Source organism: Enterobacter sp. CPE_E890 (assembly GCF_046521475.1).
Lineage (GTDB): Bacteria > Pseudomonadota > Gammaproteobacteria > Enterobacterales > Enterobacteriaceae > Enterobacter > Enterobacter adelaidei.
In genome coordinates, this window is sequence record NZ_JBKFZW010000001.1 from 3,790,331 (window position 1) to 4,251,703 (window position 461,373).

Annotated in this window: 446 protein-coding genes, 13 tRNA genes, 2 other RNA genes and 6 pseudogenes (2 of these 467 only partly in view); 175 read left to right on the top strand and 292 right to left on the bottom strand. The window is 53.1% G+C overall.

Annotated elements, in window-relative coordinates; genetic code table 11:
- Both recN and bamE read left to right on the top strand, forming a co-directional pair.
- On the top strand, positions 1–983 hold the 3' portion of the coding sequence (recN, locus tag ACLHV9_RS18670; protein ID WP_108090948.1) for a DNA repair protein RecN. 679 nt of this gene lie to the left of the window's left edge; only the last 983 of its 1,662 coding nucleotides appear in the window; its start codon lies beyond the left edge, outside the window; its stop codon occupies positions 981–983.
- Positions 984–1,121: 138 nt separating this feature from the next.
- A complete protein-coding gene (bamE, locus tag ACLHV9_RS18675) occupies positions 1,122–1,460 on the top strand; it encodes an outer membrane protein assembly factor BamE (protein ID WP_014884883.1) in 339 nt (112 codons plus the stop codon).
- A 111-nt stretch (positions 1,461–1,571) separates the two neighbouring features.
- Here bamE and ACLHV9_RS18680 read toward each other — a convergent pair whose 3' ends face one another.
- Positions 1,572–1,859, bottom strand: a complete 288-nt coding sequence (locus tag ACLHV9_RS18680; protein WP_108090949.1) for an RnfH family protein — start codon at positions 1,857–1,859, stop codon at positions 1,572–1,574.
- On the bottom strand, positions 1,849–2,286 hold the full coding sequence (locus ACLHV9_RS18685) for a type II toxin-antitoxin system RatA family toxin (protein ID WP_195757727.1): 438 nt from the start codon (positions 2,284–2,286) through the stop codon (positions 1,849–1,851). Before ACLHV9_RS18685 ends, ACLHV9_RS18680 begins: the two co-directional genes overlap by 11 nt.
- Before the next feature lie 156 nt (positions 2,287–2,442).
- On the opposite strand from ACLHV9_RS18685, the gene smpB reads away from it, so the two are divergent.
- From smpB to ACLHV9_RS18705, 4 genes are all read left to right on the top strand, one after another.
- Positions 2,443–2,925 carry an SsrA-binding protein SmpB gene (gene smpB / locus ACLHV9_RS18690; RefSeq protein ID WP_008502505.1) on the top strand — a complete coding sequence of 161 codons (483 nt, stop codon included), beginning with the start codon at positions 2,443–2,445 and terminating at the stop codon, positions 2,923–2,925.
- An 89-nt stretch (positions 2,926–3,014) separates the two neighbouring features.
- Positions 3,015–3,378, top strand: a transfer-messenger RNA (tmRNA) gene (gene ssrA, locus ACLHV9_RS18695).
- A 271-nt stretch (positions 3,379–3,649) separates the two neighbouring features.
- Positions 3,650–3,916, top strand: coding sequence for a DinI family protein (locus ACLHV9_RS18700; RefSeq protein ID WP_407220940.1), 267 nt, complete (start codon positions 3,650–3,652; stop codon positions 3,914–3,916).
- 226 nt (positions 3,917–4,142) lie between these two features.
- Positions 4,143–5,168: an acyltransferase family protein gene (locus ACLHV9_RS18705; RefSeq protein WP_407220941.1), complete on the top strand. Its 1,026-nt coding sequence runs from the start codon at positions 4,143–4,145 to the stop codon at positions 5,166–5,168.
- An 11-nt stretch (positions 5,169–5,179) separates the two neighbouring features.
- On the opposite strand, the gene ACLHV9_RS18710 is transcribed toward ACLHV9_RS18705, so the two are convergent.
- The 43 genes from ACLHV9_RS18710 to ACLHV9_RS18920 all read right to left on the bottom strand — a co-directional run bounded on the left by ACLHV9_RS18710 (position 5,180) and on the right by ACLHV9_RS18920 (position 35,334).
- Positions 5,180–5,623 (bottom strand): tail fiber assembly protein, encoded by a 444-nt coding sequence (locus ACLHV9_RS18710; protein WP_407220942.1) that lies wholly within the window; start codon positions 5,621–5,623, stop codon positions 5,180–5,182.
- Between the two features lies 1 nt (position 5,624).
- A complete protein-coding gene (locus tag ACLHV9_RS18715; protein ID WP_407220943.1) occupies positions 5,625–6,362 on the bottom strand; it encodes a gp53-like domain-containing protein in 738 nt (245 codons plus the stop codon).
- The gene (locus ACLHV9_RS18720) at positions 6,362–7,042 is read right to left on the bottom strand and encodes a DUF2612 domain-containing protein (RefSeq protein ID WP_407220944.1); all 681 of its coding nucleotides are present in this window, start codon (positions 7,040–7,042) and stop codon (positions 6,362–6,364) included. Before ACLHV9_RS18720 ends, ACLHV9_RS18715 begins: the two co-directional genes overlap by 1 nt.
- Positions 7,039–8,238, bottom strand: a complete 1,200-nt coding sequence (locus tag ACLHV9_RS18725; protein WP_407220945.1) for a baseplate J/gp47 family protein — start codon at positions 8,236–8,238, stop codon at positions 7,039–7,041. The genes ACLHV9_RS18720 and ACLHV9_RS18725 overlap by 4 nt, the downstream gene beginning before the upstream one ends.
- Positions 8,239–8,592, bottom strand: a complete 354-nt coding sequence (locus ACLHV9_RS18730; protein WP_023325694.1) for a hypothetical protein — start codon at positions 8,590–8,592, stop codon at positions 8,239–8,241.
- Complete coding sequence (locus ACLHV9_RS18735) at positions 8,592–9,347, bottom strand: Gp138 family membrane-puncturing spike protein (protein ID WP_407220946.1); 756 nt, start codon at positions 9,345–9,347, stop codon at positions 8,592–8,594. Before ACLHV9_RS18735 ends, ACLHV9_RS18730 begins: the two co-directional genes overlap by 1 nt.
- Before the next feature lie 63 nt (positions 9,348–9,410).
- The gene (locus ACLHV9_RS18740; protein ID WP_407220947.1) at positions 9,411–9,758 is read right to left on the bottom strand and encodes a hypothetical protein; all 348 of its coding nucleotides are present in this window, start codon (positions 9,756–9,758) and stop codon (positions 9,411–9,413) included.
- Entirely contained in the window at positions 9,755–10,822 is a 1,068-nt protein-coding gene (locus ACLHV9_RS18745; RefSeq protein ID WP_407220948.1) for a hypothetical protein, read from the bottom strand. Before ACLHV9_RS18745 ends, ACLHV9_RS18740 begins: the two co-directional genes overlap by 4 nt.
- A 2-nt stretch (positions 10,823–10,824) precedes the next feature.
- Positions 10,825–11,127: a phage baseplate plug protein gene (locus ACLHV9_RS18750; protein WP_407220949.1), complete on the bottom strand. Its 303-nt coding sequence runs from the start codon at positions 11,125–11,127 to the stop codon at positions 10,825–10,827.
- Complete coding sequence (locus tag ACLHV9_RS18755; RefSeq protein ID WP_016247449.1) at positions 11,127–11,714, bottom strand: phage baseplate protein; 588 nt, start codon at positions 11,712–11,714, stop codon at positions 11,127–11,129. Before ACLHV9_RS18755 ends, ACLHV9_RS18750 begins: the two co-directional genes overlap by 1 nt.
- Positions 11,714–13,696, bottom strand: a complete 1,983-nt coding sequence (locus ACLHV9_RS18760; RefSeq protein ID WP_407220950.1) for a lytic transglycosylase — start codon at positions 13,694–13,696, stop codon at positions 11,714–11,716. Before ACLHV9_RS18760 ends, ACLHV9_RS18755 begins: the two co-directional genes overlap by 1 nt.
- Positions 13,686–13,850 carry a DUF6889 family protein gene (locus ACLHV9_RS18765; protein ID WP_023229521.1) on the bottom strand — a complete coding sequence of 55 codons (165 nt, stop codon included), beginning with the start codon at positions 13,848–13,850 and terminating at the stop codon, positions 13,686–13,688. Before ACLHV9_RS18765 ends, ACLHV9_RS18760 begins: the two co-directional genes overlap by 11 nt.
- Before the next feature lie 23 nt (positions 13,851–13,873).
- Complete coding sequence (locus tag ACLHV9_RS18770; protein ID WP_407220951.1) at positions 13,874–14,326, bottom strand: phage tail assembly chaperone; 453 nt, start codon at positions 14,324–14,326, stop codon at positions 13,874–13,876.
- 3 nt (positions 14,327–14,329) lie between these two features.
- On the bottom strand, positions 14,330–14,770 hold the full coding sequence (locus tag ACLHV9_RS18775; protein WP_114675971.1) for a DUF3277 family protein: 441 nt from the start codon (positions 14,768–14,770) through the stop codon (positions 14,330–14,332).
- Between the two features lie 11 nt (positions 14,771–14,781).
- A complete protein-coding gene (locus ACLHV9_RS18780; RefSeq protein ID WP_016247453.1) occupies positions 14,782–15,927 on the bottom strand; it encodes a DUF3383 family protein in 1,146 nt (381 codons plus the stop codon).
- A gap of 3 nt (positions 15,928–15,930) precedes the next feature.
- Complete coding sequence (locus tag ACLHV9_RS18785; protein ID WP_047364200.1) at positions 15,931–16,476, bottom strand: hypothetical protein; 546 nt, start codon at positions 16,474–16,476, stop codon at positions 15,931–15,933.
- On the bottom strand, positions 16,469–16,873 hold the full coding sequence (locus ACLHV9_RS18790; protein ID WP_032625723.1) for a hypothetical protein: 405 nt from the start codon (positions 16,871–16,873) through the stop codon (positions 16,469–16,471). The genes ACLHV9_RS18785 and ACLHV9_RS18790 overlap by 8 nt, the downstream gene beginning before the upstream one ends.
- Entirely contained in the window at positions 16,873–17,379 is a 507-nt protein-coding gene (locus tag ACLHV9_RS18795; protein WP_407220952.1) for a hypothetical protein, read from the bottom strand. Before ACLHV9_RS18795 ends, ACLHV9_RS18790 begins: the two co-directional genes overlap by 1 nt.
- Positions 17,379–17,795 carry a DUF4054 domain-containing protein gene (locus tag ACLHV9_RS18800; protein WP_407220953.1) on the bottom strand — a complete coding sequence of 139 codons (417 nt, stop codon included), beginning with the start codon at positions 17,793–17,795 and terminating at the stop codon, positions 17,379–17,381. Before ACLHV9_RS18800 ends, ACLHV9_RS18795 begins: the two co-directional genes overlap by 1 nt.
- Positions 17,764–18,045: an STY1053 family phage-associated protein gene (locus tag ACLHV9_RS18805; protein WP_407220954.1), complete on the bottom strand. Its 282-nt coding sequence runs from the start codon at positions 18,043–18,045 to the stop codon at positions 17,764–17,766. The genes ACLHV9_RS18800 and ACLHV9_RS18805 overlap by 32 nt, the downstream gene beginning before the upstream one ends.
- Positions 18,046–18,087: 42 nt before the next feature.
- Positions 18,088–19,029, bottom strand: a complete 942-nt coding sequence (locus ACLHV9_RS18810) for a DUF2184 domain-containing protein (RefSeq protein WP_058690847.1) — start codon at positions 19,027–19,029, stop codon at positions 18,088–18,090.
- Positions 19,030–19,042: 13 nt separating this feature from the next.
- Positions 19,043–19,537, bottom strand: coding sequence for a hypothetical protein (locus ACLHV9_RS18815; protein ID WP_199557761.1), 495 nt, complete (start codon positions 19,535–19,537; stop codon positions 19,043–19,045).
- 3 nt (positions 19,538–19,540) lie between these two features.
- A complete protein-coding gene (locus ACLHV9_RS18820) occupies positions 19,541–20,743 on the bottom strand; it encodes a DUF2213 domain-containing protein (RefSeq protein ID WP_284961540.1) in 1,203 nt (400 codons plus the stop codon).
- Between the two features lie 261 nt (positions 20,744–21,004).
- Positions 21,005–21,538: a phage minor head protein gene (locus ACLHV9_RS18825; protein ID WP_228861693.1), complete on the bottom strand. Its 534-nt coding sequence runs from the start codon at positions 21,536–21,538 to the stop codon at positions 21,005–21,007.
- A gap of 70 nt (positions 21,539–21,608) precedes the next feature.
- A complete protein-coding gene (locus ACLHV9_RS18830; RefSeq protein WP_407220955.1) occupies positions 21,609–23,060 on the bottom strand; it encodes a DUF1073 domain-containing protein in 1,452 nt (483 codons plus the stop codon).
- Between the two features lie 5 nt (positions 23,061–23,065).
- On the bottom strand, positions 23,066–24,682 hold the full coding sequence (locus ACLHV9_RS18835; protein ID WP_407220956.1) for a TerL protein: 1,617 nt from the start codon (positions 24,680–24,682) through the stop codon (positions 23,066–23,068).
- Between the two features lie 198 nt (positions 24,683–24,880).
- Complete coding sequence (locus tag ACLHV9_RS18840; protein ID WP_407220957.1) at positions 24,881–25,483, bottom strand: hypothetical protein; 603 nt, start codon at positions 25,481–25,483, stop codon at positions 24,881–24,883.
- 246 nt (positions 25,484–25,729) lie between these two features.
- Entirely contained in the window at positions 25,730–26,734 is a 1,005-nt protein-coding gene (locus ACLHV9_RS18845) for a tyrosine-type recombinase/integrase (protein WP_407220958.1), read from the bottom strand.
- Between the two features lie 76 nt (positions 26,735–26,810).
- Positions 26,811–27,356, bottom strand: coding sequence for a hypothetical protein (locus tag ACLHV9_RS18850; protein WP_407220959.1), 546 nt, complete (start codon positions 27,354–27,356; stop codon positions 26,811–26,813).
- On the bottom strand, positions 27,353–27,793 hold the full coding sequence (locus tag ACLHV9_RS18855; protein ID WP_407220960.1) for a lysozyme: 441 nt from the start codon (positions 27,791–27,793) through the stop codon (positions 27,353–27,355). The genes ACLHV9_RS18850 and ACLHV9_RS18855 overlap by 4 nt, the downstream gene beginning before the upstream one ends.
- Positions 27,793–28,068: a phage holin family protein gene (locus ACLHV9_RS18860; protein WP_063931087.1), complete on the bottom strand. Its 276-nt coding sequence runs from the start codon at positions 28,066–28,068 to the stop codon at positions 27,793–27,795. The genes ACLHV9_RS18855 and ACLHV9_RS18860 overlap by 1 nt, the downstream gene beginning before the upstream one ends.
- The gene (locus tag ACLHV9_RS18865) at positions 28,065–28,463 is read right to left on the bottom strand and encodes a putative holin (protein WP_032666047.1); all 399 of its coding nucleotides are present in this window, start codon (positions 28,461–28,463) and stop codon (positions 28,065–28,067) included. The genes ACLHV9_RS18860 and ACLHV9_RS18865 overlap by 4 nt, the downstream gene beginning before the upstream one ends.
- Positions 28,464–28,795: 332 nt before the next feature.
- A tRNA-Gly gene (locus ACLHV9_RS18870) sits at positions 28,796–28,870 on the bottom strand.
- Between the two features lie 3 nt (positions 28,871–28,873).
- Positions 28,874–28,949: transfer RNA gene (locus tag ACLHV9_RS18875), tRNA-Thr, on the bottom strand.
- 77 nt (positions 28,950–29,026) lie between these two features.
- Positions 29,027–29,103: transfer RNA gene (locus ACLHV9_RS18880), tRNA-Ile, on the bottom strand.
- An 89-nt stretch (positions 29,104–29,192) separates the two neighbouring features.
- Positions 29,193–29,687, bottom strand: coding sequence for a hypothetical protein (locus ACLHV9_RS18885; RefSeq protein WP_407220961.1), 495 nt, complete (start codon positions 29,685–29,687; stop codon positions 29,193–29,195).
- An 86-nt stretch (positions 29,688–29,773) separates the two neighbouring features.
- Positions 29,774–29,968: a hypothetical protein gene (locus tag ACLHV9_RS18890; protein ID WP_102790075.1), complete on the bottom strand. Its 195-nt coding sequence runs from the start codon at positions 29,966–29,968 to the stop codon at positions 29,774–29,776.
- Positions 29,969–30,141: 173 nt separating this feature from the next.
- Positions 30,142–30,945, bottom strand: a complete 804-nt coding sequence (locus ACLHV9_RS18895; RefSeq protein WP_270008768.1) for an antitermination protein — start codon at positions 30,943–30,945, stop codon at positions 30,142–30,144.
- Positions 30,942–31,802, bottom strand: coding sequence for a helix-turn-helix domain-containing protein (locus ACLHV9_RS18900; protein WP_407220962.1), 861 nt, complete (start codon positions 31,800–31,802; stop codon positions 30,942–30,944). The genes ACLHV9_RS18895 and ACLHV9_RS18900 overlap by 4 nt, the downstream gene beginning before the upstream one ends.
- Positions 31,802–32,770 carry a toprim domain-containing protein gene (locus tag ACLHV9_RS18905; RefSeq protein WP_023325720.1) on the bottom strand — a complete coding sequence of 323 codons (969 nt, stop codon included), beginning with the start codon at positions 32,768–32,770 and terminating at the stop codon, positions 31,802–31,804. The genes ACLHV9_RS18900 and ACLHV9_RS18905 overlap by 1 nt, the downstream gene beginning before the upstream one ends.
- On the bottom strand, positions 32,767–34,383 hold the full coding sequence (locus tag ACLHV9_RS18910; protein WP_407220963.1) for a DEAD/DEAH box helicase family protein: 1,617 nt from the start codon (positions 34,381–34,383) through the stop codon (positions 32,767–32,769). The genes ACLHV9_RS18905 and ACLHV9_RS18910 overlap by 4 nt, the downstream gene beginning before the upstream one ends.
- A gap of 410 nt (positions 34,384–34,793) precedes the next feature.
- Complete coding sequence (locus ACLHV9_RS18915; RefSeq protein WP_407220964.1) at positions 34,794–35,102, bottom strand: hypothetical protein; 309 nt, start codon at positions 35,100–35,102, stop codon at positions 34,794–34,796.
- A gap of 1 nt (position 35,103) precedes the next feature.
- Positions 35,104–35,334: a transcriptional regulator gene (locus ACLHV9_RS18920; protein ID WP_032635279.1), complete on the bottom strand. Its 231-nt coding sequence runs from the start codon at positions 35,332–35,334 to the stop codon at positions 35,104–35,106.
- Positions 35,335–35,467: 133 nt separating this feature from the next.
- Here ACLHV9_RS18920 and ACLHV9_RS18925 point away from each other — a divergent pair, with 133 nt between their 5' ends.
- The 12 genes from ACLHV9_RS18925 (at position 35,468) to ACLHV9_RS18980 (ending at position 41,879) form a co-directional block, all read left to right on the top strand.
- Positions 35,468–36,175: a helix-turn-helix transcriptional regulator gene (locus tag ACLHV9_RS18925; RefSeq protein WP_343582737.1), complete on the top strand. Its 708-nt coding sequence runs from the start codon at positions 35,468–35,470 to the stop codon at positions 36,173–36,175.
- Positions 36,176–36,330: 155 nt separating this feature from the next.
- On the top strand, positions 36,331–36,651 hold the full coding sequence (locus tag ACLHV9_RS18930; protein ID WP_336222631.1) for a hypothetical protein: 321 nt from the start codon (positions 36,331–36,333) through the stop codon (positions 36,649–36,651).
- A complete protein-coding gene (locus ACLHV9_RS18935; protein ID WP_343582745.1) occupies positions 36,641–36,835 on the top strand; it encodes a hypothetical protein in 195 nt (64 codons plus the stop codon). The genes ACLHV9_RS18930 and ACLHV9_RS18935 overlap by 11 nt, the downstream gene beginning before the upstream one ends.
- 172 nt (positions 36,836–37,007) lie before the next feature.
- A complete protein-coding gene (locus tag ACLHV9_RS18940; RefSeq protein ID WP_347795192.1) occupies positions 37,008–37,232 on the top strand; it encodes a hypothetical protein in 225 nt (74 codons plus the stop codon).
- Positions 37,233–37,598 (top strand): hypothetical protein, encoded by a 366-nt coding sequence (locus ACLHV9_RS18945; protein ID WP_407220965.1) that lies wholly within the window; start codon positions 37,233–37,235, stop codon positions 37,596–37,598.
- Entirely contained in the window at positions 37,591–37,803 is a 213-nt protein-coding gene (locus ACLHV9_RS18950) for a hypothetical protein (RefSeq protein ID WP_407200477.1), read from the top strand. Before ACLHV9_RS18945 ends, ACLHV9_RS18950 begins: the two co-directional genes overlap by 8 nt.
- Positions 37,775–37,996 carry a hypothetical protein gene (locus tag ACLHV9_RS18955; RefSeq protein WP_023325729.1) on the top strand — a complete coding sequence of 74 codons (222 nt, stop codon included), beginning with the start codon at positions 37,775–37,777 and terminating at the stop codon, positions 37,994–37,996. The genes ACLHV9_RS18950 and ACLHV9_RS18955 overlap by 29 nt, the downstream gene beginning before the upstream one ends.
- Positions 37,997–38,096: 100 nt before the next feature.
- A complete protein-coding gene (locus ACLHV9_RS18960; RefSeq protein ID WP_407220966.1) occupies positions 38,097–38,408 on the top strand; it encodes a hypothetical protein in 312 nt (103 codons plus the stop codon).
- Positions 38,398–38,607, top strand: a complete 210-nt coding sequence (locus tag ACLHV9_RS18965) for a hypothetical protein (protein WP_000050710.1) — start codon at positions 38,398–38,400, stop codon at positions 38,605–38,607. The genes ACLHV9_RS18960 and ACLHV9_RS18965 overlap by 11 nt, the downstream gene beginning before the upstream one ends.
- On the top strand, positions 38,562–39,734 hold the full coding sequence (locus ACLHV9_RS18970; RefSeq protein ID WP_032625797.1) for an Arm DNA-binding domain-containing protein: 1,173 nt from the start codon (positions 38,562–38,564) through the stop codon (positions 39,732–39,734). The genes ACLHV9_RS18965 and ACLHV9_RS18970 overlap by 46 nt, the downstream gene beginning before the upstream one ends.
- Before the next feature lie 324 nt (positions 39,735–40,058).
- Positions 40,059–41,288, top strand: a complete 1,230-nt coding sequence (locus ACLHV9_RS18975) for an integrase domain-containing protein (protein WP_176691087.1) — start codon at positions 40,059–40,061, stop codon at positions 41,286–41,288.
- 177 nt (positions 41,289–41,465) lie between these two features.
- Positions 41,466–41,879 carry a hypothetical protein gene (locus tag ACLHV9_RS18980; RefSeq protein WP_048271962.1) on the top strand — a complete coding sequence of 138 codons (414 nt, stop codon included), beginning with the start codon at positions 41,466–41,468 and terminating at the stop codon, positions 41,877–41,879.
- Here the strand turns inward: ACLHV9_RS18980 and ACLHV9_RS18985 are convergent.
- Positions 41,874–42,122 carry a hypothetical protein gene (locus ACLHV9_RS18985; RefSeq protein ID WP_048271963.1) on the bottom strand — a complete coding sequence of 83 codons (249 nt, stop codon included), beginning with the start codon at positions 42,120–42,122 and terminating at the stop codon, positions 41,874–41,876. The two genes, ACLHV9_RS18980 and ACLHV9_RS18985, sit on opposite strands and share 6 nt — an antisense overlap.
- 190 nt (positions 42,123–42,312) lie before the next feature.
- Here ACLHV9_RS18985 and ACLHV9_RS18990 point away from each other — a divergent pair, with 190 nt between their 5' ends.
- Together ACLHV9_RS18990 and ACLHV9_RS18995 are read left to right on the top strand one after the other, a co-directional pair.
- Positions 42,313–42,678, top strand: coding sequence for a DNA methyltransferase (locus ACLHV9_RS18990; RefSeq protein ID WP_410397560.1), 366 nt, complete (start codon positions 42,313–42,315; stop codon positions 42,676–42,678).
- 38 nt (positions 42,679–42,716) lie between these two features.
- On the top strand, positions 42,717–43,451 hold the full coding sequence (locus ACLHV9_RS18995; RefSeq protein ID WP_410397561.1) for a hypothetical protein: 735 nt from the start codon (positions 42,717–42,719) through the stop codon (positions 43,449–43,451).
- Positions 43,452–43,468: 17 nt separating this feature from the next.
- Here the strand turns inward: ACLHV9_RS18995 and ACLHV9_RS19000 are convergent, their stop codons facing one another.
- The 4 genes from ACLHV9_RS19000 to ACLHV9_RS19015 form a co-directional block, all read right to left on the bottom strand.
- Entirely contained in the window at positions 43,469–44,422 is a 954-nt protein-coding gene (locus tag ACLHV9_RS19000) for a hypothetical protein (protein ID WP_032410495.1), read from the bottom strand.
- Positions 44,419–45,543 (bottom strand): DUF3696 domain-containing protein, encoded by a 1,125-nt coding sequence (locus ACLHV9_RS19005; RefSeq protein WP_048271965.1) that lies wholly within the window; start codon positions 45,541–45,543, stop codon positions 44,419–44,421. Before ACLHV9_RS19005 ends, ACLHV9_RS19000 begins: the two co-directional genes overlap by 4 nt.
- Positions 45,536–46,579 carry a DUF262 domain-containing protein gene (locus tag ACLHV9_RS19010; protein WP_053065904.1) on the bottom strand — a complete coding sequence of 348 codons (1,044 nt, stop codon included), beginning with the start codon at positions 46,577–46,579 and terminating at the stop codon, positions 45,536–45,538. The genes ACLHV9_RS19005 and ACLHV9_RS19010 overlap by 8 nt, the downstream gene beginning before the upstream one ends.
- 562 nt (positions 46,580–47,141) lie before the next feature.
- The gene (locus tag ACLHV9_RS19015; protein WP_410397562.1) at positions 47,142–47,834 is read right to left on the bottom strand and encodes a hypothetical protein; all 693 of its coding nucleotides are present in this window, start codon (positions 47,832–47,834) and stop codon (positions 47,142–47,144) included.
- Between the two features lie 53 nt (positions 47,835–47,887).
- Between ACLHV9_RS19015 and ACLHV9_RS19020 the strand changes: the two genes are divergently transcribed.
- Entirely contained in the window at positions 47,888–48,868 is a 981-nt protein-coding gene (locus ACLHV9_RS19020; protein ID WP_407220155.1) for an IS5-like element ISKpn26 family transposase, read from the top strand.
- A complete protein-coding gene (locus tag ACLHV9_RS19025; protein WP_407220972.1) occupies positions 48,850–49,047 on the top strand; it encodes a hypothetical protein in 198 nt (65 codons plus the stop codon). Before ACLHV9_RS19020 ends, ACLHV9_RS19025 begins: the two co-directional genes overlap by 19 nt.
- On the opposite strand, the gene ACLHV9_RS19030 is transcribed toward ACLHV9_RS19025, so the two are convergent.
- Positions 48,969–49,565, bottom strand: a complete 597-nt coding sequence (locus ACLHV9_RS19030; RefSeq protein ID WP_407220973.1) for a hypothetical protein — start codon at positions 49,563–49,565, stop codon at positions 48,969–48,971. The two genes, ACLHV9_RS19025 and ACLHV9_RS19030, sit on opposite strands and share 79 nt — an antisense overlap.
- Positions 49,566–50,373: 808 nt before the next feature.
- Between ACLHV9_RS19030 and ACLHV9_RS19035 the strand changes: the two genes are divergently transcribed.
- The 5 genes from ACLHV9_RS19035 to ACLHV9_RS19055 all read left to right on the top strand — a co-directional run bounded on the left by ACLHV9_RS19035 (position 50,374) and on the right by ACLHV9_RS19055 (position 53,989).
- Complete coding sequence (locus ACLHV9_RS19035; protein WP_048272234.1) at positions 50,374–50,772, top strand: hypothetical protein; 399 nt, start codon at positions 50,374–50,376, stop codon at positions 50,770–50,772.
- 130 nt (positions 50,773–50,902) lie between these two features.
- Positions 50,903–52,023, top strand: a protein-coding gene (locus ACLHV9_RS19040) for an IS3 family transposase (protein WP_134708787.1) whose coding sequence is annotated in 2 segments (ribosomal slippage) — positions 50,903–51,161 and positions 51,161–52,023 — 1,122 coding nt in all. Because the reading frame shifts where the segments join, the coding sequence is not laid out codon by codon here.
- A gap of 552 nt (positions 52,024–52,575) precedes the next feature.
- Positions 52,576–52,932 (top strand): hypothetical protein, encoded by a 357-nt coding sequence (locus ACLHV9_RS19045; protein WP_008502540.1) that lies wholly within the window; start codon positions 52,576–52,578, stop codon positions 52,930–52,932.
- 87 nt (positions 52,933–53,019) lie between these two features.
- Positions 53,020–53,370: a cupin domain-containing protein gene (locus ACLHV9_RS19050; RefSeq protein ID WP_407220974.1), complete on the top strand. Its 351-nt coding sequence runs from the start codon at positions 53,020–53,022 to the stop codon at positions 53,368–53,370.
- A 61-nt stretch (positions 53,371–53,431) separates the two neighbouring features.
- The gene (locus ACLHV9_RS19055; protein ID WP_407220975.1) at positions 53,432–53,989 is read left to right on the top strand and encodes a YceI family protein; all 558 of its coding nucleotides are present in this window, start codon (positions 53,432–53,434) and stop codon (positions 53,987–53,989) included.
- Here the strand turns inward: ACLHV9_RS19055 and ACLHV9_RS19060 are convergent.
- From ACLHV9_RS19060 to ACLHV9_RS19070, 3 genes are read right to left on the bottom strand one after another with little or no spacing between them, the layout of a single operon-like run.
- Positions 53,981–54,772, bottom strand: a complete 792-nt coding sequence (locus ACLHV9_RS19060; RefSeq protein WP_407220976.1) for an anti-sigma factor family protein — start codon at positions 54,770–54,772, stop codon at positions 53,981–53,983. The two genes, ACLHV9_RS19055 and ACLHV9_RS19060, sit on opposite strands and share 9 nt — an antisense overlap.
- Positions 54,769–55,299 (bottom strand): sigma-70 family RNA polymerase sigma factor, encoded by a 531-nt coding sequence (locus ACLHV9_RS19065; RefSeq protein ID WP_407220977.1) that lies wholly within the window; start codon positions 55,297–55,299, stop codon positions 54,769–54,771. Before ACLHV9_RS19065 ends, ACLHV9_RS19060 begins: the two co-directional genes overlap by 4 nt.
- A gap of 7 nt (positions 55,300–55,306) precedes the next feature.
- Complete coding sequence (locus ACLHV9_RS19070) at positions 55,307–55,834, bottom strand: tetratricopeptide repeat protein (protein ID WP_028016767.1); 528 nt, start codon at positions 55,832–55,834, stop codon at positions 55,307–55,309.
- Between the two features lie 757 nt (positions 55,835–56,591).
- Here ACLHV9_RS19070 and ACLHV9_RS19075 point away from each other — a divergent pair.
- The 7 genes from ACLHV9_RS19075 (at position 56,592) to nudI (ending at position 72,948) form a co-directional block, all read left to right on the top strand.
- A complete protein-coding gene (locus tag ACLHV9_RS19075; protein ID WP_407220978.1) occupies positions 56,592–66,713 on the top strand; it encodes a BapA/Bap/LapF family large adhesin in 10,122 nt (3,373 codons plus the stop codon).
- Between the two features lie 80 nt (positions 66,714–66,793).
- Positions 66,794–68,197 carry a TolC family outer membrane protein gene (locus tag ACLHV9_RS19080; RefSeq protein ID WP_049006077.1) on the top strand — a complete coding sequence of 468 codons (1,404 nt, stop codon included), beginning with the start codon at positions 66,794–66,796 and terminating at the stop codon, positions 68,195–68,197.
- Positions 68,194–70,386, top strand: a complete 2,193-nt coding sequence (locus ACLHV9_RS19085; RefSeq protein WP_407220979.1) for a type I secretion system permease/ATPase — start codon at positions 68,194–68,196, stop codon at positions 70,384–70,386. The genes ACLHV9_RS19080 and ACLHV9_RS19085 overlap by 4 nt, the downstream gene beginning before the upstream one ends.
- 10 nt (positions 70,387–70,396) lie before the next feature.
- Entirely contained in the window at positions 70,397–71,566 is a 1,170-nt protein-coding gene (locus tag ACLHV9_RS19090) for an HlyD family efflux transporter periplasmic adaptor subunit (protein WP_108091060.1), read from the top strand.
- 253 nt (positions 71,567–71,819) lie between these two features.
- The gene (locus tag ACLHV9_RS19095) at positions 71,820–72,119 is read left to right on the top strand and encodes a type II toxin-antitoxin system RelE/ParE family toxin (RefSeq protein ID WP_028016772.1); all 300 of its coding nucleotides are present in this window, start codon (positions 71,820–71,822) and stop codon (positions 72,117–72,119) included.
- 10 nt (positions 72,120–72,129) lie between these two features.
- A complete protein-coding gene (locus ACLHV9_RS19100; protein WP_407220980.1) occupies positions 72,130–72,477 on the top strand; it encodes a HigA family addiction module antitoxin in 348 nt (115 codons plus the stop codon).
- 45 nt (positions 72,478–72,522) lie between these two features.
- Complete coding sequence (nudI, locus tag ACLHV9_RS19105) at positions 72,523–72,948, top strand: nucleoside triphosphatase NudI (protein ID WP_407220981.1); 426 nt, start codon at positions 72,523–72,525, stop codon at positions 72,946–72,948.
- 2 nt (positions 72,949–72,950) lie between these two features.
- On the opposite strand, the gene ACLHV9_RS19110 is transcribed toward nudI, so the two are convergent.
- The 3 genes from ACLHV9_RS19110 to ACLHV9_RS19120 all read right to left on the bottom strand — a co-directional run bounded on the left by ACLHV9_RS19110 (position 72,951) and on the right by ACLHV9_RS19120 (position 75,635).
- Positions 72,951–73,460: a DUF6622 family protein gene (locus ACLHV9_RS19110; protein WP_407220982.1), complete on the bottom strand. Its 510-nt coding sequence runs from the start codon at positions 73,458–73,460 to the stop codon at positions 72,951–72,953.
- An 85-nt stretch (positions 73,461–73,545) separates the two neighbouring features.
- Entirely contained in the window at positions 73,546–74,727 is a 1,182-nt protein-coding gene (locus ACLHV9_RS19115) for a PLP-dependent aminotransferase family protein (protein WP_407220983.1), read from the bottom strand.
- 20 nt (positions 74,728–74,747) lie between these two features.
- Positions 74,748–75,635 carry a LysR family transcriptional regulator gene (locus ACLHV9_RS19120; RefSeq protein ID WP_049008722.1) on the bottom strand — a complete coding sequence of 296 codons (888 nt, stop codon included), beginning with the start codon at positions 75,633–75,635 and terminating at the stop codon, positions 74,748–74,750.
- A gap of 98 nt (positions 75,636–75,733) precedes the next feature.
- Between ACLHV9_RS19120 and ACLHV9_RS19125 the strand changes: the two genes are divergently transcribed.
- Positions 75,734–76,336, top strand: a complete 603-nt coding sequence (locus tag ACLHV9_RS19125) for a short chain dehydrogenase (RefSeq protein WP_049008726.1) — start codon at positions 75,734–75,736, stop codon at positions 76,334–76,336.
- Here the strand turns inward: ACLHV9_RS19125 and ACLHV9_RS19130 are convergent.
- The 7 genes from ACLHV9_RS19130 to ACLHV9_RS19160 all read right to left on the bottom strand — a co-directional run bounded on the left by ACLHV9_RS19130 (position 76,330) and on the right by ACLHV9_RS19160 (position 84,755).
- Positions 76,330–77,064 carry a class I SAM-dependent methyltransferase gene (locus ACLHV9_RS19130; RefSeq protein WP_407220984.1) on the bottom strand — a complete coding sequence of 245 codons (735 nt, stop codon included), beginning with the start codon at positions 77,062–77,064 and terminating at the stop codon, positions 76,330–76,332. The two genes, ACLHV9_RS19125 and ACLHV9_RS19130, sit on opposite strands and share 7 nt — an antisense overlap.
- A 126-nt stretch (positions 77,065–77,190) precedes the next feature.
- Positions 77,191–78,570: an amidohydrolase family protein gene (locus tag ACLHV9_RS19135; protein WP_407220985.1), complete on the bottom strand. Its 1,380-nt coding sequence runs from the start codon at positions 78,568–78,570 to the stop codon at positions 77,191–77,193.
- 1 nt (position 78,571) lies between these two features.
- On the bottom strand, positions 78,572–79,528 hold the full coding sequence (locus ACLHV9_RS19140) for a carbamate kinase family protein (RefSeq protein WP_407220986.1): 957 nt from the start codon (positions 79,526–79,528) through the stop codon (positions 78,572–78,574).
- Complete coding sequence (locus tag ACLHV9_RS19145) at positions 79,525–81,075, bottom strand: hypothetical protein (protein ID WP_028016782.1); 1,551 nt, start codon at positions 81,073–81,075, stop codon at positions 79,525–79,527. The genes ACLHV9_RS19140 and ACLHV9_RS19145 overlap by 4 nt, the downstream gene beginning before the upstream one ends.
- An 11-nt stretch (positions 81,076–81,086) precedes the next feature.
- The gene (locus tag ACLHV9_RS19150; protein ID WP_176691089.1) at positions 81,087–82,502 is read right to left on the bottom strand and encodes a DUF1116 domain-containing protein; all 1,416 of its coding nucleotides are present in this window, start codon (positions 82,500–82,502) and stop codon (positions 81,087–81,089) included.
- Positions 82,502–84,043: an acyl-CoA synthetase FdrA gene (fdrA, locus tag ACLHV9_RS19155; RefSeq protein WP_407220987.1), complete on the bottom strand. Its 1,542-nt coding sequence runs from the start codon at positions 84,041–84,043 to the stop codon at positions 82,502–82,504. The genes ACLHV9_RS19150 and fdrA overlap by 1 nt, the downstream gene beginning before the upstream one ends.
- Positions 84,044–84,149: 106 nt before the next feature.
- Entirely contained in the window at positions 84,150–84,755 is a 606-nt protein-coding gene (locus ACLHV9_RS19160) for an ankyrin repeat domain-containing protein (protein WP_028016785.1), read from the bottom strand.
- Positions 84,756–85,076: 321 nt separating this feature from the next.
- Here ACLHV9_RS19160 and ACLHV9_RS19165 point away from each other — a divergent pair, with 321 nt between their 5' ends.
- The 4 genes from ACLHV9_RS19165 to ACLHV9_RS19180 all read left to right on the top strand — a co-directional run bounded on the left by ACLHV9_RS19165 (position 85,077) and on the right by ACLHV9_RS19180 (position 87,142).
- Positions 85,077–86,015, top strand: coding sequence for a LysR substrate-binding domain-containing protein (locus tag ACLHV9_RS19165; RefSeq protein WP_114978685.1), 939 nt, complete (start codon positions 85,077–85,079; stop codon positions 86,013–86,015).
- Positions 86,016–86,052: 37 nt separating this feature from the next.
- Entirely contained in the window at positions 86,053–86,352 is a 300-nt protein-coding gene (locus tag ACLHV9_RS19170; protein WP_108091004.1) for an ArsR/SmtB family transcription factor, read from the top strand.
- Between the two features lie 9 nt (positions 86,353–86,361).
- Positions 86,362–86,883 (top strand): rhodanese family protein, encoded by a 522-nt coding sequence (locus ACLHV9_RS19175; protein WP_028016788.1) that lies wholly within the window; start codon positions 86,362–86,364, stop codon positions 86,881–86,883.
- A 79-nt stretch (positions 86,884–86,962) separates the two neighbouring features.
- Positions 86,963–87,142 (top strand): hypothetical protein, encoded by a 180-nt coding sequence (locus ACLHV9_RS19180; RefSeq protein WP_028016789.1) that lies wholly within the window; start codon positions 86,963–86,965, stop codon positions 87,140–87,142.
- A gap of 38 nt (positions 87,143–87,180) precedes the next feature.
- Here ACLHV9_RS19180 and stpA read toward each other — a convergent pair whose 3' ends face one another.
- Positions 87,181–87,585 carry a DNA-binding protein StpA gene (gene stpA, locus ACLHV9_RS19185; RefSeq protein ID WP_028016790.1) on the bottom strand — a complete coding sequence of 135 codons (405 nt, stop codon included), beginning with the start codon at positions 87,583–87,585 and terminating at the stop codon, positions 87,181–87,183.
- 471 nt (positions 87,586–88,056) lie between these two features.
- Between stpA and alaE the strand changes: the two genes are divergently transcribed.
- A complete protein-coding gene (gene alaE / locus ACLHV9_RS19190) occupies positions 88,057–88,506 on the top strand; it encodes an L-alanine exporter AlaE (protein ID WP_407220988.1) in 450 nt (149 codons plus the stop codon).
- A 32-nt stretch (positions 88,507–88,538) separates the two neighbouring features.
- On the opposite strand, the gene ACLHV9_RS19195 is transcribed toward alaE, so the two are convergent.
- From ACLHV9_RS19195 to ACLHV9_RS19205, 3 genes are all read right to left on the bottom strand, one after another.
- Complete coding sequence (locus tag ACLHV9_RS19195) at positions 88,539–88,883, bottom strand: DUF2002 family protein (RefSeq protein ID WP_006811693.1); 345 nt, start codon at positions 88,881–88,883, stop codon at positions 88,539–88,541.
- A gap of 103 nt (positions 88,884–88,986) precedes the next feature.
- Positions 88,987–89,217 (bottom strand): hypothetical protein, encoded by a 231-nt coding sequence (locus ACLHV9_RS19200; RefSeq protein ID WP_407220989.1) that lies wholly within the window; start codon positions 89,215–89,217, stop codon positions 88,987–88,989.
- Positions 89,199–90,179 carry an IS5-like element ISKpn26 family transposase gene (locus ACLHV9_RS19205; RefSeq protein WP_407220155.1) on the bottom strand — a complete coding sequence of 327 codons (981 nt, stop codon included), beginning with the start codon at positions 90,177–90,179 and terminating at the stop codon, positions 89,199–89,201. Before ACLHV9_RS19205 ends, ACLHV9_RS19200 begins: the two co-directional genes overlap by 19 nt.
- A 34-nt stretch (positions 90,180–90,213) precedes the next feature.
- Here ACLHV9_RS19205 and ACLHV9_RS19210 point away from each other — a divergent pair, with 34 nt between their 5' ends.
- The 13 genes from ACLHV9_RS19210 (at position 90,214) to leuA (ending at position 104,869) form a co-directional block, all read left to right on the top strand.
- The gene (locus tag ACLHV9_RS19210) at positions 90,214–90,570 is read left to right on the top strand and encodes a DUF883 domain-containing protein (protein ID WP_407221192.1); all 357 of its coding nucleotides are present in this window, start codon (positions 90,214–90,216) and stop codon (positions 90,568–90,570) included.
- A 190-nt stretch (positions 90,571–90,760) separates the two neighbouring features.
- Complete coding sequence (gene nrdH, locus ACLHV9_RS19215; protein ID WP_028016793.1) at positions 90,761–91,000, top strand: glutaredoxin-like protein NrdH; 240 nt, start codon at positions 90,761–90,763, stop codon at positions 90,998–91,000.
- Positions 90,997–91,407 (top strand): class Ib ribonucleoside-diphosphate reductase assembly flavoprotein NrdI, encoded by a 411-nt coding sequence (nrdI, locus tag ACLHV9_RS19220; RefSeq protein WP_028016794.1) that lies wholly within the window; start codon positions 90,997–90,999, stop codon positions 91,405–91,407. The genes nrdH and nrdI overlap by 4 nt, the downstream gene beginning before the upstream one ends.
- Positions 91,380–93,524, top strand: a complete 2,145-nt coding sequence (gene nrdE, locus ACLHV9_RS19225; RefSeq protein ID WP_108091007.1) for a class 1b ribonucleoside-diphosphate reductase subunit alpha — start codon at positions 91,380–91,382, stop codon at positions 93,522–93,524. The genes nrdI and nrdE overlap by 28 nt, the downstream gene beginning before the upstream one ends.
- 9 nt (positions 93,525–93,533) lie before the next feature.
- Positions 93,534–94,490 carry a class 1b ribonucleoside-diphosphate reductase subunit beta gene (gene nrdF, locus ACLHV9_RS19230; RefSeq protein WP_108091008.1) on the top strand — a complete coding sequence of 319 codons (957 nt, stop codon included), beginning with the start codon at positions 93,534–93,536 and terminating at the stop codon, positions 94,488–94,490.
- A 330-nt stretch (positions 94,491–94,820) separates the two neighbouring features.
- Positions 94,821–96,023, top strand: coding sequence for a glycine betaine/L-proline ABC transporter ATP-binding protein ProV (gene proV / locus ACLHV9_RS19235; protein ID WP_028016797.1), 1,203 nt, complete (start codon positions 94,821–94,823; stop codon positions 96,021–96,023).
- Positions 96,016–97,080, top strand: a complete 1,065-nt coding sequence (gene proW / locus ACLHV9_RS19240; protein ID WP_028016798.1) for a glycine betaine/L-proline ABC transporter permease ProW — start codon at positions 96,016–96,018, stop codon at positions 97,078–97,080. Before proV ends, proW begins: the two co-directional genes overlap by 8 nt.
- 9 nt (positions 97,081–97,089) lie before the next feature.
- The gene (gene proX / locus ACLHV9_RS19245) at positions 97,090–98,085 is read left to right on the top strand and encodes a glycine betaine/L-proline ABC transporter substrate-binding protein ProX (protein ID WP_028016799.1); all 996 of its coding nucleotides are present in this window, start codon (positions 97,090–97,092) and stop codon (positions 98,083–98,085) included.
- Between the two features lie 137 nt (positions 98,086–98,222).
- Positions 98,223–99,407 (top strand): MFS transporter, encoded by a 1,185-nt coding sequence (locus ACLHV9_RS19250; protein ID WP_028016800.1) that lies wholly within the window; start codon positions 98,223–98,225, stop codon positions 99,405–99,407.
- Positions 99,408–99,721: 314 nt separating this feature from the next.
- Positions 99,722–100,252: a transcriptional repressor MprA gene (mprA, locus tag ACLHV9_RS19255; RefSeq protein ID WP_028016801.1), complete on the top strand. Its 531-nt coding sequence runs from the start codon at positions 99,722–99,724 to the stop codon at positions 100,250–100,252.
- Positions 100,253–100,380: 128 nt separating this feature from the next.
- Positions 100,381–101,553, top strand: coding sequence for a multidrug efflux MFS transporter periplasmic adaptor subunit EmrA (gene emrA, locus ACLHV9_RS19260; RefSeq protein WP_028016802.1), 1,173 nt, complete (start codon positions 100,381–100,383; stop codon positions 101,551–101,553).
- Between the two features lie 16 nt (positions 101,554–101,569).
- Positions 101,570–103,117, top strand: coding sequence for a multidrug efflux MFS transporter permease subunit EmrB (gene emrB, locus ACLHV9_RS19265; protein ID WP_028016803.1), 1,548 nt, complete (start codon positions 101,570–101,572; stop codon positions 103,115–103,117).
- 96 nt (positions 103,118–103,213) lie between these two features.
- Positions 103,214–104,869 (top strand): 2-isopropylmalate synthase, encoded by a 1,656-nt coding sequence (gene leuA / locus ACLHV9_RS19270; RefSeq protein ID WP_108091009.1) that lies wholly within the window; start codon positions 103,214–103,216, stop codon positions 104,867–104,869.
- Here leuA and ACLHV9_RS19275 read toward each other — a convergent pair.
- The 19 genes and pseudogenes from ACLHV9_RS19275 to mltB all read right to left on the bottom strand — a co-directional run bounded on the left by ACLHV9_RS19275 (position 104,856) and on the right by mltB (position 119,376).
- Positions 104,856–105,620, bottom strand: coding sequence for an AraC family transcriptional regulator (locus ACLHV9_RS19275; protein ID WP_108091010.1), 765 nt, complete (start codon positions 105,618–105,620; stop codon positions 104,856–104,858). The genes leuA and ACLHV9_RS19275 overlap by 14 nt on opposite strands.
- A 55-nt stretch (positions 105,621–105,675) precedes the next feature.
- Positions 105,676–106,191, bottom strand: coding sequence for an S-ribosylhomocysteine lyase (gene luxS / locus ACLHV9_RS19280; RefSeq protein WP_008499539.1), 516 nt, complete (start codon positions 106,189–106,191; stop codon positions 105,676–105,678).
- A gap of 153 nt (positions 106,192–106,344) precedes the next feature.
- Positions 106,345–107,889, bottom strand: a complete 1,545-nt coding sequence (gene gshA / locus ACLHV9_RS19285; protein ID WP_108091011.1) for a glutamate--cysteine ligase — start codon at positions 107,887–107,889, stop codon at positions 106,345–106,347.
- Between the two features lie 83 nt (positions 107,890–107,972).
- Positions 107,973–108,401, bottom strand: a complete 429-nt coding sequence (locus ACLHV9_RS19290) for a YqaA family protein (RefSeq protein WP_008499541.1) — start codon at positions 108,399–108,401, stop codon at positions 107,973–107,975.
- Positions 108,398–108,964, bottom strand: a complete 567-nt coding sequence (gene yqaB, locus ACLHV9_RS19295) for a fructose-1-phosphate/6-phosphogluconate phosphatase (RefSeq protein ID WP_108091012.1) — start codon at positions 108,962–108,964, stop codon at positions 108,398–108,400. The genes ACLHV9_RS19290 and yqaB overlap by 4 nt, the downstream gene beginning before the upstream one ends.
- A 249-nt stretch (positions 108,965–109,213) precedes the next feature.
- A tRNA-Arg gene (locus ACLHV9_RS19300) sits at positions 109,214–109,290 on the bottom strand.
- A gap of 29 nt (positions 109,291–109,319) precedes the next feature.
- Positions 109,320–109,396 (bottom strand) — tRNA-Arg (locus ACLHV9_RS19305).
- A 29-nt stretch (positions 109,397–109,425) separates the two neighbouring features.
- Positions 109,426–109,502, bottom strand: a tRNA-Arg gene (locus ACLHV9_RS19310).
- Between the two features lie 64 nt (positions 109,503–109,566).
- Positions 109,567–109,643, bottom strand: a tRNA-Arg gene (locus ACLHV9_RS19315).
- Positions 109,644–109,647: 4 nt separating this feature from the next.
- A tRNA-Ser gene (locus ACLHV9_RS19320) sits at positions 109,648–109,740 on the bottom strand.
- A 342-nt stretch (positions 109,741–110,082) separates the two neighbouring features.
- Positions 110,083–110,268 carry a carbon storage regulator CsrA gene (gene csrA / locus ACLHV9_RS19325; protein WP_000906486.1) on the bottom strand — a complete coding sequence of 62 codons (186 nt, stop codon included), beginning with the start codon at positions 110,266–110,268 and terminating at the stop codon, positions 110,083–110,085.
- 241 nt (positions 110,269–110,509) lie between these two features.
- Complete coding sequence (gene alaS, locus ACLHV9_RS19330) at positions 110,510–113,137, bottom strand: alanine--tRNA ligase (protein ID WP_108091013.1); 2,628 nt, start codon at positions 113,135–113,137, stop codon at positions 110,510–110,512.
- Between the two features lie 131 nt (positions 113,138–113,268).
- Positions 113,269–113,769: a recombination regulator RecX gene (gene recX, locus ACLHV9_RS19335; RefSeq protein ID WP_028016809.1), complete on the bottom strand. Its 501-nt coding sequence runs from the start codon at positions 113,767–113,769 to the stop codon at positions 113,269–113,271.
- Between the two features lie 67 nt (positions 113,770–113,836).
- A pseudogene (recA, locus tag ACLHV9_RS19340) lies at positions 113,837–114,894 on the bottom strand (recombinase RecA).
- A gap of 89 nt (positions 114,895–114,983) precedes the next feature.
- Entirely contained in the window at positions 114,984–115,481 is a 498-nt protein-coding gene (gene pncC, locus ACLHV9_RS19345; RefSeq protein WP_108091014.1) for a nicotinamide-nucleotide amidase, read from the bottom strand.
- Positions 115,482–115,612: 131 nt separating this feature from the next.
- A complete protein-coding gene (locus ACLHV9_RS19350) occupies positions 115,613–116,491 on the bottom strand; it encodes a metal ABC transporter substrate-binding protein (RefSeq protein WP_049006087.1) in 879 nt (292 codons plus the stop codon).
- A gap of 14 nt (positions 116,492–116,505) precedes the next feature.
- On the bottom strand, positions 116,506–117,366 hold the full coding sequence (locus tag ACLHV9_RS19355) for a metal ABC transporter permease (protein WP_028016813.1): 861 nt from the start codon (positions 117,364–117,366) through the stop codon (positions 116,506–116,508).
- On the bottom strand, positions 117,363–118,016 hold the full coding sequence (locus ACLHV9_RS19360; RefSeq protein WP_108091015.1) for a metal ABC transporter ATP-binding protein: 654 nt from the start codon (positions 118,014–118,016) through the stop codon (positions 117,363–117,365). Before ACLHV9_RS19360 ends, ACLHV9_RS19355 begins: the two co-directional genes overlap by 4 nt.
- A gap of 259 nt (positions 118,017–118,275) precedes the next feature.
- A complete protein-coding gene (gene mltB / locus ACLHV9_RS19365; RefSeq protein ID WP_176691090.1) occupies positions 118,276–119,376 on the bottom strand; it encodes a lytic murein transglycosylase B in 1,101 nt (366 codons plus the stop codon).
- Between the two features lie 252 nt (positions 119,377–119,628).
- Between mltB and srlA the strand changes: the two genes are divergently transcribed.
- The 9 genes from srlA (at position 119,629) to ACLHV9_RS19410 (ending at position 128,443) form a co-directional block, all read left to right on the top strand.
- On the top strand, positions 119,629–120,192 hold the full coding sequence (gene srlA / locus ACLHV9_RS19370) for a PTS glucitol/sorbitol transporter subunit IIC (RefSeq protein ID WP_028016816.1): 564 nt from the start codon (positions 119,629–119,631) through the stop codon (positions 120,190–120,192).
- Complete coding sequence (locus ACLHV9_RS19375) at positions 120,189–121,148, top strand: PTS glucitol/sorbitol transporter subunit IIB (protein WP_028016817.1); 960 nt, start codon at positions 120,189–120,191, stop codon at positions 121,146–121,148. The genes srlA and ACLHV9_RS19375 overlap by 4 nt, the downstream gene beginning before the upstream one ends.
- Before the next feature lie 12 nt (positions 121,149–121,160).
- Positions 121,161–121,523, top strand: coding sequence for a PTS glucitol/sorbitol transporter subunit IIA (gene srlB, locus ACLHV9_RS19380; RefSeq protein WP_049006091.1), 363 nt, complete (start codon positions 121,161–121,163; stop codon positions 121,521–121,523).
- A 14-nt stretch (positions 121,524–121,537) separates the two neighbouring features.
- The gene (gene srlD / locus ACLHV9_RS19385) at positions 121,538–122,317 is read left to right on the top strand and encodes a sorbitol-6-phosphate dehydrogenase (RefSeq protein ID WP_023294411.1); all 780 of its coding nucleotides are present in this window, start codon (positions 121,538–121,540) and stop codon (positions 122,315–122,317) included.
- Positions 122,318–122,384: 67 nt separating this feature from the next.
- Complete coding sequence (gene gutM, locus ACLHV9_RS19390) at positions 122,385–122,744, top strand: transcriptional regulator GutM (protein WP_049006093.1); 360 nt, start codon at positions 122,385–122,387, stop codon at positions 122,742–122,744.
- A 63-nt stretch (positions 122,745–122,807) separates the two neighbouring features.
- Positions 122,808–123,581, top strand: coding sequence for a DNA-binding transcriptional repressor (locus tag ACLHV9_RS19395; protein ID WP_028016820.1), 774 nt, complete (start codon positions 122,808–122,810; stop codon positions 123,579–123,581).
- Positions 123,574–124,539, top strand: coding sequence for an arabinose-5-phosphate isomerase GutQ (gutQ, locus tag ACLHV9_RS19400; RefSeq protein ID WP_108091017.1), 966 nt, complete (start codon positions 123,574–123,576; stop codon positions 124,537–124,539). The genes ACLHV9_RS19395 and gutQ overlap by 8 nt, the downstream gene beginning before the upstream one ends.
- 617 nt (positions 124,540–125,156) lie before the next feature.
- Positions 125,157–126,647 carry an N-acetylglucosamine-specific PTS transporter subunit IIBC gene (nagE, locus tag ACLHV9_RS19405; protein WP_108091018.1) on the top strand — a complete coding sequence of 497 codons (1,491 nt, stop codon included), beginning with the start codon at positions 125,157–125,159 and terminating at the stop codon, positions 126,645–126,647.
- Positions 126,648–126,778: 131 nt separating this feature from the next.
- The gene (locus ACLHV9_RS19410) at positions 126,779–128,443 is read left to right on the top strand and encodes an SgrR family transcriptional regulator (RefSeq protein WP_407220991.1); all 1,665 of its coding nucleotides are present in this window, start codon (positions 126,779–126,781) and stop codon (positions 128,441–128,443) included.
- Here ACLHV9_RS19410 and ACLHV9_RS19415 read toward each other — a convergent pair.
- The 4 genes from ACLHV9_RS19415 to ACLHV9_RS19430 form a co-directional block, all read right to left on the bottom strand.
- Positions 128,416–129,438 (bottom strand): HoxN/HupN/NixA family nickel/cobalt transporter, encoded by a 1,023-nt coding sequence (locus tag ACLHV9_RS19415; protein WP_108091020.1) that lies wholly within the window; start codon positions 129,436–129,438, stop codon positions 128,416–128,418. The two genes, ACLHV9_RS19410 and ACLHV9_RS19415, sit on opposite strands and share 28 nt — an antisense overlap.
- A 1-nt stretch (position 129,439) precedes the next feature.
- Positions 129,440–131,656 carry a carbamoyltransferase HypF gene (gene hypF / locus ACLHV9_RS19420; RefSeq protein ID WP_108091021.1) on the bottom strand — a complete coding sequence of 739 codons (2,217 nt, stop codon included), beginning with the start codon at positions 131,654–131,656 and terminating at the stop codon, positions 129,440–129,442.
- A 6-nt stretch (positions 131,657–131,662) separates the two neighbouring features.
- Positions 131,663–132,208 (bottom strand): electron transport protein HydN, encoded by a 546-nt coding sequence (gene hydN / locus ACLHV9_RS19425; RefSeq protein WP_028016826.1) that lies wholly within the window; start codon positions 132,206–132,208, stop codon positions 131,663–131,665.
- Between the two features lie 134 nt (positions 132,209–132,342).
- Positions 132,343–133,356, bottom strand: coding sequence for a LacI family DNA-binding transcriptional regulator (locus ACLHV9_RS19430; protein WP_028016827.1), 1,014 nt, complete (start codon positions 133,354–133,356; stop codon positions 132,343–132,345).
- Between the two features lie 214 nt (positions 133,357–133,570).
- Here ACLHV9_RS19430 and ascF point away from each other — a divergent pair, with 214 nt between their 5' ends.
- Entirely contained in the window at positions 133,571–135,022 is a 1,452-nt protein-coding gene (gene ascF / locus ACLHV9_RS19435) for a PTS cellobiose/arbutin/salicin transporter subunit IIBC (RefSeq protein ID WP_028016828.1), read from the top strand.
- 18 nt (positions 135,023–135,040) lie between these two features.
- Positions 135,041–136,465 carry a 6-phospho-beta-glucosidase gene (locus ACLHV9_RS19440; RefSeq protein ID WP_028016829.1) on the top strand — a complete coding sequence of 475 codons (1,425 nt, stop codon included), beginning with the start codon at positions 135,041–135,043 and terminating at the stop codon, positions 136,463–136,465.
- A gap of 81 nt (positions 136,466–136,546) precedes the next feature.
- On the opposite strand, the gene hycI is transcribed toward ACLHV9_RS19440, so the two are convergent.
- From hycI to hycA, 9 genes are all read right to left on the bottom strand, one after another.
- A complete protein-coding gene (gene hycI, locus ACLHV9_RS19445; RefSeq protein ID WP_028016830.1) occupies positions 136,547–137,002 on the bottom strand; it encodes a hydrogenase maturation peptidase HycI in 456 nt (151 codons plus the stop codon).
- Positions 136,995–137,405, bottom strand: a complete 411-nt coding sequence (locus ACLHV9_RS19450) for a formate hydrogenlyase maturation HycH family protein (RefSeq protein WP_049006110.1) — start codon at positions 137,403–137,405, stop codon at positions 136,995–136,997. Before ACLHV9_RS19450 ends, hycI begins: the two co-directional genes overlap by 8 nt.
- A complete protein-coding gene (locus ACLHV9_RS19455) occupies positions 137,402–138,169 on the bottom strand; it encodes an NADH-quinone oxidoreductase subunit B family protein (RefSeq protein WP_028016832.1) in 768 nt (255 codons plus the stop codon). The genes ACLHV9_RS19450 and ACLHV9_RS19455 overlap by 4 nt, the downstream gene beginning before the upstream one ends.
- Positions 138,169–138,711 (bottom strand): formate hydrogenlyase complex iron-sulfur subunit, encoded by a 543-nt coding sequence (locus ACLHV9_RS19460; protein ID WP_049006115.1) that lies wholly within the window; start codon positions 138,709–138,711, stop codon positions 138,169–138,171. The genes ACLHV9_RS19455 and ACLHV9_RS19460 overlap by 1 nt, the downstream gene beginning before the upstream one ends.
- A 9-nt stretch (positions 138,712–138,720) precedes the next feature.
- Entirely contained in the window at positions 138,721–140,430 is a 1,710-nt protein-coding gene (gene hycE / locus ACLHV9_RS19465; protein WP_028016834.1) for a formate hydrogenlyase subunit HycE, read from the bottom strand.
- A gap of 15 nt (positions 140,431–140,445) precedes the next feature.
- Positions 140,446–141,369 (bottom strand): respiratory chain complex I subunit 1 family protein, encoded by a 924-nt coding sequence (locus tag ACLHV9_RS19470; RefSeq protein ID WP_407220992.1) that lies wholly within the window; start codon positions 141,367–141,369, stop codon positions 140,446–140,448.
- 1 nt (position 141,370) lies between these two features.
- Positions 141,371–143,185, bottom strand: a complete 1,815-nt coding sequence (gene hycC / locus ACLHV9_RS19475) for a formate hydrogenlyase subunit 3 (protein WP_407220993.1) — start codon at positions 143,183–143,185, stop codon at positions 141,371–141,373.
- Entirely contained in the window at positions 143,182–143,790 is a 609-nt protein-coding gene (locus ACLHV9_RS19480) for a 4Fe-4S dicluster domain-containing protein (protein WP_028016837.1), read from the bottom strand. The genes hycC and ACLHV9_RS19480 overlap by 4 nt, the downstream gene beginning before the upstream one ends.
- Positions 143,791–143,860: 70 nt before the next feature.
- The gene (gene hycA / locus ACLHV9_RS19485) at positions 143,861–144,325 is read right to left on the bottom strand and encodes a formate hydrogenlyase regulator HycA (RefSeq protein ID WP_028016838.1); all 465 of its coding nucleotides are present in this window, start codon (positions 144,323–144,325) and stop codon (positions 143,861–143,863) included.
- A gap of 210 nt (positions 144,326–144,535) precedes the next feature.
- Here hycA and hypA point away from each other — a divergent pair, with 210 nt between their 5' ends.
- The 10 genes from hypA (at position 144,536) to ACLHV9_RS19535 (ending at position 154,464) form a co-directional block, all read left to right on the top strand.
- Positions 144,536–144,886, top strand: a complete 351-nt coding sequence (hypA, locus tag ACLHV9_RS19490; RefSeq protein ID WP_128347337.1) for a hydrogenase maturation nickel metallochaperone HypA — start codon at positions 144,536–144,538, stop codon at positions 144,884–144,886.
- A 3-nt stretch (positions 144,887–144,889) separates the two neighbouring features.
- Entirely contained in the window at positions 144,890–145,753 is an 864-nt protein-coding gene (hypB, locus tag ACLHV9_RS19495) for a hydrogenase nickel incorporation protein HypB (protein ID WP_208594094.1), read from the top strand.
- Positions 145,744–146,016: a HypC/HybG/HupF family hydrogenase formation chaperone gene (locus ACLHV9_RS19500; RefSeq protein ID WP_028016841.1), complete on the top strand. Its 273-nt coding sequence runs from the start codon at positions 145,744–145,746 to the stop codon at positions 146,014–146,016. Before hypB ends, ACLHV9_RS19500 begins: the two co-directional genes overlap by 10 nt.
- Before the next feature lie 3 nt (positions 146,017–146,019).
- Positions 146,020–147,141 carry a hydrogenase formation protein HypD gene (hypD, locus tag ACLHV9_RS19505; RefSeq protein ID WP_407220994.1) on the top strand — a complete coding sequence of 374 codons (1,122 nt, stop codon included), beginning with the start codon at positions 146,020–146,022 and terminating at the stop codon, positions 147,139–147,141.
- Positions 147,138–148,148, top strand: a complete 1,011-nt coding sequence (gene hypE, locus ACLHV9_RS19510; RefSeq protein WP_208594092.1) for a hydrogenase expression/formation protein HypE — start codon at positions 147,138–147,140, stop codon at positions 148,146–148,148. The genes hypD and hypE overlap by 4 nt, the downstream gene beginning before the upstream one ends.
- A 55-nt stretch (positions 148,149–148,203) precedes the next feature.
- Positions 148,204–150,276: a formate hydrogenlyase transcriptional activator FlhA gene (gene flhA, locus ACLHV9_RS19515; protein ID WP_028016844.1), complete on the top strand. Its 2,073-nt coding sequence runs from the start codon at positions 148,204–148,206 to the stop codon at positions 150,274–150,276.
- Between the two features lie 154 nt (positions 150,277–150,430).
- Positions 150,431–151,429 (top strand): ABC transporter substrate-binding protein, encoded by a 999-nt coding sequence (locus ACLHV9_RS19520; RefSeq protein ID WP_028016845.1) that lies wholly within the window; start codon positions 150,431–150,433, stop codon positions 151,427–151,429.
- Positions 151,429–152,466, top strand: a complete 1,038-nt coding sequence (locus tag ACLHV9_RS19525) for a FecCD family ABC transporter permease (RefSeq protein WP_049006131.1) — start codon at positions 151,429–151,431, stop codon at positions 152,464–152,466. The genes ACLHV9_RS19520 and ACLHV9_RS19525 overlap by 1 nt, the downstream gene beginning before the upstream one ends.
- Positions 152,466–153,227, top strand: a complete 762-nt coding sequence (locus tag ACLHV9_RS19530; protein WP_028016847.1) for an ABC transporter ATP-binding protein — start codon at positions 152,466–152,468, stop codon at positions 153,225–153,227. The genes ACLHV9_RS19525 and ACLHV9_RS19530 overlap by 1 nt, the downstream gene beginning before the upstream one ends.
- 16 nt (positions 153,228–153,243) lie before the next feature.
- The gene (locus ACLHV9_RS19535; protein ID WP_028016848.1) at positions 153,244–154,464 is read left to right on the top strand and encodes an MDR family MFS transporter; all 1,221 of its coding nucleotides are present in this window, start codon (positions 153,244–153,246) and stop codon (positions 154,462–154,464) included.
- 5 nt (positions 154,465–154,469) lie between these two features.
- Here the strand turns inward: ACLHV9_RS19535 and ACLHV9_RS19540 are convergent, their stop codons facing one another.
- Positions 154,470–154,814 (bottom strand): nitrous oxide-stimulated promoter family protein, encoded by a 345-nt coding sequence (locus ACLHV9_RS19540; protein ID WP_108091032.1) that lies wholly within the window; start codon positions 154,812–154,814, stop codon positions 154,470–154,472.
- A 175-nt stretch (positions 154,815–154,989) separates the two neighbouring features.
- On the opposite strand from ACLHV9_RS19540, the gene ACLHV9_RS19545 reads away from it, so the two are divergent.
- The 9 genes and pseudogenes from ACLHV9_RS19545 to ACLHV9_RS19585 all read left to right on the top strand — a co-directional run bounded on the left by ACLHV9_RS19545 (position 154,990) and on the right by ACLHV9_RS19585 (position 166,685).
- Entirely contained in the window at positions 154,990–155,220 is a 231-nt protein-coding gene (locus ACLHV9_RS19545) for a SymE family type I addiction module toxin (RefSeq protein WP_028016850.1), read from the top strand.
- 324 nt (positions 155,221–155,544) lie between these two features.
- Positions 155,545–156,003, top strand: a pseudogene (locus tag ACLHV9_RS19550) (Fic/DOC family protein); the annotation flags it as partial.
- Positions 156,004–156,072: 69 nt separating this feature from the next.
- A protein-coding gene (locus tag ACLHV9_RS19555; protein WP_407220995.1) for an IS3 family transposase occupies positions 156,073–157,193 on the top strand; the annotation gives its coding sequence in 2 pieces (ribosomal slippage) (positions 156,073–156,331 and positions 156,331–157,193; 1,122 coding nt in all).
- A gap of 1,176 nt (positions 157,194–158,369) precedes the next feature.
- Positions 158,370–159,101, top strand: coding sequence for a fimbrial protein (locus tag ACLHV9_RS19560; protein WP_250365909.1), 732 nt, complete (start codon positions 158,370–158,372; stop codon positions 159,099–159,101).
- A gap of 40 nt (positions 159,102–159,141) precedes the next feature.
- Entirely contained in the window at positions 159,142–159,642 is a 501-nt protein-coding gene (locus ACLHV9_RS19565; protein WP_250365910.1) for a CS1 type fimbrial major subunit, read from the top strand.
- A 53-nt stretch (positions 159,643–159,695) separates the two neighbouring features.
- Positions 159,696–162,410 (top strand): TcfC E-set like domain-containing protein, encoded by a 2,715-nt coding sequence (locus ACLHV9_RS19570; protein WP_257247491.1) that lies wholly within the window; start codon positions 159,696–159,698, stop codon positions 162,408–162,410.
- Complete coding sequence (locus ACLHV9_RS19575) at positions 162,407–163,663, top strand: CfaE/CblD family pilus tip adhesin (protein WP_257247492.1); 1,257 nt, start codon at positions 162,407–162,409, stop codon at positions 163,661–163,663. Before ACLHV9_RS19570 ends, ACLHV9_RS19575 begins: the two co-directional genes overlap by 4 nt.
- 401 nt (positions 163,664–164,064) lie before the next feature.
- Positions 164,065–164,472 carry a DUF1090 domain-containing protein gene (locus ACLHV9_RS19580; protein ID WP_257247493.1) on the top strand — a complete coding sequence of 136 codons (408 nt, stop codon included), beginning with the start codon at positions 164,065–164,067 and terminating at the stop codon, positions 164,470–164,472.
- A gap of 83 nt (positions 164,473–164,555) precedes the next feature.
- Positions 164,556–166,685 carry a fimbria/pilus outer membrane usher protein gene (locus ACLHV9_RS19585; protein ID WP_250365914.1) on the top strand — a complete coding sequence of 710 codons (2,130 nt, stop codon included), beginning with the start codon at positions 164,556–164,558 and terminating at the stop codon, positions 166,683–166,685.
- A 28-nt stretch (positions 166,686–166,713) separates the two neighbouring features.
- Here ACLHV9_RS19585 and ACLHV9_RS19590 read toward each other — a convergent pair whose 3' ends face one another.
- From ACLHV9_RS19590 to ACLHV9_RS19620, 7 genes and pseudogenes are all read right to left on the bottom strand, one after another.
- Positions 166,714–167,598 carry an N-acetylmuramoyl-L-alanine amidase gene (locus tag ACLHV9_RS19590; RefSeq protein WP_374760266.1) on the bottom strand — a complete coding sequence of 295 codons (885 nt, stop codon included), beginning with the start codon at positions 167,596–167,598 and terminating at the stop codon, positions 166,714–166,716.
- 122 nt (positions 167,599–167,720) lie between these two features.
- Positions 167,721–171,566: an inverse autotransporter beta domain-containing protein gene (locus ACLHV9_RS19595; RefSeq protein WP_407220996.1), complete on the bottom strand. Its 3,846-nt coding sequence runs from the start codon at positions 171,564–171,566 to the stop codon at positions 167,721–167,723.
- Positions 171,567–171,709: 143 nt separating this feature from the next.
- A complete protein-coding gene (locus ACLHV9_RS19600; RefSeq protein WP_257247495.1) occupies positions 171,710–172,138 on the bottom strand; it encodes a DUF1090 domain-containing protein in 429 nt (142 codons plus the stop codon).
- 49 nt (positions 172,139–172,187) lie between these two features.
- Positions 172,188–172,715 (bottom strand): helix-turn-helix transcriptional regulator, encoded by a 528-nt coding sequence (locus ACLHV9_RS19605; RefSeq protein ID WP_407220997.1) that lies wholly within the window; start codon positions 172,713–172,715, stop codon positions 172,188–172,190.
- 214 nt (positions 172,716–172,929) lie between these two features.
- Positions 172,930–173,493: a hypothetical protein gene (locus tag ACLHV9_RS19610; protein WP_407220998.1), complete on the bottom strand. Its 564-nt coding sequence runs from the start codon at positions 173,491–173,493 to the stop codon at positions 172,930–172,932.
- Positions 173,494–173,584: 91 nt separating this feature from the next.
- A complete protein-coding gene (locus tag ACLHV9_RS19615; protein WP_407221193.1) occupies positions 173,585–178,426 on the bottom strand; it encodes a YadA-like family protein in 4,842 nt (1,613 codons plus the stop codon).
- Between the two features lie 162 nt (positions 178,427–178,588).
- A pseudogene (locus ACLHV9_RS19620) lies at positions 178,589–178,717 on the bottom strand (ESPR domain-containing protein); the annotation flags it as partial.
- Between the two features lie 312 nt (positions 178,718–179,029).
- Between ACLHV9_RS19620 and ACLHV9_RS19625 the strand changes: the two are divergent.
- Entirely contained in the window at positions 179,030–179,947 is a 918-nt protein-coding gene (locus tag ACLHV9_RS19625; RefSeq protein WP_257247500.1) for a LysR substrate-binding domain-containing protein, read from the top strand.
- Between the two features lie 663 nt (positions 179,948–180,610).
- Here ACLHV9_RS19625 and ACLHV9_RS19630 read toward each other — a convergent pair.
- Positions 180,611–181,129, bottom strand: coding sequence for a hypothetical protein (locus ACLHV9_RS19630; RefSeq protein WP_250365922.1), 519 nt, complete (start codon positions 181,127–181,129; stop codon positions 180,611–180,613).
- Between the two features lie 51 nt (positions 181,130–181,180).
- A complete protein-coding gene (locus ACLHV9_RS19635; RefSeq protein WP_257247501.1) occupies positions 181,181–182,464 on the bottom strand; it encodes a tyrosine-type recombinase/integrase in 1,284 nt (427 codons plus the stop codon).
- Between the two features lie 233 nt (positions 182,465–182,697).
- On the opposite strand from ACLHV9_RS19635, the gene mutS reads away from it, so the two are divergent.
- Positions 182,698–185,265 (top strand): DNA mismatch repair protein MutS, encoded by a 2,568-nt coding sequence (mutS, locus tag ACLHV9_RS19640; protein ID WP_407220999.1) that lies wholly within the window; start codon positions 182,698–182,700, stop codon positions 185,263–185,265.
- Positions 185,266–185,345: 80 nt separating this feature from the next.
- Here mutS and ACLHV9_RS19645 read toward each other — a convergent pair whose 3' ends face one another.
- The 3 genes from ACLHV9_RS19645 to ACLHV9_RS19655 are packed head-to-tail and all read right to left on the bottom strand — an operon-like array spanning position 185,346 to position 187,597.
- The gene (locus tag ACLHV9_RS19645) at positions 185,346–185,567 is read right to left on the bottom strand and encodes a non-oxidative hydroxyarylic acid decarboxylases subunit D (protein WP_028016852.1); all 222 of its coding nucleotides are present in this window, start codon (positions 185,565–185,567) and stop codon (positions 185,346–185,348) included.
- A 10-nt stretch (positions 185,568–185,577) separates the two neighbouring features.
- Positions 185,578–187,005, bottom strand: coding sequence for a non-oxidative hydroxyarylic acid decarboxylases subunit C (locus tag ACLHV9_RS19650; RefSeq protein ID WP_023308982.1), 1,428 nt, complete (start codon positions 187,003–187,005; stop codon positions 185,578–185,580).
- A complete protein-coding gene (locus ACLHV9_RS19655) occupies positions 186,995–187,597 on the bottom strand; it encodes a non-oxidative hydroxyarylic acid decarboxylases subunit B (protein WP_108091035.1) in 603 nt (200 codons plus the stop codon). The genes ACLHV9_RS19650 and ACLHV9_RS19655 overlap by 11 nt, the downstream gene beginning before the upstream one ends.
- 172 nt (positions 187,598–187,769) lie before the next feature.
- Here ACLHV9_RS19655 and ACLHV9_RS19660 point away from each other — a divergent pair, with 172 nt between their 5' ends.
- The gene (locus tag ACLHV9_RS19660) at positions 187,770–188,177 is read left to right on the top strand and encodes a MarR family winged helix-turn-helix transcriptional regulator (protein WP_049007385.1); all 408 of its coding nucleotides are present in this window, start codon (positions 187,770–187,772) and stop codon (positions 188,175–188,177) included.
- Here ACLHV9_RS19660 and ACLHV9_RS19665 read toward each other — a convergent pair.
- Entirely contained in the window at positions 188,174–189,061 is an 888-nt protein-coding gene (locus tag ACLHV9_RS19665; protein WP_108091036.1) for a LysR family transcriptional regulator, read from the bottom strand. The genes ACLHV9_RS19660 and ACLHV9_RS19665 overlap by 4 nt on opposite strands.
- A gap of 108 nt (positions 189,062–189,169) precedes the next feature.
- On the opposite strand from ACLHV9_RS19665, the gene ACLHV9_RS19670 reads away from it, so the two are divergent.
- Together ACLHV9_RS19670 and ACLHV9_RS19675 are read left to right on the top strand one after the other, a co-directional pair.
- Positions 189,170–190,378, top strand: a complete 1,209-nt coding sequence (locus ACLHV9_RS19670) for an MFS transporter (RefSeq protein WP_108091037.1) — start codon at positions 189,170–189,172, stop codon at positions 190,376–190,378.
- Entirely contained in the window at positions 190,375–190,752 is a 378-nt protein-coding gene (locus ACLHV9_RS19675; protein ID WP_407221000.1) for a DUF4440 domain-containing protein, read from the top strand. Before ACLHV9_RS19670 ends, ACLHV9_RS19675 begins: the two co-directional genes overlap by 4 nt.
- Before the next feature lie 53 nt (positions 190,753–190,805).
- Here ACLHV9_RS19675 and rpoS read toward each other — a convergent pair whose 3' ends face one another.
- The 13 genes from rpoS to cysG all read right to left on the bottom strand — a co-directional run bounded on the left by rpoS (position 190,806) and on the right by cysG (position 201,884).
- The gene (rpoS, locus tag ACLHV9_RS19680) at positions 190,806–191,798 is read right to left on the bottom strand and encodes an RNA polymerase sigma factor RpoS (RefSeq protein ID WP_008499600.1); all 993 of its coding nucleotides are present in this window, start codon (positions 191,796–191,798) and stop codon (positions 190,806–190,808) included.
- A 59-nt stretch (positions 191,799–191,857) separates the two neighbouring features.
- Complete coding sequence (gene nlpD / locus ACLHV9_RS19685) at positions 191,858–192,982, bottom strand: murein hydrolase activator NlpD (protein WP_028016859.1); 1,125 nt, start codon at positions 192,980–192,982, stop codon at positions 191,858–191,860.
- Positions 192,983–193,098: 116 nt separating this feature from the next.
- Entirely contained in the window at positions 193,099–193,725 is a 627-nt protein-coding gene (locus ACLHV9_RS19690) for a protein-L-isoaspartate(D-aspartate) O-methyltransferase (protein ID WP_023333224.1), read from the bottom strand.
- Positions 193,719–194,480: a 5'/3'-nucleotidase SurE gene (gene surE / locus ACLHV9_RS19695; protein WP_028016860.1), complete on the bottom strand. Its 762-nt coding sequence runs from the start codon at positions 194,478–194,480 to the stop codon at positions 193,719–193,721. Before surE ends, ACLHV9_RS19690 begins: the two co-directional genes overlap by 7 nt.
- Positions 194,461–195,510 (bottom strand): tRNA pseudouridine(13) synthase TruD, encoded by a 1,050-nt coding sequence (truD, locus tag ACLHV9_RS19700; protein ID WP_028016861.1) that lies wholly within the window; start codon positions 195,508–195,510, stop codon positions 194,461–194,463. Before truD ends, surE begins: the two co-directional genes overlap by 20 nt.
- Positions 195,507–195,986, bottom strand: coding sequence for a 2-C-methyl-D-erythritol 2,4-cyclodiphosphate synthase (gene ispF, locus ACLHV9_RS19705; RefSeq protein ID WP_028016862.1), 480 nt, complete (start codon positions 195,984–195,986; stop codon positions 195,507–195,509). The genes truD and ispF overlap by 4 nt, the downstream gene beginning before the upstream one ends.
- Positions 195,986–196,696, bottom strand: a complete 711-nt coding sequence (gene ispD / locus ACLHV9_RS19710) for a 2-C-methyl-D-erythritol 4-phosphate cytidylyltransferase (protein WP_128347324.1) — start codon at positions 196,694–196,696, stop codon at positions 195,986–195,988. Before ispD ends, ispF begins: the two co-directional genes overlap by 1 nt.
- A 19-nt stretch (positions 196,697–196,715) precedes the next feature.
- On the bottom strand, positions 196,716–197,027 hold the full coding sequence (ftsB, locus tag ACLHV9_RS19715; protein ID WP_008499609.1) for a cell division protein FtsB: 312 nt from the start codon (positions 197,025–197,027) through the stop codon (positions 196,716–196,718).
- Between the two features lie 165 nt (positions 197,028–197,192).
- Positions 197,193–197,519, bottom strand: a complete 327-nt coding sequence (locus ACLHV9_RS19720) for a DUF3561 family protein (protein ID WP_028016864.1) — start codon at positions 197,517–197,519, stop codon at positions 197,193–197,195.
- Positions 197,520–197,577: 58 nt separating this feature from the next.
- Positions 197,578–198,183 carry an adenylyl-sulfate kinase gene (cysC, locus tag ACLHV9_RS19725; RefSeq protein WP_407221001.1) on the bottom strand — a complete coding sequence of 202 codons (606 nt, stop codon included), beginning with the start codon at positions 198,181–198,183 and terminating at the stop codon, positions 197,578–197,580.
- Positions 198,183–199,607: a sulfate adenylyltransferase subunit CysN gene (cysN, locus tag ACLHV9_RS19730; RefSeq protein WP_049007379.1), complete on the bottom strand. Its 1,425-nt coding sequence runs from the start codon at positions 199,605–199,607 to the stop codon at positions 198,183–198,185. The genes cysC and cysN overlap by 1 nt, the downstream gene beginning before the upstream one ends.
- A gap of 9 nt (positions 199,608–199,616) precedes the next feature.
- On the bottom strand, positions 199,617–200,525 hold the full coding sequence (cysD, locus tag ACLHV9_RS19735; protein WP_006811770.1) for a sulfate adenylyltransferase subunit CysD: 909 nt from the start codon (positions 200,523–200,525) through the stop codon (positions 199,617–199,619).
- A 9-nt stretch (positions 200,526–200,534) separates the two neighbouring features.
- Complete coding sequence (gene cysG, locus ACLHV9_RS19740; RefSeq protein WP_407221194.1) at positions 200,535–201,884, bottom strand: siroheme synthase CysG; 1,350 nt, start codon at positions 201,882–201,884, stop codon at positions 200,535–200,537.
- Positions 201,885–202,130: 246 nt separating this feature from the next.
- Here cysG and ACLHV9_RS19745 point away from each other — a divergent pair, with 246 nt between their 5' ends.
- The gene (locus tag ACLHV9_RS19745; RefSeq protein WP_028016869.1) at positions 202,131–203,174 is read left to right on the top strand and encodes an aminopeptidase; all 1,044 of its coding nucleotides are present in this window, start codon (positions 202,131–202,133) and stop codon (positions 203,172–203,174) included.
- A 56-nt stretch (positions 203,175–203,230) separates the two neighbouring features.
- Here the strand turns inward: ACLHV9_RS19745 and cysH are convergent, their stop codons facing one another.
- Genes cysH through cysJ form a run of 3 tightly spaced genes read right to left on the bottom strand, consistent with a single transcriptional unit; the run spans position 203,231 to position 207,498 of the window.
- Positions 203,231–203,965, bottom strand: coding sequence for a phosphoadenosine phosphosulfate reductase (cysH, locus tag ACLHV9_RS19750; RefSeq protein ID WP_049007376.1), 735 nt, complete (start codon positions 203,963–203,965; stop codon positions 203,231–203,233).
- 15 nt (positions 203,966–203,980) lie between these two features.
- Positions 203,981–205,693, bottom strand: coding sequence for an assimilatory sulfite reductase (NADPH) hemoprotein subunit (gene cysI, locus ACLHV9_RS19755; RefSeq protein WP_049007375.1), 1,713 nt, complete (start codon positions 205,691–205,693; stop codon positions 203,981–203,983).
- Complete coding sequence (gene cysJ / locus ACLHV9_RS19760) at positions 205,693–207,498, bottom strand: NADPH-dependent assimilatory sulfite reductase flavoprotein subunit (RefSeq protein WP_108091044.1); 1,806 nt, start codon at positions 207,496–207,498, stop codon at positions 205,693–205,695. The genes cysI and cysJ overlap by 1 nt, the downstream gene beginning before the upstream one ends.
- Before the next feature lie 306 nt (positions 207,499–207,804).
- On the opposite strand from cysJ, the gene queD reads away from it, so the two are divergent.
- Positions 207,805–208,167: a 6-carboxytetrahydropterin synthase QueD gene (gene queD / locus ACLHV9_RS19765; RefSeq protein ID WP_010434567.1), complete on the top strand. Its 363-nt coding sequence runs from the start codon at positions 207,805–207,807 to the stop codon at positions 208,165–208,167.
- Between the two features lie 28 nt (positions 208,168–208,195).
- Here the strand turns inward: queD and queE are convergent, their stop codons facing one another.
- From queE to ACLHV9_RS19780, 3 genes are read right to left on the bottom strand one after another with little or no spacing between them, the layout of a single operon-like run.
- Entirely contained in the window at positions 208,196–208,867 is a 672-nt protein-coding gene (queE, locus tag ACLHV9_RS19770; protein ID WP_028016873.1) for a 7-carboxy-7-deazaguanine synthase QueE, read from the bottom strand.
- A gap of 54 nt (positions 208,868–208,921) precedes the next feature.
- A complete protein-coding gene (locus ACLHV9_RS19775) occupies positions 208,922–209,629 on the bottom strand; it encodes an N-acetylmannosamine-6-phosphate 2-epimerase (protein WP_108091045.1) in 708 nt (235 codons plus the stop codon).
- Positions 209,629–211,188, bottom strand: a complete 1,560-nt coding sequence (locus ACLHV9_RS19780; protein WP_128347319.1) for a maltose/glucose-specific PTS transporter subunit IIC — start codon at positions 211,186–211,188, stop codon at positions 209,629–209,631. Before ACLHV9_RS19780 ends, ACLHV9_RS19775 begins: the two co-directional genes overlap by 1 nt.
- A 165-nt stretch (positions 211,189–211,353) precedes the next feature.
- On the opposite strand from ACLHV9_RS19780, the gene ACLHV9_RS19785 reads away from it, so the two are divergent.
- Both ACLHV9_RS19785 and ACLHV9_RS19790 read left to right on the top strand, forming a co-directional pair.
- Complete coding sequence (locus ACLHV9_RS19785; RefSeq protein ID WP_108091047.1) at positions 211,354–212,178, top strand: MurR/RpiR family transcriptional regulator; 825 nt, start codon at positions 211,354–211,356, stop codon at positions 212,176–212,178.
- A gap of 347 nt (positions 212,179–212,525) precedes the next feature.
- On the top strand, positions 212,526–213,635 hold the full coding sequence (locus tag ACLHV9_RS19790) for an SDR family oxidoreductase (RefSeq protein ID WP_028016877.1): 1,110 nt from the start codon (positions 212,526–212,528) through the stop codon (positions 213,633–213,635).
- Positions 213,636–213,690: 55 nt separating this feature from the next.
- Here the strand turns inward: ACLHV9_RS19790 and eno are convergent, their stop codons facing one another.
- The 5 genes from eno to rlmD form a co-directional block, all read right to left on the bottom strand.
- Positions 213,691–214,986 (bottom strand): phosphopyruvate hydratase, encoded by a 1,296-nt coding sequence (gene eno, locus ACLHV9_RS19795; RefSeq protein ID WP_028016878.1) that lies wholly within the window; start codon positions 214,984–214,986, stop codon positions 213,691–213,693.
- Between the two features lie 82 nt (positions 214,987–215,068).
- Positions 215,069–216,706 (bottom strand): glutamine hydrolyzing CTP synthase, encoded by a 1,638-nt coding sequence (gene pyrG, locus ACLHV9_RS19800; protein WP_028016879.1) that lies wholly within the window; start codon positions 216,704–216,706, stop codon positions 215,069–215,071.
- 223 nt (positions 216,707–216,929) lie between these two features.
- Positions 216,930–217,721 carry a nucleoside triphosphate pyrophosphohydrolase gene (mazG, locus tag ACLHV9_RS19805; protein WP_108091048.1) on the bottom strand — a complete coding sequence of 264 codons (792 nt, stop codon included), beginning with the start codon at positions 217,719–217,721 and terminating at the stop codon, positions 216,930–216,932.
- Positions 217,722–217,788: 67 nt separating this feature from the next.
- Positions 217,789–220,020: a GTP diphosphokinase gene (relA, locus tag ACLHV9_RS19810; RefSeq protein ID WP_028016881.1), complete on the bottom strand. Its 2,232-nt coding sequence runs from the start codon at positions 220,018–220,020 to the stop codon at positions 217,789–217,791.
- A gap of 51 nt (positions 220,021–220,071) precedes the next feature.
- Positions 220,072–221,370, bottom strand: a complete 1,299-nt coding sequence (gene rlmD, locus ACLHV9_RS19815) for a 23S rRNA (uracil(1939)-C(5))-methyltransferase RlmD (protein WP_108091049.1) — start codon at positions 221,368–221,370, stop codon at positions 220,072–220,074.
- A 57-nt stretch (positions 221,371–221,427) separates the two neighbouring features.
- Between rlmD and barA the strand changes: the two genes are divergently transcribed.
- Positions 221,428–224,187, top strand: a complete 2,760-nt coding sequence (gene barA / locus ACLHV9_RS19820; RefSeq protein ID WP_407221002.1) for a two-component sensor histidine kinase BarA — start codon at positions 221,428–221,430, stop codon at positions 224,185–224,187.
- Between the two features lie 43 nt (positions 224,188–224,230).
- On the opposite strand, the gene ACLHV9_RS19825 is transcribed toward barA, so the two are convergent.
- The 8 genes from ACLHV9_RS19825 to syd form a co-directional block, all read right to left on the bottom strand.
- Complete coding sequence (locus tag ACLHV9_RS19825; RefSeq protein ID WP_028016884.1) at positions 224,231–225,370, bottom strand: glycerate kinase; 1,140 nt, start codon at positions 225,368–225,370, stop codon at positions 224,231–224,233.
- A 77-nt stretch (positions 225,371–225,447) separates the two neighbouring features.
- Positions 225,448–226,785 (bottom strand): glucarate dehydratase, encoded by a 1,338-nt coding sequence (gudD, locus tag ACLHV9_RS19830; protein ID WP_410376039.1) that lies wholly within the window; start codon positions 226,783–226,785, stop codon positions 225,448–225,450.
- A 15-nt stretch (positions 226,786–226,800) separates the two neighbouring features.
- Entirely contained in the window at positions 226,801–228,141 is a 1,341-nt protein-coding gene (locus ACLHV9_RS19835; RefSeq protein WP_134708027.1) for an enolase C-terminal domain-like protein, read from the bottom strand.
- On the bottom strand, positions 228,141–229,496 hold the full coding sequence (gene gudP, locus ACLHV9_RS19840; RefSeq protein WP_028016887.1) for a galactarate/glucarate/glycerate transporter GudP: 1,356 nt from the start codon (positions 229,494–229,496) through the stop codon (positions 228,141–228,143). Before gudP ends, ACLHV9_RS19835 begins: the two co-directional genes overlap by 1 nt.
- A gap of 295 nt (positions 229,497–229,791) precedes the next feature.
- On the bottom strand, positions 229,792–230,241 hold the full coding sequence (locus ACLHV9_RS19845) for a flavodoxin (protein WP_028016888.1): 450 nt from the start codon (positions 230,239–230,241) through the stop codon (positions 229,792–229,794).
- Between the two features lie 24 nt (positions 230,242–230,265).
- Complete coding sequence (truC, locus tag ACLHV9_RS19850) at positions 230,266–231,042, bottom strand: tRNA pseudouridine(65) synthase TruC (protein ID WP_108091051.1); 777 nt, start codon at positions 231,040–231,042, stop codon at positions 230,266–230,268.
- Entirely contained in the window at positions 231,039–231,368 is a 330-nt protein-coding gene (locus tag ACLHV9_RS19855; protein WP_028016890.1) for a YqcC family protein, read from the bottom strand. The genes truC and ACLHV9_RS19855 overlap by 4 nt, the downstream gene beginning before the upstream one ends.
- A gap of 630 nt (positions 231,369–231,998) precedes the next feature.
- A complete protein-coding gene (syd, locus tag ACLHV9_RS19860) occupies positions 231,999–232,544 on the bottom strand; it encodes a SecY-interacting protein (protein WP_108091052.1) in 546 nt (181 codons plus the stop codon).
- Between the two features lie 69 nt (positions 232,545–232,613).
- Here syd and queF point away from each other — a divergent pair, with 69 nt between their 5' ends.
- From queF to xni, 5 genes are all read left to right on the top strand, one after another.
- The gene (queF, locus tag ACLHV9_RS19865; protein ID WP_108091053.1) at positions 232,614–233,456 is read left to right on the top strand and encodes an NADPH-dependent 7-cyano-7-deazaguanine reductase QueF; all 843 of its coding nucleotides are present in this window, start codon (positions 232,614–232,616) and stop codon (positions 233,454–233,456) included.
- Positions 233,457–233,572: 116 nt separating this feature from the next.
- Complete coding sequence (gene ppnN / locus ACLHV9_RS19870; RefSeq protein WP_108091054.1) at positions 233,573–234,937, top strand: nucleotide 5'-monophosphate nucleosidase PpnN; 1,365 nt, start codon at positions 233,573–233,575, stop codon at positions 234,935–234,937.
- Positions 234,938–235,451: 514 nt separating this feature from the next.
- Positions 235,452–236,741, top strand: coding sequence for an HAAAP family serine/threonine permease (locus ACLHV9_RS19875; protein WP_028016894.1), 1,290 nt, complete (start codon positions 235,452–235,454; stop codon positions 236,739–236,741).
- A gap of 63 nt (positions 236,742–236,804) precedes the next feature.
- A complete protein-coding gene (locus ACLHV9_RS19880; protein WP_108091055.1) occupies positions 236,805–238,172 on the top strand; it encodes an L-serine ammonia-lyase in 1,368 nt (455 codons plus the stop codon).
- 112 nt (positions 238,173–238,284) lie between these two features.
- The gene (gene xni / locus ACLHV9_RS19885) at positions 238,285–239,040 is read left to right on the top strand and encodes a flap endonuclease Xni (protein WP_108091056.1); all 756 of its coding nucleotides are present in this window, start codon (positions 238,285–238,287) and stop codon (positions 239,038–239,040) included.
- 60 nt (positions 239,041–239,100) lie between these two features.
- Here xni and rlmM read toward each other — a convergent pair whose 3' ends face one another.
- From rlmM to ACLHV9_RS19905, 4 genes are all read right to left on the bottom strand, one after another.
- Positions 239,101–240,201 carry a 23S rRNA (cytidine(2498)-2'-O)-methyltransferase RlmM gene (rlmM, locus tag ACLHV9_RS19890; protein ID WP_049005912.1) on the bottom strand — a complete coding sequence of 367 codons (1,101 nt, stop codon included), beginning with the start codon at positions 240,199–240,201 and terminating at the stop codon, positions 239,101–239,103.
- Entirely contained in the window at positions 240,194–240,589 is a 396-nt protein-coding gene (locus ACLHV9_RS19895) for a DUF423 domain-containing protein (protein ID WP_028014272.1), read from the bottom strand. The genes rlmM and ACLHV9_RS19895 overlap by 8 nt, the downstream gene beginning before the upstream one ends.
- A 39-nt stretch (positions 240,590–240,628) precedes the next feature.
- Positions 240,629–241,546, bottom strand: a complete 918-nt coding sequence (gene gcvA / locus ACLHV9_RS19900; protein ID WP_028016898.1) for a glycine cleavage system transcriptional regulator GcvA — start codon at positions 241,544–241,546, stop codon at positions 240,629–240,631.
- 347 nt (positions 241,547–241,893) lie between these two features.
- A complete protein-coding gene (locus ACLHV9_RS19905) occupies positions 241,894–242,121 on the bottom strand; it encodes a YgdI/YgdR family lipoprotein (RefSeq protein ID WP_028016899.1) in 228 nt (75 codons plus the stop codon).
- 192 nt (positions 242,122–242,313) lie between these two features.
- Here ACLHV9_RS19905 and csdA point away from each other — a divergent pair, with 192 nt between their 5' ends.
- A complete protein-coding gene (csdA, locus tag ACLHV9_RS19910) occupies positions 242,314–243,519 on the top strand; it encodes a cysteine desulfurase CsdA (RefSeq protein ID WP_407221003.1) in 1,206 nt (401 codons plus the stop codon).
- Positions 243,519–243,965: a cysteine desulfurase sulfur acceptor subunit CsdE gene (gene csdE, locus ACLHV9_RS19915; protein ID WP_108091058.1), complete on the top strand. Its 447-nt coding sequence runs from the start codon at positions 243,519–243,521 to the stop codon at positions 243,963–243,965. The genes csdA and csdE overlap by 1 nt, the downstream gene beginning before the upstream one ends.
- On the opposite strand, the gene tcdA is transcribed toward csdE, so the two are convergent.
- Both tcdA and mltA read right to left on the bottom strand, forming a co-directional pair.
- On the bottom strand, positions 243,956–244,762 hold the full coding sequence (gene tcdA, locus ACLHV9_RS19920) for a tRNA cyclic N6-threonylcarbamoyladenosine(37) synthase TcdA (RefSeq protein ID WP_049005906.1): 807 nt from the start codon (positions 244,760–244,762) through the stop codon (positions 243,956–243,958). The genes csdE and tcdA overlap by 10 nt on opposite strands.
- Before the next feature lie 76 nt (positions 244,763–244,838).
- A complete protein-coding gene (gene mltA, locus ACLHV9_RS19925) occupies positions 244,839–245,936 on the bottom strand; it encodes a murein transglycosylase A (protein ID WP_028016903.1) in 1,098 nt (365 codons plus the stop codon).
- 208 nt (positions 245,937–246,144) lie between these two features.
- On the opposite strand from mltA, the gene ACLHV9_RS19930 reads away from it, so the two are divergent.
- The 3 genes from ACLHV9_RS19930 (at position 246,145) to ACLHV9_RS19940 (ending at position 246,463) form a co-directional block, all read left to right on the top strand.
- Positions 246,145–246,221 (top strand) — tRNA-Met (locus ACLHV9_RS19930).
- 44 nt (positions 246,222–246,265) lie between these two features.
- Positions 246,266–246,342, top strand: a tRNA-Met gene (locus ACLHV9_RS19935).
- 44 nt (positions 246,343–246,386) lie between these two features.
- Positions 246,387–246,463, top strand: a tRNA-Met gene (locus ACLHV9_RS19940).
- 89 nt (positions 246,464–246,552) lie between these two features.
- Here ACLHV9_RS19940 and amiC read toward each other — a convergent pair.
- Positions 246,553–247,806 carry an N-acetylmuramoyl-L-alanine amidase AmiC gene (gene amiC / locus ACLHV9_RS19945; RefSeq protein WP_028016904.1) on the bottom strand — a complete coding sequence of 418 codons (1,254 nt, stop codon included), beginning with the start codon at positions 247,804–247,806 and terminating at the stop codon, positions 246,553–246,555.
- A 227-nt stretch (positions 247,807–248,033) separates the two neighbouring features.
- Here amiC and argA point away from each other — a divergent pair, with 227 nt between their 5' ends.
- Positions 248,034–249,365 (top strand): amino-acid N-acetyltransferase, encoded by a 1,332-nt coding sequence (gene argA, locus ACLHV9_RS19950; RefSeq protein ID WP_028016905.1) that lies wholly within the window; start codon positions 248,034–248,036, stop codon positions 249,363–249,365.
- A gap of 34 nt (positions 249,366–249,399) precedes the next feature.
- On the opposite strand, the gene recD is transcribed toward argA, so the two are convergent.
- The 16 genes and pseudogenes from recD to rppH form a co-directional block, all read right to left on the bottom strand.
- A complete protein-coding gene (recD, locus tag ACLHV9_RS19955) occupies positions 249,400–251,220 on the bottom strand; it encodes an exodeoxyribonuclease V subunit alpha (RefSeq protein WP_407221004.1) in 1,821 nt (606 codons plus the stop codon).
- Entirely contained in the window at positions 251,217–254,759 is a 3,543-nt protein-coding gene (recB, locus tag ACLHV9_RS19960; protein WP_407221005.1) for an exodeoxyribonuclease V subunit beta, read from the bottom strand. Before recB ends, recD begins: the two co-directional genes overlap by 4 nt.
- Positions 254,756–257,638 (bottom strand): pitrilysin, encoded by a 2,883-nt coding sequence (gene ptrA, locus ACLHV9_RS19965; protein ID WP_407221006.1) that lies wholly within the window; start codon positions 257,636–257,638, stop codon positions 254,756–254,758. Before ptrA ends, recB begins: the two co-directional genes overlap by 4 nt.
- A gap of 139 nt (positions 257,639–257,777) precedes the next feature.
- A complete protein-coding gene (recC, locus tag ACLHV9_RS19970; protein ID WP_108090386.1) occupies positions 257,778–261,152 on the bottom strand; it encodes an exodeoxyribonuclease V subunit gamma in 3,375 nt (1,124 codons plus the stop codon).
- Between the two features lie 12 nt (positions 261,153–261,164).
- Entirely contained in the window at positions 261,165–261,488 is a 324-nt protein-coding gene (locus ACLHV9_RS19975; protein WP_128347306.1) for a prepilin-type N-terminal cleavage/methylation domain-containing protein, read from the bottom strand.
- The gene (locus tag ACLHV9_RS19980; RefSeq protein WP_108090388.1) at positions 261,473–261,874 is read right to left on the bottom strand and encodes a DUF2509 family protein; all 402 of its coding nucleotides are present in this window, start codon (positions 261,872–261,874) and stop codon (positions 261,473–261,475) included. Before ACLHV9_RS19980 ends, ACLHV9_RS19975 begins: the two co-directional genes overlap by 16 nt.
- Entirely contained in the window at positions 261,871–262,431 is a 561-nt protein-coding gene (locus ACLHV9_RS19985) for a prepilin peptidase-dependent protein (protein ID WP_108090389.1), read from the bottom strand. Before ACLHV9_RS19985 ends, ACLHV9_RS19980 begins: the two co-directional genes overlap by 4 nt.
- A pseudogene (locus ACLHV9_RS19990) lies at positions 262,422–262,787 on the bottom strand (prepilin peptidase-dependent protein); the annotation flags it as partial. The pseudogene ACLHV9_RS19990 and the gene ACLHV9_RS19985, both read right to left, overlap by 10 nt.
- A 39-nt stretch (positions 262,788–262,826) precedes the next feature.
- Positions 262,827–264,365 carry an IS66 family transposase gene (gene tnpC, locus ACLHV9_RS19995; RefSeq protein WP_003843773.1) on the bottom strand — a complete coding sequence of 513 codons (1,539 nt, stop codon included), beginning with the start codon at positions 264,363–264,365 and terminating at the stop codon, positions 262,827–262,829.
- 49 nt (positions 264,366–264,414) lie between these two features.
- Positions 264,415–264,762, bottom strand: coding sequence for an IS66 family insertion sequence element accessory protein TnpB (gene tnpB, locus ACLHV9_RS20000; RefSeq protein WP_003843771.1), 348 nt, complete (start codon positions 264,760–264,762; stop codon positions 264,415–264,417).
- Positions 264,759–265,139, bottom strand: a complete 381-nt coding sequence (gene tnpA / locus ACLHV9_RS20005) for an IS66-like element accessory protein TnpA (protein ID WP_032939119.1) — start codon at positions 265,137–265,139, stop codon at positions 264,759–264,761. The genes tnpB and tnpA overlap by 4 nt, the downstream gene beginning before the upstream one ends.
- Positions 265,140–265,231: 92 nt before the next feature.
- Positions 265,232–265,336 (bottom strand): annotated as a pseudogene (locus ACLHV9_RS20010) (prepilin-type N-terminal cleavage/methylation domain-containing protein); the annotation flags it as partial.
- 184 nt (positions 265,337–265,520) lie between these two features.
- Entirely contained in the window at positions 265,521–266,315 is a 795-nt protein-coding gene (gene thyA, locus ACLHV9_RS20015; protein WP_108090391.1) for a thymidylate synthase, read from the bottom strand.
- A gap of 6 nt (positions 266,316–266,321) precedes the next feature.
- On the bottom strand, positions 266,322–267,197 hold the full coding sequence (lgt, locus tag ACLHV9_RS20020; RefSeq protein ID WP_023309046.1) for a prolipoprotein diacylglyceryl transferase: 876 nt from the start codon (positions 267,195–267,197) through the stop codon (positions 266,322–266,324).
- Between the two features lie 194 nt (positions 267,198–267,391).
- Positions 267,392–269,638 (bottom strand): phosphoenolpyruvate--protein phosphotransferase, encoded by a 2,247-nt coding sequence (gene ptsP, locus ACLHV9_RS20025; RefSeq protein WP_028016914.1) that lies wholly within the window; start codon positions 269,636–269,638, stop codon positions 267,392–267,394.
- A 12-nt stretch (positions 269,639–269,650) separates the two neighbouring features.
- Entirely contained in the window at positions 269,651–270,181 is a 531-nt protein-coding gene (gene rppH / locus ACLHV9_RS20030) for an RNA pyrophosphohydrolase (protein WP_013098553.1), read from the bottom strand.
- Between the two features lie 683 nt (positions 270,182–270,864).
- On the opposite strand from rppH, the gene mutH reads away from it, so the two are divergent.
- The 3 genes from mutH to ACLHV9_RS20045 all read left to right on the top strand — a co-directional run bounded on the left by mutH (position 270,865) and on the right by ACLHV9_RS20045 (position 273,077).
- Positions 270,865–271,557, top strand: a complete 693-nt coding sequence (mutH, locus tag ACLHV9_RS20035; RefSeq protein WP_028016915.1) for a DNA mismatch repair endonuclease MutH — start codon at positions 270,865–270,867, stop codon at positions 271,555–271,557.
- A gap of 128 nt (positions 271,558–271,685) precedes the next feature.
- On the top strand, positions 271,686–271,904 hold the full coding sequence (locus tag ACLHV9_RS20040; RefSeq protein WP_028016916.1) for a YgdI/YgdR family lipoprotein: 219 nt from the start codon (positions 271,686–271,688) through the stop codon (positions 271,902–271,904).
- Between the two features lie 132 nt (positions 271,905–272,036).
- Positions 272,037–273,077, top strand: a complete 1,041-nt coding sequence (locus ACLHV9_RS20045) for an NADP(H)-dependent aldo-keto reductase (protein WP_108090393.1) — start codon at positions 272,037–272,039, stop codon at positions 273,075–273,077.
- A gap of 47 nt (positions 273,078–273,124) precedes the next feature.
- On the opposite strand, the gene lplT is transcribed toward ACLHV9_RS20045, so the two are convergent.
- Positions 273,125–274,318 (bottom strand): lysophospholipid transporter LplT, encoded by a 1,194-nt coding sequence (gene lplT / locus ACLHV9_RS20050; protein ID WP_028016918.1) that lies wholly within the window; start codon positions 274,316–274,318, stop codon positions 273,125–273,127.
- Positions 274,311–276,470, bottom strand: a complete 2,160-nt coding sequence (gene aas / locus ACLHV9_RS20055; RefSeq protein ID WP_407221007.1) for a bifunctional acyl-ACP--phospholipid O-acyltransferase/long-chain-fatty-acid--ACP ligase — start codon at positions 276,468–276,470, stop codon at positions 274,311–274,313. The genes lplT and aas overlap by 8 nt, the downstream gene beginning before the upstream one ends.
- 426 nt (positions 276,471–276,896) lie before the next feature.
- Here aas and galR point away from each other — a divergent pair, with 426 nt between their 5' ends.
- Positions 276,897–277,913 carry an HTH-type transcriptional regulator GalR gene (gene galR, locus ACLHV9_RS20060; protein WP_407221008.1) on the top strand — a complete coding sequence of 339 codons (1,017 nt, stop codon included), beginning with the start codon at positions 276,897–276,899 and terminating at the stop codon, positions 277,911–277,913.
- On the opposite strand, the gene ACLHV9_RS20065 is transcribed toward galR, so the two are convergent.
- Complete coding sequence (locus tag ACLHV9_RS20065; RefSeq protein WP_028016921.1) at positions 277,874–278,359, bottom strand: GNAT family N-acetyltransferase; 486 nt, start codon at positions 278,357–278,359, stop codon at positions 277,874–277,876. The two genes, galR and ACLHV9_RS20065, sit on opposite strands and share 40 nt — an antisense overlap.
- Before the next feature lie 232 nt (positions 278,360–278,591).
- On the opposite strand from ACLHV9_RS20065, the gene ACLHV9_RS20070 reads away from it, so the two are divergent.
- On the top strand, positions 278,592–279,629 hold the full coding sequence (locus ACLHV9_RS20070; protein ID WP_049006174.1) for a LacI family DNA-binding transcriptional regulator: 1,038 nt from the start codon (positions 278,592–278,594) through the stop codon (positions 279,627–279,629).
- Here the strand turns inward: ACLHV9_RS20070 and lysA are convergent.
- Positions 279,599–280,861, bottom strand: coding sequence for a diaminopimelate decarboxylase (gene lysA / locus ACLHV9_RS20075; RefSeq protein ID WP_407221009.1), 1,263 nt, complete (start codon positions 280,859–280,861; stop codon positions 279,599–279,601). The two genes, ACLHV9_RS20070 and lysA, sit on opposite strands and share 31 nt — an antisense overlap.
- A 122-nt stretch (positions 280,862–280,983) precedes the next feature.
- On the opposite strand from lysA, the gene ACLHV9_RS20080 reads away from it, so the two are divergent.
- On the top strand, positions 280,984–281,916 hold the full coding sequence (locus ACLHV9_RS20080) for a LysR family transcriptional regulator (RefSeq protein ID WP_407221010.1): 933 nt from the start codon (positions 280,984–280,986) through the stop codon (positions 281,914–281,916).
- A 20-nt stretch (positions 281,917–281,936) separates the two neighbouring features.
- On the opposite strand, the gene ACLHV9_RS20085 is transcribed toward ACLHV9_RS20080, so the two are convergent.
- Positions 281,937–282,485 carry a flavodoxin family protein gene (locus tag ACLHV9_RS20085; RefSeq protein WP_028016925.1) on the bottom strand — a complete coding sequence of 183 codons (549 nt, stop codon included), beginning with the start codon at positions 282,483–282,485 and terminating at the stop codon, positions 281,937–281,939.
- A 189-nt stretch (positions 282,486–282,674) separates the two neighbouring features.
- Between ACLHV9_RS20085 and ACLHV9_RS20090 the strand changes: the two genes are divergently transcribed.
- Complete coding sequence (locus ACLHV9_RS20090; protein WP_080282775.1) at positions 282,675–283,073, top strand: winged helix-turn-helix transcriptional regulator; 399 nt, start codon at positions 282,675–282,677, stop codon at positions 283,071–283,073.
- A gap of 27 nt (positions 283,074–283,100) precedes the next feature.
- Here the strand turns inward: ACLHV9_RS20090 and ACLHV9_RS20095 are convergent, their stop codons facing one another.
- The 7 genes from ACLHV9_RS20095 to ACLHV9_RS20125 all read right to left on the bottom strand — a co-directional run bounded on the left by ACLHV9_RS20095 (position 283,101) and on the right by ACLHV9_RS20125 (position 290,982).
- Positions 283,101–283,793, bottom strand: coding sequence for an aspartate/glutamate racemase (locus ACLHV9_RS20095; protein ID WP_407221011.1), 693 nt, complete (start codon positions 283,791–283,793; stop codon positions 283,101–283,103).
- An 89-nt stretch (positions 283,794–283,882) separates the two neighbouring features.
- Entirely contained in the window at positions 283,883–284,998 is a 1,116-nt protein-coding gene (gene wzz(fepE) / locus ACLHV9_RS20100) for an LPS O-antigen length regulator Wzz(fepE) (protein WP_407221012.1), read from the bottom strand.
- 219 nt (positions 284,999–285,217) lie between these two features.
- Positions 285,218–286,633 carry a sugar porter family MFS transporter gene (locus tag ACLHV9_RS20105; RefSeq protein WP_407221013.1) on the bottom strand — a complete coding sequence of 472 codons (1,416 nt, stop codon included), beginning with the start codon at positions 286,631–286,633 and terminating at the stop codon, positions 285,218–285,220.
- Between the two features lie 312 nt (positions 286,634–286,945).
- Positions 286,946–287,707, bottom strand: a complete 762-nt coding sequence (gene kduD / locus ACLHV9_RS20110) for a 2-dehydro-3-deoxy-D-gluconate 5-dehydrogenase KduD (protein ID WP_028016930.1) — start codon at positions 287,705–287,707, stop codon at positions 286,946–286,948.
- 63 nt (positions 287,708–287,770) lie between these two features.
- Complete coding sequence (gene kduI, locus ACLHV9_RS20115) at positions 287,771–288,607, bottom strand: 5-dehydro-4-deoxy-D-glucuronate isomerase (protein ID WP_208594057.1); 837 nt, start codon at positions 288,605–288,607, stop codon at positions 287,771–287,773.
- Positions 288,608–288,843: 236 nt separating this feature from the next.
- A complete protein-coding gene (locus ACLHV9_RS20120) occupies positions 288,844–290,022 on the bottom strand; it encodes an acetyl-CoA C-acetyltransferase (protein WP_028016932.1) in 1,179 nt (392 codons plus the stop codon).
- Between the two features lie 93 nt (positions 290,023–290,115).
- Entirely contained in the window at positions 290,116–290,982 is an 867-nt protein-coding gene (locus ACLHV9_RS20125) for a LysR family transcriptional regulator (protein WP_407221014.1), read from the bottom strand.
- A gap of 105 nt (positions 290,983–291,087) precedes the next feature.
- Between ACLHV9_RS20125 and ACLHV9_RS20130 the strand changes: the two genes are divergently transcribed.
- Both ACLHV9_RS20130 and ACLHV9_RS20135 read left to right on the top strand, forming a co-directional pair.
- On the top strand, positions 291,088–291,549 hold the full coding sequence (locus tag ACLHV9_RS20130; protein ID WP_028016934.1) for a multidrug/biocide efflux PACE transporter: 462 nt from the start codon (positions 291,088–291,090) through the stop codon (positions 291,547–291,549).
- A 119-nt stretch (positions 291,550–291,668) separates the two neighbouring features.
- Positions 291,669–292,898, top strand: coding sequence for an amino acid permease (locus tag ACLHV9_RS20135; RefSeq protein ID WP_407221015.1), 1,230 nt, complete (start codon positions 291,669–291,671; stop codon positions 292,896–292,898).
- Positions 292,899–292,934: 36 nt separating this feature from the next.
- On the opposite strand, the gene ACLHV9_RS20140 is transcribed toward ACLHV9_RS20135, so the two are convergent.
- Positions 292,935–293,405: an Lrp/AsnC family transcriptional regulator gene (locus ACLHV9_RS20140; protein WP_407221016.1), complete on the bottom strand. Its 471-nt coding sequence runs from the start codon at positions 293,403–293,405 to the stop codon at positions 292,935–292,937.
- 115 nt (positions 293,406–293,520) lie between these two features.
- On the opposite strand from ACLHV9_RS20140, the gene ACLHV9_RS20145 reads away from it, so the two are divergent.
- The gene (locus ACLHV9_RS20145; protein WP_028016937.1) at positions 293,521–294,132 is read left to right on the top strand and encodes a LysE family translocator; all 612 of its coding nucleotides are present in this window, start codon (positions 293,521–293,523) and stop codon (positions 294,130–294,132) included.
- Between the two features lie 26 nt (positions 294,133–294,158).
- Here ACLHV9_RS20145 and ACLHV9_RS20150 read toward each other — a convergent pair whose 3' ends face one another.
- Entirely contained in the window at positions 294,159–294,431 is a 273-nt protein-coding gene (locus ACLHV9_RS20150) for a GNAT family N-acetyltransferase (RefSeq protein WP_028016938.1), read from the bottom strand.
- Positions 294,432–294,441: 10 nt separating this feature from the next.
- Positions 294,442–294,672, bottom strand: a complete 231-nt coding sequence (yjdI, locus tag ACLHV9_RS20155) for a 4Fe-4S mono-cluster protein YjdI (RefSeq protein WP_008499689.1) — start codon at positions 294,670–294,672, stop codon at positions 294,442–294,444.
- A gap of 178 nt (positions 294,673–294,850) precedes the next feature.
- Between yjdI and ACLHV9_RS20160 the strand changes: the two genes are divergently transcribed.
- The 6 genes from ACLHV9_RS20160 to ACLHV9_RS20185 all read left to right on the top strand — a co-directional run bounded on the left by ACLHV9_RS20160 (position 294,851) and on the right by ACLHV9_RS20185 (position 301,869).
- Positions 294,851–296,491: a sensor histidine kinase gene (locus ACLHV9_RS20160; protein ID WP_108090404.1), complete on the top strand. Its 1,641-nt coding sequence runs from the start codon at positions 294,851–294,853 to the stop codon at positions 296,489–296,491.
- Positions 296,475–297,170: a response regulator gene (locus ACLHV9_RS20165; RefSeq protein WP_108090751.1), complete on the top strand. Its 696-nt coding sequence runs from the start codon at positions 296,475–296,477 to the stop codon at positions 297,168–297,170. Before ACLHV9_RS20160 ends, ACLHV9_RS20165 begins: the two co-directional genes overlap by 17 nt.
- A gap of 168 nt (positions 297,171–297,338) precedes the next feature.
- Positions 297,339–298,427 carry an ABC transporter substrate-binding protein gene (locus tag ACLHV9_RS20170; protein WP_108090405.1) on the top strand — a complete coding sequence of 363 codons (1,089 nt, stop codon included), beginning with the start codon at positions 297,339–297,341 and terminating at the stop codon, positions 298,425–298,427.
- Positions 298,428–298,507: 80 nt separating this feature from the next.
- Complete coding sequence (locus ACLHV9_RS20175) at positions 298,508–300,277, top strand: ABC transporter permease (protein ID WP_028016942.1); 1,770 nt, start codon at positions 298,508–298,510, stop codon at positions 300,275–300,277.
- Positions 300,270–301,340 (top strand): ABC transporter ATP-binding protein, encoded by a 1,071-nt coding sequence (locus ACLHV9_RS20180; RefSeq protein ID WP_407221017.1) that lies wholly within the window; start codon positions 300,270–300,272, stop codon positions 301,338–301,340. The genes ACLHV9_RS20175 and ACLHV9_RS20180 overlap by 8 nt, the downstream gene beginning before the upstream one ends.
- Before the next feature lie 22 nt (positions 301,341–301,362).
- Positions 301,363–301,869: a recombinase family protein gene (locus tag ACLHV9_RS20185; protein ID WP_410375987.1), complete on the top strand. Its 507-nt coding sequence runs from the start codon at positions 301,363–301,365 to the stop codon at positions 301,867–301,869.
- A gap of 185 nt (positions 301,870–302,054) precedes the next feature.
- Here the strand turns inward: ACLHV9_RS20185 and ACLHV9_RS20190 are convergent, their stop codons facing one another.
- Entirely contained in the window at positions 302,055–302,594 is a 540-nt protein-coding gene (locus tag ACLHV9_RS20190; protein WP_108090407.1) for a GNAT family N-acetyltransferase, read from the bottom strand.
- A 251-nt stretch (positions 302,595–302,845) separates the two neighbouring features.
- Here ACLHV9_RS20190 and ACLHV9_RS20195 point away from each other — a divergent pair, with 251 nt between their 5' ends.
- The 9 genes from ACLHV9_RS20195 (at position 302,846) to ACLHV9_RS20235 (ending at position 310,782) form a co-directional block, all read left to right on the top strand.
- Positions 302,846–303,976 carry a PAAR domain-containing protein gene (locus ACLHV9_RS20195; RefSeq protein WP_108090408.1) on the top strand — a complete coding sequence of 377 codons (1,131 nt, stop codon included), beginning with the start codon at positions 302,846–302,848 and terminating at the stop codon, positions 303,974–303,976.
- Between the two features lie 849 nt (positions 303,977–304,825).
- Positions 304,826–306,004, top strand: coding sequence for a tyrosine-type recombinase/integrase (locus tag ACLHV9_RS20200; RefSeq protein ID WP_124752825.1), 1,179 nt, complete (start codon positions 304,826–304,828; stop codon positions 306,002–306,004).
- A gap of 1,174 nt (positions 306,005–307,178) precedes the next feature.
- Positions 307,179–307,553, top strand: coding sequence for a hypothetical protein (locus tag ACLHV9_RS20205; protein WP_124752827.1), 375 nt, complete (start codon positions 307,179–307,181; stop codon positions 307,551–307,553).
- Positions 307,546–308,010, top strand: coding sequence for a hypothetical protein (locus tag ACLHV9_RS20210; RefSeq protein WP_124752829.1), 465 nt, complete (start codon positions 307,546–307,548; stop codon positions 308,008–308,010). Before ACLHV9_RS20205 ends, ACLHV9_RS20210 begins: the two co-directional genes overlap by 8 nt.
- A gap of 10 nt (positions 308,011–308,020) precedes the next feature.
- Positions 308,021–308,455, top strand: a complete 435-nt coding sequence (locus ACLHV9_RS20215; RefSeq protein ID WP_124752831.1) for a hypothetical protein — start codon at positions 308,021–308,023, stop codon at positions 308,453–308,455.
- The gene (locus ACLHV9_RS20220; RefSeq protein WP_124752833.1) at positions 308,452–308,661 is read left to right on the top strand and encodes a hypothetical protein; all 210 of its coding nucleotides are present in this window, start codon (positions 308,452–308,454) and stop codon (positions 308,659–308,661) included. The genes ACLHV9_RS20215 and ACLHV9_RS20220 overlap by 4 nt, the downstream gene beginning before the upstream one ends.
- Positions 308,661–308,813, top strand: coding sequence for a hypothetical protein (locus ACLHV9_RS20225; protein WP_162750120.1), 153 nt, complete (start codon positions 308,661–308,663; stop codon positions 308,811–308,813). Before ACLHV9_RS20220 ends, ACLHV9_RS20225 begins: the two co-directional genes overlap by 1 nt.
- A complete protein-coding gene (locus ACLHV9_RS20230) occupies positions 308,779–310,002 on the top strand; it encodes a primase-helicase family protein (RefSeq protein ID WP_124752835.1) in 1,224 nt (407 codons plus the stop codon). Before ACLHV9_RS20225 ends, ACLHV9_RS20230 begins: the two co-directional genes overlap by 35 nt.
- 393 nt (positions 310,003–310,395) lie before the next feature.
- Positions 310,396–310,782, top strand: coding sequence for a hypothetical protein (locus ACLHV9_RS20235; protein WP_124752837.1), 387 nt, complete (start codon positions 310,396–310,398; stop codon positions 310,780–310,782).
- Positions 310,783–310,786: 4 nt separating this feature from the next.
- Here the strand turns inward: ACLHV9_RS20235 and ACLHV9_RS20240 are convergent, their stop codons facing one another.
- Positions 310,787–311,248, bottom strand: a complete 462-nt coding sequence (locus ACLHV9_RS20240; protein WP_124752900.1) for a helix-turn-helix domain-containing protein — start codon at positions 311,246–311,248, stop codon at positions 310,787–310,789.
- A 108-nt stretch (positions 311,249–311,356) separates the two neighbouring features.
- Between ACLHV9_RS20240 and ACLHV9_RS20245 the strand changes: the two genes are divergently transcribed.
- From ACLHV9_RS20245 to ACLHV9_RS20260, 4 genes are all read left to right on the top strand, one after another.
- The gene (locus ACLHV9_RS20245) at positions 311,357–311,671 is read left to right on the top strand and encodes a hypothetical protein (protein ID WP_124752839.1); all 315 of its coding nucleotides are present in this window, start codon (positions 311,357–311,359) and stop codon (positions 311,669–311,671) included.
- A 176-nt stretch (positions 311,672–311,847) separates the two neighbouring features.
- A complete protein-coding gene (locus tag ACLHV9_RS20250; protein ID WP_015386386.1) occupies positions 311,848–312,459 on the top strand; it encodes a recombinase family protein in 612 nt (203 codons plus the stop codon).
- A gap of 189 nt (positions 312,460–312,648) precedes the next feature.
- The gene (locus ACLHV9_RS20255; protein ID WP_015386385.1) at positions 312,649–312,846 is read left to right on the top strand and encodes a hypothetical protein; all 198 of its coding nucleotides are present in this window, start codon (positions 312,649–312,651) and stop codon (positions 312,844–312,846) included.
- A 137-nt stretch (positions 312,847–312,983) separates the two neighbouring features.
- Entirely contained in the window at positions 312,984–314,084 is a 1,101-nt protein-coding gene (locus ACLHV9_RS20260; protein ID WP_015386384.1) for a RelA/SpoT domain-containing protein, read from the top strand.
- Between the two features lie 25 nt (positions 314,085–314,109).
- Here ACLHV9_RS20260 and ACLHV9_RS20265 read toward each other — a convergent pair whose 3' ends face one another.
- Both ACLHV9_RS20265 and ACLHV9_RS20270 read right to left on the bottom strand, forming a co-directional pair.
- Positions 314,110–314,370 carry a hypothetical protein gene (locus ACLHV9_RS20265; protein WP_208584405.1) on the bottom strand — a complete coding sequence of 87 codons (261 nt, stop codon included), beginning with the start codon at positions 314,368–314,370 and terminating at the stop codon, positions 314,110–314,112.
- Positions 314,371–314,383: 13 nt separating this feature from the next.
- The gene (locus ACLHV9_RS20270) at positions 314,384–314,710 is read right to left on the bottom strand and encodes a hypothetical protein (protein WP_015386382.1); all 327 of its coding nucleotides are present in this window, start codon (positions 314,708–314,710) and stop codon (positions 314,384–314,386) included.
- A 764-nt stretch (positions 314,711–315,474) separates the two neighbouring features.
- Between ACLHV9_RS20270 and ACLHV9_RS20275 the strand changes: the two genes are divergently transcribed.
- Entirely contained in the window at positions 315,475–315,834 is a 360-nt protein-coding gene (locus ACLHV9_RS20275; RefSeq protein ID WP_049015942.1) for a hypothetical protein, read from the top strand.
- A 155-nt stretch (positions 315,835–315,989) separates the two neighbouring features.
- Here ACLHV9_RS20275 and ACLHV9_RS20280 read toward each other — a convergent pair whose 3' ends face one another.
- From ACLHV9_RS20280 to actS, 16 genes are all read right to left on the bottom strand, one after another.
- Positions 315,990–316,367 (bottom strand): hypothetical protein, encoded by a 378-nt coding sequence (locus tag ACLHV9_RS20280; RefSeq protein ID WP_407221019.1) that lies wholly within the window; start codon positions 316,365–316,367, stop codon positions 315,990–315,992.
- A 395-nt stretch (positions 316,368–316,762) separates the two neighbouring features.
- Positions 316,763–317,074 (bottom strand): PerC family transcriptional regulator, encoded by a 312-nt coding sequence (locus tag ACLHV9_RS20285; protein ID WP_407221020.1) that lies wholly within the window; start codon positions 317,072–317,074, stop codon positions 316,763–316,765.
- An 11-nt stretch (positions 317,075–317,085) separates the two neighbouring features.
- On the bottom strand, positions 317,086–317,547 hold the full coding sequence (locus ACLHV9_RS20290; protein ID WP_407221021.1) for a single-stranded DNA-binding protein: 462 nt from the start codon (positions 317,545–317,547) through the stop codon (positions 317,086–317,088).
- 381 nt (positions 317,548–317,928) lie between these two features.
- Entirely contained in the window at positions 317,929–320,361 is a 2,433-nt protein-coding gene (locus tag ACLHV9_RS20295; RefSeq protein ID WP_129939954.1) for a primase-helicase zinc-binding domain-containing protein, read from the bottom strand.
- 12 nt (positions 320,362–320,373) lie between these two features.
- Positions 320,374–321,000, bottom strand: coding sequence for a hypothetical protein (locus ACLHV9_RS20300; protein WP_407221023.1), 627 nt, complete (start codon positions 320,998–321,000; stop codon positions 320,374–320,376).
- Complete coding sequence (locus tag ACLHV9_RS20305) at positions 320,997–321,197, bottom strand: hypothetical protein (protein ID WP_106108011.1); 201 nt, start codon at positions 321,195–321,197, stop codon at positions 320,997–320,999. The genes ACLHV9_RS20300 and ACLHV9_RS20305 overlap by 4 nt, the downstream gene beginning before the upstream one ends.
- The gene (locus ACLHV9_RS20310; RefSeq protein ID WP_407221024.1) at positions 321,194–321,985 is read right to left on the bottom strand and encodes an ash family protein; all 792 of its coding nucleotides are present in this window, start codon (positions 321,983–321,985) and stop codon (positions 321,194–321,196) included. Before ACLHV9_RS20310 ends, ACLHV9_RS20305 begins: the two co-directional genes overlap by 4 nt.
- Positions 321,982–322,491 carry a hypothetical protein gene (locus tag ACLHV9_RS20315; protein ID WP_407221025.1) on the bottom strand — a complete coding sequence of 170 codons (510 nt, stop codon included), beginning with the start codon at positions 322,489–322,491 and terminating at the stop codon, positions 321,982–321,984. The genes ACLHV9_RS20310 and ACLHV9_RS20315 overlap by 4 nt, the downstream gene beginning before the upstream one ends.
- The gene (locus ACLHV9_RS20320; RefSeq protein WP_407221026.1) at positions 322,488–322,667 is read right to left on the bottom strand and encodes a DUF4222 domain-containing protein; all 180 of its coding nucleotides are present in this window, start codon (positions 322,665–322,667) and stop codon (positions 322,488–322,490) included. Before ACLHV9_RS20320 ends, ACLHV9_RS20315 begins: the two co-directional genes overlap by 4 nt.
- Positions 322,667–323,254, bottom strand: coding sequence for a Bro-N domain-containing protein (locus tag ACLHV9_RS20325; protein ID WP_407221027.1), 588 nt, complete (start codon positions 323,252–323,254; stop codon positions 322,667–322,669). Before ACLHV9_RS20325 ends, ACLHV9_RS20320 begins: the two co-directional genes overlap by 1 nt.
- 13 nt (positions 323,255–323,267) lie before the next feature.
- A complete protein-coding gene (locus tag ACLHV9_RS20330) occupies positions 323,268–323,453 on the bottom strand; it encodes a hypothetical protein (protein ID WP_182966054.1) in 186 nt (61 codons plus the stop codon).
- Complete coding sequence (locus ACLHV9_RS20335; protein WP_048241341.1) at positions 323,453–323,650, bottom strand: helix-turn-helix transcriptional regulator; 198 nt, start codon at positions 323,648–323,650, stop codon at positions 323,453–323,455. The genes ACLHV9_RS20330 and ACLHV9_RS20335 overlap by 1 nt, the downstream gene beginning before the upstream one ends.
- A gap of 215 nt (positions 323,651–323,865) precedes the next feature.
- Positions 323,866–324,585: a hypothetical protein gene (locus ACLHV9_RS20340; RefSeq protein ID WP_407221028.1), complete on the bottom strand. Its 720-nt coding sequence runs from the start codon at positions 324,583–324,585 to the stop codon at positions 323,866–323,868.
- A gap of 143 nt (positions 324,586–324,728) precedes the next feature.
- Positions 324,729–325,943 (bottom strand): tyrosine-type recombinase/integrase, encoded by a 1,215-nt coding sequence (locus ACLHV9_RS20345; RefSeq protein WP_407221029.1) that lies wholly within the window; start codon positions 325,941–325,943, stop codon positions 324,729–324,731.
- A 164-nt stretch (positions 325,944–326,107) separates the two neighbouring features.
- Positions 326,108–326,181 (bottom strand) — tRNA-Gly (locus tag ACLHV9_RS20350).
- A gap of 80 nt (positions 326,182–326,261) precedes the next feature.
- Positions 326,262–327,005: an amidase activator ActS gene (actS, locus tag ACLHV9_RS20355; RefSeq protein WP_108090410.1), complete on the bottom strand. Its 744-nt coding sequence runs from the start codon at positions 327,003–327,005 to the stop codon at positions 326,262–326,264.
- Positions 327,006–327,167: 162 nt separating this feature from the next.
- On the opposite strand from actS, the gene idi reads away from it, so the two are divergent.
- Positions 327,168–327,710 (top strand): isopentenyl-diphosphate Delta-isomerase, encoded by a 543-nt coding sequence (gene idi, locus ACLHV9_RS20360; RefSeq protein ID WP_108090411.1) that lies wholly within the window; start codon positions 327,168–327,170, stop codon positions 327,708–327,710.
- A gap of 38 nt (positions 327,711–327,748) precedes the next feature.
- On the opposite strand, the gene lysS is transcribed toward idi, so the two are convergent.
- The 5 genes from lysS to xerD all read right to left on the bottom strand — a co-directional run bounded on the left by lysS (position 327,749) and on the right by xerD (position 333,842).
- On the bottom strand, positions 327,749–329,266 hold the full coding sequence (gene lysS, locus ACLHV9_RS20365) for a lysine--tRNA ligase (protein ID WP_108090412.1): 1,518 nt from the start codon (positions 329,264–329,266) through the stop codon (positions 327,749–327,751).
- A gap of 9 nt (positions 329,267–329,275) precedes the next feature.
- Positions 329,276–330,374 (bottom strand): peptide chain release factor 2 gene (prfB, locus tag ACLHV9_RS20370; protein WP_096151315.1). Its coding sequence is split into 2 segments (ribosomal slippage): positions 329,276–330,298 and positions 330,300–330,374, totalling 1,098 coding nucleotides; the frame shifts between segments, so codons are not numbered across the junction.
- A gap of 90 nt (positions 330,375–330,464) precedes the next feature.
- The gene (gene recJ, locus ACLHV9_RS20375) at positions 330,465–332,198 is read right to left on the bottom strand and encodes a single-stranded-DNA-specific exonuclease RecJ (RefSeq protein ID WP_407221030.1); all 1,734 of its coding nucleotides are present in this window, start codon (positions 332,196–332,198) and stop codon (positions 330,465–330,467) included.
- Positions 332,199–332,203: 5 nt separating this feature from the next.
- Complete coding sequence (gene dsbC / locus ACLHV9_RS20380) at positions 332,204–332,917, bottom strand: bifunctional protein-disulfide isomerase/oxidoreductase DsbC (RefSeq protein ID WP_028016948.1); 714 nt, start codon at positions 332,915–332,917, stop codon at positions 332,204–332,206.
- A 28-nt stretch (positions 332,918–332,945) separates the two neighbouring features.
- Complete coding sequence (gene xerD, locus ACLHV9_RS20385) at positions 332,946–333,842, bottom strand: site-specific tyrosine recombinase XerD (RefSeq protein WP_108090414.1); 897 nt, start codon at positions 333,840–333,842, stop codon at positions 332,946–332,948.
- A 101-nt stretch (positions 333,843–333,943) separates the two neighbouring features.
- Between xerD and fldB the strand changes: the two genes are divergently transcribed.
- The gene (gene fldB, locus ACLHV9_RS20390) at positions 333,944–334,465 is read left to right on the top strand and encodes a flavodoxin FldB (protein ID WP_028016950.1); all 522 of its coding nucleotides are present in this window, start codon (positions 333,944–333,946) and stop codon (positions 334,463–334,465) included.
- 6 nt (positions 334,466–334,471) lie between these two features.
- Here the strand turns inward: fldB and ACLHV9_RS20395 are convergent, their stop codons facing one another.
- Together ACLHV9_RS20395 and sdhE are read right to left on the bottom strand one after the other, a co-directional pair.
- Entirely contained in the window at positions 334,472–334,882 is a 411-nt protein-coding gene (locus tag ACLHV9_RS20395) for a protein YgfX (RefSeq protein ID WP_028016951.1), read from the bottom strand.
- Positions 334,863–335,129 carry an FAD assembly factor SdhE gene (gene sdhE / locus ACLHV9_RS20400; RefSeq protein WP_010435322.1) on the bottom strand — a complete coding sequence of 89 codons (267 nt, stop codon included), beginning with the start codon at positions 335,127–335,129 and terminating at the stop codon, positions 334,863–334,865. The genes ACLHV9_RS20395 and sdhE overlap by 20 nt, the downstream gene beginning before the upstream one ends.
- Positions 335,130–335,423: 294 nt before the next feature.
- Between sdhE and ygfZ the strand changes: the two genes are divergently transcribed.
- On the top strand, positions 335,424–336,404 hold the full coding sequence (gene ygfZ, locus ACLHV9_RS20405; protein WP_108090415.1) for a tRNA-modifying protein YgfZ: 981 nt from the start codon (positions 335,424–335,426) through the stop codon (positions 336,402–336,404).
- A gap of 83 nt (positions 336,405–336,487) precedes the next feature.
- On the opposite strand, the gene trhA is transcribed toward ygfZ, so the two are convergent.
- Positions 336,488–337,147 carry a PAQR family membrane homeostasis protein TrhA gene (gene trhA, locus ACLHV9_RS20410; RefSeq protein ID WP_108090416.1) on the bottom strand — a complete coding sequence of 220 codons (660 nt, stop codon included), beginning with the start codon at positions 337,145–337,147 and terminating at the stop codon, positions 336,488–336,490.
- A gap of 266 nt (positions 337,148–337,413) precedes the next feature.
- Here trhA and ACLHV9_RS20415 point away from each other — a divergent pair, with 266 nt between their 5' ends.
- Positions 337,414–338,145, top strand: coding sequence for a MurR/RpiR family transcriptional regulator (locus ACLHV9_RS20415; RefSeq protein ID WP_028016954.1), 732 nt, complete (start codon positions 337,414–337,416; stop codon positions 338,143–338,145).
- Positions 338,146–338,261: 116 nt separating this feature from the next.
- Positions 338,262–339,695: a 6-phospho-beta-glucosidase BglA gene (gene bglA, locus ACLHV9_RS20420; RefSeq protein ID WP_028016955.1), complete on the top strand. Its 1,434-nt coding sequence runs from the start codon at positions 338,262–338,264 to the stop codon at positions 339,693–339,695.
- Between the two features lie 32 nt (positions 339,696–339,727).
- Here bglA and ACLHV9_RS20425 read toward each other — a convergent pair whose 3' ends face one another.
- The 8 genes from ACLHV9_RS20425 to ACLHV9_RS20460 all read right to left on the bottom strand — a co-directional run bounded on the left by ACLHV9_RS20425 (position 339,728) and on the right by ACLHV9_RS20460 (position 349,758).
- Positions 339,728–340,471, bottom strand: a complete 744-nt coding sequence (locus ACLHV9_RS20425; RefSeq protein ID WP_407221031.1) for an SDR family oxidoreductase — start codon at positions 340,469–340,471, stop codon at positions 339,728–339,730.
- 70 nt (positions 340,472–340,541) lie between these two features.
- Positions 340,542–343,415 carry an aminomethyl-transferring glycine dehydrogenase gene (gene gcvP / locus ACLHV9_RS20430; RefSeq protein WP_028016957.1) on the bottom strand — a complete coding sequence of 958 codons (2,874 nt, stop codon included), beginning with the start codon at positions 343,413–343,415 and terminating at the stop codon, positions 340,542–340,544.
- Between the two features lie 124 nt (positions 343,416–343,539).
- Positions 343,540–343,929, bottom strand: a complete 390-nt coding sequence (gene gcvH / locus ACLHV9_RS20435; RefSeq protein WP_049004940.1) for a glycine cleavage system protein GcvH — start codon at positions 343,927–343,929, stop codon at positions 343,540–343,542.
- 23 nt (positions 343,930–343,952) lie between these two features.
- On the bottom strand, positions 343,953–345,047 hold the full coding sequence (gene gcvT, locus ACLHV9_RS20440) for a glycine cleavage system aminomethyltransferase GcvT (RefSeq protein WP_108090418.1): 1,095 nt from the start codon (positions 345,045–345,047) through the stop codon (positions 343,953–343,955).
- A gap of 397 nt (positions 345,048–345,444) precedes the next feature.
- Positions 345,445–346,647, bottom strand: a complete 1,203-nt coding sequence (ubiI, locus tag ACLHV9_RS20445) for an FAD-dependent 2-octaprenylphenol hydroxylase (RefSeq protein ID WP_028016960.1) — start codon at positions 346,645–346,647, stop codon at positions 345,445–345,447.
- A gap of 12 nt (positions 346,648–346,659) precedes the next feature.
- The gene (gene ubiH / locus ACLHV9_RS20450) at positions 346,660–347,838 is read right to left on the bottom strand and encodes a 2-octaprenyl-6-methoxyphenyl hydroxylase (RefSeq protein ID WP_128347287.1); all 1,179 of its coding nucleotides are present in this window, start codon (positions 347,836–347,838) and stop codon (positions 346,660–346,662) included.
- Positions 347,835–349,148, bottom strand: a complete 1,314-nt coding sequence (gene pepP / locus ACLHV9_RS20455) for a Xaa-Pro aminopeptidase (RefSeq protein ID WP_108090752.1) — start codon at positions 349,146–349,148, stop codon at positions 347,835–347,837. Before pepP ends, ubiH begins: the two co-directional genes overlap by 4 nt.
- Positions 349,149–349,179: 31 nt before the next feature.
- Positions 349,180–349,758 carry a YecA family protein gene (locus ACLHV9_RS20460; RefSeq protein WP_028016963.1) on the bottom strand — a complete coding sequence of 193 codons (579 nt, stop codon included), beginning with the start codon at positions 349,756–349,758 and terminating at the stop codon, positions 349,180–349,182.
- A gap of 168 nt (positions 349,759–349,926) precedes the next feature.
- On the opposite strand from ACLHV9_RS20460, the gene zapA reads away from it, so the two are divergent.
- The 3 genes from zapA (at position 349,927) to ACLHV9_RS20475 (ending at position 351,102) form a co-directional block, all read left to right on the top strand.
- Entirely contained in the window at positions 349,927–350,256 is a 330-nt protein-coding gene (gene zapA, locus ACLHV9_RS20465) for a cell division protein ZapA (protein WP_006811891.1), read from the top strand.
- 41 nt (positions 350,257–350,297) lie between these two features.
- Positions 350,298–350,481: non-coding RNA, 6S RNA (ssrS, locus tag ACLHV9_RS20470), on the top strand.
- A 24-nt stretch (positions 350,482–350,505) separates the two neighbouring features.
- Positions 350,506–351,102: a 5-formyltetrahydrofolate cyclo-ligase gene (locus ACLHV9_RS20475; RefSeq protein ID WP_028016964.1), complete on the top strand. Its 597-nt coding sequence runs from the start codon at positions 350,506–350,508 to the stop codon at positions 351,100–351,102.
- 41 nt (positions 351,103–351,143) lie between these two features.
- Here ACLHV9_RS20475 and serA read toward each other — a convergent pair whose 3' ends face one another.
- A complete protein-coding gene (gene serA / locus ACLHV9_RS20480) occupies positions 351,144–352,376 on the bottom strand; it encodes a phosphoglycerate dehydrogenase (protein ID WP_028016965.1) in 1,233 nt (410 codons plus the stop codon).
- 267 nt (positions 352,377–352,643) lie between these two features.
- Positions 352,644–353,303 carry a ribose-5-phosphate isomerase RpiA gene (gene rpiA / locus ACLHV9_RS20485; RefSeq protein ID WP_003860091.1) on the bottom strand — a complete coding sequence of 220 codons (660 nt, stop codon included), beginning with the start codon at positions 353,301–353,303 and terminating at the stop codon, positions 352,644–352,646.
- A gap of 127 nt (positions 353,304–353,430) precedes the next feature.
- On the opposite strand from rpiA, the gene argP reads away from it, so the two are divergent.
- Positions 353,431–354,324, top strand: coding sequence for a DNA-binding transcriptional regulator ArgP (argP, locus tag ACLHV9_RS20490; RefSeq protein ID WP_008499727.1), 894 nt, complete (start codon positions 353,431–353,433; stop codon positions 354,322–354,324).
- Positions 354,325–354,366: 42 nt separating this feature from the next.
- On the opposite strand, the gene ACLHV9_RS20495 is transcribed toward argP, so the two are convergent.
- From ACLHV9_RS20495 to tkt, 7 genes are all read right to left on the bottom strand, one after another.
- Complete coding sequence (locus ACLHV9_RS20495) at positions 354,367–355,098, bottom strand: oxidative stress defense protein (RefSeq protein WP_028016967.1); 732 nt, start codon at positions 355,096–355,098, stop codon at positions 354,367–354,369.
- Positions 355,099–355,191: 93 nt separating this feature from the next.
- Positions 355,192–355,827, bottom strand: coding sequence for an arginine exporter ArgO (gene argO, locus ACLHV9_RS20500; protein ID WP_021242063.1), 636 nt, complete (start codon positions 355,825–355,827; stop codon positions 355,192–355,194).
- A gap of 145 nt (positions 355,828–355,972) precedes the next feature.
- Positions 355,973–356,827 (bottom strand): small-conductance mechanosensitive channel MscS, encoded by an 855-nt coding sequence (locus ACLHV9_RS20505; protein ID WP_028016968.1) that lies wholly within the window; start codon positions 356,825–356,827, stop codon positions 355,973–355,975.
- Positions 356,828–357,014: 187 nt separating this feature from the next.
- Positions 357,015–358,094 (bottom strand): class II fructose-bisphosphate aldolase, encoded by a 1,080-nt coding sequence (gene fbaA, locus ACLHV9_RS20510; protein ID WP_028016969.1) that lies wholly within the window; start codon positions 358,092–358,094, stop codon positions 357,015–357,017.
- Between the two features lie 92 nt (positions 358,095–358,186).
- Positions 358,187–359,350, bottom strand: a complete 1,164-nt coding sequence (pgk, locus tag ACLHV9_RS20515; protein ID WP_028016970.1) for a phosphoglycerate kinase — start codon at positions 359,348–359,350, stop codon at positions 358,187–358,189.
- Positions 359,351–359,399: 49 nt separating this feature from the next.
- Complete coding sequence (epd, locus tag ACLHV9_RS20520; RefSeq protein ID WP_028016971.1) at positions 359,400–360,419, bottom strand: erythrose-4-phosphate dehydrogenase; 1,020 nt, start codon at positions 360,417–360,419, stop codon at positions 359,400–359,402.
- Between the two features lie 325 nt (positions 360,420–360,744).
- Positions 360,745–362,736 carry a transketolase gene (gene tkt / locus ACLHV9_RS20525; RefSeq protein WP_049004948.1) on the bottom strand — a complete coding sequence of 664 codons (1,992 nt, stop codon included), beginning with the start codon at positions 362,734–362,736 and terminating at the stop codon, positions 360,745–360,747.
- A 272-nt stretch (positions 362,737–363,008) separates the two neighbouring features.
- Between tkt and ACLHV9_RS20530 the strand changes: the two genes are divergently transcribed.
- The gene (locus ACLHV9_RS20530; protein WP_021242066.1) at positions 363,009–363,767 is read left to right on the top strand and encodes a M48 family metallopeptidase; all 759 of its coding nucleotides are present in this window, start codon (positions 363,009–363,011) and stop codon (positions 363,765–363,767) included.
- Between the two features lie 86 nt (positions 363,768–363,853).
- Here ACLHV9_RS20530 and speB read toward each other — a convergent pair whose 3' ends face one another.
- The 3 genes from speB to yqgB all read right to left on the bottom strand — a co-directional run bounded on the left by speB (position 363,854) and on the right by yqgB (position 367,102).
- Complete coding sequence (gene speB / locus ACLHV9_RS20535) at positions 363,854–364,774, bottom strand: agmatinase (protein WP_025757725.1); 921 nt, start codon at positions 364,772–364,774, stop codon at positions 363,854–363,856.
- Positions 364,775–364,985: 211 nt separating this feature from the next.
- Positions 364,986–366,962: a biosynthetic arginine decarboxylase gene (gene speA / locus ACLHV9_RS20540; RefSeq protein ID WP_028016973.1), complete on the bottom strand. Its 1,977-nt coding sequence runs from the start codon at positions 366,960–366,962 to the stop codon at positions 364,986–364,988.
- Between the two features lie 8 nt (positions 366,963–366,970).
- Positions 366,971–367,102, bottom strand: a complete 132-nt coding sequence (yqgB, locus tag ACLHV9_RS20545) for an acid stress response protein YqgB (protein ID WP_127312443.1) — start codon at positions 367,100–367,102, stop codon at positions 366,971–366,973.
- 662 nt (positions 367,103–367,764) lie between these two features.
- On the opposite strand from yqgB, the gene metK reads away from it, so the two are divergent.
- The 8 genes from metK (at position 367,765) to ruvX (ending at position 374,835) form a co-directional block, all read left to right on the top strand.
- Complete coding sequence (gene metK / locus ACLHV9_RS20550) at positions 367,765–368,919, top strand: methionine adenosyltransferase (protein WP_028016974.1); 1,155 nt, start codon at positions 367,765–367,767, stop codon at positions 368,917–368,919.
- A gap of 344 nt (positions 368,920–369,263) precedes the next feature.
- Positions 369,264–370,661 (top strand): galactose/proton symporter, encoded by a 1,398-nt coding sequence (gene galP, locus ACLHV9_RS20555; protein WP_028018377.1) that lies wholly within the window; start codon positions 369,264–369,266, stop codon positions 370,659–370,661.
- 59 nt (positions 370,662–370,720) lie between these two features.
- Positions 370,721–371,218, top strand: coding sequence for a SprT family zinc-dependent metalloprotease (locus tag ACLHV9_RS20560; RefSeq protein ID WP_028014364.1), 498 nt, complete (start codon positions 370,721–370,723; stop codon positions 371,216–371,218).
- A gap of 94 nt (positions 371,219–371,312) precedes the next feature.
- Positions 371,313–372,020: a deoxyribonuclease I gene (endA, locus tag ACLHV9_RS20565; protein ID WP_407221032.1), complete on the top strand. Its 708-nt coding sequence runs from the start codon at positions 371,313–371,315 to the stop codon at positions 372,018–372,020.
- Positions 372,021–372,072: 52 nt separating this feature from the next.
- A complete protein-coding gene (gene rsmE / locus ACLHV9_RS20570; protein WP_134707921.1) occupies positions 372,073–372,804 on the top strand; it encodes a 16S rRNA (uracil(1498)-N(3))-methyltransferase in 732 nt (243 codons plus the stop codon).
- A gap of 19 nt (positions 372,805–372,823) precedes the next feature.
- Positions 372,824–373,771, top strand: coding sequence for a glutathione synthase (gshB, locus tag ACLHV9_RS20575; RefSeq protein ID WP_028018380.1), 948 nt, complete (start codon positions 372,824–372,826; stop codon positions 373,769–373,771).
- An 87-nt stretch (positions 373,772–373,858) separates the two neighbouring features.
- Positions 373,859–374,419 carry a YqgE/AlgH family protein gene (locus ACLHV9_RS20580; protein WP_028018381.1) on the top strand — a complete coding sequence of 187 codons (561 nt, stop codon included), beginning with the start codon at positions 373,859–373,861 and terminating at the stop codon, positions 374,417–374,419.
- Positions 374,419–374,835, top strand: a complete 417-nt coding sequence (ruvX, locus tag ACLHV9_RS20585) for a Holliday junction resolvase RuvX (protein ID WP_006811925.1) — start codon at positions 374,419–374,421, stop codon at positions 374,833–374,835. The genes ACLHV9_RS20580 and ruvX overlap by 1 nt, the downstream gene beginning before the upstream one ends.
- Here ruvX and ACLHV9_RS20590 read toward each other — a convergent pair.
- A complete protein-coding gene (locus ACLHV9_RS20590; protein ID WP_128347280.1) occupies positions 374,829–375,827 on the bottom strand; it encodes a type IV pilus twitching motility protein PilT in 999 nt (332 codons plus the stop codon). The two genes, ruvX and ACLHV9_RS20590, sit on opposite strands and share 7 nt — an antisense overlap.
- A gap of 17 nt (positions 375,828–375,844) precedes the next feature.
- Here ACLHV9_RS20590 and ACLHV9_RS20595 point away from each other — a divergent pair, with 17 nt between their 5' ends.
- From ACLHV9_RS20595 to ACLHV9_RS20620, 6 genes are all read left to right on the top strand, one after another.
- Positions 375,845–376,546 (top strand): YggS family pyridoxal phosphate-dependent enzyme, encoded by a 702-nt coding sequence (locus ACLHV9_RS20595; protein WP_128347279.1) that lies wholly within the window; start codon positions 375,845–375,847, stop codon positions 376,544–376,546.
- 21 nt (positions 376,547–376,567) lie between these two features.
- Positions 376,568–377,134 carry a YggT family protein gene (locus ACLHV9_RS20600; RefSeq protein ID WP_028018384.1) on the top strand — a complete coding sequence of 189 codons (567 nt, stop codon included), beginning with the start codon at positions 376,568–376,570 and terminating at the stop codon, positions 377,132–377,134.
- Positions 377,131–377,427 (top strand): DUF167 family protein YggU, encoded by a 297-nt coding sequence (yggU, locus tag ACLHV9_RS20605; protein WP_014885193.1) that lies wholly within the window; start codon positions 377,131–377,133, stop codon positions 377,425–377,427. The genes ACLHV9_RS20600 and yggU overlap by 4 nt, the downstream gene beginning before the upstream one ends.
- A gap of 3 nt (positions 377,428–377,430) precedes the next feature.
- Entirely contained in the window at positions 377,431–378,024 is a 594-nt protein-coding gene (locus ACLHV9_RS20610; RefSeq protein ID WP_028018386.1) for an XTP/dITP diphosphatase, read from the top strand.
- Positions 378,017–379,159 carry a radical SAM family heme chaperone HemW gene (gene hemW / locus ACLHV9_RS20615; protein ID WP_407221033.1) on the top strand — a complete coding sequence of 381 codons (1,143 nt, stop codon included), beginning with the start codon at positions 378,017–378,019 and terminating at the stop codon, positions 379,157–379,159. Before ACLHV9_RS20610 ends, hemW begins: the two co-directional genes overlap by 8 nt.
- Positions 379,160–379,222: 63 nt before the next feature.
- Positions 379,223–379,561, top strand: coding sequence for an endonuclease domain-containing protein (locus ACLHV9_RS20620; protein WP_028018388.1), 339 nt, complete (start codon positions 379,223–379,225; stop codon positions 379,559–379,561).
- Positions 379,562–379,626: 65 nt separating this feature from the next.
- Here ACLHV9_RS20620 and ACLHV9_RS20625 read toward each other — a convergent pair whose 3' ends face one another.
- From ACLHV9_RS20625 to trmB, 4 genes are all read right to left on the bottom strand, one after another.
- The gene (locus tag ACLHV9_RS20625) at positions 379,627–380,589 is read right to left on the bottom strand and encodes an IS110 family transposase (RefSeq protein ID WP_407220067.1); all 963 of its coding nucleotides are present in this window, start codon (positions 380,587–380,589) and stop codon (positions 379,627–379,629) included.
- A gap of 254 nt (positions 380,590–380,843) precedes the next feature.
- On the bottom strand, positions 380,844–381,560 hold the full coding sequence (locus ACLHV9_RS20630) for a DUF2884 domain-containing protein (RefSeq protein WP_028018389.1): 717 nt from the start codon (positions 381,558–381,560) through the stop codon (positions 380,844–380,846).
- Positions 381,561–381,616: 56 nt separating this feature from the next.
- Complete coding sequence (locus tag ACLHV9_RS20635; RefSeq protein ID WP_014885198.1) at positions 381,617–381,943, bottom strand: YggL family protein; 327 nt, start codon at positions 381,941–381,943, stop codon at positions 381,617–381,619.
- A complete protein-coding gene (gene trmB / locus ACLHV9_RS20640) occupies positions 381,943–382,662 on the bottom strand; it encodes a tRNA (guanosine(46)-N7)-methyltransferase TrmB (protein WP_049004955.1) in 720 nt (239 codons plus the stop codon). The genes ACLHV9_RS20635 and trmB overlap by 1 nt, the downstream gene beginning before the upstream one ends.
- Before the next feature lie 144 nt (positions 382,663–382,806).
- Between trmB and mutY the strand changes: the two genes are divergently transcribed.
- The 4 genes from mutY (at position 382,807) to ACLHV9_RS20660 (ending at position 386,764) form a co-directional block, all read left to right on the top strand.
- Complete coding sequence (mutY, locus tag ACLHV9_RS20645) at positions 382,807–383,859, top strand: A/G-specific adenine glycosylase (protein ID WP_407221034.1); 1,053 nt, start codon at positions 382,807–382,809, stop codon at positions 383,857–383,859.
- 25 nt (positions 383,860–383,884) lie between these two features.
- Positions 383,885–384,157: an oxidative damage protection protein gene (locus tag ACLHV9_RS20650; RefSeq protein ID WP_023309138.1), complete on the top strand. Its 273-nt coding sequence runs from the start codon at positions 383,885–383,887 to the stop codon at positions 384,155–384,157.
- A gap of 56 nt (positions 384,158–384,213) precedes the next feature.
- Positions 384,214–385,290, top strand: a complete 1,077-nt coding sequence (mltC, locus tag ACLHV9_RS20655) for a membrane-bound lytic murein transglycosylase MltC (protein ID WP_028018392.1) — start codon at positions 384,214–384,216, stop codon at positions 385,288–385,290.
- 217 nt (positions 385,291–385,507) lie between these two features.
- The gene (locus tag ACLHV9_RS20660; protein WP_028018393.1) at positions 385,508–386,764 is read left to right on the top strand and encodes a nucleoside permease; all 1,257 of its coding nucleotides are present in this window, start codon (positions 385,508–385,510) and stop codon (positions 386,762–386,764) included.
- Between the two features lie 79 nt (positions 386,765–386,843).
- On the opposite strand, the gene citG is transcribed toward ACLHV9_RS20660, so the two are convergent.
- From citG to ACLHV9_RS20700, 8 genes are read right to left on the bottom strand one after another with little or no spacing between them, the layout of a single operon-like run.
- A complete protein-coding gene (gene citG / locus ACLHV9_RS20665) occupies positions 386,844–387,647 on the bottom strand; it encodes a triphosphoribosyl-dephospho-CoA synthase CitG (protein WP_407221035.1) in 804 nt (267 codons plus the stop codon).
- Positions 387,625–388,164 carry a citrate lyase holo-[acyl-carrier protein] synthase gene (gene citX / locus ACLHV9_RS20670; protein WP_028018395.1) on the bottom strand — a complete coding sequence of 180 codons (540 nt, stop codon included), beginning with the start codon at positions 388,162–388,164 and terminating at the stop codon, positions 387,625–387,627. Before citX ends, citG begins: the two co-directional genes overlap by 23 nt.
- Before the next feature lie 2 nt (positions 388,165–388,166).
- Positions 388,167–389,684 (bottom strand): citrate lyase subunit alpha, encoded by a 1,518-nt coding sequence (citF, locus tag ACLHV9_RS20675; protein WP_028018396.1) that lies wholly within the window; start codon positions 389,682–389,684, stop codon positions 388,167–388,169.
- 10 nt (positions 389,685–389,694) lie between these two features.
- A complete protein-coding gene (citE, locus tag ACLHV9_RS20680; RefSeq protein WP_407221036.1) occupies positions 389,695–390,570 on the bottom strand; it encodes a citrate (pro-3S)-lyase subunit beta in 876 nt (291 codons plus the stop codon).
- Entirely contained in the window at positions 390,567–390,860 is a 294-nt protein-coding gene (gene citD / locus ACLHV9_RS20685; RefSeq protein WP_025760234.1) for a citrate lyase acyl carrier protein, read from the bottom strand. Before citD ends, citE begins: the two co-directional genes overlap by 4 nt.
- 16 nt (positions 390,861–390,876) lie before the next feature.
- On the bottom strand, positions 390,877–391,899 hold the full coding sequence (citC, locus tag ACLHV9_RS20690; RefSeq protein ID WP_028018398.1) for a [citrate (pro-3S)-lyase] ligase: 1,023 nt from the start codon (positions 391,897–391,899) through the stop codon (positions 390,877–390,879).
- Positions 391,900–391,912: 13 nt separating this feature from the next.
- Complete coding sequence (locus ACLHV9_RS20695; protein WP_014071717.1) at positions 391,913–392,776, bottom strand: fumarylacetoacetate hydrolase family protein; 864 nt, start codon at positions 392,774–392,776, stop codon at positions 391,913–391,915.
- Between the two features lie 17 nt (positions 392,777–392,793).
- Positions 392,794–394,155: a 2-hydroxycarboxylate transporter family protein gene (locus ACLHV9_RS20700; RefSeq protein ID WP_407221037.1), complete on the bottom strand. Its 1,362-nt coding sequence runs from the start codon at positions 394,153–394,155 to the stop codon at positions 392,794–392,796.
- A gap of 345 nt (positions 394,156–394,500) precedes the next feature.
- Between ACLHV9_RS20700 and ACLHV9_RS20705 the strand changes: the two genes are divergently transcribed.
- Complete coding sequence (locus tag ACLHV9_RS20705) at positions 394,501–396,138, top strand: sensor histidine kinase (protein WP_108090426.1); 1,638 nt, start codon at positions 394,501–394,503, stop codon at positions 396,136–396,138.
- Positions 396,128–396,820 (top strand): response regulator, encoded by a 693-nt coding sequence (locus tag ACLHV9_RS20710; RefSeq protein WP_108090427.1) that lies wholly within the window; start codon positions 396,128–396,130, stop codon positions 396,818–396,820. Before ACLHV9_RS20705 ends, ACLHV9_RS20710 begins: the two co-directional genes overlap by 11 nt.
- Before the next feature lie 54 nt (positions 396,821–396,874).
- On the opposite strand, the gene ACLHV9_RS20715 is transcribed toward ACLHV9_RS20710, so the two are convergent.
- On the bottom strand, positions 396,875–399,010 hold the full coding sequence (locus ACLHV9_RS20715) for an ornithine decarboxylase (protein ID WP_108090428.1): 2,136 nt from the start codon (positions 399,008–399,010) through the stop codon (positions 396,875–396,877).
- Positions 399,011–399,191: 181 nt separating this feature from the next.
- On the opposite strand from ACLHV9_RS20715, the gene ACLHV9_RS20720 reads away from it, so the two are divergent.
- Positions 399,192–399,908, top strand: coding sequence for a DUF554 domain-containing protein (locus ACLHV9_RS20720; protein WP_108090429.1), 717 nt, complete (start codon positions 399,192–399,194; stop codon positions 399,906–399,908).
- A gap of 95 nt (positions 399,909–400,003) precedes the next feature.
- A tRNA-Phe gene (locus ACLHV9_RS20725) sits at positions 400,004–400,079 on the top strand.
- Between the two features lie 213 nt (positions 400,080–400,292).
- Here ACLHV9_RS20725 and ACLHV9_RS20730 read toward each other — a convergent pair.
- The 19 genes from ACLHV9_RS20730 to ACLHV9_RS20820 all read right to left on the bottom strand — a co-directional run bounded on the left by ACLHV9_RS20730 (position 400,293) and on the right by ACLHV9_RS20820 (position 422,217).
- Positions 400,293–401,648 (bottom strand): VasL domain-containing protein, encoded by a 1,356-nt coding sequence (locus ACLHV9_RS20730; protein WP_108090430.1) that lies wholly within the window; start codon positions 401,646–401,648, stop codon positions 400,293–400,295.
- Positions 401,649–401,685: 37 nt separating this feature from the next.
- The gene (locus ACLHV9_RS20735) at positions 401,686–402,135 is read right to left on the bottom strand and encodes a hypothetical protein (RefSeq protein ID WP_371128455.1); all 450 of its coding nucleotides are present in this window, start codon (positions 402,133–402,135) and stop codon (positions 401,686–401,688) included.
- 40 nt (positions 402,136–402,175) lie between these two features.
- Entirely contained in the window at positions 402,176–402,640 is a 465-nt protein-coding gene (tssE, locus tag ACLHV9_RS20740) for a type VI secretion system baseplate subunit TssE (protein WP_371128456.1), read from the bottom strand.
- 264 nt (positions 402,641–402,904) lie between these two features.
- Positions 402,905–403,612 carry a hypothetical protein gene (locus ACLHV9_RS20745; RefSeq protein ID WP_407221038.1) on the bottom strand — a complete coding sequence of 236 codons (708 nt, stop codon included), beginning with the start codon at positions 403,610–403,612 and terminating at the stop codon, positions 402,905–402,907.
- A 2-nt stretch (positions 403,613–403,614) separates the two neighbouring features.
- Positions 403,615–404,241, bottom strand: coding sequence for a Tox-REase-5 domain-containing protein (locus tag ACLHV9_RS20750; protein WP_108090434.1), 627 nt, complete (start codon positions 404,239–404,241; stop codon positions 403,615–403,617).
- 181 nt (positions 404,242–404,422) lie between these two features.
- Complete coding sequence (locus tag ACLHV9_RS20755) at positions 404,423–405,142, bottom strand: Imm52 family immunity protein (RefSeq protein ID WP_407221039.1); 720 nt, start codon at positions 405,140–405,142, stop codon at positions 404,423–404,425.
- Complete coding sequence (locus tag ACLHV9_RS20760) at positions 405,139–405,633, bottom strand: Tox-REase-5 domain-containing protein (protein WP_256125021.1); 495 nt, start codon at positions 405,631–405,633, stop codon at positions 405,139–405,141. The genes ACLHV9_RS20755 and ACLHV9_RS20760 overlap by 4 nt, the downstream gene beginning before the upstream one ends.
- A gap of 26 nt (positions 405,634–405,659) precedes the next feature.
- Entirely contained in the window at positions 405,660–406,745 is a 1,086-nt protein-coding gene (locus ACLHV9_RS20765; RefSeq protein WP_108090437.1) for an Imm72 family immunity protein, read from the bottom strand.
- 5 nt (positions 406,746–406,750) lie between these two features.
- On the bottom strand, positions 406,751–408,292 hold the full coding sequence (locus ACLHV9_RS20770; RefSeq protein ID WP_407221040.1) for a hypothetical protein: 1,542 nt from the start codon (positions 408,290–408,292) through the stop codon (positions 406,751–406,753).
- A complete protein-coding gene (locus ACLHV9_RS20775) occupies positions 408,289–410,841 on the bottom strand; it encodes a type VI secretion system Vgr family protein (RefSeq protein ID WP_176691081.1) in 2,553 nt (850 codons plus the stop codon). Before ACLHV9_RS20775 ends, ACLHV9_RS20770 begins: the two co-directional genes overlap by 4 nt.
- A gap of 11 nt (positions 410,842–410,852) precedes the next feature.
- Positions 410,853–411,377: a type VI secretion system lipoprotein TssJ gene (tssJ, locus tag ACLHV9_RS20780; RefSeq protein WP_108090440.1), complete on the bottom strand. Its 525-nt coding sequence runs from the start codon at positions 411,375–411,377 to the stop codon at positions 410,853–410,855.
- A gap of 31 nt (positions 411,378–411,408) precedes the next feature.
- A complete protein-coding gene (tssG, locus tag ACLHV9_RS20785) occupies positions 411,409–412,491 on the bottom strand; it encodes a type VI secretion system baseplate subunit TssG (protein ID WP_407221041.1) in 1,083 nt (360 codons plus the stop codon).
- Entirely contained in the window at positions 412,455–414,224 is a 1,770-nt protein-coding gene (tssF, locus tag ACLHV9_RS20790) for a type VI secretion system baseplate subunit TssF (protein ID WP_407221042.1), read from the bottom strand. The genes tssG and tssF overlap by 37 nt, the downstream gene beginning before the upstream one ends.
- A gap of 58 nt (positions 414,225–414,282) precedes the next feature.
- On the bottom strand, positions 414,283–415,893 hold the full coding sequence (gene tssA / locus ACLHV9_RS20795) for a type VI secretion system protein TssA (RefSeq protein ID WP_407221043.1): 1,611 nt from the start codon (positions 415,891–415,893) through the stop codon (positions 414,283–414,285).
- 1 nt (position 415,894) lies between these two features.
- Positions 415,895–419,275, bottom strand: a complete 3,381-nt coding sequence (locus tag ACLHV9_RS20800; RefSeq protein WP_108090444.1) for an ImcF-related family protein — start codon at positions 419,273–419,275, stop codon at positions 415,895–415,897.
- Positions 419,272–420,471, bottom strand: coding sequence for a hypothetical protein (locus ACLHV9_RS20805; protein WP_108090445.1), 1,200 nt, complete (start codon positions 420,469–420,471; stop codon positions 419,272–419,274). Before ACLHV9_RS20805 ends, ACLHV9_RS20800 begins: the two co-directional genes overlap by 4 nt.
- A gap of 2 nt (positions 420,472–420,473) precedes the next feature.
- Positions 420,474–420,737, bottom strand: coding sequence for a PAAR domain-containing protein (locus ACLHV9_RS20810; RefSeq protein ID WP_032667052.1), 264 nt, complete (start codon positions 420,735–420,737; stop codon positions 420,474–420,476).
- A 183-nt stretch (positions 420,738–420,920) separates the two neighbouring features.
- A complete protein-coding gene (locus ACLHV9_RS20815) occupies positions 420,921–421,598 on the bottom strand; it encodes a hypothetical protein (protein ID WP_108090446.1) in 678 nt (225 codons plus the stop codon).
- Between the two features lie 277 nt (positions 421,599–421,875).
- Positions 421,876–422,217 (bottom strand): hypothetical protein, encoded by a 342-nt coding sequence (locus ACLHV9_RS20820; protein WP_407221044.1) that lies wholly within the window; start codon positions 422,215–422,217, stop codon positions 421,876–421,878.
- Between ACLHV9_RS20820 and ACLHV9_RS20825 the strand changes: the two genes are divergently transcribed.
- Both ACLHV9_RS20825 and ACLHV9_RS20830 read left to right on the top strand, forming a co-directional pair.
- Positions 422,216–423,196: an IS5-like element ISKpn26 family transposase gene (locus ACLHV9_RS20825; RefSeq protein ID WP_407220155.1), complete on the top strand. Its 981-nt coding sequence runs from the start codon at positions 422,216–422,218 to the stop codon at positions 423,194–423,196. The genes ACLHV9_RS20820 and ACLHV9_RS20825 overlap by 2 nt on opposite strands.
- On the top strand, positions 423,178–423,411 hold the full coding sequence (locus ACLHV9_RS20830) for a hypothetical protein (protein ID WP_407221045.1): 234 nt from the start codon (positions 423,178–423,180) through the stop codon (positions 423,409–423,411). Before ACLHV9_RS20825 ends, ACLHV9_RS20830 begins: the two co-directional genes overlap by 19 nt.
- A 589-nt stretch (positions 423,412–424,000) precedes the next feature.
- Here ACLHV9_RS20830 and ACLHV9_RS20835 read toward each other — a convergent pair.
- The 18 genes from ACLHV9_RS20835 to ACLHV9_RS20920 form a co-directional block, all read right to left on the bottom strand.
- On the bottom strand, positions 424,001–424,834 hold the full coding sequence (locus ACLHV9_RS20835) for a hypothetical protein (RefSeq protein WP_108090448.1): 834 nt from the start codon (positions 424,832–424,834) through the stop codon (positions 424,001–424,003).
- A 15-nt stretch (positions 424,835–424,849) separates the two neighbouring features.
- Positions 424,850–427,927 carry a glycoside hydrolase family protein gene (locus tag ACLHV9_RS20840; protein ID WP_407221046.1) on the bottom strand — a complete coding sequence of 1,026 codons (3,078 nt, stop codon included), beginning with the start codon at positions 427,925–427,927 and terminating at the stop codon, positions 424,850–424,852.
- Between the two features lie 15 nt (positions 427,928–427,942).
- Positions 427,943–430,300 carry a type VI secretion system Vgr family protein gene (locus ACLHV9_RS20845; RefSeq protein ID WP_028019680.1) on the bottom strand — a complete coding sequence of 786 codons (2,358 nt, stop codon included), beginning with the start codon at positions 430,298–430,300 and terminating at the stop codon, positions 427,943–427,945.
- A 5-nt stretch (positions 430,301–430,305) separates the two neighbouring features.
- On the bottom strand, positions 430,306–432,966 hold the full coding sequence (gene tssH / locus ACLHV9_RS20850) for a type VI secretion system ATPase TssH (protein WP_108090450.1): 2,661 nt from the start codon (positions 432,964–432,966) through the stop codon (positions 430,306–430,308).
- Positions 432,967–433,137: 171 nt separating this feature from the next.
- Entirely contained in the window at positions 433,138–433,629 is a 492-nt protein-coding gene (gene hcp, locus ACLHV9_RS20855) for a type VI secretion system effector Hcp (RefSeq protein WP_108090451.1), read from the bottom strand.
- Between the two features lie 13 nt (positions 433,630–433,642).
- Complete coding sequence (locus ACLHV9_RS20860; protein WP_108090452.1) at positions 433,643–435,310, bottom strand: OmpA family protein; 1,668 nt, start codon at positions 435,308–435,310, stop codon at positions 433,643–433,645.
- A complete protein-coding gene (tssL, locus tag ACLHV9_RS20865) occupies positions 435,310–436,029 on the bottom strand; it encodes a type VI secretion system protein TssL, short form (RefSeq protein ID WP_108090453.1) in 720 nt (239 codons plus the stop codon). The genes ACLHV9_RS20860 and tssL overlap by 1 nt, the downstream gene beginning before the upstream one ends.
- Positions 436,026–437,375, bottom strand: a complete 1,350-nt coding sequence (tssK, locus tag ACLHV9_RS20870) for a type VI secretion system baseplate subunit TssK (protein WP_108090454.1) — start codon at positions 437,373–437,375, stop codon at positions 436,026–436,028. The genes tssL and tssK overlap by 4 nt, the downstream gene beginning before the upstream one ends.
- A gap of 18 nt (positions 437,376–437,393) precedes the next feature.
- The gene (tssC, locus tag ACLHV9_RS20875) at positions 437,394–438,941 is read right to left on the bottom strand and encodes a type VI secretion system contractile sheath large subunit (RefSeq protein ID WP_028019674.1); all 1,548 of its coding nucleotides are present in this window, start codon (positions 438,939–438,941) and stop codon (positions 437,394–437,396) included.
- 33 nt (positions 438,942–438,974) lie between these two features.
- The gene (tssB, locus tag ACLHV9_RS20880) at positions 438,975–439,475 is read right to left on the bottom strand and encodes a type VI secretion system contractile sheath small subunit (protein ID WP_028019673.1); all 501 of its coding nucleotides are present in this window, start codon (positions 439,473–439,475) and stop codon (positions 438,975–438,977) included.
- A 661-nt stretch (positions 439,476–440,136) separates the two neighbouring features.
- Entirely contained in the window at positions 440,137–440,766 is a 630-nt protein-coding gene (locus ACLHV9_RS20885; protein WP_049005029.1) for an NrsF family protein, read from the bottom strand.
- Positions 440,753–441,310, bottom strand: coding sequence for a sigma-70 family RNA polymerase sigma factor (locus tag ACLHV9_RS20890; RefSeq protein WP_108090456.1), 558 nt, complete (start codon positions 441,308–441,310; stop codon positions 440,753–440,755). The genes ACLHV9_RS20885 and ACLHV9_RS20890 overlap by 14 nt, the downstream gene beginning before the upstream one ends.
- Before the next feature lie 20 nt (positions 441,311–441,330).
- Positions 441,331–442,563: a protein-disulfide reductase DsbD family protein gene (locus tag ACLHV9_RS20895; protein ID WP_407221047.1), complete on the bottom strand. Its 1,233-nt coding sequence runs from the start codon at positions 442,561–442,563 to the stop codon at positions 441,331–441,333.
- A gap of 20 nt (positions 442,564–442,583) precedes the next feature.
- On the bottom strand, positions 442,584–443,135 hold the full coding sequence (locus ACLHV9_RS20900; protein ID WP_108090458.1) for a peroxiredoxin: 552 nt from the start codon (positions 443,133–443,135) through the stop codon (positions 442,584–442,586).
- A 129-nt stretch (positions 443,136–443,264) separates the two neighbouring features.
- Positions 443,265–445,127: a bifunctional glutathionylspermidine amidase/synthase gene (gene gss / locus ACLHV9_RS20905; protein ID WP_028019668.1), complete on the bottom strand. Its 1,863-nt coding sequence runs from the start codon at positions 445,125–445,127 to the stop codon at positions 443,265–443,267.
- 112 nt (positions 445,128–445,239) lie between these two features.
- The gene (locus ACLHV9_RS20910; protein WP_108090459.1) at positions 445,240–446,217 is read right to left on the bottom strand and encodes an ABC transporter ATP-binding protein; all 978 of its coding nucleotides are present in this window, start codon (positions 446,215–446,217) and stop codon (positions 445,240–445,242) included.
- On the bottom strand, positions 446,214–447,191 hold the full coding sequence (locus ACLHV9_RS20915) for an ABC transporter ATP-binding protein (RefSeq protein ID WP_049005035.1): 978 nt from the start codon (positions 447,189–447,191) through the stop codon (positions 446,214–446,216). The genes ACLHV9_RS20910 and ACLHV9_RS20915 overlap by 4 nt, the downstream gene beginning before the upstream one ends.
- Entirely contained in the window at positions 447,184–447,396 is a 213-nt protein-coding gene (locus ACLHV9_RS20920) for an ABC transporter permease subunit (RefSeq protein WP_232104789.1), read from the bottom strand. Before ACLHV9_RS20920 ends, ACLHV9_RS20915 begins: the two co-directional genes overlap by 8 nt.
- Between ACLHV9_RS20920 and ACLHV9_RS20925 the strand changes: the two are divergent.
- Both ACLHV9_RS20925 and ACLHV9_RS20930 read left to right on the top strand, forming a co-directional pair.
- Positions 447,394–447,474: pseudogene (locus tag ACLHV9_RS20925) on the top strand (hypothetical protein); the annotation flags it as partial. The gene ACLHV9_RS20920 and the pseudogene ACLHV9_RS20925 sit on opposite strands and share 3 nt — an antisense overlap.
- A complete protein-coding gene (locus ACLHV9_RS20930; protein ID WP_001254932.1) occupies positions 447,471–448,622 on the top strand; it encodes an IS30-like element IS30 family transposase in 1,152 nt (383 codons plus the stop codon). The pseudogene ACLHV9_RS20925 and the gene ACLHV9_RS20930, both read left to right, overlap by 4 nt.
- On the opposite strand, the gene ACLHV9_RS20935 is transcribed toward ACLHV9_RS20930, so the two are convergent.
- From ACLHV9_RS20935 to ACLHV9_RS20945, 3 genes are read right to left on the bottom strand one after another with little or no spacing between them, the layout of a single operon-like run.
- On the bottom strand, positions 448,542–449,252 hold the full coding sequence (locus ACLHV9_RS20935) for an ABC transporter permease (RefSeq protein ID WP_410375935.1): 711 nt from the start codon (positions 449,250–449,252) through the stop codon (positions 448,542–448,544). The two genes, ACLHV9_RS20930 and ACLHV9_RS20935, sit on opposite strands and share 81 nt — an antisense overlap.
- Before the next feature lie 5 nt (positions 449,253–449,257).
- Positions 449,258–450,211: an ABC transporter permease gene (locus ACLHV9_RS20940; RefSeq protein WP_028019664.1), complete on the bottom strand. Its 954-nt coding sequence runs from the start codon at positions 450,209–450,211 to the stop codon at positions 449,258–449,260.
- A gap of 45 nt (positions 450,212–450,256) precedes the next feature.
- Entirely contained in the window at positions 450,257–451,846 is a 1,590-nt protein-coding gene (locus ACLHV9_RS20945; RefSeq protein ID WP_108090460.1) for an ABC transporter substrate-binding protein, read from the bottom strand.
- Between the two features lie 245 nt (positions 451,847–452,091).
- On the opposite strand from ACLHV9_RS20945, the gene yghU reads away from it, so the two are divergent.
- Both yghU and ACLHV9_RS20955 read left to right on the top strand, forming a co-directional pair.
- A complete protein-coding gene (yghU, locus tag ACLHV9_RS20950) occupies positions 452,092–452,958 on the top strand; it encodes a glutathione-dependent disulfide-bond oxidoreductase (protein ID WP_108090461.1) in 867 nt (288 codons plus the stop codon).
- A 160-nt stretch (positions 452,959–453,118) separates the two neighbouring features.
- Positions 453,119–453,451, top strand: coding sequence for a YMGG-like glycine zipper-containing protein (locus tag ACLHV9_RS20955; RefSeq protein WP_028019661.1), 333 nt, complete (start codon positions 453,119–453,121; stop codon positions 453,449–453,451).
- A gap of 73 nt (positions 453,452–453,524) precedes the next feature.
- On the opposite strand, the gene ACLHV9_RS20960 is transcribed toward ACLHV9_RS20955, so the two are convergent.
- The 3 genes from ACLHV9_RS20960 to ACLHV9_RS20970 are packed head-to-tail and all read right to left on the bottom strand — an operon-like array spanning position 453,525 to position 456,393.
- Entirely contained in the window at positions 453,525–454,427 is a 903-nt protein-coding gene (locus tag ACLHV9_RS20960; RefSeq protein WP_028019660.1) for an alpha/beta hydrolase, read from the bottom strand.
- Positions 454,417–455,313 carry an alpha/beta fold hydrolase gene (locus tag ACLHV9_RS20965; RefSeq protein WP_407221049.1) on the bottom strand — a complete coding sequence of 299 codons (897 nt, stop codon included), beginning with the start codon at positions 455,311–455,313 and terminating at the stop codon, positions 454,417–454,419. Before ACLHV9_RS20965 ends, ACLHV9_RS20960 begins: the two co-directional genes overlap by 11 nt.
- 24 nt (positions 455,314–455,337) lie before the next feature.
- Positions 455,338–456,393: a sugar phosphate isomerase/epimerase family protein gene (locus ACLHV9_RS20970; protein ID WP_028019658.1), complete on the bottom strand. Its 1,056-nt coding sequence runs from the start codon at positions 456,391–456,393 to the stop codon at positions 455,338–455,340.
- Positions 456,394–456,534: 141 nt separating this feature from the next.
- Between ACLHV9_RS20970 and ACLHV9_RS20975 the strand changes: the two genes are divergently transcribed.
- On the top strand, positions 456,535–457,125 hold the full coding sequence (locus ACLHV9_RS20975) for a TetR/AcrR family transcriptional regulator (RefSeq protein ID WP_023333391.1): 591 nt from the start codon (positions 456,535–456,537) through the stop codon (positions 457,123–457,125).
- 10 nt (positions 457,126–457,135) lie between these two features.
- Here the strand turns inward: ACLHV9_RS20975 and ACLHV9_RS20980 are convergent, their stop codons facing one another.
- Entirely contained in the window at positions 457,136–457,414 is a 279-nt protein-coding gene (locus tag ACLHV9_RS20980) for a hypothetical protein (RefSeq protein WP_108090463.1), read from the bottom strand.
- A gap of 303 nt (positions 457,415–457,717) precedes the next feature.
- Between ACLHV9_RS20980 and ACLHV9_RS20985 the strand changes: the two genes are divergently transcribed.
- A protein-coding gene (locus ACLHV9_RS20985; RefSeq protein ID WP_407197283.1) for an IS1 family transposase occupies positions 457,718–458,414 on the top strand; the annotation gives its coding sequence in 2 pieces (ribosomal slippage) (positions 457,718–457,971 and positions 457,970–458,414; 699 coding nt in all).
- 162 nt (positions 458,415–458,576) lie between these two features.
- On the opposite strand, the gene ACLHV9_RS20990 is transcribed toward ACLHV9_RS20985, so the two are convergent.
- Positions 458,577–458,831: a hypothetical protein gene (locus ACLHV9_RS20990; RefSeq protein WP_050482967.1), complete on the bottom strand. Its 255-nt coding sequence runs from the start codon at positions 458,829–458,831 to the stop codon at positions 458,577–458,579.
- A 128-nt stretch (positions 458,832–458,959) separates the two neighbouring features.
- Complete coding sequence (locus ACLHV9_RS20995) at positions 458,960–460,507, bottom strand: methyl-accepting chemotaxis protein (RefSeq protein WP_407221050.1); 1,548 nt, start codon at positions 460,505–460,507, stop codon at positions 458,960–458,962.
- Between the two features lie 229 nt (positions 460,508–460,736).
- Between ACLHV9_RS20995 and ACLHV9_RS21000 the strand changes: the two genes are divergently transcribed.
- Positions 460,737–461,373: the 5' portion of an aldo/keto reductase gene (locus tag ACLHV9_RS21000; protein ID WP_028019654.1), read on the top strand. 404 nt of this gene lie beyond the right edge of the window; 637 of the gene's 1,041 nt are visible here — the first part of the coding sequence; its start codon is at positions 460,737–460,739; the stop codon falls past the right edge of the window.

The following is a 461,373-nucleotide window of genomic DNA, read 5'->3' on the forward strand; positions in this document are numbered from 1 at the left end:
GTCAGAACGCCCTCAACATGCTTGCGGATGGCGAAGACGTGAACCTGCAAAGCCAGCTGTATAACGTTCGTCAACTGGTCACCGAACTGGCAGGCATGGACAGCAAACTTTCTGGCGTACTGGATATGCTGGAAGAGGCCGCGATTCAGATCTCAGAAGCCGGTGATGAATTGCGCCACTACTGTGAACGTCTGGATCTCGACCCGAACCGTCTGTTTGAGCTGGAACAACGCATTTCACGTCAGATCTCACTGGCCCGTAAGCACCACGTTACGCCGGAAGATCTGCCAATTTACTATCAGTCTCTGCTGGAAGAACAGCAGCTGCTTGACGATCAGGCTGACTCGCAGGAAACCCTCTCTCTGGCGGTGAACCTGCATCATGAACAGGCGCTGGCAACAGCGAAACAACTGCATGAGATTCGAGTGCATTATGCCCAGGAGTTAAGTCAGCACATCACCGACAGTATGCACACGCTGGCGATGCCGCACGGCGTATTTACGATCGATGTCCGCTTTGAAGAGAATGTGCTGACGGCAGAAGGTGCGGATCGTATTGAGTTCCGCGTCACCACTAACCCCGGTCAGCCGCTGCAGGCCATCTCCAAAGTGGCGTCCGGCGGTGAGTTGTCGCGTATCGCACTGGCGATTCAGGTGATTACAGCGCGTAAAATGGAAACCCCGGCGCTGATTTTCGATGAAGTGGATGTTGGGATCAGCGGTCCAACGGCGGCGGTAGTCGGTAAGCTGCTGCGTCAGTTAGGTGAATCAACACAAGTCATGTGTGTTACCCACCTTCCGCAGGTGGCTGGCTGTGGTCACCATCACTTTATCGTCAGCAAAGAAACCGACGGTGAAATGACAGAAACGCACATGAAACCGCTCGATAAACGTGCGCGTCTGCAGGAGCTGGCTCGTCTGCTTGGCGGCAGTGAAGTCACGCGTAATACGCTCGCAAACGCGAAAGAACTGCTAGCGGCATAAACTTTTTCGGGATCTCAGGGTCATAGAGAACAACAAAAACGCCGCCAGACCGGTTTCAAAGTGGGGCAAGGTCTATTATCATCGGCATATTACATATGAGCCGCGTTCTGCTCGGGCCCGAAAAGGAATCAAATCACTATGCGTTGTAAAATGCTGACCGCTGCCGCAGCGGTTCTTCTGATGTTGACCGCAGGCTGTTCCACTCTGGAAAAAGTGGTTTACCGTCCTGACATCAACCAGGGGAACTACCTTACCCCTAACGATGTGTCCAAAATCCGTGTGGGGATGACACAACAGCAGGTCGCTTATGCACTGGGAACCCCGATGATGTCCGATCCGTTCGGCACAAACACCTGGTTCTATGTATTCCGTCAGCAACCGGGCCACGAAGATGTGACCCAGCAAACCCTGACGCTGACCTTCAGCAGCGCTGGTGTGTTGACCAACATCGACAACAAGCCTGCCCTGACCAAATAATCAGGCGTCAGAAATGCAAAAAGGTGCTCAATGAGCACCTTTTTTGTTTCTGAATTCTTGCACAGAGACGTAGCGCTCCGGTACGCGTCAGCGCCACCGGGGAAGAAAGCGCTACTTAGCCGCTTTCTCCGCACGCTGACGACGCAGCTCTTTCGGGTCAGCAATCAACGGACGATAAATCTCCACCCGGTCACCTTCTTTCAGCACATCACCCAGCTTAACCGGGCGGCTGTAAATCCCGACTTTATTCTTCGCCAGGTCAATATCACTGCGAAGCTCAAGAATGCCGGAAGCGCGGATAGCCATCTCAACAGTCGCGCCCTCTTCCAGCGTTACACGTTGCAGATACTGCTTCTCCGGCAGCGCGTACACCACTTCCACAGCAATCTTATGCGACACTGTAAACCTCTTTGGCGCGGGTGGTGAACGCCTGAACCATATTAGAAGCCAGCTCTTTAAAGATACGACCAAACGCCAGCTCAATCAGTTTATTCGTAAACTCAAAGTCCAGATGGAACTCGATGCGACAGGCGTCAGCGCTCAGGGGCGTAAACTTCCAGCCTCCCATCAGCGTTTTAAACGGACCATCCACCAGATGCATCAAAATACTCTGATTACTCGTCAGCGTATTACGCGTGGTGAACGTCTTGCTGATCCCCGCTTTGGAGACATCCACCGCTGCGGTCATCTGCGTTGGACCAGACTCCAGAACACGGCTCCCGGTACATCCAGGAATAAACGCTGGATAAGACTGAACATCGTTCACTAACTGATACATTTGTTCCGCGCTGTAAGGCACAAGCGCAGTACGGCTAATCTGAGGCATAGCATTTCCCATGGTCACACAACGGACAAATAATAACATTTATCACCTGTTAAAAAAACGCTAAGCCTCATCTCGTGCTAAGATAGCGCGTTAGACCTCACAGGACGCAATGAGGTGACTTTTTGAAATCAGATTACCGACGGCTTTACGACACTTATGACGAAGAAAAAAGCACATAAACCAGGCTCGGCGACCATTGCGCTCAACAAGCGTGCTCGCCATGAGTATTTCATTGAAGAAGAATTCGAAGCTGGCCTTGCCTTGCAGGGCTGGGAAGTAAAATCGCTGCGCGCCGGGAAAGCCAACATCGGCGATAGCTACGTGATCCTGAAAGATGGTGAAGCCTTCCTGTTCGGGGCGAACTTTACGCCGCTAACTGTCGCCTCTTCGCACTATGTTTGTGACCCAACACGCACACGTAAACTGCTGCTGAACAAGCGCGAGCTGGAATCCCTCTATGGTCGCATCAACCGTGAAGGGTTCACCGTGGTTGCTCTGTCGCTGTACTGGAAAAATGCCTGGTGCAAAGTGAAAGTTGGCGTTGCGAAGGGTAAAAAACAACACGATAAACGGACTGACCTGAAAGAGCGCGAATGGCAGCTCGACAAAGCGCGCATCATGAAAAATGCAGGGCGTTGATTCTGCACACTTATTGTACTATTCAATAAGTTAGCGTTCCGGGCTGGTATCCAGCAAGTGAAATCTGGTATACTGAGTTCAACACTATTGGGGCTGATTCTGGATTCGACGGGATTTGCGAAACCCAAGGTGCATGCCGAGGGGCGGTTTGCCTCGTTAAAAGCCGCAAAAAAATAGTCGCAAACGACGAAAACTACGCTTTAGCAGCTTAATAACCTGCTCTGAGCCCTCTCTCCCTAGCTTCCGCTCTTAAGACGGGGATCAAAGAGAGGTCAAACCCAAAAGAGATCGCGTGGAAGCCCTGCCTGGGGTTGAAGCGTTAAAACTAATCAGGCTAGTTCGTTAGTGGCGTGTCTGTCCGCAGCTGGCGTGCGAATGTAAAGACAAACTAAGCATGTAGTACCGAGGATGTAGAAATTTCGGACGCGGGTTCAACTCCCGCCAGCTCCACCACTTTTGATAGGACTGCAACCGGACAGCAGCAATAAAAACAGCCACTTACGGACTCTGACCAGACAGAGCGCAGACCGAGAAAAGACAAAAAAATGCGCGTGAAATGCACGTGCACTTTAAAAAAACCCCAGATTTCACGGTCTGGGGTTTTTCTATTTGTAACTAAGGGTAACAAAAACACTTCCATTCCTCGCGCTGCGTTCGCCTTGACACTGTTTATTTTTACAATAAAAATACTGTATGCAACCACAGTGGTTTTCCGGAGGCTTTTATGTTCGTTGAACTGGTTTATGACAAGCGAAATGTAGAGAGACTTGAAGGGGCCAGAGAAATCATTCTGGCCGAGCTGACGAAGCGAGTGCACCAGATCTTCCCTGATGCCGAAGTGAGGGTGAAGCCGATGCAGGCGAACGGCTTGAATAGCGATGCCAGCAAAAGCGATCGGGAAAAGCTGAACCGCATACTGGAGGATATGTTCGAAGAGGCCGATATGTGGCTGGTATCTGAGTTCCCGACAGTTCGCCAGGTTGGACTTTAAAATTGTGCAGGCTGCCAGCCTAAACATTCACTGGCAGCCTACATCATGTCTAACCACTGCCTACGGGGAATTTTCGATAGAGTGTCGAAACGCCTACGTAGTAAATGATTGCCACGCACTGGCACGCTTCCCCGGCCTTCCTCACAACCTTTCGATTCTGAAACTCTATACCTAAAATACAATTAAAGTTAGAATGCTTTCTAACATCGTGAAGTGAGATTATCAGATGAATTCATCAAAAAACAAAATGGATGGCATCACCATATTGCGATTCTTTGCTGCATTTTATGTATTTATTTTTCATATCAATATGCGAGCCCCAGTTGACTTTGGTTCTCATTTAAATAAAACCATTTCAAACGGGGCAATAGGAATGAGCATATTCTTTATGCTTTCTGGATTTGTCCTTACATACAATTATTATGATTCTCAGTTGCTTGATTACTTTAAAAAAAGAATAGCAAGAATTTACCCAGCTTATTTATGCTGCGGAATTATATCATTCCCATTTCTTTTTACTGATAATTTAACCTCAGGGCAAATTATATCATGCTTAGTCCTATATTTAGTATGTATGCAGGCATGGATATACCAATCATTCAGCCTGTGGAATTTTGGTGGAACTTGGTCAGTATCAGTTGAGATGTTTTTTTATTCTTTATTCCCTTATATACTAAAGATAATAAATAAAGACAACTTGATTTTCATAACAGTTTTTGCATACGGTTTTTCTGCTGTGCTGGTTCCAATTTCTCTGATTATTGGTGGGCCAACCGTGGGTTCCGTTTACTACGCCACTCCGATTTTTAGGCTTCCTGAATTTATTGTCGGAATATGTGTAGCCATGTACTTCATCAATGGAAAAAGAATAAATAACATTATTTTTTATATTTCTGTGGTTATGTTTTTTTATGCAACCACACTATCCGACGTTAACATGGATACAAACTACTTAATAATACCCACGCTTGCGTTAATTATATGTTATTTGGGCAACCTAGAAATAACCAAAAACCCATTAACATCTTGCCTTATTTATTTGGGTGACATCAGCTATTCATTTTATTTGATGCAACTGCCATTGCTAATGTATCTGGACAGAAATCCAGATACATTCTTAAGAACTCACGGTATTGCTAGTTGGATCCTTGTCTTTTTGTTAAATCTTGCAATGGCTATGTTGTGTTGGCATTTCATAGAGAAAAATTCGACATTGAGGTCCTTATTTTTAAGAAAGGAAGCACGAGCCTAAATTAGGCTCTGTCACAATTTTTCTGGTGAAATGGGCCAAATGATTTCTGGTGCTGTAGAAATATCTACAGCATACATCGCATCAAGATAATCCAGCCAAATACTATATCTTTTCAATTCTTCATCTTTTAGACGCCCAAGCGCCGCTTTACCCGGCCATTGTTTACCATTTATGTATTCATTAGTTTGATCAATCAGTGATTGTTTTTTTGAAACCGCCGTAGCTATTTGCTCTTCATGAGTGGGCGGAGGTATTTCTCCCCATGATGGCAATCCATCACCGCTCGATACTCTTATTTTTCCTGCTGGCGGGGAAACTGAATACTGATTGAATATCTCATCGCTAATCCCAAGCGCATCGGAGGGCCATGAACCAGCCTGTTCATATCGCTTGCGAAGGTCTGCTGGGTAAAAGCTATTCATTTTTGGACTGTAATAATAGTTGTAATTCATCATATCAAAACCCCTCAGCCATCCAACGTAATGATCTGTTATTGAAGAAAACTGAACCACCTGTGCTCAAAATATAGACTGTCATTCTATTATTTTCAGGAACGATGGATAGCTCAAATGGTGTTTGGTTCGGCACACCATCCTCAAGTATAGCAAAACCATCAACACAACCATTCGGAAATGCAATTGGGAAATTGATTACAAGGGAGTTTCCAGTACCCTCAGGTGCCTTGACTTTCCCACCCTGTTTAATCAGCAATCCCGGCCCTTTTGAAACAAATGAATTTATTGTTCCATTAAATGAAAACCCTAGATTGTTCTGCACTGCACCTGCATCCGGGCTACCAATAACTGTGCGGCCAATATCCGTTAGACCAGTCAGGGCCATGGTGTCATTGCCATTGAAATATGGCAATTTATTAGCTGAACCCGTTAGTGACGCCAGTGCCGTCAGCGTGGCATCAAGCGCCTGGAAATCCTTACCGAACGCGGTGGTCATTTTGGTAATGAACCCGTTTAAATCACCATCATCAAGAACATCCAGCCCGCTTTTGTTGGCGGTGTACTGCGCCAGCGCTGCCGCGATAAAAGCTGCCTGCCGAATAGCTTTGTTGACCTGCGCGCTGGATGCTTTGCCTGTTGTAAATCCAGAAAGTAGAGCAGGCAGAGCTTCCCAGTCAGCCTGGGACATTACATTTGCGCCAGCTCCGGTAGCAAACGGTTTAAAGTCATTTTTAGCCATTACAGTAATTTCCCCCATGCGCCATCATCAAATCCGGCGATATATTCGTTGTCCATATCGAAGCCAAAGAATTTTGAGCCTTCTGACGGTGTTTCTACCGAAGGCGTTTCAACGTCACCGGCCCATACACCAGCAGCTTTAACGGTGAGATAGCCCTGTTTGATAGCGGCGATTAGTTCGAGAGACACATCAGAAATATCAGTCTCAGGAAAAACCCAGACCGAGATCGTCATGTCCTGGTTGTCGACGATTTGCATCTTCAGGCCAGAGCCTGCAGTTGCAGCGTCAAGGATGGGAGGCAGCGAATCATTGCGGCCGTCCCAGTTATTGATGGCGATTTTTGCTTTAAGCACGATGCGGTATGTTGCATCGCTCAGCGTTGTATAGCCTGAATCGGGGTCATACGGGCCTTGCCATACCCCCTGGTCATATCCGAGCCCGTCAGTGTCCCAGCTGAAATAAACGCCGCTTATCGGCTGGCTGACGATGCGACTGCGACCAATCCAGAGGCCGAGCGTATCGAGCTGTACGCCGACAGCGGTATCAATATCGAAAGCGCTTACCAGTCCCCGGGTGGCGGTAGTGATATCAATCAGTGGCCGCGTGCTCAGGTCGACGTGATCAAAAAATTTCGGCTTCGTGGCGTGATAGTTGGTGATTAAGTCCGTGTACTTGCTCATGACGTCACCGTTAGAACAATGTTTTCAGGCTTACATGACGCGGATTCGTTGTAGGCGATGATGATGTTTGCCGCCGCTACGCTACCGACTGATTTGCCAATCAGCAGCTCCTGTATGTCGTAGTAGCGCGCATTGCCGCCACTCACTACACCGAGGTTCGCCGGAGAATAAATCCTGCTCAGCAGCACATCGTCGCCGATCGTCAGCCCGTTGATGTAATCTGCGACGGCCTGCTGAATCTGCACGCCAATTTGCGACGTGTAGCCCGTGAAGGCTTTCAGAGTGATATGCCCATAAATCGGTACATCAGTAGACCGCGAAAAGCTGATCACGTGTGGGTTGCCGTAGGTGTCCGGTACCGTGACAGAAGTTGTCCCGTAAGTTGCCGTTCCCTGCCCTTTGCTTCCCCGGATTGTCTGGGCTATTTCGGTAACATCCCCTCCATCGACGATGGCGGAAATAGAATGAGGTGGCAGCCCGTTGCTGTCGGTTGCACCAGTATCATTCTCGTAGAGCTTGTGACGCGTCACTCCTGCAACATTGGCGATCGCACCGTCGACACCTTCAAACGGTGTGAGTGACGGCAGAGCGACGCTTTGCCCCTGCCTGATGCGCAGTTCTGCGTCGGTTTCAGCCGGTGCGCCTACGGTGGCCGCCGCCGGGTTGGTTACCGATGCCCAGCCACGGGTCGGCGTGTTGATAGTGGTAATCGTCCCGGCCAGCGCCGCAACCGCTCCGCTGTTTGAACAGGTAGCAGTTACCGTCACGGTACCGTCGACACCGATGGTCACCGAGGCAGGAAGCCGCCAGATCACGTTATTCGTGTCTTTCACGGTACCGTTTGTAATAGATGTCCCGGCGGTACCGGTCAGAAGCAGATCCACGGTAGAGTTCGTCGCCCCCCGGCGCGTAATACCGTTAATTTTTACGTTACTGGTCAGCGCGGCACCGTAACCTGTTGCAGGTGAGAAGCAGTTATAAACGGAGATGGCCGTGTTGTTGGCATCGTGAATAGCCAGCGCCACCAGCGCCACCATCTGGCCGTCTTTGCTGTCTGGCTCCAGATAAGCGTCGCTGCCATAAATCTGCTGAAAATAGCTCGTCAGGGTATCGAGTATCGTCTGGTAATCAGGCGCACTGATCCCCTCAGCGGTTACCGTTGCCGATAAGCCGAGTGTGTCCAAATTGAGGGTCATTTATGCCTCGCTGGTTACTGTCGTTGTTCCGTAGATAGTGTCGATTTCAGCGAAGAACTGGACGCGGCGCGTCGTAGTGTTCACTGTCGTGTTGAAAGAGAGGATGGATTTAACGCCCCGCGTTTCGAGGATGCGCTTACGGATCGCCAGGTTGTAGGTTTCTGGCTTCTGCTTACCGAGTACGGACTGAATCCACGGTGTCCCCTCGGTGGTGTCGAGAAACCATTGCCCATACCACAATTCGAATCGCGTTTTTACCGCCTGCGCCACTGCCTCCGGAGAGTTAATCAGCCAGGTATCATCGCCGCTGCCAAAGGTGTAATCACCGTCGGCATCTTCACGTCTGTATCGCATCAGTTAGGCGCTCCTGTATTACCGCCACCGGTCTGTACACCGCCGTGCGTATGCGTCATCAGGCTCTTACCACCAGCTTTTACATCGTTAGTCACCGTGACAGGGCCGAGCATCGTCGCGGTACCGCCTCCTTCGCCCATGCCCTGAGAGAGATTCCCGTTTATTGTCACGTTGCCGTTTAGCGTGATGGTGGGTGATGTGATCGTGGTTCCTCCTTCTGCTGTCGCCGTCAGCGCGCCGGGGGTTTTAACCGTGATGTTATGGCCTGCGGCCACTTCCACAAATGCAGCGCCATCATCAGTACGTAGCTGCGCGCCACTGGTGCTTATTCCGCTTATTTTCTGCGCCTGAGACTGCGGCCCGACGATACAGAACGCATCCGATAAATCATGCACCCGGTCGTCGACAGGCTCCTGTACCCCGCCGTTCTGCCACCAGAAATCGATGCAGCGATCGGAGAAAATCACCAGGCATTCATCACCGGCTTTAACCGGGAACGTCAGCGTGCATCCCCCGCCGCGCGGAAATACCACCGGCACATCCACCAGCAGCGGGTAATTTTTGGTAATGCGGTTCCCGTCGTTATCCGTTTCAACCGAACGGATAGCAGGCTGCACAACCGCCGTAACCGCGTCAGGGTCGAATGACTGAACGATGCCAGGCAAAGCGACGCGGATCTGGTTTTTTGTGGTTTCCCGCTCAGATTTGAATGTTTCGGCAAGATCGCCGCTACGGGTCTGGTCAGATACGGCCATTTGGTATGCTCCAGAAAGCAAAAAACCCGCCGGGTGGCGGGTCTGTATGACTTGGCTTAAGATTTAGTCGGCTACTTTTTTACACGGGAAAGATCCGATGATTTTCGGTGCGTCCATGCTGTTCTGTAGCAGCTGGACGTTCAGGAAAGCCTTTCCGTTACGCTTCACAAACTCAAAGCCGTAATTGTTGCCATCGCGAGAAGGCATCAGCCCCATGTCAGTTTTAACGTTGTCCCAGTCATCTTTCTTACCAAGAAACTTAATCTTCTGAGAAGTTACCTGTTCGCCGTTGATTTTCGTCCAACCGTTATCAGCTGCATGAAGTCGATATCCACCGCATTGCAAATCAGCGAAAGCCGCTGAGCAGGAGAACAGTAATGAAATTGTCAGAACTAACTTCATACGCTTCATGAATAAATCCTTTGCTGCGCTGAGGACGAGAGTAAATCCGCCGCGCCACGCGCTTCGCACATCATATCCATGTACCACGCCTGGCCCCTTGTGTCGCCAGTGTACATAATCCCGCGCACAATATAAACGCCATCCGTTGCGATGCTGGCAGGCTGCGTCGTGGTGCCGCTGAGCGTGATATTTCCGTCCGTGTTCTGGTCGGTGATCTGCCCACCAGCCATCGCGATATCGTTGTTCGACAGCGCGGTGCGATACACGGAAGCCTGATCCAGCTGAATAAGCCCGTTAACCCGGATATTCGGGTTAATCAGCGCGCGGACGTTTACGCCGTTGCCGATGGTCTGCTGCGGCATGCCGATAAGCCCGGTGGCGCTGTTGAGCACAATCGCGTCGTGAACATACTCGTTATTCGCCACCATCTGGCGCTGACCGTCCACGAATTGCCATGTTGCCCCACATTGTCCGGCCACGTTATCCATAAGATGCCGTGTCATGCCGAACAGCACCCGGCCCCGGGGGAACACAGTAGCAGGCATTTCAGGCGTCAGGCCTTCGGTCGCGCCTTTGGCCTCGAAGTCTTTCATCAGCGCGCGGTTCACGTCTGCGACCGTGTAACCGGCTGCCAGCGTCTGTGAGGTTATACTGGTGGCAAAAGCCAGATCCGTATCGGCTGCCTGAATCAGGACGTAGGAATCAATGGGGCTGTCTTTTCCTGTGACCGAGTAGCGAATTTCGCCGCTGAAAATCAGCCCGTAGTTACGGCCGTCACTCTGGCCCACGTCCGCCGCGTCGACTTCCCGCACGGTCCCGACGTCGCTGGCCGATACCTCCGGCGCGATACCATCGTAACCGGCAATCAGCCGCACTTTCGAAAACTCCTGCCCGGTGATGCGGTTCACCGTATCTGCCGAGAGGTTGTAGATTTTGAATGTTCCCACCCGCGACGCGCTGCTGATGTTGAACCAGTCGATCGTAAAGGTCACTTTAAAATCGCTGAGCTCAATACCCTGCCCGTTCTCGTCCACGAGCTGCAGCTCGAAATGTCTCATCCAGTTCTGTGACATGTTTACTCCGTTGATACCAGTAAATGACTGCGGCCGCCCAGGTCGGTTTTCGTCGGATAATCCTGTGTGCTGTCGTCACAGACCACCACCAGCTTAAAACCGAGCCCCATATAGGCGTACTGCTCCAGCAGATCAGCGCCGGTGACGAGAGGAATACCGGAGATTACCGGCTCCCCTCTGTCGTTCTGCAGGTCCATAATCCAGTACAGATCGCGCCATATGATGCTAATCCGCCAGGTGTTCCCCGCCAGGATGATGCTGAATTGCTGGTTATCCGCTGTCAGCGGGATTTCCTGAATTGCCATTAGCCGAGCCCCAGTAATGACGCCGCGTTACCCGTGATGCTTTTCAGCAGCGAGGTATTTGGCGGCTTTGTGGTTTTGTTGCCGGTATTCAATACCGCCGACGTACTGGCCCCGTCCTTCATGTTGGTTTTATCCGCGACAGTGATCTGCTGCGTCTGAGAGATAAGAACCTCCCTCAGGGTGAGGACGGCAGACAGGACGTTTTCGGTTGTCTTGTCTGTCGTCACTTCCAGCGCGCGGATCAGCATGTTGCTGTACAGCCGCTTGCCGGTCACCACATCGAAAGGAATACGGCTCGCCTGCAGGTCGAGTATCTCCTGATACGTCTGCTGGGGACTCAGGCCGAGCAAGCTGGTGGCCGTCAGGTTACTGGCAAAATCCAGCAACGATCCGCCACCAGCGAAACCGACCTCCATCACCACTTCAGACGGTTTTTTGTAGGCATGGTCAGCGATAGCGGCCCCGACCTCGACAGGGTGCTCTGTTATCTCCAGCGTGTCGGTATGCTTCTCAGAAACAACCACACTGGGGACAATCATCCCTATTTTCCGGCTCTGCTGCTGAAAGAGCGTAGAGAGAATATCCATTAGCCCACCTTCGTTTGATTACCGCGCATGACCTGAGCGTTTGCAGACTGCTGTCGGCGCTCGACCTCGGTACCGACAGAGCGCGGATCACCGCCACCGTAAATGTGGTAGGTGTTTTGCTGGTTCACGTTCGCCCCGCCAATTCCCGCGATGGCAGCCTTCCCGATTAACTCCTTCGAATAGATGTTTCGCCCATTCTCATGGTGAATAATGCTACTCATTAATGCCGACATCGTTTGTGGGTCGTTAATATTTAAAGCGGCCTGCGGATTTACTCCCAGACGTTGGGAAACCGCCTGTATATAGGCTGCTGTGTTGTTATTGTCGGAAGCTGGCGCCCAGGTAGAGATAATTTTCTCTACACTGTTAATCCCTCTCCCGGCATACAGCACGAGCTGGCGCGAAAGAGCGCGCAAACCATCAAAGGCGGTTTCGAATCGGGCAAACCTGCCGCCGGGGCGCTCAAGCTCAGCACCCGCCTGACCAGCAAAATTAAGGTTTCCGGGGTTATTGTTCCGTTCACCTCGCTTTGCAGCCTGTCCAATCTGATCTGGCTCATCATCTCCAAACCAGCCGCGCACCGTTCGGCCCACGCTGCGAGGATCGAATCCCCAGTGCTCTTTAATCCAGTCGGCGGTACCGTTGGCGCTGTCTGTTACCATCGGCATCGCTGACGGATTTTCGCTGCCCTGATTGAGCATCTGTTTGCCGATGCTGGCGGCATCAGCCCAGCGGCCATCTTTAATGGCGTTGAGCAGGTCGGCGATCATGTTCAGCATTTTGCTGAACTCGCCCATCTGGTCGATGAAGTTGCTGAAATCCCACTTTAGGGACCATGATTTGGGGTCAATATTGAGCAGCTTCGCCAGCGCTTTCGCCAGGTCGTTAACGGTCGCTTTAAGGTCACGAACCATCTTCAACGCGGCGTCGACTTCCGGCTTCCACTTGCCCCAGTCAATCAGGCTGTCCCCGCCTTCCTTCCAGGTCTGATAGTCCTCCCACAGAAGGGCAATCCCCGCCGCCAGCGCGGTAATGAGGCCAATCGGCGACATCCAGAACGTACTGTTCAGAATACGCAGCGCAATCGTCAGCGCGCCGAACAACGAGATCAGTTCCCGCGTTTGCTTATCCAGCGATTGCCACCAGTTGATAAGGCTGGATGTCCCCTCAATAAGCCGGAAGAATAGCCGTCCGATAATGTCCCCGAGCACCAGAATGCCTTTTATGGCTTTCGTAAGGGTCTGCTCGATGCGCGGGAAGTTATCCAGAATGTGGCGGCGCAGCGTGTCCAGCGAACCCGCCAGACCACCAGCAAGATTAGAGCCGATTTTGTCACGGGCCATGCCTGCCATCGCGCCGAACTCGCGCAGGGAGGTCATGAATTTGTTGGAGCTTCTGGCCGCCTCGTCAGCATTGAAGCCGATAGCCTTCGCCATTGAGCTGTACTGCCCGGAGAAACCGCCCACACCCCGGCGCATTGCCATCAGGGTATTTTCGTCAATGCCCAGCATCTGCGCATACTGGTTAGCCCGGTAATACGGCATGCTGCTGAGCTTCTGGCCGACACCCGTAAAGATAGCGGCCATGTCGCGCATGTTGCCGCTGGCGTCACGCGTCTGTACGCCCAGGCGATTCAGGAAGCCTTCCGCGCCGGGATTGTTACGAACAAACCGGGAGAGGCTTTCCAGAGAGGTGCGCGCCGCGTCCACGCTGCCGCCCACCTGCGAAACCGCATAGCCAATAGACTGAATCCCCTGAACCGTCGCGCCGGTGCGCTGTGACGCCCAGTAGAGATTATCCAGCCCCGAGGCGATCTTAGCCGTGAAGGCCACCACGGTAAGCGCGACACCTTCGACGGCCAGCCCCATTTTGATGGCGTTTGCGGTCGTACCGGCGAGAACAGAGTCGAACTTTGACGCGCCCGCTTCATCGATATCGAATCCGAGCGAGACGAGAAAATCTTTAATAGTCTCAGCGTTCATTATCCTCTCTCCATTTCTCAATACGACGCTGGTTGTCTGCCTTAACGGCCAGGTGGTCATTCATCAGCGCGATATCGCACAGATCAACCGATCCATCCTTCAGCGCGTAATAAGGGATTAACCCGGCGTCAACCGGGTCAAGGAGATAAGACAGCCCGTCAGGCAGGCTGTTGAGGGTTAACCCTGAGGCTGGCCCGGCATCGCGCTGGTAGGGCTCACGGGCAAAAAATTTCCCAGTGAATCGGCGACCACCCGCGCCACCAGCTGCAGCATGGTCAGCAGGTCGATGTCATCGAACATCAGCTGACCGCTGTTGAATACCGGCGTCCATCCGTCCATGTGCCTGCGTGACACCACGGCCAGGCACGGATGAATAATCGCGTTGGTGTCTTCTTCGGTCAGGGAAGACAGTTCCTCAGCGATGCGCGGGAGCAGGGTTTCAAACACCGGTTTCAGTTGATCAAATTTCACGATGTCGATTTTGCCATCAGCAGGCAGAAGGGAGCGAATGCTCCCGAAATCTGACATCATGCCCGCCAGCACCGGCAGCAGCTTGCGGGTCACTTTCAGCTGGTCAAAAACGCTGAGTTTTGCCACGCGGTAATCGTGGCCTTTGATTGAGCATTCCATCTGTTAAAACTCTCCGAGAACCTGGTCGATTTTGCCGCAGTCAAACACCCAGGGCATCGTATTACCGGCTTTAGCGTTGGCGTTATCCGGCTGTTTCTGGAACGCCACGCTGCGCGCCGTGATGATGTCTCCGCTCACCTTGTTTCGGATCACAATGACGTTATTTCCCCAGGTACCTGAGGACTGACTCTGCGCGTTGTACGCCAGCGACAGCTTTTTGTTTGTCGGTGAGGTCTTCAGCAGGTTGACGGTTACCGTGCCGCTTTTATCCGCGTGCAGGCTGTGCATCACTTCGCCATCAGCACCAATTGTCATGGTGTTTTTAGGACCGCCCATTGCAACGGTGATCCCCTCCTCTGAACTGGCGGAACCGTAACCCAGATCAATCTCGCCGGTTGGGCCGGAGAGGGACGCCGTGACGTCCATAAAAGAATAAGTAGTCATTCATGTTCTCCTTAGCGAACGACGTTGATCTGCACATCAGCGAAATGAACCGCACCCGCCAGCTTACAGGCCACCTGAATAACCGGTGCCTTACGTGCTTCACGGTCTGCCTGCGCCTGCTCTGAAATCGGCTGCGCGTAGACGTAATAGCCTTTTGTTAGCGTATCGCCGGAATCCAGCTGCCCAATCGGGCCACCGTTCCATACGCCAGCAGCCACCAGCCCGTTCGTGACGGACTGATCCATAGACTGCTCAACATTGGAAAGCAGACGCGTAACGCCAGCATCGGTCTGTGGGACTTTGGTTGTGCTGGTGTAGAGCAGGTTGTAGAGGTTGGTCTGAACGTAGTTCTGCAGCCAGTCGAGCCCGTGGCGTTCGTCGAAGAAATCACCGCTGGACATGACGCCCTGCTGCAGGATGGCCGTATCGTTCTGGTAGTACACAAATACGTTGCAGTTTTTGGCATCCAGCGCCGCCGCCTGATTGGTGGTCAGGGTTTCATAGGTGATGCCCGGCTCCTGCTTGAATTTCAGTGTAATGGTGGTGTTGCTGCCGTTGAAATTCACCGTGAACGCGCGACCAAATGCAGACAGTGCGGCGTACTTGCTGCTGGTGGAATACTGCACAAACGTGCGAGCGTATTTTGCCGCCTTCAGCTTATAAGCCAGGTCGGTAGTGGAGGTCGCGTTTACCGTCTCAGGCTCTGCAGTGGTAATCGCCAGAATGCGGCTGAGACTGGAGGCCTCGATCGCAGCGGCCACGCTCAGCCAGTCGGCATCGTCGATATCTTCATCGTCAGCCACGGCCAGGCCGTACCAGTTCGTGTAATTCAAAACGGCGTTCACCGCCTGCAGCAGCGTTTCCGTCGAACCGCTTTCAGCCGATACCAGCGTTTTAGCCCAGCGACCGACATACACCTGCTGAGGTTTCGGTGACTGTGAGAAATACACCGTAGCGGCTTCATATTCCGGGCTATCCACGCCGAAATCTGTGCCGATATCTTCCGGGGATGAGTAGAGGCGAATGCGCTCAGAAACCGGGATAACCGTTGAGCTCCCGAGAATGAGCAGCGAACCAAAATTTCGACCAGTAGCCGCACGCGGCCCAATGATCACGTCGACATTCACGACGTTAGATACAGGTAATCCCTGCGGCATAATTTAGTCTCCGAAAAATGAGACGGGCGCATCTTTCAGCGTCCGGACGTTGTAGGTACGAATGTTTTTGCGGGACAACGTGATGGTGAGGTCATAGCGCCTCACCCACTGGTTATTAATGAGCTCTGGCAGGTTGTAGATAGTCCCGGCCTCCACCAGCGAAAGCCCCGAGCGATTCAGCTCGGCGTTGTTTTGCTCGACAAATATCCCCGCGCGGAAAGTTGATGCAGTATTGGCCCCCAGAGGGCCATAGAAGCAGCAAATCACCGTTACCTGTTCCCATGTCCATTGCTCGGACTGTTCTTCCGAAACCTGAACATCGGACTGGCTTAACGGCTGAGGAACGGTAGTGATACCGAAGGCGCACCACGTTACCCCGTTGTTGGGGATCTGCGGTTGCGGGTCAGTCCATCGGGGGAAAACAAGAGCGGCCGGCAAGCCAGAAACACCACGAATCCACCGGCTGATTTCACGCTCCAGCGCCTCGTCATACTGGGGGCTATCCCCGACAGGCGTCAGATAACCGCGCGCGGTGCTGTCGTTACTCAACTGGCGTCCCTCCGTTAAAGTCCACCAGCTCACAATGCGCCTGGACGAATCCGGCGCCGTAACTGGTGTACGGATCGACAAATGTCACCCGGTAAGCACGTCCGTTATAGCTCACGATATCGGCATCAAGTCGCGGGGCGCTGTCTGTACCGGGCTGGCCCTGGGTTAATCTGAACTGCGTCACGATGAGGATCGCGCCGCTGATGTTCTGGCCTGCCGCCATTCGCCTGGCTTCCAGAGAACGGTCAACCGTCACCACGCCAGAGAACGGGATATCCTGAGCTGTGTTTTTCGTGAAATTGTCCTCATCCACCGTCTGAACCTGCCGGTGACATACCAGACTGGTGTCCATGAAGTCGGGATCGAGAAGAACATCGCTCACATCGAGAAGAGGCATTATTTTTTCCTCACGACGTAGTTAATTGAGCGCAGCAGGTAACCGTGGGCATACAGCGGCTTTTCGCCTGGAATGCCCTCGGCCCTTCTGCGTTCGAGGGTTTTCTCAGAAAGCGGGTGCAATCTGTCGCCAGCTCCGATAACGGCTTTTGCAGCGTCACGGGCAATCTGTCCGGCGCTCTCCAGCTCACTCACTGCTGCTTCAGTCTGCCCCTCCAGCGCGGCGGTTGCCGCTGCCTTGAGGTGTGCAGTGGTTCGGGGTTTTGAATCCTCGATCCCCATATCCAGAAAAGGACGCGGGGGAAGCGTGACCGTTGTACCGTCGATTTCCACCGTTGCGCCCGTCGAGTGGAGGTAGCCCAGTTCCGCGTTATTAATCGGAGAGCCATCCTCACGCCCTGCCTTGTCCTCAGGTATTCCCACCAGCACATCCATTCCGGATAGCTGCCGGAGGGATTCCAGAACAGCCACGGCGTTATCAGCGCGAACAGTTAACCCACTTTTCATTATGGTGTTCCCAGTTGTATCGCTCCCGCACCGAATATCATGAGGTATTCCCAGAATTCGGAACCGTAGCGAGTGTTATTCCAGAACCCGGCATCAGGATTAAGCGTCACACTTGCGTCATAGCTGGCAGAAACCTTATCCACTGACTTTGAAGTCTGAACACCACTATTCGCACCACCAGCGCCCCCTACAGACGACGAGCGCATGTCAGCGGCATAAAGTGTCATGTAATGCGCCACGAACAATTCAACGACATAGGGGAAAATATCCTCCCCAAACCGGGACTCGCTCATCAAAACATCTGCCAGAGCGAGACGGGCCTGTATCATCGTGGTGGGAAATTTGGTTTCATCAGCGAACTGCGGGAAGTCAGAGCGGAATTTCTCAGACGTCGGCAGGCTTTGGTTTTTTGCCATTGGCTTTAGCCTCTGCAAGTTGCTCCTCAAGCTCAGCAATGCGGGTTGCCTGCTCTGCCACCAGCGCTTCCAGATCAGCAATACGCGGATCATCTGCCAGCGCAGGGGCTTCGCCATCTGGCGAGCAATGCGCTTTCACAAACCAGTGATCAGCAACGTCATTTTCAACGTCATGAAACCCGGGGGTAAAAGCCTTGATGCTGGCTCCATCGTTAAAGTTAAACGCAGACAGCACATAGATTTTTTTCATAGCAGTTCCTCAGGAAAGCCCCCGCTTCCGGGGGCTACTGGCTTAAATGCCGTCCATGTAGTTAAGGGTTTCCGGGTAGACCGGTTCAACAGCACCCAGCTTTCCGTAGTAGGTTACGAGCTGGTAGATGCCGCGATACTGGATCGGCACGCTCTGCAGGGGAACCATAGGGAAGCGCACAAACTTTTTATCGTTCGTGTATGCGACCATACGATCTTTGTTTGCAACGCCACGGCCGATGGCCCATTTCACAGGGCGGATGTTCAGCGGCTTGCCGTTCTGGTGGAAAGCAATTGTGTTGGTTTCCAGATAGGTCAGCAGTGACTGATTACCTGCAGATGAAACGATAGTGCTTGCCAGGAAAGAATATTGGTCTGGCGGGATCAGCAAGTCTTCCGGGACTTTTGAATATGCGGAACGGGTCCACGCATTGCTCAGTACTTGGTTAATACTGGCGCGGATTTCGTCAGGGGTAGAAGTCGCCCAAGTTTTCGCCGCGTTCGTTGGGGTTACCTGAGACAGGTTCAAAAGCCCCTTTGCACCTTTTGCAGCGTCTCCGATATACACCTGCTCATCCGTGTCCATGTTCCATTTGAGCTGCATGCCATCGTACTTCTGGGTGTCAATCGGACGGCCAACCTGAGCGGCGGCGGCGAGTTCAACCACGGTCCAGCCCAGCTCCATCCCCCACAGTTCCAGAGGAAAGCCTGTTTTTGTGATATCGACATTCAGCCCGGAGATGGCAGTAGCTAGCTGGTTGATCCAGTTCTTACCGTTTGCATTCGGAGAGCCAGCGGCCGCAAACGTGGTGTTGGTGAAAGAGCTCATCTCATCTGCGATAGAAACATCTTCACGCAGTTCGATATCGCGGCTCCACGTCTGGGAGGTCAACGGCAGGTTCAGCGTCTGGTCGAGTCGCTCCAGCTCGTGAACCAGAAAAGCACCAGTGCTGTCGACTGTTGCCTGATCAAAGGTCATTGGCATTTGTCATGCTCCCTTAAATGTTATATGCCAGTTCAATGTTGCCGTCGGCGTCGCCGGGACCATTGAAATAGGCGTTGGTGATCTGAACGGTGTTTGTATCGTCCGCAGCCGCGAGGAAAGCGCCCAGCGGGCTTGCTGCGGTCGGAGTGCCGACGCGCATAAATACCGGGGCATAGAGAGCAACAGCAGAGGCGTCACCACCGATATTGACCGTGACATAACCGCGTTTCAGGTTGTCGCCGGCAAAGTTGTAGCCGGTGCCAACCTGGCGAATCTTGTCGGGCTGCGAAGCCGTCGGATAAGGGCGAACAAAAATCCCCGCCATTACTGTCACCGGGTCGGCTGCCTCGATGGGAACAAACTTACCCCCGACAATCTTCCCGCCCAGCCCATACGCCGGGAACGGTTTAGTTGCATCGAGAATATGCGGTTCTACGGTTAAATCCTGTGGGCGTGAAATACCCCCGGCAATGCCCGCAGGCATCCGGTAAAGAATGGTGTTAGCCATGTTTTAGCCTCGTTTAGCCCAGAGTTCTTTCGCGGCTTTATTGATTTCCGCGATAGATTTTGTGGTGTTGGTGGTCATCGTGCGAAAACTGTCGACAGTCTGCGCTGCGGTATTGCGGTTTTTAGCCAGCTCAGACACGGCGTTAAACGCCATATCTACGGTGGCTTTTTTCAGGCCGGTGACATCCGCATCGCCAACGATGGAACGAACCAGCGCCTGATCGGCAGAAGCCAGAACCTGACGTTTAAACGCAGTTGGTTTCGCCTTCGTCGGGAGTTGGATGCCTGGCTGAATCAGATCTGCACGATAAGCAGCATCGCCAGTAACTGCCCCCTCCTCCTCACCTTTTTCGTCTTCATCTTCATCAACCGTCGCTGGATTGGATGGGGTGAGTTTTGCCACGGCCTCAATGAGCGCTTTACCCCACGCAGGGATATCTTCTTGCGCATCAGTCGTGACAGGCAGCGTTGGCGCAGGCATAGGGTTTTGAGGTGAGAGGTTGATAACCACCCCCCCAGGGGTCATGGATGACGTTACATCGTCGTTATCACCAGTCATATTTTCTGGTGGGTTATCGATCAAGTTCGCCATTTCGGCGGCGTCGTTGGTTTTACGGGCCTTTAAAAGCCGGGTAAACCAGTTTTTAGTAGTGCTCGGCATAGCGTCTCCCAGTGCACAACGTGAACCAGCCCGCCCGTTAGGGACTAAGGCCAGGTGATTACCGGTGATCGCATACTGCTCTGCGACACCCGGCGAGATTTGACGGTAGTCGGCGTCATAGCCGCAACTAACCTCATCGTCTCCGTCTTCAACCGCCTGAATAGCTTCCGGCGTCTTGACGATGACATCAGCCAGCAGCAGATCAGAGTTTGCCCCCTCTCCGCGTCTGACATTCTGAATATGACCGTTTGCCAGCCTGCGCCAGTTTTCCGGCGTGACAAAAATGATGTTGCCACCGAAGTCTTTCGGGTGGCCTATAGTGACGTTCATCCCCTCGAACGACGCGATAGTGCGTTCACTAAATACCTCTTCAGGTGTTCGGCGGACAACAATCAGCCCGTCGCTGTCAGGGGTTAATTCAGGCAGCTCTTGCGCGCCATAGACCTGTTCTCCGGTTCGCCCGATAGGTACGTCTTTGAAAAGAATCGAACCATCGGCCAATTGAAAACGGGAGTTCCCAAGGCGGGTTTTAAAGAAATATTTCATGGGTTACCTGCTTGATTACGGGCAACAAAAAAGCCGCTCAATGGCGACCTTGTGAGATGGGAAAAATGTTCGAAATAACGGTCTATTTAACATAAGGGTTCTTACCCGCACCGACGAAAAAGGACTCGATTAAAATGTCCCCTTAAAGCCGTAAAAGTAGCGGTTAACTGGGTTGAAAATCGGCCTTTTCGAATGCAACATTTTCATAACATTTCACGGGTATTGCAGTTCGCATGAAATGAATGCCCAAAGCCGTATTTTTCATTTTCTCGGAGCAGGAATCTGTACCTCAGGCCAGCATTCGCAGTTCGGTAAACATCCGGCGTGCCCGGTCATACCATCCAGCGTTGGAGGGTTATCCCAGCGGACAAATTTATCTTTCATTTTCCGATGTGACGGGCGGGTGCCAGCACCATGAATACGCCACCAGTAGCCCTCTGAGCCAACCGAAAGGGCTCTGGCCTGCGTCAGCGCGCCGGTAGCTCTTCCAATCTCTGTACGGGCAATCAGCTGCGCCCTGCTGGCGGCCACGTCACCGGAGGCCATGATCATCTCGTAGAGCTCGTCCGGACGTTCGCCAGTGATAACCGCCTGCATTGCGCGCTGTTGTATGTCCATCACGCGATCAGCTGCTTCCAGCGGCAGGGACTTCATCAGCTGAATCTGGCGGTACACGATATCCTGCGCCACCAGCCCGACGGGGGTATTACCCACCACATCACGCAGGCCAGCGCCGATTTCCTCTGATACCGATTTCCACTGATTCCATTCCTCCCGCTCGACCTGGGCAAACATCCTTCGCCCGACCTGCTCTGCCCAATCACTGATTACTTCGGAATAGTCCACCAGCGTTTTCGAAATACTGTCAGCGCTCCCCTGTGAACCATCGTACGTACCATCTACGATCTGACCTATCTGGTTTGCTATCGCCAACAGGCTTTTGCGGTACTGGATTTCCGATCGTCGGCGGAGGGATGGTTTCAGATTCATCCTCCTCCCACTGGGACTTCGCATTGTTAATGTCCTCGTCAGTGATTGATGCACCAATACCCGTCACGCGCGCCGTTTCCCTGAGGTCGGTAAGTGCCGCTGCAGGAGGCATTCCAAGTTCACGCACAGCAGTAGCCAGCGCGTTAGTGGTGTTGGTTGCAACGGTTGAACGATCAACATCTGACATCTGCCAGAGGGGATTAAATTCGAATGCAAAATCGGCTGGCAATGGTTCGCCAAATTCAGAACGATGGAGGACATCATAAAGGAGCCTGACAGGCGCTCTTAAGACGTTTTCCTGAAGAGCACCGATATCGTCGTAGTAATTCGCCAGATCAGCATCACCCGTTGAAAAACCTTTCGGCGATTGGCGAAATAACCGAACAAGGGGAATGCCTACGGCACCGGCAATATCTTCCTTAAATTCACTCAGAAGGTCTGATAATCCAGCAAAAGTATAGGAATGTGTCTCAAAAGTATCTTCTGAATCAAAAAGAGACATTCCCTCATTTGTCTGGAACTCACGAACCATATCCATCTGTTTTATTAGTGCTTCTAATGGCTTCCCACCCATCGCGATGATTTCGCGAAGCTTCTTGATTTTTGCTGTTCGCAAATGTGCTTTGTAAGCCAGCTGCGCAGCACCAACGCTCGTGCTGTCATACGATGTCAGGCGGTCAAAGACTCTCTCAACAACAGACATCCCCCACTCATTTTCCGTGAGCGCCTGCTGATACGGGAGGGTAATACCATCCATTCGAATCAACCGGCTGTAGTTCACTGTCCAGGGGGGAATACCTTGCGCAGAAGTAACGATTTCGTAAGTTTCGGGTTTACCAAGCTCAGGCCCGAGTGTCTTGATACGTCGTCCGAGATTAGGGTTAATCATCCAACGATCGAGAACAGCGAGGCCTTTAAAACTGCCTTTTCCCACTTTATCCAGTACCAGCGGTGTCAGGGGGGCCTGTCCCTCAATAAGGATTAGCCCAACGGCACCACCATACAGTCTGGACCACTTCAGAATCAGGTTCAGCCGCTCCCAGAGTTTTAGCTCTTCAAATCGGGCCTCCAGAATCCCCCGCCGCTTTGGGTCAATTTCGCTGGTTATTCTGGCCCCTTTTTTTGTCATATCGTCGGGCTTTGCATCAACAGCTGCGCCGATGATCCACGAAGAACGATAAGCCCATTCCAACAGCAGACGATTGCGGCTGGTGTAATTGGCTCGGTAAGTTGACGCTGCATGCTGATTTGGCTGCTGCATGCCAACTCGCGCGACAAAGTTATCGTAAGAGTCGGCTGTGGCAACTCTTCCTGTTTTTTTCGCCATAGCTTTTATGCTCCGAGCTTAGACCAGATATCGAGAGAGGAATCCATCGGCGCATAGTTAATCATCACCGAGTCAGCCAGGTTAGGCGACTTAGTGCCATCAGGTTGCTTATTAACTGATATTTTCCCAACGCCATTAATGGAATAAGTCGGTTGTGAAAGCTCGATGATGAGTTTGTCTTTGCTTTCCATCGCACCGCTGATGGAAATGATTTCGTCAGGTTCGTAGGGCATCTTCTCGACCACTGCACGGTAGGTGTTTCTGAACAATTTGCGAAGATGCCACCAGCTCTGTGCTTTCGCGTTGGCGAAGAAATCCTTATTAAGCCGCGCATTCTGTCCGTTGTCGCCGCGCACGGCTTCGTCTTCAGGGTCAAACACACCACCACTGCCACGGAAAGGGGTAGCAAGCATGATTGGTCGCTGCTCAGCTTTACGTAGCTCATTGATGGCTCTGGCATCACCGCGAACACCAGCGCCCAGCCCATCCTCGTCAAAGCGAAACTCTTCGAGGCGATCTTCTTCGCAGAAACCGAAAACCTTCTCAACAGACTGGTAAATATCGCTGCCAACACCGGACCACTCCCGTACATTCTCAAGCAGGAAGCCGTGCCGGGTAGAAAATGAGTTTTTATCTCGCCCTTCGTCGGCGACATCCATTGCGCCAAGGCGTTTGCCGGTTGGAAGGATTCCCAATGTGATATGTGCATCGACGGCAGCCTGTACCCATTCAGAGGGGATCAGCACACCTTCAGCTGACGCGCTGTAGTTCAGGTCCAATTCCTGCGCCACAACAACCGGATTATCGATTTTGTCGCATTCCTTGCGATACCACTCATCGTCTTTACGTGGGTCGCTGCGCCAGTGGAAGGTAAACACAGGGATTTTCCCGCTGTGCCGTTTCTGGGCAAAAGGGTTTGCCATACCATTGACTGATGAAAGATCGATACGGCAGCGTGTTGTTTGAGAAAGAGAAGCCTCAATAAGCGCCGGTCGCTTAAGGAATGCTGACTCATCCACGAAATAAAGCGTGGTACGGTCACCACGTCCGATATTGTCACCTGCTTCCCCAGTAATTACTGAGCCGCTCTCCGGAAACTCCACCCGCATGTATGGTGCATGTTTCTTATAGTTCCAACCTCCCCGGAATTCGACGGGCAGCATTTCAACGAATTTGCGCGCTTTCCAAAACAGCGCTTTTGGGCTGCCGGTACTGTCGACATATTCCTCTTTACGGGAACCGAACCCGATCACCATTTCTTTGTTGAACAGGCAAAGCGAACAGGCCAGACCGATAGAGGTCCAGCTCAGACCCATTTCGCGGCTTTTTTCTGTCAGTCCGTTCTCTAGCCCCTTGCGGCGTTCCATGATCCAGTTTATCCACTCTTCCTGTTTCGGAAACAGCAAGAATGGTATGGACACGGGAAGACCAAAATCGAGGTTACGCGGGTCCGTCGTCATGCCCCAGTCGATGATGAACTGGGCTGGGTTAGTGCGGTAAAACTCACGGAGCGCCGGAAGCATTTCAGGTGCCTTCCTGATCCGCTCCAGCCTCTCCATTCTCCACTCATACACGGCGGTATAGTCCGGTTTGCGGAAGTCAAAGGGGAATGGGATCGGCACAGAAAAATTCCTCAAAAACGCCCCGATTTAACATAATGGTCGTTACCCGTACTGGCGTAACAGCACCCATCACGCAAACAGCGTGAAGCCTCTGTTTTGAACAGAAAAGTGGTCAAATAGGGATGAATAAAACGTGCATAAAACGGGTCCAAAAGTGCATAGCGTTTATTCGGTTCGAAACGCCTGTTTTTGCAATTTTCAGCCCATGAATTTTTTGTAGATATCTGCGGCCTCATGTGGGGACAGGTTCGCCGCGTCGGCTTTGGCTGCCTCGTCCATATTGGTGAACGATTCGAAAATTTTCGGTGCTCCCAGCTCCATAAGCAGGGTTGCCGGAACCTTTATCCCCTCTGCCTCAAGCAGCTGCGCCGCCTGTAGCGCGGTGTATTTACCGTCTACCTTGTGCTTCATCACCTCACGAAGCACATCACGCTGACGGTCCTCTTCCCCATAAACACTGCGGCCGAGTCCAAGAGCTTTGGCAAACACCGCAACATCATTGTGCGTTGGCAAAACATCCTCGACGGTTGTTTTCAGTCCATCAGGGGATTTGGTGACAATCTTTCGCTTCCGAACATCCAGGCTTTTACCTGCAACGTTGTTAATTTTTTCCATCAGAACTTCGCGAGCCTCGGTAAAGGCACGATTAAAATCGGCGTGTTCCTTGCGCCAGTTGCGGATAGTCGCCTCGTCAATTTCCAGTCGCTGGGCAACCATACGGTTTGAGATCTTGTTACGGGCCAGAGCCATATCAATAACGATACCGACGTAGGCCTTCTTAAAGCTATTTTTACGGGCCATACGCTTACCTGAAATCGGGTTCTGTTTATATTTTGTTCAAAATTATTTTTCCGCATTTTGCGTGCGGAATAATTCTGAGAAAAAATCTGCTCCGGGGCCGCAAGCCTGCTGGGTTTGAGTGCGGAATTAAAAACGTCAAAAAATGCGGAGTTATCGATTTTCCGTAAAAACTGCGATTTGATGCCCGGAGGCCGCGCAGAATGGGGAGATAGTGGATCGCCCTAATATTTCCACTATGTGGATAACTCAGTCCAAATCCATCTCCACCACTTCACCGAAAAGGTGACCGTAGACGTCCATTGTGGTTTTGATGTTCGAATGCCCAATAAGTCGGGAAACCTTCAGAATATCGACGCCTTTATTTGCCAGGCGAGATACAGCAAAGTGGCGAAGATGATGGAATCGCTTAATGCCATAGTCGTTCAGGGTTCTGACGAGAACGCCCTGAGTGCCGTAACTGGTAGCAAGGCATGCGCCGGTAAACTGATTGCAGATAAGAGGCTCAGAGGAACCCAGCTTATTTTTATCCAGCAACGCGAAAAGCTCACGCGGCATCCGTACCCGGCGCTCCACTCCTCTTTTCAGCCCCTCATGTATAACGCCGTCAACAACATGCCCCCGGATGTCGATCCAGTCGGCTGACACGTCGTTATAAGTAACCGCCAGAGCCTCACCAATACGCAGGCCACAAATCCCGAGCCAGCACGCGATACGCTCACGAACTGGCGCGTTATTCAGTAGCTCCCTGACCGATGATGATGGCGGTATGGTGATGGGTCGACGCTTCCGGCGCGCTGGACGGTCAACAGGGTTAAAAGTGATGAGCCGCTTTTCCACCAGCAGGAAGAAAGCCGAACGAATCCAGCGATGGCAGCCGGTGCGAACCGAATCAACGATATCGCGATGGCTGATATGGAGAATATTTTTTTCCAGTATCGGCCCGTCTACAGCGAGAAGATCGTGACGGCATTTCGTATATGACGACAGCCGTATGATATTTTTTTCCAGCTTGCCGGCCTGATACCCCAGATAAAACAGAATTAACTTTCGGAAAGTCCAGGAATGGTCTATTCCGGTCCAGCTGGCGGTTCGACAATCCAGCTCGATATTCTGTTTTTGCCAGAAAAGATGTGCGGCATCATCAATATTCTTAAAAATGCGGCGGCGTCCATGACCGGATTTTTCATCCTTCCAGTGGACGTAATATTTTGATTGTCCAATGGCATCATTGGATTCTTTTATCGAAGCCATGCTGAACAATCCTCACTCAAAAAACATTATCAAAGCCACTCAGTGAATGGCTTTTGTAATGTCACGCTGGCAATAGTCATTGCCTGCCCTTCTCAATTTCACGTATTCCATCCAGCTGGTTATTCGCTTTTTCGATGGCGCCCAGTAGTGGCTTGATCCAGAGAACAGCTTGGCAATAAGTCAGCGCGCTGGTGGTAGTGGTGCTATCACCGGCTGCGTCAGCGTTCCCGGAATCGGTGTGCATTGCGCTGGCACGTAAACTGTTCGCGTAGCTGAGCAGCCCACCAGCGACATCAGCAGGAACAGGCAGATCACAGGTTTTTTCACGGCGGAGGATCTCCCGATATTCGATAACAGTTTTATCGGCGCTGGCATCAATCAGTGAATTTAGTCGGCTGGCGTTTTCGGCCACCTGGTTAAACCGGTTGAAGTTGAAAGCCTGAGCAGCGATAACCGTCCCCTGCAAGTTGTTGTCACTGCGCAGAACGTCATTATCACTCTTCAGCGTAGCAACGTCAGAGCGGCTATTTGCCAGCAGGACACACAGCACGGCGACTACAGCAATGACGGCCACCAGCAGTATCAGACGCCATGAGGCTTTAATATCAGCAAGGGTAATCACGACAGGAACAGAGCACGCTCCGCCTCACGCCGACGAGTCAGCCCAGTCAGGACTTTGCCACCGGCTTTATTCCAGCGCAGGAACTCGTCGGCAGCGCCAGCGTAATCACCGGCGTTGAGTTTGCGCAGGAGGGTCGATGTCGACAGGGAGCGAGCACCAAGGTTATACGTGAACGACACCAGCGCATCGAACCGCCCCTGAGTCAGCCCAACCTTGACCAGGCGCGAGACGTCATTTTCGTAGCTGACAAGCCCAGTTTTCAGAAGGCGCTCTGCTGTATCCTGTTTAATCGTCATCCCGGCACGAATTGGCTTTCCATCGACAGGCTGAGTCCACCCGTAACCAATCGTCCAGACGCCTACGCTGTCCTGGTAAGCGGCAAGCTTGCATCCTTCAAACTCTTTAATCAGGGAAATCCCTTTATCACTGGTTTGCATTACGTTGCCCTCACAAATTTTGCCAGGTTCCCACCGGCAACCCATACCGCAACGCAAACTGTCGCATTCAGCATGAATTCACCAGGGTCAACCTGCATGTAATCGCCGTGGATGATCCGGAATGCGGTATACCCGGCTGACAGAATTATCAGATACGCAAACAATGAGACGCCGCGCCGGTATGATTTTCCCGTCTTGTTGAAGAACATCAGACGGAACATTATCAGCAGGCAAACCACCGCGTTTGCGTGAAGAATCAGCGAATCCCATATCATTCATCACCCCCATCCAGTCCGGGAAGGCTCCCGTTTTTGGATTTGGACAAAATGCGAAGAAGGATAGCGACCGAAATGGATGCAGCCACCAGCGCGCCGATATTTGGTGATACTTCGATGGTCACTGGTGGTGTCAGCAAACTCAGTGCTGAGTTAATAACGCCAGCCATAATTGTCGCCATAGGCACCGCGAACGAGACGCCGCCAAGAAACGAAATAATCGCGAATACCGCCTGTTTCCATATCTGGTGCGGCTCAGACGTCAACACATAGAGCGCAGCACCTCCGAGGGAGAAAAGCATTACGCCGGGAGTGGCTTCGGGAAAGAGGGTAGCAAGCGTCACCCCCACAGTCCCGGCAGCAAACCCACCAGCTACAGTTAATGGATCAGACATAAGATTTCCGTGTGTAGGGTTCAGGCCCTCGGGACGATTGAACAATTAGGCATGTCGATGATGGTTCCCAGAGCCTGAAATAAGAAAAGGCCACCAGATGGCAGCCTTAGAAATGAAAAAGCCCACCGAAGCGAGGCTATTTGAATTGAGGCACCTCATCCAACAAACCACCCGAGGTTAATTGGATTTTGACGAGATGCTTTTGGATGAGCGCTGAACCCAAAGGTCAGTATTTTCACACAGCAATTTTGCAAAAAGCAGCGCCCATTCAAAACCGGGGCGCTTTTCAGTCACTCCGGAAAACCCATCATCGCAGACCGAAAAGCTTAAACTGGAGCGGGCAGCGGGAATCGAACCCGCATCATCAGCTTGGAAGGCTGAGGTAATAACCATTATACGATGCCCGCATATGGTGCCGACTACCGGAATCGAACTGGTGACCTACTGATTACAAGTCAGTTGCTCTACCTACTGAGCTAAGTCGGCATTGGTCCGCCACCGGGGCCTCGAACCTCGTACTACAACATAAAGTTGCCGCTCTTCCCGATGAGCTAGTGGCGGTCTGGTGGCCCTTGCTGGACTTGAACCAGCGACCGGGCGATTATGAGTCGCACGCTCTAACCAACTGAGCTAAAGGGCCGGGAGCGAGATGATACATAAGTCAAACTACCCACGCAATATCAATGGTTTTTATGTTTGCCTTACATCCATCCAAGCATCATAAAATAGCTACTCAGCCGGAGAATGGTTAGAACCAGGATGATCTTTAAGGATATTATCTAAAAAGACAGACTTGATATAATCAATTACGTCTAAATATTTATCCTTTCCGCTCACGCTTGAAAATGTTTTTTCATCAAAAAAGCCCATACCTGTCACAACAAAGGTTATTAGGCCATTGACGAGACGAATATTCATTGTAAATGACTCAACCCTTATATCATTTTTAGATGAATCATCAAGGACTGTATTTACACTTACAGTAATACCATCATGAGGATGAACATTTAAGGAATCAGCATCGCTGAGTATACCTTTTGACAAAATGCTCACATACTTACGTTGATTCCCTTTGCCATCAACAAAACTCTCGCCAGGAAAATCAAAAGAAGCAATATATTGACTCATAAATTCGCGGAACACACTTCGGAGTTGCTCATCATGTTTTTCAATAGCAAGCTTAACTTGTGCCCGTTTCTCTTTGAAATCATTAAACGATGTCATATGAAAGCCTTTTTAACATGCTAAAGGTAACAGTATGACATTTGGATGATAATGAGAAAACCCCACCAATAGGCAGGGTTAAATTTTTATACAGGTAGTCTTTGAGGTTTTCCCATATGATATGCAACCCGACTGCTTTTGCTACCGTCTTCCCAGATCGTGGTGTTTTCGGTAATCATTAGGATTACCCAGCCTTTAGAAAGACCCAAATTGACTTGCTCAACATCCTCAACGATCCGTACTTCTTGAATCTTGCTTAATAGGCTTTCATCTGTGCTCATCAACTGACCCTCAGTAGAAAAAACACAACATATCAAATGAGAAGAGTAAATACCTTGCTGCAGATAAAAAAACCCGCTTGTAAGCGGGTTTGGTTTCGCGCAGGCGCAATAACCTACGATTTGAAGCATACACGACAAGTTCGGACAAAATCAAGCTTAAAGTCGCTAATCTGCTAAATTTTGTTCGCATCATCACGAAAGTTCGTTGCGTCCTGAAACGCCGAGTCTGCTTTTTGTTCTTCCCTGTGGCAGACGTCGACAAGCACCTCCAGAAAAGGTTTCCAGTTACGGGTCCATGTTCTAACGTGCAGCTCCGGGACTCGCTTCAGTATCGCTTTATAGGCTGCCGTAGACGGCACCCCAGAAAATCCATTTCCGCTGCATCGCTCACAGGTTTTAAACACCGGCGCGCCGCGCTCGCTTGTGGCTTTGCGGTCGAGCACCTCACCTTTGCCGCCGCAACGGCATCGGGCCAACAACTCACCTTTACCGTTACATGCCGCGCATTTACGCTTGACCAGTTCGTGCTTGATTTTCGGCGGTACGATTTCCATTCCGTCAGAGTTGAAGACTCCAGGATGTTTGATCACATCCTCATACTGAGAGGTTAATCCGCTGCCGCTGCAGCTGTGACACGTCACGCTGGTTTCAGCTGATCGGGAGTATTCGGCAAAGGCGAATTTTGCGAGCACCAGCATGCACCAACCAAACTCTCCTGCAGCTGCTTTACGTACATTCCTGGGCGCTGATTCAATTGCATGACGCGCCAAAGCCTGTACAGCCAGCTGCTCATCGCTTTTGCTGATCCCGGTCTTACCAAAGAAGGCAGCCAGACCAAAACGCGCTCGGCTGCTGGTGGTACCAATGGCCGCCATAACATCGGTGCCGGTGATACGATCCGGAGAGGTTCCTTTCACGTCGTCGCTGATGTGCATACCCTGAGGGCTAAAGTGTTTTAGTGATGCCTCCAGTTTCATTCTTCACACTCCCCTACCAGGTTAAGAATCACCGCCGCGCCGTGGTTTTCCATGTACTGGCCCTTTTCACTTTCAAGAAACCAACGGCATACCTCGATAGCTTCTACTCGCGTCACGGGTTTGATGGTTGCCAGCAATTTTTCAAGGTAGCGCTCGCGGTCATATACCGATTCGTGATGCTCGGAGTAACCAAATTCATAGCCCTGTTCTTTAGTTGCAGTGTGGCGAACGCTGTAGAGCCAGTCCCAGTAAACAAACTCACGAACAACATCAGACAACGTATAAGGCCCAGGTAACACATCGTGATATCCATCAACAAATCCTCGTCGCTGTTCATCAATTTCGTTCATACGGCTGCCGTTAATGCTGCCTACTTTCTTCTCGGCCGGAGTCCATCCCCAATGGTGATCGTCGATAAATTTCGAGGAAGACTTGATTACTCGCTCGGCTTCAACATCTTCGAGCGCTGCCTCATAGCTGCCGAAAGTGGCCCTGACTGATGCTGCTTTTTTGATGTCCTCCCGGGCGTTCTTGATTGCCTGTGCCGGGTTATCCATGCCGATGGTACTGAAAGCAACCTGGAAAGGATCGCCACCATTCGCCAGCAGATAACGCGCGTAACGTTCCTCGGCCTCTTTTGGGGAGATTTTAATTTTCTCCAGCGCGGCTTCGGCTGCGTCTAAATGTGCGGGTTCGTTCAGGCGGATAACCTCCAGCACCCAAAGATAAGCGTCAGTTTGCTTATGCCCGGTGATTCTCCGTTGCTCGGGCAGAGGCTTGATGTTTGCGAGGGCGGAGCTGTGCGCTGCCGTCGGGATGGTGAATAGTGCTTTATGTTCGTTGTTATCAATACGCATTACGCAGCCGCCTTTTTCTTGTGGAAAACCAGCTCACGAACCTGATCACCGTTCATGAGCATATTGTTGAAATCATCGTGATCCGGCCAGTACACGCTCACACGCTGCAGGTCATTCTTTGCCAGCAGATTGGCATGAGCGCATTCATACGCAGCCGCCAGCCCGGTGGCGCTGTTCTCGTCGCGGTCGGCAAAAATAATCAGGTGCTTAACACCAGCAGGAACGCGGAATTTCTTCATGAAATTTGCCGTCATAGTCGCCCAGGTATTCACGTTATAAATCTGGTGCGCAGATAGGGCCGTTTCGATGCCTTCGGCAATGCCCAGGGTGCTGGCGACCGGGAACATACGGATCGCAACTGACCGGGCATGATCGAGATAGTTATCTTCCTGTAGTGATTTCTGTCGCTTTGCGCTGGCCCCGATATCAGCCTTTTTTGCGCCATCGAGTAACGTCTGGTGGAGGTAACACAGCTCCCCTTTATCGTCTGTTGCCAGTGAATAGATCGACTGGTAGACACGGCCGTTATGCCGTTGCTTTGGGTTTAACCGTACCGCCTCAGCTGGAAGCTTAAAAATACCGCGAGAATTAAGGTAATCGGCGCCGGAGGTACCGCGTAAAGGAGCCATTTTTGCAAAATTGTTGAGTACCTTTTTTCGCAGTTTAGAAGCGTCACTGGCTTCAGGCACTTTGTCACGCCTGAACGTATTTCCGATCAGCTCATCAATTTCGCGGCAAACCTCGTTAAATGGTTTGCCCTGGGTTTTGGTCACCAAGTCCAATCCCGTGCCGTAGCCGCAGGTGCAAATCCAGGTTCCCGCGCCGTCGCGGTCATCGATGCGGAATTTACCAATCGAATCACAAAGCGGACATTTGCCTCTGAAATGGTGTTTACCGGTGATCGGCGGCAGTCCGTAATGTTCGAAAATCATGGCCCATTGGCCTTTTGCTGCTTCTGCCGTCTTCATGCTCGTTTTCCTAACTGCTGTTTGATATCGCTAATCGCTTTCTGTGCTTGTTGTACTGAGGATGGGGCTGCCGTGCCTGATGCCTCCTGCAGACGCTTGGCCTTCTCCTGCCCTTTCGCATACGCAATCAATTTGTGCCGGATGAAATTAGAGACGGTCGGCGTGATCTCCATCGGGAAATCGCTCAACCCGTTAGGCCACTCGTCAAACCGTTCGCGAAAGGTGTTTGCGCACCAGCCATCGCTGACGGGCTTTTTCCCCTGCGATACGCGCTGGCGCTGATAGAATTTGATCTGACTCCACCAGGCCTGTTTCTCTGCCTTCGTGGGCTGATGCTGGTTTTTACCCAGCTTTTTGAGTTTGCGGCCCGTGTCGGTATCGACGTCCTCACCGCCCAGCGGCTTATGCCCACATTTCGGGCATACATAGACGCCAGCTGGCTTCATGTAATGGCATTGAGAGCATTCGTGTGGCAGCTTTTCAGCCCGTTCCTCAGCTGCGCGGCGCGCGCTTTCCTCCATGCCGTCAGACTTACCGGGAAGATCGTCGTACTCGATTGAATCCGGATAACCCAGACGGTGCACGGTGCCGCTGTGATCGAAGATGAGGCAGGACTCTTTACCCGGTGCGGTGCGCAAGCCACGCCCGAGCGCCTGCAGCCAGCGAATTTCGCTCTTAGTTGGCCTGGCGTAGATGATGCAGCGAACATCGCTATCGAAGCCGGCCACCAGAACGCCCACACTAACGATGATTTTCGTTGCACCAGTTTCAAAGCGGTGAATGATGGTCTGGCGCTCATCCACTGGAGTGTCGGCGGTCATGACCTCAGCGTTAACACCCGCCAGGTTAAACTGGATTGTCAGGTAATTGGCGTGGGCTACGTTGACACAGAAAGCGATGGTAGGCAGATCCCGGCCATTCTCCAGCCAGTTCTGTACGATATCGCCCACCAGCGTAGAGCCGCACATGATTTCAGCCAGCTGCGTTTCGTTGTAATCACTGCCGTACTCAAGCGATGCTTTGGTTTTAACACCTTTCAGATCCGGCTTAGTTGGCGCGTAAAATTCGTATTTACTCAGATCGCCACGCTGGATTAACTCGCCGATGGTGGTCGGCTTAATCAGTCGGTCATAGTATTTACCCAGGAACGGGGAAAACGGAGTACCCGACAGGCCAATCACCTTTACGCCTTTGCCGCGCAGACGTTCGATATCCTTCAGGATGCGTTTTTTACGCAGGTGTGCTTCGTCGATAATCAGCAGATCGATATTTTCAGGAAAAACACGACGAATAAGCGTGTCGGCGCTGGCAATCTGAATTTTCCGGTCCGGATCGTAGTTCGGGTGATCCGCCCAGATATAACCGATTTCATCCCCCGGTAACCCGTACTCCACGAACCGATTAGCCGTCTGACCGATCAGGATGGTGTACGGTGCACAGAACAGGACACGCATACCACGGCTGACAAACCCGGCAACGATGAAGGCGGCCAAACCCGTTTTACCGCTACCGGTTGGCGAGTACACCATGAAGGTGTCGTTTGCCTTCCAGTCACGGCGCAACATCTTTAGCGCTCGTTCCTGTGCAAAATTCGGCGTGATCGTCAGCTCCATTGTGCTGCCCCCGTGCTGATGAGATAATCATTTTGTGATGTGGTTTTCATGGATTCCCCCTCACATGGCTGGTGGCCTCCCCAAAGGCTGCCAGCCCCCCTTCTGATTCAGCTCCTCTGAAAAATCACTCTTCCAGGAAGAACCCTTTTCGTTTCTCAGCGCCTGAGCGCTTTGTACTACTTTGCTGATACAGGCGTTTTTTTAAATTGCGCCCTTAAGACAGTGATCTACTTAACCAATGGATCTCTCCTGTTGGAAAAGACCCTATTCCTGCCCCTACACCCAATCCCCCTTACCCCCTTTCCCTCTTCCCCATAAAAACGTACTACCTTCCTAGTACATATGAGGAGTTGGGTCAGTTGGTTGCCAACCTGAACAGGCACCTTTAAGCCTGCTCTGTTCGGGTACCTTTAAACCCGAAACAATGAGGAGCGCGATTGCGATCCAGCCAGGGGAGGTTCGGCGGTATACCCCTGTAAAGCTCTGCCCTGATTTCTCACAAACAGGCGAAGCCTTGTGTTTGCTTCATGCCTTGCCCGGTTCTCCTTGCGGTACGAAACGGGTTCGGCCTCGAACGTCTCCTGATACACTGCTGCATAACGCTGCATGGCTTTTTGTTTGGCGGCCATACTGAGTGACTGCAGTTGCTCACCTATCCACTGACTGTCCGCAAGGCAAAACACAGCTGGCATCTCTAACTGCTGAAATGCCTGTGACATATCAGATATCCCCGGAAGGTCGTGGGAATACCGTAGGGATATCAGGCCGTAATTCGTATGGCTTAACCTCCCCGTTTGTAGCCATTGAGATAGCGACTGCATTTTGAGGGGAAATCTTCTGATGGTTGTTCAGCCACTTCCAAACAGCCCCCTGAGTGACACCGATGGCTCTAGCCAACGCAGATTGGCCCCCTGCCAATCTCACTGCTTTCTGGATAGCGTTTTCTGACATATTAGCGCCCTTAAAAATACTTTAGGATTTGGATGATATTACTATAGTATTAATTTAGCAAGAATACTCTAGTGTTGAACGGAAAAAGCTTTTGTACTAAATTAATCCGATCGTATTAACCAGAGGCGAAATCATGAGTGGAACGACTTTTTCGGACCGGCTAAGAGACAGCATGCAGAAGGCTGGGCTGACCCAAAGCCAGTTGGCTGAAGCAGTCGGCGTGTCACAGGGGGCAATTCAAAAACTAGTATCTGGTAAGGCAAAGTCGACAACTAAGCTTGTTCAGATAGCTAATGTCCTTGGTGTTCGCCCAGAGTGGTTAAGCGAAGGCGTTGGTGCGATCCGTAAATCAGATGATTTCCCTCCAGAAGAAAAGTGGACCAAGGTCGAGACTTGGGATAGCAGCACACCTATAGAAGCTGATGAAGTGGAAGTCCCATTCCTTAAAGATATTGAGTTTGCATGCGGTAGCGGCAGAGTTATGGAAGAAGATTACAACGGTTATAAACTGAGGTTTTCGAAGTCTACCCTGAGAAGAGTTGGAGCAAGCACGGATGGTTCAGGCATTATCTGTTTCCCGGCTGCCGGGAACAGTATGGAACCACTCATACCAGACGGTACAACAGTGGCTGTTAACATCGAAGATAAAAAAATCGTTGATGGAAAGATTTACGCGATCAATCAGGAAGGATGGAAGCGGATCAAACTCCTATACCGGACAGGTCCGGATGAGGTGACTATTCGTAGCTATAACGCAGAAGAGTACCCTGATGAGGTAGTGAAGATGTCCAGCGTAGAGGTCGTTGGTAGAGTGTTTTGGACATCTACAGTTTGGAACTAAGCCGGGGAAACCCGGTTTTTTTTGCTCAAAAAAAATAAAAAACCATTGGTTTCATAAAGTTAACCACAAAAGAAAATAAGATTAATACTATAGTATTGACGCAGGATTAATCCTCCCCTATTCTCATCTCATCGGCAAACAACGGAGCCAGTGAGATGAAGACCAATACGACAATCAAAAAATTATATCAGCTTGTTGATATTCCAGATTTTCGCTACAGCAAAGATAGTTCAAGTATTGATTATGGTGATATTGCATCAGATTGCGATACTAAAACCGTGTCTATCTTCGAAGCCATTAACCATATCAGTTTGAATATTTTCTCCATTGCTGAAGATAAAGAAATAAGCAAAGAAAAGATATTAAACCTTTCTTGTATCATCGCTGACCTTGCAGAAATTGGAATGGCAACGAATAAAATTTCTCAAGCTGCCTCATATCTTTCTGGATTAAAGGATGGCAATCATGGCGCATGAATTTTCATTAGAACAAGCGAAAGAGAAAGCATATCAGGCAGAAATAATCTGCAAAATGATTGAGTTATATCCCAACAAAATGGACTGTTCTGAAATAGAGGCCATTGCAGCATTATTAAGTAAGTTAACAAGTGATGTCTGTGCCTGGTTAATTGAAGAGCAAGCCATTAGAACCAACCCTTAGTTTTTTTAGATTCCTAAATAAATAACAGCTTTATTGCTGTGGGGATTCCATACACTTTTTAGGAAAAACTATGATAAACATCAACGCCTTTAAGACTGCAAAGTTATTTTGTTCAGCCGGTTACTGGGATATCGCGAATTTATATCTTAGGAAAGCATACGGGAGGTAAATCATGTCAACACAAGATCGCCAAGACGTGCAAGGTGTGAATATTAAAGCTGAACAACTTAACTTCCTCATGCAAACAATTCACGCTCACCATAAGGATTTTGACTGCCATCAACTTGACGGCCTTTTAGGTCTGGCTTATGACCTTGCCGGGTCGGTATATAGCTGGACAGAGGAAGAGGAAAGGATCGTATTAGCAAATGAAGATGCACAAAGAAAGGTGTGTTAAATGGAGAATTTAATCACTACTTATCGTCGACGAATTTTAAAGGCTGCGTTATCACGCCACCAGCGTAAAACCGGAAGCACCTGCATCATTATTAATATGCCTAAGGGGAGAATAAACACCGTCGAATTAACAGAAATACTGCTTGATGGTTTGTTGAGACGATTCGAAAAGCTGGCTCTCAGTGAATACGGGAATATTGACGGCGTAAAAGCCATCAGAGGAATTTACAGCAACGCCGTAGATGTGAATGGCAGCGGTGAGTTCCTGACAGAAAGCGGAAAGGCATTAATCGACTATCTCATTGCTGAGCTGGTCGAGTTTGCCAAGAAACAAAAATCAGTCACAGCGGAGACAAGCCATGAGTGATCAGACATCAATTATCACGCACGAACCAGTAAATATCGTGCTGACAATCGAGAACGGGAAAGTTATCCACGCGCGCCCGGTTCAGAACGGCGAGGTTACAGCATCGCTGGAGACTTTTTTATGGATGGCTGAACGCGCCGGTTACACGATCACCCCACCTGCAGGAGAGAAGGACAATGGCCCTGACAGCGATACGAATTCCTGAGTGGGTGCATCTGCAGGCGGTCCATGTCCTCCGCCAGTTCAGAGCCAGGCGGATTCATCCCTGCCGTATGCACGGCTCCGGAAACCTGAGCCTGAGGGTTAATCGCCGCTGGCGGCTGCTGTCCCGAGACGGCGGCCAGAACTGGGAAGTAATGAGCCATGAACGATACAGCAAACTGAAGGACAGAAAATGAAAGCATTCTTCCTTTCTCTGCTGTTTGGCCTGTTGCTGGTGGCCGTCGTGTTCGGCGCGCTGATTGAGTATAAATTTTTGATAGGTTTCTGAGGCATGCCATGAAAAAAGGTACCACTGAAATTATTGAACGCTGGACCCGTTTAGCGGTGGAGGCCAAAGAGCTGGGGCTCGCCACCATTCCCATCGATCCGGAAAACATGTTGATGGTGCTGGGGGATCTGCCGGCCAGTTCGGCTGAAAAGTCAGCCGATTGCAAGAATGACTATCAGGATGCGATCGACATCTTGCGCGACAGAGCTGCTCGCGAACTCGATGGTGGTTTTCGCGCTCATCACAACGCCCTGATTTATGCAGTTAATGAACTGGAAAATGCCCAGGCTTTCGGGCGGGAGGTCAGTTATGAGTCTTGACTGTGTACCCCTTTCTACGTACTGCAGGGACGCGGGGGAAACGGTAGAAGCCGTTAACAAACGGATACAAAGGGGGTTATGGAAGGAGGGAGTACATGTATTAAAAGTCGATGGCGTTAAAGAACGCTGGATTGACTTAACGGAGGTTTCAAAGTGGGCAAGAAAGAACAAGGATCATTATCTCTCCCAAGAGGAGTAACCATCCGCCAGCATAAAACTGGCGACACTCTGGTTATCACTTTCACATACAAAGGGGTTCTGTGCCGGGAGCCCCTCTCCAAAATGGAAGCAAACGCGCGCGGTGTGAAGTACGCCGAGCGCCTGCTCGGGGAGATACAAAACCAGATCGTCAGTGGCACCTTTGAATATGCGAAATATTTCCCCAACTCCAAAAAGCTGGAGCTGTTCGGGGTGGTTAAGAAAACCAAAAATATAAAGTCTTACCTGGACGAGTACCTGAAAATCTGCCAGAACCGCAACCTGTCCCCGTCGACTATCAACGGTTATGAAAAATGCCTGTCGGCGCTGTCAGCTCTGCATAAACTCCACGTGTCAGAACTGACGCCAGCGGTCCTTAAAAACTGGATAGCCAGCCGGAAAACAAAGCTGAAAACGACCAGGAATAACCTTTCGTTTCTGCGCAGCGCCATCGATGAAGCTGTTACGGATGGCCTGCTGACCATTAACCCGGTAACCCTCGTCAGCGCCAGCCGGTACCACGTGATCGACAGCAGCCCGAGCGCCGACGATTACGAGGTTGACCCGTTTACGCCAGCGGAAACCCTCGCCATTTACCAGAGCTGCAGGTACCCGGAATGGGAAAACCTGTTCCGCTTTGCTTTCAATACCGGTCTGCGGAGCTCCGAACTGTGCGCGCTGCGCTGGCCTGATCTCGACACCATCGCGAACACAGCCCACGTTCAAGCGGCCAGTGTCGTAGGGGTACTTAAAGGCACCAAGACAAAAGCCGGTACCCGTAAGGTGGAGCTGAACAGTGAGGCGCTGGCGGCCCTGCAGGCGCAGAAGCAATACACCTTTATGAAAAGTGAGTTCATATTCAGCGACCCGAAAACGGGAGAACCCTGGGCGAACGCCGACGCTATCCGTAAAAAAGCATGGGTGCCGACCCTGAAAAAAGCTGGCGTGCGCTATCGTAACCCGTACCAGACGCGGCACACATTCGCCACCAAGCATATCAGCCAGGGCGTTAACCTCTTCTGGCTTGCCGGACAGATGGGCCACAAAGGGCCGGAAATGATATTCCGCAACTACGGTAAATACCTGGCTGAATATGACGGTAAAACCGCGATTTCAGCCGCGCTGTAGCGGGGGAAATATTTCAAAATGTTGGACAGAATCAGGACGTTATACAGACCTCAATATGCACGTAAAATGCACTTGAGGTATTTAACAGCAAGAGAATTCTTTATTTTCAATGAGTTAAACACCTTTCGGACGCGAGTTCAACTCCCGCCAGCTCCACCACTTTTTAGTTGTTTGAAGTACAATGAAGTCTACTAAGCCCGCACAGCACAAGCTCTGCGGGCTTTTTTACGTCTATTCTCGTCCAGTGAGAATTGCTGAGAACTATCACTTATGGCACCCTGAATGGGACCCACAATGAAGGGTCCAAAAACCGAGGGTCCCAAAATGGCAAAAATCGCTAAGAAGCTCACTGACACTGAAATCAAAAGCACCAAGCCAGCCGACAAAGAAATCAACTTGTTTGACGGTGATGGTTTGATCCTGCGAATCGCTCCTCTCGCAAAAGGAGGAAAGAAGAATTGGTATTTCAGGTATGCAGTGCCAGTGAGTAAGAAAAGAACCAAAATGAGCCTTGGGACCTATCCTCACCTAACACTGGCAAGAGCCAGAGCCTTACGAGATGAATACCTTTCCTTGCTTGCCAATGGCATTGATCCTCAAGTCCATAACAACGATAAAGCTACTGCCTTAAAGAATGCTACTGAACACACTCTCCAAGCCGTGGCAAGGAAATGGTTAGATGAGAAGGTAAAGACCTCAGGTATCTCACAAGACCATGCAGAAGACATCTGGCGAAGCCTGGAGAGAAATATATTTCCCGGCTTGGGTAATGTTCCTGTCAATGAGATCCGACCCAAACTCTTAAAACAACATCTTGACCCCATAGAAAAACGAGGTGTCCTTGAAACACTTCGCCGCATCATATCCCGTCTGAATGAAATTTTCCGCTATGCAGCAACTGAGGAACTTATCGAGTTCAATCCGGCTGACAACCTTGGCCAACGGTTCAGTAAGCCTACAAAACAGAATATGCCAGCTTTACCCCCTTCCGAGTTACCCCGCTTCCTAATGGTGTTAAACAATGCTTCCGTTCGTTTGGAGACAAGATTGCTGATTGAATGGCAATTGCTGACCTGGGTTCGTCCAGGGGAAGCCGTTCGTGCGAGATGGGCCGATATAGATACTGACAACTCAATGTGGAACATTCCGGCTGAGTTTATGAAAATGAAGAAGCCCCATAAAGTTCCACTAAGCAAAGAAGCTTTGCGAGTCCTGAAGTCAATGAAAGCGATAAGTGGGCATCGTGAATGGGTGTTTCCAAGCATAAAGGCTCCTCTTAACCATATGCATGAACAAACAGCTAATGCGGCCATAATCCGTATGGGCTTCGGAGGTGAGCTTGTAGCCCATGGAATGAGATCTATTGCACGAACGGCCGCAGAGGAGTCTGGTAAGTTCAGAACAAATGTCCTAGAAGCGGCCCTTGCCCACTCGAAGAAAGATGAAATTATTGCAGCTTACAATCGTGCTGAGTATCTCGCAGAACGAGTGGGTCTCATGCAGTGGTGGAGTGATTACGTTTTGTCTCAAAAATACAAAGCTCATGTAGCATGAGTCTGACAAAACTCACATATAATTATTGGCAAGACTCGCAAAAAATGCATAATGAGAAATTGATATATTTTTTAAAAATTTAAGCATACAACTAAATAATTTAGCATGTGTGTCATAATAGTTAAATTATCAATTTATCAGTTTTATGCCATATAAAAAACTAAAAAGGATATTATTATGTTAATACTGCCAAAGTTATTTATTATAGAAGTTTATGGATTGAAAGATATTTTTGAAAAGGAACCTATTTATATTATTTTTAGAGAGTCAGATGGTGTAATTCTCAGCCATGCCTACGATCTTCAAGGAGCATCTTCGAAACTTAAATCTTTATTAGAGAAAAACAACTACATTCCCGACGACGTTATAAATAATGGGGTAAAAAAAGAACACATGGATGAGATGTTCAGATTTGTTGTTCCTGGATATGCCACTTACTCATCAAAGACAAATAAAGTTAACTTCAAAAGCTTTTATTTACAACAAAAAGGAAATGAAAGCATTGCTTTATTTTTAAAACCTCTGATAGAGAAAGAGTCACTTGCAAATATTATTATCAAAAAAAGCAAAGAAGATAATACACCATCATGACAATTCTATATTAATCAACATTCTTTCTTTTTGTAATAACTCTTCCGCTTTGAATTGGAATACAACTAATTTCCCTTTCTCTAAAGGGAAATTAGAACTCCCTTCATACAAATAAAAGCCAACAAACCCATTCAAATGTTGTATCTTCAATTTATAAATTGTTTTGTCTTTACTTACCTGAAGTGTTTTTCTACACTCATCAATATATCCTGAACCAAACCAAAGATTATCATTAATTTCCATAAAACCTCCCATTTATTTTTATAATAATACTTAAATATATATTGTCAACATTAGAACAAATAAAGAATATTTAATAAAAATGCCTACTATATAACACTACAATTAATATTAAAGCATGTTATAGCGGAAAATCATTATATATGGTACAATTGTAGATCTGTTTAACGAAGTTAACATTTTTAAGAAGAATATGAATGCAATTGCCCAAGAACTGTTAGATATCAACAAAAAGATAAGGAGTAATCTTTTCAAATGGAACGGGCAATTTTCCCCTCAGTTCATTGAGGCATTGTTGAAAAACTACTCAAAGACTGGTGATGTCGTTCTTGATCCTTTCTCAGGAAGCGGAACTGTATTGTATGAATCATCAAAACTTAATTTAGCAACAATAGGTTGTGATATTAATCCATCAGCCTGCAAAATCTCCAACATTTATAAACTTAGCAATTTAGAATACTGCAATAGAAAAGTTATTGTCGAAAAATTCTCTTCGTTAATAGAACCTGTCTTACAGGAAATTACAGATGAAAACATTTTTGAATATAGTAAAAAATAATTGATTTAATCGATCTCAAAGATGATTTTTTAAAAATTATGGTTGAAGGATATTTAATCCTATCAGACGTCCATCCTCATAACACATGTAAAAGCAATCTTATCAAACTTTTAGATGACTACATACAAGTTGTCCTAGAATTACCTTACAACAGCAATGAGGTGCAATGTTATCAGGCTGATTGCCGACAATTACCTTTAGCTGAAAACACCGTAAGCCTGGTAATAACTTCACCTCCCTATATAAATGTTTTTAATTATCACCAACAATATCGAAAAAATGTTGAAGCTTTAGGCTATGATGTTCTAAAAATAGCCAAGTCGGAAATTGGATCTAATAGAAAATTTCGTCCAAATAGATTCTACACTGTTTTTCAATATATTTTTGACATATCAAAATGTTTAGAGGAAATTAGTCGAGTCAGCAAGAAAGATGCAAGAATCATTTTCATTGTAGGAAAAGTCTCCAATGTTTTAGGAATGAAAATCAATAACGGTGAGATAGTTAAAGAAATAGCTATCGCGATGGGTTTTACTATCCCTTTCATTCAAGAACGTTCATTCAAAAATAAATTTGGTAAAATAATCACTGAAGAAATAATTAACATTCAAAATACCAAAATTCATACACATACTATTAGTTCTTTAGAGGCTATTGGCAGAGAACATCTGTCAAGAGTTTCGAAGGAAGCAAAAGAAGAACGAATTCAAGAGTTAATCACAAAGGCTATTAAAAATTCAGAGAACATTCCTTTGTCTCCAATTTTTGAATAATTAATATCAATATTAACTTAATTGAAACGTACAGTGCGTAAGTGATTCCCTAAGTATGCCAAGAAGATCTTACGCTCATCAGAAATACCACCAATATAGCCTCTAATACTATCCGTTATATTAAAATGGAGCCTATATTGTTGTGATGCTCCAACATGATTCCTAAACATTCTCTCATCTCCATATTGTTGCATAGTTGAGTTAGATTCATCTTTGAGCATTACACCTTTCTCGATTATATGGGAACGCCTTATTTCACCAACCCTCCAATTATTAACACAATAATCATGAAGACATAAAGTAATTTCATAAATTTTATTTAATATACCTAAATTACTTCCTGTTCTCAGTATAAAATCAATTGCACATTGGGATAAAATAACTGAACTACAATCACTTTCAAGTCGTTCCAAAAGTTGCTCAGGAGTTAAAATATCATCATTTTCAATTAATTCGACAACCCAAGAATCTTTGTAATTTTCTGTCTCTAACTCTCCAAGATTTAGAACTTCGACAGCCGATGAACTCCACTCACCGTTGTTATCTAATTCTTTTTTTAACATCTCTATATTGAATTTATCCCATTCATCCGATGAAGGGATTGAGAAGAGAGCATGATTTAGCGAGTAAGCGTATGCTCCCCCAATAGATTGATCTTCATTGAAAAATAATTCATGCTCCAAAGCCTGTTCTTGCAACTCTTCCAAAAAAGGAGTTTCTTGTATTGTCGCTAATAATACGCCTTGATTATCCACTTCAAGGCCAGAGTCATTAATATGGTCAAGAAGAGTTTGTCCATCTTTACATGGTTGCCTTAACACAGAAGAATGATATGCAATTTTTAGTTTTTGGTCATTCCTAAGTAGTTTATTAAACGATACAATTCTGTTGAAATATTTTTTTACACACGTAGACTTATCTAAGTCCAATATCGAAAGCTCATTGAAAGGAAATATACTATCTTTGTTCATTGTTGAGCCCTTAAAATATGATTCAGTGATTTAGTCCATTCATCAAAAAAGCCATTAGGCCAAAAATCAAATTTTGCATTCTCATCCAATTTTGGCGATAGAATGTTTGTATGAGAGGATATATCATTTTCAGAATCTACCATCTCAAAGAAATAAAAATTAACATCATTTGGAACAATAAATCCAGTAACTACCGATTTCCTAATTCCGTTGATTACGTGATCACTATGAGTTTCGACTATGACCTGAACACCATCACTTGCTGTCTTAGAAAATAACTCACCTAATTTTGACTGTCCTTGCGGGTGTAGATGAGCTTCAGGAGTATCAATAATTAACAAATCTCCTTTTTCAGCTTTCAAACATTGTACAATTACGGGTAGCACGTAACTAATTCCAAAACCAACATTTGTGCTTCTATAATTATTAGAGATTCCTAATTTTCTTTCAAATGAATAATTTAAACCAACCAAATCTGTCCCATCTATATAGTCGGTATTTAAAGAGATGTTTGGACATATATCTTGCAACCATTTAATGGTATTTTCAATTAAGGTACTATTAACAGCATTTAAGTGAAGCCTTTCATGGATATCAATTGATTGCTTACCAAAAATGTTCAAATAATGATATACAAATTCACCGGATATACCTATATCTCTAAGATTTCTTACTTTATAATCATTTTTTTCCTGTAGAACAGTTGGCCCCATTCTATTTGCTTGCAGATAATGAATATTATCGAAAAAGTTACTAACTTCAATTTTTTCATGTATTCCATTTTCAATCTGCAAATAATCTAAGCCAAACTCTTCTAAATCCAAATCAAAGGAATACAAAAATTCTTTTCTATCAATTTCTAAAACTAACTCTATTTTTTGATCTTCTGCCCCTTCATGGAAAACGTCCTGTACTTTCCCAAGCTGGCAATAATTATTATTTAAATTGATAACATTGTAGTCAGATGACTGATAATCATAATAAGATTTTAGTAGCAACAATGATTGAATAACAGAAGACTTTCCTGAACCATTTATACCAGACAAAACATTCAATTTGGTAAAAGCAAGTTTAGCCGAGTCGAAACTTTTAAAGTTTTTTAATTTATATGAGTTAATCATTTATCAATTCCTGTATTTTAGACATCAACATATTGTGACGTGTTCTCATTGACTCTGGCTTTCGTGAAGAAATTGCAAAATTAAATTTACTATCATCTTGTAGCCTATCGAACAGATCTAAAACTTCGCCTTTTCTTTCAACCAGAAGTTTACGTTGTGTCTTAGTAATGTTCAGTATGACTGCCATCCATGTTTCAAAAATGTTCTTATTAATAGGTTTCTTTCTTTGAGGTTGAGATGATTTTTTCCTAAAAACCATATCTCCAAAAATTTTGATTAAATCATTGATGGAATTTTTGAATTTAGCTTTAACCTTATTGATTTCATCTTCATCAAGTTCATTTATTTTTTTCATTGCTTCATCAAGATAATCTTCGATTTTCATTTCGAAAATAGCATCTACGTCTAAAAGTAGATAACCTAATGCTCTAAGAACCAAAGCATTGAGTTCCATTCTGTCATTATCTGTTCCCCAAAACTCGGAGATAATCCTCCAATCGGCTAACTCATTCAATAAAATAGTAGGTTTTCCATCATTCAAAGCATGTCTGATTTCTTGAGGTGTTAAAGGTGTCCCACCAGTATTAATTCTTTTAAAAATGTTGAACTTAACATTATCTGGAGTTCCTTGATTTATAAAAACAATGGTAACTTCAGTTTCCTCAATTCGTCTAATAAATGATCTTGGGAGTTCATCATATGAAAGGCCTTCAAAAGAGGTTGTATATTCAAGACCACTTAACCTGAGAGTTTTGTCAACTAAAAACTCTTTTAGTGCAGTAATCCTTTGAAGACCATCGATTATTTTCCATTGATCTTCGTCAGTAGCATCAATGTAAAATACAGGGATAGGGATTCTAACCAATAATGATTCAATCAAACGACTTTTATTATCGTTATTCCAAACACTCTTACGTTGGTATGTAGGCGTCAATATTTCATTGTGTCTTACACGGCTCATAAGGGTATAAATAGACTGGACTTTTGAATCCATCCTTATCTTTGAAGGGTCGAACGGTGCAATTATTTCATCCATTTCTTAGCCCACAATGGAAAAATTTATATAAGCAATTATATCACAAATGTATGTTGCGTAAAATAAAAGTTTAGTTGTTATCAAACTATAAGCAAGGGCTAACTCAGAGAAGCTTGGCTTCTCTAGTTGCCTTGTTTTTCGCTCTATGATTGAAAAAAATACCACACCTAATTGCGCAGCAAAAAATGTTAAGATAATCATAATAGAAGACGTGGGCATAGCAATAGAAAATTCCCAAAAATTTATATGGATTAATAAACTCCGTACGCCAAATATCAACGAAGCCTATAATTAGGTTTCGTTTATTAAGATAAAGCCACCATCTAATCTATATTAGATATTAATGGCAGCCGAATATAGATACTGTGTAAAGGAATCTTAAATGGTATGTAGAATTAGTATTTTTATGTATGAATGTTCGCAAAAAAAATAAAGAACTTTATATCTTGCAGAAAAAAAATTCGTCATTGAAGAATCCCCTATTATTATTTTACAACTTCAATAAATATTCTCGAACGAGTATATATTTAGAATATACTATAGTTTCACAATAAAGACGCCATTATGTTAAATCAATGAATCTCTTGTTAGGGACATGATCGAGAAAATTACTATTGAATCGTGAGTTTCTATTCTCGGCAATTAAAAATACCGGCTGCATAGTAAAGTATGGGAATTCTTTTTGCTCTTCGATATTTATATTAGTAACAAAAACTAGATTCGTTAAGTGATTTTTTTCAAAGATCTTGGAAATACTTTTTTTGAATTCTTTTTGATTAACACTGTCTTTGAGAATGAAACCATTTGTGAAATGAACGAATATCGAAGCTGGTTTATCTTTTTTTAACTGTCTTTTAGCTGCTTCCTTACATGTTTTTTCAAATTTTTTAAGATACCCCTCTGTTAATTCAGAAGTTACCCTTAAATGAACACGACTATTACATCCTTCCGGTTGCGAGGTACAGGCGACAAGTTCGATAGTCTGACTCTTCAATTGCACATCCTGAAAAACGAACTCATCTTGAATATTTTTCAAATCTTTAAATTTTTCGATATATATCTCAAATTGATCGTTTTTTTGGGAACTACCATTATCGAGTGCCTTCGCTATTTTTTCAACAAAGTCATTAAGACTTTCGTCATCTCGTCCAATATTTGAATTTACGTTGATAGTTATTGAGCATAACATATTCAACGGCTCATTTAATAAATTGGTTAATTTTGATTGATGACTGACTAAGGAAGGTGCGAACAAGTTCCTGATATGAGATCATCATATTCATCCGGAGCGCATCCCAGAGGGACATCATGAGCCATCAACTCACCTTCGCCGATAGTGAATTCAGCACTAAGCGCCGTCAGACCCGAAAAGAGATTTTCCTCTCCCGCATGGAGCAGATTCTGCCATGGCAGAATATGACCGCTGTCATCGAGCCGTTTTATCCCAAGGCGGGCAATGGCCGACGGCCCTATCCGCTGGAGACCATGCTGCGTATTCACTGCATGCAGCATTGGTACAACCTGAGCGACGGTGCCATGGAAGATGCCCTGTACGAAATCGCCTCCATGCGCCTGTTTGCCCGATTATCCCTGGATAGCGCCCTGCCGGATCGCACCACCATCATGAATTTCCGCCACCTGCTCGAGCAGCATCAACTGGCCCGTCAATTGTTCAAGACCATCAATCGCTGGCTGGCCGAAGCAGGCGTCATGATGACCCAAGGCACTTTGGTGGATGCCACCATCATTGAGGCACCCAACTCTACCAAGAACAAAGAGCAGCAACGCGATCCGGAGATGCATCAGACCAAGAAAGGCAATCAGTGGCACTTTGGCATGAAGGCCCACATTGGTGTCGATGCCAAGAGTGGCCTGACCCACAGCCTGGTCACCACCGCGGCCAACGAGCATGACCTCAATCAGCTGGGTAATCTGCTTCATGGAGAGGAGCAATTTGTCTCAGCCGATGCCGGCTACCAGGGAGCGCCACAGCGCGAGGAGCTGGCCGAGGTGGATGTGGACTGGCTGATCGCCGAGCGTCCCGGCAAGGTAAAAACCTTGAAGCAGCATCCGCGCAAGAACAAAACGGCCATCAACATCGAATACATGAAAGCCAGCATCCGTGCCAGGGTGGAGCACCCGTTTCGCATCATCAAGCGGCAGTTCGGCTTCGTGAAAGCCAGATACAAGGGGCTGCTGAAAAACGATAACCAACTGGCGATGTTATTCACCCTGGCCAACCTGTTTCGGGTGGACCAAATGATACGTCAGTGGGAGAGATCTCAGTAAAAACCGGAAATAACGCCAGAAATGGTGGAAAAAATAGCCTAAATAGGCTGATTCGATGTGTTTGCGGGAAAAAAATCGGCCCAGATCCGCGAAATTTTAATCAGCGAGTCAGCTTGGGAAGAAATGACCTGCTTATTCGCACCTTCCCTAACACCTTTTCCCTTATAGAATTAGCCTGACCTGCAGTGATATAAAGCCCACGTTCATAAGAAAAAGACTTGCATTCCACCTGTGTTTTTATATTGAAGTTGTCAATAACAAGGTAATCAAAGTTATCGCTTGAGGGGGAATAATCCATACACTCAACTACATTCCCAGCTCTTTTAAGAAAAATATAAGAAAATATCTCAAATTGAATCGCTCGCATTGCATCTGCTTCAATAAATGCTGCTCTAAATTTAGCTTTTAACTTTTCTTTATTTTTTGTTTCCTTCACCTCATTTAAAAGGAACAAAAAGTTATAACTGTAAAATATGGCTTCCGAAATAATATTTCTGAGGTACATATCTTCAGTATTTCGAAGATCCGAGTCAAACAAATACAATCCATAAGTTATAGATTTATCACCCAACACATTAATCTTATCTCCTTTTTTTTCGATTAATTGAGATATATGTGTAATCCAAGGTTTGTCTGGAAACTCAGTGATTAATTGAACATATATCATTTCATAATAATTTTTTTTTGAAGTATTCATATACTTATCCTTTTTGATTAATAGATAGACCATTAAATCTTTATTTTATAATCTCTACACATCTATCTGGAGTGATAGAAGTAATTTTATTTTCCCATATTAAAAAAACATGCTGAAATAATATTTGTTAGCTCCTATTTTCCATTATTTGATACAGATACAACAATAGATAGCTAAAAATTTATTGTATGCTCATCATTCGTAGTATAATCATACCCTTACTAAAAAACAACGATTAAATAATATCAACTTGATATCATTCCATTTTATGTGTTGTGTTGAATGCCATAAATTAAAGCCTAAACATCGAAAACTCAATATATTGAGTCGATTACTAAACAAACCATCTCAAATGAACTAAAAACTTAAACTCTCCTAAAAGAATATAAAAAAGACCAAAAAGCTCATATCGTCAATGTTAAAAAATTACTGAATTGGCATCAAACCTGTGTCAGGTAGTTGAAGTAAAAAGAAGCAAGAGATGATCTTCCATAGATAAAAAAATTGATAGATATGGTAAATCTAAAAATACTCTTTAAGCTTAACAGAAGGCATTCAATTAATTAGCGTTTCATATGATTAAAAAACTTATTGGACTTTCCTTCATTAAGATACTATGCATTTTCATTCATTATTTTAATATCTCAAATACCCCCTTTTCCGAAATTTAAGACACCTCTGCAATCAAAAAAACACTACGTTATTGACAAACAATAATAATAGTATAGTAATAAATCATCAATTCCAGATCTGAAAAGGAGTTCATATGGAAAAAAAACTATCGATACAACGCATTCCCAAAAGCAATATGCCTGTAATAAAACAATCTTCAAAACTGCCTGATCTAATACTACAAACTCTTAGAACGCATTGTGTCAGTGTCCGTCTTAATAACGCAGAATTAAGCAAGCTAAATACATTGAGAGGAGATTATGCAAAAGGCGAATGGCTACGTACTGCTTCGTTACAGAAGCTCCCGACGATTGTGCCTCCGATTAATATTGAAGCATGGAAAACTCTGGGTGAGATCAATCAGAAGCTAAACCGCATTGCTCTTCATATCGATAGTAAGAGTAAAGATAGCCAGCTTACTCATACAGAGCTTTTCGCTGTGAAGCGACAACTGCAAGAGCTTCGCCAGCACCTACTAAATGCTGACATATGGAGCAAACCCTATGAAGGGAATGCAGAAGATCAAAAGGGGTAAGAGCTTCGCTGGTGTTGTTCAATATGCATTGAAGCCAGGTTCACATCATAAAAGTGATCTGACCTGCTCCCTGTTGATTAATACACCCCGATGTTAGTAATGTCTTCATAAGCCACATGAGGACATCCCCATGAAGAAGCGTTTTTCCGACGAACAGATCATCAGTATTCTTCGCGAAGCGGAAGCCGGAGTTTCTGCCCGTGAGCTCTGCCGTAAGCACGCCATTTCCGATGCCACTTTCTACACCTGGCGCAAGAAGTTTGGTGGCATGGAAGTTCCTGAGGTGAAGCGGCTTAAATCTCTTGAAGAGGAGAACGCCCGCCTCAAGAAGCTACTTGCCGAAGCCATGCTGGATAAGGAGGCACTTCAGGTGGCTCTGGGGCGAAAGTACTGACGACAGACCAGAAGCGGGAAGCCGTTGAGTTTATGTGTGATGCGACCGGTCTGTCGCAACGTCGTGCCTGCAGGCTTACAGGTTTGTCCCTGTCGACCTGCCGCTACGAGGCTCAGCGTCCGGCAGCTGATGCGCATTTATCAGGGCGCATCACTGAGCTGGCACTGGAGCGCAGGCGTTTTGGCTACCGCCGCATCTGGCAGCTGCTGCGTCGGGAGGGCCTTCACGTCAATCACAAGCGGGTATACCGTATTTACCACCTTAATGGACTGAGCGTAAAACGCAGACGACGCCGTAAAGGGCTGGCAACCGAACGGTTTCCGCTTCTGCGCCCGGATGCGCCGAACCTGACATGGTCGATGGATTTCGTTATGGACGCACTGGCCAACGGTCGGAGGATCAAGTGCCTGACCTGTGTGGATGATTTCACGAAGGAGTGTCTGACAATCACCGCTGCTTTCGGTATTTCAGGCGTTCAGGTCACGCGTATTCTGGACAGCATCGCGCTGTTTAGGGGCTATCCGGCGACAATAAGAACCGATCAGGGCCCGGAATTTGCCTGCCGCGCGCTCGATCAATGGGCCTTTGAGCATGGTGTGGAACTCCGGCTTATCCAGCCAGGTAAGCCAACGCAGAACGGATTTATTGAGAGTTTTAACGGACGCTTTCGCGATGAGTGTCTGAATGAACACTGGTTCAGCGATATTCTTCATGCCCGGAAAACGATTAATGACTGGCGGCAGGATTATAACGAGTGCCGTCCCCATTCATCGCTGGATTACCAGACACCAGCTGAATTCGCAACGGACTGGCGAAACAGGAAATATGAAGAAAAACCAACCGACATTACTAACTGAAGGTTGTATCTAATCCTGGGGGCAGGTCAACGTAAGTTTCTCCTGATGGCTGGCCATGCTCACGCACCGGCACGATTAACGTGCGTGTACAGGGATAACTGGCTCATTCGTCTGTGGATGATAAAAACCTCTGACGAGCCTCGTTTGAGATCGCCTTTTGATTCAGTGCCGAAATACGTGAAACGAGACATCGGGCTGAAAAAATACATGACGCTATCCACCTCGCCGGCCAATTAGCCACTCATATTGACAAACATCAACGATACCGCCCTTCCCCTATGAAAAATTAAAAAGCAAACCCAGCGCTACGGATTAGCCACTCCAACCCGGAAGGAACCCCGATATGTACAGACCCATAACCGTCATAATATTCATTCTCCTGACCCTCGCCGCCCTCGCTGAAATAGGTGTTTTATCCTTTGGATAATCCTCATGCGAAATACTCCACGTCAGGGTACGTTGATCTCATTACAGTTTTTTCCTAAAGCCACCCCGCTTCGTCTGTGCCATGCTGAATCACGCTCATAACCGATAACGTTAAATGAGGATATTATGAAAAAAACAATTATCGCATTATCTGCCGTTCTGCTGGCGTCCCCAGTATTTGCTGCGACCACACATGCAACTGACGATACCGTCGCTGCGGCGAACGCAAACGCCAACGAGGCGAAGCAAAAACTGCACGAAGAGCAGAACAAAGGTGAAGAGCTGAAGCTGAAACAAAAGCATGCTGCGGAAGGTAAAAGCGAGAGCTTTGGCAGCAAGGTCAGCGAAGATTCCCAGAAAGCCTGGCATAAAACCAAAGAAGGTACCGAGAAAGGGTGGGATGCCACTAAAGAAGGTGCTGAGAAGGGCTGGAACAAAACCAAAGAAGGTGCCAGCGAGCTGGAAAAGAAAGTCACTGAATAACCCCTTCGAAAGGCCGCAAACGCGGCCTTTTTTATTCCCACCTACTTTGCTTCCTGAAGACTAAACTTGTCACAGGGGGGCATCATCATGAGCCACAAAGAAATCGCACCAGAAACCCAGGGCGTCACCGTTGAACTACTCTCCATCGTCGATCTGGGCCCGGAGATCGCTGGCATGGACGGGCGACAACTTCGCATGCGCAGGGTGACACTCGCTCCCGGCGCGGTCTTTGGTCCGGTGCATGATCATATCGATCGCCCCGGTACCGTGTTTATCCTGGAGGGGACGATCACCGACTATCGTAACGGGATCGCCACCGATTACGGTCCCGGTGTCGGCTGGCCGGAGGATCACAATACGGTTCACTGGCTGGAAAACCGTGGACAGGTTACCGCCGTCGAAATCTCGGTTGATATCATTAAAAATCCCGACGCATAAATGCCGAATAGATCCCTGGTGTGACGCGTTTACTCCCAGCGCCCCCAAAAGAGATCCTGAGATGCTACGACGCCTGATTATATTGCTTGTTTTGGTCTGCCCGTGGGCGCTAGCCGTCCCGCAGAGCTACATCATCGACACCAATAACACCGCCATTCGGCTATCCTGGCATGCTTTCGGCGGTATCCTTTCCTGGGCGACATTCAGTGGCGTGACGGGTGCCGTGACGCTTAACCCGAGTAACGATGTCGATGACTATATTCACGTCACTATTCCCGTTGCGACCCTGGTGGCCTCAAACAGCCTGCTCACCTGGCAGCTAAAAAGCGATATGTTTTTTGAATCTGAGCGCTATCCGACGATTGAGTTTGTCAGCTCTCGCGTGGTCGCCCAGGGCGCAGGACGATTCAGAGTGTTCGGCACGCTAACCGTGCGAAATATTGCCCGCCCGGTGATTCTGGAAGCCGTTGTGGAAGACCCGCATGCGCAAGCCCTCACGCTGAATGCCACCACAGCGATTTCGCGCGCGTCCTACGGGATGGATAAATTTGCTCTGGTCGTTGACGATCGTATTGCCATCGCTATTGCGATTCAGACGAACACAATCCCCTCATCCTGAGATCAGGCGTTGCAGCTGTTCTGCGTTGCTCTGCAAGTGAGACGGCGGGTTTCGGCCTATCAGGACAAACTGATAGCCCGCATCCTGCCACCACGCCAGGTTCATACTGTGCCGCTGCTCCTGTTGAAGAGAAGCCGTCGTCTTCTCATCAACAGGAGAGATACAGAGCGCCATCGGGCCGTAGTCGGCGTTGATCCAGGCAATCTGCGCGATAGAGGTGGTTTCATAGCGCAGCATGCGCACCATTTTGAGTTCTGCACCCTGCAGAATAAGCTGCGACATCTGCAATTTCATGCCGATATCCTGTGCGGCCCGTTCCAGGCCGCGTTGCAGAACAGGCGGTGCGCTGTCCATATCCAGCAGTGTTTCTACGCTATACAAAGACATGTATTGCGCTTCGAGGTCACGAATATGGGCGTTTTCATCATCAGGGGCGGAGGCTGGCCGCAACAGATACCCCAGCCCGGAACCGACCATCAAAAAACTGACCGACGCAGCAATCAGTGCGCGTCTGCTTACGCCCGCCGGAGAGGAAGAATGTGGTTCGGGAAGTGCCGCCAGACGCGCCTGCATCTTCTCAAGGGGAGCGTCATCCAGCAGGGAAGCAAACGCCCCGGAGTAGTCCTGATTGCTTTTCATTAGCTCAGCGGTTCGCCCGGAGAGGTGTTCATCACTTCTCAGCTGTTCTTCAAAGTGTTGTGCGTCTGCACGGCACATCTCGCCATCTATCCATGCCACGATAGCATCGTCGTTATAAGGCGGTGTAAAACGGTGCGAATTCAAGAGCGCTTCTCCTTTACCGGAGGCATTGCCTCGGCAGACTTCGCAAGCGTTGCCCGCGCCGTCGCCAGTCGGCTCATTACAGTACCAATCGGCACCGCCAGGGTATCCGCTGCCTCCTGATAGGTAAAACCTTCGACATAAACCAAAAAAACCGTGTTGCGCTGGGCTTCAGGTAACGCATTGACGCGCTGCATCACCTTCAGATAATGCAGGCGCGTTTCATCCTGCTCACGAGTGTCTGGTGCCAGAAGTTCGTCGCTGGCGACAAATCCCTGCCCCTGGCGGACATGTCGTGCCCGAAGCTCGGAGATCCAGATGGAGTGCAATATCGCAAACAGCCACCTGTCGATGCGCGTGCCAGGCATATACTGGTTACTCCTTTCGAGCGCACGCACGCAGGTGGACTGAACCAGCTCTTCGGCGATATCCCTGTTGCGCGACAACACCAGCCCATAGCGCCAGAGACGCGCCAGGTGTGCCGCTAACTGTTGACGAACCTCACTGGTAGCGATGGGTTTTCCCTCCACGAGAAACTCAGGATTCCGGCTGTCCGTTGATGGCAGCCTGCAGATCGCGGTACTCCTCGCAGGACTGGCCACATATGCCTGCTATTACCTTCAACTGTTCTTTCGCGAGGTCAGGCCGTCCCTTGACCATCCATGCCTCACCCAGGTATTCACGGGCTTTGGCATAATCCGGGGCGATCGCCAGCGCACGCTGGTAATAACCAATACCCTCATCTGTACGTCCCAGTTTGCGTGTGGCATAACCGCGATAGTTCCACGCTTCAGCCGTATTGCCATTTTTCAGCGAATCAAGGAGATTCAGCGCCGCCTGATACTCCCCTTTCTTAGCAAGATGGTACGCATAGTTGGTTTTGTCCTGATCGCTCAGGCTGCTGCTCTTGTCGGGTACACATTTCTGGGTTGCACTGTCATACACCTGCCCTGATGGGCAGTCAGGCGTTTTGCTCTCGGTACTATTATTGCCCATTGCCAGCGCCAGTGGGGACAGCAGGGTAAAAATCAGTACCGGGATCAAACGAAGAGAGGTCGTGTTCATATAAAGCTCCAGGGTAAGAAGGGGGTGACGTCAGTAAACGCCCGACTCACGATTTTTATTCATTCTCCCCGCGAGTTTTTTGCTGTCCAAAATCATGCTGATGTCGTCGGACTCATGACAATGAATAAGCTTATTTCACCCTTAACTTAATGTTATTGTTTGCGGGTGATAGCAGAATTTTAACTCCGCACAACAATATATTTTATCCTTCAAGCGACATAATATATCTTACATCAAAAATGTTACCCTAACTTAAATGAATATTAAGCACACTTAAACAACCACGTTTTTCATTATATTAAAAACATTCCCTACCAATTATCGCACTGTATAAATCTCATTAAAAACAACATTGCACAGCAAAAAAAATAACCATCAAAAACAAATATTTACATAAATTAAATCATTGGAAACCCCAATATATAAATGCCACGTTATTGTTTCGACCTTTATTTACAAAAGCCAAAGTTGCACAACCCGTGTTTTCTGTCTATATCATTTTTATATCTCAAAAATAATTCCTCTATTAATTACAGGGTTATATAAGACACTAAACACCCATAAAAACGGTTCTGTTTTATAAGTCATTAGATTCGCTCTGATGTTGCCACTCTGAATACTGGCGGGCATCGTGCGCGCTAAAAACAACGGTCAGTGCTGCGTATAACAGCGACTGCGCCGGGGGCGCCCTTTACCTTCTGCAGAGATGGCTCGTCTTACTCGCCGTTCATGACACACCTGCTGGAGTAATAACTAAATGAGCCAAATCTCTGTTATATCGAAACTTACTGGCGTGGAAACGACCACGGAAGGCACACAGGTTACGCTGAGCCATTCCTCTATTGTTGAACTTCATGTAGAGCGGGCCGATGTCTCCCACTTCGCGCGCAGTGGAAACGATCTGCTGGTGACGCTGCATTCCGGCGAGGTGATCACCCTTAAAAATTTCTACGTCACTGACGCGCAGGGAGCAAGCCAGCTGGTTCTGCAGGACAGCAATGGCGCACTATGGTGGATTGAAGACCCTACCGGGGCCGCCTCGTATGAATCCATAGCCTCCACGGACGTGTTGCTTGCCGCATCAGGGAGTGATGCCGGTGGTGCCGCCATCTGGCCATGGGCACTGGGCGGCATTGTCGCAGCAGGTGGCATCGCAGCGGCGGCAAGCGGCAGCGGTGGTGGAGGTGGCGGCAGTGATCATAACAGCAGTACTGACCCCACCACGCCCACTGACCCGACGGACCCGACCGATCCAGCCGACCCGGATACGACGCCGCCGAATGCGCCTTCCAGTCTCCAGTTCTCATCAGACGGTAAAACCGTCACCGGTACCGCAGAACCCGGCAGTACAATCACCCTGAAAGATACTAATGGCAATGTGGTTGGCACAGGTAAAACCGGCAGTGACGGCTCGTTTACCGTCACCCTCGGAACACCGCTGACCAACGGCGAGCAGGTAACAGCCACCGCAACGGACAGCGCCGGGAATACCAGTCAGGGCACAAATGTGACCGCACCGGATCTCACCGCACCTGATGCGCCAACGATCGGCAGCGTGATCGACGATATAGCTCCTCAGACGGGGGCGGTAACCAACGGCGGCAGCACTAACGATCAGCGGCCGCAGCTCACCGGCACCGCCGAACCCGGCTCCACCGTGACGATTTATGACGGCGGTATCGCCATTGGCACGGCGGTCGTCGCCAGCAACGGTACATGGACATTCACCCCGTCAGTCGACCTGAGCGAAAGCACCCACCAGATTACCGTCCGTGCAACCGACGCCGCGGGCAATACCGGACCCGCCTCACCGGTTTTCACCCTCACAGTCGATCTGACGCCTCCGACTACACCGACCGCGATTCTGCTGACCGACGACACGGGGTCTGTCAGAGGAGCTATCACTTCGGGCACGCTGACCGATGCGACGCAGCCGCTCCTGGCAGGAACAGGGGAGCCCGGTGGAACCATCACCATTTACGATAACGGCGTGGTCATTGGCACCACGACGGTGCTCCCCAACGGTACCTGGAGCATCACACCCAATGGACCGCTCCCGGAAGGAACGCACTCCATCACCGTCACTGAAACCGATGCCGCCGGAAACCAGAGCACGGCATCCGCGCCTGTCACCTTCACCGTAGATACCACCCCGCCGTCTGCTCCTGGAAATCTCGTGGTATCAAATGATGGCGGCACCATCAGCGGTACCGCAGAGCCGGGCAGCACGGTGACCATCCGTGAAGGCGGCGCACTCGTTGGCACTCCAGTTGTTGCCGATAGTCAGGGTAACTTTAGCGTGACGCTGAACCCACCGAAGCTCAACGGCGAAATCCTGACCGCTGACGCCACCGACACGGCAGGCAACACCAGTCCAACCACCTCCGCGGCGGCACCGGACATTACCCCGCCGCAGATCCCGATCATCGTATCGGTGATTGATGACGTACAGGCCACCACCGGCCCCGTGGGCCCGAATGGACTGACCAATGACCGGGCCCCAACCATTAACGGTACGGGCGAGGCGGGCTCGACCATTACGATTTCTAACGGCAGCGATGTCCTCGGCACGGTGGTTGTTCCACAATCCGGCCTGTGGAGCTTTACCCCACCTTCACCGCTGGTCGATGGCACTTACGTGCTCACGGCAAAGGCGACGGATCCCGCCGGTAACCAGAGCGGAATATCTGCCTCCTGGACAATTAACGTCGATGGGACGGCACCTGCAGCCCCGGTGATTTCCCAGGTCGTGGACGATGTGCCCGGGGGAATTGTTGGCTCGCTCGGCCAAAATGCCACCACCAATGACACGACCCCAACGCTCAGCGGTACCGCCGAAGCAAACGCAACGGTCACCCTCCGCGTGGACGGTGTGGCTATCGGTACAACCGTTGCCAATGGCCTCGGCGTATGGATCTTTACGCCGTCCTCGCCAATCGGTGAGGGGCCTCACGCTCTGACCGCTGTTGCAACCGACGCGGCAGGTAACTCAAGCGATGTCTCCAACACCTGGACTCTGACGATTGACAGCGTCGCGCCTGCGGCTCCGGTGATTACCCAGGTGATAGATGATGTGCCCGAGCGTCTCGGTGCGCTCAACGCTAACGACAGCACCAACGACACCACGCCGACGCTCAACGGCACCGCTGAACCGGGCTCGAAGGTCACCATCCGTCTGGATGGTGCAGATGTTGACACAGTAGTGGCGGACAGCAACGGTGCGTGGACCTTTACCCCAACCACACCGCTCGGTAACGGCGCGCATACCTTTACCGTCGTCGCAACCGACGCTGCGGGTAACACCAGTCTCGCCTCAGACGGCTTCACCTTTACTGTCGACACCACTCCCCCTCTGGCAGCGACCATCGCCAGCGTGACCGATGACGTCGGCAGTATTAAAGGCCCACTCAGCAACGGGGATACCACGGATGACACCCAGCCGCTGCTGCAAGGTAGTGCCCCTTCTGGAGCAACGATCACCATCTATGACGGCACAACCCTGCTCGGCACCGCTATCCTCGACGGCAATGGTGGCTGGAGTTTTACCCCCATTACCCCACTCACCGATGGTCCACATTCGCTGACCGTTCACGCCACGGATGCCGCAGGTAATACCACCGTCTCCAGTCCGTTTGTACTGACGGTAGATACCGTGGCACCTGCCACACCGGATACCCCGGCCATCACCGTCAACCCTGACGGCGGCGCAGTACAAACGCCGCTGAACCCGGGCGAAATCACTCGCGATACCACGCCAACCCTGAGCGGTACCGGCACGGCGGGCGATACCGTGACCATCTACAATGGCGGCGACAAAATTGGTGATACCGTGGTAGACGGCAACGGTAACTGGAGCTGGACGCCGCCAGACCCGCTGCCCAGTGGAACCTATGACATTACCCTTACCGTCACCAACATGGACGGTACAGGTAATGAGAGCGCACCTTCCCAGCCGGTCACCATCACCATTGATACAGACCCGCCGGCTACGCCTGCGCCACCGATCGTCACCGACAGCGTCACCCAGATAACCGGACCAGTTGCCGATGGCGGAACGACCAACGATCCCCGTCCGGTTCTGAGCGGTACCGGAACGGCAAACGACGTTATCACCATTTATGACAGCGTAAATGGCGGCGCGGCGTCAGTCGTCGGCACCGCCACGGTAGACAGCAACGGCAACTGGAGCTGGCGCCCTGGCAGTAATATCGCTGAGGGGAACCACGAATACACCGCAACCGCCACCGACGAAGCGGGCAACGTCTCTGGCTCCTCGCCGGGGATAACGATCACGGTGGATACCATAGCGCCGGCTACGCCGGTGATTGGTGCCGTGGGCGGCGCGCTGGATGGTGGCTATACCACGGATGCAACACCACTGGTCGGCGGAACCGGCGTCAACGGTGAGACGGTAATCGTCTACAACAACGGCGTGGAGGTAGGACGTGTCGTCGTCGCGAATGGTGAATGGACCCTGACGCTACCGACACAAAACGACGGTCCGCTGCATATCACCGTTGCGGGTGTTGACGCGGCAGGTAACGTTAGCGCCCTTAGCCCGGTCTTTGACGTCACGGTGGATACCACTGCACCTGAAATACCGCTGATAGATGCCATCACCCCCAGCTCTCTTTCAGGCAGCGTGCTCTACACCAATGACGGTACGCCGACCCTCACCGGGACCAGCGAACAGGGAACCACCGTTATTGTCTCCGTCGATGGTACTCCGTCGGGGGTGCCAGTAACCATACAGCCGGATGGCAGCTGGAGCTGGACCGCCGGGAGCACGCTGTCCGACGGCCAGCACACCTTCACCGTTTCTTCCAGCGATCCGGCAGGTAATCTCTCCGGAAATTCAGCACCACTCAGCGTCACCGTGGATACTGTCGCACCGCCAAACCCGAGCAATATGAATCTGGCAACAGAAGGGACACCGCTGACCGGTACCGGTGAGGCGGGAAGCATCATTACCGTGAAAGACGGTAGTGTGGTCATTGGTACCGGCGTTGTTGCAGGCGATGGCAGCTTCTCTATTGCGCTGAGCCCCGCGCAACTGGATCCTGCCACGCTGACCGTAACCGCCACCGATGCCGCAGGTAACAGCAGCCCTGGCGCGACGTTTATCGTCACCGATTCACCGCTCGATTTGCCTCAGGTACCGGTTATTACGGCGATCAACGATGACGTTGCCCCTGTCACCGGCGACGTGAAAGACAAAACCACCAACGACACCACGCCAACGCTTACCGGCACGGCCGAAGCCGGCAGCCTGATTACCATCTACCTGGACGGTAGCGTGACGCCCGTGTCGACGGTCACCGCAGACGGCAGCGGAAACTGGAGCTATACGCCGCCCGCGCTGGACGAAGGGCTGCATACCTTTGAGGTAACCGCGACCCTCAATGGCCTGACAAGCGGTCGCTCTCCGGCCGCCGCCGTAACCGTCGACCTCACTGCGCCAGGTACCCCCACCATTGGCTCGGTACTTGACGATGTGGGTCCCGGCACGGGCCCGCTGACCAACGGTCAGACCACCAACGACAATCAGCCGACGCTGACCGGTACGGGTGCTGTGGGAGACACCATCTCCATCTACAGCAACGGAACGCTGCTGGGCAGCGTAGTGGTTGGCAATACGGGAACCTGGAGCTATACAACGTCGCCCCTGGCGGAGGGGAATAACGTCCTGACCATCCGCGAGACCGATCCGGCCGGGAATCAGAGCGCGCCTTCGGCGGGCTTCACCGTTGTGGTGGATACGGTTTCCACCACGCCGGTCATCACTAATGTTACGGACAACGTTGGCAATACCGCCACTACCGTGATCAGCGGCGACCCCACTAACGACGCCACGCCAACCCTTTCAGGAACCGCAGAAGCAAACAGCGTGGTGACGATTTTCGACGGTGGCACGCAGATTGCCGTGGTTACGGCTGATAGCGCTGGCGCCTGGACCTTCACTCCTGACACCGCGCTCGGCGAAGGCTCGCACAGCTTTACCGTTCGGGCGACCGATCCGCTGGGCAACGTCAGCCAGGTATCAAACACCTGGAGCGTGGTGGTTGACCTGACAGCACCGACGGTTCCCACGCTGGATACGGTGAATGACAACGTCCCGGGCGGCGTCACGGGCGACCTTACCAGTGGGCAGATCACCAACGACAACACGCCGACGATTAGCGGTACCGGACAGACGGGCAGCACCATCCACATCATGAATAACGGTACGCCGATTGGCCTGGCTACCGTTGATGGAAACGGGAACTGGTCCTTTACCCCGAGTACGCCGCTAGTCGATGGCAGCTACGCCCTTCGCGCTTATGCAACGGATGTGGCAGGCAACGCCTCGGCTAATTCCTCGGTCTTCACCTTTACTGTGGATACCACAGGACCCGCTGCGCCAGTGCTTACCAGCGTCATCGACGATGTCGGTCCGGTCACCGGTACGCTCACGACGGGCAGCAGCACCAACGACGCACGCCCGACCATCAACGGCACGGGCGAAGTGGGTGCCACGGTTCATATCATTGTCGACGGCAACGAAGTTGGCACCGCTGTGGTGAATGCTCAGGGCAACTGGACCTTTACCCCAGGTGCCGATTTGAGCGATGGGCCACATGCTATCACCTTCAACGCGACCGACACGGCAGGCAACACTGGCAGCACGACGGCACCGTTTAACCTGACCGTGGATACGGTCGTGCCGTCTGCGCCGGTCATTTCGACCGCGGCAGACAACGTGGGAAGCATACAAACTCCGCTCTCTTCCGGGCAGAGCACCGACGACACCACGCCGACGCTGAACGGCACTGCGACCGCCAACGCCACGGTGACCGTTTATGAAAACGGGCAGCCGGTTGGCACCGCGCAGGCGGACGGAAGCGGCGCGTGGAGCTTTACGCCGTCAACGCCACTGGTCAACGGAAGCCATACCTGGACCGCCACCGTCACCGATGCGGCGGGCAACATCAGCCTGCCTTCACCTGGCTTTACGTTGATTGTTGATACCCTCGCGCCAAACGCGCCGGTTATCAGCCAGGCGATAGACGACGTGGGCACTGTCACCGGCCCGCTCACGTCCGGACAAACCACCGACGATACCGTACCGCGGCTTGTCGGAACCAGCGAACCGTTTGCCACCGTGAAAATCTACGAAGGCACGACGCTTGTCGGAACAGGCACCGCGGATGCCAGCGGCAGCTGGAGCATCCTGCTCACCACCACGTTGACAACCGGTCCGCACAGCTTCACCGCCCAGGCCACGGATGCGGCTGGCAACACCAGCGTATCCTCAACAAGCTTCAGCCTGACAATTGACACCACGCCGCCTGCTCTGCCAGTGCTGACCAGTATCCTGGATGACGTGGGCAATGCGGCGACGCCGGTTGCTAACGGTGGGTTCACCAACGATGCCCAGCCAACTATCACCGGCACGGCGGAAGCCGGATCGACGGTGAAAATCTTTGATAACGGCGTACAGATCGGCAGCGTGACGGCGACCGGCGGGGCGTGGAGCTATACGCCATCTCCGGCGCTGAGCAACGGTGCACACACGCTGACCTTTACCGCCACGGATGCGGTGGGCAACGCCAGCGCGCCAACCGCCGGGTATGTGATTAACGTCGATACCGCTGCGCCAGGTGCGCCGGTCATCAGTTCAGTGATTGATGATGTCGGCAGCGTTACCGGTCCGGTGACCGGTACGAATCCGACCAACGACACGCGTCCAACGCTGACCGGGACTGCCGAAGCGAATGCCACGGTTCGGATCTACGATGGCATCACGCTGGTGGGCACGGTGACCGCCGATGGAAGCGGTAACTGGACCCTGCCGCAAACCACCACCACGCTGACGGAGGGTACGCATAACTTCACCGCCACGGCTACCGATGCGGCGGGCAACACCAGCGTGGCGTCAGCCGTGACGACGATAATCGTCGATACGACCGCCCCCACGGCGCCGACCGGAACCTTCAACGCCGACGGTAGCATCCTGACCGGGAGTGCGGAAGCCGGCAGCACCGTCAGTATCCGCCTTGCGGATGGCTCGACGGTGACCACCATTGCGGGCAGCAACGGTACATACAGCTATACCTTTGTTAACAAACAGATCGAAGGCCAGACGCTGCAGATCACCGCCACCGACGCGGCAGGCAACACCTCGCTGTCTGGTTCGGCTCTTGCACCGGTGCTGCCGCTCTCCGCCAGCAATAACGTCGAAGAGCTGAACCTCAGTACCACGGCAACCGTCACTAATACTCAGTACAGCGATTACGGCTTCCTGCTGGTTGGCGCAGTGGGCAACGTCCTGACGCTGCTGGGGAATGACACCGCCCAGGTGAACTTCACCGTAGTCAGCGGCGGCAGCGCAGATATCGTGGTGAATGCCAACGCTACGGGCGCGGTACTCTCTCTGCTCAACACTCTTGAGCTGGTGGTGCAACACTGGAACGGCAGCACCTGGACCACCGTCGTCGACACCGGACAACCGCAGTTTGCCGATCTGTTGACCCTCGGGGCCACCGGCGTATCACTGAACCTGAGCGGGCTGGCTGACGGCAACTATCGTGTCCTCAGCTATAACACCAACCTGCTGGCAACCGGCTCTTACACCAGTCTGGATGTCGCGGTGAAAGAGACCGGCCCGGGTACGGTCACGGGTGAGACCAGCCTGAACGGGAACGTGATCCTCGATACAGACCCAACCGCTGGCAGCGACAACGCCCCGGCCGGGACCACGGTCTCCGCAGTCACCAACGCGCTGGGTGTCACCACCAGCATTAACGCCGACGGCACCGTGATCCAGGGCAAATACGGTACGCTGACCGTTAACCGCGACGGCAGTTACACCTACAATCTGACCGACACCAGCGCCGCGGTCATTGGCCGGACGGAGAGTTTCACCTACACCATCACCCATAACGGTGCCAGCGCGTCGGCGAACCTGGTGCTGTCCCTGGGTGCCGGTACCGTCGTCAACGGTATTGTGGCGGTGGACGACACTGCCTCGCTGACCTTTGACACTACCGTAAGTGAAATCAATAACGGCGCTTCATCGCAGGGTGGTTTTACGGTGGTGGGGGTGAATCTCGGCAGTACGCTGGGGCTTAACCTGCTGGATGATATGACCAACCCCATCATCTATAACGTGGAGGAAGGCACCACCCGCACCATGACCATTCAGGCCTCCGTGGGTGGCGTAGCCCTGGCATCGGTGTTCGATCTGTATGTCTATAAGTTCAACAACGCGACCCAGACCTTCGAGCAGGTCCGCGTTGAGCCAGGCTGGCTGCGCGCCCCGCTGTTGGGCGGTACCTCGCAGCAATTGACGCTGAACCTGCCCGCCGGGGAGTATCTGTTCCTGCTGAATACCGCATCCGGGATCGCCGTTCTGACAGGCTACACGCTGAGCGTCCTGCAGGATCACGTTTACAGCGTGGCAAGTATCAGTGAAACGACCACGGGCGACGTGCTGGCGAATGACCCTGTGCCGGCAGGCACGGTGGTCACGGAAGTGAACGGCGTGGCGGTCAACAGCAGCGGCCTGACCACCATTCAGGGTGAATACGGCACGCTGACTATTAATTCGTCCGGCCAGTACACCTATACCCTGAGAGCCGGTGTGGGTGCAGACCATATCAGCACGCCTGATACCTTCGTCTACACCGTGACCGCGCCTGACGGCTCGAAGGATACGGCATCGCTTAACATCACCCCAACCGCTCAGGCGATGGATGCGGTCAACGATGTCAGCGCCACGATGGATGTGACGTCAGTGCACCACACAACCGCCTATTCAGATACGACCGTAGGAAGCGCAAGCTGGACCACGCTTGCGCTGCCCTCATCGGGAAGTGGCAGCGGTACCTTTGTGGTGGATCCGAACACCGCCCTGCACAATGCCGTTCTGCATTTCAACGTAGCCTCGCTCCTGTCGCTGGGAGGATTGACGGTTAACTGGACGTTGTCTCTGGACGGAACAACGATCCGTACCGGTTCATTTAACGGCGGAATATTGCTGGGCGGTAATGCGGATGTCCCTTTAACAGGTCTTGACCTGAACGCAGGCACTTACACCCTGAGTTATACCGGTAGCGTGGGTGCACTAGGAATAGGAACCATCACTATCACCCCAAGCGTCACCGGCACCAGCTACTCTCTGTCACAGTTCGACGCGACAGGCACCCACACCGTCAACGGCAATATCTTTGACGGCACCGATTCCGGCGGCGTGATGGACCAGCTGCACTCGGTGGATACCCGCCTGAGCGTGACCGGCTACAACGGCGTGACCACCACGCTGGATCCGTATACCGGCAGCGCCACGGTAAATATCACCGGCCATTACGGCGTCCTGGCGATCGGCGCTGACGGCCATTACACCTATACCCTCAACAGCGGTGTATCGCTCTCATCCATGACGTCGAAGGAGACCTTCAACTACACCCTGACCGACTCTACCGGGAGAACGGACAGCGCCACGCTGACCATCAACATGGCACCGCAGTTCATCAGCTCTGAACATAACGACGTCATCACCGGCACCGCCTACGGCGACACGCTGATTTACCAGGTGCTGAACAATACGGTGGGGAATGCCACAGGTGGGAACGTCAGCAGCACCGTGGGCGACCACTGGACCGGCTTCTCGCTGGCGCAGGGGGACAAAATCGACATCGGCGATCTGCTGGTGGGCTGGAACGGTAGCGCCTCAACGCTCGGAAATTATCTCCATGTCACTAATAGTAATGGCAATACCGTGATCTCCATCGACCGTGATGGTACAGGGAGCACCTACACTAATACTACGCTCGTTACGCTTGATGGCGTTCAGACCACCTACGACGAGCTTGTGAACCAGCAACACATCATTACCTGATAGCACCTGCAAGAGATGACCCGGGCGCACAGCGCCCGGGCATAAATAATAAAGCTGTACATATTTATTAGGGACATGACATGGGAATGAAGATGCCTTACTGGTGGCTCTCGTGCTGCCTGATATCTGTGCCCGCTCTCAGCGCGAACCCGGCGGCGACAATCAATACCGGACAACTCCGCGAAACGCAGGAACTCCCCTCACTCAATGGTCGCGTGGCCCCTGTGGCCGGTAAAGCCGCGCCCGGCTCATTGCAGCTTGGCGAAGCCGTCAACCGTGCCGTCACCTGGCACCCGGCCATCAGCGAGGCCGTGGGAAAACTCTACCAGCAGAGCGAAGAGGTGGACGTTGCTAAATCAAAATACTATCCGCAGATAAATGCCGGCGTGGACAACGGTTATTCCCATGACGGCGACCAGAACGGCTTTACGCCGTCGATGGTGCTCTCCCTCTCACAAATGCTTTACGATTTTGGCAAGGTAGCAAGTCAGGTGCGCGCCGAGAGCGCTGGCGTGGCCCAGCAGCAGGCCAACGTGCTGGTCAGCATCGACACCATCGCCCACGATACCGCTGTCGCCATGGTGCAGGTACAAACCTGGCAGCAGATGGTTGAGACCGCGAAAGAGCAGCTTGAGGCTCTCTCCTCCATTGGCACACTGACCCGCCAGCGTAACGACGAAGGGGCCACGTCGCTTTCTGACGTCGTACAGACCGATGCGCGTATTGAAGGCGCTCGCGCCCAGTTGATGCAGTACCAGGCCAGCCTCGACAGCGCCCGCGCCACGCTGATGAGTTTTCTCGGCTGGAACAGCCTGAACGATATCAGCAATGATTTTCCGCAAAAGCTGGGGCGGAGCTGCGATATCGCCGAGCCGGACGACCGTCTGGTTCCCGCAGTACTCGCAGCCTGGGCACAGGCTAACGTCGCCCAGGCAAACCTTGACTACGCCGACGCGCAAATGACGCCGACTGTCTCGCTGGAGCCAGAAGTGCGCCATTATATGAACGATCGCTATGCGGGGAGCGAAACGCGGGATCGTACCCAATATTCCGCGTGGGTGAAGGTGCAGATGCCGCTCTATCAGGGCGGCGGCCTCACCGCCCGGCGTAACGCTGCCGGACACGCGGTGGAAGCGGCGCAGTCCACCATTCAGCGCACGCGTCTTGACGTCCGCCAGAAACTGCTGGAAGCCCGCAGCCAGGTGATGAGCCTGCAAAGCACGCTGCAAATCCAGGGCCGCCAGGAAGCCCTCAGCGCCCGCACCCGCGAGCTGTACCAGCAGCAATATCTCGATCTCGGCTCACGCCCGCTGCTTGACGTACTCAACGCCGAGCAGGAGGTCTATCAGGCGCGGTTCACCCAGCAGCAGACTCTTGGCCAGCTGCACCAGCTGCAGCTCAACTGCCTCTATAACACCGGGCAATTGCGTCACGCGTTCGATCTTGATAACCGCACCATCCAGACCGTGGAGATCCAGCCATGAAGCAACGCGAAATCCCGCAGGGTGAAACGATGACGGATGAGGCGCTGGCCCAGTGGGCACAGGCCTTTGGTTTTGTCGCCACGCGCTACCGCGTCGCCTGCTCTCCTGGCGCACTGCTGGCGGGTGCGCCGTGGCTGAAAGGCAAACCGATGGTGCCCGCCCTCACCCAACTGGCACGAGATGCGGGGCTATCGTTTCAGTTGCTTACCGGCGGCCAGGAGGCTATCAACAGTTGGCGTCTGCCGGTGGTGGTGGCGATGAATGACGGCAGGATCGGCGTGATCGAGCATTTCAACGGCGAAGATACCCTGGAGGTCAGCTTTTTCGACGACGAGACCTACACCAACCGGCTGTCGATGACGGCGATGTTGCCCGCTATCCTCCACGTCATTGCCCTGCGTCCACTCGCCGCGCTGAAGGACAGCCGCGTGGACGCGTATATCTCAAAATACCGTCCGGACTGGCTTTACCGGCTGGTGATGCGCGACTTGCGCCCCTACAGCTGGGTGATGCTGGCCGCGCTGTTTATCAACGTGCTGTCGCTTTCCGGGATCGTCTTTTCCATGCAGGTCTACGACCGGGTGATCCCCGCCCAGTCCTACCCGACGCTTTACGTCCTGACGATTGGGGTGTTGATCGCCACGCTGTTTGGCTTTGTGCTGCGCGTGGCGCGCGGACACATTATGGATCTGCTGGGCAAGCGCTCGGATATGCGCGTTTCGGATCGCGTATTCGGCCACGCCCTGCGCCTGCGCAACAGCGCGATCCCCCGCTCCACCGGCAGTTTTATCTCTCAGCTGCGCGAGCTGGAGCAGATCCGCGAGATGGTGACCTCCTCCACCATTTCCACGATTGTCGACCTGCCGTTCTTCCTACTGTTTGTGGTGGTGCTGGCGATCATCGCCCCGCAGCTGGCGTGGATCGCGCCGGTGGCGGCGGTGATCATGGTTCTGCCCGGCCTCCTGCTGCAGAAGAAGCTGGCGGAGCTGGCGAAACAGTCGGCCCATGAATCGACCCTGCGCAATGCCGTGCTGGTAGAGAGCGTGCAGGGGCTGGAGGACATCAAGCTGATGCAGGCGGAAAACCGTTTTTTGCAGCAGTGGAACAGTTATATCCAGATCACTGCGGAATCCGGCCTGCGCACCCGGGAACTGACGCAGAACCTGATCAGTTGGGGGATGACGATTCAGAGCCTGGTCTACGCTGGCGTGATTGTGGTCGGTGCGCCGATGGTGATCGACGGCACCCTGACCACCGGTTCGGTGGTTGCCGCGTCGATGCTGGCCTCCCGCATGATCGCCCCGATGGCGACGTTGTGCGGCGTGCTGGCCCGCTGGCAGCAGGTTAAAGCGGCAAAAGAGGGGCTGGACAGCATCATGCAGCTTCCCACCGAAAATCAGCGCGAAGAGACGCCGATCCGCCAGGACGTGTTGCGCGGTCACTATCTCTTCGAGCAGGCGCAGTTCCGCTATCAGCCGGACGATCCGCGCATGGCGCTGCGCATTAACCGGCTGGAGATCCGCCCGGGTGAGAAAGTGGCGATCCTCGGGCGCAACGGCGCGGGCAAATCGACCCTGCTGCAGGCCATGGCGGGGGGGATGGATCTGGCGGCCGGCGAGCTGCGGCTTGATAACTTCAGCCTGCCGCATCTCGACGTCGCTGACGTCCGGCGCAACGTCGGCTTTATGACCCAGAACGCGCGGTTGTTTTACGGCACCCTGCGCGAAAACATCACCCTCGGCATGCCGCGCGCCACCGACGAAGAGATTTTCGAGGCGCTGGAGCTGACCGGCGCGGCCGGCTTCGTGCAGAAGCTGCCCAAGGGGCTGGACTACCCGATCATGGAAAACGGCGTGGGATTATCTGGCGGACAACGCCAGTCGATTCTGCTGGCGCGGATGCTCCTGCGCGATCCGAATATTGTGCTGATGGATGAACCCACCGCGTCGCTGGACGAGCACACCGAGCGGGAATTTATCCAGCGTCTGGGGGACTGGCTCGGGCACCGCACCCTGATTGTCGCCACGCACCGCGTACCGGTGCTGGAACTGGTAGAGCGGGTGGTGGTGCTCAAAGAGGGAATGCTGGTGATGGACGCGCCAAAAGCACAGGCGCTGAGCAACAGCCGCATGCAGCAGCAGCAGGCAGCAACCGGACGGGAGTGGAAAAATGAAAATCAGTCAGCGTGACGTCGCCGCAATGGACGATCTGGATAACGCCCTCGACTCCGAAAGCGGCTACACCGGTGCGCGACGGATCGTGATCTTCTCGCTGCTGATGTTTGTGGTGCTGGGCGTCTGGGCGTGGTTTGGCGTGCTGGATGAGGTGTCAACCGGCTCGGGTAAAGTGATCCCCAGCTCGCGCGAGCAGGTATTGCAGTCGCTTGACGGCGGGATACTCACCGAACTGAACGTCCACGAAGGGGATCAGGTGCAGGCCGGGCAGGTGCTGGCGCGGCTTGATCCGACGCGTTCCGAATCGAACGTCGGCGAAAGCGCGGCGCGCTACCGCGCTTCACTGGCCTCCAGCGCGCGCCTGTACGCCGAAGTGAACGATCTCCCGCTGAAGTTTCCCCCTTCGCTGGCAAAATGGCCGGATCTTATTGCCGATGAAACACGACTTTACAACTCCCGCCGCGCACAACTGGATGACACCCAGCGAGAGCTGCGCGCCGCGTTAGACCTGGCGAATAAAGAGCTGGCGATCACCCAACGTCTGGTGAAAACCGGCGCTGCCAGCCACGTAGAGGTGCTACGGTTGCAGCGGCAAAAAAGTGACCTGGAGCTGAAGCTCACCGATGTGCGCTCCCAGTATTACGTTCAGGCCCGCGAGGCGTTATCCAAAGCCAACGCGGAGGTGGATATGGTCTCCGCCATTCTTAAAGGCCGCCAGGACTCCGTCACCCGTCTGACCGTAAAATCCCCGGTGCGCGGGATCGTGAAAAACATCAAGGTCACCACCATCGGCGGCGTGATCCCGCCCAACGGCGAGCTGATGGAGATTGTGCCGGTGGACGATCATCTGCTGATTGAAACCCGCCTCTCGCCCCGCGATATCGCCTTTATCCACCCGAACCAGGAGGCGCTGGTGAAGATCACCGCCTACGATTACGCCATTTACGGCGGGCTGCACGGGGTCGTGGAGACGATTTCCCCGGACACTATTCAGGACGAGGCCAAGCCGGAGGTGTTCTATTACCGGGTCTTTATCCGCACCAGCCAGGACTACCTGGTGAATAAAGCGGGCAGGCACTTTTCGATTGTGCCGGGGATGATTGCGACGGTGGACATTAAGACCGGAGAGAAAACGGTGCTGGATTATCTGATTAAGCCGTTTAACAGGGCGAAGGAGGCGCTGAGGGAGCGGTAAGCCTGGAGTGCCGGGTGGCGGCTTCGCCTTACCCGGCCTACGTTCCCGCAGGTACGCGCAAGCGCAGCACCGCCGGGCATTAAACCGCACGCCAGAAGCGGAATCCACCTCGAAGAATTTACCTTTAGTCATGCATCCCACTTCCCTTCAGCCATCACCAGGGTAATATTACCCGCAGACAAAATGCACTTGCGCACAGTGCAAGAGTGCACTACTATTCACTCAGCTTCATGGACTGGAGCTCACCAGCATTATGATTAATCATTTTCGGGATCAATGGCTTGAGGATTTTTTTCTTTACGGTAGATCGAGCAATGTTATTCCTTCAAATCTGGAGACAGCGCTTGCGAGAAAGCTCGACATCATCAACGCAGCTACTTCTCACCGGGATTTGCGATCGCCACCGGGTAATATGTATGAAGCATTGAATCCTCCTCTGAAGGGATATTCCTCAATCCGGGTAAACAGGCAATACAGGCTTGTATTTCTCTGGACAAAGGGTAAAGCAGACGATCTCTACCTCTCTCCACACAGGTACACGCAACACAAGTGAGGCATCACCTATGACACTTCAACAGGCACACCGCAAACCTACCACGCCGGGCGACGTGTTGCAGTACGAGTATCTTGAACCGCTCAATCTGAAAATCAGCGATCTGGCGGAGATGCTTAATGTACACCGCAATACCATCAGTGCGCTGGTCAATAACAATCGCAAACTTACTGCCGATATGGCGATAAAACTGGCAAAAACCTTTGATACCACTATTGAATTTTGGCTGAACCTACAGCTGAACGTCGATATCTGGGAAGCGCAATCTAACTCCCGGATGCAGGAGGAGTTAAGCCGTATAAAGACCGTTGCGGAAGTCATGGCTAAGCGAAAATCTGGCCAGCCGGATGTTGCCTGATTCGGCATAAAATTTACCTACTCAATACTTTTTCAGGAAGAAATCATGCACCAACGAACCATTGTCTGCCCCATCATCCAGAACGACGGGGCCTACCTGCTGTGCAAAATGGCCGACGATCGCGGCGTGTTCCCCGGCCAGTGGGCTCTCTCCGGTGGCGGAATGGAGCCGGGCGAAACCATGGAACAGGCATTACGCCGTGAGATCCGCGAAGAGCTGGGCGACGCACTGGAGATCGTCTCGGTCACGCCATGGGCTTTTCGCGATGACATCAGGGTGAAAACCTACCCCGATGGCACCACTGAGGAGATTTATATGATCTATCTGATCTTCGACTGCCTCAGCGCCAACCGGGAAGTCACGTTTAATGAAGAGTTTCAGGAGATCGCCTGGGTAAGTCCGGAATCGTTAAAAGAGCTTGATCTCAATGAAGCCACGCGCATTACCTTCGCGCAGAAAGGCCTGCTGTAAATTCAGACCGGAACACGGGCGACATACACGCCAACATAGCGCGCAAATTTCCCGAGAAACACACCAGCAAACACACCGCCAGAGACGATCGCCAGCGCGCTCATGGCGGGCTGCTGCATCGTCTGCGGAGAGACCGCGCTCATCACGCCCAGCACATACGTCACCCCAAACGCCAGCATCATAAACGGCAGCGCGGTGTAATCTGCCTGGCGGAAAAGGCTGCGCGGCGCATCTGCGCGGGTGATAACTGTCTGCCTGATCAGGACATATCCCAGCGCAGATCCGGCGAGGATCCCGGCAATCCACAAGGCAACGGTTCCAGGGCTCAGCGTTCGGTAGACCACCAGATCGTAAATATCCCAGATAAGAAAGATCGCCGGAATGACAGCAAGCCTCTCCAGCGTGACGGTAGTCGGCTGGCGGGCTTTAATGCCGCGGGAGATAAGGAAGATAAACAGCACCCACACCCAGACGGGCGTGTGCGTAACGACACCGATCAGAAATTCAAACATGGAGATCACCATGAAAGATAGCGGCTTTGGCCGCGCTGCAAGAATGTTACGCATAACGGCGGAGACGCCATTATGCGCAGGTCTTTTACAGCGATTTTTTCAGGCGTTGAACCGCCTCTTTCAGCTCTTCATCCGTTGGCGTGACAAACGACATACGCAGCGTCGAATGGTCTGGCTCATTGCAGTAGAAAAATTCGCCCGGAACAAATACTACGCCGTTACTTAACGTTTTTTCCAGCCAGCGAGTGGTATTACTCCCATTTTTCATAGTCGCCCACAGGAACATGCCGCCCTTCGGCTTGTGGAATGACATCACATCACCCAGCTCGGCTTCCAGTTCTGTTGCGAACGTCTGGTATTTCTGGCGATAGGCTTCGCGGATCATTTTAATCTGATCGGCCAGACGACCGGTTTTCAGGTATTCGTACGTCATCAGCTGCGACAGCGTGCTGGTGTGCAGATCGGTGGTTTGCTTGAGATTCACCACCGCGCGCTTCAGCCACTCCGGTACCAGCACCCAGCCCACGCGGGTGCCTGGCGCAAGAATTTTAGAGAAGGTTGAGGTATACACCACGTTCTCTTCGTTGCCGATATCTTTGGCGTGGGCAATTAACGGACGGAAAACTTCATCGGTGTAATTAATTTCGCTGTACGGATCGTCTTCAATAATCACGAAGTCATAACGCTTCGATAATTCCACCAGCTGTTTACGACGCGGTTCAGAAAGGGTTACCCCACCCGGGTTACCAAATGTCGGCACAATATAAACCGCTTTAATGGGTTTATTGACCACCAGCGCTTCGAGCTCATCCACTTTCATTCCGTCAGCATCGGTACCCACGGATTCAAAATTCGCCTGCGCCAGGCCAAATACCTGCAGCGCGGCAAGATAGGTTGGACGCTCGACGACGACGGTATCGCCAGGGTTAATTAATGCACGCGCCAGCACGTCAAGTGATTGCTGTGAACCAGAGGTCACGACCACCTCATCCGCCTTACAGCGGATCCCACGCCCTTCACAGATGCGCTGAATTTCTTCCCGTAGCCCAGGAACACCTTCGGTCAGACCGTACTGGAAAGCTTCGCCAAAATGCTGGGATAATACGGCATCAGCGGCCATTTTTAGGCCTTCATGATCGAACAATGCAGGGTTAGGAATACCCCCGCCCAGCGAAATGACCCCTGCCATTTTGCTATGTTTTAATAATTCACGGATGGCAGATGATTGCAGGCCCTGCGCGCTGCTGGCGAGTTTATTCACAGACATTCTTTGCTTACCTTCTTTTATTATATTGTGCCCAATCTTAGCAGAATATGGGCGATAAATTCTGTTAGCTTAGGGAGCGGTCGTAAATCCTGACGCCACAACAAATGCACCGGTCTTGGCTCTGGAATGTAATCCTCCAGCACCCGCACCAGCCGACCACTTTCCAGCTCTTCCGCGACCAGCACTTCCGGTTGTAATAACAGCCCCGCCCCGGCTCTTGCGGCCATCCGCAGCCCGTAGCCGTCGTTGCATCTTAGGATGGCATCACGCTTCCAGCGCACCTCCCCTTCGACACCCGGCAGCCGCCATTCATTGCGTGCAGTCCACACGCTGTGGGACAGGCAAAGATGATCCACCAGATCGGCAGGCGTTTGTGGCGTGCCGTAGTGCGCCAGATAATCAGGCGCGGCGCAGATCACCATTCGATAAGGACAGAGGTATTTCGCGACCAGGTCGTCGTTGCGAATGTCGCCAATGCGGATGGCCAGATCGACGCCCTCCTGCACCAGATCCACCATCCGATTGGTCAGATCCAGCTCCACGCGCACTTCCGGGTAGCGTTGCAAAAAGGTGGCGGTGAGCGGTGCAATCACGCAGCCGCCAAAGGACGTGGGGGCCGTTACCCGCAGAGTGCCAGCAGGTGTTGCGCGCAGGCGCTCGACCGCGCTTTCGGCGATGGCAACCTGCTCCAGTACCCGCTTCGCCTCGTCGAAATAGACCCGTCCGGCGTCGGTCAGGCTCTGGCGTCGCGTATTACGCTCCAGAAGACGCGTACCAAGTTGAGACTCCAGCAACGCAATATACTTCCCCACCATCACCGCCGACATCTCCAGCCGTGCCGCCGCACCGGTGAAACTGCCGCTTTCAACCACGGCAATAAAGGTCTCCATGCTGCGAAGCTTATCCATATTGCAAACCTCTGGTTAGTAATCTTCTAACTTTAGCCCAGTTTATCTGCATTTTTATTTATTAAAGAATGAAGGCTCACAACATTAAGGAGTCAGCGATGAAAATTGTCATTATTGGTGCCAGCGGTACAGTCGGTCGGGCAGTGACGGAAGAGTTGAGTCGTCGTCACGAGGTTATCCGCGTAGGTCGCACGCAGGGCGACTATCAGGTGGATATCACTTCCCAGGCGAGCGTGCAGGCGCTGTTTGAGAAAATCGGCCCGGTGGATGCCATTGTCTCTGCCAGCGGGGGTTTGTACTTCGGTCCGCTCGCCACGATGAAAGACAGTGATTTCAACCAGGGCCTGCAGGATAAACTGCTCGGACAGGTGCGCCTGGCGCTGACCGGCCAGCATTACCTGAACGAAGGTGGATCAATTACGCTAATCAGCGGAATTGTGGCGCACGAGCCGATTGCGCAGGGGGTGAATGCCACCACGGTAAATGCCGCGCTGGAAGGGTTTGTTCGCGCCGCGGCCTGCGAACTGCCGCGCGGGATCCGCATCAACCTGATTAGCCCAACGGTACTCACCGAATCTGCTGAAGCCTACGACGGTTTCTTCCCGGGCTTTGAAAGCGTGCCCGCCGCGACCGTCGCCCAGGTCTATCGTCGCAGCGTAGAAGGCGTGCAGAGCGGGCGGGTGTATAAGGTGGGTTATTGACCCTTTCGGGCGGAAATGAGTACCAGCATCGGACGTTCCGCCTCTTCGGCCAGTGCAGGCCAGGCGTCAATTTGAGCCTGCGTTGGCCCCCATTCGTTGATTTCGCTCAGAGTTAATCCGGCCTTGATCAACGCGTTAAGCGTGGTGCCCAGCGTGCGGTGGTATTTGATCACCCCGTCTGCCAGCCAGTTGCTGACGCGCTGGCCTTCGTCCTGATAATGGTTCACACCCCAGAACCGCTCTCCGTTATCGTCGGTCAGCCAGCCCTGACGCGTAGCGCAGGTGTAAATCGGGTGTTCCATCGAAAAGACCAGGCTGCCGCCGGGTTTGAGCGCGCGCTGAACGTTGGCGAATAGCGTGTCCAGTTCCGGCAGGTAGTGTAGTGCCAGCGAGCTGTAGATCAGATCGAGGCTGTTCTTGTTGAGCTTAAGAGATTCCAGATCGCTGCGTTGATAGCGAATCCCGTCATCGTGGGTCAACTCCGCCGCACGGGCGAGCATCTTTTCTGAGATATCAACGCCCACTACGTCAGACGCGCCCAGCTCACGCGCCGCGCGGCAGAACCAGCCGTATCCGCAGCCGAGATCAATAACCGATTTACCGGTTAACTCCGGCAGCATGCTTTTTAACACAGGCCACTCCGGCGCGCCGTCCAGCCCCTGCACCGAGCGCGGAAGCTGGGCGTAGCCTTCGAAAAACGTCGGGTTGTCGTAGATGTTGTGTGCCATGGCAGATCCCTCTTTAAGAATGTGACTCCCAGTATAAAACATTGCCGGGTGGCGCTGCGCTTACCCGGCCTACGATTTGAGGGTTTCAGTAGGCCGGGTAAGGCGAAGCCGCCACCCGGCACCACATTAGCCCACCGAGCCCCAAACGAGGTTGCCATTATGGAACGTCGCGGTGCGCGGGGAGATGCGCGCCACGGCCTCGGCGGAGCAGGAAGCGTCTACCAGCACAAAGCTGGCGTCGTCCTGCGCTTTCGGCCACACGCGCTCGCCTTTGTCGTTCAGCGGCAGCACGTCGCCGGTGGCGATACCGAGCGCGCGGGAGAGCGTCTGCTCGTTTGGTCGAATATAAAGCTGAGCGTACAGGTTGGCTTTTTCCAGCATGTCCCCCAGGCCATACGGAGACCAGTGGTCGATTACGCTGTCGGTACCCGTCATCACAAACACGCCTTTATCCCGCAACTGCTTTAGCGGCATATGTAGAGTGCCAATCGGCACGGTAGAGGCGATAGTTACCTGCTGTGCTGCCATGCGGGTGGCGATCTCATCCACCTGCTGTTCATTGAGCGTAGCCAGCGCGAAAGCATGGCTGATGGTCAGTTTGCCCTTCAGCTCTGGCGTTTTCTCCACGGTTTCCACCATGTAATTCACCGCTGCCACACCCGCCGGGCTGGTTTCGTGCAGGTGAATGTCCACTCCTTTGTCGTAGTCCAGCGCAATCTGGAACATGGTGTCGAGGGATTTCTCCATCGCGCCATCCACGTTGGTGGGATCGAGTCCACCCACGTAGTGCGCGCCGGCCTGCATCGCCTCACGCATCAGTTTTTCAGAGTTCGATAGCAGCAGGCCGTGCTGCGGGAAGGCGACGATTTCGCAGTCGAAACCGGGCTTACGACGCGCCAGTACCGCCTGTAAATTTTCCAGGTTTTTCAGGCCGGAAACCGGCTCAATATTGCAGTGGCTGCGGGCGATGGTGGACCCTTTGGACTGGATCAGGTCGATCAGCTTTTCCGCCCGCTCCTGCGTATAGGGCTGTAATTCCGGCAGCAGCTTCTGCTCCAGGCGGATCATGTCCTGAATGGTGGTGCCCGCCGGGCGGTTCAGGGAGCGCCACGGGCCGCCATAGAAGGTTTTATCGAGATGGATGTGCATGTCGCGCATCGCCGGCAGCATCAGTTTACTGCCCGCATCGTAGTGCGGCAGCGTGGCATCAGCGTGGCTTTTGTTATCGCGCAGGGCGACGATCTTCCCGTCTTTAATCTCCAGCGTTTTCAGCTCGGTGCGGGTGCTGGTCGCCACGCCGCCGTCGAAATTGAACCCGGCTTCCAGCAGGACGTTATCCAGATAATAGTGTTTTGCGGTGATGCTCATCGGTTTGCCCGTCTCGCAGGTTGGCTTCGCAGTATCCGCAGCATACGCGACAGATCCGGTCGCACCAAACAGTGCGCAGGCGGTGACCATTTTGCCGCTCTGGCTGATAAACTCGCGTCGGCTTTTGTTTTCACTCATCTTATCTTCCTTCATTAACAATATGGGTGCCGGTTTCACCGCGCAGCGCCGCAGGCAGGCTGTCCGGCGAGGTGATGATCACCCGCTTGCCGCCGTGGTTTAAAAATTCCAGCGAGGCGATGATTTTGGGCAGCATGCTGCCCGCCGGGAAATGGCCTTCATCCATATACCGCGACATCTGCGCCATGTTGACGGTGTCCAGCGCCTGCTGATTTGGCTTGCCGAAGTTGATACACACTTTTTCCACGCCGGTGGTGATCGCCAGCACATCAGCGTGGATCTCACGTGCCAGCAATGCGGTGGAGAGATCCTTATCAATCACCGCATCGACGCTCTGGTAATCACCTTCAGGTGTGCGAACCACCGGAATACCGCCGCCGCCCGCGCCAATCACCACAAAACCTTTCTGCGTCAGCGTCTTGATGGCATCGGCTTCGACAATCCGCAACGGCTGTGGAGACGCCACTACGCGGCGATAACCCCGGCCAGAGTCCTCAACAAAATGCCAGTCCGGGTGGGCGAGTTGCAGCTCATCGCGCTGCACTTCACTAAAGAACGCGCCGATGGGTTTAGTGGGATGGGTGAAGCCCGGATCATTTTTATCCACCTCCACCTGAGTAACGACCGTGACCGCTTTTTGCTCCCCGCGTGCGGCAAGGCGGTTATTTAACGCCTGCTGGATCAGGTAACCAATACCGCCCTGCGTATCTGCCACACAGTTCGCCAGCGGAGTCAGCGGCAGCCCTTCCCGCTCGTGGGCGATTTCGGCGCGGCGCAGATCCAGCCCTACCTGGGGGCCGTTTCCGTGCGTGAGCACAATGTCGTAGTCGGATGCCAGCATCTCCAGCACCGACTCTGCCACCGCTTTGACCGCCAGCGCCTGGTGTTCAATCGACTGGCTGGCGTTATCTTTGATAATGCTGTTGCCGCCGATGGCGACGACCATAAGCTCTTTCATACGTGTTCCTTCGCAACAGTAATTTCAGCGCTCGCCGCTTCCCGGCTATCAAGGAAATGTTTCACCACAAACATGCCGCCCATCATCAGATACGCCGTGACAAACATCAGCGAACTGCCTTCGGCAAAGCCCACCACCGGGGCGTGGATCACCCCAAACAGCGCCAGCAACGCACCGACAGCCGCCGCAACGGCACCGCGCAGCGGTTTATTGATGATGGCGAAGATGGCGATACAACCCCACAGCATGCTGGCAAGCGGTGCGCCATTCCCCAGATGCACCAGCCCTTCGTAGTAGATGCCTTTGCTGTGCAGCACATCGGTACCGATTTTCGCCGCACTGGTGCCCGCCGCCCCCATCACGCTGTTCATCATGGTCAGCGCCCAGTTGGCGATCCACGGGAACAGACAGATGAAGATCACGGGCACTTCCACTTTGGGGGTTTCTCTCACCACCTGGTTGGCGGTCACCACGCCGATAAACACCAGAATCGGCACGATGGCGGTCATCGGAATGATGGCGAGCATAAACGCCCCCAGCCCGAACAGCGGCACGATGAACATGGTCACACCCGACGCCAGCGTATAGCCAATGCTGGCTCCCATCGCTTTCCAGCCCGCATGGCCAACATAGACCGTCACCGGGAACGGGTTACCCATCAGGCAGCCAAGCATTGATGCCAGACCATTTGCCAGCATCACTTTGCGGGTTGGGTATTCATCCCCTGCTGCGTGAGCACTCTCAATGTTTTCCAGGTCAAAGATGTAGTTTGCCAGCCCCAGAGGAACCGCCGAGGCAAGGTACGGCAGCGCGTGCGGCAGGCCCTGCATAAAGCCTTCGATATGCACGGACGGCGGGTTAAAGCCGAACGATGACATCGACGCCTTGATCGCTTCCGGGCTTTGCAGGCCAGAGATCCACGCCAGGGCCGTACCGGCAACCAACAGCAACAGCCCTGTCGGGATGCGGGCGAAGATCGGCTTTTTGCCAAACCAGTTGATGAAGATCAGCAGCAGCACGATGAATGACACCGTTGGCGCCTCAAACGCCTGCAGCATCGGGTTCATCGCCAGCAGCAGCAACCCTAAACCAGACAGGCACGACAGCAGCACGGTACGCGGGATCATCTTGCGGATGGTTTCTCCTAAAAATGAACCACCCGCCAGGATCATCGCTTCCACGAAGCACCACACCAGACCGATCTGGATGGCAAATTCCGCATCACCGGTCTGCTGATAAACCGGCATTAATACCAGGAAGGTCACGGTAAAAATCGACGGCGCGCTCGGGCCGGACGGCAGCGCAGTGACGTCAGTACGCCCGGTCTGGCGTGCCATCTGCAGGCCAAACCACGCATAGCAGACGCTCGCTACCAGTACCGCCAGCCCGAAGGCTGGCGCGATGCGTCCATAAACAATCTCCTTCGGGATGCCGACGACAAAAATGAGCAACCCCATCATGGTCAGCAAATTGGTCAGGTTGTTGGTCATGAGCCCGAAATAGGCCGCCCAGTCACCTCTTTTCCACTCCAGTTTCATGTTTTTCATGGATGCATGCCTTATAAAAAGTAGCGATCGCGGAAGGTCAACAGCGCCTTTTCAAAACAGCTAAACGGCGGGTGAACAATGCCCGCCCCAATCATGCCGATTCCGGCGTCCTTGTGGGCAATCGCGGTGTTGATCACCGGCAGAATGCCGCTGCCCGCCACTCTGGTGATGTCGATGGCAGTAGGAATGCCCATAAACGACAGCAGCGGAATGGTGACATTCGGGTTTTCACCAAGGGTGATTTCGCGCATCTGGCGAGAGAAGTCGATGGCTTCCTCGACCGTACCGCCCACCAGCGCCACAATCGCCGGGGCGGTTGCCATCGCAAAGCCGCCAATGCCGTAGGTTTCGGTGATGGCGCTGTCGCCGATATCCAGCCCGGAGTCTTCCGGTTTGTAGCCCGCGAACATCGGGCCAATGACCTGCTGCGCCGGGCCGGTAAACCATTGTCCGGGCAGGCCGGAAATACGCAGGCCGAATTCATAGCCGTTACGCGCCATGGTGGTCACTACGGTGCTGTATTCAATGCCGTGAGCGGCGTCCAGCGCGGCTTTACACATCGCCATCCACGTCGGGCCGGAGAAGTAGTCGCTGCTGGCAACAAACTCAAAGACCTCGCGCTGCTGCTCTACCGGGTAGCCCGCCTGAATCAACCCCGGCGTCAGCGCCTGGATCAGCAGCGTGGTGCCCGCGTTGTTGCGGTTGTGGCACTCGTCGCCCATGTGCAGTGCCTGCGCCAGCATTAAGCGCAGATCGATTTCACCGATGATGTTCATGGCGTCGCGCAGCATCGGGCCGAGCACGTCGCGCATCCAGTTCAGGCGGTCAATCACGCTCTGATCATTCGCGCCCATACGCAGAATTTTCGCCATCTGCTCGCTTAAGTTGGTGAACGCGCGGTTACCGTAGGTTTTGTTTTCGACGATGTGCATAAACATTGAGGCAGAAGTGACGCCCGCCATGGAGCCTACACAGTCGTGTTCGTGGCACGGCGAGAAGGTGATTTCTCCGGAAGCCGCCACGCGTTCGGCGTCGCGGATATCTTTTGCCAACCCTTCAAACACCAGCGCGCCGGTAACAGCACCTTTCATCGCGCCACACATGTTTTCCCACGTCACCGGTGGACCAGCATGCAAAATAGTGGTGCGGGTCATGCCTGGCACGACGTTGATCGCCTGGTCGTAACCCACCAGCACCGGATGAGACTGAATAATGCGCTCGAGGGCGAGGGTGTTGGCCGTGGCAATTTTTTCCGCCAGTGGTTTACTCGCCAGCTGGTCCAGCGCTTCCACCACCTGCATATTGCCCTGCCCCGGCGGTGTCCAGTCGAGTTGGGTGACGGGCACGTGCTGTTTTTTGAGGTCGTCACTGAACATCGCAATACCAACGTTAATCACGTTCAGCGGCTGGTTAAATAAAGTCGTCATTATGCTTTCTCCCCTTTGCAGACAAATTCACGCGCCAGTAATCCGGTATTGGTGCTGCTGCTGGCCCAAATCACACCAGCATCGGTCAGAAGCTGGCACTGCTGCACCAGCGACTGTGGATCCTGGTCAGTGCCCAGCACGTAGCCCAGAATTTCCAGCGGTCGGTTGTCAGCTTTCGCAATTGCATGCGCCTCGTTAATGGCGTCGAGCATCACCCCTACCGGATCGTCGTGTGCGCCAAAGCCCAGCACGAAGTCCATAACGATCACCCCCACCTCCGGATCGCGCGCTTCCTGCAACAGGCGGCTGATGCGGTTAGTCGGGTCGATCATCGGGTGCGGTTTGCCGTTGGTGAAGTCGTCGTCACCAAAGTCGAGGAAGGTATGGGCTTTACTGACGTTGATGTCGCTCAGGCGTTTTGTTGGATCCGGCTGAATGTTGCTGTAGACGTTGTCGAATTTCTCCAGCGCGGCAAACATGGCTTCATCGCACAGCGTGCCGCCGCAGAACAGGCCGCGAATGTACTTCTGCTGTGGAGTCAGCCGGGTGCGCACCTCTTCGATCAGCGGCCAGTTGAGCGGATGCAGATCAAGCGACTCTTTTTTGATGCCGGTGAGCAGGACAGCTTTCAGGGCGGCTTCTTTAGTGCCACGGGCAAACTGCAGCCCGTCTTCATCGGCAGGTGGTTCATTGCGGCCCAGGAAACAGACAACCACAGGCTTACGGCAGGCTCGCGCGCGGGCCAACACCTTTTCAGCGACCGCTGGTGCAGGCGGTTTGGAGATAAGTGCAATCACCTGCGTGGCGTCGTCCGCCTCCAGCATCTCAATGGCGTCGAGCATCATCAGGCCGCCGATTTTCTCGCTGAGATCGCGCCCTCCGGTGCCAATCAACTGTGACACGCCGCCGCCGAATTCGTGAATGCGCACGCTCAGCTCCTGGCTGCCGGTACCGGAAGCGCCGACAATACCAATCGGTCCGCGGCGCACCGCGTTGGCAAAGCACAGCCCCGCGCCGTTGATAATGGCGGTGCCGCAGTCCGGCCCCATCATCAGCAGCCCTTTCTGGTGCGCCAGTTGCTTCAACGCCAGCTCGTCGTCGAGCGATACGTTATCGGAGAAGAGCATCACGTTGAGATCGTTTTCCAGCGCCTGACGCGCTTCGCGAGCGGCGAAGGTGCCGTTGACGGAAATCACAGCAAGGTTGCTGTCCGGGCGATGGGTTTTGGCGCTGGCAATCGTCGCATAGCGCGCTTCATGGGATCCCGCGCTCTCTTTACGCGTGAACAGCGCTTCAATGGCCGCCAGCGTTTCTTCATTTGCCGCATCGCCTTTAATCACGATCATCAGGTCGCCGTTTTTGGCCTCATTTAATTCCGGCGTTAATAATCCGAGATTTTTTAAGACGCCTTTGTTCATCTCCGTTGCCATGGCCACAAAGGCCTGCTCAACGCCCGGCAATTTATTGGCTTTGGTGGAAACGGACATTAATGAAACCGAATCGAAGTAGGTATTCTTTTTTATGACGATTTTCGTTGGCATTATTTTCTCCTGAAAGAGGATAAAAGGGGGCCGCCGTCGTGCAAAATGCACGCCGGTAAAATGCTTAATGTCAGGGTTGCCAGCCGGCGAAGGCTGGCCGGATAGGTTACGCGCCCGCCGCCAGCAGCAGGTCAGCGATTGCGGTGAAGCCTTTTTCTCGCGCCAGTTCGAGCGGCGTTTTTCCGTATTTATCGGTCATGTGCGGATTCGCGCCGTGATTCAGCAGCAGCTTCACAATTTCCTGCTGCTTCGCGCCGCCGTCATTTAAAACGATGGCTTCCAGCAGCGGTGTCCAGCCAACAAAGTTGGTGTGGTTAACGTTAATATCGGTTTTCTCCAGTAATTCGCGCACTATTTCCACGTGCCCTTTTTCACTGGCGGGTGTAATACCCACGCCACCGAAACGCGTCAGACGGTCGAGATCCGGATTTGCCGGAAGGACGATGCGCAGCAGGGTTAAATCGTTCGTCAGGCAGCTAATCAGGAAGGGGTTAAAACAGGTCTGGTCTTGTTTATCAATATCCGCGCCGGCGGCAATTAATAACTCCACACAAGAATAATGCTTTTTCAGGCTGGCAATAATAACCGCGGTTCTTTTCTGACGGTTGGTGGCGTTAATATCCACGCCTTTCTCCAGGCAGGCTTTTAGCGCATCGCTATTGCCCTCTTCTGCCGCCAGCAGAAATTCAGTAACGAGTTCAGTTCCAGACATATTCAGACTCCCGATGTTTTTATTTCTGTTGACCTGAGAATAGCAACAGCCTGGTCATAAAAGAATCCGCTTAAAAATGATTCATCGACAGTCAATTCATTATTGAGTTAAATTCAACAATTCAGCCAAAACGTGCGGCCGTGCAATCTTTTCCTTATGTTTTCGCGCTTTTTAACGCGTAAGGCTGCATTCTGCTTATGCCTGACAAAGCCTTGCTATGCGCGACTTACAGCAAAAAGCCAGAACTGTGATCGGCTTCAAATGCGTTGTAACAACGCTGTTAAAATATGTTCAAAACTGATGGCTCACAGGAGCAGTGATATGAATTCTATCTTTACCGAAGAGAACCTGCTGGCCTTTACCACCGCCGCACGCTTCGGCAGTTTCAGCAAGGCCGCTACCGAGCTGGGCGTTACCACCTCGGCCATCAGTTACACCATCAAGCGGATGGAGACCGGCTTAGACGTTGTGCTGTTTGTGCGCAACACGCGCAGCATTGAGTTGACCGAGTCCGGCTTTTACTTTTATCGCAAAGCCACCGATCTGTTGAATGATTTTTATGCCATCAAACGCGGGATAGACACCATTTCTCAGGGTATTGAAGCGCGAGTACGCATCTGTATCAACCAGCTTTTATACACCCCACGCCATACCGCGCGGCTGCTGCAGGTGTTGAAAAAGCAGTTTCCCACCTGCCAGATAACCGTGACGACCGAGGTGTATAACGGCGTCTGGGACTCCATCATCAACAACCAGGCCAATATTGCCATTGGCGCGCCGGACACGCTGCTCGACGGCGGTGGCATTGATTACACCGAGATTGGCGCTATCCGCTGGGTATTCGCCATCGCGCCGGAACATCCGCTGGCCTTCGTCCCGGAACCAATAGCAGAGAGCCAGCTACGCCTGTACCCCAACATCATGGTGGAAGATACCGCCCATACCATTAACAAAAAGGTCGGCTGGTTGCTGCACGGGCAGGAGGCGATTCTGGTGCCGGATTTCAACACCAAATGTCAGTGTCAGATCCTGGGGGAAGGGATCGGGTTCTTGCCCGAATATATGGCCCGTGAGGCGGTGGAAGAAGGGTTGTTGGTCACCCGACGCATTAATAATCCACGTCAGGACTCACGCATGCTGCTCGCCACGCAGCATGCGGCGACAGGCCAGGTCACACGCTGGATCAAACAACAATTTGGCCCTGCGGGGGTGCTGACCCACATCTATAGCGATCTCTTGTGGCGCGAAGCAATAAATTAGTTTAGCATTTGCTTAATTAAGTAAACTCTAAACTATCATGACCGAACTCGAACAACTTCAGGCCAGCGCTGAGCAGGCCGCAGGACTCTTAAAAGCGATGAGCAACCCGCGTCGGCTGCTGATCCTCTGCACGCTGTGCGGTGCACCCGGCACCAGCGCGGGGGAGCTGGCTCGCGCAACGGGACTTAGCCCCTCCGCCACGTCGCAGCATCTGGCGCGTATGCGTGAAGAAGGGCTTATCGACAGCAGCCGCGAAGCGCAGCGCATTCTCTATTTCATTAAAAACGATGCCGTGTATCAGCTTATCAGTACCCTGAAAACCCTTTATTGCCCGTAAGGAGCCGCCATGTCACTTCCTCTTCTATCACCGCAGCAGGCCAAAGCGCGCGTTGCCGAAGGTGCAAAACTGATTGATATTCGTGATGCCGATGAGTATGCCCGCGAGCATATTCCGGCGGCACAGTCCATACCGCTGGACACCTTACCCGGCGGGCTTACTACACGGGCGGGTGAAACCGTGATTTTTCACTGTCAGTCCGGCGCCCGGACGTCCGGAAATGCTGACCGCCTTGCACAGGCTGCTGCCCCCGCTCAGGCATTTGTCGTCGAAGGTGGCATTCAGGGCTGGAAGCAGGCTGGACTGCTGACTGTCGAGGACAAATCGCAGCCGCTCCCGCTGATGCGTCAGGTGCAAATTGCCGCCGGGCTGTTGATTCTCTGTGGCGTGGTGCTGGGCTATAGCGTCTCAAGCAGCTTTTTCCTGCTCAGCGGTTTTGTGGGGGCCGGGCTGCTGTTCGCAGGTCTGACAGGTTTTTGCGGTATGGCACGACTGCTGAAAGTGATGCCATGGAACCGGCGTACCTCATAAGCAGTAATCCGTGAATTACACTGTACCCGGCAGCGCGCGTGGGCTAAGGTGAAGTTCACTAAAACGATGAGGAGGTAATATGTTTTCTGTCGGTGATTATGTGCAACCGCGTAAAGGCGGTCCGAAACTGAAAGTCATTGAAGTTGAGGGTGACAGCGTTGTGGCGGTACAGGCCAGCAATGAACAAGGCGAGAAATATACCCTGAAAGCCAGCGATCTGGCTCTGTATACCGAAGACGGTGATTTCGGCGTCTGCTGAACAGACAACCGGACGGAGTGATCCGTCCGGCTCACGGATTAGATCAGAAAATCATCCAGTGATTTACCGTTTGCCAGCGCACTGGCAATTGGCTTCGGCGTACGTCCCTGGCCAGTCCACGTTTTTTCTTCACCGTTCTGGTCAATAAAACGATATTTTGCTTCACGCGCTTTACGTTTTTTCGCCGTCTTTCCTGCCTGCGCCAGATCTGAACCTAACAGGTCAGTCGGTGAAATACCATCTGCTTTCATCCGTTCCAGCAGAGCGTTAATTTTTTCCTGCTGCTCAGTACGCTGCTGCTCTAATTCCGCCAGTTCACTACGTTTCTCTTCAGCAACGACCCTGACCTTTTCCAGCATTTCCTCAAGAACGTCCAGGGATAATTCACGCGCCATGGCGCGCAGAGTTCGGATATTATTAAGATTCTGTAACGTCAAAGACATATTATTTGGAAACCTTTTCTTTGGGGTAAATAGATAAATCACAGTCAGAATAATTCATTTCTGTCTAAATATCTACCCACAGGACTTTCCTGACAATAGTGTAAATATCTTTAAATATCGACAATAATAATATTCGCGCACAACCTCAACACCGACAGAAATGGTCAACGTTAAGCCAAATTACAGCATACTGTTCCAAAAAAGCCCCTCCTGGCACCATCCTTCAGACCAACAGAATCAACCATCTGATTTTTATAAAAAAATACCCCACAAAGACACAATATAACGAACCGAACAAAAAACAATCAATTTTAGAGAATTTTGTGGACAAAACGCGACTAAATAAAAATTATTCACTAGTTGTTAGTTTAAACTCAGAGATATACGCTATACACGTCAAACAAACCAACCTAAAGCACTAATCGCTGCGGGAAAATCGTTTTTATTGTGTTCTTCTCAAGGAGTTCAGACATGTTCTCACCGCAATCACGCCTTCGCCATGCGGTAGCGGATACTTTCGCGATGGTTGTCTACTGTTCTGTCGTGAACATGCTGATTGAAATATTCCTCTCCGGAATGACCTTCGAGCAGTCACTTTCTTCTCGTCTGGTAGCAATCCCGGTCAACATTATTATTGCCTGGCCTTATGGATTATACCGTGATGCGGTCATGCGCCTCGCACGCCGTATCAGCCCTGCAGGCTGGGTCAAAAACCTGGCCGACATTCTGGCGTATGTGACGTTCCAGTCCCCGGTTTACGTGGCTATTCTGCTGACAGTCGGCGCAGACTGGCACCAGATCGTCGCGGCGGTCAGTTCGAATATTGTGATTTCAATGCTGATGGGTGCGGTGTACGGCTATTTTCTCGACTACTGTCGCCGCCTGTTCAAGGTCAGCCAGTACAATCAGGCCAAAGCGTAATGTGAGGCGACTGGCGCACGCCAGTCGCTGATTTACTGTACGTCGCCAAACAGTCCTTTCAAAAACCGCTCCAGTGCCATACGTGAACTGAAGCCATGCGGAATACCATAATGTTCATGCGTCTCGCCGCCTAAATAGAGCGGAAATTGCTGATAATGATCGCAGGTTTTAATATCCGAGGCTGGCTCAGCAAATGACAAACTTCTGTCTTTCAGTGTCGGGTGAATAATGAGCGCGGTACGTCCCATTCTGGCTTCACGATTAACGTAAACATAATTCTCACCACGGCGATATCCATACGCTTTTGATGTCACCTCATCCATGGTGAATCCCTCTTTTTCAAGAACGCGCGCCACCTCATCAGGTCGTAAATACATATCTTTTCCTCGTTATCTTTTCCTGCCCGGCAACCTTACAGTATTCAGCATTAGCAGGGCTTTCAGAATATTCCATAAACTGCCGGATAACGCGTGATGCACTTCAGATATTACATTTCTGAACTAAACTAAGCGGGAACACAAAATTACGGAGGATCGTATGTTTAAGGAAGGTGCGAATAAGCAGGTCATTTCTTCCCAAGCTGACTCGCTGATTAAAATTTCGCGGATCTGGGCCGATTTTTTTCCCGCAAACACATCGAATCAGCCTATTTAGGCTATTTTTTCCACCATTTCTGGCGTTATTTCCGGTTTTTACTGAGATCTCTCCCACTGACGTATCATTTGGTCCACCCGAAACAGGTTGGCCAGGGTGAATAACATCGCCAGTTGGTTATCGTTTTTCAGCAGCCCCTTGTATCTGGCTTTCACGAAGCCGAACTGCCGCTTGATGATGCGAAACGGGTGCTCCACCCTGGCACGGATGCTGGCTTTCATGTATTCGATGTTGATGGCCGTTTTGTTCTTGCGCGGATGCTGCTTCAAGGTTTTTACCTTGCCGGGACGCTCGGCGATCAGCCAGTCCACATCCACCTCGGCCAGCTCCTCGCGCTGTGGCGCTCCCTGGTAGCCGGCATCGGCTGAGACAAATTGCTCCTCTCCATGAAGCAGATTACCCAGCTGATTGAGGTCATGCTCGTTGGCCGCGGTGGTGACCAGGCTGTGGGTCAGGCCACTCTTGGCATCGACACCAATGTGGGCCTTCATGCCAAAGTGCCACTGATTGCCTTTCTTGGTCTGATGCATCTCCGGATCGCGTTGCTGCTCTTTGTTCTTGGTAGAGTTGGGTGCCTCAATGATGGTGGCATCCACCAAAGTGCCTTGGGTCATCATGACGCCTGCTTCGGCCAGCCAGCGATTGATGGTCTTGAACAATTGACGGGCCAGTTGATGCTGCTCGAGCAGGTGGCGGAAATTCATGATGGTGGTGCGATCCGGCAGGGCGCTATCCAGGGATAATCGGGCAAACAGGCGCATGGAGGCGATTTCGTACAGGGCATCTTCCATGGCACCGTCGCTCAGGTTGTACCAATGCTGCATGCAGTGAATACGCAGCATGGTCTCCAGCGGATAGGGCCGTCGGCCATTGCCCGCCTTGGGATAAAACGGCTCGATGACAGCGGTCATATTCTGCCATGGCAGAATCTGCTCCATGCGGGAGAGGAAAATCTCTTTTCGGGTCTGACGGCGCTTAGTGCTGAATTCACTATCGGCGAAGGTGAGTTGATGGCTCATGATGTCCCTCTGGGATGCGCTCCGGATGAATATGATGATCTCATATCAGGAACTTGTTCGCACCTTCCTTAACAGAACGAACCGAAACGATATTAACGACGACGCTCAGGATATTCGTAATGATGTCAGCCAATTAGCTGACTCACTGGAAGAGGTATTGAAATCCTGGGGAACTGACGCGAAGGACGAAGCGGATGCCGCAAAACGTAAGGCTCAGTCTCTGCTCCGTGAAACCCGCGCGCGGATGAACGGCCGTTCACGTACGACTCAGGCAGCCTGTGATGCCGTCAGCTGTGCAAGTACCTTTGTTCGCGAAAGACCGCTCTGTACGCTGGGCACAGTAGCCGCCGTCGGTATCTTTGTGGGTGCCCTGCTTAACTTGCGTAAGTAACCCGCCTGAAAAACCCGCACAGCCCACCCTGCCCCGTTGTGCTCATCATCGGGGCAAAATCAATCTAAATTTCCCATATCTTGTATGGTTGAAACTTAGGACAACTACATCTAGTATCTCCTTTAGCAAGACACACAAATCTGACGCGTACATACGCGCCGTGCTCTCATTTTAAATGGAAATACGAATCATGAGCATTATTATTTACACACGTAACGATTGCGTTCAGTGCCATGCGACTAAACGTGCGATGGAAAGCCGCGGGGTGGCATTTGAGATGGTGAATATCGACCAGCAGCCAGAAGCAGCCGATATCCTGCGCGCGCAGGGTTTTCGCCAGCTTCCGGTAGTGGTTGCCGGGGAAACCAGCTGGTCAGGTTTCCGTCCGGATATGATCAACCGCCTCGCCGCTCAGGCCGCCAGGGCATGAGCGGACTTGTTTTCTTCTCCAGCAGCTCTGAAAACACGCTCCGCTTTATCGAGCGCCTCGGGCTGCCTGCGACCCGCATTCCGCTGAACGAGCGAGAGCGGATCCAGGTAGAGGAACCTTACATACTGGTGGTGCCCAGCTATGGCGGCGGCGGTACGGCGGGGGCGGTTCCCCGCCAGGTGATCCGCTTTCTTAACGATCCCCATAACCGACAGCGTATTCGCGGCGTGATCGCGGCGGGTAATCGCAATTTCGGTGACGCCTTTGGTCGCGCCGGGGATGTTATCTCTCAAAAATGCGGCGTGCCGTATCTCTATCGTTTCGAACTGATGGGGACACAGCAGGACGTAGAGAACGTGCGTAAAGGAGTGAAGGAATTTTGGCAACGACAACCGCAGAACGGGTAATTCAGGCAACACCGGATTACCACGCATTAAACGCGATGCTTAACCTCTATGACCGCGAGGGGCACATCCAGTTTGGCAAAGACCACGAGGCAGTGGACGCCTTTTTCACCGCCCATGTCCGCCCCAATAGCGTAACGTTTGAAAGCCAGAATGCGCGGCTCGACTATCTGGTCAATGAAGGCTATTACGAAGAACGCATCCTCACCCGTTATGATCGCGCCTTCGTGGTGAGGTTGTTCGAACGCGCGCACGCCAGCGGTTATCGTTTCCAGACCTTCCTCGGCGCGTGGAAGTATTACACCAGCTACACGCTGAAAACGTTCGACGGTAAACGCTACCTCGAAAGTTTTGAAGACCGCGTGGTGATGGTGGCGCTGACGCTGGCCCAGGGTGATGAAGCACTGGCTGAACGGCTGATGGCGGAGCTCCTCTCCGGCCGCTTCCAGCCCGCCACACCGACCTTCCTTAACTGTGGCAAAGCCCAGCGCGGCGAGCTGGTTTCCTGCTTCCTGCTGCGTATCGAAGACAATATGGAGTCGATTGGTCGCGCGGTGAATTCAGCGCTGCAACTTTCCAAACGCGGTGGCGGCGTGGCGTTTTTGCTCTCTAACCTGCGTGAAGCCGGAGCGCCAATTAAGCGCATCGAAAACCAGTCTTCCGGCGTGATCCCGGTGATGAAAATGCTGGAAGATGCCTTCTCCTATGCCAATCAGCTCGGCGCACGCCAGGGCGCAGGCGCGGTGTATCTGCACGCGCATCATCCGGATATTCTGCGTTTTCTCGACACCAAACGCGAAAACGCCGATGAAAAAATCCGCATCAAAACGCTGTCGCTCGGCGTGGTGATCCCGGATATCACCTTTGCCCTCGCAAAAGAGAATGTCGACATGGCGCTGTTCTCCCCTTACGATATCGAGCGTATCTATGGGAAAGCGTTCGGGGATGTCGCTATCAGTGCGCTGTACGACGACCTGGTAGCCGACGAGCGCATTCGTAAAACCTACATCAACGCCCGCGATTTCTTCCAGACGCTTGCCGAAATTCAGTTTGAGTCCGGCTATCCATACATCATGTATGAAGATACGGTGAATCGCGCCAACCCGATTGCCGGCCGCATTAACATGAGCAACCTGTGCTCGGAGATTTTGCAGGTCAACAGCGCGTCGACCTATGATGAAAACCTGGACTACGCGGACATCGGCAAAGATATCTCCTGCAACCTCGGGTCGCTGAATATTGCCCACACCATGGATTCCCCGGATTTTGGCCGCACGGTTGAAACCGCCATTCGCGGCCTGACGGCGGTGTCAGACATGAGCCACATCCGCAGCGTGCCTTCTGTTGAAGCGGGAAATACCGCGTCGCACGCCATTGGTCTCGGGCAGATGAACCTGCACGGTTACCTGGCACGGGAAGGCATCGCCTACGGCAGCCCGGAAGGGCTGGATTTCACCAACCTCTATTTTTACACCATCACCTGGCATGCGCTGCATACCTCAATGATGCTGGCGCGCGAGCGCAACCAGCGCTTCGCCGGTTTTGAACAGTCGCGCTACGCCAGTGGCGAATATTTTAGCCAGTATCTGGAAGGCGACTGGCAGCCAAAAACCGGGAAAGTACGCCAGCTGTTTGCTCGTTCCGGTATAACCCTGCCCACGCGCGCGATGTGGCAACAGCTGCGTGATGACGTAATGCGGTACGGCATCTACAACCAGAACCTGCAGGCGGTGCCACCGACCGGCTCGATCTCTTACATCAACCATGCCACGTCGAGTATTCATCCGATTGTGTCGAAAATAGAGATCCGCAAGGAAGGCAAAACCGGGCGCGTTTATTACCCTGCTCCGTTTATGACCAACGACAATCTGGCGCTGTATCAGGATGCCTATGAAATCGGGCCGGAAAAGATTATCGACACCTACGCCGAGGCAACAAAACACGTGGATCAGGGACTGTCGCTGACGCTCTTCTTCCCGGATACCGCCACCACCCGCGATATCAACAGGGCGCAGATTTATGCCTGGAAGAAAGGCATCAAGACGCTGTACTACATTCGCCTGCGTCAGCTTGCGCTGGAAGGCACCGAAATCGAAGGCTGCGTATCCTGCGCGCTGTAAGGAGAAAGGATGAAACTATCACGCGTGAGTGCCGTTAACTGGAATAAAATTCAGGACGATAAAGATCTGGAGGTGTGGAACCGGCTCACCAGCAACTTCTGGCTGCCGGAAAAGGTGCCGCTCTCCAACGATATCCCGGCCTGGCAAACGCTGAACCACGCCGAACAACAGCTGACAATCCGCGTCTTTACCGGACTCACGTTGCTGGACACCATCCAGAACACCGTGGGTGCGCCTGCCATGATGACCGACGCGCTGACGCCACATGAAGAGGCGGTGATGTCAAACATCAGCTTTATGGAGGCGGTGCATGCTCGCTCCTACAGTTCGATTTTCTCCACACTGTGCCAGACCAAAGACGTGGATGCGGCGTATGCCTGGAGCGAAGAGAGCGAGTCATTACAGCGCAAGGCGAATCTGGTGTTGGCGCATTATCAGGCTGATGAGCCGCTGAAGAAGATCGCCAGTGTGTTTCTGGAATCTTTTCTTTTCTATTCCGGCTTCTGGCTGCCGATGTACTGGTCCAGCCGGGGCAAATTGACCAACACTGCTGATTTGATTCGCCTGATCATTCGCGATGAGGCGGTGCATGGGTATTACATTGGCTATAAGTATCAGAAAGGACTGGAGAAAGTCAGCGAGCAAAAGCGCGAGGAACTCAAAGGCTTCGCGCTCGATTTACTGATGGATTTGTACGATAACGAGCTGAGCTATACCGAGGAACTGTATGCCGGAACCGGCTGGGAGGAAGACGTGAAGGCGTTCCTCTGCTACAACGCCAACAAAGCGCTGATGAATCTCGGTTACGACGCGTTATTCCCACCAGAGATGGCGGAAGTGAACCCGGCGATCCTGGCGGCGCTGTCACCCAACGCTGACGAGAACCACGATTTCTTTTCCGGATCGGGCTCCTCGTATGTAATGGGTAAAGCAGTAGAGACAGAAGATGAGGACTGGGATTTTTAATCACCACTAACGTTCGTTAATTTAATATAAATAGATATTTTTCTCGTCACTATTTGCATAGCAACTACACTGTAATGTCCATGCCATATTCGCCTGAATTGCTCCATTTCAGGCGAAATTCCCCGATACCGCAACAAAAAATTGAGAAAAATTCAAATCACGCTCAGCCCTTTGCTCATGGGAAATTCAGCCGTTTCGCTTATGGCAAAATTCATGCCATAAGCAAACCCAGGGTTGTCTCAGATTCTCAGTATGTTAGGGTTATGCCCGTTAACAATTTACCATGGTAATCATATCGGCATAAACAAATAACAGGACACTCTCTATTGCATGGCAATTAAATTAGAAGTGAAAAATCTTTATAAAGTATTTGGCGAGCACCCGCAGCGCGCATTCAAATATATTGAGAAAGGCCTTACGAAAGAGCAAATTCTGGAAAAAACCGGGCTATCGCTTGGCGTTAAAGACGCCAGTCTGGCCATTGAAGAAGGCGAGATTTTTGTCATCATGGGATTATCCGGTTCGGGTAAATCCACTATGGTTCGCCTTCTCAATCGCCTGATTGAACCCACCCGCGGACAGGTACTGATTGACGGCGTGGATATCGCCAGAATATCAGACGCCGAGCTTCGCGAGGTGCGCAGAAAGAAGATTGCAATGGTGTTCCAGTCATTCGCGCTGATGCCGCACATGACGGTGCTGGATAATACCGCTTTCGGCATGGAATTAGCCGGCACGCCGGCTCAGGAACGCCAGGAAAAAGCCCTTGATGCACTGCGTCAGGTAGGGCTGGAAAATTATGCTCATGCCTACCCGGATGAACTCTCCGGCGGTATGCGTCAGCGTGTGGGATTAGCCCGTGCATTAGCCATTAATCCAGACATATTATTAATGGATGAAGCCTTCTCAGCGCTAGATCCTTTAATTCGCACCGAGATGCAGGATGAGCTGGTAAAATTACAGGCCAAACATCAGCGTACGATTGTCTTTATTTCCCACGATCTCGATGAAGCGATGCGTATTGGCGATCGTATTGCCATTATGCAAAATGGCGAAGTCGTACAGGTCGGCACGCCGGATGAAATTCTTAATAATCCGGCGAATGATTATGTGCGAACCTTCTTCCGCGGCGTGGATATTAGCCAGGTCTTTAGCGCCAAAGATATTGCCCGCCGTACACCGAACGGCATTATCCGTAAAACGCCTGGATTTGGCCCACGCTCCGCACTGAAGCTGTTGCAGGATGAAGACCGGGAATACGGTTATCTGGTTGAACGCGGCAATAAATTTGTCGGCGTGGTTTCCATCGACTCCCTGAAAACCGCCCTGAGCGAAAACCAGGGAATTGATGCGGCGGTAATCGACACTCCGCTTGCCGTCGATGCCGAAACGCCGCTCAGTGAGTTGCTCTCTCACGTGGGTCAGGCGCCGTGCGCCGTACCCGTCGTCAGTGAAGAACACCAGTACGTCGGTATCATCTCAAAACGCATGTTGCTGCAGGCTTTAGATCGCGAGGGGGCAAACAATGGCTGATCAATCAAACCCGTGGGGCACCACTGAGGCCGCAGACAGCGCGGCACAATCTGCCGATGCGTGGGGTTCCACGCCAGCACCTGCCGATGGCGGCGGCGCGGCAGACTGGCTCAATAGCGCACCGGCACCGGCGCCAGAGCACTTCAACATCATGGACCCGTTCCACAAGACGCTAATCCCGCTGGACAGCTGGGTGACGGAAGGGATCGACTGGGTAGTCACCCATTTCCGTCCGGTATTCCAGGGGATCCGCGTCCCGGTAGATTACATTCTCAACGGCTTCCAGCAGCTGATGCTGGGTATGCCCGCGCCGGTGGCGATTGTGCTGTTTTCCCTGATCGCCTGGCAGTTTGGTAGTGCTGGTATGGGGATCGCCACGCTGATCTCGTTGATTGCGATTGGAGCCATTGGCGCGTGGTCGCAGGCGATGATCACCCTGGCACTGGTGCTGACCGCCCTGCTCTTCTGCATTGTCATCGGTTTGCCGATGGGGATCTGGCTGGCACGCAGCCCGCGGGCGGCGAAGATCATTCGTCCATTGCTGGATGCGATGCAGACGACACCTGCATTCGTCTACCTGGTGCCTATCGTGATGCTGTTCGGCATCGGTAACGTGCCGGGCGTGGTGGTGACGATTATCTTCGCTCTGCCGCCGATTATTCGTCTGACCATTCTGGGGATTAATCAGGTCCCTGCCGACCTTATCGAAGCGTCACGCTCTTTCGGCGCCAGTCCGCGCCAGATGCTGTTTAAGGTTCAGCTTCCGCTGGCGATGCCGACCATCATGGCAGGCGTCAACCAGACGCTGATGCTGGCTCTGTCGATGGTGGTGATCGCCTCGATGATCGCCGTTGGCGGTCTGGGGCAGATGGTTCTGCGCGGTATTGGCCGTCTCGATATGGGGCTGGCGACCGTCGGCGGTGTCGGGATTGTGATCCTCGCCATTATTCTTGACCGCCTGACTCAGGCTGTCGGTCGTGATTCACGCAGTCGCGGCAACCGTCGCTGGTATACCACCGGCCCTGTCGGGTTACTCACCCGCCCATTCATAAAATAAGGAACAACGATGCGACATAGCGTACTTTTTGCCACAGCGTTTGCCACCCTTGTCTCCACCGGCACCTATGCGGCCGACCTGCCGGGCAAAGGCATTACCGTGCAACCGGTTCAGAGCACCATTTCGGAAGAGTCCTTCCAGACCCAGATTGTAAGCCGTGCGCTGGAGAAACTGGGCTATACGGTGAATACCGCCAGCGAAGTGGATTACAACGTTGGCTACACCTCGATTGCCTCCGGCGATGCCACCTTTACCGCCGTCAACTGGCAGCCACTGCATGACGATATGTATGCCGCCGCCGGGGGTGACAAGAAATTTTACCGCGAGGGCACCTTCGTGACCGGTGCGGCACAGGGTTATCTGATCGACAAGAAAACCGCCGATAAGTACCACATCACCAATATTGAACAGCTGAAAGATCCGAAGATCGCCAAACTGTTCGACACCAACGGTGACGGCAAAGCCGACATGATGGGCTGCTCACCGGGCTGGGGTTGTGAAGCGGTCATTAACCACCAGAACAAAGCCTATGATCTGGCAAAAACGGTCGATGTGAGCCACGGTAACTACTCGGCGATGATGGCCGACACCATTGCCCGTTTCAAAGAGGGCAAACCGGTTATCTACTACACCTGGACCCCGTACTGGGTCAGCGACGTGCTGAAACCGGGTAGAGACGTGGTGTGGCTGCAGGTACCGTTCTCCTCCCTGCCGGGTGAGCAGAAAGATATCGACACTAAACTGCCGAACGGTATGAACTACGGCTTCCCGGTAAACACCATGCATATCGTCGCCAACAAAGCCTGGGCGGAGAAAAACCCGGCGGCAGCGAAGCTGTTCTCAGTGATGAAACTGCCGCTGGCCGACATCAACGCTCAGAATGCCATGATGCATGCAGGTAAATCGTCCGAGGCTGATATCAAAGGTCATGTGGACGGCTGGATAAAAGCCCACCAGCAGCAGTTCGACGGCTGGGTGAAAGAGGCGCTTGAGGCGCAGAAGTAATATTCCGAATTCCCTCTCCACCCGGAGAGGGAACCTAAACCGCACAATACAACACCCAACACTCCCCCAACTTTCACAATCATTGGGTATGATGGTTTCCGGAAAAATAATCACTCAACTAATGATTCCTGAAACCAATGACCAAAACAACGCAAGGGCTTAGCCCCGCACTCATCCTTTTAATGTCCGTGGCAACGGGTCTGGCTGTCGCCAGCAACTATTACGCACAACCTCTGCTTGATACCATCGCCCGTGCGTTCAATCTCTCCGCCAGTTCCGCAGGCTTTATCGTCACCGCTGCACAGCTCGGCTATGCCGCCGGGCTGCTGTTCCTGGTGCCGCTGGGGGATATGTTTGAGCGCAGAATGTTAATTGTCTCCATGACCCTGCTGGCCGCCGGCGGGATGCTGATCACCGCCAGCAGCCAGTCATTAACAATGATGATTATCGGCACCGCGCTCACAGGGCTGTTCTCTGTTGTGGCGCAAATTCTGGTCCCGCTCGCCGCCACTCTCGCCTCCCCCGAAAAGCGCGGCAAAGTGGTGGGCACCATCATGAGTGGCTTGCTGCTGGGGATTTTACTGGCTCGTACCGTTGCAGGGTTGCTGGCAAGCCTCGGCGGCTGGCGCACCGTTTACTGGGTGGCGAGCGTATTGATGGTCGTGATGGCGCTGGCTCTGTGGCGCGGCCTGCCGAAGGTGAAGCAGGAAAATCACCTGAACTATCCGCAGCTTCTGGCCTCCGTTTTCAGTCTGTTTACGCAGGATAAACTCCTGCGCACTCGTGCCCTGCTGGGGTGTTTCACCTTCGCCAATTTCAGTATTTTGTGGACGTCGATGGCCTTTCTGCTGGCCGCGCCACCGTTTAACTATTCTGAAGCGACGATTGGTCTGTTCGGTCTGGCTGGCGCCGCTGGTGCTCTGGGTGCGCGTCCCGCTGGCGGGCTTGCCGATAAGGGCAAATCCCATCTGACCACCTCCGCAGGGCTGATTTTACTTCTGCTCTCCTGGGCGGCGATTTGGTATGGGCACGTCTCGGTACTGGCGCTAATCGTCGGTATTCTGGTGCTCGACCTCACCGTGCAGGGCGTTCACATCACCAATCAGACCGTGATCTATCGCGTGAAGCCAGAAGCACGTAACCGCCTGACGGCCGGATACATGACCAGCTACTTTATTGGCGGCGCAGCGGGTTCATTAATTTCCGCCTCTGCGTGGCAGCATGCGGGTTGGTCAGGCGTATGTGGAATTGGGGCTATCGTCGCCGCGCTGAACCTGCTTGTATGGTGGCGCGGTTACCATCGTCAGGATGCGATTAACTAAGTTTTACATTGCGTTGGGCCTCTTAGGGTATAAAGAGGCCCTTCAGTCTGTTAATGTAAACGTAATCATTTATCCCAGAAATTTTAATGTGGGTGACATATTTACAATCGGCATGAATAGTTCAGACCCCCGTCCTCACATCCTCTCTTCAGCGGGTTCACACCCTACGCTTTCTGTGCTCACCGGGTCACGGACTTACCCGGCGCTTTCTGATGGTGACATAAGTTTGGCGGATATAACCGCACAAATAATTCATTTACATTATTTGTCACTATCGTTACTATATCGGCTGTAATTAATGAGGTTATGCCCAAATGGATAGTTCGTTTACGCCCATTGAACAAATGCTTAAATTCCGCGCCAGTCGCCATGAGGACTTCCCGTATCAGGAAATCCTGCTGACTCGCCTGTGCATGCACATGCAGGGTAAGCTACTGGAAAACCGTAATAAAATGCTGAAAGCTCAAGGGATTAACGAGACGTTGTTTATGGCGTTGATTACGCTGGAGTCTCAGGAAAACCACAGTATTCAGCCTTCCGAACTGAGCTGCGCACTGGGCTCCTCCCGTACCAATGCGACCCGTATTGCTGATGAGCTGGAAAAACGCGGCTGGATTGAGCGCCGTGAAAGCGACAACGATCGCCGCTGCCTGCATCTGCAACTGACCGATAAAGGTCACCAGTTCCTGCAAGAGGTGCTGCCACCTCAGCACAATTGCCTGCATAAACTCTGGTCTGCCCTCAGCACCACCGAGCGTGACCAGCTTGAGCACATCACTCGCAAGCTGCTTACCCGTCTGGACCAGATGGATGAAGACGGCGCTATTCTTGAGGCGCTGCGCTAACGCGACGACACGCTCGAACATCCAGATTTAAAAAAGAAAACTGACAGGCCAGCACGTCACACTGCTGGCCTTTCTGACAACAGGTCGGCTCAGCCGATGTGAAAATAAGAAGATCGTGGAGAACAACAATGAGCGCAAATGCGGAGAGCACTACCCCGCAGCAACCGGCCAACAAGAAAGGCAAACGTAAGAGTGCCCTTCTTCTGTTGACCTTGCTCTTTATCATTATTGCCGTGGCATATGGGATCTATTGGTTTTTAGTATTGCGTCATGCTGAAGAGACAGACGACGCCTACGTGGCAGGGAACCAGGTACAGATTATGGCGCAGGTGTCGGGCAGCGTGACGAAAGTCTGGGCTGATAACACCGACTTTGTGCAAAAAGGCGATGTGTTGGTGACCCTCGATCCGACCGACGCCCAGCAGGCCTTTGAGAAAGCACAGACCGCGCTGGCCTCCAGCGTCCGTCAGACTCGCCAGCTGATGATCAACAGCAAACAGCTGCAGGCCAACATTGACGTGCAGAAAACCGCACTCGCCCAGGCGCAGAGCGACCTGAACCGCCGTGTTCCGCTCGGTACCGCCAACTTGATTGGCCGTGAAGAGCTGCAACATGCGCGCGATGCCGTTGCCAGTGCTCAGGCCCAGCTGGATGTGGCTATTCAACAGTACAACGCCAACCAGGCGATGGTGCTGGGTACCAGCCTGGAAAACCAGCCTGCCGTGCAACAGGCGGCGACAGAAGTCCGTAACGCATGGCTTGCCCTGCAGCGTACTAAAATCGTCAGCCCGATGACCGGCTATGTCTCCCGCCGTTCCGTACAGCCTGGAGCGCAGATTAGCCCGACCACACCGCTGATGGCCGTCGTTCCGGCAGACAATCTGTGGGTCGATGCTAACTTTAAAGAGACGCAGCTTGCCCATATGCGTATCGGCCAGGCGGCGACGGTTATCAGCGATATTTACGGCGATGACGTCAAGTACACCGGGAAAGTGGTGGGTCTGGATATGGGGACCGGCAGTGCCTTCTCCCTGCTGCCAGCACAGAATGCCACCGGTAACTGGATCAAAGTGGTTCAGCGCTTGCCTGTACGTATTGAGCTGGATCCAAAACAGCTCGCAGATCACCCGCTGCGTATCGGCCTCTCAACGCTGGTTACTGTGGATACCGCCAACCGCGAAGGTCAAATCCTGGCAAGCCAGGTGCGTAGCAGCCCGGCTTATGAAAGTAACGCCCGTGAAATTAGCCTCGATCCGGTCAACAAGCTGATCGATGACATCGTGAAGGCAAACGCTGGTTAATCCGAAGGTGAGCGTTATGCAACAGCAAAAGCCGCAAAAACCGTTGGAAGGCGCGCAGCTGGTCATTATGACCATCGCGCTGTCGCTGGCGACATTCATGCAGGTGCTGGACTCCACCATCGCAAACGTGGCGATCCCGACCATCGCCGGTAACCTTGGCTCGTCACTGAGCCAAGGGACCTGGGTAATTACCTCGTTTGGGGTGGCAAACGCCATCTCAATCCCCATTACCGGCTGGCTGGCGAAGCGCGTCGGTGAAGTGAAGCTGTTCCTGTGGTCGACAATTGCCTTTGTTCTCGCCTCCTGGGCGTGCGGCATGTCCACCAGCCTGACGATGCTGATTTTCTTCCGCGTCATTCAGGGGATTGTGGCCGGGCCGTTGATTCCCCTGTCACAGAGTTTACTGCTGAACAACTACCCACCCGCCAAACGCTCTATCGCGCTGGCGCTGTGGTCGATGACGGTGATCGTCGCGCCGATTTGTGGGCCTATCTTAGGCGGCTATATCAGCGATAACTATCACTGGGGCTGGATCTTCTTTATCAACGTACCGATTGGCGCCGTGGTGGTCATGATGACGTTGCAGTCGCTACGCGGCAGAGAAACCCGGACAGAACAGCGCCGTATCGACGCCATTGGTCTGGCATTGCTGGTTGTCGGCATCGGTAGCCTGCAGGTCATGCTCGACCAGGGCAAAGAGCTGGACTGGTTCAACTCCCGGGAGATCATCATCCTGACGATTGTCGCGGTGGTGTCGCTGAGCTTCCTGATTGTCTGGGAGTTAACCGACGATAACCCGATAGTCGACTTGTCGCTGTTTAAGTCGCGAAACTTCACCATAGGCTGCCTGTGTATTAGCCTCGCCTACATGCTCTACTTCGGCGCTATTGTTCTGCTGCCGCAATTATTGCAGGAGGTATATGGCTATACCGCAACCTGGGCGGGTCTTGCCTCTGCGCCAGTTGGATTGATTCCGGTCCTGTTGTCGCCGATCATTGGCCGTTTCGCCCACAAGCTCGACATGCGCAGGCTGGTGACATTCAGCTTCATCATGTACGCCGTGTGCTTCTACTGGCGCGCGTATACGTTCGAACCGGGAATGGACTTTGGCGCCTCCGCGTGGCCGCAGTTTATCCAGGGCTTTGCCGTGGCCTGTTTCTTTATGCCGCTGACCACCATCACGCTTTCCGGTTTACCGCCTGAGCGAATGGCGGCAGCATCGAGCTTGTCGAACTTTACGCGTACGCTGGCAGGCTCCATCGGGACCTCGATCACCACGACGCTGTGGACCAACCGTGAGTCGATGCACCATGCTCAGCTCACTGAAGCGGTGAACCCGTTCAACCCTAATTCTCAGCAGATGTATGCCCAGCTTCAGGGAATGGGAATGACGGAACAGCAGGCATCCGGCTGGATCGCCCAGCAGATAACCAGCCAGGGGCTGATTATCTCCGCAAACGAGATTTTCTGGGTGTCGGCCGGGATCTTCCTCGTCCTGCTGGGGCTGGTGTGGTTTGCCCGTCCACCGTTTGGTGCCGGTGGTGGAGGCGGTGGCGCGCACTAAAGCGCGTTGTCCAAAACGCGACAGTCATTGTCAGTTTCGATAAAGCAGCGCTCCTGAAATCCATTCACGATAGTGAAAAGACAACAGGAGCGCATCATGCTGAACACACCCGCCGACAAATACCAGCCTTATCCTCCCCTTTCACTGCCCGATCGTCGCTGGCCGGAGCAACGCATCACCCACGCGCCGCGCTGGCTCTCCACCGATTTACGTGACGGCAACCAGGCCCTGGCCGAGCCCATGGACAGCACGCGCAAGCTGCAGTTCTGGGAATTGCTGCTGAACTGCGGGTTTAAAGAGATTGAAGTCGCCTTTCCTTCCGCCTCGCAGACGGATTTCAACTTTGTTCGCCAGCTGATTGAAGAGAACCGCATCCCGGATGACGTCACCATTCAGGTGTTAACCCAGGCACGGGAAGACCTGATCATCCGCACCTTTGAATCGTTACGCGGCGCGAAACGGGCCACCGTCCATCTGTATAACGCGACCGCCCCGCTGTTCCGCCGCCTGGTGTTTGGCATGGAGAAAGCGCAAATCGTGGAGCTGGCAACACGCTCCACGCGGCTTATCCGCAAGCTCTGCGAAGAGAACCCGGAAACCCGCTGGCAGTACGAATACTCCCCGGAAACCTTCTGCTTTACCGAGCCGGAGTTTGCGCTGGAGATTTGTGAAGCCGTGGCAGAGATCTGGCAGCCCTGCAATGAGCGACCAATGGTGATCAACTTACCCGCGACTGTCGAAGTCAATACGCCGAACGTCTATGCCGATCAGATTGAGTATTTCTGTCGCCACTTCAGCCGCCGCAACGATGTCTGCATCAGCGTCCATCCGCATAACGACCGCGGTACGGGCGTCGCCAGCGCCGAGCTGGCCGTGATGGCCGGCGCCGACCGGGTAGAAGGGTGTCTGTTTGGCAACGGGGAACGTACGGGGAACGTCTGTCTGGTGACGCTGGCGATGAATCTCTACAGTCAGGGCGTTAACCCGAATCTCGACTTTAGCGAGATGAATCGGGTGGTGGAAGTGGTCGAAACCTGCAACCAGATTCCGGTGCATCCGCGCCATCCATGGGCAGGACGGCTGGCCTATACCGCCTTCTCCGGCTCACATCAGGACGCGATCAAAAAAGGCTTTGATGCCCGCAAGCCTGGCGAACGCTGGGAGATGCCTTACCTGCCAGTGGACCCGCAGGATATCGGCTGCACCTACGAAGCGGTGATCCGCGTGAACAGCCAGTCCGGGAAAAGCGGCAGCGCGTGGCTTATTGAACAGAACCACGGCCTGAAATTACCCCGCGCGCTGCAGCAGGATTTCAGCCAGCACGTACAGCAGGAAACGGATCGCCACGGAAAAGAGATGACGCAAAATGCACTGTGGCTACTGTTCCGTACCCGTTACGGCCTGGTGGCAACGCCACAATTTGCCCTGCAATCGTACCGCAGCGACAGCCAGCAGGACGGGCAGTTGCGCTTAACGGCAAGCATCGCCACGCAGGGGGGAACACGCCAGCTGGAAGGTCAGGGTATTGGTTTGCTGTCCGCCGCTGCCAGCGGCCTGAGTCGCTGGGTCAACACGCCGTTTGTGATTAAGGATTACCACGAACATACCCTGGGTGAACGCAGTGACAGCCGCTCAGTGGCCTATATTCGCTGTTTGTTCCAGGACGGTTGCAGCCGCTGGGGCGTGGGTATCGACAGTGACGTCGCGCGCGCCTCTCTTCAGGCGCTCTTTAACGCCGTCAGTCGTTTTTAAAGTAATCGCTGGGAGAGACACCCATCACCCGACGAAACATCGCCGTAAAGGCACTGTGACTGCCGTAACCCAGTTCCAGTGCCACGCGTAGCACCGGCTGGCCCTGTGCCAGCCGCACTAACGCCTCCAGCAAGCGAGCCCTTCTCAGCCACTCAACGTAACGTAATCCTGTCTGCTGCTGAAAATGCCGGTTCATCGTGCGCTCGCTCATTCCAAGCGAACTCGCGGCCTGAAGGCTGTTCCAGCGATCTCCTGGTGACTGACGGATCTGCTGGCACAGGTGGCGTAACGGGGCGCTCTCCGGCTCAGGCAGATGAAATGGCAGCACAGGCATGATGCGAATTTCATCCAGAATGAGTTCATACACGCGCTCATCTCGACTCCCCGGCGAGTAAGATTCAGGCAGTGAGAGAGAAGCGAGGATCAGTTCGCGCAACAGTGGGGAGATCTGCACGATCTGGCACGCTGCGGGGAGATCGGCACGCGCCAGCGGATCGATAAACAGCGTGCGCGCCGCAACGTTCCCGGTGATACGAAGCGAATGACGCGTCCCCGCTGGCAGCCAGACGCCGCGGCCAGGAGGAACCACCCAACAGCCGGATGCGGTATCAACCCGCACCACCCCGCTCAAAGTATGCAGCAGTTGCGCGCAGTCATGCTCATGCCAGGGTTCGCTGTCGCCATGAACATAATCATGGGCAAAAGGAACGAGTGGACGATGGGTAAAGGTGAACGTTGAGGTTGTGGTCATGGGGTTAAACAACCCTCGCTCTCCCCTCTCCCGTATGGGAGAGGGAAAAGGTGCACTAGATGTGCAGTTCCTGCAGTTTTTCTTTCGGCAGAGCCAGCTCTTCATTGCTGTTCACGCGAACATCACGCTCAATGATGTGACGCGCAATTTCCTGTGCTTCTTCCAGGGAGTGCATCTGGTAAGTACCACACTGGTAAACGTTCAGCTCAGGGATTTGGTTCTGCTCTTTCACCTTCAGCACGTCTTCCATGGCTGCTTTCCAGGCATCTGCGACGCGTTTCTCTTCCGGCTGACCAATCAGGCTCATGTAAAAACCAGTACGGCAGCCCATCGGAGAGATATCAATGATCTCAACGCCGTTGCCGTTCAGGTGGTCACGCATAAAACCAGCGAACAGATGCTCCAGAGTGTGAATACCTTTCTCTGGCATCACTTCTTTATTTGGCACGCAGAAACGCAGATCGAAGACGGTGATCGTGTCGCCGTGCGGGGTGTGCATGGTCTTCGCCACGCGAACTGCAGGTGCTTCCATACGGGTATGGTCGACAGTAAAGCTATCTAATAACGGCATACGTCACCTCCGATAGTGATTTTTTTTAAAATAAACTGAACTCTTCTACAGAATGCGCGTCTGAGTATATGAAAGACGCGCATTTGTTATCATCATCCCTGAATTCAGAGATGTATATTTTGGCCACAGCGATGTGGCCTTTTTCTTTTCTGCTTAAGCCTGCTTCGCCAGAAACGCCTCAAACGACTCGGTATCCGCCGCTTCAACCTCTTTCTGACGCACAATAGATGCATCGCGTTCTGCTACAAAACCCGCTTCGCTCAGCACTTCTAACGGCTCCTGCATCAGCATCTCACGGTATTCTGCTCCGAGTGAACGCCCCGTGCCACCAATACCTTGATCAATCATTGAACGCAGAATGCGTGCTGAGAACGTCAGTTCCGGATTATCAAAACATTCCACCAGCTGGTCGCAGATCTGTTGATATGCGTCGCCACCGTCGATGCTGTCCATTGTCCGGGCAACACGTTTAAGATCACGGAACAGATCTTTACCGACTTTCGTCAGCGGGAACTGTGCTGTTTCGCAGCCAATGCCCAGCGTCAGACCCGGTTTACGGCCTTCCAGAATTACGCGGTTCCAGTTTGTACGGGTACAAAGCAGCTCGTCTGAACTCATTTCAGGCGCATCCGCCAGAACGCACCAGACCATAAACAGATCCAGGAAGCGAATCTGCTGCTCATCAACACCAATCGGTGAGAACGGGTTGATATCCAGCGAGCGCACTTCAATGTATTCGATCCCGCCGCGCTGCAGCGCGTCCGACGGTGTTTCACCGCTGCGCGTCACGCGCTTAGGACGAATTGGCGCGTACAGTTCATTCTCAATCTGCAGCACATTGCTGTTGATTTGCAGACGCTTGCCGTCTTTCTCGAGGCCGATTTTCTCGTACTCTTCCGACGGGGTTTTGATCGCCCGCTTCAATCCTGCCACATATTCGTGCAATTCGTTAAACGTAATACCGAGATTGCTTTGCGATTTATTGGTATAACCAAGATCGCTCAGGCGCAAGGAAGTCGCGTACGGCAGATAGTACATCCCGCACTCGGTTTTCTCGAACGGCAGCGTAGTCGGTTTCCCCTGCAGGAACGATGAGCAAATGGCAGGCGACGCACCAAACAGGTACGGAATCACCCAGCCGAAACGATAATAGTTGCGGATCAGGCGGAAGTAGCCCGCAGAGATCGCGTCCTTATCCGTTTCATCACATTTCGCCTGCCAGAACGCCATGGGTAAAGAGAAGTTGTAATGCACGCCAGAGATGGTCTGCATTAACGCGCCATAGCGGTTTTTCAGCCCCTCACGATAGAGCGTCTTGAGCCGCCCAATATTAGATGTGCCATATTGAGCCAGCTCGATCTCCTGGCCTTGCTCGATATAACACGGCATGCTGAGGGGCCACATACGCTCATCGCCCAGGTTGCGCGCGGTATAGCGATGAATGTCGCGCAAGATCGTCAGCATATGATCAATATCACCCTCTACCGGAGTGATGAACTCCAGCAGCGCTTCAGCGAAATCGGTTGTGATCCATTTATGTGTCAGCGCCGAGCCTAACGCCTTCGGGTGACCCGTCGTCGCTAAACTGCCGTCCGCGTTTACGCGTAGCGTTTCACGCTCAAGACCACGCTGAATACCCTTCAATGCCTGAGGGTGGTTTTCCAGCCAGGCCAGCGCCTGAGATACGTCCGGGATCAAATTGACCTCCCGCCTGTCAAAGTAATGTTACTCAGCATAATTGTAATGGTTGACGATTGAAGGTCGCGTATTCATTCCACCAATTAGTGCCACCACGTCATACCCTGCAGAGTTGCCCATGCCACGAGAACATATCGCAACGCCTTGCCAAGGCACAAAAAAAAGAGCACCGGTCCCCAGGAGATGCGCATCCATCCCGCCAGCAGACACAGCAAATCACCTATTACAGGCATCCAGCTTAATAACAGCGTGGCAGCGCCATAGCGTTTTAGCCAGCCGACTGCCTTTTCCTGCCAGCGCGATTTTTCGCGCAGCGGAAAGAAACGCCCAAGAATAACGTTAGTCAGCCCTCCAAGGCTATTACCCATTGTTGCTATTAACACAAGCAACCAGGGCTGACTCACGCCGGACAACAGCATCGCCACCAGCACCACTTCCGAATTGCCCGGTAAGAGCGTGGCGCTTAAAAAACTGCTGGCGAATAATGAAGCAAGCGACAGCGCGTCACTCACAGTAAGCGCACATCCACCGCGGCCATGCCAGCATCACGTGCGGCCTGAATACCGAAATCAGCATCTTCAAACACGATGCATTTTGCCGCCGGTACACCCATTAATTCTGCGCAAAGCAGGAAGGTGTCCGGTGCGGGCTTGTGATTTTTAACATGATCGGCGGCAACCACGGCAGAAAAATAGTGGCGCAGGCCAAGATGATTGAGCAAAGCCTCTGCAATCGCGCTTTCGCTGCCCGTCCCCACCGACATCGGGCGACGTCCGTGCCACGCTTTCACGACATCAATCAGCGGCAGCGGGCGTACGGTATCTAAAAGCATGGCTTTTACTGCATCGGTTTTTTCACGGGCGAGCAGGTGCGGGTCGAGATCGGCCTGATTCATTTCAATCACGGCCTGTGCAATACGCCAGGTTGGGGATCCGTTAAGGGCAATCATCGCCTGAAGGTCGAAACGCATACCGTAGCGGCCCAGGACATCAGTCCACGCTTGACGATGCGTAGGCTCGGTATCAAGGAGGGTGCCATCCATATCGAAGATCAGACCGTCATACTGTGCGTACATCGTGCTCTCGCTAAACGATTAACAAAGCATTACTTTATCGTAAAAGGTGATTTTTGTCGCTGACTGAGAGTGTGATTGCTGACGGAACGTCGAAGGAATAAACAAAGAAGGAGAAGATGGTGCATCCGGGAGGATTACTCGGCTGCGCCTCGCCCTGCGGGCCGTTGCTGAAGCAACGTTATCCTCCCTGGTGCTCGCGATTAACTCGCAAACCTTGAAACAACAGCGTAGCTATTATCTCGGAGAATATGGTGCATCCGGGAGGATTCGAACCTCCGACCGCTCGGTTCGTAGCCGAGTACTCTATCCAGCTGAGCTACGGATGCATCGGGAAATGCTTTCAGAAACAGTAAAATGGTGCATCCGGGAGGATTCGAACCTCCGACCGCTCGGTTCGTAGCCGAGTACTCTATCCAGCTGAGCTACGGATGCATCAGGGTACTGCTTTCAGAAATAGTAAATGGTGCATCCGGGAGGATTCGAACCTCCGACCGCTCGGTTCGTAGCCGAGTACTCTATCCAGCTGAGCTACGGATGCATCGGGATTTACTATTGTACTACTCGATATTCATATCACTTCGAAAGCAATATGAAGTAATAGATGGTGCATCCGGGAGGATTCGAACCTCCGACCGCTCGGTTCGTAGCCGAGTACTCTATCCAGCTGAGCTACGGATGCAAAATGGCGGTGAGGCGGGGATTCGAACCCCGGATGCAGCTTTTGACCGCATACTCCCTTAGCAGGGGAGCGCCTTCAGCCTCTCGGCCACCTCACCACACAACGCCTCTTTCGAGTGCTTCGAGTAACTCGTTAAGAGCTTCTCGTCGCTGCGTGGCGCATATATTACTTTCTGGGACTTATAAGTCAAACAATTTTCCAAAAGCTTTTATCGTTTGCACAAATCACACGCAATTCGCATGTAAAAGCCGCAAAGAGGGTGTTTTATAAGCGGATTTTGCAGGCATCTTCACAGAAAACCTATGCAGAAATGGTGGCGTCAGGACGAGTTAAGAGTAACGATGTGGTTAAAAAGAGAGCAATTGAAATTAAACGGTAACTTTGGGCAGGAAAAATGACAGGAGGGTTGCGTCTCGCCCGACAGCGAGACGCGACAATATCAGTAACTGGACTGCTGGGATTTTTCAGCCTGGATACGCTGGTAGATCTCTTCACGGTGGACAGATACTTCTTTAGGAGCGTTAACACCAATACGTACCTGGTTACCCTTTACCCCTAAAACTGTCACGGTGACCTCATCCCCAATCATGAGGGTCTCACCAACTCGACGAGTCAGAATCAGCATTCTTTGCTCCTTGAAAGATTAAAAGAGTCGGGTCTCTTGTATCCCGGCATTATCCATCATATAACGCCAAAAAGTAAGCGATGACAAACACGTAAAGTGTAAGCAGTCACGGCATCACATTCTGTTAAACGTAAGTTTAGCCGATATACACAAACTCAACCTGACTTTATCGTTATCGATAGCACAGTGAACAAGACGCCATAACGTTACCGCTATGGCGTCTGCTTGTGCTTTGTAATTATTACAGTTTCGCGCTTACCCAGCTTTCAACGCTGGCCAAAGCTTGCGGAAGTGCCGCCGCATCCGTACCACCGGCTTGCGCCATGTCTGGACGACCACCACCCTTGCCGCCCACCTGCTGGGCAACCATACCAATCAGTTCCCCTGCTTTTACGCGGTCAGTCACATCCTTAGAGACCCCCGCAATCAGAGAAACCTTACCTTCTGCCACTGTCGCCAGCACGATAACGGTAGAACCAAGCTGGTTCTTGAGATCGTCGACCATAGTACGCAGCATCTTAGGCTCAACGCCCGCCAGATCGCTGACCAGCAGTTTGACGCCCTTAATGTCTACAGCTTTGCTGGAGAGGTTTGCACTCTCCTGCGCCGCAGCCTGCTCTTTCAGCTGCTGCAGCTCTTTTTCCAGCTGACGCGTGCGATCCAGCGCAACGCGCACTTTCTCGCCCAGGTTCTGGCTATCGCCTTTAAGCAGCTGTGCGATGTCGTGCAGCTGATCGCTCTGCGCATGCAGGCTGGCAATAGCACCTTCACCGGTCACCGCTTCGATACGACGCACGCCTGCCGCCGTACCCGACTCGGAAACAATGCGGAACAGGCCGATGTCACCAGTGCGCGATGCGTGAGTACCACCGCACAGTTCAGTCGAGAAGTCGCCCATGCTCAGCACACGAACACGCTCGTCATATTTCTCACCAAACAGCGCCATCGCACCTTTTTTCTTCGCATCCTCAAGATCCATGATGTGGGTCTCGATTGGCAGGTTACGACGGATCTGCGCGTTCACCAGATCTTCCACCGCGCGGATTTCAGACGGTTTCATCGCTTCAAAATGCGAGAAGTCGAAACGCAGCACTTTGTCGTTAACCAGAGAACCTTTCTGTGCAACGTGGGTACCGAGTACGTCGCGCAGGGCAGCATGCATCAGGTGAGTTGCAGAGTGGTTCAGACGAATGCGCGCGCGGCGAGCTTCATCCACATTAGCCTGTACGCCCTCACCCACTTTCAGAGAACCGGAAACCAGTTTGCCCTGATGACCAATCGCCTGGCCGTATTTCTGGGTGTCGCTTACGCTGAAGCTGAAACCATTGCCTTTCAGTTCGCCTTTATCGCCAACCTGACCACCGGATTCCGCGTAGAACGGCGTTTTGTCCAGAATGACAACCGCATCCTGACCCGCGCTGATGCTGTCTACGGCTTTACCGTCAACAAACAGGGCGGTCACTTTGCCAGTCAGTTCCAGCGCTTCATAACCTTTGAATTCAGACGCGCTGTCAACGCGGATCATCGCGTTGTAGTCTGCACCGAAACCGCTGGACTCACGCGCACGACGACGCTGCTCTTCCATCGCGGCTTCGAAGCCCGCTTCGTCAACTTTGATATTGCGCTCGCGACAAACGTCCGCCGTCAGGTCAACCGGGAAACCGTAGGTGTCGTACAGGCGGAAAGCGGTTTCGCCATCCAGCGTGTCACCCTTAAGTTTTGCCAGTTCTTCGTCCAGCAGCGCCAGACCGCGCTCCAGCGTACGGGCAAACTGCTCTTCTTCGGTTTTCAGAACCTGCTCTACCTGCGCCTGCTGGCGTTTCAGCTCATCACCGGCAGCACCCATCACGCCAATCAGTGGCCCAACGAGCTTATAGAAGAAGGTGTCCTTCGCGCCCAACATGTTGCCGTGACGGATAGCACGACGAATGATACGACGCAGCACGTAGCCACGGTTTTCATTCGACGGGATAACGCCGTCGGCAATCAGGAACGCACAGGAACGAATATGGTCCGCGATAACGCGCAGGGATTTGTTGTTCAGGTCGGTCGCGCCGGTCACTTCCGCAACGGCTTTGATCAGGGTGCTGAACAGGTCAATCTCGTAGTTGGAGTTAACGTGCTGCAGAACCGCAGCAATACGCTCCAGACCCATACCGGTATCAACGGAAGGCTTCGGCAGCGGCTCCATTGTACCGTCAGCCTGACGGTTGAACTGCATAAAGACGATGTTCCAGATCTCAATGTAGCGATCGCCATCTTCTTCCGGACTGCCTGGAGGGCCACCCCAGATGTGGTCGCCATGATCGTAGAAGATCTCGGTGCACGGACCGCAAGGACCGGTGTCACCCATCTGCCAGAAGTTGTCAGACGCGTAAGGTGCGCCTTTGTTATCACCGATGCGAATAATACGTTCGCGCGGGATACCGACTTCTTTTTCCCAGATTTCGTAGGCTTCGTCATCGGTTTCATAGACGGTAACCCACAGACGCTCTTTCGGCAGGTTGAACCAGTTTTCACCGGTCAGCAGTTCCCACGCATATTGAATGGCATCGTGTTTGAAGTAGTCGCCGAAGCTGAAGTTACCCAGCATTTCGAAGAACGTATGGTGACGTGCGGTGTAACCGACGTTTTCCAGGTCGTTGTGTTTACCGCCCGCACGTACGCAACGCTGTGACGTTGTGGCACGGGAATAATTACGCTTGTCGAGACCAAGGAACACATCCTTGAACTGGTTCATCCCGGCGTTGGTAAACAGTAAAGTCGGGTCGTTATTTGGTACCAGGGAGCTGCTGGCAACAACCTGGTGTCCCTTACTATGGAAAAAATCGAGAAACGCCTGACGGATCTCAGCGGTGCTCTTGCTCATAATTATCCTGAAATCAAGCTAACGAAATGTCGTAGCAAGCCTGTATCTGTAAACAGTTGGACAGACCAGCTACTGGAAAAAGTGGGAATAAGATAAGTTTTCTTTAGTGGGAAGTAAAATCCCGCATGCGTTCAATCGGCAAAATTACGCCAGATATCCTGAATATCTTCCATCAGGAAGCCACGGTAGAGCAAAAAGCGTTGGATTTTCACTTTTTCTGAAAAATCACGCGGCAGGGGTTCACCGTATTTCCGAATCGCCTGTTCTTTTGCCAGCTCGCACCAGTCGGTATCGCATTCTCGCATGGCTTTTTCAATGGACTCGCGGGCGACTCCTTTCTGGTTCAGCTCCTGACGTATGCGCGCGGGTCCGTATCCTTTCCGACCACGGCTGGCGAGAAACCGGGAAGCGAAGCGCTCATCATCCAGATAGTGATGCTCGTAGCACCAGGCAATCACGCGTTCGTAATCTTCCGCCGTGGCATCAATCTCTTCCGGGCCATTTTTGCTCATTACGGGAGCCGACAGTTTTCGCCGCAACTCTTGTTCACTGTGATCACGAACAGCAAGGATACGTACTGCCCGGTCCAGTAAGCGCGCGTACGCGGGTCGACGTGGGGTAGGTTCACTCATAAAAAACCTGCTGGTTCAGAAATGCAAAAAGGGCCGCATCAGCAGCCCTTCGTCTTTATACGAAGCATTAAAAATCTTCGTTGGTTTCTTCAGCATCCACGCTATCAACTGCGAAGTCGGGTGTAGAGTCCTGATTGTTCAGCAGAAGCTCACGCACTTTCTTCTCAATTTCTTTCGCCGCAGCCGGGTTCTCTTTCAGCCAGGAGATCGCATTTGCTTTGCCCTGACCAATTTTGTCACCGTTATAGCTATACCAGGCGCCCGCTTTTTCAATCAGCTTCTCTTTCACGCCCAGGTCAACCAGCTCACCGAAGAAGTTAATCCCTTCACCGTAGAGGATCTGGAATTCAGCCTGTTTAAACGGCGCGGCAATTTTGTTCTTCACAACCTTCACGCGGGTTTCGCTTCCGACGACGTTCTCACCCTCTTTTACCGCACCGATACGGCGGATATCAAGACGGACAGACGCGTAGAATTTCAGCGCGTTACCACCGGTGGTGGTTTCCGGGTTACCGAACATTACACCAATTTTCATACGGATCTGGTTAATGAAGATCAGCAGCGTATTGGACTGTTTCAGGTTACCGGCCAGCTTACGCATTGCCTGGCTCATCATACGTGCCGCGAGGCCCATGTGAGAGTCACCGATTTCGCCTTCGATTTCGGCTTTTGGCGTCAGTGCGGCAACGGAGTCGACCACGATAACGTCAACGCACCAGAACGCGCCAGTGCGTCACAAATTTCCAGCGCCTGTTCACCGGTGTCCGGCTGAGAACAGAGCAGGTTGTCGATATCAACGCCCAGTTTGCGAGCATAAACAGGGTCCAGCGCGTGCTCGGCATCGATAAATGCACAGGTTTTACCTTCACGCTGTGCCGCAGCGATAACCTGCAGCGTCAGCGTCGTTTTACCTGAGGACTCTGGTCCGTAGATTTCTACGATACGGCCCATCGGCAGACCGCCAGCGCCCAGTGCGATATCCAGAGAAAGCGAACCGGTGGAGATGGTTTCCACGTCCATGGAACGGTCTTCACCCAGGCGCATGATGGAGCCTTTACCGAATTGCTTTTCGATCTGGCCCAGTGCTGCCGCCAACGCTTTCTGTTTGTTTTCGTCGATAGCCATTATTACTCCTGTCATGCCGGGAGAAGCGACTGTGCTTCACCGTGGATTTCTGTTCTGTTGGTGCAATTATACTGTATGGTCATACAGTATCAAGTATTTTGTAGAAATTGTTGCCAGAGCGTTTTTAACGCATATTCCGTTGCCTGACGGCGCACGCTTTCGCGATCGCCGCTAAAACACTCCCGGCGGGTGATCCCTTCACCTTTGGACGTGGCAAAACCAAACCAGACTGTGCCAACAGGCTTCACGTCGCTGCCGCCATCCGGGCCTGCAATGCCGCTGATTGAAATGGCGTAATCCGCGCGCGCCTCTTTGAGCGCACCAATTGCCATCTCAATCACCACCGGTTCGCTGACCGCGCCATGCTGTTCCAGCGTGAATTCACGCACGCCAATCATTTGCGCTTTAGCCTCGTTACTGTAGGTCACAAAGCCACGTTCAAACCAGGCGGAACTGCCGGCGATATCAGTAATCACTTTCGCAACCCAGCCGCCAGTACAGGACTCTGCAGTGGTGATTGTCGCACCACGTTGCTTAAGCGCCAGCCCAACTATCTCGCTAAGCTGCATCAATTCATGGTCAGTCATTCTCGCTCCAGGCATCAGAAAAACGTGCAGCACAAGATAGCACTTTCTCGTCAGATATGGGGATGCGCTTCAGGTTTTACGAGGGGGCTTCAGAAAAAAGCCGATGCGGGCGCACCGGCCATTAGAGAATGTTATTTCATGCTGTCGGCGAGGGTATTCACATTGTGACGAAACGCCTTCACGTAGGTGTCTGCCACTCCGCCTTTTGCCGACAGGGCTTCCGGATAAAGTTCACCACCCGGCTGAGCGCCCGTGGCTGACGCAATCTGTTTAACCAGACGCGGGTCGAGCTGGTTTTCCATAAACCAGGTTTTCACGCCGTCCGCTTTAATCTGATTAATAATCTCAGCAACCTGCGCCGCACTGGCTTCGCTCTCTGACGACAGCCCCTGTGGCGCCATAAACGTGACGCCATAGGCCCGGCTGAAATAACCGAAAGCGTCATGACTGGTCAGTACGTTACGCTTCGCCTGTGGGATCTGACTAAAGCGGGTTTTGGCCCAGTTATCCAGTTGAGTCAGTTGCGCGATATACGGCTTCCCTGAGGCCTCCAGTGCTGCTTTGTCTTCTGGATCGGCTTTTACCAGCCCGTTCAAAATATTTTGCGCATACAGCGCCCCGTTCGCCGCACTGTTCCACGCGTGAGGATCGGTCACGGTCTTTCCATCTTCCTCAAGCGTGTGGGTTTTCACCCCGGTTGAAGCGACGACCAGTTGGCCTTTAAATCCGGAGGCTTTCACCAGACGGTCAAGCCAGCCCTCCAGCCCCAGGCCGTTCACCACCACCACATCGGCCTTGCTCAGCGCCGCGCTGTCTTTCGGCGACGGCTCGAAGGTATGCGGATCGCCGTCCGGCCCCACCAGCGTCGTCACCTTCACATGATCGCCGCCGACCTCCTGGGTGATATCCCCCAATATTGAAAAACTCGTGACCACATTAAGTGTTTTCGCCATCACGCCGTGCGACAACATCCCCAGCGCGAGCGCCACTGCTAATCCTGTACGTTTCATCGTTTCCCCTTGCGTTAAAAAAACGCACGCAGGCTGCCAGCGAGCTGGCTTCGCGTGCCAAATAAAATAGAAATAAAGAAAAGTGCGCTGGCGGTGAGCACAATAGACGGCCCCGCAGGCAGGCTCACAGCCCAGGAAAGGCTTAACCCGAACCATGCACAGAAAATACCGCTCATCCCTGCCATCAGAAGTAATCCAGGTAGGGTGCGTACCCAGCATCGCGCGGCCACGGCGGGTAACATCATCAACCCGACGGCCATCAGCGTGCCAAGCACCTGAAAGCCCGCCACCAGGTTAAGCACCAGCAGCGCCAGAAACAGGCCATGCAACAGACCGGGTAACCAACGGGCATTCACCTGCAGCCACGCCGTATCAAACGCCTCTGTCACCAGCCCGCGATAAAAGACAGCCAGTACGATTAACGTGAAGATACAAACCCCAGCCACAAACAGTGCGGCATCGTTGTCCACGGCGAGAATAGAACCAAACAGCAAATGCAGCAGATCGACATTCGACCCACGCAGCGACACCAGCGTGACGCCTAATGCCAGCGATCCCAGATAGAACCCGGCAAAGCTGGCATCTTCTTTTAGCGGCGTGCGTCGGCTAACCAACCCGGCTACCAGCGCAACGGCAATCCCGGCGATAAAACCGCCGATACTCATCGCCAGCAATGACATGCCGCTGAGCAAATATCCCACTGCGACACCCGGCAAAATGGCATGAGAAAGGGCATCCCCCATCAGGCTCATCCTGCGTAGCTGAAGAAAAACCCCGAGCGCCGTGGTGCTGACCGACAGCGCCAGGCAAACCACCAGTGCGCGCCGCATAAAGCCGTACTCGATAAACGGCTGGAAAAAGAGTTGCCAAATCATGCCACCCTCACCCGCTCGGTTTTCCATTGGGGAACGTCAGCATCCAGCCGTAATGTCTGCGGGAAATGGCGCGAGACGCGCTCGCTATCGTGCAATACCGCGAGTAACGTTTGTCCCTGCATATACATCTCCAGCATCAAATCCATCAGCACGTTGCAGGTGGCTTCATCGACGCCGGTAAAGGGCTCGTCAAGCATCACCAGCGGCGCCTGCTGCACCAGGACACGGGCAAAAAGCATGCGCTGAAACTGGCCGCCGGAGAGCTCATCGATGGTGGATAGCGCCATGGATTCCAGCCCTACACGCTCAATCGCACCGGCAATCCGCAAGCGTGTTTCACGACGAAAGCCGGATAAAAGCGAAATGCCCGGCCAGCCCCCCATACTGACGACGTCCTGCACGGTCAACGGAAATTGCGCCTCCAGCGCGTGGCGCTGTGCCAGCCAGCCAATCACCGGGCGCTTTTCCTGCCAGCGCATACTCCCGCCCACGGGAGCGATAAACCCTGCGAGCGTTTTCAGGAGCGTCGATTTCCCGCAGCCGTTAGCGCCCACGATTGCGGTCATACTCCCGCGTTCAATGACGCCGGATAACGGCCGCGTGACGGGCTGACGTTCATAACCTGCGGTCAGTTCATTCATTACGATCATGGCAGCGCTACCGCCCAACTCACCGCCAGGCTGAGAAACACAATAATGGCCAGCGCCAGCAGAAGGCGAACTGGCGCAGAGAGCGAAAAAAGGGAAATTGACATCTCGACACCCGAAATAATGTTATAACATAACAATAATAAAAGGTATTGACGTTGTAAATGGTGTGTTTGAAAAGGGAGTGTGGCGAAATGTTTCAGCGAAAAATAGGGGACCATCTTCAGCCCTCTCCACCAGGGAGAGGGCTGAATCAAGCGAGTTACTGACTAAACGGCGACGCTGCAGGCACACGCGCCTGCGATACCGCCAGCCCCAGCTGCCACACGGCCATCGCATAGTGGGTGCTGTGGTTATAGCGGGTGATGGTGTAGAAGTTTGGCAGACCGTACCAGTACTGGTAACCGGTACCGATATCCAGACGCAGCAGGCTTGCCTGTTGCGCATTGCCCAGCGGCTGCGTTGGCGTTAAGCCTGCTGCTGCCAGCTGCGAAATGCTGTAGTTGGTTTTGAAGCCGTTTTCCAGCCCCGGCGCCTGGCCGTTAGCCTGCACCGCCACCTGGCCGCCCGGCACCCAGCCGTGCGCTTTGAAGTAGTTCGCCACGCTGCCAATAGCATCCACCGGATCCCACAGGTTGATGTGACCATCGCCGTTAAAGTCGACGGCGTATTGTTTATAGGAGGACGGCATAAACTGGCCATAACCCATCGCGCCGGCAAACGAACCTTTCAGATCGAGCGGATCATCTTGCTCATTACGCGCCATCAGCAGGAAGGTTTCCAGCTCGGAAGAGAAATATTCGGCACGGCGCGGGTAGTTAAAGGACAGTGTCGCCAGTGCATCCAGGATGCGGGTTTTGCCCATCACGCGGCCCCAGCGGGTTTCCACGCCGATAATCCCGACGATAATTTCCGGCGGCACGCCGTAGACCTGCCACGCACGGTTCAGCGCATCCTCATACTGATTCCAGAACACGACGCCATTCTGCACGTTGTCCGGGGTAATAAACTGTTTGCGATAGCGCAACCATGCGCCATTTGGCCCGCTCGGCGCCTGGGCCGTCGGTGCCTGTCTGTCCATCAGGCGCAACACGTAATCAAGACGCTTCGCCTGAGATAAAATTTCGTGCAGTTGTTGCCTGTCAAAGCCGTGTTTGCTCACCATTTTATCAATGAACTGCTCGGCCGCCGGGTTATTCGCGAAGTCGCCGCCCATCTGCATCATATTGTGCTGCGGCTCCAGCAGGAATCCTCCGGAAGGCGCGCCTGCCGTTTGCTGAACGGTTTCGGTCTTAGGTTTGCTACTACAGGCAGACAGCAGAATAAGCGCAGGTAACAACGCTGCATAACGACGCTTGAACATGAGACATCCATTTAACGGGTTCGATAAGAGCTCAGTATGGTAAAGCATCCGCAACACCTCAAGGAAGCAGTACGCACCTCCCCCACGCAAATCCTCGCTTTTTTCCACCTAAAATCATTGACCTCATCAATAAACTTTCAAAATAATACATTTTTCTTTCATTGTGAGATCTAACTAACACTTTAAAACCTTTCAAAGTGATTATTATTAGCCCGGTCAGACAAAAACAAAAAAGCCCCACAGGAGAGAAGAATGATAGAAACCATCACCCACGGCGCCGAGTGGTTCATCGGGCTGTTTCAGAAAGGCGGAGAAGTGTTCACCGGCATGGTGACCGGGATCCTGCCCCTGCTGATCAGCCTGCTGGTGATCATGAACGCGCTGATCAACTTTATCGGCCAGCAGCGCATTGAACGCTTCGCTCAGCGTTGCGCGGGTAACCCACTGTCCCGCTACCTGGTATTACCCTGTATCGGTACCTTCGTTTTCTGCAACCCGATGACCTTAAGCCTCGGGCGTTTTATGCCAGAAAAGTACAAACCAAGTTACTACGCAGCGGCCTCCTACAGCTGCCATTCGATGAACGGTCTGTTCCCGCACATCAACCCCGGCGAGCTGTTTGTCTATCTCGGGATAGCCAGCGGCCTTACCACCCTTGGTCTGCCACTCGGACCACTGGCGGTGAGCTATCTGCTGGTTGGCCTCGTCACCAACTTCTTCCGCGGCTGGGTGACGGACCTCACCACCGCCATTTTCGAGAAAAAAATGGGCATCCAGCTTGAACAGAAAGTCCATCTTTCAGGAGCCACAGCATGAACCGGATCCGCATTGAGAAAGGCACGGGCGGCTGGGGCGGCCCGCTGGAGTTCGACGCAACAGAAGGCAAAAAGATCGTCTACATCACCGCAGGCACACGCCCGGCGATCGTTGACAAACTACGCGAGCTGACCGGCTGGGAAGCGGTTGACGGCTTTAAAGAGGGCGAGCCACCGGAAGCGGAAATCGGCGTGGCGGTGATCGACTGCGGCGGCACGCTGCGCTGCGGCATCTATCCTAAGCGTCGCATTCCGACGGTGAATATTCACTCCACCGGCAAGTCAGGCCCGCTGGCGCAATACATCCTGGAAGACATTTATGTGTCGGGCGTGAAAGAGGACAACATCACTCTGGTGAATGGCTCCCCTGCCCCACAAAAAGCCACACCGCGTGATTACGACACCAGCAAAAAAATCACCGAACAGAGCGATGGTCTGTTGGCAAAAGTCGGCATGGGCATGGGGTCCGCCGTGGCGGTGCTGTTCCAGTCCGGGCGCGACACTATTGATACCGTGCTGAAAACCATTCTGCCATTTATGGCATTCGTCTCGGCGCTGATCGGCATCATCATGGCCTCCGGTCTGGGTGACTGGATTGCCCACGGACTCGCCCCGCTCGCCAGCCATCCGCTTGGGCTGGTCACACTGGCGCTGATCTGCTCCTTCCCGCTGCTGTCGCCGTTTCTCGGCCCTGGGGCGGTGATTGCTCAGGTCATCGGCGTGCTGATTGGTGTGCAAATTGGTCTGGGTAATATTCCCCCGCACCTTGCTCTGCCCGCCCTGTTTGCCATTAACGCCCAGGCGGCATGCGACTTCATTCCCGTTGGGTTGTCGCTAGCCGAAGCGCGCCAGGACACCGTGCGCGTGGGCGTGCCGTCCGTGCTGGTAAGCCGCTTCCTGACGGGCGCGCCGACGGTGCTGATTGCCTGGTTTGTCTCTGGCTTTATTTATCAATAAGAGGTTCTTGTTATGACCGTGATTTACCAAACCACCATTACCCGCATCGGCCAGAGCGCGGCGGAGGCACTGAGCGACCAGATGCTGATCACCTTCCGCGAAGGTGCCCCGGCGGATATCGAAGAGTTTTGCTTTATCCACTGCCATGGCGTTCTGAACGGTGAACTCAAGCCCGGCAGCCAGCTGGAGCTGGGTGAAACGCGTTATGCCGTGACCGCCGTCGGTGAGGTAGCCGAACAAAACCTGCGCGAGCTGGGCCATATCACCCTGCGTTTTGACGGCCAGCCGCAGGCGGAATACCCCGGCACGGTTCACGTCGATGGCCCGGTTCCGCAGGCTGTTACCCCAGGCTGTACATTAAAATTTGTTGCGTAATTAAGGAGAATCACATGAGTCAGGTTGCCGTTGTCATTGGTGGGGGACAAACGTTAGGTGAGTTCCTCTGCCGTGGGCTTGCCGCAGAGGGTTACCGCGTGGCGGTAGTGGATATTCAGAGTGAAAAAGCTGCCCGCGTGGCGGATACCATCAACACCGAGTTTGGCGAAGGGATGGCATACGGGTTTGGCGCCGATGCCACCAGCGAGCAGAGCGTAATGGCGCTTGCCCGCGGTGTGGACGAGATTTTTGGCCGTACCGACCTGCTGGTTTACAGCGCGGGAATTGCAAAAGCGGCCTTTATCAGCGATTTCGAACTGGGGGATTTTGACCGCTCGCTGCAGGTGAACCTGGTGGGTTATTTCCTCTGCGCCCGCGAGTTTTCCCGCCTGATGATCCGCGACGGCATTCAGGGGCGCATTATTCAGATTAACTCGAAATCCGGCAAAGTGGGCAGCAAGCACAACTCCGGTTATAGCGCGGCAAAATTTGGCGGCGTCGGGCTAACGCAGTCTCTGGCGCTGGATCTGGCCGAATATGGCATTACCGTTCACTCGCTGATGCTGGGCAACCTGCTGAAATCGCCGATGTTCCAGTCCCTGCTGCCGCAGTATGCCACCAAGCTCGGTATCAAAGCTGAAGAAGTGGAACAATATTACATTGATAAAGTGCCGCTCAAGCGCGGATGCGACTATCAGGACGTGCTGAATATGCTGCTGTTTTACGCCAGTCCAAAAGCTTCGTACTGCACCGGGCAGTCAATTAACGTCACCGGCGGGCAGGTCATGTTCTGATCGAGCAGGCTGATGCCCTCACCCTAACCCTCTCCCTGTGGGAGAGGGAACACAACAAGGAGCCGATATGGTCACAGCACTCATCACCGTCGCCGCCCTCGCCTGGTTCTGCCAGATGGCTTTCGGCGGCTGGCAGATCCATCAGTTTAACCGCGCCTTTGATGCGCTGTGTCAGAAAGGCCGCGTGGGCGTCGGGCGTTCTGGTGGACGTTTCAAACCACGCGTGGTGGTTGCCGTTGCGCTGGACGAAGATGACAAGGTCTGCGATTCCCTCATCATGCGCGGCATGACCGTTTTCGCCCGCCCGGCGAAAATCCAGGCGATTAACGGACTGTCGTTGCAGGAATTGCAGCCTGATGTGATCTTTCCCCATGATCCACTCTGTCAGAATGCACTATCATTAGCGCTTAATCTGAAACATGGATAATTTCGTTGTGAAAGCTATAGACTTGCGAAATTATCATTTCGCAACCTAAGGAACGAAGCGCCTATGAAACCTCGTCAGCGGCAGGCGGCCATTCTCGAGCATCTGCAAAAGCAGGGAAAATGCTCGGTAGACGATCTGGCCCACTACTTTGACACCACCGGCACGACAATACGCAAAGACCTGGTATTGCTCGAAAACTCTGGCGCCGTCATTCGGACTTACGGCGGTGTGGTGCTCAATAAGGATGAAGCCGACCCGCCTATCGATCACAAAACGCTGATCAACACCCACCAGAAGGCGCTGATTGCCGAAGCGGCGGTGAAATTTATTCACGATGGCGATTCCATCATTCTTGACGCAGGCAGTACCGTGTTGCAAATGATCCCGCTACTCAGTCGCTTTAACAACATCACGGTGATGACCAACAGCCTGCATATCGTCAACGCCCTCTCTGAATTCGATAGCGAGCAAACCATTCTGATGCCGGGTGGCACCTTTCGTAAGAAATCGGCGTCATTCCACGGCCAGCTGGCAGAGAACGCCTTCGACCACTTCAGCTTTGATAAACTCTTTATGGGCACCGACGGCATCGACCTGAACGCGGGCGTGACCACCTTCAACGAGGTGTTCAGCGTCAGCAAAGCCATGTGCAATGCCGCGCGGGAAGTGATTCTGATGGCAGATTCATCGAAGTTTGGCCGTAAAAGCCCCAATATCGTTTGCAGCCTGGAAAGCGTCGACAAACTGATTACCGACGCAGGTATCGACCCGGCGTTCAAAAAAGCGCTGGAAGAGAAAGGCATCGACGTGATCGTAACCGGAGAGAAAGATGAGTGATTTTCTGTTAAACGCTGGCCGCCAGACCCTGATGCTGGAGCTACAGGAAGCCAGCCGCCTGCCCGAACGCTTGGGCGAGGATTTTGTTCGCGCGGCCAACACCATTATTCAGTGCGAAGGTAAGGTGATTGTCTCCGGAATAGGTAAGTCAGGTCACATCGGTAAGAAAATTGCGGCGACGCTTGCCAGCACCGGTACTCCGGCCTTTTTTGTTCATCCGGCAGAAGCACTGCACGGCGATCTGGGGATGATCGAAAGCCGCGATGTGATGCTGTTTATCTCCTACTCCGGTTCGGCCAAAGAGCTGGATCTCATCATTCCGCGCCTGCAGGAAAAAACGGTCGCTCTGCTGGCAATGACCGGCAAATCCCGCTCGCCGCTGGCGCTGGCAGCCAAGGCCACGCTGGATATTTCCGTTGAGCGTGAAGCCTGTCCGATGCACCTCGCCCCCACATCCAGCACCGTTAATACGCTGATGATGGGCGACGCGCTGGCAATGGCAGTGATGCAGGCGCGCGGCTTTAACGAAGAAGATTTCGCCCGTTCACATCCGGCGGGTGCGCTCGGCGCACGCCTGCTCAACAAGGTTCATCACCTGATGCGCATCGACGATGCCATCCCACAGGTCAAACTCGATACCAGCGTGATGGACGCGATGCTGGAACTGAGCCGTACCGGGCTGGGATTGGTCGCCGTGTGTGACAGCGACAGCTTTGTTAAAGGTGTATTTACCGACGGCGATCTGCGTCGCTGGCTGGTCGGAGGCGGCAAGCTGGAATCGCCGGTTTCTGAAGCGATGACCCAGGGCGGGCTGACGTTGAACGCCGACAGCCGCGCCATTGAGGCCAAAGAGGTTCTGATGAAACGTAAAATCACCGCCGCACCGGTGGTGGATGACGGCGGCAAGCTGTGCGGCGCCATCAACCTGCAGGATTTCTACCAGGCTGGAATTATCTAATCTTTGAGCCCTGGACACTTCGCCAGCCGGTGCAGGTTGGCGAAGTTCAAAAGTCTAAACGCTTTTTTTTACGCAATTTATTCATAAAATAAATACAAATAAGATAAATCATCGCTATCAATCCTTTATTTATTATTCCCATCAATACTTAAAACCGGAACACCTGAAAAACATTGCCCTGTTTTATTCCCTAATAACAATCTACCCTGATCACACATTAACGCGAAGGGGTATTTCATGGCACATTTCACCGAAGAGCTTAACTATCTCGCTCACTATTTTAAGCAGGTCAGAAAAGCAGAGCACATTTTATTTCGCTAGCTATGGGTGAGTCCTGAAGCTCGTATCGAGCGCCTGCGGGAGCTGATGATTCCGGTAAGCAAACGTGATAACTGAAGGTCTGGCGGCGCTTCTCCTTCAGCAAATGTGTGAAGCGCCACCAGCAAAAACCGGAACAAATAATAGAATGCATCATTGTTTATTTCAGGAATGACTCACCTGAGGAATATAATAAAAATTAATTTATATCGCATCACATTTTTATCTCCTCTGCTTCCACATTAAAATAAAAGCTGTTATTTTCCGATGTGAATTAAGTCTTTTTGGAATCCTCTCTCATGAATGCATTTAGTTATCTTCAACGTCTGGGTAAAGCCCTGATGTTGCCTATCGCCACCTTACCAGTTGCAGCCATATTATTACGCCTCGGCCAGCCTGACGTATTTAATATTCCGTTTATTGCCAGTGCCGGTGGCGGGATCTTCGACAGCCTGCCGCTGTTGTTTGCTCTGGGTATCGCCATTGGTCTGGCAAAAGACAATGCAGGTGCTGCAGCTCTCGCGGGTGCTGTCGGCTTTCTGGTCCTCACCAAAGCCACAGCGGTGATTAACGCCTCCATTAACATGTCCTTCTTTGCCGGGATTATTGCGGGTGTGGTGGCCGGTCACTGCTATAACCGCTTCTCCAATACTAAACTGCCGGATTTCCTTGCGTTCTTTGCTGGTAAACGTCTGGTGCCCATCATGACCGGGTTAATTTGTCTATTCATCGCATGGATTTGCGGCTACGTCTGGCCTTCCGTGCAGCACGGCATTGATACCTTCAGTTTGCTGGTGTCCCGTAGCGGTGAGCCCGGCTGGTTTATTTACGGTGTCCTTAACCGCGCGTTAATTCCTTTCGGCCTGCACTACATACTGCATTCCGTCTTCTGGTTCAGCCTCGGTGACTGTCTGAAAGTGACTTACGATGCTGCCAGCGCGGTACATAACATCTGTCTCGCGCCGGACGTGGTGAAAGGTCTGGTCGTTGGCAGCATGGTGCCAGGTATTGACGGATCCAGCATCACGCAGATTGCCACCGACTTAACCCGGGGCGATCTTAACCGCTTCTTTGCCGGTGACCCGCATGCAGGGGTCTACATGGCCTGGGCATATCCGATCTTTATGGGCGGTCTTCCGGGCGCGGCACTGGCGATGTATTTCGCCGCGCCAAAAGCACGTCGCTCAGCCGTCGGCGGGATGCTGCTCTCTGTCGCCCTGACCGCCTTCCTGACGGGCATTACCGAGCCAATTGAGTTCTCCTTCCTGTTCCTCGCTCCAGCCCTGTATGCCCTGCATGCGGTACTTGCTGGTGTGAGTATGGTAATCGCCAACAGCCTCGGCGTGCTGCATGGCTTTGGTTTTTCCGCCGGGCTTATCGACTTCGTCCTGAACTGGGGTCTTGCCACGAAGCCATGGCTCCTGATCCCTCTGATTGCTCTGTTCTTCGCGATCTACTTTGTGGTATTCACGTTCGCGATTCGCTTCTTCAAGCTGAAAACGCCGGGTCGCGAAGACGACGACACGGTAACGGGTGATTCTGACGATCAAAGCGAGGCGATTGCCCAATACATCGCAGCATTGGGTGGCAAAGATAACCTGAAGATTGTCGATGCCTGTATAACTCGCCTGCGCTTAACGCTTACAGATAACAGCGTGCTGGATGAACAGGCGCTGAAATCACTGGGGGCGAAAGGCATTCTGAAAATGGGTACGCAGAACGCGCAGGTGATTCTGGGCCCACAGGCCGAAAGCATCGCGCTGAAGATCCGGGCGCAGATCGAAGCCTGACGCTGCACAATCCTGTTCCCTCTCTCACCGGAGAGGGAATAAAACCGGAACACTTTATATATCCCACCCTTATTTATTCCGCAAAACACCCTACACTCTCACCATTCTCCTTTTGTTACCGGTACGCCGTCATGCGCCAGCTTCAGAAAATCCGACAGTATCAACGGCTTTATCAGCACTACGGCACAGAGCCAAAGCCCACGACCATCGCGGAAGTGGCCGGTGTCGCGTTATGCAGTGAGCGCCATGCACGCACATTGCTGCGCCAGCTTACGCAAAGCGGATGGTTAAGCTGGCAGGCGCAACCAGGACGTGGGCATCGTGCCATCCTGCATTGCCTGACAACCACCAGCGAACTGAGCGCACCGCTGATGCATGCCTGCCTGGAAAAAGGGGACTACCAGAGCGCGTTGCAGCTGGCCGATGGCGACCCGGCTAGCCTGCATCACATCATTACTCCGTTTTTAGGGGGTAAATGGCTTAAACACCAGCCGACGCTCCGTATTCCGTGGTATCGCCCGCTCACCTTGCTTCATCCCGCTTTCCAGCGTCGCCGTGCCGAACAGCATATTATCTGCGCGGTTCACGCTGGGTTGACGCGTTACGTCCCCGGCCACCCGCAACCGGTGGCCGATTTAGCCCATCACTGGGAGAGTAGTGACGACAAACTTCGCTGGCGCTTTTACCTGCGTAGCGGTGCGCACTGGCATAACGGACAAGCGATCAGCGATGAAGATATTCTCGGCGCGCTGCACCAGTTGTTGGCCGATCCCGCACGTAATACAGGGCTAACTCACGTGAGCAAAGTGATGCTTATCGCACCGTGGTGTCTGGAAATCACGCTTAACGCGCCAGACGCCATGCTGGCGCATCGTCTCGCGCATCATGTTTGCCGTTTGCCACATCCGCAACAACCGAATGTGGGTGCAGGCCCCTTTGCAATTGCTCATCATCACTCGCACTATCTGCGCCTTGAGCGTCAGCCGTGGTACTTTGCGACACATCCCCTGCTGCATGCAATTGAGTTCTGGCGAACCCGCGCCGGAACAGAAAAACCGGCATGGATAACCGTTGGTAAAGGAGAAAACGCCCAGGAGTCCATCACCACCACCAGCGGTGGGTTTTCCTGGCTGATGGTGAATGCCCGGTTACCAAAACCGCTGGCCGCCTGGTTACGCCAGGAAATCCAGCATCTTAACCAGCAGTTCATCCGCCGGGATGATGTTGAAACCCGTACGGAAATACTGCCCGGGATCACGACACCCGCGTATCCTGAAGCGCCTGACGTGACGCTTCCACCAGCCCTTTCACTGGTCTGCTATCACACGCCGGTGCTGTGCGATCTCGCCGGCATGCTGCAAACTCGCCTGAAAAAGCGTGGCTGCGACGTCACGATTCACTGGAAAGATCGCGAAGAGTGGCATGCGCCTGACGCGCTGGCGCAAGCGGATATCTTACTGGGGGATTATCTTGCCGGTGAAGTACCGGTCTTTGCGCTGGCAGAGTGGTTTACTGAAGAACCCGCGTGGATCGCCGCGCTGGGTGAGAGCGCGTGGCAAAACGCAAAGCAGACGCTGATGGCGTATTGCGAAAGTGAGGAAACGCTAAGAGCACACTTGCCCGCCTTCTTTCATCGCCTGCTTGAAAGCGGCGCCTGTACGCCGCTTTTCCACTACCGCTATCGCATCAACACGATGGAAAATGTGCAGAACATTGTGCTGACTGCCAGCGGCTGGCTTGATTTCACCCGCGCCTGGCTACCGCCGGCTCAGGAGCGCACGACCAGCGCATCGTAGCCGCGCCAGCGGTAGTTGACCATGGAGATCAGCCAGCAGGCGACAAACAGCCCGACCACCACAAATCCGGCGTTGCCCAGGTTGTCGTTTACCGCGCCAATCACATCCCAGACGCCACCGCTGAGGGCGAATTTATCCATCAGCAGACCCAGCGCTTCCAGCCCGCCAATAAACAGCGCCACCACCACAGATGTCCCGGTAATGGTCATGTTGTAGTAGAGCTTACGTTGCGGTTTGTTAAACGCCCATCCGTAAGCACCGACCATCAACAAATTGTCGAGGGTATCGACCAGCGCCATACCGCTGGCGAAGAGCGCCGGGAAGATCATGATTGACCACACCGACATCCCGTGAGAGGCGCTGGCGGCAGAAATGCCCAACACGCCAATTTCGGTGGCAGTGTCAAACCCCAGACCAAACAGGAATCCGACCAGGTACATCTGCCAGCTTTTGTTGACCAGCCGGAAGGTTGCGCCAAATAACCAGTTCATGACGCCGCCCTGTGCAGGTAACTCTACTTCACTGCTTGTCGCGCGCCCCTTTTTCAGCGCCTGAAAACTGCGCCAGACGCCGCGTAAAATCACCATATTGACCAGCGCCATCGCCAGCAGGAAAGTCGCGGAAACGGCTGTTCCAATCAGACTCCCTGTCTCGTGAAACCATGCCATATTTTTCTGAAACGCCGTAGCGGTGGCAGCAATGGCAATGGAGGCCAGCACCACGATGGTGGAATGACCCAGCGAGAACCAGGCCCCTACGCCGGATGGGCGTTTGCCCTGCTGCATCATCTTACGCGTGACGGTATCAATAGCCGCAATGTGGTCGGCATCCACCGCATGGCGAAGTCCGTAACACCAGGCAAGCAGGCTTGCCGCCATCAACGCCGTGCTGCCGCTGAAGGTTTGCCATGCCCATCCCCAGGCCAGCAGGTTTGCCATTACCAGAGCCAGCAGCAGAAGCGCGGCGCGAGGTTCATTGCGTAAGAGTCGTAACATTTTAAGTCCTTTGTGAACATGACCGGGCGGCGGCGACCACCGCCTGCCCGAAGGAGATCGCTCCGTCACCTGCGGGCAGGCGCGAAGGAAAAAGAAGCGTAAAGTCTGAAAGATAATGACGCAGACGCGCACGCAGCAGGCGGTTGTGTAACACCCCACCGCTGAAGCACACCGTGGAAAGTGATAAACGCATGGCATGCAATTTGACTAATTGCGCCAACCCTTTTGCCAGCGCATCGTGAAACGCCCATGCGCGTTCGCAGGGCTCCGCCTGCCAGTTCAGCCATTGCTGCCAGAAGAGGGAGAGATTATCCACCGAAAGCGTGACCGGGTGCGCGACACCGGCGCACTGTGAAGCCAGTGCTTCCAGCCGGCAAGCCGCTTCACTTTCGTAGCGTTGCGTTTCTATGCCCAGCGCGCAGGCGATTGCATCGAAAAGCCTTCCGCATGACGAGGCCAGCGGCGCATTGACGCCACGCCCGATTGCTGTCGCCAGCAGCGGCCAGTTTTGGCGCTGTACCGCACGCGTTTCCGGGTAGTGCTGCCAGTCAGGCACAAACGCCAGGCAATGTGCGAGTAAATTGCGCCACGGCTGAACGGCCGCCAGATCCCCACCAGGCAACGCCACGGCAGGTAATCCACCGAGATGCTCGCAGTCGCAGTAGTTCACCCGCAGACATTCCCCCCCCCACAGCGCACCGTTCTCGCCCATGCCGATCCCGTCCAGCGTCAACGCGATAACATCGCCACCGTCGAGCGGCCAGCCGTTTTCAGCCAGGCACGCCGCCGCGTGTGCGTGATGGTGCAACACGGTGTCGACCGGCAACGCCTGCTCGTGTGCCCATTGTCGGGTGTGGTAACCCGGATGGGCATCGCACACCACACGCTCCGGTTGAAAGGTATAGATCTGCTGCATCAGCGCCAGTGCCGAACGCCACTGGGCTTCGACACCCTCGTCACTGAGATCGCCAAAATGCTGGCTCAGCACGGCCTGGTTCCCGCGCACCAGGCAGAACGTATTTTTCATCTCGCTACCTGTACACAACATAGCGGGTATATTGCTAAAACCTGCAGGCAACGTGATGGCATCCGGTACAAAACCGCGCGCACGGCGCAGCATTGTCCCGTCCTGAAGCAGGACCGAATCATCCATCCTCTGCACAATGTCGCGGTTGTGGAGCAGAAAACCGTCTGCAATCTCCCCAAGCTCGTCCAGCGCCTGCTGATTACTGATGGCGGGCGGTTTGCCGCTGAGATTACCGGAGGTCATCACCAGCGGACGCTGGCAGTCGAGCATGAGCAAATGTTGCAGCGGGTTTGCGGGCAGCATGATGCCTACCGAGTCCAGGCCCGGAGCTATCTCGTCGGGCAACGCGGGCAACCACACCTTTGGCGTGAGCACAATGGGGGCTGCAGGTGAGCATAACAGCGTCTGAATCGCCGTCGGCAGCGCTTCCGCCTGCGGGATCATCACGGCCAGCGGCTTCGAGGGACGCTGTTTGCGCGTTCGAAGTCGCGCGACCGCCTGCGGATTGAGCGCATCACAGGCGAGGTGAAAACCCCCTAACCCTTTGATGGCAACAATGCCACCGTTTTTCAGCATCTCTACCGCAGCGCTTAACGCAGACTCGCGGGTGGCAATGCTGTCTCCCGCACGCCATTCCAGCTCCGGCCCGCAGTCCGGGCAGGCGACGGGCTGCGCATGAAAACGGCGGTCTGCGGGGTTGCGATACTCCGTTTCACACGGTTCGCACAGGGGGAATGTCGCCATCGACGTGGCCGGGCGGTCATAAGGCATGGCGCGGATAATGGTAAAACGCGGACCACAGTGGGTGCAGTTGATAAACGGATAGCGATAACGGCGTTCACGGGGATCGCGCATCTCAGCCAGGCATGCCGGACAGGTAGCGGCATCCGGTACAATCTGGGTGTCCATCGCACCGCCCGCGCTGTGACGGATGGTAAAGTCCTCCGGCACACGCCTCCAGGTGAAGGGCTGCAAGTCGATCGCGTCAATACGCGCCAGCGGTGGGCAGTCCTGGCGCAGCCTCGCGGTAAAGGCCCCCCCATTACCCGCGAGCCGCACCAGCACGCCCTCTCCGTCATTGCAGACGTCGCCGGATAACTGAAGCGACTGCGCCAGTTGCCAGACGAAGGGACGAAACCCGACGCCCTGCACTTTGCCGCGCACGCGCAGCTGTACGCCGTTACTGCACATGGCGGATCAGAACAGCAGAGATGAAGAGGTATCGAACACCGCACGACGGCGTTTTTCCGCACTCATCTGTTCGAGCTTTTCGCGATCAACACACACCAGGGCGTGCGTCGGGCAGGCTTCTATGCAGGCCGGGCCCGCTTCACGGTGGTAGCAGAGGTCACACTTGTTGGCTTCGGCTTTGTCCGTGCGCACATTCAGGCCCATGCCGCTGTTACGCACAACCGGACGGACAACCACTTCCATCGCGCCATACGGGCAGGCAACCACGCAGGTTTTACAGCCGATGCAGCGCTCCTGCATCACGTGCACAAACCCTTTTTCGCGTTTAATCGCCCCGTTCGGGCAGACATTCGCGCACGGTGCGTCTTCGCACTGACGACAGATGGCGGCGGTGGAAATATTCACGCCTTTAATGACATGGATGCGGGGCAAAAAAGTATCAGGGGTAAGCGACGCGCAATCCTGCTCCGCCTGATGGGAAACCACGCACGCCACTTCACAGGTACGGCAACCAATGCACTTACTGGCATCGGCCATAATAAAACGGTTCATCTGCTTCTCCAGCATTACTGTTATGCGCGGAGATATTCATAAACCGTGCCAATTATTAAGGCATTGATTTTAAATAAATTTAAAAATTACGCTGGCACTGTCATCGTCACTTCTGACGATGACAGCTGTCGACATCAACGATGAGGGCCGTCAATGACGGAGCCACGCAGGACAAGCTCGCCGGAGAACGTTTGCTGATATTTAAACTCCCCGCCGTCGAGCATAAAGATCAGTCGGCTGATGGTTTCTTTGATCATCTCCGTCACCGGAATGCGAACGCTGGAAAGCGACGGCACGATATAAGGCGCGATGGCCACGTCGTCAAAACCGATTACCGATACCGCGTCCGGGGTGACCACGCCGCTGTCGTGCAGCTGCTTCATGGCACCGATTGCCATATCGTCGTTACTCGCTACCAGCGCCGTAAAGGTTGCCCCCCGAGCCAACAGCTCGGAAACCGCCGCTGCACCACTGGCCGGGTTCCACTTACCCTGCGCAATCAGCCCTTCGTGTAGCGGAATACCGTGCTGAACCAGTGCGTCCTTGTAGCCGGAGAGACGTTCAACCCCGGTGGGTGAATCCAGCGAACCAGTGATAAATGCGATCTCTCTGTGCCCTTTCTCAATCAGCTGCGACACCGCCTCCTGACAGGAAGCTTTATGATCGGACCAGACGCTGTGGCTGCTGTTTTTCCGCAAGCGGCGGTTAAGCACCATAATCGGTTGCTCACACTTCTCGACGATCTCATCCATCTCATCCACGCTCAGGAAACGCGGGTAGATAATCACCGCATCGCAACGCATATCGAGTAAATACTGGATCGCCTCACGCTCTTCATCAGCGCTGTGCTTGCCGTCAGCAAGGATCAGCTGCCGCCCTTTTTCTTCTGTCATCCGCGCGGCGTTAAACAGCAGTTCGCTAAAGTAGACGCCGTGATACAGGGTGTTTGTCACTACCAGCCCCAGCGTCTGGGTGCGTTTGGTCGCCAGGTTGCGCGCCAGTAAATTCGGGCGATAGCCGCTCTCTTCAATGGCCTGAAACACCCGGTCTTTGGTCTCCTGGCTGACATAGCCATTTCCCGACAGCACCCGGGATACCGTTGCTTTCGAAACGCCTGCCCGCTTCGCCACTTCAAGCATCGTGGTCATCTTGTTATTCCGTCTGAAACTGATGGAGCGCAGTGTACTGCACTGCAGAAAAATTGTCGCAGCGATGAAATCACGCTTTTTGCACCGCCTGGTGATCATCATCACGAAATGAAAAAATGGTCGAAATGTGATCTTGTTTCATTCAAAGAAACTCATGATGATTATGTGGAACCGGTTTCCTACATTTCTCACAACGATAACAGGATCTCATCCGATGGCCAAAAATTACGCTGCGCTGGCGAATGATGTCGTCAGCGCGCTGGGCGGCAAAGAGAACATCGTCGCCGTCACCCACTGCATGACGCGTCTGCGCTTCGTCCTGAAAGACGAAAGCCTCACCGACGCTGCGCGTCTGAAAAGCATTAGCGGCGTGCTCGGCGTAGTGCGCAACGACAACCAGTGCCAGGTGATCATTGGCAACACCGTTTCTCAGGCCTACCGCGAGGTAGTCAGCCTGCTGCCAGCCGACCTGCAGCCTGCATCACCGGAAGGTCCACAGAAATTGACATTGCGCCGCATTGGCGCCGGGATCCTGGATGCGCTCATCGGCACCATGTCGCCGCTGATCCCGGCGATCATCGGTGGCTCGATGGTTAAACTGCTGGCGATGATCCTTGAGATGACCGGCGTGCTGCCTAAAGGCGCGCCGACGCTCACCATTCTCACCGTGATTGGCGACGGTGCCTTCTTCTTCCTGCCGCTGATGGTGGCGGCCTCGGCAGCGGTGAAATTCAAAACCAACATGTCGCTGGCGATCGCCATTGCAGGGGTTTTGGTTCATCCGAGCTTTATCGAGTTGATGGCGAAAGCCGCGCAGGGCGAGCATGTTGAGTTCGCCTTCATTCCAGTAACGGCGGTGAAATACACCTACACCGTGATCCCGGCGCTGGTGATGACCTGGTGCCTGTCGTACATCGAACGCTGGGTCGATCGCATTACCCCGGCAGTGACCAAAAACTTCCTCAAACCGATGCTGATCGTGCTGATTGCCGCCCCGCTCGCCATTGTGCTGATTGGGCCGCTGGGGATCTGGATCGGTAGCGCCATCTCCGCGCTGGTTTACACCATTCACGGCTATCTGGGCTGGCTCTCCGTGGCGATCATGGGAGCACTCTGGCCGCTGCTGGTGATGACCGGGATGCACCGCGTCTTTACGCCAACCATCATCCAGACCATTGCCGAAACGGGCAAAGAAGGGATGGTCATGCCGTCGGAAATCGGCGCCAACCTCTCCCTTGGCGGTTCGTCTCTGGCGGTAGCCTGGAAAACCAAAAACCCGGAGCTGCGCCAGACGGCGTTAGCGGCGGCAGCCTCTGCCATCATGGCGGGGATCTCTGAACCCGCGCTGTACGGTGTAGCGATACGGCTGAAACGTCCGCTGATTGCGAGCCTGATCAGCGGTTTTATCTGCGGTGCGGTGGCCGGCATTGCCGGACTTGCCAGCCATTCGATGGCAGCACCAGGGCTGTTTACCAGCGTGCAGTTCTTCGACCCGGCGAACCCGATGACCATCGTCTGGGTGTTCGGTGTCATGGCGCTGGCGGTGGTGCTGTCGTTCGTTCTGACCCTGATATTAGGTTTTGAAGATATCCCGGTCGAAGACGATGCTGAAAAAGCGCGCGCCCTCCAGAGTGCCCCGGTACAGAGCAAAGCAGCAAAAGCATAAATTGAGAGTGAGGTAAGAATGTCTGTTTTTCCAAAAGGATTTTTATGGGGCGGCGCGCTTGCCGCCAACCAGAGTGAAGGCGCTTATCGCGAAGGCGGCAAAGGGCTCACAACGGTCGATATGATCCCCCACGGCGCGAATCGTCTGGCGGTAAAGGTCGGTAAGGAAAAGCGGTTTTCGTTGCGTGACGACGAGTTTTACCCAAGCCATGAAGCGATTGATTTTTATCATCGCTACAAAGAAGACATCGCCCTGATGGCGGAGATGGGGTTTACGGTGTTCCGCACCTCAATTGCCTGGAGCCGCCTCTATCCAAATGGCGATGAGCCGCTGCCCAATAAAGAAGGTATTGCCTTCTACCGCGCGGTGTTTGAAGAGTGCAAAAAGTACAACATCGAGCCGCTGGTGACCCTCTGCCACTTCGACGTGCCGATGCACCTGGTGACGGAGTACGGTTCCTGGCGCAACCGCAAGATGGTCGATTTCTTCGCCCGTTACGCCCGCACCTGCTTCGAGGAATTTAATGGTCTGGTGAAATACTGGCTGACCTTCAATGAAATCAACATCATGTTGCACAGCCCGTTCTCTGGCGCGGGCCTGGTATTTGAAGAAGGCGAAAACGAAGATCAGGTGAAATATCAGGCCGCACACCACGAGCTGGTGGCGAGCGCGCTGGCGACCAAAATCGCCCACGAGGTAAACCCGGAAAACCAGGTCGGCTGCATGCTGGCGGGCGGGAATTTCTACCCGTACTCCTGCAAGCCAGAAGACGTGTGGATGGCGCTGGAGAAAGATCGCGAGAACCTGTTCTTTATCGACGTGCAGGCGCGCGGCAGCTATCCGGCCTACTCCGCCCGCGTGTTCCGCGAGAAAGGCGTGGTGATTGTGAAAGATCCTGGCGACGACGAACTGCTGAAAAACACCGTCGATTTTGTCTCGTTCAGCTATTACGCTTCGCGCTGCGCGTCGGCAGATATGAACGCGGGCAACACCAGCGCCGCGAACATCGTGAAATCCCTGCGCAACCCGCATATTCAGGTGAGCGAATGGGGCTGGGGCATCGACCCGCTCGGCCTGCGCATCACCATGAACATGATGTACGACCGCTACCAGAAGCCGCTGTTCCTGGTGGAAAACGGTCTCGGGGCGAAAGACGTTATTGATGAAAACGGCGAGATTAACGACGACTACCGCATCAGCTATCTGCGCGAGCATATTCGCGCGATGGGTGACGCGATTGAGGACGGCGTGCCGCTGATGGGCTACACCACCTGGGGCTGCATCGACCTGGTGGCCGCCTCAACGGGCGAGATGAGCAAGCGCTACGGGTTTGTGTACGTTGACCGCGACGACGCCGGAAACGGCACGCTGGACAGGAAACGCAAGAAATCGTTCTGGTGGTATAAGAAGGTGATTGCAAGTAACGGGGCGGATCTGGAGTAGACTGTTTTGCCGGGTGGCGGCTTCGCCTTACCCGGCCTACAAAAGCGTAGGCCCGGTAAGCGTAGCGCCACCGGGCGCTGTTCAGAGCCGGGAAAATCCCCCGTCCCCACACCATCCGGCAAGCCGTGAATAGACCACTTCGACCGCCGCTTTCACCGGCGGCGTCATCGGGTAATAAAACCCAACAATGTCCGGCTGAATCCCCAAAAACAGCACCTCGCCCACGTCGTCTTTAATCTGATCGACCAGGTAGTTCAGCGGCATATTGTGGGTGGTCATCATAAACATCTCGGCGATGTCATCCGGGTCAATCAGGCGGATCTCGCCGGGGTTGAGCCCCATATCCGTGGCATCAACGATCAGCAGCCTGTCCGGGTGCAGCTCACGAATAGCAACCACGTCGTTTTCCGGCGCGCTGCCACCGTCGATGACCACCCAGTTACCCTGAGAATTTGCCGCGCACATTTCTGCCAACAATGGGCCTGCACCGTCATCGCCCATCATGCTGTTGCCAACACACAGTAAAACGTCAGTCACGTAATCTCCTCACCATCAGGTAGATGGCGCTCTCCTGATGAATATCGTGCAGCATGCTAAGCAGCGTTTTGCTCCAAGCCTGCTGCTCAGGGGTTTGCCTGTTCAGCGCCGCGTCAAACGCGTTCGCCAACATCGCAATGTGGTTGGCGTCGATGACGATCTCGCCGTACTTCGGCACGCCTTCCATCTTGCGCCGCGCCGTGCTGCCCTCCTCCAGCGTGGCGATCCACGCCAGATACTCGGGCCACGGGCAGCTTAACGCCGTTTCCAGGCAGTCAATCACCCCGAGGTGATGCCCAATCGCCAGGCTGTAATAGACCACCTGCTGCGCCGCATCCGGCGTGGCATCGTTCTCATCAATAAACTTACGGCTCAGCTGACTGAACACCACCGTTTCACTCATCGGATACGCGCCTCTTCCACGATGTTGTTCAGGTTTGCCACAATCTCATTCAAACGCGGATCGTTCTCCGCCTCCAGCCAGCGTGCCACCTGATGCTCACCCTGGCTCAGCAGACGCAGGTAATCGTCGGCAATCTGACGACCATAGCGGTAGCCCGCCAGTTTGCGCGCCGTGCGATCGACCTTCACCCGCAGCGGCTGCACCATGTCCGGGTGCAGGATGGTCGCAGGCTGGTTATCAAGCTCCCCAGGTTCACGAGCATGAATTTTCTGCTCCAGCAGGCCAAGCGCCATGGCAAAACCGTACAGCGTTGCGGCAGGTGTCGGTGGGCAGCCCGGAATGTAAACATCCACCGGCACGATTTTGTCGGTGCCACCCCAGACGCAATACAGATCGTGGAAAATGCCACCGCTGTTGCCACAGGCTCCATACGAGATACAGATTTTCGGGTCAGGCGCAGATTGCCAGGCGCGCAGCGCAGGCGAGCGCATGGCGCGGGTGACGGCGCCGGTAAACAGCAAAATGTCGGCATGGCGCGGAGACGGTACAACTTTGATGCCGAAACGCTCGGCGTCAAACAACGGCGACAGGGTGGCGAAGATCTCAATCTCGCAGCCGTTGCAGCCGCCGCAGTCCACGCGGTAGACATAGGCCGAGCGTTTGATTTTTTTCAGCAGCGACGCCTTCATGCTGGCGATGGATTCATCCACCGTCATCGGCACCGGAATGCCGTTATCGTCGCGCGGGCCCAGTAGGTTTTCCATCAGCTGGCCTCTCTCATATGGCGGGTAATATCAATGCGGTCGGACGGCAGCAGGCACTTCTGGCGCTTACACTCCGGGCAGGTTTCAAAGCTTTCACGATGATGTTCTGCACGAGCGTCTCCGTTGTGCTGCAACAGCGCGATGGCATAGTCGATCTCTTTTTGCACGGCGAATGGACGCTTGCAGACGCGACAGTTACACAGTTCAAAGCGCGACTGCTGCAGGAAATCTTCTTTCTTCCATACCGCCAGCTCATATTCCTGTGACAAGCGGATTGCGACAGTCGGGCAGACCTCTTCGCAGCGGCCACAGAAGATGCAGCGCCCGAGGTTAAACTGCCAGGCCAGTTCACCGGTTTTGAGGTCCGTTTCCACCGTCAGGGCATTCGACGGACAGGCGTTTACACAGGCCGCGCAGCCGATGCACTGCTGCGGATTGTGCTCCGGCTTACCGCGAAAGTTTTTATTCACCGGCATCGGCTCCAGTGGATAACTGCTGGTTACCGCGCCGGTTTTGATGACTTTTTTAATAAAGGTAAACATGACGAGTCCTTATTTCAGCGGCGAGTTCTTACGCTCAATGCTGTAGCGCTCAAGTTCTTTGTACGGCACCACCTGGCTTTTCTTCTTGCGCACATCCACCACCGTCATACGGTCGGTACAGGAGTAGCACGGATCGAGGCTGCCGATGATTAGCGGCGCGTCGGAAACCGTGTTTCCGCGCAGCATATAGCGCAGGGTTGGCCAGTTGGCGTAGGTCGCCGCACGGCAGCGCCAGCGGTAGAGCTTCTGGTTGTCGCCGGTCATGCTCCAGTGGATGTCATCCCCACGTGGCGCTTCGGCGAACCCCAGCGCGAAGCGGTTTGGAATGTAGGTGAAACCTTCAACCATCAGCGGGCCGCCCGGCAGATTATCCAGACCGAAGTCGATCATGTTCAGGGCGGTGAACACCTCATTGATGCGCACTTTGAGGCGAGAGATAACGTCGCAGCCCTGCTCGCTGTGCACGGTCATCGGCAGCAGGCCATAACCGACGAACGGGTGATCGGCACGGGTGTCGCGGGCGTGGCCGCTGGCGCGCACCATCGGACCCACGTTGCTGAAATCACGGGCGATTTCAGGGTCAAGACGACCAATCCCGACGGTACGCTGCTCGATGTTTGGCGTGCTGAGCAGCATGTCCACCAGCTCCTGCACGTCGCGACGCATCTGCTGCGCCAGCTGGCGGGTCTGGATCATGTCGTCTTTCAGCAGGTCACGGCGGATCCCGCCGATCAGGTTCAGACCGTAGGTTTTACGTGCGCCAGTGAGGATCTCCGCCATCTTCATCGACGCTTCACGCACGCGGAAGAACTGCATAAACCCGGAGTCAAAACCGACGAAGTGGCAGGCCAGGCCGAGGTTCAGCAGATGCGAGTGCAGGCGCTCCACCTCCAGCAGGATGGCGCGGATCATCTGCGCGCGCTCTGGCACCACAATTCCCATGCCATTCTCCACCGAGGTGGTGTAGGCGGTGCTGTGGGCAAAGCCGCAGATGCCGCACACGCGGTCAGAGAGGAACGTGACTTCGTTGTAGCCCATGCGGGTCTCCGCCAGCTTCTCCATGCCGCGGTGGACGTAGAACAGGCGGTAGTCGGCGTCGATAATGTTCTCGCCGTCGACAAACAGGCGGAAGTGGCCTGGTTCATCGGAAGTCACGTGCAGCGGACCAATCGGCACCACGTTGTTCTTTTTACTGCCCAGCTCGTTGATGAACTCGTAGGTTTCGCTGTCGGTGGTCGGGGCCGGACGCTGGCGGTAGTCCATGCTGTCCTTGCGCAGCGGATAGAGTTCGTCCGGCCAGTCGTCCGGCAGCACCAGGCGACGTTCATCCGGCAGGCCTACAGGCACCAGCCCGTACATGTCGCGCACTTCACGTTCGCCCCATACGGCGGCGGGCACGCGCGGCGTGACGGACGGATACTCCGGTTTGTTTGGGTCCACTTCAACGCGTACGGTGAGCCAGCACTTCTCGAACTGCTCCATCGACATCACGTAGTACACCGCATAGTTGCCACACAGCTGGCGCTCGTCGTTGCCGAACAGCACAGAGAGCCAACCGCCCTGCTGGTAATAGAGAAACTCCACCACTTCCGGCAAATAGTTCACCTTAACGGTGACGGTGATCTGGTCTTTGGTTTGCCAGGACTCCTCCAGCACGACGCCAGGGAAAGCCTGATGTAACGCGGCGAGATACTGCTGACCTTTCTTTTCTTCAGACATAAAAACTCTCTTTAATCACGCCACCAGCAAGGAGACGAACGCTAAAAATGCGAAACCAAAACCGGCCCAGGTGATGCGCGATGTCGCGACAAAGCGCAGACGCGCCATGCTGTTTTCAAACAGGGCAATCACCAACACGCCGACCAGAAGTTTGAGCACCGCAACGACCACGGCCAGCACCAGACCACTCACCGAGAAATGCGTCATCTGTCCCCACGGGAAGAAGACACCGACAAACATCTGCAGCACCACCAGCTGTTTGAGGCTGATGCCCCACTTCAGTACCGCAAAGCCATAGCCGCTGTACTCCGTCAGCGGCCCTTCCTGCAGCTCCTGCTCCGCTTCCGCGAGGTCAAACGGCAGTTTGCCCATCTCAATAAAGGTGGCAAACGCGCAGGCGCACAGCGCCAGAACCAGCGGAATGGAACGGGCCAACGGCCAGTGATAAACGGTGTTAGTGATAAAGCTGATGTGGGTAGAGCCTGCGACCTGCGCCGCCACCCAGAGCCCCAGCAGCAGGATCGGCTCGACGAGCACGCCGAGCATCGCCTCACGACTGGCGCCAAGACCGGTAAACGGACTCCCCGTGTCCAGGCCCGCAATCGCAAAGAAGAAACGGGCGATGGCGAAGAGATAGATAAGCGTGATCAAATCACCCAGTACCGGCAACGGTGAACCCACCGTCACCACCGGCAGCGCGGTGGCGATGGTGAGCATCACGCCCACCATCACAAACGGTGTCAGGCGGAAGACCCAGCCTGCAGCATCCGGGGCCACGCTCTGGCGAGTGAGCAATTTGAAGAGATCGCGGTACTCCTGCAGCACGCCAGGCCCGCGACGGTTGTGCATTCGGGCGCGCGCCACGCGGCTCACCCCGGAAAGCAGCGGCGCAACGGCGAATAACACCAGCGCCTGAAGTAGTGCCAGTAACAAACTCATGTCAGGCTCCTCGTGAAATCACAATCACTACCAGCACCGCCAGCTCGATAACGGCCAGACGGCGGAACAGCGCAGGCACGGCAGCACTCTGCCAGCCAGGGATCCAGGCCACCGGGTTCAGCCAGTGACGCAGCTTCAGCACGGCAGCAAAGTTCTCTTTCACCGGCATGGCAAAGCCGTGGGCGGTGATCACCATTGATTGTTCATGTTCATAACCGCAGGCCCACGCCGCACCGCGCGAGCGGGAGGCGAGTCGGTCGCGCTTGAAGAACAGCATAAGAATGAATGGCAGCAGCGGCGCGGCAATCAGCAGCAGCGCGATCATGGGCTGAGAGACGGTGGTATTCGCCACGGTCAGCGGCAGCGGAATAGCGCTTCCCAGCAGCGGCAACAGCCACGGCGCAGCGACGCCGCCCGCGATGCAGCACAGCGCCAGCGCAACCACGCTCCCCCCCATCAACACCGGTGCACAGCAGGCATTTTCAGCTTCGCGGGTGCGCGGCGCGCCGAGGAAGGTGACGCCGTAGACTTTCGCCATACACATCACCGCCAGCGCCCCGGTAATCGCCAGCCCGACCGCCAGAAGCGGCCCCAGCAGACGGGCGATAAACGCGTCGCTCTGGCCGAGCGCGAAGAAGGACTGATAGATCACCCACTCCCCGGCAAAGCCGTTGAGCGGCGGCAGCGCCGCCATCGCCATCAGACCGACCAGCATCGCCAGTGAAATCACGGGCATCTTTTTGCCAATGCCGCCAAGCTTTTCGATATCGCGATGGCCAGTGCGGAACCAGACGCTCCCCGCGCCCAGGAACAGCGTGCTTTTAAACAGGCTATGGTTAATCAGGTGATAGAGACCGCCGATAAAACCGGCGGCAATCAGCGCCGGTTGATTGAGCGCTAACCCGGTCACGCCCGCGCCAATACCGAGCAGGATGATGCCGATATTTTCCAGCGTGTGGTACGCCAGAAGACGCTGGATATTATGCTCCATCAGGGCGTACAGACCGCCGACGAACGCGGTGATCATCCCGGCGATCAGCAGCACGACGCCCCACCACAGCGGCGGTTGTCCGCCGGTCAGCGTAATCGCCAAAATGCCGAACAGACCGACCTTCATCACCACCACAGAAAACAGCGCGGCAGCAGGTGCGGAGGCATTCGCATGCGCCTGCGGCACCCAGCCGTGCAGCGGGATGATCCCGGCAAGCAGGCCAAAGCCAATCACGCCCAGCAGCCAGACGTCATTCCCCAGCGGATGGCCGTTGAGTGCGGAGAGGTCCAGCGTGCCGAAGCGCTGCCACACCAGCCAGCAGGCCAGCGCCAGCAGCAGCGTCCCGAGACGGCCCAGCGCAAACCACAGTTTGCCGGAGGCGCTGCAGCCCGTCAGGAAGACACCACACAACGCCATGATCTCCGCCATCACCACCAGAGCCCCAAGGTTACTGGCGATAACGGTACAGACCGCCGTTGCCAGCAGCAGGTTGACCAGCAGGCCGTTGGCTTTAGTATTCTGGTGGCGGTTCCAGTCAATATTGAACAGACTGATAAACAGACCGCACAGGCCAAACGTCACCAGCCAGATGGCATTTAGCGGCGTAATCTCCACGGTGTGGCGAATCAGCGGCATCACGGCCTCTACGGATTGACCACCGAGCAGGACGACACCGCCCGCCGCCAGCGTCATCAGGCTACCGACCGCCCCGCCGATTCCGGCGATCCAGCCGCTCAGGGTTTTATGCAAAGAGAAGATCAGCGCCAGTACTGCGGCGGCGGTAAAGTACGCCACGGCGCTGTTGATCATGGTTATGGCGTTCATTTCGCCTCCTCATTAAGCGCCTGCAGAAGCGAAAGATCGCCAAAATCGCTATTGATGGTCAGCTCACGTTTACGCTTGCTGGTGCGGGCGATATCGCGGATGTTAACCAGAATCAGCGCTTTGGTCGGGCAGGTGCGTACGCACGCTGGACCTTGCTCATCAAAGCTGCACAGGTCGCATTTCACCGCGACGGCACGAATGCCGGGGACCCAGTCAAGCAGCGTACTTACCTTCGCGGGGGCCGGGGGCGCAGGAGGGGCTTTCGGCGTGTTGGCATTAGCCGGAATATGCAGCGGGCGGCTGCCGGAAAATTCAATCGCACCGAACGGGCAGGCAATGCCGCACAGCTTGCAGCTCACGCACAGGCTTTCGTTCAGCTGGACAGCGCCATCAACGCGAGTGATGGCATTCACAGGGCAAACACCCGCGCAAGGGGCATCTTCACAGTGATGACAGAGCTGCGGGGCAGACTCTTTTTCATTACGCATGATGTGCAGACGCGGCATGGACTGCAACCCATGCAGGCGATGCGTTTCCGAACACGCCGCCTCACAGGTTCGACAGCCAATACAGACCGTCGAGTCAGCAATTACAAAACGGTTCACCGGGTTATCCTCTGGTGATAGTCATTTTTGACGAAAAACTGTCTTGTCGACATTTCTCGACACGTAAGAGTCAGGCCACATTCGCTGAGGCATGCCCATCCATCAACTGCGCCAGATTGACCGGGAGATCGTGTTCAACGGCGGCGTATAAACCGTCATAAACTGGCGCAATTTTTTCCAGATAGTGCTCCAGCACCTGCTGGCGATCGCGGTTACTGACGTGACCATCCACCATGCCGTCTGCCATCAGCTGTGCCTTCGCAATACACTGTTTTTCACCATCTTTTGTCTCGAGGTAGTACTCGATGGTGTGGCTGTTGAAGTTATCCGCCAGGGTAACGTTGATGGTGAAATGGCCGAAGAGGACAAAGCGCATATCACCTTGTGCCGCGCAGCTCATTGCGTGGTGAAGACGTGCTTTCGACAGGGTGATGCCCTGAACCAGAGAGTTGCAGTACAGGTGCCACTGGTCCTGTAATTGCTGATGGCGCTGCGCGATGTAATCCGCTTTTTCGCTGATTTCCCAAATAGTCATAAAAGGTATCCGGTTAATGGAGATAGCGGCTGTTAAGCAGATTCCATGCCAGTTTTTATTATGTTGATTTTAAATGATTTTCAACAAGAGACACCTGTCAACTCCACGGTGTCGACGTGTCATTTCGACAGCGTTGACATCGTCACCCCTTAACAAAAATCAAGCTGGCATTGTTATTGCATTACCGGGGCAATTCATTGAGGAGGCGTTATGCACGAAATCACCCTCTGCCAGCGGGCTCTGGAACTTATCGAACAGCAGGCAGTGCAAAACCACGCGAAACGCGTCACCGGTGTCTGGCTGAAAGTCGGGGCATTTTCCTGTGTCGAGACCAGCGCCCTGACCTTCTGTTTTGAGCTGGTATGCCGCGGCACGCTGGCGGAAGGCTGCGAACTCCATATTGAGGAGCAGCAGGCAGAGTGCTGGTGTGAACAGTGTCAGCAGTACGTCACCCTGCTCTCAACGAAGGTTCAGCGCTGTCCGCAATGCCAGAGTGCCGGGCTGCGCATCGTGGCGGATGACGGCATGCAGATCCAACGACTCGAAATCGAGAAGGAGTAAATTATGTGTAGCACCTGCGGTTGCGGCGAAGGCAACCTGTATATAGAAGGGGATGAACATCGTCCTCACTCCGCGTTTCGCTCCGCGCCCTTTTCACCCGCTCCACGCCCTGCATCGGCATTAACCGGTATCATTTTCACTCCTCAACAATCTGACGCGGGTGATCTGCATTACGGTCACGGCGAAGCGGGGACGCATGCGCCGGGCATCAGCCAGCGCCAGATGCTGGAAGTCGAAATCAACGTGCTGGACAAAAATAACCAGATCGCCGCCCGCAACCGTGCCCGTTTTGCTACCCGCAAACAGCTGGTGCTGAATCTGGTCTCCAGCCCTGGGTCCGGCAAAACCACGCTGCTGACAGAGACCCTCAAACGCCTGAACGAGCGTGTCTCCTGTGCGGTAATCGAAGGCGATCAGCAGACGGTTAACGACGCCGCCCGTATTCGCGAAACCGGCACGCCTGCCATTCAGGTCAATACAGGCAAAGGCTGCCACCTGGATGCGCAGATGATTGCCGACGCTACCCCGCGTCTGCCACTGGCAGATAACGGCATCCTGTTTATTGAAAACGTCGGCAACCTGGTTTGCCCGGCGAGCTTTGACCTCGGTGAACGGCATAAAGTGGCCGTGCTTTCGGTGACCGAAGGCGAAGACAAGCCGCTGAAATACCCGCATATGTTTGCCGCCGCGTCCATCATGCTGCTGAACAAGGTTGACCTGCTGCCATACCTGAATTTTGACGTGGATAAGTGCCTGGCGTATGCCCGTGAAGTCAACCCGGACATTAACATCCTGCTGGTGTCCGCCACGCGCGGCGACGGTATGGAAAGCTGGTTGAACTGGCTGGAGAGCGAACGATGTGCATAGGCGTACCGGGACAAATTCACGCCATTGACGGGAATCAGGCCAGAGTGGATGTGTGTGGATTATTACGCGATGTAGACCTGACGCTGGTCGGCAGTGTTGATGAAACTGGCGCTTCACGCCTCGGCCAGTGGGTGCTGGTGCACGTGGGGTTTGCCATGAGCGTGATTAACGAAGCGGAAGCGCGCGACACGCTCGATGCGCTGCAAAATATGTTCGACGTAGAGCCTGACGTGGGCGCTCTGCTGTACGGCGAGGAGCGATAGCAGATGCGTTACGTTGATGAATACCGCGCGCCAGAACAAGTGATGCAGCTAATCAAACACCTGAAAACGCGAGCAGCCCTGCTGGACTACAGCGCAGCAAAACCGCTGCGCATTATGGAAGTGTGCGGTGGGCATACCCATGCCATCTTCAAATTTGGTCTCGACCAGCTTCTGCCAGAGAACATCGAGTTTATTCACGGCCCTGGCTGTCCGGTGTGTGTTCTGCCAATGGGACGAATCGACAGCTGTATCGAAATCGCCAGCCAGCCCGACGTCATTTTTTGCACCTTTGGCGACGCGATGCGTGTGCCAGGGAAAAATGGCTCACTATTGCAGGCTAAAGCGCGCGGAGCGGACATCCGGATCGTCTACTCGCCGATGGATGCCCTGACGCTGGCAGCGGATAATCCCACCCGTAAAATCGTGTTTTTCGGTCTCGGTTTTGAAACCACCATGCCGGCCACGGCAATCACGCTACAGCAGGCCAGAGCCCGCAACATCAAGAACTTTTTCTTTTTCTGCCAGCACATTACGCTCATCCCCACGTTGCGTAGCCTGCTGGAAGAACCAGGTAACGGCATTGACGCTTTTCTGGCACCGGGCCATGTCAGCATGGTCATCGGTACAGACGCCTACGGTTTTATTGCTGAACAGTACAACCGTCCATTAGTGGTGGCTGGTTTCGAACCTCTTGATCTACTGCAAGGCGTGACCATGCTGGTTGAGCAGAAAATAGCAGCCCTGAGTACGGTGGAAAATCAGTACCGCCGCGTCGTACCTGACGCAGGCAATACACGCGCTCAGCAAGCCATTGCGGAGGTGTTTAGCGTCGAAGGCGACAGTGAATGGCGCGGCCTGGGACTGATTGCCGAATCCGGCGTGCGTCTGACGCCTGCGTATCAATCATTCGATGCTGAAGCGCATTTCCATCCGCAACCACAACAGGTTTGCGACGATCCCCGGTCTCGCTGCGGCGAGGTCCTCACGGGCAAGTGCAAACCTCATCAATGCCCGTTATTTGGCAACACCTGTAACCCGCAAACGGCGTTTGGCGCGCTGATGGTCTCCTCAGAAGGAGCGTGTGCCGCGTGGTATCAGTATCGCAATCAGGAGTGTGAAGCATGAGCACGGTGGAAATGGCGCATGGCAGCGGTGGACAGGCAATGCAGCAGCTGATTAGCAGGCTGTTTATGGAGGCTTTTAACAACCCCTGGCTCGCTGAGCAGGAAGACCAGGCGCGTATTGATCTGGCAACCCTCACCGCGCAAGGCGACAGGCTGGCGTTCTCCACCGACAGCTATGTGATTGACCCGCTGTTCTTCCCGGGCGGCGATATCGGCAAGCTCGCCGTCTGCGGCACGGCAAACGACGTCGCCGTCAGCGGTGCCGTTCCGCGCTACCTCTCCTGCGGGTTTATCCTCGAAGAGGGATTGCCGATGGAGACGCTCACAGCAGTGGTCAACAGTATGGCGCAGACCGCTCGCGAGGCGGGGATTGCCATCGTCACAGGTGATACCAAAGTGGTGCAGCGCGGCGCAGCCGATAAGCTGTTCATCAACACCGCCGGCATGGGGGCGATCCCTGCCAATATTCACTGGGGGGCACAACAGCTTAACGTCGGCGACGTGCTTCTCGTAACAGGAACGCTGGGCTGTCATGGAGCGACTATCCTTAACCTGCGCGAAGGTTTAGGGCTGGATGGCGAACTGCGCAGCGACTGCGCGGTGCTCACCCCGCTTATTCAGACACTGCGTACCATTCCGGGCGTAAAAGCCCTTCGCGACGCCACCCGTGGCGGCGTGAATGCCGTGGTACATGAGTTCGCGGCAAGCTGCGGGTGGGGTATTGAACTTAGCGAGCGAAGTCTGCCTGTTAAGCCTGCCGTTCGCGGCCTGTGTGAATTATTGGGCCTTGATCCACTCAATTTTGCCAACGAAGGCAAGCTGGTGATCGGCGTTGAACGCCACGTCGCTGACGTGGTACTGAACATGCTGCATGCGCATCCTTTAGGGAAAGAGGCCGCCATTATTGGTGAAGTGGTTGAGCGCAAAGGGGTGCGCCTGACCGGGATTTTCGGCGTGAAACGTACGCTGGATCTGCCGCACGCTGAACCTTTACCCCGTATTTGCTAGGCCGCGCCATAAGCGGCCAGCGTGGAATTTTTGCTCGTTTCTACTGGAAAGCACTATGCCATATACACCAATGAGCGATCTTGGACAGCAGGGCCTGTTTGATATCACGCGCACACTTTTACAGCAGCCCGATCTCGGTGCGCTGAGCGATGCCCTGGCACGTCTGGTCAGACAATCGGCGCTGGCAGATAGCGCCGCGATTGTGCTCTGGCATAGCGGAACGCATCGTGCGAGCTATTACTCCACGCGTGATAATGACAAAACGTTTGAATACGAAGATGAAACCTATCTCGCTCATGGCCCAGTGCGCCGTATTCTCTCCCGGCCTGAAATCCTGCACTGTAATTTTGAGGAGTTCCGGCAGGCCTGGCCGAAGCTGGCGGAAAGTCCTCTCTATCACTCTTTCGGTCATTACTGCATGTTGCCGCTGGCCGCGGAAGGTCATATTTTTGGCGGCTGCGAGTTTATCCGCACAACCGACCAGCCCTGGAGCGAGGCGGAATACGAGCGTCTGCACACCTTTACCCAGATTGTGGCGGTCGTCGCGGAGCAGATCCAAAGCCGTGTCACCAATAACGTCGATTACGACCTGCTGAGCCGCGAGCGCGATAACTTCCGCATTCTGGTCGCTATTACCAACGCCGTGCTTTCCCGGCTTGATATGGATGAACTGGTCAGCGAAGTCTCGAAAGAGATCCACCACTATTTCAAAATCGATGCCATCAGCATTGCGCTGCGGGGGCATCGTAAGGGCAAGCTAAATATCTACTCCACACACTACCTCGATGAAGCCAACCCGGCTCACGAGCAAAGCGAAGTGGATGAAGCGGGTACGCTGTCTGAGCGAGTCTTCAAAAGCAAAGAGATCCTGCTGCTTAACCTTGACGAGCAGGATCCGGTAGCACCCTATGAGCGGATGCTGTTTAACACCTGGGGCAACAAAATTCAGACCCTATGCCTGCTGCCGCTGATGTCTGGCAATACCATGCTCGGCGTGCTGAAGCTGGCGCAATGTGAGGAAGGGGTGTTTACCACGGCCAACCTGAAGCTGCTGCGCCAGATCGCCGAGCGAATCTCCATCGCGCTGGATAACGCCCTGGCCTATCAGGAGATCCACCGTCTGAAAGAGCGGCTGGTGGATGAAAACCTGGCCCTGACCGAACAGCTCAACAACGTGGACAGCGAGTTTGGTGAAATCATCGGGCGCAGCGACGCGATGTACAGCGTCCTCAAGCAGGTGGAGATGGTGGCTCAAAGCGACAGTACGGTTCTGATCCTGGGCGAAACTGGCACGGGTAAAGAGTTGATTGCCCGCGCCATCCACAACCTGAGCAACCGCAATGGTCGCCGGATGGTGAAAATGAACTGCGCGGCTATGCCTGCGGGTCTGCTGGAAAGCGATCTTTTCGGCCACGAACGCGGGGCGTTTACCGGTGCCAGTAGCCAGCGCCTGGGTCGTTTTGAGCTGGCGGACAAAAGCTCGCTGTTCCTCGACGAAGTCGGCGATATGCCGCTGGAACTGCAGCCTAAACTACTGCGGGTATTACAGGAGCAAGAGTTTGAACGTCTTGGCAGCAACAAGCTGATCCAGACCGACGTGCGGCTGATTGCCGCCACCAACCGCGACCTGAAAAAAATGGTCGCTGACCGCGAGTTTCGCAGCGATCTTTACTATCGTCTGAACGTCTTCCCGATCTTCCTGCCGCCCCTGCGCGAACGCCCGGAAGATATCCCTCTGCTGGTCAAAGCCTTTACTGCCAAGATCGCGCGCCGGATGGGGCGAAACATCGACAGTATTCCTGCCGAAACGTTGCGCACACTCTCGTCTATGGAGTGGCCCGGCAATGTGCGTGAGCTGGAAAACGTCATTGAACGTGCGGTGTTACTAACGCGAGGTAGCGTGCTGCAACTGTCCCTGCCTGAGGTGACCCTTTCTGACATGACCGTGCCCACCGCCGAGATAGCGAAAGAGGGAGAAGATGAATATCAGCTCATTATGCGCGTACTGAAAGAGACCAACGGTGTGGTAGCCGGGCCAAAAGGGGCGGCCCAGCGTTTAGGGTTAAAACGGACCACTCTGCTGTCGCGTATGAAGCGGCTGGGAATTGATAAAGAGAGTCTGGTTTAAGCTGTCATTCCGGCGGTGTTTTCCTGACACCGCCTTTTATTACCCTGCGCAATTGTCCCTCATTGACACAAAATCGTTTCCTCTGTATAAAATTCCGCCTTAATAATGAGTTTCATTTGCATCAAAAAATAATGTTAATGATGGGTAGCATTTCATGAAAAAGATCTTCTGCGCGTTAGGCCTGGCGGTTGCGTCGGTCAGTTCTGCTCTGGCAACCACGTATCCTCTGACAATTGAAAACTGTGGCTATAAAGAGACGTTCACCAAAGCACCGGAACGCGTCGTGGCCCTGGGTCAGAACACCGTCGAAATTTTGCTTCTGCTGGGTCTGGAGGATAAGGTGAAGGCCAGCGCCTTCTGGCCGACCAAAGTGCTACCGCAGCTGGCGGAACAGAACGCGAAAATCAAAACCCTGACAGTTGAAATCCCTACCCTTGAATCCGTGCTTGCGCAAAATCCTGACTTTGTCCCCGCCCAGACGCCGCTGCTGCTGGGGCCGGAAAGTAAGGTCGCAAAACGCGAAGACCTGATGACCCTCGGCGTGAACAGCTACGTGTCACCGGGTATGTGCGCGACCAAAAAAGCCACCGGCGATATGTATGGCAGCCGCCAGAAGCTGTGGGATATGACGTATCTCTATCAAGAGATTGAGGATTTCGCCAAAATCTTTAACGTTGAAGATCGCGGCCAGGCGGTGATTGCCGATTTCAAAAAACGCGAGGCCGAGCTGCGTAAGGAATTCGGCAAGAATAAAAAAGACCTTTCGTTTGTCTTCTGGTTCTCCAGCTCATCCCCTTCTGCAGATGCTTACGTCGGTGGTAAAAATAGCCCCTCCGGGTTTATCGCCAGCCTGATGGGTGGTCATAACGCTATTACGTCCGAGACCGAATGGCCAACCGTAGGTTGGGAAAGCATTATTGCCGCAAATCCGGATGTCATCGTGGTGTCCAGCCTGGACCGCAACCGCTGGGCGCTGGATAACGCGGAAGAAAAAATCAAATTCCTGAAGAACGATCCGGCGGTCAGCCAGCTGGATGCGGTGAAAAAAGGTCATATCGTAGTGATGGACGGCCAGGCGATGAACCCGACGATTCGCACGATTTACGGGGCTGAGCAGGTCGGCGAACAGCTCAGAAAGCTGGGGCTGAACTGATGACCGTCGCTGTTCTTCAGGCCCGACAGGGACTGGTTCTGACAACGTCATGTTTGCTCGCGTTTGTACTGTTATTTCTGGTCATCGCGCTTGGCGTCAGCGTCGGCGAGCTGTCCATCCCACTGCAAAATGTCTTATATGCTATCAGCAATAAAATGGGGCTTACCCAGGTTCCGCTCAATCGCATCTATGAGAGTGTTATCTGGGACTTTCGCCTGAGCCGCGCGCTGGTGGCAGCCTGCTGTGGCGCGGGGCTGGCCATCTGCGGCGCAGTATTACAGAGCCTGCTGAAGAACGCGCTGGCGGAACCTTACGTGCTGGGCGTATCTGCAGGTGCGTCTACCGGCGCGGTTTCCGTCGTGGTATTGGGTATCGGCACCGGTGCGGTGTCGCTCTCTGCGGGCGCGTTTGCCGGGGCGTTTGCCGCCTTTGCCTTCGTCGCCTTCCTGACGAACGGTGCGCGTGGCGGTAATGAACGGACCATTCTGGCAGGCGTAGCCGCCTCTCAGTTGTTCAACGCCATTACCGCCTACACCATCAGCACCTCCGCCAGTGCCCAGCAAGCGCGTGATGTCATGTTCTGGCTGTTGGGCAGCTTCAGCGGCGTTCGCTGGCCTGAATTCCAGCTGGTGCTGGTGGTGGTACTCATTGGGTTAGCCGTTTGCCTCTACTATTCCCGGGCGCTGGATGCCTTTACCTTCGGTGATGATGCCGCCGCGTCCCTGGGCATTGCCGTCCCCTGGGTGCGCCTGACACTCTTTACCACTACCGCGCTGATTACTGCCACAATCGTCAGCATGGCGGGCTCCATCGGCTTTGTAGGGCTGGTGGTACCGCATGTGATGCGTTTCCTGTTTGGGCCGCTGCACCGCACATTGCTGATTGCCAGCGCGCTGGCAGGGGCGATCCTGATGGTGCTGGCAGATATCGCCTCACGCATGCTGATTGCCCCGCAAAGCCTGCCCGTAGGCGTGGTGACCGCGCTGGTGGGTGTACCTTTCTTTGCCGTGATTATCTACCGCTCAAGGAATAAGTGATGAGCATCTGCGCTGAAAATATTACCTGGAAGGTAGGCAAAAAAGTCATCGTTAATGACGTCTCTCTGAAGGTCTCCCGGGGTGAAACCGTCGGGCTGCTAGGACCAAATGGCTGCGGTAAATCCTCGCTTTTGCGTATCCTTGCGGGCCTTCGTCGCCCGGACATCGGCAGCGTAACCCTGGACGGGCAAGATATTTCCCGGATAGCCAAAAAGCAACTCGCCCGCCGGGTCGCCTTCGTTGAGCAACACGGGATGACCGATGCGAATATGCGCGTACGTGACGTGGTAAAGCTCGGTCGTATTCCGCACCACTCCCCTTTTTCAAACTGGAGCACGCACGATGACGAGACCGTCACCGCTGCCCTGCAACGCGTGGACATGCAGGATAAAAGCGACCAGGGCTGGCTGAGCCTGTCTGGCGGTGAACGCCAGCGGGTGCACATTGCCCGTGCGCTGGCCCAGACTCCCACTGAAATCCTGCTGGATGAACCGACAAATCACCTGGACATTCACCATCAGATGCAGTTAATGCATTTGATCAGTGAGCTGCCTGTCACCAGTATTGTCGCTATCCACGATCTCAATCATGCTTCGATGTTCTGTGATTCGTTGATTGTGATGCAAAAAGGGCAAATCGTGGCCACGGGAACACCGCAGGAGATCTTATCCGAAGAGCTGCTCTGGGACGTCTTCCGGGTAAAAACCAAAATTGAGATCTCGCCGTTCCATGGCAAAAAGCACATTCACTTTATCGTTTAGGGGCAAGTAAACAACGATGTCCCTTCGCCCTGCCACCACACTCTGGCCGCCCGTTTTACTGGGTAGCCAGTTTGTTTTTAACATTGGTTTTTATGCCGTTGTCCCCTTCCTGGCGATATTCCTGCGCGACGATATGCTGCTCTCCGGCGGGCTGATCGGGCTGATCCTGGGGCTACGCACGTTCTCCCAGCAGGGGATGTTTATTGTCGGGGGGGCGCTCTCGGACCGCTTTGGCGCGAAAGTCGTGATCCTGAGCGGGTGCGTTATCCGCGTCGCGGGCTATCTGCTGCTGGCCTTCGGGCAATCTCTGTGGCCCATTATTCTCGGTGCATGTCTGACCGGCATCGGCGGAGCATTATTCTCCCCCTCCATTGAGGCTCTGCTGGCGAAAGCGGGCACGCACAGCGAGGCGAAAGGAAAACGTAGCCGGGCGGAATGGTTTGCTCTCTTTGCTGTCTGTGGTGAGCTCGGTGCAGTGCTGGGCCCGGTTGCGGGAGCTCTGCTGACGGGGCTTGGTTTCCGCCAGGTGGCGCTGGCAGGTGCGGGGGTCTTTATCATTGCGCTAGTGGTGCTCTACTTCTGCCTCCCAGCTTCACACCACCGTTCACAGACGCTACACATACAGCCCTGGTGGACAACGTTCCGCCAGCCGCGCTTTGTCGCCTTTATCATTGCCTACAGCTCGTGGCTGTTAAGTTATAACCAGCTTTATCTGGCGCTGCCGGTGGAGATCCAGCGTTCTGGTGGTAACGAGAAAGATCTCGGCCCACTTTTTATGCTGGCCTCCATTCTGATCATTACCTTACAGTTACCGCTGGCGCGTTTTGCCCGACGCGTGGGCGCGGTGAGGATCCTGCCTCTGGGCTTTTTACTGCTCTCCACCGCCTTTGCGAGCGTAGCGATGTTTGCCCCGATGACGCCGCCGGAAGGCTGGCTTCGCTTACTGCCCTCAGTCTGTTTTGTGACGCTGTTGACGCTGGGACAGATGCTGCTGGTGCCATCGGCAAAAGATCTCATTCCGCGGTTCGCCGTGGAATCAACGCTTGGCGCGCACTACGGCGCACTCGCCACCGCCGGAGGCATTGCGGTACTGGCAGGAAACTTGTTGTTTGGCAGCATGCTGGATCGCGCGCTGGTGCCCTCAACGCAGGCAATGTATCCATGGCTGCTGCTGGCCCTTTTCCCACTCTGCAGCGCGCTGGCCCTGAACGTGATTTGCCGCCCACTCAGAAGCTGAACCAGTCACTTTTTCGGGCGATACTTCACCGGTAGCTCCGGCACGGGACGGCGGTCATCAATCAGATGGCGGATAGTCAGAATGGGATGACGCCACAACATACGCGGGCCAGCCCAGCGCATGACCTGCTTCATCTCTTCACGTCTGGCAGGCTGATAGCAGTGCACCGGGCACTGCTTGCAGGCGGGTTTTTCTTCACCAAATACACACTTATCCAGGCGTTTATCGGCATAAGCCTTAAGCGCCTGATAATAATCCTCTTCCTGAGAAGCCTGTGGACACTGCTTTTCATACAACGCGATCATTTTCGCAATTGTCTCTTTTTCTCGTGATATGCGTTTTCCAGACATAACGACTTACCCAGCAATAAAGTGCATTAATAATACATTTTTAAACTCCAGATTTCAGTTGTTGCATTCCTTTTTCTGAAGCCTGATTCCAGTATTAAGCCTGCACCACATGAAAATCACTGGTATTTTATACAGGCATCAGAAATGACTATTGTCCGTGCTGCCAGGAGGCCCTATGCAAGAGATCGTGATAACCAAACCCTACCGCCATTTGAAAGTGGGATATTTCAGAAAGCGTCATGAAGACCGTAAAACCAAGATACCAAAGCGTTACAGCGTGCATGCTGCGCTGAGCTTAAAAGGTGACTGGCTTGAACAAGCAGGGTTTACCACAAATTCCCAGGTCAGAGTGGGCATAGAGCATGGAAAAATTGTCATTGAGTTAATGCCGGAAGGCACCTCGTAAAGCGCGACATTTTTCTGCGCCGTATCTTTTTTTCATGCGACAATAGAAGGAACAAACGGCCACTCAGCCGATCAAAACGGTTTATTTTCAAAGAAATGGACATCATAACTCCATGAGCACAATCGACAATTTCGACGCACATACGCCGATGATGCATTAGTGTGTTAATGCTGATTATTAAAGATTATTTTCCACCAGAGAATAAAAACTACATTTTAACCTACGCTTTTGTAACCATCTGATTTTACGAATATTGTTTACTGTACTCATCCAGCGTTATAATCCCTCTGTTTTTCCATCCCTCTAATAACACAGGGCATCTCCATGAGCCGATACCATGTATCCAGCAGTGAAGGTCAGTATGAGAAAGACTCTGGTGAGCAAGTTATGGCTAACAAGCTGGGGATCGCAACTTCTGATGAGATGGATGAGGCTGAACTTGTCCTGTTAGAACAACTCTACCAGTCTGTTTTTGAAGAACAGTTCCCGGAAGGACAGCTCAGCGTAGCCATGCTAAAAAGCTGGCATCGCCGCTGGTTAGGCAACATCTACGAGTGGGCTGGACAAGAAAGAGCGGTTAATATCAGCAAAGGCGGCTTTATGTTTGCCCCCTCAGCACAGTTGCCAAAACTACTGAACGAATTCGACACTAAGTATCTGGCTCAATACACACCGTGTAGCGGCATGGACGAAGAACGACTCATCACCGCTATCGCCATCCCCCATGTCGAGCTGATACTTATCCATCCATTCAGAGAGGGAAACGGACGCTTGTCGCGACTGACCTGCTCCCCGTTGATTAATACACCCCGATGTTAGTAATGTCTTCATAAGCCACATGAGGACATCCCCATGAAGAAGCGTTTTTCCGACGAACAGATCATCAGTATTCTTCGCGAAGCGGAAGCCAGAGTTTCTGCCCGTGAGCTCTGCCGTAAGCACGCCATTTCCGATGCCACTTTCTACACCTGGCGCAAGAAGTTTGGTGGCATGGAAGTTCCTGAGGTGAAGCGGCTTAAATCTCTTGAAGAGGAGAACGCCCGCCTCAAGAAGCTACTTGCCGAAGCCATGCTGGATAAGGAGGCACTTCAGGTGGCTCTGGGGCGAAAGTACTGACGACAGACCAGAAGCGGGAAGCCGTTGAGTTTATGTGTGATGCGACCGGTCTGTCGCAACGTCGTGCCTGCAGGCTTACAGGTTTGTCCCTGTCGACCTGCCGCTACGAGGCTCAGCGTCCGGCAGCTGATGCGCATTTATCAGGGCGCATCACTGAGCTGGCACTGGAGCGCAGGCGTTTTGGCTACCGCCGCATCTGGCAGCTGCTGCGTCGGGAGGGCCTTCACGTCAATCACAAGCGGGTATACCGTATTTACCACCTTAATGGACTGAGCGTAAAACGCAGACGACGCCGTAAAGGGCTGGCAACCGAACGGTTTCCGCTTCTGCGCCCGGATGCGCCGAACCTGACATGGTCGATGGATTTCGTTATGGACGCACTGGCCAACGGTCGGAGGATCAAGTGCCTGACCTGTGTGGATGATTTCACGAAGGAGTGTCTGACAATCACCGCTGCTTTCGGTATTTCAGGCGTTCAGGTCACGCGTATTCTGGACAGCATCGCGCTGTTTAGGGGCTATCCGGCGACAATAAGAACCGATCAGGGCCCGGAATTTGCCTGCCGCGCGCTCGATCAATGGGCCTTTGAGCATGGTGTGGAACTACGGCTTATCCAGCCAGGTAAGCCAACGCAGAACGGATTTATTGAGAGTTTTAACGGACGCTTTCGCGATGAGTGTCTGAATGAACACTGGTTCAGCGATATTCTTCATGCCCGGAAAACGATTAATGACTGGCGGCAGGATTATAACGAGTGCCGTCCCCATTCATCGCTGGATTACCAGACACCAGCTGAATTCGCAACGGACTGGCGAAACAGGAAATATGAAGAAAAACCAACCGACATTACTAACTGAAGGTTGTATCTAATCCTGGGGGCAGGTCACCAGGCCCGGCACTTTAAGACTAAAAGTCGACAATTGTCTACTTTTGCAGATTTTTAGTTCGAATGATAAAGATAATCATTGACTTAGCCATAAAGAAAAAAACCCGCCATCATTTTAGCTTCAGGTAAACAGGCGGGTTAAGCTGATGCGTGAGTGATGTTGATTTCGTCATGGTGGAGTGAAGATATAGCTGGCTTGAGGTATCGCTCCGGCAGGGCCAACATCTTTGACGGCTCGTCCGGTTTCGACAGAGATGAGAAGGTAATAACCCGAGTGGCAAGGTAGCTGAGACACTCCCCTTAGCTCCGAATAGTTAATATTTACAATGCGCACAATCTATTAATAAACCTTCTTCAACAAATATTAAATCATTCTTTGAATGCAGGTCACATATAAAGAACCATCAATTCCATAAATGGAACAACACATGACATAAAGCACTACGGCAAGGTTAAAAAACACGCCATGAGGTTATTTATTAAGCATGCTTTATTTTTAAGATAATTCAAACACTATCATTATTTAATAACGCTTTTAAATAAAATAGAAATGAAAAATTAACGCACTAAAAAAATCAAAACACCTTATCAATACACTTCGTTAATGATGAAAAACAAGATCATAAAATCCATTACTCAATGTTAAAATAAAAATCTAAACCCTTCTTCAAAAGTTATCCTTCATCAATTTCAATCTCTCCCTTCCACGGGTAATGAAAGGACAACAAAAAAGCACTAAGTAATTGATTTTATTGAATTTAATTTATAAAAATTAAAATCATAAATCTCCCTATCAAAAGAAACGTGAAAAAAAACACAATAAGCCCTCCCTATGGAAAGATACCGAACACCGTGCCTAACCTGCTCGTATTTAAAATTAACAACCACCCCACTCCTATAAAAAGTTAGACATCGATTTTAAATAACATAACAGCATTCAAGATCTAAGAAAATCAACATCATTCAAATCCGCTCAAGAAATTCAAAAAAGTAAGATTAATAATAAAACCCTATCACCTCATCAAAAACAGCGTTGAATTTCCGCAAGATACTTCATACACTCCTCATAAATTATGAAGGTACAGAAAATGTTTAGTAATCTGTAGACAATAACATTGTCTCTTCGAGTACAACTGGGATGTAAACAATGAATATCTTTACGCGTATTTCTATTACTTTGCTCTTATCTTCTATTTGCCCTCTCACCCAAGCGGGAATGACGGTATACCCAATGGAGATCTCGTTAGGGACAAAGGGTGCCGATAAAATAAGAGTGATCTCGCAGGATGATAACGTTCAGTTTGTGAAAGTCATATTGAAAAAAATCGCTGAGCCAGGAACGCCAAAAGAACATGAGATCGATGCGACTGCAGAGGATAAAAGTAACTTTATCATAACGCCGCAAAAACTGGCTTTAGCCGCAGGCAGCGAGCGTATTGTACGCCTTGTCTCGGTCATGCAGCCAGAAAAAGAAACGACATGGCGAGCCTATTTCGAAAGCGTTAGCGAGGATGTCTTCAATCATTCAGAAATGGCACCGGCAAAAGGAACTGCCTCAGCAAATGTTGGTGTGAATGTTATTTGGGGTGCACTGATACACGTCGCGCCAAAAGAAGTAATTGCGAGTCTGAAGTACAAAAACAATACATCTACCGTCGTCAATGATGGAACTATTCGTGTGCCGGTAAAAGAAATAGCAACTTGTGATGATGCAGGAAAATGCCGTTGGGTTAAAACGAATATTACCGTTTACCCAAATACTGACATTAGCTTTCCTGGCATGACGTTTGCCAGTAATAAGCATTACAAAATTAAATATATAAACTGGCTTAGCAGAACAACAGAAGAGATTTCATTACCTGCCCAGCTGGTCAATTAACCGCTCTCCATCATGGAGAATCAAACTAAAGGAATAAACAATGAAACGTAATATTAAATTAGCTCTAATGGCATCTGTGCTGGCGACAGCTTTTAGCGTGAACGCTATTCAGAAAGACATTACCGTTACCGCCGATATTGATCCGACCATTGATGTGACTTTGGCCGACGGCACTCCACTGCCAGCATCCATCGCCATGCAATACCTGCCAGGTAAAGGTTTGTCCGCACACACTGAAAGCATTAAGTTCTGGGCAAACGCGACGGATAAAGATCTCAGCCTGCGTCTGGTTAACGCACCAGCATTGACCGATGCAACCGGTGGTACCTCTATTCCTCTTAGCGTTACCGTTAATGGCACCAAATTGACTACCACAGCAGCAACTCTGCCATATGCATCAACCTTCCCATCGGGTATTGCTAATGGTTCTTCCGCGCTGCCTCTGGTTATTGCTCAGGAAACCCCGGGTACCGTTGCAAATGCAGGTATCTACAGCGGCGTTGTTAGCCTGGTGGTAACGCAAGCAACCACTGGTGTTTAACTGAAAATAATGGCGGGGCACTAGCCCCGCTATATAGTTAACGGAAACGATCAATGAAGCTCAGGTTAAAACCTTTAGCAATAATGACTGCGTCCTTGCTGGCTTCCTTTCTAGCAGAATCTGCCATTACAATCCCTGAAGGTTTTGAAGAATTAGCTGAAGGCCAGGTTATCATGACCGAAGTTTTTGTATACGGGCAAACACTTGGTGTATTTCAGAGTCGCGTTGATTTAGAAAATGTACAGTTTATTCAACCTGAAGCGGTGGCATCTGCCGTCAATAAAATGTTTCCAGACACACCTGAACTTTCTGCTACTTTGGGACAAACCCTTAATCGTCTCCTCCCAAGAAACAGCAAATTTTCTTGCAGCTCTAACGGGGGCGCACCGGGTTGCGATTTTTTAAAAACTGACTCCGTTGAGATCATTTACGACGAAAACAATACCATTGTTTATCTTTTCCTGCCCGATCGCTATTTACGACATAAAACGGTAGATACAGAATACTATGTTCAAAGCGTTGAAAGTCGAAATGCGTTTGTGCATCAGCAAAATATCAATTTTGTTACTGATAAGAATTACCAGTCAGCCTCAATTCAAGGCAATGGTTCTCTTGGCGTTACAGAGAATGGCTATCTTAACATCGACTGGAGCTGGATGGGCCAGCGTTATCGCTCAGAAAACGCTCACCACACCGATGTCCATAACGCTTATTTTCGTCAGGATCTGCTGAAGCGCTATTACCTTCAGGCAGGGATCATGGATGCACGGGATATTTTTAATAATGCCGGGGGGAATATTAACCTCAGTCAGTTGCCGCTGCGCGGTATCCGCGGTGTCCGTGCCGGGTCCACGCTTGCCTGGATGAATATGGATAAGTTATCCAGAGGAACACCAATCAACGTATTTTTATCGCGTGATTCACGGGTCGATGCTTATCGTAATGGACAACTGCTCGCGTCATTTTACCTGAAGGCTGGGGTGCAAGAGCTGGATACACGCTCATTCCCGACAGGCAGCTATGGCGTGACTTTACAGGTCTATGAAGATAACCAGTTGGTCAGAACGGAATCCGTCCCCTTTACCGCAACCGGTCAGGCAACAATGAATGCCACACACTGGTTTTTGCAGGTGGGTGTCCCTGGTGATAATCAGTCGGAAGAAGATAGACATGATCATCATGTCATACATGCAGGAATCAAAATCCCCCTGTCAGAGAATGCCTCCGTGACGGCTGGCGTGGCAGATTTTAGCCGTGCACGCTTTTGGGAAGGGGCTATCGACTGGACGCATGGTTTTAATTTCGGTTTGATTGACGGTCTGATGACCGTAAGAACCAGTTATCTTTACGGGAATGAGGGCTCCAGAGGGAATGTTCAGCAATTAAATTATAATGATGGCTTTTCATTAAGCTTTTATCGCACCTCGATGACCGCGGCCGACTGTAACGTTCAGAATAAACATCGATACAGTTATAACGGGTGCTATCAAAGTAACAATGTCTTATTTTCCGTCCCGTTTTCTCAATGGTATGGAACCTTGGGTTATTCCAGGGCGAAAAATGAAGGCCGCTACGTATATCGTCACGAGCTTACGGAAGACTATCAGGAAGATAGTCTCATCTTACCGTGGGAGAAAGTTTATCAAACACATTCCCGTAGCCAGACATGGCAGGCGGGGCTGTCGCGATCGTTTAGCCTGAATAACCTCAACCTGAGCACAAGTATCAATGCGTTTATGCGCAATGATAGTGGGCTGGCTAACCGCGACAAAGGCATGTTTTTCACTCTAGCTGTGACACAATCTCATGCACAGCAGCATGGTAAACGCGGCACGTCATCGGCCGGTGTTGAGTGGAGAACCAGCAAAAATACGGCGGATCAGCTGAGCTACCATGCAGGTTACAGTTTATATACTGATGCCAGCGGCAGGAATGAAATTGGCGGCTCCGTCTATGGGCTCAACACGGACAACGTGAGTTCAACACTCTACGGACGTACGGATGGGCAGTATGGCAGCGGTTCACTGACGCTGAGCGATGCCTGGCTTCACAGGACACATCAACACGCCCTAAGCACAAGTGGGAACTACAGTTCTTCATTGGTGATTGACCGGGCTGGCCTTTCCTTAGGCCGCTGGGGAGGTGGCGCTCCGGCATCCGCCATCATTGTGGGGGTAGAGCAGGACGACGGCGAACATAACTCGCTTGTCAACGTGTCTCTGGATAACGGCTCAAGCAGCGACGTACATGGACGTCGCAAAGCCCTCTTTACTCTCCCTGGTTACCAGGAAACCGCGCTTAAGGTAGGAGAGTCACTCTCTATTCCTGACGGTGTCAGCAGTGAAATCAGTAAAGGTACAGGGACGAAAAAAGTGTTTATGACCCCGGGTAAAAGCATCAATCGCAAAGTACATGTTCGCACCCGCTACACCTGGCTCGGCATGCTGAAAGATGAAAAACATCAGCCTCTCGAAGGTGGTATTCCACTGAACGTCATCTCCTGGACCCCTTTGGGAGAAGGTCGCTTCACGCTGGAAACCAGCAAACGCATCAAAGACCTGTATGTCATGAAAAATAACGCCTTCTGGCAATGCGGGATGAAAGTCGAATCAATACGCGATGTGGTGCGTAATGTCGGCACGTCCCTGTGCAAAAGCACAGATTTCGCAGCGCTTCCGGGAACTGAGCGTAAACAGGTAGAGCTCATGACCGCAGGAATACGGCAGAAAATAGAACAAACCGTAATGGCAGGGAAGAACGACGAGTGAAAATTTCACGCTTACTAAACAATCTCTTACAGAAATACGTCTTCCGCATTAAGCTGAATTCTATAATGTTATCCAACGCTATCATTGTTGGATTACTGAGCGCCCCTGGGCTTTATGCCGCTGAGGTTAAACCATCATCTCAGTCATTAACGATCAGCGCGGATCTCGATAAGAATGCGTTGCCTGCAGAAGTTGTCATATTTGATAATATTTTCGCAGGCCAGTCTTCAACGGCAGATGTCTCTATACCTCTGTGGGCACCGCCTGCAACAACGCGCCAGCGAAATAATATTTTAATCTGCATGACTTCTGATGTGGCATTTGGTTACTGCAGGCAAACAGCATATTGGGGCTCACTGACGGCCACAACGCCTCCCATTCTGGGCAATACAATTTCGCTGCAGTTCAAGCAAAAGGGGACGGGTAAAACCGAGATTCTCTCATTATATGCTTTTCGTCATGGAGCAGGAACGACGCCGCAAAGCCCATGGAATGCCGCGGCTCCGCAAAACCTGACCACACCGATCACAATGAGAGTCACCATTCCCAAAACCGAACTGGCTAAACTCACGCCGGGAACAAAAGACCAGCCCTGGCAGGGGACGCTTTATACGCTTCTGAGTCAATATAAGCAATGCCCGACCTGGAACACCGTGCAGGGCTGTCCGGTTTTCGGAGCCAGCTCCGGGGCAGAAACATGGGTGGCGACGATTACCCTAACTTTCACTGAGACGGGGAAACAAGAAATCTTTTTCCCAGACTTTGGCACTGGCCAGCCCATCATCGATTTGGGGAGTTATAGCCTTGCTTCCCCACCAACCGGCAGCGTAAATAAAGATCTCGATATGTGTCTGTACGATGGGAATAATTCAAGTGCCAGCCAAATCAATCTACTGTTCAGTGATGAAGGAAAAGCCGCACCAGGCAGATCCGCCGGTGCTTTTTCAATCTATAACCCGAATGGTAAAACCGATGCAGCTAATCGAATCGACTACACCCTCAGTATTGTCGATCCGAAAACAGGAATGCTCTCACCTATTAAGAATGGCACTCAAATCCAGTGGACTGGCGTTAGTGCGAACGAAGGAAAGGTAAAAACGCGTTCGGTGTCGATACCCGGAATCCCTGGCGTAGTGCAATGTGTTCCTGCACCGCTAACATTCACCATGCCAAAATTCCTGTTGTCCTCTAAGGAAAAGGGAAAATATTCTGGAAAGTTGAACATTATATACTCCACTGGTACTCAGTCATGATAGACGATGTCTATCACCCATTCTGTATTTTTGTTCTATCACCTTAGGTTGTAAATATCACTTCCCCTCAGCCCTAATGAAAATACATTTAGATAAACAGGCACGGAAATTTTTCTTTGCCTGTTTATCTGTCGTTTACAATTCAAATCTGCAATCCAATGCACTTATCCACACAATAGTCATCCCCCTTCAAACACACGCCTTCCTCAGTACATATGGAATATTTTACGCCGTCATCTCCGTTCTATTTATGGAATAATAAGTTGCTTATATGTCCATTAACTTTCTAAATTCATGATGTATACTTTTCGCCGGTGACGAGATAGCACCGAATATTTAAATCTTTGCTTAAGATAATCAATTACGCATTATTATCCATTTTTTAATTAAAGGAATAATTCATGAAAAAGTTAGCATCTGTAATAGCTCTGGCAGCTTCCGTTGGTTTCTTCGCTTCAGCACATGCAGGTCAGAATTGCACGGCTAAAAGCGCCGCTCTCGAAAAAGAAATTCGAATTGCTGAACAGTTTGGTAACACCTATAAAGCCGCTAATCTGAAAAGAGCGCTGGCAGAAGTAAAAGCTCACTGTTCTAACGAAAGCATCAATGCTGATTCACAGAAAAATGTGCAACAGCTTGAGAAAAAACTGGAGAAAAAACGTCAGGAAATCATTCAGACTAAAGCAAACCTGAAAGATGCGCAGCAAAAAGGTGACATTAAGAAAATTGAAAAATACAAGCGTCAGCTGATCGAAAAACAGGCTGATATGCGTGAAATCCAGAAAGAACTGAACCGCGCACGCGGTTAATCTGTTCGTTCAAAAACAATAATTTATTTTACGGGCGGAGGATTTTTCTGACGCCCGTTTTGTTTTTTCAGGAATGTTGAGGGATGAAAACCCAATACAACTTATTCTTTACGTTAATGATCGTTACCAGTCACCCAGCATTGGCTGGGAAAATGACACAGATAATTATCAATGATACAACTAAAGGTTCGATCAATTTAAGGACCATTGATGGCATCCCTTGTTTAACACGCCCACTACTAGAGGAGTGGGGGGTAAAAAAATCGATTATCAAGCATTTTAAATGGACGTCAAAACAGTGTCTTTCTGAGGAATCAATAAAACAATATTCACTAGAAAGTATATACCACGGCGAACGTTCTGAGCTCACATTGAATGTGCCTTCGGAATACCTTCACGCTCAACAAAACGGCGTTCGCACCAGCCGTTGGGAAAATGGCATCAATGCCGCTTTTCTCAACTATCGCCTGGATATCGATCATACGCATCCTCAATCCAGCTGGGAAAGTGCGGGAACCGAGGGAACGCTGGTCATGGAAAATGGCATTAACTTTGGCCCATGGCGGCTACGCTACCAAAATACCTTCTGGCGTGAGCGTGATGGCAGCCATGGCTCGTACAGCAACAATATGTTCCTGTGGCGCAGTATCACCTCATTACGTTCACGATTAAATATTGGTGATGGTTATAGCCAGCCGTCATTATTTAGCAGCATTCCCTATCGTGGTATTTCACTCTACAGTGATGACGCCATGTTTCCGGATAGCTGGCGTAACTATGCGCCCCAAATCAATGGATATGCACGCAGCGAAGCGGAAGTCACTATTCACCAAAACGGTGAGCGCGTTTATCGCATGCTTGTGCCTCCGGGCCCGTTTACTATTCGTGATTTTTATCCTCCCTACGCGCAGGGCAATCTGGAAATGAAAGTACAGGAGAGTGATGGCACCGAGCGCACCCATTGGCTGCCATGGTCGCTGATGCCAAACCTGGTGCAGCATGGCATTGTTACTTATGATTTGACCTACGGTCAGTACCATCCTTCCTATAGCAATCAATGGAGCACGCCCTATATTTGGCAAAGTGGCGCTTCCTGGGGTATCGCGCCCCAAATAACAGTATTCAGCGGCTTCCAGCAAAGTGAGGCCTATCAAAGCGTCGTTGCTGGCGCAGGCAAAAATTTAGGGGCGTGGGGAGCAATTTCCGCCGATTTCAGCACCGCTTTCTATCACGAACAAACAACAAGGCATCATGGAAATGTCTGGAGAATGCGGTATGCAAAAGCGTTCTTTCAAAGCGAAACCAGCATTAGTGCCCAACTCCTCTGGTATCCACCGGCAAGCCAGTACCGCACGTTAGAAGAGAAGATCCACTGGGCCAACGCCTACGCGAATTACGGGGAAGACGAGAAACAGCGGCGTGCCGTGCAGTCAACGTTAGAACTGACACAAAATTTCAATGAAGACTCCAACCTGAGCCTGTCCTGGCGATGGGAAAAAGGACATGGTACCCGACGCCCATCTAACTTTACTTCACTTAGCCTCAACACCGTGTGGGAAAATATTGATATCTCTCTTTACGGTAGCTATGAACACAGCACGTCTGAGGGATCAGGCGCTATGCTGGGGTTGAATGTCAGCGTGCCTTTCAGCGTTGGCGGGCATACCAGCAATATTGCCTGGGTGAATGATTTGAACAACAGGACGGCCAGCAGTCAGGGCGTCAATCTGTATGGCTCCGCGCTCGAAGACGCCAGCCTGCGTTATGATGTTTCGGGGCTGCGGAACAGCCACGGAGAGAGTCGTTTTGCCTCAAGCCTGGGTTATCAATACAACGCCGGCGAGGCAACGATTAGCGTGGATCATAGCGCGCAGTTTAAGCGCTATCATGGTGATGCAAGCGGCAGCATTATGCTGCATAAAGGCGGGGTCACTTTAGGCCAGCAGTTAGGCAATGCCATGGCTCTTGTAGAGGTAACGGATACACCAGACATCGGTTTCTATAACCAGTTTGGCTCAACCACGAACTCCCGGGGTGAACTCTTGGTCAGTTACATGACGCCATGGCGTCTAAACCACGTTACGGTTGACACCTCAACCTTACCCGATGGCACAGAAATGACCGAAGACGAACTGGAGGCAGTTCCAACCGATGGTGCCATTATCAAGCTACGCTTTCCAAAGCCCGTGACAACCAAAGACACGCCACGCTAACCGAGTGGCGAGTCGGGTATATCTTGCCTTATTTTTCCGGGCGATACTTTTCATTCAACGCACAGGCGATGGCTTCCGTTTCGGCATCGGCTTCTCCCCGAGTATCGTCCGGACGGAAATGCATCTGAAACGCACTGATGATTTTACGAGTGGTGTCGTCTAACATGCCATTCTGCGGCATTTCAGTATAGCCATAGCGGAGTAAGGCCTGCTGGAGGGTAACAATATTGCCCTTAGTATGTGGGTTTCGCCCGGCGAGATAGGTGTTTATCGTGTGTTCATCCGGCCATGCTCCAATTCCCATTTGCGCCAGTGCTTTCCATGGAAATAGCTTTCCGGGATCCTGTTTTCTGAGCGGTGCAATATCACTGTGACCCACAACGTTGTCCGGCGTTATTTTATAACGCTGAATAATATCCTCAGCCAGCTTAGAGAGCGCAATAATTTGCGAATCATTATACGGATACCAATGCCTCAGCCCCTGTTCATCATCAGCATAACCTCGATTAACGATTTCGATACCAATCGACGAATCATTGAGATTGGTTCTGCCATTCCAATGACTGACGCCCGCATGCCAGGCCCTTTTCTTTTCATCAACCAGTTGGATTACGACGGGTTTATCACGTTGAAAAACCGGGTTCTCTGGAATGAGATAATGGGCGCTGACAAACTCTCCCTGCAGAGACGTCATTGAGGCCTCTTCGTCTTGCGCGGTATAATGGAACACCAAAAATCGTGTTCTATCATTTACTGCCTGCGCGCCTTCAACGAAGTTAACGAAATACGTACTTCTCTCTTCAAGATTACTATTGCTATTTTTACATCCTAAAAGTGCCATCACGATTATAGCAGGCAGTAAACACCGCCCTTTCTTCGCGAAGGTGAAAAAAGTCTCATCCTGCATAGTCATTAACACTCCTATAAAATATTTCAATTACACGATATGAACCCTATGCTGATGGCTCACGAAAAATATCAATGTGGCAGTTTTATAATAAAAAAATGTCCCTGCGGAGCCGCGGGGACATGACTTTAATAACCTAATCCATAACAGTTAACGCGTTGACTTGAACTCAACCAATCAATAACGCATTGGTTATCACCTTTATCGAGATAATTAAATTTCACGTTAAACCTATTGTTATTCAATATCTCGTCTTCAGTGGGAACCCAGCTTCCATACTGCCCAGCCACCGCACGCTGACTGCCCACGACCCAACCCTGGCTGAACCAGTTGTCCATCACGGTAATGGGTCCCCGTTCCGGTCTACCTCGCATTCCGATAGATGAACGATTGCTGGTCCCGTAGCGGCCAAAATCAAACCAGTTCTGCATCACCTCCATAAATTCACCCGCTATCTTTTGCGATGAATAGAGATGCATATCAAACTGATGATATGCACCCCGCCCGCCCCCATTCAGAATGAGATTGTGGTGCGCAGAATACCCCTCGCCAGACTGACCGCTGCCGGCAATAGAGTGTCGATTTTTATCGAAAAGATTGCAGGCCACTTCGGCAGTTGCTTTACCATTCTGCGTAACTACGCCATAACCCAGCTGCGACTTAATATTATTGTGAATATAGCTATGATGGACTCTGACGTCAGAGGCTTGCTTAACGCTCACCGCGGCCCATGGCCAGTTCCACATTTCCATATTATCGACTTCAATATTTCGGCTTCCTGCAACCGTCTGAATACCAATGGTGGTGTTTTTGGTGGTCGTCCCGCCATAAGGCCCTTCATAGCGTAGTCCGGACAAACGCGTGTCACTTTCCATAACAATTACAGGGAACTTGTAGGCCTGTTCATCTTTATAGGAGACCTTGAGTCTGGCGCCATCGCTTCCTTGACTTCCCCTATCGCTAAATAACGTAGTCCCTTTTTTAATGACCAACGCATTCTTCACCATAGGCAATTCAATATTCACATCACCGGGAATATAGATATAACGCTCGCCACTCTCGGTAAGCGCCTTTAATGTGGCATAATCTCTTGCCTCCTTATATGCCACATTCTTTTTGTCAACCTTATTCAGATAGCCATTCCCACCCCCAACCACCGAGCATTGCCCGTTCGTATTAAGCAAACGCGTGATCACAACGATGTTAAGGTTTAGAGGGGAAGAAGCCGTGCCTTTATTATCGACCGCCCGTACAGAAACGGTATATCCATTTTCGCCACCAACCGTAAAACCAGGTAAATGCAGCTGTAAAGTATTATTGTTCGGCGTGACATGACCACCGGCCGCGATCAATTCCGCTGCTTCAATTTCATAGCGGGCGATACCATATAAGCTCTCAACGGACATCTCAACCGAAACTGTGCTCGACTCATAGCCGGTTACGTCTGTCTCCGCCGTCAACTGAACAGGAGCCTGATTCACCTTCACTTCAATGTCCACACTGTCACTGACATTACCCAGCGTATCCTTGCCCGTCACCTGAACGCGGTAAAGTTGGCTTTCACCCGTTTTGTATGAGGGAAGCTCAAATCGATATTCAGGCATGGAACCTGTTATCTTGCCGCCGGCCGCCAAAAAAGCTTCGGCACTAAAATGGATTTCACCTGGCACCGATGCATCCGATGTGAGGGTGATAACCGCAGGGATCGTGCCCAACTCGTCGCCTTCGATCCTGGCTGGCGCGGTAACGGTAATCACCACGGGTGTAACCTCAACAATCATGCTTAAGGTCGCCGAAGGTCTTCCCTGCTTGTCCCATGCGGTCGCAAGTATCGTGTACTGGTTATTGCCCTGTCTGTTCCATAGAGGTAGATGAACCCTGTAAACTCCGCGCTCATTGAGCGCAATCTCACCACCCGCCTTGAAGAAACGGTCGCTTTGCCACTCGATACGATCAATACCGGCAACCGCGTTAGCCTGTGGAGATATTTCCAGCGCTTCACCAGATTTACCCACCAGCCGATCGGTAAGTGAAAATTCAATACTGGTCGACGTAACAGAAACCGTCGTGCTAACTGGCGCTGAATGATGCCCTTTATCGTCTTTAGCCAGAAGCGTAAAGGGATACTGATTATTTCCGCGTTCAGTCCACACTGGCAGAGTCAGCCATACTTCATCTTTATCCACTCTTACCTTCCCTCCGCTGGCGATAAACTCAGGCGCTTCCCAATCGAGAGTCAGGTTTACCGCTTTGGACCGGTTTTCATAAGGTAGCCTGAGGGTTTCAGATTCATTACCCGAAACGCTTTGCGGAAGTACCAGCACAATAGAACGAGGTTCAACTGTGATTTTTGCCTCCGAAACGTTAGACGAATTGCCTCCACTGTCAGTCACCGTCACTCTCACTGCATATTCATTTGTTCCTTCGGGTTTGTAAGAAGGCATTACCGCGTAGCTGTTAAGGCTGTAATCATCTTCACCCGTCGACGATTTCTGTATAAATTTACCGCCTGCGGCTAAAAATTCTGGCGCATCCCAGTCAATTTTTCCTATCGTGTGCAGCGTTCGTGCATTGAGCCCCATTGGCAGGGTTTGCCCTTCCTCTCCACGGATATCACCCGCCAACGATATTTTGAGCAGCTGTGGCAGTACCTCTACATTCACATTGAACGATGGAGATAAATTCCCTTTTAAATCGACTGCACGCCCTTCCAGGGTATAAATATTGTTTGCGTTTTCTTTCCATTCAGGGAGCAATAACGTATATCCGCCTTTTTCAAAGACCACGTCTCCACCGGAGTCATAAAACGCCTCTCCCTGCCAGACAATACCGGAAACGGCATATTTAGAATCGATCCCAAGATTCAGTGCCAGGCTGCTGTTTTCAAAACCTGATACATATGTATTAGCAGGTAACGAAAAAAGAGACGCCTTCTTATATTCGAGGATCATATTATGATTTCTTTCTACGGGCTGATAACGCATTCCGGGAGCCGTGTGATTGAATCGTACGATATCGGGATCGAGATGCTGTTTCAACGTCATTCCCGGTTGCCAGGAGAGATTCAATGAGACAGAAAAATCGCTCCGTTCACTGCCGGGCGTGATGGACTTTTGAAAGGAGATACCTGCTAATGGCACCGGGGTATAATTAACACCCAGAGAAAACAGTTGTGGCGATTTTTGTAGGTTTGCCGGACCCAATATCCCCACTTTACTACCATAGTAACGGCTCCATGCTAGCTGCCCACCAAGCTGTGGGTATGCTGGTAACCGACCATCGGCACGAATATCAACCCCATTGGCAATGCGTTCCTGATAGTCAATGAGATCCGGAGAATCTTTCCAGTCGCTGAGACGGAAATATCCGTTGGTTGCCAGACGGAAATAATCCTGAGCAAATTCAAAACCCGTACCAAGACGCTTATGGCGACGACTGAAGTCGTGATCGTAAAACACATTAACACCAAGCAGGGCACTTTCATAAAGTGCATAACGATATCCAAACCCGATGTTTGCCATCGTTCTTCCCCCTACTCGCCTAATACCCGTCTGTGCGAAATAAAGGCTACTGTGTTGCTCATACCAGGGGAGAAGAATATCGAACTCACTGCCTTCCAGCCGGCTATCATTGAGGTTGATTTTCATGCGAGTCGTGCCGTAAGAAGAGAGATTTTCCTGCACTGCAGCACTGAGCAAACCTGTACTAAGATGGCTGGCAATCATGCCTGGTTGTCCGGATGCCCCTTCTTGTCCCAACATCTTTGCCAACTGCGCTCCTGCATGAAGCCCTTTACTTTCAGCACGTTGTTGTTCTTGCTGTATGGCAGCCGCAATCTTCTGGCCGGGATTTGCCAGCACTTCTTTATTTGCCGTGGCATTATCTTCAGCTGATACTGTTTTTACCAATATCAGTAGCGAAAAAGCCCAAACATATCTAACAACCCATAGGCTAAAATTTAATAAGTGTGGCAACAGTTTATTCCTTTAAACAGAGGCTCATCTTAAAAATAAAAATGACATACTCAGGGACTAATCCTCAAATACAAATAGACAAAAATCAATAATCCAGATAGCAACCAGATAGAAAGTGACGCTAATTTATCTTTCATAAGAAATTAGTCCTCAATCACTCCCGGGATACTTTCCGATAATTCCTTATAATATTTCAACTCTAGCTCCGCCTGGCGCAACTTACCCCTTTTCTTGATAATTTCCTTATGATTTCCTTTTGCGATAGCCTTCTCCAAATCAACTCTTTTTTCTTCAACCTTCATTTTTTTATTCAGGACACGTCTATTATTGTCTATTCCGAGATAAGGCATATGGCCCTGGTTCAAACCGCGGTAGCCGTATTGGCATTTACTTTCAACACGTTCTAACGCGTATTGAAGGCCATTAACCCTATGCACATTCCCATATCGTTGGGCATAATCAAGTTGACGCTTTAATGCAGCTTGTTTTCTATGGCACCAGTCATAGCTTGCATGAGTAACACCAGGAATAAGAAGTAAACTGAAGAAAATAAAAAAATATCTTTTTAACATTAAATTATCTCTTGTTAGTAAGGACATAGAAAAACTAAAAATGATGTTACTAATTGAAGCGTTCAACAAGATAAAGCTTTGCAAAAAGTTCCGCATCTGAAGAAACACCCATTTTTATCATCGCTGTCTTTTTTAATGCGTAAATGGTTTTGATAGATTTCCTCAAGAAAGATGATGTAAAACTAGCACTCCAGCCTTTTCTTAAAAGCATAATTACTTCACGTTCAGATTTAGTTAATTTTATTCTCTCTCGATTATTTTCAAATTCAATTATTTTAACTTTCAATTCATCGGAAAAATCCATGGAAAACTTTGAATCAATAAAATAAAGTATCTCGCAGAATCTTATTTTATGTATTAATCTGAACTGTCGCTCTGATGCGAAGACTGCTACTTTACGCTGAAAGGTATTTTCCAACAGACACCGTTTGATTTGTTCAAAAGTCATACCCAAGAAAGAAATTACGTCCATATCACTATTTTTCAATAATGAATTATAGGTGCCCTCTGCATGATATTTTCCTGCTAACGCGCTCAATCCCTGAATGAAGAATACGTCATCACTTAAAATATTCAATTCAACCTCCTTGTAAAACAATCCTTGTGAAAATCACTGCGTCATAACAAATTCAATTAACGATTCCGCTCTCGTTACATTCTGATTATACAAATATAACTCCTTACAGAAAGATCTAAATTAGGAATAAACCATCCTATATATGGAACGATATAAACAGCAGCTAATAAAATTAATGCCGATGTAGGCATTAATTTATTATGTTCAACAACAGTTATCTAGCAGTTTTTTTCCCTACTGGAGAATTACTGGAGTTAATGTCCTTTTCAGAAAGCGTCTTTACAGCAAAATCAGGTAAGTCACCATAATCAATTATTTTATTTTCCAGTGCAACGGTAACCTCATCAGTGACATCTACCTGCTGGTTCGCAAAAGTCACAACCGCTCCTGTGAGCACCATGGAGTAGCGTTTGGATAACGTCTCTTTGATTTGTTGGTTGATGGCTTCTATATTTTTCCTTTTTATATACCCGAGTTCTTTTGTCCAGATAAGTTTAATTAATGAGGCATCATACAAAGATGACTCATTACGTTTATCTTCTGGGAGCAGACGATATTGTTTTTCCGCCTCATGCGCTAAAGAAAACAGCTTTTGTTTGAGGGATATAATCCGATTGTCAGATTGTTGCTTGATTGCTGACTCATTCAGCACTCTATCAATATCAACATAAGCGACTGTCTTCACAACGCCAGGAGAGTAATGATAATACAACGCAAAGCAGAGCAGTAAAGCAACAGCCACACCCCACCCCATATTCATAAAAACGCTCTTTTTCATCTTTTGGCCATTAATATATCGTGGCGGGATTAATAATCTAATAAACTATTAATCCCGCTTGGTTTTACCTATCTTTTTCAGAAAATCATACTTACCACTGATAACCCACGCCTACTGAAATACCTACATCATTTTTCGTATTTGCGCTGCCATTAATTTTTGTAATCCACTTGCCATTCTCCGAAATCTTAGATGCACCAATGGCAATAGCGGACTGTCCATTATAGGTACCACCACCTAACGCCATCATCCCCGAACCCGCACTATAGGGTTGTGGCATAGCGCTCATGGCCATCGCCGAAGCCACGCCGGCACTTAATTTATGTTCAACTTTGTCGATCTTCTGAGAAAGCCGGGAGAACTCACGATTTACATTTGTGCCTATGTTATTAATACTACTGCTGATTTCGTTTAATTGCCCGAGATTGACGGCATCAGTGTCTTTTGTCCCTTTTGCCACATTGGTAATCTGCCGCTCAGCGCCTTCGCTCCCCACTGATACCGAATTATCACGATCTGCAATAGCATTATTGCCAAGCGCAACCGAATTTTCTGCGGTAGCTTGAGCATTAATCCCCATAGCCATACTATTTGCTTTCCCCGCAGAAGCATTCGCCCCTAATGCAATAGCATCTGAACCTGTCGCCTGAGGCTTATTCCGAGTGGTGGCATTATTTACGCTTAGGAACGAGGAGGTTGCTGACTGGGTAATCTCTTTTAACTGACCAACCGTAGCAACATCGTTATTCGCGATACCATCCGCAACGCCACTAATAATTCGATCGCCCGCAGTACCGTTAACGGATACTCGTTCACCGCCTTTCTCCGCACCAATAGAGATGTCATTTGTTACACCGTCAATTTTGACTAAACCGGCGCCACCCGACGTCAACTCAACAACCTCATCCATCAACACGTTAAGATCGCTACTATTTTTATTGACCTGATTGCTCAACTCAAATAGTTGAGAGCCGTTAACGGCATCAGCGCTATCCGCTGATACCCGTCCAGTGTTGACGCCACTCAATACACGGTTACCTTCACTGCCAGCAATCGATACATAACCTCCACCGGATGTTCCGCCGATAGATATTGTTTTAGTGTATTGATCCTGTTTAACGATCCCCACATTACCGGTAGAGATATTGTAATTCAGGTCATTAAACATCGAGTTTAACGTAGCAATATTGCTGGTATTAAGCGCAATATCATTTGTATTTTTAGTTACGCGCTCGTTGGTGCTGAACAGCTGGCCGCCGTTTACCGCCTCGGTGCTGTCCACCGTCAGCATACCCGCCTTCACCCCGGACAGGCTTCGTGCCCCCTCTGTCCCCGCTATCGACATCGACGTGCCGTTTGACGCCTGCGCTACGGTGATCGCCCGGCTGGTCGCATCCTGCTGCACCAGCCCCGTGCTGCCGTCATTCAGGTTGTTGACGATATTAGTCAGGCTGCTGCTCAGCGAGCTCACGCCCGTATCCAGCAGCGCCATCGCGTCACCCACATTACCGGCAGTCTGGCCCTGCACGCTGAAGCTCGGACCGACAAAATCGCCCGTAGCATTGACCTGCGCACCGCCGCCCAGACTCGCCGCCACACCGCGCAGGTTGGCACCGTTCTTAATGACCCCTGCGGTGTTGGTGGCTATGTTGAGGCTGTTCGTGGCAATCGCCTTACGATTGCTGGCTATGTCGGCTTCATTCACGCCAACCCGCTCGTTGGTGCTGAACAGCTGCCCGCCATTTACTGCCTCACTGCTGTCTGCCGAAAGCAGACCCGCCTTCACGCCCGACAGTGCGCGCGCACCTTCCGTGCCCGCTATCGACATTGACGTGCCGTCTGACGCCTGCGCCACGGTGATCGCCCGGCTGGCCGCATCCTGCTGCACCAGCCCCGCAGTGCCGTCATTCAGGTTGTTGACGATATTAGTCAGGCTGCTGGTCAGTGAGCTTACCCCCGTATCCAGCAGCGCCATCGCGTCACCCACGTTACCCGCAGTTTTACCCTGCACACTGAAGCTCGGACCGACAAAATCGCCCGTAGCATTGACCTGCGCACCGCCGCCCAGACTCGCCGCCACACCGCGCAGGTTGGCACCGTTCTTGATGACCCCTGCGGTGTTGGTGGCTATGTTGAGGCTGTTCGTGGCAATCGCCTTACGATTGCTGGCTATGTCGGCTTCATTCACGCCAACCCGCTCGTTGGTGCTGAACAGCTGCCCGCCATTTACTGCCTCGGTGCTGTCCACCGTCAGCATACCCGCCTTCACCCCGGACAGGCTTCGTGCCCCCTCTGTCCCCGCTATCGACATCGACGTGCCGTTTGACGCCTGCGCTACGGTGATCGCCCGGCTGGTCGCATCCTGCTGCACCAGCCCCGTGCTGCCGTCATTCAGGTTGTTGACGATATTAGTCAGGCTGCTGCTCAGCGAGCTCACGCCCGTATCCAGCAGCGCCATCGCGTCACCCACATTACCGGCAGTCTGGCCCTGCACGCTGAAGCTCGGACCGACAAAATCGCCCGTAGCATTGACCTGCGCACCGCCGCCCAGACTCGCCGCCACACCGCGCAGGTTGGCACCGTTCTTAATGACCCCTGCGGTGTTGGTGGCTATGTTGAGGCTGTTCGTGGCAATCGCCTTACGATTGCTGGCTATGTCGGCTTCATTCACGCCAACCCGCTCGTTGGTGCTGAACAGCTGCCCGCCATTTACTGCCTCACTGCTGTCTGCCGAAAGCAGACCCGCCTTCACGCCCGACAGTGCGCGCGCACCTTCCGTGCCCGCTATCGACATTGACGTGCCGTCTGACGCCTGCGCCACGGTGATCGCCCGGCTGGCCGCATCCTGCTGCACCAGCCCCGCAGTGCCGTCATTCAGGTTGTTGACGATATTAGTCAGGCTGCTGGTCAGTGAGCTTACCCCCGTATCCAGCAGCGCCATCGCGTCACCCACGTTACCCGCAGTTTTACCCTGCACACTGAAGCTCGGACCGACAAAATCGCCCGTAGCATTGACCTGCGCACCGCCGCCCAGACTCGCCGCCACACCGCGCAGGTTGGCACCGTTCTTGATGACCCCTGCGGTGTTGGTGGCTATGTTGAGGCTGTTCGTGGCAATCGCCTTACGATTGCTGGCTATGTCGGCTTCATTCACGCCAACCCGCTCGTTGGTGCTGAACAGCTGCCCGCCATTTACTGCCTCGGTGCTGTCTGCCGAAAGCAGACCCGCCTTCACGCCCGACAGTGCGCGCGCACCTTCCGTGCCCGCTATCGACATTGATGTTCCGTTTGACGCCTGCGCCACGGTGATCGCCCGGCTGGCCGCATCCTGCTGCACCAGCCCCATGCTGCCGTCATTCAGGTTGTTGACGATATTAGTCAGGCTGCTGCTCAGCGAGCTCACGCCCGTATCCAGCAGCGCCATCGCGTCACCCACATTACCGGCAGTCTGGCCCTGCACACTGAAGCTCGGACCGACAAAATCGCCCGTAGCATTGACCTGCGCACCGCCGCCCAGACTCGCCGCCACACCGCGCAGGTTGGCACCATTCTTGATGACCCCTGCGGTGTTGGTGGCTATGTTGAGGCTGTTCGTGGCAATCGCCTTACGATTGCTGGCTATGTCGGCTTCATTCACGCCAACCCGCTCGTTGGTGCTGAACAGCTGCCCGCCATTTACTGCCTCGGTGCTGTCTGCCGAAAGCAGACCCGCCTTCACGCCCGACAGTGCGCGCGCACCTTCCGTGCCCGCTATCGACATTGATGTTCCGTTTGACGCCTGCGCCACGGTGATCGCCCGGCTGGCCGCATCCTGCTGCACCAGCCCCATGCTGCCGTCATTCAGGTTGTTGACGATATTAGTCAGGCTGCTGGTCAGTGAGCTTACCCCCGTGTCCAGCAGCGCCATCGCATCACCCACGTTACCGGCAGTTTTACCCTGCACACTGAAGCTCGGACCGACAAAATCGCCCGTAGCATTGACCTGCGCACCGCCGCCCAGACTCGCCGCCACACCGCGCAGGTTGGCACCATTCTTGATGACCCCTGCGGTGTTGGTGGCTATATTAGCCGTATTAATTGAGATTAAAGCACCGTTACTAGCAATATTTGCTTTATTTAAAGTAATGTCTGATTTATTGCTGGAGATATTATTTTGGTTTGCCAGAATATCATACTTAACCGCATGCAACTGACCACCAGTTACTGCATCCGTGCTCGTATCAGTAACTAATGCATCGGCCAAATTCGTTAATCGCGTTTTATTTCCCGTTGTTCCCACTGTAATAACACCTTTGACACCAGCATCATCATAACGAATGGTAGCGTTCGCAAGATTCTTCATCCCGTCACTGAGGTTACTTAACGCTGCTTCAACGGTATTAAACGGCGCCGAAGGTGCCACAGCAGATCCGGTTTTAACATCAATGCTATTGAGCATGTATAGCGGCCCCTTTATCGCCCCCGTCATAGCATCCAGCGATGCGCCGCCACCCAGCGCGTTTAAAATAGGCGTTAGCTGTTCCACAACAATGGCATCATGAGTGTCAGTTCCCGCCGATAGATTAATCAGTTGCCGCCGCTGACTGGAATTTCCAAATGAGACCGTATTTGCACGATCGGTTATGCTGGCATTACCAATCGCGACAGAATCGGAAGCGTTCACCACGGCATCAGCCCCTAGAGCAACCGATCTCTCACCCGCAACGCTGCTTGAGTTACCTATGGCTGTAGAACGTTGACCAACTGCATTAGCCTCTTCACCAATCGCGATAGTTGCTCTTCCCTCTGCGATGCCGTTAATTGCTATGGATGACCAGTCTTCCCCAGTTTCACCTTTTGCTACAGCACCAATACCAATGGCGACACTCGCAGCACCTTCAGCAAACGCGTCGTCACCGCTACCATGCTCGATCATAATAGTATTATCGGGCACATCAATTATCCCTACAAACGGTTTTATCGCGATGCGAGATAATAAATTATTGTGTTCCAGATGTGAGGCGGAGGCCTCTTCAGTTAACGCATTATCAGTAATTTGAATATCCGGGATGTTGTCCCCAGAATGATGAACAGAGGCATTAACCAGAGAGGAGACTAACGCTGCATTACTCACAACCAATATAGAGACAAGCGTTGATTTTTTTCCAGTCCTTTTTGCGTGTTCAGATACAGCAATAAAGCAACACTTGACACAGTCCCAGACTAAACGATAGATCCTATTCATTTCAACCCTGAAATTAATATCTGGATAACAGACTCACACAAAACATTAGAGTGCATCTGTTTATCTTTTATGGAAAGCATAAAAATCACTCTACTGAACGAAGAGAAAATAGTGGCTAACTGAATGTGTTACCTGCCCAGTGATTTAAAGGCCATTATTCCTAAATCCTTCACTTATCTTCATCCTTGTGTTATCAGTAAAAGTAATCATCCCCACCTGCTTTTTAGATTATACAACCTTTACATCTGAACGTAAGATTTAGGTGAAGGAACTCTTCTTTCCATAAATAGAACAATGATTGCAGGAGCGCATATGCCAAGACTAAAATATGACCTTGATGATTTATATATTTTTTCTCTGGTGGTAAAATTCAAAGGATTTAGCGCTGCGGCCCATGCAGCCGGGATCCCTAAGTCCAGAGTATCAAGGAGAGTGAGCCATCTTGAGGAACAGCTTGGTGTTAGGCTCTTAAACCGAACGTCGCGACAAATAAGCCTAACCCACATAGGGAAAATGTTTTACGATTACTCATTAAAAATAACGCAGGAGGCTCATCAGGCGCAAATTGCCGTTTCTAATATTCAGGGCGTCCCAAGTGGTGTGGTCAAATTAACAGCGCCTACAGCGCTCTCTAATTTTGTATTATCTCAGGCTATACCTGAATTTATGAAGAAGTACCCTGAAATTAAGATTATTGCCTATTCCGACAATCAGGAGACAAACTTGATTTTAAATGGCATTGATTTTGCCATAAGAGGTATTGACCAAAGTTTGCCGTCATCCAGCCTCATTCAGGTGCCGCTATGTCAGATTTCGTGGGGGCTTTTCGCCACTCCTGAGTATATTTTAAAAAACGGAGAGATCGCCGATGTACATGAACTCAAAGAACACAACATCCTCTTATTTAACCAGCAGGGAAAACACCCGGATATCATTACACTTTACGATAAAAACAATGAAGAGGTTTTGATTGAAACAACGAAAGCGCTGGAAAGTGACGATGTGCAGATCATCAAGCAAAGCACGCTTAATCACGTTGGGATAGCTTGTTTGCCGTACTACTCTGTACGTGGTGAGGTATCAAATGGCGCTCTTGTTCAAATTCTTCCTCAGTGGAAATCAAGGAATGGCCGTCTTGTTATTCTTTATCCATCCAGAAATGGGATTTCACTGGCGACCAAGCTGTTGCTGGAATACATCAAACAGGAACTTCCACGAATCGCAAACTGAAAGAGTCGAGATGGACTGTTATCTTAAAAGGGCTTGGTAAAGGCTGGTTACTGGCTTATTGTAGAAAATCTGATCCTGAATTAATGCGTTGAGTCAGTTTACAAGGCAGAACGCATTTGATGTTCTGCCTTACTCATGTTCATTAGTAAACCGGGAGTCAACTGCCCATGATTATCGAGCATATGCTCCTTTAGAAAGGTGAACTCTATAACCTGAGCCATTAAAGTGATTCAGCCTTCAAGTATGTTGATTAACGGTCAGGAACGCGTCTTAGGGTGATTTACACTATAAAGTCTGCACTTTCCCACCGGCTGCGATTTTTATCTTCTTAACCCTAACAGCATATCAGTTCAGGGCCAATCCATACGGTGAGCGATGAATTTGGGTCAGGGTCAAGTCCAGTTGATAACAGGAGATAAGATACGGGCCAGAAACCGCAATGCACGGGCTTTAAGTTGATTTTGGTAGACTTGTGAAGAGTTTAAAATGGTGCGATAATAGGAGTCGAACCTACGACCTTCGCATTACGAATGCGAGCCAACTCCAAAATGAGTACAAGCCTGAGTATAAAGAAATGAATAATTTAAATAAATCAATAAAATCAACATATTATATCTCAAATCACGAATTAACGTCTAAAAGGTAACTTCATTGCGTTTTCTCTTAATCCTCTGGAATCATTCTTAATGCTGCATCAAGTTCATCATTTAACATGCTGCCTACAAACAAACTTTGTGAGGCAAAGTATTTTACTCCCGGGCCAAGAGCACCAACACGCTTTAAAATACGTTGCTGCGCTGCATAAGCTGGCTTTATTCTACTATCAACATCTTTCCACCATTTGAGACCATACTTTCTAATTATCTTCCCCTTTACTCTTTTAAAATACTCCTTACTATCTTCACCCTTATAAGAGACTAATACACTAGCCCAGATCATTTTCTTGTGAATAGATAGTGCCCTATACTCCCGCTCAATTAAATCAATTCGAACATTAGGATGTAAAAGCAAGCTACCATCAAGTATTTTACGTTTTATCCACAAACATCTGGCACACTCATAGATACTTTTCTTGACTTCTTTTTCAAGATGTCTGGTATAAGTTGCCCAAGTTTCTAGATCATCAACTAATGATAATTTCTCAATTAGAGTTTGCTGTTCGGTATTGAAATCGCTAAGCATGAATAATCCCTTCTATTGCAGCAACATAAATTAATAATGCATCTGTATTTGTTATTTTATCAGGCCATCCAAGTAATCCGCCCATACCTGCAGCCATTTCCGGCACTCAGCATCATACTTATACAAGTTGTAGATCCCTTCAACACCGCCACGTGTATGCCCCAATACGGCCTCTGCTACCTCATTTGGACACTGCAAACGAGATAACCCCGTTCGTACTGTACGACGCAGATCGTGCGGCGTCCAATGAGGCATATCAAGCATTTGACCGCTTTCACGTAAACGCCATGAGTTTTCAGTTAGATACTTCTGCTGAATTGGCTTCTTAGTGGCTTGCGAAGGGAATAGATATTTGTCAGAGGTAAGGCGTAAAACCTTGAGAAAGTCGATTGCCTGATCAGATAACTGTACGTAGCGCTCTATCTCTGTTTTAGTTTCTCGCAGATGAATAGTGCCTTTTTCAAGATCAACATCCTTCCATGCCATATTGCAGACTTCACCGGTACGACACCCGGTCCAGAGAGTCAGACGTAACACGTTTTTGATCGTTGGCGTGTAAGCCGAACCCGGAAGCCATTTAAGGAATTTTGCTAGCTCGTCCTCGCTCAGTACTCGTGTTCCACGTCCGTTTGTGAGCTTGATTCTGGTCTGTCGCAAGCTGGATTTTGCTAACAACGCCGGATTCGCAAAACTGTCATCAAAACGACCAAGGCCAATAGCAAACTCATAAGCGAGTGAAAGTTCCCTCAGAACATTACCAGCCTGTACGTTTGCGCCTCTGGCAACAATGCCATTAATTAAATTGATAACATCCTGGCGCGTAATCTCAGCAGCATTTCGTGTTCCTAAGGTTTTAACGGCATCACCATAAAGAGTGCGACGAACCTCTGCTTGCCCTTTAGGCTTTCTGGCACCGGGAATGATCCTCCCATCCTTCGTTTTACGATCCTCAATACGCTCGGTAAGATACAGTTCAACCAACCCTTCAACCGTCAGCACTGGCGCTTTTGGTTTTTGGCTCTCTTCTAATAACCGTTGCTTCTCATCTTTTAGCTCAGACGCCGGACAGCGCCCTTCATTTCTGATTAGTTTGAGTTCTTGCAACTTCATACGTGCCATTGCGAGCGAGGTTTGCGGGAAGCTGCCAATTTTTACCTGTGACAGCTTATTGGTCACTGGGCTAGTATAGCGGTAGAAAAAGGTCTTGATACCAGAAGCACCGCAAGTCACACGCAGGCCCCGGTTCTCACCCGTATCAGCCTTGTTTTTGTCCCCAGGCTTCATCATTTCGACCGCTTTGGATGACAAAGGTTTGCCTGCTGGTTTATCCGTCATATAAGATCCATTTTATGGCTAACCACTTGATTTATTAAGGCTGAAATCCAGCCTTTGTTTCCAAGTGTAGGTTGTGAGTTTATTGAGTGCAATTATACCATAACCTACATAACAACCTACACTTTGACCTACACTTACAAGTGGGTTTTGGTGATTTTTTATGAGACAACGTGATATCTAATGAGAACAACAAAAATCACAATTTACTTTAAATTCAACGGAATATATAAATTATGTCACTGAATGACAACGTAAACTTAGATTCACACACCCCAATGATGCAGCAGTATCTTAAGCTGAAGGCACAGCATCCGGAAATCCTGCTGTTTTACCGTATGGGCGATTTTTACGAGCTGTTTTATGACGATGCTAAGCGTGCATCGCAGTTGCTCGACATCTCGCTGACCAAACGTGGTGCATCGGCGGGTGAACCCATTCCTATGGCAGGTATCCCGCATCACGCGGTAGAAAACTACCTGGCCAAACTGGTGAATCAGGGCGAGTCCGTCGCCATTTGCGAACAGATCGGCGACCCGGCGACCTCTAAAGGTCCGGTTGAGCGCAAAGTTGTGCGCATCGTCACGCCAGGTACCATCAGTGATGAAGCCCTGCTGCAGGAGCGTCAGGATAACCTGCTGGCGGCACTCTGGCAGGACAGCAAAGGGTTTGGCTACGCGACGCTCGACATCAGCTCCGGACGTTTTCGTCTGAGTGAACCGGCTGACCGTGAAACGATGGCTGCCGAATTGCAGCGCACCAACCCGGCAGAATTACTCTATGCCGAGGATTTCGCCGAAATGGCGCTTATCGAAGGCCGTCGTGGATTGCGCCGCCGTCCGCTTTGGGAGTTCGAAATTGATACCGCGCGTCAGCAACTGAATCTCCAGTTTGGCACCCGCGATCTGATTGGCTTTGGCGTCGAAAACGCCCCGCGCGGACTGTGCGCAGCAGGTTGTCTTCTGCAGTACGTGAAAGATACCCAGCGCACCGCCCTGCCGCATATCCGCTCTATCACGATGGAGCGCCAGCAGGACAGCATCATCATGGATGCCGCTACGCGCCGTAACCTGGAGATCACCCAGAACCTGGCGGGTGGCGTCGAGAATACGCTCGCCTCGGTCCTCGACAGTACGGTGACGCCGATGGGCAGCCGTATGCTTAAACGTTGGCTGCATATGCCGATTCGGGATACCGATATGCTGGTTTGCCGTCAGCAGACGATTGCTGCGTTGCAGGATCGTTATACCGAGCTGCAGCCGGTCCTGCGCCAAGTAGGCGATCTGGAACGTATCCTGGCCCGTCTGGCTCTGCGGACAGCGCGCCCGCGCGATCTCGCTCGTATGCGTCATGCTTTCCAGCAGTTGCCGGAACTGCGTGCTCAGTTAAGCGACGTAGACAGCGCCCCTGTTCAGAAACTCCGCGAAACCATGGGCGAATTTACCGAGCTTCGCGAGCTGCTGGAGCGTGCCATTATTGATGCACCTCCGGTTCTGGTGCGTGATGGCGGCGTGATTGCCCCTGGCTACAACGAAGAGCTGGACGAATGGCGCGCGCTGGCCGACGGCGCAACAGACTACCTTGATAAGCTGGAAATCCGCGAGCGCGAGCGACTTGGGCTCGACACCCTGAAAGTGGGCTATAACGCGGTACACGGTTACTATATTCAGATCAGCCGCGGGCAGAGCCACCTGGCACCGATTCACTACGTGCGTCGCCAGACATTGAAAAATGCAGAACGCTACATTATTCCTGAGCTGAAAGAGTACGAGGACAAAGTTCTCACCTCGAAAGGCAAAGCGCTGGCTCTGGAAAAACAGCTGTATGACGAGCTGTTTGACATGCTGATGCCGCACCTGGCCGACCTGCAACTGAGCGCCAGCGCGCTGGCGGAACTGGACGTGCTGGTGAATCTGGCGGAACGTGCTGAAACGCTGAACTATACCTGCCCGACCTTTGCCGACAAACCCGGCATTCGCATTACCGAAGGTCGTCACCCGGTGGTAGAGCAGGTGCTGAACGAACCGTTCATCGCTAACCCCCTGAACCTGTCACCGCAGAGAAGGATGTTGATCATTACCGGCCCGAACATGGGCGGTAAGAGTACCTACATGCGCCAGACAGCGCTGATCGCGCTGCTCGCCTACATCGGCAGCTACGTCCCGGCGCAAAACGTGGAGATTGGCCCCATCGACCGCATCTTTACCCGCGTGGGCGCAGCGGACGATCTGGCTAGCGGCCGCTCAACCTTCATGGTTGAAATGACCGAAACGGCTAACATTCTGCATAACGCGACGGAACACAGCCTGGTGCTGATGGACGAAGTCGGACGCGGAACATCAACCTATGATGGTCTGTCACTGGCATGGGCCTGTGCTGAAAGTCTGGCGAATAAGATCAAGGCAATGACCCTGTTCGCAACCCACTATTTCGAGCTGACACAGTTGCCGGAGAAAATGGAAGGGGTTGCTAATGTCCACCTTGATGCGCTGGAACACGGCGACACTATCGCCTTTATGCACACGGTGCAGGATGGCGCGGCGAGCAAGAGCTATGGCCTGGCCGTCGCAGCGCTGGCGGGTGTTCCTAAAGAGGTGATTAAACGCGCGCGTCAGAAACTGCGTGAGCTGGAAAGCCTCTCACCGAATGCGGCTGCAACGCAGATTGATGGCACACAGATGTCGCTGTTAGCACCCGCGGAAGAGACGTCGCCAGCAGTAGAAGCCCTGGAAAACCTCGACCCGGATTCCCTGACGCCGCGTCAGGCGCTGGAGTGGATTTATCGGCTGAAGAGTTTAGTGTAGTTTTTTGCCGGGTGGCGGCTTCGCCTTACCCGGCCTACACAACCCGTAAGCCCGGTAAGCGCAGCGCCACCGGGCTTTTTTTACAGCAACGGCGGAATGGTCGGCACCTGTGGTGCCTCGTCAATATCCTTCTGCGTCATGCGAAATGCTTCCGGATAGTGATCCCGGCTGGTACGACGCAGCGGTTCAGTATCACGCCAGGTATACAGGCAATGCTGGCACTGATACACAGTCCAGACCCCTTTCACGGGAGATGTCGCCATTACTTCAATGTGTTCATCGGCACAACGTGGACAAATCATCTTTTCCTCCTTATTGACGTGCAGCCAGCATCGCGGTCAGTTTTTCCGCCCAGGCTTTAGTTTCGGGTAAATCCTGTACCGGCTGGCTATAGTGGCCACGGGTGTCCGGTGCAACTGGCGTCGTAGCATCAATAATCAGCTTGTCGGTAATACCCGCCGGGCTCGAACCAGGGTCAAGTTCAAGCACTGACATGTTCGGCAACTGCACCAGATCACCGGCCGGGTTCACTTTCGATGACAGCGCCCACATCACCTGTGGCAGGTTGAACGGATCGACATCCTCATCCACCATAATGACCATTTTCACGTAGCCCAGACCGTGCGGCGTGGTCATGGCACGTAAACCAACCGCACGAGCAAAACCGCCGTAGCGTTTTTTAGTAGAGATAATCGCCAGCAGACCGTGGGTGTACATCGCGTTAACCGCCTGCACTTCCGGGAATTCCGCTTTTAGCTGCTGGTAGAGCGGCACGCAGGTGGCTGGCCCCATCAGATAGTCAATCTCGGTCCACGGCATGCCGAGGTAGAGGGATTCGAAAATCGGTTTGGTGCGGTAAGAGACTTTGTCGATACGGACCACCGTCATGTTACGACCACCGGAATAGTGGCCAGTAAACTCACCAAACGGCCCTTCGATTTCACGCTTGCGGCCTTCGATCACCCCTTCGAGGATCACTTCTGACCCCCACGGCACGTCGAAACCGGTCAGCGGTGCGGTAGCAATGGGATACGGGCTTTCACGCAGCGCGCCGGCCATTTCATACTCGGACTGATCGTATTTCAGCGGTGTAGCGCCCATGAGCGTGATGATTGGATCGTTGCCAAGCGTTATCGCAATTGGCAGATCTTCCCCGCGCTCTTCCGCTTTGTGCAGATGCAGAGCAATGTCGTGCATCGGTACCGGCTGCAGGCCCAGCTTGCGCTTGCCCTTCACTTCCATGCGGTAAATACCGACGTTTTGCTTGCCAAAATGATCGGGGTCCAGCGGATCGCGCGAGACAACGCAGGCTTTATCAAGATAAAAACCACCGTCCCCGTCATTCAGGCGAAACAGCGGCAGAATGTCGAACAGGTTAATGTCTTCACCGTCCACCGTATTCTGCGCCCAGGCCGGGTTAGCGCGGCGCTCCGGTGTGACGGGGAATTTATCCCAGCGGCGGATAAACTCGTCGATCTGTTTTTTGACCGGGGTGTTCGCAGGCAGTCCCATCGAAATGGCGTGATTCTGCCAGGAGCCAATCGTATTCATCACGACACGGGCATCGGTAAACCCGCGAATATTGTCGAACCACAGCGCGGGGGCACCGTCGCCAATACGTCCCGTTGCGTTGGCTGCCGCAGCCAGATCCGGCTCGGCGTTTACCTCTTCCTCAATTTTCAGCAGTTGCCCTTGCTCATCGAGCGCCTGCAGGAAGCTTCTCAAATCATCAAATGCCATCTTTATTCTCCTGTGAAAAATGTTTCGCCTCCTGCAACCCGTTCCAGCGGCGTGCCTTTTTATGCTCCAGACCAAACTGGTCAAGCACACGGGTCACAATATGCTGGGTAATGTCATCGGCGGTTTGCGGGTGGTTGTAATACGCAGGCATGGGCGGCACCATCGCCACGCCCATGCGGGAAAGCGCAAGCATATTCTCCAGATGAACGGTGCTGAGCGGCGTTTCACGGGGAACCAGCACCAGCTTACGCCCCTCTTTCAGCACCACATCCGCCGCGCGTCCCACCAGCCCTTCAGCGTAGCCTGCGCGGATCCCCGCCAGCGTTTTCATGCTGCAGGGTATGACGATCATGCCGTCGGTGCGAAATGAGCCGGATGAGATGGTGGCGGCCTGGTCAGCCGGACTGTGGACAACGTCAGCCAGAGCAGCAACGTCCTGCGCGGTGTAAGACGTTTCCAGCTCAATGGTGGTTTTTGCCCATTTCGACATAACCAGGTGGGTCTCCACCTCCGGAATCTCCCGCAAGGCCTGGAGTAGCGCCACGCCCAGCGGAGCACCTGTCGCCCCTGTCATTCCCACGATCAATCTCATTCAGCACCTCAATTATTTTGTTCGCACACGAACATTAAAACTAAACTACTCCCGAACCATTTTCCTGACAAGATCGTTCGCACACGATCACACGAATCGCTAAAAAATGCCGCGTTAAAATCCGGAGCAATAGCGGCTATCATAGTGGGAGATTTTTTCCGTCGGAGTGTTCATGGAACTAAGACAAGAGGCGTTCCACCTGTTACGTCAGCTTTTTCAACAGCATACCGCGCAGTGGCAGCACGCCTTGCCGGAACTGACCAAGCCGCAGTATGCGGTCATGCGCTCAATTGCCGAGCATCCTGGCATTGAACAGGTGGCATTGACCGAAGTCGCGGTTAGCACAAAAGCGACGCTGGCAGAAATGCTAAGCCGCATGGAGGCGCGCGGGCTGGTCAAACGTGAACTCGATCCTGCGGATAAGCGCCGCCGGTTTGTCTTCCTGACGCCAGAAGGAGAAGCCCTGCTTGCAGGCTGTAAACCGGTTGGCAATGAGGTGGATGAGGCGTTTTTAGGACGTCTAAACAAGGCCGAGCGGGAGCAGTTCTCTGCGCTCATCAAAAAGATGATGCACGATTAATTCACGCTGGTGCGCATAAAATCGATAAAGCTGCGCACTTTTGCGGGTACATGCCGGGCATCAGGATAAACCGCGTAGATGCCCTGCCTCGCAAAGGTGTATCCCGGTAAAACCGACACCAGATTTCGCGCATCCAGTGCCTCACGCACCAGCCATTCCGGTAGTAACGCCACACCACTTCCTGCAAGTGCAAAGGCCATTAGCGCCTGCGCACTGTCCGCAAACAAACGCGGTGCTTTTTTAATCTCCAGCGTCTCTGATGCCCCGCTGGCATCTTTTACCTGCCAGTGCAACGGCGAGGTCAGACGCTCGTGAACGAGCCAGTCAGCTTGTGCCAGATGTTCCAGCGATTCAATTGGATTTTTCGCCAGCCACTCGGGCGTCGCGACGGGCAGGATGGAGAAGTGCGAGATCGCAGCTGCGTGATAGCGCGAGTCGGCGAGCGTCCCCAGCCGGATGGCGACATCAAAGCGCTCTGAAATTAGGTCGGCATGCAGCGACGACGAAACATGTCTTACGCGAAGATCAGGATGCTGCTGGCTAAACCTGGCCAGCAAAGGAACTACGACCCTTGAGCCATACTCCGGTGTGGTCGTGATCCGCAATTCCCCCGTGAGCCCCCCATGATTCGCGCGTACATCGTCCTGCAATTGCTCTGCATCCTTCAGAAGCGCGACGCTGCGTTGATGAAAAAGCGCACCGGCCTCGGTTAAGGTCAGACGTCGGGTGGAACGCAGCAACAGGGTGACGCCCAGCTCAGCTTCGAGCTGGCGGATATTGAAGCTAACCACGGCTTTTGTCAGCCCCATAGCGTCGGCTGCCGCAGTGAAACTGCCGGTATCCGCTACCGCTACAAACATCGCCGTCCGCTGTAAATTAATCATCGTCACTCTTTTTACTGTCAAAATGTGTTTGACAGTATATCTCGCTTTGTCGCATTTATCCGTACCTCCCGGGCCGCTACGATACGCCACCTCACGGGAGGAACCGCCATGACGTATCGCAGCAAAGTCGCCGTTGTTTATCTACTGGGCTTTTTTCTTGATTTGATCAACATGTTTATTGCCAGTGTCGCCTTTCCGGCAATAGCGCACACGTTTAACGCTACGCCTTCAGCGCTAGCCTGGGTCAGTAACGGGTATATTGCCGGGTTGACACTGGTGATCCCCTTTAGCACCGTGCTGACACGCCGCATCGGGCCAAAGCGCGTCATCCTGCTCTCGCTTTTACTGTTCAGCGCAACCTCTGTTGCCGCAGGCTTGTCTTCCTCACTGGGAAGCCTGATTGCCTGGCGAGTACTGCAGGGAGTGGGAGGAGGCTTATTGATCCCCGTCGGACAAGCACTGACCTGGCAACAGTATAAGCCCCACGAGCGTGCCAGACTTTCTTCAGCGGTCATGCTGGTGGCGTTGCTTGCTCCCGCTTGCTCGCCTGCAATCGGGGGAGTTCTGGTGCAGATGCTAAGCTGGCGGTGGATATTTTTTGCCACCCTTCCCGTTGCGGTGGTGACGTTTATGTTGGCCTCCCTGTGGCTGAAACACGAAATGCCACCGATGAAAGCGACCAGGCTGTTAAATCTGCCTTTGCTGATGAATCCACTTCTGCGTTTTTCCATGCTGGTCTATTTATGTGTACCCGGCATGTTTATTGGGGTGAACGTGACAGGTATGTTTTATCTTCAGAACGAAGCGAACATGACGCCTGCCGAAACGGGAATGCTCATGCTGCCATGGTCTCTGGCATCATTCATGGCGATCACAGCGACGGGCCGCTACTTTAACCGCATCGGCCCTCGGCCACTTATTGTCACGGGTTGCCTGCTGCAGGCGCTGGGCATTTTGCTGTTGCTCAGCGTCAACTCAGCCACAACAGCGCTGTTACCGACCGTTGCGTTTGTATTGATGGGAGCAGGAGGCAGTCTTTGCAGCAGCACAGCTCAGAGTAGTGCTTTTTTGACGACGCGCCGGGAAGAGATGCCGGATGCCAGCGCCCTGTGGAATCTTAATCGCCAGTTGAGCTTTTTTGCCGGAGCCCTGCTACTGGCACAGATGCTGAACCTGGCCCAGATATATCTGACACCTCTCGCCGCGTGGCACGGGATGTTTATTTTTGCCGCAGGCATCACCTTATTGCCTGTACTGTATGCTTTTCGTCTTAACAATAAGCAGGTGCTAACACAACTGCGACAGGAGAATTCATGACGCTTTTCGAACAAGAGATTATCGACCTCCACATTGCGCTCGAAAGCTGGTTAGGTAATGGCGAAGGTAATATTGACGCCCTGCTCGCCCGTTTCCGGCCTGATTTTTTGATGGCCCCGCCTGGGGGGACCCATATCAACTATGACGGTCTTGTCAGCTTTCTGGAAAAACAGCGCGGAAGCCGTCCAGGACTGAAGATCGTCATCGATGAATTAACAACTCGACAGACATGGAGCCACGGAGCGGTTCTTCACTACCGGGAGACGCAAACTCGTCCCGATCACCCGGTCAACGTGCGCTGGTCAACCGCCCTGCTTAATCTGGAAGGTGATTTGATCACGTGGCGTTTGCTGCACGAAACAGCACAGCCGTAGAAAAAAAGAAAAAGGCCCGTCTCACGACGGGCCTTTTTTTGACGAAAGGTTGCTTATTCGCGGAACAGCGCTTCGATATTCAGACCTTGCCCCTGCAGGATTTCACGCAGGCGGCGCAGACCTTCAACCTGAATCTGACGAACACGTTCACGGGTCAGGCCAATTTCGCGGCCGACGTCTTCCAGTGTTGCAGCTTCATACCCCAGTAAACCGAAACGACGCGCCAGCACTTCACGCTGTTTGGCGTTCAGTTCGAACAGCCATTTGACGATGCTCTGTTTCATGTCATCGTCCTGCGTGGTGTCTTCCGGGCCGTTGTCTTTTTCATCGGCCAGGATGTCCAGCAGCGCTTTTTCGGAGTCGCCACCCAGCGGGGTGTCAACAGAGGTAATGCGCTCGTTGAGACGCAGCATACGGCTTACGTCATCAACCGGTTTGTCGAGTTGTTCGGCAATTTCTTCTGCGCTTGGCTCGTGGTCCAGTTTATGGGACAACTCGCGCGCGGTACGCAGATAAACGTTCAACTCTTTGACGATGTGAATCGGCAGGCGGATCGTACGGGTCTGGTTCATAATAGCCCGTTCGATGGTCTGACGAATCCACCAGGTCGCGTAGGTTGAGAAACGGAACCCGCGTTCCGGGTCAAACTTCTCAACTGCGCGGATGAGGCCTAAGTTGCCCTCTTCAATCAGATCCAGCAGAGCCAGACCACGATTGCCGTAACGGCGAGCAATTTTCACGACCAGTCGCAGGTTACTTTCAATCATGCGACGACGCGAGGCAACATCACCACGCAAAGCACGACGTGCGAAATAGACTTCTTCTTCGGCCGTTAACAGTGGGGAGTAACCAATCTCCCCAAGGTAAAGCTGAGTCGCGTCCAGTACACGCTGTGTGGCACCCTGCGATAACAGCTCTTCTTCAGCCAAATCGTTATCACTGGGTTCCTCTTCTACTAAGGCTTTTTCGTCAAAAGCCTCTACTCCGTTCTCATCAAATTCCGCGTCTTCATTTAAATCATGAACTTTCAGCGTATTCTGACTCATAAGGTGGCTCCTACCCGTGATCCCTGAACGAGACACCCTGGCTGGCATGCCCCGTCAAATTATCGCTGCGGCAAGTACTGCAGCGGGTTTACGGATTTCCCCTTGTAACGAATTTCAAAATGCAAGCGTGTAGAACTGGTTCCGGTGCTACCCATAGTAGCGATTTTTTGCCCCGCCTTAACTTCTTGTTGTTCCCGGACCAGCATTGTGTCGTTATGGGCGTAGGCACTCAGGTAATCATCGTTATGTTTGATGATAATAAGATTACCGTAACCGCGCAGAGCGTTACCGGCATATACAACACGTCCATCTGCGGTCGCGATGATAGCCTGTCCCTTACTCCCTGCGATATCGATCCCTTTATTTCCACCTTCGGAGGAAGAGAAGTTTTCGATAACCTTGCCGTCAGTTGGCCAGCGCCATGTAGAAATTGGCGAACTGGACGTCATACTGCTGGCAGTCGGTTCAGTAGAGCTAACCACAGGTGCCGTCACGGGTGCTGTGACAACAGTCGCAGTCCCTTTATTATTCGGCAACATTTTGTTAGCAGTCTGATCACCTGAATCCTCAGAATACGTAATTACAGGTTGTGAAGCAACCACTGTGGTGGATTTTTGTGCAGGCTTAACGCTGTTATTTTGTGCAGTCACATCGGCCGCAGAAACGGTGTTACCTGGCGTAAGTGGCTTGCCTGTGGCGTTGCCAACCTGAAGCGTTTGGCCCACTTCCAGTCCATACGGCGCCTGAACGTTGTTACGCTGGGCGAGGTCACGGAAATCGTTCCCGGTAATCCACGCAATGTAGAACAGCGTATCGCCGCGTTTCACGGTATAGGTACTGCCGCCGGTATAGCTGCCTTTAGGAATGTTCCCATACTGACGGTTATAAACTATGCGGCCATTTTGGGTCTGGACAGGTTGTTCAACTGGCTGAACCTGCATTGGCTGTGTAACAGGATGTTGCACAGGCTGAATTTGTGGTGTTTGCTGCGGCGCAGCAGTACCCATTTTAGGTGGCGGCGTGATCAACATTCCGCTGGACGTGCTACCGGAGCCGCTGTTTCCGCCGACGGAACTGACGGGCGCAGGCGCGTTGTTAGAACTTGTACAGCCTGCCAGCCAAAGCGAAACCAGTGATAATGCCGCAACACGGCTAATGGTGAATTTAGGGCTTCCCGCGCTCATTTATCCCCCAGGAATGTGTTAACTACCAGTGACTTAAAATTTACCGTGAAGGCACGACTCTTTCGCGCCACACCATACGCTGAATTTGCCTTAATAACCCTGGATAATTCCGAGTCTCAGGCCAACTCCCCCTTTACCAGAGGCACAAAGCGCACGGCTTCCACGGTGTCGATAATAAACTCGCCGCCACGTCGACGAACGCGCTTCAAAAGCTGCTGCTCGTCCCCGACAGGCAAAACAAGAATGCCCCCCTCATCCAGCTGCGACAACAGGGCTGCAGGAATTTCAGGCGGGGCCGCCGTCACGATGATAGCGTCAAACGGGGCGCGAGCCTTCCAACCCTGCCATCCATCACCGTGTCGTGTCGAAACATTATGTAAATCAAGTTGTTTCAGGCGACGACGCGCCTGCCACTGCAAACCTTTAATACGCTCAACGGAGCACACATGATGAACCAGATGCGCCAGAATGGCGGTCTGATACCCCGATCCGGTGCCAATTTCCAGTACACGGGAGTCGGGAGTCAGCTCCAGAAGCTCCGTCATGCGCGCCACCATGTAGGGCTGCGAAATCGTCTGGCCCTGCCCAATAGGCAGCGCCACGTTTTCCCACGCTTTGTGTTCAAACGCCTCGTCTACAAATTTCTCACGCGGAACCTGAGCGAGCGCTTCAAGCACGTGCTCGTCGCGGATCCCCTGCGCGCGTAGTTGTTCCAGAAGAGTTTGTACACGTTTGTTTACCATTGCGCGTTCACTCCTGCGCGATCCAGCCAGCCCGACACCACATCATGCGCGCTATACGCGGTTAAATCTACGTGCAGCGGTGTAACCGAAACATAGCCTTCATCCACGGCGGCAAAGTCGGTATCAGGACCCGCATCGCACTTATCGCCGGGAGGACCGATCCAGTAAAGCGTATTCCCACGTGGATCCTGCTGCGGGATCACCTGATCGGCCGGGTGCCGGCTTCCGCATCGCGTGACGCGAATGCCTTTAATTTCATTCAGAGGGAGATCCGGCACGTTGATATTGAGGATGCGCCCGGTACGCAGCGGCTCACGGCTGAGCGCGCGCAGGATCGAGCAGGTCACCACGGCTGCGGTGTCGTAATGCGTGTGACCGTTTAACGAGACCGCCAGGGCAGGGAACCCCAGATGTCGTCCTTCCATTGCGGCTGCCACGGTACCGGAGTAAATCACGTCATCGCCGAGATTTGGCCCGGCGTTAATACCCGAGACGACGATATCCGGGCGCGGTCGCATTAACGCGTTCACCCCCAGAAATACGCAGTCTGTCGGCGTGCCCATCTGCACGGCAATATCGCCATTTTCAAAGGTAAAAGTGCGAAGCGACGACTCCAGCGTCAGTGAGTTAGACGCTCCACTGCGGTTACGATCGGGGGCCACGACCTGCACATCCGCAAATTCGCGAAGGTGTTTCGCCAGGGTCTGAATGCCCGGCGCGTGGATCCCGTCATCGTTACTCAGCAATATTCGCATAATCACCCGATGTGTTGATAAGTTCCCTGACAACACTGGTGGCAAAGCTACCTGCCGGCAGCCAGAAGCGTAACTCGACGGTTACGTCATCCCACCAGTTCCAGCTTAACTGCTGCGGATAGAGCAGCATCGCGCGGCGTGCTGCTTCGACTTTTTCTCGCACCAGCAATGATTGTAATTCTTGTGCATTCGCAACGGCAGACTGCTCCGCAGCCAGCGCATCGCCCTGCGTCCCCCACTCGCCCGTACCGGGCAACGCGGCGGTAATCATCAGCGTTTTGGCATCCACGCGCGACTGAACATCGGCCATTTCTTCGGCCGTTGCCACAAACCAGCTTCCGCGTCCCGCTAATTGTAGCGCATCGCCAACAACAACTTGATTCGCGTCCGGTTTTTTCAGCCTTTCGCTCACAATCTGATTAAACAACGCACTACGCGCCGCAGACAACCAAAAACTGCGTTTATTCCTGTCACGGACGGGCGCATCACTTTGTGCCCAGCGCAGCGCACCCTGCAGGTTGCTGCCGCCAATACCAAAGCGCTGAGCGCCAAAGTAGTTAGGCACGCCATCGGCGTTGATAGCAGCCAAACGCTTCTCGACGTCATCGCGGTTTGTGATTTCGCGTAGCACCAGCGTAAAATCGTTACCTTTCAAGGCGCCCAGACGCAATTTGCGTTTATGGCGGGCGTACTCCAGTACCTTACAGCCTTCAAGCTCAAATTTGCTTAAATCAGGCATCGTATTGCCGGGAACGCGTGCGCATAGCCACTGTTCAGTGACGGCGTGTTTATCTTTCTGGCCGGCAAAACTCACTTCACGAGCATGAATTTTGAGGAATTTTGCCAGCGCATCGGCCACAAAGCGGGTATTGCAGCCATTTTTCAGAATGCGCACCAGGATATGTTCGCCTTCGCCATCGGGCGCGAACCCCAGATCCTCGACCACGAGGAAGTCTTCGGGGCTGGCTTTCAGCACCCCGTTCCCCTGCGGTTTACCGTGGAGGTATGTCAGATTGTCGAAGTCTGTCATGCGTTCGCCTTCATCAGCAACGCCACGGCTTCACAGGCAATCCCTTCGCCGCGGCCGGTAAAGCCCAGTTTCTCAGTGGTGGTTGCTTTGACATTGACGTCATCCATATGGCAACCCAGATCTTCAGCAATAAACACGCGCATCTGAGGAATGTGCGGCAACATTTTTGGTGCCTGAGCGATGATCGTCACATCGACGTTGCCCAGGGTGTAACCTTTGGCCTGAATACGACGCCAGGCTTCACGCAGCAACGCACGGCTATCCGCACCTTTGAAGGCCGGATCCGTGTCAGGAAAAAGCTTGCCAATATCACCCAGCGCAGCAGCACCGAGCAATGCATCGGTTAATGCATGTAATGCCACGTCGCCATCAGAATGCGCCAGCAACCCTTTTTCATAAGGAATACGTACGCCGCCAATGATAATTGGGCCTTCTCCGCCAAAGGCGTGTACATCAAAACCGTGTCCAATTCGCATTATGCCTTCTCCTGATGGGTCGAACGGGTAAGATAAAATTCCGCGAGCTGTAAATCTTCAGGGCGCGTCACTTTTATATTATCAGCGCGTCCTTCAACAAGCTCAGGGTGAAAACCGCAATACTCCAGCGCTGAGGCTTCGTCCGTAATGGTCGCACCTTCTTTAAGCGCACGCGTTAAGCAGTCATGGAGTAATTCGCGGGGGAAAAATTGTGGCGTCAGCGCGTGCCATAAATCGACGCGATCAACGGTGTGAGCGATAGCCCGTTTACCCGGCTCAGCGCGTTTCATGGTGTCACGCACCGGCGCGGCGAGAATCCCGCCAACCTTGCTTGTTTCGCTCAGGGCCAGCAGGCGCGCAAGATCGTCCTGATGCAGGCATGGACGCGCGGCATCATGCACCAGCACCCACCGTGCATCCCCGGCGGCCCGAATGCCCGCCAGCACGGAATCGGCGCGCTCGGCACCGCCATCGACAACGGTAATCTGCGGATGATTTGCCAGCGGTAACTGCGCGAAGCGCGCATCACCCGGGCTGATAGCGATGATCACACGCTTCACACGTGGATGCGCCAGCAGCGCCGCCACAGCATGTTCGAGGATCGTTTTATCGCCAATTGAGAGGTATTGCTTGGGACATTCTGTCTGCATGCGCCGGCCAAAACCTGCGGCCGGCACCACGGCGCATACGTCCGAAAAAGTTACTGCCATGTCGTAATCCTGGGCCTGATTATCGATTGTTTTGTGCTGAGCCCTGATTGCGTTTAGACGCATCCGGAACCAGACGATAAAAAGTTTCGCCCGGCTTAGTCATACTGAGTTCATTGCGTGCGCGTTCCTCAATCGCTTCTTGCCCGCCATTGAGGTCATCAATTTCAGCAAAGAGTTGATCGTTTCGCGCCTTAAGTTTGGCGTTTGTTGCCTGCTGAGCCGCAACGTCATCGCTCACCCGGCTATAGTCGTGCAGCCCGTTTTTACCGAACCACAGCGAGTATTGCAGCCAGATCAGCAAAGCCAGCAACAGCAGCGTTAGTTTACCCATCCTGCCCCCTGAAAAACGGCATCATCATCCCAAAACGCCCCAGGGCACTACGCCGGGGGTACAGAGATGCCGCAACATCGCGGGCAAATGTACCACATTTTTTCCGCAGAATCGCCCTGCACAATATCGTCACACAGTTGGTTACGGTTTGAATTATGGCTGAAGTTAGCCCATGAGCCACAAAAATAACAGTCCAAACATCAGGACCACCGTCACAATCGTGACCACGGCACTGTAAAGGAGTTTGCCATTGAGTAGCGAATGCAACGCAATGCCGACGACAACCGCGACGGGCATCAGCGCCAGGAAGAATGGCCAGGTGTAGAGAAAGAAGAACAGCGTATTACCGCCGTAAATGAGAAACGGGATACCCAGCGCCAGTAACCACGAGACGAAGCCGACGATGGCCCCAGGAAATGACCAGGTCGTCTCGTCGTCGGTCGCTATCGGCTCCGACCCGGTGGTAATGATGTAGTTTTCACTGTTGCGCATAGCTAATCCTGTGACCATGACTCATCGCTCGGGTAAATAGCGCCCAAACGATACCGTCTCAGGATCTGATAATATCGTCCCATCTGAGGAGGTCTAATAATTGGCTTACTAAATTTGTTACCAATTGTTGACCTTCCAGGTGAATTTCAGGCGATTCAGGCGCTTCGTATACTGCGTCTATTCCCGTGAAATTTCGCAGTTCACCCGCACGCGCTTTCTTGTACAGCCCTTTCGGATCGCGCGCTTCACAAATCTCCAGAGGCGTATCGACAAACACTTCGATAAAGCGATCCTGCCCAACGCGCTCACGCACCATCTGGCGCTCTGCCCGGTGCGGAGAGATGAACGCAGTAAGGACCACCAGCCCGGCATCCGCCATCAGGCTAGCCACCTCCCCTACCCGACGTATATTCTCTTTACGGTCTTCGTCGCTGAAGCCCAAATCGTTGCACAGACCATGGCGCACGTTGTCACCATCCAGCAGGTATGTGCTCACGCCTTGCTGATACAGCGCCTCTTCCAGCGCCCCCGCTACCGTGGATTTACCGGAACCCGATAGCCCGGTAAACCACAGCACAACCCCACGGTGACCGTGGAGTTGCTCACGCTGAGCGACAGTGACCGGATGAGGATGCCAGACGACGTTCTCATCATGAGCAGCCATTACTTCCCTCCCAGCAGATCGCGCGCACCCCAGTGCGGGAAGTGTTTACGCACCAGCGCATTCAGTTCAAGTTCGAAGGCGCTGAACTCAGACGCCACGGCGGCCTGTTCGTTAGGCTCGCGCACCATCCCGGCACCGACGGTGACGTTAGTCAGACGGTCGATAAAGATCAGCCCGCCCGTGACCGGGTTTTGCTGATACGGATCCAGCACCAGTGGCTCGTCGAAGGTCAGATCGACCAGGCCGATGCCGTTCAGCGGCAGCTCGGTGACGTCACGCTGGGTCAGATTGTTGATATCTACCTGGAACTGAATACCGTCCACGCGGGCGCGGGTTTTCTTGCCCGCAATTTTAATGTCGTAGCTTTGCCCAGCGGTCAGCGGCTGTTCGGCCATCCACACCACATCCACGGACGCGCCCTGTACCGCCGTCAGCGTTTCGTGCGCATCCACCAGCAGGTCACCGCGGCTGATATCAATCTCATCTTTCAGCACCAGCGTCACCGCTTCACCGGCTCCCGCCTCCGGCAGGTCACCGTCAAAAGTGACAATACGGGCAATAGCCGATTCTACGCCCGATGGCAGCACTTTGACGCGCTGACCCACTTTCACAGAACCTGATGCAATAGTGCCTGAAAAACCACGGAAATCGAGGTTCGGACGATTCACGTACTGCACCGGGAAACGCATCGGTTGGGTATCAACCACACGCTGAATTTGAACGGTTTCCAGCACTTCCAGCAGCGTCGGGCCGCTGTACCACGGCATGTTCGTGCTCTGGGACGCGACGTTATCGCCTTCCAGCGCCGAGAGCGGCACAAAGCGAATGTCCAGGTTACCTGGCAGCTGTTCGGCAAAGGTCAGGTAGCTCTGGCGGATCTCATCGAATTTTTCTTCGCTGAAATTCACCAGATCCATTTTATTGATTGCCACTACCAGGTGTTTGATCCCCAGCAGCGTGGAAATAAAACTGTGACGACGGGTTTGATCGAGCACGCCTTTACGGGCGTCGATCAGCAGGATCGCCAGATCGCAGGTGGAGGCGCCGGTCGCCATGTTACGGGTGTACTGCTCGTGCCCCGGGGTGTCGGCGATAATAAATTTGCGCTTCTCGGTAGAGAAGTAACGATAAGCCACATCAATGGTGATGCCCTGCTCGCGCTCCGCCTGCAGGCCATCCACCAGCAGGGCCAGATCGAGTTTTTCACCCTGGGTGCCGTGACGTTTGCTGTCGTTATGCAGGGAAGAGAGCTGATCTTCGTAAATCTGACGCGTGTCGTGCAGCAGACGGCCAATCAGGGTGCTTTTCCCGTCATCCACGCTGCCGCAGGTCAGAAAGCGCAGCAAGCTCTTATGTTGTTGCGCGTGCAGATAAGCTTCTACGCCGCCTTCTTTGGCAATTTGTTGAGCAATGGTCGTGTTCATGGCGGCTCCTTAGAAATAACCCTGACGTTTCTTCAGCTCCATGGAGCCTGCCTGGTCGCGGTCAATCACGCGCCCCTGTCGCTCACTGGTGGTCGACACCAGCATCTCTTCGATGATCTCCGGCAGCGTCTGCGCGCTGGATTCCACCGCACCGGTCAATGGCCAGCAACCGAGGGTACGGAAACGCACCATCTGTTTTTTGATCACTTCACCTGGCTGCAGGTCGATGCGATCGTCGTCGATCATCATCAGCATCCCGTCGCGCTCCAGTACCGGACGCTCAGCGGCCAGATACAGCGGAACGATCTCGATATTTTCCAGATAGATGTACTGCCAGATATCCAGCTCGGTCCAGTTGGAGAGCGGGAAGACGCGAATGCTTTCGCCTTTGTTGATCTGGCCGTTGTAGTTGTGCCACAGCTCCGGGCGCTGGTTCTTTGGGTCCCAGCGGTGGAAGCGGTCACGGAAAGAGTAGATACGCTCTTTCGCACGGGATTTTTCCTCATCACGACGCGCGCCGCCGAAGGCCGCATCAAAACCGTATTTGTTCAGCGCCTGCTTCAGCCCTTCGGTTTTCATGATGTCAGTGTGCTTGGCGCTGCCGTGCACGAACGGGTTGATGCCCATCGCCACACCTTCCGGGTTTTTATGCACCAGCAATTCGCAGCCATAGGCTTTGGCGGTACGGTCGCGGAATTCGTACATTTCGCGGAATTTCCAGCCGGTATCCACATGCAGCAACGGGAACGGCAGCGTACCCGGGTAAAACGCTTTACGCGCCAGATGCAGCATGACGCTGGAGTCTTTGCCGATGGAATACATCATCACCGGGTTAGAAAACTCGGCGGCCACTTCGCGGATAATATGGATACTTTCCGCTTCGAGCTGCCGCAGGTGAGTAAGACGTTTTTGGTCCATAACCGTTCCTTAAGCCAAATTTATAACAGAAGAACCAAAGCCTTCTGTGTCGGTTGTGTGCTGAAACCAGGCGAGCGTGCTGTGCAGCTGCACCACTTCCCCCACCACGATCAGGGCGGGCATAGGGGCGTCTTTCGCCAGGGTTGCAAGATCGTCAAGGGTGCCGATAGCAACGTGCTGATCGACGCGCGTACCGCGAGAAATAACGGCAACAGGTGTCTTCGCCTCGCGACCGTGCTGAATAAGTTGTTCGCTGATGTCCGCCGCCTTCATCGTGCCCATGTAAATCGCCAGCGTCTGTCGGCTCTGAGCGAGGTGGGACCAGTCGAACGGCGTGCTGTCGGCCTTGTAGTGGCCGGTCACAAAGGTCACGCTCTGGGCGTAATCGCGGTGGGTCAGCGGAATACCGGCATAAGCCGTTACCGCAGAAGCCGCCGTGATGCCGGGAACCACCTGGAACGGCACCCCCGCTTCGGCTGCTGCCTGCAATTCTTCGCCGCCACGACCGAAAATGAAAGGATCGCCCCCTTTCAGACGAACCACGGTTTTGCCCGCTTTGGCGGCGTCAACCAGTATCTGATTGGTGTCGTGCTGCGGCACCGAGTGCTCTCCAGCCCGTTTGCCGACGCAGATTTGCTCGGCATCGCGGCGAATCAGTTCGCGTATGCCGTCAGTAACCAGGTGATCGTAGAACACCACGTCCGCGTCCTGCAGCACCTGCAGGCCGCGCAGCGTCAGGAGCCCTGCATCGCCCGGCCCTGCACCTACCAGAATGATCTCCCCGCCGGTGCTGCCGGGGTTATCCAGTTCGTCTTCAAGAATTTTCTGCGCCGCTGTCTCATTGCCTGCATGCATCAGGCTGGCAAAGCGGCCGCGAAAAACGCGTTCCCAGAAGCGACGACGTTCCGTCACGCTGGTCAGTCGGGTTTTCAGATGATTGCGCCAGTAGCTCGCTTTCTCTGCCATACGTCCGAGACTGGTTGGCAACAGCGCTTCGATTTTTTCCCGCAATACGCGCGCCAGCACCGGTGCGGTACCACCGGAGGAGATAGCGACCAGCAGCGGGGAGCGATCAACAATCGACGGGAAGATAAAGGAGCATAAAGGCTGATCGTCCACCACGTTCACCAGACGGTAACGCGCCTGAGCAGCATCTGAGATCCGTCGGTTCAGCTCGCGGTCTTCCGTTGCCGCAATCACCAGCACCACGCTGTCGATTTGTGATTCGTCGAAATCCGCCCCTGCAACGACCCGCACTTGCGCCCCTGCGCGCTGCAGAAATACGATTTTGCGATCGGCAATCTCACCTGTGCCAACAACCAGCACCGGCTTATCTTTAATCGCAGCAAATAAGGGCAGATAGTCCACAGCAGCAACTCACTAACAACGAGGAATAAAGGGACTATAGGGGGCGGCTTAGACCGAATGAAATTACGAATTGGAATGAGTAGTTACTCAATGGAATAACGCCATGAAAAAGCAAATATCAAAAAGTGCTTAACACGCGAAATTTCGGGCATTTAAGAGCAATTCAAATTGTGTATGGACGATCACAGTTTCATACTAGGCGGGTTAAAATTTTGCTCTGTTTTTTAAGGACTCACTATGTTTTCCGCAACGCGCCACCGTATTGCTGCCCTGGCGCTCGGCGTTTGCTTCATCCTTCCGGCTCAGGCAAAAAATCAACCGTACGGTGAAATCGCGAATACGCAGGCGCGACATATTGCCACCGTATTTCCTGGCCGCATGACCGGTTCCCCCGCGGAAATGCTCTCCGCCGACTATATTCGTCAGCAGTTTGCCGACATGGGTTACCAGAGCGATATCCGCACGTTTCACAGCCGCTATATCTATACCTCACGCAATAAAACCAAAAACTGGCATAACGTGACCGGTAGTACGGTTATTGCGGCTCACGAAGGTAGCGCGGATGAGCAGATCATTATTATGGCGCACCTCGATACCTACGCCCCAATGAGCGACACCGATACCGATAACAATCTCGGTGGTCTGACGCTGCAGGGTATGGATGATAACGCCGCGGGTCTGGGCGTGATGCTCGAACTGGCAGAACGAATGAAGGATATACCGACTAAATACGGGATTCGTTTCGTTGCCACCAGTGGTGAAGAAGAAGGCAAACTCGGCGCTGAGAATCTCCTGAAGCGCATGAGCGCCAAAGAGAAGAAAAATACCCTGCTGGTGATCAACCTCGATAACCTGATCGTCGGCGATAAGCTCTATTTCAACAGCGGACAAAGTACGCCGGGTACCGTGCGAAAATTGACGCGCGACCGGGCACTGGCGATTGCCCGCAGCCATGGGGTCTATGCCACCAGTAACCCAGGCGGCAATCCTGATTATCCGCGAGGAACAGGCTGCTGTAACGATGGTGAGGTGTTCGATAAAGCGGGTATTCCGGTGCTGTATGTGGAAGCAACTAACTGGGCACTGGGGAAGAAAGATGGCTATCAGCAGCGGGCTAAATCGAAAGCCTTCCCGGACGGGATTAGCTGGCATAACGTGATGCTGGATAATCAGCAACACATTGATAGCGCACTGCCGCAGCGGATTGAACACCGCAGTCGTGATGTAGTGAAGGTGATGCTGCCGCTGGTGAAGGAGCTGGCGAAATCTAATAAGGCCTAGTGCGCCCTGATGCCCTCACCCCGACCCTCTCCCACAGGGAGAGGGAGGAAATGGGATCACCCTTCGTGCAGTCCGCACTCGCGCTTGAGGCCAAAGAATCGCGTCTCTTCTTCTGCCATTCCCGGTTCCCATTTACGCGTGGTGTGGGTATCCCCCACCGACAGGTAACCCTGATCCCACAGCGGATGGTATTTCAACCCGTGCTTTTGCAGGTACTGATACACCGTCCGGTTATCCCAGTCGATGATCGGCAGCACTTTGAACACCCCGCGCTGAACCGCCAGCACGGGTAGCGTGGCGCGACTGCCGGACTGCTCGCGGCGTAGCCCTGCAAACCAGGTCTGTGCATTAAGCTCCTTCAGCGCCCGGTTCATCGGCTCAACTTTGTTGATCTCATTGTATTTCTCAATGCCCTCAACGCCCTGCTCCCAGAGTTTACCGTAGCGCGCCTCCTGCCAGGCCGCGCTTTCCGTCGCGCGGTAAACTTTCAGGTTCAGCTTGAGCTTGTCCGTCAGCTCGTCAATAAACTGGTAGGTTTCCGGGAACAGGTAGCCGGTATCGGTGAGGATCACCGGAATGTCCGGACGAATTTGATTCACCAGATGCAAACTGACCGCCGCCTGAATACCAAAGCTCGACGAAAGCACATAGTCGCCCGGCAGGTTTTCCAGCGCCCATACCACACGCCCTTCGGCGTCCAGCTTTTCCAGGTGGGCGTTGGTTTCTGCGAGCGCCAGAATGCGTTCGACTTTTGGCAGATCGTTCAGGGCGTTTAGATCGAGTACGGACATAATCACCTCGCGTTGTTACTCCCAGAAATCCCGGGCCGGGTCGAGCACCGGGCGAATGATGCCCGCACGCACCGTAAAGTCGCCGAAGCCTTCACCCGCTTCACGCTCTTTCGCCCAGCGCCCAACCAGTTCGTCGACCGAATCGAGGATCTCCGATTCAGTAATGTTTTCACGGTACATCCGTGGGATACGCGTACCGATGCGGTTGCCGCCAAGATGCAGGTTGTAACGGCCTGGCGCTTTACCCACCAGTCCCATCTCTGCCAGCATTGCGCGGCCGCAGCCGTTCGGGCAGCCGGTAATACGCATAACAATATGCTCGTCCGGAATACCGTGTTTTTCCAGAATCGCTTCTACTTTGTCAGTGAATGACGGCAGGAAACGCTCCGCTTCGGCCATTGCCAGCGGACAGGTCGGGAATGACACGCAGGCCATCGAGTTTTCGCGTTGCGGTTTCACCGCATTCATCAACCCATGATCGCGCGCCAGTTTCTCGATCTTCGCCTTCTGGTTTTCAGGCACACCAGCAATGATCAGGTTCTGGTTGGCGGTAATGCGGAACTCACCCTTGTGGACCTTCGCAATTTCCAGCAAACCGGTTTTCAGCGGACGCCCCGGATAATCCAGAATACGGCCGTTTTCGATAAACAGCGTCAAGTGCCATTTATTGTCGATGCCTTTTACCCAGCCAATGCGATCGCCGCGACCGGTGAATTCGTAAGGGCGGATCGGCTCAAATTTAATGCCGGCGCGACGTTCTACTTCTTCTTTAAACGTCTCAACGCCCACGCGCTCCAGGGTGTATTTGGTTTTCGCGTTTTTACGGTCTGTACGGTTACCCCAGTCGCGCTGGGTGGTTACCACCGCTTCCGCCACGGCCAGCGTATGCTCAAGCGGCAGGAAGCCGAACTCGCTGGCGGTACGGGCGTAGGTTTTCTTGTTGCCGTGTTCGATGGACAGGCCGCCGCCCACCAGCAGGTTAAAGCCCACCAGCTTGCCGTTTTCAGCAATCGCTACGAAGTTCATGTCGTTGGCGTGCAGATCGATATCGTTCTGCGGCGGGATCACTACCGTGGTTTTGAACTTACGCGGCAGATAGGTCTGGCCAAGGATCGGTTCTTCGTCGGTGGTGGCAACTTTTTCCTGATCGAGCCAGATCTCCGCATAAGCGCGCGTGCGCGGCAGCAGATGCTCAGAGATCTTCTTCGCCCACTCATAGGCTTCGGCGTGCAGCTCGGACTCATACGGGTTCGAGGTGCAGAGCACGTTACGGTTCATGTCGTTGGCGGTCGCCAGAGCGTCCAGCCCAACCGAGTGCAGCATCTGGTGTACCGGCTTCACGTTCTTCTTCAGAATGCCGTGGAACTGGAAGGTCTGACGGTTAGTCAGGCGGATGCTGCCATAAATCGTGTTTTCACCGGCAAACTTGTCGATCGCCTGCCACTGTTTGGTGGTGATCACCCCACCCGGCAGGCGGCAGCGCAGCAGCATCGCGTGACGCGGCTCCAGCTTCTGTTCAGCACGCTCGGCGCGGATATCGCGATCGTCCTGCTGGTACATACCGTGGAAACGGATCAGCAGGAAGTTGTCGCCTTTGAAACCGCCGGTGAGACCGTCATTCAGATCTTCAGCAATGGTGCCGCGCAGATAGTTGCTTTCCAGCTTCATGCGCTCGGCGTCTGTCAGTTTACCTTCGACCACCAGTGGCCCTGGATGTTTTTCGCTCATTAGTAGACATCTCGCTGATAACGGCGCTCAACGCGCAGCTCACTTAAATATTCATCTGCCGTTTCGGCATCCATACCGCCGAATTCGGCAATCACTTCCAGCAGTGCCTGCTCAACGTCTTTCGCCATGCGATTGGCGTCGCCGCAGACATAAATGTGGGCACCGTCATTGATCCAGCGCCACACCTCTGCGCCCTGTTCGCGCAGTTTGTCTTGTACGTATACTTTTTCTTTCTGGTCGCGGGACCAGGCCAGATCGATGTGGGTCAGTACGCCTTCTTTAACATAGCGCTGCCACTCAACCTGGTAGAGGAAATCTTCCGTAAAGTGCGGGTTGCCGAAGAAGAGCCAGTTTTTACCCGGCGCTTCATCTGCCGCGCGCTGCTGCATGAAGGCGCGGAACGGCGCAATGCCGGTGCCTGGGCCAATCATAATGATCGGGGTTTCCGGGTTCGCAGGCAGGCGGAAGTTGTCGTTGTGCTCGATAAAGACGCGCACTTCGCCCTCTTCTTCCACGCGATCCGCCAGGAAACTTGATGCCCCACCCGCGCGGGCGCGGCCTTCGATGTCGTAGCGCACCACGCCGACGGTAACATGCACTTCACTCTCCACTTCGGCCTGCGAAGAGGCGATGGAGTACAGACGCGGGGTCAGCGGACGCAGCAGGCCGATCAGCGCATCGGCATCCAGCTGAGCCGGAGAGAAACGCACCATATCGACAATTGGCGTTGACGCCGCGTAATGCTGCAGCTTCGCCTTATCACCCACGAATGGCAGCAGCGATTCGCTGCGGGTTAAGGTAGCGTAATTTTCTACAATATTCGGGGTATTCACCGTCAGTTCGAAATGCCACTGCAGCGCTTCAGAGAGCGGCTGCGTTTTGCCTTCCACAGTGACAGGCTCATCCCCTTTCAGCCACAGCAGTTCGACCAGCTCTTTTACCAGCGCTGGATCGTTCTGATACCAAATCCCCAGCGCATCGCCCGGCTGGTAACGCAGGCCAGAGTCACCGAGATCGATTTCGATATGGCGCACGTCTTTTTCAGAATCACGGCCGGTAATTTTCTGATTAACCGACAGGCTCGCGGCCAGCGGAGCCTCTTTAGTGTAAGGGCTGGTATGGATGTCGTTGACGGCCCCCGTCGCGGTAAACGCGGCCTGTGCCTGTGTCTCTTTCGGGACGCGCGCTTTCAGCACCTCAACGATGCGGGCACGCCATTCAGCAGCGGCGGTCTGGTATTCCACGTCGGCGTCAACGCGATCCAGCAAACGCTCTGCGCCCAGTTCAGCCAGTTTGCTGTCGAAATCTTTACCAGACTGGCAGAAGAATTCATAAGAGGTATCGCCCAGGCCAAACACCGCAAAAGCCGTGCCGTCCAGTTTTGGCGCTTTTTTCGAGAACAGGAACTTATGCAGCGCCACCGCTTCTTCAGCAGGCTCACCTTCCCCCTGCGTTGAGGCGACAACCACCAGCAGTTTTTCTGACGCGATCTGTTTAAATTTATAATCCCCGGCGTTGACCAGGTTCACGTTCAGTCTGGCAGCCAGCAGGTCGTCACGCAGCGCTTCAGCCACACGGCGGGCATTGCCCGTCTGCGAGGCGGAAATCAACGTAATGGCCGGAATTTCTACGACCGTTGCCGGAGCGGCAGCCACAGCGCCCGGTAGCTGATTGAGCATTCCCCAGAAATAACCGGAGACCCAGGCAAGCTGAGTGGGAGAAAAATCAGAGGTGGCAGCCTGAAGGCGCGCCAGTTGCTCCGGGTTCAGGGGAAGCAAATTTGAAGGTGGGGCCTGTGTCGTCATGCGTCGTTATGTTCCAGTAGCCAAGCGGACTTTAAGCGAATAAATCCAAACTGAAGATAAGGTTAACGGTGAGGATACTAACAATTAAAGAAGGGATGGAAATAATAAATAACCAAATGGACTAACCTGTTTTAGTTATCATGCTTAACGATAAAACAGATTAATTAACTGATTGAAATATCAGAATAAAGATAACAAAAAATGGCCACTTCCTGCGGTCCAGGCTTCAGAGCCGTTTTAGTTAATGCTAAAAATTGTGCTTTCCGGTACTATGCGGCGGTTTTTTCCGCATTACTGAGAGCGATCATGTCCACCACACTGTTTAAAGATTTCACCTTCGAAGCCGCCCACCACCTTCCTCATGTTCCTGAAGGACATAAATGTGGCCGTCTGCACGGGCACTCGTTTATGGTGCGTCTTGAGATCACCGGTGAAGTCGATCCGCATACCGGTTGGATCATGGATTTTGCCGAGCTGAAAGCGGCATTTAAGCCAACTTACGATCGTCTGGATCACTATTACCTGAATGATATTCCGGGCCTTGAAAACCCGACCAGCGAAGTGCTGGCAAAATGGATCTGGGATCAGATGAAACCGCTGGTACCGCTGCTGAGCGCAGTGATGATTAAAGAGACCTGCACCGCCGGCTGCGTCTATCGCGGCGAGTAAAAAAAGCCCGGTTAAACCGGGCTTTTTTTCAGGCTATATTCAGGTACTTGTGCGTCTGCATCGACAGACGCCAGTTACGCGCGATACAGGTTTCAATGCACAGGCGCGTCGCATCCTCTTTCTGGCTGATAGGCTGCAGGGCAATGACCCGCTGCTTTTCATCCGAGAGGGTTGCCAGCAGTTCATCCAGTGCTTCAATATCACGCACGCGACCTACCGGGTGTTTTATCTCATCTGCACGTTCCAGCGCCTGAGACAGGACATCGTATCCGCCGCGCATATTCACTTTGGGTGATACCGTCACCCACGTGGTGTGGGAACAACGCACTTCATGTGTACCGCTGGTTTCAATCTGGCAGCTGTAACCGTTCTTTTCGAGCAGCTCGGTTAGCGGCGTCAGATCGTGGATGCAGGGTTCACCCCCGGTGATCACCACATGGCGCGCCGTCCAGCCCTGACGACCAATAATGGCCAGCAGATCCTCTGAACTGCCCGCCCCCCACTTATCGCTCTCTTTGGTTTTCGCCAGAATGCTAAACAGCGACACTTCCCGATCTGCGAGCTTATCCCACGTATGTTTGGTATCACACCAGGCACAGCCAACCGGGCATCCCTGTAAACGAATGAAAATAGCGGGAACGCCGGTAAAGTAACCCTCGCCTTGCAGGGTCTGGAACATCTCGTTAATCGGGTACTGCATAGTCATCTCAGTAAAGGGGATAAACGATAATTATCGCAGATCCCCGCCAGATGGTCATGCTCGATCGGTGCTTTGCGCGCCAATCGCTGCCATAAACCGTTCAGTGATCTGCTGTGGACGGGTGATTGCCCCACCCACGACCACCATATGCGCTCCCAGTGCCAGGCATCTGGCCGCGCGCTCAGGGGTATCGACGTTGCCTTCGGCAACCACCGGAACCGTGACGGCAGCCAGCACATCCTTCAGGAATGCGCAGTCATTATCAGGTAAAGCATGACCCGCACTTTCCGCCGTATAGCCGTAAAGCGTGGTTCCAACACAATCAAAGCCCAGTTCCTGCGCGGTTTCGGCTTCTTCTACGCTGGATATATCCGCCATCAGCACTATCCCGGGGTAACGTTTACGGATGTGGCTGACCAGCGTTGACAGTGATTCACCGCCAGGACGCTCGCGCGCAGTCGCATCAAGTGCAATGATTTCCGGAGAGACGCTCATCAGCTCATCCACTTCTTTCATTGTCGCAGTGATAAACACCGCGCTACCAGGATAATCCCGTTTGATGATGCCGATAACGGGTAAAGAAACCTCCTGTTTAATGGCCGCAATATCCACCACGCTGTTGGCGCGGATGGCAGCAGCCCCGCCCTGAAACGCTGCCCGCGCCATCCGTGACATAATAAACGGGCTATGCAGAGGTTCATTTTCCAGCGCCTGACAAGAGACGACCAGTTTTCCTTTCAGGTTATCCAGTACAGTTTTCATTACGATAAGATCTCTTCAACTTCGTTTTTGATAATCGTGACATGCGGGCCATAAATGACCTGAACACCGTTACCGCGCACAATGACGCCGCGTGCACCGGTGGCTTTCAATGCTGCTTCATTCACTTTGCTGCCGTCTTTCACCGTGACGCGAAGGCGCGTGGCGCAGCAGTCCACCTCGTCCAGATTGTCTTTTCCACCCAGCCCGGCGATTACCGCTGCAGCGCGCTCGCTTTGCGGCAGACTGACCTCATCCGCCACCGCCTCTTTTTCACGCCCCGGCGTGGCAAAATCAAAGCGGTTAATCAGATAGCGGAACGTGAAGTAGTAGAGGAAGAACCACGGCACGCCGACCAGCGGTACGAACATCCAGTGGGTTTTGGCCTCACCCTGAAGAATGCCAAACAGCACGAAGTCGATAAAACCGCCGGAGAAGGTTTGCCCGATGGTGATATGCAGCATGTGTGCGAGCATGAACGCCAGCCCGTCAAACAGCGCATGAATGACGTAAAGCACCGGCGCAATAAACAGGAAGGAGAACTCGATAGGCTCGGTAATCCCGGTCAGGAACGAGGTTAATGCCGCAGAGAGCAGCAGCCCGGCGACGCGTTTTTTGTTCTCGGGTTTTGCCGTGTGGTACATCGCGAGACATGCACCGAGCAGGCCAAACATCATCGTAATGAAGCGCCCGGACATAAAGCGCGACGTCCCTTCGTAAAACTGACGCGTCGTAGGATCGGCCAGTTGCGCGAAGAAGATCCGCTGTGTGCCTTCGACCAGATGACCGTTGACGATCTCACTCCCGCCGAGCGCGGTAGTCCAGAAAGGAAGATAGAAGATGTGATGTAAACCGAATGGGCCGAGCATACGCAAAATGAAGCCATAGAGCATTGTGCCCAGGTAACCCGTCGCATCCACCAGCCCACCCAGACCAAAGATCAGTTTCTGGAAATGCGGCCAGACGACGGTCATGACGGCCCCGACGAGTATTGCTGCCAGCGAGCTGATAATGGGAACAAAACGTGAACCGCCAAAGAAGCCCAGAAATTGCGGAAGCGCAATTTTATTAAACCGGTGATGGAGAGCGCATGTCACGAGACCGATCACCACGCCACCAAACACACCGGTTTCCAGGGTCTGGATCCCCAGCGTCATGCCCTGCCCCACAGCGCCAGGATTATCATGCGCCAGTTTTCCGGTGAGGATCAGCAGCGCGTTAATGGTGGCATTCATCACCAGAAAAGCGAGCAACGCCGCCAGCCCTGCCGTGCCCTTATCGCTTTTTGCCAGCCCGACAGCAACCCCAACAGCAAACAGCACCGAGAGGTTCGCAAACACAATTGAACCCGCACTGCTCATGATAGTGAAGATGGCCTGAAGCCAGCTCACATCCAAAAACGGATATGCCGCGAGGGTATTTGGATTCGATAACGCGCCACCTATCCCCAGCAGCAGACCTGCTGCTGGCAATACGGCGATAGGTAACATAAAGGATTTGCCAAAGCGCTGCGCTTTTTCAAACCATCCCCCAGAAGAAGCCCCGCTGAACATTTGCATCATTTTTTCATCCTCTCATTTAATGATGAAAATTTTTACCACAAAAACATCAATACATGAAAATTACCATCAGAAACCAGGAGGATGATCATACTTTTTCAAAATGACTGGCATCTTTCCCCTGCTTTCCGCCACACTAGTCGCAGAGAAACGCATTAAGGATCTAGCATGTCAGACCATGAAAACCTGCTGCTGAAGCTACGCCAGGAGGCTTCCGGGTACAGCCCAACGCAACAAAAACTTGGCGAGTTTGTCCTCAACGATCCTGCCCGGGTGCTCTACCTGACGATCACTGAACTGGCGCGCGAAAGTCGCACCAGCGAGGCCAGCGTCACGCGTCTTTGCCGCACGCTGGGCTGCAAGGGATATAACGAATTTAAAATGGCGCTTGCGCTGGATATTCAGCAGGGCCAGCCCGCGCGACAGACCGGAGATGAAATTGATAACGTTGTTGATGAGTCAGTACAGGCTTTGCAGGATACTGCCAGACTCCTTGACCGGGCGTTGCTTGAAAAGGCGGCGCTAGCGCTGCACCAGGCGCAATCCGTACAGATTTATGGTGTTGCTGCCAGCGCGATCCTCGGTGAGTACCTGCATTACAAGCTGTTGCGGCTGGGCAAACCCGCACAGCTGTTTAGTGATATGCACCGCGCAGCCATGAATGCGACGACCCTTTCGAAGGAGACCCTGGTCGTGGCCATCTCCAGTTCGGGTTCAACGCGGGATTTACTCCACGTGGTGAAACTTGCACGCAAGCGCGGCGTCAAGGTGTTAGCCCTCAGCAATACCCCCCGTAGCCCGCTGGCTTCCCTGAGCGATATTCAGCTGGTTGCCGCCAAGCCCGAAGGGCCGCTTAGCGCTGGCGCACTCAATGCTAAAGTTGGCGTCATGCTGCTGGTCGAGCTGCTGACCACCTCCATGATTGCGCTGGATGGCCATTATGGCGACGTTAGCCAGCAAACGGCCAGCGCTACGCTCCCTCTGTTACTCTAAAAATAGTTCGCAGGCTAAATAAAACGGCCTGCGGTTTTTGGTATTCAGTTTCACTTAAATCATTTACCGGACAAATGAATCGTGTAACAAAGTATTTTGCTTATTACATTTTGAATAACTATTAATAGTAAGATTGAGCTTATAAAAGAGCCTTAAAATCATTAAGTTAAAATATTCTTTTTTATAATTTGAATTTTTTACCTTTCCACAATGTCAAATACATCCACCTGATTTCCTTTTCTTAAAATAAGCTTAAGAAGCCTTCATTTTCGGCGTTTTATTATTTAAATGCCGTTTACTTTTGTGCGCCTACAATCCGCCTCATCAACCATAATGAGACGGTATTAATGAAGATGTTATTGATTACAGGCGTAACAGGATTTCTGGGCGGTGCAGTACTCGAAAAAATACTGACCAATGATAAACCCGTAAAACTCCTTTTGCTCGCGCGTGCCAGCGATCCGCAGGGTGGGCTGGAGCGTGTGCAAGAGAACATGCGCAAATTCAATGTGCCTGAGAATAAACTGGCTTCTCTGAGCGTAGATAATATCCTCATTGGTGACCTCAGCCAGCCGGAAGCATTTCTGGACGATCCTCGCCTGGACCAGGTCACGCACGTCGTTAACTGTGCAGCTGTTGCGTCTTTTGGTAATAATCCGCTGATCTGGAAGGTCAATGTCGAGGGCACGCTGGCGCTGGCGCGTCGCATGGAACGGGTGACGGCCTTACAGCGTTTCCTGCACGTAGGCACGGCAATGTCATGCACGCCGGAACAGGATTCCCTGGTCGCTGAAAGCGCTGAATTCAGAGAAAATGCAGAACACCTGGTGGAATACACGTTTTCGAAGTCAACTATCGAACAGCTGATGCGCCAGGAGTGCCCGAACCTGCCGTTGCTCATCGCTCGCCCGTCCATCGTCGTCGGCCATACTCGTCACGGCTGCACGCCGTCGAGCAGCATTTTCTGGGTCTTTAGCATGGGCCTGATGCTGCAGAAGTTTATGTGCTCAATGGAAGACAGAATCGACGTTGTTCCGGTGGATTATTGCGCCGATGCGTTGTTAATGCTGCTCACCAGCAACGCTCGTCCTGGGGAAGTGGTACATATTTCTGCTGGGGAAGAGAATAGCGTTCGCTTTGCGGATATCGATCAGGCCATGGCGCAGGCGCTGGAGAAAGCCCCTGTTGGCGATCGGTATGCTCAGGTCAGCTACGAAACGCTGGTTAGAATGCGCCGCGAATTGAAAAATATTTTTGGTCCATGCAACGAACGTCTGATGCTAAAAGCAATGCGTTTATACGGTGCGTTTGCCACGCTTAACGTGCGCTTCAGCAACGATAAGCTATTGAGCATGGGGATGCCGAAGCCACCCCGCTTTACGGATTATATCGCCCGCTGCGTACAGACGACTCAGGGGCTCACAATCCCCGAACAGATGGCAGTCGATTTTAAATAGCCAAAAAAAATGCCAGTCATTCGACTGGCATTTTCATTCTAAGGCTTAAAGGCTATTACTGGCCTTTGATCTCTTTACGACCGTTGTATGGTGCTTTTTCGCCCAGAGCTTCTTCGATACGAATCAGCTGGTTGTATTTAGCAACACGGTCAGAACGGCTCATAGAACCGGTTTTGATCTGGCCTGCAGCGGTACCAACAGCCAGGTCAGCGATGGTAGCGTCTTCAGTTTCGCCAGAACGGTGAGAGATAACAGCGGTGTAGCCAGCGTCTTTCGCCATTTTGATCGCAGCCAGAGTTTCGGTCAGAGAACCGATCTGGTTGAATTTGATCAGGATGGAGTTAACGATGCCTTTCTCGATGCCTTCTTTCAGGATCTTGGTGTTGGTTACGAACAGATCGTCACCAACCAGCTGGATTTTGTCGCCCAGTACTTTGGTCTGGTATGCGAAACCAGCCCAGTCAGATTCGTCCAGACCGTCTTCGATAGAAACGATTGGGTACTGTTTGGTCAGGTCTTCCAGGAAGTGAGTGAACTCTTCAGAGGTGAACGCTTTGTTGCCTTCGCCAGCCAGAACGTATTTACCGTCTTTGTAGAATTCAGATGCTGCACAGTCCATCGCCAGGGTGATGTCTTTGCCCAGCTCGTAGCCAGCAGCTTTAACTGCTTCTGCGATTACTGCCAGTGCTTCTGCGTTAGAACCCAGGTTTGGCGCATAACCACCTTCGTCACCAACAGCAGTGTTCATACCTTTAGCTTTCAGAACTTTAGCCAGGTTGTGGAACACTTCAGAACCCATGCGTACCGCTTCTTTCAGGGATTTCGCGCCAACTGGCTGAATCATGAATTCCTGAATATCAACGTTGTTGTCCGCGTGCTCACCACCGTTGATGATGTTCATCATTGGTACTGGCATGGAGTATTTGCCTGGGGTGCCGTTCAGTTCAGCAATGTGTTCGAACAGTGGCATACCTTTCGCTGCAGCTGCTGCTTTGGCGTTCGCCAGGGAAACAGCCAGGATTGCGTTCGCACCGAAGTTAGATTTGTTTTCAGTACCGTCCAGATCGATCATGATCTTGTCGATGCCAGCCTGGTCTTTGGCGTCTTTGCCAAGGATTGCCTGAGCAATAGGACCGTTTACAGCGCCAACCGCTTTCAGTACGCCTTTGCCCATGAAACGGGATTTGTCGCCATCGCGCAGTTCCAGCGCTTCGCGGGAACCAGTAGAAGCACCTGATGGAGCTGCTGCCATACCGACGAAACCACCTTCCAGATGAACTTCGGCTTCAACGGTCGGGTTACCACGGGAGTCGATGATTTCACGACCGATGACTTTAACGATTTTGGACATTAGATTTTCCTCAGTACAAGTTAAACTAAAACTCCAGACAAACAACGCGTACCAGGGGTACGCGTTGCCGTTCTAACTTTTTTTACTTCGCCTGACGCTTCTGGTAGTCGCTGGCGGCCTTCACGAAGCCTGCAAACAGCGGATGCCCGTCACGTGGCGTTGAAGTAAATTCCGGGTGGAACTGGCAGGCGACAAACCACGGATGGTTTGGCACTTCAATGATCTCGACTAACTGATCATCCCCGGAGCGGCCCGCAACACGCAGACCCGCGGCTTCAATTTGTTTCAACAACATGTTGTTGACTTCATAGCGGTGACGATGGCGTTCGGTGATGGTTGACTCGCCATACAGCTTGCGAACCACGCTATCGTCGGACAGCTGGCAGGCCTGTGCGCCAAGACGCATGGTGCCACCCAGATCGCTCTTCTCGGTACGGACTTCGACGTTACCGTCTTCGTCACGCCATTCAGTGATAAGCGCCACTACAGGGTACTTACAGTCTGGCACAAATTCCGTAGAGTTCGCGTTTTCCATTCCCGCTACGTTGCGCGCAAATTCGATCAGCGCAACCTGCATACCCAGACAGATGCCGAGGTATGGAATATTGTTTTCACGCGCATAGCGCGCGGTGGCGATCTTGCCTTCTACACCACGGTAGCCGAAGCCGCCAGGGATGAGAATTGCATCCAGATCTTTCAGGATTTCAACGCCACGCGTTTCAACATCCTGCGAATCAATCAGCTTGATATTCACGGAGACACGGTTCTTCAGACCACCGTGTTTCAGCGCTTCGATAACTGACTTATAGGCATCTGGCAGTTCAATGTACTTGCCCACCATACCGATAGTCACTTCGCCTGCCGGGTTGGCTTCTTCGTAAATAACCTGTTCCCATTCGGACAGATTTGCTTCCGGGCAGTTCAAGCTGAATCGTTTACAAATATAATCGTCCAGGCCCTGTGATTTCAACAGGCCCGGGATTTTATAAATGGAATCGACATCTTTCATTGAAATAACGGCTTTTTCAGGCACGTTACAGAACAATGCAATTTTCGCACGTTCGTTCGCCGGGATAGCACGATCGGAACGGCAAACCAGGATGTCAGGCTGAATACCAATGGAGAGCAGCTCTTTCACCGAGTGCTGAGTCGGTTTGGTTTTCACTTCACCTGCGGCTGCCATGTAAGGCACCAGCGTCAGGTGCATGAACAGCGCGTGTTCACGACCAATATCCACCGCCAGCTGACGAATCGCTTCCAGGAATGGTAAGGATTCGATATCCCCTACAGTACCGCCGATTTCAACCAGCACCACGTCATGCCCTTCGCCACCGGCAAGAACACGTTCTTTAATTGCGTTCGTGATGTGTGGGATAACCTGCACGGTCGCGCCCAGGTAGTCACCACGGCGCTCTTTACGCAGAACGTCGGAATAGATGCGGCCAGTCGTGAAGTTGTTACGACGGGTCATTTTGGTACGGATGAAACGCTCGTAGTGGCCAAGATCCAGATCGGTTTCAGCGCCGTCTTCAGTAACGAACACTTCCCCGTGTTGGGTTGGGCTCATGGTGCCCGGATCGACGTTGATGTACGGATCCAGTTTCATCATGGTCACATTGAGGCCACGGGCTTCAAGAATGGCTGCGAGGGAGGCTGCGGCAATGCCTTTACCCAGAGAGGATACGACCCCGCCGGTCACAAAAATATAGTTCGTTGTCATGCTGAACCTGAGAAGTTAGGGTGAAACGATGGAATAACCAGGACGGGAAAGTAGTATACCCGAACACGGCGAGCGCCACAAACTTTCATTCTCCGTCTCCATTCCAGGCCATGACAAACATAAGGAGTGAGAAAATAGCCCGTTTTGGGTAAATGTTTTTGACGCAAATCAAGCGCTTGTCATTTAAAAAATCACACAAATTGCGCTTGATCGCAAAAATCCGTTAGAGATCAGATTCCTGGCGTTTTACTTCCTGCCAGACTTCTTCCATCACATCGAGGTCTACACCGGTCATTTCCAGGCCACGCGAGGCCACAATCCGTTCAACTTCGCGAAAACGACGCTCGAACTTAATGTTGGCTTTTTGCAGCGCGGTTTCCGCTTTTACGCCCAGGTGGCGTGAAAGGTTGACAGTCGCAAACAGCAAATCGCCCATCTCCTCTTCCAGCTTTGCTTCATCCACCACTGCCTGCTGCGCTTCGTGCATCACTTCATCTATCTCTTCATGCACTTTGTCCAGTACCGGGCCGAGGGACGTCCAGTCAAACCCGACTGCAGAGCAGCGTTTCTGAATTTTATGGGCACGCATCAGCGCAGGCAGACTCAGAGGAATATCGTCCAGCGCGGAGTGCTGGGATTTCTCTGCACGCTCGGCGCTTTTGATTTGTTCCCAGCGGACCAGCACTTCCGCGCTGTTCCCTGCAGTGGCATCACCAAAAATATGGGGGTGGCGGCGCTCAAGCTTGTCGCTGATGGCGGCACAGATGTCGTCAAAGTTAAAGCGCCCTTCTTCCTGCGCCATTTGTGCATAGAACACCACCTGGAACAGCAGATCGCCCAACTCGCCGCGAAGGTCGTCAAAATCTTCACGAGAGATGGCGTCCAGCACCTCATAGGTCTCTTCAAGTGTGTACGGGGCGATGGTGGCGAAAGTCTGCTCTTTGTCCCACGGACAGCCGTTTTCAGGGTCCCGAAGACGTTTCATGATGCCGAGCAGGCGGTCGATTTGAGTCATAGTGTTTTCCATTAAAAAAACAAGCCGGGTGGCGGCAAAGCCTTACCCGGCTTACAGAAGAGTGTGTTTAACCGCCGTGCAGACGACGCGCGTCAATCACATCCGGCACCTGGTTCAGTTTGCCAAGCACGCGGCCCAGCACCTGCAGGTTATAGATTTCGATGGTCATATCGATGGTGGCAAGCTGCTCGCGGGTATCGCTGCGGCTAGCGACGCCCAGCACGTTGACCTTCTCGTTGGCGAGAATGGTGGTAATGTCGCGGAGCAGCCCGCTGCGATCGTTGGCAGTAACGCGCACCACCAGCGAGTAACCCGCGGAATAGCTCTCGCCCCAGACCGCTTCCACGATGCGCTCAGGCGCATGCGATTGTAGCTCGGCAAGCTGGTCGCAGTCGGAGCGGTGAATCGAAATCCCGCGCCCCTGGGTGATAAAGCCGACGATATCGTCGCCCGGGATAGGCTGGCAGCAGCGCGCAATGTGGTGCATAAGATTGCCTACGCCTTCCACCACCACGCGACCATTGTCTTTGCTGCGCTGCTGCGGGGCATAGGTTTTCTGCTGCAACTGCTTCAGCGCGGCTGCATCCTGCTCTGCCGCACTCGGCTTATTGAACTGCGCCTGCAGGAAGTTCACCATCTGATTCAGACGGATATCGCCGCCACCAATGGCCGCTAACAGCTCATCAAGCTCGTTAAAGTTGTAGCGCGGCAGCAGGAACTTCTCCGCCTCTTTCAGGCTGATGCCAATATGCTCCAGCTCGTCATCAAGGATCTGACGACCCGCAAGGATGTTCTTGTCACGATCCTGTTTACGGAACCAGGCGTGAATTTTGGAACGCCCACGGCTGGTCGTCACGTAACCCAGGTTTGGATTCAGCCAGTCCCGGCTCGGGTTTGGCTGCTTCTGGGTGATAATTTCAATCTGGTCGCCCATCTGCAGCTGGTAGGTGAACGGTACAATGCGCCCGCCGATTTTCGCCCCGATACAGCGGTGCCCCACATCACTGTGGATATGGTAGGCAAAATCGAGCGGTGTAGAGCCCGCAGGCAGATCAACGACATCCCCTTTCGGGGTAAAGACATACACCCGGTCGTCAAAGACCTGGCTGCGCACCTCGTCAAGCATCTCGCCAGAGTCGGCCATCTCTTCCTGCCACGCAATCAGCTTACGCAGCCAGGCGATGCGATCTTCATGGCCGGAACGCGCCCCACCGGAGGTGCCTTCTTTATATTTCCAGTGCGCGGCAACGCCCAGTTCGGCGTCTTCGTGCATCTGTTTGGTGCGGATCTGAATTTCGACCGTTTTGCCGCCAGGGCCGAGCACAACGGTATGAATAGACTGGTAGCCGTTAGGTTTCGGGTTCGCGACATAATCATCGAACTCATCCGGCAGGTGGCGGAAGTGAGTGTGCACTATCCCCAGCGCGGCATAGCAGTCCTGCAGACGCTCCGCCACGATACGTACCGCGCGCACGTCAAACAGCTCGTCAAAAGCGAGATGTTTCTTCTGCATTTTGCGCCAGATACTGTAGATGTGCTTTGGTCGACCGTAGACTTCGGCACGCACATTCTCTTCTTTCATTGACTGACGCAACCCGCTGACAAACTCCTCGATATAGTGCTCGCGGTCGATACGGCGCTCATGCAGCAGTTTGGCAATGCGTTTATATTCCGCCGGGTGCAGGTAGCGGAAGCAATAATCTTCCAGTTCCCATTTCAGTTGACCAATCCCTAAACGGTTTGCGAGCGGCGCATAGATGTTTGTACACTCTTTGGCGGCCAGCACGCGCTCGTCTTCTGGCGCATCCTTCACTTCACGCAGATGGGCAATTCGCTCGGCAAGTTTGATGACCACACAGCGGAAGTCATCCACCATGGCCAGCAGCATGCGGCGAACGTTATCGACCTGTTCTGAAGAGACAGAGTCAGTGTGCGCAGCCTTAAGCTGGCGGATGGCAGCCATATCGCGTACGCCGTGGATCAGCGCCACGACCGATTTTCCAACGCTTTCGCGCAGTACGTCTTCAGTGACGACGTCCGCATCGGCAAGCGGGAACAGAAGCGCGGCCTGCAGCGTTTCGATATCCATGTTCAGCATGGATAAGATTTCAACCATCTCCACGCCGCGCCATAAGAGAAGATCGGCATCCTGATGCCCCTGCGTGGTGCGCAAACAATAGGCCCAGGTTTCGGTTAAGCGTTCACACGACTGCTGGCTGGAAATTCCCAGACTTGCGATCCATTTTTGTGGGTCAAATTCCCCAGCTTTATTAAGATGTGCACTTCTTACCGCAACCATTGTCCTCTCCTTTAGGGACCAGGGCCTGTCGAAGTCGACAAGCCAAACAAATTAGATGTGCTCGAACAACACCATCGATTCCAGATGTCCAGTGTGCGGGAACATGTCCAGCATTGCCAGACGCCGAATCTGGTAACCCGCACTGATTAATGCCTCACTGTCACGGGCAAGCGTTGCCGGGTTACAGGAAACATAGACCACACGCTTCGGCGCGAGTTTAATAATATGTGCCATGACACCCGGTGCACCGGCACGAGCCGGGTCGAGTAAAATTTTATCAAAGCCCTGCTTCGCCCACGGCTGTTGGGTGACATCTTCCTCAAGATTTTGATGAAAGAAGGTCACATTTTGCAAGCCGTTCTGCTCTGCGTTCTCCTGCCCTTTAGCCACCAGCGCCTCAACACCTTCCACGCCGACGACGCTGGCGGCTTTTTGCGCCAACGGCAGCGTGAAGTTACCCATTCCGCAGAACAGATCGAGCACCCGATCGCTTTTCTGAACATCCAGCCACGCCAGCGCTTTCTCAACCATCTGCTGATTAACGCCATCATTTACCTGAATGAAATCCCGCGGGCTGAACGTTAAGCGTAGTCCGTTTGACGCATACCAGGGCGCGTCACCTGTAACCTGCTCAAGTATCTCGCTTTGTGGTGCCAGGAAAAGCGCCAGGTCGTGGGAATGCGAAAAGTGTTCCAGTTTTTCGCGATCTTTTTTCGACAACGGCGTGGTGTGGCGCAAAACCATCAGCGGGCCATTATTTGCCATGACCAGTTCGACATGCCCAAGGTGGCGAACACCCTCCAGCCCGGAGAGACAAATGCGCACTTTTGGAAGCAATGCCTCAAGATGGGGCACCAAAACAGGGCAATGCTTCACATCAACGATATCGCTGGAGCCGGCTTTGCGAAACCCCATCTCCAGCCGCTCAGTTTTTGGTTGAAAGCTGAGACTCAGGCGCGCACGGCGGCGATAACCCCACGGCTCATCGGCAATAATCTCGCTAACGTCATGTTTAAGCAGACGCGCCAGGGCACTGCTTTTGCTTTTTTGCTGTAATTCTGTGCTCGCATGCTGTTGCTGACAGCCTCCGCAGATACCAAAGTGCGGGCAACGAGGTTCCACACGCTGCGGGCTATCGTTGAGGCGACGCTTCACCTGTCCACGGGCGTACTGCCGTTTATCTTCTGTCAGCGTAATTTCTGCTCGTTCTGTTGGCAGTAAACCTGTTATAAACAGAGTCTTACCATTATGTCGAGCGACCCCCTGGCCAAAAGGATCCAGGTCCGTAGCTTCAACAGTGATGATTTGACGCGTCGTCACGCGTCGTTTTGCAGAGTAGAATTGCGCCATCGCCGAGATTTTTCTCACATAAACATAATTATCTTAATTGTCCCATAACGGAACGCCATGACCAACTACAGCCTGCGCGCGCGCATGATGATTTTGATCCTCGCCCCCACCGTTCTTATCGGTTTGCTGCTGAGTATCTTCTTTGTGGTGCATCGCTATAACGATTTGCAGCGTCAACTGGAAGGTGCTGGCGCCAGCATCATCGAACCGCTGGCCGTGTCCAGTGAGTATGGGATGAACCTGCAAAACCGCGAGTCCATTGGTCAGTTAATCAGCGTACTCCACCGTCGTCACTCGGACATTGTTCGTGCCATTTCCGTTTACGACGAACATAACCGTCTGTTTGTGACCTCGAATTTTCATCTCGATCCGGCGTCCCTGAAAATCCCTGACGGCACACCGTTCCCGCGCCAGCTCACAGTGCTTCGGCGCGGGGATATCATGATCCTGCGCACGCCGATCATTTCAGAAAGTTATTCACCCGATGAGTCTGCGCGATCCGACGCCAAATCCAGCAATAATATGCTGGGATATGTCGCACTGGAGCTGGATCTCAAGTCGGTACGGCTACAGCAGTACAAAGAAATTTTCATCTCTGGCGTGATGATGTTGTTCTGCATCGGTATTGCACTGATCTTCGGCTGGCGTCTGATGCGCGATGTGACGGGGCCCATCCGCAACATGGTCAACACGGTTGACCGTATTCGCCGGGGTCAGCTCGACAGCCGCGTTGAAGGGTTTATGCTGGGCGAGCTGGATATGCTGAAAAATGGCATCAACTCGATGGCGATGTCTCTGGCGGCGTATCACGAAGAGATGCAGCACAACGTTGACCAGGCCACGTCTGACCTGCGCGAAACGCTGGAACAGATGGAGATTCAGAACGTTGAGCTGGATCTGGCGAAAAAGCGTGCGCAGGAAGCGGCACGTATTAAATCTGAATTCCTTGCCAATATGTCACACGAGCTGCGTACACCGCTCAATGGTGTGATCGGCTTTACCCGCCTGACGCTGAAAAGCGAGCTTAACCCGACTCAGCGCGACCATCTGCACACTATCGAGCGCTCCGCTAACAACCTGTTAGCGATCATTAACGACGTGCTGGACTTCTCCAAGCTGGAAGCAGGCAAGCTTATTCTGGAGAGTATCCCGTTCCCGTTGCGGAGCACACTGGATGAAGTGGTCACGCTTCTCGCACACTCCTCGCACGATAAAGGGCTGGAGCTGACACTTAACATCAAGAACGATGTGCCGGATAACGTCATTGGCGACCCGCTACGTCTGCAGCAGGTTATTACTAACCTTGTCGGAAATGCCATTAAGTTCACCGAAAGCGGTAACATCGACATTCTGGTGGAAAAACGTTCTATCAGTAATAACAAGGTTCAGATTGAAGTGCAGATCCGCGATACCGGCATCGGTATCCCTGAGCGCGATCAGTCGCGGTTGTTCCAGGCGTTTCGTCAGGCAGACGCCAGTATCTCCCGCCGTCATGGCGGTACTGGTCTGGGGCTGGTGATCACGCAGAGACTGGTGAATGAGATGGGCGGAGATATCTCTTTCCACAGCCAGCCGAACCGGGGGTCAACCTTCTGGTTCCACATTAATCTGGACCTCAACCCGAACGTGCTGACAGATGGTCCGGTGACAGACTGCCTGAAAGGCAAGCGTCTGGCCTACGTCGAGCCTAACGCGGCGGCGGCGCAGTGTGCGCTCGATATTTTAAGCACCACGCCGCTGGAAGTGGTCTACAGCCCAACCTTCTCAGCCCTTGCCGTTGAACACTACGACATTCTGCTGATGGGGATCCCGGTCACTTTCACCGGCGAACTGACCATGCAACAGGAACGGCTGGCGAAAGCCGCGTCAATGACCGACTATCTGCTGCTGGCGCTCCCTTGCCATGCCCAGCTCAATGCAGAAGAGTTGAAGAATGACGGGGCCGCCGCGTGTCTGCTAAAACCGCTTACCGCGACCAGACTGCTGCCAGCGTTGACGGAATATTGCCGTCTTAGCCAGAATGCTCTGCCTCCAATTGACAATGAGCAAAAATTGCCGATGAGCGTGATGGCCGTGGATGATAACCCGGCCAACCTGAAGCTCATTGGCGTATTGCTTGAAGACCAGGTTCAGCATGTTGAACTGTGTACCAGTGGCACGCAGGCGGTTGAACAGGCTAAACAGATGCAGTTCGATTTAATTCTGATGGATATTCAAATGCCGGGTATGGATGGCATTCGGGCCTGTGAGCTGATCCATCAGCTCCCGCATCAGCAGCAGACCCCGGTGATTGCGGTCACCGCGCATGCGATGGCCGGTCAGAAAGAGAAGCTATTGAGTGCCGGGATGAATGATTATCTGGCTAAACCTATCGACGAAGAGAAACTTCATAACCTGTTGTTACGCTATAAACCGGGGCATTCAGGCGGGACGTACACGCCATCTGCCGAGCCAGTTGAGATTAGCGTCAATCAGAACGCGACTTTTGACTGGCAGCTTGCGCTGCGTCAGGCAGCAGGAAAACCCGACTTAGCGCGCGAAATGCTGCAAATGCTCGTCGCGTTTCTACCGGAAATTCGCAATAAGGTTGAAGAGCAACTGGTGGGTGAAAACCCGGACGATCTGCTGGAAGCGATTCACAAGCTGCACGGCAGCTGTGGATACAGCGGCGTGCCGCGGCTGAAAAATCTCTGCCAGTTGCTGGAGCAGCAACTGCGTGCCGGTACGCCGGAATCTGAGCTTGAACCGGAATTTCTGGAGCTGCTGGATGAGATGGATAATGTGACGTGGGAAGCGATGAAAGTGCTGGGAAGCTGAGGTAAAAGCCGGGTGGCGGTTTCGCCTTACCCGGCAATCACAGCTAAAATGCCTGCCCTATTTTCAGCGCCGCCGCGATATTCCTTGCGGCCATCTGGACATTTTCACTGGCATTTTCCAGCGCGTCTTCCAGTGAGCAGATGGTGTAGATCACGCTAAACACCGCATCAATGCCGTGTTCGTGTACCACGCCAACATCCGCCGTCAGACTCCCCGCAATACCGATGACGGGTTTGTTAAAGCGTTTGGCCACTTTCGCCACACCTACCGGGACTTTGCCGTGGATCGTCTGACTGTCGATGCGTCCTTCACCCGTGATCACCAAATCCGCATCGGCTACCTGGTCGGCCAGGTGTAGCGCATCGGTCACGATCTCAATCCCCTGGCGCAACTGCGCACCGCAAAAGGCATACAGTGCTGCCCCCATGCCGCCCGCTGCGCCACCGCCAGCAAGGTTCAACACATCGATATCCAGATCCCGGGCAATGACCCGCGCATACTGAGCAAGCGCGTTGTCCAGGGTGACGATCATCTCGGGTGTGGCCCCCTTTTGCGGACCAAATACGGCTGACGCGCCATCCTTTCCGGTGAGCGGATTAGTGACATCACAGGCCACCTCAATCCGGCACTCAGCCAGGCGTTTATCCAGCCCGCTCAGGTCGATACGCGCGAGTTTTCCCAGCTCGCCCCCGCCCTGCCCAAGAGGCTGTTCACTCGCATCGAGCAATTTAGCGCCCAGCGCCTGCACCATCCCTGCACCGCCGTCATTGGTTGCACTGCCGCCAATGCCAATAATGATATGCTTAACGCCCGCATCCAGCGCATGACGGATAAGCTCACCTGTTCCCCAGGAGGTGGTTCTCAGAGGGTTACGCTGCGAAGGCGCAACCAGCTCCAGGCCGCTGGCCGCTGCCATTTCAATAAAGGCACTCTGCTTATCACCGGACAAACCATAAAACCCGTCCACGTGCTCGCCCAGCGGGCCGGTCACCGGAACATGCATAATGCTTCCCTGCGTTGCGGCAATCATCGCCTCAACCGTCCCTTCGCCACCGTCCGCGACCGGCAGTTTGACGTAAACTGCCTCGGGGAAGATCTCGCGAAAACCACGCTCTATCGCTGTCGCAACCTCAAGCGCACTCAAACTTTCCTTATATGAGTCCGGTGCGATAACAATTTTCATAAGCCATCCTTACGCATCGTTGTTACGTTAAGCATACACCACGCAAATGACCAGCAATGGGAGCGTTCCCTGCACATTTATCGCACCATGCACGGACGTTTATTATCAAATGACCAGCCCGGGATGAGATACTGCATCGCCATCGCATCATCGCGCGCACCCATGCCATGTTTCTGATACAGCTCGTGAGCTTTCATAACCTGATCCATATCCAGCTCAACACCTAACCCCGGTGTGGACGGCACCTGCACCATGCCCCCTTTGATCTCAAACGGCTCTTTGGTCAGGCGCTGATTGCCTTCCTGCCAGATCCAGTGCGTGTCGATCGCAGTGATCGTACCCGGTGCAGCAGCGGCAACGTGAGTGAACATTGCCAGCGACACATCGAAGTGGTTGTTGGAATGCGAGCCCCAGGTCAGGCCAAACTCATGACACATCTGCGCCACGCGCACTGAACCCTGCATCGTCCAGAAGTGCGGGTCAGCCAGCGGAATATCGACAGATTGCAGAGAAAGCGTATGCCCCATCTGGCGCCAGTCGGTTGCTATCATGTTTGTTGCCGTTGGCAAACCTGTTGCACGGCGGAATTCCGCCATCACTTCGCGGCCGGAGAAACCTTGTTCAGACCCGCACGGATCTTCCGCATAGGCCAGCACGCCTTTCAGCTGTTTACCAATGCGGATCGCTTCATCAAGAGACCAGGCCCCATTCGGATCGAGCGTTACGCGCGCTTGCGGGAAACGTTTCGCCAGCGCAGATATGGCTTCCGCCTCTTCTTCGCCCGCCAGCACGCCCCCCTTCAGTTTGAAATCGTTGAAGCCGTATTTCTCATAAGCGGCTTCCGCCAGACGCACCACCGCATCCGGAGTCATCGCCTCATCGTGGCGAAGTCGGTACCAGTCGCATTGTTCATCTGGCTGACTCTGATACGGCAGAGGCGTCAGCTTGCGGTCGCCGACAAAGAACAGATAGCCCAGCATTTCCACTTCGCTGCGCTGCTGGCCATCGCCTAACAGTGACGCGACGTTAACGCCCAGGTGCTGGCCTAACAAGTCCAGCATTGCCGCTTCGATACCGGTCACCACATGGATAGTGGTACGCAGATCGAACGTTTGCAGCCCACGTCCAGCCGCATCGCGGTCAGCGAAAGTATTGCGCACGGTATTCAGCACATTTTTGTACTCGCCCAGCGTTTTACCGACAACTAATGGAATGGCATCTTCCAGCGTAGTACGGATCTTCTCCCCACCCGGAATTTCGCCTACACCAGTATGACCGGAGTTGTCTTTGATAATCACGATATTGCGGGTAAAGAATGGCGCATGCGCACCACTCAGGTTCATCAGCATGCTGTCATGGCCCGCAACCGGAATGATCTGCATGGAAGTGACTACGGGGGTAGAAAAAGTGCTCATCGTTCAATCCTTTTATCAGTGACGTCCGAAAACAGGGCGCTTACGGTCAAATGTCCAACCGGGGATAAGGTACTGCATCGGTCCTGCGTCGTTACGCGCACCACCAGGCAGTTTTTTATACGCCTCATGGGCTTTATGAACCTGATCCCAGTCAAGCTCTACACCCAGCCCAGGCGCATCCGGCACAGCAATTTTGCCGTTTTTGATCTCAAGCGGATTTTTGGTCAGGCGAGCTTCACCCTCCTGCCAAATCCAGTGGGTGTCGATAGCGGTGGGGTTACCCGGTACCGCCGCGCCAACGTGGGTAAACATCGCCAGCGAAATATCAAAGTGGTTGTTGGAGTGGCAGCCCCAGGTTAGCCCCCAGTCATCGCACAGCTGTGCGACACGTACTGCACCTGAAAGCGTCCAGAAATGCGGGTCAGCCAGCGGAATATCGACAGCGTTCAGCATCACAGCGTGACCCATTTCACGCCAGTTGGTCGCGATCATGTTGGTGGCGACTGGCAACCCGGTGGCGCGACGGAACTCGGCCATGACTTCACGACCCGAGAATCCCTGTTCGGCGCCGCAGGGATCTTCCGCATAGGTCAGGACATTCCCCAGCCCTTTACACAAGCTGATCGCTTCATCCAGCAGCCATGCTCCGTTCGGATCAACCGTGATACGCGCCTCCGGGAATCGTTTTTTCAGCGCCCGGGCCGTTTCAATCTCCTGCTCACCTGGCAGTACGCCGCCTTTAAGCTTGAAATCTTTAAAACCGTAACGATCCTGCGCCGCCTCAGCCAGCCGGACAACGCTTTCACCGGAGAGCGCTTCCTGATGACGCAGGTGATACCACTCGTGGCTGCCCGGCGAGTGAGCCAGATAAGGCAGGTCGGTTTTGTTGCGATCGCCAACATAAAACAGATAGCCGAGCACCGTCACCGCATCGCGCTGCTTGCCTGGCCCCAGCAATTCGCAGACCGGGACATGCAAGGTCTTGCCCAGTAAATCAAGCAGGGCGGCTTCCAGAGCGGCGACAGCATTGACGCGCAGTTCAAACGTCCACGCCCCTTTTCCGAAGGTATCAAAGTCTGCCGACTGATTTCCCTTATGTACCTGCTGGACCACCTTATTCAGCCGGGCGATCTCCTGACCCACCACCCGAGGTATGGCATCGACCAGCGTCTGATAAATCACCTCTCCGCCAGGCGCTTCGCCCACGCCGGTATTCCCTGCACTGTCTGTCAGCACAACGATATTACGGGTAAACCAGGCGTTATGTGCGCCGCCAATATTCAGCAGCATACTGTCCTGCCCGGCCACCGGGATGACCTTCATCTCAGTGACGATTGGGCTTGATTGCGTTGTCATCATCCACGCTCCGCAACAGGTTTAAGTTCGACGCGTTTGATATCCCCCACCAGCACCAGGTAACTCAGCACCGCCACCAGCGCATGCACACCCACGTAGATCAGCGCACCGTTGAAAGAGCCCGTCGTGCCGACGATGTAGCCGATAGCGATGGGGGTGACAATCCCGGAGATGTTGCCGAACATGTTGAACAGACCGCCGCTCAGACCACTGATCTCTTTTGGCGCAGTATCTGCCATCACCGCCCAGCCCAGCGCACCGATCCCTTTACCGAAGAAAGCCATCGCCATGAAGCCGATAATCATCCACTCGGTATTTACGTAGTTACAGAACACCATGGTCATGGAGAGCAGCATGCCGAGCACAATCGGCGTTTTTCGCGCGATGTTCAGGGAACCGGTGCGGCGCATCAGCCAGTCGGAAATCACCCCGCCGAGCACACCCCCAACGAAGCCGCAGATTGCCGGAACAGAGGCGACAAACCCCGCTTTCAGAATCGACATACCACGCGCCTGCACCAGATAAACCGGGAACCAGGTGATAAAGAAGTAAGTTAAGGCGTTGATGCAATACTGGCCAAGATAGATCCCGATCATCATCCGCGAGCCGACAAGCTGTTTGATCTGTGCCCATTTCTGACTGAACGGGACTTTTGCTTTTGCGGATTTTTGATCCATGTTGATCAGCGCTCCGCCTTCGGCAATGTACTCCAGCTCTTTCTTGTTCACACCGGGATGCTGATTAGGTTCGTGGATCACTTTCAGCCAGATGAAGCTGATGACGATCCCAAGCCCGCCCATGAAGAAGAATACGTGCGACCAGCCCACCTCATGCGTCAGCCAGCCCATGATGGGCGCGAAGATCACCGTTGCGAAGTACTGTGCGGAGTTGAAGATCGCTACCGCCGTTCCCCTCTCCTGCGCCGGGAACCATGCCGCCACAATGCGGCTGTTGCCCGGGAAGGAAGGCGCTTCCGCTAAGCCTACCAGGAAGCGCAGCGTGAAGAGCGCCACGATAATGCCGAAGCCGCTGAAGATATCGACGAACCCCTGTAGCAGGGTGAACATCGACCAGATAAAGATGGACCAGAAATAGACGCGTTTAGATCCAAAACGGTCCAGCAGCCAGCCGCCAGGAATTTGCCCGATAACGTAGGCCCATGAGAATGCAGAGAAAACGTAACCCATGCCCACCGGATCAAGGCCGATGTCTTTTGCCATTTCCGAGCCGGCAATCGACAGCGTGGCGCGGTCACCATAGTTAAAGGACGTGACGATAAACAGCATCACCACTATCCAGTAGCGGGCATTGGTGCGCTTCTCAGCGCTGCTCGCTGCGTGGCTTAATGTACTCATTGTTGCACTCCTGAAACATAGCTTTCGCCTGGTTCATTCTGTACAGCACCGGTAGGGTAATCAGAATGAGATTTGTGTTTTGTCGTTTTGGTACGGCCTGACGCCGTTTTATAGTGACCGGAAAAGTATATGAAGGAGTGACACCGTCTCTCACCGTGCAAAAACACAGTATTGAAGGGGGTGTGAGAGGTTGTTTATGGCATTAGCCCAGGGGAGTTGAAGGTGGTTCACGGAATTGGCGTTTGGTGCGGGATGTACAGCCGGGTGGCGTCTACGCCTTACCCGGCATACAGAACTATTTAAGGAGCGTCGCCCAGTGTTCAACCCATGGGTTCGACTCGCTTTCAGGCTCAGGGTGTTCGCCCGCATCAATCAGCAGCATCTCGCCGACGCGTTGGGCGCTTTGCTCTTGCAGGAGAGCATCGAACTGCTTACCGCCGCCGCAGAAGTTGGCGTAAGAGCTATCGCCCAGCGCAATGATGCCGTAGTGAACGTCCGGCTGATAGCCGAGCTGGTCTTTAATTCCCTGGAAAAGCGGCACGATGCTGTCCGGAAGATCGCCCTGTCCGGTGGTGGAGGTCACCACCAGAATGTATTTATCTTGATACTTTTTCCAGTCTGCCAGTTCCGGGTCTTCATAGACCGTGGCTTTGTGGCCCTGGCTGGCGAGTATTGCCTCAGCCTCTTCCGCTACCAGCAGCGAGTTGCCGTACATTGTGCCGACAAAAATGCCTACTTCAGCCATGATATTTTCCCATATTGAATGCGTTTACTGTTCATCCTGAACGTTGCCCGATACAAACTCAACCCTTTCATTTTCGGGGAGTTGTCCCAGCCAGCCAAACTGTGACAGCGCCTGCATCCAGACGTCGTCCAGCCCCGCGCGTATAGTCAGCGGTTCGCCGGTAAACGGGTGCGTCAGGCTCAGCTCGCTGGCGTGCAACATCAGACGATGGCAACCAAAGTGTTCGGCCGCGCTGCGGTTCTGGCGCAGATCGCCGTGTTTGCTATCGCCAATAATCGGGTGGCGCAGGTGCGCAAGATGGCGTCGCAGCTGGTGCTTACGCCCGGTTTTAGGCAGAAGCTCAACCAGGCTGTAGCGTGTGGTCGGAAATTTGCTGGTTGCCACCGGCATTTCGGTAGTCGCCATGCCGCGATAATCAGTCACCGCGGGCTGCGGGCCTTTGTCATCACGGGCAAATTTATCGGCAATTTTGTCCAGCTCCTCCACCAGCGGATAGTCCAGTGTGGCACTTTCCGTAAGCCAGCCACGGACAATCGCGTGGTAGCGTTTCTGGATCCGGTGCTGTTCGAACTGCTGCGCCAGCAGGCGGCCTGCCTCGCTGGACAACCCCATCAGCAGAACGCCGGAGGTCGGCCTGTCGAGACGATGGGCAGTGAAAACATGCTGGCCAATCTGGTCGCGCACGGTTTGCATCACCACGACTTTCTCGTCGCGATCCAGCCAGCTTCGGTGCACCAGCCAGCCGGACGGTTTATTCACCGCCACCAGCCACTCATCCTGATAGAGGATCTCAAGCGTCATGCATCTTCACCGGCAAACAGGGCATCCAGCTTTTCCAGTTCGACCAGCATCACGTCGCGCGCTGGATGCGTCGCCTCAAGCGCCATTTCATAATAGGGAGAAACAGCAAAGGCCTGTGGCAGCGGATGACCGCCTTCCAGCAGTGCGTGCATACGCGGAATTAATACCCACTGGAGCCACTCGAACGGTGCCAGCGTATCCAGGCAGAATGGCTGTGTGCTTGCGAACGCTTCTGGCTGCGGTGCAGTCTCCTGCCACAGCTGATGTTGGCGCAAAAGGGCTTCGATGGCGTGCAACCGGGCACGAACGCGATCGTGTTGCGTCATAGTAACCTCAACTGAAAAAATGAACGGCGCGCAGCATAGCATTGCGGAAGGCAGAAATAAAAAAAGGGAGCACTGTAAAAACAGTGCTCCCGGTTCGTTTCGCAGCATTCCAGCTACAATTCGTGCTCCCTGCTCATCCGTGACAACTTTTCCTGATGCCCGAAGGCCTGGTCATCCGTAAACCGATGCATCCTGCACATATCGTCCTGATATGTTTGTTTCATCCTGAAACATCCTGGCCTTCCTGACCCACCGCTCATCCTGACCGGCTCTCATTCTCCTTCCTGGAGGTGTCCCTTACACATCCTGCGTTATCCTTTTGCTTCATCCTGAAGCCTTCCTGCAGCGCCATCCTGACGTGTCCTGAGTAAGAAACGCCATCATCCTGATGTTCGTTTCTCGTGTCGGCGTCCTGTCGACGGAGATAGAATCCGCTATTCCGCTTCGTCTTACAACCCACCCTGTCAGTTGTGTAAGCCTTAAGAAAGCGCTAAAAGTCATGCAATGAACAAGTAATCCATTGAAAAACAGAGTAATATTAATCTTAATTAAATAAGGTAATACTGAATGTTCCAGCGATCTCTCACAAACCTTGTAAGAGATCTCTCACACGCGCTGTAGCATCAAGGATTACAGCAGTGGCTCAATTCGTGTAAGGAAATCCGCAAGAGAGGGGGCGAGGATTTCGCGATTGCGGGTACCGATTGTCTCTTTAACCACTTCACCAGACAAGTTACAGACGGATATTACATCCAGTTCGCTATCCAGCGTGGCAATAAAGAGTGTCGGAGAAAGCTTAAGGCGCTTTTGCGTGACCAGATGCCCAATCAGGTTTTCCTGAACACGCTGCAGATCGTCTTCACTCCAGGTCTGCAACAAGGTCAACGTAATATCAGCAAAGCGTGCAGGCATATCCCCTGCAAATTGCGTGGTATAAAACGCATGAACGGCAGGTTGTATCACAATATCCATTGCCCGTTCAACCGCATTTACATTTTGCTCACCGGGATTGGGCTTCGGCTGCCAGATCACGTAATCATCCTGAGAAGAGATAATGCACGGTGACGGCACGCCATATAAATCAGTACTTTGTGGCCATGTGTCATGCTTTTCATGCCATGCATCGCAATAACGGGTCGTGAAGGTAGTGAGGGCATTTGCAGTTTCGATGTCCACCGATTTCTCTCTTCTTGTAAGACAGGATAAACTCAGGCCATAAGTGTACCTGTAAAGTGGCTATGAAACATGTCTTACGAAAATCATCAGGCGTTAACCGGCTTAACGCTGGGTAAATCGACCGATTACCGCGACACCTACGATGCAAGCCTGCTGCAGGGTGTGCCGCGCAGCCTGAATCGCGATCCTCTGGGTTTACACGCGGATGCACTGCCGTTTGTCGGCGGAGATATCTGGACGCTGTACGAACTCTCGTGGCTTAACGCTCGCGGTTTGCCGCAGGTGGCGGTGGGCCATGTTGAGCTGGATTACGCCAGCGTTAATCTCGTTGAGTCCAAAAGTTTTAAGCTCTATCTCAACAGTTTTAACCAGACAAAATTCAATAGCTGGGACGACGTTCAGCACACCCTGGAACGTGATTTAAGTGCCTGCGCTCAGGGCAACGTAAGCGTTTCATTGTATCGTCTGGATGAACTCGAAGGGCAGCCCATTGCCCACTTCAACGGTACCTGCATCGACGATCAGGATATCGAGGTGAACAGCTACGAATTCAGCACTGATTACCTCGAAAACGCGGCGAGCGGGAAGGTGGTCGAAGAGACTCTGGTCAGCCATTTGCTGAAGTCCAACTGCCTGATTACCCATCAGCCGGACTGGGGTTCCGTGCAGATCCAGTATCGTGGCCCGAAAATTGACCGGGAAAAACTGCTGCGCTATCTGGTGTCGTTCCGTCATCACAATGAATTCCACGAGCAATGCGTGGAGCGCATCTTTAATGACATTCAGCGTTTCTGCCATCCTGAGACGCTGAGCGTTTACGCGCGCTATACCCGACGTGGTGGGCTGGATATTAACCCGTGGCGCACCAATACCGATTTTGTGCCTGCGACTGGCCGTCTGGTGCGTCAGTAACATAAATATTTTCATAATATGCGGGCGGTATTCCGCCCGAAGTGTTGTGAAATCTCATAAGCCAGGGCTATTGTAATCAACAGGGAAAGACGATAATCGTCCCGTAAGGAGCTCACTTGATTACACATATTAGCCCGCTTGGCTCAATGGATATGTTGTCGCAGCTGGAAGTGGACATGCTTAAACGCACGGCCAGCAGCGATCTTTATCAACTGTTTCGTAACTGTTCACTTGCCGTACTGAACTCCGGAAGCCTGACAGATAACAGTAAAGAACTGCTGTCCCGCTTCGAAAGCTTTGATATCAACGTGCTGCGCCGCGAGCGTGGCGTGAAACTGGAAGTGATCAACCCGCCGGAAGACGCCTTCGTCGACGGGCGCATTATTCGCTCACTTCAGGCCAACCTGTTTGCCGTGCTGCGTGACATCCTGTTTGTTAACGGGCAGATCCACAACGCAGGCCGTTTCCAGCATCTCGACCTGGAAAGCTCTGTTCATATCACCAACCTGGTGTTCTCGATTTTGCGAAACGCTCGTGCCCTGCACGTCGGCGAAGCACCGAACATGGTCGTTTGCTGGGGCGGCCACTCCATTAACGAAACCGAATATCTCTATGCCCGTCGGGTGGGAACGCAACTCGGCCTGCGTGAACTGAATATCTGTACGGGCTGTGGCCCAGGGGCAATGGAAGCGCCAATGAAAGGTGCCGCGGTTGGACATGCGCAACAGCGTTACAAAGAGGGGCGATTTATCGGTATGACCGAACCGTCAATCATCGCTGCTGAGCCACCTAACCCGCTGGTTAATGAGCTGATTATCATGCCGGATATTGAGAAACGTCTTGAGGCGTTTGTCCGTATCGCCCACGGCATAATCATCTTCCCGGGCGGTGTGGGGACAGCGGAAGAGTTGCTTTATCTGCTGGGCATTCTGATGAACCCGGCCAATAAAGATCAGGTTCTGCCGTTGATCCTGACCGGACCAAAAGAGAGCGCCGACTACTTCCGCGTGCTGGACGAGTTCATCGTGCATACGCTGGGGGAATCCGCGCGTCGTCACTATCGCATCATCATTGATGATGCAGCAGAAGTGGCTCGTCAGATGAAAAAATCGATGCCGCTGGTGAAAGAGAATCGTCGTGATACCGGCGATGCTTACAGCTTCAACTGGTCAATTCGTATTGCACCGGACCTGCAGATCCCATTCGAACCTACGCACGAGAATATGGCGAACCTGAAACTCTACCCGGATCAACCGGTGGAAGTCCTGGCTGCCGATCTGCGTCGTGCCTTCTCCGGGATTGTGGCGGGGAACGTGAAAGAGATGGGCATCCGCGCCATTGAACAACATGGTCCGTACAAAATTCACGGTGACCGGGAGATGATGCGTCGCATGGACGATATGCTGCAGGGCTTTGTCGCCCAACACCGCATGAAGCTGCCAGGCTCAGCCTACATTCCTTGCTACGAAATCTGCACTTAACGCTTAGCGTCTTCTCTTTAAAGCCGGGTCGTCATACAACGCGTCCCGGCTTTTTTATTACCGAAGCAATTCATATAGCTCGCTTATATCTTTTACAAATCACACCAGAACGCAAACGATTACCTTGATTTTACAACCGTAAGTTATCAGCCTTAATCCAAATTACCCGCCAGAAAATACTAAAAACCCGTTTCTTTACAGCTAAAGACACCTATATCACGGGCCTGTCTTTCAGCTCACATGTCGTTAGTGGTAGCCTTCGCGCCCGTAAATTCTCTTTGATGTTTTTTTAACAGATAAATGGTCTAAAGATGCCCACATCATAAGTGGATTATTGCATTTGAGATCGCGATCACTGATAGATTCATAACGAGAATGTATCTTTCCGCCCGCCAATAGTTACGGGTGAAAATTATTAAAAAACCGTCACTGAACGAATTTCATATTACCGTCAGGCACTTTTTCATCGGATTTGACTTAAAACCTGACAATTTGCTTCCTCCAGGAGATACAGATGGAAACCACTCAAACCAGCACCGTTGCTTCGATTGAATCCCGAAGTGGTTGGCGCAAAACGGATACCATGTGGATGCTTGGCCTTTACGGCACAGCAATCGGCGCTGGTGTACTGTTCCTTCCTATCAACGCAGGCGTCGGCGGTCTGATCCCGCTGATCATCATGGCCATCATTGCTTTCCCGATGACCTTCTTCGCACACCGCGGTCTGACCCGCTTCGTGCTGTCCGGTAAAAACCCGGGCGAAGACATCACTGAAGTGGTTGAAGAGCACTTCGGTATCGGCGCAGGTAAACTGATTACCCTGCTCTACTTCTTCGCGATTTACCCAATTCTGCTGGTTTACAGCGTGGCAATCACCAACACCGTTGAAAGCTTCATGACGCACCAGCTGCACATGACGCCGCCTCCGCGTGCAATTCTGTCTCTGATTCTGATCGTAGGCATGATGACTATCGTGCGCTTCGGTGAGCAGATGATTGTTAAAGCAATGAGCGTACTGGTCTTCCCGTTCGTGATTGCTCTGATGGTACTGGCTTGCTACCTGATCCCACAGTGGAACGGTGCAGCACTGGAAACCCTGTCCCTGAGCAGCGCATCTGCAACCGGTAACGGCCTGCTGATGACCCTGTGGCTGGCGATTCCGGTAATGGTCTTCTCCTTCAACCACTCCCCAATCATCTCCTCCTTCGCAGTGGCGAAGCGTGAAGAGTACGGCAACGGTGCAGAGAAGAAATGCTCCAGCATCCTGGCACGTGCACACATCATGATGGTACTGACCGTGATGTTCTTCGTCTTCAGCTGCGTACTGAGCCTCTCCCCGGCGGATCTGGCAGCAGCGAAAGAGCAGAACATCTCTATTCTGTCTTACCTGGCGAACCACTTTAACGCACCAGTCATTGCGTGGATGGCACCTATCATCGCGATTATCGCCATCACCAAATCCTTCCTCGGTCACTACCTGGGCGCGCGTGAAGGCTTCAACGGTATGGTGATCAAATCTCTGCGCGGTAAAGGCAAGAGCATTGAAATCAGCAAGCTGAACAAAATCACCGCTCTGTTCATGCTGATCACCACCTGGGCAGTTGCGACTCTGAACCCAAGCATCCTGGGCATGATTGAAACTCTGGGTGGCCCGGTTATCGCGATGATTCTGTTCCTGATGCCGATGTACGCGATTCAGAAAGTGCCTGCGATGCGTAAATACAGCGGCCACATCAGCAACGTCTTCGTTGTTGTGATGGGTCTGATTGCCATCTCCGCTATTTTCTTCTCACTGTTCAGCTAATACCTCCTGCGCCGTCCTCGGGCGGCGCATTCTTCCTCTCTGACTGAAAGCAATGGACGCATCATGATTAGCGTATTCGATATTTTCAAAATCGGTATTGGTCCTTCCAGCTCTCACACCGTCGGACCAATGAAAGCCGGTAAGCAGTTCACGGATGACTTGATTGCACGCGGCATTCTGCATGACGTAACCCGCGTGGTTGTTGATGTTTACGGTTCTCTTTCCCTGACCGGGAAAGGCCACCATACCGATATCGCCATTATCATGGGCCTGGCGGGAAACCTGCCGGATACCGTTGATATTGACGCGATCCCTGGCTTCATCCAGGACGTTAATACCCACGGTCGCCTGCTGCTGGCAAATGGCGAACATGAAGTGGAATTCCCGGTTGATCGCTGCATGAATTTCCATGCTGACAACCTGTCGCTGCACGAAAACGGTATGCGTATCACTGCGCTGGCCGGCGACAAAGCGGTATACAGCCAGACTTACTACTCTATCGGCGGCGGTTTTATCGTCGACGAAGACCACTTTGGTCAAACCAGTACCTCTTCGGTCGACGTGCCTTATCCGTACAAAACTGCGGCGGACCTTCAGCGTCACTGCCAGGAGACAGGACTTTCCCTCTCCGGCCTGATGATGAAAAACGAGCTGGCACTTCACAGCAAAGCGGAGCTGGAACAGCACTTTGCTAATGTTTGGGAAGTGATGCGCGGCGGTATTGAGCGCGGGATCACCACCGAAGGCGTTCTGCCTGGCAAGCTTCGCGTGCCGCGTCGTGCAGCAGCGCTACGCCGTATGTTGGTCAGCACCGACAAAACGACAACAGATCCAATGGCAGTCGTGGACTGGATCAACATGTTCGCGCTGGCAGTAAACGAGGAGAACGCCGCAGGTGGCCGCGTGGTCACTGCGCCGACCAACGGTGCCTGCGGTATCGTTCCGGCCGTGCTCGCGTACTACGACAAGTTTATCCGCGAAGTGAACGCTAATTCTCTGGCGCGCTACCTGCTGGTCGCCAGTGCAATCGGTTCCCTGTATAAGATGAACGCGTCAATTTCTGGTGCGGAAGTAGGCTGTCAGGGTGAAGTCGGTGTGGCTTGCTCTATGGCGGCGGCGGGTCTGGCTGAGCTGTTGGGTGCAAGCCCAACGCAGGTGTGCATTGCTGCAGAAATTGGCATGGAACATAACCTGGGGCTGACCTGTGACCCGGTTGCCGGACAGGTACAGGTGCCGTGTATCGAGCGTAACGCGATCGCTTCCGTGAAGGCGGTGAACGCTGCACGTATGGCCCTGCGTCGTACCAGCGAACCGCGCGTCTGTCTCGATAAAGTTATCGAAACCATGTACGAAACCGGGAAAGATATGAACGCCAAATACCGCGAAACCTCTCGCGGCGGTCTGGCGATGAAGATCGTTACCTGCGATTAAGCCTCTCAGGAAGCCTCGTTTTGCGAGGCTTCTTCCTGTTTCCCCTCACACTATTCGTTTCATCCTGCCGACAGTGTTACCCTTTACCCATCAGATTTAAGGGAGAATCTCTGTGGCTGTTCATTTGCTTATTGTCGACGCACTCAACCTGATTCGCCGGATCCATGCGGTACAAGGCACCCCCTGTAAAGACACTTGCCTGCACGCACTGGAGCAGCTTATCCGCCATAGCGAACCGACTCATGTTGTGGCCGTGTTTGACGACGAAGCGCGTAACACTGGCTGGCGTCACCAGCGCCTGCCTGATTACAAGGCCGGACGTGCCCCGATGCCAGACGATCTGCATGCCGAGATGCCCGCCATTCGTGCCGCCTTTGAACAGCGCGGCGTCCCTTGCTGGGGGGCGCATGGCAATGAAGCTGACGATCTGGCGGCAACACTTGCGGTTAAAGTTGCCAGCGCTGGGCATCAGGCGACGATTGTTTCAACCGATAAAGGCTACTGCCAGCTGCTCTCACCTACGATCCGCATCCGTGATTACTTCCAGAAACGCTGGCTTGATGCCCCTTTCATTGCCAGTGAGTTTGGCGTCTCGCCTGAACAGCTGCCAGATTACTGGGGGCTGGCGGGTATCAGCAGCTCGAAGGTGCCGGGTGTCGCGGGTATAGGGCCAAAAAGTGCCGCTCAGTTGCTAACGGATTTTCAGAGTCTGGAAGGGATTTACGCCAGGCTGGATGAGGTGCCGGAAAAATGGCGCAAGAAGCTTGAAGCAAACAAAGAGATGGCCTTTATCTGCCGGGATGTAGCGACGCTACAAACGAGTTTACAGCTGGACGGGAATTTGCAGCAGTTAAGGCTGGAACGTTAATACAATTCACGATTTGTCTGCCCGGCAAGCACAGCGCCACCGGGCAAAATAAAGCACACACTATCGCTCGTCGCGACGTCCACCGACAGCGGCCCACCAGCGACGAATATGCACCGTCACCTCTTCGCGGTCGTGATACAGCTGACGCGCCTGGATCTCCGCGTTAATGCCATGCTCATCCAGTTGCTGCTGAATATAAGCCAGATTCTGCGACACTTCCTCATAGCGCTTTTTCATTGGCAACTTGAGGTTGAAGATCGTCTCACGACACCAGCCGTTCACCAGCCAGGAAGCCATCAGCGCGGCCACTTTGGCCGGTTTCTCAACCATATCGCACACCATCCAGGAGATGTTGTTCCGGTTCGGACGATAGCGGAAACCATCTTCACGCAGCCAGGTAACCTGCCCGGTATCCATCAGGCTTTGTGCCATCGGGCCGTTATCGACAGATGAAACCCACATGTTACGTTTCACCAGTTGGTAGGTCCAGCCGCCCGGGCACGCACCGAGATCGACGGCATACATGCCGTTTGCCAGACGCTCGTCCCACTCATCTGCCGGGATAAAGACGTGGAAGGCTTCTTCCAGCTTCAGCGTTGAACGGCTCGGCGCATCGGCCGGGAAGCGCAAACGCGGGATGCCCATAAAGAAGGGAGAGTTGTTGGTGGTGTATGAATACCCCGTATAGCAGCAGCCTGGTGCGATAAAGAAGATATGCACCACCGGACGTTTAGGCGTTTCGTAGTTCGTCAGGATACCCGCATCACGCAGCGCTGCACGCAGCGGTACGGTAAATTTGCGGCAGAACTTCATCAGCTCTTTGCTTTCATTGGTATCCGCCACTTCAACGCGCAGATCCCCGCCCTTCTCCACCACGCCCTGCAGCATGCCGACAATTGGGGTGATACGGTCTTCCGGCGGAAGATCCTTCAGCAGCTCACCCGCGACAAACATCTGGCGGGCAAAGATCAATGAGTTGAAAGGTAGTTCACGCGCCAGCTTATCCGCGTCTTCAGGCTGATAGCATTCAAATACCACATAGCCTGCATTCTCTTTAACGCGCGCAAAGCCGAAGACCTCGCGCTTTGCCGCTTTATCGGTAATTTCCGCGGCGCACTCTTTCTCAAACCCCGGGCGACAATATAAAACAACCTTATTCATGAACAACGCCCTTGCGTTTCAGACGGATAGCTCCGATAAACATTAATACCCAACCCGCCAGGAAGCTAACGCCACCGACAGGTGTAACAAACGCCCACAGGCGTAAATGCGAAAGTGCCAGACAGTAGAGACTGCCACTGAAAAGCACGGTGCCCAACGCCATAAAGACGCTGCTCCAGTAAAACCAGATACTGATACGGCGCTGCATCGCCACCGCCAGCCCAAAAATAGCCAACGTGTGGAATGCCTGATATTCAAGGCCGGTCTGGATCCAGCCCATCTCTACTGCGCCCAAAGACTTGCTTAATACATGTGCGCCAAAAGCGCCCAGTGCAACAAAAATAAAGCCACTCACCGCGGCAAAAATCAGCATGAATCGGCTGGTCATGTTTAAGTCCTGAATTGATGCGTGCCCGGCACACAAACGTTATTGTTCATACCTGAAGCGGAATTTTTCTTGCTCGCTTGCCGCTTTCGCCAGTATCCACTGCCGGAAAGCGGCTATTTTACCCAGTTCTGCCTGACTGTCATGACAAACCAGATAAAACGCATTCTTGCTGACCAGAACATCATTAAAAGGGCAAACCAGGCGGCCTGCCTCAATTTCGGACTGCGCCATGACGTTGTTCGCCAACGCCACGCCTTGCCCGTGAATAGCAGCCTGTAACACCATCGCACTGTGGCTAAAAATGGGCCCCTGCTGCACGTTTATATGAGTAAGACCTAATTGACGGGTATAAGTTTGCCAGTCACGGCGAGACGCATCATGTAAAAGTGTATGTTGCGCCAGGTCAGCAGGTGTCTTCAGCGCCTTTTCACCCGTTAATAGCAGAGGCGAACAGACCGGCAGGAGATATTCTGCGTATAATTTTTCGACGCGCAAGCCCGGCCAGTTACCGCGACCGTAAAAAATGGCGACATCGACGTCATCTGCCAGCTTGTCTTCCTGACGATCGACCGCCTGGATTCGAACGTCGATCCCCGGATAAGCTGAGTTAAAGCTTGAGAGTCTTGGCACCAGCCATTGAATGGCAAAACTGGGCAATAAACTAACAGTCAGGGCACCTTTTGCACTTCGGGCCTGCAGCTTACGCGTGGCCTCCGTGAGCTGGGAAAAAATCTCTTTAATATCCTGAAAATAGCTCTGCCCCTCTTCGGTCAACAGCAATGAACGGTTGCGTCGACGAAACAGCTTAAGGCCCAGAAAATCCTCCAGGGACTTGATTTGGTGACTTACTGCGGCCTGTGTCACAAAAAGCTCATCTGCTGCACGTGTAAAGCTCAGGTGACGTGCTGCTGCATCAAAAACACGTAATGCATTAAGGGGTGGCAATCGCTTCGACATGGTTATCTGGCTTAGATGTTAACGGATTTTAACAAACAGGAAACAACGTTTAACCTATTAGTTTTTTTTATCTGAGACATTATAATTTGTCCGTTGAGGAACTACCAGCAAATACCTATAGTGGCGGCACTTCCTGAGCCGGAACGAAGAGCTTTTTTTGGAATGCGTGTTCTGAAGGGCTTTTGGCTTACGGTTGTGATGTTGTGTTGTTGTGTTTGCAATTGGTCTGCGATTCAGACCACGGTAGCAACGCTACCAATTTTTCACTTCCTGTACATTTACCCTGTCTGTCCATAGTGATTAATGTAGCACCGCCAATTTGCGGTGCTTTTTTTTCGCCTGCGATCTTAGTGCTGAATCTCAACCATCTCTTTAACATCGCTTCGGTTGATCTGCTGCTTGTTCCCGTTGGCATCTTTGTATGAAATCATCCCGGTATCATTATCAGTTGACGGTTTCCCTTCCGAAACGATGGAACGACCATCGTTGGTGTGCATCACGTAGTTGTTACCAGAACAGGCGCTCAGGGCAAAAGTAAACGCACAGGCAGAAATGATTGCAGCTGTCTTGTTCATGATTATTCTCCTTTAGCAATTAATGCTATTCAAACCTCGATTTATAACAGGCTAAAACATCCGCCTAACACTATTTAGCATAACCTGCTTTTTTGGGGTCATCAGGATAAGCAGACAATTCTGATAGATATCAACCTCCTTGCCCTGCCGCTGAAATTGCGCGACGATCTTGCTATTGAAATGAGGAATCCCATGAACGCTTTCAGTCCCGCACATTTTCGCGAACAGTTTCCGGCGCTGGCCGATGCCGGTATTTATCTTGATAGCGCTGCCACCGCCCTGAAGCCACAGGCGGTTATTGAAGCGACGCAGCAGTTCTACAGCCTGAGCGCCGGGAATGTGCATCGCAGCCAGTTTGCCGAAGCGCAGCGTCTGACCGCGCGCTATGAAGCCGCACGCGATCAGGTAGCACGTTTGATCAATGCAGAAGGCGGGAAAAATATCGTCTGGACGCGGGGCACGACCGAAGCCATCAATATGGTGGCCCAGTGCTATGCACGCCCGTTGCTACAGCCAGGAGATGAGATCATCGTCAGTGAGGCAGAGCACCATGCCAACCTGGTACCGTGGTTGATGGTCGCTGAGCAAACGGGGGCACGTATTGTGAAACTCCCGCTGGGACCAGATCTCCTACCCGACGTGGCTCAACTGCCTGAGTTGATTACTCCACGCAGCCGCATTCTGGCCCTCGGGCAGATGTCGAACGTCACGGGGGGATGTCCGGATCTGGCTCAGGCCATTCGCATCGCCCATGCCAGCGGCATGGTGGTGATGGTCGATGGCGCACAAGGGATCGTGCATTTCCCTGCTGATGTGCAAAAGCTGGATATTGATTTTTACGCTTTCTCTGCACACAAGCTGTATGGCCCAACCGGCATCGGAGCGTTGTACGGTAAGCCGGAACTGCTGGCGCAAATGACACCGTGGCTCGGTGGCGGCAAAATGATTACCGAAGTGACCTTCGACGGCTTTAAAACCCAGGAGATTCCCTATCGCCTTGAAGCCGGTACGCCAAACGTGGCCGGCGTCATTGGTCTGAGTGCCGCTCTCGAATGGCTTGCTGAAACAGACACTGCTCAGGCTGAAAGCTGGAGCCGCGGACTGGCGACGCTTGCAGAGGAAGAACTCAAAAAGCGCCCGGGTTTCCGCTCGTTCCGCGTTCAGGATTCCAGCCTGCTCGCCTTTGATTTTGCAGGCGTTCATCATAGCGACATGGTGACGCTACTTGCCGGGTATGGCATTGCCCTGCGTGCCGGACAGCATTGTGCCCAGCCGCTCCTGGCGGCACTCGGCGTTAGCGGTACGCTACGCGCCTCGTTTGCGCCATATAATACCCGAAGCGATGTTGATGCGCTGGTTGCCGCCGTCGACCGCGCCCTTGAAATACTGGTGGATTAATGACTCACGCTGCTTTAGCCGGACATCCGTTTGGCACGGTCATCACAGAAGAGACCTTAAAACAGACCTTCGCCCCTCTCTCACAATGGGAAGATAAATATCGCCAGTTAATCCTTCTCGGTAAACAGCTCCCGACGCTGTCTGACGACCTAAAAGCCCAGGCAAAAGAGATCGCTGGCTGCGAGAACCGCGTCTGGCTGGGCGTCAGCGTCGCTGGCGAGAAGCTGCATTTCTTTGGCGACAGCGAAGGACGTATTGTCCGCGGGCTGTTGGCGGTACTGTTAACCGCCGTCGAGGGGAAAAGCGCGGCGGAGTTGCTGGCACACTCGCCGCTGGCGCTGTTTGATGAGCTTGGGCTGCGGGCGCAGCTTAGCGCCTCACGCGGCCAGGGTCTGATCGCGCTTAGCGAAGCGGTGCAGGATGCGGCACGTCAGGCTCAGGCCTGACGTTCTGCTTTCGCCATCATCTTCTTCAGGGCGTGAGATACAGCTATAAAACCGAAGGACGCGGTCACCATAGTGGCCGCACCAAAGCCTGAGGCACAATCCATACGTTTTGGCCCTTCCGCCGTACTTTTCATCGCACAGACAGAGCCATCAGCCTGCGGGTAGACCAGCGCTTCTGTAGAAAACACGCAGTCAACGCCGAGCTTGCCTTTGCTGTTCTTCACCACGTTAAAGTCGCTCTTCAGCCTTTCACGCAGCTTGGCAGCCAGCGGATCCTGAATGGTTTTCGCCAGATCGGCCACCTGGATCTGCGTAGGGTCGATCTGCCCTCCTGCGCCACCAGTGGTGACCAGAGGTACCTTGTAACGACGACAGTAAGCGATCAGCGCGGCTTTAGGGCGTACGCTGTCAATGGCATCAATCACATAGCTGTAGCCTTTATTCATGTACTCTGCGACGTTATCGGCTGTCACAAAGTCGTCAATGACCGTCACCCGGCATTCAGGGTTGATCAGACGAATACGCTCCGCCATGACCTCAGATTTTGCCAGACCGACGTTATCACGCAGGGCATGGATTTGACGGTTGGTGTTGGTGACGCACACGTCGTCCATATCAATCAGCGTGATTGCGCCAATACCGGTTCTCGCCAGCGCTTCTGCCGCCCAGGAACCCACACCACCAATACCCACGACGCAAACATGCGCATCCGCAAACAGCTGCAGGGCTTTTTCACCATAGAGACGTGCCGTGCCGCCAAAACGCTGACGCCAGGCATCGCTGATTACCACTGACATAAAACCTCAGATGTAAAAAGGGTGAGGTTTCTCCTCACCCTGAACATGAATCCGTATTGCGCTCAGAATACCACAATCAGCCGCTGAATACGCTTCCTGCGCCCGGCGCTGCTTTGAGCACCCATACGCGTCCGTAGTGGTTATACCAGCCGGCACGGTGACCCGCATCCGGACCAATCCCCTGATAGATATCGAAGTGCTGGCCTTTAATCGCCCCACCCACATCCAGCGCCACCATCAGACGTAGCTCATACTGGCCGTTAAATTTGCCATTATTATCCAGCAGAGGCACTTCCGCGAGCAGCGTAGTGCCAGCAGGAATAATTGAACGATCCGATGCCACCGACGCACGACCAATCAGCGGTACAGCGCTCGCCCCTTTCACCGGAGCAAAGTTTTGCGGTTTAAAGAAGACAAACGACGGGTTTTGTTCCAGCAGCTCGCGCACCTCGGCTTCGCTGTGTTTTTCACCCCACTCGCGGATCGCCTGCATCGACATATCTTCTTTCTTCACTTCGCCGCGATCGATCAACACCTTACCAATACTGCGATAGGCATGGCCGTTTTTACCGGAATAGCTGAAGAAGTTAAGCGGCGAACCATCACCGAAATCAATATAACCGCTGCCCTGAACATCCATGATGAAGTTATCCATCAGTGAATTGCTGTAAGCCAGGACGTAGTTTTCGCTCAACGCACCAGAGTAGATTTCTGCACGGGACGGCAGGCGGCCGCGTTTTGGCGGCATACGATAAATTGGATACTGGAATTCGCCCTGGCGGGAGTGCCGCGCCTGAATCACTGGCGTGTAATACCCCGTGAACTGGACGTTCCCGTAGTTATCTGCCCCTTCCATCTGCCAGGCGTCGATACCAAACTGGCGCATGTTGCGCGTATCGCCGCCCGCGCGCAGCCAGTCCTGTACTGCACTGTAAACGTTGTTTTGTGAGCCATACAGGCGTGGTGACGCATTGCGGATCTGATAGACCTGCTCGGAGAAATCTCCGGCGTTAATCGGTGCGCCAACAGCATCAGGCTGGTTAACTAAGGAGAAAGGCTGGGATAATTTCCCGTCTTTATACTGTTGACCGCGATCGGTCGGTTTGGAAGAGCAGGCCGCAAGAATGGCTACCATTGCGCCCGTCATCAGATACTTCGCCCAACGTCCTTTCATTATATCTCGTCTTTAAGTTGCCCATTTCCGCGTGATGAAGATAACAAACCGCCAGGGCTAATGAAATGCGATCGCATGACCTTTGGCAAATTTTGCGCAAAAAATAGTCCAAACAGAGCCATGTCGTTCAATTTGCATACAAAATCATGATTTATGTGAAAAAGGGGTTGCATCACAAACCTATCCGAGTATAGTGCGCATCCACGGACGCGGGGTGGAGCAGCCTGGTAGCTCGTCGGGCTCATAACCCGAAGGTCGTCGGTTCAAATCCGGCCCCCGCAACCAATTAAAATTTGATGAAGTATCTTCTACAACAGTAGAAAGACGGACGCGGGGTGGAGCAGCCTGGTAGCTCGTCGGGCTCATAACCCGAAGGTCGTCGGTTCAAATCCGGCCCCCGCAACCAATCAAATTTGAAGAAGTAAGTTTCTACAGAAGTAGAAAGACGGACGCGGGGTGGAGCAGCCTGGTAGCTCGTCGGGCTCATAACCCGAAGGTCGTCGGTTCAAATCCGGCCCCCGCAACCAATACTTCTTAAAACAATAAACACCCTTAAGGGTGTTTTTTTGTATCTGTCGTTTGTGAATTTGCCGGGTATTTCACCCGGCTGAAAGATTTACCCGCGTCGCGCCAGCGTCGCCCCATCAGAGAAATACGCTCGGATCCCTGCCAGAATCGACTCCGCTACCTCCTGCTGGAATTTTGCCGTCTTGAGCTTACGCTCTTCTTCAACATTACTGATAAAAGCCGTCTCAACCAGAATGGACGGAATGTCCGGCGCCTTGAGCACCGCAAACCCGGCCTGTTCTACGCTGTTTTTATGCAGCTTATTGATGTTACCCAGCTTGCCCAACACCGCTTTACCAAATTTCAGGCTGTCGTTGATGGTCAGTGATTGCACCATATCGAACATGGTGTGATCGACATAACGGTCGCCGCTTTTGCCCACACCACCGATGAGATCCGAGGCGTTCTGGGTATCCGCGAGATATCTCGCGGCAGTACTGGTCGCCCCTTTGGTTGAGAGCGCAAACACCGAAGAACCGCTTGGCTGGCGGCTGGTAAACGCATCCGCATGGATAGACACAAACAAATCGGCGCGCTGCTTCTGCGCTTTTGCCACGCGAACTTTCAGCGGAATAAAGACATCTTCATTACGCGTCATATAGGCGCGCATATTGCCTTCTTTATCGATCAACGCCTTCAGACGGCGGGCGATTTGCAGCACCACGTCTTTTTCGCGGGTGCGATATTTTCCGACAGCACCCGAGTCTTCCCCGCCGTGCCCCGGATCAAGCATGATCACAATCGGACGATCGCGCCCTGCTTTACCCGGCTGTGGGCCACTTTGCGCAGGTGGAACCTGCTTCTCAAGATTGCCCTGGTTATAATCTTCCAGTAACGCCAACAGAGGATCCTGAATATCCGTCGCATTCGCCGGGTAGAGATCCATTACCAGACGCTCTTTGAAGGTCGCAACAGGTGCGAGAGCAAACAGTTGAGGCTTAACGTTCTGCTTCAGCTCAAACACCATACGCACGGTTTGCGGATCAAACTGCCCGACGCGCGCCGATTTAATAAACGGATCGTCACCGCGGATCTGCGCCGCCATCCCCTTCAGCACGGAATTGAGATTCACCCCTTCGAGATCCACGACCACGCGTTCAGGATTGCTTAAGGCAAATTGCTTATATTTCAACACGCGATTGGATTCAACCGTCACGCGCGTATAGGTCGACGACGGCCAGACGCGAACCGCCACCACCTGACTTGTGGCGGCTAATCCTACCTGACTGACGCTAAGCAACCACATTGCCCCGGCCCCTTTTAACAAACGGCGACGGCTTATTGCTGAGTTGGATCCCGACATGCTTCTCCCGAGCAAGAAAACTGACTGATATACAAAATGTCCAAATTGACCGAAAACTTTAACGAATGACGCATAAACTGTCATCTATTAAAGGGTAAACAATCATACGTTAACGCACGGATTACTTATTAATTTCTGTGGGTCGCGGAAAATTTGCGCTTGCACACACGCCCACAATCGAATAAAAATACAGAAATTACGAATAAACATTCATTAAGGGTTGTGCCATGGTGAAGGAGCGTAGAACCGAACTGGTCCAGGGATTCCGCCATTCTGTTCCCTATATCAACGCCCATCGGGGAAAAACGTTTGTCATCATGCTTGGCGGCGAAGCCATTGAGCATGAAAATTTTTCCAGCATCGTCAATGATATTGGCCTGCTACACAGCCTCGGGATCCGCCTGGTGGTGGTCTATGGCGCGCGCCCGCAGATCGACGCCAACCTGGCCGCACACCACCACGAGCCGATTTACCACAAACATACCCGCGTTACGGATGCGAAAACCCTGGAGCTGGTGAAGCAAGCTGCAGGTCTGCTGCAGCTGGATATTACGGCTCGCCTGTCGATGAGCCTGAATAACACGCCATTGCAGGGTGCGCATATCAACGTCGTGAGCGGTAACTTCATCATTGCCCAGCCGCTCGGCGTGGACGATGGCGTCGATTACTGCCACAGCGGCCGTATTCGTCGTATTGATGAAGAAGCTATTCACCGCCAGCTGGACAGCGGTGCCATCGTGCTGATGGGCCCGGTCGCCGTTTCCGTGACCGGAGAAAGCTTTAACCTGACGTCTGAAGAGATTGCCACGCAGCTGGCGATCAAGCTGAAGGCGGAAAAAATGATTGGGTTTTGCTCTTCCCAGGGTGTCGTAAACGATGAAGGGGTGATTGTGCCCGAACTCTTCCCTAATGAAGCCCAGGCCCGCGTAGAAGCACTGGAAGCTGAAGGTGACTACCATTCTGGTACCGTGCGTTTTCTGCGTGGTGCGGTGAAAGCCTGTCGCAGCGGCGTGCGCCGCAGCCACCTGATCAGCTATCAGGAAGACGGCGCCCTACTGCAGGAGCTGTTCTCCCGCGACGGTATTGGTACACAGATTGTGATGGAGAGTGCGGAGCAGATCCGCCGCGCCACCATCAATGATATCGGCGGTATTCTGGAACTGATCCGGCCGCTGGAGCAACAGGGTATTCTGGTGCGTCGTTCGCGGGAACAGCTGGAAATGGAGATCGACAAATTCACCATTATTCAGCGCGATAACCTGACCATTGCCTGTGCCGCACTCTATCCATTCCCGGAAGAGAAGATCGGTGAAATGGCCTGCGTGGCGGTGCACCCTGATTACCGCAGCTCCTCACGCGGCGAAATGCTGCTTGAGCGCGTGGCAGCGCAAGCCCGCCAGATGGGCCTGAGCAAGCTGTTCGTCCTGACGACACGCAGCATTCACTGGTTCCAGGAGCGTGGATTCACGCCGGTAGATATAGATTATCTGCCAGAAACGAAGAAAGAGATGTACAACTATCAGCGCCGTTCAAAAGTGCTGATGGCTGATCTGGGATGATACGATGCCCTCACCGTCTGGTGAGGGCTTTCGCTTAAAGAGACTCAAATATCGCGCTCAGTCCGCTCCGGCGCTCTGTACGGGTGGCAATGGCCTGCACCAGCACACGTTCATCGGTATAGAGTGACAAGCGCTGACGCGCGCGCGTAATCGCGGTATAAATCAGCTCGCGGGTAATAACAGGTGAAAGCTGTGTCGGCAGGATCAGCGCCGCATGGTTAAACTCGGAGCCCTGGGATTTATGCACCGTCATCGCCCACGCGGTTTCATGCTCAGGCAAACGGCTGGGCTGGAAAGACTTCACGCTACCGTCCGGCAACTGGAACCAGACGCGCAGCCCCTGGCCGCGATCGAGCGCAATCCCGATATCCCCGTTAAACAACCCCAGCGCACTGTCGTTGCGGGAGATCATTACGGGTCGTCCTTCAAACCAGCGCGAATGCGGCATGCGGTTGATTTTGTGCTTCTGAACAAGAAGCTGCTCCAGCCTGTCGTTCAGCCCACTGACGCCAAACGGCCCTTCCCTCAGTGCGCACAGTAACTGGTACTCACCAAAGGCGGCAATGACCTGCTCTGGTGAGTTGCGCTGTTGGACACATGCCAGGAAATGCTGATACCCCTCCAGGGCGTCATCCAGCATCACCTGATACTCTTCTCCGCTTTGCAGTGATTTTTTCTCGATGTCGGTAAACGTACCGTCAAACACCGCACGCGTACTGTGCCGATCGCCACGGTTTACCGCGGCAGCCAGTTGGCCGATACCGGAGTCGCTGCCGAAACGATAGCTTTTTTGCAGCAGGCACAGGCTGTCGCGTAGCGCTCCCGCCACTGGCGAGTTATCGGGTTCAAGTACGCATCCGGTCAAACGCGCCAGCTCCTGAGCACGCGCGGTGGTATAGCCAAAGCTGGCGTAAGTACAAATATCCCCCAGCACCGCCCCAGCTTCCACTGAAGCAAGCTGGTCACGATCGCCCAGAAAAATGACGCGCGCATGGGGCGGCAGAGCATCAATCAACCGCGACATCATCGTCAGGTCGATCATCGATGCTTCATCTACCACCAGTACGTCCAGATGCAGCGGGTTACCCGCATGATATCGCAGACGCTGGCTACCTGGCTGAGCACCAAGCAGTCGGTGCAGCGTACTGGCTTCATTTGGGAAAAGCGCAAGTTGCTCCCCGGTGAGCGGCAGCTTTTGCAATGCCCCACCTAACGATTCCGTCAGACGAGCCGCCGCTTTGCCAGTGGGGGCCGCCAGACGAATACGGCACTTGTGCTCGCCCGATAGCTGGATCAACGCGGCAAGCAGTTTTGCCACGGTGGTCGTTTTCCCGGTTCCCGGGCCGCCAGAGATAACCGAGATCCGCCGCGTCAACGCCACGGCTGCCGCGACTTTTTGCCAGTCTGTCGCCTCATCAGAGGTAAACAGCGTATCCAGCACCTGCCGGAGTTGCGCTTCATCGCAAGGCAGAGGCGCATTCGTCTCGCTGAAGAAGCGCGCCACCGTCAGTTCATTGCGCCACAGCCGGTTAAGGTACAAACGTTCGCCGCACAGGATCATCGGCGTCCCGGTATCGGTTCCGCTCACGGCTGGCGAGCCGAGTAATATCCCCTGCCAGTCCACTGCGTCATCCAGCAACGCGAAACACGCCTGTAAAGCCGGAGGCATTTTCTCATCAACAACCAGACGCGACAGCGGCAGGCAGACATGCCCCTCTCCCGCGTCTTTACTCAGGATTGCGGCGGCGAGCATCACAGCGGGTTCATCGCCTGCCACCATCATGGCAAACTGTACATCGAGGTGGCGGAGTAATCGTTGTTCTACCGCTTCCAGCAATAGCGCCTGCATCGTCATGCCACCTCCTCTGTGCTTGCGGAAAACAAGTTATCCATTTTTTCAATCAGTTCCACAGCCGGACGCGTACTAAAGATGCCAGAGCGCGGATCGTTAGCATCCACTCCGCGCAGGAACAGGTAAATAACGCCGCCAAAATGGTCTTCGTAACGATAATCGGCAATGCGATGCCGCAGGTACCGATGCAGCGCCAGGGTATAGAGCTGATACTGCAGATCGTAGCGATGTGCTTGCATGGCTGATGCCATCGCCTGCTGGGTATAGGCTTCGCTGTTTTCACCCAACCAGTTTGATTTGTAGTCCAGCAGGTAGTAACGCCCTTCGTGGCGGAAAACCAGGTCGATAAACCCTTTTAACATTCCCTGCACCTGGCGGAAGTTCAGCGCTGGGCAACCGGCAGATAACGGATCATGCTCGCGGATCAACGCATCAAGCGCGTCGGCTCTGAGGGGGCTGGCAATAGGGAGATAAAATTCCATCTCCACCTGTTTATCTTTGTTAGTCAACTGACTCAGAGAGATCCCTTGCGCCGTCAGTGGGGCGTGCAGAACCGTGCTGATCCAGTCGGTGAGAACCGGCTGCCACTGAGCGTCATAGCCTCCACTCTGCAACATCTTTAGCACCCACTCCTCAGAGACTGGCTGGGTAAAATCCAGCTCTTCAAACAGGCTATGTAAAAATGTGCCTGGTGAGGCGCCACGCGGGAATTGATGCGGAGTGAGCGCTGGCTCAACAGGTACGCTACCGGTCCCTGCTGCATCGACGTCCAGTTTTGGCATCAGATCCTGGGCAATGCTCTGCCCGTGCTGCTGTAAACCGGAATAACTCGTCACGCGCCAGTCGTCAGCAATTGTGCGCACAACCTGACGGGCATGGAGCTCAGACTCGCGGAGCTCCGGTATTTGCCAGCGGCTATTATCGGGCTGCGACGGAATGTGCAGGGCAGTATGATCCCCACATAGTGATTCGATGCACTGGCGCAGGCCTGCTGCATCTTTGGGTTCCCCGAGCTGAATAAGCCGCCCCAGCGCACTCAGATGAAAATCGCTCTCCCCGGTCTTCTCACCACGGCGACGAAACAGTGGGGCGACACCCATGCTGCAGTGCCAGACCGAACGGGTCAGCGCTACATAGAGCAGGCGTAAATCTTCCGCCAGACGTTCGGCCTCTGCCAGCTCAACGCTGGACTCAGCTTTACTGAGATCGAGCACCGCCTCAAATGACTCGCGATCGTGGTAAAAGGCCTGATCCTGCACGCGGTAATTGGCAATAAACGGCAACCAGACCAGCGGATACTCCAGGCCTTTCGACTTGTGAATGGTGACGATCTGCACCAGATGTTTATCACTTTCAAGACGCATCTGCTGACTGGACGAATTACTGTTCGGGTCGGCAATCTGTTGCGCCAGCCAGCGCACCAGAGCGTGTTCACTCTCCAGTTGCGTGCCCGCTTCCTGCAGCAGTTCACTGATGTGCAAAATGTCGGTCAGACGACGTTCACCGCCCGCGGTCGCAAGCATATTCTCCGCAATGTGACGCTGCGCCATGAGCTCACGTATCATCGCCATTACACCTCGTCTGTGCCATTTATCCCGGTAGTAAACAAACTCTTCCACTACCGCATCCCACGCGTCTTCGTCGTTGTTGAGCGCATCAATATCACGCGCATTCAGCCCGAGCATCGCGCTGGCTAACGCGCTGCGAAGCGTGCTCTCCCTCTCCGGGGCCAGCACCGCCTGCAGCAGCCATAACATCTCCTGCGCTTCCAGCGTTTCGAAGACACTGTCGCGGTTTGAGAGGTAGACGGACGGAATGTTCAGCAATGTCAGGGCATCGCGGATAAGCGCAGCCTCCTGACGGCTACGCACGAGCACCGTAATATCCGATGCCTTTACGGGGGTTGACTCCTCGCCCTTCCAGAGCACCGCTTCGCCACGTGCCCCCGCACTCAGCCAGTCACGGATTTGCGCGGCACAGTGCTGTGCCATGGCATTTTGATAGTCCGCAACGCCACAGCCTTCTCCGTCCAGCAGCCAGAAGTTCATGGCGGTCTGAGTCGTACCGTTGAATTCGAAGCGCAATGAGGCATTTTTTGTCGCAAATTTTACCGGCTGGAAAGGGATCTCCCGGAACATAAATGCCGTATCCATGCGGCTGAAAAGCGCATTGACGCTCTCTACCATCCCGGGAGATGAACGCCAGTTGGTATCCAGTGTGTAATGTGCGTCAACTTCGCTGCGGGCTTTCATATAGGTGAAAATGTCCGCACCACGAAAAGCGTAAATAGCCTGTTTAGGATCGCCAATTAACAACAGCGCAGTATCAGACTGTTGTCGCCAGATGCGGCGGAAAATACGGTACTGCTGCGGGTCGGTATCCTGGAACTCGTCAATCATCGCAACCGGGAAACGGTTACGAATAGCCGCGGCAAGCGCTTCACCATTTTCGCTGCATAACGCGGCATCCAGGCGGCTCAGCATATCGTCAAACCCAAGTTCACCGCGGCGACGCTTTTCACGCGAGACGGTTTCACGGATCTCCACCATAGCGCGGGTGATCATCAGGTCATTGAGCGTCAACGGTTCGGCCAGCAGGGCTTCGATAGCCACAAACAGCGGATGCTCCGGCACAATGCCATCGGGTTTGGTTCGTTCAACCAGAAAACGCTGAGAGAATTTTTCAAGCGCATCCGGGAGCTGATACCCTCGCGTCTCTTCCTGTGCCCAGGCGCTGATCTTATCGATCCATTTCCCCTGATTTGCACGGTTAAATTTACGTCTGTCGATCCCGGAATTTTCGATGATCGCCTCAATCTCGCCGACCGACGTATTCCACTTTTGCTTGATGGCCGCAATTTTGGCGGTAATTTTTTCATGGCGAGAAGCGAGAGTTTCATCTGCTGGCGGCGGAGATTTGATTACCGGTGCTTCACCCTGAAGATAGCGATCGATGGCACGCAGAAGCTCCTCGGGGCCCTTCCATAACGCATGTACCGCTTCTGCGATATCTCGCGGTAAGGGGTAGCAATGGCGACGCCAGAAATCCGCGCAGGCCTGATAGCGAAGTACGGATTCATCTTCAATGAGCTGCTGCTCAAACAGCATGCCAGATTCAAACGCATTCAGGCTCAGCATGCGCTGACAAAAACCGTGAATGGTGAAGACGGACGCTTCGTCCATCTGCCGTTCAGCGAGAAGCAACCACTGGGCGGCCTGTTGCTTATCAGCAATCTCTTCCAGAAGGCTCGCGTAGAGAGGGTTATCCGTACTCTGACGCAGACAGGCGATACGCAGCTCATGGATATTGGTACGAATACGACCGCGCAACTCCGCGGTGGCAGCCTCGGTGAAGGTGACGACCAGCAGCTCTTCCACGCTTAAAGGACGTGGAAAAGCCGCGTTACCGCCAAGCCCTAACAGCAGGCGCAGATAGAGCGCGGCAATGGTGAAGGTTTTTCCCGTTCCCGCTGAAGCTTCAATCAATCGTTCACCCTTTAGAGGTAAACGTAAGGGATCAAGAGGCTCAGCGGTATCGGTCATTCTTTCTTACTCCAGGGCATAGTTTGCTGCAGCGCGCTGACGCTCTTCCAGACTTTCCAGCCTTTCGGGTTCACGTACTCCGTTTTCCCGTTCTGGCTACCGGAAACCTGAGACAGGATGGTCATTCCCTGCGGCTTAATCACCGCCTGATGGAAGAACTCGGCAACCTTCTGAGGCGTCAGCTGTTTTATCTCAGCCACTACTTTATCACGCGAATCAAAGTTCAGATTACCGCGATCAAAATCTTTGCTGAGCTGTGACGCTTCTTCACCCAATGTCTGCGGTGGCTGCATCACCTGGGCGATGACGGCCTGCTGGATCTGGGCAAATTCGTCCGGTTTCATGGCGCGCAGTTTTGCTTCCACTTGTGGGAAGAAAGCCTGATAACGCTGCCAGAGATAGGCCGGTTGTTTATCGCTACTTTGCAGCAGGAAACCCAGCCCCCACTGGCGGCCAACGTTCATGGAGAACGCAAAGACCGCATAGCCAAGCTGCTCTTCTGTACGTAGCTGGTTATAGAACCACGGCTGAATAATCTGTCCCAGAACGGCACTCCGCGCTGAACTGGAGAATTCATCATAACCCGTTGGTACAAACACCGCTGCCAGCGCAGAATCCGTACTAGTGCCCGCCTTTTCAAAAATCACATTCTGTTTTTTCTCAACCAGCACATCCTGGTTGCGGCACCACTCGTCACCTTTCGAGCCGAGCTGGGTGCGTACATTCTCCGCCAGCGTTTTGGCCTGCTCCTCACTCATGTTGCCGACGATCAGGAACTCGGGACGCGTGTTGGTTTTCAATGCATCACGATAAGCGAGGACATCTTTCAATGAGATAGAAGGCAGTAACGCGCGGCGATCTTCACGCTGGAAATAAGGAATTTGCGACAACATTTGCGCTGGCATAAGCGCAAGATCGTAAGCTTTGCCCTTCTCCGCAGAGTCCATCATCTGCGCATACCAGGATTTGGCCTGCTCAAGCTGCTCTTCCGTCGGCGTGTAACTAAAGTAGCCCTCAAGCAGTGCCTGGAACAGCTGAGGCAGGCGCTGAGTGTAGCCATTTGCATTGACCATCAAACCGTTATTGGCATTGGTTGAGAAGCTGATCCCCCCCACGGCCGCCTGATTGCTGAGCTGATCGAGCGCGATGCCAGCAAGATAGTCATTCAGGGCGAACATCACCTGATTTTTGGCGCTATTCATCGCCTTAGGGTTACGCAGAACGACGCTGACATCGGCTTTTGGCTCATTCGCAAAATAGCGGCTTGGGGTATACACCACGCGAAGCGTCGGCTCATCAATAATAAGTTCCGGGTGCGGATAATCCTTTGTGGCTTTGATCAGCGAGAAATCATCCGGAATGTAGGGGTTCAACTCCGGCAGTTTCAACGCAATCTCCCCGGCTCTTTTCTGCCAGTCGGCGAAGGTCTGGGCGCTGATTTTGTCCACCTGATAAGGGGCGTCTACAAAATAGGCCGTTTTGTTATGGGGTTCGTTCGGGCTGATGTACCAGATGCGGGCATTCTGCGGGGTCATCATCGCAAGGCGGGCTTTTACGGCGTCAGCATCATACTGATCGGCGATATTGACCGCATCGAGAGTATGTTCCACCGGCACGCGGATCATGGTATCCGCCAGCCACTCCACATAGTCCATGTCGCGGGTAATGGACGGGTAACGGAAATCGAGATCCAGCACGTGAGCCAGTTCATCAAAGTAGCGTTTATCGACGCCTTTATCACGCAGCAGAGAAAGGTAGCTAAAGATCGCCGCCACCACTTCATCACGGTTTGCCTGCCCTTTGTCGGTCAGGGTCGCAGATATCGCCAGCACACCGCTATTGCCGTTCACAACGGGATCGGAGTCAGCTCGAATCCCTTCCACCAGCCCTTGTTTTTGCAGCCAGTCAGAAAGCGTACCCGGGCTACGGTTGCCAATCAGATAGGTCACCAGCTCGTCGGTTTTACTGCGAAACTGTGCCGTGTTGTTATCAATGCGGAATTCAACACGTAACACCTTGCGCGGCAAGGCGGGCACGTAGTGGATAACAATCCCTTTTTGAGCGTCCGTGACTACCGGAACGGTTATCTGAGGCAAGTCGATATTTTTATTCGGCACACGACCAAACGTCTGAGCGGCCATGTTTGCCAGCTCTGGCAGCGGTTTGTTGCTGTAGATAACCGCTTTCATCAGGTTCGCGGAGTAATATTTGTCGCGAAACGCATGCAGCGCATCAAGCACCGGGCTGTTTGGCTTATCGCTTAATGTTTCCAGGTTACCACCGGAGAAACGCGAACCCGGATGCGCCGGGTTAATGGTTTCGGCGCTCACCTGGGCCATGCGCATACCGTCTCGCGTACGGGCAAGGGTTAACTCAGCATTAACGGCATTGCGTTCACGTTCAGCATATTTTTTATCCAGCAGCGGTGCAGCGATGGAATCAGCAAGACGATCGACCGCCCCTTCCAGTGCATCATTTTCGACTTCGAGATAAAAAGCCGTACGGTACGGTGCTGTGCTGGCATTGTGACTACCACCGTGCATTTTCAGATATTCGGACAGGCTATCTGGCTGCGGGTATTTTTTAGACCCCATCAGCGTCATATGTTCCAGATAGTGCGCAAGCCCAGGATGGGCATCAGGATCTTCCAGTGACCCAATCGGCACCACCAGCGCCGAGAGGGATTTCACCGCCTGCGGATCGGAAACCAGCAGCACGGTCATGCCGTTATCAAGGCGTATAGCCTGATACTGCCGGGTATCTTTTTCGCTCTTACGGATAGTTTCCTGAACAGGTTGCCAACCGGAGTCTGCTTGAGTGAAGGGAGCCCAAAGGGCGACAAACAAAACCAACGCTTTAAACAAGGTGCTGCCTGGCATTACGACCTCTTTATCACGGCTACATCATTAACAAACTGCGTGCTGGGCACGCCAGCATCTCTTTCTTTGAGTACATCAGTCCGTGATAACAGGTGCATCATAAATGAACACCCTTTCCTGTGCAATTTTTATACAACAATCAGGACTGATTAAATTTGAACAACGGTAACAGGTAACGCAGTGCCTCTTCCGTGATCGTCTCGAAGTACTCTGGTTCAAGAGTGCGCCATAAGCGCTGATACCAGACATCTTCACCTTCGCCACGTACCATCATGTTTCCTTCATAGGCTTGTATAAATTTACTTCGCGCTTTCTGCAGTGACGCCTCGTCCGTTAACATTGCATCATTCTGTACGTCATAACAGGCTTTTATCCAGGCACCGCCACTCTCAGGCAGTAACAAAAGTGGTTTGTTCATGCCCTGACGGTAGCCCTCAATATACAAAGACAGATAACGTAACGCCTGTTCAGACTCCATCGGTGGGAAGCGCCATTCGCCCTCTTTGCGCACGAATATCCGGCTTTCGCCTTTATTACCCATCGCACTGTAGACAAGATGTTCCAGCCAGAGTTGCAACCCTTGAGAAACGCTAAGCATAGAAGGTCGCCAGCGTAGCAGCCCGTCCGCCTGAACCTGGGTTAGCCAGCCCGTCAACTGAACGCCGTTACAGTTGAGATCAATTTCAATGCTTTTACCGGGTTGTCGACACTCCCTTACGCGCTCGGCCAGCGCAGTCATCTCCTGGCACTGCGCCTCCCAGACAATTTCACCAAACGCCCCATAAGGCAATTGCCCTGCTGCGCGGTAACGGCGAAAAAGTTTGTCAGCATCTTCCTGATCAACCAGTACATTCAACAGCTGCAGGTTTAACTGATAGCGCTCCAGCCCTTCCAGCGTAAAGGGCTCCGCATCGGGAATTTCGTTCTCTTCAGAGCGGAAATTGACCTGTAATCGCTGCTGGAAAAAGGCCCGCACCGGGTGCGCCCAAAACCGCTGAAGCTGTTCAAATGTCAGTGTGTCAATGGGCCGAGGGTCAAGCGCCTGAATGAAATCGGTATGCGCAGTTCCCTCTTTTTTCGCCGCAGGAAGCCACTCGTGAGCATAGCTCTGTTGCTCACTCACCACGTAGTTCACCGGGTCAAACGGCATGCGGCTATGACAACAGGTGATATGCGCTTTCACCCGCTTGTCACTTTCATCGCAGTTACGTTCTTCATCCCCCGGCAGGTAGTGGCTCTGTCCGATATAATCCACCAGCTCCTGCACCAGAACAGAAGGGAAACGCTCACTGTTGTCCTGAATTGAACGGCCGATGTAACTGATATAGAGCTTACTTTGGGCGGAAATGAGCGCTTCAAGGAAGAGATAGCGATCGTCATCACGACGACTACGGTCACCCCGCTTTGGATTAGCACTCATCAGATCAAATCCCAGTGGTGCCAGTGCACGTGGATAAATACCGTCATTCATGCCAAGCAGACACACCACTTTGAACGGGATAGAACGCATTGGCATCAGGGTGCAGATATTCACCGGGCCCGCCAGGAAACGCTGACTGATTCGCTCCTGGTCAAGCCGCTGCGTCAACTCATCCCTCAGCAGTGACAAGGGGATCTCTTCGTGATAATGGGAGTTCACGCCCTCGTCGACGATAGCCTGCCACTGCGTTTCAATGAGCGCCATTGCGGCTTCAGTGTCACTGTCTGGCAGGAAGAAATCATTGAGCAATGCCCTGCAAACCGGGAGCCATTCTTCCAGAGTCCGCGGTTGCATTAACTCACTTCTCCAGCGGTTAAGCTGCATCAATAGTGAAGCCAAATGCCCCACCAGTTCAGCAATTAACCCACTGGTCTCATCGTAAGGCAGTACCTCATTCCATTCCCCCTGACTGCTTTCCATGGCATATCCCAACAGCATACGTGTCAGGCCAAACCGCCAGGTATGCTGCCCGGTTGGGGGGAGTCCGAACGCCTGGACGTTATCGTCATCGATCCCCCAGCGAACACCCGATTCGTTCACCCACTGGCGAAGGTAGCGTAGCCCCTCTTCATTGATGTTGAAGCGGGCAGCCAGAACTGGAACATCCAGTAATGCCAGAACATCTTCGGAGATAAACCGACTATCAGGCAGTGACAACAGGGTGATGAATGCCTGCAAAGCCGGGTGAGACTGACGGGCACGGCGGTCCGAGATAGCGTAAGGCAGGTATCGTTCACCCGTCGCACTGCCAAAAACGGCCTGAATGAAGGGACTGTAATTGTCGATATCCGCCACCATCACCACGATATCGCGCGGCGTCAGCTCAGGATCATCCTGCAGCATGTGCAACAGCTGGTCATGAAGGATTTCAACTTCGCGCTGCGGGCTGTGGCAAACGTGGATGGTGACACTGCGATCGTCAGGATCCAGCCTCCGCTTCCTGTCGCTGCGTTCAAACTCTTGCGCCGTAACACCCATGACGGCACGGTTCTCCAGCTCCAGAATATCTAACTGAATATTATGCAGCAGGCTATCCGGGGAGATCTCAACAAAGGCATCCACGTCGCCTTCACCTGATGAAGTGATATCAGAAAGCATGTGAATGTAATCACGCCCCAGCTTCCCCCACGAAGCAAGCAGCGGATTGGGCAGGTTCTGGATACCTTCTTCATCGAAAAGTTGCCCGGCAGTCGAGCCGTCTTTAAACAGCGGGATGGTTCGTTCTTCAAAAAGGCGTTTTCGTTGGCGAGTCACCAGCCGCGAAAGCCAGCGTTGGTCGAGGATATCCCCCCAATATTGCCGGCAAGGGTTGGTAAACAAAATATGAATATCAATATGTTTACCCAGCGCATTCAACGCCTTGAGATAGACTGGGGGTAATGCAGATATTCCACAGATAAACACGCGTGATGGCAGTCGGGCTGGTCGCTCCGACGTATTTTCAAGTATGGAGATAAACCGATCGTACAGATTGGCACGGTGCCACTTAGGCTGGCCAAGTTTCTCCGTGTGCTCCACCAGCGCTTTCCATAGTGGCGCCTGCCAGATTTGCGCCTCCGGTAACCCCTCCACCAGCTCACCTGCTTCCCAACGAATTAGCCAGTCAGAACGATAAACAAGATATTGATCGTAGAGATCGGCGGTACGCGACGCGAGCTGGAACAGCTTGCGTTTATCGGTATCGTCATTGAGATAGTGGTTCAGCATCGCGAACTCATCGCGCTGAAGCATTTCCGGCAGCAACGCCATCAGCTTCCAGCTCATGCTTTGCTTGTTGAACGCACTTTGCTCCGGGATATCCGGCAACACGCGGACAAACATCTCCCAGATAAAGCTCGCGGGTAGTGGGAACTCAATGTTCGCGGCAATGCCAAATTTGCGGGAAAGCGACATTTGCAGCCACTGTGCCATACCGGTGCTCTGCACCAGCACCATTTCAGGCTCAAAAGGATCGTCAAGCCGCCCGCCCTCAACGATATATTCCATCAGTGCTTCCAGCACATCCAGACGATTTGAGTGGTAAACCCTTAACATAGACGCTCCCGACTACTGGCTAACCGGGCAATGCAGACGCGTTATCTCACCGCGCCGCCCCAGAGGAGAAATAAGTGTAACCGTGATGCTGACACATCCGGCGAGCGTTGTCTGCCCCCGGTTGGCCTGCCAGCCTTCCGGTAGTGCATTTGTTGAGAGCTGGGACTGGTTCCAGGCATGGTGCCAGAGCTGACGATATTGGCTAAACAAGGTGAACCGCGTCGCCAGTGCCCGGTGGTAACCTGACAGTGCGGTCACGATTATCACCATCAGCATCATCGCCAGGAGAACCTCAACCATGCTGAACCCTCTTTCTTTGTTCATGGCAACAGGCATAACACACTCCCCTTTAGCGGACAAAAATCACTCCAGCCGTGAGGCGAGAAGCGAATCTTGCCGTCGATTATCTCTCCTGTGCGCCAGAGCAGCAGGTCATTGACTCCAGCAATGAGCAAAACATCCTTCTCACTTAATAGCCGTAAACAAACTCGCCATGACGATGCCTTTTTGCACTGAATCTGGGGCTCTGACGACCAATCCTGAACGCGTCCCCACTCAAGTGCAGATTGCACAGACGCCTGCTGCTGGAGTGAACGGCTCTCATCACCCACGAGCGCACTAAACGTTGTGAGTTGTTGGTTGAGACCGGTGAGGAGCAGAGTACCGAGCACCAGTAAAAGCAAAACCAACGCCAGCGAAGACATTCCGCGTTGACGGTTCACAAGTTATACCCCGTGACCTCATATAAAGCCTGATATGGCTCCCTCTGCTCACCTTTACGACTGGCGGTCAGTTCAATATTCAACTCTGGTGCAAAACCGGCATGCTCAACTTTACGCACCATAAAGTGCAGGATCACAAGCTTGTCCGGTTCGGTGAGCTTTTCCCATCCCTTTCCTTCACACGAAGTTGCCCCACGCAGCATTTCCAGCGCTCCTGCTTCCAGACGAAAACCGGTGCTGTCATTTTCGGATGCGGTGTTATCCCAATTGCCGTTACTGGTGGCATCCCACCGTACAATGACACAGCTCCCTTCCCTGCCAATCACCAGCCCTTGTCCCTGACAGTTTCCGGCACAATATCCTGCGCGCTGAAGATGTTTACCGAGGGCGAACAGGCGCTGCCAGACCTCTTCTTCCAGCTCTCGCTGGCCGGATTGCAGTAGTACAGCCCGCTGCAACCCGGGTAAAAAACGCGATGCGCTTACCAGCAAAAGGCTGCTGATCGCTGTAGCAATCAGCACTTCAATCAGTGAGAAACCGCGCTGTCTCATTGACATGAACCGTCCCCTGAACTTTTGCACATTCTGATGCGTCCTCCATTTGAGACAATAATCAGCCATTCTCCTGCTCGACTTTGTACGCGTATTCTCCCTGCCCATGCCGTATCTCTTAATCCATAAAACCCTAATGACGGTGTTAGTTCACTCACCGTGACTTCAGGCCAGAGTGGCATCAGCACAAAGGGACTCCCCTTCTCGCAACTCTTCATAACTGAGCTCACCAGGCAGTCCCTGCCTCCAATCCGCTGAAGGGTTACCTGATGGTCGCGGTTGTGCCGGTTGGCATTGTTGCGCAGAAACACCAGGTAATCGCGAACCTGACTGGCGGTTTGCCACAGCCGCTGCTGCCGTTGCCGTAAGCGTACAGCGAGAACCGTATTGACGGGAACGGGTTATTCAGTTGGCAGGGTTATTCGCCAGGGTAACAGTTCGCTGACCTGATTGACCGGCCAGTCAGCTATGACGTTGAGCACATGACAGAGATACCTCTCTGGCTCCACGCCGTTCAGTTTGCACGTCCCGATCAGGCTGTACAGCAGTGCTCCGCGCTCACCACCGTGGTCAGAGCCGAAGAACAAGAAGTTTTTGCGGCCCAGGCTGACCGTCCGCAGCGCATTTTCAGCGATATTGTTATCGGCTTCAGCCCAGCCATCGTCTGCATAGTACGTCAGTGCTGGCCACTGGTTCAGTGCGTACGCGAACGCCTTCGCCAGCTCTGAGTGTCGCGACAGCGTTTTCATCTTTTCACGCAGCCAGCTTTCCAGGGATTTCAGTCGCGGTTTAGCTTTCTGCTGACGCTCACCAAGACGCTGCTCTGCCGGCATTCCCCGTATTTCAGCCTCGATAGCATACAGTTCGCCTATCCGTTTCAGGGCTTCCTCCGTCAGCACTGATGGAGTACGAACGTGCACATCATGGATCTTGCGGCGGGCGTGAGCCCAGCAGGCTGCTTCAGTTATCTGTCCATTGCGGTACAGCTCGTTGAACCCGGCGTACGCATCCGCCTGCAGAACACCGCTGAAGCCCGCAAGATGGCTCTGCGGATGGATGCCTTTTCTGTCCGGGCTGTAAGCGAACCACACGGCCGGCGCCAGCGCTGACCCGGCGTTGCGGTCGTCGCGAACGTACGTCCACAACCGCCCGGTCTTCGTCTTTTTATTACCTGGTAACAGTACCGGGACGGGCGTGTCATCGGCGTGGAGTTTGCCACCCATCAGGACATAGTCCTGAAGCGCCTCTTCCAGCGGCGACAGTAGCCGGCAGCATGCATCCACCCAGCCCGACAGCAGTGAGCGACTCAGTTCCACGCCCTGGCGGCCGTATATTTCAGACTGGCGGTACAGTGGTGTGTGCTCTGCATACTTTGAGGTCAGCACGCGGGCCAGCAACCCCGGGCCGGCGATACCCCGCTCAATGGGCCGTGAAGGCGCCGCTGCCTGCACGATCGCATCGCACTGAGTACAGGCATGTTTTTCACGTACTGTCCGGATAACCCGGAAGGCGCTGCGCATCAGCTCCAGCTGTTCGGCGGCATCTTCACCCAGGTAACTCAGCGAACCACCGCACTCCGGGCAACAGGATTCTGCCGGAAGCATACGCTTTTCATCACGCGGGAGTGATTCGGGGAACGGTCTGCGGGTGCGGGTCTGACGCAGCGAGCGCTGCACTTCCGGGTCATCCACACGACCGGTCAGCGTATCGCTTTCTTTCTGAAGCACCTTCAGGTCAGCTTCCATCTGTGCGATACGACGGGATACTTTTTCGGAACGGCTGCCGAAGTTCATCCGGCGGAGTTTATCCAGCTGCGCCTGCAGGTGGTCTATTTCGCGCTCACGGTCGGCCAGCTTTTCCAGCAGGGCGCGGTTCAGCGCTTCCTGTTCGGCAAGCCGCTGTTTCAGCAGAAGGATTTCGTCAGAAGAGGTGTCGTTCATAAGCCCGTATTTTACCAGGCTTATTCAGCAACAACCAGGATAAAGAGGCCTACAACATGGTCAGAGATGTCAGCAACCGTTTAGGTTGTCGCCAGTCGATGCCTTCCATCAGCATCGCCAGCTGGGCCGGGGTCAGGAACACTTTGCCATCACGGGCAGAGGGCCAGGCGAAGCGACCACGCTCCAGCCGTTTGGTCAGCAGGCACAGCCCGTCGCCGGTGGACCACAGCAGTTTGACCTGGTTGCCGCTGCGACCCCGGAAGATGAAGACGTGGCCGGACATCGGATCGTCTTTCAGCGCCGTCTGTACTTTTGCGGCAAGACCGTTGAAGCCATTTCTCATATCAGTGGTACCGGCAACCAGCCAGATTTTGGTACCTGTTGGTAACGGGATCATCGCTTCAGCTCCTGTATCAGCAGAGCCAGGAACTTTTCGCTGACAGTGCCGTTGAGGCGGAGCGTCCCGTGCCGGAACGTTATCTCACAGCTGATACTGAGGGCTTCCGGGCTCTCAGTGGGCGGCTCTGGCTGTACGTCAGCGGCATCGAGAGTCACAGGAAGTAGCTGCGGGTTCTCTGAAGAAGGTAATAGCAGCTTTCCCTCGCGCCATTGTTGGCGCCATTTGAACAGCAGATTGGCGTTAATGCCATTTTCAAGCGCCAGTTTTGAGATGGATGTTCCTGGTTCGCAGGAGGCAGCAACGAGTTGTTGCTTAAACTCAGGAGAATAATTAGGGCAGCCTTTTCGCCTGCCGGGAGTCACATTTTTCTGCATATCTGACACTTTGGTTCCCACTACTTATTTGGTGGACACCACTTTGTCGGATGCTTCGGATTATGACCAGACGGTTCACGCTGTACGCTTACCCGTTGCCAGCTGTCCCAGCCGTATAACCCTGACGCGCTGAGGATGACAATCAACGAAATCGCTACCAGTGTTTCGATAAGCGTAAAACCATTCTCTTTTTTCATACCGGGAGTGTGGCGAAGTGCCGTGAAGGTGACGAGCAGCGGATTGCTGTTTTCCGAGTCGTTATCCAGAGAATCGACCGAGTTGCAGCGTGTTGCACGCTTTCTGGATATCGCTTCGTGAAACGGGATGAAGGCGAAAAAAAACCGGCGCTAAAAAGCACCGGTTGTGTCACGCTTTGCTACATCAGATAGCGACGGGCGCTTTGATGCCAGGGTGCGGGTCGTAGCCCTCAATCTCAAAATCATCAAAGCGGTAGTCGAAGATAGACTCCGGTTTGCGTTTGATAATCAGCTTCGGCAGCGCACGCGGTTCACGGGTCAGCTGGAGATGCGTCTGTTCCAAATGGTTACTGTAAAGATGGGTGTCCCCACCGGTCCAGACAAAATCGCCCACTTCCAGGTCGCACTGCTGCGCCATCATGTGGACTAACAGCGCATAGCTGGCAATGTTAAACGGCAGGCCGAGGAACACGTCGCAGGAGCGCTGGTAGAGCTGGCAGGAGAGCTTGCCGTCTGCCACGTAGAACTGGAAGAACGCGTGGCACGGGGCCAGCGCCATTTTATCCAGTTCCCCCACGTTCCAGGCGGAAACGATAATACGGCGCGAGTCCGGATCGTTTTTCAGCTGGTTCATCACGGTGGTTATCTGGTCAATATGGCGGCCATCAGGCGTTGGCCATGCGCGCCACTGTTTACCGTAAACCGGGCCCAGATTGCCGTTTTCGTCTGCCCATTCGTCCCAGATTGAGACGTTGTTTTCGTGCAGATACGCAACGTTGGTATCGCCTTGCAGAAACCAGAGCAGTTCATGAATGATCGAGCGCAGATGGCAGCGCTTTGTCGTCACCAGAGGGAAGCCTTCTTGCAGATTGAAGCGCATCTGGTGGCCAAAAATGGAGAGCGTGCCGGTACCGGTACGGTCGTTTTTCGGCGTGCCCTCAGCGAGCACTTTTTTCATCAATTCAAGATACTGTTTCATGGTTCCTCAGGAAATTTGTTGCTGTGGACGACGACGATACGCCCAAATCATCATAATGGCACCCGCGACAATCATCGGAATGGAGAGAATTTGCCCCATGCTGATGTACTGCACCCACTCGCCGGTAAACTGTGCATCTGGCTGACGGAAGAACTCGACGATGATACGGAACGCACCGTAGCCAATCAGGAACAGGCCAGAAACAGCCCCCATCGGACGCGGTTTGCGGATAAACAGATTCAGGATGATAAACAGCACCACGCCTTCCAGCGCCAGTTCGTAAAGCTGGGACATATGGCGCGGCAGAACGCCATAGGTATCGAAAATAGACTGCCACTCCGGGTGGGATGGCAGCAGCGCGATATCTTCTGCGCGGGAGCCCGGGAAGAGCATCGTGTACGGCACGCTTGGGTCAACGCGCCCCCACAGTTCACCGTTGATAAAGTTGCCCAGACGGCCAGCGCCGAGACCAAACGGGATCAGCGGTGCGATAAAATCTGAAACCTGGAAGAAGTTGCGTTTGGTGCGTTTAGCAAAAATCACCATCACCAGAATCACGCCGATCAGGCCGCCGTGGAAGGACATACCACCATCCCACACGCGGAACAGATAGAGCGGATCGTTCAGGAATACCGGGAAGTTATAGAACAGCACATACCCAATACGGCCACCGAGGAACACGCCGAGGAAGCCCGCATACAGCAGGTTTTCAACTTCGTTTTTGGTCCAGCCGCTGCCAGGACGGCTGGCGCGACGGCCAGCGAGCCACATGGCAAAAATGAAGCCCACCAGGTACATCAGACCGTACCAGTGAAGCGAAACAGGTCCTACTGAGAAAATGACCGGATCAAATTCCGGAAAATGCAGATAACCACTGTTCATCTGTCACCACAAGATGTTGTTATTCCGCTGAAAGTGGACAGCGGTAGAAATGCGATTCTGCCGTAAGCAGAGGCTCCAAAGTTGCGAATCATAGCATAAGGCGGGCGCGGAGGATGCGCCAGAGATGTAAAAGATGTGTATAGGGTTTTATGCGCGCTGGTGCCCCCCTCCCACAGGGAGAGGGAGAAAGATGATTAGCGCCCGCCGCGGATCAGGCCGCCCATACCGCGTCGTTCCATAAACGCAGCAACCTGATGACGGACTTCAGTAGCCAGTTGCGCTTCCAGGCTGCGTTCAGCCAGCTCTCGGGCATCGTCGATTTCAATATGCCGCAACAGGTACTTCACACGTGCAACGGCGCGACCGTTCATCGACAGATGGCGGTATCCCAGACCAATCAGGATCGCCACACACATTGAATCCCCGGCCATTTCACCGCACAGGCGTAAATCAATCCCGTACTGTTCCGCATCACGAGCGATCATCGCTAACGCGCGGATTATCGCCGGGTGCAGGCTGTCGTAGATACTGGCGACACGGGTGTTGTTACGGTCGACGGCCAGGATATATTGCGTCAGGTCGTTCGTGCCGACAGAGATAAAATCAACCCGGTTGGCCAGTTGCGGCAACATGAAGACCATAGACGGCACTTCGAGCATCACCCCAATCCGCGGTTTCGGGATCGCGTAGCCAATCATCTCTTCGACTTCACGGCCAGCGCGTTCGATCAAACGCCGTGATTCGTCGATCTCATCAATGCTGGTGACCATCGGCAGTAAAATGCTGAGATTGCCCGTCGCGGCATTCGCGCGCAGCATGGCGCGCACCTGGATCAGGAAGATCTCCGGCTGATCGAGCGTAATGCGGATCCCACGCCAGCCCAGGCACGGGTTCTCTTCGCTGATCGGCATATAGGGCAGCTGTTTATCAGCGCCAACATCCAGAGTACGCAGGGTGACAGGTTTATCGTTAAACATCTGCAGCATTCCCTGATACTGCGCAACCTGCTCTTCTTCTGAGGGGAACCCACTTTGCAGCATGAACGGGATTTCGGTGCGGTATAAGCCGATACCATCAATGCGACTGCCAAGCTTTTCTTCGTGCTCAGGGCTTAAGCCGGCGTTGAGCATGACTTTGATCCGCTCACCGCTCTTTAGCTGTGCGGGCAGGTTAACGTCATCTTCTGCCAGCTTGCTTAATTCGTTCTCTTCACTGATAAGACGCTGGTATTCCTGGAGCAGAACCGGCTCAGGATCAACCAACAGCTCACCGCGATAGCCATCGACAACCAGCGTGCGTCGATGCAGCACTGACGGCTGGATATCTGCGCCCATCACGGTAGGAATACCCAGTGCACGCACCATAATGGCAGCGTGTGAGTTGGCGGCACCATCGCGCACTACCACACCGGCCAGCCTGTCCTGAGGCAGCTCAGCCAGCGTCGTCGCGGAGAGTTCATCGGCGACCAGCACAAACCGTTTTGGCCAGGCATTTGGCCCCTGAATGGTGTCATCCAGATGGAACAGCAGTCGTTGTCCCAGGGTTCGGAGATCTCCCGCCCGCTCTTTCAGGTAACCATCAGTCAGTGCCGCAAATTGCTCGGCAAATTTTTCGATAACCTTTTTAACGGCCCACTCCGCGACCGAGCCTTTATCCACTTCCGCAAAAAGCTCGCGACGCAAACGCGCATCGGAAAGCAGGTGTGAATAGAGATCAAAAATGGCCGCCGTCTCTTTTTGCGCACCTGCGGCAAAGCGTTTGCTGTAACGACGAAATTCATTCGCCGCCTCTTCCAGCGCAGCAGTAAGACGCTCGCGCTCAAGTGCTTCATCAAGCGTTGAGGCTTCGTAAACCTGCTCCATTAACGGTAGCGTGGCGTCCATCCAGCCTTCTGCAATCGCCACACCTGGCGACGCAGGAAGGGCGCGAATGCGCGTATGGCGATACTGGCCGAAAAGGGCGGCAAGCTGAGACTGGGAGAGGATCGCCGCCATCTGCGTGGCCAGCGTGACGAGGAAAGACTCTTCGCTTTCATCGTACTGACGCAGCTCGCGCTGCTGAACAACCAGCACGCCGAGCAGCTGGCGACGCTGGATAATCGGCACGCCAAGAAACGCGCGGAAGCGCTCTTCTTTTACGGAAGGGATGTATTTAAAGCTGGGGTGTTTTTGCGCGTCGGCAAGGTTGATAGGTTCAGCCAGCCGCCCAACCAGACCCACGATACCTTCATCAAATGCGAGCGTTACGGTGCGTCCGCGTGGTTTTTTCAAACCACGGGTCGCCATCAGGTAATAGCAGCGCCGATCGTGGTCGGCCAGATACACCGAACAGACCTCGGTCTCCATCGCAAGACAGATGTCAGTGACCAGAATGTTCAGCGCCTCATTGAGACGCGGAGCACTGGCCACCTTCTCGACTATTTCTCGCAAGCGGGTGAGCATGATTTGCGTAGCTTAACCTCTTTTACGTCGCCAGGCAGGTGCGCTCTGCGGCTTAGGGGGGATCTCCTGAAGCTGCATTACCACACTTGCGAACTCTTTCATCACCCTACGGTAAACATCGCGTTTAAATGACACGACCTGACGAACAGGATACCAATAGCTTACCCAGCGCCAACCATCAAACTCCGGCGTACTGCTGGTTTGCATATTGATGTCTGAATCGTTGCCCACCAACTGCAACAGAAACCACTTCTGTTTCTGGCCGATACAAACCGGCTTTGTGTCCCAACGCACCAAACGTTTCGGTAACTTGTAACGCAACCAGTTGCGGGTCGAAGCCAGGATGCGAACATCTTTTCGGCTTAAACCGACCTCTTCAAAAAGCTCCCGGTACATCGCTTGTTCTGGGGACTCTCCTGGATTGATCCCGCCTTGCGGGAACTGCCACGAGTGCTGACCATATCGCCGGGCCCACATTACCTGGCCCTGACGATTACAAATTACTATTCCTACGTTCGGGCGGTAGCCATCGTCATCAATCACCGGACTACCCCAAACTAAACCTTATATATGAATGATTGTTTCACACTACAGGGAGGCGGTAAACCACTCTCTTACAGGCCTGCAACCTAATAACATTTGAATAACTCACAAATAAGTGCTGAGTTATAAACAGATAAGAGCCTGCAAAGGGATTTTTATTCACCTTTTCTGTGGATATAGTTGTGAAAAAGTGTCTAATTACCGATGAACAACCTCAATCCCCGTCTGCGTCCCGCTTTCATCAATATTATATAATGCTATTATTTTCATGCAGTTAAGTGTGTTATCACAAACAAAATACAGAATAGCGTGACGATCATCACATCAGGGATCGTCGCGCTGATGAAAGATCGAACAGCGTCGGTTTTATCCACAGATTGTGCCAATAAGTTAGGCACAAATTGTCTGAAAATTCGATTTTCATCGCACGTCAAGGCTGTAAATTGAAACAGTAGTCAGGGTTATGCCCAGTTATCCCATTTTTCTGTGGATAACATGGTGTAAGATCCTGTTCATTGTCAGTGACCAGATTTGAACAACCGGTTTTTCTTCTCAGGTGAAACGATTTCAAACTAATAAAAAAACCTATAAATCATATACATGGAATATTCGTACAGAAAAAGTTAAACTCTATCCACAGGGGACAATTTCTTCGTTTATTTTTTAATCAAAAGGTTATCTTCATGCATCCGCTTACACCCTTGCTTTCACCTCCATCCAGCGAAGGTCAGTTGCTCCAGCAGGCTCAACGCCTGGCTGGCTTTTCGCTGGGCGAGCTGGCGGCAATGGCCGGGATTCCGATCCCGAAGGATCTGAAACGGGATAAAGGCTGGACGGGCATGCTGCTTGAACTGTGGCTGGGTGCCAGTGCGGGGAGTAAACCAGAGCAAGATTTTGCGGCTCTTGGCGTAGAGTTAAAAACCATTCCCATAGACAGCCAGGGGAAGCCACTTGAGACCACCTTTGTCTGCGTTGCGCCATTAACCGGCAATACCGGTGTGACATGGGAAACCAGCCACGTTCGCCATAAGCTGAAACGCGTGCTTTGGGTACCGGTTGAAGGTGAACGCCACATTCCACTGGCCGATCGTCGCGTTGGCGCACCGCTGCTCTGGAGCCCGAATGAAGAGGAGGAGCATCAATTGCGTCTGGACTGGGAGGAACTGATGGATATGATCGTTCTTGGACAGGTAGAGCGCATCACAGCCCGACACGGGGAAGTGTTACAGCTGCGCCCGAAGGCAGCCAACAGTAAAGCGCTTACCGAAGCGATCGGTGCGCAGGGCGAGCCAATACTGACGTTGCCGCGCGGCTTTTATCTCAAAAAGAATTTCACCGGCGCAGTGCTTGCACGCCATTTTTTACTAAAAACATAGTTTTTTACTCATTTTGAGAGATCCCAAACATAATCATCTGGTTTTTAAGATTTTACCGCTTCCTCCTGCCGGCATATCGGGTTAATACTACACTATGATTTGATACCAGCCAGGTGAGGACGATAACGATGAAAAAATGGGCAGTGTTAATATCAGCAGTCGGCTTAGCGTTTGCAGTATCGGGCTGTAGCAGCGATTACGTCATGGCGACAAAAGATGGTCGGATGATCCTGACCGACGGAAAACCTGAAGTGGATGATGATACCGGTCTGGTCAGCTATCGCGATCAGCAAGGCAATAAAATGCAGATCAACCGCGACGAAGTCTCACAAATTATCGAGCGATAAACAGAGAGAGGTCAGTCGCTTGCTGGCCTTTTTGATTTTTTTCTTCCCCTTTTGCTTCCCCTCTGCCATGTTTATATTCCTTTGTCGGGAAGTTCCTGACGCGGTCTACATGTCTATTGAAGGAAGCCGGCTATGCATTATCACCGTATCCCCCACAGCTCTCTGGAGATAAGCCAATTGGGGTTGGGCACGATGACATTTGGTGAACAAAACAGCGAAGCCGATGCCCATGCGCAACTCGATTATGCCGTCAGCCAGGGGATTAACCTGATTGATGTCGCAGAGATGTACCCTGTCCCCCCGCGTCCGGAAACACAGGGGCTTACCGAAACCTACGTCGGTAACTGGCTGACAAAACGTGGCAACCGTGAAAAGCTGGTCATTGCGTCGAAAGTCAGCGGCCCCGCACGTAATAACGATGCTGGGATCCGTCCAAATCAGATCCTCGATCGCAAGAATATCCGTGCCGCGCTCGATGCCAGCCTGAAGCGCCTGCAAACAGATTATCTCGACCTGTACCAGGTTCACTGGCCTCAGCGTCCAACAAACTGCTTTGGTAAACTCGGCTACAGCTGGAATGAGAGCGCCCCTGCCGTTACGCTACTGGAAACGCTGGAAGCGCTGACCGAGTGCCAGCGAGCGGGTAAAATCCGCTACATCGGCGTATCTAACGAAACGGCCTTTGGTGTGATGCGTTACCTGCACCTGGCGGATAAACACGATCTGCCGCGTATCGTCACCATCCAGAATCCGTACAGCCTGCTTAATCGCAGCTATGAAGTGGGGCTGGCCGAAGTGACGCAGTATGAAGAAGTGGAACTGCTCGCCTATTCCTGTCTCGGATTTGGCACGCTGACGGGGAAATACCTGAACGGCGCGAAACCGGCTGGCGCGCGTAATACCCTCTTTAGCCGCTTTACCCGCTACAGCGGCGAGCAGACGCAGAAAGCCGTTGCAGCCTATGTAGATATCGCGAAACGTCACGGTCTTGATCCGGCGCAGATGGCGCTGGCCTTCGTACGTCGTCAGCCGTTTGTTGCGAGCACCCTACTGGGCGCGACCACTATGGAACAGTTGAAAACCAACATTGAGAGTTTCCATCTGAACCTGAGTGAAGAGGTGTTAGCGGAGATTGAAGCGGTGCATCAGGTATATACATACCCGGCACCATAGCTGGACGCTTTTGCCGGGTGGCGGCTTCGCCTGACCCGGCAAAGAACTCAACGCCGACGCTGCCAGATCCACAAGCCAGCAATCGCCAGCGCAAACAGCCCACCAAACCCGACGCCAATCCCCACCACCGGCACGCCCACTTTTACCGCCAGCGAGTAAAGTCCCAGCATCAACAGCATCGCCAGGTTTTCACCCAGGTTTTGTACCGCAATGGCGTTGCCTGCACCGACAGTTTGCTTGCCACGTTCCTGCAGTAGCGCATTCAGCGGCACCACGAAGAATCCACCCAGAATACCAATCAGGATCAGGAGGGCATAAGCTGGCAATAGCGCGTGTTGCAGCGAGAAAATAAGCACGACTACGCCAATAAGGATCCCTGCCGGCATACAACGCGCCACCGTCTCAAGCGTCACCAGTTTCGCTGCCGCCCCCGCACCAACAACAATCCCGATTGCGACCATCGCATTAAGGTAGGTTGGAGTCGCATTGTCGGTGATACCCAGCGCCACCGGCACCCATAGCACCAGCAGGAAGCGCAGCGTGACACCCGCTCCCCAGAACATACTGGTTCCCATCAGGGAGAAGCGCGTTTCACCGTTACGCCACAGCACGCGACAGGCGTTGAAGAAACTGCCGGTCATCGGCTTAAAGCGCCAGGATTGTCCCGGGCGTGCAACTGGCAGCTTCGGGATAAACAGGTTAGCCACAACCGCCCCGCCATACACCACCGCACAGACCCCCAGAGCGGCCAGCACATGCCAGTCGGCAAGCACCCCACCCGCAACGGAGCCGAGCAGGATGGCCGCAATGGTGGAAGACTCCATCAGACCATTGGCTTTCACCAGCTTATCACCCGTTGTCAGCTCCCCGAGGATGCCATATTTCGCCGGGGAGTAAGCGGCAGCGCCAATGCCCACCAGCGTATAGCCAATGAACGGATTAAAACCAAAACAAATGCTTGCGGCACCCAGCAATTTCAGGCCGTTAGCAAACATCATCACCCGGCCTTTCGGGAAACTGTCCGCCACCTGCCCCACAAAGGGGGCAAAGATAATGTAAGCGCCCACAAACACCATCTGCAAGATCGGCTGGCTCCAGTCTGGATAAAACTCGGCTTTCAGCAGCGCCAGAGTGGCAAACAGCAGCGCGTTATCACCGAACGCAGAGAGAAACTGCGCGGCGATGACAGCCATCATGCCTTTTGACCGGAGCGATGTGTTAGTGTGTACTGACTCACGCATTTTGCTGTTCCGCCTCTTCAACCATGCTCTTCAGGGTCACGAAATCGGGCTTCCCGCTCCCCAGCACCGGGAGCTGCTTCAGGTAGCGAATATCGCGCGGCACTGCCAGTTCAGGAATACCATGTTCACGCGCGTAGCTAAGTAGCCTGTCGCGCTTAAGCTCAGTATCGGTCGTAAACAGCACCAGCGCCTCGCCTTTGCTAGCATCACTCTTCACCACGGTCGCATGAATCTTATCCGCGGAGACGGCCGTCGCCAGTTGCTCAACCATTTCCAGAGAGACCATTTCACCGGCGATTTTGGCGAAGCGCTTTGCACGCCCCTGGATCTGCACAAAACCTTGTTCATCAAAACGGACAATATCGCCGGTGTCGTACCATCCCGTTTCAACCTCACCCTTAACGTTTTCCGCCGTCGGCGCTTCCAGCACACCCGGGTTTTCCACGCGCAGATAACCGTTCATCACGTTTGGCCCTTTCAGCTGCAGACGGCCTCCGTCCTCAATGCCCGGCACGGCCAGCAGACGCGCGTCCATCCCCGGCAGAATTCGGCCAACCGTACCCGGTTTTGCCGCCATCGGCACGTTAATCGAAACCACCGGTGCGCACTCGGTCACACCATAGCCTTCAAGAATGCGCAAACCAAACTTGTCCTGCCAGATTTGACGCGTGCTCTCCTGCAGCTTTTCTGCGCCAGCTACCACATACCGCACGCGATAAAAATCATACGGGTTGGCAAAACGCGCATAGTTACCCAGGAAAGTAGATGTCCCGAACAGGACGGTGCAGTTACGGTCATACACCAGCTCCGGCACAATGCGGTAATGCAGCGGGCTTGGATAGAGGAACACTTCAGCACCGGTCAGCAGCGGCGTAAACAGCCCCACCGTCAGCCCAAAGGAGTGGAACAGCGGTAGCGCCGACATAAAACGGTCATTCGCAGTAAAGTCAGCAATGCTTTTGATCTGCTCAACGTTCGCCAGAATACTCTTGTGACTGTGGACAACACCTTTGGGGTTACCTTCCGAACCAGAGGTAAAGAGGATAATCGCATCATCTTCCGGCTGCTGTTTGACCTGCGCCAGACGCGGCATCAGCAGGTGCGCAAAAATCCACAGCTTATCGCCAGTGGTCACGTCCGCTTTCAGATCTTCCAGGAAGACCCAGCGCACCTGGGTGAGCTGTTCGGGAAGATGCCAGAGCTTGCCTTTATCCAGGAACTGTCGAGAGGTAAAAACAGTGTTAATCTGAGCGGCGGTGATGGCGCTGGTCAGCCCCTTCACACCCGCCGTGTAGTTCATCATCGCCGGTATACGACCACGAGAAACGGCACCAAAAATCACTGCAGCGCTGATGCCCGCGTTAGGCAGCATCAGACCAATTTTTTCACCCTTCTTACTGTATTTTTCCAGAATGCGGCCCACAAACAGGGTCTTAGTCAGCAGTTTGCGATAGGTATCCGGGGTAAAGTTGATGTCTTCGATACAGTTTTTCTTCGCCCCATAGCGGTATTGTGCGGAAAGGAGGGACTCGTAGAGCGTTTCGCGCGGACGAACGGCCATACGCGCTTCCATCATAATCTGGTGCAGCATTTCACCCGCGATTTTACGACGATCGCGGGCACGCGGTGCGTCAGGCATCGGTAACGAGGTCGGCGGCAGAATATGCAGCGTTATTTTGGGGAACAGGCGCTGCTTTACCAGCCCCTTAAGACGGCTGAAGCGGGTTAACTCCGCCCCTTCAATACGCAGTGGTACCACGGTGGCTTTTGACTTCGCCGCCACAAACCCCGCGCCGTCGTAGATTTTCATCAGCGAGCCCGTCACCGAGATGCGTCCCTCAGGGAAGATGACCACCGGACGCCCCTGCTCCACCAGACGTACCAGATGTTTAATCATCATCGGTTTAGTCGGGTCGAGCGGCACGAAATCAATCAGCGGTGTGAGCCAACGCATATACCACTGCTGGCTGATGGAGGTATAAACCGCAAACACCGGACGCACGGGCAAAAACAGCGCCAGTAAAATGCCATCTATAAAGGAAATATGGTTTGGTGTGATAAGAACGCGTTCACCGCGAAGCGCCTGGGCATCGCCAGTGACGCGGATTCGAAAAAGAATACGGAAAAGTGTACGGAAGAACCCAAATAGCATCTCAACTCCCTTTGCCAGCCAGTGTGAAGGGTTGATAGTAAATGGTGGCAGATTACACGAGAAGTGATACGGGAGCGACAAGCAAAAATAGAGGCGAAAAAAAACCTGCGCATCCGCGCAGGTTGGTGCAAGAGATGAGTACGAAACCGTACTAAGAATTCTCACCAATCAATACCTCTGGGATCTCAACTCTACCAACCTCTTTCACGTCCTCGCTATCGGACAATCGCAACAGCCTGAGGCAAAGTGTAACTAAAGGTTCAGATTGACATTATTCAGACATGACTGGTCGTGTAACGATTACACCGTTAGGGTTGTGCTGCGTCACGTTTGTGGAGAACTGAAATCCACTCCCCTTGAATGCGCACCACTTTTCCGCAACACTACCGGGTGTGTAAACGCTTACCCCCACTAAGAAGGTAATTAATGGCGACAATAAAGGATGTGGCCCGTCTGGCAGGAGTTTCGGTGGCAACCGTCTCGCGCGTGATTAACGACTCGCCAAAAGCCAGTGACGCATCACGCCAGGCTGTGCAAAACGCCATGGAATCCCTGAACTACCATCCCAATGCCAATGCCCGCGCGCTGGCCCAGCAGTCCACTGAAACCATTGGGCTGGTTGTGGGTGACGTGTCTGATCCCTTTTTCGGCGCGATGGTTAAAGCGGTGGAGCAAGTGTCTTATCAGACAGGCAATTTTTTGCTGATCGGTAATGGCTACCATAATGAACAAAAAGAACGCCAGGCCATCGAACAGCTTATCCGCCACCGCTGCGCGGCGCTGGTTGTTCATGCCAAAATGCTTCCCGATACCGAACTTATTCATCTGATGAAGCAGATCCCCGGCATGGTGATCATCAACCGTATTATTGCCGGGTTTGAAAAACGCTGCGTGGCGCTCGACGACCGCTATGGTGCCTGGCTCGCTACCCGTCATCTGATTCAACAGGGACACACACGAATTGGTTATCTCTGTTCAAACCACCCCATTTCTGATGCGGAAGATCGGCTACAAGGTTACTACGATGCCTTGCGCGAAAACGGTCTCCTGTGTAATGACCGCCTGGTAGCCTACGGTGAGCCGGATGAGAGCGGCGGTGAGCAGACTATGACTGAGCTGCTTGGCCGTGGACGAAATTTCACCGCCGTTGCCTGTTATAACGACTCCATGGCCGCCGGGGCAATGGGGGTGCTAAATGACAACGGGATTGAGGTGCCGTCAGAAATTTCACTCATTGGTTTCGATGATGTGCTGGTCTCCCGCTACGTGCGCCCGCGCCTGACCACGGTACGTTATCCTATCATCACGATGGCAACGCAGGCCGCAGAGCTGGCGTTAGCCCTGGCTGAGAAACGCCAGCCACCGGACATTACCCATCTCTTCAGCCCGACCTTAGTGCGCCGTCACTCCGTAGCATCGCCAGCAGAAGCAGGAGAGGAATAGCGATAAAGGTGTACCGTTTTATTCGGGTACTCCAGTGCATCGCCAATATACTGCCAGCCGTAACGTTCATAGAAGTCACGGCAGGCAGACCACAAATGCAGCTCGCGATACCCGGCCTGAGCAGCATAGGTCATAACATGCTGCTGGAGTTGCCCGGCTAACCCTTTACCACGCGCCGCGTCGTCAACGTACAACGCCGCCAGCCACGGGAAGAGATCCTGCCGGGTGATCAGATCGCAACGCCAGAGCCCCACAGTGCCGAGAAGCTGTTCGTTTTGCACAGCAATAAAGGTCAATGGCAAAGCACCCGGCGTCTGGCTGTGCTCAACAATGCTATGAAAAAACGCCCGGGGAAGCCCCTCACCAAAGGCGTGCCAGATCCAGTCGGTCACTTGCTCCGCATACTGCGGTGCGGCGTAAAGCGGCAGAATGTCAGCCTTATCCATGTTTTACCTGTGTTTTTCAGTTCGATGCTCAGGCCTGATGCCCCCGGCCAGTTTGTACACTATTTTATCAGAACCCGGCCATTTTCGTTGACTGCGGGCAGGCCGTTATGTCGGCGGGCGGATCGTTACCAAAAAGCGTGATCGTGGCAGAAGTTTTGCGTCCCCCGCATCGCTTATACGCTGCGAGGTCTGTGTTAAACTGCAGACCATTACGTGGAAGCAGGAATGTAGAATGGCAACAATGCTGGATGTCTCACTGCGTGCGGGCGTGTCGAAGGCCACGGTATCGCGCGTACTGAACGGCACAGGTCAGGTTAAAGAGAGTACGCGTCAGCAGGTGTTTGCTGCGATGGAAGAGCTGGGCTACCGCCCGAACTTTCTCGCGCGTTCACTGGCTAACCAGACCAGCAACAGCATTGGTCTGGTCGTCTCAACCTTCGATGGTTTTTACTTTGGTCGCCTTCTGCAACAGGCATCACGGCAGACCGAAACCCACGGGAAACAGCTGATCGTCACGGATGGACACGACGCACCAGAGCAGGAAGAACAGGCAGTGCAGATGCTGGCCGATCGCAAATGTGATGCCATTGTGCTGTACACGCGCTATATGAGCGAAAAAGCGATCATCAAACTGATGAATACCGTGCAAACCCCGCTGGTGGTTATCAACCGTGAAGTCAGCCAGGCGCCGGATCGCTGTGTGTTCTTCGAACAACAGGATGCTGCCTTTAAGGCAGTGGATTACCTGATCAATCAGGGTCACCGGGAGATCGCCTGTATCACCGTCCCGATCCATACCCCAACCGGGAAAGCGAGACTGATGGGCTACCGTAAGGCGCTGGAAAAGCACGGCATTCGTCTGGACGAACGCCGGGTAAAGTATGGCGATGCGGGAATGACGCGGGGATATGAGCTGTGTAAAGAGCTCATTGCCGATGGCGTGTCGTTTAGCGCCCTGTTTGCCTGTAACGATGATATGGCGCTGGGTGCATCCAAAGCGTTACACCAGGCGGGGCTTAAGATCCCGCAGGATATTTCGCTGTTCGGTTTTGACGATGCCCCAAGCGCGAAATGGCTGGAACCTGCACTTTCATCAGTTTATCTGCCCATCGACAATATGATTGTCACCGCTATCGATCAGGCCATCAGGCTGGCAAAAAACCAGCCTGTCGATGCGATCCCGCCGTTTACCGGCACGCTGGTACTTCGCGATTCGGTCACCACGGGGCCGTACTTTAATCAAATGAGTTCCAGCGCCAGCAGTTCCTGAATGGTCTGGCGACGGCGGATCAGCCGTGCCTTGCCGTGATCAAACAGCACTTCCGGCAGCAGCGGGCGACTATTGTAGTTAGATGACATAGAAGCCCCGTAGGCACCGGTATCGTGCAGTACAAGATAATCGCCCGGTTTGACCTCTGGCAGCGCGCGGGTTTCCACTTTGCCACCTTCCTGCTGAGTGAACACGTCACCCGATTCACACAGCGGCCCCGCAACGACCGTCTCACGGCGCGGCGCGTGCGTTAAATCGCGACCATCGGCAGCCAGTGCCGTTATGTGGTGATAGCTGCCGTACATGGACGGACGCATCAGGTCGTTAAAACCGGCATCAATCAACACGAAATGACGTGAGCCCATCTCTTTCACACTGCGAACCTGCGCCACCAGCACGCCGGCTTCGGCAACCAGGAAACGCCCCGGCTCAATTTCCAGCTTCACAGCGTGGCCCAGATGCGCAGCGATTTGGTCACGCGCGGCGCTCCACAGACCGTAATAGTGATCGGTATCGATCGTCTCTTCACCTTCACGGTAAGGAATAGAAAGCCCGCCACCTGCGGAGATCGCCTCCAGGTCCTGACCAAAATCGACAACCTGACGCACCATCGCCCCGCAGACCTGCTCAAGATGCGCATAATCCACGCCTGAGCCAATGTGCATATGAATGCCGACCAGCTTCAGGTTATAACGCTGCAACACGTCAAGCGCGGCTGGCATATCGGCATACCAGATACCGTGTTTGCTGTTTTCGCCGCCGGTGTTGGTTTTTTGGCTATGACCATGACCAAAACCCGGGTTCACGCGTAACCAGACGCGATGGCCTGGTGAAACCTGGCCTAGCTGCTCAAGCATATCCACAGACCCGGCATTCACCGGTACCTGCAATTCATGTACGCGCGCAAGCGTCGCTTCATCGATCACATCGGCAGTGAAGACGATCGCATCTGGATCGGTTTTCGGATCAAACCCGGCCACCAGCGCACGCTCGATTTCGCCCAGTGAAACGGAATCTACTTTCACGCCCTGCTCACGCATCAGGCGCAGAATGTGAACATTGGAGCATGCCTTTTGAGCAAAGCGTACCACGTCAAACTGATGCAGAGCGGCGATCTTCTCGCGAACGATCTGCGCGTCGTAGACCCAAACCGGGCAGCCAAACTCCGCTGGCAAGCGCAGCAGATTTTCAGCGTTCAAATCGGTATCAGTCTGGTTGAGTGGGCGTGGCATGGTCTTCTCCGGATAAATTCATTTTTTATGATTACGCCACAGCGGAAAAAGAATAAAAAATATCGTTTTATCGCGAGTCTATGCAAAAATGATATGGATACTTCTCTGCTTTCAGGTGCCCTATGCCCGCCGTCAACTTACGCCATATCGAGATTTTTCACGCTGTGATGACCACCGGCAATCTCACCGAAGCCGCGCAGATGCTGCATACCTCACAGCCGACGGTGAGCCGGGAACTGGCACGCTTCGAGCAGGTGCTTGGGTTGAAGCTGTTTGAACGCACCCGCGGCAGGTTACACCCAACGGTGCAAGGGTTGCGTCTGTTCGAGGAAGTTCAGCGCTCCTGGTACGGGCTGGACCGAATTGTCAGCGCGGCGGAGAGCTTACGTGAATTTCGCCAGGGCGAGTTGTCGATTGTTTGTCTGCCCGTGTTTTCGCAGTCGTTTCTGCCGATGCTGATACAGCCTTTTCTGGCCCGTTATCCCGAGGTGAACCTGACCATCGTCCCGCAGGAGTCACCGCTGCTTGAAGAGTGGCTTTCGGCGCAGCGTCATGACCTGGGATTAACCGAAACCCTCGCTACGCCGGCGGGAACGCAGCGCACAGAATTACTGGCGCTAGATGAGGTCTGCGTCCTGCCTGCTGGCCATCCCCTTGCCAAAAAAAGCGTACTGACCCCTGCGGATTTCCACGGCGAGAACTACATCAGCCTGTCACAGACGGACAGCTACCGACAGCTGCTGGATACGCTCTTTACCGAGCATCAGGTGAAACGAAGAATGGTGGTCGAAACGCACAGTGCCGCATCTATTTGCGCAATGGTTCGTGCCGGCGTGGGCGTCGCGGTGGTTAATCCGCTCACGGCGCTGGATTATGCGGAAAGTGGGATTGTGGTTCGACAGTTTAGCGTTTCAGTCCCCTTTACCGTCAGCCTGATCCGCCCGATGCATCGTCCGGCCTCTGCGCTGGTAGACGCGTTCAGCGGACATCTGCAAAGTGGGTTAAGCACGCTAACCGCACAACTGAAGAAGGTACTGGAAAAGACGCCCGACTAAGTCAGCGGGCGTCCTCTGACTCAGTTAAAACGCTTAGCCACAGCGGCAACACGCTCACCGAATTTTACTGCCGTTTGCAGATCGCCGCTGGCAATCGCGCCCGCATCCGCATCTGACGGAGACTGTACCAGCAGCCCGACAGAGCCACCGAGGTTGTTGATATCCTGACGCGTTGCAGCCTGCGTATTCGATGGCGGCAGGCCCAGGCTCACCCAAATCCCACCATGCTGCGATGCCAGCGTTTGCAGGTATTGCAGGGAAACTTGCTTGTCACCGTTCAGGCTCGCACTGTTACTGAAGCCCGCGAACACTTTATCCTGCCAGCTGCGAACGAACCAGGCTTTAGAGGTGGCATCAGCAAATTTCTTAAACTGCCACGGCACACCGCCCATGTAAGTTGGCGCACCAAAAATAATCGCCTTTGCCTCGTTCAATTTTTGCCAGTCGCTTTCCTGAATTTCACCATTGCTGTCGATGGCGATCAGTTCAGCCTGCGCGCCCTCTGCAACTGTTTCAGCAACACGTTGGGTGTGGCCATAGCCTGAATAATAGATAACTACAACGCTCATAATAGATCTCCTGATGCAATATTGCCTTGTGAGTCAAAAGATTAAGACGGTTTTAAAATTGCTCTGCGAGCAGTTGCCATTTTCGGTTCCCTGGTATCAAATAGAAACCTTACGTCGTTTTATACACGCAAATATTCGCGGGCGTAAGAAGGCACTTTTACCTCACCTGGTTACCTCGAGGGAACCACCATGACTGAGTCTGTCGTACTGAAAGAGGAGATGCCTCCTTATAACGTGTTCGATGAGCGCTGCCCTACCCGCGACGTGCTGGCGCGTATCGCCGACAAATGGGCGCTGCTGATTCTCGCGCGTCTTGAAAACGGGCCAATGCGCTTTAACAAGCTGCAACGTGATATTCAGCGGATCACCAAAAAGGTACTGACCCAGGCATTACGCAAGCTGGAACGCGATGGGCTGGTTTCACGTGAGGTTTTCGCGACGGTACCGGTGACGGTGGAGTACAGTCTGACGCCGCTGGGACAGGCGTTAACCGAAACAGTGACCGTGCTGGCACACTGGGTGGAAAGTAATATGGATGCGATTGTGGCGGCGCAATCCGCTTATGACGCCGCCAATGCACAGACCTGAGCCGGGGCGTTCCCGGCGCAAGCCCGCTCAGGAGAGCATAAACTCCACGGCATCGGCAGCATGAATCGCTGTGGTATCAAACACCGGGATTGGACTGCGCGCTACCGGAACCAGTAAGCCGATCTCAGTACAGCCAAAGATCACACCTTCTGCCCCTTGCAGTGCAAGCTTCTCGATCACGCTGACGTAATACGCGCGGGAAGGTTCACTGAATGCCCCCAGGCAAAGCTCATCAAAGATAATCTGATTGATGCGTGCCCGGTCAGCCTCATCCGGGATCAGGCTTTCAATCCCAAACTCACTGCTCAAGCGACCGCGATAGAAATCCTGCTCCATGGTATAGCGCGTTCCCAGCAGTGCCACACGCGACATTCCGGATGCAGCAATTTTACGCCCGGTCGCATCGGCGATATGCAGGAAGGGTAACGAGCAACGCTCTTCTATCCGGGAAGCAACTTTATGCATGGTGTTCGTACAGAGCAAAATTCCCTCTGCTCCCGCACGCTCCAGCCCCAGCGCCGCCTGTGCCAGGATCTCCCCGGCTTTATCCCATTCACCGCTCGACTGGCAGGCCTCGATTTCATGGAAATCAACGCTGTGCAGCAGCAGGCTTGCGGAGTGCAGGCCGCCCAGACGCTGCTTTACCCCTTCATTAATCAGGCGGTAGTACGGGATTGTTGATTCCCAGCTCATTCCACCTAACAGACCGATTGTTTTCATCACCCCTCCTTATCTCTTGTCTCTCTTTTAACACAACCGACGCCAATAAAAAAAGGCGCTGTATTCAGCGCCTTGTTAACCTGCAGAGTTTATTCCGTCACCGGCTCCGGCAGCGGATTACGGGTGAGCATCGCTTCGCGCAATAAAACGCTACCGCAGGCAAACAGCCCCCCCAGAAGCGCCGCCAGAACGACAATCAATGCCTTACCCGGGCCATCTTTTTTCACCGGCATGGAGGGGGAAAGCTGGTATCTGAATGGCTCAAGTTTGACATCGGCAAAGGAGAGTTTTTTCAGCTGCGCCAGGTGGTATTCGCGGTTCTGGAAATCCGCATTCAGCTCGGTCACGTCCTTCAGATTTTTTTCAATCTGCAGTTTTTGTGCGATCCCGTTAGCGCCGAGCGAAACAGAGTAGTCCGGGTCATCTTTTACCGCCTGTCCGTTGCTGTAGACCGGCTTCTTGATGCCTGCTGCATTCGCCACTTCCAGTGAATAATTCAGTCGCTGCAGGTTAGTATTGTGAATATTGGTCAGGCGGACGCGATCCAGTTCCAGCTGCTGCTCAACAACGTTCTTTTTGAGGGCGATCTGGTTACGGATATTCTGCACCGTCTCTTTCTCGACAATAGCCGTAATATAGTCGATATATCCCTCCAGGACGGATTGGGCATCACCCGCTGTCGGCGCGGTGAAGCTTAATGTCCAGGAGACAAATGGCGCTTTGTCCGCGTCTTTTCCCTGGGCATCATTCACCGCTTTCATTCTATCTGAGATATTGACTATCGCCCGATGCAGTTCAAGCGGATCGACCTCGGCGTCTTTAAGCTGAGACATCACGTAAGGAGAGGATTTCAGATACTCTTCAAGCAATGACTGCGACTGAAACTTTTTAATGAACAGGTCAAAGACTTCCGGACGGGTAATCTTCACGTCTACATCAAGCACCTGTAATGCCACCATCATCTGGCGCAGCGGGTTCCACTGCGATTGTTCTGCCGGGGTAATCACCGCTTTACTGGTCCACTTCTGCGGCAGTAAAAATGAAACGATCAGCCCCACCAGTGCAAACGCAAGAGTGACGGCGACGATGCGTTTTTTCGCCGCAAAAAGCACTTCGAATAGTCCCAAAAGATCTATTTCTTTGGTGTTTACAGCTGGGGTTGTATAGCGGGGAAAATCAAGATCGGTGCTTTTTTTGATATCCATCTCAGACCTAACCATTCTTCTTTAATAGGACGCTGTGCATATTGCGCAATCAATAAGAGTGGTCCGATGATACAATATCTTAAGAATTATCTTAAGTTCAAATCCCTCTATTTAGCTCCCCCTGCCAGAGTTGGTAGTGAGTTTCATCACGCCATTATTGTAACAAAACATCATTTCACCAACTCTGACATCTATTGAACGCTTAAACAGGCAATACGATCACACGCCGATATTACGCAGTTTCTCCCCCGCCATCAGCTTGCGTTCAATATGTTCCAGCGTGACGCCTTTTGTTTCTGGAATTAACCAGAACGTGACGCCAATAAACGCCACGTTCAGCACCGTATAGAGCCAGAACGTTCCCGCCGCGCCAATGGCGTCCAGCAGCGTCAGGAATGTCGCGCCGATGATCATATTCGATACCCAGTTGGTGGTCGTGGAACAGGTGATGCCAAAGTCACGGCATTTGAGCGGCTGAATTTCGGAGCACAAGATCCACACCACGGGCGCGGCGCTCATCGCATACCCGGCAATACACATCATGGTCATACCGACGGAGAGCCAGGAAAGCCCACTTGAGGCCGTACCATTATCAAACTGCATCAGGCAGTATCCGAGGATCAGCGTACCGAGCGCCATTACGCTGAAACCAATTTTCAACGCCGGTTTGCGTCCGGCTTTATCCACGGTGAACACCGCAATAAAAGTGGCGAACATAAAGGTAAGCCCCACCACCAGGGTGGCCATCATCTGCTGTTCCGTGGTAGTGAATCCCGCCATTTTGAATATACGCGGCGCGTAGTACATGATGATATTCATCCCGGTGAACTGCTGCATTGCCTGCAGCAACATGCCGAGGAACACCGCGCGGCGCACGTTGCGGTTGATCTTAAATAGCGCCCAGCCTCCCTGCTTCAGCTTCAGGCTTTCACGGATCTCGTTCAGCTCTTCCCGTGCTTTTTCCGAGGTATCGCGCAACATGCGCAGCACCTCTTCGGCCTCCACATGACGTCCTTTTTGCGCCAGCCAGCGCGGACTGTTTGGCAGGAAAACCACCAGTACAATCAGCACCAGTGCCGGTAAAGCCAGCACGCCGAGCATCGCGCGCCAGTTGCCGCTGTAGCTGAAGTAGGTATCGGACAGGAACGCCAAAACAATACCCAGCGTCACCATCAGTTGATACATGCTGATCATCCTGCCACGCACGTTTTCACTCGCCATTTCGGAGAGGTAGAGCGGTGCCGTATAGGAAGCAATCCCGACCGCCACACCGAGCAGCACACGGGAAAGCAGCAACACTTCAACGTTCGTGGCAAACGCGGAACCAATGGAGCCGGCAACAAACAGAATCGCCCCGACCATCAGGCTGTACTTACGCCCCAGGCGGAACGAGAGCCAGCCATTAAACAGCGCGCCGATGGCCGCGCCGAGCATCATGCTGCTCACCACCCACTCCTGCAGACGGCTACTCAGGGTAAAGTGATCGGTTATAAACGGTAATGCACCGGCAATCACGCCGATATCCAGTCCAAATAATAAGCCCGCTACCGCGGCCGCAATGGAAACAAACTGATTCATGCGGCGGGTATCACGCAGCGCAGCGAGCATAAGGGTAGAGTCATTTATAGATGTCATATTTTTCCTGCCTCAACAGCAAAATTCGTTAACTGAAATTACGAGAAAGCGAGGAAAAGTGTCAGGCCGGAAATCGCGAAGTTATGGATTATTCCGCTACGGCATACGGTTCTGTGATGGACATTACAATTTCAACTCGTGGCGAATAATCACGTATTTTTACTAATCAATTAATATTTAAGAAATAAAAGTGTGATTTCCGTCATTTATGATTTTTCAGTATGGATTTTTCATCTTTACCGATATGGACTAAGCCAATTTTACGTAAAAAAAACCTCCGCCCATGGGCAGAGGTGCTTAATACAGATGAAATTAACGCGCCAGCCAGCCACCGTCTACAGCCACGGTGTAACCGTTGATGTAATCTGATGCCGGGGAGGCCAGGAAGACAATCGGCCCCATAAGATCGCCCGGCAGCCCCCAACGGCCAGCAGGAATACGCTCAAGGATTTCCGCGCTACGCTGTTCATCCGCACGCAGCTGCTGCGTGTTGTTGGTCGCCATGTAGCCCGGTGCAATCGCATTGACGTTGATATTATGTTTCGCCCATTCGTTTGCCAGCAGGCGGGTCACGCCCATTACAGCGCTTTTGGACGCGGTGTAAGACGGCACGCGGATACCGCCCTGGAAAGAGAGCATCGAGGCAATATTAATGATCTTGCCGCCTTTCCCTTGTGCGATGAAGTGCTTCGCCGCTGCCTGGGACATAAAGAACACGCTCTTGATGTTCAGATCCATCACATCGTCCCAGTCGCGTTCAGTGAAGCTAATCGCATCTTCACGACGAATCAGTCCGGCATTGTTTACCAGAATGTCGATATGCCCGAATTCCGCGACAGCACGTTCCAGCAGTTCAGGAATGGCGTCGATTTTACGCAGATCGGCAGTCAGGCTCAGGAAACGGCGACCCAGTGCCGTCACGCGTTCAATGGTTTCAGTCGGTTCAACAATATTAATCCCCACAATATCGCAACCCGCTTCCGCCAGACCTAACGCCATCCCCTGACCCAGTCCGGTGTCACACCCCGAAACCACAGCCACTTTCCCCTGAAGAGAGAATGCATCCAGAATCATGTTTATTCCTTACTCTTTCAACGCCTGTCACTCACAGGCAGATTTATGCTTCACTGCCCGCGACTAGCGCAGATCGCTGACCGCAATATGGTCCATATCATCGAAGACCTGGTTTTCGCCCACCATTCCCCAGATAAAGGTGTAGGCTTTCGTCCCTACGCCGGAGTGAATGGACCAGCTCGGTGAAATCACCGCCTGCTCGTTATGCATCACGATATGGCGCGTTTCCTGCGGCTGTCCCATCATGTGGAACACGCAGGCGTCCTCGTCCATGTTGAAATAGAAGTAGACTTCCATGCGGCGCTCGTGGGTATGGCACGGCATGGTGTTCCACAGGTTGCCCGGCGCGAGTTCGGTCAGCCCCATGCTGAGCTGGCAGGTCTCCAGCACATCCGGCACGAAGTATTTATTGATGGTGCGGCGATTGCTGGTGAGATTGTCGCCAAGCGTCACAGGGGCAACGTCTGCCGGAGTGACCTTCCTGGTTGGGTAGGTGGAATGAGCCGGGGCGCAGTTGTAGTAAAACTTCGCAGGCCTGCTGCCGTCGATGCTGGCGAAGATCACATCTTTCGCCCCTTTGCCCACGTAAAGCGCCTCGCGATGGCCAATCTCATAGCACTGTCCGTCTACGGTGATGGTACCCGGCCCGCCGATGTTAATCACACCCAGCTCGCGACGCTCGAGGAAATAGCTCACGCCCAGCTGTTTACCGACCTCACCGCCCACGGAGACGCTGCTCGTGACGGGCATAATCCCGCCCACAATAATGCGGTCGATATGGCTGTAGACCAGGGTGTACTTGTCGGCCTCGAACACCTGCTCGACTAAAAACTCATTGCGCAGCCCTTGAGTGTCCAGCGTTTTGGCGTGCGCACTGTGGATGCTTTGTCTGATGTCCACGATAACCTCCAGATGTGGTCATGCCCGAAGGCAGAAAATAAACGAAACAGCGTTCCGTTTTCTTGATGAGCACATACTATCGGCATAAAGTGGGCTTTTCAATTATATTTAAAACAACGTTTCATTTTTATTTTTGTTTGTATCGGAAATGACGTTCGGATCACGATAAATGGGGATTGAGAAACACAGCACCATAAAAAAACCTCCCGCAGGAGGTTTTTTAGAATGAGAAGAGGTTAACGTTCGATGGCCAGCGCCACCCCCTGCCCGCCACCTATACAGAGTGTGGCAATGCCTTTACGGGCGTTCCGCTTTTTCATTTCGTGGACCAGCGATACCAGGATCCGGCAGCCGGACGCACCAATAGGATGTCCCAGCGCGATCGCCCCGCCGTTGACGTTTACCCGCAGGGGATCCCACTCCAGCATTTTGCCGACCGAGATCGCCTGAGCGGCAAAGGCTTCGTTTACTTCGATCAGATCCACATCTGAGAGCTGCCACCCCGCACGATCCAGGCAGCGACGGGTAGCATACACCGGCGCGATCCCCATTAACGCAGGATCAACACCTACGCTGGCAAACGCCTTGATGCGGGCCATTACGGGGAGATCCAGCTCAAGGGCTTTGCTTTCGCTCATCATCATGACGGCCGCTGCGCCATCATTAATGGAGGAAGCATTTCCCGCCGTAACCGACCCCTGCATTTCAAAAGCAGGGTTAAGCCTCGCCAGACCTTCAGCGCTGGCGTCGGTACGCGGCTGCTCATCGGTATCCACCACGACAACCTCACCGTTCTGACGCTGCGTGCTGACCGGGACAATTTCATCGCGAAAACGGCCGGAATCAATCGCCGCGCGCGCCTTTTGCTGCGAGCTTAAGGCATAAGCATCCTGCAGCTCACGACTGATGCCGTATTCGCGCGCCAGGTTTTCCGCCGTCACACCCATATGATAATCATTGAACGCATCCCAGAGCCCGTCATGCACCAGGCTATCAAGCAACTGGCTGTTGCCTAACTGTGCGCCGGTACGGCTGTCGGTCAATACGTGCGGCGCGCGGCTCATGTTCTCTTGTCCGCCCGCAATGACCACATCCGCCTCACCGCACTGAATGGCTTGCGTTGCAAGATGTAGCGCTTTTAATCCTGATCCACAGACGTCGTTAATGGTGATTGCTGAGACGGTATTGGGCAACCCACCTTTCAGCGCCGCCTGGCGCGCAGGGTTTTGCCCGGCTCCGGCAGTCAGAACCTGTCCCAGGATCACCTCATCAATTTCATGGGCTGCGATCCCGCTACGTTCCACCAGCGCTTTTACTACCACGCTGCCCAGGTCAACCGCCGAGTGACGCGCAAGCGCTCCCTGAAAACAGCCGATAGCTGTACGCAACGCACCCACTATTACGACATCTTTCATCACGACCTCTGTGTTAAATGACATGACGATAGTAGAGGATTGTTACTGGCAATTATCTTAATTGTTTAAAAATAGTGAGTTTAATCACAAGGATCAGCGCGCATCCTGCAGATACTGCCGCAGCCAGCTTCCGGCAATACCTGGCGGGGATCGTTTATTCCATAGCAGATCGATCCCTGTCGCCCGCGGCCAGCCGGGAACATTGAGCTGTACCAACGATTTCGCGGCGGCAAATTCATCCACCAGTGCGCACGGCAACACGCACCAGCCAAATCCCTGTACCGCCATACTCAAGAGTAACAGGTAATTCGGGGCTGACCAGACGGGCCCGCGCGCGATCTCCGCCTCGCGCTCAAGATAGGTGCTCAGCCGCAGCTCTCGCCAGCCGTGCAGCTCGTCACGCTGAACGTCATGTTGTCCGGCGAGCGGATGCGTGGTCGCGACATAGATCGCCATGCGGGTCTGCATCGGCAGCCGGATGGCGCCGATATCCGTAGGATAACCGTCTCGCGCCTCGGTGAGGCCAATCTGCGCGCGCTCCTTTTGCAGGAGATCGATCACGTCCTCCTCCTCGCCAATCAGGCATTCGAATTCCGTATGAGGAAAGCGCCGGTCAAACTGGTTCATGAGATCTTCCAGCACATCCGGATTGAGGGTATCGGAAAGGACAAATGTCAGACGCGCCTCCGTTTGCGCCGTTAATGATACTGCCAGCTCATCAAGCCGCGTGCTGGCGGCGAGGATGGCCTGCACATAGCCCAGCACCTGCTCCCCTTGAGCCGTCAACACCGGCTGGCGCGCCGAGCGGTCAAAAAGCTCGAAACCCAGATCGGCTTCAAGATTGGCAATGGACGTGCTGATCGTCGACTGGCTTTTACGCAACCGGCGTGCGGCAGCAGAAAAAGAACCCGCCGCGACGGTTTCAACAAACGCAGTAAGGGCTTCGGGGGAATAGCGCATGATCTATCTACTTTTACGATGGATACCATCTTTAATATATCATCTTTAACGATAAAAATAGGCCCCATCAACGCCCATACTGGCGAATTAACGAGGTCTATGACTATGCAACACCAGGATGCACTCCAACGTAAACTGCCGGAGCGGATCTTTCATGCTGTCTGTTTTGAAGGGATTGCCACGGCGATCCTCGCCCCTACGGCGGCGTGGCTCATGCAGCGTTCCGTGGTTGAGATGGGCGGGTTAACCATTATTCTGGCCACCACCGCCATGCTGTGGAACATTATTTATAACTTCGGCTTCGACCGTTTCTGGCCTGTTCAGCGCGTCAAACGTACGGCAAAAGTCCGTGCACTGCATGCCCTGGGGTTCGAATGCGGGTTCATCGTGATCGGTCTGTCGATTGTCGCCGCCGTGCTGGGCGTCACGCTGCTAGAGGCATTCACGCTGGAAATAGGTTTCTTCCTGTTCTTCCTGCCTTACACCATGTTCTACAACTGGGCATATGACACGTTACGTGAAAAATTCATTAAGCGTCGTCAGCAAAGACGCGCCCTGGCAGGCTAACTCCCCCCTGGCCGGACGACTGGTCCGGCCAAACTCCGTCGAAGCAACTGCGCTCTCTACGCATAACTATGGTAAATTGCACTCCATTCCGATGGTTTGATAGTTGATACGTTGCTCTAATGTCGAAAATTTGGTCAAAAGATGAGACTCTCTGGAGTTTCGCTCTCTACGGCACGGCCGTGGGCGCAGGAACGCTGTTCTTGCCCATTCAGCTGGGCTCCGCAGGCGCTATCGTCCTGTTTATTACCGCCCTTGTGGCTTATCCGTTAACCTACTGGCCGCACCGAGCGCTGGCACAATTTATCCTGTCGTCGAAAACCAAAGGCAATGAAGGGATCACCGGCGCCGTATCGCACTATTACGGCAGGAAGATTGGCAATCTGATCACCACGCTCTATTTCATCGCCTTCTTTGTGGTGGTGCAGATTTATGCGGTGGCCATCACCAACTCGCTCACGGAGCAACTGGCAAAACACCTGACGGTGGATACCGCCGTTCGCGTACTGGTCAGCCTGGGGGTGGTGCTGGTTCTTAATCTGATCTTCCTGATGGGACGACATATCACGATAAAAGTGATGGGCTTCCTGGTGTTTCCCCTGATTGCCTATTTCCTGTTTGTCTCCCTGTATCTGACGGGAAGCTGGCAACCCTCGCTGCTCACCAGCCAGATGGCATTTGATCAACATACCCTGCATCAGGTATGGATTTCGATTCCGGTGATGGTTTTTGCTTTCAGCCATACCCCGATTATCTCAACGTTTACCGTTGACCGTCGTGAGAAGTTTGCTGACGGTGCTATGGATAAATGCAAGAAAATCATGAAGGTGGCGTACCTCATTATCTGCCTGAGCGTGCTGTTCTTTGTCTTCAGCTGCCTGCTCTCTATTCCACCGTCTTATATTGTGACCGCCAAAGAGCAAGGGGTTACGATCCTGTCCGCGCTGTCGATGATGCCTTCTTCTCCGGCATGGCTGGGTATTTCCGGGATTATCGTGGCGATTATTGCGATGTCGAAATCGTTCCTCGGCACCTATTTTGGCGTGATTGAAGGGGCGACGGAGATCGTGAAGTCGTCGCTGAATCAGGTGGGCGTGAAAAAGAGCCGCGCCTTTAACCGTGCAGTTTCCATTATCGGGGTGTCGTTAATCACCTTTGCGGTCTGCTGCATAAACCCGAATGCCATTTCGATGATTTATGCCATCAGCGGTCCGCTTATCGCCATGATCCTGTTTATCATGCCGACGCTGTCGACGTATCTGATCCCGTCCCTGAAACAGTACCGTTCCATTGGCAACCTGCTGACGCTGATCGTCGGCGTGCTGTGCGTGTCGGTGATGTTTGTCGGCTAATCCCTTTCGTGCCCGTCGCTCTGCCGGGCACGCCATTCAGTCTCGTCCTGTCGTATCCAGCGGAAAAGGCCTGTCCTGAACGACCGTTTTCATGACAAGCGTCGAGCGAAGATGCTGCACGCCCGGCAACGCTGAGAGTTTCTCGTCATAGAGTTTTTGAAATGCAGACAGGTCACGCGTCACAACGTGCATCAAATAATCGGGATCGCCAAATAAACGCTGTGCCAGCACGATTTGCGGTATCTCTTCCACCGCATCTTCAAAGGCGCTAACCGCTTTTCTGTCACCCTCTTTAAGCGTCGCAAATACTATCGCCAGGAAGTTAAATCCCATTTTGGCGGGATCGAGGCTGGCGCGGTATCCCGTTATGGCTCCGCTTTGCTCCAGCGCCCGCACGCGACGATGGCACGGCGAGAGGCTCAGATTCACCCGCTCTGCCAGCTCCGTAAGTGATAAACGACCGTCAGATTGCAGTTCCGCAAGAATTTTTCTATCAATGCTATCCATGTGGAAGATTTTCTCAGTTTCACCGTGTTATGAGCATAACATTGAAAGCCTATTTCGCAGGGTTAGCGATATTCTTTTTCTCAACGTTTGACGCACTGCGGGGGTCTTCAGGACGATGGAAATGAGTATTGTGGCCGGCTTTTGGGTGGTTTCTTTTCTGCTTATTATGACGCCGGGGGCGGACTGGGCCTATGCCATTAGCGCCGGAATTAACGGTCGACGCGTGGTCCCGGCTGTGATGGGGCTGATGTCCGGTCATCTGCTGGCTACGATGATAGTGGTTGCGGGCGTGGGCGTTTTAATTGCTCAACATCCAATGGCGTTAGCCGGGCTGACCGTGGCGGGAGCCCTGTATCTCCTGTGGCTTGGCATAACGTTATTGCGTCACCCAGCCGCACCGGAAAAGGCCACCCGCCATACGGGAAACTGGACACAGTGGGCGGTGAAAGGACTCTGTATTAGCGGCCTAAACCCGAAAGTTTTTTTGCTGTTCCTGGCCCTGCTTCCGCAATTTACAGACCCAACCGGAAGTTGGTCGATAGCGATGCAGATGTCTGCGCTTGGGATGATGCATCTTATCACCTGTACGCTGGTCTACCTGCTGGTGGGGTATGGCTCGAAAGCCGTGCTGGCGACCCGGCCACAGGCGGCGCGTCTGGTGAGCAGAGCATCGGGAGGGTTGATGGTGCTGATAGCGATGGTATTGCTGTTTGAGCAGGCAAGATAAAAAACACCGGCCATCGCCGGTGTTACTTACGCCCGAATATCGTCATATTCCCGCGTATTATCAAACTCATGTTTAGCAAACGGGCACAGCGGAATAATTTTACGGTTCTCACCGCGCATCTTCTCCACCACTTTCGCCACCAGCTGTTTGCCAACGCCCTGCCCTTTCAGGCTCGGATCGACGTCGGTGTGCTCAATAATGCTCAGGTGCTCGCCGGTCGGTACGAAAACAATCTCCGCGACCTGATTTCCGTGGGCATCGTTCACGTAAAACTTGTTATGGCCTTCCAGAATATCCATGGTTCCTCGCTTATTTTTGGCGATACTTCAACGCACCGCTCGGGCAGGTATCAATCACACGTACAACCGTTTCAACGTCCACTTCATCGGGAATGATCCACGGTTTACGTTTCAGGTTAAACAGCTTAGCGCTTCCGCGTACGCAGTTACCTGAGTGTTTACAGATCCCGGTATTGAAGTAAACATCAATTTTCTCGCCGGTATAGGCCCGGTAACCTGCATCCAGTAGTTCTTTATCCATGACATTGCCTCTGTAATTATTCTGGTATGAAATGAAGCATAGCCTTACGCGATCCCGATGGCTATTACACCGAAAACGAAAAGCCAGGTCACAACTCTTTTCATGCCGGATTGCGCGCCCCTGATGTGCATGTCAGGCTCCGCAAATGTCTCACTTTTAAATGGCTACCGCAGGTTGAATGAAACGCAGACTCTCTTTTCAGGTAAAGCTTTTTTTAGCGCTGGTGTGCTTCTCCTGCCTGCTGTTAGTTCTGCTGGGAACGATCCTGTTTCATTTTATTGACCGACAGCTCCATCACGATCTTGGCCAGCGCGCCAGGGTTCAGGCCAGTCAGATCGCGCTGATGCCGGGTCTGGCGGCAATGGTTGCGGCCCGAGATATCCCCGGCATTGCCCGGTTAATTCAGCCGCTGCGTGCCGAAAGCGATGCCAGCTATATTGTGATTGGCGATCCCCAGGAACAGCACCTTTATCATTCTGAATCCCCGGAGCGGATTAATTTACCGATGATCGGTGGGGATAATGCCGAGGTGTTAAAAGGCAAAACCATTATTTCCGTGCGCCAGGGCGGAATCGGGGTTTCACTGCGCAGCAAAGCCCCCATCTTTAACGCACAGCACCAGGTGATTGGCATTGTCTCCGTCGGCTATCTGACCTCATATATCGCCAATATTAATGCCCGCATTCTCTGGCAATCCGGGTTGTACGGTGCAGGTCTTCTGCTGCTGCTGTTTATTTTCTCATGGCTGTTTACCCGCAATCTTAAAAAGCAGATGTTCCGGCTTGAACCAAAAGATATTGCTCAACTGGTTTTGCAGCAAAGAGCGTTGCTGGAAGCCATGTATGAAGGGATATTCGCCATTAATAAAGATAAACAGTTGATTCTCATTAACCGTGCGGCACGCGAGATGCTGGATATTCGGCAAAGTGAGAAAGACCTTATCGGCAAACCGCTGGAAGATGTTCTGCAAACCTCCCCGGGATTCCTGTCTCAGCGCTACGCTTCGGTGAGCAGCGGCAACCACGACCAGATTGCGGTGCTTAATCAGCGAGAGGTGATCGTTAACCGCGTGGCGATCGAGGTTGAACCGGGTGTCGAGAGTGGTTGGGTATATAGCTTTCGCGACAAAAACGACATTAACACGCTTAGCAGCCAGCTCAGTCAGATCAAGCGCTATGCGGATAACCTGCGCATTATGCGCCACGAACAGCTGAACTGGACCGCCACGCTGGTGGGGTTGCTGCAAATGAAACACTACGACGAGGCAATCCGTTACATCCAGGTGCAGTCAGAAGGGGCTCAGCGCGTGCTGGACTTTGTCTCTGCCCGTTTTGTTTCTCCGGCGTTGTGTGGACTGCTGTTAGGAAAATATGTCAGCGCACGCGAAAAAGGCATTGAACTGCTGTTTGATCCCGCCTGTCAGCTCACCCGCATGCCAGCCACCCTCAATGAAACGGAGCTGATGTCCATTATTGGTAATCTGCTGGATAACGCCGTGGATGCAACCCTGAAAGCGCCGGTGCCTGCACCTGTTGAGCTCTACATTTCTGACCGCAATCAGGAGTTATTGATAGAGGTGGCTGACCGTGGCTGTGGGGTGGATGATACGATGAAGCCGCATATCTTCCGCCAGGGGTTCAGCAGTAAACCAGACAGTGAGAACGACATTGTCGGCACCGAGCACGGTATTGGTCTGTTTCTGGTGGCAGGATATATCGATAAGGCTGGCGGCAGTATTGAGATTGCCGACAACACGCCACAGGGCACTATTTTTTCTGTGTTTATTCCGAATGGGCAACAGCATGACCCGACCACTTGATGTTGTGATAGTTGAAGATGAACCGCACCTGGCGGAGCTGCATCGCGAGTATATCGAGCAAAATTTCCTTTTGCGCGTGGTGGGCATCGCCGCGTCCATTGAGCAGGCCTGTAGCCTGATTCGTCAGCATCAGCCGCGGCTAATTTTGCTGGATAACTATCTTCCGGACGGTAAAGGCGTGGAGTTAATCGACAACCCACTGCTAAAAAGCTACGAATGCTCGGTGATCTTCATCACCGCCGCCAGCGATATGCAAACCTGCAGCCATGCCATGCGCAGCGGTGCGTTCGACTATCTGATTAAGCCCGTCTTTTTCCAGCGTCTGCACGCCTCTCTTGAGCGGTTTATGCGCTTCATCCATACCGTGCAGCAGGTGAAGGTGGTCGACCAGCATGCACTGGATCGCCTGTTTAACCTGCCTGCCGCGGAATCGTCCGTTACACCGTCGACGAAAGGGATTGAGCCCCAAACGCTGGAACGGATGAAACAATTTTTCGCCGACAATCCCGACAGGGCGATGTCGGTGGAAGAGGTAGTGGAGAACGTCGGGATCAGTAAAACCACGGGACGTCGCTATCTTGAATACTGCGTGGAGAGCGGGTTAATCAGCATCGAAATGCTGTATGGCAATATTGGTCATCCGCGAAGGTTGTACCGCAAAGCCGCCGATCAACCGTAATCCGAAACCGTTCACAGGCTAACGTTCGCGGATTTTATGGTGTTAATTGCTGAAACGACGGCAACAATCACACTTCGGAATCATTGCCCGCTTCACCCTATTGTGGGTGGAGCCCACTGCGCTATGTTGACAATTAGTTCCTCAAATGTAACTAAAAGGTTAACTATAATGTCGAACACGTTCCGAATTTCTCTGCTTACCGCTATTGTACTGTTCTCTGCTTCTGCACTGTCTGCCCTGCCGCAGGGCTATCCTGCTGAGTATCAAAAAGTTGTTGATGCCGCAACGAAAGAGGGCAAGGTTGTTATCTACTCCACCACCGACATCAAAGCTGCCGGGCCGCTGATCCAGGGCTTCGAAAAAACCTACCCGGGCATCAAAGTTGAATACAACGACATGAACAGCACCGAGCTGTACAACCGTTTCATCAGCGAACAGGCCTCAGGTGGTGTGAGCGGCGACGTGGTCTGGAGCTCATCCATGGACACCGGTCTGAAGCTCGCCACCGACTACGCCATGGAGTACAAATCTCCGGAGCAAAGCCAACTGCCGAAATGGGCGGTCTGGAAAGATAAGGCATACGGCACCACCTATGAGCCGGTGGTCTTTATCTACAACAAGCGTCTGATCCCGGCCGGCGACGTGCCGGACTCTCACACCGCGCTGGCGAAGCTGATTGCCAGCCAGACGGACAAATTCAAGGGCAAAGTCACCACCTACGACATCGAAAAATCGGGTCTGGGCTTTATGCTTTCAGTCCAGGATCACAATGCCGACCCTAATTACTTCAAAACCCTGGCAGACGTTGCCAAAGGTGGTTTATCGGTACAGTCGTCTACCGGTACCATGATGGAGCGCGTCTCCTCCGGTGAAAACCTGATCGGCTTTAATATCCTCGGATCTTATGCGGAAGCACGTGCGAAGAACGATCCGTCGCTCGGCATTTCCTATCCAAAAGATTACACCCTGGTGCTGTCGCGCGTGTCGTTCATCAGCCAGCAATCGCAAAACAGCAATGCGGCAAAACTGTGGCTGGACTATGTGCTGTCTGAACAAGGGCAAAACATTCTGGCAAACCAGGCTGACATTCCGTCCATTCGTAACGATATCGAAGGGAAAAATGATATCGACGGCCTGACCAAAATCCTCGGCAACGCGCTGAAGCCGATCCCGGTTGATGAAACGCTGCTGGAATACCTGCAGCCGAAAAAACGCCTGGAGTACATCAAAGAGTGGCGTACCGCCGCCGGCAAATAAGCGTCTGAGCGCGGCGCAGGCCGCCGCGCTCCCTTATCGACTGAGTTCGTTTTTCTGGGCTGCAACACCAGGGATACCCCATGAATACATTACGCAGAAAGTGGCAAAGCCTGCCGCGAGGCATCGTCGTGCTGATAACCGCCCTGGTTATCTACACGCCGCTGTCGTTTATCGTGATACAGAGCTTCCTGTCCGCCCCGTTCTTTTCGCCGTCAAAAGAGTGGAGCTTTGAATCATTTGAGTTTATTTTCACCGACCCTGATTTTTATAAAGCCCTGAAAAGTGGTTTTATTCTTGCTTTCGGGCTGGTCTTTATCTCTATTCCGTTGGGCGGCGTGCTGGCGTTTCTGATGGTGCGTACCGACCTGCCCGGTCGCCGGTTGATTGAGCCGCTGATCCTGGTCCCGATTTTCGTTTCACCGATGGTACTGGGCTTCGGCTACGTGGTGGCCGCGGGTCCGGTAGGCTTTCTCTCCCAGTGGGCTGAGGCGCTGATTGGCTTTGTGCCGTGGAATATCTACGACATGTCGAGCATTGTGGTCATCGCCGGTCTGACGCACGTCCCGCATGCCTATCTGTATATCTCGTCAGCGCTGCGCAGCGTGGGTTCCGATGTGGAAGAGGCCGCGCGCACCGCGGGGGCGTCGCCCTGGCAGGTGATGACCTCCGTTAGCCTGCCGATGGTGCGCCCGTCCATTCTGTACGCCACCGTGCTGCTGTTCTTCCTGGGGCTGGAAGTGTTCGGCCTGATGCTGGTCCTCGGCGACCCGGAAGGCAACATGGTGCTGGCGACCTATCTCTATAAGCTGACGAACAAGATGGGTACCCCATCCTATAACCTGATGGCGGCGGTTGCGGTGGTGCTGATCTGCATCACCATCCCGCTGGTGATGCTCCAGCGTCGCCTGATGCGCACCGCCAACCGCTTCGTCACCATGAAGGGAAAAGCCTCTCAGGCCCGCGCGCTACCGTTGGGTAAATGGCGCTGGGTTGCTGGCGCGGTGATTGCCTTCTGGCTCACCGTCACCATCGGCGTTCCGCTGCTCGGCGTGGTATTGCGCGCGTTTATCTCCAACTGGGGCGTGGGCGTTTCGCTGTGGGATGAGCTCTCTCTGAACACCTTCCGCACCATCTGGGCGCAGCCCAACCTGCTGCGCGCCATCGTCAACTCCATGGCGATTGGCGTGATTGGCGGCGCGCTGGCGGTGGTCTGCTACCTGTTTGTCGGCATTGCCATGCACCGTAAACCGGATAACACCACGCGTTTCCTGGACTACAGCGTGCTGGTACCGCGCGCCGTGCCTGGCCTGCTGGCGGGTCTGGCATTCCTGTGGGTGTTCCTGTTCCTGCCGATGTGGCTGGATAACGCGCTGAAATCCGGCTGGCTTTCCGGGTTTGCCTGGACGGACTGGATGCGCGAAAACGTCATCGTCTGGCTGCGTTCACTGCGCAGCACCATTTTCAGCGTCTGGCTGGCCTATACCGTGGTGTGGATGGCTTACGGGCTGAGGCTCATCTCTTCCACGCTGCTGCAGGTAGGGCCGGAGCTTGAAGAAGCGGCGCGCAGCACCGGGGCAACGCGTGGCCAGATCACCCGTCACGTTACCATTCCGCTTTCCCGCTACGGTCTTATTGGTTCGTGGCTGCTGATGTTCCTGATCTTTGAACGCGAATACTCAACGGGTGTGTACCTGCTTTCGCCCGGCACGGAAACCATCGGCTCGATGCTGGTTTCCCTTTGGGCTGCGGGTGCCATTGATATCGTGGCGGCGCTCTCTTTCATTAACATCCTGCTGGTCGTGGTAGGTCTGGGCATTGCTCTTCGTTTCGGAGTCAAAATACATGATTGAATTAGCGGTTGACGATCTGCACTTAACCTACGGCGACAATCAAGTTTTAAAAGGTGTCTCCATGAACCTCAAGCGCGGCGAAGTGGTCTCCCTGTTAGGCCCTTCCGGCAGCGGCAAAACCACCCTGCTTCGTGCAGTAGCGGGCCTGGAGAAACCCACCCAGGGTTCGATTATTATTGGCAAAAACAAAGTTTACGACGGCACGCCGCGCAGTGAGGTCCCTGCGGAAGAGCGTAACCTGGGGCTGGTGTTCCAGTCCTATGCCCTGTGGCCGCACAAAACCGTTTTTGAAAACGTGGCTTACCCGCTCAAACTGCGTAAAGTGTCGGCCAAAGAGATCCAGCAGCGCGTGCAGGATGTGCTGGATCAGCTTGGTCTGGGGCATCTTGGCAAACGTCACCCGCACCAGCTCTCCGGCGGACAGCAGCAGCGCGTGGCGATTGGCCGGGCGCTGGTGTACAACCCGCCGGTGATTTTGCTGGACGAGCCGCTTTCTAACCTCGACGCCAAGCTGCGCGAAGAGGCCCGCGTGTTCTTGCGCGAGCTGATTATCAAGCTCGGGTTATCGGCACTGATGGTGACGCACGACCAGAACGAAGCAATGTCCATTTCTGACCGCATCCTGCTGCTCAACAACGGTAAAATTGAGCAACAGGGCACGCCGCAGGAGATGTATGGCTCGCCGAAAACGCTGTTTACCGCCGAGTTTATGGGCAGCAACAACCGCCTACACGGCAAGGTCACCGAAGTACGCGACGGCAAAGCGCGTATCGAAGGAAAAGGCTGGGTGCTGTGGGGCCAGGCGGGCGAAGGGGTACAAAGCGGTGATGAAGCCACGGCGGTGATCCGCGTCGAGCGCGTGGCGGTGGTCGAGGGACCTGGGGAAAATCAGCTTGAGCTGCCGCTGCTCACCAGCATGTATCTTGGCGACCGCTGGGAGTACCTGTTCCGCACGGCGGGGGATGATTTTGTAATCCGCGCGTATGGGCATGAGGTTCGCGACCCGCAGCACTGCCATCTTTCGCTGCCTGAGAAGCATGTTTGGGTGTTCCCGAAAGGGTGATTGTGTGAGAAAAGGCTGCGGGATGCGGCCTTTTCTGTTTGTGTATGTGTCTTGGCTGTTGCGCCGTCGGGATAAGTTCCGCGCTGAGTATTCCGATAAGTTCTCAGGCAAGGATACCAATCGACCAGGGTTGGCAGCTTGCCTGGCATTTCTGCATAAAGGTGACACTCTCCACGTCCACAGCCTCGACCGCTTAGGTTGTAATACGCTGAACATTCTGGAGTTGGTCAAACAATTGAATGATCGAGGGGTGGCAGTTCGCTTTCATAAGGAGGGGATCACGGCAGACATTACCAGCACAATAGGAAAGATGATGCTCACTATGCTGTCAGCAGTTGCCACTTGTAAGCGTGAGTTGATGTTGGAACGTAAGCGAGAGGCGAAAGCAGTGAACCCTGCAAAGCGTGGTAAAGGTAAAGCAGTAGACCGTGCAGGTATTGTCTCAGCGCTTGCGGCTGGCGGCTGGCGGCTCTGTGCGCAATGTAGCGAAGGATTTCAACGTCAACACATCCACTGTGAAGCGCATTAAAGCAGAGCAAGAGGCGTGATAATCCCTGATACTTGCCGTTTTCTGGCATCAGAATGGGGTGGCCTTCAATCAGGTCGTTCAATCCCTCTCGCAATGGCGCAAGTAAAAAACGAACATGCAAAAACAGCTTAGTGTTTACGCTGGCACTACTTCCAACCTTGGTCCAAGCAGGAAAATGAATTTTATTAATCACCGCCATAAGCCAACCATTCGTCATAAGTAAGTCTGAACGTTAAAGATGTTGGCTCGTTGTCGGTTTTCTCGGATCTCTCAACGAATCTCATCCCAACCTTTTCAAGTACTCTCTTAGACGCGAGATTATCCTCCCAAAGGAAAGCTGAAATGTCTTTTAAACCTACTTCATCAAACCCATAGCTAATAGCTCTTCTGGAAAGCTCAGTAGCATACCCTTTGCCCCATTCATTAGGCTCGAATCTGTAACCGAGATTGTTAATCAGCTTCCCATCGGTATCACTTACAAAAAAACCACCAAAACCAATGATTTTATTTGGGTTGTCTTTAGTCATTATCGCCCAATCATTAAAGCCGTAGAGAGTTGTATTTGTTATCCGTTTTTCCAGAGAATTTCTGGACTGCTGAATATCGCGATGTGGGCCAGCCGGGTTACAAACATTTGTTTCTGGATTGGCGTAAATACGAAACAAGTCCTCCAAATCTGACATCACAGCATGCCTGTATAGCAGCCTTTCCGATTCCCAGAACATTTTACCTCCTCAGTAGTCTTTTGAGGTGGCAGGGGCCGCCAACCACCAGGAAGCCAGCTTCATTTGCTTATGATGTGGTTACAGGCTTTGAGAGTATAATGCGAGGAGGCGCCCCCCCTTCCCTTAGTGTTACTTAACTCAAATTTAACCACGCTTACACGCTGATTTTGTTACATTTTCTCATTTACTCGCCAGAGCCAAAAGACTACACTTTCCGCATGGACTTACAAGTAACATAAGGATAAGGATGAATGGCCGTTGGTCACTTTTTATTCAGAGGTGATAAGACAGTTTGCGGTGGTAGGATTCTCGAAGGATTCCCTGACCATCAATTTTTCGGTAAAGACATGGCATGTGAAGGCCATCAAGTAACCTGTGGTAAACATCCAGGCCGTTACCGTATCTGTGGCGGTCTTGATACCGATGATATACATGGAAAAAGGATAGCCGGAACACTGCACAGCCGTAGCTCCTGCCCCTGCAAATCACGTTTTATTCCTTCCATCTTTGACACTTACGAGTTATCTACGGGACAAACGGAAACCAACGCTGCTCAATCCCACAACGTTGAATTTCCCGTTCTCCCCGGCCCGATAGCAGGTCCTGAAACTGATAATTTTGCTGACACCTGCAAGCCAGAAGATAATCAGCTATTGAACGGCGTTTACATCTGGACTGAAACCACGGATGCAGGACACGCTTTCGTATCCGTACATCAGAATAATTCAATCTACGTTTACACCTACGGGCGCTTTGGTCGAAAAGGCCCCGCCACACTTACAGGTGATGGGATTCTTAACTTCCTAACTGGTGATGATGCTCGCCTTTACTATCGTGAAGAACTCTACAAAGTTCGGGCAAGAGTATTCCAGATCGATGACGTTACACCCGAAGAAACCCGCAGAATTTTTGAATCTCTATGGAACTCAGGTACGACTCCCGTATTCACAAATTCAATGGGGGAACGCACCAAACGAAACGGAAAAGTGATAGACGTTTACGATCTCACCGGGAGCAACTGCACCACTCATACAGTGAAAGCTATCAGAAAGGCAGGGACCAATATCTTCGATACCAGCTACACATCAACAACGACACAGCTTCGTATCGACAATGAAGAAGATTTCACTATCCCTGTATCATTACAGCGTTACTTGACGGAGAAGAGCGACTCTCTGTCCTCAATGAACGTTATAGAAGTTACCAGCAAATTCAGGGAGCAGTATCCGAATATCGACCACTTCAAGCCAAATTCTGAGAGCCTGACAGGTCGAGTGGAGGAAGGGCTTGCTAATAGTGCATCAACGGTTGGATCATCTTCGGGTTATTCTGGCGGAACTATTGGCGGCGTTTTAGGTGGTTCGTATGACATTGACGAATAGAGCAAAGGCTATCCTTCGATGGGGAGGCATTGCTTTAGTATTCGCCATCTACTCTATCGCCTTGATGATACCAGTGCTTGATTTTGGGCTAACCCGGAAATACAACGGCCCCCCTTCAACTGGTCAGATGGAAGCCCGTTTATGTGAAGCGATCATAGATGACTTATCGCGGTCAGTGGATAACCTCTTAATTACTGCATTTGTCGGTAGTGCCATTTGTATTGTTTTGATCTTGCTCATCTTCAAGAAAGTAAGATGACCGCCAAAGGCTGGAAGTCTCCAGCCTTTCCCCTTCTCCCTGGTTATAGACAATAGAGGCCATAAAGCCCCGTTAGTGGTAAGAAGACAAGCGGAGCGTAGCGACTTCATCAGATTGTCAGAAGGATCACACCTTATCAGGGTGCTCGTGTACCGTTAGGAGCGTAAGCGAAGCGCTAGCAGAGCCGGATCTGTAGCTACCGGGGCATTACCACTATTCACCTGTTTACGTGGCTCATGGGGCCACGCATCGGGCTTAAAATGCGTGTGATCATTCTGTCCGGGAGTTATGCCTGGTATGCGGCTTTTTGTTCGTTGTTGTGCTGTCGCGGTAAGAACCAGGAACCACCGCCAGCGTGATGATATGCTCCCTTGTACCACAGACCAATCACGCGACAGATGCGGGCGTAGAACAATGAGTAGTTTAAGTTGTACCTGCTTAAGCAGGGCAACGTAACTAACTGATAAATCATAACTTGTTGATTTATCAGGAGACTGGAGCGGGCGAAGGGAATCGAACAAAGAAGCCCAAGAGCCTTGAAAGATCTCAACATTGGTAGTTGATAGCGGAGATTTTAGAGGATCTTTCTCATGTCTATCAAGGGCCAATCTTATCTTTATCCAACTGCGGAAGGAGTCTGGATGTTTCAGATCTTCATTCCGGTGTACATGCGGCACATTTTCGGCGGGAAACGTCTGTACCGGAAATCAACGGGAACCAAAGACCTTAACGCCGCTAAACACTTCCGTAACCACATGCTGATTGAGTGGAAGACGCTCAAGGAACAGTATTCCCCGGACACAGAGGAACGGCGTATTCAAAACGCCATAGCCGGATTGCATAAGCAAACCAAGCTACGCGCCCCACTCCAGACAGTGCCAACGTTAACCGCTATCCGCGATCAATACGCTGAAAAATACAGTGATAAGCGCTCATTCTCGACGCTGGCTAAATCGGCTCGCGCCGTAGAGGTGTTTCTTGCTTCGCTTGACCGTGCAGACATTCAGATCACGGAGATCAGACGGTCACAAGTGGCGATGTTTATCAATCAGCAGGACAAGAAAGCCCCACAGACCGTGCAGAACTGGCTAACGTGCTTGGGGAGCCTGTACGAGTACGCGCGGAGAGGTTACGACGACATAGCACCAGATAACCCGTTTCACGGTCATAACCTCGAAGCACGTCGAACCATCGAGAGCTATCAGCCGTTTGAGCCTGATCAGATGCAAAATCTACTGGATGCAGCAGAGCCGGAGATCAGAAACATTGTAATCATGGGGCTGTTTTCAGGATGCCGCCTTGATGAACTGGCAAGCCTTAAGAAGTCGGAGATCCAGACGGTGGAAAATGTACGTTGTTTCTACATCTCGAAGTCAAAGACCAAAGCGGGGGTACGGTACGTCCCTATTCACTCCCGATTAGCTGCAATTGTTGACGAATACCTGAGCCACGGTTATGGCGAATACCTGTTCCCACAGGCTAACAAGATTAACCGCGCTGACGGTAAGAAAGGCCCATTCTATTCTCAAGCGTTCACCAGACTACGCCGTCGTGTTTTGCCTACAGCAACAGATCGTCAATGCTTCCACAGCTTGCGCGGGATGTTCATCACCTGCTTAGACCGTGCCGGGGTGCAGGAAACAAGGATCGGCAGCATTACGGGCCATACTGAGCAAAAAGCCAAAACGGAAGCCTTCCGCACCTATTCACAGGGGGCGAGCATGGAAGAGTTAAAAAAATATGTGGAATTAGTTGAATTTTCATGGTAGATGGTATTGACATTTAAGGTAGAAGTATGCTACCCTACACACAAGTTACGAGCGTAAGCGAGTGGGTTTATTCTCCTGAAAGGAGAGAGTTACCTTTGTACAATAGTATTCTTCCATGACAGTCATGGAAGAGAGTGTATGTCTGTTCCTGTATGTCAATGTACTACTCAGGTATACACTTCACCTCTGATCAGAACTAACGATTAACTTACCCCTGATAAATCTCTTCTTGTTACTCTTTGGTGTGTGATGCTGGTCACTGATTATCAATCCACCAGCCCTCCCAGATGCTGATTGCAATACGCTGAACTACGTTATGAACATCTACGGGTGATTGATCAGGTATACCGTTAACAATCCAATGGTTCCCCCTCTACCGAATACCGATCCATTAGCTGTTCTGTCTGCATCTTGTTGTGGAAGTCGCAAAGCCTCCCAGAACGAGCTACAAGCCTGTCTCCCTGACATTCACCATGCGCACATCCCTTGAAAGAAAGCAGCACAGAGCGCAGCAGACGAAGCGTGAACAGCATTCGGAACAATGCACATCGAGCAGCCCATGGTAAGCCGCCGCCCTTCTCACTGCGTCCTTTAACTTTGTACTGGTGCAATGACATTTACCAGCAAGTTCCCCTGCAACATCCATAAGATGATTCCCTGGGCATAAGCGGCACTGCCTGACGTTGTGGACATCACCACCAGCCCCCGATCAAATGACCACGCACTACTACGGGCCGTTCTCTTTGACAGCTTCGCTGTATTCCCGCTATCCACTTTCAACTATGCAGAACCAGACAACACACCCAACAACCCACACTTTAACACAAAAGTCAACACAAATAGCTTGACAAAAAGTGCTTTTTCCTGTATTATAAATCATGTAGGGAAGAAATGCTGAAACGGTGCTCATTCGTCGCATGGTATGAGCGAACCCTATCTGGGAATACACGCGAGATCTCGCCGCCGTTTATAGAATCTACTCCCCCACCGCTATTCCCCATAGTAGCAAGCATGACCGTGCGCAACGTCGCACACTCTCCGCAGAATAAAGCCTCCAGGTTGCCGAATGTTTTTCTCCTTAGCCCAGAACCCGATCTGGGTGGTTGTGTTGGACATTTGGATCAATCCTTCCTGGGGGCTTTCCTGCATTTGAACATAAGGAAAATCAGTACAGTTGAAAAGTCAGACATTAAAAACCATTGCCGAATGGCTCCCCCGCTTTGAGTTCCACGTTTACCGCGACAGGCTGCGCCAGTACGGAATGCCAACCACCCCGCAACGAGTGGCGTTTATCTACTGGGCAGAAGAAGTGATGAACCACTGCTTCACCTGGGATGATTTCGTAAACGAATGGAGCAATGGCAACGACCACCGCGAGATCAACAAGTGGCTGCAATCCGGGTTTATCGGAATGGAATACTACGAAGGGCGCGTTCATTACGTCACGTCTTACCTCGTAGGGGGAAAGAGTCCATTTTATTGCCCACGCTGCAACCGCATCAACATCAAACGCCTCTTAGAAATCAAGGAGAAACAAAAGAATGACTAAACTACCAGCCGCATTAATGCGTGAAGTAAAAGCAGAATTTAAGGCCCAGCGCGAAAGTTACGTTGCGGGACACATTGAAACCCATCTGGCTGATGTGTTCAGCATCTCAGACTTTTACCCAGTGATCCTCACCATGCTACAGCAAGCTATCCTCGACGGGTACACCATAGCCGACTATGACCGCCAGCCGTTCTATAACGCCGGGGAACCTGCAATTCGCATTGTGTTAAACCGCAAGCAAGATGAAATCGAGGCTGACCGTACTGCCCTCACCGCAGAGGCAGAAGCCCAGCTTATGGCGTCCCTTACGTCTCAAGCAGAAGAATATTACGCCCAAGCCGTAGTCGAAGAGGAACGCCGTCAACGTGCAGAAGCAGCCGCGCAAGCCGCAGCAGCAGCCGAGGCCCAGACTTTCGCCAGCCGTTTACGTGTCGCTCTCGCAGAGACTTCGAAGTAAGGGACAGGTTATGTTCATTCACTATGCGCAGAAACGAAACACGTTAAAGCTGGCCCAGAAAAACGCCCACGCCTACCGCCAAATGATGACCGCCGAGCAGAACGGCAAAGATTTTATAACAGGCTCACCACTGACAGATCCGGTTATTGACCATGACCACAGAACGGGGCTTTGCCGGCTTATCCTGAACCGGGTGACGAACGCCATTGAAGGCGATTTTAATCGCATCTTATCCGGCATTGCCTACCGCGAAGACTTTACCCCGCTCCTGTGGGAAGTGTATTTCGGTCATCATAGCGACCTTTACGACGAGTTATACGACGCAGCGCTCGAACGCAGAAACGGTTATCTGAAAGAAGATGACTTCGGATTTATCTTAAAACAGTTTGCGGTGTATTACGCCGTCCGCTTTGACCAACTTCACCACCTGGAGTATTACCGATGACCAAAAACCCGCAACAATCCTTAGCCTGGTTAAAGCACTATTGGAACCACCAGCGACAGGAAGAAGTGCAGAAATCAGAAATCAAGCTCGAACCACTGAACAAGCCCGTGTTATTCGATAAGGTAGTTGACCGCCTCACCATTGGTGAATTCTATCAGTGGCTCTTATCAGAGGGTTACATCTTCAAAGCTAAGGATGACAAATAATGTTGAAACTCATTATTGCACGCGATGTGCTCAACTGGATTGATGCAAACAAGGGCGAGGACAGCCGCCCTACCTTCATTATAAAAACTTTACGAAATGCTATGAACGAGGGCATGGATGACACAAAAGCAACAAATAAGAACACTGATTGACCATTTACAAGCAGAAAAATACGCGTTTATCAGCGCCCAAGGTAAAATACTCCTCCACCACGTCCCCACTAACACCAATCATGGAACGGACATTCTCCGCAGGTTATTCAAACTGGCTACTGGTGCAAGGTGGCAGCAACATTATTTAGATGATCTGCTGGTCGAAGTACCTTTCATCATGGTGCAGGACTTTAATCCAGCGAAGCCATGCGGCATCGATCAGAATGGAACACTGAACATGTTCAGGACGTGGCGCAGCGACAAGCCACCAGCGGCAGATCTCACCCTATGGCTTGAGTATCTGGCGAGGCTTTTCCCAGACCAGGCAGACCGCGACACAGTGAGCGCATACATGGCGCACATGTTCCAGCACCCGGAACAGCGCCCGAGCTGGCACATCGTTATTCCGAGTGATACCGGGACAGGCAAAGGTTTTTTGTTCAATCAAATCCTCTCGCCGCTCCTGATGCACCAGACAACGCTTTACTCCAACTACGGCACCCTGATGGGCGTCCACAATGATGCGATGGCCCGAACAATCCTGATCCTGTTCGATGACCCACCGCCAGCCAAACATAACATGGCAGATCGGTTAAAAAGCATCCAGACTGAACCGATGATCGAGATTAACAGGAAGTATGAGCAGCCTCGAAAGGTAGCCACTTACACCCGGTTTTTCACGTTCAGCAACAGCGAGAGTCCGATTGAAGTGGAGGCGAATGATCGCCGCCATTACTGCACCCATTACATACGCCACCGGGTGAACAGGGAAGAAACAGCAGTGTTTATTGCCCGTCTTGCTGATTGGCTCGCCGTGGGCGGTCTGGAAGCCGTACACGCCTGGCTAATGGCTTACCCGTTGGAATCCTTCAATCCGTATCGCCCACCGTTCAGCGTGGCACTTGAGCGCATGAAACAGGCCAGCATAAGCGAAGAGCAGAACGAAGCGGAGATCTTCACCGGAGAAAATCCGGCGTTTGCATTCCAGGCATTCCATGACGCTTGCCCATCCTTCCCGCGAGCACAGGACGCGAGTCAATGGCTACGTGATAACGGGTACATGAGCGCCAGAGTGAACACCCGCGCCGGGTTAAAATCAGTCTGGTATCGAGCGCCGCAGGACGGCAGCAGCAAGATCCCGGAGAGCGTTCTCTCCTGGTTTGTTGATAAGTATTACCCGACCCAATGATCAGGGCTACAGGGCTATGATTTTAGCCCTGCATTTTGAAACCCGCGCCACCACTGGTCTGATCAGGGCTACAAGGCTAACAGGGCTATTTATCAAGTATTCTTAGATCTTTATCGACTTCACCGTTTTCATAACGGGGAGAGGAGACTCCCACCAGAGTTTCCCGCAAGGCATTAGCCGCCCCATTTCAGCCGCTCGCCGTGACGTTCGTCATGGTGTAGCGATCTGCTGAACAAGTATTGAAAAGCAAAACTTTAAATCACTCATACAGCGAGTCTGTACTTGCGCCCCATCCGGGCGGCGATGCCAGCCGCACACATTCCAGCCCGAAGTGCTCCAGCACACCGCCAGGGCTTCAAAAATAATCACAATTCCAACTTAGGAGGCCATCAGATGGCACGACGCAAAAACGCAGTATTCGAAGACTTTTTCCAGAACGGGCGCAAGGCGCAACGGTTAGAAGAGGTTGAGCGCCAGCTAATAAACGCAGACCACCAGCACAGCCGCCAGCTTGAAGCGGAGGAGTGCAGCGCGGAAAACATGGAAGACCATTTTCCTCGTATTATTCCAAATACGCCGCTCATCGAGTGGCTACCGGGCTACTACATCCATCGCCTTGAGTGGGAAGCGTACCGCGACGGGCGCAGCGTGATAGACGCGCAAGAACCGCGCCAGACGGTTGACCCGGAGCTAATCTCGTACCAGTGGAATCACTTTGTAGTTAACTCACGCTTTCCGTGGAAGCTGGAAGATCACGCCATCGTTTACACCTTCGTTTAGCGTTTTACTTTTCAAGAGAGTCCCAACGAACCGCAGAAACTATCCCCCAGTTGCCGTTTGCATTTGGTCGCTTCCATTTCGCAGTCTCCATCTTACGCAGGTAGTCCAAGGCCTCTGCGAAAACAAAAAACCGCTGTAAGTTACCAGCTTCACCAACAACATAAGATCCATCCCGATTACTCGCAAGCCCCGGATTGAAACAAGAACCGTCCTTCGCATACGGAACATTCACAATCACAGTTTTTACGGTCTGATCGGATGTAAAGAGTTGCCATGCTTCAACCCCAAGCGCACGAGCCAATGTCTCAATAGCATCAAGTGAGGCATTGGACGTCCCTCGCTCAATCCTGCTCATGTAGCTACGAGCGAACCCGCAGCGATCAGCAAATGCTTCCTGACTAAAACCAGAAGCTATACGAAGTTGTTTAATTCTTTGCCCAAACAAGGCTCTTAGATTCTTTTGCATCTGATAAAGATGCAAGTTTTGACCTCTAATCAGCCACGCTCCAATCGTGACATTTCGAACCAATGTTGTATGGTTTGCTCCTTCCATAGAACACAAACCAGGAACACTATGAAAAAGATTCTTATGGCGGCAGTATTGATTGCAACGGCTACTAACGCTTACGCGTTGAGCCACGGGGATAGAGCCACCCTAAAGGAAGGTACATTTAACTGTAAAAAGCTGACCGATTTTTACGAGATGGTAAGTAACATTCAGGACAAAGACCAACAAGGTATGATTGGTCTCATTACTTCCGGTAAATGCCGTCTCCTAAAAGAATCGATGACAGTTGAGATTCAGAACGTAGACGAAAAGGGTTTTGTTTCCTTCATCACCCCAGGTGGTCACGGTGGCTGGGCAGTTCAACAGTTTTTTGAAGAGTAAACCCCTTTGAACTCTTAATGGCGTGAATGCTCACGCCATCACATAATGTAGCATTTGAGTATACATTAACACTACGTGATAAAAGTGACCTAAAAGACGTAGCTTAAATAGCGCTTTACTACTTAAACGCTACATGCAATTATGCTACAACCCAAACACTACACAAAGGCTACCTGATGACCACCAGCCGAGTTTATGCCTATCTCCGCGCCTCCACCAAAGAGCAGGACGCTACACGCGCCAAATCAGCATTGGCAGAATTCGCCGCCTCTAATGATTTAGGCCACGTCACCTACTTCATTGAGAACGTGAGCGGAGCCAGTTTACAGCGCCCGGAGCTTATGCGCCTGATAGACATAGCCGCGCCCGGTGACATTCTGTTAGTGGAGCAAGTAGACCGCCTGAGCCGTCTTAACGCTGAAGACTGGGAAACACTGAAAGCCCAGATTGATAGTAAAGGCTTGCGAGTGGTGGCCCTCGACTTGCCTACCAGTCACTTAGTTTTAAAAGTCCCAGAGGACTTTATGCAATCCATGATGAAAGCTATCAACGGTATGATGTTAGAAATGCTGGCAGCAATCGCCCGTAAAGACTATACAGACCGGCGCCGCCGTCAGGCTGAGGGAATCAGCAAGGCGAAAGCTGAGGGCGCTTACAAGGGCCGCCCAGTGAATGACAAGCTACATGGACAGATCCGCGCATTGCATGAAGCAGGTAAGACAAAGAGCGAGATCCATCGCCTCACAGGTGCAGCCCGAACCACCATAAACAAAGTGCTTGTGACGTAAGCCTTACTTGTTCCCTGCCACCAGCCATTGATATTCGGTACGGACGGGCAGCAGAATTGGGTACGTCACGAAAACCTCGTTAAGCGACTCATGTAATGGAGCAAATCTGCGCCTATCTGGGGAGCACTCAAGCCCAAGTAAACGCATTGAGAACAATTATTCAACAGGGATTAAGAGAGGGACACGCGCATGAAACGCTTACTTGTGCTAATGCTGGCGCTACTGCCAGCCCTGGCGAATGCCACACAGATAACCCTGATTCTCAGTGACGAACAGGAGACAGACAATGCGAAGATCTGCATCTACAGCAACGCCAACTTAACGGAAACAGTGACGATCAGACCGTCCCAGCAATGCCGCTACACGATGACATTTGAGGAGGAGTAACGATTGAAGAAAGAGCAGAGTCGATAGTTAAAGAAGCGCGTCAAGATCACAGTTTCAACCAGAGAAAATGATTTCAGACCAAGCATTTATACAGCTATAATGCTTGACTATTATTCAAAATTACAATGGACTTCACTATGGCTAACGACGTTTATCAAAGCCAGAAATGCACTTTGCGCTTCTCCAAAAAAGCTATCGATAGATCTGCTCAAGCAATCAGACATGGTTGTGTTAATGAGGAACGTCAGGCTGCTATTGAGATGATCCAAAATTTCAGGGAATTACATCTTTACCCGTTAATGTTAATGAAAAATCATTTAGCGAGAACATCCGCTAAGGTGAATAAGAAAATAATTGTTGCTCGGCGTTTAAAACGTCTTCCGACTATTATCGATAAACTTGAACGCCCAACCCTTGATGGAATACACGAAAACTCGATAAAATTAACACGTATGCAGGACATTGGTGGCTGTAGAGCAATCGTAAAAAATCTTGAACATCTAAAATTATTACAGGACCGTCTCGAAAAGAGCCGTTCAATACATACCATTGTTCATACTGCAAATTATTTGACACCTAAAGCAAGTGGGTACGGTGGCGTTCATCTAATTTACAGTTGTTTCCATGAAGGTGACGATCATAACGCGTGGAAAAAAACGAAGATAGAGGTTCAACTTCGTACAGAACTACAACATGCTTGGGCTACAAGTCTGGAGATCATCGATACACTCGAAGGTTATAAGCTGAAAACATCGCAGGAAGGGCATGAAGACTGGCGTAGATTATTTTATTTAGCAGGGTGCTTAGTCGCCCATGATGAGGGTGCATGTATTCTTTCAGATGAGACCTTAAAATCACATAGAACAGAGCTATCTGACCTGCATCACGAACTTCAATTAATTAGCAAATTAGCTCGTTACTCTTTAGCCTTGCACTTCACAAACAATGATAAATCAGGGTTAAAAACACCAAAACACTTTAAAGGCCATTTTTTAATTGAAATAGGAAAGTTTTCAAAAAATAAATTCCCCATTAGAGCACGAGCTTTCAAAATGAGCCTCTCGGGCCAGGCTTTAGAAGCATTAGCAGAAAGCGAGGCTAATGAAGAAATAGTGATTTCCGTACTGCTTTCAGCTGAAAACGTAAAATCATTAAAAAAAGCCTATCCTAACTATTTTGGTTCCACGGAATTATTTTCTAAATTCTTGCAAAAACACATTGATGCAGTTCAAGAATAAGGGGGGGGGGCATCCCCCCATTGTTCTAAACGTCCCACGGATTAGATTTTACTTTTCTCATTTTGTATTGGATACCACACACTGTGAAGGTTAGTTTCTCTGTATCGATAACTCCTTCCACTTCTTTGTAGTCGAATGGGAATCTCACTTTATTGTCGTTGATTTTGTACAAGCCGCCTGGAATGTTGGGGCCATGATTGACCTGCAAATAATCTCCCTTGACTGTCCAACGTCCCTCTACTTGGTATTCAATAGCGCGGCCGTGTTCATTGAAGTAGATACTCATGAAGTTTTTTTCCTTATTCTTTGAACTCGATTTCTTGATCGTCAAATTCTCCGTGACGAGAGATTTTCATTGAGAATCTTTTGAAAGTTTTGAAAAATTCTTCATACGTCATCTCGATTCTTTCCCTTTTGAGTCCGTATTCATCGTCAGTAACGAATGCTTCAATGTTCAAAAAACGCTGACCAGAATAGAAGGAAATAGCTTTCACCACTTCTCCTTCCTTCAAAATTCCCTTATCTCTCAATAAATCGCTGAAATCCTCTTGATCAGCACTATCCGCTGCAACGCTTCCCTTCCAATCATCGTACTGTACAGCAGCCTTAAAGTGTTCTTTTTCCATCTTATTTATCCTTTGCTGTGGGTAGTCAAAGGTAGAGTAGCGCAGATTTTGGACAATACAAGCCATAAAGCCCCGTTAGTGGTAAGGAAACAAACGGAGCATAGCGACTTCATCAGGTTGTCAGAAGGATCACACCTTATCAGGGTGCTCGTGTACCGTTAGGAGCGTGAGCGAAGCGCTGGCAGAGCCGGATCTGTAGCTACCGGAGCTATACCACTATTCACCTGTTTACGCAGCCACAAGGCCGCACATCGGGCTTAAAATGCGTATGATCAGTCTGGTGTAAGAGACAATGCCCGGACCAGGCTTTTCCTTCACGTTGTGCTATCGCGGTGTGAGGTTGGAACTGCCGCCGTCGAATAGTTATACTCTTACTTCCATAGTAACTATCCGTGACAACTAACAGTGTACCTCTTGTTGGTAGATCGTCGTTCAATGGTAGAACGATCATAGACAACTTATGTTAAGTAAGTTGTTGATAGCGAAACACATTTAAGCCAGTGGCTGGCGGTGTTTTGCAACAAGGGGAGAGATCTGGAGCGGGCGAAGGGAGTAGAACAAGCCATAGCAAAGCCACACCAAAAGCCATTTCATGAGTTTTTCTTTTCGCGCCTATACACATTCCTATACACATTTATCTCTCGCTAGGGCTGTTCGTAGGCGCTTTCCCTCTCTATTGATGGCTTAAACTTCACGGCTACAATCTTGCCGCCGCACATCTTATTGTATGATACCTCTATCCCACAATAAGGAACCTGCCAGCCATGAGAATGACCAGCCGCAAAAAAGAGATACTCAGCTACTTTGAGCCGGATAACCTCGAATGGGTGACAGGTGAGATTGGTGCGCCGCCGTTCGATGTATCGGGCGTGGCCTACCTTCTTCATGGCATGGTGTCGTTCGATAATCGCCACCAGATAGAATCAACCCGGCGAACTCTTGAAAGTATGGTTGCTGGTGGGTTGCTTGAGCGGGTGACAGTGTACGAATCCCGGCAGATAAAAAGCGGCGGTGAGACTAGCGCAACGGTCGTGCGCTACGGTTTACCCGGACAGTGTGCCGTTGTGCGCGATAATGGCGGCGCTGATAAAGCGATTGATGGGGAATGCTGGCGGGTTGGCTAAGTCGAACGGGGCAGGGCGGAATAGATAAAAAAACATATGACGAGTTAATCTGCGTACTGGATTCAAGCCCTTATCTGGCGCGGGTCTCGCCTCATATGGGCTTTGGTTCTGTCCTGAACAGTCCAGTATTTCAACATCGGTGACTATACGGATTGCTAACATGCGCCGCTTTTTTTAACCCTTCGCAGATCCCGCCTTGCTTGCATTGAAACGGATCTCGCTAAACTCAGCTCAAGCCGTGCGATTCTGTCGGCATGTAGCCCCATGAGTCCGTTAATCAATGTCATCTCGCGCCATTCTTCTGTTCCCTGCGTCGGATTAGTCGCCAGTAATAGCCCGTATCTCTCAGCCAGCATGAGGTTTCTTGCACGATTTCGCACCAGCGGAGAAAGCGCCTCTCCTCCCTCAAATGGGAAGAATGCCCGCCGACTGCGTTCGCCATGTTTGACGGCATTAGTATTGCCCAACGGTGCGCCTGCGCCTTTCCGCTTGCCACCCCATCCCGATCTTGATTGTTGGCTATTTTTTTTCATTTAACGGCTCACTGTGCGCATTTTTGTGCGCAAAAACCTTAACAAACCCTAACAATACCTTAATAAAACTGTATATCTAACTTCCGCCATCTACTGCGAACGGATAGCGCCCAAGCCAGCAATAACAGGCATCTCCGCTATTTTTCGAATGAGCAATTCGCGCTTAGAAATTACTGCGAATTCGCAGTTAGCATTCGTCAGGTAGTACGCACGTTGAATACGCAGTTTTGCTGCGCACCTGGCTGCGTACTGCGAACCAATGCCGCAAACCTGAATATTTTGGACTGCCTAAATCGAATATGGCTTCCAGCCCGCGACTGGCGCGGGTTTAGCGCTACGAGGGTTTAAAATCCGTCCAGGACAGTCCAGAATTTACAGCCGTTTTAGTGCGAACATTACTGCGAACAGTCGCCCCCGATGGTGGCCTGTCGTTGCTTCTTGCCGCCATTTAACCGGAAGGCGTTACCGTTCGGTTGCGCTATCCCCATGCGGTGTTGCGTTTCGGTAACAGCTTTATGCAGATCGCCAAAGTCCTCAACCTTCACGGGCGGGCGCTTCACGTTCTCCAGACACGTTTCACGGCGGCGCTTTATCCATTCCCGATCATCGTCCTCGGTGCATAACAGCATGACTTCCTGCCAGCGTGTAGCTGCCCTGCGATACAGCCCCTTTGCTTCCAGTTCCTCGGCTTTCCTGTCGTTTACCATGCTTCTCTCCCTCAGAATTGCGCTTCATCGTCGAATGGCTGGCGCTGGTCAAAATCATCAGGGGTGTTATATATTTCCCATCCCGGCGCGGGTTGCGTGGTATGGCCTTTATTGACTTCATTTTTGCTAGCTGACGCGCCACGCTTTCCGCCCGGCCTTGCTGTCCTCGCACTGATCACGCTGTCGGCTACTACCTGATACCCCAGCTGCGTTCCTCCATCCTTGCCCGTCCACTGATTGACCTGCATTGTTCCGGCAACACTGACTAAATCGCCTTTAACGTGTCCTGCCAGTGCGTCGGCCTGTTTGCCGAATGCCACCACGCCCAGCCAGAAAGTAACCTCTCCGCCCTCTGCTGCATGGCATGGCAGTGCCACCGCTAAACGCCCCATTGCCATGCTTGTACCGTTTGCTGTGGTGCGGGTCTGCGGGTCTGCGACTAAACGCCCGTAGGCTGATATCTGTGCTGTCATTTTGCGAATACCTCGAATTATTAGTTTTTCTAATGAAGATTACCCGGCTCCGTCTTATTGTGGGACACCTTCGTTTTAAGCTACCCCCCCCCATAGAATCTTTTTGGGGGTGTAATATCCCTACCAATCCCTACTAACTGGCTCAGGCCACGAATGGCAAGGCTTTCAGACTGGTAGGCATTCAATTTTGTTGCCCTACATAACCCTACTTATCCCTACTAAATCACTTCAACGGCATTTTACTGCCTGTTTTATTTGGTAGGGATAAGTAGGGATAAGTAGGGATAAAAATATATATCCCTACCTAGTTTAAATCCTTGCTACGTCTGGCCTCGTCTCGTTTTTAGTAGGGCAGTAGGGATAAGTGCTGCCGTAAAAGTTTCAATCATCACTCTGCCCGCTCTCCACACCGTAAGCACGGGGGATGAACTCCTCAGCCATCTCGTTATAGCCCACGTTGGTTTGCGCTCTGCCGTTAATGCTTCGCGTCAGGTAGCTGGCTCGGTACTCTTTTGCTGCTGATTTTATGGCGCGTGAAAACTTATTGACGGAAAGCGGTTTACCCAGCCCGTGATACTCCATAAACGCCAGGTAAAGATGATAAAGATACGCCCTCGGCTCTGGCTGGCCTGCCCATGTACCTCCGCCCATCATCATGCCTTTGGGTTCGTTCATGAAAAAAAGTGCCGCACACATATCGATAACCGGATCTGTGCCGCGTTTAACGTCTAGCGCCTCCTGAGAATCGCGCTGCTCAAGTAATAGTGCTTTTGCTTTGTTCTGGTCGGCAAAGGTGGTTAGCAGGTGGCGGATAATCACCGGGATTTCTCGCCTGATTTTTGCGGTTAAATCCGGGTCTTTGTCTGCGTCTGATACCGGGTTATTAAACGGGAATATCACGCGGCGGCGGGCAATGCCCCCGTTTCGCTCCGTGAATGTCATCGGCTCGTTATTGGTTGCCATAACAACGGCATTTAGCACGGTTGTGAACTGCTTTTCATATTTCCCATCAATCTCTACCGGATCGCCGCCCGTAATGGCCTTAATCCCCGCACCCTCTCCAACATAGCGGGTCTGGTCAGGCATGATAATGAGACTTTTGCCCACGAACTGCGCCCTTCCTCGAGCGGTGTCCAACGTCATCATGCTACCGCTGGCGGTGTTGTGTTCACCTGCCAGCGTGGTTGCTATGCTGCTGAATACGGATTTCCCACTGCCGCCCTCGCCAGTTACCTCAATGAATAGCTGCCAGTCGTGACGCTTCGCCAGCACCATAAACAAGGCTGCTTTGATACGCTCGGCCTTATGATGGTCGCCAGCCGTTGCATGATTCAGCCAACGGGTAAAATCGGGGGCGCTGGTGGAAATATTCTCCCCCGGCGCTGGCGGGGTGTAGGTGATCCCATTGTGGTTCATCAGCCAGTTACCAGGCGAATGGGCGGAAAACGTCTGTGCGGCGAGGTCATAAACGCCGTTATCAAAACCAATCAGATCCCCGCTCCGCTCACCAATTACCGGGATTTGCAGTTTCATGGTTGCGACAACCGATTTAATCCCCTTTTCGGTGTAGTGGGCTTCGTGCTCGTCGAAAATTGCCACCATAACCCTTTCTAATTCGCTGTCTGGTAGCTTCACCCATACGCCAGATTCGTAGCAGTAAACAGCGCCACTATCAGGGTTAACCGCCAACATATCCCAGCGAGATGAAAGCAACCGCGCTTTCTGGCTGGCTGCCATTTGTGCAATATCTCCGGCATCGGCTTTACGGCGGGATTTACCGCCCTCAATGGCCTGTAGTTGTGGTTTCACGGCATCCCCCTGAATCTGGTACATCGAATCGTTAAAAGCGGCTGTAGCGGCTTCCAGCCCGTTTTGCTGGCGGTAGTCGTCCCAGTCGGCTTTATGGTCTGTCGGCGGCAGCGCCACCCAGCCAGCCACGGATAAAGCTGCTTTCTCTGCGGCCTCCTTCCCGATGTTGGTGGCTCCGGTTTCGGAGGCTGCTGTAGGGTGGTCGTTATCTGCGGCGATAATAATTTGCGACTGCGGGTATTTCCGGCGCATTACTCCGGCAACGTGGATCAGGTTCCCGGCGTCAATTGCCGCCACTGTGAGCGCCTCCGGGCGCATCAGGTGAACAGACAGAGCGGTAGCCAGCCCCTCGGCAATTAATACGCTCTGCGGCTGTTCTGGTGCGTTTACGGCGTGATATGCCCCGCGCTTCGCTGAACCTGTCAGAAGTCGCTTCTCTCCCTGCGGTGTAATGGTCTGCGCTGCTGCCACTGCGCCGGATTCGTCCACCAGCTCCAGCAATAACGAACCATCCGGCATAACCGGATAGTTAAACCCGGTCAGCCCTTTTGATTGCAGGTACTCAGATTCGCCCCGTGTGACGCTCTGGCGCATTCCGGCATACAGACGGGCAAACGTAGCCCTTCGCTGCTCTGCGTCCTCTGCTGCCTGTTTCTGGCGCTCAGACTCCATTTGCTCCCGCCTCTGGCTGGCTGCTGTCGGGTCGGTTTCCGCTGCCCGGTAATCAATACCCAGCACATCAGCGGCAAGGTGCGCCGCCTCCGTGGTGTCGCAGTTGTTAACCCGCTTGATTAAATCCAGCCCGTCGCCCGCGCCGCACTGGTTGCAGATAAAGCTGCCGCGCCCGTTGTCGTCGAACCGGAAGCGATCCGTACCGCCACATGCAGGGCAGGGGGCATGGCGGCGTGATGAATCAGGCACGTCGATTGACAGGCCAGCCAGCACATAAGGCCAGTTACCAGCGGCGGCGGTGGTCACTTCGCGGATAAGGTCGATATTACGCATTGTGTCGCTCCCTCAGTGCGCCGCTGGCATTTCAGGCCAGCCATTTTCATCCAGATCAGCAATGAAGTGATCGTGTAGCTCTGCCAGCGTTTCACGTCCGAACGGGGTCAGCTCGCCGCGCTCCGTATCCAGCATGGCCTGATAAAACACAATGGCTTTTTCCGTACCCTGTTCGACGCCGTATCGCTCAATCATTGCGCCCTCGATGTTGTTCGCCATCGCCAGCCGTTCAGCAAACGGGTAAATCACCATGCCCGCATTACCATTGGAGTAAATCGCCACCTGCGATGTTGTGCCGTCAGCCTCCGTGACGGAGGTTGTGCCGTTTTCGCGCTTCATTTCAGAAACGAACTTCGCAGCAATCAGCCAGCGCCACATAGTGACGTTATGCTGCGCGGTAAAGTCGAACCAGCCACGCGCCCCGCCATCAGCAACGGCAAAATGAATGGCGTAGCCGATATCTGGCGTATCGTCGTACTCTCCCGCATCCAGACGGCTTACAGCGCTCTCATAGGTGATAATGGCTACATGCTCATACATCCCGGCATCATTGCGGGTCATGATGTTTACGCCGTGCGGTGTGGCTTCTGCGTGGAACAGGTCGGGATTATCCGTCTTTAAGGTCAATACGTTGCTCATTCCGCCACCTCTACGCCCTTGCTGATTTTTCGCTGCTGTACACAAATAATTGCCCCAACGCTCCAGCCGTTGCCGTGTGCTTCGTCTCTCATACACTGAACGGCAATATCGGGCGTCTCGGCCTCGCCGTACCATGTGACCGGGATCGACGCTCCCGCACCATCAAGACAGGTAGCGAAAGTTCGGAACTGTTTCATTTGTCCGCCTCCAGTCTCGCCTGACACTCTTCAGCTCTTGTCACGGAGTGAATCTCAAACAACCATGCATACAACTCGTCACGTTCCGCGCTCGCTGTTATTCCGGGCATAATCTCCGTCAGCACATGGCAAAGGCCTGCACGTACACGCAAAAGGCGGGCGCGTGAAACATTCTCTGCGGCGATATGGTGAATTTTGGCGGTAATTGTCGGCATGTCGCGGCGAACGGCAGCGATTAGCCAGATAAATTGTGGATTTTGGGTAGGGGTAGTAGCCATGATGGCAGCCTCCTTTGTGTTTAAGGAGTCACCGCCTGACGTGCAAATGTCATGATTGGCGGTGACGTTAGCAGGGTTTGCACTACCGGACACAAAGGAAACCGGCCTACGCGAACGTAGCCCCACTAACGCCACCATTGATTCATTACGGGCAAGGCCGCTGATTAGGTGTGCATAGTGATTGGACACAAAAAAAGACGCTTTCGGCGTCTGTGTCGCCCTGTGTGTGTTCGGGGTGCAAATCCCGGTTGCTGATTTTGCAGCAACGTGAGGACTATAGCACTGATTTTCCTGCTGGTGGTCTGACCTGTAGGCGCTGCCCTTTTTTATGGACTCCAGAAACTCACCTTCATCCTTGCGCGTACTGGTCTCAAAAGTCCATGTGGCGCGGTTGTCAGCGGTAGCAATCCATTCCACAACATCAGCCATTTGGGGAAGAATCCCCCCCGTTTCTGGCTTATAACGTTTGGGTTTTGCTGAGTCGTTAGCGTTAACATTTGCATACATCATGCGATCACCTCTACGGTAAGCCCGCCAGCGGTATAACCCTGCACACGTACACCATCTACACGGTGACGCTTCTTCGCCAGAAAGCGGATATGGTCGGCGTAGACGTGCTGCCATTTACCATCGAGCGCCACGCGTTTAAACCACGGATGCGGCTTTGTCATGGTCTGGACAACGGGCGCGGAAGCCTTGCGGGGCGCGGGTTCTGCTGTGCATACCCCCTTATCATTGCCCGTTACTCGATACAGCCAGACACTCGCCAGCTTTCCGGTCAGTCTGCGGGTACGCACCGGAACATAACCCGCCTCACGCATCGCTTTACCAAAAGTGGCATCATCGGGGTAATACTGGCGACGTAGCTCCGTGGGTACGGAAACGGCAAAGGTGCGTTTCGTCGGGTACTCCTGCCACTGGTGAACCATCGACAACGGTAGCCCGTTCACGTCCGGCTCTTTGCTGCCAGCCACGGGAAAGCCCTTACTCTGGACGGCGGTCATTGCTGTTGTCATTGCTTCACCTCCGAAAACTCTTTGATGAATCGTTCTACAGGCTGGGCGCACGGGAATTGATATCCGTCACGGTAGAACGTCACGCGGTTATGCTCGACGTGCTCAACGGTCACGATAGCGCCGTGTGAGTCCTTGTAGCGCTGCTGCGGGCGTGGGGTGCTGGTGGACTTACCCATTAGTGAACCTCCGGCAATTGAGGCTGATATTTGCGCCATAGCTCCGCTTCTTCGGCGATCAGGCGGGACTTCTCACCTTTACAGGCTTGCAGGTCTTTACCGCGCTTGCTGGCCTTCTTGTCGTAAGCTGCTTTGCGTTTGCTGTGGTCGTTCAGGAAGGCGAACGGCACACCATAGGAGCCAGTTTTACGAATAGACGGGATAACCTCGCGGAATACCCAGTTAGTGAAACGATGTGCGAACGTTCCGGCGGTGCTGGCCTTCCGGCTGCGGGCGATTAATTTGTAAAAGCCCGATTCGCAGACAGTACGCATAACCTGCAATCCACCGGGGGTGGGTGTTAAACACACCCCCTTTTCATCGGCATCTAATCGCCTCAATGCGACTTTGTGATCGGCTATTTCCAGTGCCTCACAAACATCTTTGGCGATAAACCACGGATCGCCATCCATATTGACGATGCGAACTTTGATACCCTCAAACCGGATAACGGAAATATCCCCCTCGACTGCTTGAGGAATTTTTTTCTGGCTAACGTAGGATTGTGGGGCGGCCTCCGAACTGAATCGGCTTTTTTCGATAGTCATATTTTCGGCTCCGTTATGCGGCGGTGAAGCTGTCCGGGTATAGATTGAGAATGTCGGCAATTTCAGGCTGAGAAAGTCCCTGATAGCCACCAGCGTCGGCGTTATGGTTCACTTGTGTGGTGGGCGCTGGTGGCGTAATATCAGACGTGCGAATATCTGAGTTAGCCGCCTGCTGTACGGGGCGGTTTTTCTTTTCCATTACGCCACCTCGCCACGCGACTCAGCGATGCGCTGATTAATCCACTCGTCAATTTCACTTTCAATAAAAGCGATAGAGCGGGAACCAATTTTAATTGCTGCGGGAAAACGTTTCTCGCTCATAAGACGGTATAACCACGCCTTACTATAGCCAGTACGCTTTTGTACCTCGGCGAATCTAATTAATGACTGAGACATATTTACCTCGTAACGTCCATTGCGGTTTACGAGATAGTTACACTAAAAACCATAGTAATATAGGTAGGCATGATTTTGTTGTGTACCCACCCTTGCCGATGAATCAAAAATATTGGGGGGTACTAATAATGGGTAGGTAAAACACACTTATGATGACTAATGCCACGAAAAATCATGTAGAGCACCCACCATTACTCATGAATGGTAGGCACACACTATCCTTTTGATTTTTTTATCCTTCTTCCTATGCCTTGCAGACAGGATGGGCGTAAAACAAGGTTCACCGCCTCCGCCATATTTTTACCTGCCCCCCGTTCCGTCAAGTAATCAATTACTTCTTTTTTTGTTGGAGCTGTCTGGGGGTCGTCTTCATCATAAGTTGACCAAAGTTCCTTTATAGCATCCTGAACGAATTCCAAACCTTCACTTTGATGTTCATATTTGGGAAGTAATAGAATGCCAACATCATTTTTCTCTGGAACAACATCAATAACATTTTGATCGGAGGTAGTTTCATAACTGAAAGAAATTATTTTATCTGGGGATGGCTTACGTACAAAATCAACGCGCTCATTTTCAACCCACATAAATAGTGAATCACGAGTAATTATTGTTTTATCTTTTGATATGTCACTTTTACGATCAGTTGGCTTAATTTCATAAAATTCTTCACAGCCATTCCATTCATCACCGATCCATCTAACCGAAAGACATTGAACTGGAGTTAACACCCCACGACGGATAGCACTTATGATCCCTTCGGATATTCCCCAAGCCATTTTCCAACGTTCATGACGAGTACTTCTAACTCCCTCAAGACCATTTGCATAATCATAGGGGTCAATTCCCGCAAGCAATAACGCAGCCTGGGTAATACTAAACTCCTGTACTGTTTTCCAATGAGATAGATCAGGAAGGTTTTCAACAACAGGCATATTCTACCTCGCACCCTCTAATTTTGGCGGCGATGCCTCCCCGCAGAGGTATACGGGTTTTTGGTGATCAGCCTAGACATAGCCTATTCTTTGTTCATCTACAGAAGTCTACCCCGGTATAGAATAACTGTCTATTCGACCAGTCATGAGGATTTACCAAAACGCCCGTGAATCACATTTTCACCGTTCTCCAGCGCATCCATGTAGTCGGCATACCACTGGAGCATTTCCCGGCGACCATCGAGATACTGGGCGTGGTTGTACGTGCCACGGATCGAGTTTTTATCTACGTGTGCCAGCTGCGTTTCAATCCACGCTGTGTTGTAGCCCTGTTCGTGGAGAATTGTGCTCATGGTGTGGCGGAATCCGTGGCCGGTTACACGCCCGGCATACCCAATACGACGAATCAGGACGTTCATAGCCATTTCGCTCATCGGCTTACTGTGATGAATCCTTCCAGGGAAAATAAACTGATAGTGCCCGGTGATTGGCTTTAGCTGTTCCAGAATGGCAATAGCCTGATCGGATAACGGTACGCAGTGAGGACGACGCTTTTTCATTCTGGAAGGCGGTACTTCCCATAAGCGCTTTTCAAAATCAATTTCAGCCCACTCCCCTTGCCGTAGTTCACCGGGTCGCAAACCAGTAAGCACCTGCAAGCGCATTGCCAGCTTAACCACAATGCTGCCGCTATAGGTATTCAACGTTCTAAAAAATTCTGGCAATTCTTCGTGTTTCAAAAATGCGTAATGCTCTTTCTTATGCGGGACAAAAGCACTTACGAGATCAGGTGCGGGATTATACTCAGCCCTACCAGTAACGATGGCATAACGCCACACCTCGCCGCAGCGTTGCCGGACTTTACGTAGCTTCTCGGTCGCCCCGCGCTCGTCCAGCCGGGAAAGGACGCCCATCAGTTCCATCGGCTTAATTTCAGCGATAGGACGCCCGCCAATAAACGGAAATACGTCAGTCTCAAACGTCTTCATCATTTCTTCGGCATAACCAGCAGACCAGCGATCAGTGCGCTTTTCGTACCACTCGCGGGCGATAGCTTCAAAGGTATTCCCCCTTTCTTCCTCCCTTACCTGCTTTTCTCTCTTACGTACATCGCTGGGGTTTATGCCTGCTACCACCAGCTTTTTAGCCTCATCGCGTTTCAACCTAGCTTCGGTCAAAGGAATATCAGGATATGTACCAAGTGACAGCATTTTTGGCTTTCCGTCGAAACGATACCGGAAACGCCACCCCTTTGATCCGTTCGGCTCAATGAGTAGAGACAGGCCGCTACCATCATTAAGTGTATAGGGCTTCTCACGTGGCTTAGAGCGCCTGATTTCAAGGTCTGTAAGTGGCATTGTGTATAGTTCCAGAGTGTAGAGCGCGGGCTATACGCATTACTATACACATAGATGTATAGATTTCGGTAGATGAAAGTAGACGTAGAAATAACGAGAATTAGCGCTAAGACTTGTAGTTGGTGGCTTTTGTGGACTTGGGTAGACGTTGAGAAATGTTTGTTTGGAGCGGGCGAAGGGAATCGAACCCTCGTATAGAGCTTGGGAAGCTCTCGTTCTACCATTGAACTACGCCCGCTTTGAGGTGCGTATGGCATTATAGACCTTACGCACCTTCATACAAGCCTCTTCACAACTAAATGGCGATAAAATAATCACTTAGCACTTCGGTTTGCTACCAGGAGCCGGAAGATAACGCTGCGGATCGATGGCCGTCGCCTTATAGCGGATCTGGAAGTGTAACTTAACCGAATCCGTACCGGTGCTGCCCATGGTGGCAATCTTCTGCCCTGCTTTGACGTTCTGCCCGTTGTTAACCAGCATCGTGTCGTTGTGAGCATAGGCCGTGATGTAATCTTCACCGTGCTTAATCATAATCAGATTGCCGTAACCGCGCAGTTGGTTACCGACATAAACCACCTTCCCTGCCCCAGAGGCATAAACCGGCGTACCGCGTGTAGCGGCAATATCAATACCCTTGTTGCCACCTTCAGAGAGTGAGTAAGGGGCGACCACTTTACCGCTGGCAGGCCAAATCCAGCAGCGCTGTCCAACCGGTGGCCATGACGATTGAGGCACCTGATAGGATGGCGTCACTTTGGCAGTTTTGCCCTTCGACGAGGATTTTTTACCAGAAGACGTTCCACCACTAACCTTCAGTTGCTGACCCACCTCGATGGTGTATGGCGGAGAGAGATTATTTAATCGCGCCAGATCCTTCACGCTGGTCCCCGTAGCGCGCGAAATTCGATACAGGGTGTCCCCGCGCTTAACGGTATAGACCGAACCGGAATAGCTACCCATATCCGAAGATTTGCTCCCTGAACAACCTGCCAGCAATAGCGTTAGCATCAGGTAAATAATGGCGGTGATGGGATTTCTCGTCAGGCTTCCTGCAAACAAAACAGATCCTCGGTCAGCGTGAATGGCGCTCTATGATAACAGTCCGGATAGATATGGGTCAGCCCTTTTCCGCTCTGTGGGATAAACCGTTCGTATAAGAATGCCGTATAATGCCCCGGCTGATGGTGCTGAACCACTCGGCATTTTGGCACTGGAGCATGAATGAGTATTCAAGAACACGTTATTTTGGTAAATGACCAGGGAATGGTGATTGGCACTCAGGAAAAGTACGCCGCTCACACCTCGCATACCCCGCTGCATCTGGCTTTCTCCACCTGGCTGTTTAATGCCAAAGGCGAATGTCTGGTGACCCGACGCGCGTTAAGCAAAAAAGCCTGGCCGGGTGTCTGGACTAACTCCGTGTGCGGACATCCACAATCGGGTGAAGAGACGGAGCAGGCTATTATCCGACGCTGCCGCTATGAGGTCGGCGCCGAAATTACCGATATCACCCCTGTCGCATCAGATTTTCGCTACCGCGAAATCGACCCTTCCGGGATAGTAGAAAACGAAATTTGCCCGGTATTTGCTGCCCGCATCACCAATAAAGTGACGATAAACGAAGGTGAAGTGATGGAGTATCAGTGGATTGAACTGGACACGTTATTCAGCGCGCTGGACGCGACGCCCTGGGCCTTTAGCCCCTGGATGGTCATGGAAGCGACGACCGCCCGCGAAAAACTCAAAGCCTTCGCGGCGCAATAAAAAAGCCCCTTTCGGGGCTTTTTTTACATCTTAACGCCTTATTTCACCGGTCGCATCGCCGGGAACAGGATTACGTCACGGATGGTGTGGCTGTTAGTGAACAGCATCACCATACGGTCGATACCAATACCCAGACCTGCAGTTGGTGGCAGGCCGTGCTCCAGCGCAGTCACATAGTCTTCGTCGTAGAACATCGCTTCGTCATCGCCTGCCGCTTTCGCGTCAACCTGCTCCTGGAAGCGCTGAGCCTGATCTTCCGCATCGTTCAGCTCGCTAAAGCCGTTGCCGATTTCACGGCCACCGATGAAGAACTCGAAACGGTCAGTGATTTCCGGGTTCACGTCATTACGACGCGCCAGCGGAGAAACTTCTGCCGGGTATTCGGTGATGAAGGTCGGCTGAATCAGGTGCGCTTCGGCCACTTCTTCGAAGATCTCGGTCACGATACGGCCCAGACCCCAGCTCTTCTCAACCTTGATACCGATGCTTTCAGCGATCGCTTTCGCAGAGTCGAAGTTATCCAGATCGGCCATGTTGGTTTCCGGACGGTATTTCTTGATCGCTTCGCGCATAGTCAGTTTTTCAAACGGCTTGCCGAAGTCGAACACTTCTTCACCGTAAGGGACCTGCGTGGTGCCCAGAATATCCTGTGCCAGGGTACGGAACAGAGATTCTGTCAGCTCGATCAGATCTTTGTAATCCGCATACGCCATATAGAGTTCCATCATGGTGAACTCTGGGTTATGACGAACGGAGATACCTTCGTTACGGAAGTTACGGTTGATTTCAAACACGCGGTCGAAACCACCCACCACCAGACGCTTCAGGTACAGTTCCGGCGCGATACGCAGGTACATGTCCAGGTCCAGGGCGTTGTGATGGGTGATGAACGGACGTGCAGACGCACCGCCAGGGATCACCTGCATCATTGGGGTTTCCACTTCCATAAAGTCGCGGTTAACCATGAACTGGCGGATACCGGCCATGATCCGGGAGCGAATTTTGAATGTATTGCGGGATTCATCGTTAGAGATGAGATCCAGGTAACGCTGACGATAACGCGCTTCCTGATCCTGCAGGCCGTGGAATTTGTCCGGCAGCGGGCGCAGGGCTTTGGTCAGCAGACGCAGTTCGGTGCAGTGGATAGACAGTTCACCGGTCTTAGTTTTGAACAGTTTACCTTTCGCGCCCAGGATATCGCCCAGGTCCCACTTCTTGAACTGCTCGTTGTAGATGCCTTCTGGCAGATCGTCACGGGAAACGTACAACTGAATACGGCCGCCAACGTCCTGCAAGGTCACGAAAGAGGCTTTACCCATGATACGACGGGTCATCATACGGCCTGCCACTGACACTTCTACGTTCAGAGCTTCCAGCTCTTCGTTCTCTTTACCGTCGAAATCAGCGTGCAGTTGGTCTGAGGTATGGTCACGACGAAAATCGTTCGGGAACGGCACGCCCTGCTCACGCAGTGCTGCCAGCTTCTCGCGGCGGGTTTTCAGTTCGTTGTTAAGATCGACTACCGCGTCAGCGCCCTGTGCTTGTTGTTCAGACATGTTGGTTCCTCATAACCCTGCTTTCAAACTTGCTTCGATAAATTGGTCCAGGCTGCCATCCAGCACCGCCTGCGTGTTGCGGGTTTCAACCCCGGTACGCAGGTCTTTGATGCGGGAGTCATCGAGGACATAAGAACGGATCTGGCTGCCCCAACCGATGTCAGACTTGTTATCTTCCATCGCCTGTTTCTCAGCATTTTTCTTCTGCATCTCCAGTTCATAAAGCTTCGCTTTCATCTGCTTCATGGCCTGGTCTTTGTTTTTATGCTGGGAACGGTCATTCTGGCATTGCGTTACCAGCCCGGTTGGAATATGGGTGATACGCACCGCAGATTCTGTACGGTTAACGTGCTGACCACCCGCACCAGATGCGCGGTAAACGTCAATACGCAGGTCAGCCGGGTTAATTTCGATATCAATATCTTCGTCAACTTCCGGGTAAACGAATGCAGAACTAAAGGAGGTATGACGACGGCCACCGGAGTCGAACGGGCTCTTACGTACCAGGCGGTGAACGCCGGTTTCAGTACGCAACCAGCCGTAGGCGTAATCGCCAATGATTTTGATGGTCACGGATTTCAGACCCGCAACTTCACCTTCAGATTCTTCGATAATTTCGGTTTTGAAGCCGCGCGCTTCTGCCCAACGCAGATACATACGCGTCAGCATACTGGCCCAGTCCTGCGCTTCAGTACCGCCAGAACCGGCCTGAATATCGAGATAGCAGTCAGCGCTGTCATATTCGCCGGAGAACATGCGACGGAACTCAAGCTGCGCCAGCTTCTCTTCCAGAACGTCGAGTTCTGCCACGGCTTCGTTAAAGGTTTCTTCGTCGTCAGCTTCAACAGCCAGCTCCAGTAAACCGGAAACATCTTCCAGCCCCTGAGCCATTTGATCCAGCGTATCTACGATAGCTTCGAGAGAGGAACGCTCTTTACCCAGCGCCTGTGCGCGCTCAGGTTCGTTCCAGACGTCAGGCTGTTCCAGCTCGGCGTTTACTTCTTCAAGACGCTCTTTCTTGGCATCGTAGTCAAAGATACCCCCTAAGAACGTCAGAGCGCTCCGTGAGGTCCTGAATACGGTTTTTTACCGGATTAATTTCAAACATGGTCTGTTTTCTTTTATGGACTTGTCAAAATGCGGTGATAAGAGCGGGATTGTACCGAATCCACGCCCTTTTTTATAGAGATTACTGCCGCTAAATTGGCCAGATATTGTCGATGATGATCTGGAGGCTGCGGTTACCGCGAAACTCGTTGATGTCCAGTTTGTACGCCAGCTCAACCTCGCGCACGCCGTTGTCCGGCCATACCGCCGTGTCAACGTTGAAGGCAATACCATCCAGCAACGAACCACCGCCCACGGGTTCAACCATCACTTTCAGATGGCGTTCGCCGACAATACGCTGTTGCAACAGACGGAAACGGCCGTCAAACAACGGCTCCGGGAACATCTGCCCCCATGGACCGGCATCGCGGAGCATTTGTGCCACATCCATCGTCATCTCAGCGGGTGCAAGCTCGCCATCAGATACTACTTCCCCTTGCAACAGGGCCGGGTCGATCCAGTCGGTCACCAGCTCGCCAAACAGACGCTGAAACTCATCGAATTTCGCCTCTTCCAGCGACAAGCCAGCTGCCATCGCGTGGCCACCAAACTTGATCATGAGATTCGGGTAAAGCGTATCAAGACGCTCCAGCGCATCGCGCATGTGCAGGCCCTGAATCGAACGACCGGAGCCTTTCAGCGTGCCGTCCCCTGCCGGGGCAAACGCGATCACCGGGCGGTGGAAACGCTCTTTAATGCGCGACGCCAGAATGCCTACTACGCCCTGATGCCACTCGGGGTGATACATCGCCAGACCGCCAGGCAGCGTATCGCCACTCCGTTCAAGTTTTTCGCACAAGGTCAGCGCTTCTGCCTGCATTCCCTGCTCAATCTCTTTACGGGTCTGGTTCAGAGCGTCCAGTTCATTGGCAAGGACACGCGCTTCACCAATATTGTCGCAAAGCAGCAAAGCGACGCCGACGGACATATCGTCCAGCCTTCCGGCTGCGTTCAAACGCGGTCCGATGGCAAAGCCCAAATCACTGGCCGCCAGTTTGAGCGGGTCACGGTTGGCAATCTCCAGCAAGGCCTTAATTCCCGGACGGCATTTGCCCGCCCGAATGCGGCTTAAACCCTGCCAGGTCAAAATACGATTATTGGCATCAAGCGGCACCACGTCCGCGACTGTTCCCAGCGCCACCAGGTCAAGATACTCGGCGAGATTGGGTACGGCAATCCCGCGGGAGTCGAACCAGCCTTTATCACGCAACAGCGTACGCAGCGCCAGCATCAGATAAAACGCCACTCCCACACCCGCCAGTGATTTCGACGGAAAATCGCAGTCGCGCAGGTTTGGGTTGATGATCGCTTCCGCCGCAGGGAGTGTGTCACCCGGCAGGTGGTGATCGGTGACCAGTACCGGGATCCCAAGCTTATGGGCATGATCGACGCCCGCATGAGAAGAGATCCCATTGTCCACGGTCATGATCATCTGTGCGCCGCGGGCATGAGCCTGATCGACCACTTCCGGGCTGAGGCCGTAGCCGTCTTCAAACCGGTTCGGCACAAGATAGGTCACGTTATTGCAACCCAGCGCGCGCAGGCTGAGTACACTTAATGCAGTGCTGGTTGCTCCGTCTGCATCGAAATCCCCCACCACCACGATTCGCGTTCCTTCCAGAAACGCGTTGTAGAGCATTTCCACGGCTTTTTCGATGCCATTCAGCTGTTGCCAGGGCAGCATCCCTTTCACGCTCCGCTCAAGATCTTCAGCGGTACGCACGCCACGGCTGGCGTAGAGCCGTTTCAGCAATGGTGGAAGATCGTCTGGCAAATCAATCTGCTCGGCCACCTCGCGGCGGCGCAATTTTATTGGGGCTTTCACGCGGATTATTTACCACCAAACTGTTTCTGGTGCGCGTCGAGGAACTCTTTCATCTCTTTTGGTCCCTGGTAACCTGGAACAACATAGCCGTTGCTCAGGACAATCGCCGGCGTACCGCTCACGCCAAATTGCACGCCCAGTGCATAGTGGTTGGCAATGTCAATGTCGCAGGATGCAGGTGTAACAGCTTTACCGTTCATCGCATCATCAAACGCTTTGTTGCGGTCTTTTGCACACCAAATAGCTTTCATATCCTGCTCTGGCTGGCTCTGCACGCCTGCACGTGGGAAAGCCAGGTAACGCACGGTAATGCCCAGCGCGTTGTAGTCTTTCATCTCTTCATGCAGTTTGTGGCAGTAGCCACAGGTGATGTCAGTGAAGACGGTAATAACGTGTTTTTCCTGCGCCGCTTTGTAGACAATCATCTCTTTTTCGAGCGCGTTCAGGTTTTTCATCAGCAGCTGGTTGGTGACGTTTACCGGCTGCGCGCCGCTCACATCGTACATTGGCCCCTGAATAATGTGTTTGCCGTCTTCGGTGACATACAGCACGCCGCTGCTCGTCAGCACCGTTTTCATGCCAGCAACCGGTGCTGGCTGAATATCGCTACCCGTGACGCCAAGCTTAGCCAGCGACTGTTTGATTGCGGCGTCATCCGCATGGGCGAAACCGGTAAATGAGGCTGCCAGCAGGGTGAACAGCGCAAAAGACTTTTTCATATTTGATCCTGTTACAATTCGTCGGCACTCACGCACGAGGGTGGTGCTGTTGGTGTAGCTGCCGCAGGCGTTCCGTCGCGACATGAGTATAAATTTGCGTCGTGGAAAGGTCGCTATGCCCCAGCAACATCTGCACCACGCGTAAATCAGCGCCGTGGTTTAACAGATGCGTCGCGAAAGCATGACGCAATACGTGCGGCGAAAGCTTTTCACTGTCGATACCCGCCAGTGTGGCGTAATGCTTGATGCGATGCCAGAACGTTTGCCGTGTCATCTGCTGCGCGCGCTGGCTCGGGAACAGAACATCGATAGAAGCACCATTGAGCAACCACGGACGGCCGTGCTCCAGGTACGTTTCCAGCCAGTAAACCGCCTCTTCTCCCAGCGGTACCAGCCTTTCCTTGTTTCCTTTACCGATTACACGAACCACACCCTGACGCAGGCTGATGTCGCTCATCGTCAGACCAACCAGTTCAGAAACGCGCAAGCCGGTAGCATACAATAGCTCAAGCATGGCTTTATCGCGTAACTCCAGCGGCAGGTCAACTGCGGGTGACTGTAATAATCTCTCAACTTGTGCTTCGCTAAGATCTTTCGGCAGCCGCTGCGGAAGTTTCGGGGATGCCAGCAGCGCGCTGGGATCGTCTTCGCGAATTTTCTCACGATAGAGGTGCTGGAACAGCCGACGCATGGCGCTGAGCAAGCGCGCAGAGCTGGTCGCTTTGTATCCCCCTTCTACACGTTCACCGAGCAGTGCCTGAAGGTCGTCACTTTGTGCGCTCGCAAGAGACAGCCCACGGTGTGCCAGCCACTCCACCAGCATGGTGAGATCGCGCCGGTACGCACTGAGCGTATTCTCAGCCAGGTTTTTCTCCAGCCACAGTGCGTCGAGAAACTGTTCGATCAGTGCGAGATCCTTTTCCACATCAGCCCCTTTGATTCTGCAGTCAGGCCATTATGCCTGATTGCTACAGGTTTCTGGTACACTACGCGCAAAGTCAAAGCAAGAATTGAGATAGTTACGCGATGAATATTGGTCTGTTCTATGGTTCCAGCACCTGCTACACCGAAATGGCGGCAGAGAAAATTCGCGACATCATTGGCCCGGAACTGGTGACGTTGCATAACCTGAAAGATGACGCACTCACACTGATGGAGCAGTACGACGTGTTGATCCTCGGTATCCCAACCTGGGATTTCGGTGAGATACAGGAAGACTGGGAAGCTATCTGGGACCAGCTTGATACGCTCAACCTCAGCGGCAAAATTATCGCCATGTACGGCATGGGTGATCAATTAGGTTACGGAGAATGGTTCCTGGATGCACTCGGCATGCTGCACGATAAACTGGTACCGAAAGGCGTTACGTTTATCGGCTACTGGCCAACCGAAGGGTATGAGTTCACCAGTAAAAAGCCGATTATTGCCGATGGCGAGCTGTTTGTTGGACTCGCGCTGGATGAAACCAACCAGTACGATCTCAGCGATGATCGCCTGCAAACCTGGTGCGAGCAGATTCTGGGCGAAATGGCAGAACAGTTTAGCTAACGCACTTTACTCCTGCGTCGACTGTTGCAATAACATCCGGCGCAGGTCTCGCCACTCTGAAGCATCCATACTGTCAGCCGCCAACCACAGATGCTGACAACGCCCACCGTCCACATTGCGTAACCGTAACATCATGCCGGAGTTGAGCATCCAGGGCATCCCGAGAATATCCCACTCTTTACCCTGCCAGCGCAGGCGGGAATCCATCAGGAGTTTAATTTCTCCCTGACGGGCATTAATGCGACGCTGGCTGCGTACGCTGTCAAAAACGACAAATGACAGTAACAGCAGCCACAGAGGCGTATAGCTCAACGGCCATGGCATCAGTAATACAATGGCCGCAACCAGGCCGTGGAGCAATAAAGACATCCACTGAGAACGCCACGAGACGCGAAGATCAGATTGCCACAGGACCACGTTCCCGATTCCGTGTTTGAATTAATTGCACCATCCGTTGCAACTCGGTGTCGGCGGGTTTGCCGTGGTTCATCAGCCAGTTGAATAAATCTGGATCGTCAGACTCAAGCAGGCGAACAAACAGACGCTTATCATCATCGCTTAAGCTGTCATACTCATATTCGAAGAAAGGCATGATGGAAATATCAAGTTCACGCATGCCGCGACGGCATGCCCAGTGAATACGGGCCTTGTTGTTAATATCCATGTTCTGTTTCCTGCATTACGTTTGGCACAGTCGGTACCCCGTTCAGTGTTCTTGATTTCGCTACGGGGACACCAGCTAGTGTAACGTGTTTTTGACCGTTTCTTTACTGGAATCTTGCGATCTACAAGCAGGCTTCCAGAATAAACCCCACGAAGACAGCGGATTACACTATTTTGCGTGGCGTTACGCAGAACCGGTTGATGGCACAAATGGCCTGCTGAAAGCGCTTGCATTGCCAGCAGGCTCTTTTACCATTAGGCATTATCAAAGCGTTAAGCAATTCAGGATATCGTTATGGCATTTACACCATTTTCTCCTCGCCAGCCCGCCGCCTCTGCGCGTCTGCCGCTGACGCTTATTTCTCTTGATGACTGGGCGCTGGCAACACTCACCGGTGCCGATGCCGAAAAATACTTGCAGGGTCAGGTGACCGCCGATGTCAGCCAGATGACTGAACACCAGCACCTGCTGGCCGCACATTGCGACCCTAAAGGCAAAATGTGGAGCAACCTGCGTCTCTTCCGCCGTCAGGACGGCTTTGCCTTTATTGAGCGCCGTAGCCTGCAAGACGCCCAACTCAAAGAGCTGAAAAAGTACGCCGTCTTTTCCAAAGTCACGATTGCCCCGGACGACGCACATATCCTGCTGGGTGTGGCGGGTTTTCAGGCGCGTGCCGCGCTGAAAAATCTGTTCAGCGAATTGCCCGATGCAGAAAAACAGGTGGTCAGCGAAGGTGCTAGCTCTATCCTGTGGTTCGAACACCCGGAGGAGCGTTTCCTGTTAGTGACGGATGCCGCCACAGCAGAGCGCGTGACTGAGGCGCTACGCGGTGAGGCCCAGTTCAACAACAGTCAGCAGTGGTTGGCACTGAACATTGAAGCAGGTCTGCCGGTGATTGACGCAGCAAACAGCGCGCAGTTTATTCCTCAGGCAACCAACCTCCAGGCTCTGGGTGGTATCAGCTTTAAGAAAGGCTGTTACACCGGCCAGGAGATGGTGGCTCGTGCAAAATTCCGCGGGGCAAACAAACGTGCGCTGTGGACACTGGCGGGTCATGCCAGCCGTGTACCTGAAGCGGGCGAAGATTTAGAGCTGAAGATGGGTGATAACTGGCGCCGCACCGGCACCGTGTTAGCAGCCGTACAGCTGGAAGATGGCCGTCTTCTGGTTCAGGCCGTTATGAATAATGACATGGAAGCCAATAGCGTGTTCCGCGTGCGTGACGATGCCAATACATTGAGTATTGAACCACTACCGTATTCGCTGGAAGAGTAATTCTGTATCGCCCGGTAGCGCTGCGCTTACCGGGCCTACAGATCCCGTAGGTCGGGTAAGGCGCAGCCGCCACCCGACAAAAACTACACCTGCCCCACGTACAAATAAATCGCCAGGAAGTGACACACGCTGCCGCCCAGTACAAAACCGTGCCAGATAGCGTGGTTGTAAGGGATACGCTTGCAAACGTAGAAAATCACGCCCAGCGAATAAACCACCCCGCCAACAGCCAGCAATGTTACCCCACCCGCCGCCAGTTTGATTGCCAACTGATAAACCACAATCAGCGACAGCCAGCCCATCGTCAGATAGGTCACCAGTGAAAATATCTTAAACCGGTGGGCAATCGTCAGCTTAAACAGGATCCCCAGCAGTGCCAGGCTCCAGATAACAATCATCAGGCCGCGGGCGAGCGGTGAATCGAGCCCCACCAGCAGAAAAGGCGTATAGGTACCGGCAATAAGAAGATAGATGGCACAGTGGTCAAATTTCTTAAGCCACATCTTGGCCCGTTGATGCGGAATTGCGTGATACAGCGTAGAGGCCAGAAACAGCAGGATCATACTCCCGCCATACAGGCTATAGCTGGTAATGGCCATCGCGCTGGCATTGGTGTCTACCGCCTGCACCAGCAATAATACTAAACCGACAATCCCAAACACCAGGCCAATGCCGTGGCTGATGCTGTTGGCTATTTCCTCAGCCAGCGAATATCCCTGTGCGATTAATGGTCTGCTCGCCATACAAAACTCCGGGAAAACAAAAGATGATTATTCATCGCAAGACTATGCTAACTGAGAATGATTCCAGTGAACACCTGTTAGCTAAAATATTTTCATCATGATTTTTTGTATATAAAAATCATATACATAAATAATTTATTCACCTAACATTTGTTCACATAAAAATTTAATCATTATGAATCAATAGCATAAAATTGGATCCTGCAATCTGGCTGCATGTTATGATGGACGGATGAGGTCTGAATGAGAGTTTTGCCATTGTGACTATGTTCACCCACACCGCCATTGCCAGTCTCAATAATCTGGAGATGATGGTCTACAACTATGTCATTAAAAATCGTGACAAAGTCATGTACATGACCATCCGCGAGCTGGCGGACGCGGCTGGTGTCTCAACCACTACGATCCTGCGCTTTTGCCGCAAGCTCAACTGCGAAGGTTATTCTGAATTTCGCGTACGCTTCAAACTCTATCTGGAGCAAAACGAGCCCCAGCAGGCAAACTTCGGTACCAGCGAAATTATCAGCTTCTTTAAAAGCGTGAATAATGAAGAGTTCGATGCGTTATTAGATAACGCGGTAGATATTATTTTGTCTTCTGAGCGAATTATATTTGTCGGCGCGGGTACGTCAGGCTCTCTGGCAAAATATGGCGCACGTTTCTTTTCAAATATTGGTAAATTCAGCAACCATATCGACGATCCTTATTTCCCGGTCACCAATGATATGGCGAAAAATGCGCTGGCGATTGTGCTTTCTGTCTCCGGTGAGACTGAGGAGATCCTGCGTTTCGCCAGCCAGTTCAGCCTGCATCACTGCAAGGTGCTCTCCATTACCAGCCACGAACACTCGCGTCTGGCAAAGCTGGCAGACTTTAATCTCTCATGGCATGTCCCCCAGACGCGTATTGGGGGCGTTTATGATATCACCACGCAAATCCCCGTTATCTATATTCTGGAATCTCTCGGCCGCAAACTGGCGAAGAAATTGACAGAATAAAACACCCTGTTTTTTTGATGTGACAAATCACATTTCACACAAATTGTTATATCGTGACATTTAATTTCACTTTGCTAGACTCGAAATCAATAAGCCATATATTGAGAATAGTAATGATGAAAAAATTGACCTTACCAAAAGATTTTTTATGGGGTGGCGCAGTTGCCGCTCACCAGGTTGAAGGCGGCTGGAACAAAGGCGGTAAAGGGCCAAGCATCTGCGACGTATTGACCGGTGGCGCACACGGCGTTCCGCGCGAAATCACCCGGGAAGTGGTGCCGGGTAAATACTACCCAAACCATGAAGCGATTGATTTCCACGGTCACTACAAAGAAGACATCAAGCTGTTTGCGGAAATGGGCTTCAAGTGCTTCCGTACCTCTATCGCCTGGACCCGCATCTTCCCGAAAGGGGATGAGACACAGCCAAACGAAGAAGGACTGAAGTTCTACGACGACATGTTCGACGAGCTGCTCAAATACAACATCGAGCCGGTCATCACCCTCTCCCACTTCGAAATGCCGCTGCATCTGGTTCAGGAGTATGGCAGCTGGACTAACCGTAAAGTGGTCGATTTCTTTGTGCGCTTCGCGGAAGTGGTATTTGAGCGCTACAAAAACAAGGTCAAATACTGGATGACCTTTAACGAAATCAACAACCAGCGCAACTGGCGCGCGCCGCTGTTCGGCTACTGCTGCTCTGGGGTGGTCTATACCGAGCACGACAACCCGGAAGAAACCATGTATCAGGTGCTGCACCACCAGTTCGTGGCCAGCGCTCTGGCGGTAAAAGCCGCCCGTCGTATTAACCCAGAGATGAAAGTCGGCTGCATGCTGGCGATGGTTGCACTCTATCCATTCTCCTGCAAACCAGAAGATGTGATGTTTGCTCAGGAATCCATGCGCGAGCGCTATGTCTTTACTGACGTCCAGCTGCGTGGTTACTACCCATCTTATGTGCTGAACGAGTGGGAACGCCGTGGTTTCTCCATCAAAATGGAAGCGGGTGACGAAGAGATCCTGCGTGAAGGAACCTGTGACTATTTAGGTTTCAGCTATTACATGACCAACGCCGTGAAAGCAGAAGGCGGCACCGGTGATGCCATTTCCGGCTTTGAGGGCAGCGTACCGAACCCACATGTGAAAGCGTCTGACTGGGGCTGGCAGATTGATCCAGTTGGCCTGCGCTATTCCCTGTGTGAGCTGTACGAGCGTTATCAGAAACCGCTGTTTATCGTAGAAAACGGTTTTGGCGCATACGACAAAGTAGAAGAAGACGGCAGCATCAACGATGACTATCGCATCGACTATCTGCGTGCTCATGTGGAAGAAATGATGAAGGCGGTCACGCACGATGGTGTGGATCTTATGGGGTATACCCCGTGGGGCTGCATCGACTGCGTGTCGTTCACCACCGGCCAGTACAGCAAGCGCTACGGCTTTATCTATGTGAACAAACACGACGACGGTACTGGCGACATGTCGCGTTCCCGTAAGAAAAGCTTCGAGTGGTATAAAGGCGTGATTGCCAGCAACGGCGAGGCGCTGTAATTTTTTCCGGGTGGCATGACGCTACCCGGCATTTATTTTCCGCCAGCCAGCTCTATAAAACTGCCCGTGACGTACGACGCCTTCTCGCTCAGCAGCCAGACAATCGCCTGCGCCACCTCTTCCGGCTGGCCGCCGCGCTGCATCGGCAGCAACGATTTCACGCGATCCACGCGCCCCGGTTCCCCGCCTGAGGCGTGGATATCGGTATAAATCAGTCCCGGTCGCACGCAGTTTACGCGAATGCCCTGCGCCGCTACCTCGAGCGCTAACCCGGTTGTCAGCGAATCCACCGCCCCCTTGGACGCGGCATAATCCACATATTCACCCGGCGCGCCCAGGCGCGACGCCGCGGAAGAGACATTCACTATCGCCCCACCCTTGCCGCCATGTTTGAAGGACATGCGCTTTACTGCCTCACGACAACAGAGAAAGTAACCTGTGACGTTGGTCGCCAGGACGCGGTTAATGCGCTCAGCGGAGAGATTCTCGATAGTGGATTGCTCAAACAGAATCCCCGCATTATTGACCAACGCACAAAGCGGCTCACCTTCACGATCGAGGCTGTCGAACATCGCCATCACCTGGGCTTCATCGCTGATATCTGCGCGGACGGCAAAGGCTTTACCGCCCGCTTCAACGATCTGCCTGATGACGTCCGTCGCGGCTTTAATGTTGTGATGATAATTCACCGCTACGGTATAGCCTTCGCGTGCCAGCTGCAGCGCGGTGGCTTTCCCGATGCCGCGGCTGGCGCCTGTTACAAGTGCAATGCCCATTCTCTTCTCCCAATAAAAAAGCCGGGTGGCGGCTACGCCTTACCCGGCCTGGGTTACTACACCAACAATATTACTGGTATTCGCTCATCGGCACGCAGGAGCAGAACAGGTTACGGTCGCCGTAGACGTCATCAAGACGCTTCACGGTCGGCCAGTATTTGTTTGCCACACCTGCCGGGAAGACCGCCAGTTCGCGGGAATAACCGTGGTTCCACTCTGCCACCATCTCATGCTGGGTGTGCGGTGCGTTAACCAGCGGGTTATCTTCCAGCGTCCACTCGCCGTCCAGCACGCGATCGATCTCCATGCGGATCGCCAGCATCGCATCAATAAAGCGGTCCAGCTCGGCTTTGCTTTCGGACTCCGTTGGCTCCACCATCAGCGTACCCGCTACCGGGAACGACATAGTCGGGGCGTGGAATCCGTAGTCGATCAGACGCTTGGCGATATCCAGTTCGCTGATGCCGCTCTGCTCTTTCAGTGGACGAATATCCAGAATGCACTCGTGCGCCACGCGACCATCACGGCCGGTATAGAGCACCGGGAAAGCAGACTTCAGGCGAGTCGCAATATAGTTGGCGTTCAGGATCGCCACCTGGCTTGCCTGCTTCAGCCCTTCTGCACCCATCATGCGGATGTACATCCAGCTGATTGGCAGAATAGAGGCGCTGCCAAACGGTGCCGCAGAGACCGCGCCCTGACGGGTCAGCATCCCCTCGATTTGCACTACGCTGTGACCCGGAACAAACGGTGCCAGGTGTGCTTTCACGCCGATTGGCCCCATACCCGGGCCGCCACCGCCGTGCGGAATGCAGAAAGTTTTATGCAGGTTCAGGTGCGACACATCCGCGCCGATAAAGCCCGGAGAAGTAATACCGACCTGGGCGTTCATGTTCGCGCCGTCGAGGTACACCTGACCGCCGAACTGGTGCACCACTTCGCACACTTCACGGATAGTCTCTTCGTACACGCCGTGGGTTGACGGGTAGGTCACCATGATGCAGGAGAGCTTGTCGCCAGCCTGTTCGGCTTTTGCACGCAGGTCGGCGAGGTCAATGTTACCGTTCTTATCGCAAGCCACCACCACCACTTCCATGCCCGCCATCTGGGCAGAGGCCGGGTTGGTACCGTGTGCGGAGCTTGGGATCAGGCAGATATCACGATGCCCTTCGTTACGGCTTTCGTGATAATGACGAATCGCCAGCAGACCAGCATATTCACCCTGCGCACCGGAGTTTGGCTGCATACAGAGCGCGTCATACCCCGTCAGCTTCACCAGCCAGTCGGAAAGCTGATTGATCATCAGGTGATAACCTTCCGCCTGCTCAGGTGGGCAGAACGGGTGCAGTTCAGAGAACTCAGGCCAGGTGATAGGGATCATCTCAGCAGCGGCGTTCAACTTCATGGTGCAAGAACCCAGAGGGATCATCGCCTGATTCAGCGCCAGATCTTTGCGCTCCAGAGAATGCATATAGCGCATCATCTCGGTTTCGCTGTGGTAGCGATTGAAGACCGGATGCGTCAGGATCGCATCATCACGCAGCATGCTTTGCTGGATAGAACGGCTGTCGAGGGCAACCTCTTTATCGAGCGTATCAATGTCCAGCCCGTGTGCATCACCCAGCAACACGTTAAACAGGTTCAGGATATCGTCGCGGGTGGTGCTTTCATCCAGCGTAATGCCGACCGCGTTGTGAATATCGCTGCGCAGGTTGATCTCCGCGGCATCCGCACGCGCCAGTACTGCTGCTTTGTCTGCCACTTCAACACACAGCGTGTCAAAGTAATGGGCATGACGCAGCTTGAGGCCTTTCTGTTGCAGGCCGCAGGCCAGAATATCCGCCAGGCGGTGAATACGGCTGGCAATACGTTTCAGGCCAACCGGACCGTGGAAGACCGCGTACAGGCTGGCGATGTTGGCCAGCAGAACCTGCGAGGTACAAATGTTGGAGTTCGCTTTCTCGCGGCGGATATGCTGCTCACGAGTCTGCATCGCCATGCGCAGCGCAGTGTTACCGGCAGCGTCTTTTGAGACCCCGATAATACGGCCCGGCATGGAGCGTTTGAATTCATCTTTTGCAGCGAAGAACGCCGCGTGTGGGCCACCGTAGCCCATCGGCACACCGAAGCGCTGTGCAGAGCCGAAGACAATATCCGCGCCCTGTTTGCCCGGCGCAGTCAGCAATACCAGCGCCATAAAATCAGCGGCGACGCTGACCACTACCTTGCGGGATTTTAGCTCGGCAATCAGTGCGCTGTAGTCGTGAACTTCACCGGTGGTGCCTACCTGCTGCAGCAGCACGCCGAAGACGTCCTGATGATCCAGCACTTTGTCTGCATCGTCGACAATCACGTCAAAACCGAAGGTTTCCGCACGGGTGCGAACAACGTCCAGGGTTTGCGGATGAACATCGGCGGCCACGAAGAAGCGGTTCGCATTTTTCAGCTTGCTTACGCGTTTGGCCATTGCCATGGCTTCTGCCGCGGCAGTCGCTTCGTCCAACAGAGACGCGGAAGCGATATCCAGGCCAGTCAGATCCAGCGTTACCTGCTGGAAATTCAGCAGCGCTTCCAGACGGCCCTGAGACACTTCTGGCTGATAAGGGGTATAAGCGGTGTACCAGCCTGGATTTTCCAGCATATTGCGCAGGATAACCGGCGGTAACTGCACGTTGGTGTAGCCCATGCCAATGTAAGACTTGTAGCGCTTGTTCAGGCCGGCAATGGCCTTCAGCTCCGCCAGTGCGGCGAACTCCGTAGTGGCTTCCCCCACCTGAGGCGGCGTGGCAAGCTGGATATCTTTTGGCACAATCTGGCCGATCAGTGCGTTTAATGAATCCGCGCCAACTGTCTTCAGCATCTCCTGCTGTTGCTGAGCATCCGGCCCAATGTGACGTTCAATGAAGGCGCCACGGTTTTCAAGCTGGCTTAAAGTCTGTGTCATGAGCGATGGTTCCTGAAACGTGCAGTGAATTTAAGTTCCCTCTCCCACAGGGAGAGGGTTAGGGTGAGGGGAAGATGAGCACCCTCACCCCTGCCCTCTCCCGAAGGGAGAGGGGGATTAACAATTACTCGTCTTCTAGCAGTGCTTCGTACGCGGTCGCATCCAGCAGTGCAGCAACTTCCGCTTCGTCGCTGGCTTTGATCTTAAAGATCCAGCCTTCGCCGTAAGGCTCGCTGTTGACCAGCTCCGGGGAGTCGCTCAGCGCGTCGTTGACGGCAACGATTTCGCCGCTCACAGGGGCGTAGATGTCAGATGCCGCTTTTACGGACTCCGCCACAGCGCAGTCATCGCCTGCGCCTACGGTCGTGCCCACTTCTGGCAAATCAACAAACACCATGTCGCCCAGCAGCTCTTGTGCGTGCTCGGTGATCCCTACGGTGTAAGTGCCGTCCGCCTCTTTGCGCAGCCATTCGTGTTCTTTGCTGTATTTCAGTTCTGCTGGCACATTGCTCATTGAATTTCTCCTGATAAAAATGATTAGGCGACCGGCTTACCGGCGCGAACAAAAATCGGTTTGGTCACGTTGACCGGCATTTCACGGTTGCGGATTTGTACTACCGCCGTTTCGCCAATGCCTGCAGGCACGCGTGCCAGTGCAATACTGTAGCCCAGCGTCGGGGAGAAGGTACCGCTGGTGATCACGCCTTCACGAGGATTGCCATCAGCATCGGTAAAACGCACCGGCAGTTCACCACGCAGTACGCCTTTCTCGGTCATCACCAGACCCACCAGTTGTTCAGTGCCCTTCTCACGCTGAATTTCCAGTGCTTCACGGCCAATAAATTCACGGTCAGCAGGTTCCCACGCGATGGTCCAGCCCATATTGGCCGCCAGCGGAGAGACACCTTCATCCATCTCCTGACCGTAGAGGTTCATACCCGCTTCCAGACGCAGCGTATCGCGCGCGCCCAGACCCGCAGGCTTCACACCGGCTTCCACCAGCGCACGCCAGAAATCTGCGGCTTTCTCATTTGGCATCGCAATTTCGTAACCCGCTTCACCGGTATAGCCAGTGGTAGCGATAAACAAATCACCTGCCTGCACGCCGAAGAACGGCTTCATGCCTTCAGTCGCTTTACGCTGCTCATCGCTGAACAGAGAAGCGGCTTTCGACTGCGCGTTCGGCCCCTGTACGGCGATCAGCGACAGATCGTCACGAACGGTGATGTCGATGGCATAAGGTTCAGCATGTTGGGTAATCCAGGAGAGGTCTTTTTCGCGGGTAGCGGAGTTAACAACGAGGCGGAAGAAATCTTCTGTGAAGTAATAGACGATGAGGTCGTCAATCACGCCGCCGGAGGCATTTAGCATGCCGGTATAGAGCGCTTTACCCGGTGTCTTGAGTTTGGCGACGTCGTTTGCCAGCAGATAACGCAAAAACTCCCGGGTGCGGCTACCGCGCAGATCGACAATCGTCATGTGGGACACGTCGAACATACCGGCATCGGTGCGCACCGCGTGGTGCTCATCAATCTGCGAGCCGTAGTGCAGCGGCATCATCCAGCCATGGAAGTCCACCATGCGGGCGCCGCATAACACGTGTTGTTCGTACAAAGGAGTCTGTTGAGCCATCTTGTCCTCGTTGAAAAATTCACCGTGAAACCCGGTATCAGCCTCGTTTTCAGGGGCCGACGCAAACGTTCTCTTTTACCTGAACTTACCACCGAAACCGGCGATTAACCATAAGGTAAAATGGGTCATCACATTAGCTTATGACCAAAAAACGCTGAAAAGCCTACAGAGTTATTCACTGGAAAAATGCGATTAACCCCGCACAAAATTAACAATGATCTAACAGGATTTAGCACATGGTGATATTTCCTGCGGAAATATGGGCCAAATTTCCGTAACATAAAATCAGCCAGATTAGATTATCTAATGCGAAAAATGAGGTGAAATTAGAATATTTCAAACGAGGGAATTTCCCCGGCACAGAGGCCGGGAAAATAAAATGTGACGGGGTTCTAAATTAGCGTAGCCAGTCCGGTAGGTCGTTAAGACCCATCGCCTGACGAAGAAGCTGAGGTTTAACGCCGGGAAGCGTATCAGCGAGCTTGAGGCCGATGTCGCGTAGCAGTTTTTTCGCCGGATTGGCACCGGCAAACAACTCACGGAAACCCTGCATGCCCGCCAGCATCATTGCCGCGCTGTGCTTGCGGCTACGCTCATAGCGACGCAGATACAGATGCTGACCAATGTCTTTCCCTTCACGATGCAGACGACGCAGTTCTTCAACCAGCTCTGCCGCATCCATAAAGCCAAGGTTAACGCCCTGCCCGGCCAGCGGATGAATTGTGTGTGCCGCATCCCCCACCAGCGCCAGACGGTGAGCCGCAAACTGACGCGCGTAGCGTCCGGTTAACGGAAACACCAGACGCTCGCTCTCAAGCGTGCATAACCCAAGACGGTTATCAAACGCCATACACAGTGCCTGGTTGAACGCATCTGGCGTGGCCTCCTGCATCAGCTGCGCTTTTTCTGGCACCAGGGACCAGACAATCGAGCACAGATGCGGATCGCTTAACGGCAGGAAGGCCAGAATGCCGTCATTGTGGAAGATCTGACGCGCGACACCGCCGTGCGGCTCTTCAGTGCGGATTGTCGCCACCAGAGCATGATGACGATAATCCCAGAACGTCAGCGGAATATCGGCTTTATTACGCAGCCAGGAGTTCGCACCATCAGCGCCAACGACCAGACGTGCAGTCAACATGTCGCCGCTTTGCAGGGTAATAAACGCCTCGTTTTCACCCCACGCGACCTGCTGGATTTGTGCAGGTGCCATCAGGGTAACATCGTTACATGACTGCGCTTTTTGCCACAGCGCATGATGGATAACGGCATTCTCGATGATGTGACCGAGATGGCTATAGCCCATACTTTCGTCATCAAAAGCGATATGACCAAAGCTGTCTTTATCCCATACTTCCATGCCGTGATAGCAACTGACACGCTGCGCCACGATATCTGACCAGACACCAAGGCGCGTCAGCAGCTTTTCGCTGGCCGCATTAATTGCCGAGACGCGGAGTTCCGGCGGCGCATCCTGTGCGACACGCTGGGGCTGCTTTTGCTCCAGCACGGCCACGCGCAGGCCGCTGCCCTGTAAACCACAGGCCAGCGCCAGTCCAACCATTCCGCCGCCAACGATGGCGACATCAACATTTTGCACGGTGATAACTCCTTAACGCGCGACCCAACCCAGGGTCCGCTGCGCCAGCACGTCACGTGCCGGAATGAATAATTCCATCGCCATCAGCCCGAGGTTACGGCCCGCAACCAGCGGCGCCCAGCGATTGGCAAAAAGATGAACCAGGCCATCAGTGACACCAATCGTCGCCTCTTTATCCGCCTGACGTCGCTTCTGGTAATGGCTTAGCACTGAGTACGCACCGCAATCTTTTTGCTCACCCCACGCTTGCGAAAGGGTTTCAGCAAGGCTCATGACATCACGTAACCCGAGGTTAAAGCCCTGACCCGCAATCGGATGCAGCGTCTGCGCGGCATTGCCCACTAGCACGACACGATGCGAGATGGATTGAGACGCTGTCGTCAGCGACAACGGATATACCGTCCGCTTGCCTGCATGAGCGATCTGTCCCAGCCGCCAGCCAAAGGCTTTTTGCAACTCAGTGCAAAAACGTTCGTCGGACCAGGACTGAATCTCTTCAGACTTACTCTGGGGATGGCACCACACCAGCGAGCAGCGTCCGTTCGACATCGGCAGCATCGCCAGCGGACCATGCTGTGTAAAACGTTCAAACGCCCTGCCGCTGTGCGCTCCGGCCGTGGAGACATTCGCGATGACCGCCACCTGACCATAAGCCTGCTGACGCCACTCGATACCACACTGGGTGCCGAGCGAAGATCGAGAACCATCTGCGGCAACCAGAAGCTGGCCTTCAAGAACAGTGCCATTTTCCAGCGTTACACTGACCGCCCCTTCAGTGCGACTAAAACTGGCCAAACGCGCCGGACAATGCAGCGTGACGCCTGGTGCATCCTGGAGCTGACGGAACAGACGTAATCCGACGTCGTGCAGCTCAACAACCTGCCCTAGGGCATCAATACGATAATCCTGCGCATCCAGCGTGACAAAACCCGCATGACCGCGATCGCTAACATGAACGGTGTTGATCGCCGTCGCACAGTCGGCAATTGCCTGCCAGATACCAATTCGCGACAGTTGCTGACATGTCCCCTGCGCCAGCGCAATGGCGCGGGCATCAAAACCGGGGTGGTCTGAAGCCTCTGGAGCAACGGCCTCCACCAGATGCACCGGGAGTTTCCCCTGTGTCATGTGCGAAATAGCGAGTGCCAGCGTGGCCCCCGTCATTCCGCCGCCAACAATAATCACGCTCATTTGTGTGCCGCTGCCATCAGCGCCTCGATATCGTCAGCATTTTTGACCACGCTGGCCGTCAGGTTCTCGTTGCCGCTTTCGGTAATGACGATATCGTCTTCAATGCGGATGCCAATCCCGCGGTACTCTTCAGGCACGTCGGCATCCGGCGCGATATACAGACCCGGCTCCACGGTTAATACCATGCCCGGCTCCAGCACGCGCGAACGCTCTGCGCCATACGCCCCCACATCATGCACATCCAGCCCCAACCAGTGGCTCAGGCCGTGCATAAAATACGGTCGATGTGCATTTTCAGCAATCAGAGTGTCTACGTCCCCTTTCAGAATACCGAGCTTAACCAGGCCGGTAATCATGATGCGCACAACTTCGCCGGTCACTTCCTGGATGGAGGTCCCGGGGCGATACAACCTGAGCGCCGTTTCAAGCGATTCCAGGACGATGTCGTAAATCGCGCGCTGCGCCGGTGAGAATTTACCGTTCACCGGGAAGGTACGGGTGATGTCCCCCGCGTAGCCCTGATATTCGCAACCGGCGTCAATCAGCACCAGATCGCCGTCGCGCAGCGCACTTTCGTTTTCGGTGTAATGCAGAATGCAGCCGTTTTCTCCGCCGCCAACGATGGTGTTGTAAGAGGGATAACGCGCGCCGTGGCGGTTAAATTCGTGGTGAATTTCGCCTTCCAGCTGGTATTCGAACATTCCGGGACGGCATTTCTCCATCGCTCGGGTGTGCGCCAGCGCGCTGATTTCACCTGCCCGACGCATCAAATTCAGTTCTTCTTCGGACTTGAACAGGCGCATCTCATGCACGACCGGACGCCAGTCTGTGAGCGTGGCGGGGGCGGACAGGTTCTGCCGCGAGCCTTTGCGCAGCTTATCCAGGGCAGTAAAGACTATTTCATCGGCATACGCGTATTCGCCCTGGGCGTGGTAAAGCACATCCAGACCATTCAACAACTGATAGAGCTGCTGATTGATTTCGCTAAACGCCAGCGCACGGTCAACGCCCAGCTTCGCCGGCGCGGCCTCCTGGCCTAAGCGGCGGCCAAACCAGATTTCGGCCGTCAGATCGCGTACGCGGTTGAAAATCACGCTGTGGTTGTGGGTGTCATTGCTTTTAATCAGCACCAGTACCGCTTCCGGCTCGTTAAAGCCGGTGAAGTACCAGAAATCGCTGCTCTGGCGATAGGGATATTCGCTGTCGGCACTGCGCGTTACTTCGGGCGCGGCAAAAATCAGCGCAGCGCTTCCCGGCTGCATTTTGGCGAGCAGCGCCTGGCGGCGGCGCGAATACTCTTGATTCGAGATAACCATGACACCCTCCTGTGCGTTATTTTTCTTAATGTAAGGTTGGTTTGCGGACTTCCGGCGCGGTCGGCTGTGAGCGCGTAAAGTTGTCGTGGCACAGCAACGCCGCCACGCGCACATACTCGATGATCTCTTCGAGAGACATTTCCAGCTCTTCCTGGTCTTCGTCTTCATCGTAACCAAGCTGTGCAATGTTACGCAGGTCGTCGATCGCTTCACCGGCTTCGCCGGTCACTTTATCGAGTTTAGGCTGTGTCACACCCAGCCCCAGCAGATAGTGGTTTACCCACCCTGCCAGCGCATCAGCGCGATCAAACACGCTTACGTCATCGCCCTCAGGCAGATAAAGCTGAAAAAGGAAGCCATCATCTTCCAGTGAATCACTGATGGCGGCGTGCATTTTACGCAGCGCTTCCGCCAGCTCGTGACCAAACGCCAGCCCTTCGTTCGTGAGGTCGTGGATCAGCGGCTGCCATGAGCTGTCGCTGTTTCCGCCGCACAGCATGCCACTGATCAAACCGTGCATTTCGGCAGGGGTTAAACCCACTCCCTGCTGGTTCAGTAACTGGTTTAAATCGTTGTAACCAGGCATTTCGTTCTGTATAGACATGAGCATTCGTCATCAAAGGGGGGAAGTTTCATGATATGCTACCACTTTGGACCCTGGTGATACCAGAAAAGGGCTTGTATCTTCACATCAGGGTAGCTATAGTGTCGCCCCTTCGCGGCCCCCGGGGCAGTAAGCGAAGGCAGCGCAGTCAATCAGCAGGAAGGTGGCATGTCTGCACAACCCGTCGATCTCCAGATTTTTGGCCGTTCACTGCGAGTGAATTGTCCGCCTGAACAAAGGGATGCTTTGAATCAGGCAGCGGACGATTTGAATCAGCGGTTGCAAGATCTAAAAGAACGCACTAGAGTCACAAATACTGAGCAGCTGGTTTTCATCGCCGCGTTGAACATCAGCTATGAACTGACTCAGGAAAAAGCGAAGACCCGCGACTACGCGGCAAGCATGGAGCAGCGCATTAAAATGCTCCAGCAGACCATAGAACAGGCATTGCTTGATCAAGGTCGCAATCCCGAAAGACCGGGACCAAAGTTTGAATAACACTTCTCAGTTGACTATGGTAGAGTAACTGTGAAGACAAAATTTCTCTGAGATGTTCGCAAGCGGGCCAGTCCCCTGAGCCGATATTTCATACCACAAGAATGTGGCGCTCCATGGTTGGTGAGCATGCTCGGTCCGTCCGAGAAGCCTTAAAACTATGACGACACATTCACCTTGAACCAAGGGTTCAAGGGTTACAGCCTGCGGCGGCATCTCGGAGATTCCCTCTCTTTTCTTCTACCGACTACCATGACTCAATTCCCTGAAGTTTCTGCTTCACGCCAGGACATTCGTCAGTTAATTCGTCAACGCCGTCGTGCGTTAACCTCCGATCAGCAAGCGCATTTTGCCCAGCAGGCTGCCGCGCGCATGATGGCGTATCCGCCTGTTGTGATGGCGCATACCGTCGCCTTGTTTCTCTCATTTGATGGCGAGCTGGATACCCAACCTCTCATTGAGCAACTCTGGCGAGCCGGGAAGAAGGTTTACCTGCCAGTGCTGCATCCGTTTAGCGAAGGTAATCTACTGTTTCTTCACTACCACCCGCACAGCGAGCTGGTCGTGAATCGTCTGAAAATCACTGAGCCAAAACTGGATGTTCGTGACGTGCTGCCGCTGTCACAGCTGGATGTGCTGATTACGCCTCTGGTGGCGTTTGATGAACAGGGCCAGCGTTTAGGGATGGGCGGCGGCTTTTACGACCGGACGCTGCAAAACTGGCAGCAGTATGGGCTACAGCCGGTGGGTTACGCGCATGATTGTCAGGGCGTTGAGGCATTGCCGGTGGAAAAATGGGATGTGCCGCTGCCGGCGGTGGTGACGCCCAGTAAAACCTGGACCTGGTAGAATAAAGCCGGGTGGCGCAGCCGCCACCCGACACAACACAATCAGTACAGCAGACGCGCGCGAATCGTCCCCGGAAGCGCCTTCATGCTCTGCAGTGCTTTCTCGGCAACATCGTCATCCGCTTCAATATCAATCACCACATAACCCATCTGAGAATTCGTCTGCAGATACTGCGCGGCGATGTTGACGCTCTGCTCGGCAAAGATCTGGTTAATGGCGGTCAGCACACCCGGACGGTTTTCGTGAATGTGCAGCAAGCGACGACCACCGTGCAGCGGCAGAGACACTTCCGGGAAGTTCACCGCAGAGAGCGTAGAACCGTTGTCAGAATATTTGCTCAGTTTACCCGCCACTTCCAGACCGATGTTCTCCTGCGCTTCCTGGGTCGAGCCGCCAATGTGTGGCGTCAGGATCACGTTATCGAACTCGCACAGCGGAGAATTAAACGGATCGCTGTTGGTCGCAGGCTCCGTCGGGAAGACGTCGATGGCCGCACCCGCCAGATGCTTACGCTTCAGCGCATCCGCCAGTGCCGGGATATCGACAACCGTGCCGCGCGCGGCGTTGATCAGCAGTGAGCCCGGCTTCATCAGCGCCAGCTCTTCCGCGCCCATCATGTTTTTGGTGGAGGCATTTTCCGGCACGTGGAGGCTCACCACGTCGCTCATGTTCAGCAGATCAGACAGGTGCTGAACCTGCGTCGCGTTACCCAGAGGCAGCTTGCTTTCAATATCGTAAAAATAGACATGCATCCCGAGAGATTCAGCCAGAATCCCCAGTTGAGTACCAATGTGACCATAACCAATGATACCCAGTTTTTTACCACGGGCTTCATATGACCCCGCTGCCAGTTTATTCCAGACTCCGCGGTGTGCTTTGGCGTTAGCTTCAGGGATACCGCGAAGCAGCAGCAACAACTCGCCAATCACTAACTCCGCCACGGAACGGGTGTTGGAGAACGGGGCGTTGAACACTGGAATACCGCGTTTGGCGGCTGCATTCAGATCGACCTGATTGGTGCCGATACAGAAACAGCCAATGGCAACCAGTTTTTCCGCCGCAGCAATTACATCTTCAGTCAGGTGGGTACGGGATCGCAGACCAATGAAGTGGGCATCACGGATGGCCGCTTTCAGCTCTTCGGTGTCCAGCGCGCCTTTGTGAAATTCGATGTTGGTGTAACCCGCTGCACGAAGGCTATCAAGCGCTTTCTGATGCACGCCTTCTACCAGCAGGAATTTAATCTTGTCTTTCTCCAGTGATACCTTTGCCATTTACCCGACCCTGTATTTTATCTGAACTGATGTTGTGCTGGATTTAAATCCGCTATAGCCAACATATCAAAAAAAACTATTGCAGCAATATGAACGTTTGCGTCGGCACTCTGAAGAAAAGTCATACAGGGTAAAATGACAGAGGAAAATGCTACAGAAATTTGCGAATGCGGCAGGATCGGCAAAAGAGGCGTAAAAACGTGACACAAGTCACCGAATTTAGCTTTTCAAAAATTTTTTAGCGGGGGGAGGACTCCCCCCGTCAGATCATTTTACGATGGTTTTCACGCCGTCAGCGGTACCGATCAGCGCCACATCCGCGCCACGGTTGGCGAATAGCCCTACGGTCACTACGCCTGGAATGCCGTTGATGGCATTTTCCAGCGCGATAGCATCAAGGATTTCCAGACCGTGAACGTCGAGGATCACGTTACCGTTATCAGTGACTACGCCCTGACGATATTCCGGACGACCGCCCAGCTTCACCAGTTGACGGGCAACCGCGCTACGGGCCATCGGGATCACTTCCACCGGCAGCGGGAAATTACCCAGGATATCGACCTGCTTGGAGGCGTCCGCGATGCAGATGAACTTGTCCGCAACGGAGGCGATGATTTTTTCACGCGTCAGCGCTGCACCACCGCCTTTGATCATCTGCATATGGCCGTTAATCTCATCTGCGCCATCAACGTAAATCCCCAGACGGTCAACTTCGTTGAGATCGAAAACGGTAATGCCGAGGCTTTTCAGCTTTTCCGTGGAAGCATCGGAGCTGGAAACCGCGCCCTCGATTTGCCCCTTCATCGTGCCCAGCGCATCGATAAAGTGCGCCGCGGTTGATCCCGTACCGACACCGACAATGGTACCCGGCTGTACATACTGGAGAGCGGCCCATCCTACTGCTTTTTTCAGTTCATCCTGCGTCATGATCGTTTTGCCTGTGGTGTGAAAACTTAGGCCGCATTATAGAACACGTGAGGTGGAATTCGTCTGTCACAAAGGGAAAATTGTGTCATAGTGCAGAATAAGCCAAATTAAGGAGTCAGCCAGAACGATGAAACGTCCGGACTACAGAACACTACAGGCACTTGATGCAGTTATTCGTGAACGAGGTTTTGAGCGCGCGGCGCAAAAGCTTTGCATCACGCAGTCCGCCGTATCACAGCGTATCAAACAGCTTGAAAACATGTTCGGCCAGCCGCTGCTGGTACGTACCGTGCCGCCACGTCCAACCGAGCAAGGGCAAAAGCTTCTCGCCCTGCTGCGTCAGGTTGAACTACTGGAAGATGAATGGCTGGGTGACGAACAAACGGGCTCTACGCCACTGCTGCTCTCTCTGGCGGTCAACGCCGACAGTCTGGCAACCTGGCTGCTGCCGGCCCTGGCACCGGTATTAGCAGATTCCCCTATCCGCCTGAATTTGCAGGTTGAAGATGAAACCCGTACCCAGGAGCGCCTGCGTCGTGGTGAAGTGGTTGGTGCGGTCAGTATTCAGCCTCAGGCGCTGCCGAGCTGTCTTGTCGATCAGTTAGGCGCTCTGGATTACCTGTTTGTCGGTTCAAAAGCCTTTGCCGAGCGCTACTTCCCTAATGGTGTAACCCGCGCCGCACTGCTCAAAGCGCCAGCAGTCGCGTTCGACCATCTGGACGATATGCATCAGGCGTTCCTGCAGCAAAACTTTGACCTGCCGCCGGGCAGCGTACCGTGCCATATCGTCAACTCATCCGAAGCGTTTGTGCAGCTTGCGCGACAAGGCACCACCTGTTGCATGATCCCGCATCTGCAGATTGAGAAAGAGTTGAAAAGCGGAGAGCTGATTGACCTAACGCCGGGGCTGTATCAGCGCCGGATGCTCTACTGGCACCGTTTTGCGCCGGAAAGCCGCATGATGCGCAACGTGACCGATGCGCTACTGGCTTACGGGCACAAGGTGTTGAGACAGGATTAAAAAATAAGCCGGGTGGCGGCTTCGCCTTACCCGGCCTGCAGATTACTGAGCTGTTTTCTGCTGTGCTGCAACAGGCTCCAGCTGGAACACCACATCGACCTGATCGTCGAACTGGATCGTCGGCTGCTCGTAAGTTTCCTGAGCAGATACTGGCGCCGCATCGGCTTTCATCATCCGCACCATCGGGCTTGGCTGATAGTTAGAGACGTGGTAACGCACGCTGTAAACCGGGCCGAGCTTGCTGTTAAAGCCAGCGGCCAGCTGTTGCGCCTGATGCATCGCATCATCAATCGCCGCTTTACGCGCTTCGTCTTTGTATTTCTCCGGTTGCGCAACGCCCAGCGACACAGAGCGAATTTCGTTCAGCCCCGCCTTCAGCGCGCCATCCAATAATGCATTCAGCTTGTCCAGTTGACGCACCGTCACTTCGACAGTACGCACAGCACGGTAGCCTTTCAGAATGCTTTTGCCGTTCTGGTAGTCGTAATCGGGTTGAGTACGCAGGTTAGCGGAGTTGATATCTTTTTTACCTACACCGTTCTGCTCAAGAAAAGAGAGATATTGCGCAACACGATCGTCAGCCTGCTTCTTGGCAGATGCCGCATCTTTCGCAGCCACATTGACTTCAATCGCCAGGGTTGCAACATCCGGTACCGCATCCACACTTGCAGTGCCTGAAGTGACGATGTGCGGACCATCTGGCAGTTCACTTGCCTGCACCGACACCGCACCTAAACTCACTAATGCCGCCAGGGCCATCACTTTAAACTTCACTGTCATTCCTCCATGTTGCGAAGAGTGCCCCAACAACAGGGCGCATGCCAGCAAGCTTAGCGGGTCTTGTTCAGTTGTCCATAAGACAATGGCTTAGTTGAACAATTCCTGGACATGGTGAATGCCCTCTTTTGCCAACTGGAAGGCGATAAACCACATCACGAGACCCACCAGCGTGTTGATGATCCGCTGCGCTTTAGCAGTGCGAAGACGAGGGGCCAGCCAAGCCGCAAGTATGGCGAGACCGAAGAACCAGAGGAAAGAGGCGCTGACCGTGCCAAGCGCAAACCAGCGCTTCGGCTCAACATCCAGCTGTCCGCCCAGGCTCCCCAGCACCACAAAAGTATCGAGATAAACGTGCGGGTTAAGCCAGGTGACCGCCAGCATGGTGACGATGATCTTCCAGCGTCCCTGCTTCATAACTTCAGCGCTTGCCAGCTCAAGGTTGCTGCTCATGGCCGTTTTCAGTGCACCAAAACCGTACCACAGCAGGAACGCCACGCCGCCCCAGGTAACCAATGCAAGAAGCCACGGCGACTGCATCAGCAATGCACTACCGCCAAAAATCCCGGCGCAGATCAGCAGCAAATCGCTTACCGCGCACAGCAGGGCAATCATCAGATGATACTGGCGGCGAATGCCCTGGTTCATCACGAACGCATTTTGCGGGCCAAGCGGAAGGATCATGGCCGCACCTAAGGCAAGCCCTTGAAAGTAATAGGATAACATGACGAAACTCTCACAGTGTTGTTCTGGAAGCAGACTATACTGCGCGAATCACATTAGAGGAAATTGATAATATTAATTGGGGATTAGTCGTGCTTATAAAAATAATGCCCGGTGGTGCTAGCGCTTACCGGGCCTGGTGGTGAAGTTATTCTGCTTCTTTGACTTTTTTGACGTTTACGTCCATCTGCGGGTACGGGAAGCTGATGCCGTTAGCATCGAACTCACGTTTGATACGCTCCAGAACATCCCAGTAAACGTTTTGCAGATCGCTGCTTTTGCTCCAGATACGTACCACGAAGTTAATCGAAGAAGCACCCAGTTCGTTCAGGCGTACGGTCTGCTCTTTGTCTTTCAGAATGCGATCGTCTGAAGCAATGATATTGCTAATCAGCGACTTCACCTGATCGATATCGGAATCATATGCCACGCTGATGATCAGCTCATTTCGGCGCACAGGTTCGCGGGAAAAGTTGATGATGTTGCCTGCAATAATTTTCCCGTTTGGCACAACAACAATACGACCATCAACGGTACGCAGGGTGGTAGAGAAAATCTGTACCTGCAGTACCGTTCCGGCAATCCCACCAAGATCCACGTACTCACCAGAACGGAATGGGCGGAAGGTGACCAGCAGTACGCCGGCGGCCAGATTCGAGAGCGAGCCCTGCAATGCAAGGCCAATAGCCAGACCTGCTGCACCAAGCACGGCGATTACCGATGCGGTCTGTACGCCGACGCGTCCCAGCGCCGCAATCAGCGTAAAGGCGATAATGCCGTAGCGCACCAGTGCAGAGAGGAAATCTGCAACCGTGGCATCAATGTTTCGGGCGCGCATCACGCGGTTGACGGTGTTTGATACGATACGTGCCACGATCATCCCGACGATGAGGATGGCAATAGCCGCTACGATGTTTACGGCGTAGCTCAGCAGCAACTCCTGGTTACGCACCAGCCAGGTACCGGCGTTATTGATGCTGTCTACGACATCGAGTTGTTCCATTTATTCTTCCTTTTGTTAAACCAAAACACAAAAATCCATCCCCCATGGAGACAGGCAGGTCAGTAAAGGGTAAACAAAAAGCACCGGTTTTGCCAAACAGATCACAAAAACCTGTATAGCAGGTTCTTGAAAAAGCATAAAAAAAGGCCCGCATTTGCGGGCCTTCAGATGCTGTTAGCAGCTCAAATTACAGAACGTCAACCGCGTTCAGTTCTTTGAAAGCCTGCTCCAGACGGGTCACCATGGAAGTCTGCGCTGCGCGCAGCCATACGCGTGGATCGTAGTATTTCTTGTTCGGCTGGTCTTCGCCTTTCGGGTTGCCCAGCTGGCCCTGCAGGTAAGCTTCGTTAGTTTTGTAGTACTGCAGAATACCGTCCCAGGTAGCCCACTGGGTATCGGTATCAATGTTCATTTTCACTACACCGTAGCTTACGGAATCTTTGATTTCCTGAGCAGAAGAACCGGAACCGCCGTGGAAGACGAAGTTCAGGCTGTTGTGCGGCAGGTTGTGTTTCTTAGACACATATTCCTGAGAATCACGCAGGATAGTTGGGGTCAGAACCACGTTACCTGGTTTGTAAACGCCGTGCACGTTACCGAAGGACGCTGCAATGGTGAAGCGTGGGCTGATTTTGCTCAGCTCGGTGTAAGCGTAATCAACGTCTTCTGGCTGGGTGTACAGTGCAGAAGCGTCCATGTGGCTGTTGTCCACGCCGTCTTCTTCACCACCGGTGCAACCCAGTTCGATTTCCAGGGTCATGTCCATTTTGGCCATGCGCGCCAGGTATTTGGAGCAAATTTCGATGTTTTCGTGCAGTGACTCTTCAGACAGGTCGATCATATGAGAAGAGAACAGTGGCTTACCGGTAGCAGCGAAGTGTTTTTCACCCGCGTCCAGCAGACCGTCGATCCACGGCAGCAGTTTCTTCGCGCAGTGGTCAGTGTGCAGGATAACTGGAACACCGTAGTGTTCAGCCATCTGGTGTACGTGGTGCGCACCAGAGATAGCACCCAGGATTGCAGCACCCTGAGGAACGTCAGTTTTCACGCCTTTACCAGCGATGAACGCAGCACCGCCGTTAGAGAACTGAACGATAACCGGTGCTTTAACTTTTGCAGCGGCTTCCAGTACGGCGTTGATGGAGTCGGTACCTACGCAGTTAACTGCTGGCAGAGCGAAGTTGTTTTCTTTAGCTACCTGGAACACTTTCTGTACGTCATCACCAGTGATAACGCCAGGTTTTACGAAATCAAAAATTTTAGACATGTTGCTTAGTCCTGTATCTTCGGCCGTTAGAAAAGGTGCGAGCTCTTAAAAGCGCGCTGAAAATTGGGCAGGTTTCCCTGCCCTTGAATGGCTTACTTCTTAGCGCGCTCTTCGAGCATTGCTACTGCTGGCAGTACTTTGCCTTCCACGAATTCGAGGAATGCACCGCCACCAGTGGAGATGTAGGAGATCTTGTCAGCGATACCGAACAGGTCGATTGCCGCCAGTGTGTCACCACCACCTGCGATAGAAAACGCTTCGCTGTCTGCAATAGCGTTAGCAACGATTTCAGTCCCTTTGCGGAAGTTCGGGAATTCGAACACGCCAACAGGACCATTCCACAGGATAGTTTTTGCGTTTTTCAGGATTTCAGCCAGTTTCTGTGCAGAAACGTCGCCCAGGTCCAGAATTTGCTCTTCGTCTTTGATGTCGTTTACAGACTTCAGGGTCGCCGTTGCAGTTTCAGAGAACTCAGTAGCAACACGAACATCTGTTGGAACTGGAATATCACAGGTGCTCAGCAGGCGTTTAGCTTCGTCAACCAGGTCTGCTTCGTACAGGGATTTACCCACGTTGTGACCTTGAGCAGCAACGAAGGTGTTCGCGATACCACCGCCAACGATCAGCTGGTCAGCAATTTTAGACAGGGAGTCCAGAACGGTCAGCTTGGTAGAAACTTTAGAACCACCAACGATAGCAACCATTGGACGAGCTGGTTCTTTCAGTGCTTTACCCAGCGCTTCCAGTTCGTCAGCCAGCAGAGGACCTGCACAGGCTACGTCTGCAAATTTACCGATACCGTGGGTAGAAGCCTGCGCACGGTGAGCAGTACCGAAAGCATCCATTACGAATACGTCGCACAGTGCAGCGTATTTTTTGGACAGTGTTTCGTCGTCTTTCTTCTCGCCTTTGTTGAAGCGAACGTTTTCCAGAACAACCAGCTCACCGGCAGCAACTTCAACGCCGTCCAGGTAATCTTTCACCAGGCGAACCGGGTTGGACAGTTTGTCTTTCAGGTAATTAACAACTGGCAGCAGAGAGAACTCTTCGTTGTACTCGCCTTCGGTTGGACGACCCAGGTGGGAGGTTACCATCACTTTAGCGCCCTGCTTCAGAGCCAGTTCGATGGTTGGCAGAGATGCACGGATACGCGCGTCGCTGGTCACTTTACCCTCTTTAACCGGTACGTTCAGATCAGCACGGATGAAAACGCGTTTACCAGCCAGATCCAGATCGGTCATCTTAATTACAGACATGGTGAATCCTCTCGTTGATTCTTAAAGTTTTGCAGACGCACGATGCGTCTTACCTGAAACCTTGAGCGGCCATTGCTAACGTAGTGTCGAGCATTCGGTTAGCAAAGCCCCATTCGTTATCACACCAGACCAGCGTCTTGATAAGGTGTGCGCCACTGACGCGCGTTTGAGTGCCATCAACGATGGCGCTGTGCGGGTCGTGGTTAAAATCTACTGAGACCAACGGCAATTCCGTATAGTCAACTATACCATGAAATGCACCCTGTGCCGCTTTTTGCAGCAACATGTTGACTTCACAGGCTTTTACCGGTTTTTTCACCGTCACACTAAGATCAATTGCAGTGACGTTAATCGTCGGAACGCGCACGGCAATCGCTTCAAAACGGTCATTAAACTGCGGGAAAATACGTGTGATCCCTGCAGCCAGTTTTGTGTCCACCGGAATGATTGACTGGCTCGCCGCGCGAGTGCGTCGTAAATCCGGATGGTAGGCGTCGATCACCTGCTGGTCGTGCATGGCGGAGTGAATCGTGGTCACCGTACCGGATTCAATGCCATATGCATCGTCTAACAGTTTAATGACCGGAATAATGCAGTTAGTGGTACAGGAGGCGTTGGAGACAATGCGATGTTCAGCTTGCAGCTCATGCTGGTTGACGCCAAACACGACGGTCGCGTCGAGATCGTTGCTGCCGGGATGAGAGAACAGGACTTTTTTCGCACCTGCTGCCAGATGGGCTTCGCCATGTCCGCGGTTGCCATACACGCCGGTACAGTCAAGCACCACATCCACACCCAATTCACGCCAGGGTAGCCCGGTAATGCTGTTCTCATGCAGCACACGAATAGCGTCATCACCGACAAAAAGCTGATCTCTTTCCTGGCGCACATCCCAGGCAAAGCGTCCGTGGCTGGTGTCATATTTCAACAAATGCGCCATGCCCGTAGCATCCGCCAGTTCATTGATTGCCACCACGGTTATTTCCGCCCGACGTCCGGATTCATACAAAGCACGAACCACATTACGTCCGATGCGACCGAAGCCATTAATCGCTACGCGTACGGTCATAGATCTCCTGCAAAGCTATCCCTGGGTTTGAGGTGGCTGAAAGAGTAATCCAGCTACGCCCGAAGGGGAATCCTTGCTGTCACAAACTGCGATTGATTGGTCAATTGTCGAACATTTAATCGACTGAAACGCTTCAGCAAGAATAAGCGAATCGGGGAATAAAAGGAATGTCTGTCCAGATGAATAAGCGAGCTATATGACTTGCGTCACATTTTAGGTGGAATAATGACAACAAAAAAGCCGGGTGGCGCGCTAGCGCTTACCCGGCCTACTTTCGAGCCATTTGTAAGCCCGGTTAGCGTAGCGCCACCGGGCAAAACGGCGATTACAGCAGTTCTTTCGCTTTCGCTACAACGTTCTCAACGGTGAAGCCGAACTCTTCGAACAGCAGCTCTGCCGGTGCAGACTCACCGAAGGTGGTCATACCGACGATTGCGCCATTCAGGCCCACATATTTGAACCAGTAGTCAGCAATACCCGCTTCCACCGCCACACGAGCAGTAACCGCTTTAGGCAGTACGGACTCGCGGTATGCAGCATCCTGCTTGTCGAACGCATCGGTAGACGGCATGGAGACCACACGCGCTTTAACGCCTTCGGCAGACAGTTTGTCCCATGCCGCAACAGCCAGCTCAACTTCAGAACCGGTAGCGATGAAGATCAGTTCAGGCTGACCTGCACAATCTTTCAGCACATAACCACCGCGAGCGATATTCGCCAGCTGCTCTGGAGTACGATCCTGCTGTGCCAGGTTCTGGCGGGAGAGGATCAGTGCGGTTGGGCCATCCTGACGCTCAACACCGTATTTCCACGCCACTGCGGATTCAACCTGGTCACATGGACGCCATGTGCTCATGTTCGGAGTCACACGCAGAGAAGCCACCTGCTCTACCGGCTGGTGAGTTGGACCATCTTCGCCCAGACCGATGGAGTCGTGGGTATAGACCATCACCTGACGCTGTTTCATCAGCGCAGCCATACGTACGGCGTTACGTGCGTACTCTACGAACATCAGGAAGGTAGAGGTATACGGCAGGAAACCACCGTGCAGGGAGATACCGTTAGCAATTGCCGTCATACCGAATTCACGTACACCATAATGGATGTAGTTACCGGCAGTATCTTCATTGATCGCTTTAGAACCGGACCACAGGGTCAGGTTAGAAGGCGCCAGGTCAGCAGAACCGCCCAGGAATTCAGGCAACAGTGGGCCAAATGCTTCAATCGCATTTTGAGACGCTTTACGGCTGGCGATTTTAGATGGGTTCGCCTGCAGCTTAGCGATGAACTCGTTCGCTTTCGCATCGAAGTCAGACGGCATATCGCCTTTCATGCGACGGGTGAACTCAGCAGCTTCCTGTGGGAAGGCTTTAGCATACGCCGCGAACTTCTCGTTCCATGCGGCTTCTTTCGCCTGACCTGCTTCTTTGGCATCCCACTGAGCATAAATGTCAGATGGGATTTCGAATGCCGGGTGTTTCCAGCCCAGCGCTTCGCGCGTCAGTGCAATTTCCGCGTCGCCCAGTGGCGCACCGTGGGAATCGTGGGTACCGGCTTTGTTCGGTGAACCGAAGCCGATAATGGTTTTGCACATCAGCAGGGATGGTTTGTCAGTGACAGCGCGCGCTTCTTCTACTGCACGTTTAATCGAGTCAGCATCGTGGCCATCAACACCACGCACAACGTGCCAGCCATAGGCTTCAAAACGTTTAGCGGTGTCATCGGTGAACCAGCCCTCAACGTGACCGTCAATGGAGATACCATTGTCGTCGTAGAACGCAACCAGTTTGCCCAGTTTCAGGGTACCCGCCAGGGAGCACACTTCGTGAGAAATGCCTTCCATCATGCAGCCATCACCCATGAACGCGTAGGTGAAGTGGTCTACGATGTCGTGGCCAGGACGGTTGAACTGCGCCGCCAGGGTCTTCTCAGCAATCGCCATACCCACAGCGTTCGCAATACCCTGGCCCAGTGGACCGGTCGTGGTTTCAACACCAGCGGTGTAACCCACTTCCGGGTGACCTGGAGTTTTGGAGTGCAGCTGACGGAAGTTTTTCAGCTCTTCAATTGGCAGATCGTAGCCAGTGAGGTGCAGCAGGCTATAGATCAGCATAGAGCCGTGGCCGTTGGACAGCACGAAACGGTCGCGGTCAGCCCATGCCGGGTTCTGCGGGTTGTGGTTCAGGAAATCACGCCACAGGACTTCGGCGATATCAGCCATACCCATAGGGGCCCCTGGGTGGCCGGATTTGGCTTTCTGTACTGCGTCCATGCTCAGCGCACGAATAGCATTAGCAAGCTCTTTACGTGAGGACATTTTAACTCCAGATCGGACTGTTAAAGGCCATGCCCTTGACGACAGCGCGTTTTGGGCTACGCCGGAAAAAAGTGCCAACAATGTAACCCAAGCGGCATGCCATGTACATGGAGCATTCTTTTGCAGCTTAAGAAATCTCTGGATCATGCTCGCATGTTGCGCAATCTGCTCGCCCGGCCCCGTAGATATTCCTTATACTTAGCCCGACCCCGGCTTCGTTGCCGGTGTACTTTTCGGATTTTATTCAGATTAACGAGTACGGAAGCAACCTCATGAAAATGCGTGCAATAGTGCTGGCCCTGGGAACAACGCTCCTGCTGAGCGGCTGTCAGAATATGGATTCTAACGGCCTGATGACCTCAGGCGCAGAAGCTTTTCAGGCTTATTCCCTGAGCGACGCGCAGGTAAAAGCGCTGAGCGACCAGGCCTGTAAAGATATGGACGGAAAAGCCACACTTGCCCCAGCTAACAGTACCTACACGCAGCGTCTGAATAAGATTGCTTCCGCGCTGGGCGATAACATCAATGGCCAGCCGGTAAACTACAAGGTTTACATGGCCAAAGACGTGAACGCTTTCGCGATGGCGAACGGTTGTATACGCGTCTATAGCGGGCTGATGGATATGATGACCGACAACGAAGTTGAAGCGGTGATCGGCCATGAAATGGGCCACGTTGCACTCGGTCACGTGAAGAAAGGGATGCAGGTTGCCTTAGGCACCAACGCCATTCGCGCAGCGGCGGCTTCAGCGGGCGGTATTGTTGGTAGCCTGTCGCAGTCTCAGCTTGGCGATGTCGGAGAAAAGCTGGTTAATTCTCAGTTCTCCCAGCGTCAGGAGTCCGAAGCGGATGACTACTCCTACGATCTGTTGCGCAAACGTGGCATTAATCCATCAGGTTTAGCCACCAGCTTCGAAAAACTGGCCAAACTGGAAGCAGGACGTCAAAGCTCAATGTTTGATGATCACCCAGCCTCAGAAGAGCGCGCGCAGCATATTCGCGACCGTATGGCCGCAGACGGAATTAAATAATTTCAGAAGGAGGCTGTTGTGCCTCCTTTTCAAAAGCACAAAAAAGCCCTCACCAGTTGGTGAGGGCTTTTACTTAACCGCTAAACTTACTCGCCTTTTTTCGCCGCCTGGATGTAAAGCATTTCCAGTGCCAGCGTCGCCGCAGCCAGAGCAGTAATTTCGGACTGATCGTAAGCCGGAGCCACTTCCACCACGTCCATCCCGACGATGTTCAGATCTTTCAGACCACGAACCAGTTTGATGGCACGGTCAGAGGTCAGGCCGCCGATCACCGGGGTACCGGTACCTGGTGCAAACGCCGGATCCAGGCAATCGATATCGAAGGTCAGGTAGACCGGCATGTCGCCCACAATCTGCTTCACCTGCGCGATGATGTCATCAACACCGCGATCGTTTACCTGGCAGGCGTCCAGCACGGTAAAGCCGTTATCTTTATCGAACTCAGTACGAATACCGATCTGCACGGAGTGGTTTGGATCGATAAGGCCTTCGTTTGGCGCGGTGAAGAACATGGTGCCGTGGTCAAACTCACAGCCGTTCGCATAAGTGTCGGTATGTGCATCAAAGTGCACCAGCGCCATTTTACCGAAGTGCTTGGCATGGGCGCGCAGCAGCGGCAGGGTCACGAAGTGGTCACCACCGAAGGAAAGCATACGCTTACCTGCTGCCAGCAGCTTCTCGGCGTGCGCCTGGAGCTTTTCGCTCATCTCACGCGCGTCGCCGAAGGCGTACACCAGGTCACCGCAGTCCACCACGTTCAGACGCTCGCGCATGTCAAAGTTCCACGGGAAGCGGTTGTGCTCCCAGGCCAGATTAGTCGATACCTGACGGATCGCCGCCGGGCCATGACGCCCACCGGCACGACCGGAGGTTGCCATATCAAATGGCACGCCAGTGATAACCCAGTCGGCATCGCTGTCGTACGGCTGGAAGTTCATCGGAAGGCGTAAAAAACCAAACGCGTTAGATACCAGAGAGTTATCGTACTGATGACCTAAAGTGCTCATGTCCTGACCTCTTTTAAAGTCGATTCATTAAAAACAGATGAAAAAAAATCCCCTCCGCGTCGTTAAACCCGACGAGGAAGGGATGGATTCGTAAATAGCATATTGGGGCGAATTATCGCCGCTAATTCATACGGGTTCAAGAGAGTATAGGGCATTGTGCGGTCTGATGCCCTCACCCCGCCCCTCTCCCATAGGGAAAGGGAGATTTACCTTACTCGTCTTCCAGGTAGGTGTACCCGTACAGACCCGCTTCAAACTCTTCCAGGAACTGCTGCTGCAATGTTTCGTCAAGACCGGTATTTTTCACCTGGTCGCGGAACTGGGTGAGCAACGTTTTCGGATCCAGCTGAACGTATTCCAGCATGTCCGCCACTGTATCCCCTTCGTCAGACAGCTCCACTTCCACGCTGCCATCCGGGAAGACAAACACGTCAACCGCTTCGGTATCACCGAACAGGTTGTGCATGTTACCGAGGATCTCCTGGTATGCCCCGACCATGAAGAAGCCCAGCATTGGCGGGTTCTCAGGGTCGTATTCCGGCATTGGCATGGTGGTCGCAATACCATCGCCATCCACGTAGTGGTCGATAGCGCCGTCGGAATCACAGGTGATGTCGAGCAGCACCGCTCGACGTTCCGGAGCATGGTTCAACCCTTCCAGCGGCAGAACCGGGAACAACTGATCGATACCCCATGCATCCGGCATCGACTGGAACAGGGAGAAGTTGACGTAAATCTTGTCCGCCATACGTTCCTGCAGCTCGTCGATAATCGGACGGTGCGCGCGGTTGCTCGGGTCGAGCTGTTTCTGCACTTCATGACACATGTTCAGATAGAGCTGTTCGGCCCACGCGCGCTCCTGCAGGCTAAAGTTACCTGAAGAGTAGCCAACATGAATATCGTGCAGATCCATCTGGCTGTCGTGCAGCCACTCGCGCAGGGAACGGCGCGTGCCCGGTTCGTGCATCTCCTGCCAGGTTTCCCACATATTTTGCAGGGAACGAGGCGCATCATCCTGCGGCGGCGTGGCTTCGGAAATTTCGCTACGCTCTACGCCGATAATGTTGGACACCAGCACAGTATGGTGCGCGGTTACTGCACGGCCGGATTCAGTGATCACCGTCGGATGCGGCAAACCGTGTTCTTCACACGCATCGCCAATCGCCCAGATGATGTTGTTAGCATATTCGTTCAGGCCGTAGTTCACAGAGCAGTCAGACTGAGAACGCGTGCCTTCATAGTCCACGCCCAGGCCGCCACCCACGTCAAAGCACTGAATATTCACGCCAAGCTTGTGCAGCTCAACGTAGAAACGCGCTGACTCACGTACGCCTGTCGCGATGTCGCGAATGTTGGCCATCTGCGAACCGAGGTGGAAGTGCAGCAGCTGAATGCTGTCCAGACGACCGCGCTCGCGCAGGATCTCCACCAGTTGCAGTACCTGGTTCGCCGCCAGGCCGAACTTGGATTTTTCGCCACCGGAGGACTGCCATTTACCAGACCCCTGAGAGGCCAGACGCGCACGCACACCGAGGCGTGGGATCACGTTCAGACGCTCGGCTTCTTCCAGCACAATAGCGATTTCGGTCATCTTCTCGATAACCAGATAGACCTTATGACCCATCTTTTCGCCAATCAGCGCCAGACGAATATATTCACGGTCTTTATAGCCGTTACAGACGATAACCGAACGGGTCATGCCCGCATGCGCCAGCACGGCCATCAGTTCTGCTTTTGAACCAGCTTCCAGGCCCAGCGGTTCGCCGGAGTGGATTAGCGATTCAATCACGCGGCGGTGCTGGTTCACCTTGATCGGGTAAACCAGGAAATAGTCGCCTTTATAACCGTAGGATTCACGCGCACGTTTGAACGCGGCGTTAATCGAACGCAAGCGGTGTTGCAGGATCTGCGGGAAGCAGAACAGTGCAGGCAAACGCTGACCCTGAGCTTCGCGGGCTTTCACCAGTTTGGCGAGATCCACGCGCGCTTCAGGGACGTCAGGGTCCGGGCAAACGCTGATGTGGCCCAGTTCGTTGACGTCGTAGTAGTTATTGCCCCACCAGGCAATATTGTAAGTGCGCAGCATCTTGCTGGCTTCCTGGGAGCTCATCGCAACCTCCTGCATAGAACGTAGTACACCCTGTTCGCCCGCTGACGAAGGCGAAAAAGAAGACATGTCGTCAGACATAGCGAACCTCAACTCTTTGTATTAAGTGTAAAACAGTTGACTACTATCGCAGCGTTATACGGCGATAACAACCCATAAACGGCTCCGTTTCCCAGCAGAGTATGCTGAAATCCAGACCGTGCGACCGGTTTCTTATTCATATCATTGTAAAACACGTATCCGAACTCTGTATGACAAGGTTCGGCGAAACCACGAGAAAACTCTTGTATTAACAAGAGCGCCCTTGTTCAGTTTTCACAAAGCGTGACCGGCCCTGGAATCCTGAGAAGCGCCGAGATGGGTATAACATCGGCAGGTTTGCAGACTAGAAATGCGGGTTGCGGGAATCAAATGCGCGCCAGAACGGCTGCGCTGAATTAGCGGAAAACGATGGTTCATTATCTCGTATCACCTCCACGGCCGCCTCTGCTGAAACGGACCACAAGCCAAAGCTAAAAGTTCACTGCTTAACCCGGCTGGAAGTGGCGACACGATGAGTTCATCGAGCGCTTTTTTGTATGAGCCGCGCGCCGCGTTTTATACCGAGAACAGGGGTAAAAAGCAAAAGATAAATGTGCGTGTTGCCAGGGCCGTCAGGAATTATTGCCAGCCGTAATTTCAACTGAGTGAGAGGTTAGTCAAAAAAAACTGGAAATCGGGTGAAGAAGTGACCTAAAATAGACGTCCAGATGTTAATCCATCTATACTGATTAACACTCATACTGCCAGTGTCAAAAACCTGCAGGCCTTGGTAGAATTATCTCCTTTGGCTAATCCACACAGCAGCTTGAGCTAACCAAATTCCTCTTAGGTGAAATAAAACATGGCAAAACACCTGTTTACGTCCGAGTCCGTATCAGAAGGACATCCTGATAAAATTGCTGACCAAATCTCCGATGCAGTGCTGGACGCGATCCTGACCCAGGATCCTAAAGCGCGCGTAGCGTGTGAAACCTATGTCAAAACCGGCATGGTTCTGGTTGGCGGTGAGATCACCACCAGCGCATGGGTTGATATCGAAGAGATCACCCGTAACACGGTGCGTGAGATCGGCTATGTGCATTCTGATATGGGCTTTGATGCCAACTCCTGTGCGGTACTGAGCGCAATTGGTAAACAGTCTCCAGACATCAACCAGGGCGTTGATCGTGCCGATCCACTGGAACAGGGCGCGGGCGACCAGGGCCTGATGTTCGGCTATGCAACCAATGAAACCGACGTGCTGATGCCAGCACCTGTGACCTACGCACACCGTCTGGTGCAGCGTCAGGCTGAAGTGCGTAAAAACGGCACCCTGCCGTGGCTGCGCCCGGATGCAAAAAGCCAGGTGACCTTCCAGTATGACGACGGCAAAATCGTCGGGATTGACGCGGTGGTTCTGTCTACCCAGCATTCCGAAGATATCGATCAGAAATCCCTGCAAGAAGCAGTGATGGAAGAGATCATCAAGCCGGTTCTGCCGACCGAATGGCTGAGCTCTGCAACCAAATTCTTCATCAACCCAACCGGACGCTTTGTTATCGGCGGCCCAATGGGTGACTGCGGTCTGACCGGTCGTAAAATCATCGTTGATACCTACGGCGGCATGGCGCGTCACGGTGGCGGTGCGTTCTCTGGTAAAGATCCATCAAAAGTTGACCGCTCTGCGGCGTATGCTGCACGTTATGTTGCGAAAAACATCGTTGCTGCAGGTCTGGCCGATCGTTGTGAGATCCAGGTGTCCTACGCTATCGGTGTAGCTGAACCAACCTCCATCATGGTTGAAACCTTCGGTACTGAGAAAGTCCCTTCAGAACAGCTGACGCTGCTGGTGCGCGAGTTCTTCGACCTGCGTCCATACGGCCTGATCCAGATGCTGGATCTGCTGCACCCAATCTACAAAGAAACCGCGGCATACGGTCACTTTGGTCGTGAACATTTCCCATGGGAAAAAACCGACAAAGCCGCTCTGCTGCGTGAAGCTGCCGGTCTGAAATAATCGACTGACAGTTGTTGTTTAAAAGGCCAGCCTTCGTGCTGGCCTTTTGCATTTTAGAGATAATGGTATCGATTACACCACACTGGATATGCCCCGATTTCAGAAAAATCTCTTTGCATGATCGCCTTTCTTCTGCTGTTACATCTCGTTTCAGTTAAGTCTGAAATGTCGTCTTTCGCGATGCGCCTCACCAAATTTTCCTCTATATTTTCAAAGCGTTAATTTTATTGACGGTTACAAGCCAGTGTAACCGATTACACCATTGTGATTTATCTCACATATTTTTGCGGGTCGCTCACCTAACCTTAATATCAATAAAACTGATAACCCAACTGGAGGGCATAATGCCTGACAATAAAAAACAGGGGCGTACGTCCAACAAGGCGATGACTTTCTTCGTCTGCTTCCTCGCAGCCCTGGCAGGATTACTCTTTGGCCTGGATATCGGCGTGATTGCCGGCGCGCTCCCCTTCATCACCGATGAGTTTCAAATAAGTGCCCACACTCAGGAATGGGTGGTGAGCTCCATGATGTTCGGTGCAGCGGTTGGTGCGGTTGGCAGCGGCTGGCTCTCGTTCAAACTGGGCCGTAAAAAAAGCCTGATGATCGGCGCTATTCTGTTCGTGGCCGGTTCACTGTTCTCGGCGGCGGCACCAAACGTAGAGGTCCTGCTGGTCTCCCGCGTGTTGCTGGGCCTCGCCGTGGGCGTTGCCTCTTATACCGCCCCGCTTTACCTGTCAGAAATCGCCCCTGAGAAAATCCGTGGCAGTATGATTTCCATGTACCAGCTGATGATCACCATCGGTATTTTGGGGGCCTACCTTTCCGATACCGCATTCAGCTACAGCGGCGCATGGCGCTGGATGCTCGGCGTGATCATCATCCCGGCAATTCTGTTGCTGATTGGTGTTTTCTTCCTGCCGGACAGCCCGCGCTGGTTTGCCGCCAAACGCCGCTTCGTTGATGCAGAACGCGTGCTGCTGCGCCTGCGTGATACCAGCGCAGAAGCGAAAAACGAGCTGGAAGAGATCCGCGAAAGCCTGAAGGTGAAACAGTCCGGCTGGGCGCTGTTTAAAGAGAACAGTAACTTCCGTCGCGCCGTATTCCTGGGCGTGTTATTGCAAGTGATGCAGCAGTTCACCGGGATGAACGTCATCATGTACTACGCGCCAAAAATCTTTGAACTGGCGGGTTACACCAACACCACCGAGCAGATGTGGGGTACCGTCATCGTGGGTCTGACCAACGTGCTGGCGACCTTTATCGCCATCGGCCTGGTTGATCGCTGGGGACGTAAGCCAACGCTGACGCTGGGCTTCCTGGTGATGGCGGCCGGTATGGGCGTCCTCGGTACAATGATGCATGTGGGTATTCACTCACCAACAGCCCAGTACTTCGCGGTAGGTATGCTGCTGATGTTTATCGTCGGGTTTGCGATGAGTGCCGGCCCGCTGATCTGGGTGCTATGCTCCGAAATTCAGCCACTGAAAGGGCGTGATTTTGGTATCACCTGCTCAACTGCGACCAACTGGGTGGCAAACATGATTGTCGGCGCAACCTTCCTGACAATGCTCAACAGTCTGGGGAATGCCAACACATTCTGGATTTACTCCGGTCTGAACCTGTTCTTTATTGTTCTGACTATCTGGCTGGTTCCAGAAACCAAACACGTTTCGCTGGAACATATAGAACGTAACCTGATGAAAGGTCGTCCGCTGCGCGAAATCGGCGCCCACGACTAATCCCCTCACGGGGAGGTGCCCCTTGCACCTCCCCGCTTCGCGTTTTATGCTCTGCCCCTATGAAAGCACCCCGTCTCCCCATTGCCATCCAGCAAGCCGTCATGCGCAGCCTGCGGGAAAAACTCGCCCAGGCGAACCTGAAGCTCGGCCGCAATTATCCTGAACCCAAACTCGTCTACCAGCAGCGTGGAACCGCAGCGGGCACAGCGTGGCTGGAGTCTTACGAGATCCGCCTTAACCCGGTGCTAATGATGGAAAACCAACAGGCGTTTATCGAGGAAGTGGTTCCGCACGAGCTGGCCCATCTTCTGGTGTGGAAACACTTTGGCCGCGTCGCGCCCCACGGAAAAGAGTGGAAATGGATGATGGAAGCCGTGCTCGGCGTTCCGGCTCGCAGAACCCATCAGTTCGAGCTCGAGTCTGTTCGCCGCAATACCTTCCCTTACCGCTGCCAGTGTCAGCAGCATCAGCTCACCGTTCGCCGTCACAATCGCGTGGTGCGCGGCGAGGCAACCTACCGCTGCGTCAAATGCGGAGAGCCGCTGATCGCGGAATAATCAGCTGAACTTTCAGGAACTTTCCTGATCTGACTGATTGCATACAGGAACAACATTCGTTACGTTGCGGGCTCGTTTTGACACGGAGTGTAAGATGTCCCGTAATTTCTCTCTCGCGGTCGCTTTTCTGGCGACGGCGCTCTCAGGCCATGCTCTGGCCGACGGTATCAACAGTTTTTCCCAGGCCAAGGCAGCAGGTGTGAAGGTGAACGCCGATGTACCGGGCGATTTCTACTGCGGCTGTAAAATTAACTGGCAGGGTAAAAAAGGGGTCGTTGACCTGGAGTCCTGCGGCTATAAAGTGCGTAAAAACGAGAATCGCGCCAGCCGCATCGAATGGGAACATGTTGTGCCAGCATGGCAGTTTGGCCACCAGCGTCAGTGCTGGCAGGATGGCGGACGTAAAAACTGCGCCAGCGACCCGGTTTATCGCCAGATGGAAAGCGATATGCATAACCTGCAACCCGCCGTGGGTGAAGTGAACGGCGACCGCGGTAATTTTATGTACAGCCAGTGGAACGGTGGCGAAGGCCAGTACGGACAGTGCGGTATGAAGGTTGATTTCAAAGAGAAAGTAGCCGAGCCCCCAGCCCGCGCGCGCGGCAGTATCGCCCGCACCTACTTCTATATGCGTGACCGTTACGACCTCAACCTTTCGCGCCAGCAAACCCAGCTGTTCAATGCATGGGACAAGCAATACCCGGTGACGGAGTGGGAATGCCAGCGTGATGAGCGTATCGCTAAAGTTCAGGGGAATCATAACCCTTATGTCCAGCGGGCTTGCCAGGCGCAAAAGAGCTAACCTACACTAGCGGCAATTCGCTTACATCGCATGACTAATGGAATTTCTGACTATGCGCATCCCTCGCATCTACCACCCTGAACTGATTACCGCAGGCTGCGAAATCGCCCTGTCTGATGAAGCCGCCAACCACGTTGGCCGCGTGCTGCGCATGGGTGCTGGCCAGGCCATACAGCTATTTGACGGCTCTAATCAGGTTTTCGACGCCGAAATCACACGCGCGGATAAGAAAAGTGTCCACGTAAATGTGCTGCGTGGCGAAGTGGATGACCGTGAATCGCCGCTGCATATTCATTTAGGCCAGGTAATGTCGCGCGGTGAAAAGATGGAATTTACCATCCAGAAATCGATTGAACTGGGTGTAAGCCTCATTACGCCACTTTTTTCTGAGCGCTGTGGCGTTAAACTGGATGCGGAACGTCTGAACAAAAAGATCCAGCAGTGGCAGAAAATCGCTATTGCGGCCTGTGAACAGAGTGGCCGCAACCGTATTCCGGAGATCCGCCCGGCGATGGATCTGGAGGACTGGTGTGCAGAAGAGGACAGTGGGCTGAAGCTCAATCTTCATCCGCGCGCCAGCGCCAGCATCAATACGCTGCCGCTGCCCGTTGAGCGCGTACGCCTGTTGATTGGCCCGGAAGGTGGCCTGTCGGCCGACGAAATTGCGATGACGGCACGTTACCAGTTTACTGATATTCTGTTGGGACCTCGCGTTCTGCGCACTGAGACAACGGCACTCACGGCCATTACCGCGCTACAGGTACGGTTTGGCGATCTGGGTTGAAGCATTAACGGAGAAGAACATGATCAAGCTCGGCATCGTGATGGACCCCATCGCAAACATCAATATCAAGAAAGATTCCAGCTTCGCAATGCTGCTGGAAGCGCAGCGTCGTGGCTATGAACTCCACTACATGGAGATGAACGATCTTTACCTGATCAACGGTGAAGCTCGCGCGCGCACCCGCATCGTTAACGTCGAGCAGAACTACGACAAATGGTATGAATTCGGCACCGAGCAGGATATTGCGCTTGCCGATCTGAACGTCATCCTGATGCGTAAAGATCCGCCGTTCGACACCGAATACATCTACTGCACCTACATTCTTGAGCGTGCCGAAGAGAAAGGCACTCTGATCGTCAACAAACCGCAGAGCCTGCGCGACTGTAACGAGAAGCTCTACACCGCCTGGTTCTCTGACCTGACGCCGGAAACCCTGGTGACCCGCAGCAAAGCGCAGCTGAAGGAATTCTGGCAGAAGCACGGCGATATCATCATGAAACCGCTGGATGGGATGGGTGGTGCGTCAATCTTCCGCGTGAAAGAAAGCGACCCGAATATTGGCGTGATTGCCGAAACGCTGACCGAACTCGGCACCCGTTACTGCATGGCCCAGAACTACCTTCCGGCCATTAAAGATGGGGATAAACGTGTTCTGGTCGTGGATGGCGAACCGGTTCCTTACTGCCTTGCACGTATTCCGCAGGGTGGAGAAACCCGTGGCAACCTGGCGGCAGGTGGCCGCGGCGAGCCGCGTCCATTGACAGAAAGCGACTGGGAAATTGCCCGCCGTGTCGGCCCGACGCTTAAAGCCAAAGGTCTGATTTTTGTGGGTCTGGATATCATTGGCGACCGCCTGACCGAAGTGAACGTTACCAGCCCGACCTGCATTCGTGAAATCGAAGCGGAATTCCCGATTTCGATTACCGGAATGCTGATGGACGCGATCGAGAAACGTATCCAGAAATAACTTACTAATACTATTAGTGACAGCCCCACAGTTTGTCCGCATACTGGGTGCTGTCGCTTTTTAAACCAGGAAACAGTACCTCTGACAATGAATTTACAGCATCACTTTCTTATTGCCATGCCTGCTCTCCAGGATCCGATTTTTCGCCGCGCCGTGGTTTATATTTGCGAATACAACGAAGACGGTGCGATGGGTATCATCATCAACAAACCGCTGGAAAACCTCCAGGTTGAGGGGATTCTGGAAAAGCTGAAAATTTCGGCTGAAGCGCGCCTGCCGGAAATCCGGCTTGATAAACCGGTGATGCTGGGCGGACCGCTTGCAGAAGATCGTGGTTTTATCCTGCACACGCCGCCTGAGTTCTCTTCCAGTATTCGAATCTCTGATAATACCGTCATCACAACCTCACGCGACGTGCTCGAAACGCTGGGAACTGCAGAGCAGCCTTCTGAAGTACTGGTGGCGCTGGGCTACTCGTCATGGGAAAAAGGTCAGCTTGAGCAAGAGCTTCTCGATAACGCCTGGCTTACGGCACCTGCGGACATGAATATCCTGTTTAAAACCCCTATCGCCGATCGCTGGCGTGAGGCGGCGAAACTGATTGGCATTGATATTCTGACCATGCCTGGCGTAGCGGGGCATGCCTGATGAGTGGAACACTTCTGGCCTTCGATTTTGGTACGAAAAGCATCGGTGTCGCCGTGGGTCAGCGCATCACGGGCACTGCCCGTCCGCTAACGGCTCTGAAGGCCAACGACGGCACGCCTGACTGGAATCTGATTGAGCGTCTGCTCAAAGAGTGGCAGCCGGATGATGTTATCGTTGGACTACCGCTGAATATGGATGGTACAGAGCAGCCACTGACCGCCCGGGCGCGGAAGTTTGCCAATAAAATCCATGGCCGCTTCGGCGTTTCTGTAAAGCTTCACGACGAGCGTCTTAGCACTGTCGAAGCGCGTGCGGGTCTTTTTGAGCACGGGGGCTTCCGGGCGCTCAACAAAGGCAGCGTAGATTCTGCTTCTGCCGTCATCATTCTCGAAAGCTATTTCGAACAGGGCTACTGAGCACAGGGAGCCTGAAGTCGCCCCTGTGCCCGCCTCTCTGCCAGGCTCTGGTCAAAGTTCTGCATCCCCGTTTGTTGACCGGTTTGAATGATGCCGGGCAATTGCCATGTTTTTCCTTCACGAATGAGATTCGCCGCGGCAGCGGTATTCACCAGTAGCTCATACAGCGCCACGCGCCCACCCTGTAAATCAGGGAGTAGCTTTTGCGCCAGCACCGCCCGCAGGCTGCCGGCCAGTTGATTACGCACCGGATCTTTCTCCTGAGCCGGGAACGTATCGACCAGCCGTTCAATCGCCTGGGATGCACCGCGCGTATGCAATGTTGCCAGCACCAGATGCCCGGTTTCAGCCGCCGTCAGCGCCAGGCGGATCGTTTCGCTGTCGCGCAGTTCCCCCAGCAGAATAATGTCAGGATCCTCGCGTAACGCGCTACGTAGCGCCTCGGCGAATGACGGACTGTGCTGGCCAATTTCTCGCTGCTGTATCAGGCAGCGTTCACTCTGGTACATAAACTCCACCGGATCTTCGAGCGTCAGGATATGGCCGTCAGTATTGCGGTTGAGAAAATCGACCATCGCCGCCAGCGTGGTGGATTTGCCGCTGCCGGTTGCCCCCGTGACCAGAATCAATCCGTTGTCGTTCGTTAGCAGTTCCGGCACAGCCCGTGGTACCCCCAGCGAAGAGAGTTGCGGACAGCTTCGCGGCAACAGCCGTAGCGTCACAGAGACCCCTTTCATCTGTTTAAAGGCACTACCGCGCAAACGCTGGCCTCCTGCAATGGTTACGGCAAAATCCACTTGTCCGTTTGCCCACCATGCTCCTTGCTGTTCATCGTTGAGCCACGCTTTTAGCAGTGACTCAACATCAGGGGGCGGAAACGGTGCCGGTTCAAGACGGCCTAATCTGCGCCATCGGGGTGGTGAATCACTGCACAGGTGTAGATCGGAGACGTTATGCTTTACACTAAGGGCCACAATTTCTTCCACATCCATAGACTACTCCTCGGAAAATGAACGACATTGCGCATAACCTGGCACAGGTCCGGGACAAAATCTCAGCTGCAGCAACACGTTGCGGCCGTGCTTCAGAAGAAATTACGTTACTTGCAGTCAGCAAAACTAAGCCTGCGAGCGCCATCGCAGAAGCAATTGATGCTGGCCAGCGGGCGTTTGGCGAAAACTATGTGCAGGAAGGCGTGGATAAAATTCGCGACTTCCAGGAACAGGGGGTTACGGATCTGCAATGGCACTTTATTGGTCCACTGCAGTCGAACAAAAGCCGACTGGTCGCTGAACACTTCGACTGGTGTCATACCATTGACCGTCTGCGCATCGCTACCCGCCTGAACGAGCAGCGTCCGGCTGAAATGTCCGCTCTTAATGTGCTGATTCAGGTCAACATCAGTGACGAAAACAGCAAGTCCGGCATTACTCTGGACGAACTGGATGCGCTGGCGGCTGAAGTCGCCGCATTGCCGCGTTTAACCCTGCGTGGGCTGATGGCAATACCGGCGCCTGAGTCAAGTTATGAAAGGCAGTTTGCCGTGGCACAGCAAATGGCTGTAGCATTTGAGGCGCTTAAATCGCGCTATCAAACGGTAGACACGCTTTCTCTGGGCATGTCGGATGATATGGAAGCCGCCATCGCGGCAGGCAGCACTATGGTGCGCATCGGTACGGCAATTTTCGGTGCGCGCGACTACTCAAAATAATAAGGAAACCTGAGGAACGCCATGAAGACGTTGACTTTCCTGCTCTCAACGGTCATTGAGCTGTATACGATGGCGCTTTTGCTGCGCGTCTGGATGCAGTGGGCCCGTGTTGATTTTTACAACCCATTCTCGCAGTTTGTCGTGAAAATCACGCAGCCTGTTGTCGGACCGCTGCGTCGTATTATCCCGGCAATGGGTCCCATCGACAGCGCTTCTGTGCTGGTGGCGTTTATTCTGAGCATTATCAAAGCGATTGTGCTGTTTATGGTCATCACCTTCCAGCCGATTATCTGGATTGCAGCGGTATTGATTCTGATTAAAACCGTCGGTCTGCTGATCTTCTGGGTGCTGCTGGTCATGGCAATCATGAGCTGGGTGAGCCAGGGTCGTAGCCCGGTGGAGTACGCGCTGATGCAACTGGCCGAACCTCTGCTGCGCCCGATCCGTAACCTGCTTCCGTCTATGGGCGGCATCGATTTTTCCCCAATGATCCTGGTTCTGCTGCTCTACGTGATCAACATGGGCATCGCAGAGCTGTTACAGTCCACGGGCGATATGCTGCTGCCGGGGCTGTGGATGGCGCTATGAGCGCAGTAAGCACCTGCGCTGACGGGCTGGTTTTGCGGCTGTATATTCAGCCGAAAGCCAGCCGCGACAGTATTGTTGGACTGCATGGCGACGAGTTAAAAGTCGCCATCACTGCCCCACCCGTTGACGGCCAGGCGAACGCGCATTTGACCAAATATCTGGCAAAACAGTTTCGCGTGGCGAAAAGCCAGGTCATCATCGAAAAAGGCGAACTTGGGCGGCATAAACAGGTAAAAATCCTCAACCCGCAATCTATCCCGACGGAAGTCGCGGCTCTGACAGAACAGGACTAAACCATGCAGAAAGTTGTTCTCGCGACCGGTAATGCCGGTAAAGTACGCGAGCTGGCCTCGCTATTAAATGATTTTGGGCTGGATGTGGTTGCCCAGACCGAACTCGGTGTTGATTCCGCCGAAGAGACAGGCCTGACGTTTATCGAAAACGCGATCCTGAAAGCGCGCCATGCCTCGCAGATAACGGGCCTGCCCGCAATTGCCGATGATTCCGGTCTTGCCGTGGATTTTCTCGGTGGCGCGCCGGGGATCTACTCCGCGCGCTATTCTGGCGTAGATGCAACCGACCAGCAGAATCTGGAAAAGCTGCTTGTTGCACTGAAAGATGTGCCTGCCGAACAGCGTACCGCGCAGTTCCACTGTGTGCTGGTGTATATGCGTCATGCGGAAGACCCAACCCCCATCGTCTGCCACGGTAGCTGGCCGGGTGTGATTACCCGTGAAGCAGCAGGCAATGGCGGCTTTGGTTATGACCCGATTTTCTTTGTCCCGTCTGAGGGTAAAACCGCGGCGGAACTGACCCGTGAAGAGAAAAGCGCGATATCCCACCGTGGACGCGCACTGAAATTGTTACTGGAAGCGTTACGTAATGGCTAATTTGCCACCTCTGAGTCTTTATATTCACATCCCGTGGTGCGTGCAGAAATGTCCGTACTGCGATTTCAACTCGCACGCGCTGAAAGGTGAAGTGCCACACGATGACTACGTTGCACATCTGCTGGCCGACCTGGATACCGATGTACCTTACGCACAGGGACGTGAAGTTAAGACCATTTTTATTGGTGGCGGTACACCGAGCCTGCTGTCAGGTCCGGCGATGCAAACGCTGCTGGACGGCGTGCGTGCTCGCCTGAACCTGGCAGCTGATGCTGAAATCACGATGGAAGCCAACCCCGGCACTGTTGAGGCTGACCGTTTTGTCGATTATCAACGTGCGGGCGTTAACCGTATCTCCATCGGCGTGCAGAGCTTTAGCGAACCGAAGTTAAAACGTCTGGGGCGCATTCACGGCCCGGAAGAGGCGAAGCGTGCGGCAAAGCTGGCGACAGGCCTGGGCCTGCGCAGCTTTAACCTTGATTTGATGCACGGCCTGCCGGACCAGTCGCTGGACGAGGCGCTGGACGATTTACGCCAGGCGATTGAGCTGAACCCACCGCATCTTTCTTGGTACCAGCTCACCATTGAGCCAAACACGCTGTTTGGTTCCCGCCCTCCGGTACTGCCGGATGACGACGCGCTGTGGGATATCTTCGAGCAGGGCCATCAGCTTCTGACCGCTGCGGGCTACCAGCAGTATGAAACGTCCGCGTACGCGAAGCCGGGCTACCAGTGTCAGCACAACCTGAACTACTGGCGCTTTGGCGACTATCTGGGGATTGGCTGCGGCGCTCACGGTAAAGTGACGTTCCCGGACGGGCGTATTCTGCGTACGGCCAAAACCCGCCACCCGCGCGGGTATATGGAAGGCCGCTACCTGGAGCGTCAGCACGACGTCGAGGCGGCGGATAAGCCGTTTGAGTTCTTTATGAACCGCTTCCGCCTGCTGGAAGCCGCGCCGCGTAAAGAGTTCGAACTCTACACCGGCCTGTCGGAAGCGGTGATTCGTCCGCAGATTGACGAAGCGCTGGCGCAGGGGTATCTGACCGAGTGTGATGAATACTGGCAAATCACCGAGCACGGCAAACTGTTCTTAAACTCTCTTCTTGAGCTGTTCCTCGCTGAAGATCCCTGAAGGCTGATTCAGGATTTTGCATCCCGTTCTGCCAGCTGAGGGAAAGGCTGGCAGAGTGTGGGGATGGAAAAATCAAAACAACTTCGTAAACAAATGACGCCCGAAGAATTACGCCTCTGGTATTTGCTTCGAGGTCGTCGTTTCTTTGGGTATAAGTTTCGCCGCCAGATGCCGATTGGCGCGTATATCGTCGATTTTGCCTGCTTTAAGGCGAAACTGATTATTGAGCTGGATGGGGGGCAACATCAGGACGAAGAGGCCTACGATCAGCTGCGGACTGCGTATTTGAAAACTAACGGTTGGGAGGTTGTGCGGTTCTGGAATAATGAATTTCGCGTTAACGAAGAAGAAGTGTTAAATATCATTCTTCAACGACTGCAATGCCTGATGCCCTCACCCTAACCCTCTCCCCTGGGGAGAGGGAACTCTTACTCCCTCTCCCCAGGGGAGAGATACCGTCTTGCCGGTTATCCGGCAAGCGGTATTTCAGCATTAAATTCATGCCCGGATTTCACCACACCATAAGCCAGTTGCAGTAATTTCCTCATTCCGGCACATACTCGTTCTTTTCCTGTCTTTCCCCGGGCTGCAAGCCTGTCCATCAGGTTTTTCACCACCTCATTGCATCTTCCTGCCACAATCGCTGGCATATACAGTGCGCTGCGTAGCTCTGCATGGCCCACTTTCGACAGCCTGCTTTTTCCTTTCCACATCCCTGACTCACAACGACGCGGATTCAGACCGGCGTATGCCACCAGAGCTTTGCTGTCGCTGAACCGTCGCAGGTTACCTGCGAACGCCAGCAGGCTCACACTCAGCATGTCTCCTATTCCGGGGATACTCTTCAGTAGCTCCCGGTCCCGCTTCAGATCCGGGTTGTCATCGATGTGCCGGTTGATTTTCTTGTGCGTTTCTTCAATCAGTTCCTCCAGCATCGCAACGTGTTCATTCAGGGAAGGAACAATGACTTCATCCGCTGCTTCAAGACGATTTATCTCCATCTGACGCATCTCTTCCAGGTTACGCAGGTGGCGCACCAGAGCTGTCAGTTGCCGTTCGCTCAGCGGAGCAGGATGCCAGGGGGCGGGCTGATGCAGGGCGCAGTAGCGTGCTATCAGCGCCGCGTCGCTTTTGTCCGTTTTATTGCGGGTCAGTTCAGTGCTTGCGAACGCATGGATACGTGCCGGGTTTTCAAGGCTGACGCAGCAGCCATTATCGGCCAGCAGGGTGGCCAGTTCAGTGCTGTAGCAACCTGTTGCTTCCATGCAGACGTGGCAGTCGCCAAAACGTGCCAGCCAGTTCAGGAATTCACGGCATCCGGCAGACGTATTAGAGAATTTTTTGGTTTTGTACTTCTGATTTGGCAGCAGGACAGCAACATCAAATTTGAGTTTGGCAATATCAACGCCGACAGGGACAAGATTCATCATGGCACTCCGTAACCTTATGAATAATATCGCCGGACCATCCTTATATGTGGGTGCTCAGGGCACAGGATACCGTTCGGTCTTGAGGCGACAGGGAAACGGGTTACCGGGGCATAATCTCTCCCGCGGGCTCAGGGGCGCCAGGGCCGGGTGATGCTCACCGGTAACCTCCCGATGATCAATCGGGGATCTTCTCCGCCGGAGCAGAGAAGATCAATACATAAGGGCCGGGGTGAGGGGCCCAGCGCGCAGAGATCTTACTTCAACGTCCCCACCAGCGCCTTCCGACTATCTTCCAGCGACACCACGCGTTTACACACGTCTTTGCCGAACTGCTGGAAATCATCTTCCTGGTTCTTCCACTCGTTCTGAATTGAGGTCTGCAGACCGCCCAGACTGCCCAGCACGCCCTGAAGCGGGTTACCGCCGCCCTTCAGCACCGCTTTAGCACCCATCTCGTTGATACTGTCCTGCAGAATGCCGCCCATCGCCTGGTTCACCAGTTGCTGCCCGTCAGCACGGACCTGATCAATCGCTTTGTAGTGGAACGTCAGGCCGTCGGTGCGATGCTCAATAATACGGTTCATCTGCTCTTTCAGCTGTTTATCGAGCTTTGTCAGGCGGGAGCGCATATTACTGCTCTCACCCACTTCTTTGGTAATGATCTTGTCCAGCGCAACGCGACTTTTCTCAACGCGTGTCAGAGCGCCCTGGTCAATCCACGGCAGCGCGGTACGCAAATCGGACTGGTAGTCTTTCGCCTGCTCACGCTGCGCGGCAGTCAGGTTGTACACCTTGCCATTAAACGTCACGTTACCATCCGGCGTAATCACCAGATCGCCATTTTCGCCTTTGACCTGCACGGTTTGCGGGCTTAACACCACGTCATCACGCGGGGTGACGCTACATTTGTAATCCGCATGGGCGGTGAATCCGGTTGCCATCAAAGCAACAGCCAGCAACGTTTTGCGCATCTTAAACACTCCCTCAGACAAAATGGGCCAGCTAATGCTGGCCCTTGACTTCTTTATTAGTCCCACCAAACGTCGAAAAGTTCGCTGACGCGGACATCTTCCAGTTTGTGGTCCTCAAGCCATTTGCGTACCAGAGCCTGATGTTCTTCGGTGCATTTACCCACTTCCTGGGTGCAGATCAGACCTTCCCATGCCAGGTAGCCGCTACCGTCGAAGGCCAGTTTGTTAGGTTCGATCACGTCATTGATGAACGCATCTACGTCCTGATCGATCTGTTCTACACTGGTGCCTTCCGGGAAACGCCACGCAACGGAGAAACCCACTTCCTGGAATTCTTCGATGTGCATTTTTTTACGCAGACGACGGCTACGATTCTTTGCCATTATTTCACCCTCTCGAACATTAAGTCCCATACACCGTGGCCAAGACGATGGCCACGCTGTTCAAATTTCGTTACCGGACGCGAATCCGGACGCGGTACATAGTCATTGCTTTCAGACTGGTTTTTATACCCGTCCAGCGAAGACATTACTTCCAGCATATGTTCCGCATAAGGTTCCCAGTCGGTCGCCATGTGGAAGACACCGCCCAGTTTTAACTTACTTTTCAGCAGCTCCGCAAACGGAGCCTGAACGATACGGCGTTTATTATGACGTGCTTTGTGCCATGGATCAGGGAAAAAGAGCTGAACCATGTTCAAAGAATTGTCAGGAATCATTTTGTGCAGCACTTCCACCGCGTCGTGACACATCACGCGCAGGTTCTCAACGCCCTCTTCATGAGCCGTTGCCAGGCATGCACCTACGCCAGGCGAGTGTACTTCAATGCCGAGGAAGTTCTGCTCAGGGCGGGCTTTGGCCATGGCCACCAGCGAGGTCCCCATACCAAAACCAATCTCAAGCGTCACAGGCGCTTCGCGGCCAAACAGCTCGGCAAAATCGACAGGCTGTTCTGTGAACTCAACGCCCATCACCGGCCAGTAGTTGTCCAGCGCATGTTGCTGCCCTTTAGTCAGGCGACCCTGACGGCGGACAAAGCTGCGAATACGGCGCAGCGGGCGACCGTTTTCATCAAATTCCGGTGAAATGACGTCGTTTTTCATAAAAGAGTTGTCTGCTTGTGAGAATGTTCGGGAAACGGGCATTATCCAAAGTTAAGGCTTCTATGCAAGCATGGGAAAGATCCGGTTTACAGCAGATTGACGCTGTGCTGCAATCTGCGTCCCTGATTATGCGAATCGATGACCATGCAAGCCTCTCAATTTTCAGCCCAGGTGCTGGACTGGTACGACAAATACGGGCGTAAAACCCTGCCCTGGCAAATTGAAAAAACGCCTTACAAAGTATGGCTCTCCGAGGTGATGTTGCAACAAACGCAGGTCGCCACGGTGATTCCTTATTTTGAGCGTTTTATGGCGCGTTTCCCGACGGTGACCGATCTGGCCAATGCGCCGCTGGACGAAGTGCTACACCTGTGGACGGGGCTTGGCTATTACGCCCGCGCACGCAACCTTCACAAGGCCGCACAGCAGGTCGCGACGCGCCACAACGGACAATTCCCGGAAAGCTTCGACGAAGTGGCAGATTTGCCTGGCGTCGGGCGCTCAACCGCGGGCGCCATTCTTTCGTTGTCACTCGGCAAACATTTCCCGATCCTCGACGGCAACGTAAAACGCGTACTGGCACGCTGCTATGCCGTCGATGGCTGGCCAGGGAAGAAGGAAGTTGAAAAACGGCTCTGGGAGATCAGTGAAGACGTGACCCCAGCCAAAGGCGTTGAGCGTTTTAACCAGGCGATGATGGATCTCGGCGCAATGGTCTGCACGCGCTCGAAACCGAAATGCGAACTCTGCCCGGTCAATAATCTCTGCGTGGCGTATGCCAACCATTCATGGGCGCAGTATCCGGGCAAGAAACCTAAGCAGACGCTGCCGGAGCGCACGGGCTATATGTTGTTGATGCAACACGGCGACGAAGTCTTCCTCGCCCAGCGTCCACCGAGCGGTTTGTGGGGTGGTCTGTACTGTTTCCCACAGTTTGAAGATGAAGATTTGCTGCGCGAATGGCTTAAAAAGCGCGGGATTGCTGCCGATAATCTGACGCAACTGACCGCGTTTCGCCACACCTTTAGCCATTTCCATCTGGATATTGTTCCGATGTGGCTTCCCGTGTCCTCATTCACCTCATGCATGGATGAAGGCACTGCTCTCTGGTATAACTTAGCGCAACCGCCATCAGTCGGGCTGGCGGCTCCCGTGGAGCGCCTGTTACAGCAATTACGTGCCGGTGCAATGGTTTAGCATCGGCTAAAAAAGAGGAATGAGTATGGCCAGAACGATTTTTTGTACTTTCCTGCAGCGTGACGCTGAAGGCCAGGACTTCCAGCTTTATCCGGGCGATCTGGGTAAGCGCATTTATAACGAAATCTCCAAAGAAGCCTGGGGACAGTGGCAGAAAAAACAGACCATGCTGATCAACGAGAAAAAACTCAGCATGATGAACCCGGAACACCGCAAGCTGCTGGAGCAGGAGATGGTGAGCTTCCTGTTTGAAGGCAAAGACGTACACATCGAAGGCTATACGCCGCCGGAAAAATAACAGCGCGCGGGGATGCCCCCGCCGTTAAAGCAAACACAACACGCACTCCCGGAATGATGAAAAAACTTTTAGCGCTAGCCCTTGTTGCGCCGTTGCTTGTCTCGTGTTCGTCAAAAAAAGGCGAAGATTACAACGAAGCCTGGATCAAGGACACCAACGGTTTTGACATTTTGATGGGGCAGTTTGCCCACAACATCGAGAATATATGGGGATTTAACGAAGTTCTTATTGCCGGACCTAAGGACTACGTTAAGTACACCGACGCTTATCTGACCCGTAGCCACATCAACTTTGATGAAGGTACGATCACGATAGAGACCATCGCAGGTACGGATCCGGCGGCACGGTTAAGGCAGGCAATTATCAAAACCCTGCTGATGGGTGACGATCCAGGCTCTATCGATCTCTACTCCGATGCCGACGATATTACGATCTCGAAAGAGCCGTTCCTGTACGGTCAGGTGGTCGATCAGACCGGACAGCCAATCCGCTGGGAAGGTCGCGCCACAAAATTTGCTGACTATCTGCTGCAGACCCGTCTGAAAAGCCGCTCAAACGGCCTGAAGATTATCTACAGCGTCACCATCAACCTCGTCCCGAACCACCTCGACAAGCGTGCGCATAAATACCTGGGAATGGTGCGTCAGGCCTCACGTAAATATGGTGTGGATGAGTCGCTGATCCTGGCGATCATGCAAACGGAATCTTCGTTTAACCCATACGCAGTAAGTCGTTCCGATGCTCTGGGGCTGATGCAGGTTGTGCAACACAGCGCCGGTAAAGATGTCTTCCGTGCTCAGGGTAAATCCGGTACGCCAAGCCGCGGCTATCTGTTCGATCCACAGAGCAACATTGATACCGGTACGGCTTATCTGGCGATGCTCAACAATGTGTACCTGGGCGGAATTGATAACCCGACATCACGTCGTTATGCGGTGATTACTGCGTATAACGGTGGTGCGGGCAGCGTGCTGCGCGTGTTCTCGAATGACAAGGTTCAGGCCGCAAACATCATCAACAGCATGGCACCGGGGGATGTCTACTCAACCCTCACCACTCGCCACCCGTCTGCGGAATCCCGCCGCTATCTGTATAAGGTGAATACGGCACAGAAAAACTACCGCCGCCGTTGATCAACACACCTTCTCCTAAACGGAGAAGGTGTTCTGTTTCCCCCACCCATACGAAAATGTTATTTGCATCACAATCCAAACTGCAAATTAATGTGGATTGCATTTTTTTGCGGGAGGTAACAAAACATATCGTTGCCAACTGATAGAATTGCATCAAATAACAACCCTGAATGTTCCCAAAACAACATATCTCCCACTCACTTGTGAGGAAAGTAACATGAACCTTAAGCTGCAGCTTAAAATATTGTCGTTTCTGCAGTTCTGCCTGTGGGGTAGCTGGCTGACTACGCTCGGCTCCTATATGTTTGTGACGCTCAAGTTCGATGGCGCGTCAATCGGTGCCGTATACAGCTCGCTCGGTATTGCGGCTGTTTTCATGCCAACGCTGCTGGGTATCGTGGCGGATAAGTGGTTAAGTGCGAAATGGCTGTACATGCTTTGCCATCTGGTAGGCGCGGGGACGCTGTTTATGGCAGCCCAGGTAACCACGCCGGGGGCGATGTTCATGGTGATCCTGCTTAACTCGCTGGCCTACATGCCAACGCTTGGGCTGATCAACACCATCTCCTACTACCGCCTGAAATCCAATGATATGGATATCGTGACCGATTTCCCGCCAATCCGTATCTGGGGCACCATCGGCTTTATTATGGCGATGTGGGGCGTGAGCTTCGCAGGCTTCGAACTGAGCCATATGCAGCTCTATATCGGTGCAGCGCTCTCCGTGGTGCTGGCGATCTTCACCCTGACGCTGCCGCATATTCCGGTCTCAAACCAGCAGAAAAACCAGAGCTGGAGTACCATGCTCGGCCTGGACGCGTTCGCGCTGTTCAAAAACAAACGCATGGCGATCTTCTTTATCTTCTCCATGCTGCTGGGAGCTGAGCTGCAGATCACCAACATGTTTGGCAACACCTTCCTGCACAGCTTCGATAACAACCCGCTGTTCTCTGGCAGCTTTATCGTTGAACATGCGTCAGTGATGATGTCCATCTCTCAGATCTCTGAGACGCTGTTCATCCTGACCATCCCGTTCTTCCTGAGCCGCTACGGCATCAAGAACGTGATGCTTATCAGTATCGCGGCGTGGATGTTGCGCTTCGGTCTGTTCGCCTATGGCGACCCAAGCCCGTTCGGTACCGTGCTGCTGGTTCTGTCGATGATTGTTTACGGCTGTGCCTTCGACTTCTTCAACATCTCCGGTTCGGTGTTTGTGGAAAAAGAGGTGAAGCCTGAAATCCGCGCCAGTGCGCAGGGCATGTTCCTGATGATGACCAACGGCTTCGGCTGTATTCTGGGCGGTGTGGTGAGCGGTAAAGTGGTTGAGATGTATACCACTAACGGCATCACCAACTGGCAGCCAGTGTGGCTCATCTTCGCAGCATATTCGCTGGTGCTGTTCTTCGCGTTCATCGCGCTGTTCAAGTACAAGCACGTCCGCGAAGCACACGGTACACAGCCGATAGCGCATTGATTGTTGTGCCCGGTGGCGCTGCGCTTACCGGGCCTACAAAACCAGACCGTAGGCCGGGTAAGGCGAAGCCGCCACCCGGCTATTTTATTGCAGAGAGCACCCACCCCACCGACAGTAAATCCGCGCTCCCCCCCGGACTCAGATTGCGTTCAATCAATGCCTTATCCATTCTAAGCAACGCCTCGCGATCCCAGCCGTTAGCCAGTAATTCGCGCGCATATCCCTGTACATAGCGCAGCCCCTCAATGCCGCCGCGTGACACCAGATTGCTGTCCTGATTGACTGCCATCAGGCGTAACAGCAGGCCGTGAAGTGAATGTCCGTTCCATTGCGCCAGCGCTTTACGCACCGTAGCAAAGCCGCTTTCTGCCTCACCGCGCGCGCCGGTTAAACCATACTGCTGAAACTGACGCTCTCCCGCCGTCGCCTGTCCGCTGCGGGCGACCAGCTCCCGCGACACCATCCCACTGCAGATGTTACTTACCTCACAGCAGAGGCTTTCTAGGGAGACATTTTTCACACGTCCGGCGGCATAGCACAGTAAACCCAGGGCAAAAATTCCGCCTTTGTGCGTGTTCACCCCGTTCGTCGCGGCGTACATCGCCTGCTCGCAGGCCATTCCCATTGGGCGAATAATCCGTAACTGATCATCTGCGGGCCTATCTGCATGCGCGTTACCGAGTTCTGCAAAGCGCGAAAACCACGGCGTAATCGCCGCAATACTGCGGACAAACAGCGCGTGGTCCATATCGCGATGGGAACCATTATTGAGTTTGTCCACCAGCCCCGGCTTGGGCGTCAGTTCCAGCTCCTGCCACAACGCCGCTTCGGCAAGCGCAGGCACGTCAGCCCGGCGCGGTTTAGTCGCGAGCAAACCAGTCATCGATCATCTTCTCCACGCGAGAAACCACCTGTTCAACGGGATGGTTACGCGAACGGGAACAGGCGTGGGCCGGTTCATCGCAAATCAAACAGCGCCTGAGATTGGTTCCCAGCGACTGGCGCCCGACATGGCCGTGCTGAGGGCAGATCACGTCCAGATCCCACAGCCTGCCGAGCGGGTGCGTTTGCTCCAGCTCCGCACAGTGCGCTTTGATTTCCACCGCCGGATGGGCCACACACCAAAGCGCTTCGGGCCCGGTTGGCAACCACAGCACCTGGCGGTCGAGCACCTGCCAGCGGTTTTCCCACAGCAGTTGATCGCACATCTGTAATGCCACGCCCATGGTATTGCGATAGCGCAGGCTGTCTTTAATTTTTCCTGGCGTAACCAACGTGAGGGAAATCACCGGTTGTTGATAGTGCGTAAGCCAGTCAGCCTGACGCGCTGCGCGGCACTCTTTCGCCGCCAGCAGTTCGTCCAGGCTGACACCCGCCCGCACGGGTGTCGCTAAAGTCATAACTACTCCTTCACCTGTCGAACGGTGTCGATCACGCTGCCATCACGGTAGCGGATCACCCCGACGATCTTGTCGGTAAATTCAATCGGTTTGGGCACGCCCGTCAGGGAAATCGCCCGTTCGTAAAGCGCGTTGATATCCACAACCTTCAGCCCGGCGTCCAGCAGCCGCTCGCGGATCTCCGGGCGCGCCGGGTTGACCGCAATGCCGTGATCGGTAACCAGCACGTCGATGCTTTCGCCCGGCGTGAGGCGCGTGGTGACTCGCTTCACGACCGTCGGAATGCGGCTGCGCAACAGTGGCGCGACCACAATGGTCAGGTTCGCTGCGGCGGCCACGTCGCAGTGCCCGCCGGAGGCGCCGCGCATCACGCCGTCGGAACCGGTGATGACGTTGACGTTGAAATCAACGTCGATCTCCAGCGCACTGAGGATCACCACGTCGAGCTGATCGCAGCTTGCCGCCTTACTGCCCGGGTTGGCGTAAACGTTGGTGGAGATTTCCACGTGGTTCGGGTTGCGCGCCAGCGATGCTGCTGCCTGGCCGTCAAAGCACTGGGTGTCCAGCAGCTTTTCGATCAGCCCTTTTTCGTGCAGATCCACCAGGCTGCCGGTGATGCCGCCGAGCGCAAAACGTGCCTTCACGCCGCTGCGCTCCATCTTCTCTTCCATAAAGCGCGTGCAGGCGGTGGCCGCCGCGCCGGAGCCGGTCTGCATCGAGAAGCCTGGTTTGAAGTAGCCGGAGTGTTCAATCACATCTGCCGCATAACGGGCAATCATCAGCTCGCGCGGATTGCTGGTGACGCGCGCCGCGCCGACGCTAATTTTCGCCGGATCGCCCACGCTCTCGACCTGCACAATGTAGTCCACCTGGTCCTGCACCAGACTGGCGGGCATATTGGGGAACGGCACTAGCTCTTCGGTCAGCAGTACTACCTTGCTGGCAAAGTGCGCGTCCACCATGGCGTAGCCCAGCGAGCCGCAGCTCGATTTGCCGTGCGTGCCGTTGGCATTGCCGAACTCATCGCTGCATGGCACGCCAAGAAACGCCACGTCGATGTTCAGCTCGCCGTCCTGCAACAGCTTCACGCGCCCACCGTGGGAGTGAATTTGCACCGGCTCGTCCATCAGGCCGTGAGAGATGGCATCCGCCAGCTTGCCGCGCATTCCGGAAGTATAAATCCGGGTGATCACGCCGCGTTCAATATGTTCAATCAACGCATCGTTGCAGGTCATCAGTGAGCTGGAGGCCAGGGTCAGGTTTTTGAACCCCATCTTCGCCAACAGTGCCACGACGGTGTTAATCACCCTGTCACCTTCGCGAAACGCATGGTGGAAGGAGATGGTCATCCCGTCCTGCAAGCCGCTACGTAACACGGCCTCTTCAATGGAAGCACACAGTTTACGGGTATGTTTTTCTTCTGGATTGCTCAGCCACGGCGTCGCGCTGTGGGCGGTATCAAACGGTTTTAAGTCCCGCAGATGGGGAAAATTCACATGGAGCAGTTCTGTCTGATTCATTATCTCATCCTTAACGACGCACGCCGGAAGCCGCCGCGCGTTCCAGCACCACCTGCGCGTGGTTAATAATCGGTGCATCCACCATTTTGCCGTTGAGCGACACCACGCCCAGCCCGTTGCGCTCGCCCTCTTCTGCCGCTTCAATCACCCGCTTCGCGTGATCCACCTCTTCCTGCGTCGGGGCATAAGCGTTATGCAGCAGGTCGATCTGGCGCGGGTTAATCAGCGATTTGCCGTTAAAGCCCATCCTGCGGATCAGATCGACCTCGCGCAGGAACCCGGCCTCGTCGTTAACGTCTGACCACACCACGTCGAAGGCGTCGATGCCTGCCGCACGAGCGGCGTGCAGCACGGCACAGCGGGCGTAGAACAGCTCGGTGCCGTCGCCGCGCTCGGTCTGCATATCCATCACGTAGTCAAAGGCGGCCAGCGCGATACCGATCAAGCGCGGAGAGCTGCGGGCAATTGCCACGGCGTTAATCACACCAATGGCTGACTCTATGGCCGCCATCACACGGGTAGAACCGACCTCGCGCCCGCATTCTTGCTCAATGCGCTCCAGGTGGCCTTCCAGTTCGTAGATGTCATCCGGAGTATCGGTTTTCGGCAGACGGATCACGTCCACGCCAGCCCGCACGGCGGCTTCCAGATCCAGCAAGCCAAACGGCGTGCTCAGCGGGTTAATGCGCACCACGGTTTCGATATCCTGGTACATCGGGTGCTGCAACGCGTGGAACACCAGCATGCGGGCGGTGTCTTTCTCGCGCAGAGCGACGGCGTCTTCAAGGTCAAACATGATGGAGTCAGGACGGTAGATAAACGCGGTTGAGAGCATGGCGGCGTTAGCACCAGGCAGGAACAGCATGCTGCGACGGAGTTTGCTCATTTCAGCGCCCCCCAGTTGATAGCCTGTTCATCCGCAGCACGCAGGAGTGCGCTCTGCAGGCGGGCGCGGATCACACAGTCCAGCGCCCCTTTATCTTCAATAATGATTAATCCCTGGTGCACGTTCATAGCGCGCAATGTGTCGTTGACCACCTGGCGGATCTGCTCGCCAAACTGCTTAATCACTTCACTGTGGATGACAACCTCCAGCTCGCCGTGAGCGGGAGCGATTTTCACCATCAGGTCGCTGGACTCCTGTGTTCCGGCCAGCGCCTCCCTAACAATTTTCATGATAAATTCCTGGTAATTAAGCGACTTCCGCACTCGCACGGTAATGCGTTTCGAGATGCGCGAAGGTGGAGTCCGGAACAATCTCCCGGATCCGGGAAAACTGCTGTGTCTTGAGTAAGCGGCGTACTTCTGACGCCGAAATAGCGTTACCGGTGGCCTTGATGCGCGGCATCTCCACCACCTCGATATGCGTGGCCAGCAGGTCGTGCAGCGTCTGGTTGTACTGACGGGTGATATCGCAAAATGGCTCCGAGCCAATAAAGCGATGGGTAATCCCCAGCGCCGGGGCGATGAAGTCCCGGAAGATCAGCACGTCGATTTCGCTCCACGCCTGCTGCACTTTGCCGGTCTCCTTCAGGAAATAGGCCGGAAATGTGGCGCGGGAGATGATGTACTGCGAGCCTTCATGCACCACCACGTTCGGCAGATGCGCCACGCCCGCCCGCACCATCTCGATGCGTGCGCAGAAGGGGAAGAACGAGGCGTCTTCGCGCACCACGAACAGATGCAGGGCATCGCACTGCTGCGCCGCCTGCTCCACCAGATGACGATGGCCGAGGGTGAACGGATTGGCGTTCATTACGATCGCGCCAATGTTCTCCCCGCACTTGCGCTTCGCGCGCAGAGATCGGCAGTAGCGTTCGATCCCCTGCGGGGTGTTCTCCATCAGTACAGCGTTGTTGCCGCTCTGGGCAATCGGCCAGAAACCGCTGCGGGCAAAGCGCTCCCTGTTGCACGGGCGGGTGCAGAGGAAGAGGTGAAAATGGCCGCGCTCCAGCGCCACATTTTGCACCTCTGCCAGCAGGCGCGCGCTGAGGTTCTCCCCACGAAGCTGCTCGTTTACGGCCACACACTTGATGACGTTTGCGGCGAGCCCGACACAACCCACTAACTGCGTGCCGGACCAGGCTTCGACAAACAGCTCAATGTCGTTGTCCAGGCCAAGGCCGCTGTCTGCCAGCAGGTAACGGATCTGGCTTAAGCGTTCCGGGTGTTTCGCCACGAGGGTGTGGCGAAAATCAATGGGTTGCGATTGCATACTGCCGCCTTACTTAATGTGCTGCCGCAAGCGTGGTCGCTGGCGCTTCCATGATCACGTTACTCAGATGGCCGATATGTTCGATCTCCACCTCAATGCGATCTCCCTCTTTCATAAACAGCGGTGGGTTGCGCTTTTTACCGACGCCACCCGGGGAGCCGGTGATGATCACATCGCCCGGGCTCAGTCGGGTGAAAGTGCTGATGTACTCGATCAGTTCCGCGACCTTGTGGATCATGCTGCTGGTGTTGTCTTCCTGCACCATGCGGCCATTCAGCCAGGTGCGGATCGCTAACTGGTGTGGGTCAGGAATTTCATCCGCTGTGGCCATCCACGGACCGAACGCCCCGGTCTGACGCCAGTTCTTCCCGGCGGTAAACCAGGTGTGCTGCCAGTCGCGGGCGGAACCGTCCATGTAGCAGCTGTAACCGGCCACGTGGCGCAGGGCGTCGTCGCGGCTGATGTTCTCCCCGCCTTTACCAATAATCACCGCCAGCTCGCCTTCGTAGTCGAACTCGCTGGAGTGGCGCGGTTTCAGCACCGGCTCGTTGTGGCCGGTCTGGGAATCCGGGAAGCGGACAAACAGCGTTGGCGCCGGGTTGTGCTGGTCGAACTCCTTGCGTTTGTCGGCATAGTTCATGCCCACGCAGAGGATTTTTTCCGGCTGTTCAATCACCGGTAAAAAGGTGATGGCGCTCATCGGCACATCCACGGCATCGTTGAGATAACGGGTGGCCTGTGCCAGCCCGTTCCCCTGCAACAGCGCTTTAAGGTCGCTGTAGCGGTCGCCCAGACGGCGACCTAAATCAATCACACCTTCGGCCTGCACGATGCCGTAGCTGCGTTTACCCTGGTATAAAAAGCTTGCGAGTTTCATTGTTCTTTCCTGAAAACTTAAACGAGGAAGTTGCCCAGTATCAGCAGTGAGACAGAGACGTTAATCGCGCCGCCAATACGGGTGGCAATCTGGGCGAATGGCATCAGGCTCATGCGGTTGCCTGCGGTCAGGATCGCCACGTCACCGGTACCGCCCTGGCCGCTCTGGCAGCAAGAGACGATGGCGACATCAATCGGGTGCATCCCAATCTTTTTACCGACGAAGAACCCGGTTGCGACCAGCGCAGAGACGGTGCTCACAATCACCAGCAGGTTGCTGATGGTGAACGCAGCCACCAGCTCGTGCCACGGGGTGATCGCCACGCCAACGGCGAAGAGAATCGGGTAAGTCACTGAGGTCTGGAAGAATTTGTACACCACCTGAGAACCTTCCAGCAGACGCGGAGAAGCACCGTTGCACAGCTTCACCAGCACTGCCATAAACAACATGCCAACCGGCGCAGGCAGGCCAATCAGCTTGTGACCGAGCATCCCGAGCATGTAGAGCAACACCGCCAGCAGCGCGCCAGACGCAATCGTGGTGACATCCGCTTTACCGGAGAAGGCAGGTTGAGAAACGGTGGCATCCGCATTCGCGCGGTTTGGCATCAGCTGGCCTTCACCGGTCAGGTGCGGGTAGCGTTTACCGAGCTGGTTCAGGCAGCCAGAGATAATGATCGCCGTCAGACCACCGAGCATGACCATCGGCAGCACGCGGCCGAGCGCAACGCCCTGGTCCATATGCAGCAAGGTGGCATAACCAATCGAAAGAGGAATGGCCCCTTCGCCTACGCCGCCGGCCATGATTGGCAGAATAATGAAGAAGAAGATCTGGAAAGGTTCAAGACCCAGCGCCAGGCCAACGCCCATCCCGACAATCATGCCGACGATTTCACCGCACAGCATCGGGAAGAAGATGCGCAGGAAGCCCTGAATCAGCACCGTACGGTTCATGCTCATGATGCTGCCGACAATAATGCAGCAGATGTAGAGATAGAGAATGTTGGTGGATTTGTAGAACTTGGTTGTGGATTCGACCACCACGTCCGGCAGCAGGCCATAATAGACCAGCGCAGACGGGATAAAGGTGGCACAAATCGCCGCCGCACCCAGCTTGCCGACAATCGGCAGGCGTTTGCCAAACTCACCGCAGGCAAAGCCGAAGAACGCCAGCGTCGCCACCATCACCACGATATCGCTTGGCAGTTTTCCGCCCAGACAGTCAATGGTAATCAGCGCGCCCGCCAGGACAAACAGTGGCAGAGGAATAATCCCGACTTTCCAGGTATCCATAATATGCCACCAGCGCTCCTTGAGCGATGGCCGCTGAATATCAATCGGGTCGTGGGTAACAGAGAAAGAGTCGTCAGTTGTGCTCATAATAAGCCCCTTGGTTATTTTGTGCGTTCAGCTTAAAGTCACAAAGGCTTACTTTATGTGAGGAATGGCATATTAAAACCGAAGTTTTAATGGCAGCTATGGTTTTAATGGTTTCTTTTATTTAGTGTGATTTATGCCTTATTAATTGCCGTGGTTTTTATGGTTTCTTTTCTAAATTGAACAAACAAATAACATTTATGAATTTCGTTTCAGGGCGATAAACCTTTCAGATAAATCTTTTACAGGCCGTGCTGTGCAAGGGATCACAAGTTTTCGGCAAACCGGGGGCTGGCGCGAAAAAAGATGATATATTGGCGCTTCTCATTGATACCCTGCGTGATAGTTATGAAAGTATCGTTTCAGATCAAGCTGTTTATTTCGCTGGTAGCCTTTTTCTCAGTGCTATTTACTTTACTGGGGGGATATTATTATGTCGACGTTGGCAGGCAGCTTTATCAGGAAATGAGTGCGCGCGCTAAAATACAAGCAGAAGAAATTGCGCTTATTCCGACTTTACGAAATGAAGTCGAACAAAAAGATATCAAGTCAATCCATGACTTTATGCAAAAAATAGCCGCTCACAGTGATGCCAGTTTTATTGTGATTGGCGATAACAAAGGGCAGCATCTGTTCCATTCCGTGTTTGCTGACCGGGTAGGCACAACGCTTGTTGGCGGCGATAACGAAGAAGTGCTGATGGGGAAAAGCACCACCACCATTCGCAAAGGCGGGCTGGGCATTTCTCTGCGCAGCAAAGCGCCCATCTTTAACGATGCCGGGCAGGTGGTGGGGATTGTTTCGGTGGGGTATCTCACCAGCTATCTCGACACCATTACCGTAAATAAGGTCGTCAATATCCTTATTGCCGCAGTGCTGCTGCTCATCGCCCTGTTTATCTTCTCGTGGTTTTTCACCCGCAGCATAAAGAAACAGATTTTCTCCCTGGAGCCACGCGAAATCGGCCTGCTGGTGCGCCAGCAAAAAGCGATGATGGAGTCCATTTATGAAGGGGTGATCGCCATCGATGATGACCTGCGCATTGAAGTGATCAACCAGGCAGCCAGAAAACTGCTGGGGTTAAGCCAGCCCGCCCGTGAACTGCGCGGCCAGCTGATTAGCCAGGTTATCGATCCTGTTCCCTTCTTCGCTCAACAAACCATGCTGGCGAAAGACACCCACGATGAGATCTGTCGCTTTAACGATCTCACCGTGATCGCCAGCCGGGTCCGGATCATGCTGGAAAATTCGCTTCAGGGCTGGGTTATCACCTTCCGCGATCGCAATGAGATAGACACCCTGAGCGCCCAGCTCAGCCAGGTAAAACGCTATGTCGATAACCTGCGTATTATGCGCCATGAGCAGCTTAATCGCATGACCACGCTCTCTGGCCTGCTGCATATGGGCCGCTATGAAGAAGCTATTGGCTACATTCAGGCGCAATCGGAACACGCTCAGGAGCTGCTGGACTTTATTTCATCCCGCTTTAGCTCACCCACGCTGTGCGGCCTGTTGCTGGGTAAAACAGCCCGAGCACGTGAAAAAGGGGTCGAGCTGAATTTCGATCCAGCCTGTCGGATGGACACCGTGTTCCAGCCCCTGCACGAAGCCGAGCTGATCTCCATCATTGGTAATTTGCTGGATAACGCCATCGAAGCGACGCAACGTTCTGCGCTGCCGCACGCGCCGGTGGAGGTGTTGATCAAACTGAACGAACAGGAACTGATCATTGAAGTTGCCGATCAGGGCGTGGGTATCACACCGGAGATCCGCGACCGGATTTTTGAGCGCGGCATCACCACCAAAACACGCGGCGATCATGGTATTGGCCTGTACCTGATCGAAAGCTATGTCACGCAGGCTGGCGGCTCGATAGAAGTTGCCGATAACATGCCGCGTGGCGCAATTTTCTCATTGTTTATTCCCGCCACGGGAGCCGCCCGGCGTTCCGTACAGGAACTGGAAGATACCGATTATGCAACATGAACTTATCGACGTACTGATTGTTGAAGACGAGAGCGCGCTGGCACAGCTCCACGCCGAGCTTATCAGCAAACACCCGCGCCTGCGCCTGGTGGGTATTGCATCGTCCATGGCTGACGCGCAAGTGCAGCTCGAAAGCAAACAGCCGCAGCTGATGCTGCTGGATAACTACCTGCCCGACGGCAAAGGGATCACGCTTATCAGCAACCCAATGCTGACCCGTGCCAACTGCTCGGTGATTTTCATTACGGCGGCAAGCGACATGGATACGTGCAGTCAGGCCATTCGCAACGGCGCGTTTGATTACATTCTGAAGCCGGTGTCCTGGAAAAGGCTTAGCCAGTCGCTAGAACGCTTTGTGCAGTTCGCCGAACAACAGCGGGTCTGGAAGATTGTCGATCAACAAAACGTTGATTCACTGTATCAGCTCCAGGCCAAAAACTACCGCCAGGACAACGGCAGCAAAGGCATTGAGGAAAATACGCTGGCGCGGGTGCAGGCGCTGTTTAACGAGCAGGCCACACACTGTTTTTCAGTCGATGAGGTGGTACAGGAAACCGGGTTAAGTAAAACTACTACCCGGCGCTATCTGGAGCACTGTGTGGAAGCGGGGTTTCTGACGGTGGAGATGCTGTACGGCAAGATTGGGCATCCGAGGAGGATGTACAGGCGTAGTGCCGTTTGATGAAATGTGCCCTCTCCCACAGGGAGAGGGTTAGGGCGAGGGCAACAGCCTGCACTATCTCAACACATACCCATACAGCCGCTTGATCCCATCGGCATCCTTCTCGCTGTACACACCCTGTAGTTCCGGCGAGAAGCCCGGCAGCAGGTTAATGCCCTCCTCCAGCGCCAGGAAGTAACGCTGTACCGCCCCGCCCCAGATTTCACCCGGTACCACGCACAGTACGCCTGGCGGGTATGGCAGCGCCCCCTCGGCAGCAATGCGTCCTTCCGCATCTCGTATGCGCACCAGCTCTACGTTACCGCGAATATACGCCTGGTTGGCATCCTGCGGATTCATCACCACCTCCGGCAGGCTCTCCTTGCGGAACATCGCCTTCTGCAAATCCTTCACGTCGAAGCTGACGTAGAGATCGTGCATCTCCTGACACAGCTGTCGGAGCGTATAATCCCGATAGCGCACCGGGTATTTCTGGAAGATCGTCGGCAGCACGTCAGCCAGCGGCGTATCGTCTTCGATATGCTGTTCAAACTGCCCCAGCATCGCCACCAGCTGCGCCAGCTTCTCGCTGCTTTCGGCGGGCGTCAGCAGGAACAGGATCGAGTTGAGATCGCATTTCTCCGGCACGATGCCGTTTTCACGCAGGTAGTGCGCCAGAATCGTCGCCGGGATCCCGAAATCCGTGTACTCCCCCGTTTCTGCATCAATGCCCGGCGTGGTCAGCAGCAGCTTGCACGGGTCGACAAAGTACTGCTCGCGGGCATACCCCTCAAACCCGTGCCATTTGGCACCCGGTTCAAAGCTGAAGAAGCGCAGCTCACTGGCGATGGCATGTGTCGGATGATCCTGCCACGGCCGCCCCGCCACCACTGGTGGGATAAACGGTTTGATCATATGACAGTTGGCAATGATTGCCTTGCGCGCTTCAATACCCAGCTCGACGCACTCCGCCCACAGCCTGCGTCCGCTTTCCCCTTCGTGGATCTTGGCATTCACATCCAGCGCTGCGAACAGCGGATAAAATGGACTGGTGGAGGCATGCAGCATAAACGCATTGTTCAGCCTCTTGTGCGGACAGAAACGTGCCTGGCCGCGGATATGGTTATCCTTTTTATGGATCTGCGACGTTTGCGAGAACCCGGCCTGCTGTTTATGCACCGACTGGGTCACGAAAATGCCCGGATCGTTCTCGTTCAGCTCCAGTAACAGCGGGGATGTTTCCGCCATCATCGGAATAAATTGCTCGTAGCCCACCCAGGCTGAGTCAAAAAGGATGTAGTCACACAGATGACCGATCTTGTCGATCACCTGGCGGGCGTTGTAGATCGTCCCATCGTAGGTGCCAAGCTGAATGATCGCCAGGCGGAACGGACGCGCCTCGTCGGCTTTCTCCGGAGCCGTCTCGCGGATCAGGTCCCGCAAATAAGCGTCATTAAAGCAGTGCTCGTCAATCCCGCCAATAAAACCAAACGGGTTACGTGCAGCCTCCAGATAAACCGGCGTGGCCCCCGCCTGGATCAGCGCCCCGTGGTGGTTAGATTTATGGTTGTTGCGATCAAAAAGCACCAGGTCGCCGCGGGTCAACAGCGCGTTGGTCACGACCTTGTTGGCCGCCGACGTACCATTCAGCACAAAGTAGGTTTTATCCGCGTTGAACACTTTTGCCGCGAACTTTTGCGCGTGCTTAGCGGACCCTTCGTGGATCAAAAGATCGCCCAGTTTCACATCAGCATTGCACATATCGGCGCGGAACACGTTCTCCCCGAAGAAATCATAGAACTGCCGCCCTGCTGGGTGTTTTTTGAAAAATGCACCGTGCTGGTGTCCCGGGCAGGCAAAGGTGCAGTTGCCCATCTCCACATACTGGCTCAGGGTGTCGAAAAAGGGTGGCAACAGATTCTCTTCGTAACGGCTGGCAGCAGTTTCGAGTTCCAGAAACTCCTGAGCTTTTCCCGAGATAACCGCGGCCGCGCCATCCAGCACTTCCATTGGCTCTTGCGAGAAAATGAACACCGGTAACTGAAAGCCCGTACGTTTCAACAACGCAAGAATGCCGCTGCGACTGTCAGCCGTCGAAATAACGACTGCCGCCACATCGGTGAAATCAGTATTGTCCAGCGTCACCTTTTCACGGTGCGTAGACACAGAAGAGAGCAGCTCGCGGCTGACGGCGATTTTCATGGTTTTCATAAGCGCAGTTACCCTCACCGAGTGGTGAGACAGGGAGGAGAAAATTCGCGCAATAATGTCACCTTTTATTTTCAGGTGCAAGAAGGAATCATTATGCATTAAACCACCCAAAGCCAAGCGTAATGCAGCACTAACATGTCATAATCATGCAATACCAATGATTAAGTAACAGGAGTTAAGCGTGGTTATCGGGCCATTTATCAATGCGGGAGCCGTATTGCTGGGCGGTGTTCTCGGCGCAGTGTTGAGTCAGCGGTTGCCGGAGCGTATTCGCTCATCTATGCCTTCTATATTCGGTCTGGCGTCGTTAGGGATTGGCATTCTGCTGGTGATTAAGTGCGCCAACCTGCCGGTGATGGTGCTGGCGACCCTGCTCGGCGCGCTGATTGGCGAATTCTGCTATCTGGAAAAAGGCATTAACAGTGCGGTGAGTAGAGCAAAAAACCTGATTTCCCGACCAGGCGGCAAAGCGAAACACGGCACGCACGAGTCGTTTATTCAGAACTATGTAGCAATCATTATTCTGTTTTGCGCCAGCGGTACGGGGATTTTTGGTTCGATGCAGGAAGGGATGACTGGCGACCCGAGCATATTGATTGCGAAAGCGTTTCTCGATTTCTTCACCGCCACCATTTTCGCCACTACCCTTGGCGTCGCCGTTGCGGTGATTTGCGTCCCGATGCTGATAATCCAGCTGGCGCTCGCCACCTGCGCCACATTGATTCTCCCGCTGACAACGTCGGCGATGATGGCCGATTTCACTGCCGTTGGCGGACTGCTCCTGCTGGCAACCGGGTTGCGCATCTGCGGAATTAAGATGTTTGCCGTGGTGAATATGCTGCCCGCACTATTGATCGCCATGCCTCTCTCTGCGCTCTGGACGCACCTTTTCGCTTAAGTTTGCGGCGAAATGGTGAGAGATTGCGCAGTCTGTAACGAAAACAACAAATTTCGTTGACGACCGGGGGCAGATCGGGTTTAATGCGCCCCGTTGCCCGGATAGCTCAGTCGGTAGAGCAGGGGATTGAAAATCCCCGTGTCCTTGGTTCGATTCCGAGTCCGGGCACCAAATTCAGTATTAACGGACGTCGAAAGACGTCCGTTTTTCGTTTTAAGCCCCATCATCGCTTTCATTATCGTCGCAACCACCAGAATCATTTCATCCCGAGTTACCCGATCTTTTTCAGCAGTGCTTTCCACTTTGCTAATCATGTCTTCGACAATTCTACTTCTCCTGCAGTGCCTCCTTTCTGTTTGCCAAACCGAAGCTGTCATCACCTTTTTAAGGCGTTACAGGGGGAGATTTTTGCTCCGCAAATAACTGAGTCGCCCCGTTCAAATGACGCTGAATTTGCTGTTGCGTAACCAGTGCGGCATCGCCCTGCTGGCCCTGCATCACACGAAGTTGCTCCTCCAGAGGGATCGTCTGGTTAAAGCTGTTCATCATCTGGTAGACGCTGGATTTCAGTTCGCTGACGGTGATGTATTTGCCTTTCTGTCCGTCCAGCGTATTGAGCCTGTCGGCCAACACCTGAAGTTGCTGCATGCCTTCATGCCAGCCAGTTAATGCGCTTGCAGAGAGTTTGTTTTCGGCCTGCCGTTGTTGCCACTTCTGCTGTAGTTCAGCGACTTCGGGTTTCTGGGGCCACAGCACTTTTGCCTGTGCCAGCAACCCATTGCCATACTGATATATCCAGTCAGGAGGAAGTGCGGCCAGACTGTCCAGCTGCAATGATGCATTTTTCAGCCAGCCTGTAGGGTCAAGTTTGTCTTTATCAGATTGCTGAAGTGTCTGCACTTGAGCACTGCTCAGCGCCTGAGGAAGAGGAGCCACCGAAGCTGCAAGCGCATCCGTAGCCTCATCTACCCTGGATATATAGTGCCAGCCAGTGAGTGCAATAGAACTCAACACCAATGCGGAACAGACCCCCGCCAGAAACACCGGCCAGCGCTTCGGCTGCGGTGTTGCCGCATGCACGACCTGCACATTCAACTCTGGCTCAGGACGAATAACGTACACCAGGCGGCTGGCAGAAGAGGGTTTTTCCAGGGCCGATTCCGCGACCAGCGCCTGTGGTGGCAGCGTCACCGCCTGCAGTCCACTGTCTTGTGCCGAGCTGTTTTCAAGACGTGTCAACGCACCTTGTATCTGCTGCATCAGCGGCGCAGTCAGGCAGACATGTTTCAGCTCCTGACGCACCAAAATATCATTGACGGATCGTAGCAGCCCTTCTGTCTGCACTAGCGCAGACAAATCACCATGATCGAGTGAAAATGTGCGAAAAAGCTTCTGCAAGCGCTGCAAAAGCCCGTTGAGGATTTCTGCGCGAGCATGAATCGGTTGCGGCCAGAACTGCGCCCATTGATGGCTCAGCAGGGCACTCAGGATAGCCAGCCCTTCATTCAGGCCATTGATACGGGCCAGGTGGCTACGTGCAAGCGTATACCACGCACCGGTCTGTAACTCGACGCCATTTAGCTCAAATAATGAGAGCGATAGCGCCTCCACCTGCGACCAGTTCACGTCGGGACGTGCCGGATGTGTGAGTTTGGCCATCTCATCGCGCAGCGCAATGAAATCAGGTAGCTGACGTGGGTCACTGCCGGTTTTCACCGGGCGAGGTTGAACATCGTGCATAGTGGTTCCATCCCTGAGGATAAGCAGAAAGCGAGGTCTACTCTGGTAGCAGGACGCTAATCATGTCGAAAAATGCATTTTCACTGAATACCGTTCGGGGAGTCGCCGGGCGGCCAAATGTACTGAATGACCAGTTCGCATCCTCTCCCGAACGCATAAACAGGCGGTATAACGGCGTAATGCGACCTTCACTGCAAAGTGTCACTTCGATGCCCCCCGTCACACCCTGCCCGTACAAAAACACAGGGGTGAATTTCACCATTCGGTTTCCATAACGCAGAGCAATAGCGGGGACGGTGAAGGAATGGTTGCCCGCAAAGGCGTCAAGAACCGACACCGGCATCGTTTCAATGTTGATGCCCGTCCCGGAGAGCCAGCTTTCCATTGTTTCCTGAAGCTGGTTCATTCGCTCACAAAACTCGGCAATATCGGCCTGACTTTTGCTGTCAAAAACGCGGCTGCGGGGCTGCTCCTGCAGTTTTTTCATAAATCGTGCTTTGGCTGACATACTTTCCCTGTGGTTTTCGTCAGATAAATGAGCCCTGTATATGGGATTTGGTATCGAGATAATTCTGCTGTTTGAGGTGGCGAATCAGCACTCGCCCTTCCGGCATAAACTCCGTGCCGTAGCGGACAAGGCCGATGCCTTTTAGCTCGGCATCAATGGCGTAACGCAATTCGCCGGGGATTTCCTGGTCAAGCAGAATGACATTGATACTTTTCAGGCGCGGTTCGTATTTGAGTAGCACATCGGAAAAGGTTTTGAGTAACTGATGTGCAGTGCCCGGCATACCTTGCAGGATTTTGGTCATATCCGGCAGACCGTAGTCTGGCAAATGCGCCAGCGTCCCGGCACGGCAGTTGAGGATCCGCTGCATATTGTCGAGCACGGACAGAATCACCTGGTTTTGTTCATTGACCTGATGGAGATCGAGGCCTCCGGTGAAATTGCCGAATAGAGTTTCACAGAGCGAGGGGATATTATTTTGCATATTTATTACTATCTCTGATGATGAACTAAAAATGAAACAGCCCCAGGCGACAGGTTATTTTTTTCAATATACTCTTTACGTTCATCTTCTGCCAAACTGTTCCAGAAAGGTCCCCAATACACATCCCACCAGAATGCCAACTCTCCTTGCAAACTCCCGTAGGAATCAAGATCTAGATGAGGAAACACCTCATCTGGGGATGGTAGCTCTATTTTTAAATAAACCATTTCAGAAATAAAACCATTATCAGCTACAGCTCACTAATCAAAGGTAAAAAACCGAGATCAAGTAATCTAATTTCAATATCATTGGCCTTTGCGATATGCTCTTTATTAGAACCATAGAACATATCATTTGTGGACACATAATCGTACCTTTTTGTTTACCATGATCCATTACTGCAACAACTCTTGCTGCATCTGGAATCAATTCAGGGAAAACAATATGAGGTATATACAACATCCACCCGACGGACAGTCTGTCTGGAAATACACTCCTTCGCAGCACACTATAACCTTTTGAGTCAACACTCATATAAGAGCAGTCAAATAATGACACCAAGCGTGACATGAAAGAAAATAATCTTGTGAGTAACTCGCTTTCATTTTTAGGCACTACGCTCAACTCCACCGAAGCTCTATTTCTTTCATCATAGAACATTTTCCTATAAGAAATACCACAACTATGAGCATCATCGGCAGCATTCCAAACGCCATCAACAAAAAGTGGGTAATCGTTTTTATACCTACGCTCCCACTTCGCCCGTGTATTCTTACTTATATTTCCATCCTGAAATGCAATTTGATTCATTGCTTGTTTTCTGGAAAAACCTGTTTCATACCAATTATTTTTAGTTTGAAGCAGTTCATCAGTTTGCTTTATGATATGATTAAAATGTTCTATGACACCTGAAAACTGTATATCACCACTTTTATTTCGAAAATCAAAATTTATTATAAATCGTGTATCCATATCTATGGCTCCCATCGAACAATGATATCTTTCAAATTGAAAAATAATTTAGAAAAGTAGTAATAACTCATTGGCTGCATAAAAACCCAGACAACTTTCAATGGTTGATTAGTTGTTGCTACTGCCTGATGACGTCCCGCTTGATTAATAGCACTCTGATCTCCCCGCCACCACTCTTTCTTAGAACCATCAGCCCTAAAAAACTGATCATACCGTGCCTTAGCCTCCCAGAACTGGCAAAACATCTCCTTCCAGCCATCGAACGAAACACCGCAGTATTTGAATTCCTGAATCTGCTTCGTCTCCGGGTTGTAGAATGTGCCACAAATTCTTGTCTGGCAGTTTATGGTGACTTCACTCCAGCGGGAACAGCGTCTTACCATCGGCATAACTTTGCCGTCCGGCGGGCAGTTTTTGCAGGATTTTTCATCGGCTTTATCCTGCCCGCAGTCTTTGGAATCCACGCCCTCATAGCTGACCGCTTCTGAGTAGTCCATATCGTCTTCCCAGAAATCACCGTGAGTTTCGGCGCTGACAATCATCGGCTCCTGGAGAATAGAATCATACTTTTTACCCTGGTAGGTAAAACCACTATTTCCAGATGATGAACCACCTGCCGGAGTGGACATATCGTCATCATCCCAGCCATCATTATTTGTAGACGTTGAGCTCCCCGTGAACCTATTGCGCCACCAGCTGCACTATACCACCACCTATTACGCTGCCAACCATCAGTGCCTCCCTGGCGAATTTTAAGGATTATCTGTTAACACTCTGATGGTTGTTTATTTTCTGGCTCATAATGAACCTTCAGAGCTCAGTAATGAGTGGCAATAATCCGAGATCAAGCAATCGAATTTCGAGATCATTGGCCTTACCAATATGTTCTTTATTTGAACCGTCAAAAATATCTTCAGTTGAGACAACGATAGTACCTTTTTGTTCTTCACCATCTATGACAGGAATAACTTTAGCCGCTTGAGGGAGCAAATGTGGTAGAACTATATGCGGAATATACAGCATCCATCCGACATAAATTCTATCCGGAAACACATTCTGGTCATTAAGCCAGTATCCCTTAGAATCTACCTTTATCCATGATTTACTTTGCCCTTTTGCCAACAAACACAAAGAATTTATCATGTCATCCGTTTTTTTTACACGCTGATCTAACTCAATAATGAGATTTGATTTTTTCGGATTATTAATAAATTTCATGAAGTGAGAGATTGAACACGACACTCCATCTGGCTTACCATTCCATATAGATTCATTGACTAACGGATGATTCTTTTTATAACGCCGTTCGAAAATATCGATAGCATTTAAACTAGGTTTCCCGTCATCGAATACAATGTATTTGGATGCTTCCTTTCTGGAATAACCTGTCAAATACCATATCTGTTCAACCCCTGTTAACAAATCAACGACTAAACTCCCTTTGTAAAATTCATTTAAACAGTCAGAAACCGATATGTCACTCTCTTTGGTACAATGCATATTTATTGAAATATTAAAAAAATCAGTCATAGCTGACACCTTACGATAATATCTTTGTAATCTTTGAATACCTTCCTGAAGTATTCACAACTCAGTGGTTGCATAAATATCCACATAACTTTCAATGGTTGGTTCACTGTCGCTACCGCCTGATGCCTGGATGCTTGGTTTACAGCGCTTACATCACCAGTCCACCATTTCTTTTTCTTACCATCAGCTCTAAAAAACTGATCATACCGAGCCTTCGCCTCCCAGAATTGGCAAAACATCTCCTTCCAGCCATCGAACGAAACACCACAGTATTTAAACTCCTGAACACGTGCCGTTAGCGTGCCGTTCATTTTCGGACGCGGTTTTTCCTCCGGACGGAAGCAGAACTGTTCGCTGTAGGACGTGCCCCATACCGACATATGCAGGCGGCTGTCGCGGGCGGCGCGGCAGGTTACACCCGTTATCAGCACACCTTCTTCAGGTCGTTCAGATTGTTGCCATCGGCTTCCAGCACCATGCCCGATGCTCAAGCATTCGAGCACCAATCAAGAAGCCACTATTCGTCGTCACTGTTTATCGGTTTAAACACGCTTCCACCGTCATCGCGGCTCAGAAGAGTCCATGTAGCCGGGATCAAAATAGCAGGACTCCATAATTCTCGTTGATACTGTGCAGCCTGCGGCATGACGGAGCCTGCCGCCACCTGAGCAAACTGCTGCTGCCCGCCAGCCAGCGTTGCCCAACGGCCACTATGAGGGCACGCTTCACCGCTCTTGCAGGTAATGCGTTTTCCCGGATCTTCTTCGAGGAAATATTCTGATTCGTCAGGAATGATGCCATCACAATAGCGGGTATCTTCCCAAATGAGACGCCATTCAACCTTGATTGATTTGATTTCAGCACTATCTATATCATCGATTAAGGGGGCCTTGCTTCCGCTGAGAAGATAGTTAAAGCACCCTTTGTTAGTAAACTCCCGCACACCAACAGGGATCACCTTCCATTTATAATCAAAACTTAAATACCCCGGTTCCCATATGCCATCGCACGGAACCATATCACCTGTTTTAATTATTTTTTTCCGTTCGTCAGGGACTGGAGGAAGTGTATTGGGGAAAATAGGTCGAGGCAATGAATAAAATTCTTTTTCATAAAAGGCATTACTAAATAAAAACCCGGCATTTGAGATCTGTGCATCCATATTTGATGACTCCCATACGAAACGTGCGCCGGCATATTCTTCTTTCAATCTTAGTTTGTTAATTTCCTCAACCTTAGGAGGATAAGCCCATATTTGATCCCAGCGTTCATGACATGGGCTGAAGAAAAATGACCTCACCAAATTAACAGGTCTATGAAGTTGATTTAAGTCCCCTTGTGTTCTCCAGACATGTCGATGACCAACCTTTAACTCTTCAAGTCCCTGGTCATACAACCTCAAAGCCTGGTATATATAGACCAGATTGTCCGGGTTTAATGCGTCAGGATCACTTTCTGGCCAGGTTTTTACCGCGTTTTCATAAGCATCGGCAAATATAGCCCAGGCATCTCTTTTTCTCTTCCAGAGGCTATAGCTACTAAGCCTTTTGAGCATCCAGAGAACCTTCCGGCGAGTGTCATCATCATTCATTGAATAAGTCATTCACATTAATCCTGTTCATTTTGAGAGGTCTGGTGCTCGATACGGGCTGCCCCAGTCAATGCGCGCCGTCCAGTTTTGCTTTGCAGTTCACTGTCGGATAGTTGACGCGTCTCAACGAGAGGGGGGGTGAATTTTTCAGGGTCACCAAAGCCGTATTTTCCATTAACATCTTTCCAGCCTGTCGGATGAAAATCCAGTTTAACCCCATTAATTTCTCGGGTCACTGCCTGCCCGCTAGCTTTGACTTCTTCGCCGATTATATGAATCTGCGCAGCCAAATCACCCAGATTGACTATCAACTGCTCACCACCACCTTCAAGATATTGATTTGCTAATTTAACGCCAAACTGTTCAGCGATCGTACCGTGCCAAGCTTTCACATCAGGCATTTTTGACGTCAAATCTTGTGGTAAATGTGCGATCACAATAAATCCATTGGCATTCCACTCATCCAAAACCGCTGCCTTTTTACGCCAGTCCTCCGCTGATTCCGGAATGTTCCCATACCCCCAAAATCCTGGCACCCTGCCCCCCGAAGAGGTTTCTCCGGCAACACCTTTCGCTTTGCCAAAGACCCGGTAAAGCGTTTTTCCGGCAAGTTCTTCTGCATTCATGGGAGTAATTTTGCCACTGAAAGACGCAATATTTGCATATGCCATTTTTCCACCAAACACAGCGCTTTCGACTTCAGTTGCAAATAAATCCGGATAGCCTGGTTTAGAATATTTTGCCCGAAGTTTATCGGCTTGTACTACTTCAGCGCTATTACTGGGATAAAGACTCCCCGGTTTTGCTGCCCGGTACACTTCCCGCTCCAGCAAATAGGCTTCCGCTTCACGGGCGACAGTCGCTCGACCTGATGCACTGGCTACTGTATGAATTTGTCCTTTATAGACCATTCCCTGAACTACACGCAGTTTTGCATCCAGCTCTCTCAGCGCACCCGGGATCATTTTTGCAGCCAGCGATTTCAGAACCACAAATCCATCCCGCACCGCAACCAAATCCTTCTTCCATCTGTCCGGCAGCAATCGACCAACCCGCGCTTCCAGTATTTGATTAATCGCCGTGATGACCGTCTGGCAAAAACCGGTCATCTTCTCAATAAGCTCTGGCTGATATTTCAGCACATTCAATTTAGCCAGCCATTTAACCGCATCACCTTCCCCCACACGGTTCAAAAATTTAATAATTTGTTCAAGAATTTCGCGATTCTTCGCCACGTCTTTGCCAACCATCAACACCAGTCGGCCAACGCCTTTGATAACGCCGCCAATCACCGGGATCAGCGCAAATATTAAAATTACCAGGAACACCCATTCCATGGTGCTTTCCCGTTTTCGAGAATCTTTCGCCAGGCCAATCGAGACGGCAATTAAATCACGTACCGCGGTCACATCACCAACCAGCGGAATCATCCCAATCACGGCATCTACAAGGATCTGACTGATACTTTGCTTTTCGTTAAAAGAACCCTGAAGGGTACCCCAAATCCATTGCCCAGTTTCCAGACTGGTTTCCTTAAACCACGCCAGACCTGAACTCATACCTCACCTCCGCTGTGTTTTGCTATCAGGGCATTAATATCGGACTCATTCAGGGATGTGCCGACAAACTGGTGGTTATCGGTGCTGTCTTTTCGTTGATATCCGCGAATATCCGGACCAAACTCAACATGTAACGGACCATCAGGTACGTCTTCCAGGTGCAGATATCCTGCACCGTCCAGATTCCCTTTTCGTACCGATCCATCTGCCAGAGTGGCGGTAAACGGTGCACCGACTACTGGCGCATCGTCGTGATAAAGATATTGCAGCAGTGCATCGGTTTTATTTTTCACCGGGTCAGCAAGCCATGGCATCTCGGGATCTACAACCGCAGGCCCCGTCGTCGTCGTCCGCTTAATCTTGCGCGTATACGTCGTGTCCGTGCCGTACTCTATCTTTCCGCCTTCGATTTTCAGGTAGCTGCCGCCACCAATCAGCGTCACCTTCTTCTTACCTGCAAACAGCATGTCGCTCGCCGATATCAGGCTCAGCTTCTGCTCTGCGGAGATGTGCATCGCACCGTTCTGCGCCTGTATCTGCACCGGGCCTTCGCTGGCGTTCAGGGTCAGCGAGCCTGTTCTTGCAAACAGGCCGACGCCTTCCCCGGCAAGAATCGCAGTATTTCCCATTGAGCCGCTGCTGATGTCTCCCCCGGCGTTGATGGCCACGTTCTGGCTGGCGGTCATCTGCGTATGTTCGCCGCTGGTGAAGGCCACACCCTGCGGACCGTGGAAGTGGATCATTTCATTCAGCGGTTTCAGGCGCTGGTCGAACATCGCTTTCTGACTCGCGATATCGGCTTCCAGTGCCTGCGCCTGGGCTGCTGCTGCGGCCAGGGCTTTCAGCTGCTGCTGGCAGATGTCGATTTCTTTCAGCGCCGCGTCCATGTCCAGCACTTCGCCAGCAGCTTTCTGCTGTCCGTCGGCGGTGATAAACAGGCCTTTTGCCACGCGGATAACACCGTGTTCATCGGTGCGCAGCTCAAAGCCTGCGCCCCGCTGTTTGTTCTGCTCATCAACGATATGGCCCTGATTAAGCTGCGTGGCGCCGTAAGGCGTGGTCAGCGCGATATGCTCCTGCCCGCGCTGGTCTTCCATTCGTAGTTCGTTATCTGCCGCCGTGCGCAGAATGTTCTGGCTGCGGTTGTCGCGGGTGACGATGTCCTGGTGTTCTGAATCGTGGAACGCATGGGCGATATACGGGCGGTCGATATCACCGTCGTCGTAGGCGATGCCCACTTCCGTGCCGTCAGTCAGCGGCGTGTGCCAGCCGTAAGTATCACCAGCGTACGGTTTCGCCTGGCGTATCCACAGATAGTGATAACCCGGCCCGGCATCTTCCCGGCTGAAGTCCATTTTCACCCGGTAGCGGCCCTGATTATCAAGATGGGCGTAGGTGTCATTCTTCTCGCGGCTCTCAACACGTGCCGTGAGCGTGCCGTTCATCTTCGGACGCGGTTTTTCCACCGGACGGAAGCAGAACTGTTCGCTGTAGGGCATGCCCCACACCGATACATGCAGGCGGCTGTCACGCGCAGCGCTGTATGTGGTGAGGGTTATCAGCACACCTTCTTTCAGGTCGTTCAGATTGTTGTCGTCGGCTTCCAGCACCATGCCCGGCATCAGCCCGGCGGCGTTGCTGAACAGGTGCAACCGGACCGATTTATTCAGCTCGCGCTCATGGTGGATACGCGCGTAAAACGCCCCGCTTTCGACTTCTGGCTCAGAGGTACCGTCATCACCGGCTTCCAGGAACGGTGTCGCATAGCGGTAATGTTCCCCAGTCGTCGTGGCGTTGTTCCGGACGGTGACGGCGGAGTCCATCGGCGTGGTCGCCGTGCGGTAGTTGTAATCGCGGGTGCGGACCAGCCCGGTCACGGTGTTGTGCCAGGTGCGCAGCCCCCATACGGATTCGGCGGCACCGTCATACAGCGCGGACGGCTCCTGATAAGGCAGATGTTCACCAAACTGGCAGAACTGCTGGCTGTCGGCAAAGGTCACCGTATCCAACCCGGTGACATCGTTGACGCCGGTACGGAACCAGATGCCGACTTCAGAAAGAATGCGCTGGATAAACTGCAGGTCGGTTTCCCGCCACTGGGTTATGAGCTCGCGCTGCGGATAGCTCTTCTCCAGGCGAAACTCAAAGTCCGCCCCTTCCAGACCGTGCGCACGCAGCACCTGCTCCACCAGCTCCGGCACGGAGAGGTTCTGGTACACCGCACAGCGGCGGGTATGCGAGAGCAGTGCCAGGCGTGAAGATATCGTCACGCTGTAGTGCGTCTGGTCGTCGGTCGTACCCAGCCACTCAAAGCCCGTAATCACGCCGTGCACTTCCCGTCCGCTGAGCATGCGCAGCGTGGCGTACTTCAGCAGTACATCTTCTGCTGCCACATCGCTTTGCAGCGAGGTGAACGCAATGCGCCATTCAGACGGGGCGCTCAGCGCTTCGCGTCCGTGGAAGTTCAGCACATCCGGTTTGACCCGGCTGTCGTTTATCTCCAGCGTGTAGCGGGTCTGTCCGTCGAACAGCGCCAGCCAGTTATCCATCGCCATTGTTGTCACTCCTTAACAGGCACCAGCGTCAGGAAGCCATTGCCAAGCTCGATGTTGCGTGGCTTGTCCGGGTCAAGATCGTCGCGGCTTAACACCAGCCGCCAGGTATTATTTTTCATATCCGGGCGGTTGAACAATCCAATAACCGCGACGTACTGCGCCTCTTCATCCATCGGCATATTGAGCATCACGCTGCCTTTAGGCATCACCAGCAGGGATTTACTCGCCACGATGTCTTCTTTCAGCACGGTGTCGGCATCACGCAACAGCTTCTGGTAATCGGTGGCATCCACCTTCTGACGGTCTTTAAGCTGATAGACGCGTACCATGGTCGACAGCGGCGTCTGCGCTTCATCAGCATTGGCGGCAGAGCGCGGTTCAAAGTCGAGATGAAGCACCTTAATCTTTTTGTAGAATATGGCTTTGGTCATGCTGACCGCACCATCGGAAACTGTCTGGGTCAGGCCGCAACCGGCCAGCAAACCGCAGAGCGCGAGCAGAGCAATCTGTCGCAGGGGAACGGATGTCATTCAGAGGTTCCTTTCAGAATAAACAGCAGAATTAATCAAAGCGGTAACCGCCGTCCTGGGCAGGAAGTAGCGGTTTGCAGTCCAGCCCTTCATAGCAGCCCAGGCTGACGGTAAGGTGGCTGCGGCCAGTACTGAGAGCTCCGCCTTTTAGCCCCAGAATGCCGGTACGGCCCAGTTGAATACGGCGTTTTTGCCCAAGACGAGGATCAGGTAACACACTCACCGGAACCGTCAAACGCAGGCGTACATCCGAGCGGTAGCCGAGATACACACGCAGCAGCACCAGCAAATCTGTATGCAGTTGACCACCGGGCAGCCAGCCTTCGGCCTCTTCAGGATTATTGGTCGAAAGTATCAACAGGATCCGACTACAGGCTTCTTTCCCGGTTTTGCCAAGCGTGGCGCGCTGTGACAGGGCTATCCGGTTTCCTTTCCCCAGGCCGCTGCGCTGTGCCACCTGCACTTTCACCGGATCCGGGCTGATGATGGTCGCGGTAGTCTCCGGGGCCAGTAGCCCTACGAGCTGTCGAATGCCCTCGGCGTTACGGGTCGGCAGGCGCATCGCACCGAGCAAGGCCAGAAAGCGAGAAACGGGTGTGGCAACGTGTTCCGCCGTGCCGGGGATCCCGAGGCCCACCAGCCCTAACAGGCATCGTGAGGTGTCGTCGGTCCCCCCCATTTCAAACGTCGCCGGGTAAGCGTATTTACGCCAGATACGGTAATACTGAGTGGTAATTCGGTGGCTGAAGATATCTAGAAACGCCGTGGTCGCTTCATACCCCTCGCGGCGCTGGGCAATGTCGTCCAGATACGCCGTCGGCAGGGGTGAATCTACGCCATACATCCCGAGGAACGTGGTGCGCACCGTGGGCGGCAGTTCCGGGTGGTCTTCGTCGGTTTCAACGGTTCGCAGTTCACTGGCCGGAAAACCCATCCCCGGCCAGGGACGGAAGCGCACCGGATCGGCGGTTGGTTTTTCAGCGGTACCCAGCAGGGGTGCGTCAGGATTTTCCTGTTCCAGCAACTGGCAGTAACGGTAAAAGTTAACCCGCCAGATATCCTTGCCAAGCAGCTCTGTCAGCCCGGTACGTGCTGGCTGTGATTCTCTGTCCATCTCAGTCGTTTCCCTGTCGGTTGCAGTACCAGCGTAAGCTGATTGAAGAGGTGTACATCGGCATACAGCGCAAAGAAGCGATGCAGCATTTCGCCAAAGAGATTCACATCGCCCTCTCCGGCAAAGTTGTCGGCATTAAGGGTGACTTCAATCTCCACACCGCGCAGCATGTAGCCACGCTCAAAGCGGCGTACCAGCGTGTGTTTCACCGCCACGATGGCTTCCAGGCGGCGGCGGTTCATCTCGTCGTCGGTCCAGTCGTACAGCGCCAGCGTACCGCGCAGCACTTCCGGGTTATCCATCATGCTTAAGAAACTCGAGCCCAGATGGCTCATCACCCGCCAGTGGAAACGGTCATTCGCGGGCGGATAGAGCGGCAGGCTTGGCGCAATCAGGTTCAGAACCTTTACCGGAATCTTCCCTGCTTTCACGACCCGGTCGAGCAGCGTACTTTCCAGCGCCTTACGGGGCATCTGCCCGTTGGTGCCGGTGATGCGCATGGAGAGTGATTCTGGCTTATCTGCCAGTTGTTCAATTTCAAACGAACGCCCACCGAGAATCAGCCAGGTGTCGTACAGACCAGACGGGCCGCGCTTCACTCGCGTGTGGAAGTAACGTTCCGGCGCATCGTGACGCATCATGCCGCCGCGATGACGGAAGCTGGTGAACGGTACATACGGATGCTTACCGTTTTTCACCGCGCCGTGAATGTTATCGACGCTGTAGATTTCAGTGTGCCCGTCCTGCACGCGCATCGGGCGCAGCAGGTATTCGTTTTCCAGCGGGTCGATGGTCAGCGGATCCGCTTCCAGTGTGAAAAGATTTATCACCGGTGAGCAGTGCAGGCGGAAGTTTTCAGTTTCGAACGGCATATCGGATTGCCAGCCGCCGTTGAGCACGATGTCGATTTCAAACCAGGTGGTGTCCCGATTCAGCCCGGTCATCTCCAGCCCACGTAGATCCACGAACATAAACTTCTGTCGAAAGCTGAAATACTCCAGCAGCAGCTGATAGCCGCTGAATGCCGAGTCGCCTTTCGGCCACAGACGCTCATTGTCTTCAAAGCCCATCGGCTTGCACCAGCCATCAAAGCAGATGCGTTCAGTGCGGGTTGCCGCATGGCGGACATACATTGCGTGCACCCGGCGAGTCAGCGCCAGATGCAGGGCCGACGCTACCGGGCTTTCGGCATCAAGATAAAGGGCGACTTTATCAATGCCACTTTTCGCCCAATCCACTTTGCTGCTGCATTCAAAACGCAGACGAATCGCCGCGCGCCCGTCAGGCTCTGTCTGCAAACGCGCATCAGCCAGATGAATGGGTTGCAGGGTGATGTCGCGAGTGGTGCGGTACTGACAAACGGTTTTGTCCGGCCCGACCGGACGCGACAGTACCGAAAAACCTTCAGGCAGCACTTCGGCCTGCTTCAGCTGTTGCCATTCCGGGTCGAAGACCACTACGGAGAGTGACGGAATGGTGCGCATATAGTGTGGCCAGAGCAGGCTGACCAGCCCTTCGGTCAGTTCCGGCAAGTCATCGTCGAGCTTTTCGCGCAGACGCCCCATCAGGAAGGCAAACCCTTCAAACAGGCGCTCGACGTACGGGTCGCGGGCACCGGTTTTATCCAGATTGAGCATGGCAGCACGATCGGGGTGGGCGCGGGCAAATTCTTTACCGGCTTCGCGCAGATAGCGCATCTCTGCTTCGTAATAGCGCAGGGTTAAATCATCCATGCACGGGTTTCCTGAGTATCGTGGTAGTCAAAAAAAGTGGAAATCAGATGTGGCCTTATCAGCCACACAGCACCATTGCCCGGGCGGGGTCAATGGCAATCAGGCCAGCCAACAGCTCGTCCATTTCAGGGGCGAGGCGGGTTTTGTCGCTTTCGCTGCGGCCTGCTTTGAGGCGAAGTAATTTCAGGCGGCGGGCCTGCACTTCAAACAGCAACGCAGGTTCCCAGTCATTGAGCGTCAGTTGTGGTGCGCTGCTGGTGAGTTCGCCAAGCAGATGGAGCGCTATTTCATTGCGCCCGAACTGCTCTGCAACGCGGGCCATGAGCAGACGCAGTAACCAGCGGTTGCGGGAGGACTCCATACCCGGACGACTCTGAAGCCAGCCAAGCGCCGCCTCCGGGCCATCGCTGTCACCCTTTTCCATCGCCTCCGCTTCCAGCGCGAGAATGTCATCCGTTTGCTCTCCTCCGGCAAACGCGGCAGGTTCATTACCAAATCCCGGCATGTCGTCATTCACTTTTTCGGCAATCCAGGTCAGCGTCACTTCATCGGCAAACGGCGTGCCGTCGCTCCACGAGAGCTGCTCAAGGCCATGCAGGCGGCCCAGCAGCAGCTTCAGGTCGCTGAGGATGTAATCCGCCCAGCCATCCCAGGGCTGTCCGGCGCGGGTCAGCCCCTGCCAAAGGTACCACTGCAAATCGAGCCAGAAACGGTTGCCGCCTTCACAGAACATCGTACTCGCCTGCTCCACCAGCTCCGTCCAACTCTGCTGTAGATACAATCTTTTAAGCTGCGCGCGGTAATCCGGTTTTGGCGGTGAAAGACGCGTGCGGCCGCTGGCATCCAGCGCCGGGATCTGACCCACCGTATCCCAGCGAACCGCTTTCATCAGCCGGTGCGACGCCAGCCAGCCGTCCTGCTGATTGGCCAGCCAGCGGGAGAGCACCTTTGACTGGCTGAAAAATTCACCTTCTGACTTCACAACAATATCCGGGGCTGACGACCTGACGGTTGAAACAGGTGTACTTTCTGCCGTACCGGTGCCCTGTGGCGTTAAGCCATCCAGCCCACCGGAGCCTGCCAGACGGATTTCCAGCGCACGGGATAAACCGTCGAGAGAAGGACGATCGCTCTCCGGCCAGCGTTCCAGCAGCGTTTCCAGCAGGCAGAGAACCGCTGCCGTCTGTGAGGTCTGTTCGCGGGTAGCATCTGGCCAAAGAGAAAGCGTGTCCTGTATCTTCGTGCTATTCAGCCACTCCAGCGCAGACTTGCGTGCATTCGGGCGACGCGGATGACAATTCTCACCGTAGCGGCTCAGCACTGCAGCCAGCAGCTGTAGCCCTTCACATAACCCTGATTCCCCCTCCAACTGCAGACGGGCGAAGATATACCAGGTGACAACCCTTAAATCCCGGGCGGTATAACAGAGGATCTTTTCAGCCAGCTGATTCAGTTTTTCTGAATCCGTTCCAGAGAGCTTGTTGATTTCCTCGCGCATTAGCTGGAAATCGTCGTCATAGGCTGGGTCTTCCCCTGCCCCATCGCCGTCCGTTAACGGCTTAAGCCAGTTATCCCATTGTGTCAGGCTGCCCTGTTGACGGGCGAGCAGCGCGGACTGCTGCGCGTCATCAGGCACGCACAGTGCCAGCAGTGCTTTTGCAGTTGCCATCTTATTCCCCCTCCGTGGATGCAAAGGTGTTATTCACAGCATCGGCGCTGACCGAGAAAATCGATGCCGGCAGGCTGAACCCCTGTAGCTTCAGCAGCGCCAGCGGGCCATCGCCCAGCTCGCTACGCATAATAAATTTCAGCGGATTGCCGTCCTGTGTGATCCATACCAGCTGGGTTCGGCTGCTGTCGAGCGGGGTGATCAGCGCTTTATCCAGCAGACGGATAAAGCCCCAGTTACCCTGGTTGTGTTCGTACAGACGCATTCCTGCGGTATTGCTGCGCCAGCTCAGGTCGACGCCCGGATAATAGGTATTCCCTGGCCAGGTGAAGCTCTGCCAGCTTTCCATCTGGTTGAAGTAATCCAGATTCTGCCCGTCCAGCGCCAGTTGGATACGTGCAACATCTCGTGAAGGACGCGCCATCAGTTCAAAATGCACGCCTGCATCACCCTGCGCAAAGACAATATCGGAGATATCCGCCAGTTGGTTGATCGCCGCCAGGAATGCTGGGTTGACGGTCACCCCCTGACTTGCGGAAGGATCGACCACCCAGTGGCTGCCTTCCTGATGCAGGATCCCGCCAAGGTTCGTTTTGAGGAATGCCGCGATACGCCCGGAATCACCACGCAGGAACTGCGCCAAAAGAGGAAGTGAAGCATCACTTCCCGTAGCCTTAAACGGATAGCGCCCGGCAAATGCCGTATTCCACTGCGAGACGATAGTGCTCTGCCAGCGGGCATTGAGACTGCCTGCCGCCGGGGCCAGCACTTGACGCCAGGCCAGCTCAAGAGGCTGCACAAACAGTGCCTGGCCAAAACCGTTCCACTCTTGTCCAAGGCTTGCTGCCACCAGGCTGCCGTAATCGCGGGTGTCGGTCAGGTCAATCGCTTTACCCTGGAACACGGTCTGGGCCAGCATCTGAGCCATCGCCTGCGGATCCGGCGCACTGGTCACCTGTTGCAGCTTGAGGCGCACCTGCGTCACACGCGCCAGCCAGGACTGAAAGCTCAGGTTGCCGTTACTGCCCGTGCCGTCTTTCCCGACCATCAGGCCATTGAGCGGGCCAAACACACCGTCCAGCGGACCTTTTGGCCCCTGAGCCTGTTCAATAAACTGCTGTGCGTTCTTTTTACGGCCCACCAGCTTCTTCGCCGAATCGACAATTGAATCCGCCAGTGCTTCACCCTTGGCTCCCGTCTGCCCCTGCCAGGCCAGCGTGTTCATCAGCGCCACCAGCGGTGACTGACGCACATCCGCCAGCAGGTTGAGCTGGGCAATCGCTTCAGACAGCGATTCCGCCTCGTGCCACTGAATACTGTTCGCCAGGTTCAACCAGGCATTACCGAAATCAGTAAAGTAACGCTCGGTCAGGCGCTGCTTCAGCGCTTCCGGCGAGATATCGCTACCAGCCTGATGAGTCTTATCCGTTAGCACCCAGTCGATTTCTGCGCGGCGGGTTTTCACCACTTCATCAATAGCAGTTTCAACCTGCTCTTCCCACGCCTGGCGGGTGAACATCCCCGGCACCACTTCTTCGCTACTGAACAGCGTTGAGGCATTGGTATCACCGGTCATATCTGCCAGGGTTAAATCCGGCCAGTTACGGGCGATGCGCTGCAGCATTTCCTGATACAAACCAGACTCCGCATTACGTTGGCCAATCTGCTTAAGCAAAATCTGTCGCACGGTCCCCACCAGTTCGGCATCCGGTTTGATTGCCCACTCGGGATGAGACGGCAGATTCTGAGCATAGAAGCCAAGCAGTTTTGGAGCCTGGGTTTGCCAGGCGCTGTCGGTTACGCCCGCACGCGTCGGCCAGGCTTTCAGCATGTTTGCAGCCAGCCAGGGACCATCCGCTTTATCGGGGCGCGCCAGCATCAGGTAGCCCTTGAGCAGGTTATAGGTTTTTTGGGTGGCGGCAGTACGCGCATCACTGGCAGGAGGCAGTTGCACGAAGGCGTCCAGCTGGCGGTGGAGCTCATCGGCCAACGCATCACGCATCAGCCCCTGATTATTGCGGGCATACAGGGGCCAGAGTGAATTCAACGTTTCACGGTCCTGATTCAGGCCAAACGTTGTGTACCATGGCGCGCCGTGGGCTTCCCGATCCTGCAAACGGGCGATGGCCTGTTGCAGAACCAGCTGGTTGCGCAGACGTTCTGTCAGCGGCTGGCGGGTATCGGCAGCAACACGCGCCGTTTCCTGCGCCTGATAAATCTGCGCCCGATTAACCACCAGTGAAAGCAGCGTTCCCGCGCCCCACAGCAGAACCAGCGCCAGCAACACCAATCGCAGAACTCGCGGCCAGTGGAAGCCGATTTTACGGGCATGAACATGGAGACAATCATCTTCCAGCGCCTGCCATGCAGGCGGACTTAAGCGTGCATTCGGCAGCGTGGGAGTCGCCACCTGAGCAGGGCTGAACATCACCCCACGCAGACGATAAGGTGCCGGGCCTGTCATCAGGCTGGTCAGCAGCGGCGTTAACTGCTGTTTGAGAGGCCCGCTCAGCTGATCGGAGAGTTGTAGCAGCCAGTCGTGTCGGGTATCACTCAGCAGCACGGGCATGCCCGCATCGCGTAAACGGGAAGAAAGCGTGGTCAGTGATTCAACCGCCGCATCCGGTGCAGCCCCCGGTCCGAACAATGAGCCAGTCGCCGGAACGCCCTCGCCTTCCTGGCTCCAGGCTTCTTCACGGATAAACCACAGCCAGACCGGAGCCTGCCAGCCAAACAGCGAATCCCCTTTCTGGCGGCTGCGAACGAGCGTATCTAGCGCGGCAGCATCCGGAAGCTGGGCACAATCCATCACCTGCACAATACCGTCCACCGGGCGCTGAGGACGAATCTCATACAGCACATCAACAAATTCAGGTTCGGGCGTGGCTTTTGCCTGGCCCGCATGGATCAGGACAATGCCGTTGTTTTCCTGCCAGTGGTCACGCTTAAGGCCCGGTACCACTTTCTCGATATGATCATCTGTGCCCTGCACCAACACTAAGCGGACTTTGAATTTCCAGCGGCGGCCGTAGCGCAGGCGGAGGTGATCGATGAGCTCTGCACTATTGAAAAAACCTTTCCCACTTGGATCCTGGAGAATCAAAGGCATCTGACACTCGGCAGACTTTCTCTTATTTTCCTCAAAAGCCGCCCTGACACCTGTTTTTCCTGCACGCTCAAACAATCGTTCAACCACCCAACCAATAAGTCCAATCATGAGGATTGAAACCAGGCTCCATATCAGTAACTGGGTGCTATCGAGCGGACCGATCCCAGTCCAGTGCACCATTTTTTCTGGCCAGGCCATGAACAGATACACAAAAATGGCGATGAAAAAAATAAGGGTGAGTACGATGCTCCCAATAAGTGTTTTTACTTTCACAATGTGTCCTGTCGTATCCCTGTGTTATCTCCGGGTGTAACACCGGCAATCCAGATGTCATTTGTATCAGTTTCTACAGCGATTATTTGTGCCGCTCCTGAGCGGGCAACAAGTGAGGATATGGTCACCGCAAGCCAGGGAGCAGAAACACCGCAATAACCGATGAAATCGTCTATGTTTTTATGTTCTTCAGCCATATTGAGAGATAATTTGTTTTCTTCACACGCAGAATGCCACTCTCCCCCCTGCGAGAAATTCAATCCAGTCCCCCAACTTCCCTTAACCTCTTCAGGTGATAATTGGCTCCAGATCAGTGCCCGTGAGAGTGTTTTTGTCAGAGAATCATTTTTGTATTTTTCAGGCCTGCGTAATTGCACGGCCTCAGGAATGCCAGGATGCTTTCGGTTCAACATTAATGCTAACGTTATTGCCTCGCCTTCACCTTCTCCGGGGGCTTGACGAATCTCCGCGCTGAGCGACAAAACCAGTGATGGTTTGCGCCAGGCATTATCGAGCCAGTTGTCGAGCGCTTCAAACCCATTGCCCTCGAGTAAAACGAAAGAACGCCCGGTCTCTGACTGAATAATCTCTGAAGCGATTTGCAATGCATCAGGGATCCCCGGGGTATTAAAGTCAGCTATCAGTAGACAAATAATGTCTGATGGGATTTTTGCGAGTACAGGCTCAATTTGTGTAATAAGTGTTTTTATGGCTTCGCTGAACTTAGTTGATTGCAGCTCTTCAAATCCCGACAATTTCGAGTGTCGGACCTGAGCCCCTTCTCTTGTTTTTTGTACTTGAATAATTGGAGAAGAGGATTGTATTGCAGAAAGTATCTTATCTGTTCTGCTTCCTGACTGCGTTATAACACCTGAAGCAATAAGCCATGCAGAACGTTGCCCCCGCAAAATCTCTTCATTCCATAGCGCATTGCGATTAGCATTCCAGGACTCAGCCCAGACCTGATCTGTTTTGTATGCAATGCGACGCAGGCCAAAAAAGATCCCCCACAAACAGAAAGGAACACCCAGCGCGGTAAACCAGAAAACAAGCCCCTCTTTCGTGCCGGTCCAAAATAAAAATGACAGCAGACAGCCAACAACCAGCAGAAATACAAATAATCCTGACCATTTTCGTGTATCAGGGCGATGGACTTTAGGGACTACCGCAGGGACTTCATCCAGAAACACCGGCATATTTATGCTACCTTACCCGCCGGAAATGAGCTGATCAGCGTACAGCCACATCCACATTTATGGCCATGGAACGCAACAGGAACCCCCTGATCAAGATAGTTTGGATTGCCCTCAATGATTGTCGTCGGCCCATGCCCCTCTTTTGGGCATGAAACCTTATCCCCTTTACGAGCAACCCCAATCCCACCAAACTTCATCGTCCCAGATCCTGTTAACACTGCGCCACCATGGGTGGTTTTATCACCAATACGAACGATTGCTAACATAGCTATATATCCCTAAATTGCATCTGTGATTTTATTTAAGAAATAAAGGTCATTAACTCACTGTTTTATCCAGTCAAGGCGCTTTAACCCATTACTTAAACATCGGCAAACTCCTTCACCAACTTATCAGCTTAACTAACTACCCATACATTAAAAGCATAATCTTTCGCAAAGAATTGACAACTACAATATATCCACAAAATTAATCCACGCGGTAATAATTTTTGCTTTTGACTTATATTTAATCTTTAACATTGAGCTTTCGTAATCAAGTATTTCTACAACATCCCCTTTTATCAAATAGGGCTTATTTCGCTTTTGTTTTTTATTTTCATCGTATAAAAATGCCTTATCATTTCCGATTAACGTTTTAACACTACCATCAAGAGTTAAATTATCAGATGCAAGCAACTTATCAGCATCCGCGTTAGATAAGGTCACCTTTTCTGTAACGCTCTGTTTAGAACAGAGCGTTAATACAGCTACAACTTGCTGTTGTTCAGCAGAAGGCAAGGTAATCCTTTTACAAGCCGAAAGTAAACGTGGGATTTCTCCAGATGAAAATTTGAAGATGTACGCATCCTTAGGATAGTCCATTAATAAAGACACCGCATCGGTAGACACTGCATCCAGAAACAAATTACTTCCTTCTATGTCGGATGTAATAATTGTATTGTTATCATATTCTTTACCTTGGGCATTAGTATATTTTACATTGTAACCATCATTGTTTTTTTCTACGACCCACACACTTCCGTCATTATTTTTAACTTCATTGGCAATAATGACATTTCTCGCATGCACTGCAACTGACAAAAAAATTGACGCTATAGCTATAGAGTAGCTTTTATGGATATTCATTAATCACCGCCATTATAATAATGGATATCATTAGGTGCAGGGTAGCGCGATACCTTTATAACCGGATAATTTTCACCTGAAACGCATTACTGATAATATCCACATAATTATTTATAGTTAAATTTTTACGACCATTGATTATCACCAATTAGTAAAATTAACAAAACACCTATTTCCTATTTATACTACTTGCTACATTTATACAGAACCCATCCAATCACTCGAAGCCTATGGATAGTCAAAGCCGTTATTCCTAATAACAGCATCATAGGCATCATCAATACTGTGTATCGACTACTACATCTAACTTAGTTCCTGTGCTGATTTTATCGAAAGAGTAGTTAGTGGTTTCGGAATCCATTACAACTGATATACTTAGCTTGTTTTTATTAATCCATTTATAGACAACAGAACCACCGTTGATTTTATAGCTATCATTGCTGGAGGATAGATTATTTTTTAAATTATCGGATACGGCTTTATTAAACCCAATAAACATCTGATAAGCGGAACTGACATCTAAGTTATTAAACTTACAAGTATACTTAGGGAAGGTGCGAACAAGTTCCTGATATGAGATCATCATATTCATCCGGAGCGCATCCCAGAGGGACATCATGAGCCATCAACTCACCTTCGCCGATAGTGAATTCAGCACTAAGCGCCGTCAGACCCGAAAAGAGATTTTCCTCTCCCGCATGGAGCAGATTCTGCCATGGCAGAATATGACCGCTGTCATCGAGCCGTTTTATCCCAAGGCGGGCAATGGCCGACGGCCCTATCCGCTGGAGACCATGCTGCGTATTCACTGCATGCAGCATTGGTACAACCTGAGCGACGGTGCCATGGAAGATGCCCTGTACGAAATCGCCTCCATGCGCCTGTTTGCCCGATTATCCCTGGATAGCGCCCTGCCGGATCGCACCACCATCATGAATTTCCGCCACCTGCTCGAGCAGCATCAACTGGCCCGTCAATTGTTCAAGACCATCAATCGCTGGCTGGCCGAAGCAGGCGTCATGATGACCCAAGGCACTTTGGTGGATGCCACCATCATTGAGGCACCCAACTCTACCAAGAACAAAGAGCAGCAACGCGATCCGGAGATGCATCAGACCAAGAAAGGCAATCAGTGGCACTTTGGCATGAAGGCCCACATTGGTGTCGATGCCAAGAGTGGCCTGACCCACAGCCTGGTCACCACCGCGGCCAACGAGCATGACCTCAATCAGCTGGGTAATCTGCTTCATGGAGAGGAGCAATTTGTCTCAGCCGATGCCGGCTACCAGGGAGCGCCACAGCGCGAGGAGCTGGCCGAGGTGGATGTGGACTGGCTGATCGCCGAGCGTCCCGGCAAGGTAAAAACCTTGAAGCAGCATCCGCGCAAGAACAAAACGGCCATCAACATCGAATACATGAAAGCCAGCATCCGTGCCAGGGTGGAGCACCCGTTTCGCATCATCAAGCGGCAGTTCGGCTTCGTGAAAGCCAGATACAAGGGGCTGCTGAAAAACGATAACCAACTGGCGATGTTATTCACCCTGGCCAACCTGTTTCGGGTGGACCAAATGATACGTCAGTGGGAGAGATCTCAGTAAAAACCGGAAATAACGCCAGAAATGGTGGAAAAAATAGCCTAAATAGGCTGATTCGATGTGTTTGCGGGAAAAAAATCGGCCCAGATCCGCGAAATTTTAATCAGCGAGTCAGCTTGGGAAGAAATGACCTGCTTATTCGCACCTTCCTTAGATGTACCATCAAATTGTCGATTAGGGTTTTCATTATGGCAATATTCCCTCCAATCACTCTTTGAATGTGAATCATTATTTTGAGGTGTAATTACATCACTATGCTTATAAAACAAAACATAGTTCTGTTCGGTAACAAACAGGTTATTCCCTGCCTTTACGATTTCATCATAAGGTGCTGGACACTCTTTGCCTGGAAACAATGATGTGAATTCATAAACATTCTCCGGAAGTTGAAGGTTTTCATGTTTGAACAATGCGCTATAAAGATTCAATGTCTTAGTCGACATAAAATATGAAATCGCACTTTTCTTCAGCTTGACATAATCAGTTGAACATACGCTTTTGTTTTCTAAGAAATCATTAGTTATTATTAACTTCTTATCCTCAATGCTCAAAATAGACTTACTGTAGATCATATTAAGATGTTTTATGACATCGGTATCATGCTTACCAAAAAGATCATTTCCTGATACCTTATCAAACACCCATTGAGTTCCTTTTGTATCGTCATCTGAGTGTGCCATACCTGATAGCAATGATACCAATAAGAAAGTCAGATTCGCTCTATTATACATCCGCCTCCCCTCACGATATTAATAAGACACTCATAGCCAAATCTCATGCATTCTATTGCAGCTATCTACACCTGGATTAATCAGGAATATTTTTTGTCACGACAAGACATCCATTACTACCTTCGCTGAAAGAAATTTCCGTCACTCCCCCAGGAAAAGATTGGGTGACAATAAGTTTTTTAGCACTGTTCCATTTATAAGAGACGGCATCACAATTATTATCACATTGAGAAGTAAAATCATGATTCAGATTCAAGCTAGCTGATAAATTTTTTCTTTCTTCTCCTGACAGGCTATTCCTATATTTAGAATAAGCGTCTAACAATGTCATTTTTTTATACATACACTCTTCAATTGTTCCATCGCCATAAACCTGTTCAATCGTCTGCTGCTTCTGCACACAATTAATATTAGTATCTTTATGCTCTGCATTATTTTGAGTGTAAATGACAGCTCTGTTTTTAAGAATCATTACTAATGAATCATTAATTTTAATAAAATATGAAAAAGGATAGTCACAGCTAGATACACCATTCTTTGAAGTAAACAGAGTAATCCCATCATTCACATCTAAATTGTATTTAGAAAAGAACTCTTTATATAATTCAACAGTTTTTTGGCCATGCCAATAATTCAAAGGTTTTTTTTCTAACTTATTATATTCAAATTCGCAAACATTTCTAATAATGACACTTTTATTGTCAATTATAATTTCTTTTCCTCTGAACACATTATCTATAGAGTCTTTTGTTATATAAACCCCATTTGGATCAATCGGGGTCGATATAATATAATGCTTCCATTCTATTTTTTGTTGTTCCGGTGACACAGAATTTATAGCATTGTTTGATTGAGCCTCTGCAACAATGGAGAAGGCACTTAAAAAAACAACAAATAAAACTTTAATCATCACTAATCCTTACAATCAATGTGCTGAGTCATAAATACCATTCAAAAACATATTATTCTCTGACACTCTCCTTTTTGCAAGGCCAGGGTCACCACCATTAGTGATATCTAAAAATTCATTAGCTGCTTCTTCATATTTTTCAGAGTTAACAAGCCTCAATAAGTTTGGAGCCCCATTTGCAGCAAAGAAAAACTCGCCACAGTTAAATAGCAAGCTAACGAGTGCATCGAATTCATATTGGAACAATTTCACGCCAACATCTCTCTTTACACCATTTTCGAACCTAATCAAATCCAAATAAAAATATCTATCAGCATCAGACGCAGTAATCCCTCGTTCAAACTCTGTAGGTAAGGATATATTTTCACATCGTTGAGTCTCAATTAAATGTCCATATCCGATTGTGCAATTACCCTCTGTGTCGTTATAGGCACTTAGGCGCAATGCTTCCCATGACTTTATAAATACCTTTCCTGCTTCAGATGTACGAAGCTGAGATATATCCATACGTTCAGATGGTTCAGACTGGTGAGTTCCTTCTCCGAAGATATTATCATACCCTTCATTCAATATACTAATTGGGTCAATTAGATCTTTACGCCTTAAAAAAGGTAGGATAGATCTATCAGTCAAAGGTGCTCTGATATTATACGCAACATCACCTGTATATACTTCAAAATGAAGCATATATACCACTGTGCCATCAACTTTCACTGTTGGCAACCCAGTTCTGGTACTGATAAGCTTACCAGTATTGCCAATGACATCCCCTTTACTAATATTCTGCCCAACACTTACCTTAATGCTCGATGGATCTAACTCGCCATACCTGACTATAAACTTTCGTCCATTAACAGTTTCATGGAGAATGGTAACCTCATTTGTTGCATCATAGAAAAAACCTGAACCAAGCACTTTTCCGTCACAAACAGCTACGACAGCCTCATAAGGATTAGTATACAAGTCTCTCGCAGCATGCTTTCTGGTACCACCAGAACGATTTCGTCCAAAGATTGCCTGAGATGCATTGTTGTCACTTAATGATGCAGCCCAGTAATATCTATTCCAAACACCTTCGATATCATTTTTAGGTTTAACTTTCAAAGGAAAAATGATGTCCTTACTCTTATTCTGAGATATTGCGGATAAAAACGCAATCGGATGCATATGCCACAGCTCACCTGCCATCCCGGAGACCGGTTTCATCCACTTCATCTTCTCGATAAAGCTTTCCGTATAGGTTTTCCATATGGCCATTGACGGATCGGCGGTTAGCGTATCCAGATATGTTTTCCAGTAGACATCGTCCTTTCCGTAATACCATTCGCTGGGGTGCCTGACAATAATACGGTAGAGATGATCACGATAAGACGGGTTGTGCACTGCCTGCAGATACTCTTCTTCCGAGTATTGCCCGTCATTATTGGTGTCGATCTGCTTCAGAAGGCGGCTGTAATTATACTGGTTCATCGCCCGGCTACTGTCCGTTTCATTTTGGGCAGCCTGATAAAGCTGTTCAAGGACCCCTTTTACAACGTTATCAGGGTGATGGATACCGTCTATCAGATCGAAGCTCTCTGGCGCTTTATCCAGAGTAACAAACCCCAGTGAAGCGAGGTCAAACTGCGCCACTTTTTTCACGCTGCTGGCAGCCATCCAGCCACCTTCTGGCCTCACCTGGTAATACGCTGCCTGGGTATTATCCGTCAGCGCCTTACCATCAGCATCTACGCCCGGGACTCTTGAACGGATCAATATGCCAGGTGCACGGCTCTTACGCTCAGTGCTCACCATGTTACCCGACGCATCCGGCATAAATAATGCGGCCCCTTCGGCATAGCTCAGGTATGCAGGATTGTCTTCCCCGGCTTTATCGGGGTTGGTCAGGAAGACCGGGAGATTATTGTCCGGGCTCAGGCACTCAATGTGCACCTGATAACGCGAGCGTTTACCACTTTCTTCCGGCAATTCATAAAAGCCAAGATGACCAATACTGTCTCCGGCACTTATTGCCACAGGCGTTTCAGGGACCACGACTTCGCCGTATTTTGCCGCCCCCTGTGACCGGGCTCCTTCTGCTATCAGATTGTCATTGTCCGAAACAACCCAGACCCGATCGCCTTTTTTCAGCTCCCCATTATCTCTGTCCAGGATTACAAGGCTGAAAATACGATTATCAGTTAAGCGGGTAAATGAGGCGCTGCCAGGATCAACCATGACAGGAAAATCTTTCGGCAGTTTGCAGCGTTTTGTTCCTGTACTGACATCCTCCGTGCTGAAGTAGGCTTTCAGTGCCGTGCCGGTTTTATACCCCTGCTCATTACCGGTTCCTGCATGATAAGCTGGCGAACATTTTTTCCACCAGGAAGGAGGTGTAGCCTTGCCGGAAAGAGGTTTTAACCAGCCTCTGTCTGACACTGTCCAGACTTTCTCACCCGCCGACAGTGGGCCGGAATCATTGACGAGCGTCACCTCACAGAACTGACGGTGATGGTGCACCGAATGTGTTGAGGTCATTACCTTGTCACTCAGTTTCACCTGAGTTCCCGCAGGCAGCGAACCCGTCCCTGTCCCCGTATTCACCTGCGCCGGGGAGGTGTAATAAGACTGGCCTTTTGCTGTCTCCCGGAGGTTTGCATCTGTCTGACCGTAAGCAGAGACGGGTGCCAGATTCATATAAAGCGTATGGAATGTCAGCCCGCCGGACGTATTTTCTCCTGGCTGAATGTAATGTCTAACCAGTACAAATGAGGTTGAGAAATAAAGCTTATCTCCGCGCCATGCAATGAAGTCGTAATCCTCACAGACGCGGTACGCAACAATTTCGCCATCTGCCATACACCCTACGGCCTGTTCCCCGACATACGGCTGATTAACATAGCCAAGCTCAGAAGGGTTGCTTCCGGTCAGTGCGCACCACGGGGCAGTGGCATCCGTAATATGAATACCGCCATGCCACATTCCCTGGCTGCCAATAAGATAAAGACCAGTGCTCTCGCGATCCAGCAGACTCAATAATTCTTCCGAATTTCCGAATACCTTACCTTGTCCATTAGAAGGTATCGGGAAGCTTATTTTTGGTATTGAAGCCATCGTTTTTCCTCCCTGCTATTCACTGGCCCACTTGGCTGAATTTTTTCCAGTCACACTGATATCGGTTTTTTTGAAGTCAGGGGTGTCAACGGGAAGTGTGTTCCCCGTCCCAGGCACAAGATAATTTGACGCTCTGGTTACGAAATCCCCGTTAGTCCCATGCTCAATCCCACTTTCGCTCAGCTTGAGGTAAGACCCTCCGCCGTTCAGCGTCAGGGTTTTCGGGGTGCTGATGGTGATTTCATCCTGGCTGCTGGTGATCGTGAACTGCTGGTCGGCGCTCATTTCCAGCGTGCTGTGCTGGGCACGCACTTCAACGTTGCCCAGGTTGGCGATGACCTTCGCCCCGGCCTTATGGGCAAACAGCCCCAGAGACTGCTCAGCGCTCACCGTGACATTTTTCATGGCCCCGATATCGACATGCTGGCCTGCGGTGACCATGGTGTTTTTTGCGCTGGTCAGCTGCAGATGCTCGCCGGAGGTCAGGGCCACCCCCTGCGGGGCGGAGGCCAGCACCACAGCCGACTGTAAATCTTTCAGGCGGCTCTGGTGCAGGTTGGTCTGCGTCTGAATATCGCAGGTCAGCGCTTTTGCCTGTTCGGCTGCGCCGTTCAGCGCCTGCATTTCGCTGTTGGCCTGGGTAATCTGACTGACTGCCGGGTTCATCTCCAGCACCTGCCCCTGGCCTTTGGTCTGGGCATCCGCTGTCAGATAAATACCACGGGCGGCACGCACGGCACCAAATTCATCCGTGCGCAGTTCAAAGCCAGTACCGCGCTGTTCACGCCGGGCATCGACCAGGTGGCCGATATTGAGCTGAGTTTTACCAAACTCCGTCGCGAGCTTAATGTGCTCTTCCTGGCGCTTGTCTTCCAGGCGGAGTTTGTTGTTTGCAGGCGTTCGCAGAACGTTGCGCGTGTGGTTATCGTCGGTGACGTGATCCGGATGTTCAGAATCGTGCTGGGCATGGGCGATATACGGGCGATCGGGATCGCCCGCGTCGAACATCACCGAGACTTCGGTACCGTCCAGCAATGGTGCGTGGAAACCGTAGTTGTCGCCGGCATACGGCTTCGCCATACGCAGCCACAGATAGGCATAGCCCTGCTCACTGCTGCTGCGGTCAAAGTCGAGCTTCGTGCGGTAGCGGCCCTGATTGTCCAGCCAGGCATAGGTATCGCCTTTCTCGGTACTTTCCACACGCGCGGGCAACGTTCCGGCGATCACCGGGCGGTTATGCAGCGGCGGGCGGTAGCACACGGCTTCGCTGTAAGGGAGCCCGGTAAAGGTCATCTGAAAACTTTTTTTGCGCGACCCGCTGCTCTGCACACCCGTAATGACGATACCGTCTTTCAGGCTGGCTGGCAGTGAGCCCTGCGGCTCAAGTACTTCACCCGGTGCCAGCACCGGGCTGGTCGTTTTCCCTGTGACCGCCTGCTGCGCATTCAGAATACGTTCATGACGCAGACGGGCATAATACGCCCCGCTTTCCGGGGTGTCGGTATCCCCTTCACTCAGGAAAGGCTCGGCGTAGTGATATACCTCCCCCGTGGTGATGCCATCCGCCGTGCTGACAGACGCGGAACTGTCCTGCGGCGTCAGCGCTTCGCGGTAGTTGTAGTCGCGGTTGGCAACGCTTTCAGACACCACCAGATGCCCGGTTTTGATATCCCAGACGCTGAGCTGACCGTTATCACTGGTGCGTGACGGCTGGATCAGCGGCAGGGTGACGCCAAACTGATACTGCTCCTGGCTGTCCTGGAAAATCACCACATCCTGTTCAAGGCGGCCGTCCATTTCAAAGCGCCAGAAAATCCCGACTTCTGCCAGCAGGCGCTGCACGAACTCAAGGTCGGTTTCGCGCCACTGGGTGATCAGCTCGCGTGCCGGATAGGCCTGCGACAGACGGAATTCGAAATCAGCCCCTTCCAGCCCGTGGGAACGCAGGATCTGCTCCACGACTTCCACAACGGACTGATTGAGGTAAATCTCGCTGCGTTTTGTGTGCTGTAACAGCGCGATGCGCGGCACGATTTTCAGCGTGTAGTAAGTTTCATCCGCCGAAGTCGAAAGACGCTGGAATGTCTCAACCACGCCATAGACTGTACGCACAGGCGTGGCAGGCAGACCGTTATACAACGGAACCTGAAACGTGAACGACGCTGGTTTAAGCAACATGCTGTCGCTGGCAATATCGCCAGCGGTGCAGGTCACTTTAACGGTGTAGTGCCACGGTTCGCTGAGCTTCTCCTCCGCTTTGAAATTGAAGACATCCAGAAAGTGCGGGCACTCGTGAACGTTCAGCTTGTAGCGGGACATCCCCAGAAGTTCGTCGATTTTTTCCTTTGCCAGGGTAATCACTGAATCATTCATGGCGTTTATCCTCTGACAGGCTCAGTAGCCGGTTCGTCAAATGCCAGCACGATCCCTTCTTCCTCATTCCACCCTAACGTCAGTGAAGTCGGTTTCTGCTTCGCCGCCATATGGCTGAGCAGCTGCTGGCTAAGCACCGGCAGAATTTGCTGGTTGAGCAGGCTGTCGACGTTACGCGCCCCGGTATCCGGCAGCAGGCAGGCTGCGGTCAGGGCGTCATACAGGCTCTCGTCAATATACGTGGTCAGGCCGTAGTGACGATGTAAGCGCTTACTGACCTGTGCGAGCTTCATCTCAACGATGGTGCGCATAGCCGTTTCCGCCAGCGGGCGGTAAATCACGGTCTGGAAGCGGGCGAGCAGCGCCGGCTGGAAGTGGTCTCGCAGGATCGGACGCAGCAGTTCGTGGAGATCGCCTTCGGTGGCCTCCGGCTGTTCGTCGATCAACTGCATCAGGTGGTCGCTGCCAAGATTCGAGGTCATCAGAATGACGGTGTTACGGAAGTCTATTTCACGCCCTTCGCCGTCGCGCATAAAGCCGCGGTCGAATACCTGATAGAACAGGTTCATCACGTCACGATGTGCCTTTTCTACTTCATCGAGCAATACCACGCTGTAAGGGCGCTTGCGCACCGCTTCAGTGAGAATACCGCCCTGTCCGTAACCGACGTAACCCGGAGGCGAGCCCTTCAGCTGGGAAACAGTGTGCGGCTCCTGGTACTCGGACAGGTTGATGGTAATCAGCGATTTTTCACCACCGTACATCACGTCTGCCAGTGCAAGCGCAGTTTCAGTCTTACCGACGCCACTCGGGCCAACCAGCAGGAACACGCCCTGCGGACCGTTCTCGGACGTAAGCCCGGTTTTCGCCGCACGCAAGCGCTGGGCGATGGCGGTCAGCGCCACATCCTGCCCAACCACGCGTTTGCCGATTTCATTTTCCAGGGTTAACAGCTCAGTTTGCTCGTCCTTCATCAGCGAGGAAAGCGGTACGCCCGTCCAGTCTGCAATCACGGTGGCAACGGTGCGTACGTCCACATCAACGGAGAGCAGCGGGTTGCTGCGCTGCATTTGATTGAGTTCCTGTTGCAGCGCGTGGGTCTCGCTCTGGCGGGAAATGTCCTGGCGGCATTCCAGCAGTTGTTCGGTGAGTTTCAGCTCCTGACCGTACTGGGTTTCCAGTTCGTCGAGCCCGACGATAAGGTCGTTCTCTTCCTGCTCGATGGCGGTCAGGCGTTCACCGTGGCTCTGATTGCCGACTGCGATATCTTCCAGCAGCGCCTGCTTCTCCATTTCAAGAGAGGTAATCTGCGCGCGAATGCGGGTCAGCTGTTCCGGCATAGTGTCCAGGCTCATACGCACGCGCGCAGCGGCGGTGTCCAGAAGATCTACCGCCTTGTCCGGCAACTGGCGGCCGGTCAGGTAGCGACGGGAGAGCGTGACCGCGGCACGGACCGCATCATCGGTGATATGCACGTTGTGGTGTTCGGCGTAGCGGGATTTCAGGCCGCGCAGCATCAGGCAAGCAGTGTCATCGTCCGGCTCGTCTACTTTCACCATCTGAAAGCGGCGTTCCAGGGCGGCGTCGCGCTCGAAGTATTGTTTGTATTCAGACCAGGTGGTGGCCGCAATGGTGCGCAGTTCGCCACGTGCCAGCGCAGGTTTCAGCAGGTTCGCCGCATCCGCGCCGCCGGCCTGGTTACCGGCCCCAATGATAGTGTGGGCTTCATCGATAAACAGCAAAATCGGTACCAGCGACTGCTGCACGGCATCAATGACGTTTTTCAGACGCTGCTCGAATTCGCCCTTCACGCCTGCACCCGCCTGCAGCAGGCCGAGATCCAGGGTGCGCAGTACCACTGGCTTGAGGGATTCCGGCACATTGCCCTCGGCGATACGCAGCGCCAGGCCTTCGACCAGCGCCGTTTTGCCGACGCCAGGTTCGCCCACCAGAATCGGGTTGTTCTTGCGACGGCGGGAGAGGATGTCCACCATCTGGCGAATTTCAGTGTCGCGCCCAAAGACCGGGTCGATCTTGCCCTCTTTCGCTTTGGCGGTAACGTCGAGGGTGAATTTATCCAGTGCGTTCTGCAATGCCGGGCTTAGTTCGCCTTCTCTTATCTCAGCACCAACAGGACGTCCAACAAATTCCACTTCGCCACCGTGGTTTTGTGCCAGTTCAGCTTCCTGTTGCACATCCGGGCGCTCTTCGGACTGCGCATCCAGCAGCGGGCGCAGGCGCTCCAACTGGCTCTGCCCGAGCGTCAGCAGTGGCCACAGACCATCGCAGCGCGCCAGTTTAGGCTTATCGACCAGCGCCATCAGCAAATGCACACTGCGGATGTTCTCTTCCCCATTAAGGGAGGCAATCAACCAGGCTTGCTGCATCAGCGTCTGAATGCTGTCTGAAAGCTGCGGGCGACTGCGAACAGTGCGGGGAAGTGTATCCAGCCAGCCGAGCAACTCCTGCCACAGCGCATCCATATCCCACTCGTAGCGGCGTGCCAGCACCGTCAGGTCGCCTTCCCCCTGTTCGAGCAGCTTCAGCAGCCAGTGCTCCGGCAAAATTTCCGCATGGGCGCGGGTCTGGCAGAGCGACGCTGCGCCTTCCATCGCACGGGCACAGTAAGGGTTCAGACGTCGCAACAGGATGGCTGGATTTTCCATGAATCTCTCTCTTTGTCGGTTCCTGGACACGCTACCGCCCATCGCTGTTTCCCGTGAAGGGGACCAAAGCGCATATGGTCAGGCTGGCAGTTTGTGGTTTTCTTTGCTGAAAGCCCGTTACATACAGGCACTCAGCAAAAAACTGCGGACAGGGCCCTGTCCGCATGCGACTTACGCAGTAGCGCGTTCGTTCCAGGAATCGGAATGAATGATGTTGCCGTCTTTGTAGGTCCAGGTGATTTTTTCGTAACGCAGTTCGATCTGCTCGAGATGGTTGTGCTTCTCGAAAGAAGGATCCTTGATGTCGTGCATCACAGGGTTCACTTTCACCACTTTCACGTTTTCCAGTTTGGTGTTGAAGTACTCCACTTCCTGGCCCGCGTCGTTGATCTTGTACCACTTGAATTCCGCAGACTTCAGGGTCTGGCCGGTGGTCACAGCCTTGTAGAGGTACGGGCTGGAGGAGTCGATTTCCTTGGTGAACATGAATGGGGTGTGGATACGGGTACCGGTCAGCTTGCCGGTGTTGTTATCGGTTGGGATGTACAGGTTATGTTGCTGTGCAACCACTTCGATGCTGCCTTCACGATCCTGAACGTCCACAGAACCTTTGATGTCCGCACCGCCGTCGTCTTTCAGCCAAAGATAAACAGGAATTGCCATCGGATTTACTCCATTAATGTTGAGAAACGTCATCATCCTGCGATGACGCTGAGGTTTTGCCGGGTATCTGACAGGCATTGGCCTGCGGTACCAGACTGATTTCGACACGGCGGTTGAGCGCTCTGCCCTCCGGGGTGTCATTGGTTGCGACCGGGCGGCTCTCGCCATAGCCCTGCACCGCAAAACAGCTTTCCGGCACGTCACCGGTGTCACGCATCCAGTCGCGTACCGCTTCGGCACGCTTAAGGGACAACGTCTGGTTCAGTTGCGGATTGCCGGTGTTATCGGTATGCCCGGACACGACAATCAGCCAGCCTGGTTTGGCCTTGATGCCCACCAGCGAGTTGACCAGCATTTTGGTGGAGCCGGATTTGAGCTCGAATTTGCCCGAGTCGAACAGCGACATGCTGTCGAGGCGAACAATTTTCGGCACCACTTTTGGTTTTGGTGGCGGCGGAGGTGGTACGTAGGTATCGATGGCCTGCTGAACGCTCAGCCACAGGCGATCGCCCGGATAGAGCCCCAGACCATAACGCTGCGGCTCGCCCTGGCGCTGCCAGCGTTCCAGCAGTAAAGCGTCCTGCTGTAGGGCATACAGGGACTGCGCCTTCGGTGCGTAGTGCGTCATTGGAATGGCATACCAGCGCTGCAGATCGGAGGCGATAAGCCCGATTAGGGACTGGTTATGTAGCACGGACAGGCCAAGTGCACTGACGATGCAAAGCAGCAGGAACATCACCACCCGACGCCCGGTTTTCCCGCCCTGAAGTGGCATGGCAAAAGGTGCAAGCAAAGGCAGAACAGGGTCTGCAAAGTGCCACAGTGCGGGATACGTCGCGGTTGCAACTGGAGGCAGCAATTTCGAATGGCGGAACAACCACTGCGGCCAGACGGACTCTGTCAGAGTACGAAGAGAGCCACTGCGGACAACCACCGCAAACGGCGTGACGGCCGGGCACAGACTGTCCACTTTGGTCAGCTCATCCATCACCACCTGTTGTAACATGCTCATAGCATGAGAAAGATATGGCAGACGGGTCACGTTTTGCGGAAGAGCCCGCCACTCATCCAGCGTCAGCGCCGGTTCATCCGCCGGGCAGACCAGCGGAGTTTTACCCCGGATCACAATCCACGGTGTTTCCGGGCCGGAAAACTCACCCGCCAGTACAACTGGCGGCAGGTAGCCAGAAAGATTCTTCAGCTGTTTCACCTGCTGGCGGAGCACTTTCAGGGAGGCACGCAGCAATCCTTCATCCTCGTGCAAATCCGGCAGGCAGCGGAACATCACCACCAGTTGCCCGGCCATGCGAGGCTCACGCGCCAGTAAGCGATCGGCAAACTTGCTTAACTGATCCGTTGCACCGACGTTCAGATAGCAGCCCTGCGCAGTGGTACGGCACCCACCTTCCGTAAAAAGGTGCTCGCTGAGATCGCCGCACACCAGCAAAACCGGTCCGGTAAAACCAGATGGAGGATACACACCCTCATCGGCTTGCTTCCCGGTTGGCTGCTGACGACGATAGCGGCGACGCATCACCAGCAAGGCTAAAATGCTCCCTGCGAGCGTCAGCGCGCTTTTAAACAGTGCGGAGACATTCACAAATCCCCAGATAACCCAGAGTGCAGCAGCCAGGCACATCAGCACCGGAAATACAGCCCGTAGCAGTGCAGATCTTCGCATCAGTGCAGCTCCGGAAGTTGCTGGTGTAGCAGATCCTGCAACCACAGGTGACCACCCGCCCAGACCAGCACCGTGAGCACCACGGCCAGGATTATCCAGAACCACACGGAACGCAGAAGGTTGTAACGACGTTTTCCGGTTTTCTGTACGACCAGATCCACACCGGTCTCCAGCGGTGGTACTCGCTCATTCAGGGCAGCAATGACTTCTTCACGCTGCTCCTGCCCAACGCCGGAGAGGCTGAACTGCCCCTGGAACCCCAGCGCAAGAACACGCTGGTAGCAGGTTAGCACTGCCGGGACCGGAGACGGCTGGCGCAGCACTTCCGCAATACGATCGTATAACGCCCCGCCCGCACGCAGCGAACCAAAGTAACGGGCCTGCAGCGGTGCAGCACGCCAGGCTTTGATACCTTCGTCCACATCGATCTTCTGCATCCCTTCAGACTCAGATTCACCGGCATCCGCTTCAGGATCAGCAACGACAGGTTTACGGTTCATCACCGCTTCATCCAGCAAAGCGCATTGCGCATAAGAAATATGCGTGATGCTCTCGCTGTCATAACCGGCCCGCTCCAGTGCTTCACGTACACTTTCCACCTGCACGCAGCAGTTTTTATACAGCGCCTGCCCATCCGGCGCCCTGGCACCGTGACGCAGCTGCGCCACGGTAAGCCAGGTGTCCGCCATCAGGCTGTCGATATCGATATCCTTTCTCATGAGCGCAGCACCGCAAATAGTTCAAGTTCAAGCTCACCCAGCAGCGACGGTACGTAGAACAGGCACACGCCCTGCTCCAACATGTCATGCGCTGCACGACTCTCCATATCCAGCACGAAGTACTGATTTTCCAGGCGCACCGGCAACGCCGCAGGCACGCGGCTGAGAGGGATAAGACCAATCCCTTCCATCGCCACACCGGAAATCTGCCCCACATCGTCCGGTGTACCGGCCATCGCCATTTCGGCAAACTTCTCGGCCACCTGCCAGGCAGGCAGATTCGAACGGACAGACAGGTAGAAATCGGCTTCTTCGCGCAGACGAATATCGTGCAGTACCGCCTTCCAGGTCTGCTCGTCCTGACGGGTCATGTTCACGGCAACAACACGCGACGGCAGGCTGGCTTCCAGCAATTCACTGATCAACTCAAACAGAGGTGGGAAGGTATTTTCCGGTACCTGATGGTCGTATCCTGGGATGGCATCCAGATCGCGCTCCAGTGAGAACGTCAACATACTGCCAGCCAGGCGCGCCAGTTCAGCCCAAACCTGTTCAGGATGCCGGGCCGGGAAGCGTTCGAACTCAGTCAGCACGCGGGCATGGGTATTCAGCGCATTCAGCAACCAGAACAGAGAGACGTCCGCCACGGCAAAATCCGCCATGCGATCGTTACTTTCACGACGCATTGCCATCAGACGCTGACGGCGGGAACGCAACTGGCGATTCAGCAAGACCAGACGTTCACGCAGGAGATTGCTCGCTGAGAACATTACCATCGGCGGCACAAAATCAGGGTCCTGACGCCATGCACCTTGCCCGTCACGCAGCAGACGAGCGACAGCACAGGTCTGCCAGGCATCGTTACTTTCGTGATCGAAGCGGAATGCCAGATTAAATCGGGCCACCGCCATCGGCTCTTCTTCCTGTCCGAAGGCATCCTGAACCGTCACCCACTCTTCGCGATAGCGCAGCGGACGCTCAGCAGGCACCGTATCGGTCTGAACGTTCACAATCCCTGGCAGCATGACCGGCAGAGCGACAAACACGGTCACGCTGTCCGTACGCCCGGAATTCGGAGGCAGAATTTCACGAGGCTCTGGCGACAGATCGCTACTTTGGGTATCAATCAGCGTGCCATCCGGCAACCACAGGCGCAGCGACTGCGCCTGTACTCGTCCGGAAGCCAGGAGCGCTTCATTCAGTTCCACGTGTTCGACACCCCACGGGAAGGGGGTGGTCAACGTGGACAGGCCTGCTCGGGAAAACGCCTCCCATTCAGACTGCTGCTGGAACTGTTGTGGGGCCAGCAAAGCCCCTTCGTTCCATAACGGACGATATATTTTCATCCCTGATTTTCCCTCGCCTTACGACTTGGCCTTCGGCATCTGGGAAACCAGTGACAGGTTGACGTCCATCCCTTCCACCTGGAAGTGCGGGATAGCAAACAGTTTCACGCGGAAGAAGCCCGGGTTATCCTCGATGTCTTCTACCACCACTTTCGCATCGCGCAGCGGATGTGACGCCTGCAGCTCATCGCCCGGATCGGTCATTTCCGTCACCAGACCGCGAACCCAGGTGTTGAGCTCAAGTTCCAGCAAACGACGATCCTTAGTGGTGCCGATGTTTTCGCGCTGAATCAGCTTAAGGTAGTGCGCAATACGCGACAGCAGGAAAATGTACGGCAGACGGGCGTTGATGCGGCTGTTGGCGGTAGCATCAGCGGTGTCGTACAGCGCCGGTTTCTGGGTAGAGTTCGCAGAGAAGAAGCACGCATAGTCGCGGTTGCGATAGTAGGACAAGGGAATGAACCCCAGATTCGCAAATTCAAACTCGCGGGTTTCCGGGATCATCACTTCTGACGGGATCTTGACCTGATTACCGGTACCCAGATCGTACAGATGGATTGGCAGATCCTGCACGGCACCACCGGCCTGCGGGCCACGAATTTGTACACACCAGCCGTTGTTGATGAAGCTGCGAACCATGTTGGATGCAAAGGCGAAGGATGCGTTGGTCCACAGGTATTTATCGTGATCCGGGCCTTTCACTTCTTCCACGTAGTTGAAGCTCCGCACTGGCACGGTATCCGGACCATACGGCAGACGTCCCAGCACGCGTGGCATCACCAGGCCGATATAACGGGAATCATCCGTCTCGCGGAACGATTTCCACTTGATGTACTCCGCACGGTCGAAGTAGTTACCAATGTCTTTGATGGCCGCGACATCTTCCATGGTATCTTTCAGGAAGAATTTCGGACCTGCAGAGCCGATAAACGGCATATGCGCGGCAGCTGAGACTTTCGAGATGTTACGCAACAGGGCAACGTCCTGTGCAGACGCGTCAAATTCGTATGCGGAAATCAGCGCAGCAATAGGCTCTCCACCCGGCGTGTCATACTCATCAATGTATGTCTGCTTATATAATCCGCTCTGGATAATTTCCGGGCTGTCTTCGAAGTCCTGACGCAGATCTTCTTTAGACATATCAAGCAGTTCGACTTTCACGTTCTGGCGGAAATCGGTTTTGTCGACAAGGGATTTAACGCCGCGCCACAGACTTTCTACCGCCTGAAAGTCTTCATGGTGCATGACAGCGTCAAGCTGACGGCTAATCTGGTAGTCCAGTTCTGCGATATGATGGTCAATCAGGTTTTTGTCGAGTTTTTCAACTTTTGAGCCCGATTTTGTCAGGCACTCCAGGAACACCTGCATCCCCGCCGTTAAGCGCTCATCCGCAGTCGCATCCGACATCGCCTGCGCGTCCTGCCAGATATCCAGTGCACTCAGTTCAGACACCGGATTCAGATTGATTTTCTCAAACAGAGACGCGTAAACCCCACCTGCTGCAGGACGTTCAAGCACCACACTCTCGCCACCAGCGGCATTCTCATTTTTTACAGACATCAACATCTTCCTTATTAATCCGTTTAAACAACGTGACCGTTATGGCTGTTTCGGAGCCAGAGCTGACAGCTCAGTTCTGAGTTCTGCGCTTAATTCCGGGTCGAGGAGAATTTTTTCCAGCTCCTTTCGGAATGCCTGGTTATCCAGCAGGTTTGCTTTTAAATCACGCAGCAAATTACGCATGGACAGCATCGCCTTCAGCTGTGGAATTTGTCGTGAGACCTGTTCCGGTGTGAAATCCTTCATGCTCTGGAATGTCAGACTGATATTGTCTTCACTGCCATCACCGGCAAGCGTGTTTTTGACGGTCAGATTTACTTTTGGGGAATATTCGGAAAGCACAGAGTCAAAGTTATTTTTGTTGAGATTAACTTTTTTACGCTCGGATAATGACGCGGACTCCTGGCCATGACTGAAATCGCCCGCCACCAGTAATTTCAGAGGAAGCTCCGTTTTCTTACTCGCGCCACCGGTATGCAGATCCAGTTTTAGATTAATACGTGCCTTGGGAATTTCGGATTGATAGGAAGAGTTAGACATAGCTGTCCCTGTTCTATGGAGTTATAAAAACGATCAATACCAGCGAGAATTTAATAAGAATGGCAAACCCAGCCAGAACATCTTCCTGGTTCACATAATCCGACGAGAATCAAAATCCCGGAGTTAAAAGCGAGCGCATTCTATTCACCAGCATGTCGACACTGTATTTTGGGTATTTCTCTGAAATAAAAAATTTCGGATAAGACCCACTAGCGGTGAGTGTAGGAACGTTCCCTACGGGACTGGAAATGAAAATATGTAACAGAAAGTTACATATTCAAATTTAACAAAAAAAGATCATCATTCTGATTTATAAGAATTTTCTTTAAGACATCCATGTAAACCCCATGGGATAAGGCTGCTTAGTAAGCGATCAATTTAACTTAGGGATGAAATCGAGCAAAATCTCACCTGACTCGTGAAATATCTGATTTTGTACTTTTTTAAAAAAATGAGAGATTGGAAGGGAATGAGTATGTTTAAAATAGCATGCACACCCAGCATGGCGTGCAACATTAATTCATTTACAAGATCATTTAACACACACGAAATTATTCACAAAAAATATATATCAGTAGTCCACTACAGAAGAGTATCGAAAAAAATATAAGATAATTACCGCTGTGAGCAATGCAATCACGCTCCGGCGATGCGTTTGAATTCACCTTACTCTGACCCACCGCCATCCAATAGCCATTGTCGCCGCCACAATCGTCACTCCCGCCGCCACATGCAGCAGAAAATCCAATGGATGTACCTCCACCGGATGGCAAAATGACAGTAACGTCAGCGCCATACAGGACACCCCCGCTCCAGCGATAGCTAACGTACGTAACGGATACAACGTCCGCGTTCTGCGTAAATACGCGATCACAATCGCGACCATTGGTGTGCTGACCGCCATCATAAACAGATAGCAATTCACCTCGTCGGGATGATGGGCCTGAATATGCGTCCGTCCGAGGCTTAACACCACGCCCCCCAGCCAGAGTGCAATCAACGGTGCGAACCCTTTCCAGCCCAACAGCTTACGCCCGGCAATACTCAGCAGAAACGCATTGCGAATGGCCAGTGTCCCCATGACAAATGCCAGAATAAGCTGAAACGCCGCCAGTATTGCGCCGGATTGCGTCCAGTCCGTTGCCACACGCTGAAATACCAGACTGCTTAACCAGCCACACGGCAGTGCCATCAGCAGCCACGCGACAACGCGTCGGTTGCTTGCCCAGGGCCGACGTATCGGACTGGCATCCTGACTGAGTTTTGCAATTAAAAGATTATGATCGGCCATGGTTCGCTCCCATCCGGCGAAGGTTGGTTAGTGCTCTGTGTAGTAACGATTTCACGGCAGCAATGCTTAAATTATAACGAGCAGCAGCCTCCGCAAGACTCATTTCCTGTAGATGGATATGCTCCACAATCTGGCGCTGACGCGAAGGAAGCTGGTCTAATATCATCGCCAACTCTTCTTCCCTTTCTTCATCTTCCGGGGTGTTGTCAGAGACCTCCTCTGCAATCTGCCCATCACCCGTTTCACGTAGCCAGTGATGGCCACGCCTGCGTAATGCGTCAACGGTTCTGGCCCGGGCGATAGCCATCAACCAGGGCAAAAAAGGACAGGCCGGATCGTAGGTATGCCGCACCCGGTGAACCGTCAACAGGACGTCCTGAATAACGTCGTCCACCAGCACGCTGTCGGAAATCTGCTTGTGAACAATCGCCCTGATCGCCGGGACGATAGCCCGCAACAACTGTGTATAAGCCTCGCGTTCGCCCGCCTGAGCGCGAGCCATTAGCGCGGGCCAGGCTTCACGCGGCGCTAAACCGCTATCCATTTTTCGCCATGGCAGTTACCTCATGCTTTTTTACCGGATGCCTGATTCAGGGCGTTAACGACAATTGAGGGCGTCAGAACCTGAGGAAGCACTTTCGGTGCGCTACCATCTGCAGGGTAAACCACGTAGAGAGGTAACCCACCCTGCCCGAAGGTGTTCATCGCATCATCAATATCGGCGTTAAACCTGGTGGAATCCGCCACCATATAGACCGTTCCCGTTTCGGCCAGGGCCTGTTTCACCGCCGCGGTTGAGAGTGACGTTCGCTCGTTCACCTGGCAGGTGATACACCACGACGCCGTAAAATCCACAAAAATGGCTTTGCCATGCCCGCGCATCTTTTCTACCGTCTGCGGTGACCACGTTACCCGCGTGATGTTTTCTGCGCTCAGCACTTCCGGCTGAGAGGACTGGGTGTGCATCACACCCGGTAGCGGGCTGATAGCCGCAATCAACAGCACCGCGGTGACCGCCAACAGCACTTTATAGGGCTGACCGGTATAGCGTCTGCGCTGTGCCATACCGTACAACCACGCCGCAAAGCTCACCACCACCGCACTCGCAAGCAGAGCCGCCAACGCCGTCGTACCTGCCTGCTGTGTAAGTACCCACACCAGCCAGGCAAAGGCACCGAGCATTGGGAATGCCAAACCACGCTTAAGGATATCCATCCAGGTACCTGGTCGGGGCAAGCGTTCGGCAATAGCCGGAAAGAGTGAGATCAGCGTAAACGGTGCCGCGAACCCGAGTGCCAGCGCGAGAAAAATACCCAGCGAAACGGCCGGAGTCTGCACCAGTGCATACCCTACCGCGCCGGCCATAAAGGGCGCTGAGCACGGTGTCGCGACCACAATCGCCAGCGCACCGGTTAATGCCGAGCGGGTAAACGCGCCGCGCCCGACCGAGATTTCCCCTGCTCGTTGAAGCGATAACCCCACCTCAAACACACCGAGCAGGTTCAGTGACGCCCCCAGAATAACCAGCGCCAGTGCAGCAATGACCAGCGGAGACTGAAGCTGGAACCCCCAGCCAACAGCCATTCCACCCGCCCGCAGCGCCAGCAGTACGCCTGCTAAGACCAGCATGGTAAAAATCACACCCAGCAGAAACCCAATCCCTTCGGTGCGCGCGCTCCGGGTATCGCCTTGATGACGTAAAATCCCTAACGCCTTAAGGGAAATGACCGGGAACACACAGGGCATAAAGTTGAGAATAATGCCGCCCACAAAGGCGGCCAGCATGGCAGTTAACATAGCAAACCCCGGCGGCTAAATTACGAGTGCGAATTTGCGTATTTTTTCACGGCATCCATGGTTTTCTGGATGTGCTCGTCAGGGTTACGATCGGTATAACTCAGCAGGATTTTGCCATCCGGCGCGATAACGAATGAGGTACGGTCAGACACCGTTTTACCGTTCATCTGCATCAACGTCTGGTATTCGGCTGCCACTTTCGCGCCAGGGTCAGCCGCAACGGCAAATTTATCGCGACACTCCAGCTTCGAGAATTCATCCACCTGATCGACATTCCCGGCAGTTACCCCCACCACGGTTGCGCCCAGTTTCCTGAAGTCATCCGTCGCTTCAGCGAAAGCATGAGCCTCAAGGGTGCAGCCTTTGGTAAATGCCGCCGGGAAGAAATAGAGCACCACCGGGCCTTTCTGCAGCGCCTGCTGAAGAGAGAAGGTGAGCGGTTTGCCGCCAAGCGCCCCCTGCAAACTGAAATCCGGCGCTTTCGCACCGGCTTCAAGGGCAGCATGGGCACTAAGGGTGAAAAGGGAAAGACTCAGAACGGCGGCGGCTGACAAGGTATTCAAACGTTTCATGGGCGGCTCCATCAGAGAAAAAGGTGCTGTATGAATAATAGTTCGCACGCTAACGCCTGAAGGTTTCGCTCACGGATAAAAAAAATCCGCAAGGGTCGCTTGCGGATCTTTGCTTACGCTCTGCGGAGGCTATTCATCTTTCACCACAATCAATGGCTCAATATCGCTCTCTTTCTTCACCACCAGCGAGTCGTCGCCGCGAAGGCAGGTTCCGCCGTAGTTACCGCCCACGGTAAAGGTACAGACCTGAATGTGCTTGCCATCAACGTTTGGCAGGCACCACAGCTGCTGGTAGATGTTTTTGCGGTCGACAAACTTGCCGCTGGATTTATCAAGCAGCTCATCCTCAGGGCTGATCAGATCGATATTGCTGCCGCAGCGTCCGGCAATCGGTTTAACGGCATAGCCGGTCTGTTTCAGCAGGTCGTTAACCTCAAAATCGGTATCAAGCAGGTAACGATGATTCGGGAACAGCTGCCAGAGTACCGGGAGGATTGCCTTGTTGCCGGGAATAACCGTCCACAGCGGTTCAAACACCAGAACTTCCGGGCGCAGCAGGACGTCAATCAGGCGCACTTCGCCTTCAGGATGTCCGGTGCGGATCGGCACGGCGGCATACTCGGTTTCGCTCACCTCGCGGATTTGTTCGATCGCGGTTTCCCACGCCCAGGTCTTCCACACGCAATTCACGTGACGGCCTTCGTCGTCAATCAGCTGTCCGGCAGCATCCCAGCTCAGTGCGCCGAGCCCATGCAGAATTTTGGTTTCAAACCCGGCCTGCAGCAGAGAACGCTGAATAAACAGCGCGTGATAATCCTCCTCGACATCGTTGTCCTGCATGATGTGCACAAACGGACGCGCATGGCTGTGTTTCCAGGCCCCGGTTAGCTCTTCCAGCAGCCCTTCCGCCGGGTTATGTCCGTTGCCGCGATAGCCGTTTTTCACCCACTCTTCGAGAATTAGTCCGCCCTCGGTGTGGCAGGACGCGGAATCAGCGTTGTACTCGTAGACCTTAATGCCCCGCTCATCCATGCAGAAATCCATACGACCGGTAATCATATGGTGACGGCGCCACTGCCAGGAGAGGCGCAGACGTGGCCAGAGAATTTTAGGGATGTCGAAAAGTGCCAGTAAGTTGTCGTCTTTCAACACTTTGTCGGTCGCATGCAGGTACATCAGGTGCAGTTCGTTAGTCGCTTTGATCAGCTCCTGCTCGGCGCTTTCGGTAATGGTGAAGTACTGGCAGGGATCTTTATTGATAAAGTGGCCGTTCGCGCGGACATATGCCTGCTGCAACGCGTCGTTTTCGTTAAGCCATTTACCGTCGAACTGACGTTTGTTTTTCAACCGCGCGCCGCTGATTTTCAACAGCGCACCGTCGATTTCCGGCTGGGGAATGCTGTGTTCCGTGCCGTCCGTCTGGATCATCCAGCCGAGAATTTCAGTGTCGTTGAAGGTGTCATGAATGGTGTAGCACCCGTTCTCGACGCTCAAACGCAGTTCGCGCGTCCACTGCTGCCCAAGCGGCAATGGTGAGTGAATGACGTTCTGCTCCGCGATACGGACCTTATCGTCCAGGAGCTGGGTGATCACCGCTACGTGGCCGGTCTCATGAAACTCCCCACCCTTTTGCCAGATAAGCAGCGCTCCGGCTCGCGGCGCGCGTTTCGAACCGTTGGAAAAGGCCTGTAACGGCAGAATGTTATCGTTCACTACCTGGCGCAAAAAGCGCAGGGAGAAGATCTCCCACGCCATGCCGACATCGGTAAAAACGAAACCATAGTTGAGGAACAGGAAACGGCGGGCAAACTCAACACATTGCCACTTGTGGCCCATGTATTCATTGCCGATATAGCTGCGAAAATCCGCATCTTCCGGGTACTTACGCGGATCGAGACTGCCGTAATTTGAAGAGTAAATCGCCACGCCACCCGGCGCATAGCCTAATAACGTCCCGAATGGCGCGTCACTGCTTAACTTTCCTTTACGCATGTATCCAACCTAAAACAGGCAGGCGGCAATTTTTTGAAAGGGTTGTCGTCGTCTGCACGTTGTAATTAACCTGACAGAGGTGGATTTATCATACACCTGCAAGGCACATTAATTACATGTTAAACAACCAACATGCCGCGAAATGTCCTGGTGCAATCTCCTGCATGGCAGGCTCCTGCGTCTGGCAAACCGGCATGGCGTGCGGGCAGCGGCTGCAGAACTTACAGCCCGCGAGCGCGGACGTGGGGCCAGGAATGTCGCCGCGCAGGGTTGCATCTTCGAGATTGCGAATGCGCGGATCGGGTTGGGGAACCGCCGCCAGCAGCGCGCGGGTGTAAGGGTGCGCCGGACGCTGATACAGTTCATTCGCCGGGGCCACCTCCACCAGTTTGCCGAGATACATCACCCCAATGCGGCTGGAGATATGCCGCACCATGGAGAGATCGTGGGCGATGAACAGATAGGTTAGCCCCAGCTCCTGCTGCAGATCCTGCAGAATATTCACCACCTGCGCCTGCACCGAGACGTCCAGCGCCGAGAGCGGCTCATCGCACAGCACAAATTCAGGATGCACGGACAACGCGCGGGCGATACTGATGCGCTGACGCTGCCCGCCGCTGAACTCATGCGGGAATCGTTCAAGATGTTCGTGCTTGAGCCCCACTTTGTAGAGCAGCGTTTCCGTGCGTTCCCGCTGTTCTTCGCGGCTGTAGCCGTGGATCTGCATCGGCTCGGCCACCAGCTGTCGCACGGTCATTCCGGGGTTGAGCGAGGAATAAGGATCCTGAAAAATCGCCTGCATCCGCTTACGCAGCGGCTTAAGCTCTTTTTCGCGGGCGTGGGCGATCGCCTGCCCGGCAAAGTTGATCTCGCCCGAGGTGATATCGAAAAGGCGCAGGATGGCGCGCCCGAGGGTGGATTTCCCGCAGCCGGACTCCCCCACCAGGCCAAACGTTTCGCCAGGCTGGATATCAAAGCTCACGCCATCAACCGCTTTCACGGCCACGCCTTTACGCAGCAAACCGCCGTTGAGCGGATAGTGCTTGCGCAAATCGCGCACGCTCACTAATGGCGCCTGTTGTTCACTCATGCCTGAATCTCCTTGTCGGCCCATAGCCAGCAGGCAGCACGATGCCCCTCTCCTGCGGTGTAAAATGCGGGTTGTCGTTCACACTGGGGCGTGCGTTTCGGGCAGCGTTCCGCGAACGGACAGCCCGGCGGCGGGTTAAGCAGGCCAGGCGGCGAACCTTCAATCGGCGATAAACGCTGATTCACCTCATCCGGGCGCGGCAGCGAGGCCAGCAGCCCCTGGGTGTAAGGATGCGCAGGGCGATAAAAAATATCTTCCACGCTCCCTTCCTCCATCACCAGCCCGCCGTACATCACCACCACGCGACTGCAGACCTGCGCCACCACGCCGAGATCGTGGGTGATCAGCAGAATCGCGGTTTGGGTTTGCTTTTGCAGGCTTTTCAGCAGGCGCAGGATCTGCGCCTGAATGGTGACGTCCAGCGCGGTGGTCGGCTCATCGGCTATAAGAAGCTTCGGGTTGCAGGAGAGCGCAATTGCGATCATTACCCGCTGGCGCATCCCGCCGCTGAACTCGTGCGGATACTGGTCGTATCGGCGTTCCGCCTCGGCAATACCCACCTGTTCCAGCATGGCGATCGCCGCTGCCCTGGCCGCTTTTTTGGTCAGTCCTTTATTGCGCATCAGGATCTCAGCCATCTGTTTGCCGATGGTTAGCACCGGGTTCAGGGCGGTCATCGGATCCTGGAAAATCATCGCGATCTCGTTGCCGCGAATGGCGCGCATCTGCGCGGGGGTTTTCTGCGCCAGGTCCTCGTTCTGGAACCGGATACTGCCCCCGGCGATCCGTCCGTTGTTCCCCAGAAGCTGAATGATCGACTTACAGGTGACGCTTTTCCCGCAGCCCGACTCGCCAACAATGCCGACAAGTTCCCCCGGCTGCACCTGAAAGCTCACGCCGCGCACCGCATGAACCTCGCCCTCGCGGGTGCGGAACGTGGTTTGCAGGTTCTCAAGCGCTAATAAGTTACTCATCGCGATTCGCTCCTGGCTCAAAGGCGGTACGAAATACATCGCCCAGCACGTTAAAGCTGAACACCGTCAACAGGATCAGAATGCCGGGGAACATCGCCAGCCACGATGCCTCGCCAATGTAAGACTGCGCGTTGTTAAGCATGCTTCCCCACGACGCCGCAGGCGCCTGCACGCCCAGCCCCAGGAAGCTGAGCGTTGACTCCATCAAAATGGCCGATGTAGATTCAATTGGTCAACGCAACAGTTATGTGAAAACATGGGGTTGCGGAGGTTTTTTGAATGAGACGAACATTTACAGCAGAGGAAAAAGCCTCTGTTTTTGAACTATGGAAGAACGGAACAGGCTTCAGTGAAATAGCGAATATCCTGGGTTCAAAACCCGGAACGATCTTCACTATGTTAAGGGATACTGGCGGCATAAAACCCCATGAGCGTAAGCGGGCTGTAGCTCACCTGACACTGTCTGAGCGCGAGGAGATACGAGCTGGTTTGTCAGCCAAAATGAGCATTCGTGCGATAGCTACTGCGCTGAATCGCAGTCCTTCGACGATCTCACGTGAAGTTCAGCGTAATCGGGGCAGACGCTATTACAAAGCTGTTGATGCTAATAACCGAGCCAACAGAATGGCGAAAAGGCCAAAACCGTGCTTACTGGATCAAAATTTACCATTGCGAAAGCTTGTTCTGGAAAAGCTGGAGATGAAATGGTCTCCAGAGCAAATATCAGGATGGTTAAGGCGAACAAAACCACGTCAAAAAACGCTGCGAATATCACCTGAGACAATTTATAAAACGCTGTACTTTCGTAGCCGTGAAGCGCTACACCACCTGAATATACAGCATCTGCGACGGTCGCATAGCCTTCGCCATGGCAGGCGTCATACCCGCAAAGGCGAAAGAGGTACGATTAACATAGTGAACGGAACACCAATTCACGAACGTTCCCGAAATATCGATAACAGACGCTCTCTGGGGCATTGGGAGGGCGATTTAGTCTCAGGTACAAAAAACTCTCATATAGCCACACTTGTAGACCGAAAATCACGTTATACGATCATCCTTAGACTCAGGGGCAAAGATTCTGTCTCAGTAAATCAGGCTCTTACCGACAAATTCCTGAGTTTACCGTCAGAACTCAGAAAATCACTGACATGGGACAGAGGAATGGAACTGGCCAGACATCTAGAATTTACTGTCAGCACCGGCGTTAAAGTTTACTTCTGCGATCCTCAGAGTCCTTGGCAGCGGGGAACAAATGAGAACACAAATGGGCTAATTCGGCAGTACTTTCCTAAAAAGACATGTCTTGCCCAATATACTCAACATGAACTAGATCTGGTTGCTGCTCAGCTAAACAACAGACCGAGAAAGACACTGAAGTTCAAAACACCGAAAGAGATAATTGAAAGGGGTGTTGCATTGACAGATTGAATCTACAGAGGCGATATTGAGCGTGGCCGCCACGATAATGGTCGGCAGCACGCCGGGAATAATGTGGCGCATGATAATGCGCAGAGGATGCTCCCCCGACGCGCGGGCATACAGCACGTACTCGCGCTCTTTCACCGATAGGGTTTCAGCACGCACCAGCCGCGACATGTTCATCCACGTCAGCAGGCTGATAATCAGAATGATGTTATCCACGCCCGGCTTGAGGTAAGCATTCACCACCAGCAGCAGGAAGAAGGCCGGAATGGCCATCAGGATATCCACGGCGCGCATCATCAGGTTATCCAGCCAGCCGCCAAAATAGCCGCTCACCGTTCCCACTACCGTGCCGATAAGCGTGGAAAAGAGCATGGCGAGAAAACCGACCATCAGGGAGATCTGGCCGCCATACAGCGCGCGGGTGAAGTAGTCGCGTCCGTACTCGTCGGTGCCGAACCAGTGCGCGGCATCCGGTGGCAACGTGCGTGCGCCAAGCGCCATCCGATCCGGATCGTACGGACTTAAGCCCGCACAGAGCGCGGCGACAACGAAAATAAAAAGCACAAACAGGGAGAACTGCGCCGGACGGTTGCGGCGCAGCTGGTGACGAACCTGCTGCCAGCGTCTGCTCATCCGGGTTACCTCAGCGTACGAATGCGGGGATCGGCGAAGCGATAAAGCACATCGGCGATCAGGTTACCGACGATCAGCATCATCGACGAGAGCATGATGATCGCCATGATCAGCGGGTAGTCCAGCGAAGCGATCGACTGGATCCCGAGCAGCCCCATCCCTGGCCAGGAGAAGACGCTTTCCGTCACATAGGCCCCCACAATCAGCTCACCGAACGACAGGCCGAACAGGGTGATCACCGGCAGCAACACGTTTTTCAGCACATGGCGGAACAGAATACTGGAGCGCGTCGCGCCGTAAGCCACTTGGGTCTGCACGTAGTCGGCCGAGAGCTGCGAGATGGTGTTGGAGCGGATGTAGCGCACGTAGCTGGAGAGGTTATAGAACGTGAGGGCAATACACGGCAGCACGCCGTGGCGCAGCAGATCCAGCCCGTTGTCCTCCATGCCGATGGTGCGCATTCCCATGCTGGGGAACCAGTTAAGCTGCACGGCAAAAACGGTGATGAGCAAAATGCCGAACCAGAAAATCGGTACCGAGATGCCGATATAGGCGAATAAATTGAGCAGATGATCCAGCCAGCGGTGCTTAAATGCCCCCGCCAGCAGGCCCAGCGGGATCGCCAGCACGATAGCCATCAGCAGCGACGACCCCATCAGCCCCAGCGTGGCCGGAATGCGTTCGCCGATCATCTCCAGCACCGGGCGGTGGTAAATCAGCGAATAGCCGAGATCGCCCTGCAGGACGTTTTTTAGCCACAGGACGTACTGCGTGACCAGGGGCTTATCCAGCCCCAGGCTCTGGCGAATACGTTCGATATCCTCCGGGGCCATACGCGGCGTGATGTACGCCGCCACCGGATCGCCGGGCGCGAGTTTGACCAGCAAAAACGCCACCAGTGAAATAAAGAACAGCATCGGCAGTAATTGCAGCAGCCGACGCGTAAGAAGTGTGTTCACGACGTGCCCTTACCAAAGCCCCGACCCGACGGCCGGGACAATCGCTTATTTCTGATAGATTTTTGACAGATCCTGGAAGAGGTAGACTGGTTTCGGCTCTGCCTCCTGGGTGCCGCCGAAACGCTTGTCCACCGCGACGGTCGCATTGGTATAGGCGATCGGGTAGTACGTCATGTCGTTTGCCACGGTCTGCTGAATTTGCTTGTAGATATCGGCACGTTTCGCGGCGTCGGTTTCCACCGCGCCTTTATCCCACAGGGCATCAAACTGCGGATTTTTGTAGTGCGCGTAGTTATAGGCTTCGTTGCTCATGAACAGCGATTTGTAACCATCCGGCTCGGAGCCCATGATGTAGCCGCCCAGGTTCAGCTCCCATGCGGTATTGTTCATATCAAGGCTGCGCTGAGACATGGCGTTGGAGTCCAGCGGCATCAGCTCCACGCTCACCCCAATGCCCTTCAGCGCCTGCTGAATGTAGAGCGCCATGCTCTCCTGGGTTTTGTTGGTGTTCACATACGCCAGGCGCAGCTTGAGGTTATCCGGCGCGCCGGATGTTTTCAGCAGGTCTTTGGCTTTTTGCAGATCGAATTTGTACTGCTCGACGTCATCCGTCTTGTAAAGCGTATCTGGCGTCAGGAACGAGGTTGCCGGTTTGGCGTAGTCGAGCGAGGTAAACGCGGTCTGGGTCAGCTCGTCCTTGTTGATGGCATAAGCAATGGCCTGACGCAGCGCTTTGCTCTTCATCACCGGCACGTTCTGGTTGAACGTCATATAGGCCAGACGACCTTCCGGATAGACCACAAAGTCAAACTTCCCGGTATTTTTCAGGCGATTCACATCCTGCGGATCAACCATCTTGAGGTTGATTTCACCGTTTTGCAGCGCAAGGTTGGCGGCGTTACTGTCTTTGGCGAAACGGTAGGTGACCGAATCAAGCTTCGCTTTGCCGTTCCAGTAATCATCGAAACGGGTCAGGGCGTAATATTGTCCGGCGCGGTACTCTTTGAATTTGAACGGGCCAGAACCCACTGGTGCATCGTTTTTGCTGCTCTTTTCCAGGTCACCTTCACCGGCGAACACGTGCTGCGGGATCGGGTAGATCTGTACCAGAGTGCCGGTAAAGGCCGCACTGACCTGCGGTAACGTGAACTTAACGATGCGGTCGTCAACCTTGCTCACCTCAACGGGCTTGCCGCCCCAGGTAAACATGCTGCGGAAGAAGCTATGCTGTTTAGCATCCAGCAGTTTATTGAACGTAAAGACCACGTCGTCCGCCGTCAGCGGCTGTCCATCCTGCCATTTGAGGTTGGGTTTTAACGTCAGGGTATAACTCAGATTGTCGGCGGAGGGCGTCAGGCTTTCCGCCAGACCCCACTCAATGTTGCCGTTATTAAAGCTATACAGCGGGGCATAGAGTGCCTGCATGATCGTTAACGTGGTACGGTCGCTGGCATAGAGAGGATTAACGGCTAACGGGTCGCCGGAGGTTATACCAATAATCAGCGAGCCGCCCTCTTTTGGCGCATCGCTTTTTGCCGCTGCGGGCGTATTTGTCTCTTTATTTTTCGCATCATCACAGCCAGCCAGGCCTAACGCGAGCGAAACCAGCACTGCCGATAACAGAAGCTTGCGCATCTCACTAACTCCTTGCCTTATAAAGTGTTTATTACTGCATCTTTTATTTATGTTGAAGCATCATATGCAGCTTTATCGGTTTCCGCATTAATTATGAAAATGCGATTTTCGATTAAGCTTATGCCGAATTTGATATATATAAGCGCCAGAAGGAATAGCGGTTAATTGATTGCGCTCACATCGTTAAACGGTTCACAAATCTCCTGCTACACTGCCTCAACACATCACTCAAAAGGCAGACCAACATGTCAGACAACACTTATCAGCCACCGAAAGTGTGGGAATGGAAAAAGAACAACGGCGGTGCATTCGCCAACATCAACCGTCCGATTTCCGGCGCAACGCATGAGAAAGAGCTCCCTGTGGGTTCTCATCCGCTACAGCTCTACTCCCTGGGCACACCGAACGGTCAGAAAGTGACGATCATGCTCGAAGAGCTGCTGGCGCTGGGCGTGACGGGCGCCGAGTACGACGCATGGTTGATCCGCATTGGCGAAGGCGATCAGTTCTCCAGCGGTTTTGTAGAGGTGAACCCGAACTCGAAAATACCCGCGCTGCGCGATCACTCCACGACTCCGCCGACGCGCGTATTTGAATCCGGCAGCATTCTGCTTTACCTGGCAGAAAAATTTGGTCACTTCCTGCCAAAAGATCCGGCAGGCCGCACGGAAACCCTGAACTGGTTGTTCTGGCTGCAAGGGGCCGCCCCGTTCCTCGGCGGCGGGTTTGGCCACTTCTACAACTATGCTCCGGTGAAAATTGAATATGCGATTGACCGCTTCACCATGGAAGCCAAACGCCTGTTCGACGTGCTGGATAAACAGCTGGCACGCGGCCGTTACGTGGCCGGTGAGGAATACACCATCGCGGATATGGCAATCTGGCCGTGGTTTGGCTGCGTCGCGCTGGGAAGCGTGTATAACGCCGCCGAGTTCCTGGACGCGGAGAAGTACATCAACGTTCAGCGCTGGGCAAAAGACATTGCGAACCGCCATGCCGTTAAGCGCGGACGCATCGTTAACCGCACCAGCGGCGAGCTGAACGAGCAGCTTCACGAACGCCACGCGGCGAGTGACTTCGAGACAAATACCGAAGACAAACGTCAGGCGTGATAGCTGGCCGGGCGGGACACCGCCCGGCTGCAAGGATCCTTTCCCAGGGCATGATTAGCTTAAAGGCTGACCCTATATTGCTGGCACTATTTGTCCGTTTTTCTCACACCAGACCGTGAGATACGACGAATTAACCGACAGCAGTCACAAAGGATCTGTTATGAAACTCATTAAAACAACGCTGGTTATCAGCGCTCTCATTTTTTCTACCTCGGGAATGGCCATCGACAAAACCGCTGCCGGCGCGGTAGCAGGCGCGGCCATTGGCGCAGCCACGGGCAAAGATCTGAAATCAACCGTTGGCGGTGCCGTCGTTGGCGCTGGCACAGGGGCGATGTTCAAAAACGGCGAAAAAGGCAAAGACGCGCGTAAAGGTGGTGCGGTAGGTGCTGCCGTGGGCGCAGGTGCCGCGGCGGTTACCGGCAAGAGCGTACTGAAAGGTGCGGCGGTTGGTGCGGGTACAGGCGCGCTGATTGGTGAAGCGACGCACTAAGGCTGTGTGCCACCTTGTGAACAGGCATGAATAATAAACCCAGCGATCGCGCTGGGTTTTTTGTTTTTTTGAATTAGATACAAGCCCGTTCGAATAACCGACGCGCGGCTGGCGTTAACCCTGACATATGCATGCAGGCATGCACCATTCCCGGCAACCGTTCACAGCGTACTGGCACCCCCGCCTCCTCAAGCCGCAGAGCATACTCTTCAGCCTCATCGCGCAAGGGATCATATTCACAACTCAGGATGGTTGCTGGCGGTAACCCCCTCAGCGAGGCCATATGCAGCGGCTCGGCATAAGGATGACGACATTCTCCCAGATAGTTCTCCCAGCAAAACACCATCGCATCACGCGTTAAATAATAACCTTCAGCAAATTCACAATAGCTTTGGGACGACATTTCGCGACTTAACGCCGGGTAGAGCAGCAACTGATGCTCAATGTGAGGTCCGCCGCGATCCCGGGCCAGCAGAGCTGTCGCGGCAGCAAGATTGCCGCCAGCACTGTCGCCGCCCACCGCCAGACGGGTCGCATCTATCCCCAAAAGCGCGGCCTGTTCACTGGCCCAGCACAGTGCCTGATAAACATCTTCTAACGGCCTTGGGAAGGGGAACTCCGGTGCCAGACGGTAATCAACGGAGAGTATTTTCCGACCAGTAGCATTGGCCAGTGCCTGACAGGGCCGATCGTACAGCGACAGCGAGCCCAGACACCATCCGCCGCCGTGAGCAAAGAGCATTGCAGGCAGAACGATTTCAGCGTTTGAGGCAGCAGGCGTATACGCGCGAAGACCGATAGCGTAACCATCATCAGCGATAACAACGTAATGTTGAATGCCGCAATCTGTTTCCTCCTCACCCTGTAGCCGCAACAAATCCACTTCGGTGGCGGCACGCAGGTCGGCTAACGACGCCGGTTGCGGCGCGCCCGATGACGCAGCCAGAAAGTCTGCAATGTTTTTATCAAGCGGCACGATCGGTGTCCTCTGAGAGAAAGGGTACGATTAGCCCAATAAACGCCTCATGACACTCTTCGGTAATAAAATGCCCGCAGTCCGCCACCGTCTCGCCACGCAAATCAAGGGCATTGCCCTGTAGAGTTATCAACGCCGCATCACGCGTCGCATGTTCGGCCCCCACCGTTAACACCGGCATGGTTAGCGGCGTTTGCGCACGGCGCTGGTTCTGCCGGATGGTTTCCGGTATAGCGCGATAATAGTCGAATCCCGCACGCAGCCCGCCGGGCGTTGAATAGGCGGCGATATACACCTCTGCGGCAACCCGTTCACGTCGATGAGACCAGCGGTCGAAAATATAGCTGAGATACTGTGATTCGCGCCCGCTGGTCAGGGTTTCGGGTAGATCCGCCAGTTGATTGAACATGAAGTGCCAGAGAAAGATGTTCTCTTCCGGTGCGACAAAAATCGGCGGTGGTGGTGCCAGTCCAGGGATAACCGCTTCTGTCAGCACAAGTCTTTCTATCGCCTGAGGAAAATCGCTCGCCATGGCATAACCAACCCACATGCCGATATCGTGACCCACTATGCTATAACGCGAATGGCCCAGCTGCGCCATCATGGTATGCAGCATGGCACCGACACGTCCGGTATCATAGCCGTCGCGCGGTTTATCTGACTCACCAATGCCCGGAGGGTCGACCGCTATCGCCTGAAAACCCGCCGCCGCCAGCGCCTGAAGGACATAGCGCCAGGTATACCAGGTCTGCGGCCAGCCCGGTATCAGCAATACCGGTTGTCCTTTTCCCGCCACGACGCAGTGGATGCGCTGTCCGTTCACTTTCGTATAGACGTGTTCTGCCCTGAGATCCGCGTGCGCGATCTCACCGTATTGTTGTTCCATGGGGACTCCCTGTGATGTCGTGGCTTAGCGAATGCCGAGTAATGCGTTAATTTGCTGAGGGTTCACCGGTGCACCGGCGAAATCATCGAAGACTTTATCGGTGATGTGAATAATGTGGTCGCGGATGAACGCAGCCCCTTCTCTGGCACCATCCAGCGGATTTTTCAGACAGCACTCCCATTCCAGGGTTGCCCAGCCGGCATAATCGTATTGAGTCAGCTTCGAGAAAATAGCCCTGAAATCCACCTGGCCGTCACCTAATGAGCGAAAACGTCCTGCACGATCGACCCACGACTGATAGCCACCATAAATACCCTGACGCCCGGTCGGATTAAATTCAGCGTCTTTGACGTGGAACATGTTGATCATGTCCTTATAAATATCAATAAACTCCAGATAGTTAAGCTGCTGTAGCACCATGTGGCTGGGGTCGAAAAGTATCCGGCAGCGGGGATGCTCTTTCACCCTTTGATAAAACATTTCAAACGTCACCCCATCATGCAGATCTTCGCTCGGGTGGATCTCATAGCAGAGGTTAATACCCTGCTCGTCACAGGCGTTAAGCACCGGCATCCAGCGCCTGGCCAGCTCGTCAAAGGCGGTTTCAATTAACCCTTCCGGGCGCTGCGGGAACGGGAACAAATAGGGCCACGCCAGCGAGCCAGAGAAGGTACCCAGATCGCTGAGTCCAAGCCTGGCAGAGGCCTTGACCGCCATCAGCAGCTGTTGCTGTGCCCATTCGCCGCGGGCCAGTGGGTTGCCGTGGACTTCCGGCGGCGCAAAGCTGTCGCATAAGCTGTCGTAAGCAGGATGTACCGCCATCAGTTGGCCGAAGATGTGGCTGGTCAGCTCACTCACCACCAGGCCATGCTCCGCCAGCATACCGGTCAGATCGTCGCAGTAGGTCTGGCTTTCTGCCGCCGTCGCCACGTCGAAGAGACGGCGATCCCATACCGGGATTTGCAGAGCGCTAAACCCCGTTTCCGCCGCCCACCGGGCTATCGCAGGCAAATTATTGAATGGGGCCGCATCATCGCTGAACTGAGCCAGATGGAGAGAGGGACCTTTGAGGGTTTTCATCGTATACTCCTATTGTTTGTCGATTGACAAACAATAGGAGTAAAGCCGGATAACCGCAAGCGAAAATTATAAATTCGTTGGTAATCCAGATGATTTAGGCGATCCTGTTTCACTGAATTCAGGACCAACCGGAGCAACAAAATGGCAGGCAGACCGCGCCAGTTCGATCGTGACCAGGCGCTTATCAAAGCGCGCAACCTGTTCTGGCGACAGGGTTATGAAGGAACCTCAATGTCGGATCTGGTGGCAGAGCTGGGGATTGCATCGGCACGGATTTACAAGGCGTTCGGTTCAAAAGAGCAGCTCTTTCGGGAAGCTATCGCCGATTACGAAAAACAGGAAGGCGGTTTTGCGGATCGGGCCTTATCCGCAGGGGGCAACGTGCGGGATACCATCCAGACGCTGTTAATGGATGCGGTTCACCTGTACTGCCATCCGGATTTGCCGCAAGGATGTATGGTGGTGGCCTCTGCAGCCAGCGTCAGTGCGGAAAATGAAACGCTCAAAACCTGGCTGGCACAGCATCGCCTGCAGCGTACGCAGCAGATCATCGATCGTCTCCACCAGGCAGTGCATAACGGTGAACTGCCGGATACGACCGATGCAGAGAGTCTGGGAGACTATTTTGCCGTCTTTTTACATGGTTTGTCGGTGCAGGCCAGAGACGGTGTTCCTGAATCTCGTTTGCAGGCGGCGGTTAAGCAAGCGCTTAGCCTGCTGCCGCATTGCTGAGTGCGAAGCATCAATGATGATCGTCGTACTGATGCTCAATCACCATCCCTTCCGCCACGCTCGCCACATGCCGCGCACGCGGGTGATAAACCGGAGCAGGCGCTGGCGCGGCATAGACCGTTTGTGACGGTGCAGGCGCGACGGCTACCGCCTGCGGAACCGTGGTGGATGACGGGACAATCACCACTTTATAACCGCTCGGGACATCCACGGTGACGCTTTGCGCCATTGCTGAATTAACCATAGCCAAGCCTGCCATGACGGCCAATACAATATAGGACTTTTTCATAGACTGTATTATTTCCGGTAAAATAAGAAAATTAATAATGTCGGGAGGAGCTTAAGGCTATATTAATTCCCATCGCCGTTACGGTGCAGAAAATGCCAAATATATTGTTACATTAACACATGAAAATAATAACGTAGGCCGGGCAAGGCGCAGCCGCCCGGCAACATAAAACAATTTTAATTAATCGCGATATGACCTTCCGGCGTATTTATCCAGCGCGGCGCTTTCAGCGTATCGGCGTAATATCCGGTAATGGTGCCAACTTACTGATTTAGTGTATGATGGTGTTTTTGAGGTGCTCCAGTGGCTTCTGTTTCTATCAGCTGTCCCTCCTGTTCAGCTACTGAAGGCGTGGTGCGTAACGGTAAAAGTACTGCCGGACATCAGCGCTATCTCTGCTCTCACTGCCGTAAAACATGGCAGCTACAGTTCACTTACACCGCTTCTCAACCCGGTACGCATCAGAAAATCATTGATATGGCCATGAATGGCGTCGGATGTCGCGCCAGTGCACGCATTATGGGCGTTGGCCTCAACACGATTTTACGTCACTTAAAAACTCAGACCGCAGTCGGTAACCTCACGCATACAACCGGGCAGTGACGTCATTGTTTGCGCGGAAATGGACGAACAGTGGGGTTATGTCGGCGCTAAATCACGCCAGCGCTGGTTGTTTTACGCGTATGACAGGATACGGAGGACGGTTGTGGCGCACGTATTCGGTGAACGCACGTTGTCCACGCTGGAGCGTCTTCTGGGCCTGCTGTCGGCCTTTGAGGTCGTGGTATGGATGACGGATGGCTGGCCGCTTTATGAATCACGCCTGAAGGGAGAACTGCACGTTATCAGCAAGCGATATACGCAGCGCATTGAGCGGCATAACCTGAATCTGAGGCAACATCTGGCAAGGCTGGGCAGGAAGTCACTGTCGTTCTCAAAATCGGTGGAGCTGCATGACAAAGTCATCGGGCATTATCTGAACATAAAACACTATCAGTAAGTTGGAGTCATTACCTAATATCCCACCAGCTCACACAGCAAATCCTCTATCACGCGCGCCATCTCCTCTGGCAGGGCGCGGCCGATCAGCAACTGGGTTAAGACCTGGCAGTATTGCCCGAGCCGACAAGGGGCATTCCCGGAAGCCGTCTCGCAAATCTAATTAATACTTAATATCCCGCGCTTTTTGCCGTCCGGCCTGTTTCATCTGACGCTTGTCCTGACGGCAGTCGTGATTACTCTGGTTATTGTTCGCCACGCAGGTCTGCTTCACCTGCCGTGACGCGTCGCGGGTTTCCTGCCTGACATCACGCGACACACGCCGCTCTTGCGCCTGCTGGGTGGCGCTGACAGATACCGAAAACAGCACAAGAAACATGAAAGATAGTACAGGGATGACGGACAACGATCTGTTCATAGCAACACCTCATAGAAGAGAGCCCAGAACGTCAGGGGGGTTAGCAAAAGAATAGCAGTTTCAGCGCGCGCTGAATGAGGAAGGCGTTAATAATACAAGGCCGCACAAGGCGGCCTTGCAACGTTGCGTTATGCCGTCAGGCGGAACTTTTGCACCGAGCGCTGAAGATCTTCGGTCTGACGCTCCAGCGCTGCCGCTGCTGCGGAAACCTCTTCCACCAGCGAGGCGTTTTGCTGGGTAACGCCGTCCATCTGGGTAATGGCAATCCCGACCTGCGAAATGCCCTTGCTTTGCTCCTCAGAGGCGGAGGCGATTTGCTTCATAATGGTTGTCACTTCCGTCACGTCGCGCAAAATCGCATCCATGGTGGTACCTGTGTCGCCCACCAGCTGAGCCCCCTGCTCTACCCGAATAACGGAATCAGCGATCAGCCCTTCAATTTCTTTTGCCGCGTTGGCGCTACGGCTTGCCAGGTTACGGACTTCACCCGCAACCACGGCGAAACCACGCCCCTGCTCACCCGCGCGTGCCGCTTCAACGGCCGCATTGAGTGCCAGAATGTTGGTCTGGAAGGCAATGCTGTTGATGACGTTAGTGATTTCAGCAATTTTCTTCGAGCTTTCAGAAATGCCGCTCATGGTGGTCACCACTTCTTCCACCAGCGAGCCGCCACGGCTGGCGGTGGTCGATGCCACATCTGCCAGTTGGCTTGCCTGACGCGCGCTTTCCGCATTCAGTTTCACGGTTGCAGTCAGTTGTTCCATGCTGGCAGCCGTCTCTTCCAGTGCGGCAGCCTGCTCTTCGGTACGGGAAGAGAGATCGTTATTACCACTGGAGATTTCCGTCGCACCGCGCCAGATATTTTCACTGCCGGAGCGGATAGTGCTGACCGCTTCGCGCAGACTGTCCTGCATCGCGCTCAACAGAGGAACCAACTGTCCCACGCAGTTGCGGCCGAAGGGTTCAATTGGCTGACTGAGATCGCCCTGGGCAATCTGGCGGAACTGCTGGCGAATGCGGTCCAGCGGTTTGACCAGCATCGCGACCAGGTAGCGGTCGGTGAAAAGCAGGATCAGCAGGCCGATAATAGTGGCGGTGATAATCACCGTACGCGTCATGCTGGTCAGGTTGTCCACCACCACGCGGGTGCTGTCGAGCGCCTTCGCGGCCGCGTTGTTAAAGTTCTCGGCAGCAGCACCAAACGCGCGGCTTAGCGGCGGGGTAACGTTATTGGCCTGCTGGCGATAGCCATCCAGAGTCTCCAGCTTCGCCTGCTGCATTTGCGGCGTGATACCTTGATCAAGCAACGCCTGCCAGGTACCGATGACCTGAGCAGAAATCTGTTCGTCCATTGGTCCTGGCGAGATCGCTTTCATCTCGGCCAGTTTCTTACCCATGTTATCCAGTGCCTGTTGGGCAGAGGCCAAATCCGGCGTGCCGCCTGCGGCTTTGACTTCCATCGCACGGCTCAAACGGGTCACAAAGCGGAAATACTGATCGTTGCCCTGACTGAGTACCGTCATCTGTTTGACCAGTTGACGATCCACGTCATTGCCATCCGAAACACGCGAAAGGGACCAGGTACTGTACAGGCCAACACCCGCCCACATTAAACAAAAGATCCCGAGAATCGTCAGCATGACGAAGCGGATCGTGAAATTACGGAGCATATTCATAAGTCTTCCTTGCCGTGAGGGTGAATTCGCCCAGAGGCGAGTACTTCTCTCGTTATCGGCAGGAACCGGGGAAATTATAACGTTTTGTGATCATTTTTGATTAGCGTGGCTTCATTAGTCACACAGCTGACGTTAACCATCACCTCGCGCTTAGTTATGTCATTTGTGATGTGATAAGTTCAGAATGAAAACGTTGTTTCGAAAATTCAACGATAAAAAAGGAGACATCATGTCCTGGAACCCTGACCCCGCCCGCTATGAAAATATGCAGTACCGCTACTGCGGAAAAAGCGGCTTGCGCCTGCCAGCACTATCGCTTGGTTTGTGGCATAGCTTTGGCCACGTACACCCTCTCGAATCCCAGCGCGCGCTGCTGCGCAAAGCCTTCGATCTCGGTATTACCCATTTTGATCTTGCCAACAACTACGGCCCACCGGCGGGTAGTGCAGAAGAAAATTTTGGCCGCCTTCTGCGGGAGGATTTTGCCGGGTATCGCGACGAACTGATTATCTCCACTAAAGCGGGTTACGACATGTGGTCGGGGCCGTATGGGTCAGGCGGTTCGCGCAAATATTTGCTTGCCAGTCTCGATCAAAGTCTGAAGCGGATGGGTCTGGAGTATGTTGATATTTTCTATTCCCATCGCGTCGATGAAAATACGCCGATGGAAGAGACTGCGGCGGCACTGGCCCATGCTGTGCAAAGCGGTAAAGCGCTGTATATCGGGATTTCATCCTATTCAACGGAGCGCACCCAGAAAATGGCTGACCTGTTGCGTGAGTGGAAAATTCCGCTGCTTATTCATCAGCCATCCTACAACCTGCTCAACCGCTGGGTAGATAACACCGGCCTGCTGGATACGCTTA

Coding starts and splice junctions, on each gene's coding strand:
- bamE (WP_014884883.1), top strand. CDS start 1,122: ATGCGTTGTAAAATGCTGACCGCTGCCGCAGCGGTTCTTCTGATGTTG.
- ACLHV9_RS18685 (WP_195757727.1), bottom strand. CDS start 2,286: ATGCCTCAGATTAGCCGTACTGCGCTTGTGCCTTACAGCGCGGAACAA.
- smpB (WP_008502505.1), top strand. CDS start 2,443: ATGACGAAGAAAAAAGCACATAAACCAGGCTCGGCGACCATTGCGCTC.
- ACLHV9_RS18700 (WP_407220940.1), top strand. CDS start 3,650: ATGTTCGTTGAACTGGTTTATGACAAGCGAAATGTAGAGAGACTTGAA.
- ACLHV9_RS18705 (WP_407220941.1), top strand. CDS start 4,143: ATGAATTCATCAAAAAACAAAATGGATGGCATCACCATATTGCGATTC.
- ACLHV9_RS18710 (WP_407220942.1), bottom strand. CDS start 5,623: ATGATGAATTACAACTATTATTACAGTCCAAAAATGAATAGCTTTTAC.
- ACLHV9_RS18715 (WP_407220943.1), bottom strand. CDS start 6,362: ATGGCTAAAAATGACTTTAAACCGTTTGCTACCGGAGCTGGCGCAAAT.
- ACLHV9_RS18720 (WP_407220944.1), bottom strand. CDS start 7,042: ATGAGCAAGTACACGGACTTAATCACCAACTATCACGCCACGAAGCCG.
- ACLHV9_RS18725 (WP_407220945.1), bottom strand. CDS start 8,238: ATGACCCTCAATTTGGACACACTCGGCTTATCGGCAACGGTAACCGCT.
- ACLHV9_RS18730 (WP_023325694.1), bottom strand. CDS start 8,592: ATGCGATACAGACGTGAAGATGCCGACGGTGATTACACCTTTGGCAGC.
- ACLHV9_RS18735 (WP_407220946.1), bottom strand. CDS start 9,347: ATGGCCGTATCTGACCAGACCCGTAGCGGCGATCTTGCCGAAACATTC.
- ACLHV9_RS18740 (WP_407220947.1), bottom strand. CDS start 9,758: ATGAAGCGTATGAAGTTAGTTCTGACAATTTCATTACTGTTCTCCTGC.
- ACLHV9_RS18745 (WP_407220948.1), bottom strand. CDS start 10,822: ATGTCACAGAACTGGATGAGACATTTCGAGCTGCAGCTCGTGGACGAG.
- ACLHV9_RS18750 (WP_407220949.1), bottom strand. CDS start 11,127: ATGGCAATTCAGGAAATCCCGCTGACAGCGGATAACCAGCAATTCAGC.
- ACLHV9_RS18755 (WP_016247449.1), bottom strand. CDS start 11,714: ATGGATATTCTCTCTACGCTCTTTCAGCAGCAGAGCCGGAAAATAGGG.
- ACLHV9_RS18760 (WP_407220950.1), bottom strand. CDS start 13,696: ATGAACGCTGAGACTATTAAAGATTTTCTCGTCTCGCTCGGATTCGAT.
- ACLHV9_RS18770 (WP_407220951.1), bottom strand. CDS start 14,326: ATGGAATGCTCAATCAAAGGCCACGATTACCGCGTGGCAAAACTCAGC.
- ACLHV9_RS18775 (WP_114675971.1), bottom strand. CDS start 14,770: ATGACTACTTATTCTTTTATGGACGTCACGGCGTCCCTCTCCGGCCCA.
- ACLHV9_RS18780 (WP_016247453.1), bottom strand. CDS start 15,927: ATGCCGCAGGGATTACCTGTATCTAACGTCGTGAATGTCGACGTGATC.
- ACLHV9_RS18790 (WP_032625723.1), bottom strand. CDS start 16,873: ATGCCTCTTCTCGATGTGAGCGATGTTCTTCTCGATCCCGACTTCATG.
- ACLHV9_RS18795 (WP_407220952.1), bottom strand. CDS start 17,379: ATGAAAAGTGGGTTAACTGTTCGCGCTGATAACGCCGTGGCTGTTCTG.
- ACLHV9_RS18800 (WP_407220953.1), bottom strand. CDS start 17,795: ATGGCAAAAAACCAAAGCCTGCCGACGTCTGAGAAATTCCGCTCTGAC.
- ACLHV9_RS18805 (WP_407220954.1), bottom strand. CDS start 18,045: ATGAAAAAAATCTATGTGCTGTCTGCGTTTAACTTTAACGATGGAGCC.
- ACLHV9_RS18810 (WP_058690847.1), bottom strand. CDS start 19,029: ATGCCAATGACCTTTGATCAGGCAACAGTCGACAGCACTGGTGCTTTT.
- ACLHV9_RS18815 (WP_199557761.1), bottom strand. CDS start 19,537: ATGGCTAACACCATTCTTTACCGGATGCCTGCGGGCATTGCCGGGGGT.
- ACLHV9_RS18820 (WP_284961540.1), bottom strand. CDS start 20,743: ATGAAATATTTCTTTAAAACCCGCCTTGGGAACTCCCGTTTTCAATTG.
- ACLHV9_RS18825 (WP_228861693.1), bottom strand. CDS start 21,538: ATGTTTGCCCAGGTCGAGCGGGAGGAATGGAATCAGTGGAAATCGGTA.
- ACLHV9_RS18830 (WP_407220955.1), bottom strand. CDS start 23,060: ATGGCGAAAAAAACAGGAAGAGTTGCCACAGCCGACTCTTACGATAAC.
- ACLHV9_RS18840 (WP_407220957.1), bottom strand. CDS start 25,483: ATGGCCCGTAAAAATAGCTTTAAGAAGGCCTACGTCGGTATCGTTATT.
- ACLHV9_RS18845 (WP_407220958.1), bottom strand. CDS start 26,734: ATGGCTTCGATAAAAGAATCCAATGATGCCATTGGACAATCAAAATAT.
- ACLHV9_RS18855 (WP_407220960.1), bottom strand. CDS start 27,793: ATGCAAACCAGTGATAAAGGGATTTCCCTGATTAAAGAGTTTGAAGGA.
- ACLHV9_RS18860 (WP_063931087.1), bottom strand. CDS start 28,068: ATGATATGGGATTCGCTGATTCTTCACGCAAACGCGGTGGTTTGCCTG.
- ACLHV9_RS18865 (WP_032666047.1), bottom strand. CDS start 28,463: ATGTCTGATCCATTAACTGTAGCTGGTGGGTTTGCTGCCGGGACTGTG.
- ACLHV9_RS18885 (WP_407220961.1), bottom strand. CDS start 29,687: ATGACATCGTTTAATGATTTCAAAGAGAAACGGGCACAAGTTAAGCTT.
- ACLHV9_RS18890 (WP_102790075.1), bottom strand. CDS start 29,968: ATGAGCACAGATGAAAGCCTATTAAGCAAGATTCAAGAAGTACGGATC.
- ACLHV9_RS18895 (WP_270008768.1), bottom strand. CDS start 30,945: ATGAAACTGGAGGCATCACTAAAACACTTTAGCCCTCAGGGTATGCAC.
- ACLHV9_RS18900 (WP_407220962.1), bottom strand. CDS start 31,802: ATGCGTATTGATAACAACGAACATAAAGCACTATTCACCATCCCGACG.
- ACLHV9_RS18905 (WP_023325720.1), bottom strand. CDS start 32,770: ATGAAGACGGCAGAAGCAGCAAAAGGCCAATGGGCCATGATTTTCGAA.
- ACLHV9_RS18910 (WP_407220963.1), bottom strand. CDS start 34,383: ATGGAGCTGACGATCACGCCGAATTTTGCACAGGAACGAGCGCTAAAG.
- ACLHV9_RS18915 (WP_407220964.1), bottom strand. CDS start 35,102: ATGTCACAGGCATTTCAGCAGTTAGAGATGCCAGCTGTGTTTTGCCTT.
- ACLHV9_RS18920 (WP_032635279.1), bottom strand. CDS start 35,334: ATGTCAGAAAACGCTATCCAGAAAGCAGTGAGATTGGCAGGGGGCCAA.
- ACLHV9_RS18925 (WP_343582737.1), top strand. CDS start 35,468: ATGAGTGGAACGACTTTTTCGGACCGGCTAAGAGACAGCATGCAGAAG.
- ACLHV9_RS18930 (WP_336222631.1), top strand. CDS start 36,331: ATGAAGACCAATACGACAATCAAAAAATTATATCAGCTTGTTGATATT.
- ACLHV9_RS18935 (WP_343582745.1), top strand. CDS start 36,641: ATGGCGCATGAATTTTCATTAGAACAAGCGAAAGAGAAAGCATATCAG.
- ACLHV9_RS18940 (WP_347795192.1), top strand. CDS start 37,008: ATGTCAACACAAGATCGCCAAGACGTGCAAGGTGTGAATATTAAAGCT.
- ACLHV9_RS18945 (WP_407220965.1), top strand. CDS start 37,233: ATGGAGAATTTAATCACTACTTATCGTCGACGAATTTTAAAGGCTGCG.
- ACLHV9_RS18950 (WP_407200477.1), top strand. CDS start 37,591: ATGAGTGATCAGACATCAATTATCACGCACGAACCAGTAAATATCGTG.
- ACLHV9_RS18955 (WP_023325729.1), top strand. CDS start 37,775: ATGGCCCTGACAGCGATACGAATTCCTGAGTGGGTGCATCTGCAGGCG.
- ACLHV9_RS18960 (WP_407220966.1), top strand. CDS start 38,097: ATGAAAAAAGGTACCACTGAAATTATTGAACGCTGGACCCGTTTAGCG.
- ACLHV9_RS18965 (WP_000050710.1), top strand. CDS start 38,398: ATGAGTCTTGACTGTGTACCCCTTTCTACGTACTGCAGGGACGCGGGG.
- ACLHV9_RS18975 (WP_176691087.1), top strand. CDS start 40,059: ATGGCAAAAATCGCTAAGAAGCTCACTGACACTGAAATCAAAAGCACC.
- ACLHV9_RS18980 (WP_048271962.1), top strand. CDS start 41,466: ATGTTAATACTGCCAAAGTTATTTATTATAGAAGTTTATGGATTGAAA.
- ACLHV9_RS18985 (WP_048271963.1), bottom strand. CDS start 42,122: ATGGAAATTAATGATAATCTTTGGTTTGGTTCAGGATATATTGATGAG.
- ACLHV9_RS18990 (WP_410397560.1), top strand. CDS start 42,313: ATGAATGCAATTGCCCAAGAACTGTTAGATATCAACAAAAAGATAAGG.
- ACLHV9_RS18995 (WP_410397561.1), top strand. CDS start 42,717: ATGGTTGAAGGATATTTAATCCTATCAGACGTCCATCCTCATAACACA.
- ACLHV9_RS19000 (WP_032410495.1), bottom strand. CDS start 44,422: ATGAACAAAGATAGTATATTTCCTTTCAATGAGCTTTCGATATTGGAC.
- ACLHV9_RS19005 (WP_048271965.1), bottom strand. CDS start 45,543: ATGATTAACTCATATAAATTAAAAAACTTTAAAAGTTTCGACTCGGCT.
- ACLHV9_RS19010 (WP_053065904.1), bottom strand. CDS start 46,579: ATGGATGAAATAATTGCACCGTTCGACCCTTCAAAGATAAGGATGGAT.
- ACLHV9_RS19020 (WP_407220155.1), top strand. CDS start 47,888: ATGAGCCATCAACTCACCTTCGCCGATAGTGAATTCAGCACTAAGCGC.
- ACLHV9_RS19030 (WP_407220973.1), bottom strand. CDS start 49,565: ATGAATACTTCAAAAAAAAATTATTATGAAATGATATATGTTCAATTA.
- ACLHV9_RS19035 (WP_048272234.1), top strand. CDS start 50,374: ATGCCTGTAATAAAACAATCTTCAAAACTGCCTGATCTAATACTACAA.
- ACLHV9_RS19045 (WP_008502540.1), top strand. CDS start 52,576: ATGAAAAAAACAATTATCGCATTATCTGCCGTTCTGCTGGCGTCCCCA.
- ACLHV9_RS19050 (WP_407220974.1), top strand. CDS start 53,020: ATGAGCCACAAAGAAATCGCACCAGAAACCCAGGGCGTCACCGTTGAA.
- ACLHV9_RS19055 (WP_407220975.1), top strand. CDS start 53,432: ATGCTACGACGCCTGATTATATTGCTTGTTTTGGTCTGCCCGTGGGCG.
- ACLHV9_RS19070 (WP_028016767.1), bottom strand. CDS start 55,834: ATGAACACGACCTCTCTTCGTTTGATCCCGGTACTGATTTTTACCCTG.
- ACLHV9_RS19075 (WP_407220978.1), top strand. CDS start 56,592: ATGAGCCAAATCTCTGTTATATCGAAACTTACTGGCGTGGAAACGACC.
- ACLHV9_RS19080 (WP_049006077.1), top strand. CDS start 66,794: ATGGGAATGAAGATGCCTTACTGGTGGCTCTCGTGCTGCCTGATATCT.
- ACLHV9_RS19085 (WP_407220979.1), top strand. CDS start 68,194: ATGAAGCAACGCGAAATCCCGCAGGGTGAAACGATGACGGATGAGGCG.
- ACLHV9_RS19090 (WP_108091060.1), top strand. CDS start 70,397: ATGGACGATCTGGATAACGCCCTCGACTCCGAAAGCGGCTACACCGGT.
- ACLHV9_RS19095 (WP_028016772.1), top strand. CDS start 71,820: ATGATTAATCATTTTCGGGATCAATGGCTTGAGGATTTTTTTCTTTAC.
- ACLHV9_RS19100 (WP_407220980.1), top strand. CDS start 72,130: ATGACACTTCAACAGGCACACCGCAAACCTACCACGCCGGGCGACGTG.
- nudI (WP_407220981.1), top strand. CDS start 72,523: ATGCACCAACGAACCATTGTCTGCCCCATCATCCAGAACGACGGGGCC.
- ACLHV9_RS19110 (WP_407220982.1), bottom strand. CDS start 73,460: ATGTTTGAATTTCTGATCGGTGTCGTTACGCACACGCCCGTCTGGGTG.
- ACLHV9_RS19115 (WP_407220983.1), bottom strand. CDS start 74,727: ATGTCTGTGAATAAACTCGCCAGCAGCGCGCAGGGCCTGCAATCATCT.
- ACLHV9_RS19120 (WP_049008722.1), bottom strand. CDS start 75,635: ATGGATAAGCTTCGCAGCATGGAGACCTTTATTGCCGTGGTTGAAAGC.
- ACLHV9_RS19125 (WP_049008726.1), top strand. CDS start 75,734: ATGAAAATTGTCATTATTGGTGCCAGCGGTACAGTCGGTCGGGCAGTG.
- ACLHV9_RS19130 (WP_407220984.1), bottom strand. CDS start 77,064: ATGGCACACAACATCTACGACAACCCGACGTTTTTCGAAGGCTACGCC.
- ACLHV9_RS19135 (WP_407220985.1), bottom strand. CDS start 78,570: ATGAGTGAAAACAAAAGCCGACGCGAGTTTATCAGCCAGAGCGGCAAA.
- ACLHV9_RS19140 (WP_407220986.1), bottom strand. CDS start 79,528: ATGAAAGAGCTTATGGTCGTCGCCATCGGCGGCAACAGCATTATCAAA.
- ACLHV9_RS19145 (WP_028016782.1), bottom strand. CDS start 81,075: ATGAAAAACATGAAACTGGAGTGGAAAAGAGGTGACTGGGCGGCCTAT.
- ACLHV9_RS19150 (WP_176691089.1), bottom strand. CDS start 82,502: ATGACGACTTTATTTAACCAGCCGCTGAACGTGATTAACGTTGGTATT.
- fdrA (WP_407220987.1), bottom strand. CDS start 84,043: ATGCCAACGAAAATCGTCATAAAAAAGAATACCTACTTCGATTCGGTT.
- ACLHV9_RS19160 (WP_028016785.1), bottom strand. CDS start 84,755: ATGTCTGGAACTGAACTCGTTACTGAATTTCTGCTGGCGGCAGAAGAG.
- ACLHV9_RS19165 (WP_114978685.1), top strand. CDS start 85,077: ATGAATTCTATCTTTACCGAAGAGAACCTGCTGGCCTTTACCACCGCC.
- ACLHV9_RS19170 (WP_108091004.1), top strand. CDS start 86,053: ATGACCGAACTCGAACAACTTCAGGCCAGCGCTGAGCAGGCCGCAGGA.
- ACLHV9_RS19175 (WP_028016788.1), top strand. CDS start 86,362: ATGTCACTTCCTCTTCTATCACCGCAGCAGGCCAAAGCGCGCGTTGCC.
- ACLHV9_RS19180 (WP_028016789.1), top strand. CDS start 86,963: ATGTTTTCTGTCGGTGATTATGTGCAACCGCGTAAAGGCGGTCCGAAA.
- stpA (WP_028016790.1), bottom strand. CDS start 87,585: ATGTCTTTGACGTTACAGAATCTTAATAATATCCGAACTCTGCGCGCC.
- alaE (WP_407220988.1), top strand. CDS start 88,057: ATGTTCTCACCGCAATCACGCCTTCGCCATGCGGTAGCGGATACTTTC.
- ACLHV9_RS19195 (WP_006811693.1), bottom strand. CDS start 88,883: ATGTATTTACGACCTGATGAGGTGGCGCGCGTTCTTGAAAAAGAGGGA.
- ACLHV9_RS19205 (WP_407220155.1), bottom strand. CDS start 90,179: ATGAGCCATCAACTCACCTTCGCCGATAGTGAATTCAGCACTAAGCGC.
- ACLHV9_RS19210 (WP_407221192.1), top strand. CDS start 90,214: ATGATCTCATATCAGGAACTTGTTCGCACCTTCCTTAACAGAACGAAC.
- nrdH (WP_028016793.1), top strand. CDS start 90,761: ATGAGCATTATTATTTACACACGTAACGATTGCGTTCAGTGCCATGCG.
- nrdI (WP_028016794.1), top strand. CDS start 90,997: ATGAGCGGACTTGTTTTCTTCTCCAGCAGCTCTGAAAACACGCTCCGC.
- nrdF (WP_108091008.1), top strand. CDS start 93,534: ATGAAACTATCACGCGTGAGTGCCGTTAACTGGAATAAAATTCAGGAC.
- proV (WP_028016797.1), top strand. CDS start 94,821: ATGGCAATTAAATTAGAAGTGAAAAATCTTTATAAAGTATTTGGCGAG.
- proW (WP_028016798.1), top strand. CDS start 96,016: ATGGCTGATCAATCAAACCCGTGGGGCACCACTGAGGCCGCAGACAGC.
- proX (WP_028016799.1), top strand. CDS start 97,090: ATGCGACATAGCGTACTTTTTGCCACAGCGTTTGCCACCCTTGTCTCC.
- ACLHV9_RS19250 (WP_028016800.1), top strand. CDS start 98,223: ATGACCAAAACAACGCAAGGGCTTAGCCCCGCACTCATCCTTTTAATG.
- mprA (WP_028016801.1), top strand. CDS start 99,722: ATGGATAGTTCGTTTACGCCCATTGAACAAATGCTTAAATTCCGCGCC.
- emrA (WP_028016802.1), top strand. CDS start 100,381: ATGAGCGCAAATGCGGAGAGCACTACCCCGCAGCAACCGGCCAACAAG.
- emrB (WP_028016803.1), top strand. CDS start 101,570: ATGCAACAGCAAAAGCCGCAAAAACCGTTGGAAGGCGCGCAGCTGGTC.
- leuA (WP_108091009.1), top strand. CDS start 103,214: ATGCTGAACACACCCGCCGACAAATACCAGCCTTATCCTCCCCTTTCA.
- ACLHV9_RS19275 (WP_108091010.1), bottom strand. CDS start 105,620: ATGACCACAACCTCAACGTTCACCTTTACCCATCGTCCACTCGTTCCT.
- luxS (WP_008499539.1), bottom strand. CDS start 106,191: ATGCCGTTATTAGATAGCTTTACTGTCGACCATACCCGTATGGAAGCA.
- yqaB (WP_108091012.1), bottom strand. CDS start 108,964: ATGTACGCACAGTATGACGGTCTGATCTTCGATATGGATGGCACCCTC.
- csrA (WP_000906486.1), bottom strand. CDS start 110,268: ATGCTGATTCTGACTCGTCGAGTTGGTGAGACCCTCATGATTGGGGAT.
- alaS (WP_108091013.1), bottom strand. CDS start 113,137: ATGAGCAAGAGCACCGCTGAGATCCGTCAGGCGTTTCTCGATTTTTTC.
- recX (WP_028016809.1), bottom strand. CDS start 113,769: ATGAGTGAACCTACCCCACGTCGACCCGCGTACGCGCGCTTACTGGAC.
- pncC (WP_108091014.1), bottom strand. CDS start 115,481: ATGACTGACCATGAATTGATGCAGCTTAGCGAGATAGTTGGGCTGGCG.
- ACLHV9_RS19350 (WP_049006087.1), bottom strand. CDS start 116,491: ATGAAACGTACAGGATTAGCAGTGGCGCTCGCGCTGGGGATGTTGTCG.
- ACLHV9_RS19355 (WP_028016813.1), bottom strand. CDS start 117,366: ATGATTTGGCAACTCTTTTTCCAGCCGTTTATCGAGTACGGCTTTATG.
- ACLHV9_RS19360 (WP_108091015.1), bottom strand. CDS start 118,016: ATGATCGTAATGAATGAACTGACCGCAGGTTATGAACGTCAGCCCGTC.
- mltB (WP_176691090.1), bottom strand. CDS start 119,376: ATGTTCAAGCGTCGTTATGCAGCGTTGTTACCTGCGCTTATTCTGCTG.
- srlA (WP_028016816.1), top strand. CDS start 119,629: ATGATAGAAACCATCACCCACGGCGCCGAGTGGTTCATCGGGCTGTTT.
- ACLHV9_RS19375 (WP_028016817.1), top strand. CDS start 120,189: ATGAACCGGATCCGCATTGAGAAAGGCACGGGCGGCTGGGGCGGCCCG.
- srlB (WP_049006091.1), top strand. CDS start 121,161: ATGACCGTGATTTACCAAACCACCATTACCCGCATCGGCCAGAGCGCG.
- srlD (WP_023294411.1), top strand. CDS start 121,538: ATGAGTCAGGTTGCCGTTGTCATTGGTGGGGGACAAACGTTAGGTGAG.
- gutM (WP_049006093.1), top strand. CDS start 122,385: ATGGTCACAGCACTCATCACCGTCGCCGCCCTCGCCTGGTTCTGCCAG.
- ACLHV9_RS19395 (WP_028016820.1), top strand. CDS start 122,808: ATGAAACCTCGTCAGCGGCAGGCGGCCATTCTCGAGCATCTGCAAAAG.
- gutQ (WP_108091017.1), top strand. CDS start 123,574: ATGAGTGATTTTCTGTTAAACGCTGGCCGCCAGACCCTGATGCTGGAG.
- nagE (WP_108091018.1), top strand. CDS start 125,157: ATGAATGCATTTAGTTATCTTCAACGTCTGGGTAAAGCCCTGATGTTG.
- ACLHV9_RS19410 (WP_407220991.1), top strand. CDS start 126,779: ATGCGCCAGCTTCAGAAAATCCGACAGTATCAACGGCTTTATCAGCAC.
- ACLHV9_RS19415 (WP_108091020.1), bottom strand. CDS start 129,438: ATGTTACGACTCTTACGCAATGAACCTCGCGCCGCGCTTCTGCTGCTG.
- hypF (WP_108091021.1), bottom strand. CDS start 131,656: ATGTGCAGTAACGGCGTACAGCTGCGCGTGCGCGGCAAAGTGCAGGGC.
- hydN (WP_028016826.1), bottom strand. CDS start 132,208: ATGAACCGTTTTATTATGGCCGATGCCAGTAAGTGCATTGGTTGCCGT.
- ACLHV9_RS19430 (WP_028016827.1), bottom strand. CDS start 133,356: ATGACCACGATGCTTGAAGTGGCGAAGCGGGCAGGCGTTTCGAAAGCA.
- ascF (WP_028016828.1), top strand. CDS start 133,571: ATGGCCAAAAATTACGCTGCGCTGGCGAATGATGTCGTCAGCGCGCTG.
- ACLHV9_RS19440 (WP_028016829.1), top strand. CDS start 135,041: ATGTCTGTTTTTCCAAAAGGATTTTTATGGGGCGGCGCGCTTGCCGCC.
- ACLHV9_RS19450 (WP_049006110.1), bottom strand. CDS start 137,405: ATGAGTGAAACGGTGGTGTTCAGTCAGCTGAGCCGTAAGTTTATTGAT.
- ACLHV9_RS19455 (WP_028016832.1), bottom strand. CDS start 138,169: ATGGAAAACCTACTGGGCCCGCGCGACGATAACGGCATTCCGGTGCCG.
- ACLHV9_RS19460 (WP_049006115.1), bottom strand. CDS start 138,711: ATGTTTACCTTTATTAAAAAAGTCATCAAAACCGGCGCGGTAACCAGC.
- hycE (WP_028016834.1), bottom strand. CDS start 140,430: ATGTCTGAAGAAAAGAAAGGTCAGCAGTATCTCGCCGCGTTACATCAG.
- ACLHV9_RS19470 (WP_407220992.1), bottom strand. CDS start 141,369: ATGAGTTTGTTACTGGCACTACTTCAGGCGCTGGTGTTATTCGCCGTT.
- hycC (WP_407220993.1), bottom strand. CDS start 143,185: ATGAACGCCATAACCATGATCAACAGCGCCGTGGCGTACTTTACCGCC.
- hycA (WP_028016838.1), bottom strand. CDS start 144,325: ATGACTATTTGGGAAATCAGCGAAAAAGCGGATTACATCGCGCAGCGC.
- hypA (WP_128347337.1), top strand. CDS start 144,536: ATGCACGAAATCACCCTCTGCCAGCGGGCTCTGGAACTTATCGAACAG.
- hypB (WP_208594094.1), top strand. CDS start 144,890: ATGTGTAGCACCTGCGGTTGCGGCGAAGGCAACCTGTATATAGAAGGG.
- ACLHV9_RS19500 (WP_028016841.1), top strand. CDS start 145,744: ATGTGCATAGGCGTACCGGGACAAATTCACGCCATTGACGGGAATCAG.
- hypD (WP_407220994.1), top strand. CDS start 146,020: ATGCGTTACGTTGATGAATACCGCGCGCCAGAACAAGTGATGCAGCTA.
- hypE (WP_208594092.1), top strand. CDS start 147,138: ATGAGCACGGTGGAAATGGCGCATGGCAGCGGTGGACAGGCAATGCAG.
- flhA (WP_028016844.1), top strand. CDS start 148,204: ATGCCATATACACCAATGAGCGATCTTGGACAGCAGGGCCTGTTTGAT.
- ACLHV9_RS19520 (WP_028016845.1), top strand. CDS start 150,431: ATGAAAAAGATCTTCTGCGCGTTAGGCCTGGCGGTTGCGTCGGTCAGT.
- ACLHV9_RS19525 (WP_049006131.1), top strand. CDS start 151,429: ATGACCGTCGCTGTTCTTCAGGCCCGACAGGGACTGGTTCTGACAACG.
- ACLHV9_RS19530 (WP_028016847.1), top strand. CDS start 152,466: ATGAGCATCTGCGCTGAAAATATTACCTGGAAGGTAGGCAAAAAAGTC.
- ACLHV9_RS19535 (WP_028016848.1), top strand. CDS start 153,244: ATGTCCCTTCGCCCTGCCACCACACTCTGGCCGCCCGTTTTACTGGGT.
- ACLHV9_RS19540 (WP_108091032.1), bottom strand. CDS start 154,814: ATGTCTGGAAAACGCATATCACGAGAAAAAGAGACAATTGCGAAAATG.
- ACLHV9_RS19545 (WP_028016850.1), top strand. CDS start 154,990: ATGCAAGAGATCGTGATAACCAAACCCTACCGCCATTTGAAAGTGGGA.
- ACLHV9_RS19560 (WP_250365909.1), top strand. CDS start 158,370: ATGAATATCTTTACGCGTATTTCTATTACTTTGCTCTTATCTTCTATT.
- ACLHV9_RS19565 (WP_250365910.1), top strand. CDS start 159,142: ATGAAACGTAATATTAAATTAGCTCTAATGGCATCTGTGCTGGCGACA.
- ACLHV9_RS19570 (WP_257247491.1), top strand. CDS start 159,696: ATGAAGCTCAGGTTAAAACCTTTAGCAATAATGACTGCGTCCTTGCTG.
- ACLHV9_RS19580 (WP_257247493.1), top strand. CDS start 164,065: ATGAAAAAGTTAGCATCTGTAATAGCTCTGGCAGCTTCCGTTGGTTTC.
- ACLHV9_RS19585 (WP_250365914.1), top strand. CDS start 164,556: ATGAAAACCCAATACAACTTATTCTTTACGTTAATGATCGTTACCAGT.
- ACLHV9_RS19590 (WP_374760266.1), bottom strand. CDS start 167,598: ATGACTATGCAGGATGAGACTTTTTTCACCTTCGCGAAGAAAGGGCGG.
- ACLHV9_RS19600 (WP_257247495.1), bottom strand. CDS start 172,138: ATGTTAAAAAGATATTTTTTTATTTTCTTCAGTTTACTTCTTATTCCT.
- ACLHV9_RS19610 (WP_407220998.1), bottom strand. CDS start 173,493: ATGAAAAAGAGCGTTTTTATGAATATGGGGTGGGGTGTGGCTGTTGCT.
- ACLHV9_RS19625 (WP_257247500.1), top strand. CDS start 179,030: ATGCCAAGACTAAAATATGACCTTGATGATTTATATATTTTTTCTCTG.
- ACLHV9_RS19630 (WP_250365922.1), bottom strand. CDS start 181,129: ATGCTTAGCGATTTCAATACCGAACAGCAAACTCTAATTGAGAAATTA.
- ACLHV9_RS19635 (WP_257247501.1), bottom strand. CDS start 182,464: ATGACGGATAAACCAGCAGGCAAACCTTTGTCATCCAAAGCGGTCGAA.
- mutS (WP_407220999.1), top strand. CDS start 182,698: ATGTCACTGAATGACAACGTAAACTTAGATTCACACACCCCAATGATG.
- ACLHV9_RS19645 (WP_028016852.1), bottom strand. CDS start 185,567: ATGATTTGTCCACGTTGTGCCGATGAACACATTGAAGTAATGGCGACA.
- ACLHV9_RS19650 (WP_023308982.1), bottom strand. CDS start 187,005: ATGGCATTTGATGATTTGAGAAGCTTCCTGCAGGCGCTCGATGAGCAA.
- ACLHV9_RS19655 (WP_108091035.1), bottom strand. CDS start 187,597: ATGAGATTGATCGTGGGAATGACAGGGGCGACAGGTGCTCCGCTGGGC.
- ACLHV9_RS19660 (WP_049007385.1), top strand. CDS start 187,770: ATGGAACTAAGACAAGAGGCGTTCCACCTGTTACGTCAGCTTTTTCAA.
- ACLHV9_RS19665 (WP_108091036.1), bottom strand. CDS start 189,061: ATGATTAATTTACAGCGGACGGCGATGTTTGTAGCGGTAGCGGATACC.
- ACLHV9_RS19670 (WP_108091037.1), top strand. CDS start 189,170: ATGACGTATCGCAGCAAAGTCGCCGTTGTTTATCTACTGGGCTTTTTT.
- ACLHV9_RS19675 (WP_407221000.1), top strand. CDS start 190,375: ATGACGCTTTTCGAACAAGAGATTATCGACCTCCACATTGCGCTCGAA.
- rpoS (WP_008499600.1), bottom strand. CDS start 191,798: ATGAGTCAGAATACGCTGAAAGTTCATGATTTAAATGAAGACGCGGAA.
- nlpD (WP_028016859.1), bottom strand. CDS start 192,982: ATGAGCGCGGGAAGCCCTAAATTCACCATTAGCCGTGTTGCGGCATTA.
- ACLHV9_RS19690 (WP_023333224.1), bottom strand. CDS start 193,725: ATGGTAAACAAACGTGTACAAACTCTTCTGGAACAACTACGCGCGCAG.
- surE (WP_028016860.1), bottom strand. CDS start 194,480: ATGCGAATATTGCTGAGTAACGATGACGGGATCCACGCGCCGGGCATT.
- truD (WP_028016861.1), bottom strand. CDS start 195,510: ATGACAGACTTCGACAATCTGACATACCTCCACGGTAAACCGCAGGGG.
- ispF (WP_028016862.1), bottom strand. CDS start 195,986: ATGCGAATTGGACACGGTTTTGATGTACACGCCTTTGGCGGAGAAGGC.
- ispD (WP_128347324.1), bottom strand. CDS start 196,696: ATGGCAGTAACTTTTTCGGACGTATGCGCCGTGGTGCCGGCCGCAGGT.
- ftsB (WP_008499609.1), bottom strand. CDS start 197,027: ATGGGTAAACTAACGCTGCTGTTGCTGGCTTTGCTGATCTGGCTGCAA.
- ACLHV9_RS19720 (WP_028016864.1), bottom strand. CDS start 197,519: ATGCGCAACAGTGAAAACTACATCATTACCACCGGGTCGGAGCCGATA.
- cysC (WP_407221001.1), bottom strand. CDS start 198,183: ATGGCTGCTCATGATGAGAACGTCGTCTGGCATCCTCATCCGGTCACT.
- cysN (WP_049007379.1), bottom strand. CDS start 199,607: ATGAACACGACCATTGCTCAACAAATTGCCAAAGAAGGCGGCGTAGAA.
- cysD (WP_006811770.1), bottom strand. CDS start 200,525: ATGGACCAAAAACGTCTTACTCACCTGCGGCAGCTCGAAGCGGAAAGT.
- ACLHV9_RS19745 (WP_028016869.1), top strand. CDS start 202,131: ATGTTTTCCGCAACGCGCCACCGTATTGCTGCCCTGGCGCTCGGCGTT.
- cysH (WP_049007376.1), bottom strand. CDS start 203,965: ATGTCCGTACTCGATCTAAACGCCCTGAACGATCTGCCAAAAGTCGAA.
- cysI (WP_049007375.1), bottom strand. CDS start 205,693: ATGAGCGAAAAACATCCAGGGCCACTGGTGGTCGAAGGTAAACTGACA.
- cysJ (WP_108091044.1), bottom strand. CDS start 207,498: ATGACGACACAGGCCCCACCTTCAAATTTGCTTCCCCTGAACCCGGAG.
- queD (WP_010434567.1), top strand. CDS start 207,805: ATGTCCACCACACTGTTTAAAGATTTCACCTTCGAAGCCGCCCACCAC.
- queE (WP_028016873.1), bottom strand. CDS start 208,867: ATGCAGTACCCGATTAACGAGATGTTCCAGACCCTGCAAGGCGAGGGT.
- ACLHV9_RS19775 (WP_108091045.1), bottom strand. CDS start 209,629: ATGAAAACTGTACTGGATAACCTGAAAGGAAAACTGGTCGTCTCTTGT.
- ACLHV9_RS19780 (WP_128347319.1), bottom strand. CDS start 211,188: ATGATGCAAATGTTCAGCGGGGCTTCTTCTGGGGGATGGTTTGAAAAA.
- ACLHV9_RS19785 (WP_108091047.1), top strand. CDS start 211,354: ATGTCAGACCATGAAAACCTGCTGCTGAAGCTACGCCAGGAGGCTTCC.
- ACLHV9_RS19790 (WP_028016877.1), top strand. CDS start 212,526: ATGAAGATGTTATTGATTACAGGCGTAACAGGATTTCTGGGCGGTGCA.
- eno (WP_028016878.1), bottom strand. CDS start 214,986: ATGTCCAAAATCGTTAAAGTCATCGGTCGTGAAATCATCGACTCCCGT.
- pyrG (WP_028016879.1), bottom strand. CDS start 216,706: ATGACAACGAACTATATTTTTGTGACCGGCGGGGTCGTATCCTCTCTG.
- mazG (WP_108091048.1), bottom strand. CDS start 217,721: ATGACTCAAATCGACCGCCTGCTCGGCATCATGAAACGTCTTCGGGAC.
- relA (WP_028016881.1), bottom strand. CDS start 220,020: ATGGTTGCGGTAAGAAGTGCACATCTTAATAAAGCTGGGGAATTTGAC.
- rlmD (WP_108091049.1), bottom strand. CDS start 221,370: ATGGCGCAATTCTACTCTGCAAAACGACGCGTGACGACGCGTCAAATC.
- barA (WP_407221002.1), top strand. CDS start 221,428: ATGACCAACTACAGCCTGCGCGCGCGCATGATGATTTTGATCCTCGCC.
- ACLHV9_RS19825 (WP_028016884.1), bottom strand. CDS start 225,370: ATGAAAATTGTTATCGCACCGGACTCATATAAGGAAAGTTTGAGTGCG.
- gudD (WP_410376039.1), bottom strand. CDS start 226,785: ATGAGCACTTTTTCTACCCCCGTAGTCACTTCCATGCAGATCATTCCG.
- ACLHV9_RS19835 (WP_134708027.1), bottom strand. CDS start 228,141: ATGACAACGCAATCAAGCCCAATCGTCACTGAGATGAAGGTCATCCCG.
- gudP (WP_028016887.1), bottom strand. CDS start 229,496: ATGAGTACATTAAGCCACGCAGCGAGCAGCGCTGAGAAGCGCACCAAT.
- ACLHV9_RS19845 (WP_028016888.1), bottom strand. CDS start 230,241: ATGGCTGAAGTAGGCATTTTTGTCGGCACAATGTACGGCAACTCGCTG.
- truC (WP_108091051.1), bottom strand. CDS start 231,042: ATGACGCTTGAGATCCTCTATCAGGATGAGTGGCTGGTGGCGGTGAAT.
- ACLHV9_RS19855 (WP_028016890.1), bottom strand. CDS start 231,368: ATGACGCAACACGATCGCGTTCGTGCCCGGTTGCACGCCATCGAAGCC.
- queF (WP_108091053.1), top strand. CDS start 232,614: ATGTCTTACGAAAATCATCAGGCGTTAACCGGCTTAACGCTGGGTAAA.
- ACLHV9_RS19875 (WP_028016894.1), top strand. CDS start 235,452: ATGGAAACCACTCAAACCAGCACCGTTGCTTCGATTGAATCCCGAAGT.
- ACLHV9_RS19880 (WP_108091055.1), top strand. CDS start 236,805: ATGATTAGCGTATTCGATATTTTCAAAATCGGTATTGGTCCTTCCAGC.
- rlmM (WP_049005912.1), bottom strand. CDS start 240,201: ATGAATAAGGTTGTTTTATATTGTCGCCCGGGGTTTGAGAAAGAGTGC.
- ACLHV9_RS19895 (WP_028014272.1), bottom strand. CDS start 240,589: ATGACCAGCCGATTCATGCTGATTTTTGCCGCGGTGAGTGGCTTTATT.
- gcvA (WP_028016898.1), bottom strand. CDS start 241,546: ATGTCGAAGCGATTGCCACCCCTTAATGCATTACGTGTTTTTGATGCA.
- ACLHV9_RS19905 (WP_028016899.1), bottom strand. CDS start 242,121: ATGAACAAGACAGCTGCAATCATTTCTGCCTGTGCGTTTACTTTTGCC.
- csdA (WP_407221003.1), top strand. CDS start 242,314: ATGAACGCTTTCAGTCCCGCACATTTTCGCGAACAGTTTCCGGCGCTG.
- csdE (WP_108091058.1), top strand. CDS start 243,519: ATGACTCACGCTGCTTTAGCCGGACATCCGTTTGGCACGGTCATCACA.
- tcdA (WP_049005906.1), bottom strand. CDS start 244,762: ATGTCAGTGGTAATCAGCGATGCCTGGCGTCAGCGTTTTGGCGGCACG.
- mltA (WP_028016903.1), bottom strand. CDS start 245,936: ATGAAAGGACGTTGGGCGAAGTATCTGATGACGGGCGCAATGGTAGCC.
- amiC (WP_028016904.1), bottom strand. CDS start 247,806: ATGTCGGGATCCAACTCAGCAATAAGCCGTCGCCGTTTGTTAAAAGGG.
- argA (WP_028016905.1), top strand. CDS start 248,034: ATGGTGAAGGAGCGTAGAACCGAACTGGTCCAGGGATTCCGCCATTCT.
- recD (WP_407221004.1), bottom strand. CDS start 251,220: ATGACGATGCAGGCGCTATTGCTGGAAGCGGTAGAACAACGATTACTC.
- recB (WP_407221005.1), bottom strand. CDS start 254,759: ATGACCGATACCGCTGAGCCTCTTGATCCCTTACGTTTACCTCTAAAG.
- ptrA (WP_407221006.1), bottom strand. CDS start 257,638: ATGCCAGGCAGCACCTTGTTTAAAGCGTTGGTTTTGTTTGTCGCCCTT.
- recC (WP_108090386.1), bottom strand. CDS start 261,152: ATGTTAAGGGTTTACCACTCAAATCGTCTGGATGTGCTGGAAGCACTG.
- ACLHV9_RS19975 (WP_128347306.1), bottom strand. CDS start 261,488: ATGCCTGTTGCCATGAACAAAGAAAGAGGGTTCAGCATGGTTGAGGTT.
- ACLHV9_RS19985 (WP_108090389.1), bottom strand. CDS start 262,431: ATGTCAATGAGACAGCGCGGTTTCTCACTGATTGAAGTGCTGATTGCT.
- tnpC (WP_003843773.1), bottom strand. CDS start 264,365: ATGAACGACACCTCTTCTGACGAAATCCTTCTGCTGAAACAGCGGCTT.
- tnpB (WP_003843771.1), bottom strand. CDS start 264,762: ATGATCCCGTTACCAACAGGTACCAAAATCTGGCTGGTTGCCGGTACC.
- tnpA (WP_032939119.1), bottom strand. CDS start 265,139: ATGCAGAAAAATGTGACTCCCGGCAGGCGAAAAGGCTGCCCTAATTAT.
- thyA (WP_108090391.1), bottom strand. CDS start 266,315: ATGAAACAGTATCTTGAATTGATGAAAAAAGTGCTCGCTGAGGGCACG.
- lgt (WP_023309046.1), bottom strand. CDS start 267,197: ATGAACAGTGGTTATCTGCATTTTCCGGAATTTGATCCGGTCATTTTC.
- ptsP (WP_028016914.1), bottom strand. CDS start 269,638: ATGCTCACCCGCTTGCGAGAAATAGTCGAGAAGGTGGCCAGTGCTCCG.
- mutH (WP_028016915.1), top strand. CDS start 270,865: ATGCATCCGCTTACACCCTTGCTTTCACCTCCATCCAGCGAAGGTCAG.
- ACLHV9_RS20040 (WP_028016916.1), top strand. CDS start 271,686: ATGAAAAAATGGGCAGTGTTAATATCAGCAGTCGGCTTAGCGTTTGCA.
- ACLHV9_RS20045 (WP_108090393.1), top strand. CDS start 272,037: ATGCATTATCACCGTATCCCCCACAGCTCTCTGGAGATAAGCCAATTG.
- lplT (WP_028016918.1), bottom strand. CDS start 274,318: ATGCGTGAGTCAGTACACACTAACACATCGCTCCGGTCAAAAGGCATG.
- aas (WP_407221007.1), bottom strand. CDS start 276,470: ATGCTATTTGGGTTCTTCCGTACACTTTTCCGTATTCTTTTTCGAATC.
- galR (WP_407221008.1), top strand. CDS start 276,897: ATGGCGACAATAAAGGATGTGGCCCGTCTGGCAGGAGTTTCGGTGGCA.
- ACLHV9_RS20065 (WP_028016921.1), bottom strand. CDS start 278,359: ATGGATAAGGCTGACATTCTGCCGCTTTACGCCGCACCGCAGTATGCG.
- ACLHV9_RS20070 (WP_049006174.1), top strand. CDS start 278,592: ATGGCAACAATGCTGGATGTCTCACTGCGTGCGGGCGTGTCGAAGGCC.
- lysA (WP_407221009.1), bottom strand. CDS start 280,861: ATGCCACGCCCACTCAACCAGACTGATACCGATTTGAACGCTGAAAAT.
- ACLHV9_RS20080 (WP_407221010.1), top strand. CDS start 280,984: ATGCCCGCCGTCAACTTACGCCATATCGAGATTTTTCACGCTGTGATG.
- ACLHV9_RS20085 (WP_028016925.1), bottom strand. CDS start 282,485: ATGAGCGTTGTAGTTATCTATTATTCAGGCTATGGCCACACCCAACGT.
- ACLHV9_RS20090 (WP_080282775.1), top strand. CDS start 282,675: ATGACTGAGTCTGTCGTACTGAAAGAGGAGATGCCTCCTTATAACGTG.
- ACLHV9_RS20095 (WP_407221011.1), bottom strand. CDS start 283,793: ATGAAAACAATCGGTCTGTTAGGTGGAATGAGCTGGGAATCAACAATC.
- ACLHV9_RS20105 (WP_407221013.1), bottom strand. CDS start 286,633: ATGACATCTATAAATGACTCTACCCTTATGCTCGCTGCGCTGCGTGAT.
- kduD (WP_028016930.1), bottom strand. CDS start 287,707: ATGATTCTGGATGCATTCTCTCTTCAGGGGAAAGTGGCTGTGGTTTCG.
- ACLHV9_RS20120 (WP_028016932.1), bottom strand. CDS start 290,022: ATGAAAGATGTCGTAATAGTGGGTGCGTTGCGTACAGCTATCGGCTGT.
- ACLHV9_RS20125 (WP_407221014.1), bottom strand. CDS start 290,982: ATGCGCTATTCCCCCGAAGCCCTTACTGCGTTTGTTGAAACCGTCGCG.
- ACLHV9_RS20130 (WP_028016934.1), top strand. CDS start 291,088: ATGCAACACCAGGATGCACTCCAACGTAAACTGCCGGAGCGGATCTTT.
- ACLHV9_RS20135 (WP_407221015.1), top strand. CDS start 291,669: ATGTCGAAAATTTGGTCAAAAGATGAGACTCTCTGGAGTTTCGCTCTC.
- ACLHV9_RS20140 (WP_407221016.1), bottom strand. CDS start 293,405: ATGGATAGCATTGATAGAAAAATTCTTGCGGAACTGCAATCTGACGGT.
- ACLHV9_RS20145 (WP_028016937.1), top strand. CDS start 293,521: ATGGAAATGAGTATTGTGGCCGGCTTTTGGGTGGTTTCTTTTCTGCTT.
- ACLHV9_RS20150 (WP_028016938.1), bottom strand. CDS start 294,431: ATGGATATTCTGGAAGGCCATAACAAGTTTTACGTGAACGATGCCCAC.
- yjdI (WP_008499689.1), bottom strand. CDS start 294,672: ATGGATAAAGAACTACTGGATGCAGGTTACCGGGCCTATACCGGCGAG.
- ACLHV9_RS20160 (WP_108090404.1), top strand. CDS start 294,851: ATGAAACGCAGACTCTCTTTTCAGGTAAAGCTTTTTTTAGCGCTGGTG.
- ACLHV9_RS20165 (WP_108090751.1), top strand. CDS start 296,475: ATGACCCGACCACTTGATGTTGTGATAGTTGAAGATGAACCGCACCTG.
- ACLHV9_RS20170 (WP_108090405.1), top strand. CDS start 297,339: ATGTCGAACACGTTCCGAATTTCTCTGCTTACCGCTATTGTACTGTTC.
- ACLHV9_RS20175 (WP_028016942.1), top strand. CDS start 298,508: ATGAATACATTACGCAGAAAGTGGCAAAGCCTGCCGCGAGGCATCGTC.
- ACLHV9_RS20180 (WP_407221017.1), top strand. CDS start 300,270: ATGATTGAATTAGCGGTTGACGATCTGCACTTAACCTACGGCGACAAT.
- ACLHV9_RS20185 (WP_410375987.1), top strand. CDS start 301,363: ATGCGGCCTTTTCTGTTTGTGTATGTGTCTTGGCTGTTGCGCCGTCGG.
- ACLHV9_RS20190 (WP_108090407.1), bottom strand. CDS start 302,594: ATGTTCTGGGAATCGGAAAGGCTGCTATACAGGCATGCTGTGATGTCA.
- ACLHV9_RS20195 (WP_108090408.1), top strand. CDS start 302,846: ATGGCCGTTGGTCACTTTTTATTCAGAGGTGATAAGACAGTTTGCGGT.
- ACLHV9_RS20200 (WP_124752825.1), top strand. CDS start 304,826: ATGTCTATCAAGGGCCAATCTTATCTTTATCCAACTGCGGAAGGAGTC.
- ACLHV9_RS20210 (WP_124752829.1), top strand. CDS start 307,546: ATGACTAAACTACCAGCCGCATTAATGCGTGAAGTAAAAGCAGAATTT.
- ACLHV9_RS20215 (WP_124752831.1), top strand. CDS start 308,021: ATGTTCATTCACTATGCGCAGAAACGAAACACGTTAAAGCTGGCCCAG.
- ACLHV9_RS20220 (WP_124752833.1), top strand. CDS start 308,452: ATGACCAAAAACCCGCAACAATCCTTAGCCTGGTTAAAGCACTATTGG.
- ACLHV9_RS20225 (WP_162750120.1), top strand. CDS start 308,661: ATGTTGAAACTCATTATTGCACGCGATGTGCTCAACTGGATTGATGCA.
- ACLHV9_RS20230 (WP_124752835.1), top strand. CDS start 308,779: ATGACACAAAAGCAACAAATAAGAACACTGATTGACCATTTACAAGCA.
- ACLHV9_RS20235 (WP_124752837.1), top strand. CDS start 310,396: ATGGCACGACGCAAAAACGCAGTATTCGAAGACTTTTTCCAGAACGGG.
- ACLHV9_RS20240 (WP_124752900.1), bottom strand. CDS start 311,248: ATGCAAAAGAATCTAAGAGCCTTGTTTGGGCAAAGAATTAAACAACTT.
- ACLHV9_RS20245 (WP_124752839.1), top strand. CDS start 311,357: ATGAAAAAGATTCTTATGGCGGCAGTATTGATTGCAACGGCTACTAAC.
- ACLHV9_RS20250 (WP_015386386.1), top strand. CDS start 311,848: ATGACCACCAGCCGAGTTTATGCCTATCTCCGCGCCTCCACCAAAGAG.
- ACLHV9_RS20255 (WP_015386385.1), top strand. CDS start 312,649: ATGAAACGCTTACTTGTGCTAATGCTGGCGCTACTGCCAGCCCTGGCG.
- ACLHV9_RS20260 (WP_015386384.1), top strand. CDS start 312,984: ATGGCTAACGACGTTTATCAAAGCCAGAAATGCACTTTGCGCTTCTCC.
- ACLHV9_RS20265 (WP_208584405.1), bottom strand. CDS start 314,370: ATGAGTATCTACTTCAATGAACACGGCCGCGCTATTGAATACCAAGTA.
- ACLHV9_RS20270 (WP_015386382.1), bottom strand. CDS start 314,710: ATGGAAAAAGAACACTTTAAGGCTGCTGTACAGTACGATGATTGGAAG.
- ACLHV9_RS20275 (WP_049015942.1), top strand. CDS start 315,475: ATGAGAATGACCAGCCGCAAAAAAGAGATACTCAGCTACTTTGAGCCG.
- ACLHV9_RS20280 (WP_407221019.1), bottom strand. CDS start 316,367: ATGAAAAAAAATAGCCAACAATCAAGATCGGGATGGGGTGGCAAGCGG.
- ACLHV9_RS20285 (WP_407221020.1), bottom strand. CDS start 317,074: ATGGTAAACGACAGGAAAGCCGAGGAACTGGAAGCAAAGGGGCTGTAT.
- ACLHV9_RS20290 (WP_407221021.1), bottom strand. CDS start 317,547: ATGACAGCACAGATATCAGCCTACGGGCGTTTAGTCGCAGACCCGCAG.
- ACLHV9_RS20295 (WP_129939954.1), bottom strand. CDS start 320,361: ATGCGTAATATCGACCTTATCCGCGAAGTGACCACCGCCGCCGCTGGT.
- ACLHV9_RS20300 (WP_407221023.1), bottom strand. CDS start 321,000: ATGAGCAACGTATTGACCTTAAAGACGGATAATCCCGACCTGTTCCAC.
- ACLHV9_RS20305 (WP_106108011.1), bottom strand. CDS start 321,197: ATGAAACAGTTCCGAACTTTCGCTACCTGTCTTGATGGTGCGGGAGCG.
- ACLHV9_RS20310 (WP_407221024.1), bottom strand. CDS start 321,985: ATGATGTATGCAAATGTTAACGCTAACGACTCAGCAAAACCCAAACGT.
- ACLHV9_RS20315 (WP_407221025.1), bottom strand. CDS start 322,491: ATGACAACAGCAATGACCGCCGTCCAGAGTAAGGGCTTTCCCGTGGCT.
- ACLHV9_RS20320 (WP_407221026.1), bottom strand. CDS start 322,667: ATGGGTAAGTCCACCAGCACCCCACGCCCGCAGCAGCGCTACAAGGAC.
- ACLHV9_RS20325 (WP_407221027.1), bottom strand. CDS start 323,254: ATGACTATCGAAAAAAGCCGATTCAGTTCGGAGGCCGCCCCACAATCC.
- ACLHV9_RS20330 (WP_182966054.1), bottom strand. CDS start 323,453: ATGGAAAAGAAAAACCGCCCCGTACAGCAGGCGGCTAACTCAGATATT.
- ACLHV9_RS20335 (WP_048241341.1), bottom strand. CDS start 323,650: ATGTCTCAGTCATTAATTAGATTCGCCGAGGTACAAAAGCGTACTGGC.
- ACLHV9_RS20340 (WP_407221028.1), bottom strand. CDS start 324,585: ATGCCTGTTGTTGAAAACCTTCCTGATCTATCTCATTGGAAAACAGTA.
- ACLHV9_RS20345 (WP_407221029.1), bottom strand. CDS start 325,943: ATGCCACTTACAGACCTTGAAATCAGGCGCTCTAAGCCACGTGAGAAG.
- idi (WP_108090411.1), top strand. CDS start 327,168: ATGAGTATTCAAGAACACGTTATTTTGGTAAATGACCAGGGAATGGTG.
- lysS (WP_108090412.1), bottom strand. CDS start 329,266: ATGTCTGAACAACAAGCACAGGGCGCTGACGCGGTAGTCGATCTTAAC.
- dsbC (WP_028016948.1), bottom strand. CDS start 332,917: ATGAAAAAGTCTTTTGCGCTGTTCACCCTGCTGGCAGCCTCATTTACC.
- fldB (WP_028016950.1), top strand. CDS start 333,944: ATGAATATTGGTCTGTTCTATGGTTCCAGCACCTGCTACACCGAAATG.
- sdhE (WP_010435322.1), bottom strand. CDS start 335,129: ATGGATATTAACAACAAGGCCCGTATTCACTGGGCATGCCGTCGCGGC.
- ygfZ (WP_108090415.1), top strand. CDS start 335,424: ATGGCATTTACACCATTTTCTCCTCGCCAGCCCGCCGCCTCTGCGCGT.
- trhA (WP_108090416.1), bottom strand. CDS start 337,147: ATGGCGAGCAGACCATTAATCGCACAGGGATATTCGCTGGCTGAGGAA.
- ACLHV9_RS20415 (WP_028016954.1), top strand. CDS start 337,414: ATGTTCACCCACACCGCCATTGCCAGTCTCAATAATCTGGAGATGATG.
- bglA (WP_028016955.1), top strand. CDS start 338,262: ATGAAAAAATTGACCTTACCAAAAGATTTTTTATGGGGTGGCGCAGTT.
- ACLHV9_RS20425 (WP_407221031.1), bottom strand. CDS start 340,471: ATGGGCATTGCACTTGTAACAGGCGCCAGCCGCGGCATCGGGAAAGCC.
- gcvP (WP_028016957.1), bottom strand. CDS start 343,415: ATGACACAGACTTTAAGCCAGCTTGAAAACCGTGGCGCCTTCATTGAA.
- gcvH (WP_049004940.1), bottom strand. CDS start 343,929: ATGAGCAATGTGCCAGCAGAACTGAAATACAGCAAAGAACACGAATGG.
- gcvT (WP_108090418.1), bottom strand. CDS start 345,047: ATGGCTCAACAGACTCCTTTGTACGAACAACACGTGTTATGCGGCGCC.
- ubiH (WP_128347287.1), bottom strand. CDS start 347,838: ATGAGCGTGATTATTGTTGGCGGCGGAATGACGGGGGCCACGCTGGCA.
- ACLHV9_RS20460 (WP_028016963.1), bottom strand. CDS start 349,758: ATGTCTATACAGAACGAAATGCCTGGTTACAACGATTTAAACCAGTTA.
- zapA (WP_006811891.1), top strand. CDS start 349,927: ATGTCTGCACAACCCGTCGATCTCCAGATTTTTGGCCGTTCACTGCGA.
- ACLHV9_RS20475 (WP_028016964.1), top strand. CDS start 350,506: ATGACTCAATTCCCTGAAGTTTCTGCTTCACGCCAGGACATTCGTCAG.
- serA (WP_028016965.1), bottom strand. CDS start 352,376: ATGGCAAAGGTATCACTGGAGAAAGACAAGATTAAATTCCTGCTGGTA.
- rpiA (WP_003860091.1), bottom strand. CDS start 353,303: ATGACGCAGGATGAACTGAAAAAAGCAGTAGGATGGGCCGCTCTCCAG.
- argP (WP_008499727.1), top strand. CDS start 353,431: ATGAAACGTCCGGACTACAGAACACTACAGGCACTTGATGCAGTTATT.
- argO (WP_021242063.1), bottom strand. CDS start 355,827: ATGTTATCCTATTACTTTCAAGGGCTTGCCTTAGGTGCGGCCATGATC.
- ACLHV9_RS20505 (WP_028016968.1), bottom strand. CDS start 356,827: ATGGAACAACTCGATGTCGTAGACAGCATCAATAACGCCGGTACCTGG.
- fbaA (WP_028016969.1), bottom strand. CDS start 358,094: ATGTCTAAAATTTTTGATTTCGTAAAACCTGGCGTTATCACTGGTGAT.
- pgk (WP_028016970.1), bottom strand. CDS start 359,350: ATGTCTGTAATTAAGATGACCGATCTGGATCTGGCTGGTAAACGCGTT.
- epd (WP_028016971.1), bottom strand. CDS start 360,419: ATGACCGTACGCGTAGCGATTAATGGCTTCGGTCGCATCGGACGTAAT.
- tkt (WP_049004948.1), bottom strand. CDS start 362,736: ATGTCCTCACGTAAAGAGCTTGCTAATGCTATTCGTGCGCTGAGCATG.
- ACLHV9_RS20530 (WP_021242066.1), top strand. CDS start 363,009: ATGAAAATGCGTGCAATAGTGCTGGCCCTGGGAACAACGCTCCTGCTG.
- speB (WP_025757725.1), bottom strand. CDS start 364,774: ATGAGCACTTTAGGTCATCAGTACGATAACTCTCTGGTATCTAACGCG.
- speA (WP_028016973.1), bottom strand. CDS start 366,962: ATGTCTGACGACATGTCTTCTTTTTCGCCTTCGTCAGCGGGCGAACAG.
- yqgB (WP_127312443.1), bottom strand. CDS start 367,102: ATGAATAAGAAACCGGTCGCACGGTCTGGATTTCAGCATACTCTGCTG.
- metK (WP_028016974.1), top strand. CDS start 367,765: ATGGCAAAACACCTGTTTACGTCCGAGTCCGTATCAGAAGGACATCCT.
- galP (WP_028018377.1), top strand. CDS start 369,264: ATGCCTGACAATAAAAAACAGGGGCGTACGTCCAACAAGGCGATGACT.
- ACLHV9_RS20560 (WP_028014364.1), top strand. CDS start 370,721: ATGAAAGCACCCCGTCTCCCCATTGCCATCCAGCAAGCCGTCATGCGC.
- endA (WP_407221032.1), top strand. CDS start 371,313: ATGTCCCGTAATTTCTCTCTCGCGGTCGCTTTTCTGGCGACGGCGCTC.
- rsmE (WP_134707921.1), top strand. CDS start 372,073: ATGCGCATCCCTCGCATCTACCACCCTGAACTGATTACCGCAGGCTGC.
- gshB (WP_028018380.1), top strand. CDS start 372,824: ATGATCAAGCTCGGCATCGTGATGGACCCCATCGCAAACATCAATATC.
- ACLHV9_RS20580 (WP_028018381.1), top strand. CDS start 373,859: ATGAATTTACAGCATCACTTTCTTATTGCCATGCCTGCTCTCCAGGAT.
- ruvX (WP_006811925.1), top strand. CDS start 374,419: ATGAGTGGAACACTTCTGGCCTTCGATTTTGGTACGAAAAGCATCGGT.
- ACLHV9_RS20590 (WP_128347280.1), bottom strand. CDS start 375,827: ATGGATGTGGAAGAAATTGTGGCCCTTAGTGTAAAGCATAACGTCTCC.
- ACLHV9_RS20595 (WP_128347279.1), top strand. CDS start 375,845: ATGAACGACATTGCGCATAACCTGGCACAGGTCCGGGACAAAATCTCA.
- ACLHV9_RS20600 (WP_028018384.1), top strand. CDS start 376,568: ATGAAGACGTTGACTTTCCTGCTCTCAACGGTCATTGAGCTGTATACG.
- yggU (WP_014885193.1), top strand. CDS start 377,131: ATGAGCGCAGTAAGCACCTGCGCTGACGGGCTGGTTTTGCGGCTGTAT.
- ACLHV9_RS20610 (WP_028018386.1), top strand. CDS start 377,431: ATGCAGAAAGTTGTTCTCGCGACCGGTAATGCCGGTAAAGTACGCGAG.
- hemW (WP_407221033.1), top strand. CDS start 378,017: ATGGCTAATTTGCCACCTCTGAGTCTTTATATTCACATCCCGTGGTGC.
- ACLHV9_RS20620 (WP_028018388.1), top strand. CDS start 379,223: ATGGAAAAATCAAAACAACTTCGTAAACAAATGACGCCCGAAGAATTA.
- ACLHV9_RS20625 (WP_407220067.1), bottom strand. CDS start 380,589: ATGATGAATCTTGTCCCTGTCGGCGTTGATATTGCCAAACTCAAATTT.
- ACLHV9_RS20630 (WP_028018389.1), bottom strand. CDS start 381,560: ATGCGCAAAACGTTGCTGGCTGTTGCTTTGATGGCAACCGGATTCACC.
- ACLHV9_RS20635 (WP_014885198.1), bottom strand. CDS start 381,943: ATGGCAAAGAATCGTAGCCGTCGTCTGCGTAAAAAAATGCACATCGAA.
- trmB (WP_049004955.1), bottom strand. CDS start 382,662: ATGAAAAACGACGTCATTTCACCGGAATTTGATGAAAACGGTCGCCCG.
- mutY (WP_407221034.1), top strand. CDS start 382,807: ATGCAAGCCTCTCAATTTTCAGCCCAGGTGCTGGACTGGTACGACAAA.
- ACLHV9_RS20650 (WP_023309138.1), top strand. CDS start 383,885: ATGGCCAGAACGATTTTTTGTACTTTCCTGCAGCGTGACGCTGAAGGC.
- mltC (WP_028018392.1), top strand. CDS start 384,214: ATGAAAAAACTTTTAGCGCTAGCCCTTGTTGCGCCGTTGCTTGTCTCG.
- ACLHV9_RS20660 (WP_028018393.1), top strand. CDS start 385,508: ATGAACCTTAAGCTGCAGCTTAAAATATTGTCGTTTCTGCAGTTCTGC.
- citG (WP_407221035.1), bottom strand. CDS start 387,647: ATGACTGGTTTGCTCGCGACTAAACCGCGCCGGGCTGACGTGCCTGCG.
- citX (WP_028018395.1), bottom strand. CDS start 388,164: ATGACTTTAGCGACACCCGTGCGGGCGGGTGTCAGCCTGGACGAACTG.
- citF (WP_028018396.1), bottom strand. CDS start 389,684: ATGAATCAGACAGAACTGCTCCATGTGAATTTTCCCCATCTGCGGGAC.
- citE (WP_407221036.1), bottom strand. CDS start 390,570: ATGAGCAAACTCCGTCGCAGCATGCTGTTCCTGCCTGGTGCTAACGCC.
- citD (WP_025760234.1), bottom strand. CDS start 390,860: ATGAAAATTGTTAGGGAGGCGCTGGCCGGAACACAGGAGTCCAGCGAC.
- citC (WP_028018398.1), bottom strand. CDS start 391,899: ATGCAATCGCAACCCATTGATTTTCGCCACACCCTCGTGGCGAAACAC.
- ACLHV9_RS20695 (WP_014071717.1), bottom strand. CDS start 392,776: ATGAAACTCGCAAGCTTTTTATACCAGGGTAAACGCAGCTACGGCATC.
- ACLHV9_RS20700 (WP_407221037.1), bottom strand. CDS start 394,155: ATGAGCACAACTGACGACTCTTTCTCTGTTACCCACGACCCGATTGAT.
- ACLHV9_RS20705 (WP_108090426.1), top strand. CDS start 394,501: ATGAAAGTATCGTTTCAGATCAAGCTGTTTATTTCGCTGGTAGCCTTT.
- ACLHV9_RS20710 (WP_108090427.1), top strand. CDS start 396,128: ATGCAACATGAACTTATCGACGTACTGATTGTTGAAGACGAGAGCGCG.
- ACLHV9_RS20715 (WP_108090428.1), bottom strand. CDS start 399,010: ATGAAAACCATGAAAATCGCCGTCAGCCGCGAGCTGCTCTCTTCTGTG.
- ACLHV9_RS20730 (WP_108090430.1), bottom strand. CDS start 401,648: ATGCACGATGTTCAACCTCGCCCGGTGAAAACCGGCAGTGACCCACGT.
- ACLHV9_RS20735 (WP_371128455.1), bottom strand. CDS start 402,135: ATGAAAAAACTGCAGGAGCAGCCCCGCAGCCGCGTTTTTGACAGCAAA.
- tssE (WP_371128456.1), bottom strand. CDS start 402,640: ATGCAAAATAATATCCCCTCGCTCTGTGAAACTCTATTCGGCAATTTC.
- ACLHV9_RS20745 (WP_407221038.1), bottom strand. CDS start 403,612: ATGGATACACGATTTATAATAAATTTTGATTTTCGAAATAAAAGTGGT.
- ACLHV9_RS20750 (WP_108090434.1), bottom strand. CDS start 404,241: ATGTCCACTCCGGCAGGTGGTTCATCATCTGGAAATAGTGGTTTTACC.
- ACLHV9_RS20755 (WP_407221039.1), bottom strand. CDS start 405,142: ATGACTGATTTTTTTAATATTTCAATAAATATGCATTGTACCAAAGAG.
- ACLHV9_RS20765 (WP_108090437.1), bottom strand. CDS start 406,745: ATGACTTATTCAATGAATGATGATGACACTCGCCGGAAGGTTCTCTGG.
- ACLHV9_RS20770 (WP_407221040.1), bottom strand. CDS start 408,292: ATGAGTTCAGGTCTGGCGTGGTTTAAGGAAACCAGTCTGGAAACTGGG.
- ACLHV9_RS20775 (WP_176691081.1), bottom strand. CDS start 410,841: ATGGATAACTGGCTGGCGCTGTTCGACGGACAGACCCGCTACACGCTG.
- tssJ (WP_108090440.1), bottom strand. CDS start 411,377: ATGACATCCGTTCCCCTGCGACAGATTGCTCTGCTCGCGCTCTGCGGT.
- tssG (WP_407221041.1), bottom strand. CDS start 412,491: ATGGACAGAGAATCACAGCCAGCACGTACCGGGCTGACAGAGCTGCTT.
- tssF (WP_407221042.1), bottom strand. CDS start 414,224: ATGGATGATTTAACCCTGCGCTATTACGAAGCAGAGATGCGCTATCTG.
- tssA (WP_407221043.1), bottom strand. CDS start 415,893: ATGGCAACTGCAAAAGCACTGCTGGCACTGTGCGTGCCTGATGACGCG.
- ACLHV9_RS20805 (WP_108090445.1), bottom strand. CDS start 420,471: ATGCCGGTGTTTCTGGATGAAGTCCCTGCGGTAGTCCCTAAAGTCCAT.
- ACLHV9_RS20810 (WP_032667052.1), bottom strand. CDS start 420,737: ATGTTAGCAATCGTTCGTATTGGTGATAAAACCACCCATGGTGGCGCA.
- ACLHV9_RS20815 (WP_108090446.1), bottom strand. CDS start 421,598: ATGAATATCCATAAAAGCTACTCTATAGCTATAGCGTCAATTTTTTTG.
- ACLHV9_RS20825 (WP_407220155.1), top strand. CDS start 422,216: ATGAGCCATCAACTCACCTTCGCCGATAGTGAATTCAGCACTAAGCGC.
- ACLHV9_RS20820 (WP_407221044.1), bottom strand. CDS start 422,217: ATGATGTCCCTCTGGGATGCGCTCCGGATGAATATGATGATCTCATAT.
- ACLHV9_RS20835 (WP_108090448.1), bottom strand. CDS start 424,834: ATGATTAAAGTTTTATTTGTTGTTTTTTTAAGTGCCTTCTCCATTGTT.
- ACLHV9_RS20840 (WP_407221046.1), bottom strand. CDS start 427,927: ATGGCTTCAATACCAAAAATAAGCTTCCCGATACCTTCTAATGGACAA.
- ACLHV9_RS20845 (WP_028019680.1), bottom strand. CDS start 430,300: ATGAATGATTCAGTGATTACCCTGGCAAAGGAAAAAATCGACGAACTT.
- tssH (WP_108090450.1), bottom strand. CDS start 432,966: ATGGAAAATCCAGCCATCCTGTTGCGACGTCTGAACCCTTACTGTGCC.
- hcp (WP_108090451.1), bottom strand. CDS start 433,629: ATGGCAATTCCTGTTTATCTTTGGCTGAAAGACGACGGCGGTGCGGAC.
- ACLHV9_RS20860 (WP_108090452.1), bottom strand. CDS start 435,310: ATGCGAAGATCTGCACTGCTACGGGCTGTATTTCCGGTGCTGATGTGC.
- tssL (WP_108090453.1), bottom strand. CDS start 436,029: ATGAGAAAGGATATCGATATCGACAGCCTGATGGCGGACACCTGGCTT.
- tssK (WP_108090454.1), bottom strand. CDS start 437,375: ATGAAAATATATCGTCCGTTATGGAACGAAGGGGCTTTGCTGGCCCCA.
- tssC (WP_028019674.1), bottom strand. CDS start 438,941: ATGTTGATGTCTGTAAAAAATGAGAATGCCGCTGGTGGCGAGAGTGTG.
- tssB (WP_028019673.1), bottom strand. CDS start 439,475: ATGTCTAACTCTTCCTATCAATCCGAAATTCCCAAGGCACGTATTAAT.
- ACLHV9_RS20885 (WP_049005029.1), bottom strand. CDS start 440,766: ATGGCCGATCATAATCTTTTAATTGCAAAACTCAGTCAGGATGCCAGT.
- ACLHV9_RS20890 (WP_108090456.1), bottom strand. CDS start 441,310: ATGGATAGCGGTTTAGCGCCGCGTGAAGCCTGGCCCGCGCTAATGGCT.
- ACLHV9_RS20895 (WP_407221047.1), bottom strand. CDS start 442,563: ATGTTAACTGCCATGCTGGCCGCCTTTGTGGGCGGCATTATTCTCAAC.
- ACLHV9_RS20900 (WP_108090458.1), bottom strand. CDS start 443,135: ATGAAACGTTTGAATACCTTGTCAGCCGCCGCCGTTCTGAGTCTTTCC.
- gss (WP_028019668.1), bottom strand. CDS start 445,127: ATGCGTAAAGGAAAGTTAAGCAGTGACGCGCCATTCGGGACGTTATTA.
- ACLHV9_RS20910 (WP_108090459.1), bottom strand. CDS start 446,217: ATGAGTGAACAACAGGCGCCATTAGTGAGCGTGCGCGATTTGCGCAAG.
- ACLHV9_RS20915 (WP_049005035.1), bottom strand. CDS start 447,191: ATGAGTAACTTATTAGCGCTTGAGAACCTGCAAACCACGTTCCGCACC.
- ACLHV9_RS20920 (WP_232104789.1), bottom strand. CDS start 447,396: ATGGAGTCAACGCTCAGCTTCCTGGGGCTGGGCGTGCAGGCGCCTGCG.
- ACLHV9_RS20930 (WP_001254932.1), top strand. CDS start 447,471: ATGAGACGAACATTTACAGCAGAGGAAAAAGCCTCTGTTTTTGAACTA.
- ACLHV9_RS20935 (WP_410375935.1), bottom strand. CDS start 449,252: ATGAGCAGACGCTGGCAGCAGGTTCGTCACCAGCTGCGCCGCAACCGT.
- ACLHV9_RS20945 (WP_108090460.1), bottom strand. CDS start 451,846: ATGCGCAAGCTTCTGTTATCGGCAGTGCTGGTTTCGCTCGCGTTAGGC.
- yghU (WP_108090461.1), top strand. CDS start 452,092: ATGTCAGACAACACTTATCAGCCACCGAAAGTGTGGGAATGGAAAAAG.
- ACLHV9_RS20955 (WP_028019661.1), top strand. CDS start 453,119: ATGAAACTCATTAAAACAACGCTGGTTATCAGCGCTCTCATTTTTTCT.
- ACLHV9_RS20965 (WP_407221049.1), bottom strand. CDS start 455,313: ATGGAACAACAATACGGTGAGATCGCGCACGCGGATCTCAGGGCAGAA.
- ACLHV9_RS20970 (WP_028019658.1), bottom strand. CDS start 456,393: ATGAAAACCCTCAAAGGTCCCTCTCTCCATCTGGCTCAGTTCAGCGAT.
- ACLHV9_RS20975 (WP_023333391.1), top strand. CDS start 456,535: ATGGCAGGCAGACCGCGCCAGTTCGATCGTGACCAGGCGCTTATCAAA.
- ACLHV9_RS20980 (WP_108090463.1), bottom strand. CDS start 457,414: ATGAAAAAGTCCTATATTGTATTGGCCGTCATGGCAGGCTTGGCTATG.
- ACLHV9_RS20990 (WP_050482967.1), bottom strand. CDS start 458,831: ATGAACAGATCGTTGTCCGTCATCCCTGTACTATCTTTCATGTTTCTT.
- ACLHV9_RS20995 (WP_407221050.1), bottom strand. CDS start 460,507: ATGAATATGCTCCGTAATTTCACGATCCGCTTCGTCATGCTGACGATT.